Source organism: Brevibacterium sp. 1718, assembly GCF_051131255.1.
Taxonomy (GTDB): domain Bacteria; phylum Actinomycetota; class Actinomycetes; order Actinomycetales; family Brevibacteriaceae; genus Brevibacterium; species Brevibacterium sediminis.
In genome coordinates this window covers 1,202,217-1,656,742 of the sequence record NZ_CP186550.1, presented here as the reverse complement: position 1 = coordinate 1,656,742, position 454,526 = coordinate 1,202,217, and the positions used below count along the sequence as shown (strand labels likewise).

408 protein-coding genes, 7 tRNA genes, 3 rRNA genes, 1 riboswitch and 1 other annotated feature (2 of these 420 cut by a window edge) are annotated in these 454,526 nt (G+C 64.4%); of the genes, 149 read left to right on the top strand and 269 right to left on the bottom strand.

From position 1 onward, the window contains the following. From secA to mtrA, 7 genes are all read right to left on the bottom strand, one after another. Positions 1-1,950 carry the 5' portion of a preprotein translocase subunit SecA gene (gene secA, locus ACOZ9V_RS07290; RefSeq protein WP_139907480.1) on the bottom strand. It extends 741 nt beyond the left edge of the window, so only the first 1,950 of its 2,691 coding nucleotides appear in the window; its start codon is at positions 1,948-1,950; its stop codon lies off the left edge, out of view. 54 nt (positions 1,951-2,004) lie between these two features. Next, positions 2,005-3,246 (bottom strand): winged helix-turn-helix domain-containing protein, encoded by a 1,242-nt coding sequence (locus ACOZ9V_RS07285; RefSeq protein WP_434594816.1) that lies wholly within the window; start codon positions 3,244-3,246, stop codon positions 2,005-2,007. Positions 3,247-3,332: 86 nt separating this feature from the next. Next, positions 3,333-3,995 (bottom strand): ribosome hibernation-promoting factor, HPF/YfiA family, encoded by a 663-nt coding sequence (gene hpf, locus ACOZ9V_RS07280; protein WP_139470306.1) that lies wholly within the window; start codon positions 3,993-3,995, stop codon positions 3,333-3,335. Between the two features lie 66 nt (positions 3,996-4,061). Continuing rightward, entirely contained in the window at positions 4,062-4,784 is a 723-nt protein-coding gene (locus ACOZ9V_RS07275; RefSeq protein ID WP_139470303.1) for a ComF family protein, read from the bottom strand. A 140-nt stretch (positions 4,785-4,924) separates the two neighbouring features. After that, positions 4,925-6,655, bottom strand: a complete 1,731-nt coding sequence (locus tag ACOZ9V_RS07270; RefSeq protein ID WP_434594811.1) for an LpqB family beta-propeller domain-containing protein — start codon at positions 6,653-6,655, stop codon at positions 4,925-4,927. Further along, entirely contained in the window at positions 6,652-8,595 is a 1,944-nt protein-coding gene (mtrB, locus tag ACOZ9V_RS07265) for an MtrAB system histidine kinase MtrB (RefSeq protein ID WP_139907478.1), read from the bottom strand. Before mtrB ends, ACOZ9V_RS07270 begins: the two co-directional genes overlap by 4 nt. Then, positions 8,592-9,272, bottom strand: a complete 681-nt coding sequence (gene mtrA / locus ACOZ9V_RS07260) for an MtrAB system response regulator MtrA (protein ID WP_062861422.1) — start codon at positions 9,270-9,272, stop codon at positions 8,592-8,594. The genes mtrB and mtrA overlap by 4 nt, the downstream gene beginning before the upstream one ends. Positions 9,273-9,615: 343 nt before the next feature. On the opposite strand from mtrA, the gene ACOZ9V_RS07255 reads away from it, so the two are divergent. The 5 genes from ACOZ9V_RS07255 to ACOZ9V_RS07235 are packed head-to-tail and all read left to right on the top strand — an operon-like array spanning position 9,616 to position 15,039. Continuing rightward, a complete protein-coding gene (locus ACOZ9V_RS07255) occupies positions 9,616-10,665 on the top strand; it encodes a hypothetical protein (protein WP_434594807.1) in 1,050 nt (349 codons plus the stop codon). Then, positions 10,662-11,390, top strand: a complete 729-nt coding sequence (locus ACOZ9V_RS07250; protein ID WP_434594805.1) for a DUF4129 domain-containing protein — start codon at positions 10,662-10,664, stop codon at positions 11,388-11,390. The genes ACOZ9V_RS07255 and ACOZ9V_RS07250 overlap by 4 nt, the downstream gene beginning before the upstream one ends. Continuing rightward, the gene (locus ACOZ9V_RS07245; protein ID WP_434594803.1) at positions 11,387-12,646 is read left to right on the top strand and encodes a DUF4350 domain-containing protein; all 1,260 of its coding nucleotides are present in this window, start codon (positions 11,387-11,389) and stop codon (positions 12,644-12,646) included. Before ACOZ9V_RS07250 ends, ACOZ9V_RS07245 begins: the two co-directional genes overlap by 4 nt. Further along, positions 12,643-13,752, top strand: a complete 1,110-nt coding sequence (locus tag ACOZ9V_RS07240; protein WP_434594800.1) for an AAA family ATPase — start codon at positions 12,643-12,645, stop codon at positions 13,750-13,752. The genes ACOZ9V_RS07245 and ACOZ9V_RS07240 overlap by 4 nt, the downstream gene beginning before the upstream one ends. Next, a complete protein-coding gene (locus tag ACOZ9V_RS07235; RefSeq protein WP_434594797.1) occupies positions 13,753-15,039 on the top strand; it encodes a DUF58 domain-containing protein in 1,287 nt (428 codons plus the stop codon). 41 nt (positions 15,040-15,080) lie between these two features. Here ACOZ9V_RS07235 and ACOZ9V_RS07230 read toward each other — a convergent pair whose 3' ends face one another. Then, a complete protein-coding gene (locus ACOZ9V_RS07230) occupies positions 15,081-16,079 on the bottom strand; it encodes a stage II sporulation protein M (protein WP_434594795.1) in 999 nt (332 codons plus the stop codon). A 113-nt stretch (positions 16,080-16,192) separates the two neighbouring features. Here ACOZ9V_RS07230 and ACOZ9V_RS07225 point away from each other — a divergent pair, with 113 nt between their 5' ends. Further along, the gene (locus ACOZ9V_RS07225) at positions 16,193-17,017 is read left to right on the top strand and encodes an RDD family protein (protein ID WP_229663889.1); all 825 of its coding nucleotides are present in this window, start codon (positions 16,193-16,195) and stop codon (positions 17,015-17,017) included. A 120-nt stretch (positions 17,018-17,137) separates the two neighbouring features. Here ACOZ9V_RS07225 and ahcY read toward each other — a convergent pair whose 3' ends face one another. The 3 genes from ahcY to ACOZ9V_RS07210 form a co-directional block, all read right to left on the bottom strand. After that, positions 17,138-18,598: an adenosylhomocysteinase gene (gene ahcY, locus ACOZ9V_RS07220; protein WP_434594792.1), complete on the bottom strand. Its 1,461-nt coding sequence runs from the start codon at positions 18,596-18,598 to the stop codon at positions 17,138-17,140. A gap of 171 nt (positions 18,599-18,769) precedes the next feature. Further along, positions 18,770-20,254 (bottom strand): phosphomannomutase/phosphoglucomutase, encoded by a 1,485-nt coding sequence (manB, locus tag ACOZ9V_RS07215; RefSeq protein WP_434594789.1) that lies wholly within the window; start codon positions 20,252-20,254, stop codon positions 18,770-18,772. Further along, positions 20,251-20,607 carry a DUF3499 domain-containing protein gene (locus ACOZ9V_RS07210; RefSeq protein ID WP_216656773.1) on the bottom strand — a complete coding sequence of 119 codons (357 nt, stop codon included), beginning with the start codon at positions 20,605-20,607 and terminating at the stop codon, positions 20,251-20,253. Before ACOZ9V_RS07210 ends, manB begins: the two co-directional genes overlap by 4 nt. 88 nt (positions 20,608-20,695) lie before the next feature. Here ACOZ9V_RS07210 and ACOZ9V_RS07205 point away from each other — a divergent pair, with 88 nt between their 5' ends. Beyond that, the gene (locus ACOZ9V_RS07205; RefSeq protein WP_259356622.1) at positions 20,696-21,058 is read left to right on the top strand and encodes a metallopeptidase family protein; all 363 of its coding nucleotides are present in this window, start codon (positions 20,696-20,698) and stop codon (positions 21,056-21,058) included. 37 nt (positions 21,059-21,095) lie between these two features. On the opposite strand, the gene ACOZ9V_RS07200 is transcribed toward ACOZ9V_RS07205, so the two are convergent. From ACOZ9V_RS07200 to ACOZ9V_RS07190, 3 genes are read right to left on the bottom strand one after another with little or no spacing between them, the layout of a single operon-like run. After that, entirely contained in the window at positions 21,096-22,553 is a 1,458-nt protein-coding gene (locus ACOZ9V_RS07200) for a DUF5719 family protein (RefSeq protein WP_434594786.1), read from the bottom strand. Continuing rightward, positions 22,550-25,651, bottom strand: coding sequence for a glycosyl transferase (locus ACOZ9V_RS07195; RefSeq protein WP_434594783.1), 3,102 nt, complete (start codon positions 25,649-25,651; stop codon positions 22,550-22,552). The genes ACOZ9V_RS07200 and ACOZ9V_RS07195 overlap by 4 nt, the downstream gene beginning before the upstream one ends. Continuing rightward, positions 25,648-26,088, bottom strand: coding sequence for a WhiB family transcriptional regulator (locus ACOZ9V_RS07190; RefSeq protein WP_276330045.1), 441 nt, complete (start codon positions 26,086-26,088; stop codon positions 25,648-25,650). The genes ACOZ9V_RS07195 and ACOZ9V_RS07190 overlap by 4 nt, the downstream gene beginning before the upstream one ends. Positions 26,089-26,437: 349 nt before the next feature. Between ACOZ9V_RS07190 and ACOZ9V_RS07185 the strand changes: the two genes are divergently transcribed. The 4 genes from ACOZ9V_RS07185 to ACOZ9V_RS07170 are packed head-to-tail and all read left to right on the top strand — an operon-like array spanning position 26,438 to position 29,735. Further along, positions 26,438-27,565, top strand: coding sequence for a coenzyme F420-0:L-glutamate ligase (locus ACOZ9V_RS07185; RefSeq protein WP_139907465.1), 1,128 nt, complete (start codon positions 26,438-26,440; stop codon positions 27,563-27,565). A 44-nt stretch (positions 27,566-27,609) separates the two neighbouring features. Next, positions 27,610-28,302, top strand: a complete 693-nt coding sequence (locus ACOZ9V_RS07180) for a hypothetical protein (RefSeq protein ID WP_434594780.1) — start codon at positions 27,610-27,612, stop codon at positions 28,300-28,302. Next, positions 28,290-29,060, top strand: coding sequence for a CoA transferase subunit A (locus ACOZ9V_RS07175; protein ID WP_434594777.1), 771 nt, complete (start codon positions 28,290-28,292; stop codon positions 29,058-29,060). Before ACOZ9V_RS07180 ends, ACOZ9V_RS07175 begins: the two co-directional genes overlap by 13 nt. A 12-nt stretch (positions 29,061-29,072) precedes the next feature. Next, complete coding sequence (locus ACOZ9V_RS07170; protein WP_434594774.1) at positions 29,073-29,735, top strand: 3-oxoacid CoA-transferase subunit B; 663 nt, start codon at positions 29,073-29,075, stop codon at positions 29,733-29,735. A gap of 408 nt (positions 29,736-30,143) precedes the next feature. On the opposite strand, the gene manA is transcribed toward ACOZ9V_RS07170, so the two are convergent. The 9 genes from manA to ACOZ9V_RS07125 all read right to left on the bottom strand — a co-directional run bounded on the left by manA (position 30,144) and on the right by ACOZ9V_RS07125 (position 42,762). Then, positions 30,144-31,463: a mannose-6-phosphate isomerase, class I gene (manA, locus tag ACOZ9V_RS07165; RefSeq protein WP_434594772.1), complete on the bottom strand. Its 1,320-nt coding sequence runs from the start codon at positions 31,461-31,463 to the stop codon at positions 30,144-30,146. A 290-nt stretch (positions 31,464-31,753) separates the two neighbouring features. Further along, on the bottom strand, positions 31,754-34,468 hold the full coding sequence (locus tag ACOZ9V_RS07160; protein ID WP_434594769.1) for an NlpC/P60 family protein: 2,715 nt from the start codon (positions 34,466-34,468) through the stop codon (positions 31,754-31,756). 265 nt (positions 34,469-34,733) lie between these two features. Then, positions 34,734-36,254, bottom strand: a complete 1,521-nt coding sequence (locus ACOZ9V_RS07155) for an LCP family protein (protein WP_139470271.1) — start codon at positions 36,252-36,254, stop codon at positions 34,734-34,736. A 344-nt stretch (positions 36,255-36,598) separates the two neighbouring features. Further along, positions 36,599-37,747 (bottom strand): acyl-CoA dehydrogenase family protein, encoded by a 1,149-nt coding sequence (locus ACOZ9V_RS07150; RefSeq protein ID WP_139470308.1) that lies wholly within the window; start codon positions 37,745-37,747, stop codon positions 36,599-36,601. Positions 37,748-37,785: 38 nt separating this feature from the next. Then, the gene (gene purE / locus ACOZ9V_RS07145; RefSeq protein WP_434594766.1) at positions 37,786-38,313 is read right to left on the bottom strand and encodes a 5-(carboxyamino)imidazole ribonucleotide mutase; all 528 of its coding nucleotides are present in this window, start codon (positions 38,311-38,313) and stop codon (positions 37,786-37,788) included. Between the two features lie 77 nt (positions 38,314-38,390). Then, positions 38,391-39,593 carry a 5-(carboxyamino)imidazole ribonucleotide synthase gene (locus ACOZ9V_RS07140; RefSeq protein WP_434594763.1) on the bottom strand — a complete coding sequence of 401 codons (1,203 nt, stop codon included), beginning with the start codon at positions 39,591-39,593 and terminating at the stop codon, positions 38,391-38,393. 66 nt (positions 39,594-39,659) lie between these two features. Further along, the gene (locus ACOZ9V_RS07135) at positions 39,660-40,931 is read right to left on the bottom strand and encodes a methyltransferase (protein ID WP_434594760.1); all 1,272 of its coding nucleotides are present in this window, start codon (positions 40,929-40,931) and stop codon (positions 39,660-39,662) included. A gap of 53 nt (positions 40,932-40,984) precedes the next feature. Next, entirely contained in the window at positions 40,985-42,094 is a 1,110-nt protein-coding gene (locus tag ACOZ9V_RS07130; protein WP_434594757.1) for an alkaline phosphatase family protein, read from the bottom strand. 80 nt (positions 42,095-42,174) lie between these two features. Further along, a complete protein-coding gene (locus ACOZ9V_RS07125) occupies positions 42,175-42,762 on the bottom strand; it encodes a DUF5998 family protein (protein WP_101546592.1) in 588 nt (195 codons plus the stop codon). 80 nt (positions 42,763-42,842) lie between these two features. Between ACOZ9V_RS07125 and ACOZ9V_RS07120 the strand changes: the two genes are divergently transcribed. The 3 genes from ACOZ9V_RS07120 (at position 42,843) to ACOZ9V_RS07110 (ending at position 49,251) form a co-directional block, all read left to right on the top strand. Then, entirely contained in the window at positions 42,843-45,515 is a 2,673-nt protein-coding gene (locus tag ACOZ9V_RS07120; RefSeq protein WP_376906828.1) for a bifunctional acetate--CoA ligase family protein/GNAT family N-acetyltransferase, read from the top strand. A gap of 277 nt (positions 45,516-45,792) precedes the next feature. Beyond that, complete coding sequence (locus ACOZ9V_RS07115) at positions 45,793-46,347, top strand: TetR/AcrR family transcriptional regulator (RefSeq protein WP_139470258.1); 555 nt, start codon at positions 45,793-45,795, stop codon at positions 46,345-46,347. A 147-nt stretch (positions 46,348-46,494) separates the two neighbouring features. Next, positions 46,495-49,251: a DNA gyrase/topoisomerase IV subunit A gene (locus ACOZ9V_RS07110; RefSeq protein WP_434594753.1), complete on the top strand. Its 2,757-nt coding sequence runs from the start codon at positions 46,495-46,497 to the stop codon at positions 49,249-49,251. A 136-nt stretch (positions 49,252-49,387) separates the two neighbouring features. On the opposite strand, the gene ACOZ9V_RS07105 is transcribed toward ACOZ9V_RS07110, so the two are convergent. Beyond that, positions 49,388-51,091: an adenylate/guanylate cyclase domain-containing protein gene (locus ACOZ9V_RS07105; protein WP_181270370.1), complete on the bottom strand. Its 1,704-nt coding sequence runs from the start codon at positions 51,089-51,091 to the stop codon at positions 49,388-49,390. Then, positions 51,091-51,963, bottom strand: coding sequence for a biotin--[acetyl-CoA-carboxylase] ligase (locus ACOZ9V_RS07100; RefSeq protein WP_434594750.1), 873 nt, complete (start codon positions 51,961-51,963; stop codon positions 51,091-51,093). Before ACOZ9V_RS07100 ends, ACOZ9V_RS07105 begins: the two co-directional genes overlap by 1 nt. Before the next feature lie 67 nt (positions 51,964-52,030). On the opposite strand from ACOZ9V_RS07100, the gene ACOZ9V_RS07095 reads away from it, so the two are divergent. Both ACOZ9V_RS07095 and ACOZ9V_RS07090 read left to right on the top strand, forming a co-directional pair. After that, positions 52,031-53,611, top strand: a complete 1,581-nt coding sequence (locus ACOZ9V_RS07095) for an acyl-CoA carboxylase subunit beta (protein ID WP_139470250.1) — start codon at positions 52,031-52,033, stop codon at positions 53,609-53,611. Beyond that, the gene (locus ACOZ9V_RS07090; protein ID WP_253903675.1) at positions 53,608-53,988 is read left to right on the top strand and encodes a hypothetical protein; all 381 of its coding nucleotides are present in this window, start codon (positions 53,608-53,610) and stop codon (positions 53,986-53,988) included. Before ACOZ9V_RS07095 ends, ACOZ9V_RS07090 begins: the two co-directional genes overlap by 4 nt. A gap of 46 nt (positions 53,989-54,034) precedes the next feature. Here the strand turns inward: ACOZ9V_RS07090 and ACOZ9V_RS07085 are convergent, their stop codons facing one another. The 3 genes from ACOZ9V_RS07085 to ACOZ9V_RS07075 form a co-directional block, all read right to left on the bottom strand. Continuing rightward, the gene (locus ACOZ9V_RS07085) at positions 54,035-54,730 is read right to left on the bottom strand and encodes a TetR/AcrR family transcriptional regulator (protein ID WP_139470248.1); all 696 of its coding nucleotides are present in this window, start codon (positions 54,728-54,730) and stop codon (positions 54,035-54,037) included. Between the two features lie 60 nt (positions 54,731-54,790). Continuing rightward, positions 54,791-55,588 (bottom strand): carbon-nitrogen hydrolase family protein, encoded by a 798-nt coding sequence (locus ACOZ9V_RS07080; RefSeq protein WP_172168832.1) that lies wholly within the window; start codon positions 55,586-55,588, stop codon positions 54,791-54,793. Between the two features lie 110 nt (positions 55,589-55,698). Next, positions 55,699-56,895 (bottom strand): MFS transporter, encoded by a 1,197-nt coding sequence (locus ACOZ9V_RS07075; RefSeq protein ID WP_434594744.1) that lies wholly within the window; start codon positions 56,893-56,895, stop codon positions 55,699-55,701. A gap of 118 nt (positions 56,896-57,013) precedes the next feature. On the opposite strand from ACOZ9V_RS07075, the gene ACOZ9V_RS07070 reads away from it, so the two are divergent. Both ACOZ9V_RS07070 and ACOZ9V_RS07065 read left to right on the top strand, forming a co-directional pair. Then, a complete protein-coding gene (locus tag ACOZ9V_RS07070) occupies positions 57,014-58,687 on the top strand; it encodes a DUF885 domain-containing protein (protein ID WP_434594741.1) in 1,674 nt (557 codons plus the stop codon). A gap of 13 nt (positions 58,688-58,700) precedes the next feature. Then, positions 58,701-59,480 carry a GntR family transcriptional regulator gene (locus ACOZ9V_RS07065; RefSeq protein ID WP_139469561.1) on the top strand — a complete coding sequence of 260 codons (780 nt, stop codon included), beginning with the start codon at positions 58,701-58,703 and terminating at the stop codon, positions 59,478-59,480. Here the strand turns inward: ACOZ9V_RS07065 and ACOZ9V_RS07060 are convergent. The 6 genes from ACOZ9V_RS07060 to ACOZ9V_RS07035 all read right to left on the bottom strand — a co-directional run bounded on the left by ACOZ9V_RS07060 (position 59,366) and on the right by ACOZ9V_RS07035 (position 67,807). Then, a complete protein-coding gene (locus ACOZ9V_RS07060; RefSeq protein ID WP_139469562.1) occupies positions 59,366-60,196 on the bottom strand; it encodes an aspartate/glutamate racemase family protein in 831 nt (276 codons plus the stop codon). The two genes, ACOZ9V_RS07065 and ACOZ9V_RS07060, sit on opposite strands and share 115 nt — an antisense overlap. A 13-nt stretch (positions 60,197-60,209) precedes the next feature. Next, complete coding sequence (locus tag ACOZ9V_RS07055; protein ID WP_139469563.1) at positions 60,210-61,727, bottom strand: NCS1 family nucleobase:cation symporter-1; 1,518 nt, start codon at positions 61,725-61,727, stop codon at positions 60,210-60,212. 333 nt (positions 61,728-62,060) lie between these two features. Next, positions 62,061-63,551 (bottom strand): MFS transporter, encoded by a 1,491-nt coding sequence (locus ACOZ9V_RS07050; protein ID WP_139469564.1) that lies wholly within the window; start codon positions 63,549-63,551, stop codon positions 62,061-62,063. 113 nt (positions 63,552-63,664) lie between these two features. Beyond that, entirely contained in the window at positions 63,665-64,948 is a 1,284-nt protein-coding gene (locus tag ACOZ9V_RS07045; RefSeq protein WP_434594736.1) for an MFS transporter, read from the bottom strand. An 89-nt stretch (positions 64,949-65,037) separates the two neighbouring features. After that, positions 65,038-66,417 carry an LLM class flavin-dependent oxidoreductase gene (locus ACOZ9V_RS07040; RefSeq protein ID WP_434594733.1) on the bottom strand — a complete coding sequence of 460 codons (1,380 nt, stop codon included), beginning with the start codon at positions 66,415-66,417 and terminating at the stop codon, positions 65,038-65,040. A 58-nt stretch (positions 66,418-66,475) separates the two neighbouring features. Further along, a complete protein-coding gene (locus ACOZ9V_RS07035; RefSeq protein ID WP_139469567.1) occupies positions 66,476-67,807 on the bottom strand; it encodes an MFS transporter in 1,332 nt (443 codons plus the stop codon). Between the two features lie 312 nt (positions 67,808-68,119). On the opposite strand from ACOZ9V_RS07035, the gene ACOZ9V_RS07030 reads away from it, so the two are divergent. The 4 genes from ACOZ9V_RS07030 to ACOZ9V_RS07015 all read left to right on the top strand — a co-directional run bounded on the left by ACOZ9V_RS07030 (position 68,120) and on the right by ACOZ9V_RS07015 (position 72,005). Beyond that, positions 68,120-68,650, top strand: a complete 531-nt coding sequence (locus ACOZ9V_RS07030) for a flavin reductase family protein (protein WP_172168807.1) — start codon at positions 68,120-68,122, stop codon at positions 68,648-68,650. A gap of 61 nt (positions 68,651-68,711) precedes the next feature. Beyond that, positions 68,712-69,788, top strand: a complete 1,077-nt coding sequence (locus ACOZ9V_RS07025) for an Rv2578c family radical SAM protein (RefSeq protein WP_434594729.1) — start codon at positions 68,712-68,714, stop codon at positions 69,786-69,788. 46 nt (positions 69,789-69,834) lie between these two features. Then, a complete protein-coding gene (locus ACOZ9V_RS07020) occupies positions 69,835-70,569 on the top strand; it encodes a DsbA family oxidoreductase (RefSeq protein ID WP_434594726.1) in 735 nt (244 codons plus the stop codon). 359 nt (positions 70,570-70,928) lie between these two features. After that, positions 70,929-72,005, top strand: a complete 1,077-nt coding sequence (locus ACOZ9V_RS07015; RefSeq protein WP_434589899.1) for an IS110 family transposase — start codon at positions 70,929-70,931, stop codon at positions 72,003-72,005. A 78-nt stretch (positions 72,006-72,083) separates the two neighbouring features. On the opposite strand, the gene ACOZ9V_RS07010 is transcribed toward ACOZ9V_RS07015, so the two are convergent. Continuing rightward, on the bottom strand, positions 72,084-72,740 hold the full coding sequence (locus ACOZ9V_RS07010; protein ID WP_139469571.1) for a TetR/AcrR family transcriptional regulator: 657 nt from the start codon (positions 72,738-72,740) through the stop codon (positions 72,084-72,086). A gap of 133 nt (positions 72,741-72,873) precedes the next feature. On the opposite strand from ACOZ9V_RS07010, the gene ACOZ9V_RS07005 reads away from it, so the two are divergent. Both ACOZ9V_RS07005 and ACOZ9V_RS07000 read left to right on the top strand, forming a co-directional pair. Next, positions 72,874-75,249, top strand: coding sequence for an ABC transporter permease (locus ACOZ9V_RS07005; protein ID WP_434594722.1), 2,376 nt, complete (start codon positions 72,874-72,876; stop codon positions 75,247-75,249). A 126-nt stretch (positions 75,250-75,375) separates the two neighbouring features. After that, positions 75,376-76,122 carry an MgtC/SapB family protein gene (locus ACOZ9V_RS07000; RefSeq protein WP_434594719.1) on the top strand — a complete coding sequence of 249 codons (747 nt, stop codon included), beginning with the start codon at positions 75,376-75,378 and terminating at the stop codon, positions 76,120-76,122. 31 nt (positions 76,123-76,153) lie between these two features. On the opposite strand, the gene ACOZ9V_RS06995 is transcribed toward ACOZ9V_RS07000, so the two are convergent. Next, positions 76,154-76,723, bottom strand: a complete 570-nt coding sequence (locus ACOZ9V_RS06995; protein WP_434594716.1) for a TetR/AcrR family transcriptional regulator — start codon at positions 76,721-76,723, stop codon at positions 76,154-76,156. 124 nt (positions 76,724-76,847) lie between these two features. Between ACOZ9V_RS06995 and ACOZ9V_RS06990 the strand changes: the two genes are divergently transcribed. Both ACOZ9V_RS06990 and ACOZ9V_RS06985 read left to right on the top strand, forming a co-directional pair. Then, positions 76,848-78,032 (top strand): ABC transporter permease, encoded by a 1,185-nt coding sequence (locus ACOZ9V_RS06990; protein WP_434594713.1) that lies wholly within the window; start codon positions 76,848-76,850, stop codon positions 78,030-78,032. A 105-nt stretch (positions 78,033-78,137) separates the two neighbouring features. After that, on the top strand, positions 78,138-78,965 hold the full coding sequence (locus ACOZ9V_RS06985; protein WP_434594710.1) for a hydrolase: 828 nt from the start codon (positions 78,138-78,140) through the stop codon (positions 78,963-78,965). Between the two features lie 46 nt (positions 78,966-79,011). Here ACOZ9V_RS06985 and ACOZ9V_RS06980 read toward each other — a convergent pair whose 3' ends face one another. From ACOZ9V_RS06980 to ACOZ9V_RS06960, 5 genes are all read right to left on the bottom strand, one after another. After that, positions 79,012-80,187, bottom strand: coding sequence for a fatty acid desaturase family protein (locus ACOZ9V_RS06980; protein WP_434594707.1), 1,176 nt, complete (start codon positions 80,185-80,187; stop codon positions 79,012-79,014). Positions 80,188-80,290: 103 nt separating this feature from the next. Further along, positions 80,291-80,941 carry a response regulator gene (locus ACOZ9V_RS06975; RefSeq protein ID WP_139469577.1) on the bottom strand — a complete coding sequence of 217 codons (651 nt, stop codon included), beginning with the start codon at positions 80,939-80,941 and terminating at the stop codon, positions 80,291-80,293. After that, positions 80,938-82,218 (bottom strand): sensor histidine kinase, encoded by a 1,281-nt coding sequence (locus ACOZ9V_RS06970; protein ID WP_420097366.1) that lies wholly within the window; start codon positions 82,216-82,218, stop codon positions 80,938-80,940. Before ACOZ9V_RS06970 ends, ACOZ9V_RS06975 begins: the two co-directional genes overlap by 4 nt. A 145-nt stretch (positions 82,219-82,363) precedes the next feature. Then, positions 82,364-83,737 (bottom strand): purine-cytosine permease family protein, encoded by a 1,374-nt coding sequence (locus ACOZ9V_RS06965; RefSeq protein WP_229663881.1) that lies wholly within the window; start codon positions 83,735-83,737, stop codon positions 82,364-82,366. Next, positions 83,734-84,213, bottom strand: coding sequence for a YybH family protein (locus tag ACOZ9V_RS06960; protein WP_434594703.1), 480 nt, complete (start codon positions 84,211-84,213; stop codon positions 83,734-83,736). Before ACOZ9V_RS06960 ends, ACOZ9V_RS06965 begins: the two co-directional genes overlap by 4 nt. 311 nt (positions 84,214-84,524) lie before the next feature. Between ACOZ9V_RS06960 and ACOZ9V_RS06955 the strand changes: the two genes are divergently transcribed. Then, positions 84,525-85,790, top strand: a complete 1,266-nt coding sequence (locus ACOZ9V_RS06955; protein ID WP_434594700.1) for an SLC13 family permease — start codon at positions 84,525-84,527, stop codon at positions 85,788-85,790. Between the two features lie 28 nt (positions 85,791-85,818). On the opposite strand, the gene ACOZ9V_RS06950 is transcribed toward ACOZ9V_RS06955, so the two are convergent. Both ACOZ9V_RS06950 and ACOZ9V_RS06945 read right to left on the bottom strand, forming a co-directional pair. Further along, positions 85,819-87,324, bottom strand: coding sequence for an acetyl-CoA hydrolase/transferase family protein (locus tag ACOZ9V_RS06950; protein WP_434594697.1), 1,506 nt, complete (start codon positions 87,322-87,324; stop codon positions 85,819-85,821). Positions 87,325-87,334: 10 nt separating this feature from the next. Then, positions 87,335-88,684, bottom strand: coding sequence for an MFS transporter (locus ACOZ9V_RS06945; RefSeq protein WP_181270350.1), 1,350 nt, complete (start codon positions 88,682-88,684; stop codon positions 87,335-87,337). A gap of 178 nt (positions 88,685-88,862) precedes the next feature. Here ACOZ9V_RS06945 and ACOZ9V_RS06940 point away from each other — a divergent pair, with 178 nt between their 5' ends. Further along, positions 88,863-89,795: a LysR family transcriptional regulator gene (locus tag ACOZ9V_RS06940; RefSeq protein ID WP_434594693.1), complete on the top strand. Its 933-nt coding sequence runs from the start codon at positions 88,863-88,865 to the stop codon at positions 89,793-89,795. A gap of 2 nt (positions 89,796-89,797) precedes the next feature. On the opposite strand, the gene ACOZ9V_RS06935 is transcribed toward ACOZ9V_RS06940, so the two are convergent. Together ACOZ9V_RS06935 and ACOZ9V_RS06930 are read right to left on the bottom strand one after the other, a co-directional pair. Then, on the bottom strand, positions 89,798-90,808 hold the full coding sequence (locus ACOZ9V_RS06935) for a formylglycine-generating enzyme family protein (RefSeq protein WP_434594690.1): 1,011 nt from the start codon (positions 90,806-90,808) through the stop codon (positions 89,798-89,800). A gap of 103 nt (positions 90,809-90,911) precedes the next feature. Next, a complete protein-coding gene (locus tag ACOZ9V_RS06930) occupies positions 90,912-91,055 on the bottom strand; it encodes a GPGG-motif small membrane protein (protein WP_167443931.1) in 144 nt (47 codons plus the stop codon). 219 nt (positions 91,056-91,274) lie between these two features. Here ACOZ9V_RS06930 and ACOZ9V_RS06925 point away from each other — a divergent pair, with 219 nt between their 5' ends. Continuing rightward, complete coding sequence (locus ACOZ9V_RS06925) at positions 91,275-92,018, top strand: 3-keto-5-aminohexanoate cleavage protein (protein WP_181270348.1); 744 nt, start codon at positions 91,275-91,277, stop codon at positions 92,016-92,018. Positions 92,019-92,062: 44 nt separating this feature from the next. After that, entirely contained in the window at positions 92,063-92,851 is a 789-nt protein-coding gene (locus ACOZ9V_RS06920) for a fructosamine kinase family protein (RefSeq protein WP_181270347.1), read from the top strand. A gap of 2 nt (positions 92,852-92,853) precedes the next feature. Here the strand turns inward: ACOZ9V_RS06920 and ACOZ9V_RS06915 are convergent, their stop codons facing one another. Continuing rightward, positions 92,854-93,660, bottom strand: a complete 807-nt coding sequence (locus ACOZ9V_RS06915) for a DUF4352 domain-containing protein (RefSeq protein ID WP_434594685.1) — start codon at positions 93,658-93,660, stop codon at positions 92,854-92,856. A 159-nt stretch (positions 93,661-93,819) separates the two neighbouring features. Here ACOZ9V_RS06915 and ACOZ9V_RS06910 point away from each other — a divergent pair, with 159 nt between their 5' ends. From ACOZ9V_RS06910 to ACOZ9V_RS06900, 3 genes are all read left to right on the top strand, one after another. Next, positions 93,820-95,241, top strand: a complete 1,422-nt coding sequence (locus ACOZ9V_RS06910) for a sensor histidine kinase (protein WP_434594682.1) — start codon at positions 93,820-93,822, stop codon at positions 95,239-95,241. Between the two features lie 171 nt (positions 95,242-95,412). Then, positions 95,413-96,078 (top strand): response regulator, encoded by a 666-nt coding sequence (locus ACOZ9V_RS06905; RefSeq protein WP_181270345.1) that lies wholly within the window; start codon positions 95,413-95,415, stop codon positions 96,076-96,078. A gap of 108 nt (positions 96,079-96,186) precedes the next feature. Next, complete coding sequence (locus tag ACOZ9V_RS06900) at positions 96,187-96,921, top strand: phosphatase PAP2 family protein (RefSeq protein WP_229663878.1); 735 nt, start codon at positions 96,187-96,189, stop codon at positions 96,919-96,921. 76 nt (positions 96,922-96,997) lie between these two features. On the opposite strand, the gene ACOZ9V_RS06895 is transcribed toward ACOZ9V_RS06900, so the two are convergent. Further along, the gene (locus tag ACOZ9V_RS06895) at positions 96,998-98,854 is read right to left on the bottom strand and encodes an acyl-CoA dehydrogenase (protein ID WP_434594678.1); all 1,857 of its coding nucleotides are present in this window, start codon (positions 98,852-98,854) and stop codon (positions 96,998-97,000) included. Positions 98,855-99,028: 174 nt separating this feature from the next. On the opposite strand from ACOZ9V_RS06895, the gene ACOZ9V_RS06890 reads away from it, so the two are divergent. The 5 genes from ACOZ9V_RS06890 to rraA all read left to right on the top strand — a co-directional run bounded on the left by ACOZ9V_RS06890 (position 99,029) and on the right by rraA (position 102,999). Further along, a complete protein-coding gene (locus ACOZ9V_RS06890; RefSeq protein ID WP_139907425.1) occupies positions 99,029-99,256 on the top strand; it encodes a hypothetical protein in 228 nt (75 codons plus the stop codon). Between the two features lie 168 nt (positions 99,257-99,424). After that, entirely contained in the window at positions 99,425-100,735 is a 1,311-nt protein-coding gene (locus ACOZ9V_RS06885; protein WP_259356587.1) for a dicarboxylate/amino acid:cation symporter, read from the top strand. 211 nt (positions 100,736-100,946) lie between these two features. Further along, entirely contained in the window at positions 100,947-101,387 is a 441-nt protein-coding gene (locus tag ACOZ9V_RS06880; RefSeq protein WP_434594674.1) for a hypothetical protein, read from the top strand. An 83-nt stretch (positions 101,388-101,470) separates the two neighbouring features. Continuing rightward, on the top strand, positions 101,471-102,493 hold the full coding sequence (locus ACOZ9V_RS06875) for a D-cysteine desulfhydrase (RefSeq protein WP_434594672.1): 1,023 nt from the start codon (positions 101,471-101,473) through the stop codon (positions 102,491-102,493). A 38-nt stretch (positions 102,494-102,531) separates the two neighbouring features. After that, positions 102,532-102,999 (top strand): ribonuclease E activity regulator RraA, encoded by a 468-nt coding sequence (gene rraA, locus ACOZ9V_RS06870; protein ID WP_434594669.1) that lies wholly within the window; start codon positions 102,532-102,534, stop codon positions 102,997-102,999. Between the two features lie 12 nt (positions 103,000-103,011). Here rraA and ACOZ9V_RS06865 read toward each other — a convergent pair whose 3' ends face one another. Then, positions 103,012-103,527, bottom strand: coding sequence for a hypothetical protein (locus ACOZ9V_RS06865; RefSeq protein ID WP_434594667.1), 516 nt, complete (start codon positions 103,525-103,527; stop codon positions 103,012-103,014). Positions 103,528-103,708: 181 nt separating this feature from the next. Between ACOZ9V_RS06865 and ACOZ9V_RS06860 the strand changes: the two genes are divergently transcribed. Further along, positions 103,709-104,668, top strand: a complete 960-nt coding sequence (locus ACOZ9V_RS06860; RefSeq protein ID WP_434594664.1) for a VOC family protein — start codon at positions 103,709-103,711, stop codon at positions 104,666-104,668. A 92-nt stretch (positions 104,669-104,760) separates the two neighbouring features. Here the strand turns inward: ACOZ9V_RS06860 and ACOZ9V_RS06855 are convergent, their stop codons facing one another. Beyond that, positions 104,761-106,878, bottom strand: a complete 2,118-nt coding sequence (locus ACOZ9V_RS06855; protein WP_434594662.1) for a heavy metal translocating P-type ATPase — start codon at positions 106,876-106,878, stop codon at positions 104,761-104,763. Between the two features lie 145 nt (positions 106,879-107,023). Here ACOZ9V_RS06855 and ACOZ9V_RS06850 point away from each other — a divergent pair, with 145 nt between their 5' ends. Then, on the top strand, positions 107,024-108,085 hold the full coding sequence (locus tag ACOZ9V_RS06850) for a 2,3-butanediol dehydrogenase (protein WP_434594659.1): 1,062 nt from the start codon (positions 107,024-107,026) through the stop codon (positions 108,083-108,085). A 123-nt stretch (positions 108,086-108,208) separates the two neighbouring features. On the opposite strand, the gene ACOZ9V_RS06845 is transcribed toward ACOZ9V_RS06850, so the two are convergent. Both ACOZ9V_RS06845 and ACOZ9V_RS06840 read right to left on the bottom strand, forming a co-directional pair. Further along, positions 108,209-108,922, bottom strand: a complete 714-nt coding sequence (locus ACOZ9V_RS06845; protein ID WP_420097179.1) for a CPBP family intramembrane glutamic endopeptidase — start codon at positions 108,920-108,922, stop codon at positions 108,209-108,211. Positions 108,923-108,999: 77 nt separating this feature from the next. Next, the gene (locus tag ACOZ9V_RS06840) at positions 109,000-109,836 is read right to left on the bottom strand and encodes a MerR family transcriptional regulator (protein ID WP_434594656.1); all 837 of its coding nucleotides are present in this window, start codon (positions 109,834-109,836) and stop codon (positions 109,000-109,002) included. Between the two features lie 309 nt (positions 109,837-110,145). Between ACOZ9V_RS06840 and ACOZ9V_RS06835 the strand changes: the two genes are divergently transcribed. From ACOZ9V_RS06835 to ACOZ9V_RS06800, 8 genes are all read left to right on the top strand, one after another. Next, positions 110,146-111,591, top strand: coding sequence for a GntP family permease (locus ACOZ9V_RS06835; RefSeq protein ID WP_434594653.1), 1,446 nt, complete (start codon positions 110,146-110,148; stop codon positions 111,589-111,591). Next, positions 111,588-112,994: a four-carbon acid sugar kinase family protein gene (locus tag ACOZ9V_RS06830; RefSeq protein WP_434594651.1), complete on the top strand. Its 1,407-nt coding sequence runs from the start codon at positions 111,588-111,590 to the stop codon at positions 112,992-112,994. Before ACOZ9V_RS06835 ends, ACOZ9V_RS06830 begins: the two co-directional genes overlap by 4 nt. A gap of 65 nt (positions 112,995-113,059) precedes the next feature. Continuing rightward, complete coding sequence (gene pdxA, locus ACOZ9V_RS06825; RefSeq protein WP_434594648.1) at positions 113,060-114,106, top strand: 4-hydroxythreonine-4-phosphate dehydrogenase PdxA; 1,047 nt, start codon at positions 113,060-113,062, stop codon at positions 114,104-114,106. Between the two features lie 66 nt (positions 114,107-114,172). Then, on the top strand, positions 114,173-114,898 hold the full coding sequence (locus ACOZ9V_RS06820; protein WP_434594645.1) for a DeoR/GlpR family DNA-binding transcription regulator: 726 nt from the start codon (positions 114,173-114,175) through the stop codon (positions 114,896-114,898). Positions 114,899-115,060: 162 nt separating this feature from the next. Next, positions 115,061-116,518: an amino acid permease gene (locus ACOZ9V_RS06815; protein ID WP_434594642.1), complete on the top strand. Its 1,458-nt coding sequence runs from the start codon at positions 115,061-115,063 to the stop codon at positions 116,516-116,518. 352 nt (positions 116,519-116,870) lie between these two features. Further along, the gene (locus ACOZ9V_RS06810; protein ID WP_434594639.1) at positions 116,871-117,716 is read left to right on the top strand and encodes a transporter substrate-binding domain-containing protein; all 846 of its coding nucleotides are present in this window, start codon (positions 116,871-116,873) and stop codon (positions 117,714-117,716) included. Between the two features lie 302 nt (positions 117,717-118,018). Beyond that, positions 118,019-119,401, top strand: a complete 1,383-nt coding sequence (locus tag ACOZ9V_RS06805; protein WP_434594637.1) for an MFS transporter — start codon at positions 118,019-118,021, stop codon at positions 119,399-119,401. A gap of 131 nt (positions 119,402-119,532) precedes the next feature. Continuing rightward, positions 119,533-121,149, top strand: coding sequence for an NERD domain-containing protein (locus ACOZ9V_RS06800; protein ID WP_434594634.1), 1,617 nt, complete (start codon positions 119,533-119,535; stop codon positions 121,147-121,149). A gap of 42 nt (positions 121,150-121,191) precedes the next feature. Here ACOZ9V_RS06800 and ACOZ9V_RS06795 read toward each other — a convergent pair whose 3' ends face one another. Then, positions 121,192-121,830: a TetR/AcrR family transcriptional regulator gene (locus ACOZ9V_RS06795; protein WP_410710413.1), complete on the bottom strand. Its 639-nt coding sequence runs from the start codon at positions 121,828-121,830 to the stop codon at positions 121,192-121,194. A 230-nt stretch (positions 121,831-122,060) separates the two neighbouring features. Between ACOZ9V_RS06795 and ACOZ9V_RS06790 the strand changes: the two genes are divergently transcribed. Continuing rightward, a complete protein-coding gene (locus tag ACOZ9V_RS06790; RefSeq protein WP_434594631.1) occupies positions 122,061-123,227 on the top strand; it encodes an acyl-CoA dehydrogenase family protein in 1,167 nt (388 codons plus the stop codon). Positions 123,228-123,239: 12 nt separating this feature from the next. On the opposite strand, the gene ACOZ9V_RS06785 is transcribed toward ACOZ9V_RS06790, so the two are convergent. Next, positions 123,240-124,211 (bottom strand): NADPH:quinone oxidoreductase family protein, encoded by a 972-nt coding sequence (locus tag ACOZ9V_RS06785; protein ID WP_434594628.1) that lies wholly within the window; start codon positions 124,209-124,211, stop codon positions 123,240-123,242. A gap of 176 nt (positions 124,212-124,387) precedes the next feature. Between ACOZ9V_RS06785 and ACOZ9V_RS06780 the strand changes: the two genes are divergently transcribed. From ACOZ9V_RS06780 to ACOZ9V_RS06765, 4 genes are all read left to right on the top strand, one after another. Continuing rightward, entirely contained in the window at positions 124,388-125,410 is a 1,023-nt protein-coding gene (locus ACOZ9V_RS06780; RefSeq protein WP_434594625.1) for a phosphotransferase family protein, read from the top strand. Then, positions 125,407-126,201: an SDR family oxidoreductase gene (locus tag ACOZ9V_RS06775; RefSeq protein ID WP_434594622.1), complete on the top strand. Its 795-nt coding sequence runs from the start codon at positions 125,407-125,409 to the stop codon at positions 126,199-126,201. Before ACOZ9V_RS06780 ends, ACOZ9V_RS06775 begins: the two co-directional genes overlap by 4 nt. Positions 126,202-126,283: 82 nt before the next feature. Continuing rightward, entirely contained in the window at positions 126,284-127,489 is a 1,206-nt protein-coding gene (locus ACOZ9V_RS06770) for an acyl-CoA dehydrogenase family protein (protein ID WP_434594619.1), read from the top strand. An 85-nt stretch (positions 127,490-127,574) separates the two neighbouring features. Continuing rightward, complete coding sequence (locus ACOZ9V_RS06765) at positions 127,575-129,293, top strand: class I adenylate-forming enzyme family protein (RefSeq protein WP_434594616.1); 1,719 nt, start codon at positions 127,575-127,577, stop codon at positions 129,291-129,293. Between the two features lie 54 nt (positions 129,294-129,347). Here the strand turns inward: ACOZ9V_RS06765 and ACOZ9V_RS06760 are convergent, their stop codons facing one another. The 3 genes from ACOZ9V_RS06760 to ACOZ9V_RS06750 are packed head-to-tail and all read right to left on the bottom strand — an operon-like array spanning position 129,348 to position 133,369. Next, positions 129,348-129,581: a hypothetical protein gene (locus tag ACOZ9V_RS06760; RefSeq protein WP_181270328.1), complete on the bottom strand. Its 234-nt coding sequence runs from the start codon at positions 129,579-129,581 to the stop codon at positions 129,348-129,350. Positions 129,582-129,635: 54 nt separating this feature from the next. After that, entirely contained in the window at positions 129,636-132,239 is a 2,604-nt protein-coding gene (locus tag ACOZ9V_RS06755; RefSeq protein WP_434594612.1) for an AAA family ATPase, read from the bottom strand. Next, positions 132,236-133,369: a metallophosphoesterase family protein gene (locus tag ACOZ9V_RS06750; RefSeq protein ID WP_181270326.1), complete on the bottom strand. Its 1,134-nt coding sequence runs from the start codon at positions 133,367-133,369 to the stop codon at positions 132,236-132,238. The genes ACOZ9V_RS06755 and ACOZ9V_RS06750 overlap by 4 nt, the downstream gene beginning before the upstream one ends. A gap of 122 nt (positions 133,370-133,491) precedes the next feature. Between ACOZ9V_RS06750 and ACOZ9V_RS06745 the strand changes: the two genes are divergently transcribed. The 3 genes from ACOZ9V_RS06745 to ACOZ9V_RS06735 all read left to right on the top strand — a co-directional run bounded on the left by ACOZ9V_RS06745 (position 133,492) and on the right by ACOZ9V_RS06735 (position 137,584). After that, on the top strand, positions 133,492-134,316 hold the full coding sequence (locus tag ACOZ9V_RS06745; RefSeq protein ID WP_434594608.1) for an ABC transporter ATP-binding protein: 825 nt from the start codon (positions 133,492-133,494) through the stop codon (positions 134,314-134,316). 85 nt (positions 134,317-134,401) lie between these two features. Then, on the top strand, positions 134,402-135,445 hold the full coding sequence (locus tag ACOZ9V_RS06740) for an ABC transporter substrate-binding protein (RefSeq protein WP_434594605.1): 1,044 nt from the start codon (positions 134,402-134,404) through the stop codon (positions 135,443-135,445). 3 nt (positions 135,446-135,448) lie between these two features. Beyond that, entirely contained in the window at positions 135,449-137,584 is a 2,136-nt protein-coding gene (locus ACOZ9V_RS06735) for an iron ABC transporter permease (RefSeq protein WP_434594602.1), read from the top strand. A 160-nt stretch (positions 137,585-137,744) separates the two neighbouring features. Here the strand turns inward: ACOZ9V_RS06735 and ACOZ9V_RS06730 are convergent, their stop codons facing one another. Both ACOZ9V_RS06730 and ACOZ9V_RS06725 read right to left on the bottom strand, forming a co-directional pair. After that, positions 137,745-139,109: an SLC13 family permease gene (locus ACOZ9V_RS06730; protein WP_434594599.1), complete on the bottom strand. Its 1,365-nt coding sequence runs from the start codon at positions 139,107-139,109 to the stop codon at positions 137,745-137,747. 70 nt (positions 139,110-139,179) lie between these two features. Further along, positions 139,180-140,313 (bottom strand): PrpF domain-containing protein, encoded by a 1,134-nt coding sequence (locus ACOZ9V_RS06725; RefSeq protein WP_181270322.1) that lies wholly within the window; start codon positions 140,311-140,313, stop codon positions 139,180-139,182. A 113-nt stretch (positions 140,314-140,426) separates the two neighbouring features. On the opposite strand from ACOZ9V_RS06725, the gene ACOZ9V_RS06720 reads away from it, so the two are divergent. Next, complete coding sequence (locus ACOZ9V_RS06720) at positions 140,427-141,347, top strand: LysR family transcriptional regulator (RefSeq protein ID WP_139469629.1); 921 nt, start codon at positions 140,427-140,429, stop codon at positions 141,345-141,347. A gap of 69 nt (positions 141,348-141,416) precedes the next feature. On the opposite strand, the gene ACOZ9V_RS06715 is transcribed toward ACOZ9V_RS06720, so the two are convergent. After that, positions 141,417-142,328: a LysR family transcriptional regulator gene (locus ACOZ9V_RS06715; RefSeq protein ID WP_181270321.1), complete on the bottom strand. Its 912-nt coding sequence runs from the start codon at positions 142,326-142,328 to the stop codon at positions 141,417-141,419. A 64-nt stretch (positions 142,329-142,392) separates the two neighbouring features. On the opposite strand from ACOZ9V_RS06715, the gene ACOZ9V_RS06710 reads away from it, so the two are divergent. The 7 genes from ACOZ9V_RS06710 to iadA all read left to right on the top strand — a co-directional run bounded on the left by ACOZ9V_RS06710 (position 142,393) and on the right by iadA (position 150,519). After that, positions 142,393-143,874 (top strand): malate:quinone oxidoreductase, encoded by a 1,482-nt coding sequence (locus ACOZ9V_RS06710; RefSeq protein ID WP_434594594.1) that lies wholly within the window; start codon positions 142,393-142,395, stop codon positions 143,872-143,874. Positions 143,875-144,086: 212 nt separating this feature from the next. After that, positions 144,087-145,649, top strand: a complete 1,563-nt coding sequence (locus tag ACOZ9V_RS06705) for an ABC transporter substrate-binding protein (protein ID WP_139469632.1) — start codon at positions 144,087-144,089, stop codon at positions 145,647-145,649. Positions 145,650-145,651: 2 nt separating this feature from the next. Beyond that, positions 145,652-146,764 (top strand): ABC transporter permease, encoded by a 1,113-nt coding sequence (locus ACOZ9V_RS06700; protein ID WP_248284051.1) that lies wholly within the window; start codon positions 145,652-145,654, stop codon positions 146,762-146,764. Next, the gene (locus ACOZ9V_RS06695; RefSeq protein WP_139469633.1) at positions 146,761-147,693 is read left to right on the top strand and encodes an ABC transporter permease; all 933 of its coding nucleotides are present in this window, start codon (positions 146,761-146,763) and stop codon (positions 147,691-147,693) included. Before ACOZ9V_RS06700 ends, ACOZ9V_RS06695 begins: the two co-directional genes overlap by 4 nt. Further along, on the top strand, positions 147,690-148,481 hold the full coding sequence (locus ACOZ9V_RS06690) for an ABC transporter ATP-binding protein (protein ID WP_181270317.1): 792 nt from the start codon (positions 147,690-147,692) through the stop codon (positions 148,479-148,481). The genes ACOZ9V_RS06695 and ACOZ9V_RS06690 overlap by 4 nt, the downstream gene beginning before the upstream one ends. Next, positions 148,478-149,314, top strand: a complete 837-nt coding sequence (locus tag ACOZ9V_RS06685; RefSeq protein ID WP_181270316.1) for an ABC transporter ATP-binding protein — start codon at positions 148,478-148,480, stop codon at positions 149,312-149,314. The genes ACOZ9V_RS06690 and ACOZ9V_RS06685 overlap by 4 nt, the downstream gene beginning before the upstream one ends. Before the next feature lie 50 nt (positions 149,315-149,364). Further along, a complete protein-coding gene (iadA, locus tag ACOZ9V_RS06680; protein ID WP_181270315.1) occupies positions 149,365-150,519 on the top strand; it encodes a beta-aspartyl-peptidase in 1,155 nt (384 codons plus the stop codon). Positions 150,520-150,525: 6 nt separating this feature from the next. Here iadA and ACOZ9V_RS06675 read toward each other — a convergent pair whose 3' ends face one another. Continuing rightward, positions 150,526-151,392 (bottom strand): DUF6597 domain-containing transcriptional factor, encoded by an 867-nt coding sequence (locus ACOZ9V_RS06675; protein WP_434594587.1) that lies wholly within the window; start codon positions 151,390-151,392, stop codon positions 150,526-150,528. Between the two features lie 51 nt (positions 151,393-151,443). On the opposite strand from ACOZ9V_RS06675, the gene ACOZ9V_RS06670 reads away from it, so the two are divergent. Beyond that, a complete protein-coding gene (locus ACOZ9V_RS06670) occupies positions 151,444-151,866 on the top strand; it encodes a VOC family protein (RefSeq protein WP_434594584.1) in 423 nt (140 codons plus the stop codon). 29 nt (positions 151,867-151,895) lie between these two features. On the opposite strand, the gene ACOZ9V_RS06665 is transcribed toward ACOZ9V_RS06670, so the two are convergent. The 11 genes from ACOZ9V_RS06665 to ACOZ9V_RS06615 form a co-directional block, all read right to left on the bottom strand. Continuing rightward, positions 151,896-152,480 (bottom strand): hypothetical protein, encoded by a 585-nt coding sequence (locus tag ACOZ9V_RS06665; protein WP_434594581.1) that lies wholly within the window; start codon positions 152,478-152,480, stop codon positions 151,896-151,898. Position 152,481: 1 nt separating this feature from the next. Continuing rightward, the gene (locus tag ACOZ9V_RS06660; protein ID WP_434594579.1) at positions 152,482-154,020 is read right to left on the bottom strand and encodes a sodium/proline symporter; all 1,539 of its coding nucleotides are present in this window, start codon (positions 154,018-154,020) and stop codon (positions 152,482-152,484) included. Beyond that, positions 154,017-154,223, bottom strand: a complete 207-nt coding sequence (locus ACOZ9V_RS06655; protein WP_139907397.1) for a hypothetical protein — start codon at positions 154,221-154,223, stop codon at positions 154,017-154,019. Before ACOZ9V_RS06655 ends, ACOZ9V_RS06660 begins: the two co-directional genes overlap by 4 nt. A gap of 166 nt (positions 154,224-154,389) precedes the next feature. After that, a complete protein-coding gene (locus ACOZ9V_RS06650) occupies positions 154,390-155,985 on the bottom strand; it encodes a molybdopterin-dependent oxidoreductase (RefSeq protein WP_434594576.1) in 1,596 nt (531 codons plus the stop codon). A gap of 23 nt (positions 155,986-156,008) precedes the next feature. Then, positions 156,009-156,335 (bottom strand): hypothetical protein, encoded by a 327-nt coding sequence (locus ACOZ9V_RS06645; RefSeq protein WP_434594573.1) that lies wholly within the window; start codon positions 156,333-156,335, stop codon positions 156,009-156,011. 53 nt (positions 156,336-156,388) lie between these two features. Continuing rightward, positions 156,389-157,906, bottom strand: coding sequence for an aldehyde dehydrogenase family protein (locus tag ACOZ9V_RS06640; protein WP_434594570.1), 1,518 nt, complete (start codon positions 157,904-157,906; stop codon positions 156,389-156,391). Beyond that, positions 157,903-158,799 carry a dihydrodipicolinate synthase family protein gene (locus tag ACOZ9V_RS06635; protein ID WP_434594568.1) on the bottom strand — a complete coding sequence of 299 codons (897 nt, stop codon included), beginning with the start codon at positions 158,797-158,799 and terminating at the stop codon, positions 157,903-157,905. Before ACOZ9V_RS06635 ends, ACOZ9V_RS06640 begins: the two co-directional genes overlap by 4 nt. Positions 158,800-159,016: 217 nt before the next feature. Further along, entirely contained in the window at positions 159,017-159,799 is a 783-nt protein-coding gene (locus ACOZ9V_RS06630) for a Bax inhibitor-1/YccA family protein (RefSeq protein WP_434595364.1), read from the bottom strand. Between the two features lie 217 nt (positions 159,800-160,016). Beyond that, positions 160,017-161,600 carry an AbgT family transporter gene (locus tag ACOZ9V_RS06625; RefSeq protein WP_259356557.1) on the bottom strand — a complete coding sequence of 528 codons (1,584 nt, stop codon included), beginning with the start codon at positions 161,598-161,600 and terminating at the stop codon, positions 160,017-160,019. Positions 161,601-161,889: 289 nt separating this feature from the next. Then, positions 161,890-162,975 (bottom strand): inositol-3-phosphate synthase, encoded by a 1,086-nt coding sequence (locus ACOZ9V_RS06620; protein WP_101545123.1) that lies wholly within the window; start codon positions 162,973-162,975, stop codon positions 161,890-161,892. A gap of 152 nt (positions 162,976-163,127) precedes the next feature. Further along, positions 163,128-164,720 carry a peptide chain release factor 3 gene (locus tag ACOZ9V_RS06615; protein WP_181270306.1) on the bottom strand — a complete coding sequence of 531 codons (1,593 nt, stop codon included), beginning with the start codon at positions 164,718-164,720 and terminating at the stop codon, positions 163,128-163,130. 161 nt (positions 164,721-164,881) lie between these two features. Between ACOZ9V_RS06615 and ACOZ9V_RS06610 the strand changes: the two genes are divergently transcribed. After that, complete coding sequence (locus ACOZ9V_RS06610; protein WP_434594563.1) at positions 164,882-165,250, top strand: hypothetical protein; 369 nt, start codon at positions 164,882-164,884, stop codon at positions 165,248-165,250. 178 nt (positions 165,251-165,428) lie between these two features. On the opposite strand, the gene hrpA is transcribed toward ACOZ9V_RS06610, so the two are convergent. From hrpA to ACOZ9V_RS06595, 3 genes are all read right to left on the bottom strand, one after another. Next, the gene (gene hrpA / locus ACOZ9V_RS06605) at positions 165,429-169,736 is read right to left on the bottom strand and encodes an ATP-dependent RNA helicase HrpA (RefSeq protein WP_434594560.1); all 4,308 of its coding nucleotides are present in this window, start codon (positions 169,734-169,736) and stop codon (positions 165,429-165,431) included. A 51-nt stretch (positions 169,737-169,787) separates the two neighbouring features. Continuing rightward, positions 169,788-171,110 carry an Nramp family divalent metal transporter gene (locus tag ACOZ9V_RS06600; protein ID WP_218973669.1) on the bottom strand — a complete coding sequence of 441 codons (1,323 nt, stop codon included), beginning with the start codon at positions 171,108-171,110 and terminating at the stop codon, positions 169,788-169,790. A gap of 186 nt (positions 171,111-171,296) precedes the next feature. After that, positions 171,297-171,884, bottom strand: a complete 588-nt coding sequence (locus ACOZ9V_RS06595) for a DinB family protein (protein ID WP_420097526.1) — start codon at positions 171,882-171,884, stop codon at positions 171,297-171,299. 51 nt (positions 171,885-171,935) lie between these two features. On the opposite strand from ACOZ9V_RS06595, the gene ACOZ9V_RS06590 reads away from it, so the two are divergent. The 5 genes from ACOZ9V_RS06590 (at position 171,936) to ACOZ9V_RS06570 (ending at position 175,474) form a co-directional block, all read left to right on the top strand. Further along, positions 171,936-172,328, top strand: a complete 393-nt coding sequence (locus ACOZ9V_RS06590) for a YidH family protein (protein ID WP_139469651.1) — start codon at positions 171,936-171,938, stop codon at positions 172,326-172,328. Continuing rightward, positions 172,328-172,675 (top strand): DUF202 domain-containing protein, encoded by a 348-nt coding sequence (locus ACOZ9V_RS06585; protein WP_139907387.1) that lies wholly within the window; start codon positions 172,328-172,330, stop codon positions 172,673-172,675. The genes ACOZ9V_RS06590 and ACOZ9V_RS06585 overlap by 1 nt, the downstream gene beginning before the upstream one ends. Positions 172,676-172,815: 140 nt before the next feature. Beyond that, positions 172,816-173,133, top strand: coding sequence for a hypothetical protein (locus ACOZ9V_RS06580; protein ID WP_229663872.1), 318 nt, complete (start codon positions 172,816-172,818; stop codon positions 173,131-173,133). A gap of 161 nt (positions 173,134-173,294) precedes the next feature. Next, positions 173,295-174,221: an AEC family transporter gene (locus tag ACOZ9V_RS06575; RefSeq protein WP_434594554.1), complete on the top strand. Its 927-nt coding sequence runs from the start codon at positions 173,295-173,297 to the stop codon at positions 174,219-174,221. 68 nt (positions 174,222-174,289) lie between these two features. Continuing rightward, complete coding sequence (locus tag ACOZ9V_RS06570) at positions 174,290-175,474, top strand: TIGR01906 family membrane protein (RefSeq protein ID WP_434594551.1); 1,185 nt, start codon at positions 174,290-174,292, stop codon at positions 175,472-175,474. 199 nt (positions 175,475-175,673) lie between these two features. Here ACOZ9V_RS06570 and ppk2 read toward each other — a convergent pair whose 3' ends face one another. Continuing rightward, positions 175,674-176,576 carry a polyphosphate kinase 2 gene (gene ppk2 / locus ACOZ9V_RS06565; RefSeq protein ID WP_139469655.1) on the bottom strand — a complete coding sequence of 301 codons (903 nt, stop codon included), beginning with the start codon at positions 176,574-176,576 and terminating at the stop codon, positions 175,674-175,676. A 67-nt stretch (positions 176,577-176,643) separates the two neighbouring features. Then, positions 176,644-177,930 carry an MFS transporter gene (locus tag ACOZ9V_RS06560; protein WP_434594547.1) on the bottom strand — a complete coding sequence of 429 codons (1,287 nt, stop codon included), beginning with the start codon at positions 177,928-177,930 and terminating at the stop codon, positions 176,644-176,646. Positions 177,931-178,020: 90 nt separating this feature from the next. Here ACOZ9V_RS06560 and ACOZ9V_RS06555 point away from each other — a divergent pair. Together ACOZ9V_RS06555 and ACOZ9V_RS06550 are read left to right on the top strand one after the other, a co-directional pair. Then, positions 178,021-178,097 (top strand) — tRNA-Leu (locus ACOZ9V_RS06555). A 65-nt stretch (positions 178,098-178,162) separates the two neighbouring features. Further along, positions 178,163-178,606, top strand: coding sequence for a hypothetical protein (locus ACOZ9V_RS06550; protein ID WP_434594544.1), 444 nt, complete (start codon positions 178,163-178,165; stop codon positions 178,604-178,606). Positions 178,607-178,730: 124 nt separating this feature from the next. Here the strand turns inward: ACOZ9V_RS06550 and ACOZ9V_RS06545 are convergent, their stop codons facing one another. Next, on the bottom strand, positions 178,731-179,126 hold the full coding sequence (locus ACOZ9V_RS06545) for a winged helix-turn-helix transcriptional regulator (protein WP_434595361.1): 396 nt from the start codon (positions 179,124-179,126) through the stop codon (positions 178,731-178,733). Positions 179,127-179,244: 118 nt separating this feature from the next. Here ACOZ9V_RS06545 and ACOZ9V_RS06540 point away from each other — a divergent pair, with 118 nt between their 5' ends. After that, on the top strand, positions 179,245-179,850 hold the full coding sequence (locus ACOZ9V_RS06540; RefSeq protein WP_139469658.1) for an NAD(P)-dependent oxidoreductase: 606 nt from the start codon (positions 179,245-179,247) through the stop codon (positions 179,848-179,850). A gap of 116 nt (positions 179,851-179,966) precedes the next feature. On the opposite strand, the gene ACOZ9V_RS06535 is transcribed toward ACOZ9V_RS06540, so the two are convergent. The 5 genes from ACOZ9V_RS06535 to ACOZ9V_RS06515 form a co-directional block, all read right to left on the bottom strand. Beyond that, entirely contained in the window at positions 179,967-181,340 is a 1,374-nt protein-coding gene (locus ACOZ9V_RS06535) for an NAD(P)/FAD-dependent oxidoreductase (protein ID WP_139469659.1), read from the bottom strand. Positions 181,341-181,431: 91 nt separating this feature from the next. Further along, positions 181,432-182,676: a S8 family peptidase gene (locus ACOZ9V_RS06530; protein ID WP_434594540.1), complete on the bottom strand. Its 1,245-nt coding sequence runs from the start codon at positions 182,674-182,676 to the stop codon at positions 181,432-181,434. Continuing rightward, positions 182,673-183,620, bottom strand: a complete 948-nt coding sequence (locus tag ACOZ9V_RS06525; protein ID WP_434594538.1) for a Ppx/GppA phosphatase family protein — start codon at positions 183,618-183,620, stop codon at positions 182,673-182,675. Before ACOZ9V_RS06525 ends, ACOZ9V_RS06530 begins: the two co-directional genes overlap by 4 nt. Positions 183,621-183,628: 8 nt before the next feature. Next, positions 183,629-184,156 carry a DUF501 domain-containing protein gene (locus ACOZ9V_RS06520; protein WP_434594535.1) on the bottom strand — a complete coding sequence of 176 codons (528 nt, stop codon included), beginning with the start codon at positions 184,154-184,156 and terminating at the stop codon, positions 183,629-183,631. Continuing rightward, complete coding sequence (locus ACOZ9V_RS06515; RefSeq protein WP_172168647.1) at positions 184,156-184,650, bottom strand: FtsB family cell division protein; 495 nt, start codon at positions 184,648-184,650, stop codon at positions 184,156-184,158. Before ACOZ9V_RS06515 ends, ACOZ9V_RS06520 begins: the two co-directional genes overlap by 1 nt. A gap of 451 nt (positions 184,651-185,101) precedes the next feature. Here ACOZ9V_RS06515 and ACOZ9V_RS06510 point away from each other — a divergent pair, with 451 nt between their 5' ends. After that, positions 185,102-186,151, top strand: coding sequence for a DUF559 domain-containing protein (locus tag ACOZ9V_RS06510; RefSeq protein ID WP_434594532.1), 1,050 nt, complete (start codon positions 185,102-185,104; stop codon positions 186,149-186,151). 536 nt (positions 186,152-186,687) lie between these two features. On the opposite strand, the gene eno is transcribed toward ACOZ9V_RS06510, so the two are convergent. The 5 genes from eno to mfd form a co-directional block, all read right to left on the bottom strand. Further along, positions 186,688-187,968, bottom strand: a complete 1,281-nt coding sequence (eno, locus tag ACOZ9V_RS06505; protein ID WP_264801084.1) for a phosphopyruvate hydratase — start codon at positions 187,966-187,968, stop codon at positions 186,688-186,690. 76 nt (positions 187,969-188,044) lie between these two features. Beyond that, on the bottom strand, positions 188,045-188,887 hold the full coding sequence (locus tag ACOZ9V_RS06500) for a tyrosine-protein phosphatase (protein ID WP_434594528.1): 843 nt from the start codon (positions 188,885-188,887) through the stop codon (positions 188,045-188,047). Next, on the bottom strand, positions 188,884-189,333 hold the full coding sequence (locus ACOZ9V_RS06495) for a MazG nucleotide pyrophosphohydrolase domain-containing protein (RefSeq protein WP_434594526.1): 450 nt from the start codon (positions 189,331-189,333) through the stop codon (positions 188,884-188,886). Before ACOZ9V_RS06495 ends, ACOZ9V_RS06500 begins: the two co-directional genes overlap by 4 nt. Before the next feature lie 63 nt (positions 189,334-189,396). Continuing rightward, positions 189,397-189,591 (bottom strand): CsbD family protein, encoded by a 195-nt coding sequence (locus ACOZ9V_RS06490; RefSeq protein WP_139469666.1) that lies wholly within the window; start codon positions 189,589-189,591, stop codon positions 189,397-189,399. 120 nt (positions 189,592-189,711) lie between these two features. Next, on the bottom strand, positions 189,712-193,314 hold the full coding sequence (gene mfd, locus ACOZ9V_RS06485; RefSeq protein WP_434594523.1) for a transcription-repair coupling factor: 3,603 nt from the start codon (positions 193,312-193,314) through the stop codon (positions 189,712-189,714). Between the two features lie 97 nt (positions 193,315-193,411). Between mfd and ACOZ9V_RS06480 the strand changes: the two genes are divergently transcribed. Next, a complete protein-coding gene (locus ACOZ9V_RS06480) occupies positions 193,412-194,890 on the top strand; it encodes an arylsulfotransferase family protein (protein ID WP_434594520.1) in 1,479 nt (492 codons plus the stop codon). A gap of 122 nt (positions 194,891-195,012) precedes the next feature. Further along, a complete protein-coding gene (locus ACOZ9V_RS06475; protein ID WP_139469669.1) occupies positions 195,013-195,729 on the top strand; it encodes a rhomboid family intramembrane serine protease in 717 nt (238 codons plus the stop codon). Between the two features lie 43 nt (positions 195,730-195,772). On the opposite strand, the gene pth is transcribed toward ACOZ9V_RS06475, so the two are convergent. The 6 genes from pth to ACOZ9V_RS06445 form a co-directional block, all read right to left on the bottom strand. Further along, the gene (gene pth / locus ACOZ9V_RS06470) at positions 195,773-196,372 is read right to left on the bottom strand and encodes an aminoacyl-tRNA hydrolase (protein WP_172168632.1); all 600 of its coding nucleotides are present in this window, start codon (positions 196,370-196,372) and stop codon (positions 195,773-195,775) included. Between the two features lie 188 nt (positions 196,373-196,560). After that, positions 196,561-197,205: a 50S ribosomal protein L25/general stress protein Ctc gene (locus tag ACOZ9V_RS06465; protein WP_139469671.1), complete on the bottom strand. Its 645-nt coding sequence runs from the start codon at positions 197,203-197,205 to the stop codon at positions 196,561-196,563. Between the two features lie 148 nt (positions 197,206-197,353). Further along, complete coding sequence (locus ACOZ9V_RS06460; RefSeq protein ID WP_434594515.1) at positions 197,354-198,370, bottom strand: alpha/beta hydrolase; 1,017 nt, start codon at positions 198,368-198,370, stop codon at positions 197,354-197,356. A gap of 144 nt (positions 198,371-198,514) precedes the next feature. Next, a complete protein-coding gene (locus ACOZ9V_RS06455) occupies positions 198,515-199,486 on the bottom strand; it encodes a ribose-phosphate diphosphokinase (RefSeq protein WP_025777652.1) in 972 nt (323 codons plus the stop codon). Then, the gene (gene glmU, locus ACOZ9V_RS06450) at positions 199,479-200,936 is read right to left on the bottom strand and encodes a bifunctional UDP-N-acetylglucosamine diphosphorylase/glucosamine-1-phosphate N-acetyltransferase GlmU (protein ID WP_181270294.1); all 1,458 of its coding nucleotides are present in this window, start codon (positions 200,934-200,936) and stop codon (positions 199,479-199,481) included. Before glmU ends, ACOZ9V_RS06455 begins: the two co-directional genes overlap by 8 nt. A gap of 32 nt (positions 200,937-200,968) precedes the next feature. Beyond that, positions 200,969-201,040 (bottom strand) — tRNA-Gln (locus ACOZ9V_RS06445). A gap of 64 nt (positions 201,041-201,104) precedes the next feature. Here ACOZ9V_RS06445 and ACOZ9V_RS06440 point away from each other — a divergent pair. Both ACOZ9V_RS06440 and ACOZ9V_RS06435 read left to right on the top strand, forming a co-directional pair. After that, positions 201,105-201,497 (top strand): hypothetical protein, encoded by a 393-nt coding sequence (locus ACOZ9V_RS06440; RefSeq protein WP_139469675.1) that lies wholly within the window; start codon positions 201,105-201,107, stop codon positions 201,495-201,497. A gap of 121 nt (positions 201,498-201,618) precedes the next feature. Further along, positions 201,619-204,168: a UvrD-helicase domain-containing protein gene (locus tag ACOZ9V_RS06435; RefSeq protein WP_434594511.1), complete on the top strand. Its 2,550-nt coding sequence runs from the start codon at positions 201,619-201,621 to the stop codon at positions 204,166-204,168. Positions 204,169-204,357: 189 nt separating this feature from the next. Here ACOZ9V_RS06435 and ACOZ9V_RS06430 read toward each other — a convergent pair whose 3' ends face one another. The 4 genes from ACOZ9V_RS06430 to purN all read right to left on the bottom strand — a co-directional run bounded on the left by ACOZ9V_RS06430 (position 204,358) and on the right by purN (position 207,236). Next, the gene (locus ACOZ9V_RS06430) at positions 204,358-204,555 is read right to left on the bottom strand and encodes an antitoxin (RefSeq protein ID WP_420096490.1); all 198 of its coding nucleotides are present in this window, start codon (positions 204,553-204,555) and stop codon (positions 204,358-204,360) included. A 121-nt stretch (positions 204,556-204,676) separates the two neighbouring features. Next, complete coding sequence (locus tag ACOZ9V_RS06425; RefSeq protein ID WP_259356543.1) at positions 204,677-205,018, bottom strand: DUF3017 domain-containing protein; 342 nt, start codon at positions 205,016-205,018, stop codon at positions 204,677-204,679. A 1-nt stretch (position 205,019) separates the two neighbouring features. Beyond that, positions 205,020-206,564 carry a bifunctional phosphoribosylaminoimidazolecarboxamide formyltransferase/IMP cyclohydrolase gene (purH, locus tag ACOZ9V_RS06420; RefSeq protein ID WP_434594506.1) on the bottom strand — a complete coding sequence of 515 codons (1,545 nt, stop codon included), beginning with the start codon at positions 206,562-206,564 and terminating at the stop codon, positions 205,020-205,022. Positions 206,565-206,612: 48 nt separating this feature from the next. Then, entirely contained in the window at positions 206,613-207,236 is a 624-nt protein-coding gene (gene purN / locus ACOZ9V_RS06415; protein WP_139469680.1) for a phosphoribosylglycinamide formyltransferase, read from the bottom strand. Between the two features lie 102 nt (positions 207,237-207,338). On the opposite strand from purN, the gene ACOZ9V_RS06410 reads away from it, so the two are divergent. Then, entirely contained in the window at positions 207,339-207,791 is a 453-nt protein-coding gene (locus ACOZ9V_RS06410) for a hypothetical protein (RefSeq protein ID WP_101545186.1), read from the top strand. A gap of 166 nt (positions 207,792-207,957) precedes the next feature. On the opposite strand, the gene ACOZ9V_RS06405 is transcribed toward ACOZ9V_RS06410, so the two are convergent. Beyond that, a complete protein-coding gene (locus ACOZ9V_RS06405) occupies positions 207,958-209,295 on the bottom strand; it encodes a cell division protein PerM (protein ID WP_434594501.1) in 1,338 nt (445 codons plus the stop codon). Between the two features lie 115 nt (positions 209,296-209,410). Between ACOZ9V_RS06405 and ACOZ9V_RS06400 the strand changes: the two genes are divergently transcribed. After that, positions 209,411-211,219, top strand: coding sequence for a hypothetical protein (locus ACOZ9V_RS06400; RefSeq protein ID WP_434594498.1), 1,809 nt, complete (start codon positions 209,411-209,413; stop codon positions 211,217-211,219). A 137-nt stretch (positions 211,220-211,356) separates the two neighbouring features. Here ACOZ9V_RS06400 and ACOZ9V_RS06395 read toward each other — a convergent pair whose 3' ends face one another. The 10 genes from ACOZ9V_RS06395 to clpS form a co-directional block, all read right to left on the bottom strand. Beyond that, the gene (locus ACOZ9V_RS06395) at positions 211,357-212,775 is read right to left on the bottom strand and encodes an amidase (protein ID WP_139469683.1); all 1,419 of its coding nucleotides are present in this window, start codon (positions 212,773-212,775) and stop codon (positions 211,357-211,359) included. A 49-nt stretch (positions 212,776-212,824) separates the two neighbouring features. Continuing rightward, on the bottom strand, positions 212,825-214,714 hold the full coding sequence (locus tag ACOZ9V_RS06390) for a dipeptide ABC transporter ATP-binding protein (RefSeq protein WP_218973670.1): 1,890 nt from the start codon (positions 214,712-214,714) through the stop codon (positions 212,825-212,827). Further along, entirely contained in the window at positions 214,665-215,618 is a 954-nt protein-coding gene (locus ACOZ9V_RS06385) for an ABC transporter permease (RefSeq protein ID WP_139469685.1), read from the bottom strand. Before ACOZ9V_RS06385 ends, ACOZ9V_RS06390 begins: the two co-directional genes overlap by 50 nt. Next, positions 215,615-216,562 carry an ABC transporter permease gene (locus tag ACOZ9V_RS06380; RefSeq protein WP_139469686.1) on the bottom strand — a complete coding sequence of 316 codons (948 nt, stop codon included), beginning with the start codon at positions 216,560-216,562 and terminating at the stop codon, positions 215,615-215,617. Before ACOZ9V_RS06380 ends, ACOZ9V_RS06385 begins: the two co-directional genes overlap by 4 nt. Before the next feature lie 12 nt (positions 216,563-216,574). Continuing rightward, complete coding sequence (locus tag ACOZ9V_RS06375; RefSeq protein WP_139469687.1) at positions 216,575-218,080, bottom strand: ABC transporter substrate-binding protein; 1,506 nt, start codon at positions 218,078-218,080, stop codon at positions 216,575-216,577. Positions 218,081-218,206: 126 nt separating this feature from the next. Continuing rightward, positions 218,207-218,812 (bottom strand): RdgB/HAM1 family non-canonical purine NTP pyrophosphatase, encoded by a 606-nt coding sequence (gene rdgB / locus ACOZ9V_RS06370; RefSeq protein WP_139469688.1) that lies wholly within the window; start codon positions 218,810-218,812, stop codon positions 218,207-218,209. Continuing rightward, positions 218,809-219,531 carry a ribonuclease PH gene (gene rph, locus ACOZ9V_RS06365; RefSeq protein ID WP_139469689.1) on the bottom strand — a complete coding sequence of 241 codons (723 nt, stop codon included), beginning with the start codon at positions 219,529-219,531 and terminating at the stop codon, positions 218,809-218,811. The genes rdgB and rph overlap by 4 nt, the downstream gene beginning before the upstream one ends. Positions 219,532-219,589: 58 nt before the next feature. Beyond that, entirely contained in the window at positions 219,590-220,411 is an 822-nt protein-coding gene (locus ACOZ9V_RS06360) for an MBL fold metallo-hydrolase (protein ID WP_139469690.1), read from the bottom strand. Next, positions 220,408-220,986: a DUF2017 family protein gene (locus ACOZ9V_RS06355; RefSeq protein WP_139469691.1), complete on the bottom strand. Its 579-nt coding sequence runs from the start codon at positions 220,984-220,986 to the stop codon at positions 220,408-220,410. Before ACOZ9V_RS06355 ends, ACOZ9V_RS06360 begins: the two co-directional genes overlap by 4 nt. Before the next feature lie 3 nt (positions 220,987-220,989). After that, a complete protein-coding gene (clpS, locus tag ACOZ9V_RS06350; RefSeq protein ID WP_101545203.1) occupies positions 220,990-221,295 on the bottom strand; it encodes an ATP-dependent Clp protease adapter ClpS in 306 nt (101 codons plus the stop codon). 52 nt (positions 221,296-221,347) lie between these two features. Here clpS and ACOZ9V_RS06345 point away from each other — a divergent pair, with 52 nt between their 5' ends. Next, positions 221,348-222,667 (top strand): nicotinate phosphoribosyltransferase, encoded by a 1,320-nt coding sequence (locus ACOZ9V_RS06345; protein ID WP_139907319.1) that lies wholly within the window; start codon positions 221,348-221,350, stop codon positions 222,665-222,667. Between the two features lie 112 nt (positions 222,668-222,779). On the opposite strand, the gene ACOZ9V_RS06340 is transcribed toward ACOZ9V_RS06345, so the two are convergent. Both ACOZ9V_RS06340 and ACOZ9V_RS06335 read right to left on the bottom strand, forming a co-directional pair. After that, the gene (locus ACOZ9V_RS06340; protein WP_139469693.1) at positions 222,780-224,573 is read right to left on the bottom strand and encodes a DEAD/DEAH box helicase; all 1,794 of its coding nucleotides are present in this window, start codon (positions 224,571-224,573) and stop codon (positions 222,780-222,782) included. Further along, a complete protein-coding gene (locus tag ACOZ9V_RS06335) occupies positions 224,574-224,828 on the bottom strand; it encodes a DUF3039 domain-containing protein (RefSeq protein WP_035320920.1) in 255 nt (84 codons plus the stop codon). 31 nt (positions 224,829-224,859) lie between these two features. Between ACOZ9V_RS06335 and ACOZ9V_RS06330 the strand changes: the two genes are divergently transcribed. Beyond that, positions 224,860-225,375, top strand: coding sequence for a flavin reductase family protein (locus ACOZ9V_RS06330; RefSeq protein ID WP_139907318.1), 516 nt, complete (start codon positions 224,860-224,862; stop codon positions 225,373-225,375). A 279-nt stretch (positions 225,376-225,654) separates the two neighbouring features. Here the strand turns inward: ACOZ9V_RS06330 and gdhA are convergent, their stop codons facing one another. Then, positions 225,655-227,001 (bottom strand): NADP-specific glutamate dehydrogenase, encoded by a 1,347-nt coding sequence (gene gdhA, locus ACOZ9V_RS06325; RefSeq protein WP_139907317.1) that lies wholly within the window; start codon positions 226,999-227,001, stop codon positions 225,655-225,657. Between the two features lie 141 nt (positions 227,002-227,142). On the opposite strand from gdhA, the gene ACOZ9V_RS06320 reads away from it, so the two are divergent. Further along, a complete protein-coding gene (locus tag ACOZ9V_RS06320; protein WP_181270281.1) occupies positions 227,143-227,793 on the top strand; it encodes a GNAT family N-acetyltransferase in 651 nt (216 codons plus the stop codon). Between the two features lie 135 nt (positions 227,794-227,928). Here the strand turns inward: ACOZ9V_RS06320 and rrf are convergent. The 5 genes from rrf to ACOZ9V_RS06295 all read right to left on the bottom strand — a co-directional run bounded on the left by rrf (position 227,929) and on the right by ACOZ9V_RS06295 (position 234,541). After that, positions 227,929-228,047, bottom strand: a 5S ribosomal RNA gene (rrf, locus tag ACOZ9V_RS06315). Between the two features lie 187 nt (positions 228,048-228,234). Beyond that, a 23S ribosomal RNA gene (locus ACOZ9V_RS06310) occupies positions 228,235-231,350 on the bottom strand. A gap of 421 nt (positions 231,351-231,771) precedes the next feature. Continuing rightward, positions 231,772-233,299 (bottom strand): 16S ribosomal RNA (locus ACOZ9V_RS06305). The 16S, 23S and 5S rRNA genes sit together here, the layout of an rRNA operon. Positions 233,300-233,342: 43 nt before the next feature. Then, the gene (locus ACOZ9V_RS06300) at positions 233,343-233,774 is read right to left on the bottom strand and encodes a hypothetical protein (RefSeq protein ID WP_434594486.1); all 432 of its coding nucleotides are present in this window, start codon (positions 233,772-233,774) and stop codon (positions 233,343-233,345) included. 92 nt (positions 233,775-233,866) lie between these two features. After that, a complete protein-coding gene (locus tag ACOZ9V_RS06295) occupies positions 233,867-234,541 on the bottom strand; it encodes an SOS response-associated peptidase (RefSeq protein WP_229664275.1) in 675 nt (224 codons plus the stop codon). A gap of 52 nt (positions 234,542-234,593) precedes the next feature. Here ACOZ9V_RS06295 and ACOZ9V_RS06290 point away from each other — a divergent pair, with 52 nt between their 5' ends. The 5 genes from ACOZ9V_RS06290 to ACOZ9V_RS06270 all read left to right on the top strand — a co-directional run bounded on the left by ACOZ9V_RS06290 (position 234,594) and on the right by ACOZ9V_RS06270 (position 239,381). Then, entirely contained in the window at positions 234,594-235,109 is a 516-nt protein-coding gene (locus ACOZ9V_RS06290; protein ID WP_139468528.1) for a MarR family winged helix-turn-helix transcriptional regulator, read from the top strand. A gap of 134 nt (positions 235,110-235,243) precedes the next feature. Beyond that, positions 235,244-236,410 carry an acyl-CoA dehydrogenase family protein gene (locus tag ACOZ9V_RS06285; protein ID WP_434594483.1) on the top strand — a complete coding sequence of 389 codons (1,167 nt, stop codon included), beginning with the start codon at positions 235,244-235,246 and terminating at the stop codon, positions 236,408-236,410. A gap of 1 nt (position 236,411) precedes the next feature. Continuing rightward, positions 236,412-237,467, top strand: coding sequence for an enoyl-CoA hydratase/isomerase family protein (locus ACOZ9V_RS06280; RefSeq protein WP_434594480.1), 1,056 nt, complete (start codon positions 236,412-236,414; stop codon positions 237,465-237,467). Further along, entirely contained in the window at positions 237,464-238,240 is a 777-nt protein-coding gene (locus tag ACOZ9V_RS06275) for an enoyl-CoA hydratase (RefSeq protein ID WP_139468531.1), read from the top strand. Before ACOZ9V_RS06280 ends, ACOZ9V_RS06275 begins: the two co-directional genes overlap by 4 nt. Before the next feature lie 169 nt (positions 238,241-238,409). Further along, a complete protein-coding gene (locus tag ACOZ9V_RS06270) occupies positions 238,410-239,381 on the top strand; it encodes an NAD(P)H-dependent flavin oxidoreductase (RefSeq protein WP_376907243.1) in 972 nt (323 codons plus the stop codon). Positions 239,382-239,463: 82 nt separating this feature from the next. On the opposite strand, the gene ACOZ9V_RS06265 is transcribed toward ACOZ9V_RS06270, so the two are convergent. The 3 genes from ACOZ9V_RS06265 to trpS all read right to left on the bottom strand — a co-directional run bounded on the left by ACOZ9V_RS06265 (position 239,464) and on the right by trpS (position 242,947). Beyond that, entirely contained in the window at positions 239,464-240,540 is a 1,077-nt protein-coding gene (locus ACOZ9V_RS06265; protein WP_434589899.1) for an IS110 family transposase, read from the bottom strand. Between the two features lie 356 nt (positions 240,541-240,896). Continuing rightward, entirely contained in the window at positions 240,897-241,946 is a 1,050-nt protein-coding gene (locus ACOZ9V_RS06260) for an App1 family protein (protein ID WP_139468533.1), read from the bottom strand. 2 nt (positions 241,947-241,948) lie between these two features. After that, positions 241,949-242,947 carry a tryptophan--tRNA ligase gene (trpS, locus tag ACOZ9V_RS06255; protein ID WP_139468534.1) on the bottom strand — a complete coding sequence of 333 codons (999 nt, stop codon included), beginning with the start codon at positions 242,945-242,947 and terminating at the stop codon, positions 241,949-241,951. 243 nt (positions 242,948-243,190) lie between these two features. Between trpS and ACOZ9V_RS06250 the strand changes: the two genes are divergently transcribed. Both ACOZ9V_RS06250 and ACOZ9V_RS06245 read left to right on the top strand, forming a co-directional pair. Further along, complete coding sequence (locus ACOZ9V_RS06250) at positions 243,191-245,413, top strand: carbon starvation CstA family protein (RefSeq protein ID WP_172173572.1); 2,223 nt, start codon at positions 243,191-243,193, stop codon at positions 245,411-245,413. Continuing rightward, the gene (locus ACOZ9V_RS06245; RefSeq protein ID WP_139907309.1) at positions 245,410-245,646 is read left to right on the top strand and encodes a YbdD/YjiX family protein; all 237 of its coding nucleotides are present in this window, start codon (positions 245,410-245,412) and stop codon (positions 245,644-245,646) included. The genes ACOZ9V_RS06250 and ACOZ9V_RS06245 overlap by 4 nt, the downstream gene beginning before the upstream one ends. Positions 245,647-245,755: 109 nt before the next feature. Here the strand turns inward: ACOZ9V_RS06245 and ACOZ9V_RS06240 are convergent, their stop codons facing one another. Further along, positions 245,756-246,571: an exodeoxyribonuclease III gene (locus ACOZ9V_RS06240; RefSeq protein ID WP_139907308.1), complete on the bottom strand. Its 816-nt coding sequence runs from the start codon at positions 246,569-246,571 to the stop codon at positions 245,756-245,758. 86 nt (positions 246,572-246,657) lie between these two features. Between ACOZ9V_RS06240 and ACOZ9V_RS06235 the strand changes: the two genes are divergently transcribed. Then, positions 246,658-247,146 carry a GNAT family N-acetyltransferase gene (locus ACOZ9V_RS06235; protein WP_139468538.1) on the top strand — a complete coding sequence of 163 codons (489 nt, stop codon included), beginning with the start codon at positions 246,658-246,660 and terminating at the stop codon, positions 247,144-247,146. 93 nt (positions 247,147-247,239) lie between these two features. On the opposite strand, the gene ACOZ9V_RS06230 is transcribed toward ACOZ9V_RS06235, so the two are convergent. Continuing rightward, the gene (locus tag ACOZ9V_RS06230; protein ID WP_172173581.1) at positions 247,240-248,121 is read right to left on the bottom strand and encodes a bifunctional methylenetetrahydrofolate dehydrogenase/methenyltetrahydrofolate cyclohydrolase; all 882 of its coding nucleotides are present in this window, start codon (positions 248,119-248,121) and stop codon (positions 247,240-247,242) included. Further along, entirely contained in the window at positions 248,121-249,395 is a 1,275-nt protein-coding gene (gene glyA, locus ACOZ9V_RS06225) for a serine hydroxymethyltransferase (protein ID WP_139468540.1), read from the bottom strand. Before glyA ends, ACOZ9V_RS06230 begins: the two co-directional genes overlap by 1 nt. Before the next feature lie 168 nt (positions 249,396-249,563). On the opposite strand from glyA, the gene purU reads away from it, so the two are divergent. Both purU and putP read left to right on the top strand, forming a co-directional pair. Then, on the top strand, positions 249,564-250,415 hold the full coding sequence (gene purU, locus ACOZ9V_RS06220) for a formyltetrahydrofolate deformylase (RefSeq protein WP_434594471.1): 852 nt from the start codon (positions 249,564-249,566) through the stop codon (positions 250,413-250,415). A 119-nt stretch (positions 250,416-250,534) separates the two neighbouring features. After that, positions 250,535-252,055, top strand: a complete 1,521-nt coding sequence (putP, locus tag ACOZ9V_RS06215; protein WP_434594469.1) for a sodium/proline symporter PutP — start codon at positions 250,535-250,537, stop codon at positions 252,053-252,055. Between the two features lie 465 nt (positions 252,056-252,520). On the opposite strand, the gene rplQ is transcribed toward putP, so the two are convergent. The 6 genes from rplQ to infA all read right to left on the bottom strand — a co-directional run bounded on the left by rplQ (position 252,521) and on the right by infA (position 255,675). After that, positions 252,521-253,069: a 50S ribosomal protein L17 gene (gene rplQ / locus ACOZ9V_RS06210; protein ID WP_139468543.1), complete on the bottom strand. Its 549-nt coding sequence runs from the start codon at positions 253,067-253,069 to the stop codon at positions 252,521-252,523. A gap of 23 nt (positions 253,070-253,092) precedes the next feature. Next, the gene (locus ACOZ9V_RS06205) at positions 253,093-254,091 is read right to left on the bottom strand and encodes a DNA-directed RNA polymerase subunit alpha (protein WP_025777903.1); all 999 of its coding nucleotides are present in this window, start codon (positions 254,089-254,091) and stop codon (positions 253,093-253,095) included. 153 nt (positions 254,092-254,244) lie between these two features. Then, positions 254,245-254,649: a 30S ribosomal protein S11 gene (rpsK, locus tag ACOZ9V_RS06200; protein WP_025777904.1), complete on the bottom strand. Its 405-nt coding sequence runs from the start codon at positions 254,647-254,649 to the stop codon at positions 254,245-254,247. A 51-nt stretch (positions 254,650-254,700) separates the two neighbouring features. After that, the gene (rpsM, locus tag ACOZ9V_RS06195) at positions 254,701-255,069 is read right to left on the bottom strand and encodes a 30S ribosomal protein S13 (protein WP_025777905.1); all 369 of its coding nucleotides are present in this window, start codon (positions 255,067-255,069) and stop codon (positions 254,701-254,703) included. A 212-nt stretch (positions 255,070-255,281) separates the two neighbouring features. After that, a complete protein-coding gene (gene rpmJ, locus ACOZ9V_RS06190) occupies positions 255,282-255,395 on the bottom strand; it encodes a 50S ribosomal protein L36 (RefSeq protein WP_009884960.1) in 114 nt (37 codons plus the stop codon). Between the two features lie 58 nt (positions 255,396-255,453). Continuing rightward, positions 255,454-255,675 carry a translation initiation factor IF-1 gene (gene infA, locus ACOZ9V_RS06185; protein ID WP_009379245.1) on the bottom strand — a complete coding sequence of 74 codons (222 nt, stop codon included), beginning with the start codon at positions 255,673-255,675 and terminating at the stop codon, positions 255,454-255,456. 367 nt (positions 255,676-256,042) lie between these two features. On the opposite strand from infA, the gene ACOZ9V_RS06180 reads away from it, so the two are divergent. Continuing rightward, on the top strand, positions 256,043-257,188 hold the full coding sequence (locus ACOZ9V_RS06180; protein WP_181271774.1) for a MalY/PatB family protein: 1,146 nt from the start codon (positions 256,043-256,045) through the stop codon (positions 257,186-257,188). A gap of 58 nt (positions 257,189-257,246) precedes the next feature. Here the strand turns inward: ACOZ9V_RS06180 and ACOZ9V_RS06175 are convergent, their stop codons facing one another. Next, entirely contained in the window at positions 257,247-258,131 is an 885-nt protein-coding gene (locus ACOZ9V_RS06175) for a PaaX family transcriptional regulator (RefSeq protein WP_139468545.1), read from the bottom strand. Between the two features lie 78 nt (positions 258,132-258,209). On the opposite strand from ACOZ9V_RS06175, the gene ACOZ9V_RS06170 reads away from it, so the two are divergent. Further along, a complete protein-coding gene (locus tag ACOZ9V_RS06170; RefSeq protein WP_181271775.1) occupies positions 258,210-258,449 on the top strand; it encodes a hypothetical protein in 240 nt (79 codons plus the stop codon). 9 nt (positions 258,450-258,458) lie between these two features. Here ACOZ9V_RS06170 and map (ACOZ9V_RS06165) read toward each other — a convergent pair whose 3' ends face one another. The 27 genes from map (ACOZ9V_RS06165) to rpsL all read right to left on the bottom strand — a co-directional run bounded on the left by map (ACOZ9V_RS06165) (position 258,459) and on the right by rpsL (position 275,919). Beyond that, positions 258,459-259,295 (bottom strand): type I methionyl aminopeptidase, encoded by an 837-nt coding sequence (gene map / locus ACOZ9V_RS06165; protein ID WP_181271776.1) that lies wholly within the window; start codon positions 259,293-259,295, stop codon positions 258,459-258,461. Further along, positions 259,292-259,858, bottom strand: a complete 567-nt coding sequence (locus ACOZ9V_RS06160) for an adenylate kinase (protein ID WP_139468548.1) — start codon at positions 259,856-259,858, stop codon at positions 259,292-259,294. The genes map (ACOZ9V_RS06165) and ACOZ9V_RS06160 overlap by 4 nt, the downstream gene beginning before the upstream one ends. A gap of 49 nt (positions 259,859-259,907) precedes the next feature. Then, a complete protein-coding gene (secY, locus tag ACOZ9V_RS06155; RefSeq protein WP_139468549.1) occupies positions 259,908-261,209 on the bottom strand; it encodes a preprotein translocase subunit SecY in 1,302 nt (433 codons plus the stop codon). A 348-nt stretch (positions 261,210-261,557) separates the two neighbouring features. After that, positions 261,558-262,010: a 50S ribosomal protein L15 gene (rplO, locus tag ACOZ9V_RS06150; protein ID WP_101546948.1), complete on the bottom strand. Its 453-nt coding sequence runs from the start codon at positions 262,008-262,010 to the stop codon at positions 261,558-261,560. A 1-nt stretch (position 262,011) separates the two neighbouring features. Further along, positions 262,012-262,194 (bottom strand): 50S ribosomal protein L30, encoded by a 183-nt coding sequence (gene rpmD / locus ACOZ9V_RS06145; protein ID WP_025777914.1) that lies wholly within the window; start codon positions 262,192-262,194, stop codon positions 262,012-262,014. Further along, positions 262,194-262,877, bottom strand: coding sequence for a 30S ribosomal protein S5 (gene rpsE / locus ACOZ9V_RS06140; protein ID WP_216657189.1), 684 nt, complete (start codon positions 262,875-262,877; stop codon positions 262,194-262,196). The genes rpmD and rpsE overlap by 1 nt, the downstream gene beginning before the upstream one ends. Then, entirely contained in the window at positions 262,874-263,254 is a 381-nt protein-coding gene (gene rplR, locus ACOZ9V_RS06135; RefSeq protein ID WP_092015640.1) for a 50S ribosomal protein L18, read from the bottom strand. Before rplR ends, rpsE begins: the two co-directional genes overlap by 4 nt. A gap of 2 nt (positions 263,255-263,256) precedes the next feature. Next, positions 263,257-263,793, bottom strand: coding sequence for a 50S ribosomal protein L6 (rplF, locus tag ACOZ9V_RS06130; RefSeq protein WP_025777917.1), 537 nt, complete (start codon positions 263,791-263,793; stop codon positions 263,257-263,259). A 17-nt stretch (positions 263,794-263,810) separates the two neighbouring features. Continuing rightward, positions 263,811-264,209, bottom strand: a complete 399-nt coding sequence (gene rpsH / locus ACOZ9V_RS06125; protein WP_025777918.1) for a 30S ribosomal protein S8 — start codon at positions 264,207-264,209, stop codon at positions 263,811-263,813. A gap of 67 nt (positions 264,210-264,276) precedes the next feature. Next, positions 264,277-264,846: a 50S ribosomal protein L5 gene (rplE, locus tag ACOZ9V_RS06120; RefSeq protein ID WP_039206325.1), complete on the bottom strand. Its 570-nt coding sequence runs from the start codon at positions 264,844-264,846 to the stop codon at positions 264,277-264,279. Then, positions 264,846-265,214, bottom strand: coding sequence for a 50S ribosomal protein L24 (rplX, locus tag ACOZ9V_RS06115; protein WP_139468550.1), 369 nt, complete (start codon positions 265,212-265,214; stop codon positions 264,846-264,848). Before rplX ends, rplE begins: the two co-directional genes overlap by 1 nt. Positions 265,215-265,216: 2 nt before the next feature. After that, entirely contained in the window at positions 265,217-265,585 is a 369-nt protein-coding gene (gene rplN, locus ACOZ9V_RS06110; RefSeq protein WP_025777921.1) for a 50S ribosomal protein L14, read from the bottom strand. A gap of 144 nt (positions 265,586-265,729) precedes the next feature. Continuing rightward, entirely contained in the window at positions 265,730-266,017 is a 288-nt protein-coding gene (rpsQ, locus tag ACOZ9V_RS06105; RefSeq protein WP_139468551.1) for a 30S ribosomal protein S17, read from the bottom strand. Beyond that, a complete protein-coding gene (rpmC, locus tag ACOZ9V_RS06100; RefSeq protein WP_025777923.1) occupies positions 266,017-266,268 on the bottom strand; it encodes a 50S ribosomal protein L29 in 252 nt (83 codons plus the stop codon). Before rpmC ends, rpsQ begins: the two co-directional genes overlap by 1 nt. Before the next feature lie 2 nt (positions 266,269-266,270). Continuing rightward, positions 266,271-266,687 (bottom strand): 50S ribosomal protein L16, encoded by a 417-nt coding sequence (gene rplP / locus ACOZ9V_RS06095; protein WP_025777924.1) that lies wholly within the window; start codon positions 266,685-266,687, stop codon positions 266,271-266,273. Between the two features lie 3 nt (positions 266,688-266,690). Continuing rightward, positions 266,691-267,506, bottom strand: a complete 816-nt coding sequence (rpsC, locus tag ACOZ9V_RS06090; RefSeq protein ID WP_139468552.1) for a 30S ribosomal protein S3 — start codon at positions 267,504-267,506, stop codon at positions 266,691-266,693. Continuing rightward, positions 267,506-267,892 carry a 50S ribosomal protein L22 gene (rplV, locus tag ACOZ9V_RS06085; RefSeq protein WP_025777926.1) on the bottom strand — a complete coding sequence of 129 codons (387 nt, stop codon included), beginning with the start codon at positions 267,890-267,892 and terminating at the stop codon, positions 267,506-267,508. Before rplV ends, rpsC begins: the two co-directional genes overlap by 1 nt. Positions 267,893-267,934: 42 nt before the next feature. After that, a complete protein-coding gene (rpsS, locus tag ACOZ9V_RS06080) occupies positions 267,935-268,216 on the bottom strand; it encodes a 30S ribosomal protein S19 (protein ID WP_025777927.1) in 282 nt (93 codons plus the stop codon). Between the two features lie 15 nt (positions 268,217-268,231). Then, positions 268,232-269,068 carry a 50S ribosomal protein L2 gene (rplB, locus tag ACOZ9V_RS06075; RefSeq protein ID WP_025777928.1) on the bottom strand — a complete coding sequence of 279 codons (837 nt, stop codon included), beginning with the start codon at positions 269,066-269,068 and terminating at the stop codon, positions 268,232-268,234. Positions 269,069-269,098: 30 nt separating this feature from the next. Then, positions 269,099-269,398, bottom strand: coding sequence for a 50S ribosomal protein L23 (gene rplW / locus ACOZ9V_RS06070; RefSeq protein ID WP_025777929.1), 300 nt, complete (start codon positions 269,396-269,398; stop codon positions 269,099-269,101). Next, positions 269,395-270,048 carry a 50S ribosomal protein L4 gene (gene rplD, locus ACOZ9V_RS06065; RefSeq protein WP_139468553.1) on the bottom strand — a complete coding sequence of 218 codons (654 nt, stop codon included), beginning with the start codon at positions 270,046-270,048 and terminating at the stop codon, positions 269,395-269,397. Before rplD ends, rplW begins: the two co-directional genes overlap by 4 nt. A gap of 5 nt (positions 270,049-270,053) precedes the next feature. Continuing rightward, on the bottom strand, positions 270,054-270,728 hold the full coding sequence (gene rplC / locus ACOZ9V_RS06060; RefSeq protein ID WP_101546942.1) for a 50S ribosomal protein L3: 675 nt from the start codon (positions 270,726-270,728) through the stop codon (positions 270,054-270,056). Positions 270,729-270,739: 11 nt separating this feature from the next. Continuing rightward, positions 270,740-271,048, bottom strand: coding sequence for a 30S ribosomal protein S10 (gene rpsJ / locus ACOZ9V_RS06055; protein WP_009379191.1), 309 nt, complete (start codon positions 271,046-271,048; stop codon positions 270,740-270,742). Positions 271,049-271,559: 511 nt separating this feature from the next. Continuing rightward, positions 271,560-272,753, bottom strand: a complete 1,194-nt coding sequence (gene tuf / locus ACOZ9V_RS06050) for an elongation factor Tu (protein ID WP_173156442.1) — start codon at positions 272,751-272,753, stop codon at positions 271,560-271,562. A 116-nt stretch (positions 272,754-272,869) separates the two neighbouring features. Further along, positions 272,870-274,975, bottom strand: coding sequence for an elongation factor G (gene fusA, locus ACOZ9V_RS06045; protein ID WP_434594457.1), 2,106 nt, complete (start codon positions 274,973-274,975; stop codon positions 272,870-272,872). A gap of 99 nt (positions 274,976-275,074) precedes the next feature. Continuing rightward, a complete protein-coding gene (gene rpsG, locus ACOZ9V_RS06040) occupies positions 275,075-275,545 on the bottom strand; it encodes a 30S ribosomal protein S7 (protein ID WP_039206341.1) in 471 nt (156 codons plus the stop codon). After that, the gene (gene rpsL, locus ACOZ9V_RS06035) at positions 275,545-275,919 is read right to left on the bottom strand and encodes a 30S ribosomal protein S12 (RefSeq protein WP_025777935.1); all 375 of its coding nucleotides are present in this window, start codon (positions 275,917-275,919) and stop codon (positions 275,545-275,547) included. Before rpsL ends, rpsG begins: the two co-directional genes overlap by 1 nt. Positions 275,920-276,475: 556 nt before the next feature. On the opposite strand from rpsL, the gene ACOZ9V_RS06030 reads away from it, so the two are divergent. Beyond that, positions 276,476-276,952: a Fur family transcriptional regulator gene (locus ACOZ9V_RS06030; protein WP_172173602.1), complete on the top strand. Its 477-nt coding sequence runs from the start codon at positions 276,476-276,478 to the stop codon at positions 276,950-276,952. 120 nt (positions 276,953-277,072) lie between these two features. Then, positions 277,073-279,280 carry a catalase/peroxidase HPI gene (gene katG / locus ACOZ9V_RS06025; protein WP_434594455.1) on the top strand — a complete coding sequence of 736 codons (2,208 nt, stop codon included), beginning with the start codon at positions 277,073-277,075 and terminating at the stop codon, positions 279,278-279,280. A gap of 98 nt (positions 279,281-279,378) precedes the next feature. Here katG and ACOZ9V_RS06020 read toward each other — a convergent pair whose 3' ends face one another. From ACOZ9V_RS06020 to ACOZ9V_RS06000, 5 genes are all read right to left on the bottom strand, one after another. Beyond that, on the bottom strand, positions 279,379-280,191 hold the full coding sequence (locus ACOZ9V_RS06020; RefSeq protein ID WP_434594453.1) for a hypothetical protein: 813 nt from the start codon (positions 280,189-280,191) through the stop codon (positions 279,379-279,381). Between the two features lie 91 nt (positions 280,192-280,282). Continuing rightward, the gene (locus tag ACOZ9V_RS06015; RefSeq protein ID WP_434594451.1) at positions 280,283-281,818 is read right to left on the bottom strand and encodes a sensor histidine kinase; all 1,536 of its coding nucleotides are present in this window, start codon (positions 281,816-281,818) and stop codon (positions 280,283-280,285) included. Further along, the gene (locus ACOZ9V_RS06010; RefSeq protein WP_139468560.1) at positions 281,815-282,531 is read right to left on the bottom strand and encodes a response regulator transcription factor; all 717 of its coding nucleotides are present in this window, start codon (positions 282,529-282,531) and stop codon (positions 281,815-281,817) included. Before ACOZ9V_RS06010 ends, ACOZ9V_RS06015 begins: the two co-directional genes overlap by 4 nt. 15 nt (positions 282,532-282,546) lie before the next feature. Further along, positions 282,547-284,739: an ArnT family glycosyltransferase gene (locus tag ACOZ9V_RS06005; protein WP_434594449.1), complete on the bottom strand. Its 2,193-nt coding sequence runs from the start codon at positions 284,737-284,739 to the stop codon at positions 282,547-282,549. Then, positions 284,732-285,997, bottom strand: coding sequence for a glycosyltransferase (locus tag ACOZ9V_RS06000; RefSeq protein ID WP_181271781.1), 1,266 nt, complete (start codon positions 285,995-285,997; stop codon positions 284,732-284,734). The genes ACOZ9V_RS06005 and ACOZ9V_RS06000 overlap by 8 nt, the downstream gene beginning before the upstream one ends. A gap of 147 nt (positions 285,998-286,144) precedes the next feature. Here ACOZ9V_RS06000 and ACOZ9V_RS05995 point away from each other — a divergent pair, with 147 nt between their 5' ends. Further along, on the top strand, positions 286,145-286,831 hold the full coding sequence (locus ACOZ9V_RS05995; RefSeq protein WP_139468562.1) for a DUF1707 SHOCT-like domain-containing protein: 687 nt from the start codon (positions 286,145-286,147) through the stop codon (positions 286,829-286,831). Next, the gene (locus ACOZ9V_RS05990) at positions 286,828-287,853 is read left to right on the top strand and encodes an ATP-dependent 6-phosphofructokinase (protein WP_139468563.1); all 1,026 of its coding nucleotides are present in this window, start codon (positions 286,828-286,830) and stop codon (positions 287,851-287,853) included. The genes ACOZ9V_RS05995 and ACOZ9V_RS05990 overlap by 4 nt, the downstream gene beginning before the upstream one ends. A 170-nt stretch (positions 287,854-288,023) precedes the next feature. Here the strand turns inward: ACOZ9V_RS05990 and ACOZ9V_RS05985 are convergent, their stop codons facing one another. The 3 genes from ACOZ9V_RS05985 to ACOZ9V_RS05975 form a co-directional block, all read right to left on the bottom strand. Then, complete coding sequence (locus ACOZ9V_RS05985; protein ID WP_181271782.1) at positions 288,024-291,896, bottom strand: DNA-directed RNA polymerase subunit beta'; 3,873 nt, start codon at positions 291,894-291,896, stop codon at positions 288,024-288,026. Between the two features lie 68 nt (positions 291,897-291,964). Continuing rightward, entirely contained in the window at positions 291,965-295,444 is a 3,480-nt protein-coding gene (gene rpoB, locus ACOZ9V_RS05980) for a DNA-directed RNA polymerase subunit beta (protein ID WP_139907294.1), read from the bottom strand. 226 nt (positions 295,445-295,670) lie between these two features. Next, a complete protein-coding gene (locus tag ACOZ9V_RS05975; protein ID WP_181271783.1) occupies positions 295,671-296,729 on the bottom strand; it encodes a GNAT family N-acetyltransferase in 1,059 nt (352 codons plus the stop codon). Between the two features lie 99 nt (positions 296,730-296,828). On the opposite strand from ACOZ9V_RS05975, the gene ACOZ9V_RS05970 reads away from it, so the two are divergent. After that, positions 296,829-297,629: an MBL fold metallo-hydrolase gene (locus ACOZ9V_RS05970; RefSeq protein WP_181271784.1), complete on the top strand. Its 801-nt coding sequence runs from the start codon at positions 296,829-296,831 to the stop codon at positions 297,627-297,629. Between the two features lie 64 nt (positions 297,630-297,693). Here ACOZ9V_RS05970 and ACOZ9V_RS05965 read toward each other — a convergent pair whose 3' ends face one another. The 17 genes from ACOZ9V_RS05965 to ACOZ9V_RS05885 form a co-directional block, all read right to left on the bottom strand. Further along, on the bottom strand, positions 297,694-298,911 hold the full coding sequence (locus tag ACOZ9V_RS05965) for a hypothetical protein (RefSeq protein ID WP_139468568.1): 1,218 nt from the start codon (positions 298,909-298,911) through the stop codon (positions 297,694-297,696). Continuing rightward, complete coding sequence (locus tag ACOZ9V_RS05960; protein ID WP_434594444.1) at positions 298,908-299,717, bottom strand: hypothetical protein; 810 nt, start codon at positions 299,715-299,717, stop codon at positions 298,908-298,910. The genes ACOZ9V_RS05965 and ACOZ9V_RS05960 overlap by 4 nt, the downstream gene beginning before the upstream one ends. Next, complete coding sequence (locus ACOZ9V_RS05955) at positions 299,717-300,952, bottom strand: hypothetical protein (protein WP_139468570.1); 1,236 nt, start codon at positions 300,950-300,952, stop codon at positions 299,717-299,719. Before ACOZ9V_RS05955 ends, ACOZ9V_RS05960 begins: the two co-directional genes overlap by 1 nt. Before the next feature lie 249 nt (positions 300,953-301,201). Beyond that, positions 301,202-301,588, bottom strand: coding sequence for a 50S ribosomal protein L7/L12 (rplL, locus tag ACOZ9V_RS05950; RefSeq protein ID WP_101546927.1), 387 nt, complete (start codon positions 301,586-301,588; stop codon positions 301,202-301,204). Between the two features lie 59 nt (positions 301,589-301,647). Beyond that, positions 301,648-302,181 (bottom strand): 50S ribosomal protein L10, encoded by a 534-nt coding sequence (gene rplJ, locus ACOZ9V_RS05945; protein WP_062244493.1) that lies wholly within the window; start codon positions 302,179-302,181, stop codon positions 301,648-301,650. A gap of 356 nt (positions 302,182-302,537) precedes the next feature. Then, a complete protein-coding gene (gene adhP / locus ACOZ9V_RS05940) occupies positions 302,538-303,557 on the bottom strand; it encodes an alcohol dehydrogenase AdhP (RefSeq protein WP_139468571.1) in 1,020 nt (339 codons plus the stop codon). 128 nt (positions 303,558-303,685) lie between these two features. Continuing rightward, positions 303,686-305,209, bottom strand: a complete 1,524-nt coding sequence (gene exaC / locus ACOZ9V_RS05935) for an acetaldehyde dehydrogenase ExaC (protein ID WP_181271787.1) — start codon at positions 305,207-305,209, stop codon at positions 303,686-303,688. A gap of 145 nt (positions 305,210-305,354) precedes the next feature. After that, positions 305,355-306,632 carry a GAF domain-containing protein gene (locus ACOZ9V_RS05930; protein ID WP_434594441.1) on the bottom strand — a complete coding sequence of 426 codons (1,278 nt, stop codon included), beginning with the start codon at positions 306,630-306,632 and terminating at the stop codon, positions 305,355-305,357. Positions 306,633-306,860: 228 nt separating this feature from the next. Then, on the bottom strand, positions 306,861-307,556 hold the full coding sequence (rplA, locus tag ACOZ9V_RS05925; protein WP_101555448.1) for a 50S ribosomal protein L1: 696 nt from the start codon (positions 307,554-307,556) through the stop codon (positions 306,861-306,863). 64 nt (positions 307,557-307,620) lie between these two features. Next, complete coding sequence (gene rplK, locus ACOZ9V_RS05920) at positions 307,621-308,058, bottom strand: 50S ribosomal protein L11 (protein ID WP_025776636.1); 438 nt, start codon at positions 308,056-308,058, stop codon at positions 307,621-307,623. A 425-nt stretch (positions 308,059-308,483) separates the two neighbouring features. Continuing rightward, positions 308,484-309,350 carry a transcription termination/antitermination protein NusG gene (gene nusG, locus ACOZ9V_RS05915; RefSeq protein ID WP_139468574.1) on the bottom strand — a complete coding sequence of 289 codons (867 nt, stop codon included), beginning with the start codon at positions 309,348-309,350 and terminating at the stop codon, positions 308,484-308,486. Positions 309,351-309,432: 82 nt separating this feature from the next. Then, positions 309,433-309,711, bottom strand: coding sequence for a preprotein translocase subunit SecE (gene secE, locus ACOZ9V_RS05910; protein WP_101547325.1), 279 nt, complete (start codon positions 309,709-309,711; stop codon positions 309,433-309,435). 95 nt (positions 309,712-309,806) lie between these two features. Then, positions 309,807-309,879 (bottom strand) — tRNA-Trp (locus ACOZ9V_RS05905). Positions 309,880-310,001: 122 nt separating this feature from the next. Beyond that, positions 310,002-311,651 carry a metallophosphoesterase family protein gene (locus ACOZ9V_RS05900; RefSeq protein ID WP_434594438.1) on the bottom strand — a complete coding sequence of 550 codons (1,650 nt, stop codon included), beginning with the start codon at positions 311,649-311,651 and terminating at the stop codon, positions 310,002-310,004. A gap of 10 nt (positions 311,652-311,661) precedes the next feature. Continuing rightward, the gene (locus ACOZ9V_RS05895) at positions 311,662-312,771 is read right to left on the bottom strand and encodes a UDP-N-acetylmuramate dehydrogenase (RefSeq protein ID WP_139468575.1); all 1,110 of its coding nucleotides are present in this window, start codon (positions 312,769-312,771) and stop codon (positions 311,662-311,664) included. Beyond that, entirely contained in the window at positions 312,768-313,211 is a 444-nt protein-coding gene (locus tag ACOZ9V_RS05890; RefSeq protein WP_139907283.1) for a MaoC/PaaZ C-terminal domain-containing protein, read from the bottom strand. The genes ACOZ9V_RS05895 and ACOZ9V_RS05890 overlap by 4 nt, the downstream gene beginning before the upstream one ends. Beyond that, entirely contained in the window at positions 313,208-313,657 is a 450-nt protein-coding gene (locus ACOZ9V_RS05885; RefSeq protein ID WP_434594435.1) for an FAS1-like dehydratase domain-containing protein, read from the bottom strand. The genes ACOZ9V_RS05890 and ACOZ9V_RS05885 overlap by 4 nt, the downstream gene beginning before the upstream one ends. Before the next feature lie 205 nt (positions 313,658-313,862). Here ACOZ9V_RS05885 and ACOZ9V_RS05880 point away from each other — a divergent pair, with 205 nt between their 5' ends. The 4 genes from ACOZ9V_RS05880 (at position 313,863) to ACOZ9V_RS05865 (ending at position 318,221) form a co-directional block, all read left to right on the top strand. Continuing rightward, positions 313,863-315,587, top strand: a complete 1,725-nt coding sequence (locus ACOZ9V_RS05880; RefSeq protein ID WP_434594433.1) for a biotin carboxylase — start codon at positions 313,863-313,865, stop codon at positions 315,585-315,587. A gap of 151 nt (positions 315,588-315,738) precedes the next feature. After that, positions 315,739-316,995: a serine hydrolase domain-containing protein gene (locus ACOZ9V_RS05875; protein ID WP_434594430.1), complete on the top strand. Its 1,257-nt coding sequence runs from the start codon at positions 315,739-315,741 to the stop codon at positions 316,993-316,995. Positions 316,996-317,198: 203 nt separating this feature from the next. Further along, positions 317,199-317,795, top strand: a complete 597-nt coding sequence (locus ACOZ9V_RS05870) for a hypothetical protein (RefSeq protein ID WP_181271791.1) — start codon at positions 317,199-317,201, stop codon at positions 317,793-317,795. A gap of 111 nt (positions 317,796-317,906) precedes the next feature. Beyond that, positions 317,907-318,221, top strand: a complete 315-nt coding sequence (locus tag ACOZ9V_RS05865; protein ID WP_434594427.1) for a hypothetical protein — start codon at positions 317,907-317,909, stop codon at positions 318,219-318,221. A gap of 42 nt (positions 318,222-318,263) precedes the next feature. Here the strand turns inward: ACOZ9V_RS05865 and tatC are convergent, their stop codons facing one another. The 6 genes from tatC to ACOZ9V_RS05835 all read right to left on the bottom strand — a co-directional run bounded on the left by tatC (position 318,264) and on the right by ACOZ9V_RS05835 (position 323,125). After that, the gene (gene tatC / locus ACOZ9V_RS05860; RefSeq protein WP_434594424.1) at positions 318,264-319,088 is read right to left on the bottom strand and encodes a twin-arginine translocase subunit TatC; all 825 of its coding nucleotides are present in this window, start codon (positions 319,086-319,088) and stop codon (positions 318,264-318,266) included. Beyond that, a complete protein-coding gene (tatA, locus tag ACOZ9V_RS05855; RefSeq protein WP_434594421.1) occupies positions 319,085-319,258 on the bottom strand; it encodes a twin-arginine translocase TatA/TatE family subunit in 174 nt (57 codons plus the stop codon). The genes tatC and tatA overlap by 4 nt, the downstream gene beginning before the upstream one ends. Positions 319,259-319,282: 24 nt before the next feature. Next, on the bottom strand, positions 319,283-320,230 hold the full coding sequence (locus tag ACOZ9V_RS05850; RefSeq protein ID WP_434594418.1) for an intradiol ring-cleavage dioxygenase: 948 nt from the start codon (positions 320,228-320,230) through the stop codon (positions 319,283-319,285). Positions 320,231-320,324: 94 nt separating this feature from the next. Further along, a complete protein-coding gene (locus tag ACOZ9V_RS05845) occupies positions 320,325-321,284 on the bottom strand; it encodes a squalene cyclase (RefSeq protein ID WP_434594415.1) in 960 nt (319 codons plus the stop codon). Between the two features lie 116 nt (positions 321,285-321,400). Next, positions 321,401-322,591: a M20 metallopeptidase family protein gene (locus tag ACOZ9V_RS05840; protein ID WP_181271795.1), complete on the bottom strand. Its 1,191-nt coding sequence runs from the start codon at positions 322,589-322,591 to the stop codon at positions 321,401-321,403. Between the two features lie 351 nt (positions 322,592-322,942). Next, on the bottom strand, positions 322,943-323,125 hold the full coding sequence (locus ACOZ9V_RS05835; protein WP_181271796.1) for a hypothetical protein: 183 nt from the start codon (positions 323,123-323,125) through the stop codon (positions 322,943-322,945). Between the two features lie 273 nt (positions 323,126-323,398). Between ACOZ9V_RS05835 and ACOZ9V_RS05830 the strand changes: the two genes are divergently transcribed. Together ACOZ9V_RS05830 and ACOZ9V_RS05825 are read left to right on the top strand one after the other, a co-directional pair. After that, positions 323,399-324,514: an FUSC family protein gene (locus ACOZ9V_RS05830; protein WP_434594412.1), complete on the top strand. Its 1,116-nt coding sequence runs from the start codon at positions 323,399-323,401 to the stop codon at positions 324,512-324,514. Between the two features lie 119 nt (positions 324,515-324,633). Beyond that, positions 324,634-324,903: a hypothetical protein gene (locus tag ACOZ9V_RS05825; RefSeq protein WP_434594409.1), complete on the top strand. Its 270-nt coding sequence runs from the start codon at positions 324,634-324,636 to the stop codon at positions 324,901-324,903. Here the strand turns inward: ACOZ9V_RS05825 and ACOZ9V_RS05820 are convergent. After that, positions 324,875-325,174 (bottom strand): hypothetical protein, encoded by a 300-nt coding sequence (locus tag ACOZ9V_RS05820; RefSeq protein ID WP_434594406.1) that lies wholly within the window; start codon positions 325,172-325,174, stop codon positions 324,875-324,877. The two genes, ACOZ9V_RS05825 and ACOZ9V_RS05820, sit on opposite strands and share 29 nt — an antisense overlap. Before the next feature lie 523 nt (positions 325,175-325,697). Here ACOZ9V_RS05820 and ACOZ9V_RS05815 point away from each other — a divergent pair. From ACOZ9V_RS05815 to ACOZ9V_RS05800, 4 genes are all read left to right on the top strand, one after another. Beyond that, on the top strand, positions 325,698-326,186 hold the full coding sequence (locus tag ACOZ9V_RS05815; RefSeq protein WP_139907991.1) for an FBP domain-containing protein: 489 nt from the start codon (positions 325,698-325,700) through the stop codon (positions 326,184-326,186). Between the two features lie 216 nt (positions 326,187-326,402). Continuing rightward, complete coding sequence (locus ACOZ9V_RS05810; RefSeq protein WP_434594402.1) at positions 326,403-326,714, top strand: transposase; 312 nt, start codon at positions 326,403-326,405, stop codon at positions 326,712-326,714. Continuing rightward, positions 326,675-326,803 (top strand) — a sequence feature (AL1L pseudoknot). (Overlaps the previous gene by 40 nt.) After that, the gene (locus ACOZ9V_RS05805; protein ID WP_434594399.1) at positions 326,711-327,442 is read left to right on the top strand and encodes an IS3 family transposase; all 732 of its coding nucleotides are present in this window, start codon (positions 326,711-326,713) and stop codon (positions 327,440-327,442) included. It overlaps the preceding feature by 93 nt. The genes ACOZ9V_RS05810 and ACOZ9V_RS05805 overlap by 4 nt, the downstream gene beginning before the upstream one ends. Beyond that, positions 327,427-327,633, top strand: coding sequence for an integrase core domain-containing protein (locus ACOZ9V_RS05800; protein ID WP_167194571.1), 207 nt, complete (start codon positions 327,427-327,429; stop codon positions 327,631-327,633). Before ACOZ9V_RS05805 ends, ACOZ9V_RS05800 begins: the two co-directional genes overlap by 16 nt. 154 nt (positions 327,634-327,787) lie before the next feature. On the opposite strand, the gene ACOZ9V_RS05795 is transcribed toward ACOZ9V_RS05800, so the two are convergent. Continuing rightward, positions 327,788-329,044 carry an IS30 family transposase gene (locus tag ACOZ9V_RS05795; RefSeq protein WP_434594397.1) on the bottom strand — a complete coding sequence of 419 codons (1,257 nt, stop codon included), beginning with the start codon at positions 329,042-329,044 and terminating at the stop codon, positions 327,788-327,790. Between the two features lie 161 nt (positions 329,045-329,205). On the opposite strand from ACOZ9V_RS05795, the gene ACOZ9V_RS05790 reads away from it, so the two are divergent. Beyond that, positions 329,206-329,730 (top strand): tyrosine-type recombinase/integrase, encoded by a 525-nt coding sequence (locus tag ACOZ9V_RS05790; RefSeq protein ID WP_434594394.1) that lies wholly within the window; start codon positions 329,206-329,208, stop codon positions 329,728-329,730. Positions 329,731-329,804: 74 nt separating this feature from the next. Here ACOZ9V_RS05790 and ACOZ9V_RS05785 read toward each other — a convergent pair. The 3 genes from ACOZ9V_RS05785 to ACOZ9V_RS05775 form a co-directional block, all read right to left on the bottom strand. Further along, positions 329,805-329,878: transfer RNA gene (locus ACOZ9V_RS05785), tRNA-Met, on the bottom strand. Between the two features lie 27 nt (positions 329,879-329,905). Beyond that, positions 329,906-329,978 (bottom strand) — tRNA-Thr (locus ACOZ9V_RS05780). Positions 329,979-330,112: 134 nt separating this feature from the next. Further along, positions 330,113-330,913, bottom strand: a complete 801-nt coding sequence (locus tag ACOZ9V_RS05775; protein ID WP_181271802.1) for a glycerophosphodiester phosphodiesterase — start codon at positions 330,911-330,913, stop codon at positions 330,113-330,115. Between the two features lie 149 nt (positions 330,914-331,062). Here ACOZ9V_RS05775 and ACOZ9V_RS05770 point away from each other — a divergent pair, with 149 nt between their 5' ends. From ACOZ9V_RS05770 to ACOZ9V_RS05760, 3 genes are all read left to right on the top strand, one after another. Further along, positions 331,063-332,235 (top strand): hypothetical protein, encoded by a 1,173-nt coding sequence (locus ACOZ9V_RS05770; RefSeq protein WP_434594391.1) that lies wholly within the window; start codon positions 331,063-331,065, stop codon positions 332,233-332,235. Between the two features lie 71 nt (positions 332,236-332,306). Beyond that, on the top strand, positions 332,307-333,521 hold the full coding sequence (locus ACOZ9V_RS05765; protein WP_434594388.1) for a M20 metallopeptidase family protein: 1,215 nt from the start codon (positions 332,307-332,309) through the stop codon (positions 333,519-333,521). 141 nt (positions 333,522-333,662) lie between these two features. Next, positions 333,663-335,042, top strand: a complete 1,380-nt coding sequence (locus ACOZ9V_RS05760; protein ID WP_434594386.1) for an acyltransferase family protein — start codon at positions 333,663-333,665, stop codon at positions 335,040-335,042. Here the strand turns inward: ACOZ9V_RS05760 and ACOZ9V_RS05755 are convergent. Together ACOZ9V_RS05755 and ACOZ9V_RS05750 are read right to left on the bottom strand one after the other, a co-directional pair. Next, a complete protein-coding gene (locus ACOZ9V_RS05755; protein ID WP_434594383.1) occupies positions 334,957-335,487 on the bottom strand; it encodes a DUF1992 domain-containing protein in 531 nt (176 codons plus the stop codon). The two genes, ACOZ9V_RS05760 and ACOZ9V_RS05755, sit on opposite strands and share 86 nt — an antisense overlap. 135 nt (positions 335,488-335,622) lie before the next feature. After that, positions 335,623-335,704, bottom strand: a tRNA-Tyr gene (locus tag ACOZ9V_RS05750). A gap of 160 nt (positions 335,705-335,864) precedes the next feature. Here ACOZ9V_RS05750 and ACOZ9V_RS05745 point away from each other — a divergent pair. Then, positions 335,865-336,356 (top strand): YajQ family cyclic di-GMP-binding protein, encoded by a 492-nt coding sequence (locus ACOZ9V_RS05745; protein WP_167194552.1) that lies wholly within the window; start codon positions 335,865-335,867, stop codon positions 336,354-336,356. Between the two features lie 95 nt (positions 336,357-336,451). Here ACOZ9V_RS05745 and ACOZ9V_RS05740 read toward each other — a convergent pair whose 3' ends face one another. After that, positions 336,452-337,378, bottom strand: a complete 927-nt coding sequence (locus ACOZ9V_RS05740; RefSeq protein WP_139907277.1) for a GTP pyrophosphokinase — start codon at positions 337,376-337,378, stop codon at positions 336,452-336,454. A gap of 230 nt (positions 337,379-337,608) precedes the next feature. Beyond that, positions 337,609-339,027 carry an FAD-dependent oxidoreductase gene (locus tag ACOZ9V_RS05735; protein ID WP_434594379.1) on the bottom strand — a complete coding sequence of 473 codons (1,419 nt, stop codon included), beginning with the start codon at positions 339,025-339,027 and terminating at the stop codon, positions 337,609-337,611. Positions 339,028-339,206: 179 nt separating this feature from the next. On the opposite strand from ACOZ9V_RS05735, the gene rarD reads away from it, so the two are divergent. The 4 genes from rarD to ACOZ9V_RS05715 all read left to right on the top strand — a co-directional run bounded on the left by rarD (position 339,207) and on the right by ACOZ9V_RS05715 (position 342,369). Continuing rightward, positions 339,207-340,118 (top strand): EamA family transporter RarD, encoded by a 912-nt coding sequence (gene rarD, locus ACOZ9V_RS05730; protein WP_434594376.1) that lies wholly within the window; start codon positions 339,207-339,209, stop codon positions 340,116-340,118. Positions 340,119-340,306: 188 nt separating this feature from the next. After that, positions 340,307-340,708 carry a GntR family transcriptional regulator gene (locus ACOZ9V_RS05725; RefSeq protein WP_180345613.1) on the top strand — a complete coding sequence of 134 codons (402 nt, stop codon included), beginning with the start codon at positions 340,307-340,309 and terminating at the stop codon, positions 340,706-340,708. Positions 340,709-340,711: 3 nt separating this feature from the next. Continuing rightward, positions 340,712-341,629 carry an ABC transporter ATP-binding protein gene (locus tag ACOZ9V_RS05720; protein ID WP_434594373.1) on the top strand — a complete coding sequence of 306 codons (918 nt, stop codon included), beginning with the start codon at positions 340,712-340,714 and terminating at the stop codon, positions 341,627-341,629. Continuing rightward, positions 341,626-342,369, top strand: a complete 744-nt coding sequence (locus ACOZ9V_RS05715) for a hypothetical protein (protein ID WP_139468594.1) — start codon at positions 341,626-341,628, stop codon at positions 342,367-342,369. Before ACOZ9V_RS05720 ends, ACOZ9V_RS05715 begins: the two co-directional genes overlap by 4 nt. A 41-nt stretch (positions 342,370-342,410) precedes the next feature. On the opposite strand, the gene ACOZ9V_RS05710 is transcribed toward ACOZ9V_RS05715, so the two are convergent. The 4 genes from ACOZ9V_RS05710 to ACOZ9V_RS05695 form a co-directional block, all read right to left on the bottom strand. Continuing rightward, positions 342,411-343,478 carry a permease gene (locus ACOZ9V_RS05710; protein WP_434594370.1) on the bottom strand — a complete coding sequence of 356 codons (1,068 nt, stop codon included), beginning with the start codon at positions 343,476-343,478 and terminating at the stop codon, positions 342,411-342,413. 69 nt (positions 343,479-343,547) lie between these two features. Then, complete coding sequence (locus ACOZ9V_RS05705) at positions 343,548-344,558, bottom strand: polyprenyl synthetase family protein (RefSeq protein WP_172173675.1); 1,011 nt, start codon at positions 344,556-344,558, stop codon at positions 343,548-343,550. 94 nt (positions 344,559-344,652) lie between these two features. Next, positions 344,653-345,954, bottom strand: a complete 1,302-nt coding sequence (locus tag ACOZ9V_RS05700; protein WP_434594367.1) for a geranylgeranyl reductase family protein — start codon at positions 345,952-345,954, stop codon at positions 344,653-344,655. 2 nt (positions 345,955-345,956) lie between these two features. Continuing rightward, entirely contained in the window at positions 345,957-346,685 is a 729-nt protein-coding gene (locus tag ACOZ9V_RS05695) for a demethylmenaquinone methyltransferase (protein WP_139468597.1), read from the bottom strand. A gap of 82 nt (positions 346,686-346,767) precedes the next feature. Here ACOZ9V_RS05695 and ACOZ9V_RS05690 point away from each other — a divergent pair, with 82 nt between their 5' ends. Next, entirely contained in the window at positions 346,768-348,138 is a 1,371-nt protein-coding gene (locus ACOZ9V_RS05690) for an isochorismate synthase (RefSeq protein ID WP_139468598.1), read from the top strand. A gap of 57 nt (positions 348,139-348,195) precedes the next feature. Here ACOZ9V_RS05690 and menD read toward each other — a convergent pair whose 3' ends face one another. Next, on the bottom strand, positions 348,196-349,962 hold the full coding sequence (gene menD, locus ACOZ9V_RS05685) for a 2-succinyl-5-enolpyruvyl-6-hydroxy-3-cyclohexene-1-carboxylic-acid synthase (RefSeq protein WP_434594362.1): 1,767 nt from the start codon (positions 349,960-349,962) through the stop codon (positions 348,196-348,198). Between the two features lie 59 nt (positions 349,963-350,021). On the opposite strand from menD, the gene ACOZ9V_RS05680 reads away from it, so the two are divergent. Both ACOZ9V_RS05680 and ACOZ9V_RS05675 read left to right on the top strand, forming a co-directional pair. After that, positions 350,022-351,593 carry an alpha/beta hydrolase gene (locus tag ACOZ9V_RS05680; RefSeq protein WP_434594360.1) on the top strand — a complete coding sequence of 524 codons (1,572 nt, stop codon included), beginning with the start codon at positions 350,022-350,024 and terminating at the stop codon, positions 351,591-351,593. A gap of 15 nt (positions 351,594-351,608) precedes the next feature. Beyond that, complete coding sequence (locus tag ACOZ9V_RS05675) at positions 351,609-352,319, top strand: hypothetical protein (RefSeq protein ID WP_262776365.1); 711 nt, start codon at positions 351,609-351,611, stop codon at positions 352,317-352,319. Between the two features lie 52 nt (positions 352,320-352,371). On the opposite strand, the gene ACOZ9V_RS05670 is transcribed toward ACOZ9V_RS05675, so the two are convergent. After that, a complete protein-coding gene (locus ACOZ9V_RS05670; RefSeq protein ID WP_434594357.1) occupies positions 352,372-353,532 on the bottom strand; it encodes an o-succinylbenzoate synthase in 1,161 nt (386 codons plus the stop codon). Between the two features lie 112 nt (positions 353,533-353,644). Here ACOZ9V_RS05670 and ACOZ9V_RS05665 point away from each other — a divergent pair, with 112 nt between their 5' ends. Genes ACOZ9V_RS05665 through ACOZ9V_RS05655 form a run of 3 tightly spaced genes read left to right on the top strand, consistent with a single transcriptional unit; the run spans position 353,645 to position 356,794 of the window. Then, positions 353,645-354,565, top strand: a complete 921-nt coding sequence (locus ACOZ9V_RS05665; protein ID WP_101546793.1) for a 1,4-dihydroxy-2-naphthoyl-CoA synthase — start codon at positions 353,645-353,647, stop codon at positions 354,563-354,565. Between the two features lie 25 nt (positions 354,566-354,590). Then, complete coding sequence (locus ACOZ9V_RS05660; protein ID WP_434594355.1) at positions 354,591-355,823, top strand: AMP-binding protein; 1,233 nt, start codon at positions 354,591-354,593, stop codon at positions 355,821-355,823. A 38-nt stretch (positions 355,824-355,861) separates the two neighbouring features. After that, the gene (locus tag ACOZ9V_RS05655; RefSeq protein WP_434594352.1) at positions 355,862-356,794 is read left to right on the top strand and encodes a 1,4-dihydroxy-2-naphthoate polyprenyltransferase; all 933 of its coding nucleotides are present in this window, start codon (positions 355,862-355,864) and stop codon (positions 356,792-356,794) included. 136 nt (positions 356,795-356,930) lie between these two features. Here ACOZ9V_RS05655 and ACOZ9V_RS05650 read toward each other — a convergent pair whose 3' ends face one another. Then, on the bottom strand, positions 356,931-357,221 hold the full coding sequence (locus ACOZ9V_RS05650) for a DUF4229 domain-containing protein (protein WP_101546796.1): 291 nt from the start codon (positions 357,219-357,221) through the stop codon (positions 356,931-356,933). 84 nt (positions 357,222-357,305) lie between these two features. Between ACOZ9V_RS05650 and ACOZ9V_RS05645 the strand changes: the two genes are divergently transcribed. Beyond that, positions 357,306-357,749 (top strand): PLD nuclease N-terminal domain-containing protein, encoded by a 444-nt coding sequence (locus tag ACOZ9V_RS05645; RefSeq protein ID WP_139468603.1) that lies wholly within the window; start codon positions 357,306-357,308, stop codon positions 357,747-357,749. A 550-nt stretch (positions 357,750-358,299) separates the two neighbouring features. Here ACOZ9V_RS05645 and ccsB read toward each other — a convergent pair. From ccsB to ACOZ9V_RS05575, 14 genes are all read right to left on the bottom strand, one after another. Beyond that, positions 358,300-359,304 (bottom strand): c-type cytochrome biogenesis protein CcsB, encoded by a 1,005-nt coding sequence (gene ccsB / locus ACOZ9V_RS05640; RefSeq protein WP_434594348.1) that lies wholly within the window; start codon positions 359,302-359,304, stop codon positions 358,300-358,302. Between the two features lie 155 nt (positions 359,305-359,459). Further along, positions 359,460-361,127, bottom strand: a complete 1,668-nt coding sequence (resB, locus tag ACOZ9V_RS05635; RefSeq protein ID WP_434594347.1) for a cytochrome c biogenesis protein ResB — start codon at positions 361,125-361,127, stop codon at positions 359,460-359,462. Beyond that, positions 361,127-361,891 carry a cytochrome c biogenesis CcdA family protein gene (locus tag ACOZ9V_RS05630; RefSeq protein WP_181271818.1) on the bottom strand — a complete coding sequence of 255 codons (765 nt, stop codon included), beginning with the start codon at positions 361,889-361,891 and terminating at the stop codon, positions 361,127-361,129. Before ACOZ9V_RS05630 ends, resB begins: the two co-directional genes overlap by 1 nt. Beyond that, entirely contained in the window at positions 361,888-362,487 is a 600-nt protein-coding gene (locus ACOZ9V_RS05625; protein ID WP_181271819.1) for a TlpA family protein disulfide reductase, read from the bottom strand. Before ACOZ9V_RS05625 ends, ACOZ9V_RS05630 begins: the two co-directional genes overlap by 4 nt. Continuing rightward, positions 362,484-363,125, bottom strand: a complete 642-nt coding sequence (locus ACOZ9V_RS05620; RefSeq protein WP_181271820.1) for a histidine phosphatase family protein — start codon at positions 363,123-363,125, stop codon at positions 362,484-362,486. The genes ACOZ9V_RS05625 and ACOZ9V_RS05620 overlap by 4 nt, the downstream gene beginning before the upstream one ends. Beyond that, positions 363,122-364,483 carry a glutamate-1-semialdehyde 2,1-aminomutase gene (hemL, locus tag ACOZ9V_RS05615; protein ID WP_181271821.1) on the bottom strand — a complete coding sequence of 454 codons (1,362 nt, stop codon included), beginning with the start codon at positions 364,481-364,483 and terminating at the stop codon, positions 363,122-363,124. Before hemL ends, ACOZ9V_RS05620 begins: the two co-directional genes overlap by 4 nt. A gap of 69 nt (positions 364,484-364,552) precedes the next feature. After that, positions 364,553-365,020, bottom strand: a complete 468-nt coding sequence (locus ACOZ9V_RS05610; RefSeq protein WP_181271822.1) for a MarR family winged helix-turn-helix transcriptional regulator — start codon at positions 365,018-365,020, stop codon at positions 364,553-364,555. Next, on the bottom strand, positions 365,020-366,048 hold the full coding sequence (hemB, locus tag ACOZ9V_RS05605) for a porphobilinogen synthase (protein WP_181271823.1): 1,029 nt from the start codon (positions 366,046-366,048) through the stop codon (positions 365,020-365,022). The genes ACOZ9V_RS05610 and hemB overlap by 1 nt, the downstream gene beginning before the upstream one ends. A gap of 1 nt (position 366,049) precedes the next feature. After that, positions 366,050-367,654: a uroporphyrinogen-III synthase gene (locus ACOZ9V_RS05600; RefSeq protein ID WP_434594339.1), complete on the bottom strand. Its 1,605-nt coding sequence runs from the start codon at positions 367,652-367,654 to the stop codon at positions 366,050-366,052. Continuing rightward, positions 367,651-370,128 carry a glutamyl-tRNA reductase gene (gene hemA, locus ACOZ9V_RS05595; protein ID WP_259357110.1) on the bottom strand — a complete coding sequence of 826 codons (2,478 nt, stop codon included), beginning with the start codon at positions 370,126-370,128 and terminating at the stop codon, positions 367,651-367,653. The genes ACOZ9V_RS05600 and hemA overlap by 4 nt, the downstream gene beginning before the upstream one ends. After that, positions 370,125-370,820 carry a redox-sensing transcriptional repressor Rex gene (locus ACOZ9V_RS05590; protein WP_434594336.1) on the bottom strand — a complete coding sequence of 232 codons (696 nt, stop codon included), beginning with the start codon at positions 370,818-370,820 and terminating at the stop codon, positions 370,125-370,127. The genes hemA and ACOZ9V_RS05590 overlap by 4 nt, the downstream gene beginning before the upstream one ends. Positions 370,821-370,847: 27 nt before the next feature. Continuing rightward, on the bottom strand, positions 370,848-371,093 hold the full coding sequence (locus tag ACOZ9V_RS05585) for a glutaredoxin family protein (RefSeq protein ID WP_172173720.1): 246 nt from the start codon (positions 371,091-371,093) through the stop codon (positions 370,848-370,850). Positions 371,094-371,165: 72 nt separating this feature from the next. After that, entirely contained in the window at positions 371,166-371,264 is a 99-nt protein-coding gene (locus ACOZ9V_RS05580; protein ID WP_009882927.1) for a 30S ribosomal protein bS22, read from the bottom strand. Positions 371,265-371,514: 250 nt separating this feature from the next. Then, positions 371,515-372,711 (bottom strand): acetoin utilization protein AcuC, encoded by a 1,197-nt coding sequence (locus ACOZ9V_RS05575; RefSeq protein ID WP_434594332.1) that lies wholly within the window; start codon positions 372,709-372,711, stop codon positions 371,515-371,517. Positions 372,712-372,770: 59 nt separating this feature from the next. Here ACOZ9V_RS05575 and ACOZ9V_RS05570 point away from each other — a divergent pair, with 59 nt between their 5' ends. Together ACOZ9V_RS05570 and ACOZ9V_RS05565 are read left to right on the top strand one after the other, a co-directional pair. Continuing rightward, entirely contained in the window at positions 372,771-374,189 is a 1,419-nt protein-coding gene (locus ACOZ9V_RS05570) for a TrkH family potassium uptake protein (protein ID WP_434595356.1), read from the top strand. Next, positions 374,182-374,844: a potassium channel family protein gene (locus ACOZ9V_RS05565; RefSeq protein WP_101546810.1), complete on the top strand. Its 663-nt coding sequence runs from the start codon at positions 374,182-374,184 to the stop codon at positions 374,842-374,844. The genes ACOZ9V_RS05570 and ACOZ9V_RS05565 overlap by 8 nt, the downstream gene beginning before the upstream one ends. Before the next feature lie 197 nt (positions 374,845-375,041). Here the strand turns inward: ACOZ9V_RS05565 and ACOZ9V_RS05560 are convergent. The 4 genes from ACOZ9V_RS05560 to ACOZ9V_RS05545 all read right to left on the bottom strand — a co-directional run bounded on the left by ACOZ9V_RS05560 (position 375,042) and on the right by ACOZ9V_RS05545 (position 378,678). Beyond that, positions 375,042-375,112: transfer RNA gene (locus tag ACOZ9V_RS05560), tRNA-Gly, on the bottom strand. A 192-nt stretch (positions 375,113-375,304) separates the two neighbouring features. Continuing rightward, complete coding sequence (locus tag ACOZ9V_RS05555) at positions 375,305-376,273, bottom strand: hypothetical protein (protein WP_434594328.1); 969 nt, start codon at positions 376,271-376,273, stop codon at positions 375,305-375,307. Between the two features lie 414 nt (positions 376,274-376,687). Continuing rightward, positions 376,688-378,340, bottom strand: coding sequence for a solute symporter family protein (locus ACOZ9V_RS05550; RefSeq protein ID WP_172173732.1), 1,653 nt, complete (start codon positions 378,338-378,340; stop codon positions 376,688-376,690). Further along, positions 378,337-378,678 (bottom strand): DUF485 domain-containing protein, encoded by a 342-nt coding sequence (locus ACOZ9V_RS05545; RefSeq protein ID WP_139468617.1) that lies wholly within the window; start codon positions 378,676-378,678, stop codon positions 378,337-378,339. Before ACOZ9V_RS05545 ends, ACOZ9V_RS05550 begins: the two co-directional genes overlap by 4 nt. Positions 378,679-378,785: 107 nt before the next feature. On the opposite strand from ACOZ9V_RS05545, the gene ACOZ9V_RS05540 reads away from it, so the two are divergent. Further along, positions 378,786-379,667: a helix-turn-helix transcriptional regulator gene (locus tag ACOZ9V_RS05540; RefSeq protein WP_139907255.1), complete on the top strand. Its 882-nt coding sequence runs from the start codon at positions 378,786-378,788 to the stop codon at positions 379,665-379,667. A gap of 15 nt (positions 379,668-379,682) precedes the next feature. On the opposite strand, the gene proC is transcribed toward ACOZ9V_RS05540, so the two are convergent. The 10 genes from proC to ACOZ9V_RS05490 all read right to left on the bottom strand — a co-directional run bounded on the left by proC (position 379,683) and on the right by ACOZ9V_RS05490 (position 391,463). Then, positions 379,683-380,519 (bottom strand): pyrroline-5-carboxylate reductase, encoded by an 837-nt coding sequence (gene proC, locus ACOZ9V_RS05535; RefSeq protein ID WP_181271827.1) that lies wholly within the window; start codon positions 380,517-380,519, stop codon positions 379,683-379,685. 134 nt (positions 380,520-380,653) lie between these two features. Then, positions 380,654-381,655: a sugar phosphate isomerase/epimerase family protein gene (locus tag ACOZ9V_RS05530; RefSeq protein WP_181271828.1), complete on the bottom strand. Its 1,002-nt coding sequence runs from the start codon at positions 381,653-381,655 to the stop codon at positions 380,654-380,656. 95 nt (positions 381,656-381,750) lie between these two features. Further along, positions 381,751-383,283 carry a glycerol kinase GlpK gene (gene glpK / locus ACOZ9V_RS05525; RefSeq protein WP_181270870.1) on the bottom strand — a complete coding sequence of 511 codons (1,533 nt, stop codon included), beginning with the start codon at positions 383,281-383,283 and terminating at the stop codon, positions 381,751-381,753. Positions 383,284-383,342: 59 nt separating this feature from the next. Next, entirely contained in the window at positions 383,343-384,065 is a 723-nt protein-coding gene (locus tag ACOZ9V_RS05520; protein ID WP_139907252.1) for an MIP/aquaporin family protein, read from the bottom strand. A 132-nt stretch (positions 384,066-384,197) separates the two neighbouring features. Beyond that, positions 384,198-385,916 (bottom strand): glycerol-3-phosphate dehydrogenase/oxidase, encoded by a 1,719-nt coding sequence (locus tag ACOZ9V_RS05515; RefSeq protein WP_181270871.1) that lies wholly within the window; start codon positions 385,914-385,916, stop codon positions 384,198-384,200. A gap of 188 nt (positions 385,917-386,104) precedes the next feature. Continuing rightward, entirely contained in the window at positions 386,105-387,082 is a 978-nt protein-coding gene (locus ACOZ9V_RS05510) for a Ppx/GppA phosphatase family protein (RefSeq protein ID WP_181270872.1), read from the bottom strand. Positions 387,083-387,091: 9 nt separating this feature from the next. Beyond that, positions 387,092-387,919 carry an enoyl-CoA hydratase/isomerase family protein gene (locus ACOZ9V_RS05505; protein ID WP_434594320.1) on the bottom strand — a complete coding sequence of 276 codons (828 nt, stop codon included), beginning with the start codon at positions 387,917-387,919 and terminating at the stop codon, positions 387,092-387,094. 24 nt (positions 387,920-387,943) lie between these two features. Further along, on the bottom strand, positions 387,944-389,065 hold the full coding sequence (locus ACOZ9V_RS05500; protein WP_139468626.1) for a bifunctional 2-methylcitrate synthase/citrate synthase: 1,122 nt from the start codon (positions 389,063-389,065) through the stop codon (positions 387,944-387,946). Further along, positions 389,062-389,967 carry a methylisocitrate lyase gene (prpB, locus tag ACOZ9V_RS05495; protein ID WP_139468627.1) on the bottom strand — a complete coding sequence of 302 codons (906 nt, stop codon included), beginning with the start codon at positions 389,965-389,967 and terminating at the stop codon, positions 389,062-389,064. The genes ACOZ9V_RS05500 and prpB overlap by 4 nt, the downstream gene beginning before the upstream one ends. Next, positions 389,967-391,463 (bottom strand): MmgE/PrpD family protein, encoded by a 1,497-nt coding sequence (locus ACOZ9V_RS05490; RefSeq protein WP_139907247.1) that lies wholly within the window; start codon positions 391,461-391,463, stop codon positions 389,967-389,969. The genes prpB and ACOZ9V_RS05490 overlap by 1 nt, the downstream gene beginning before the upstream one ends. 195 nt (positions 391,464-391,658) lie before the next feature. Here ACOZ9V_RS05490 and ACOZ9V_RS05485 point away from each other — a divergent pair, with 195 nt between their 5' ends. Both ACOZ9V_RS05485 and ACOZ9V_RS05480 read left to right on the top strand, forming a co-directional pair. After that, a complete protein-coding gene (locus ACOZ9V_RS05485; protein ID WP_139468629.1) occupies positions 391,659-392,198 on the top strand; it encodes a DUF4916 domain-containing protein in 540 nt (179 codons plus the stop codon). 157 nt (positions 392,199-392,355) lie between these two features. Beyond that, positions 392,356-393,273, top strand: a complete 918-nt coding sequence (locus ACOZ9V_RS05480) for a universal stress protein (protein ID WP_172173753.1) — start codon at positions 392,356-392,358, stop codon at positions 393,271-393,273. A gap of 36 nt (positions 393,274-393,309) precedes the next feature. Here ACOZ9V_RS05480 and ACOZ9V_RS05475 read toward each other — a convergent pair whose 3' ends face one another. Further along, entirely contained in the window at positions 393,310-395,307 is a 1,998-nt protein-coding gene (locus ACOZ9V_RS05475; protein ID WP_434594314.1) for a metallophosphoesterase, read from the bottom strand. Between the two features lie 146 nt (positions 395,308-395,453). Then, positions 395,454-395,562: riboswitch (TPP riboswitch) on the top strand. A 22-nt stretch (positions 395,563-395,584) separates the two neighbouring features. On the opposite strand from ACOZ9V_RS05475, the gene ACOZ9V_RS05470 reads away from it, so the two are divergent. From ACOZ9V_RS05470 to ACOZ9V_RS05460, 3 genes are read left to right on the top strand one after another with little or no spacing between them, the layout of a single operon-like run. Continuing rightward, the gene (locus tag ACOZ9V_RS05470; protein ID WP_039206491.1) at positions 395,585-396,214 is read left to right on the top strand and encodes an ECF transporter S component; all 630 of its coding nucleotides are present in this window, start codon (positions 395,585-395,587) and stop codon (positions 396,212-396,214) included. After that, positions 396,214-397,746 carry an ABC transporter ATP-binding protein gene (locus ACOZ9V_RS05465; RefSeq protein ID WP_181270875.1) on the top strand — a complete coding sequence of 511 codons (1,533 nt, stop codon included), beginning with the start codon at positions 396,214-396,216 and terminating at the stop codon, positions 397,744-397,746. Before ACOZ9V_RS05470 ends, ACOZ9V_RS05465 begins: the two co-directional genes overlap by 1 nt. A gap of 10 nt (positions 397,747-397,756) precedes the next feature. Then, on the top strand, positions 397,757-398,584 hold the full coding sequence (locus ACOZ9V_RS05460; protein WP_434594310.1) for an energy-coupling factor transporter transmembrane component T family protein: 828 nt from the start codon (positions 397,757-397,759) through the stop codon (positions 398,582-398,584). Positions 398,585-398,673: 89 nt separating this feature from the next. Here the strand turns inward: ACOZ9V_RS05460 and ACOZ9V_RS05455 are convergent, their stop codons facing one another. From ACOZ9V_RS05455 to ACOZ9V_RS05435, 5 genes are all read right to left on the bottom strand, one after another. Continuing rightward, complete coding sequence (locus ACOZ9V_RS05455; protein ID WP_434594307.1) at positions 398,674-399,216, bottom strand: hypothetical protein; 543 nt, start codon at positions 399,214-399,216, stop codon at positions 398,674-398,676. Positions 399,217-399,255: 39 nt separating this feature from the next. Further along, entirely contained in the window at positions 399,256-399,972 is a 717-nt protein-coding gene (locus ACOZ9V_RS05450; RefSeq protein WP_172173768.1) for an SDR family NAD(P)-dependent oxidoreductase, read from the bottom strand. After that, entirely contained in the window at positions 399,969-401,279 is a 1,311-nt protein-coding gene (locus ACOZ9V_RS05445) for a flavin-containing monooxygenase (protein WP_181270879.1), read from the bottom strand. The genes ACOZ9V_RS05450 and ACOZ9V_RS05445 overlap by 4 nt, the downstream gene beginning before the upstream one ends. A 63-nt stretch (positions 401,280-401,342) precedes the next feature. Beyond that, positions 401,343-402,044, bottom strand: coding sequence for an SDR family NAD(P)-dependent oxidoreductase (locus ACOZ9V_RS05440; RefSeq protein WP_181270880.1), 702 nt, complete (start codon positions 402,042-402,044; stop codon positions 401,343-401,345). Continuing rightward, positions 402,041-403,957, bottom strand: a complete 1,917-nt coding sequence (locus ACOZ9V_RS05435) for an APC family permease (protein ID WP_181270881.1) — start codon at positions 403,955-403,957, stop codon at positions 402,041-402,043. Before ACOZ9V_RS05435 ends, ACOZ9V_RS05440 begins: the two co-directional genes overlap by 4 nt. Positions 403,958-404,084: 127 nt before the next feature. Here ACOZ9V_RS05435 and ACOZ9V_RS05430 point away from each other — a divergent pair, with 127 nt between their 5' ends. Further along, a complete protein-coding gene (locus ACOZ9V_RS05430) occupies positions 404,085-405,005 on the top strand; it encodes a LysR family transcriptional regulator (RefSeq protein ID WP_181270882.1) in 921 nt (306 codons plus the stop codon). Between the two features lie 30 nt (positions 405,006-405,035). On the opposite strand, the gene ACOZ9V_RS05425 is transcribed toward ACOZ9V_RS05430, so the two are convergent. The 3 genes from ACOZ9V_RS05425 to ACOZ9V_RS05415 all read right to left on the bottom strand — a co-directional run bounded on the left by ACOZ9V_RS05425 (position 405,036) and on the right by ACOZ9V_RS05415 (position 406,932). Beyond that, entirely contained in the window at positions 405,036-405,356 is a 321-nt protein-coding gene (locus ACOZ9V_RS05425; RefSeq protein ID WP_181270883.1) for a putative quinol monooxygenase, read from the bottom strand. A 75-nt stretch (positions 405,357-405,431) separates the two neighbouring features. Continuing rightward, a complete protein-coding gene (locus ACOZ9V_RS05420; RefSeq protein ID WP_434594301.1) occupies positions 405,432-406,034 on the bottom strand; it encodes a class I SAM-dependent methyltransferase in 603 nt (200 codons plus the stop codon). 22 nt (positions 406,035-406,056) lie between these two features. Further along, positions 406,057-406,932, bottom strand: a complete 876-nt coding sequence (locus ACOZ9V_RS05415) for a LysR family transcriptional regulator (protein ID WP_181270884.1) — start codon at positions 406,930-406,932, stop codon at positions 406,057-406,059. Positions 406,933-407,110: 178 nt separating this feature from the next. On the opposite strand from ACOZ9V_RS05415, the gene ACOZ9V_RS05410 reads away from it, so the two are divergent. From ACOZ9V_RS05410 to ACOZ9V_RS05400, 3 genes are all read left to right on the top strand, one after another. Then, positions 407,111-408,331 carry an NAD(P)/FAD-dependent oxidoreductase gene (locus ACOZ9V_RS05410; protein ID WP_229663996.1) on the top strand — a complete coding sequence of 407 codons (1,221 nt, stop codon included), beginning with the start codon at positions 407,111-407,113 and terminating at the stop codon, positions 408,329-408,331. A 102-nt stretch (positions 408,332-408,433) separates the two neighbouring features. After that, positions 408,434-409,969 (top strand): L-piperidine-6-carboxylate dehydrogenase, encoded by a 1,536-nt coding sequence (gene amaB / locus ACOZ9V_RS05405; protein ID WP_434594297.1) that lies wholly within the window; start codon positions 408,434-408,436, stop codon positions 409,967-409,969. 195 nt (positions 409,970-410,164) lie between these two features. Next, a complete protein-coding gene (locus ACOZ9V_RS05400) occupies positions 410,165-410,389 on the top strand; it encodes a PLD nuclease N-terminal domain-containing protein (RefSeq protein WP_181270886.1) in 225 nt (74 codons plus the stop codon). On the opposite strand, the gene ACOZ9V_RS05395 is transcribed toward ACOZ9V_RS05400, so the two are convergent. Both ACOZ9V_RS05395 and ACOZ9V_RS05390 read right to left on the bottom strand, forming a co-directional pair. Next, on the bottom strand, positions 410,382-410,606 hold the full coding sequence (locus ACOZ9V_RS05395) for a hypothetical protein (RefSeq protein WP_434594294.1): 225 nt from the start codon (positions 410,604-410,606) through the stop codon (positions 410,382-410,384). The genes ACOZ9V_RS05400 and ACOZ9V_RS05395 overlap by 8 nt on opposite strands. A gap of 54 nt (positions 410,607-410,660) precedes the next feature. Then, a complete protein-coding gene (locus ACOZ9V_RS05390) occupies positions 410,661-411,035 on the bottom strand; it encodes a MerR family transcriptional regulator (protein WP_219922241.1) in 375 nt (124 codons plus the stop codon). A gap of 22 nt (positions 411,036-411,057) precedes the next feature. Between ACOZ9V_RS05390 and ACOZ9V_RS05385 the strand changes: the two genes are divergently transcribed. The 5 genes from ACOZ9V_RS05385 (at position 411,058) to ACOZ9V_RS05365 (ending at position 415,918) form a co-directional block, all read left to right on the top strand. After that, the gene (locus ACOZ9V_RS05385; protein WP_181270888.1) at positions 411,058-411,861 is read left to right on the top strand and encodes an alpha/beta fold hydrolase; all 804 of its coding nucleotides are present in this window, start codon (positions 411,058-411,060) and stop codon (positions 411,859-411,861) included. Beyond that, entirely contained in the window at positions 411,858-413,045 is a 1,188-nt protein-coding gene (locus ACOZ9V_RS05380; protein ID WP_181270889.1) for an MFS transporter, read from the top strand. Before ACOZ9V_RS05385 ends, ACOZ9V_RS05380 begins: the two co-directional genes overlap by 4 nt. 130 nt (positions 413,046-413,175) lie before the next feature. Further along, the gene (map, locus tag ACOZ9V_RS05375; RefSeq protein ID WP_434594290.1) at positions 413,176-413,943 is read left to right on the top strand and encodes a type I methionyl aminopeptidase; all 768 of its coding nucleotides are present in this window, start codon (positions 413,176-413,178) and stop codon (positions 413,941-413,943) included. A 171-nt stretch (positions 413,944-414,114) separates the two neighbouring features. Beyond that, the gene (gene radA, locus ACOZ9V_RS05370; protein WP_139907236.1) at positions 414,115-415,482 is read left to right on the top strand and encodes a DNA repair protein RadA; all 1,368 of its coding nucleotides are present in this window, start codon (positions 414,115-414,117) and stop codon (positions 415,480-415,482) included. Between the two features lie 43 nt (positions 415,483-415,525). Beyond that, complete coding sequence (locus ACOZ9V_RS05365; protein ID WP_139468643.1) at positions 415,526-415,918, top strand: VOC family protein; 393 nt, start codon at positions 415,526-415,528, stop codon at positions 415,916-415,918. A gap of 4 nt (positions 415,919-415,922) precedes the next feature. On the opposite strand, the gene ACOZ9V_RS05360 is transcribed toward ACOZ9V_RS05365, so the two are convergent. Then, the gene (locus ACOZ9V_RS05360; RefSeq protein ID WP_258233272.1) at positions 415,923-416,726 is read right to left on the bottom strand and encodes a hypothetical protein; all 804 of its coding nucleotides are present in this window, start codon (positions 416,724-416,726) and stop codon (positions 415,923-415,925) included. Between the two features lie 36 nt (positions 416,727-416,762). Between ACOZ9V_RS05360 and ACOZ9V_RS05355 the strand changes: the two genes are divergently transcribed. Next, positions 416,763-417,794 (top strand): A/G-specific adenine glycosylase, encoded by a 1,032-nt coding sequence (locus ACOZ9V_RS05355; RefSeq protein ID WP_181270891.1) that lies wholly within the window; start codon positions 416,763-416,765, stop codon positions 417,792-417,794. A 124-nt stretch (positions 417,795-417,918) separates the two neighbouring features. Here ACOZ9V_RS05355 and ACOZ9V_RS05350 read toward each other — a convergent pair whose 3' ends face one another. Both ACOZ9V_RS05350 and ACOZ9V_RS05345 read right to left on the bottom strand, forming a co-directional pair. Beyond that, positions 417,919-418,503: an amino-acid N-acetyltransferase gene (locus ACOZ9V_RS05350; protein WP_139468645.1), complete on the bottom strand. Its 585-nt coding sequence runs from the start codon at positions 418,501-418,503 to the stop codon at positions 417,919-417,921. Between the two features lie 106 nt (positions 418,504-418,609). Continuing rightward, positions 418,610-421,150, bottom strand: a complete 2,541-nt coding sequence (locus ACOZ9V_RS05345) for an ATP-dependent Clp protease ATP-binding subunit (protein ID WP_181270892.1) — start codon at positions 421,148-421,150, stop codon at positions 418,610-418,612. A 150-nt stretch (positions 421,151-421,300) separates the two neighbouring features. Between ACOZ9V_RS05345 and ACOZ9V_RS05340 the strand changes: the two genes are divergently transcribed. Next, positions 421,301-422,191 carry a macrolide 2'-phosphotransferase gene (locus tag ACOZ9V_RS05340; RefSeq protein ID WP_181270893.1) on the top strand — a complete coding sequence of 297 codons (891 nt, stop codon included), beginning with the start codon at positions 421,301-421,303 and terminating at the stop codon, positions 422,189-422,191. A gap of 294 nt (positions 422,192-422,485) precedes the next feature. On the opposite strand, the gene ACOZ9V_RS05335 is transcribed toward ACOZ9V_RS05340, so the two are convergent. The 12 genes from ACOZ9V_RS05335 to ACOZ9V_RS05280 all read right to left on the bottom strand — a co-directional run bounded on the left by ACOZ9V_RS05335 (position 422,486) and on the right by ACOZ9V_RS05280 (position 435,082). After that, positions 422,486-422,815 carry a histone-like nucleoid-structuring protein Lsr2 gene (locus ACOZ9V_RS05335; RefSeq protein WP_092015973.1) on the bottom strand — a complete coding sequence of 110 codons (330 nt, stop codon included), beginning with the start codon at positions 422,813-422,815 and terminating at the stop codon, positions 422,486-422,488. Positions 422,816-423,033: 218 nt separating this feature from the next. After that, positions 423,034-424,593 carry a lysine--tRNA ligase gene (gene lysS, locus ACOZ9V_RS05330; RefSeq protein ID WP_181270894.1) on the bottom strand — a complete coding sequence of 520 codons (1,560 nt, stop codon included), beginning with the start codon at positions 424,591-424,593 and terminating at the stop codon, positions 423,034-423,036. Positions 424,594-424,637: 44 nt separating this feature from the next. Continuing rightward, positions 424,638-425,528: a Rossmann-like and DUF2520 domain-containing protein gene (locus tag ACOZ9V_RS05325; protein ID WP_434594283.1), complete on the bottom strand. Its 891-nt coding sequence runs from the start codon at positions 425,526-425,528 to the stop codon at positions 424,638-424,640. Next, a complete protein-coding gene (locus ACOZ9V_RS05320; protein ID WP_181270896.1) occupies positions 425,525-427,375 on the bottom strand; it encodes a PH domain-containing protein in 1,851 nt (616 codons plus the stop codon). The genes ACOZ9V_RS05325 and ACOZ9V_RS05320 overlap by 4 nt, the downstream gene beginning before the upstream one ends. Positions 427,376-427,377: 2 nt before the next feature. Then, positions 427,378-427,878: a PH domain-containing protein gene (locus ACOZ9V_RS05315; RefSeq protein ID WP_139907231.1), complete on the bottom strand. Its 501-nt coding sequence runs from the start codon at positions 427,876-427,878 to the stop codon at positions 427,378-427,380. Beyond that, the gene (locus ACOZ9V_RS05310; RefSeq protein ID WP_181270897.1) at positions 427,875-428,336 is read right to left on the bottom strand and encodes a DUF3180 domain-containing protein; all 462 of its coding nucleotides are present in this window, start codon (positions 428,334-428,336) and stop codon (positions 427,875-427,877) included. Before ACOZ9V_RS05310 ends, ACOZ9V_RS05315 begins: the two co-directional genes overlap by 4 nt. Before the next feature lie 28 nt (positions 428,337-428,364). Then, positions 428,365-429,321 carry a 2-amino-4-hydroxy-6-hydroxymethyldihydropteridine diphosphokinase gene (gene folK / locus ACOZ9V_RS05305; protein ID WP_181270898.1) on the bottom strand — a complete coding sequence of 319 codons (957 nt, stop codon included), beginning with the start codon at positions 429,319-429,321 and terminating at the stop codon, positions 428,365-428,367. Further along, entirely contained in the window at positions 429,318-430,199 is an 882-nt protein-coding gene (gene folP / locus ACOZ9V_RS05300; RefSeq protein WP_219922242.1) for a dihydropteroate synthase, read from the bottom strand. Before folP ends, folK begins: the two co-directional genes overlap by 4 nt. A 23-nt stretch (positions 430,200-430,222) precedes the next feature. Next, a complete protein-coding gene (gene folE / locus ACOZ9V_RS05295; RefSeq protein WP_172173815.1) occupies positions 430,223-430,846 on the bottom strand; it encodes a GTP cyclohydrolase I FolE in 624 nt (207 codons plus the stop codon). Continuing rightward, positions 430,846-433,032 (bottom strand): ATP-dependent zinc metalloprotease FtsH, encoded by a 2,187-nt coding sequence (ftsH, locus tag ACOZ9V_RS05290; RefSeq protein WP_139468655.1) that lies wholly within the window; start codon positions 433,030-433,032, stop codon positions 430,846-430,848. Before ftsH ends, folE begins: the two co-directional genes overlap by 1 nt. A gap of 179 nt (positions 433,033-433,211) precedes the next feature. Further along, positions 433,212-433,763 carry a hypoxanthine phosphoribosyltransferase gene (hpt, locus tag ACOZ9V_RS05285; RefSeq protein WP_139468656.1) on the bottom strand — a complete coding sequence of 184 codons (552 nt, stop codon included), beginning with the start codon at positions 433,761-433,763 and terminating at the stop codon, positions 433,212-433,214. 47 nt (positions 433,764-433,810) lie between these two features. After that, positions 433,811-435,082 carry an MFS transporter gene (locus ACOZ9V_RS05280; protein ID WP_181270899.1) on the bottom strand — a complete coding sequence of 424 codons (1,272 nt, stop codon included), beginning with the start codon at positions 435,080-435,082 and terminating at the stop codon, positions 433,811-433,813. A gap of 116 nt (positions 435,083-435,198) precedes the next feature. Between ACOZ9V_RS05280 and ACOZ9V_RS05275 the strand changes: the two genes are divergently transcribed. After that, positions 435,199-436,473 carry an amidohydrolase family protein gene (locus ACOZ9V_RS05275; RefSeq protein ID WP_181270900.1) on the top strand — a complete coding sequence of 425 codons (1,275 nt, stop codon included), beginning with the start codon at positions 435,199-435,201 and terminating at the stop codon, positions 436,471-436,473. Positions 436,474-436,476: 3 nt separating this feature from the next. On the opposite strand, the gene tilS is transcribed toward ACOZ9V_RS05275, so the two are convergent. Genes tilS through dacB form a run of 3 tightly spaced genes read right to left on the bottom strand, consistent with a single transcriptional unit; the run spans position 436,477 to position 439,986 of the window. Beyond that, complete coding sequence (gene tilS, locus ACOZ9V_RS05270; RefSeq protein ID WP_229663997.1) at positions 436,477-437,499, bottom strand: tRNA lysidine(34) synthetase TilS; 1,023 nt, start codon at positions 437,497-437,499, stop codon at positions 436,477-436,479. Next, positions 437,486-438,502 carry a zinc-dependent metalloprotease gene (locus ACOZ9V_RS05265; protein ID WP_434594274.1) on the bottom strand — a complete coding sequence of 339 codons (1,017 nt, stop codon included), beginning with the start codon at positions 438,500-438,502 and terminating at the stop codon, positions 437,486-437,488. The genes tilS and ACOZ9V_RS05265 overlap by 14 nt, the downstream gene beginning before the upstream one ends. After that, entirely contained in the window at positions 438,499-439,986 is a 1,488-nt protein-coding gene (dacB, locus tag ACOZ9V_RS05260; protein WP_434594271.1) for a D-alanyl-D-alanine carboxypeptidase/D-alanyl-D-alanine endopeptidase, read from the bottom strand. Before dacB ends, ACOZ9V_RS05265 begins: the two co-directional genes overlap by 4 nt. Before the next feature lie 108 nt (positions 439,987-440,094). On the opposite strand from dacB, the gene ACOZ9V_RS05255 reads away from it, so the two are divergent. After that, the gene (locus tag ACOZ9V_RS05255; protein WP_101545791.1) at positions 440,095-440,583 is read left to right on the top strand and encodes an inorganic diphosphatase; all 489 of its coding nucleotides are present in this window, start codon (positions 440,095-440,097) and stop codon (positions 440,581-440,583) included. A 171-nt stretch (positions 440,584-440,754) separates the two neighbouring features. After that, a complete protein-coding gene (locus ACOZ9V_RS05250) occupies positions 440,755-441,396 on the top strand; it encodes a VOC family protein (RefSeq protein ID WP_101545790.1) in 642 nt (213 codons plus the stop codon). An 86-nt stretch (positions 441,397-441,482) separates the two neighbouring features. Here the strand turns inward: ACOZ9V_RS05250 and ACOZ9V_RS05245 are convergent, their stop codons facing one another. The 9 genes from ACOZ9V_RS05245 to ACOZ9V_RS05205 all read right to left on the bottom strand — a co-directional run. Then, the gene (locus ACOZ9V_RS05245; protein ID WP_181270902.1) at positions 441,483-444,026 is read right to left on the bottom strand and encodes a PhoX family protein; all 2,544 of its coding nucleotides are present in this window, start codon (positions 444,024-444,026) and stop codon (positions 441,483-441,485) included. A 191-nt stretch (positions 444,027-444,217) separates the two neighbouring features. Further along, positions 444,218-444,979 carry a CPBP family intramembrane glutamic endopeptidase gene (locus ACOZ9V_RS05240; protein ID WP_139468666.1) on the bottom strand — a complete coding sequence of 254 codons (762 nt, stop codon included), beginning with the start codon at positions 444,977-444,979 and terminating at the stop codon, positions 444,218-444,220. A gap of 24 nt (positions 444,980-445,003) precedes the next feature. Then, positions 445,004-448,936 (bottom strand): efflux RND transporter permease subunit, encoded by a 3,933-nt coding sequence (locus ACOZ9V_RS05235; RefSeq protein ID WP_434594264.1) that lies wholly within the window; start codon positions 448,934-448,936, stop codon positions 445,004-445,006. Between the two features lie 213 nt (positions 448,937-449,149). After that, positions 449,150-450,403 (bottom strand): MFS transporter, encoded by a 1,254-nt coding sequence (locus ACOZ9V_RS05230; protein ID WP_172173836.1) that lies wholly within the window; start codon positions 450,401-450,403, stop codon positions 449,150-449,152. Then, positions 450,400-451,191 (bottom strand): nitroreductase family protein, encoded by a 792-nt coding sequence (locus ACOZ9V_RS05225; RefSeq protein ID WP_434594261.1) that lies wholly within the window; start codon positions 451,189-451,191, stop codon positions 450,400-450,402. The genes ACOZ9V_RS05230 and ACOZ9V_RS05225 overlap by 4 nt, the downstream gene beginning before the upstream one ends. Before the next feature lie 83 nt (positions 451,192-451,274). Further along, a complete protein-coding gene (msrA, locus tag ACOZ9V_RS05220) occupies positions 451,275-451,805 on the bottom strand; it encodes a peptide-methionine (S)-S-oxide reductase MsrA (protein WP_139468669.1) in 531 nt (176 codons plus the stop codon). 51 nt (positions 451,806-451,856) lie between these two features. Beyond that, on the bottom strand, positions 451,857-453,032 hold the full coding sequence (locus ACOZ9V_RS05215; RefSeq protein WP_434594258.1) for a hypothetical protein: 1,176 nt from the start codon (positions 453,030-453,032) through the stop codon (positions 451,857-451,859). Between the two features lie 87 nt (positions 453,033-453,119). Continuing rightward, positions 453,120-453,785, bottom strand: a complete 666-nt coding sequence (locus ACOZ9V_RS05210) for a peptide deformylase (protein WP_139468671.1) — start codon at positions 453,783-453,785, stop codon at positions 453,120-453,122. Between the two features lie 13 nt (positions 453,786-453,798). After that, positions 453,799-454,526, bottom strand: the 3' portion of a protein-coding gene (locus ACOZ9V_RS05205) for an HpcH/HpaI aldolase/citrate lyase family protein (RefSeq protein WP_139468672.1). Its footprint extends 76 nt past the window's final position; the window shows 728 of its 804 coding nt (coding positions 77-804); the start codon falls outside the window, past its right edge — the gene reads right to left on this strand; it ends in the stop codon at positions 453,799-453,801.

The following is a 454,526-nucleotide window of genomic DNA, read 5'->3' as shown; positions in this document are numbered from 1 at the left end:
GTTGAGCACATCATCGTATTTGAGCACGTTCTTGCGCTGCTCGGCATTGCGCTGCTCGATCTGCGACTGGGCCGAGAGGATGGCGCGGGAGACCATCTTCGATTCCAGCGGCACATCATCGGGCACGTTCGCTGTGGCCATGATCCGTTCGGCAGCCCCCGAACCGAAGAGCCGCATGAGATCATCGGTCAAAGACAGGTAGAACCGGGATTCGCCGGGGTCTCCCTGGCGGCCGGAGCGTCCGCGCAGCTGATTGTCGATGCGACGGGATTCGTGGCGTTCGGTGCCGAGCACATAGAGTCCTCCGAGCTCGACGACCTCTTCGGCCTCTTCCTTGACCTTGTCTTCGGCGGCCTTGAGCACCTCCGGCCATTCGGACTCGTACTGGTCCTCGTTCTCGGCGGGGTCGAGGCCTCGACGTTCCATTTCCGCGACCGCGAGGAACTCGGCGTTTCCGCCGAGCATGATGTCGGTACCGCGTCCGGCCATGTTCGTGGCCACAGTGACGGCGTTCTTGCGTCCGGCCATCGCCACGATCGACGCCTCACGGGCGTGGTTCTTCGCGTTGAGGACTTCATGCTTGACGCCGCGTTTGGCCAGGTGCTTCGACAGGTATTCGCTCTTCTCGACGCTCGTCGTGCCGACGAGGACGGGCTGTCCGGTCTCGTGGCGTTCGACGATATCGTCGACGACGGCGTCGAACTTCGCGACCTCGTTCTTATAGACGAAGTCGGACTGGTCGACACGTTGCATCGGCTTGTTCGTCGGAATCGGGACGACACCGAGCTTGTAGGTCGACATGAATTCCGCGGCTTCGGTCTCGGCCGTACCGGTCATTCCCGAGAGCTTTTCGTAGAGGCGGAAGAAGTTCTGCAGAGTGATCGTCGCCAGGGTCTGGTTCTCTGCCTGAACCTTCACCCCTTCCTTCGCCTCGATGGCCTGGTGCAGGCCCTCGTTGTAGCGGCGGCCCTTGAGCACACGCCCCGTGTGCTCGTCGACGATGAGGACTTCGCCGTCGAGGACGACGTAGTCCTTGTCCTTCTTGAACAGCTCCTTGGCGCGGATGGCGTTGTTGAGGAAGCTGATGAGCGGGGTATTCTCCGCATCGTACAGGTTGCCGATGCCCAGGTAGTCCTCGACGCGTTCGATTCCGGGTTCGAGGACGCCGACGGTGCGCTTCTTCTCATCGACTTCGTAGTCGCGATCGGTCTTCAGACGCTTGACGACCTTGGCGAATTCGCCGTACCAGCGGTTCGCATCGCCTTCGGCAGGACCCGAGATGATGAGCGGGGTGCGCGCCTCGTCGATGAGGATCGAGTCGACCTCGTCGACGATGGCGAAGGCATGACCGCGCTGGACGAGCTCGTCCGCGGACCAGGCCATGTTGTCGCGCAGGTAGTCGAAGCCGAACTCGTTGTTCGTGCCGTATGTGATGTCTGCGGCGTACTGCTTGCGGCGCAGGTCCGAGGGCATATTCGCCTGGATGCAGCCGGTCTCCATGCCGAGGAAACGGAATACGCGGCCCATCAGTTCGGACTGGTAGGTAGCCAGGTAGTCGTTGACCGTGATGATGTGGACCGGATCGCCGGTGAGCGCGTTGAGGTAGGCCGGGGCCGTGGCGACGAGAGTCTTGCCCTCACCGGTCTTCATCTCGGCGATGTTGCCCAGATGCAGGGCGGCGCCGCCCATGAGCTGGACGTCGAAGTGCCGCAGACCCAGGGTCCGGCTCGATGCCTCGCGAACGGTGGCGAAGGCTTCGGGAAGCAGGGAGTCGAGGCTCTCGCCGTCCTTGTAGCGCTCCTTGAACCGGCCGGTTTCCTCCCGCAGTTCGGTGTCCGTCATCTCGCTGAACTCATCGGACAGCTGATTGATGGCATCCGTGTATCGGCGGAGCTTCTTCAGAGTTCTGCCTTCACCTGTGCGCAGAAGCTTCTCGAGGAAATTAGCCACTTTTCTCCTAATCGGCATGTCTGCCGGACAACGACTCGAACGACTGTATAGCCCCTAGCTTAATGGCAGGTGAGTACCTTCGAGGTCCACGGCGGTCAGGCCCAGCCACGCAGCCATCGTCATGAGCTCGTCCGTCAGCTCGGTGATGTGCTCCTCCCCCGGCTCCCATGTCACCTGGTGAGCACGCAGGATGCCCGCCGCCCGATCCCTGTGCAGGTCGACTCGCCCGACGAGGCGATCACCGAGGAGGAACGGAGTGACGTAGTAGCCGTGCACACGCTTGGCCGCCGGGGTGTAGATCTCGATGCGGTAGTGGAAGTCGAAGAGCCATTCGATGCGCGGCCGGTAGAAGACCAAAGGGTCGAACGGCGCCAGCAGCGCTCGGGCATTCACGGTGCGCGGGGTCCGAGCCTCATGCCATTTCAAGGCGGGGACACCTTCGACGTCGACTTCGCGCAGCTCTCCTGAAGCGACGAGTTCGATGATGGCGGCGTCGGTCGGTGCCCGCCGCTGCCGAAAGTAGTCGGCGATGTCCTCGGACCGGGAGATCCCCAGGGCACGTGCCGCGATACGGGTGAGTTCGTAGACATTGTTTTCGACCCCGGATATTCCGCGTGGAAGCTCCGCATTCGGGTCCAGCCCCAGCCGAGGATCCTCCGGCGGCCCGTAATTCAATGGCAGCTGCGGCAGCTGGGGTGAGACGTCACGGGCCAGGGCATAGATGCGTTCGAAGTGGTCGTTGCGTCCCGAGGCGCTGATGACTCCACCGGCGAACAGCGCTTCGAGAGCGACTTTCACCTGGCTGGGATTCCAGCCCCAATGTCCGCGGTGGATCTCCGGCAGATCGTGGTCGACCACCTCGGCGACTTCACGTGCCGTCATCGGCCGGGTGGACAGGGCGGTGAGGACGCGAGTCTGGAGGTTTCGGAACTCCTCCCCGGTCTCCGGGTGGCGCTGTCCGAAGTCGTTGCGCCACCATTCGCTGTGGGCGCGGGCGAAGTGCTTCCATGTCTGCGGCGGCACGAAGGCCGCGGCGTGTGCCCAGTACTCGACGCCCATGCGCGGAGAAGAGTAGAAGAGGCGGTCGAGGGTCTCCCGCGGGTAGGGACCCAGACGAGAGTAGAAGGGCAGATAGTGGGATCGGACGACTCGGGCGACTGAGTCGATCTGGGTCAGTCCCAGGGTGGCGAAGACCTTCTTGAGGTGTCGGGCGGTGACCTTCACCGGTCGCGGTCGGTCCAGTCCCGTTGCCGCGATCGCCGTCCTGCGGGCCGCGGCACGTGTCATCCTCTGCATACCCCAACGCTATACCCCAATTGCTACCTGACGGCGGCCCAGCAACCTCGCGCGAGGTTGCTGGGCCGCCGTCAGGTAGTAATTGGTCAGTCGATGGCTTCTTCGAGGTCGTGGTCGAGGGCGATGACTCCGTAGCTCCAGCCCTTACGGCGATAGACGACGGACGGCTTGCTCGACTCTTCGTCGATGAACAGGTAGAAGTCGTGTCCGACGAGTTCCATTCTGTTCAACGCCTCTTCGATGCCGATGGGTGAGGCGGTGAAGGTCTTCTCTCGCAGAACCACCGGCGAATCGCCTTCGGCCTTGATGCGGCCGTTCGTCTGGTCGACGCTGTGGTCCGCTGCAGACTTCGCGTCGTCGGCGTTCGCATCGGGAACCATCGGTTCGGCCACCGGCATCTTCGCCAGCACCTCGGCGGTGGATTCCTTGCGGTGATGTCCCGACCGGGGCACCTTGTGCCGGTCTCTCGCTCGCCTCAGCCGTTCGACGAGCTTCGCCCATGCCAGATCGAGTGCCGCATATTTGTCGCTTGCCATGGCCTCTGCCCGAATTGCCGGTCCCTTCGCCACAACCGTGAGCTCGACCCGCTCACTCGTCTCGGGCTGGCGGGAGTTCTTCTCGTGAGTGACATGCACTTCGACACGCTGAGCGCGAGGGGCAAGCTGCTCGACCTTGGCGATCTTGTCCTCGATGTGGGCTCGAAAGCTGTCGGAGATGGTCAGTTGACGGCCGTTGACAACAATGTCCATGATGTGTCCTTAGCGACTCGCTCGTCGGATTCATCCGATCCCATGCCCTTGGATGGGTAAACACCGTTATACAGTAAAGGGAGAGACAAATCGAGTGCCCCCGCGACCGAGACCGAGAACAGCTCCTACAGCGGGCCTGATCTGCACCGATGCTAGCAGACGTGCGCTTTCTGCCAAGGTTGCGCCGGTGGTGGAGAAGTCATCGATGAGCAGGTCCGTCGGCGCGGATTCGGTGCCCGACACGGGACGGACTTCCGCGATCTCAGCGATTCTCCTCCGGTCGAGATATTGGGTCCGCTGAGCATTCTGAGCCCGCTCGATCGCCCCGAGTCCGACCTGGTCACGCGATCGTTTCGCCGCGAGCACATCGTGGACTTCCAGGGGCAGCTCCGGCGACAGCTCCTTCGCCCGATTCGCCAGGGCGGCCGTATGCGATCCGCCTCGACGACGTCTGGCCCGATCCGAACTGGGCGCCGGAAACAGTCGGATCGCCCCACCCGAGTAGCCGATGAGCTCGAGGGCCGCGACGATCGAACGGGTCAGAGCCAGGGCCAAGGGATCGAGGATGTCCCGGCGTCCGTCGTCCTTGAAACCGACGACCATCTTCGAGATCTGCGAGTTGTATTCGCAGACCCCGACGACCGGAATCGTGCCGTAGCGCGGTTCCATCGCCCGTGGGATCCCACCGAGCAGCTGCAGGCAGCGGGTGCACAGGGACACGTTCTCCCGCCCGCAGCCGGCACACCGGCGAGGCAGGAGCAGTTCGCCGAACTCCCCGAGCAGCCCCATGGGAGAAATCTACTGCATGCCCCGATCGGGGGGGGGCGGCGATGAGCCGCTTTCCAGAACAGCCGCGCACCGCCGCCCGACGGCCCAGCCGGGAGGGGAAAGGCTCCGTGGGTCAGCTGGGACAGGCAATGCTGTGCGGGTCAACCGGGATAGGAGGGATCCTTCGCTTCGACGTCGACAAGTTTCTGCCAGGCGTTCGAGTTGTAGCTGTACAGCGCGCCATCGGCACCGGTGACCAGGATCGAGCGTCCGTCCACTCCACCGGCGATGCGGCTTCCGTCCGAGACCTCACCGAGCTGTTCAGCAGGGCCGGTGACTCCGATGCGGAATGGCTGCGCTGATTCGCCTTCCTCTGCGGCCAGAGCCACGAGAGACGTCGCCCCTGCCCATGAGACATCCTTGATCTCGTGGAAGTTCGCACCCACTTCGATCGGCGTTTCAGAGACATGACCGGCCGGATTGCCCGCCTTGTCCCTGGGGATGCCGACCACATCGACGCGATCCGGTTCCCCTTTGTGGCGACTGAGCAGCGCGATACGAGTGCCGTCTTGGGAGACCTCGATATCGATGAGCTGTCGACCGTTGAGGAAGTCGGCGGCGACGGTGGAGGATTTGCCGTCACGACCGACGGCCTTGAGCTCGCCCTTGTTCTCAGCCTCACCCGTCCATGTCGTGTTGAAGCGATCGATGCTGGGGCGCACGAGCTTCTTGCCCTTGAGGATCGGAGTAGCGTCGACGGCGTCGGACTTCAACCGCATGAGCTGCTTGCCGTCGTCGGCCAGATAGACGTAGAGAGAGTCGTCCAATGACACCGCGGGATCGCTCGCCTTCGCCTTCTTCAGATTCGGACTGTTCTCGACCTTGGCCACGGTGGTGCCCGAGACCCGAGAGAGGTGGTCGTCGGCGAGAACCACGGGTGGCCCGTCCACCTGGACCGACGTATCGGTCTTCGGCTGCAGACTGGCCGGAACCGTCTGCCCGCCGATGCTCAGATCGATTGCCGAGATCGAGGGAATGACCTGCAGGGTGGTGGCGATCTGCTGACGGATAAGTCCCTTTTCGCGGTCGGACGGGGCCGGGTTCTGCGGTCCCAGGGCCACATTGGCGACGCCGTTCTCGATCGTCACCACGTTCGAATCCGAATCGCTGAGCTTGGCACCATCGGGAATCGACGTGATCACCGCTCCCGAGAGGTAGGGAGCGGGTCCGCTGAGCAGCTCGTTCATCAGCACCGTCGGGGTCGAGGAAGACCGGAGGAACCAGCGGGAGTCAGGGACGAGATACGAATAGTCGGAGGTGAAGAACTGCAGCGAATAGTTGAGGAAGATCGTCTGGAAGTCGGTCTGGCTGATGAGAAGCCCGTCCGGCGCCGAGGAGATCCTCCACTCCCCGTTCTCCTGCCGCAGCGAGAATTCCATCGTGGACCGAGTGCCCGGTTCGGTGGAGTTGTACACTCCGGAGGAGTCGACGAGACCGACGACCGGGGGCGAGATGCTCATCGTCTTCTGGTCGGAGGTGGTTCCGACGTTCAAGGAGTCGAGATCTGTGCCGTTGGGCAGCACCGACACCGATTCCTGTGGGCTCCATTTCTGCGCCTCACCCTCGGTGAGGAATGACCGGGCCACGGAGAAGTTGTTGCCGGCGCCCGCTCCTGCACGGAGGAACCCGCGCACGATGTCCGATGGGCTGTCCCCGGGTTCGGGACCGTCGGGGATCCGCGCGTTGTTCGCACCTGCATCGCCCGAGTCGTCTTCGATATGGCCGACAGGCGATGACGTCGGGATCGACGAGCAGCCGACGAGGGTCAAGGCGGTGAACACGGAGACCAACACGGTCTTCACTCGCAGCCCTCTGGGCTTCGTGCGCATCATGACCGTCCTCCTTCTCCGTCGTCCATGCCGTCACCGTCCAGGTCCGGATCGCCGACGTCCGTGGACCGCGGCCCAGTCTCGGCGGTGCCTGTCTCAGAGCCGTCGGCAGCCGCGCTGTCCGACTCGTCGGCGGCGGCCCCATCGTCCGAGACCGCCTCAAAGGAAGTCGTGGTCGTCTCCGGCGATGATGACTGAGGGGCCGCCTCGGCGACGGGTTCGTGGTCATCTTCGAGCATCTCCGGCTCGGTTTCGACGACGATCGGGATCGATCCGGTCTGGATGCGGACTGAGCCGTCCGAGGACAGCGGTCCCGCCACGAGCGCGGAACCGCGGATCTGCGCATCGCGAGGCGGCAGAGGCAGAGGTGAGGAGGTGATCTCCTGATCGGGGCGCCGGGGAATCGTCAGCCGGAAGCAGGATCCTTCGCCGAGTTTGCCCCAGACCTGCAGCCAGCCGTTGTGCAGGTGCGCGTCCTCGAGCGAGATCGCCAAGCCCAGACCCGACCCGCCGAGGGTGCGCTTGCGTGCCGGATCGGCACGCCAGAACCGGTCGAAGACGTGCTCGACCTGCTCTTCGTTCATGCCCACTCCGTGGTCGCGCACGCTCACAGCCACCGCCTCGGCGTTGGAGGCGACATAGACGTCGACGGGGTTGTTCTCACCGTGTTCGATGGCGTTGACGACGAGGTTGCGCACGATCCGGGTGATCCGCACCCGGTCGACCTCCGCCATGACCGGTGAGGAAGGAGCGTGGACGACGATGGCGGTGTCCATCTGTTCGGCCACCATCGACACGGTCTCGATCACCGAGGTCACGATCGCGCCGATATCGACGGGCTTGGGCACCAGCGCCGCGGCACCGGCATCGTAGCGGGAGATCTCCAGCAGGTCGGAGAGCAGGTTGTCGAACCGTTCTGCCTGCGAGTTGAGCAGTTCCGCGCTGCGCGCGGTGACGGGGTCGAGGTCGTCACGGGAATCGTAGATGAGGTCCGCTGCGGCACGGATCGTCGTCAGGGGTGTCCGCAGTTCGTGGGAGACGTCGGAGACGAACTGCCTCTGCAGCACCGACAGCCGTTCCATCTGCTCGATCTGGTGCTGGAGGGTGTCGGCCATATCGTTGAAGCTCTCACCGAGGACGGCGATCTCATCGTTGCCGTGGACGGGCATGCGTTCGTCGAGGTCACCATCGGCGATGAGCCGGGCCACCTCGGCCCCGGTGCGCACCGGTGTGACGACGAGTCGGGTGACGATCCAGGCGACGGCACCGACGAGGACGACGAGGACGAGGGCGGCGACGAACATCGAACGCTGCACGAAGTTGAGCGTGTCCTGCTGTTCGCTGAGGTCGCCGAGGTAGTAGAGCTGGAACTGGCCGGCGCCCGGGATCTGCAGCTCCTGGGTGATGAGCAGACCCGGTCCGGTCCCGTCGGGCAAGCTCACCGACTGGTAGAGCTTGTCGTCGGTCGGGGCCTTGCGGATGGCCTCGCGGAGTTCATCGGAGACGGGCACCTGCGTGGCCTCACCGTCCTCATTCGACCCACCGGCGGTGATCGTCGAGAAGGAGGAGTTCGGGTCCTTCGGCTGCAGGGTCAGCGAGTACACCGACCCGGCCGAACGGTTGTAGATCGAGGACAGCTGCGAACTCAGCGTGTCCTGGGTGACCGCCTGCCCGTCGACGGGTGCCAGGGAGCGCAGCTCGGCCAGGATCGACCGAGTCTGAGAGGACAGGGAATCCAGGCGGGTGTCGAAGAGACCGCGGGCGATCTGCTGGGACATATAGGTTCCGACGCCGAAGATCGCCACCGAAGTGAGCACGATCGTGAGCACGACGATGCGGACCTGCAGGGAGTGGCTGAACGATCGGAGGATGAAGTTCCAGAACGTCTTCAGTGCCGAGGCCGCGGTGCGAACGGGTCCGTCCGCGGCTGACTCGGAAGTCACGCGGCTCGGCCGGCCTTATAGCCGACGCCGCGGACGGTGACGATGATATCCGGCTTCTCCGGATCGCGTTCGATCTTCGACCGCAGACGCTGCACATGGACATTGACCAGTCGGGTGTCGGCGGCATGACGGTAGCCCCACACCTCTTCGAGCAGGGTCTCGCGGGAGAACACCTGCCACGGTTTGCGAGCCAGGGCGACGAGGAGGTCGAATTCGAGAGGGGTCAGCGACACCGGTGATCCGCCCTTGGTCACCGTGTGGCCGGCGACGTCGACGACGACGTCGCCGACGGTCAGCAGCTCGGGAGCCTGCGGTTCGGAGATCCGCAGCCGAGCGCGGACACGGGCGATGAGCTCCTTGGGCTTGAATGGCTTCGGCACATAGTCGTCGGCACCGGATTCGAGGCCGAGGACGACATCGACGGTGTCGGACTTCGCCGTGAGCATGATGATCGGCACCGAGGAGATCTCACGGATCTCCCGGCAGACTTCGAGTCCGTCCTTGCCGGGCAGCATGAGGTCGAGGAGCACGAGGTCCGGATTGACCTTCTGGAATTCTTCGAAGGCCTGGTCTCCGGTGGCGCAGAAGAAGGGCTCGAAGCCTTCGCTTTTGAGCACAATTCCGATCATTTCGGCCAAAGCCGTGTCATCATCAACTACGAGGATTCGAGCGTTCATGCTCCCATTGTCCCTTATGTTCGCGTGTTCTTCGGTTCCCGACACTCCTAGCCTATCGGGCGTTGTCGACTGCCTCATGCACCGGATCCGCCGACAGCGGAGACCGACGGTTCAGCTGCCGCGCCGCACGGCCCCCTGCAGCGGGCCATTCACTCCCCGAAGCCGACCGTCGGAACGGCCGCCCGACCTCCCTCCCGATCGCCTTTCCCGATCGCCCCTCAGACCAACCCCGAACCGTCCCCGGGCCGTTCCCCGACGGCCGGGATCGACACGGCCGACGCGCACCGAATCCGACAGGGAGGCCTCTCGGCACTTGCCGGCGAATCATGGCAGGATTGGCGTGATGGGACAGACGAATGCATGGACCTCGGAGGTCGACTGGCACACCGGCCGCTGGCAGCGGCGTTCGCCGTCCCCGCCCTCGCGCGGATGGCAGCCGCCTCCCCCACGCGGGCTCCTGCCCAAACGTCCGCTGACTTTCATCGAGGCGCTGGATTCGGGATTCCGCCTGCTGCGTTTCGTCCCGACTCTGTCCATCGGCTCCTCTCTCATCGTCTTCTCCCTCTGGAGCCTGCTGCTCGCCGCGATCGGTGCCCTCATCGCAGTGCAGTTCCTGCCGTTCTTCAACGACCTCAGCGGCAATGAGGATGCCGCCTCCGGTTTCATCGCCCTGGCCCAGCTGGGTTCGGTGGCACTCAGCCTGCTCAGCCTCGGTTTGGCCCATCTGCTCTCCGGCATCATCGCCACCGGAACCCGCGCCTCCTTCGGCGCCCGCAGGACCACTCTGTCGATGGCGTGGAAGTCCCTGTCCGGTCGCCGCCTGCGCCTCATCCTGGCCACACTGCTGATGAGTGGAATCAACCTCGGCCTGCTGCTGGCCCTCACCGCCCCGACGCTGCTGTTCCTCGGCGCCGATTCGGCGATCCTCGCCTTCGTCTGGGCCGCATTGGCCGCGCTGCTGTGGTTCGTCGCGCTCATCTGGGTCAACCTGCGCCTGGCGTTCCTGGGTTCGGCGATCGCGGTCGAGGACCTGAGCGTCCGTGCCGGAATCCGCCGGTCTTGGAAACTGACCGGGCGCGGCTTCTGGCGAATGCTCGGCCAGCTGGCGCTCGGTTATTTCCTGTCCAATCAGCTCGTCCAACTCATCATCACACCGATCGTCTTCATCATCTCGGTTCTCCTGGGCCTCGGCATGACGACGACAACCGAGTCGACGACGGCGCAGGCGGCCATCGCCATCGTCTCCGTGGGTCTGCTGCTCGCACTCACGCTCATCTCCTCCGCCGTCCTCTTCGCCTATTTCGCCTGCCTGGTCACGGTCTGCTTCTTCGATCAGCAGATGCGCTCGGAGGGGCTCGACCTCGTCCTAATCCGCGCCGAGGAGGACCGATGATCCTCTCCCCCATCACCGAGGCGGCCCGCCACCTCCACACCGCCGCGTCCTCCCAGCCGGGCGCGGCACAGCTTCGCGCCGCCTCGGCGAATATCGACCGGGACACCGGCCGCGAATGGGTAGAGCACGAACTCTCGAAACCGGAATACGCCGCCAACGACCTCACTCCCTTGGAACGGATCGGCCGGTGGCTGTCCTCCCTGTGGGATTCGCTCGTCAGCGCCGCCCTGGGCGCGAACTCCCCGTGGCTGCTCATCGTCGTCGTCCTCGGCCTCGCCGCGATCGTCGTCTTCATCGTCTGGCGCGTGCGTCGGGCCGGATTCCGCCGTGTCGGCGTCCCGCTGTCCGCATTCGACCCCGTCGTCTCCCAGCCAGAACCGGGCCCGTGGCGCGAGAGCGCGGCCCGCGCCGCGCAGGCCGGGGACTTCGAAACCGCGGTCATCGACGAATCCCGAGCGATCTTCGCGGTCCTGTCCGTCAAGCAGATCGTCTCGCTCGAGTCCTCGGCCACAGCGAGTGAGATCGCCCGTTCCGCCGAGGCGACCCTGCCCGAGCACGGACCCGCCGTCCACGGGGTGGCCGAGGTCTTCAACGACCTCCGCTACGGGGAGGAGACCGCGGCGAAGACACGCGCCGACCGCAGCCTCGGCGAGGTCTATGCGGATCTGTGCGCTCTCGACCGGGCGCTGAGCGCACTTCCGGTCCGCCGGGAGGCAGCTGTATGAGCGCACAGTTGGATGTCGCCGCCCGCGGCACCCGGTCGACCTCACGGGTTCCGCTGCGCGCTCGGCTGCGCTCGGCTGCCGTGTGGATCGTCGCGGCCTTCGTCATCCTCGTCACCGTGATCGTGCTCGTGCTGCTGACCGGCGACGAGGAGTCCGCAGAACCCCTGCACTATGACTCGACGGAGCGCACCGGCACGAAGGCCCTCGTCGAGACCCTGGGCGACCATGACGTCGATGTCACCACCACCGAGGATCAGGAGCAGGCCCGCTCGGCCGCCGCCCGACCCGACACCACCCTGCTCATTCCCGCGAATACCGCGGCTCTGTCCCCCGGGGACATCGCCGGCCTCGAGTACGCTCTGCGCACCCACGGCAACCGACTCGTCCTCGTCGATCCCGGTCCGACGGTGTCGGAGTTCACCGACCGGATCACCGTCAACGACAACCTCAGCCCGTTGGCCGATCCGGAGGCCACGTCCGCACCGTCCTGCGACTCACCGATCGCCCACAGCGCCGGTGCCGTGACCACCGGCGAGGTCGAATACGCGGAGGCGAAGAAGGGCACCGAGGGGATCACTGCCTGCTACCCGTTCACCGGCCCCGGGGTCGCTGAGATCGACGGCACCGAGGTGGCCCCCGGGTCTGCGCGCGGACAGTTCCTCACCGATTCGGGCGGTTCCGTCCCGCTGACCGTGCTCGGCAACCCCGACTGGGTGACCAATGAGAACATCGACGAAGAGGGCAATGCCTCTCTCGTGCTCTCGCAGCTGTCCCAGACGCAGAACCTCGTCGTCTACTATCCGACCTTCGACGGTTCGGGACAGGGGCAGTCGCCTCCGTCGACGATCGATTTCGTGCCCGGCTGGTTCCTCGCAGGAGTCCTGTGGCTGGTCCCCTGCCTCCTCGTCCTGCTGCTCGTCATCGGGCGCCGGTTCGGGCCGCTGGCTCTCGAACGTCTGCCGGTCATCGTGCCTGCCGTGGAGACCGTGCACGGTCGGGCAGCCCTGAGCTCGCGCAGCCACGATCGCGACGGGGCGCTGCACACGCTGCGGGCCGGAGCCCTGCTGCGCATCGCCAAACGACTTGGTCTCAGCCCCGATGCCCGGACACCCGACATCATCGCTCGCATCGCGACCGTCACCGGGGCCGATCCGGGCCGTCTCCACTATGTCTTCGTCTCCGCGTCGGCTCACACCGATGCGGAACTCACCGAACTCGTCCATCAGCTCACCCAGATTGAAAGTGAGATCCCATGACCCAGCCGCCCCAGGGCCCCACGAATCCTCAGGAACCGGTTGCCTCTCACCCTCCGGCCGCACCTCGGCCCCAGGAGCCGGCCGCACCTCGGCCCCAGGAGCCGGTCGCGCCGCAGACCCCTGCTGCGGACAGCGCGCAGGCTCCGCAGGCTGAGCCGGACCCGCTCCGGGAGGCGTTCACCGGTGTGCGCACCGAGATCGCCAAGGCCGTCGTCGGCCAGGACCAGGCAGTGACGGGAATGCTCATCGCACTGCTGTGCCAGGGTCACGTGCTTCTCGAAGGGGTTCCCGGAGTGGCGAAGACTCTGCTCGTGCGCAGCTTCGCCGCCGCGGTCAGCCTGGACAGCTCGCGTGTGCAGTTCACTCCCGACCTCATGCCCAGCGATGTCACCGGTTCGCTGGTCTACGACGCGTCCGCCTCGGACTTCTCATTCCGTCCCGGCCCGGTGTTCACGAACATCCTCATCGCCGATGAGATCAACCGCACCCCGCCGAAGACCCAGTCGGCCCTGCTCGAGGCGATGGAGGAGCATCAGGTGTCCGTCGGGGGACGCTCACGGAAGCTGCCCGAACCGTTCCTCGTCGCAGCCACACAGAACCCCGTCGAATACGAAGGCACCTATCCGCTCCCGGAGGCTCAGCTCGACCGGTTCCTCTTCAAGCTCGTCCTCAACCTGCCCGAACGGGATCACGAATTCGAGATTCTCGACCGTCACGCCCGAGGCTTCGACGCCGGATCCCTGGCCGCGGCAGGTCTGCGTCCGGTCGCCGATGCCGAACTCATCGGCCGGGCCCGCGAAGCCATCGCCAAGATCTACATCGCCCCGCAGATCATCACCTATATCGTCGACCTCGCCCGAGCCACCCGCCAGACCCCGTCCCTGGCCTTGGGCGTCTCACCTCGCGGAGCGACGAGGATGCTCGGAGCCGCCCGCGCTCATGCGTGGCTGAGCGGTCGGCACTATGTCACCCCCGATGACGTCAAGGCTCTGGCCCATATGTCGCTGTCGCACCGGGTCATCCTGCGCCCCGAGGCGCAGATGGACGGTCTGGACGTCGGTCAGGTCCTCGACTCGATCATCGCCACGACCGAAGTGCCCCGCTGAATGACCACCCGACTGTTCCTGCTCACTCTTCTCGGCCTAGTGCCCGTCATGCTGGTGCCCACATGGCCGACGGCCTTGATCGTGGCCGGTATGATCGTCCTGGCAGCGGTCCTCGACTTCTTCTTCGTTCCCCGGATCCACGGTTTGGAAGTCCAGCGCACACCGGGACCGATGGTCCGCCTCGGCGACAGCACCCACAGCACGCTAACTCTCATCAATGGGACCAGCCGCCGGCTGCGCCTCCACGTCCGCGACGCCTGGGCACCGAGCGCCGGGGCGGTCGAGACCCGTTCTCGTCACGTGCTGGAACCGGGCGAGCAGACAGAGGTGATCACCGAGCTGGAGCCGACGCGACGCGGCGCGCTGCCCGGCGATCTGGTGACCGTGCGCAGTCGCAGCAGGCTCGGGCTGATCCATCGGCAGAAGAGCATCGATGTTCCCGCCTCTGTGCGTGTTCTGCCACCTTTCGTGTCCCGGAGGGAGCTGCCGTCGAAGACGCAGAAGCTGCGGGAGCTCGAGGGGCGGTCCGCGGTGATGATCCGCGGAATGGGCACGGAATTCGATTCGCTGCGCGACTACGTCGACGGTGACGATGTCCGGTCGATCGACTGGCGAGCCAGCGCCCGCGCGCAGAATCTCGTGGTCAAAACCTGGCGACCGGAGAAGGATCGTCGCGTCGTCATCGTCGTCGATTCCTCCCGGTTCGCCGCCCGTCGCTGTGGTGAGGGAACGGTCTTCGACGCCGCGCTCGAGGCGTCGCTGCTGTTGACGGCTCTGGCCACGGGTGCCGGCGATCGAGTCGATGTCATCGTCGCCGATGCCCGGGTGCGGGCAGTCGCGTCGAGCCATCGGGCTCATGATCCGGTCCATGAACTGTCGGTGGCGCTGACGCCTGTGTACCCGGAGCTCTACGAGGCGAACTGGGAGTCGATCGCCGCTGCGGTTCTGCAGACCTCCCGGCAGCAGGCGCTCGTCGTCTTGGTCACTCAGCTCGATGAGGCGACCATCGGAGAGGACGTCCTGCCAGTGTTGCCGACTCTCACGGCACACCACCGGGTCGTCGTCGCCGGAGTCGAAGATCCCGCACTTGCGGACCTGGCTGCCCGGCGCGGCGACGCCGACGACGTATATACGGCGGCGGCCGCCGAGGCCGAGATGCTCGCGACGGCGTCGCTGCAGTCTCGGCTGCGCGGACTCGGCATCTCCTCCGTCCAGGCTCTGCCGGAGAAGCTTCCCGGAGCGTTGGCCGATCTCTACATCCGGCTCAAGGTCTCCGGCGGGCTGTGACCACGACCCCGCTCAGCGGCGAACTGTCAGCGACAATCTGATCAGCGGTCGGTGGAGATGACCGAGTATCCGGCCTGATGCTCGTCGAGATCGGCGCTGAGTCCGGCTGCGGCGGCACGCTTGCCGAAGTACCACGCGTAGACGACGACAGCCGCGGTATACGCCACTCCGATGGCGATCTTGACCGCCGGCGGAATCGGGTTCGGGGTCACGAAGCCCTCGATGAGTCCCGAACCGAACAGCAGCAGCACGAGACCGCCGGCGACGACGAGCAGCGACCGAGCCTCGGAGGCGAGCTTGTCGCGGCGCAGCCTGGGACCCGGCACCACCCAGGCGAAGAAGAGACGCAGACCCGCGGCAGCGGCGAGGATGATGCAGCTGATCTCCGGGATCCCATGGGGCAGGATGTAGAGGAAGAAGTCGGAGGCCCGGTCGAACTCGAACATCATCGCTCCGGAGAAGCCGACGTTGACGGCATTCGAGAACAGTCCGACGATGACATAGCCGCCCGTGATGCCGAGGAGGACGAACTGAACGGCGATCCACGCGTTGTTCGTCCACACGCCGACGGCGAAGAAGCCGTTCGGGTTCTCTTTGTAGTAGTCGACGAAATCATGTTCGGCGAACTGCCGTCGGAACTCTCGATCCCCGAAGGTCTCGAGCACTTCCGGATGCGATCCCGCCCAGATGCCCGACAGGACGGCGACGGCGAGGAATCCGGCGGCCACGATGACGAAGTCCCATCGCAGCCGGTACAGCGACAACGGCAGACCGATGACGAAGAACCGTCCGAGCCCGGACAGTCCTCCGCTGGGCACGGACGAGAGATGATTGCGGGAGCGGTGGACGATCGCCGAGAGCCGAGCGGCTTCGAGAGAGTCGGGAGCCACCGTCGTGATCCGCGACAGATCCTTCGACGCGGTCCGGTAGAGCTCGAGGAAGCGGGTCGTCTGCTCGGGTGTCAGCGTGTTCTTCTTCGCCAATGCCGAGAGCTCCAGCCAGTCATCGCCGTGCAGCTGGGCCAGCAGGTTCGGATCCATCCCTCCACCCTATCGGAGACGACGCCTCGGCACCTCCGATGCAGAGAGAGGCACACGGCAAGCTCTCGGCGAAACGACCGCCTCGGAACGCGGCAGTATGACACGATGGTCGGGTGAGTACTCTGATCACCGGTGAAGCCGTCGAACTCAACGTCCAACCGGCCGCTCTCGCTGCGCGGGCATTGAGCTGTCTCATCGACTACATCGTCTATTCGCTGGTGAATGTCGGTCTGCTCATCGCCATGTTCTGGCTCATGCTCAAGGTGCTCGATCTCAACGGACTGCTTCTCGGCTCACTCATGACCGTGATGACGATCTTCGTGTTCGTGCTGCTGCCGATGCTCGTCGAAGTGCTCAGTCACGGTCGTTCGCTGGGCAAGCTCATCCTCGGGCTGCGCGTTGTTCGCGACGACGGCGGTGCGGTGCGGCTGCGCCATTCCTTCATCCGCGCTCTGCTGTGGCCGTTCGAGATCGTGTCCAGCGGCGGCGGCATCGCGGCTCTGTCCGGTCTGCTCTCACCGCAGGCCAAGCGCCTCGGCGACTATCTGGCCGGGACCATCGCCGTCAGCGAACGCAGCCGACCTCTGCCGCCCATGCACACCCATGTGGCCCCTCATCTGCACGAATGGCTGAACCGCACAGACGTGACAGCGATCCCCGATGGTCTGCATCGGCGCATCGTCGCGTTCCTCGCCATGGCGCCCCAGCTCGGTGCGGAGTCGAGGTGGCAACGAGCGATCGAGCTCGCCACCGAGCTCAATCCCTATGTGGCTCCGGCCCCGCCGGAGGGAACGTTTCCCGAACAGTTCCTATCCGCAGTCATCCATCGGCAGCGCATCGCCGAAGTCGAGAAACAGCGCCGTCGGAGCGACCGTGCGAACGCTTTCCGGTCCGGAGTCGAGACGCTCCCCCACGGCCTCAGCCTCACCCGCCGCTGACGACGCAGTCTGACTGTCCGCCGCTGACACCGCGGCTCGACTGCTCTCGGTCGACGGAGCGGTCCCGGACTGCGACCGGGTTCGCCCGCTCCGCCGCCGGACCGAACCGGCAGTGCTCGATCAGTACCGGTAGTGCTCGGGTTTGAACGGTCCTGCCACGTCGACGCCGATGTACTCGGCCTGTTCCTTGCTCAGTTCGGACAGCTTCGCCCCGAGCGCCGGCAGATGGAGGCGTGCCACCTTCTCGTCGAGTTCCTTCGCCAGCCGATGCACCGAGTTGCCGTAGTCATCGTGGGCGTGCCACAGCTCGATCTGGGCGAGCACTTGATTGCTGAATGACGCACTCATCACGAACGACGGATGACCGGTGGCGTTGCCCAGGTTGAGCAGGCGCCCTTCGGAGAGGACGAGGAAGTCCGTGCGGTCGCGACCGAGTCCCGCCTCGGCGGGCACGGGCACGCTCCACTCGTGGACCTGCGGTTTGATCTCGATCTTCTCCACTCCGGGCAGGCGGGACAGCCCTGCCAGATCGATCTCCTCGTCGAAGTGACCGACGTTGCCGACGATTGCGCCGGGTTTGAGCGTCTGCAGCACATCGACGTCGAGGACCCGGGTGTTTCCGGTCGTGGTGATGATGATGTCGGCCTGGGGAGCCACCTCGGCGAGGAGGTCGACCTGGTAGCCGTCCATCGTGGCCTGCAGCGCACAGATCGGATCGATCTCGGTCACGATGACGCGCGCACCCTGTCCGCGCAGCGCTTCGGCGGCACCCTTGCCGACGTCGCCGTAGCCGATGACGACGGCGATCTTTCCACCGATGAGGACATCGGTGGCGCGGTTGAGTCCGTCGGGCAGCGAATGGCGGATGCCGTAGCGATTGTCGAACTTCGACTTCGTCACCGAGTCGTTGACGTTGATGGCAGGGAACGGCAGAGTCCCCTGTTCGGCGAGGCGGTAGAGGCGGTTGACTCCGGTCGTCGTCTCCTCGCTCACGCCCTTGATTCCGGCGGCCAGACGGGCGAAGCGTCCGGGGGCCGATTCGATGGACGCGGCGATCTGCTTGAGCAGGACCTTGAACTCCTCCGAGTCCTCGGCGCCGGCGGTGGGCACTCCCCCGGCGGCTTCGAATTCGGTGCCCTTGAGCACGTACATGGTGGCGTCGCCGCCGTCGTCGAGGATGAGGTTCGGTCCGTCCGCGAAGTCGAAGATCTTGTCAGCGGCCCACCAGTACTCTTCGAGGGTCTCGCCCTTCCATGCGAAGACGGGGACGCCGGCCGGGGCTTCGGGAGTGCCGGAGCCGACGACGACGGCCGCTGCGGCCTCGTCCTGCGTGGAGAAGATATTGCAGCTGGCCCACCGGACGTCTGCACCGAGGGCGACGAGGGTTTCGATGAGGACAGCGGTCTGCACGGTCATGTGCAGGCTGCCGGCGATGCGGGCCCCGGCCAGCGGAGCCGTCGAGGCGTATTCCTCCCGCAGCGCCATGAGGCCCGGCATCTCCCTTTCGGCGAGCCGGATCTGGTGTCGGCCGGCCTCGGCCAAGCTGAGATCGGCGACCTTGAAGTCAGTGGAATCGAGCACGGTACCTCCATACGGCGGGCTGTCTGATCGGCTTCGAGTCTATTGCCGGGCAGGCGGCTTGTCGCGTCATGCTCGTTCTGCGGACAGCGAAGACTGTCAGCAAGCGGTCATATCCTGACTGCCCTAATTCCGAGAAACGGAAGCAGAGGACCGGTTGCCGTCGATCCGGCTTCAGGCGTGAGCGTTGACGAAGTCCGTGACTCGGCGGGTGAGCGCGTCCACCTGCGCCGAATCCGCGGCTTCGACGTTGAGTCGGACGAGGGGTTCGGTATTGGACTTGCGCAGGTTCACCCACCAGTCCGCACCCTGCAGGCCGATTCCGTCGAGGTCGTCGACGGTGTTCTCTGGGAAGTCTCCGGCATGTGCGGCGAAGTCGGCGAGCACAGCGTCGGGGTCGGCGACGGTGAAGTTGATCTCCCCCGACTGCACGAACCGGTCATAGTCGGCAACCAGACGGGAGGCGGGGGCGCGTGATTCGGCGAGGGCGGCGATGAGGTGACAGGCGGCGAGCATTCCCGAGTCCGCCCCGAAGAACTCGTCGAAATAGAAGTGCGCGGAGTGTTCGCAGGCGAAGACGGCTCCGGTTTCGCGCATGAGCGTCTTGATTCCCGAATGGCCGACCTTCGACCGCAGTGCGTGTCCGCCGGCGGCGGTGATCGTCTCGGCTACGCTGCGGGAGGTGATGAGGTTGTGGATGACGGTGGGTCGGTCGTCGCCGAGTGCCCGGGCCCGTGCGATCTCGCGTTCGGCGACGAGTGCGCCGACGGCCGAGGCCGACATCGTCGCGCCTGTCTCGTCGATGAAGAAGCAGCGGTCGGCGTCCCCGTCGAAGACGAGCCCGAGATCGGCGCCGTTGTCGACGACAGCGCGTGCCGCGTCGACGAGGTTCTCGGGTTTGAGCGGGTTCGCCTCGTGGTTGGGGAACGTCCCATCGAGTTCGGTGAAGAGGCCGATGACGTCGAAGGGCACCGAGGCGGCTCCCGCATCCGTGCCGAAGACCTCCCCGAGGAGGCGCCCGGCCATGCCGTTTCCGGCGTCGAGCACGATCGACAGTCCCGTGACCTCATCGACGTGGGTGAGCTCGCGGATCCGTGCCGCGTACTGCTCCCGCATCCGGGATGCGGCAGTCTCATCTTCGGCGATGGTCCGACCGTCGGTCTGCGGTGCGGTGATCGCGAGTTCTCTGACTCGCGAGAGCCCGGAGGCCAGGCTGACTCCGGCGGCGCGAGGTCCGCAGATCTTGATCCCGTTGTAGTCGGCGGGATTGTGGCTGGCCGTGATCATGGCGCCGGGCAGTTCGAAGATGCCCGAGGCGAAATAGAGCTGATCGGTCGAGCACAGGCCGAGCAGGACGGCTGTCGAGCCGGCCGCGTCGACTCCCGCGGCGAAGGAGTGGGCGAAACCGGGAGAGCTCGGGCGCATATCGTGGCCGATGACCACCTCGGAGGCGGTGTGGATCTCTGCCATGGCTCGGGCCGTGGCCCAACCGAGGGCGAACAGGATGTCGTCGTCGAGCTGGTCGGGAATGCGACCGCGGATGTCGTAGGCTCCGACGGCGGCGTCGAGGGCAGCCGTCCGGGCTCGTCCGAGTTCGGAGTCGGTCGGAATCTGCTGTGCGGGTTCGATTCGGGTCGAGTCCGGCTCGCGGTGGCTCATGAGTCGCCGATGATGCGCAGGTGACCGTGTCGACGTCCCGAAGCGGCCGGATCGTCGGCCGGTCCCGGTGCGTTCCGGGCCGGGGTCTGATCGGCGCGATCGGCGGCCTCGCGGACGGCGTCGGCGATCGCCAGCAGGTCGTCATGGCTGCGTTCGGGCGGGGCCTGCCCGGAGTCGATCCGGATGAGCTGCCAATCCACGGGCGGGGTCAGCTTCGCCGCATGTTCGGCGCACAGGTCATGAGCGCCCGGTTCGGCGCGCCTGCCCAGAGGTCCGATGACCACGGTCGCATCGGCGTGCACGTACGTCATGGTGGCGGCGGCGGGGCGCGAACAGCTGACTTTTGAACACATTCTCACGGCTGACACAGTCCCACACTCTACACGCCGCATCCCGCCGATTCGCTCAGGCACGGCGGCACCGCACGTAGAATGAAGTGCTATGAGACCAAGGCGACATCGCGACCGACATGGGCGGGGTCTGCGGTCTCCGCTGCACCGGGCCGAGGTGCCCGCGCGGCTGAGTCGGGCGGAGAGTTTTGCGAAGGTCGCGGCCGCCGAGTTCGCCCGCATGCGCAGGCACGAGCCCGTCCTCCTCGCCGAGGTGGTGCTGGCGGTCGATTCCGTCCCACCGGCGAGTTCGACAGAACCGAGCTTCGGCCGTGTGTTCCCGGCGGCCGGGGACCGTCCCACCCATATCGTCCTCTATCGGCGGGTGATCGAAGATCATGCCGGCAGTGACGTCCGGGATGCGCTCATCGCCGAGGTGGTGGCGGACCAGGTCGATATCCTCCGTCGCACCTGAGATCCGCAGTCACCGCAGGGTCCTGGTTCGTGAGACCTCAGCCGAGCCGGATATCCCGGTAGGCCACACCTGCTGGAGCGGGCGCCGGGACGACCGTGGAGATTCCGTCCTCGGTGGTCACGACGAGGGTCGCATGCACCCCATCGGCCTGTGAGCCCGAGGCTTGGGATCCTTTGAGGACGAGTGCGCGCACCGACTCCTCGGAGACGTCGCTCGGATTGAGCACGGTGGTTCCCGTCGGGTTGAGGTCGATCGATTGAGGATCGGTCAGCGTTCCGTCGTCGAGCATTCCCTGCACCTGCACATGTCCCTGACCGGGCGAGAGGTTCAGGGAGGACTCACCGGTGCGAGGAAGCGCCAGAATCTGGGTCTCGGCGAGGGAGTCGGTCGACGGGATGCTGCCGAAGTCGGCGGCACCCTTCTCAACGTCTTTGCCGATGAAGGCTCCGGCCTGGACGCGCTGAGAGGATTCGACGACGAGGCTCGTGGCGTCGAGATCCCCGAGATCGGCCTCGGCGACACCGCGGCCGACAACGGTCATCGAGGAACGGGGAATGTCGATCTCTCCAGCCGGCCCGTACGCCTTCAGGGATACCTCGGCGAGGTCACTGCTCGGGTTCGCGACCCGGACTCGCACATCCTTGCCGCTGAGCCCGGTGAGCACCTGCTGGCGATCGGCCCCTGCCCCACCGGCCGCGAGGTCGATGCCCTGCGGTTTGAGTCCGTCGAGGACGGTCTCCTGGACGGAACCGGCCAGGACTCCGCCGTCGACAGTGACGTCGACGGCAAGGGCCTCTGCCCCTCCAGCCAGCCCGCCCAGCGGGACGGCACGCTGCTGACCGGCCTTGATGCTGAGTTCGGTCGGTTCGGCGGATTCGCCGCCCGGGGTCATGAGCGCAACCTTCGCCTGGACGGGAACGTCTCCAGGATTGCTCAGCAGCAACTGCGAGTTCGAGCCGGTGGCTCCTGATCCGGCGACGATCCGGAAGCTGCTCGATGCCTGGGCGCAGGTGAGGGTGGCGAGGCCTGTGAGGTCACCTGAGCTGCCTTCGACGGTTTCGAGGCCGGTTGTCAGGGCTGGAGCCCCAGGACGGGCGAAACCGGTGACGAGCTTCGTCGAGTCGATGCTGTCGTCTCCGGAGACGAAGCCCTGGCCGGAGGGATTGTCGAAGTCGATCGAACCGCCGAGATCGGCGACCTGGAGACGGGCCGAGGAGGTCGATCCGTCTGCGGCTCCGATCGGTGCGGAGGCGGAGACGACACGGGTCGAGACCTTCGAGTCGTCGACGAATTCGGCATCGGTGCCTTCGGCTTCTCCGGCAGTGAGCAGGGGGCCGGGACAGACGACGCGGGTGTCCGCGGTGGGCATGCGCACCTGTTCCGGACTGCGGTCCAGCGTGCCGGGCGTCAGCGGGGTGAGGAACGAGGTCATGGCCACGAGCACCCCGGGCACGGCGATGGCCGTGAAGGTGACGATGCTTCGCTGGTGCTTCATGCCTGTTGCTCCTCACGACCGGTCTTCCGCGTCACGTTCCCCGCCCGGCCGAAGGGGATGGCGACGATGAGGCTGAGCAGTCCGAGCACCCATCCGACGATGACGCCGATCGGGTAGAGGGGTGAGTTCAGCGAGATCTCGACCGTTCCCCCGGCTGCGGGGAGGTCGAATTCGCTTGCCCACGCCTCTTCGCCGGGCTTCGGCTGCGGCAGCGGCTCACCGTCGATGCTCGCGGTGATGCCGTGCGCTGCATCGGCGATGGTCAAAGTGCGCCCCTCCTGACCGGCCGGCACCGTCGCGGTGGTGCCTTTCATCGCCGCCGTTGACACCTTCCCTTCGGCGTCGCGAATGAGGAAACGGCCGCTGTAGGGTTTGTCGACGCGCCACAGCTGTCCGGACGAGGTGGGTCCGACCGGCAGGAGGCCCTCGGAGACGGATACCGAGTTGGTCAGGCTGCCGGCATCGGGGCCGACGAGGACGAAATCGACGCCGAGTTCGCCGAGGATGCTGCCGAGGTCACCGGCGTCATCGGCCGAGAGCGCGGACGCGGCCTGAGCCACGAGCACCTGGTCGGAGGTGATCGGCAGCGGGCGGCGCTGCCACGGCCACCCTCCGACGGTTTCCGCCGAGGTCACCGTCGATGTGCCCAGCACCGTGCCGTCGGCAGAGGCGATGAGGGTGGCCAGAACCTCTCCGTCGACATTGTCCAGGCGGAGAGTGCGCGCTTGGGTCTCCCCCGCTGCGCGGTCAGCTGCCAGTGCGGGGACGTTGCTGTCGGAGGTCGCTGTGACCGCTTCGAGCGAGGACGTGGCCCGTCCTGCGCCGATGGCGATGAGCCCGATGGCCGCTACGGTCACGAGCCCGACAAGGCCGCGCATCGGCAGCCGGCCGGATGCCGCGGAGACTCCCTTGGCCGCACTCTTCGCAGAGGACGAACCGGTGTCTCGGCTGCGCCCGGAGCGGCGACCGACGGTGCGGTCGGCGCCGAGGGACAGCAGCAGGATCGACCCCAGGCTGACCAGGGTCAGTCCCGCTGCGGGGTATGAGGCGATGAGGTGGAACGGTCCCGTCTCCGCGGGCAGATGCACCTGGATCGCGGCGAGGATGAGACCGCCGACGTAGAGTCCGACCGCCCAGGTCAGGCGAGAGAGTTCGAGCCGGGCTTCGATGAGGGTGAAGAAGGCCAGGATGAGCATCGGCAGCATCAGGACCGGCGCCCAGAGTTCGAGGGCGCCGGCAGAGACCCCGCCGAAGCCGAGATCGGAGATCAGCTTCGTCAGCCAGGACATGTCGAGCGGAGCAGGGAACCCGACGGCAAGCAGATAAGTCGGCACGGACTCGGTGGCCGTGGTCTGTCCGGGCATCGTGAGAAGAGTTCCCGGCTCGCGGACGACGGCCCACAGCCACGGCCAGCCCAGGAACACGGTCGGGGCGAGCAGCCACAGATGGCGCAGGCCGCGTCCTGCCACGAGAAGCACCGCGGTACCGAGGACCGTGACCAATAGGAGCAGTGGAATGCCTGCGGTGATGACGAACAGCAGCAGGCCGCTGCCCGCTGCTGCGGCGATCGATCCGTCCCTCAGGCTGCGGCGCAGAGTCAGCACCGCCAGCGGGGCACAGATCCAGACGAGGATCACGCCGAGGCGACCGTCCGACAGTGCGGCCGTGAACAGCGGAGACGCGATCCACAGCAGGGCGGCGAAGCCGCGCACCCATCGCCGTGCCAGTACGCTCCCCGCTCCCGCGTAGGCGGTGATGGCGGCCAGGATCGGCGCGGCCAACAGCAGGGAGCGGACCATGACATCGACATGGCCGAAGAAGAGGAGGGAGAGCACACCGAGGACAAGGTGGTAGGGGTCGGCCGGCACCGCCGCACCGGTCGAGACGTCGAGGTGACGTCCGAGGAGACGGTCGACGATCTCGCCGAAGCCGATGTCGGTCGAACCCAGGGCGCCGCCGTTGAGGTGGCCGGGACCGAAGAGTCGGAAGCTGATGACCCCGCTCATCACCACGGCGGCAAGGATCACATAGGTCAGGGGTGCACGCAGCAGACTGGAACCGCCGGAGATCTCCAGTCGGGAGAAGGAGTCGATGGCCTCTTCGGTGTCGCCGACCGGGTTGAGTTCGGCATCGGCGTCGGGGCCGCCGGTGGGAACCTCCGCCGGACGAGAGTCATCGCTCTCACCGCTCATCGTCCGGCGTTGAACGGCGAGTTCTTCGTCATCGGCGTAGAGCGCGGCGACATGTCCGGTGTTCGATCGTCTGGCCACACGGTTGCGACGGGCGTTGGCACGTCTCAGCGGGGCGGTGGTCGACACATCTGTGGGAAGGCCGATGAGCGCACCGAGGTGCCACCCGGCAGGACGGAAGTTATTCGACAGCAGCCCGCCGATGACTCGGCCGAGGTGGCCGAGAGCAAGGAGACAGAACAGCGAGACCAGCCCCTGACCGGCGAGGCTGAGACGGTAGCGCTGCTCCGTCCGGATCTGGGACTTCGACCTCGGCGGGTGGGGCGAGGAGCCGAGCCGGGCAGCGGACGCAGAGGAGATCTCCATCCGCGCTCGCGGGGCCAGCAGCACGCGGGCGCCGAGGTCGCGAAGACGACGGGAGTATTCGAGACCGGAATAGGCGGGACCGAGCACACGGGAGGGTGCCCCGATGCGCTCGAGTTCGGTGGTGGCCATGAGCAGGCCCGGCAGGTCGAGACCCAGTGTTTCGATCTGACTGTCGCGCTGGCCCTGGTCGATCTCCCCGGAGCCGACGGGGTTGAAACGCTCCCCCGCCGAGGTGGTGCTCACTCCGGCGGAGACGATGCGGCCGGAGCAGATGAGCTTCGGTCCGACGGCGGCGATGGATTCCGTCTCCCCGATGGCGTCGAGCAGCTCATCGAGGCAGTCTGGTTCGGGACGGGAGTCAGGGGTGAGGAACCACAGGAAATCCGACTCCGCGATCTCCGGCATCTCACCGGCTTCGCGGACCGTCCGCCCCCCGAGATCCACCACGGGGATCTCGGGGTAGTGCGGACGAAGAGCTGTTTCGAGCTCGACCTTGCTGGCATCGTCGCCGGAGACGACGACGATGGTGACGGCTTGACTCACACGACCTTTTTCTTGAGCCGGCGGCGTTCGCGTTCGGACATTCCGCCCCAGATGCCGAAGCGCTCATCGTTGGCGAGAGCATATTCGAGGCATTCGGAACGGACGTCGCAGGAGGCGCAGACCCGCTTGGCTTCACGAGTCGATCCGCCCTTCTCCGGGAAGAACGCCTCGGGGTCGGTCTGAGCGCAGAGGGCCTGGTCCTGCCAGGACAGTTCACCGTCGTCTGCGGCTCCCAGCAGCAGGGACAGCGGAGAGACGGCGGAATTGTCCGGCGGCAGCGGCGTCAGATCACTCGGATCGACGGCCAGCGGATCCGGCAGCGTCTCGGGTGTACGTGCTCCCGGTTCGATGAACCAGTCTTCGGCACGGCGGGAGGTGACTCCCGGTGCGGCGGTGAAGTCTTCTCTCTCCCGCCATTCTCTCTGTGCACTTTGCACGGTTTTCCCCTTTCTCACGCTCGAGCAGGTCCAGTACCGTGACTGAGGCGATCAGTCCGATGTACGGTCGAATCCTGAAGGATCCCTGCTCGGCGCGTTCCCCTTAGGTATAAATTACACGTGTGTCATTACCGCCCCGTCAAGCCCTTATGGAGTATCGAGACACCCCGTGAGACGCTATTCGAACATGCGTTCACATGCACACGCGCCCAGAACCCCATATATAGGTCACGGCCCGGCCATAGGGCACAACCTGTGGGATTCGCCTGAGCAAACCTGGAGAATTTAGAAAGTGGGCACCCACAATGGGATTATGGAGAGATGAGAGTGGAATCACCGGTGGCCTGGCATGAATGACCGTCTGCTCACCGTCTACGCGCCTCCCGTCGAGGAAGAGATCGCGTCGGGCTCCGACCTCTCCGCGATCCTCATCAACGCCCTCCGGCGCAACCGCATCGACCTCAAGGACGGCGATATCCTCGTCGTCGCCTCGAAAGTCGTCTCCAAGGCCGAGGGACGCCTGCGTACGGTCTCAGATCGTGCCGAGTTCGAAGAACTCGTCGCGGAGACGGGCACCCACTTGGTCGCTGAACGCTCCTATCGCTCCGGCACCACCGTGCAGATCGTGCGCACCCCGGCGGGCACTGTTCAGGCAGCAGCGGGTCTCGACCAGTCGAACTCCGGCGGTGCCGTCATCCTCCATCCACTCGACAGCGACCGGTCCGCCGACGGCCTGCGCCGACGGGTCGAGCAGGCCTTCGAGGTGCGTATCGGTCTGGTCATCTCGGATACGAGTTCACGGCCGTGGCGGGTCGGGGTCGGCGATATCGCCATCGGCCTGTCCGGCTTCTCCGGTCTCGACGACCAGCGCGGTCGCCCCGACGACGACGGGCGCGTCCAGACCGTGACGGTACGCGCGATCGCCGATGAGATCGCAGCGGCCGCCGACTTGGTCAAGGGCTCCTCCCGCGGACTGCCCATGGCGTTGGTCCGCGGAGCCGGCGGATACCTCGACAACGGCCGCGAAGGTGCCCGTGCACTCTCCCGCGACCTCGGCGAGGACTGGTTCCGACACGGCCATGTCGAAGCCATTCAGCGCGGCCTGGGAGTCACCGACCTGCCCGGCAGCGCCCCTGCCGGCGACAACAGCGACGACATCCTCGAAAGGGTGTCTCGAGCGATCCGCGTCGTCCGCGCCGGGCAGTCGCGGACTCCCGGCCATGCAGCCTGGCGGATGCGGATCGAGGGGTCGGGATCGCGGATCTCGCTCAGCCCCTCTGACTCACCGGCGACCGCCCAATCGGGCGGCCCGCCCCTGCTCGAGGCGATGGTCGGGCTCGGATCTCTCGTCGAACGCCTCCATACAGCCCTCTTCGCCGAGGATCTCAGCGCCTCCACGCGCTATCACTGGGTCGATGGTGAGCTCGGGGCCTTCCCCCGCGGGGTGACGATCGACATCGGCCTCATCGTTCACTGACCCTCCCGACAGACTGCATTCGGAACACAATCATGGAAGCGGATATGGATCTCTCAGTCATCGCGCGCACCGGCGGGCCCGTCCTCATCTGGCGCGGGCCCGATTTCGATCGACTCGACCTCACCGGCCCGGTCGTCTCGAACTGGGTGAATAAGGGAGTCGGCCTCTTCGGCGACTACGACCTCGGACCGGACTTCACTCTCTTTGCTCCTCTGCCGGAGGGGCTGCACTGGCGCGAACTCGTCGCTGTCCTCAGTGTCCTGCTGGCAGGGGGCCGCGTCGTCATCGCGCACGAGGCACCGGACGAGGACTTCATAGCCTTCGTCCCCTTCGGCCGCGAGGATGATGACCAGGTGGCCGACGCCGACGAGGTCTTCGTCTTCAATCCCCCGGCCCTGGCGCTGAGCACCCCGGTCGATACCGACTTCATCGACGTCAATTCCGCCATCCGCGCCTACCCCGATGTCACAGCGCGTCGCCTCGACGCTTCGGGAATCCTCGAAGTGGACGGTCAGATCATCGACTGGACGAGTTCCGAATCGACCGACGCTGCCCGCCCGCAGGGACTGCTCGCCTCGAACTCGACCCCGCTGCCGAGCGAGTGGCCGCGCTTTCTGCAGCACCTCCTCGGCGGTGGTGAGGTCCTGCTCACCAGCAGAGTCGACGATGCTCGCATCACGGACCTGGCCGCCGGGCTGGGAGTGGTCCATGGCACACTGGGCACATGGACAAAGTAGTTGATACCCCCGCAGCAGCGGTGGCCGACATTGCAGATGGATCATCGATCGCCGTGGGCGGCTTCGGTGTCGTGGGCGTGCCCGAATTCCTCATTCGGGCCGTCCAAGACCAGGGAGCCAAAGACCTCGAGGTGATCTCCAACAACGCCGGCGTCGACGGCCGCGGACTGGGCATTCTACTCGCCGACGGACGACTCCGCCGCATCATCGCCTCGTATGTCGGCGAGAACAAGGAATTCGCCCGTCAGTACCTCTCCGGTGAACTCGAGGTCGAACTCACCCCGCAGGGCACCCTGGCGGAGAAGCTGCGTGCAGGAGGAGCCGGCATCCCTGGTTTCTACACCATCACCGGCGCCGGGACGCAGGTCGCCGAGGGCGGCATGCCCTGGAAGTACGACGCGGACGGCAACGTCGTCAAGGAATCTCCGGCCAAGGAGACGAAGGTCTTCGACACCTTCGGAGAAGAGAAGGAATACGTCCTCGAGAAGTCCCTGGCTCCCGACTACGCACTTGTGCGTGCCGCGATCGGTGACCGGCACGGCAACCTCGTCTTCCACTCCTCGGCGCGGAACTTCAATCCCCCGGCCGCACAGTCGGCTCGCATCACCATCGCCGAGGTCGAAAAGCTCGTCGAACCCGGCGAGATCGATCCGGACATGGTCCACGTGCCAGGCGTCTTCGTCCACCGCGTGGTGCCGCTGACGCCCGAACAGGTGGCGGACAAGCCCATCGAGAAGCGCACCGTACGAGAAGCCTGAGGAGACACAGAAATGTCATTGACACGCAATCAGATGGCGGCCCGTGCCGCCCAGGAACTCGAAGACGGCAGCTACGTCAACCTCGGCATCGGCATGCCGACCCTGGTGCCCAATTTTCTGCCCGAGGGTGTCCACCTCGTGCTCCAGTCGGAGAACGGCCTGCTCGGCGTCGGCCCGTACCCGACAGAGGATGAGATCGACCCCGACCTCATCAACGCGGGCAAAGAGATCGTCACGATGAACCCGGGCGCCGCGTACTTCGACTCTGCGGCGAGCTTCGGGATGATCCGCGGCGGCAAGATCAACGCCGCGATCCTCGGCGCCATGCAGGTAGCCACGAACGGAGACATCGCGAACTGGATGATCCCGGGCAAGATGGTCAAGGGCATGGGCGGCGCGATGGACCTCGTGCACGGTGCCCAGCGCGTCATCGTCATCATGGACCACGTCGCCAAGGACGGTTCGCACAAGCTGTTGAAGTCGTGCGAGCTGCCGCTGACAGGAAAGGGCGTCGTCGAGCGCATCATCACCGATATCGCCGTACTCGACGTCAGCGGTGACACGTTCACCCTCGTCGAACTCGCCCCGGGCGTGACCGTCGACGAAGTCAAGGACAAGACAGGCGCCGAGGTGATCGTCCCCGAGGACGTCCCCACCATCGAGGTCGCCGCCTGAGTTCCAGGTGACCGGCCCGGGCCTCACGCGTGCAGTGTCCGAACGAGGACACTTGGTGATCGAACAGTGGTCACGTTCGGATGCTCTCTCTGATCGCTCAGAAGCATCCGAACGTGACCACTGTTCTGTGTTCTGCTGCCGGCGCACCGCAGTCTTGACCACCCACGCGCTGGCGTCGACCGCCGCCGAACACCGGATTCGTCCGTCAGGACCGTCGGACGTTGCTCGACACCGTAGGAAACGCAGATTGTTGGGTCGACCCACGGTGGTTACGTTGAAGAAATCACCGCGGATCGACCCAACAATTCTGCAGGGGCCCTGCACACCGATCAGCAGGGGTGAGTAAGCATTCGCTGGGGCGAGTTGAGCAGACGAGCTCAGCCGCCGGTGGTGGCGGACAGCGCGCGCTCAGCGGCCGGCAGCACCGGAATTCAGTCCGGTGGTCGCTACGAACACATCGCCGTGGCCATCGGCCGTCACCGTCGGTTCGTTGGCCGCGATGAAGGCGCTCTGCCCACGTTCGAGGGTGAGCGTCGAGCCGAGCGAGCTGAGTGTGACAGTTCCCGCGGTGCACAGCACGATCGCCGCACCGCGCCGTTCCACCGTCGTCGTGCGCGGGCACCGCAGTGCCTGCAGAGCGAAGTCATCGGTGGGTCCCAGCAGCATTCCCGAGTGATCGGGTTCGACCATCCGGGGTGCACCGGCGTGGAAGTCCGTGATCTTCGACAGCTGTTCGATGTCGACGTGCTTCGAGGTCAGCCCGCCGCGCACGACGTTGTCGCTCGAGGCCATGATCTCGATGCCTGTGCCGAAGAGGTAGGCATGCAGCACTCCGGCGTCCATGGTCAGCGCTTCTCCCGGCTGCAGGTGAACTCGGTTGAGCATGAGTCCGACCAGCGCGCCAGGGTCATGGGGATAGTCGGTGACCAGCTCGCAGAATGTCTGCGCCGGGTCGACCGCGCTGCCTGACCGGCTGATGTGTCCGACCGGCAGTTCGTCGATCCCGTGGGCGGCGACCTCGTCGACGAGCCCGGGCGTCCGCGGATCGCTGAGGATGATTTCAACGGCGCGTGACAGCGCCTTGGATTCGCTGAAGGACTTCAGCGCTGCGATGATCGCTCCGAGCACGTCCAAGGACGGCGGAGTCAGCGGCTGGGAGAGCATCCGTTCGAACGTGGCTCGCACGGCCTTGCGCGGGCGGAACCCTGTGAGCGCGTGGAAGTCGGTGAGCGCGTAGATGAGCTCCGGTTTCGCCGAGGCGTCCTTGAAGTTCCGGTCGGGAGCGTCCAGCGCCGGTCCGGCCGCTTCCTCGGCGGCAAATCCGGCCCGGGCCTGTTCGCGATTCGGGTGCACCTGGATCGACAGGGCCTTGCTCGCCGAGAGCACCTTGAGCAGGAACGGCAGTCGCGCTCCGAAGGACTCGAGGGAGTCGTGGCCGAGCAGACCTTCAGGGTCCCCCGCCAGGTACTCGATGAGGTTGGGTCCGAGCCGAGGCTCGGCCTCCGTCGCCACGCCGCCCGTCGGCTGCTGCCCGCCGAGGCGGTTCTGCCGTTCCAGCGGAGCCTGGGACGGCGTGTGCCCGACGTCGAGTCGAGAGGGGCTGACCGGGTGGGCTCCGAGCCAGAGTTCCGCCCAGGGGGTGCCGTCCGGGACTGTGCCGAGGATCGCGGGAATCGCGTCGGTGCTGCCCCATTCGAACTTCTTGACCGTATTGTGCAGACGATGCACTGCGGGCCCCCTTTTGACAGGATCGATTTGGATTCACATCCGGTGATTTCCGGTTGTGCTCAGTCCAGCCTAGCCCCGCTGTCGTGGCCGGGGTCGGCACTTCACTGACTGTTCAGCCGAAGTCACAATCTATTCACCGCTTGTCACCTGCGCAGATACATATCGACCGGTCACTGCCGCAACCGGAATCGTCCGGGAAACCAGACAGTGCCCCGAGGGAGATCCACAATGGGTTCGTCCTCGGGGCACTGGCCGGCAGGCGCTGTACGCCCTGTCCTCGATGCCTGGTGTCAGCCGACTACGCGGATGACCTTGGCTCCACGGTTCAGCATCCAGCTGTAGCTGCGCTTCGTGGTGTTCGTCCGCGTCGAGCCGGCATCGTACATCTGGCCCTTGGTCTCGGAGATGATTCCGATATGACCGGGGATCCAGATCAGGTCGCCGGCCTTGGCGTCCTTGAGCGAGATCTCCTTGCCGGCGTAACGCTGCTGACTGGTTGTGCGCGGCAGCTTGATGCCGTTCTTGCCATAGACGTACTGGGTGTAACCCGAGCAGTCCCAACCGGACTTCGGCGAGGTCCCGCCCCAGACGTACTTGACGCCGAGGTTGGCCTTCGCATCCTTGATGATGGACGCACGCTGGGCCGCGATCTTCTCGGCCTTGGACGGCTTGTCCTTCTTCTTGTCGTCGTCCTTCTTCTTGTCGTCCTTGGACTTGTCGTCCTTGGACTTGTCGTCCTTCTTGGAATCATCCTTGGACTTATCGTCCTTCGAGTCCTTGTCGTCTGCAGAACCTTCCCCGGAGTCTGCAGGCGACTTGTCATCGGTGGAATCGTCTCCCGGCGGCGTCGCGCCGCCCGGAGCATTGTCGTCGCTGACTCCGCCGGCGATCGAACCCTTGGGAGAGAACTCGGTGGTTCCGTAGCCTTCGGCCCAGACCAGACGTGCGCCTTCGAAGAGCTGCTCACCGCGGCCCTTCTTGTAGACCACGTCCGACTTGGGGTAACCGAGGTGACCCTTGACGGTCCCCTTGTCACCCCAGTACTTCATGATGGTGCCGGAGGTGTAGTGGGCGCCGGTGTTCTTCGACCAGTAGAACGAGCCCTTTTCGAAGCGCTGTGCGACGCCCCCGCCCTTGAGGCCGCCCTTCTCCGCAGAGGTGGGCAGCCCCAAGTCGGTGACTGCATTGCCCTTGTACGCCGAAGCGATCGCTCCGGACAGGTGGTAGGCACCGGTCTTCTTGGACCAGTAGACAGTGCCCTTCTCGAACTTCTGTGCCTTGGCGCCAGAAACGCCCTTGACGTCGTATTCCTTGCCGAGAGCCTTGCCGAGCTTGTTCTTCTCGGCGTACTTCTCGATCGAGGTCTTCGCCTTCGGCTTCTCGGTCTTCTTGTCGTCGTCCTTGGACTTGTCGTCGTCCTTGCTGTCGCTGGGCTGTTCGCCGGTCTTCAGGATCGAATTGACCGTCGAACGCATCTCACCCAGCTTGCCGTAGAAGGCGTCACCCGGGCAGTCGGTCTGCCCCAGATCGCGGTGGCCGACCAGGTTCGACTTCGTCGCTTTGGAGATTCCGTTGATCGAGAACTTCCAGGCGATCGCCGAGGCGACGGCATCGCGTGTCTTCTTCGGCGGGGCCGCGCTGTTGTAGGTACCCAGCACGGAGATGCCGAAGGTTCCGGTGTTGTGTCCGGCGACGTGAGCGCCGATGACGGCCTTCGAGACGTCACCGCCGCGAGCGTGCCAGAGGCGGCCGTACTTGTCTGCGACGACGTTGTATCCGATGTCGTTCCAGCCGCGGCCCTGCTGGTGGTAGGCCTGGATACCGCGGATGATTCCGGGAACATCGGCAGCCGAGTAGCTGTTCGAACCGGAGGTGTGGTGAACGACGGCCTGCTTGATGCCGCTGGCGTAATCGGGGCTGCCGCGGTAGGCCTTGGCACCCCACGAGCTGCGCGAGCCGATCTTCGGCTTCGACACCTTCTTCGCCACGGTGTCCACCGTCGACGATCCGGGTACGTAGTTCTGGTTGGTCACCGTCGCGCCGGCGGCCGCATCGACGTTCTCTGCGGATGCCGCCTCGGCGTCGGTCGAGTCCTCGGTCGACTGCTCCGGCGCGGTTTCAGCACCGGCAGAGTCGCCGCTGACCTGATCGTCGAGCTCGACGGGATCGTTCTCGGCGACGGCCTGAGCGTCGCCGGCGTCCCTCTTCGGATCGACGAGGACGAGTTCGGCCTCGCTCGGCGCGGAGTCACCGAGGATGCGCATCTGCACAGCGGAAGCGTTCGACACCGTCATCGGCTCCGAACCCTTGTTCTGGGCTTCTTCCTGCTGCTCTTCGTCCAGGGTGTCCCAATTGCCCCATTCCGAACCCTGCTTGGTGCGGACCTGGATGCGGATATTGGACTTCGACTCGGAGAAGGTGAAGCCGACAAGGCTCGGGTTGTTCGCGGGAACGTCGAGGACATCGGAGATGAGCGCGATGTTCACTCCGTCTTCGGTCTTCTGACGGACCGAACCGGAGATGTCGTCTTCGCCCTCGGCCTTCGACTCGTCGGACGAATCCTTCGCGTCCTCGTCCTCGGACTTCGGGGTCTCGGTCTCTGCGCCCTCGGCAGGAGCCTGCTCGGTCTCGGACGGCGCCGATCCCTCGGACGGCACGGCGTCGTCGCCCCCGGAGGTCAGTCCGGCGGAGACGTTGTTGACCGAAGCCGCAGATGCCGACGCCGAAGCGTTGACGATATCGGGCACCTTGGCCGAGGCCAGTGCAGTCTGCGACTTGAAGATATTCGGCAGATTGCTCGTGGCGCTCTGGTTGGCGGCAGTGGCGGTGGAATCACTGGAATCGCGGGCACCGGGGACGTTGAGTCCCTCTTTGCTGACGTTCAGCGCCTCTTTGGACACATCAGGCGTCGTCGTGGCTGCGGAAGCCGACGGTGCCGTGACCGCTAAGGTGCCGACCAGCGCAATAGAAGCGCAGCCCGCAACAGTGGGCAATAGATATTTCATCGTTACAGCCTTTTCGAGGAAGACAGGGAAGTTCAGGCCTCGAGGTCCCCTTCACCGTTGGCAGAACGGTGGGCAACCCCAACATCTCAAAATTGTTACACATTTTCGGCGTGTCAGACTAGCCACAGAGCAGAATATTCTAATTACACGAGTGTGGTTCCCAGTATTGACAAGGGACACACCGAGCAAAAGATTTTCCCGGAATCGTCATGGGATCGACCGATTCGGTCATTGGTCTCATCACGACCGACCTCACAGCAGCGCCTCACGGCACGTAGCAGATCGCCTTTGCGTCGGCTTCTTCGCCGTTGTCAGCAGAGGTGTCGCCGGCACCCTGTGCCAGCAGCTGCGGCCCTGAACCGGGGTTCGGATCGAGTCCCGCATCGACTCCGGCAGCGGCTGACAGGTCGCTTCCGGGAACCGAGAACGCGCCTTTGTCCTCTTCGGAGGACTTCGACGACTCCTCGATCTTATCGGCTACCAGCTGATGTGCCACATCGAAGTCGGGCTGTGACGGAGTGATGCGCGGCGGGGTGAGGTCGACGGATTCGATCTTCTGCGACTTCACCTTGAGCGCGAGGTCGACGAACGAGTCCACCTGAGACGAGGGGATATCCGTCGACACGGCCCCCGGAGTGGCTTTCGCAATCGACTGGTAGCGGGTGAGCACGGTGGCCGGGTCGAGCTGTTTGACCATCGCCGTCTGCACGCAGCGCTGGCGGACCATCCGCTCGTAGTCGCTGGAGAACTCTCGGGAGCGGGCGAACCACAGCGCATGGAAGCCGTCGAGCTTCTGTTTGCCCGGTTCGATCCATCCCTTGACCGGCCCATGCTCGCCCGTGGTCGGATCGACCTTCGACGAGATCGGCACTCGCTTGCCGGAGACGAGGGTGATTCCGCCGAGGGAGTCGATGAGGTTTTCGAATCCCTTGAGATTGATCATCGCGTAGTACTGGACCTCGAGTCCGGTGGCGCCCGAAACGGCGTCCATCGTCGCCTGCTCGCCGGCAGTCTTCGGGTCCTCGAACTCATCCTTGTGCTGTTCGCCCTGCTGGAAGACGGCATTGAGCAGACATTCGTCCCCGCAGTTGTATCCCTGCGGGTAGTGCTTGTGCAACGGCGAGTCGTCCGGGAACGGCACGTTCTCCATATTGCGAGGCAGGCCGATGATGACGGTTTTGCCGGTCTTCGCATCGATCGAGACCAGCGACAGCGAGTCCGGTCGGATTCCTGTCCGCCCTTTTCCGGCGTCCGAACCCAGCAGCAGGATGTTGTATCGGCCGTCGACGGGTTTGAGTGCCTTGCCCGAGGCGAACAGGTCGCTCATCAGTCCGCGCTGCGAGTTGAGAATCGTCGTCCCCCAAGCCAAGGGGCCCACGACGATGAGCAGGAGGGCACAGAAGGCCGCCACGAAGCGTTTGCGGGCCCTTCGGGAGATCGTGACGATCCGGATGCGCCGCAGGGTGTCGAACAGGCACACCGCCCAGTTGATGGCGATGACGGGCACCCAAATGGTCAGAAAGGTGAGGATGAAGGGGTTCGTGCCGATGGTGAAGAGGAACGTCCGGCTGATGAGGACGATCACACCGGCGATCAGAGCAAGGATCCAGCTGATGGCGGTGATCGACAGAGAGATCTTCGCCCAGCGGCGGTGGCCGAAGAGCAGCTGCACTCCCCCGGGCACGAGAGCCGTGACGAGCAGCAGAAGCCACGCCCGCACATCACGCGTCGGCTGCGAAGCATACGACGGGTGGCGGATCGGGTCCACATATCTCGTCTCAGCCACTGACTTCCCTTCGCTTCAGGCTCTGCTCACGGACTGCTTCCGGCATCGACATCCGCGGGTGGCCACACAGGCCGTATCGCCCCATCGGGTGTCCACAGCAGACAACTGTGCCAAAGACACTTCAGAGTCCACTGTGTTCACCTATTGTGTCGCGTGAGAACCATCGATTCCGGCACATCCGCGCCGCGCATGTCGGATTCGTCGCGTGTGCGATTCTTCACAGACAGAAGAACGGGCGCCGCAGACTCCCGTCTGGGGAATCCGCGGCGCCCGTTCGATACAGACCGGACGGCACCGTGCAGCCTTGACCAGGTGCGGCCTGCCGCAGAGCGTCCGAACCCGGTTCAGGCCAGGAGTTTGCGTCCCATCACCATCCGCTGGATCTGATTGGTGCCTTCGTAGATCTGCGTGATTTTCGCATCGCGCATCATCCGCTCGACCGGGTGGTCCACGACGTAGCCGGCACCGCCGAGCAGCTGCACGGCGTCAGTGGTGATCTCCATCGCAGCATCGGAGGCGAAGGCCTTCGCCGCGGCGCCGAAGTACGTGAGGTCCTCATCGCCGCGTTCGCTCTTGGCGGCAGCGGTGTAGGTCAGCTGGCGTGCCGCCTCGAGCTTCATGCCCATATCGGCGAGCATGAACTGGATCGCCTGATTATCGGCGATCGACTTGCCGAACTGCTGCCGATCCTTGACGTAGGCCAGGGCGTAGTCGAGCGCGCCCTGGGCGACGCCGACGGCCTGCGCGGCGATCGTGACTCGAGTGTGGTCGAGGGTGCGCAGGGCGATCTTCAGGCCTTCCCCGGGCTCACCGACGATGCGGTCGCCGGGCAGGCGGACATTGTCGAAGAGGAGCTCGCGGGTGGGCGAGCCCTTGATGCCGAGCTTGCGCTCCTTCTCACCGAAGGTGAAGCCCTCATCGGACTTCTCGACGACGAAGGCGGAGATGTTGCGTCCGCGGGCTCCGTCGGGGTCGGTCACGGCCATGACCGTGTAGTACTCGGATTCTCCGGCGTTGGTGATCCAGGTCTTGACACCATTGAGGATCCAGTCGTCGCCGTCGCGTTCGGCGCGGGTCTTCATCGATGCGGTGTCGGATCCGGCTTCGCGCTCGGACAGTCCGTAGGAGAATCCTGCTTCTCCGGCGGCCACGGACGGGAAGTACTTCTTCTTGATCTCTTCGCTGCCTCCGAGCTGGACGGGCATGCTGCCGAGCTTGTTCACAGCCGGAATGAGCGAGGACGAGACGCAGCCGCGTGCGACCTCTTCGATGATGATCGCCACTGCCAGCGCATCAGCGCCCATGCCCCCGTACTCTTCGGGGATGTGCGCGGCGAAGAAGTCCGTCTCGACGAGGGCGTCGTGCGCCTCCTGCGGGTAGCGGGAGTCCGCATCGACCTCGGCCGCGAACGGCGCGATCTTCTTCTCGACGACATTGCGGACCGCGGCGCGGATCTCTTCGTGCTCTTCGCTGGGCTGGTACAGGTCGAACATCATTCTCCTCAGACTTATCAAACGTTCAGCAAGCCCTATTATTCCTGCAGTGCCCGGCCTTTGTCGAGAGCGACCTGCCGCAGCTGGCTCCGATAGTCGTCGAGACGCGTGCGCACAACCTCGGCTTCGGCGCCCTGACCGGCCCCGAGGATGCGCGCCGCCAGCAGGCCGGCGTTCTTGGCGCCGCCGATCGAAACGGTGGCCACGGGAACTCCTCCGGGCATCTGCACGATGGACAGCAGCGAGTCCATTCCGTCGAGGTACTTCAGGGGCACGGGGACTCCGATGACCGGAAGCGAGGTCATCGAAGCGATCATTCCGGGCAGATGGGCCGCTCCCCCGGCTCCGGCGATGATCACCCGGACGCCTCGCGCGGCCGCGGACTTCGCCCAGTCGACCATGTCCTCGGGCATGCGGTGGGCGGAGACCACCTCGGCGCTCGATTCGATGCCAAGTTCGTCGAGGGCGTCGGCGGCTGCTTTCATCGTCGGCCAGTCCGAGTCCGAGCCCATGACGATGCCGACCGGAGCCGCCGTGTCAGTGGAGTCTTCATTCGCTGTGGTCATCTGTGCTTCCTTCGTTGCGGGCGGTTGACACCGCGGATGGGCGTCGGATGGGGCCGGGGTGCAGTCGGCGCCGGGACTCAGCGTGTACCGGGTTCGCTCTCGGCCCGGAGATTCTCCGGAGCGGGCATCTGAGGATGCGGATCGACGTCGACGCCGGCGATGAAATCGGCGGCATGCCGCGCTCGAGCGAGCACGAGCTGCCGATCCTCGCCGTAGGCGTTCACGTGGCCGACCTTCCGACCCGGGCGCACCCCCTTGCCGTAGAGGTGAACCTTGACCGCCGGGTCGTGAGCCATGACGTGCAGGTACGGCTGATAGAGGTCCTCATGATCGGCGCCGAGGATGTTGACCATCACGGACACGTCCTCCCGTGCCGCGGGGCTGCCGAGGGGAAGGTCGAGAACCGCGCGGAGGTGCTGTTCGAATTGGCTCGTCACCGCTCCGTCCTGGGTCCAGTGCCCGGTATTGTGCGGGCGCATTGCGAATTCGTTGATGAGGAACCCCTCGGCAGTCTCGAACATCTCCATCGCCATGACGCCGGTGACCTCGAGGGTGCCGGCGACAGTGAGGATCGCTTCGGTGATGGCCCGCGCCTTCTCATCACGCAGATCGGGAGCCGGGGCGATGGCCTCCTTGCACACACCGTTCTGCTGCCAGGTCTCGACGACCGGCCACACTGCGGTCTGCCCCATCGGGGACCTCCCGACCATGACGGCGAGCTCCCGGGTGAAGTCGACCTTCTCCTCGGCGAGCAGCTGGGGAACCTCGTTCAGCCATTCGACGGCCTCGTCGAGGCTGTCGATGACGCGCACACCCTTGCCGTCATAGCCTCCGCGGGGCGTCTTGAGGATGAAGGGGTATCCGACACGAGCGGCGAACGCTTCGACATCGGCGGCCGAGGTGATCTCCGCCCATGCGGGGTTGGGCAGACCGAGCTCGTCCATCTTCGTGCGCATCCGGATCTTGTCCTGGGCGAAGATGAGGGCATCGGGCCCGGGGCGCACTGCGTGTCCGGCCTCGACGAGGGCCTGCAGATGCTCCGGTGGGACGTGTTCGTGGTCGAAGGTGATGACGTCGACGGTCTCGGCGAAGGCCTTGAGCGTCGGATAGTCCGTATAGTCACCGACGGTCACCTCGTTGATGACCTGTGTGGCGGGGGCGTCGGCGGTCTCCGCAAGAACGGAGAAACGGACGCCGAGGGCTTCTGCGGCGGGGGCGAGCATGCGTGCCAGTTGTCCGCCGCCAATGACACCGATTCGAGGAAAAGTCACGTGTTCCATCCTATCTTCCGCGCCAGTCGCGGATCGACTGCGGTCAAATTGTGGATCGGCCGAGCGGTCGGCAGCTCATCTCCGTCCCAGTCGCCACAGTGAGGTAACTTCGGCGCTGCGGGCAGCGTGGAGCGCGTCGGCGGTATCAGCGGCGCGGGGATGGCGGGGCACCGTGTCGATGCGTTCGAGCACGCGCAGTCCTGCCGCCTCGATGCGTTCGCGGAGCTCACCTGAGGGCCTGAGGCCCAATCGTTCGGCGAGGTCGGAGATGATCAGCCATCCCTCCCCAGCCGGTGTGAGGTGGTCGGTCAGCCTCTCGACGAAGCGATGGAGGACAGCGGAGTCCGGATCGTAGATGCCGATCTCGAGTGCCGAGGTCGGCTGGGCCGGCAGCCACGGCGGATTGCACACGATGAGGTCGGCACGACCGGGCGGAAACAGGTCGGTCTCGATCACGCTCACATCGGCACCAGGACAGAGACGGTCGAGGTTCTCACTGGCGCAGGCGACGGCGCGCGGGTTGATGTCGGTGGCCACCACTGTCGCAGCGCCGCGCCGCAGCAGGATCGCGGCGAGGACTCCGGTCCCCGTTCCGAGGTCGAATGCGGTGCCGGTCGTCTGCGCGGAATCCGTGTCGGTCGAAACCGGACCGACGTTCCTTCCCCACGGCAGGGGCGTCTGCGCGACGAGATCGAGGTACTCTCCCCGCACAGGCGAGAAGACGCCGTAGCGCGGATGGACGGAATCGCCCAGAGCCGGGATCTCGACTCCTCGCAGCTGCCATTCATAAGCGCTGAGCACTCCGCCGAGTTCGGTGAGCGACACGCAGACCGGTCCGTCGGCCGGGCCGTAGGCGGCGCGGCAGGCGGCGGCGACGTCGGGGGCACGGCGCAGGGCGAGGTCGAAGTCCGGGCCGAGCTCGACGACGACTCTGCCGAGCAGCCGGGCCCGCTGCTCGATGGCGTCACGTTCCGCGAAGAATGACAGCGCGGGATCGAGAGCAGGGCCATCGCTGTCCCCGGGTCCCACGAATCGGTCTCTGCCCCGTCTGTCGCGGGATCGACCCCGGCCGCCGCGACGGCCGCCGGAACGTCGCCCCCCTGTGCCTTCACGGTTTCCGCCTCGGTCGCCTCTGAGCCGACGGTTCATCGCCTGGACGAGTTGACGGCCGTTGTGGAAGTCTCCGCGCCACAGCAGTCCCACTCCGGCGCGTGTCAATCGGCAGGCTTCGTCGGCGGTTGTCTCGTCTCCGATGATCTGCACAGTGGCGGGAGGCGTCGCCCCGTTCTCAGAATGCCAGTGGGCTGTGCGGCCGATGCCGTCTTCGGTCCAGCGGATCGTCGTCAACGGGTGCTCCCAGAAGGTCGGTGGTGAGTCATCTCGGCTGCAGTCGGCACCGCTCACACGACGAGCAGCGGGATCTCCAGCTCCTGCTCCGTGGTGGAACCATGGTGACCGATGAGGGCCAGCGCGGAGGCGGATTCCACTTCCGAATCGACCACGGCGAAGCCATCGGTGCAGATGACGAGGAAATCCCCGATCCGCGGATAGACGTGCGGGGCGACTGGACCGAAATAGCCGCGGTCGATCGCCGAGGCCTTCGGCAGGATGAGCCCGCGGTCGTCGAGCGTCTCCTGCCAGACCGAGAGCACGTCCGCCTCCGCGCCCTCAGCAGCGTAGAGATGCAGTGCGCGCGGCTCTCCGCCGACGTGGCGCAGGCCGGCCTTGAGCTCAGGGAGTTCAGCGAGGTCGAAACGACGTTCCTGGTCGACGTCGACCATGCCGTGGTCGGCGGTGATGAGCATGGTCGCGTCGTGCGGCAGGTCGGAGGCGAGTCGGGACAGGGCGAGATCGACGCGTTCGAGTTCTTCTGTCCAAGCGGCGGAGTCCGCACCGTGCACATGACCGGTCTTGTCGAGATTGCCCCAATAGAGGTAGACGAGGCGGCGGCCCGGAGCCCTCGCCTCGGCGAGAGCCTGGGCACAGCGCTCCTCCAGGCTCTTCGAGTCCCGGAATCTGCCTCCGCGCAGCGAGGCCCGGTTGAGGCCGCGTCCGGCGAACTTCTTCTCTCCGAGGCTGACCACATCGATTCCGGCATCGGTGAGGCGTTCGAAGAGCGTCGCATCGGGGACCCAGGCGACGGGGTCGACGTCGAGGTTCCACGTCAGCTGATTGAACACCGCGTCCTTCTCCGGGTCGAGGACGCGGTAGCCGACCACGCCGTGGGCGCCGGGCAGGCGGCCCGTGGCCAACGACGACAGAGAGTTCGCCGTCGTCGACGGGAATCCGGCGGACAGGGTACGGCGTGTTCCGGCCTGCGACCGGAAGAAGGGAGTGTATCCGCTGTAGCGGCGCAGCTGCTGCTCCCCGAGACCGTCGATGAGCACAACGATCGTCGCCCGGGACTCCCGGTCGAGTCCGAGCGTTCGTGCACGATCGGACATCGGCGCATCGAGGGCGTCGGCCGCACCGAGGCTCAGCGCCGCGGCGGGAACGACATCGGAGAGCATGGGACCCGCATAGTCCGGGGGCCCCAGGTGCTCAGCACCGGATGGGTCCTGCTGCCTTTGACTCGTCGAGTCCTCGCTCATCAGCGGCGCGACCGCAGCCGGGCGTGGAAGACTGCGGCGCGCAGCTTCCCGGCGAAGTCGGCCATTCGGTCGACGGCGGCCTGCCCTTCGGCCTCGGCCGAGACCCGGAGCATGACATCCTCGGCGAAGATCGATCCGCCGTATCCGTGATCGCCCATGCAGTTGGGATCTCCGCAGGTCTCGGGGAAGGCCTCGATGCGCTTCGACGCACCCCAGGACATGGTCAGCGAAACCTCGACGGGCTTGTCACCGGGCTTGTAGGCGGCCGGATCGGCGAAGGTGCGGCCGACCATCACGGTACCCAGGCGATCGAGTTCGATGTCCTCGCTGCTCGTGACGGCGCGGGGTTTGGCGCCGGGTTCCGCGTTCGGATCGTCATCGACGTGAGCCAGTAGGAGGCGGGTCTCGGTGAGGACGAAGGCGGTGACATGCCGGTGGATGGATTCGATGTCGACATGTGTGTCGATGTGGACGAAGTGGGCCAAGACCGGTTCGTCGTAGAGCGAGTCGGCGAGGATGCCCTGAGTGAGCTGGGGATAGTAGCCGGCCGACTGCAGATCGTGAACGAGAACTTCGGGTAATGCCATGCCCACTATTGTGCCCCACTCCTCTGACTTGTCCCAGCGAGGTCGGCCATATCAGGACGCCCGACGCATATGCTGGGACCATGGAAGACTATCCTGCCGGGTGGGAAGCCGATGTCGTCCTCCGCGACGGCGGCACCGCCCACCTTCGCCCGATCACCCCTGACGATTCCGCTGCTCTGGCCCGCATGCACGAGGCCCAATCGCCGGAGTCCGTCTATCTGCGCTTCTTCGCTCCGCTGCCCCGGCTTCCCAAACGCGACCTCGACCGCTTCGTCAACGTCGACCACCACGACCGAGTGGCGCTGATCATGCTCATCGGCGACGACATCATCGGTGTCGGCCGCTTCGATCGGATCACCGACACCGACGCCGAGGTGGCGTTCAACATCGCCGACGCCCACCAGGGTCGCGGGGTCGGTTCGATCCTGCTGGAGCATCTGGCCGCGGCCGCGCGCGAATCGGGGATCCAGCGATTCACCGCCGAGGTGCTTCCCCAGAACCGGTCGATGCTGCAGGTCTTCCAGGCCGCCGGCTACGAGGTCTCCCGCGGTTTCGATGACGGTGTCGTGGCCGTGAAGTTCGACATCGATCCCACGGCACGGTCCATCGAAGTGCAGGCCTCCAGGGAACACAGGGCCGAGGCCCTGAGCGTGCGCACGGTCCTCCACCCCGCCTCGGTGGCGGTGATCGGCGCCAGCCGCAAACGCAACTCCACCGGACATCTGCTCATCCGCAACATCACGGCCGCGAAGTTCACCGGCGACCTGTGGGTCGTCCACCCCGAAGCCGATCAGATCGCCGGCGTCCAGGCCTATCCGAGCCTCGCCGATCTGCCGGGCAAGGCCGACCTCGCGGTCATCGCCGTGCCCGCCGAGTCCGTCACCGAGGTGGTCAAGGACTGTGCCGTGCACGGGGTCAAAGCCGTGCTCGTCATCTCCTCCGGTTTCGCCGAGACCGGTCCCGAGGGGGCCGAACTCCAGCGCCGCATGGTCGCAACCTCCCGCGCCTACGGAATGCGCGTGGTCGGGCCGAACTCCTTCGGATTGGTCAACGAGGCCGCCGACATCTCGCTCAACGCCTCTCTGGCCCCGTTCCTCCCGGCTTCCGGAACGCTCGGGCTCTTCAGTCAGTCCGGGGCGCTGGGCACCGCCCTGCTCGCGGCGGCGAAGACCCGCGGACTGGGCATCTCCACCTTCGTCTCCGCAGGCAACCGCGCCGACCTCTCCGGCAATGACCTCCTCCAGTATTGGGAGGAGGATCCGGCCACGCAGACCGTCGGTCTCTACCTCGAATCCATCGGCAACCCGCGCAAGTTCTCGCGCATCGCCCGTCGAGTCTCGCGCGTCAAACCCGTCGTCGTCATCAAGTCCGACCTCACGGGCCGGGAGCTGCCGCCCGGGCATATCGTGCGTACCTCTTCCCTGGCGCCGAACACCCTCGACCAGGTGCTCGAGCAGGCGGGAGTGATCCGCGCGGATACGATCCACCAGCTCTTCGACCTCACCCAGGTGTTCTCGACCCAGAAGCTGCCGGCGGGCCGCCGGGTCGGGGTCATCGGCAACTCCGCGGCGATGAGCACCCTGATCATGCAGCGCGCCCGTTCCGAAGGTCTGCGCGTCGACACCGAGCCCGTGTCCCTGCACCCCGAGGTCGATGCGGAGACCTTCCGGACCGAACTCGATGCGATGTATGCCCGCGACGACGTCGACTCGGTCATCGTCACCTTCACCCCGTCGGCCGGTGCGGAGGAGACGGAGATCGCCGGCCTGCTGTCCGAGTCGGCCGCACGCTCGGGGAAGACCACGGTCGCCTGCTTCCTCGGCATCCACGGTGTCCAAGACGAACTGACCACGTACCTCACCGATGAGGCCGGCAGCCGGGTCTCCCACACCGTCCCCAGCTATATCGGTCCCGAAGATGCTGTGTGGGCTCTGGCCAGGGCCACGGACTATGCCCGGTGGAGGGCCGCCGACCACGGGCGCTACACCGAGCTCGACGACATCGATGACAAGAAGGTGCGGACGATCATCGACGCAGCCCTGGAGGGGGCACAGCCGGGCTCCCCCGTCAGGCTCGAACGCGACGACGTCCGCGACCTGCTCAGCGCCTACGGAATCGAGGTGCTTCCCTACGTCACGGCCTCCTCGGTGGACGAAGGAATCGCCGCGGCTGAGAAGATCGGGTATCCGGTCGCCCTCAAGGCCGTGACCACGGTGCTGCGGCACCGGATGGAGCTCGGCGGTGTGCGCCTGAACATCGACACCCCAGAGGAGCTCGCCGAGGATTTCACCGCGATCCAGGAGACCATCCGGCAGCTGGCCGGTGAGGATGAGCCGCTCGTCGACGTCCAAGCTATGGCCCCGCATGGTGTCCCCTGCGTCCTCCGCGCCGGTGAGGATCCGCTGCTCGGTCCGCTGCTGGCGTTCTCTTTGGCCGGGGACACCACGGAGCTGCTCGGCGATGTCGCTCATCGGGTCGCCCCGATCACCGACAAGGAGGCCGGGGACATGATCCGGTCGATCAAGGCCTCCCCGCGGCTGTTCGGCTATCGCGGTCTGCCGCCGATGAACATCGAACCGCTGCGCAATGTGCTGGAGAGGCTCGCTGTGCTGGTGGAGAACCATCCGCAGATCCTCGAGCTCGTCATCCACCCGATGGTCGCCACAGAGACCGAGTCGCATGTGCTCAGCGCCCACGTCGACCTCCTGCCCGACCCGACTCGGATCGACAGCACCCGTCGACTGCTGAGCTGAGACGGATTGGAGCAGACGCCCGCCCAGCTGAAAGGAGAAACCACACCCGCCGCAGGCCGTCTTCGAATTTCACTGTCACAACGGCATATTGGCGCGTCCTATACCAATTCGCAGACTTGACGGGTAGTGTCTGTATCCGTTCACCACGAAATGTTATGAATTCGTGTTTTAATGAATGGCCGCTCCGGCGGCCATTGTCTGTGGCCAGTCACTGGTCATCCACCGTCCCAGGCGCCCGCGTTCAGCAGGTGTCCCATGAGAGCGAGGCCTCACAGTCATGATTTCGCGCAGAGACGTCGTCACCGACTCCGCGATCGCCGTAGTCGCCGAACAAGGAGTCCGCGGACTCACCCATCGGGCAGTCGATGCACTGGCCGAACTGCCGGTGGGGTCGACTTCGAATGTCTACCGCACCCGCGATGCCCTGATCACCGGAATCATGGAACGCATCGGAGAGCTCAACTCCCAGCAGCTCGAACGCCTGCCGGAGCTGGTACGTGCTCCTGGCGCTGACCCGATCGAGGTCGCCATCGACTTCTGCATGAACTGGCTGACCACGGACCGCAACCGGTTCTACACGATGATGATGCTCAGCCTGGATCCGGCTCTGCCGCCTGAGGCAGTGATCGCCAAGGAGAAGAACCTCCGCGCGATCAGGGAATTCATCATGCGCTTCGCCGGCATCGACGCCGAATACGCGCAACGGGTCAACAGCTCGGTCGCGGGCATGATGGTCAGCGAACTCGTCGCCGGCACGGCTGAGCGCTCGCATGTCGAGGCATACCTCAAGGAGTTCTTCCAGTGGCTGCGCAGCGGCCGCGACGATGCCTGAGCTCCGACACGAACCCTCCGGGAACGCCCGATTGAGCAGGAGTTCGCAAATCGAACGCTAGAATCGACGGGTGCCCTCCCCCGCTGAGGTCTAGCCTCGGCGCGGGCGGGTGTTCGAATCGAACAGTTCGTGCGTCAAAGGAGTTCCATGCCCGAAGGCAGAGTCATCGAAGTCGACGTCTCCTCAGAGATGGAGAGTTCGTTCCTCGAATATGCGGTCTCGGTCATCCACTCCCGCGCACTGCCCGACGCCAGGGACGGCCTCAAACCCGTCCAGCGGCGCATCGTCTACCAGATGGGCGATATGGGGCTGCGCCCTGACCGCGGACATGTGAAGTCCTCGCGCATCGTCGGCGATGTCATGGGCAAGCTCCACCCGCACGGCGACACCGCGATCTACGACGCCCTCGTGCGCCTCAGCCAGGGCTTCATCATGCGTGTGCCCCTGGTCGACGGCCACGGCAACTTCGGCTCCCTCGACGATGGTCCCGCTGCCCCGCGCTACACCGAGGCTCGACTCACGACCGCGTCGATGCACATGATCGCCGGGCTCGACGAAGACGTCGTCGACTTCGTGCCGAACTACGACAACACACTCACCCAGCCCGAGGTCCTGCCCAGCGCTTTCCCGAATCTGCTCATCAACGGCGCCTCGGGCATCGCCGTCGGCATGGCCACGAACATGGCCCCGCACAATCCCGGCGAGGTCATCGCCGCCTGCGCCCACCTCATCCGCAATCCCGATGCCGGACTCTCGGAGCTCATGCGCTTCATCCCCGGCCCGGATCTGCCCACCGGCGGACGGATCATCGGCCTCGACGGAGTGCGCGAGGCCTATGAGACCGGTCGCGGCACCTTCCGCACCCGCGCCACCGTGTCCATCGAGAACATCAGTGCCCGCCGCAAGGGAATCGTCGTCACCGAACTGCCCTACCTCGTGGGACCGGAGAAGGTCGTGTCGAAGGTCAAGGACGCGGTCGGGGCGAAGAAGCTGTCCGGAATCGCCTCGATCGATGACTATTCGGATCGCAAGAACGGCATGCGTCTGGTCATCGGCGTGAAGAACGGCTTCAACCCCGAGGCGGTGCTGGCCGAGCTCTACCGCCAGACTCCCCTCGAGGAATCGTTCAGCATCAACAACGTCTGCCTCGTCGAGGGACAGCCGCGGACCCTGGGACTGCGCGAGCTGCTCATGGTCTACCTCTCCCATCGCATCGACGTGGTGCGCAGGCGCACGGTCTTCCAGCTGCGCAAGGCCAAGGACCGGCTCCACCTCGTCGAAGGTCTGCTCATTGCGATCCTCGACATCGATGAGGTCATCCAGCTCATCCGCTCCTCGGACGATGCGGCCACGGCCCGCACCCGCCTCATGGACGTCTTCGAGCTCTCCGAGCTGCAGGCGACCTACATCCTCGATCTGCAGCTGCGTCGGCTCACGAAGTTCTCGCGTCTCGAACTCGAGGCCGAACGCGACGAGCTGAAGAAGACGATCGACTACCTCGAATCGCTGCTCGCCGATGAGGCGAAGCTGCGGGAACTCGTCGCCTCGGAACTGGAGTCCACGGCCGAGGTCATCGGCTCTCCGCGACGCACCGTCCTCATCGAAGGCTCGATGAAGGAGCTGACGGCCAAGGGCAAAAAGGCTCCGACGAACCTCAAGATCGCCGATTCTCCCTGCCGGGTGCTGCTGTCGACCTCCGGACGCATTGCGCGCACCTCGGATGCCGCTCCGCTGGCACGTGAGGGTCGCCGCTCCAGCCATGATGCGCTGGTCTCGGAGATCGTCACCACCACTCAGGGCAAGGTCGGCGCCATCACCACCACCGGTCGACTGCACATGGTCGACGTCGTCGATCTGCCCGCCCTGCCGCCGGCCGCGGCACGGCCCAATGTCGCCGGCGGTGTGAAGATCGCCGAATATGCGGCGCTGGAGAAGAACGAGAAGATCATCGGTCTGATCGACCTCGACCGGGAATTCGTCCTCGGCACCGCCGACGGCGTCGTCAAACGCGTGTCGGTGGCCGGTCGGCCGAACAAGAACGAGTGGGAAGCCATCACCCTCAAGGGAAAGGACTCCGTCGTCGGGGTCGCCCAACCCGAGGACATCGACGATTCCCTCTCCGTATTCGTGACCTCGAATGCTCAGCTGCTCGCCTTCGACGCCTCCGGTCTGCGTGCACAGGGCTGGAACGCCTCGGGTGTGGCCGGAATCAAGGTGGCCGCCGAGGCGAAGGTGATCTTCTTCGGAATGACTCCGAAGGCGGCGAAGACCGACGAGGACGGTACCGCGGATGCCGAGCTCGGCAGCTTCGCGGTCGTCACGATCGCCAGCGGTGAGAACTTCTACGGCGCCCCATCGTCGTCGATCAAGGTCAGCGAATTCTCCGAGTTCCCGACCAAAGGGCGAGCCACCTCCGGGGTGCGCGCCCACAAGTTCCTCAAGGGCGAGACCGAACTGTCACTGGCCTGGGTCGGCGACTCTCCGCAGGCTGCTGCCACCGCCGGCGGTGCACGCACGCTTCCGGCCGAACTGTCCCGTCGCGATGGGACGGGATCGCCGTTGGAATCGAAGGTCGATGTCATCGGCACCCTGCCCCGCCTCGGCGGTGCCGAATCCGCCGACCGTTCCCCAACGGCCGACGGCGACGAATCGGCTGAGGCATCAGCCGAAGCTGACGCTGATTCTGCATCCGGCACCGGCGAAGAGAAGCCGAAGTCCGGCGGAAAGCGATCAGCACGCAAGGAGCAGCAGGGGCAGCAAGGACTGGCGACCAGTTTCGATGAGCTCGATCTCGACCTCGATGAGGCCAAGGACGAGATCGCGCGGTCGAAGTTCGACATCGAAGGCGCCGTGATCGTCTCCCATGACGATGACGACGAGGACGACGACTCCGCCCTGTTCTGAGCTCGGACCGGCCCTGACGGAGGGCCCTGCTCTGGCGAACCACTCGGCCCGTCGGCCGTTTCAGCAGCTGAGCCCAGCACCTCGGTGCTGGGCTCAGCTGTCTGCCGCCTGTGCTGTCAGCGGCCGCTGCAGCCGCTCACTGGTCTGAGTTCTCGGGATCGTCGTCGAGGTCGAGGCGCATCTTGGCGGCGGTGCCGCGCTTCATCTCGCCGATGGCGGTCTCGCCGAGTCCGTGCAGCGAAATCGAATCGCGCGGTTCGAAGACGTAGTCGTCCGATGCCGAGAGCACTCGTGCGGTCTCCTCGTCGGTGAAGATCGTCCCTGGGTCGGCCACGGCCGTCAGGCGGGCGGCGAGGTTGACGCTGGAGCCGAAGATATCGCCGAGGCGGGAGAGCACCCGTCCCCAGACGAAGCCGACGCGCGCCTGGGGCAGGTCCTCGGCGGCAGTCACGCGCTCCATCAGCGTCATGGCGATCTCGGCCCCGGCCAGAGGGGTCGACGCGGCGAAGAACACTTCATCGCCGACGGTCTTGATGACCCGTCCGCCGCCGGTGGCGACAATGTTGTAGGCCATGCCCTGGAACTCCTGGACCATGTCCGCCAGCTGCCGTGGCTCCATCTTCTGCGACAGGCGGGTGAAGGAGACGAGATCGATGAATCCGACGGCGCGGGCCAACGGCATCGAGGAGTCGTACCAGCCCTGCCTGTTGTCCATGGCCAGCCCGTCGGAGACATTGACGTTGAGACGGCCCATGACGTCGGCGAGGTTGCGCCGCCAGGAGTAGGTGAGCATCTTCTGCAGCGGGTCGATCATCTCTTCGACGACGGCCAGGGCATCCCGGCGTGCTTCCGGGTCGGTCAGTCCCTTCTCCTCGGTGAGGAATTCGACAAGGGTCTCCATCTGCCAGACGACGAGGCGGTCCGTCGTCTGGCCGATCGCCCGGGCCAGGGACAGCGCGGTGGTCTGGTCGATGAGACCGTCGGCGACGGGCTTGGCCCAGATCCGCAGGGCGTGCGCATCGCTGACGGTGTAGGCCTTATCCGTCGGCTTCGCCTGGGACATGCCGAGGGCCCGCCACATCTTCCGGGCCGAGACCGTGGAGATCCCGCCGAGTTTCGCGGCCTCCCGTCGGTCGAGGACGCGCTTGCCGTCGAGCAGGATCTCTTCGAGTCGTTCGGCCGCGGTTCGGGTCTCATAGATCGTGCCGTCGAAGTCGGGACCGTCCGCGTCGAGAGCTCCGTCGGCGTCGTCCTCGTCGATGATCGGCAGCGCTGTGGTGCGCGGATCCTCACGCAGTCCGCTGAAGAAGTCCTCATCGACGTCGATGTCCGGGTCGGCCGCATCCGCATCCGCATCCGCATCGGCAGCATCCGCGGGGGGTGCGCCAGGATCAGCCGTGACCTCGTCGGCGAGCTGCGCGCCGACCTCTCCTGCCTGAGGCGCGGACCCCGTCAGGCCGCCGACAGGCTCGTCATCGCCGTCGACGTCATCATAGGGATCGCCCGCGCTCGACTCGGCCGCCTCCTCGAGGAGGGTGTCCGGGGAACGATCGTCCGCCTCGGCGGTCGACGAGGTCTCACCGTCGTCCTTCGGCTCCGGGCTCGGCGAAGAATCAGGGGCGGACCGGCTATCCGACTCCGTCCGGGGTACGGCATCGGACTGGGACTGAGCGGTCGGCTGCGATGCGTCGGCGGACCGGGGCGCGTCTCTGTGCGACTGGGTGCCGGCGTCGGCCGGCCGAGTCTCTGCGGAGGTGCCTGCGGCTTCTCCGACCTCGGGTGTGCCCAGCCGTTCCGGTTCGACGATGTCGAATCCGGCGGTGAAGTCCGAAACCGCCATCAGTCTTGGCTCCTCTCCGCAGCGGTCGGGGCCGCGGCCGGACGCAGATGGTGGACGTCTCCGGCGCTTAAGCACACCTGATCGTCGATGATGAGGTCGGCTCCTGCGTCCAGCCCCGTGGCGGTGCCGATGATGTCGGAACCGTCAGGCTTCTCCACCCGAACCCGCGACCCGAGTGTCACCATATGATCACGCACTCTCCGCGCTGTGCGGCTGTCGCGGAAATCCTCATCTCCATAGTCGATCAGCTCTCTGTAGCAGGGGATCAGTGTGCCGAGAATCGAGACTAGCAATGCTTCATGATCAATTTCTGAACCGTCGATTCCGGTTTCGATCGCTATTGAGCTCGCGTCTTCGCGCGGCAGATCAGCAGGCTCCAACCGGGTGTTCAGCCCCATCCCCAACACGATCTGCGGTCCGCCGGCCAGGGGTTCGACGCGTGCGAGGATCCCGCACAGCTTCCTGCCCTCGGCGGTGAGCACGTCGTTGGGCCATTTGATCGCGGCGGGCACTCCCGCCTCGGTGACGGCGGAGTGCACGGCCTCACCGGCGATGAGCGGGATCCATCCCCATTGGGAGAACCCGGCCGGGGGTGTGAGCAGAATCGACCACGTCAGCGACCGGCGGGCGGGCACCGTCCAGGTCCGGCCCAGTCGGCCGTGTCCGGCGTTCTGGAAGTCGGTGCCGCGGATGGTGAATTCGGCCACGGGCGAACCGGCGTCGGCTCCTTCTCGGACCACTCGCGCAAGTTCGTCATTCGTCGAGGTGCAGCTATCGTCCCAGATCAGCGGGGGGAGCGAAAAACCACGATCCGCAGCGGTGCGGCGCACTGAGTCGACGTCGACGAGAAGGGAATTGTGTTGGCTGTTCACCAGTCCACTCTAGATTCTTTTGGTGAGAGTGCACAACGAAGTCTCACGTCATCGTTATTGTGGAGTCATGACGGATACTCCACGGACCACAGCCGAGCGCATCGACGCTTTCACCCAGCGCCGAGAAGCAGCCCACACGGGCAATCAGCGCTCGGTGGACAACCAGCACAAGCGCGGCAAACAGACCGCCCGTGAACGCATCGACGCTCTCCTCGACGCCGACTCCTTCCAGGAGATCGACGAATTCGCCCGCCATCACAATCACCAGTTCGGGATGCAGGACAACCGCCCCGACGGTGACGGAGTCGTCTGCGGATTGGGCACGATCGAAGGCAAGACCGTCGCGGTTTTCGCTCACGACTTCACCGTCCTCGGCGGATCCCTCGCCGAAGCCAACGGCCGCAAGATCGTCAAGGTGCAGAAGCTCGCTCTCAAGCTCGGCTGCCCGATCATCGGCATCAACGACTCGGGAGGCGCCCGGATCCAGGAGGGCGTCGGATCGATTGCGCTGTTCGCCGAGATCTTCCGCCTCAATGTCGCCTCGTCGGGAGTGATCCCCCAGATCTCGCTCATCATGGGTCCTTCGGCCGGCGGCGCCGTGTACTCCCCCGCACTGACCGACGTCACGATCATGGTCGATCAGATCAGCCACATGTACATCACCGGCCCCGACGTCATCAAGACCGTCACGGGAGAGTCCGTCGGCCATGAGGAGCTCGGCGGCGGACGGACGAACAACACCGTGTCCGGAAACGCGCACTACCTGGCCTCGGATGAGGACGATGCGCTCAACTATGTGCGCGATCTGCTTTCGTTCCTGCCGCAGAACAACCTCGACCCGGCCGATGCCGACGAGTTCGAGTCCGATCTGTCGGTGACTCCCGAGGACGAGGCGCTGGATACGCTCATGCCGGATTCGCCTTCGCAGCCCTACGACATCCTCGACGTCGTCACCACGATCCTCGACGACGGCGATTTCCTGCAGGTCTCCGAGCTCTTCGCTCCGAACGTCGTCACCGGCTTCGGCCGCGTCGAAGGTGTGAGCGTCGGCGTCATCGCCAACCAGCCCATGCAGCTGGCCGGCACCCTCGACATCGACGCCTCGGAGAAGGCCGCACGCTTCGTGCGCCTCTGCGATGCCTTCAACCTGCCGATCCTCACCTTCGTCGATGTGCCCGGGTTCCTGCCGGGCACCGACCAGGAGTACGGCGGCATCATCCGCCGCGGCGCCAAGCTCATCTACGCCTACGGCGAGGCCACCGTTCCGCTCGTCACCCTCATCACCCGCAAGGCCTACGGCGGCGCGTACTGCGTGATGGGGTCGAAGCAGCTCGGTGCCGATATCAATCTCGCCTGGCCGAGCGCGCAGATCGCGGTCATGGGCGCCCAGGGTGCGGCGAACATCGTCTATCGCCGTAAGCTCAAGGCCGTCGAAGAGGCCGGAGAGGACGTCGAAGCGGCGCGTGCCGAACTCATCCAGGACTACGAGGATGCGCTGCTCAACCCGTACCTGGCCGCCGAGGAAGGCTACATCGACGCCGTCATCAAGCCGAGCGAGACCCGCAGCCGGATCGTGCGTTCCCTGCGTGCGCTGAAGAACAAGCACGTCGACGCTCCCGCGCGCAAGCACGGTAACATCCCCCTATGAGCGATGATCTGCAGACCGACGCCGAGGCGGACCTGCCCGGCGAAGTCGACGCCGAGGTGACCGGCCCCGGCGAGGACGCGGCCGCCGAGGAGGGCGCGGCCACAGCCTCAGACGGGGCGCTGCGGGTGCCCTCCGTGGAGGGACGCTCACAGGTGCGCGCCGATGACGGCGAACCGATCAGCGACGAGATGGCCAGTGCGGCGGCTGTGGCCGCGGTCGTGGCGATCCGTCAGGTGGCGATCGCCTATGCGGCCCAGCAGGCCAGCGCGGAGGCCGAGTCCGAAACCCGCAAGGGCGATCGGGCGGGTTTCCGGGCTCCACGCCGCAATGTGCGCAAGCGCCTCCCCCAGACCTGGGACCAGCACCTGGGTCGCTGAGGCCCCGCCGGCCCCGGCCCTCGACGGACTCCCGTCTGCTGTTTCTCTAGTCGGCTTCTTCGCGGAAGAGCGCACGCAGTTCGTCGAAGAGTCTGTCGATCACTGGTCCCGGATCTCCGTCGACTCGTCGCATCCGGGTGAACGTCGCCTTGAGCGCCATCATCGCCAAGGCGGCGACGGCTTCGGCTCGCGGGGAGACTTCGATATCGTCGTCGGCATAGTCACCGGAGTGAGCCCCCATGACGTCCACCGGCGCCGAGGAGGTCCCGTCGAGTCGGCGTTGGATGATCTGCCGGAAGAGCCGTTCGTTGTTGCCCATCCGCGACATCTGCAGCGGTATCAGCGACGGGTCCTTTTTCAGCATGAGATGGTACTGGTGCATATCATCGCGCTTCTCCATCCGAGTGGCGACGATGAATGCGAGCAGATGTTCGAGGTCGGCGACGAGACGCCCGTGGGGTCCCCCGGCTTCGAATTCCTCGATGGCCGGTTGGTCCTCTTCGTCGAAGACGGTGTCCGCGCGACCGAGCAGCGCCTCGTCCTTCGATGAGTAGTAGTTGAAGAAGGTTCGTCGGGAGACTCCGCAGCGCTCACAGATGTCTTCGACGGTGACGTTGTGATAGCCCTTCTCCAGGGCCAGGTCGATGGCGGCACGGCGAAGAGCCTGCCCGCGTTCACGCTTCTTGCGTTCGCGCAGTCCCTCGACCGGCGGTGACGTTTGGACCTCTGAACCAGAACTCATGGGAACAGTATTGCAGTCGCTGCATTTTCACCGGAAATGCGTTGAGCGCCCGTCTCAAGCTCAGTACCCGAGTTTCGCGTTCGTGAGCACCGGAACCGTCTCCGCTGCGGTATCGGCGGCGCTGAGGTCGATCTCGACGATCTCGAGTCGTTCGGCACCGTCGAGTGAGTTCAGCACCTTCCCGAGGGGGTCGGAGACCAGACTGTGGCCGACCCCGGTCGGCCCCTTCTTCGGAACCGGGACGCCGGTCACTTCGGGATCGGCTTGGCCGAGGGCGGCGATGAACATATTCGAGTCCAGGGCACGGGCGCGGGCGAGGATCTCCCACTGTTCGGCCTTGCGCGGTCCCGCACCCCAGGAGGCGGCGACGACGGTCAGGCGTGCGCCCCGCCGACTGAGTTCGGCGAAGAGCTTCGGGAACCGGATGTCGTAGCACAGAGCCAGGCCGATGTCCTCGCCGTCGATGGTGAAGAGCACCGGCGCCTCTCCCGCCTCGACGGTGTCGGACTCCTTGAATCCGAAGGCGTCGTAGAGGTGGATCTTCGCATAGTCGCTGCGCCGGCCGTCAGGGGAATAGACGGCGAGCAGGTTGATGACCTTGTCGTCCGTGGCCGCGAATTCGCCGACGACGACGGTGATTCCGGTCTCGGCGGCGAGCTCGCTCAGCGCGGCCCGCCACGTCTCGGAGTGCTCCTCGGCGATGGTGCGCAGGCCGGATCCGAACGCCGACATCGTCGCTTCGGGGAAGACGACGAACTGTGCGCCTGCCGCGGCGGCCCGGCGGGAATAGGAACGGACCTTCTCAAGGTTGTCGGCCACCTCGGTGGTGGTGTTGATCTGAGCGAGCGCGAACTTCATTCTCATCCTCCAGTCGTTCCCTCCACCCTATCTCCCCAATTGCTACCTGACGGGGGCCCAGCAACCTGGCGCGAGGTTGCTGGGCCCCCGTCAGGTAGCAATTAGCGGGATCAGGTGAGGTATTCGCGGCCGGGGCGACCGCCTCGGCGACGTCCGTGCACCCACACGTACACGCCGATGGCGACCACGACGAGCCCGGCACAGACCAAGAACATTCCGTTTCCGCCGGTGAACGGGTAGAGGAATCCGAGGACGACCGGGCCGATGCCGGACCCTGCGTCGAGGAGGAGGAAGAACGACGCCGTGGCCACGGGAACGCGGCTCATCGGCACGGATTTGACGGTGATTGCCTGCATGCACGGCATGAGGGAGCCGAAGCCGAGGCCGATGAGCACTCCGGCGAGGACGATCCCCGTCATCGTCGGCCACAGCGCCAGCAGGACATTGCCGGCGATATCGGCGATGAAGACGGGGAAGATCACCGCATTGTCGCCGAAGGTGTCCTGCAGCCGTCCCACGAACAGACGGGCGAACAGGGAGGCCACAGCGAAGGCCACGAAGAACAGGGACGCGGCGGAGGCGACGCCGTACTCGGTCGCATAGCCGGCGAGGAACACCAGCGCCGCCGCGTAGGCGATGCCGGCCAGAAGCATGACCGAGCCGATCCGCAGCCCGTCCCGATCGACGAGGGTGCCGAGTTTGAGATGCCATTTCGTGCGCCGCTGATAGTCGCTGATCTCCTGCACGGGCAGCCGGATGAGGAAACAGCAGATGAGGGCGAGGACGGACATGAACGCCGAGGCGACGAAGAGCATGACGAAGTCGAACTCGCGGGGCAGAATGACGCCGAGGTACGGTCCGAGCGCCGTCGACAGAGTCGTCGCCGTGCCGAAGTATCCGGTGCCCTCTCCCCGGCGGGAGGCCGGGATGATGCTCTGGATGGCCGTCATGATCGCCGTGTTTCCGGCGCCGAAGGCGATTCCGTGGACGATGCGCAGCGTCAGGAGCAGAGTGAGGTCGCCGGCGAAGATATAGGCCAGTGAGGCGAGCACGGAGACCGCCATGGTGATGATGAGCAGTTTGCGCCGCCCGATGAAGTCGAGATACTTCCCGGTGAGCACGCGAGCGACCACGGCACCGACGACGAACGATGAGGAGGCGAAGCCGGCTGCGGCCTCGCCGGCGGAGAACCGCGCCACCGCGTACCCGGCCATCGACGTCATGAGCAGGTAGAAGACCATCGACATCGAGAGGTTGAGCCCGATTCCGACGATGAAGTCCTTCGTCCACAGCTTCGCTCGTGCCACTGGAGATCGGTCTCACTTTCTGCTGCCTGCGGGGAACAGTGACACATTAGCGGGTTCGCGACGATTGCGTGGTCCGGTCCACCGCGGATGTGACCCAGCTCGCGATAGGGTGGTCATCATGACTGTGAAGAGAACCTCCTCCGCCGTCGATGCGGTCGCTGAAGACTACGTCGATGACATGCTCGCCCTCTCCCCCTCTCTCGCCCTCTACCTCGGACTCGACGGTGCACAGGGCTTCGACGACTTCTCGCCGGCCGGACTCTCCGCGCTCAATGATGTCACCGTGCGGACGCTGGCTCGCCTCGATGATGTCGCGGACTCTTCCGACCTCGACGATGTCGACCTCGTGACCATCGATGCGATGCGTGATCGCCTCGGCGTCGACCGGGACTACTTCGCCGCCGGAATCAAGCACGCCAGCCTCAATGTCATCGAATCGCCGCTGCAGCAGGTCCGCGACGCCTTCGACCTCATGCCCACGGATACCGTGGCCGATTGGGAGACGATTTCGACCACCCTGGCTGCCGTGCCCGGCTCGCTGGCCGGATACCAGGAGTCCCTGGCGATGGCGCGTGACAACGGTCGCGTCGCCGCCCGTATCCAGGTCGAGAAGGTCATCGAACAGGCCCGCGCCCTGGCCGAGCCCGGCAGCAACTTCGATCGTCTCGTCGCCGGTGCCGATGTTCCCGACGCTCTGCGTTCGGATCTCGACACCCACGCCGAGGCGGCCCGCAAGTCCGCCTCGGACCTGGCCGAATTCCTCGGCGAACAGGTGCTGCCCGCCGCCGGTGACGACGAAGCGTGCGGTCGCGAAGCATACGCGCTGTATTCCCGCGACTTCCTCGGCGCCGAAGTGGACTTCGATGAAACCTATGCATGGGGCCTCGAAGAACTCGAGCGCATCGACGCCGAACAGCGAGAAGTGGCAGAGAAAATCATGCCCGGCGCCGACCTGTTCGAGGTCATGGACGCTCTCAACAACGCCCCGCAGCGGACCCTGCACGGCACCGAGGCGCTGCGGGACTGGATGCAGGGTGTGGCCGATGAGGCGATCCGCGAACTCGGCAAGTCCCATTTCGACATTCCCGAACCCGTGCGCACGATCGAGTGCATGATCGCGCCTTCGGCCACCGGCGGCATCTACTACACCGGCCCGACCGACGATTTCTCCCGACCCGGCCGCATGTGGTGGTCGGTGCCCGAAGGCGTCACGGACTTCGCCACCTGGCAGGAGAAGACCACCGTCTACCACGAGGGTGTGCCCGGCCACCATCTCCAAGTCGGTCAGGCCACCTACGTCTCCGACACCCTCAACCGCTGGCGCCGCCTCATGTGCTGGGTATCCGGCCACGGTGAGGGGTGGGCGCTGTACGCGGAGAAGCTCATGGCCGATCTCGGGTTCCTCGACGATCCCGGCGACTATCTCGGCATGCTCGATTCGCAGCGGCTGCGTGCCGCCCGTGTCGTCCTCGACATCGGCTTCCACCTCGGCCTCGAGGCACCTGAGAGCCTCGGCGGCGGGATCTGGAACCGGGAGAAGGCGTGGCAGTTCCTCACCGACAATGTGGCCATGGACCGGTCGTTCCTGGCCTTCGAGCTCGACCGCTACCTCGGCTGGCCCGGGCAGGCACCGAGCTACAAGATCGGTCAGAGACTGTGGGAGCAGTACCGTGACGAGGCGAAGGCTGCGGCGGGTGCCGATTTCGATCTCAAGGACTTCCACACCCGGGCGCTGGGTCTCGGCTCGGTCGGGCTCGATACTCTGGGCCGTGCCATGAAGCGCTCACAGTGAGGTGAGGGACCGGATGAAGTCTGCCGAGAGTCCCCAGTCGGAGACCATGCGGGTCACCGAGGCGCTGCGCAATGAGATCATCGAAGGCCACCGTCGACCGGGTTCACGGCTCGTCGAACGCAACCTCGCCACCGAGCTCGGCGTCTCACGGGTGCCCATCCGCGAGGCGCTGAAGAAGCTCGCCTCGGAAGGGCTGGTGACGAACCGGCCCAACACCTGGTCGACGGTCAGGGAGTTCTCCCCCAGCGACATCGCCGACCTCAACGAGGTGCGCACGGTCTTCGACGTCCTCTCGTTCGAACTCGCCGCTCAGCGCCATACCCGCGAGGGCCTGGCCCGACTGGAGGCCACGATGCTCAAGGGCCGAGAGCTCGCCGATGCCGGGGACGTCGCCGGTGCCCATCGCTGTGCCGCGGAATTCCACGCCATCGTCACCGAGCTCTCGGGCAATGAGCTCCTCGGCGAGATCGGTGCCCTGCTGGATTCACGGATGCGGTGGCAGCTGAGTCAGCATGATGACCTTGCCGTCGTCGCCACCGAGCATGCCGAGCTCTTCGACGCCATCGCCCGCCGGGATCAGACGCTGGCCGGGTCGCTGGCCGGTCGTCATCTGGGAACGAGTCAGGAGCAGCACGACAAGCATTCGAAGCGGTTGGCCGAGACCGGACCCGAAGAAGCTCAGGCCGAACCTGCCGCCGCCGATCCCGCCGAACCTGCTGCGGCCGAGTCCGTCGCGGTCCCGGCCGCAGAGGATGCAGAGCCTGCCGCAGCGGATCCGGCCGACGTCGACTGACCGAGCGGCCAGCCGCTGAGCTTCTTCTCACGGGCGGGCGCATAGGTGCGCACCTTCGACGTGCTCAGCCCCAGTCCGACGAGTGATTCGGCCACGCGCACGGCGGCAGCGACCCCGTCGACGACGGGCACGGCACAGCGTTCCGTGATCGTCGCCCCGAGCTCGGCCATCCCACCGCAGCCGAGCACGATGACCTCGGCACGGTCACGGTCGACCGCCTCGGCGGCCTGATCGGTGATCGCCTCGATCGCAGCCTGCGGATTCTCTTCGAGCTCGAGCACGGCCATTCCCGATGCCCGCACGGACACGCAGTGGGAGTCGAGACCGGCCAGCAGCAGTCTGTCCTCGATGAGCGGGAGGGTCCGGTCGAGCGTGGTGACGACGGAATAGCGGCGGCCGAGGAACATCGCCAGGGCCGCCCCCGCCTCGGTGATGTCGACGACGGGCACATCCAACAGCTCCTGCAGGCCCTCGCGGCCGTGCTCTCCGTACCCGGCCTGGATCACGGCGTCGAATTCGCCGGGATATTTCAGGACGGCGTCCATGACGCCGAGCGCCGCGAGATGGCTTTCGACGTTGCCTTCGCAGGATTCGGCTCCGAATTCGGGGGTCAGACCGATGATCTCGGTTCCCGCCGAGGCGGCCTGCCGTGCCACGCGGGCGATGCCCTCGGTCATGGACTCGGTCGTATTGACGTTGACGACGAGGATTCTCACGATTCGGCTCCGATCAGTGATGGGTCGGGACGGCGATCTCCTCACCGTCGACCTCACGGAAGGTGAAGTCGCGGCGGGCGATGACGAAGTAGATGAGCGCGGCGATCGCGGCCCCGGAGAACCAGGAGAACTCGGAGATGCCGGAGAACGCGGGCACGAGTGCGAAGACCAGTGAGATCGCCGAGGCGGGGATGAAGGCTCCGATGGCTCGCCAGTTGACTCCGCGGTGGTAGAAGTACTCACCGTCGCCGGCTTCGGTGTAGAGCTGAGGCACATTGACCTTCGTTCTGCGCACCACCCAGTAGTCGACCATGATCACGCCGAACAGGGGTCCGAGCAGGGCGCCGAGTCCACCGAGGAAGTAGACGATGACCACTGGTGAGTCATACAGGTTCCAGGGCAGGATGACGAAGCCGATGACGGCGGAGATGATGGCGGCGCTGCGGAAGTTCAGGTGGCGCGGGAACAAGTTCGTCAGCGCATAGGTCGGGGCGACGAAGTTCGCCATGAGGTTGACTGCGACGGTGAGCAGGAGAAGAGACAGGGAAGCCAGCACGAGCAGGACAGGACTGCCGATCGACTGGACGATATCGGCCGGTGAGGTGATGACGGTGCCGTCGATCTTGTACTGGGCGCCGGCCAGCGAGATGACGACGAGTCCGAAGACGAGCATGTTCACCGGGATGCCCCAGAAGTTGCCGACGACGATCGAGCCGCGCTTCTTCGCGGCCCTCGTGAAGTCGGAGAAGTTGAGCACGAAGGTGCCGTAGATGGACACCCATAATGCGCCTCCGCCGAAGATGTGCGCCCACATCTCCCAGCCGCTGAGCGCGTCGTCGGTCGACCACGCGATGGAGAAGTCGACGCGGATGAGCATCCAGACGGCCAGGGCGAGGAAGGTCACGAGGATGATCGGTCCGGCGATGGCTTCGTAGCGGCGGATCATCTCCATCCCGTAGCTGACGATGATGACTTGGATGACCCACAGCAGGGTGAAGGAGAACCAGCCGAGCCCGGAGAGTCCGAGGAATTCGGCATCGGCCCATGACTGCAGTCCGGGGAACATCGTCAGCAGCATGACGTTGAGGACGCTCGAGGCCAGGTAGGTCTGGATGCCGAACCAGGCGATGGCGACGATGCCCCGCACCGAGGCGGCCAGCTGGGCCCCGTGGATGCCGAAGGAGATCCGGCTCATCACGGGATAGGGCACGCCTGTCTTGTAGCCCATGAAACCGGAGAGGGTGAGCAGGAAGAACAGCAGGGCTGCACCGACGAGGAGGGCGACGAGGATCTGCCAGGCCCCGAGGCCGAGTGCGAAGAGTCCGAGTGCGAAGCCGTAGTTGCCCAGAGAGTGCACGTCGTTGGCCCACAGGGTGAAGACGCTGTAGGCCGTCCAACTGCGCCCCTCCTTGCGGGATGGGGCGAGATCGGCGTTGTAGAAGCGCGGACTGATGCGATGAGCCGCCAACTGTTCGGGGCTGGGCCCCAGGCGTGTGGGCACTGGTGCCTCCGCCGATTCGGTCTTCCTCATGCAGTCCACTCCTTGGATCCGGTCAGCGCCCAAACTGGGATACCAAAAAAGTAAACACAGCTCTGTGACACCGTTCATCTGACCGATTCAGAGTAACCCAGCTCACACCCCACTGGCAATGAGTCAGGCCGGGCGATTTCGCTGCAGCCTTAGATATGCGACTCGCAACCGCATCCGGGTCGCTCGGGGACGCGGCCGGGGAACAGCCGAACGAGCATTTCACTCGATGGCATACCATTCATTCTCAATGTGACCGTTCCCGCTGGTCATGGCCGCTCGGGCACGTCCCATCTGAAGTGCACTGCTCTGGGCAGTCACCGCCGGTCGCGGGCCTCAGTCTTCGTGCTCGACGTCCTTGGCCGTCGGATCCCAGGCGACGATGCCGACGGCGATCGCACCCGCCAACGGTGCGCAGGCGACGATCCAGAACACACCGGTGCCCAGGGAGGCCGCAAGGATCGGGAACATGATGAGTGAGACGATCGAGAAGGCACGCAGGACCGACTGGTTGAAACCGATGCCGATACCGCGCAGACGGGTCGGATACGACAGGGTCGCATAGTTCATGAGGTTCGCTCCCGGTCCCCCGGCTTGAGCGAAGACGAACGCAGCGAGCATGGCCACCGCGACGAGGACGAGAGCCCCGTTCGGGATGCCCACGATCGCCAGCGTTCCCAGCGCCAGGGCTTGGATCACGAATCCGAACAGGGTGATCCTCCGGGTCCCGAAGCGGTTGACGATGCTCATGCCCAGGAGTCCCCCGAGCGTGCCGAAGCCCAGATTGATGACCAGTGAGGCGATGATCGTGATCAGCGGAGTCTGGTGGAAGAGCGTGGTGATGATGAGCGGGGTGCCGTAGGCGACGGCGTTGTAGCCGAACGTCGAGAACACGGAGACGCAGAGAGCGACGATCGTACGGACCCGGTAGCGCGGGGAGAAGAGTTCGGCGAACCCGGCCCACCGTCCGCCCTTGGCCGAACTGTCCGAGGCGTTCGCGGTCTCGCGTTCCCCCTCGGGAGCGAGTTCGACATTGAGGTTGTGATGGCTGCGCATGACTTCGACGGCGCCGCGCAGATCGCCCTGGTTGGCCAGCCATTCGGGTGATTCGGCAAGGTAGCGGCGACGAACGAGGAGGACGATGAGGGCGGGCACGGCACCGAAGCCGACGACGATGCGCCACAGAATGGCATGTTGGTCGTAGGGCAGGGTGATGAAGATGATGAGCACGATGACGTAGCCCATACCGGTGGCGAAGTACCAGGCCGGCGACCAGGCGTTGACCCGCTGCGAGCGGTTCCCCTTGCCTTTGAGCTTGGAGAATTCGGCGAGGAAGGCCATCGCCACCGGCAGGTCGAGACCGACGCCGATGCCCATGACGAAGCGGAAGGCGATGAGGACCCATTCGTTCGGTGCCACGGCGCAGCCGATGGCTGCGACGACGAAGAAGACCATATCGGCCATGAAGAGTCGGTACCGCCCGAACCGGTCGACGAGGTATCCGCCGAAGAGAGCGCCGATGACGGCACCGACCATGATCGAGGCGTTGACGAGTCCGGTCATGAAGCCGTTGAGGCCGAACTGCTCCTGGATGGCGGTGATGCCGAAGGCCAGGGACGAGAAGTCGTAGGCGTCCATGAAGATCCCGCCGAGCGCGAGGATGATCACCGCCGTCGTCTTCGTACCCTGAGAGCCGAATTCAGCGAGGATCGAATGGATATCGGCCGCCGAGGAGACGATGCGCGGAGTCTGCGTTCCGGCCTGCCTGTTCTGAGCGGCCGCAGAGGGTGTCTGTGCCGCGTTCGCGGCGGGATCTGTCGAAGTCACAGTCGACAAGTATGGTGTCGCGGCGGCCGCGCGCTGTCACCTGCCGTCACAGTTCGTCACGAACGCCGGTGCAGGCACAGCGCACCCGGAAACGCTGCAACCGCACTCACAGCTCAGTCGAGGCGGTGGCCGCGGCGCTCCGGAATGAGGAACATAGCGAGGAATTGGATGAGGTAGATGATCGGCAGCAGCGCCAGAGCGAAGCCGAAGCCGAGATGCCCCGCAAGAAGGGCGATGACGACCGGTGCCAGCCCCCCGAGGGCACGGCCGATGTTGAAGATGACGTTCTGCGCCGTCGCCCTGATCGCCGTGGGATAGAGCTCGGCAAGCAGCGCCCCATGGCCTCCCAGCATTCCGTTGGCGAAGGCGCCCATGAAGAATCCGCCGGCCAGCAGAGCACTCGGATCGGTGAGCTGGCTGTAGGCGAGGATGGTGACGATGGCTCCGGCCTGGAAGATCCAGAAGGCGGGACGTCGACCGAGGCGGTCGGCGACCTGGCCGAAGATGAGGATCCCGGCGAGCATTCCCATGACCGTCACCGCTGTCCACAGCGAACCCTTGGTGACTCCCAGATCCATCTGCTCGGACAGGTAGTTCGGCAGCCAGGTGATGATGCCGAAGTAGCCGAAGTTCTGCACGCTGGTGAGAATCGTCAGGGCCAGGGTGATCTTCACCGTCTCCCGATCCTTGAACAGCGCGGCGATCTTCGCACCGAAGGAGGTCGGCACTCCGTCCGTATCGAGGTTCCCACGGGCGACTTCGGCCTCCGTCTCCTTGTGCTCCCGGGCCCGGATGAAAGTCTCCGGCTCCTCGACTCCGCGACGGATGACGAAAGCGAAGACAGCGGGGACGAGTCCGATGACGAACAGTGCCCGCCAACCCCACAGGGCGATGACGGGAGCCGAGACGACGGCTGCGGCGAATACGCCGAGTTGGAACCCCACTCCCACCCATGATGTGGCCCGCGCTCGCTGGTCGGCACGCACCGCCTCGGCGGCCAGGGCCATGCCGATGCCGAACTCACCGCCGATTCCGATTCCGGCGATGAACCGGTAGGCCGCGAGATCCCAATACCCCTGTGCCAGCGCCGACAGTCCGGTGAACACCGCGAAGATGAGGACCGTCCAGGTGAGCACCCGTACCCGGCCGTGACGGTCAGCGAGGGCACCGAAGACGATTCCGCCGACCACTGCGCCAAGCAGAGTGATCGTCGACAGGGACCCGGCTGCGATGTCGCTGAGCCCGAATGAGGCGATGATGCCCGATAGGGCGAAGCTGAGAATGAGGAGGTCGAAGCCGTCGAGTCCGTAGCCGACAGCCGCGGCGACGAGAGCTCTGCGCCGGTATCCGCGATCGCCCGAATCATCAGTGGTGGTCAGCGGAGTCGATGCACTCATTCGCGGTCTCAGTTCGGTTCACGGATCGGAAAACGGCCGCAGACCATTATGCCCCACGGCCGTTCCCCGATTCGTCGGACCCCGTGTGATCAGACGCGGGCACCCTCGCCGAGGCGGAACCGGGCACCCGTGTGGTCCTCGGCCAGGCGGGGGCCGGCCCCGGTGAGCTGCTCGCGCACCGTGGCACCTGCGGTCGGTTCGGGCAGGAGTCCGCGGCGGCGCAGTTCGGGCGAGACGTACTTCGTGAAGCGTTCGGCATCGGCCGGGCGCACGGCCGCGGCGATGTTGAATCCGTCGATATCGGCTTCGGTCATCCACCGTTCGAACTCGTCGACGATGGTCTCCGGCGATCCAGTGATGACCGGTCCGCGTCCGCCGAGGGCGACGAACTCCGCGAGGTCCCGAATCGTCCAGGGTTTGTCTCCGGCCATGGTGGTGAAGGAGGCGAGCGCGGATTGGTTGGCTTCGGTCGAGACGTATTCGAGGGTGTCTTCGGGGTCAGCTCCCGAGAGGTCGACTCCGGTCCATCCGCCGAACAGGGACAGCGCGGATTCGGTGTCGACGTAGCGGCGATAGTCGGCCAGGCGAGCCTCGGCGGCTTCGTCAGTGTCGTCGACGATGACGGTGGCCAGAGCGAAGATCTTCACCGCGTCACGGGCGCGTCCGCGCTCTTCGAGTCCGTCACGGACCTTGTCGACCCAGCTGCGCAGGATCTCCGGGGTCGGTCCGGAGAAGAAGATCGCCTCGGCGTGGTCGAGCGCGAATTCCTGGCCGCGTTTGGATGCGCCGGCCTGGAAGAGCAGCGGGGTGCCCTGCGGTCCGGGGACGGCGAGCGCCTGACCGGGGACGGTGAAGAACTTGCCGTCGTGGCCGATGTCGTGGACCTCGTTCGGGTCGACGAAGACGTTGGCGTCGGCATCGGCTTTGAGTGCGTCCGGAGTGATCGAGCCCTCGAACAGCTTGTACATGACCTCCATGAACTCATCGGCCCGGTCGTAGCGCTCATCGTGCGGGATCTGGCCCTTGAGCCCGAGGTTGCGGGCAGCGGAGTCGACATAGCTGGTGACGATGTTCCAGGCCACACGTCCGTTCGTGAAGTGATCGAGGGTGGTCAGGGTGCGGGCGAGCAGGTAGGGCTTCTCATAGGTCACCGAGGCGGTCACGCCGAATCCCAGCGTCGTCGTGGCTGCGGCCATGGCGGGGACGGCGACGAGGGGGTCGAGCAGTGGGAACTGCACTCCCCCACGGTTCGTGACATCCGCGTTGCCGCCGTACACGTCATAGACGCCGAGGATGTCGGCGAGGAAGAGGGAGGAGAATCCGCCGTCCTCGAGGGTCTTGGCCAGGTCCGTCCAGAAGGACAGTTGGGTGAGTTCGTCGACTCTCGATTCCGGGTGGCGCCACAGTCCGGGTGACTGGTGGACCGGGGTCATCATGTCGAAGGCGTTGAGCAGAATCGGTTTCGTCATAGGAGTCTCCTAATCATGGTGGTGCGATGGGTGCGGGCCGACGTACCGGCGGGTGTGTTCAGGCCGCGGTGCGCGCGAGCGCTCGGGCAGGATCTTTGGCGCCGATGGCGGCGATGAGCGAGAGGACGCACAGCAGGGTGAGGTAGCCGCAGATGAGCCACGGCGAGTGGCCGCCGGCGACGTAGAGCAGGGCCGCGACCATCGGCATGATTCCGCCGCCGATGACGGTGCCCAGCTGGTAGCCCATGTTCACACCCGAGTAGCGGACTTCGATGGGGAACTGTTCGGCGAACCAGGCCGCCTGGGGACCATAGACGGCATCGTGGGCGAGATTCATGCCGAGGATGACGACCAGGGGCAGCAGTCCCAGCGGACCTGCGTCGAGGAAGGCGAAGAAGAACCAGCCGAATACTGCGATGCCGATGAGTCCGAAGATCGTCACGGGCTTGCGACCGATCCGGTCCGAGGCCCACCCCCAAGCCGGTCCGGTCACCAGTCCGACCGCCGAGGCGATCATGACGGCTGTGACTCCCGAGGTCGAATCGCCGCGATTCTCCGCCAGGTAGCTGAGCATGTAGACGGTGATGAGGTAGAAGACGCTGTTCTGTGCCAGGCGCAGTCCGATGGTGACGAGCAGGACCCGCGGATGAGCGGTCAGCACCTCCCGCAGCGGTGCTTTGGCGACCTTTCCGGAATCCTTGAGCTCCTGGAACTCAGGCGCATCGGAGACGCCGAGGCGGATCCACAGTCCCAGTGCCACGAGCAGCGCGGAGGCGAGGAAGGGGATGCGCCAGCCGAAGGCCTCGAACGCTTCATCACTCATCAGGTTCTGGACGAGGAAGAAGGAGCTGGTCGCCAACAGCATTCCCGCCGCAGATCCGATCTGGGTGAAGGATCCGAAGAGACCGCGTTTGCGGGCGGGTGCATGTTCGACGGACAGCAGAGCCGATCCGCCCCATTCGGCACCTGCCGACAGGCCCTGGACGATACGCAGAACGACGAGGGAGACAGCGGCCCACCAGCCGATGGCGTCGAAGTTCGGGACCAGGCCGATGAGCGTCGACGCCGTCCCCATGGACAGAAGGGAGACGACGAGCAGAGCCTTGCGACCTACACGGTCGCCGAGGTGGCCGGCGACGATTCCGCCCAAGGGCCGAGCGAAGAATCCGACGGCGAGAGTAGCGAAGGACGCGAGTCGGCTGCCGAGCTCACTGTCGGAGGGGAAGAACTGGACGTTGAAGATCAGGGCCGCGGCGGTGCCGTAGAGGTAGAAGTCGTACCACTCGATCGTCGTCCCGGCGAAGGCCGAGGCCAGCACCCGCTTCTTTCCGGACAGGAACCGCTGCGGCGGGTCCTGGGTGCTCGGTGCGGTGACCGGCGTCTGCGTCATAGGGTTCTCCTCTGCGGCGGGGTTCGGGAGGCTCGCTGCCTGACGAGCGCATGATTCGCTGAGCAATCTATGCCCGAACCCCGTCACCGGCCGCACGTTTCCGTCACGCCCCGACTCTCAGCGTCATATGCGGTCATAAGTCGTCTTCATATGACCTCGGCCACGACACCGGCGCCTCCGCTTTGCAATGATCAACCTCAACAATTCCGACAGACGAACCCACACTCTTGGATTGCTCAACGGATCAGCGAGCGTCATCGCATCAGCCGGCATCTGAGACACCGACGACCACACGAACGCAGAGGTGAAGGAATGACACTCTTGGCAGACCGCACCGCACAGTCACCGGCCCCGGTGACCCCCGCAACACCCGAGGCTCTCCGCGAGGCCTTCTCCCATTTCCCCCAGGGGGTCGCCTTCATCGGCGCCGAAATCGATGCGGCGCCCCTGGGTCTCGTCGCCTCCACCCTCACCGTCGGCGTCTCCCTCGACCCACCCTTGGTCAGCGTCGCCGTCCAGAACACATCGACCACCTGGCCCACCCTGCGTCGAGCTCCCGAGCTGGGGATCTCCCTGCTGGGCACCGACCAAGAGCACCTGGCCAGGCAGTTGGCGGCGAAGGATCGCAGTCGACGATTCACCGGCGTCAGCCCTGAGGTCACTGCCGGAGGCGCACTGACGATCCCCGGCAGCTCAGCGTTCCTCTGGACCCGGCTCTACGATGAGGTCGCGGCCGGCGACCACACCGTGGCCCTGCTCGAGATCCTCGGCACTCGCAATGACGACGGACCCGAGGCCCTGGTCTTCCACCGCAGCGAGTTCAAGGGACTGCGCGTTTCCTGACCCCGTCTGAACGCAATGCCCCACCCTTGACCCACATTCGAACTCGTGTTCGACTGATGTCATGCGGTGGAACGAAGCGAGCGCCAGCACCGACCCCAGCACACCTGTCCTCTTCGGGACGAAGGGACTGGTCCGGTCGGTGCAGACGCCGGAATTCTCAGGAATCACCTTCCACGAGGTGCTGGCGAAGTCGGCGCTGAACAGGGTTCCCCAGTCCAGCTCGATGCCCTTCTCCTGGACCGTCAACCCCTACCGCGGCTGCTCACACGCCTGCGTGTACTGCTTCGCCAGGAACACTCACCGTTACCTCGATCTCGATTCCGGGACCGACTTCGATCGCCAGGTCGTCGTCAAGATCAATATCGCCGACGTCCTCGCCGCCGAGGTGGCGCGTCCGACATGGAAGCGAGACCATGTCGCACTCGGCACGAACACCGACCCCTATCAGCGCGCCGAAGGCCGCTACTCCCTCATGCCGGGCATCATCAGCGCACTGGCCGAACAGTCGACTCCGATGTCGATTCTGACCAAGGGCACGCTGCTGCGACGGGATCTGCCTCTGCTGGCCCGCGTCGCCGAAGACGCTCCTGTTGAGATCAGCATGTCGATCGCCGTTCACGACGACGCTCTGCAGCAGAGCCTCGAGCCCGGCACGCCGACGACGAAGGCCAGACTGGCCACCGTGCGCGCGGCCGCCGAACTCGGGTTCGCTGTCACCGTGTTCATGATGCCGATCATGCCGAAGCTCACCGACTCCCGTGACCACCTCGAATCCGCTCTTCGGGCGATCAGGGACGCCGGAGCCGCGCGAGTCGTCTACGGGGCGCTGCACCTGCGCCCTGGCGCCCGCGAATGGTTCTTCGAATGGCTCGAACACAACCGCCCCGAGCTGCTCCCCCGCTATCGCAGGATGTACGCCGGCTCATCCTACGCATCGAAGGAGTATCGTCGGTGGCTCAGTGAGCGCATCAACCCCCTTATCGACCGATATGACCTGCGCGGACGCAGCGATGACGACTACCCTGCGACCTCGCGGATGCGCGGTCGCCCAGAGTCGGGCCGAAACCGGCAGACGGTGGGCGTGCCAGCGGCTCCGACGCAGCAGCTCGCCGCCCCATCGCAGCAGGCTCTGTTCTGAGCCGGACCTGCGGAATAACCATGAGATGGGCACGGTTAGCATTGATATGAAGATTGAGATCTGGTCGGACATCGCCTGCCCCTGGTGCTATATCGGAAAACGTCGCTTCGAGGATGCCCTCGACGGCTTCGCTCACAAGGATGACGTCGACGTCCAATGGCGCAGCTTCCAGCTCGACCCGAGCCTGCCCGATCACTTCGACGGCACCGAGACCGAATACCTCAGTCAGATGAAGGGCATGCCCGCCGCTCAGGTGCGACAGATGTTCGATCATGTCACACAGCAGGCTGCCGGAGTCGGCCTGAACTACGACTTCGACTCGATCGTCGTGGCCAACAGCTTCACCGCGCACCGCTTCCTCCACTTCGCCAAGACTCACGGACTCATGTCCGAGGCCAAGGAGGTGCTGCTCTCGGGCCATTTCGAGAAGGGTCGCGACATCGGTGACGTCGACTACCTCGCCGAGGTGGGACGTGAGATCGGCCTCGATCCCGTCGAGGTCCGCCGGATCCTCGCAACCGATGAATTCTCGGATGAGGTACGGGCCGATATCAGTGAGGCCCGCTCGCTCGGCGCCAATGGAGTCCCGTTCTTCGTCATCGACCGCAAGTACGGGATCTCCGGAGCCCAACCGGCGGAGGTCTTCTCTCAGGCACTCGAGACGGCCTGGGACGAGGGACAGAAGCTCACGGTGCTCGCCGGGACTCCGCAGTCAGCAGGCAAGGACGCGGCCGAGGACTTCGCCGACGGCGCGGTCTGCGGCCCCGACGGCTGCAACTGACCAAAACACCCCTATTGCTACCTGACGGCGGCCCAGCAACCTCGCGCTGTGAGTATTGACAGTGGCTGGTCTGGGACTGGCTGGCAGAGTAGGTGTTGGCCTCTCCGTCCAGTGATCGTGACTCCACCTCGCGCTGACTCACACCGTGGTGTCTTGCCCTCGATTTGTCCGATCACATGGATGGTGCGGCCGGCACCAGCTCGGCCCACATCGGTAACTTGATCAGAAGGCTGTCCACCCCCGAAAATCCGGGGGTGTGACTCATCACAGTGTTGTTCCGAAGTGATCTCTAACCCGGACCGGTACCGGCCGCAAGCGGCCACGCAACCCATCGGTCAAACAGGGAGCTTCGAACCGCTATGTCTATTGTCGCGCACTTATACAGTTTCTTCATCGGTGTTGATACACACGCCAGAAACCACGTGTATTCCATCGTCACCAACACCGGAATTCTCGTCGAAACCCGTTCCTTCCCCACCACGTCAGCAGGAATCAAACGAGCCCTCACCTGGGCCGGCAGGCGCACCAGCGGTGACCTCGACACCCTCTGGGTCGTTGAAGGTGCGGCCTCGTACGGTGCGGTGCTGACCGGACACATCGCCGCAGCCGGGTACCCGGTAGTCGAAGCCGGGCGTATGGATGCCAAAGCCCGCCACGGTGTCGGTAAGAGCGACGAGCTTGATTCCCGCCGGATCGCGGCATCTGTATTGCCTCTCGACGCCGATCAACTGCGGTGGCCGCGTCACGGTGAAGGTGTCCGGCAGGCGCTGCGTGTCCTGCTGTCAGCCCGGGACGCGATGAGTACGGAACGGACTCGTGCGATCAACTCTCTGACCGCGCTGGTGCGCACCATCGATCTTGGCATCGATGCCCGCAAGTCATTGAACAGTGACCAGGTCGACGAGATCGCGAAATGGCGAACCCGCAACGAAGACGTCGACTTGTCCACCGCCCGGGAAGAAGCGATCCGTCTGGCCAAACGCGTCCTCGCTTTGAACGATGATCTGCAGACCAACCATGACAGGCTCACCGAGCTTGTTGAAGCCAGTCCGGCCGCACCCTTGCTGGATGAGCCCGGGATCGGCCCATTCAGCGCCGCTGTGTGCTTCACCGCGTGGTCCCACCCGGGGCGGGTGCGGAACGAGGCCGCGTTCGCAGCTCTGGCGGGAGTGAACCCGATACCTGCGTCGTCGGGCAACACGCGCCGGCACCGGTTGAACCGGGGCGGGGATCGGCAGTTGAACCGGGCCCTACACACGGTGATCATGAACCGGATGGTCCATGACGAACGGACCAGGAACTACGTGGCCCGCCACTACGGTGAAGAACCGACGAAGAAATCCAAGAGGGAGATCAAGCGCAACCTCAAACGATATCTAGCGCGCCGGGTCTACAAGATCCTCAACGCGCTAGATACCGTTCCTCAACCCGCTTGACAAGACATAGAAGGATCGAGGTTGCTGGGCCGCCGTCAGGTAGTAATAACAGGAGATTCGGGCGGGGCTGTCAGCTGATCAGAGCAGGGGAACGCTCGGGTAGCGCACGGCACCGTCCGGGTCGGTCACCGGTGCCCCGAGCATTCCCGCCGCCGCATCGATGAGGAAGCGGCCGACCTGTTCCCAGCTGCCCTTATTGGCGTCTTCATTCATCTTCGCCTCCTGGTCGGCGCAGACGCCGACGACCATGCTCCCCAGCAGATAGGCGCGACCGCGCAGAACCCCTTCGGGGATCCCGTCGACCGCTCCGTTGATGAATCGCAGGTCATCGGGCAGGTCCGCGTCCCCGATCACCTCTTTGGCCACCTCGACGGCGGAGGGGACAGCCGAGATCTGAGACATGAACTGCGCCCGCCAGCTCGGCTTCGGAAGACTGTCGAGCAGCTCGATGAGCGGGCGCAGACGAGTCGTGACGAGCTCGTGGATGTTCGGCGTCTCGCCCAGCTGCTCCGTCAGCTCACGCCTGCGCCGAGCCATTTCGTCATGGTGGCGCTCGACGAGTGCGCGCAGCAGCCCCTCGCGGCCGCCGAAATGGTAAGCGATCGCCGAGTGATTCGCAGCCCCCGCGTGTTCGACGATGCGCCTGTTCGATACCGCATCGATCCCATTGCGCGCGAACAGCTCTTCGGCGGCGTCGAGCAGGGCATCCCGCGCCCGGTCACTCTGGATGGTCATTCCCTCATCTTTCCATTCGCTCTCGAAATCACAAGTTCTCGATTTCACAGTTTTAAGTCACGTGTCTTAAACTGGCGAAGTTCACCGTGGTCGACGAGGATCACACGATTTCCGATCCTTGAAGGGGACGACAATGTCCGATAGCCAACCGCGAACGAGAAAAGAGGCCCTCGAGTCCGAGCACCCGACATCGCACCCGGCTTCCGACTCCGAGGCCGGCTCGACTGCGACCACCGAGGACCAAGCAGCGGCCAAACGCGCGAAGGCCGAATTCATCGGCCGCACCGTTGCGATCTTCCTCATGCCGCTCATCTTCGTGGGCATGATGATCACGAGCTACCTGGGGACGATGCACTCCCCCGAAGCCAACGACATGCCCATCGTGGTGGCGGGGTCATCGGCCAAGGCCGATGATGTGGCATTTGCGATCAACGGCGCCGAACCCGACGCCTTCGAAATCGAGACGACCGATGATGTCTACGACGCCCGCCAGGACGTCTATGACAGGGAGGCCTCGGCGGCGATCATCGTCAAGGGCGATACCGCGACGATCGTCACCGCCAGCGGAGCCGGGATCCAACAGTCGACCACCGTCGAGCAGCTCGTGCGTCCCGCGCTCGCTGAAGACGGTTTCACGGTCAACACCGACGACATCGTCCCGTTGCCGGACAACGATCCGTCCGGGATGGCGGCGATGTTCCTCATGACTTCCATCGTCATGGCCGGCTACATGCCCTTCAGCGTTCTGCGGTCGAATTCGCCTGAACTGCTGAAGTTCAAACGCATCGTGCCGATCCTCGCCGGGTGGTCGGCTGCCATCGCCGGCCTCGTGTGGACCGTGGCCTGCCCGATCCTCGATGTCGTCGATGTCAAGGACACGGCGGCCGTCCTCGGCATCGCCTGGCTGGGCGTTTTCGCCATCTCCTCCGTCCAGCTCTTCATCACCCGCCTCGTCGGGGCACTGGGTGTGATTCTCGGGATCCTCTTCCTCATGGTCCTCGGCATGCCGTCGTCGAATATGGCGATGCCGGTGTACAGCATGCCGAAGTTCTTCCGCTTCACCCACGAGTTCCTGCCGATGCCGGCGATCGGCGAGTCCCTGCGCTCCGTGCTCTACTTCGACGGCAACGGAGTCACCGGACACCTGTTCGTCCTCGCCCTCGGCGCGGTGGCCGGTCTGCTGCTGACGAAGGTCTACGACCACTTCTACGCCAAGCGCAATGAACACCCTGTGCCGCTGGATGTCAATGTGGCAGCGATCCACGGCGGCCGGAGGCCGGATACGAAGCTCATGCGCTACATCTCGCTGACCCTCTTCCCGCTGGCGATGGTGACCATGATGATCACGTTCATGCTCGGAGCGATGCATTCGCCGACGCCGAAGGACATGCCGGTCGCGGTCGTCGGGTCCTCGGTCGAACAGGCCGAAGACACGATCAAGCAGCTCGATGAGCAGATGGACGGAAAGTTCGAGTTCACCGCGCTCGATGACAAGGGCGAAGCCCGTCGGCTCGTGGAGAACCGCGATGAGGTCGCCGCGCTCGTCCTACCCAGCGAGAAGAATCCGGATTTCGAGCTCTTGGCCAACCAGGCCGGCAACAACGCTTCCTACCGTGTGGCCGTACAGGTCTTCGAACAGGTGGCTCAGGCGCAGGACTCCGATCTCACGGTCGACGACCTGAAGCCCTTGCCCGATCGGGACAAGAACGGCGTGGTTGTGATGTACGTGGCGATGGGATGGATCCTCGCCGGCTTCATGGTCGTCATCGTTGCCGCTAACGCCAACCCGTGGACCAGGCCGCTGAAGCGGATGCTGCCGATCATCGTCGTCTACGCACCGTTTATGTCGCTGATCGTCGCGACCATCGCCGGTCCGATCACAGGAGCCGTCGACGGGCATTTCGCGGCGCTGTGGGGTGCCGGCATCATCGCCATCGCCTGCATCTCCATGTTCGCCATGGTCTTCGAAAGGCTCTTGGGCATGTTCGCGATCATCCCGGTCATCGGCACGCTCATGTTCGCCGGCGTGCCGTCGTCGAACGGAGCCCTCTCGCAGTATATGGTGCCGAAGTTCTTCGCCACATTGCACGATTTTCTGCCGATGGCCGCCTCGGTCGAGACCATCCGCTCGATCCTGTATTTCGACGGCGATGTCGTGACCGAACATCTGCAGGTCCTCGGCCTGTGGGGACTGGTGTCGCTGGCTCTCGTCTTCCTCATCGATGGCATCAAACCGCCGCGCACGGCCCATGATTTCGGCAATCTCCACCTCGAACGCGAGCGAGAGATCGCCAAGGAACAACGGAAGCAGGCATTGGCGTTGGGCATGTCCCCGGATCATGCGAAGTCCGACGCCGAGGCGGCCGATCAGGACTCCGCGCCCAGCCAGGAGTCGTACCAGACCGTTCAAGGCTCCATCGTCGACGACGGCACCGACGCGCAGGAGTCGGATCGCCGAGCCCCGACAGCCGGCGACGGTCAGGCCCGCAGCCGCAGACCTCACGAGTAGTCAATCCCCTCCACAGTCTGACCTGCTACCTGACGGCGGCCCAGCAACCTCGCGCGAGGTTGCCGGGCCGCCGTCAGGTAGTAATTGGGGGTTGTTCGTTGGGTGTGGGGCTATGGTGAAGGCACTATGGTCAACTCCGCGTCGCTTGAGAACATCATGAGCAGCACCGGCCTGCTGGAAGCCGGCCTGCTGCTGGCCAGCTTCGTCCTGTGTTCCCTCATCGGCTTCGAGCGGCAGTTCAGGCAGAAGGCCGCCGGGTACCGCACCCACGTGCTCGTGGGCATCGGCACCTGCGCTTTCACTCTGATCTCCGCGTATGGATTCGCCGGAGTGCTCGAGAACGACGTCCGCCTCGACCCTTCACGGATCTCCGCGCAGATCGTCTCCGGAATCGGCTTTCTCGGCGCCGGAGTCATCTTCAAAGGACGCAACATGGTCCGCGGACTCACCACCGCCGCAACGATCTGGGTCACCGCGGCCGTCGGAATGGCCTGCGGTGCGGGAATGCTGCCCTTGGCCGCGATGCTCACTGCTCTGCACCTGTTCACGCTGTTCGTCATCGCGCCTCTCATCCGCAAGATCCCCAACAGCGACCATCGAAAACTCCTGCGCATCACCTACCACGACGGGGCCGGTGTCCTCCGCGAGATCCTCGCTCTGGCCGGTCGAATTGGTTTTGCGAATACCATCGTCGATTCGCGCCGCTTCGAGTCCCCCGACGAGACGCGGATGGTGCAGGTCGATGTGAGGTTCGACGGAAAGCGGCCTCTGCACCTGCTCGTCGCCCCGCTCATGGAACTGAGCGGCGTCGATACGGTGAGCATGCGCGAAGACCGCGTCCACTCGGTCGATGACGACGGCGATTCCGTCTGAGCAGCCGACGAACTCAGAAATCGACGCTGACTCAGAACTCGATGCTGGAGAGCACGGCTTCGATTCCAGCACGGACCCGCACCCTGGAGGATTCGCCGAAGACGGTCGACTGGACGACGGCGCCCTGGATCATGGCCAGCAGGCCGGGCACCAGAACCGCGGCCCGAGCCCGCGCGGTCTCTGCATCCACTCCCCGTTGGTCCTGCAGGTAGAGAGCGAGGTAGTCGGTGAACTCTGCGATGAGCGTTTCGAAGGTACCCCTGGCGAAATTCGCGAACTCCATGTCGTAGGAGGACTCACCCCACACCTGAACCATCACCGGTGAGAACGGGTTGTCGATGAGCAGTGAATCGATGATCTCGACGAACACCTCCGCAGGAGCCGTCACCTCACCTCCGGACTTGGCCGCCTCGAGCACCGCCATGCGCGGCGCCATCACCCGGCGGGCGACGTCGATCATCAGGTCTGCCTTCGACGCGTAGTAGACGTAGACCGCTCCGGCCGACAGGCCCGCTTCCCTGACGATGTCGGCCATCGACGCACCGGCGAACCCTCTGCGCGCGAAGCAGGCCAGCGCCGCATCCTGAATCCTGGCACGCATCGCACTCTTATGCTCCTCGGTGACCTTCGGCACATCTCCCCCAAAAAACGAATGACCATTCTTGATATATCCTACCGGATCGATTCATAATGAACGAGTATTCGTTTTCGATGATTGGACAGACATGCCGACCCAGATACTCAGCAGAGAAGACAAGGCCGACCACTCGGCGGTGAGCGAGACACCGGAGAAGGCGGCGCAGGCCGCTCCCCCACAGTTCGGACGCGCGATCCTCGTCGCCGTCCTCGCCGCCGCCGTCGTCAGCCTCGTCATGCTCGCCTTCAGCTGGCCGACCGTGACCTCGGACCCCAAAGACCTGCCGATCGCAGCGGTCGGAGACGAAGAGCAGATCGACCAGATCGCTGAGAACGCCCCGGACGGCATGCTCGATCTCAAGACCGTCGACTCACGCGCCGAGGCGGTGAACCTCATCGAACAGCGAGAGGTCTACGGCGCCTTCGTCCTCGAGGACGAACCGGAGATCCTCATCGCCAAGGCCGCCTCCCCTGCTGTCGCGCAGCAGCTCAGCGGAATCGGCACCCAGATGCAGCACAACATCGACCAACAGGCGATCTCGGGCCTCCAGGAAGGCACGAAGAAGATGCAGGAGCAGATGCAGAAGGCTCTCGAGGCCGCTGCCTCCGGTCAGGCCCCGCCGCAGGGCAACCCGGCCGGAGACGGCGCCGATCCGGCCGCCTTGGCGACGGAGGTTCCGCAGGTGAAGATCACCGACGTCGTGCCGCTCTCCGACGACGATCCCTCCGGTGCGGGACTGGCCATCGCGGGTCTGCCGTTGACCCTTGGCGGCATCGTCGGCGGTGTGCTCACCAGCATGGGCATCCGTTCACGGCGGATGCGCCTGGTCGGCACCATCGTCTACGGAGTCGTCGGAGGACTGGCACTGGCCCTGATCATGCAGACCTGGTTCGGGATCCTGCAGGGGAACTTCGCGATCAATGCCCTGGCGATCGGCTTGTCGATCGCGGCCACGGTCGGCCTGATCAACGGCTTCGTCTCCCTCATCGGACCTGCCGGCATCGCGTTCGGTGCAGTGCTCACCATGCTCATCGGCAATCCGATCGCCTCGCTCAATCAGCCGAAGGAGTTCCTCGCCGGCTCCTGGGGCGATATCGGTCAGTTCTTCGTGCCCGGAGCGGCGGGCACGCTGCTGCGCGATCTCTCCTACTTCCCTGACGCGCCGTCGGCTCTCCAGTGGTGGGTGCTCAGCGCCTGGCTCGTCGTCGGCATCGCGCTCATCCTCGTCGGCCACGTCCTCGCCCACAGGAAGGCGCACACGGCCGCCCACTGACAAGCTGCCGCGTCGTTGGACTCCCATCGATCCTGGTCTTCACTTCATGTGAGGACTAGGCTCGGTGGGAGTCTGTGGTTTCCTCTGTGGAACCGAGAGGATGACATGGTGGCATTTTCCGATGTGACGATCTGCCGCACCTGCGGGGTGGAGACGACGACGCCTCCACCACAGCTGTGTCCGATCTGCGAGGACGATCGGCAATGGGTTCCTGCCTCCGGCCAACAGTGGACGACTCGGGCAGACCTCGAATCCGAGGGCCACCGCATCGCCACCGCGGAGCGGGAACCTGGTCTCTTCGCCATCCGCGTCGAACCGAAGCTCGGGATCGGGCAGACCTGCTATCTCGTGTGCACCGATTCCGGCAATGTGCTCTTCGATGTTCCCGCCTATATCGACGCCGAGGCGGTCGCGGCGATCCGGGACCTCGGCGGAGTTGCGGCGATCGCCGCCAGCCACCCGCACATGTTCGGCACCCAGTTGGAATGGAGTGCCGCATTCGATGGAGCTCCCGTCTTCGTGTGCCGGGCCGACCTCGAATGGGTGCAGCGGACCGGCCGGGCCGTCTGCCCCTATTTCCACGAGGCGGAGCCGGTGCCTGGGGTGAGGCTCCGGAGGACGGGAGGTCATTTCCCCGGCAGTGCGGTGGCAGTCTGGACGGGCGCCGACGGCGCCGGGGTCATGCTCAGCGGCGATTCGATCGGTCCGGTGGCGCGATCGGGGTGGGTGACGTTCATGCGCAGCTTCCCGAACTATCTGCCGTTGTCGGCCACGGTCGTCAGGCGCATCGCCGCTTCGGTGATCGATCTCGACTTCGACCGCATGTACGGCAACTTCGGTCAGTCGATCGGTTCCGGGGCACACTCTGCAGTGCAGACCTCATCAGAACGCTATGCCGAATGGGTCTCCGGCGACCACGATCACCTCACCTGAGTTTCCCCCGACGGTCCCTCGGTGCGAACCGAATAAGGCCCGCCGGTCAGCGCGACCGGAACTGCGCGGTGACGGGGCAGTCGAAGGGGTCTGCTTCGCCGAGGCCCACCCGGTTGAGGTAGGCGATGATGATCTTGTAGGACTCGAGCAGAGTCGTCTCGGTGTAGGTGATGTCCTTCTGGCGGCAGTATTCGCGGACCATCGGCTGCACCCGGTGCAGGTTGACGCTCGGCATGCTGGGGAACAGGTGGTGTTCGATCTGATAGTTCAGACCGCCCATGAGGAATCCCATGAAGCGACCGCCGGAGATATTGCGTGACATCAGCGTCTGACGGCGCAGGAAGTCGATCTTCACATCTTTGGGAACGATCGGCTGTCCTTTGTGGTTGGGGGCGAATGATCCGCCCATATGCACGCCGAAGACGGCGAGCTGGACGAGGAAGAAGACGCTGCCGATGAGAGGACCTGCCGCCCAGATGGCGAGCGCGGGGAACCCGATGAGGCGGATTCCGATGAAGACGCCTTCGATCCAACGGCGTTTGATCGACGACTGTCCCCGGACGATGGCTTTGACGGATTCGACGTGCAGCTGGAGGCCGGCCAGGGTCAGCAGCGGCAGGAAGAACCAGCCCTGACGTGCGGCGAACCATTTGGCCAGGCCTGTGCGTTCACGTGCATCCTCGGGAGTGAAGACGAGGGCGCCAGGAGCGATGTCTCCGTCGACTCCGGCCTTGTTCGGATTGGCGTGGTGAAGCGCATTGTGCTTCTTCAGCCACCATCCGTAGCTCAGTCCGATGAAGAGGTTGCCGATGATCGTCGACACCCACTCCCCCACTTTTCCGCTGGTGAAGATCTGCCGGTGTGCTGCGTCATGGGCGACATAGGCGGTCTGGGTGAACAGTGCACCGAAGACGACTGCGGTCGCCATCTGCCACCAGCTCTCACCGATGAGGAAGAGCATGGCGAAGGATGCGACGTAGCCGAGTCCGAGGAGGACGAAGCGCAGGGTGTTCCAGCCCGGCCGTCTGGCCAGCAGGCCCGCTTCTTTGACCTGCGCCATCAGCGCGCTGAAGTCGCTGGTGAATTCCTGTTCGGCGGTTCCCCTCTTCGCTCGCCTGCGTTCGAGCACTGCGGCCCGCGTGGCCCGATCCGGTGCCGGAGTCGACAGTTCGGTCGCAGTTGAGGAAGACGGTTCGGAAGTCATGAGGTCAGACGGGTTCATGGTTCCCACCGTATGGATGCCCGCGCCGTTTTTCGTCACCCCTGGGAGCCGTTCTTCACCCCCTACTCGGGTAGGGGGTCCGAGGTGAGGACAGGTGCAGAACTCAGCTGTTGGGGACGATGAGACCTGATTCGTAGGCGGCGATGACTGCTTGGGCGCGATCTCGGGCATCGAGTTTGTATAGGATCCGGGAGACGTGGGTCTTCACGGTCTGCACTGCGATGTGCAGACTCGCCGCGATCTCCGTGTTGGACGCTCCGCGGGCGACTTGGATGAGGATCTCGCGTTCTCGGTCGGTGAGTTCGGGCAGCGCTGTGCGGTTGGGCTTCTGTCCTCCGGTGGCGAAGTGTTCGATGACCCGTTTCGTCACGCTCGGCGCCAGGAGCGCTTCGCCTCCGGCGACGATGCGGACCGCCTCGGCGAGTTCACTGGGCGGGGCATCCTTGAGGAGGAAACCGCTGGCCCCGGCGCGGATGGCATCGAAGACATAGTCGTCGATGTCGAAGGTGGTGAGCATGATGATCCGGGTCTCGGCATTCGCGGCGACGATCGTGCGGGTTGCTTCGATTCCGTCCATCAGCGGCATTCGGACGTCCATGAGGACGATATCGGGGCCAAGGTCGGCGACGAGCTCGACGCAGTGTGCACCGTCTTCGGCCTGTCCGATGACCTCGATATCTGCATGAGCGCTCAGCAGCGCGGCGAAGCCGGCGCGGACCATCGCTTGGTCATCGGCGATGACGATCCTGATCATGGGGTCTCCTTGTCCGTGGCCGAAGTGTCCGTGACCGGTGTGTCGGCGCTCGGTTCACCGTCGTCGGTCGAGCGTTCGCGGGGCGAAAGCGGCAGCACTGCTTCGACTTCGAAGCCTCCGTCGGCAGTGGCTCCGCTGCGGATCTCCCCACCGACGGAGGCTGCCCGTTCGCGCATGCCGATCAGTCCCTGCCGGCTGTGCTTCTCGTGTTTCGCGGCCTCGCCGGGACCGTCGCCGTGGTCATTGGTGACGCTGATCCAGACGGCTGAGCTGCCACCGCGGATACGGATGGCGATGGCGGAGTTGCGGGCGTGGCGGATCGCGTTGCTCAGGGCTTCTTGGATGATGCGGTAGCCGGCGAGTCCGGTGCTGTCGCGCATGAGGTGGTCGATCGGTTCGCCGCTGCGTTCGACGGTGACCTGCACTCCGGCCTGTCGGGCCTTCTCGATGAGCGGGTCGATCTCGGAGAACTTCGGCTGCGGCGCCAGTTCGCCTCCGCCTTCATCGTTGCGCAGGACGCTGAGCAGTCCGCGCATCTCGGTCAGCGCTGTGCGGGCTGAGGTGGAGATGTCTTCGAACTCTTTGGCCACTTCTGAGTCGATCCCGGCATGGCGGAACGGTGCGCTGGAGGCTTGGATGTTGATGATCGACATGCTGTGGGCGACGATGTCGTGGAGTTCCCTGGCGATGCGGGCCTTCTCCTCGATGGTCACGCGTTTGGAGTGCTCCTCCGCGGTGTTCTCCTTCTCCTGGACCAGTTGGGAGCGGATGAGCTGCCATTGCTGGATGATGACCGCGGCGAGGTAGACGCCTCCGGCGATGCAGGAGTAGATGAGGATGTTGACGATGGCACCGTCAGTACGGGTGTCTGCGACGAGCAGATGAGTGATGAGCACCGCGGCCGCCGAACCTGCGATGCTGCCGAGCAGTGCGGCCAGGGCCACTCCCCAGTGGGCGCGGAGGCCGATGATGAGGATGATGACGATCTGAGTGATCATCATCGGAACCATCCACGGCCACGGCACACCCGACACGAGCGGCCCCAGCAGCGGCAGCACAGTGCAGGCGGCGATCGACATGATCGTTCCGAAGAGCGGTCGCAGCATGGACAGCGGCATGGACCCGACATGGACGATGGTGACCACGAAGGCCAATGCGACGGGGGCCTCGTTGACCGAGACGGCGATCGACGATTCCACCGCGAGCATGACGATGGCAAGCACGATCACCGCGACCCAGGCCAGCGCCTCGGGGTTGAGTCGACGGTTCGGGGGCATGAACCTGTCGAAGACTACCATCACAGACACCCGGTTCCCTTCTGTGATTCCGGCCGACCGTTGCGATCATAGCGCCTGTGCTGCTTCATCAACTGTGAACGGCACATAGTGGTCAGTTCCCGGCCCGGAACCGAGAACTCCCCGTTCAGCTTCCGCGGATCCCGTCGGCCAGGTGCGCATGCCGAGTTCCCGCGAACTTCGCTCGGCTGCCCCAGGACAGCACGAGGTAGAGCACGAAGGAGATGGCGAAGGACGGGATCGTCGCTCCGATCGGGCTGGGATAGGCGTAGGTGAGCACATAGGACGCCAACGCCCCGAGGACCCACACCCCGACGGCCACCCAGTTGACTCCGCGGGTGTAGGAGTAGAGGCCGCCGGAGTCCTTGAGGATGTCGGGTGAGTAGGCACCGCGTTTGATGATGTAGTAGTCGACGATGAGGATGGCGAAGACGGGGACGAAGAACGCCCCGATCATCGTGAGGAAGTCGGTGTACTGATCGAGCAGGGCCAGCCAGGTCGATCCGATGATCGAGATCGCGCCGAGGATGAGGGCCGTCGGCAGGAACTTCAGCTTCGTCCTGCTCTGTGCGCCGACGACGGAGTTGACCATTCCGTAGACAACCATCGTGTTCGTGGCCATGACGGAGAGGAAGATGACGATGGCCAGCGCCCATCCGAATTCCGCGGCTAGGGCCGTCGGGTCGAATTCGGCCGGGTCTCCCCCGTCGAGCAGGATGAAGCTGAACGCGGTGAGACCCAGCAGCATCGCCAGCACGGTCGAGGTCAGGTAGCCCAGACCCGATCCGACGATTCCGGCCTTCTGAGTCCCGGCCAAACGGTTGAGGTCGCCGGAGAGCACGGTCCAGGAGACGGCTGTGGAGATGACGATATCGAGTGCGAGGACCGGAGTGAACTCGAGCTCCGGCAGGCTCTCGATTCCTGCGTATTCTCCGGGTGAGTGTCCCGTGAACGCGATGACGAAGACATAGGCCATGACCAGCAGGATGAGAAGAGCGAACCAGGGTTCGGCCTTCTCGATCCCTTCGTGGCCGAGGATCGCCAGTCCGACGACGAGCGCCTGGCAGAGCACGGAGAAGAGTATCGGGTTGGAGAATCCCGTCGTCTGGGCGACGACGTAGTTGACGCTGATTCCCGCCAACATGGCCTGCACCCAGCTCCATCCCATGAGGATGATGACGTTGGCGGCGACCGGCAGGAAGCTGCCCTTGGCGCCGAAGGCACCGCGGGTGATGGCCATGGTCGCCAGGCCCGTGCGGGTGCCGATGTTGCCGATGAGCGTGAGCACGATGGTGCCGATGAGCGTGCCGACGATGATGACGATGACCGCTGTGGTGAAGTCGACGCCGGGGACGAACAGGGTTCCGGTCAACAGGGTCGTGACGACTAGGTTCGCGGCCAGCCAGATCATGAACATCCGTCCCCCGCTCAGGGTTCCGCGGATGACTCCGGAATCGTGGCCGGATTCCAATCGCTGTTCCAAACGGCGGTACCAGTTCACTGCGCGCCCTCCTCGGCGCCGGGCTTGTTTTCGGCGGCACTGGGACCAGCCGCCGACGAGCCGTCGGCAGGGTCCGGGACCGTGGAGAGGTGTTCGTGGATGGCGATGAGTTCACCGTCACCGAGGCGGCGGAAGACGATCGATTCGCGTTCCCGGTATGATTCCCGCCCGTCTGCGGTGTTCACGGTCGTATCAACGGTGTGGGAGAACACGGCTCCGCCGGGGAAGGTCTGGACGAGCTGGTCCGATGAGGCGTAGGCGGCCACTGACAAGCCGTCGGCCAACCACGAAGCCCACTCCCTTTCATATTCCGCACGAGTGTTCAGGCGTCGCGCTTCGGGGTGGAAGACGAACGAGGCGTCCTCGGCGAATCGGGAGAAATACGACTGAGTGTCCGTGGCGGCGAAGGCATCGACGATCGCCGAGGCGGCCGTGAGCACATCGGATTCGCTGGGCTCCGGTGTGGATTCGTTCATGATCGACGGCGACCTTTCGCAGACTGAGAAACGGAGGATGCCGCGCTGAGTCCAGACGACTCTCGTGCGGCCCGATGAAGCTGAATGACACACTAACGAGTCTGTGATCGTCCGCACTATCCGCGATGGACGAATTCTGCCCTCTGTTATACGAAGCGGCGAATCGGCAACTGAGTCCTTCCGCTGAACGTCGCTGTGAGTTCATATGCCGAATGGACCTGATCGCACCAGGTGACATGCATTAATTTGAGTCGCATGCCCATGTGCCGCCGGACATTCCGCGGCTGACGTTCGAAGGAGAAGCTGAACCCATGAGTGCAGAACTGATCTGCGTAATCGTCCTCGGACTGATGTTCGTCATCGGAACCTGGCGGGACATCAATATGGGCCTGCTCGGCTTCATCGCGGCCGCGGGCGTCGGCAGCCTCGTCCTGCACCAGATGCCCGAAGAGTTCCTCGCAGGATTTCCCGTCGACCTCTTCCTTACGCTCGTCGGCCTGACCTACCTCTTCGGCTTCGCCCAGAACAACGGCGCGATCGAAGTGATCGTCCGCTGGTGCGTGAAGCTCGTCGGCGGGCGCATCGGACTCATGCCCTGGATCTTCTTCGCGCTGACAGCTGTCCTCATCTCGCTCGGGGCGCTCTTCGCCGTGGCCATCATCGCGCCGCTGGCACTGTCGTTCGCGCGGCGTCATGGGATCAATCAGTTCATGGTCGGTCTGCTCGTCGTCCACGGCGCCCTGGCCGGCGCGTTCTCGCCCATCAGCGTCTACGGCATCTTCATCAACGACTATCTGACGAAGAACGGCCTCACCCCTGCGCCGCTGACCTTGTTCCTCGCCCCGTTCATCTTCAATACCGTCTTCGCGGTCGTTGTCTGGTTCGTCCTCCGTCGCCGGCCAGGACTGCGCGCGGAGGCAGATGGGGCTCACCCCCACCCAGGGTCCGAATCCGACGGCGGAACGACCATCCGTCTCACACGCTCTCAGATCCCGACCCTGATCGGGCTCATCGCAATGGCGCTGTCCGTGATCATCTTCAGCTGGGATGTGGGCCTGGTGACCATCACGATCTCGGTAGTGCTCGCCGCCATCGACCCGGCCGCAGGCAAGGCCGCGCTGTCGAAGGTCTCATGGTCGATCGTCATCCTCATCTGCGGAGTGCTCACCTACATCGCCGTGCTGCAGGAGGCCGGAACCGTCGAATGGGTCTCGGCCGGCATCTCAGCGATCGGCGTCCCCCTGCTGGCGGCGCTGCTGCTGTTCTACATGTCCGGCCTGATCTCCGCGCTGGCGTCGTCCTTAGCGATCATCGGTGTCGTCATCGCCCTGGCGGTGCCGTTCCTCGAGTCGGGCGACGTGCATGTCGGAGGGTTCGTCGCGGCGCTGGCGATCGCCGCGACCATCGTCGACATCAGTCCGTTCTCGACCAACGGCGCGATGCTCCTGGCCAATGTCCATCCGAGCATCCGCGACCGCTACTACAGACAGATGATCGGCTACGCCGGCCTCATGTGCCTCATCGGGCCAGGACTCGCCTGGGTGGTCGCCGCGGTGCCGACCGTGATAAGCGGCTGAACCGGCGGGGTCGGGGCCCCGCTGCCGCTCACATGTGCCCGGTCGTGATGAACTTCTCGTGCCAGGACAGAGCCTCGGCGAGGATGTGCGGGGTATGCCGACCGGTCGGGTTCGCCGCGATCGCACGTTCGAGGTAGTCGGTGAGACGGTCCCGGTAGTCCGGGTGGGCGCAGTTGTCGATGATCTTCCGTGCCCTGGCCACCGGCGGCAGTCCGCGCAGATCGGCCAGGCCCCGTTCGGTGACCAAGATCTGAGTGTCGTGTTCGGTGTGGTCGATATGGCTGGCGAACGGCACGATCGCAGAGATCGCTCCCGCTTTGGCCTGCGAATTCGACACGAAGAAGTTGAGGTAGGCGTTGCGGGCGAAGTCACCGGAGCCGCCGATGCCGTTGATGATCGACGAACCGGTCACATGCGTGGAGTTGACGTTGCCGTAGATATCGGCCTCGACCATTCCGTTGATGGCGATGATGCCGAGTCGGCGGATGGCTTCTGGGTGGTTCGACATCTCCTGGGTGCGCAGCAGGATCCTGCCCTTGTACGACTCGATCCGGTCATTGAAGTCCGCTGCCCGTTCGGCCGAGAGTGAGAACGCCGTCGCCGACACCGAGGTGAGCTTTCCGCTGTCGATGAGGTCGAGCATTCCGTCCTGGATGACTTCCGTATAGGCGGTCAGTCCCGCGAACTCGCTGTCGGCGAGATTGCCCATCACCGCATTGGCGACATTGCCGACGCCTGACTGCAGCGGCAGCAGCTCCGGCGGCAGCCGATCTGCGGCGATCTCATGGCGGAGGAAATCAACGAGGTGGCCGGCAATCTCCTTCGAGTCCTCGTCGGCAGGTTTGAACGGCAGGTTCCGGTCCGGAGCGTTCGTCTCCACCACGGCGACGACCTTCGCCGGGTCGACACGCAGATAGGGGTCACCGATGCGCTGCATCGGCTCGAACAGTTGGATCGGCAGCCGCTCGGGCGGACGCCGGGTTCCGTAGTAGACATCGTGGAAGCCTTCGTAGCCGCGCGGATGCCAGTCGTTGACCTCGAGGATGACCTTGTCGGCCAGGTCGAGCCATGTCTTCGAGTTCCCGACGGAACTGCCGGGAACCAGCAGACCGTTGGGCAGGATCGCCGCGACTTCGACGACGGCGACGTCGAGGTTGCCGTAGAAGCCGAACCACGCCTGCTGAGCCGAATGGCTGAGGTGAGTGTCGACATACGCGGTGTCACCGGAATTGATCGAGGCCCGCATCGCCGGATCGGATTGGAACGGCAGCCGTTTGCTCACCGCGTTCGCTTCGGCGAGTACCCCGTCGAGTTCCGGCGCGGTCGATGCTCCCGTCCACAGTTCGATCCGGAAGTCCTCACCACGGTCGTGGGCGGCCTGAGCACGTGTGGCCACCGCCCCCGGCACTGCCTTCGGGTACCCGGAACCGGTGAAGCCGCTCATCGCCACACGTTGGCCATTGTCGATATGGCGGGCCGCCTCCTCAGCGGTGACGGTCTTCGTGCTCAGTTCGGGGCAGGTGATTCTCGACATGACTCGCAGTCTATCGGGCGGCCGAGTGCCCGGCCGAGGCGGTCCCGCTGTCGCGGCCGGAGCCGCCGTATCCGCTGTCGAAACGTTCGGCGTCGACGTCGCCGAGAGCAGATGCGGGTTCGGCATCCGGTACCGCAACCGCAGCCTTCGACTGCCGAATCACCGTCTGGGAGAGACTCGGAACCGGAATCGTGACGATCGTCGCCAGCAGCAGGGCCAAGGTGAAGATCATCGTGCCGATGACCAGCGGCATACTCAGCGCCAGCACTCCGACGACGACAGCCGGAGCACCGGCCCCGGCATAGAAGGCGAGATAGAGTGCCGCGGAGATGCCGGCTCGGTTCTTCGGCGGAGTGAGCACGTCGATCTCCCGATTGGCTCCCCAGTAACTCAGCCCGTGCCCGATGCCAGTGGCCACGGCCGCGAACACCATGATGACCTTCACCGCCGCGGGACTGATCTCGGGCAGATTCGATGACAGCAGGAGTGCTGCCCCGAGCCCCATGAGCGTCAGCCCCAGGGTCTGAGCCGCCCGCGGTTGGAACTTCGGGGCTATCAGTTGGCTCGCGGCCGAGACGACGAGAACCGAGCCGACGATGAGGCCGGAGGTCAGGGTGCCCGAGCTCGGAATGATCGACTGCGCCATCGAAGGCAGCAGAGCAAGGAAGAGGCCGAGCGCCGTCCAGCCGATGAATCCGGTCAGAGCGGCGATGTTGAAGCTAGTGCGCATGGCGCCGGGCACTGACGGCCAGGTCGGCCTCCACCGCTGCCGAGTGATCGGCCGCTGCAGCGGCATCATCGCGATGAGAACCATGACGATGACGATCAGGAACACCATGACGAGGAACGGCAGAGCGAGCGGCGCCGTCGACAGCGATGACACGACGCCTGCAAGTATCGGGCCGAGTCCGGACCCCAAGACGAACGAGATCGTCGCCAGAGTCGACCCCAACCAGACTCGCCGCGCCGGTGAGGCCTCGACCATGAGAGCGATTCCGGCGCCGGTGCCCAGCCCGAGTCCGATGCCGACCAGGGCCCTACCTATGAACAGACCGGCGATTCCCGCCGTCTCGATCCCGAAGACCGCAGTGCCGAAGCCGACCAGGGCGATCGCCGCCAGCAGCACCGGCTTGCGGCCGAACGCATCAGCAGCCGAGCCGAACAGCAGCAGCGACGGCAGACAGCTGAAGACATAGGTCGCATAGAGCGAAGTCATCATGGACTCCGACATCCCGTGGGCCTCTTGCAGCAGCGGATACAGAGGGCTGGCCATGTTCGCGGCTGCCGAGAGAATGAGCAGAACCAACGCGCCGAACCACAGCTGTCGCCTCGTCCCTCTGATACGTGCGTTCTCGGCCAAACGGAACCTCCGTCTCTTCGCGTCGTCATCTGTTCCCTCGGTGACTGCGGCTGCGTCTCCGAGTCTGCTCTGCGACCTCCTGGTGATTATTCGCATCGCCCTGTCGATTCCATGATGGAGCCACGAGAGTATTGTTGTCTATCGTAAGAAACCCCACGAAACCATTCGATAGGAGCACATGATCGACAGTCGGCTCACCATGTTGAGCATGATCCAGCGACACGGCACGGTCACTGCCGCGGCACACTCACTGCGCTACTCGCCGTCGACGGTGTCCCACCAGGTCAAACAGCTCGCTGCCGAGCTCGGAGTGACACTGCTCGAACAGCACGGGCGCAATGTCAGGCTCACCCCGGCTGCCGAGGCGCTGCTGCGCCATGTCGATGTGATGTCGGCGGAGTGGGAGATGGCGCTGGCCGATCTCGGTCGCTACTCCGAGACTGTGTCCGGCTCGTTGGGACTGTGCGGTTTCTCCACCGCCGCCAGTCTGCTGCTGCCGCCGACGATGCGGGCTCTCAACCGGCAGTTCCCGCATATGCAGACTCAGACGATCGAAGCCGAACCCGGCGAATGCTACGACTACCTGCTCTCCGGAGATGCCGATATCGGCATCGTCGTAGCGGCTCCCGACATCCCCGCCGGCGGTGATGATCGGTTCAGCCACCACTTCCTCATCGACGACCCGTTCGACCTCATGGTTCCCCTTGACCACCCGTTAGCGGACCGCGCACAGGTCACGATCGCCGACACCGTCGATGAGATATGGATTCTGGGCAGGCCGGGCACGGGCTACCACCAGCTCGTCATGGCCAGCTGTGCGGCGGCCGGGTTCGCACCCCGCATCGGGCATTTCGCCGATGACTGGAACACGGGAACCGCCCTCGTCCACGGCGGCTTCGGAGTATGTGTGGCGTCTAGGATGTCGCGCTCGCAGGATCTTCATCCGGTGCGCCGAATCCCCATCAGCGGTGACAATGCCCCGTCACGGCACATCACGGCCGTGACCCGGACCGGAGCGGATGCCCGTGAGACTGTGGCGTTCGCTCTCAAGACGCTGTCGGTCGAGACGGAGTGTCTGATGAGCCGCCTCGGTGCGGAGCTCCGGGACTGAGCTCAGTGTGCTTTTCGGACGACTCGGAATCCGATGTTCGACGCCGATGAGTCCGGAGTGTTCGAGGAGCGGGCGGCCACCCGGTAGCGATTGCAGTAGGAGTCGTGGCACAGGAACGATCCTCCGCGCATGATCCGCTTGTCTCCGATGTCGGGGCCCTGGGGATCGGACTGCGGGGAATGCTGGTAGTAGTCGCGGGTGAACCAGTCGGCGCACCATTCCCATACATTGCCGACGGTGTTGAACAGGCCAAGCCCATTGGGCGCGAAGTGTCGGGCCGGTGCGGTGCCGATGAAGCCGTCGTCGAGGGTGTTCGTACGCGGGAACTCGCCCTGCCAGATATTGCAGTTCCATTCCCCGTCGGTCAGCAGCCGATTGCCCCACGGATAGCGGCGGCCCTTGAGGCCCCCGCGAGCGGCGAGCTCCCATTCGGCTTCGCTCGGCAGCCGTGTCCCGGACCACGCACAATAGGCCTGGGCGTCGTCCCAGCTGATGTGGACGACAGGATGGTCTCTTCGGTTGTCGATGGTCGATCCCGGACCTTCGGGTGCGGCCCAGTTCGCCCCGGAGACTTCGACCCACCAGGGCACGCCTGGAGCCTGACCGAGGATGTGAGCTTCTGCTCCCGGATTGGTCTCCAAGAGCATGGCGAAGACCGCTGAGGTCCCCAGACGCTCCGCGGTGGTGACGAACCCCGTGTCAGCGACGAACCGGGCGAAATCATCATTCGTCACGCTTGTCGTCGCGATCTCGAATTCGGTGAGGTTCACGCGGTGACGTGGCCCCTCACCGTCGGCGGGATGCCCGTCGCCGAAGGGATCGCCCATGTCGAAGGTGCCGCCGGCGGTGACGAAGTCGAAGCTGAACTCGGGCTCCGACTCCGAATTCACGGCAGGATCAGCACCAGGGTGCGAAACATGACTGTCCACCGCCTCGGCGCGGCTGGTCGCCGGGGCGCAGCACGAATGGCCGTTCTGCGCCCCGGCAGTACTCAGGTCTCCGGTCTCTGTCACGCGTGGGCGCCCCTTTTCTCTCCGGGTCTGTCTCGATGCTGGGCAGACTCTGGGATCACCCTATGACCTCAGCCAGGGCAGGGGACAGTCCGTGACCTGACGGTCAGGTGAAGAGGCTGACTCCGCCCGGCCCCACGAGGCAGCCGACGACGATGAGGACGATTCCCCACAGCAGCTGTTTGCGGAAGATCGCAAAGATGCCGGAGATGACGAGGATCGCTGCGATGATCCAGAGGACGAAAGCCATTTGAGCTCCTATTACCATGTGAGACACCTCGGTCGAGGATGGTTCATCCTTGCACGACATCTGCCGTCATTCGGGCTCATTCCGAACAACACGCCGCACCGAACCCCATCATGATCGGGGCGTGCCCGCGCGGTGTCTTCGCAGTGATTCGAGGCTGACTTCTCACGGTCTTGCAGAAGGGACCTGTACTCGCCGTCACGAATGCGAGACAGTGGACAGATGAACGGATCAGCTTCGCACGAACCGCTGCTGCATGCCGCCCTCAACGGTGATCGCGACCACCCGGCGACTCCGCGGACACCGCAGTCCATCGCCGCCGAGGCGGCCGCCGCCGTGGCAGCAGGTGCTCAGGTCATCCACCTCCACCCCTTCGATGCGACCGGCCGGCAGACCTTTCATGCCGAACCGGTCTCGGCCACGATTCGTGAGGTGCGTGCCGCGTGCCCGGGCATTCCGATCTCTTTGAGCACCGCGGCCGAAATCGAACCCGATCCGCAGGTCCGTCTCACGCTCATCTCCGAATGGGCCGAGCTGCCTGACTTCGTCAGTGCCAATCAAGGTGAGTCGGGAATTCGCGAAGTGTGCGAACTGCTCATCGAGCGCGGTGTTCGAGTCGAGGCAGGTCTGCTCAGCCTCGACGATGCAGCGGCATTCGTCGATTCCGGGCTGGCCGACCGATGCGCACGTGTGCTCGTCGAACCCACTGTGACCGATCCGGATCATGCCTTGGCTGAGGCCGCCGCGATCGAGCGGGTCCTTGCCGATGCGGGCATCGAACTGCCGCAGGTCCACCATGGGGAGGGCATCGCCTCCTGGGTCGTCAATGCCCGAGCCATCAGGCGCGGCCACGGCATCCGCACCGGTTTGGAGGACACTCCGGTCCTCATCGACGGCACTCGGGCAACCGGCAATGGCGACCTCGTTTCGGTTGCCGCCGGTCTCCTCGCCGAGCTCGGGAACTGACCCGAGGTCTGACGTACAACGGTTCCCCCGGCTAACCTGTGGCCATGACTGATTTCCTCAAACTGCGGAAGTCCGCCCCGGACGGCTTCTTCGCCGCCGAGGCCGCCGGGCTGAGGTGGCTGGCCGAACCAGATGTGGTCCCGGTCGTCGAAGTGCTCGAACACGGGCCGGATTTTCTGCGGCTGCACCGTCTCCGGGAGACCGGTCCCGACGCCGAGGCGGCCGCTGCCTTCGGTCGTGCCCTCGCCGGGCTCCACGATGCGGGTGCTCCCGGTTTCGGTTGGTCACCGGCCCCGCAGTCATTCTTCGGCCCCCTCGACAGTCCCTTCGAGGTGCCTGCCGAGCCCGTCGACGATTTCACCGACTATTGGGTCGGGCAGCGCTTACGACCCCTGACCTCTGCGGTTGCCGGGGATCTCAGAGGTGAGGACCGGGCGACGGTCGCCTCGGCGATCGATGCCATCGCGTCTGGCGCCTTCGCCGGCATCTGCGGTGAGGGTGCAGAGACGCCGGCCCGCGTCCACGGCGATCTGTGGGCGGGGAATCTTATGTGGACACCGACTGGGGTGACGCTCATCGATCCGGCCGCCCACGGCGGTCACCGACTGGAAGACCTCGCGTTGCTCGCCCTTTTCGGTGCCCCGTTTCTCGAGGAGATCTTCTCCGGCTACGAACAGGCCCACCCGATGCCGGACGGTTGGCAGGAGGACCTGCCGGCGCACAGCTTCTTCGCTCTGCTCGCTCATATCCGTCTGTTCGGGCGCGGATTCCTCGGGCAGACGGTCAGCGCCGCCCGGTCGATCATCGCCCGGGCGGAACAGCTGCACCGGTGAGGTCACTTCAAGGAGATCTCCACCGGGTCGGAGAACAGTCCGCCGGCGAAGGTCAGCTTGTTCGGGTCGGCGTCTTCGGGCACGTCGAAGACGAGGACACCCTCGGCGGTGTTTCCGGGGTTGATCTCTTCGAGGAAGAGGATGTTGTTCTCGGCCGCATAGATACCGGCTTCTGAGTCCGCAGAGTAGGTGTTGCCGGACTCATCACCGAGTTTGATGTCGTCTTCGAAGAAGAAGTTCGGATCCGATCCGGTGTTCTTCACCGACAGTTCGATCTGGACGAACTGTCCCTGTGCCTTGGCGTTGAGGAATTCGTCGCCGACCTGTGAGACACCGTCCTCGACCTCTGCGACGGTGATCTCCCAGTCATCGGCGGCCACGGTGTCTCCGATACCGTACGAAGCCTCCTCGGCGGGTTTGTCGGCGGCCTCCTTCTTCTTCGTGGACTCCCCCGACTGCTGAGCGTCGGACGTGCCGCCCTTCGCAGTGTTGGTGTCGTCTCCCCCGCCTCCGATCGCGCTGGCAACGGCGATGATGACGATGACGACGAGCAGCCAGAACCACCAGCGCTTCAGCAACGGCTTCTTCCGCTTCGGCGGCTTCTGGCCGTAGGGCTGCTGCGGGTAGCCGCCGGCTCCGTAGGCAGGTGCGTTCTGTGCTGGTGCCCACTGTTGGGGGTCGAAGTTATGAGCTGGCTGCTGCTGCTGGTGGTTGCTGTGAGGGGGCTGGTGCTGCGGGGACCATTGGTGCTGAGGCTGTGGTGACTGCGGCTGCTGCGGGGTGTTCTGGGGATTCCGCGAATGGGACATGACGCTCCTTCGAAGCTGGTTCTGGCTGACTGCTCCAGCTTCGTCCCGTCCGCGCCCCGGCGCGTCCGCAATCGGGCTGGACCGCACCAGCCGATCGGTTGATCCCGTCCAGCTGAAAGGTGGACTACGTGTGTCAGCCCCCGCGGTTACGATTCTCTTGTGTCAGTACAATCCGCCCCTCGCCGCAGAATCCCGCGCGGCGTGCGCATCGCCGGCAGCATCCTCGTCGGCGTCATTCTCTACCTCTTCGGGTTCTTCACCTCGTCAATGGCGGTGACGGCGAATGCCTGGGCATTCTCCGACGGGGAACTCAACGACACCGGACTCGTCGCCGTCCTGCTGCTGTTCCTCGTATGGGGACTCGTCTTCCTCCGTCACCGATGGCCGTGGGTGCCCTTCGTCGCCGGAGGACTGCTCACCGCGGGTTGGGGCGATGCGCTGATGCTGCTCATTGCGGTCTTCCACCTCGTCGTCCGAGCACCCCGGCGGCAGGCGATCACCGCCTCGGCGGTGGGCACCGGACTGATCGCGTTCTCCACGGTGAGGATGTGTCTGGCACCGGCTGAGCACAATCCCTTCAGCATCTTCTTCCTGCCCGATCCGGCTCAGGTCACCGGGCTCGAGGCGACCATTCCGCCGGAGGATGCGCACCTGGCGATCAGAATCATCACGGTCGCTGCCGGAGTCATCGGACTGTGTACGGCGCTGGGAGTCGGTGCGCTTCTGCGTCGGACTCGGAAGATGAGGGCGGTCGAGTCGATCGCCGAACGCGAAGCTCTGCGCAATGAGTCGCTCACGGCCGAGATCGCGCGGCAGTCGGAGCGAGAGCTCTTGGCACGCGAGCTTCACGACACGCTCTCCCACCGACTGTCGGTGATATCTCTGCATACCGGTGCCCTTGAGGTCGGGGCACGCACCGACCCCGAGGTCGCTGCGACGGCGTCTGCCCTGCGGGAGGAGGCCCGTGCGTCCATGGAGGATCTGCGTCATCTGGTGGGTGGTGTGAGGCGCGGAGATCTGGCCCGTCCGCGGCCTGGCCATGGCATCTCGTCGCCTCCGAGCCGTGCGACGATGTCAGCGATTCCCGAGCTCATCTCCTCTGTGGCCTCCACCGGTACGGTCATCCGCCCCCTCGTCGTCATCCAGGACGTGGACTCGTGCCCGCCTGCGCTCGACCGTGCGGCCTTTCGCATTGTTCAGGAGGCTCTGACCAACGCGATGAAGCATGCACCGAACGTGCCCGTGACGGTGGACGTCGCCGTCTCGGCAGCTCGCGGAATCCAGATCTCGGTGAGCAATCCGCTTCCGCGTGGTTCAGCCCCGGTCGATGTTCCGCCTCGCCCCCGATACGCACCGGGTTCGGCGCGAGAACCCGGCGCCGGTGCGCCCGCTCAGAAGTGGGGGCCGCCCGGGACGAGTCCGGTGCCGCACGGAGCGCACTTGGCGTCGACCGGGTCGGGATCCGGGATTGTCGGCATCCGGGAGCGCGCCGAGATGTTCGGCGGAGACGCGTCGATCGGGGTGATCGGCAATGAGTTCCACGTCCAGGTGAGCTTCCGGTCCTTCTCTCCTCCGAACTGATTCGCAGCCTGTCCGGACTGTTTCCGATCCTGTCCGGACTGTTTCCGATCCTGTCCGGACTGTTTCGCATTCTGCCGGAACGTCTGCCGACAACGGCCGAAAGAGCCATGTGGAACAGCGACTTCAGCGCTGCGACAAGTTGTGACAGCAGCCTCGGGTATTGTGACATTCATGAACCAAGCCGCCCCGATCCGAGTCATGGTCGTCGATGACGATCCCATGGTCATCACCGGGATCAGGGGGATACTCCAGGCGGCCGACGGCATCGACGTCGTCGCCTCGGCGTTGAGCGGGGAAGAGTCCGTCGAGCAGGCAGGTCTGCATTTTCCCGATGTCGTGCTCATGGACATACGGATGCCCGGAATCGGCGGGATCGAAGCTACTCAGCGTCTGCTCAACAGTGTACGACCGCCGAAGGTGGTGTCTCTGACGAGCATGAGCAGCGACGATCACCTCTTCAGGGCGCTCGAGGCGGGGGCCGCCGGATACCTCCTCAAGGACATCGGCCCTGTGGATCTCGCTGCTGCGGTCCGCAAGGTCCACGCAGGTGAGCCCATTCTCGCCCCGCAGTCGATGCGGCAGGTCATCGCCAAGGTCAGGTCGAACTCCGACCATCGGCTACAGAGGGAGGCCGTTGAGTTGCTGGCCGGACTCACCGATCGCGAGCGGCAGATCGCCGAGTTCGTGGCCGACGGTCTGTCGAATCAGGAGATCGCCGAGGAGACGTTCATGAGCCTGGCTACGGTCAAGACTCACCTCAATCGAATCAACGTCAAGCTGGACACGAACAATCGCGTGCGCATCGCCACGATGGTCGTTCGCGCCCGCGGGCACTGATTCCGATAGATCGACCGGCGCGACTTTCAGAGAATCCTCGCAAGAATTCACCGTTTCTTTATCCCCCACAGCAGAAGTGATTGTCGACTCCGTCTAAAATCGACTCTGATGGTTGCTGAACCCTATGTCGAATCCGAGAAGCTGATCAGCAACCCCTCAGATCGCAGTCAGTGGACAGAACGAGCACAGGGGTTGCTGTCCTGGGCAACCTCAATCTGGGTCTTGGCGATCGCTTTCATCGTCGTCACATTCGCCGCAGCCGGCCCGCTGCGAGTCTGGGACTACAAGCTCAATCGACGGTGGCTCTATCTCTTCGAACCCGATCTCGTCTGGTTCGTTCAGCACATCCTCGACCCCATCGCAGGCCAGGCAGTCTGTCTTCCCGTCTTGGCGATCACCGCGATCGTGCTGTCGCGCAAACGTCGGTCCTGGCGACCGATCGTCTTCGCGATCGCTGTCGAAGCGGCCTTCTACCTCGGCATCGGTTCACTCAAGGTCCTCCTCGCTCGACCGGCGACCACCCTGCACGATCCGCGGTTCTTCCAAGGCGGTCTCATCGAAATCGGCGGCCGCGGAATCAGCTATCCGTCCGGGCACGCGGCCGAAGCCGTGCTCATCTACGGCGCGGTCGCCTACCTCATTGCCACTTACGGCAAGGTCTCCACCAGAACCGTGCGCCTATTGTGCTGGGGCGTCGCAGCGGTCAGCGTGAATTCCGTGGTCGTGTCCTTCGCTCTCGGCTGGCATTGGGCCACTGACCTGATCGGCGGCCTGCTCATCGGCGGAGTGTTCCTCCGGCTGCTCATCATCGCCGACAGACGAAGACCCGACTGCAGCGTCTGAGCCTCAACAGACAGATACCCGCCATCCGCATGTGAAGACAGATGACGGGTATCCAACTGTCAGTTCTTGAACGAACTCACAGCCAGGAGTCGTCGAGGTCTGTGAATGTCGTCGCCCTGCTCTCCACAAGATCGAACCATGGTCCGGTCTGCGGCAGTTCGTGAGCAAAGAAATATCGCGCCGCGGCGATCTTTCCCCAGAGGAAAGCAGAGTCGCCACGTTCACCGACGGTCGCCTCGGCAGCCATTCCCTGCTGCAGCCACAGCCACGCCACCACCGTATGGCCCACTGCTTCCAAATAGGTCCACGCATTGTCGAGGGCCACCGCTGGATCCCCGCTCGACCACACTGCGGCGGTGACGGATTCGATGCGATCGACGGCTGACGTCAGCGCCGCGGTCTCAGCGGACCATTCGGAGCGGTCGGCCGCCTCGGCGAGGGTCTCCCGCATCTGCTCCAGCAGCACCTGCAGACCGGCCCCACCCTTCATGATGACCTTACGGCCGAGCAGATCCTTGGCCTGGATGCCGTGCGTGCCCTCGTGGATCGGGTTGAGCCGATTGTCGCGGTAGAGCTGCTCCACATCATGATCGCGAGTGTATCCCGCTCCGCCGAGCACCTGAATGGCGTGGTCGTTGGCTTTCAGGCACCACACGCTCGGCCAGGTCTTGACGATCGGGGTGAGCACATCGAGCAGCAGTGCCGCACGGTCACGCTCGGCCTCGGAATCAGCAGTTTCGGATTCGTCGAGCAGACGCGCGGCATAGAGGATGAGTCCGAGCCCGCCCTCGACGTAGCTCTTCGACGACAGCAGCATGCGCCGGACATCGGAGTGTTCCGCGATCGGGATCGGCTCACCAGCGGATCCCTTCGCACCGTCGGGACGACCCTGGCGGCGGTCGCGGGCATAGCGGAGGGCATCGAGGTACCCGTGGTACCCCAGTCCGACCGCACCTGCTCCGACACCGATTCGAGCCTCGTTCATCATGTGGAACATACAGGCCAGACCCTTGCCCCGCTCCCCCACGAGGTAGCCCACAGCACCAGCGGAACCGGCCGGAGTGTGCGTGCCCTCACCGAAGTTGAGCAGAGTGTTCGTCGTTCCGCGCCACCCCATCTTGTGATTGAGCCCGGACAGAACGACATCATTGCGTTCTCCGAGGCTGCCATCGTCGTTGACGAGGTACTTCGGAACGAGGAACAGACTCAGACCTTTGACACCTGGCTGGTCACCCTCGGCACGGGCCAGGACGAGGTGGACGATGTTCTCCGAGAGTTCGTGGTCGCCGCCGGAGATCCACATCTTCGTGCCGTGGACGCGGAACGCATCGTCGCCGCCCCGGGGATCCGGAACGACTTTCGTGGTGACATCTCCCAGGGAGGATCCGACCTCGGGTTCGGACAGACACATGGTGCCGAAGAAGCGGCCGTCGAGCTCAGGCACTACGTACTTCTCGATCAGTTCTTCAGTGCCGTACTCGAGCAGCAGATTGGCGTTGGCCATGGTCAGCATCGGGTAGCTGGCGGTGCCGATATTAGCCGCCTGGAACCAGGCGAAGCAGGCCTTCGCGACCGTCTGCGGCAGCTGAATTCCGCCGACGCTCTCATCCATCGTCGCCGACAGCAGGCCGATGCCGGCGAACTGGTCGAGCGCAGACTTGATCTCAGGAATCAGCGTCACCGCAGTGCCGTCGAAAGTCGGTTCATTGAGGTCGGACTTCCGTGCATGGGTCGCGAACCGCTCCTTGGCAAGCTCCTCGCTGGCTTCGAGCACGGAGTCGAAGACTTCACGCGAATGGTCGGAGAAGCGAGGTCGGTCGCAGAGTTCGTCGACCTTGAGCCAGTCGTAGAGTTGGAACTCGATGTCCTTGGCGGAGAGGATGGATTCTGTCGCAGTCGTCAAGACGCCATTGCCTTTGCTCTGTTCAGTCACGAGACCAAACTAGAGCTAAACGTTCGTTAAGTAAAGCGATTCGCCCTCTCACAGTGCAAAGGTTTGGCTATTGATCAGTTGTGAGGTCCGCCAAACGCTCCTCATCCCTGGGTTCAGGCCCCCGCGAGAGCTATAATTCTCCCTACAATCTGCGTGGGAATGGGGCGAAGGATCATGACCGCAGAAACGCATCGATCATCGAAGTTGGCCGAGACGATCGAAAGGTTCTCGAAGGCGTTCAAGAGCGCCAACATCGGCCAGGGGCAGAAGGTCGGCTACCGAGAGGACAGCTCCGAAGAACGGCTGCAAGCCACGGCTGAACACGAAGGAGTGAAGCTCTACCGCAATCCCGACGGTTCTCATCTCGCTGTCGACGAATCCCACTCGAGTTACGACGACTGATCATCGATCAGCCTGAGAGCTGATTCGTCGGCTCGAGCGAACATCAGCAGCCCGGTACACGGCCATCCGCGTGCCGGGTTCTGCTGTGCCCCAGGTAGGATCGCCAGGGCCCTGATGCCACGCCGACAAGTCGGCGGAACAACGATGCTGAAATGAAAGGCAGAGCCTATGCCCTCCCCCACTGCCTCGCCGGCGCAGACGTCTGATTCGAAGCCGCAGCCATCGGGTTTCCTGCGGATCCTCCGCAACTACCGCTTTCCGCTCTTCATCCTCACAGGGGTGGTCATCGGCGCGATCATCGGCCTCGTCTTCGGGGAACGTGCCACCGTCATCAAACCGTTCGGCACGCTGTTCATCAACATGATGTTCACTCTCGTCGTGCCGCTCGTGTTCTTCTCCATCGCCTCCGCGGTCGCGGGAATGTCCTCGGCAGCGCGACTGGGCAAGATCATGGGCAGCATGCTCGGAGTCTTCGCCGTCACCGGCATCATCGCCTCCATCGTCATGGTCGCCGCGCTGCGCATCTTCAACGCCACGGACGACGTCCAGGTGGAGATGCAGGAGCCGGAGAACGTCGAGGACGTCGGGTCCATCGGCGACCAGCTCGTCCAGACCGTCGTCGTCGACGACTTCTCGAAGATCCTCTCCGCCGAGCACATGCTCGCACTCATCGTCTTCGCCGTCATCGTCGGCTTCGCCACCAGCAGGATCGGCGACGCGGGCAAGCCGTTCGCCCAGTTCCTCAACTCCGGCACCGAGGTGTTCCTCAAGTTCACCTCGATCGTGATGTACTACGCCCCGATCGGCCTCGGTGCCTACTTCGCCGCTCTCATCGGTGACCTCGGCTCCCAGCTCGTCGGGGACTATGTTCGCGCTTTCCTCGTTTACTACCCGGTGGCGATCGCCTACTTCATCCTCGCGTTCACGTTCTACTCCTTCCTCGCCGGTGGCCGCCGAGGCGTGTCTCGGTTCTGGGGCAATATCCTCGAGCCCACGGCGATCTCCTTGGGCACATCCTCCTCGGTGGCGGCGATCCCGGCGAACCTGCGTGCCGGAGAGAAGATCGGAGTCCCCCGCGACATCCGGGAGACGATCATGCCGATCGGTGCCACGATCCACATGGAAGGATCGAGCCTGTCCGCGATCCTCAAGATCGCCTTCCTCTTTGCCGTGTTCCAGCGCGACTTCTTCACCCTGGAGAACATCCTCATTGCTATCGCCGTGGCGCTGCTGGCCGGAATGGTCATGGCAGGAATCCCCTCCGGCGGCTTCATCGGCGAGCTCATGATCATCACCCTCTACGGCTTCCCGGCCGCAGCACTGCCGATCATCCAGATCATCGGAACCGTCATCGATCCCCCGGCCACCACCGTCAACTCCGTCGGCGATCAGGCGAGTTCGATGATGGTCGCCCGTATCCTCGACGGTAAGGACTGGATGGACAAGGCCGACGAGGATGATCACGATTCGGTTCCGTAAGCTCAGTGAATCTGTCACACTCCCGAGCTCGCAGATTCGGTCAAGGCTCCTTCTGGCCGAATGTCTCGGAGATGTCATAGGAACGCAATAGAACTTCCGCATTTGCGACTCAGCGTCTCAGCTTCTGTTCAGATTCAGGCAAACGGCTCTCACCTGGGCTGACGATACTCAATTCCAGCAATGTTCCTGATCTGCAAGAGGAGATGTCACCATGCCCGCCTTCATCAGCACTCACGCCGCAAAGTGGGGCGTCGCCGCATTAGCCGGCCTCGCTTCCCTGGGTCTCGCAGTCGGTCCGGCAGCCGCCTCCGCCGATTCCGCGCCCGCATCCAGTGCCGCTCAGGCACCCCAGAGTTCGGGACACCCGAAGGGTGCTGTCAAGTACGCGGACAGACTGATCACCGCCTACGGCATCGGTTATGCAGTGGTCGTGGATCAGCTCGCCACGAAGAACGTCGTCGCTGCCCTCGCCGAGCACAACGACGGGCACGCCAAACGTTGGCATCGCACGTCAGCCGATTCCGGCAAGGGATACACCTGGGTGTCCTACACGAACCTGGACACATATGAGGTCATGAATCTGACAGTGAGAAACGCGATCGCCGCGGACAAGGGCGGCGACGCCGTCCGAGAGGTCGAGTTCGTCGGCTGAGGACGACCTGATGACATCCCGTTGACCAGATTCTGGTCGGCGTCTTGCCAGCAGGACTGAGCAGCTCGGTAGACTCGGGAACCATGGTCGCCCTGAATGAAGTCCAACGCCGCCGCTACACCGCGGGGCCGACGCCTCTCCAACATCTGCGGAGCCTGTCCGCCGAACTCGGCGGACCGCAGATCTGGATCAAACGCGATGACCAGCTGGGACTGACTCAGGGCGGGAATAAGACGCGCAAACTCGAGTTCCTCATCGCCGACGCCCGGAATCAGGGCGCGGACACGCTCATCACCGTCGGCGGGGTGCAGTCCAATCACTGTCGACTGACCTTGTCCGCTGCACGAGTCGAGGGCCTCGACTGTCACCTCATCGTCGAAGAGGATCTCGGACCCGACGGCACCTCGCTCGGCCCGGCAGGGTCGAACCCGCCGGAGTACACGGGAAACTTCCTGCTCTTCGATCTTCTCGGCGCGGATTCGGTCACGGTGCTCGGCCACGGGGCCGACCTCCTCGGCGAGGCTGAGGTTCTGGCTGAGAAGCTGCGCGGCGAGGGCAGGAAGCCTTACGTCATCCCGGTGGGCGGGTCGAATCCGATCGGTGCGCTCGGGTACGTCGACTGTGCCGTTGAGATGCTCGACCAATTCGCCGAGGCGGGGCTGGATTCGCCCACGATCGTCACGCCCAGCGGTTCGGCCGGAATGCAGGCCGGACTCGTCGTCGGCCTCCACAGTGCAGGAAGCGATGTACCGGTCATCGGCATCAACGTCAGCCGGACACAGGCGGAGCAGGAACCGAAGATCGTCGACCTCGTCGACTCCACGGCGCACTTCCTCGACCTGCCCCCGGCCCCTCGCGCAGCCACAGTGGGACTCGGTGATTATGTCGGGACGGGATACGCTCTGCCGACTCCCGGGATGGTCGAGGCTGTGCGTCTCTTCGCCCGCACCGAGGGCATCGTCCTCGACCCGGTGTATACCGGCAAGGCAGCCGCAGGTCTCATCGACCTCATCAGATCCGGCCGTTTCTCTTCCGAGGACGAGGTCATCGTCATCCACTCCGGCGGAGTCCCCGGACTCTACGCCCGTGCCCAGGCGTTTGCCTGAGCACCACTCAGCTCCCACCACCAACGGAAGGCACACAGATGACAGTTTCGACAGCAGACCTGTGGGACGAACGCGGCGACGAGCTCTATTCGATCGCCCTGAACTTCGGCGATTTCGGAGCCAAAACGTCATTCTCCGGACCGGCCCGCACCATCCGCTGCTACCAGGACAACGGACTGGTCAAGCAGACCCTCAACCAGCCCGGCGACGGCGCCGTGCTCGTCATCGACGGTGACGGATCGATCGCCACCGCCCTCATGGGTGACATGATCGCCGAGGCAGGAGTTCGAAACGGCTGGAACGGCGTCGTCATCAACGGTGCCGTCCGTGACCGTGAGGTGCTGGCCGAGATGGAATTCGGCATCAAGGCTCTGGCCAGCAACCCGCGCAAGAGCGCGAAAGACGGTGCCGGTGAGATCGACGTGACCGTGGAGATCGGCGGCGCGACGATCCGCCCGGGAGCGATGGTCTTCGCCGACGCCGACGGCGTTGCAGTCGAGAAGTAGGGCGGCAGAGACTCAGCGGTGAATGGTGTCGAAGCTCTGTTCGGCTGAGTCCCAGATAGCGGCAACAGCGATCTGACCATCAGCGGTGAGCTCTTCGACAGTCGACCGGTCGTAGAGGTACGCCCACTCCGCTGCCGACACGACTCCGGTGACCACGAGGATGTCATAGTCGAAACTTGCCCGTGACGTCGCCTGGACGATGAACGCCGTGGCTTCCAAGTCTTTGACTCTGTCCTCGGTCGAGGCGAAGTGGACATGAAGGCGTTCGGGTTCGGTCTCCTGGTTGAAGTCGGGGTTCGTCTCGGATTCGAGACTCACCTCGACGCCGTCCAAGGACTGCGCCACATAATCCGAGAGCTCGTCGAGGGAATCGAAGCCCTGCTCCACGACATCCAGAGTCGCCGTCGGCGTCGTTTCGGATTCCGACGATGAGCCGGAATCGGAGCCGCAGCCGCTGAGAGAGATGAGTGCGGCGGTCAGGAGCCCAGCGACGGCGAGAGCAGGGGCGGACCTCGATTCGAACCTCATGGCACCAGCCTATCGGCGGACACGCGTTGGTACCGCATCGCCTCGGTCGCACCGTGGGCGCTCCGGTGGGATCCGGGGCGCCTCGGTGCAGATCGGGAATAGATCCATCTCCCATTTAGTTGAATCTTCAATCATATTGACCTACACTGGCAACAACAGCCGATCCGCTCAGGAGAACAGCATGCCCACCACTCCCATTCAGGCGCCAAAGCCCACCGATCTGCAGACGCCCGTCGTCGATGAGAAGCGACTCAGCGCTGCCACCGGTATGGACGCCGTGACCCTGCGCGTCGGCGATCTCGAGAAGATGTCGAACTACTACTCGAACGCCCTCGCCATGGAGCCCCTCGAGGAGACCTCCCGCGACGGTGAGGTCCACCGCGTGCTCGGCCGCGGCACTACTCCCCTGGTCAAGCTCGTCGCAACCCCGGGCCTGCCCGGCGTCGACCCCAAGCAGGCCGGCTTGTTCCACACCGCGTTCCTGTTCGACACCAAGGAAGCCCTGGCGGCCACGGTTGCCCACGCCGCGCAGAACACCAACAGCACCTTCGTCGGTTCCAGCGATCACCTGGTCAGTCAGGCCTTCTACTTCACCGACCCCGAAGGCAACGGCATCGAGCTCTACATCGACCGCGCCCGCTCGGAATGGACTCACTCCATCGACGGTGAAGTCCAGATGGATACGCTCTACCTCGATCCGAACCGCTTCCTCGAGCGCCACCTCAACCAGGACGTCCTCGCGAACACTGCCGCCGAACCCGGCATCGTCGGCCACGTCCACCTGCAGGTCGGCAACATCCCGCAGGCCCGCGAGTTCTACGTCGACGCCCTCGGCTTCGAACCGTCACTGTCGTCGATGCCCGGAGTCCTCTTCGCAGCGGCCGGCGGTTACCACCACCACGTGGCCATGAACACCTGGAACAGTCGCGGCGCAGGCCCCCGGGCGGCCAGCCTCGGCCTCGGGGATGTGGCGATCACCGTTCCCGGTCGTGAGGATCTCGACGCACTGGTCGCGCGTCTGCGTGCGCACAACCTCGATTTCGCCGATGACGGACGTTCGGTGCGAGTCGTCGACCCGTGGGGCACGCAGGTCACTCTGGCCACCGGAACCAGCTCCATCGACGAGACGCTGGCGCGCTGACACTCCGCCGGTGCGAAGAGCTCCGCCGGTCAGAACACGCTGAGGCGGGTGATGCTCAACGGCATCACCCGCCTCAGTCGTCTCCGCCGAGATCAGCTCTTGGAATGCACTCGCTCGACAGCCGCCTGCGGATGAAGGTCGAGTCGACGCAGCAGCTGAGCGTTGAGGGCGACGACGATCGTCGAGATCGACATCAGGATCGCGCCCACGCTCATCGGCAGAACGAACCCGATGGGAGCGAGGATTCCTGCCGCCAACGGCACCGACAGCAGGTTGTATCCGGCCGCCCACCACAGGTTCTGCTTCATTTTCCGGTAGGTCGTGCGAGAGAGCTCGACGATCGAGAGCACTGAACGCGGATCGTCGGAGGCGAGGATGACTCCGGCAGAGCCGATGGCCACGTCGGTTCCGGCACCGATGGCGATGCCGACATCGGCCTGCGCCAAAGCCGGCGCATCGTTGACCCCGTCACCAACCATCGCCACACGACGGCTTTCCCCCTGCAGCTCGGAGACCTTCGCAGCCTTGTCAGCGGGGTGGACACCGGCGTAGACACGGTCGATGCCGAGCTCGGAGGCAACGGACTGCGCGACCGCCTCGGCGTCTCCGGTGATCATCACGACCTGCGCACCGATGGCATGAAGCGCATCGACGGCATCACGCGATTCCGGGCGGATCTCATCGGCCAGCCGCAGGGCACCGACAACGGCTCCATCGACGAGCACATGGAGGATGATGGCGCCTTCGGCCCTCCACGCTTCCGCGGCCTTCGCCTCGGGGGCATCGTGCGCCTCGAGCAGCCTGGGTCCACCGACCTCGACCGTTTCGCCTGCGATGACGGCTCTGACACCGACCGCAGGTGACGAGGAGAAGTCGGATGCACTCGGCACGTCGATCCCTCGATCAGCGGCTGCCTTGACGATGGCGGTGGCCAACGGGTGTTCACTGTCGGCTTCGGCCGCGGCGGCCAGACCGAGCAACTCATCCTCGGTCCGCGCGGTCCCGTCGCTCGGTACGGCCTCGATGCCGGTGACCGTCGGCTCACCTTTCGTCAGGGTGCCGGTCTTGTCGAAGAGCACGGAATCGACCGTGCGCATCGTCTCGAGTGCGAGCCGGTCCTTGACGAGGACACCGGCACGGGCCGCGCGCTCGGTGGCGATGGAGACGACCAGCGGAATGGCCAGGCCCAGGGCGTGAGGACAGGCGATGACGAGCACGGTGATCGTGCGCACGACCGCCGAGTTAGGCATACCGATGAGCGACCAGACGACCGCGGTGATCACGGCAGCGCCGAGAGCGAACCAGAACAGCCAAGCCGAGGCCTTGTCGGCGATGCGCTGCGCACGCGACGAAGAGTTCTGAGCATCGGAGACCAGCTTCTGGATTCCCGCCAGCGTTGTGTCATCACCGATCGCGGTGATCTCGACCCGGAGCCCGGAATCCGTGGCGACGGTGCCAGCCACAACGGCAGCGCCTTCGCCCCGTCGGACCGTGGCGGACTCTCCGGTGACCATGGACTCGTCCATATGGGCCGAACCGTCGATGATCCGACCGTCGGCGGGAACCGAGGAGCCGGGACGGACGAGGACGATGTCACCGACGACAAGCTCGCCCGGAGCGATGGCCACCGTCTCCCCACCGACGATCTTCTCCGCCTCATCGGGCAGCAGTGCGGCGAGACTGTCCAGCGCCGAGGTGGTCTGTGCCAGTGAGCGCATCTCCATCCAGTGACCGGCGAGCATGATCACGACCAACAGGGCCAGCTCCCACCAGAAGTCGAGCTGCGGGTCGAGCAGACCCAACGACGAGCCCCAGGAGGAGATGAACGCGACCGTGATTGCCAGTGCGATGAGCAGCATCATGCCGGGGCTGCGCCCCTTGATCTCGTCGAGCCCGCCGGTCAGGAAGGGTTTGCCGCCCCAGACGTACATGACGGTGCCGAGGATCGGCGCGAGCCATCGGAGTGCACCGAGGACGCCGGTTTCGGGAACCTCATAGCCGACGAGGTGGCCGAACATCGGGCTGAACGCGACGACAGGCACGGCGATGACGAGCATGATCCAGAACAGGCGACGGAACTGCGCGACGTGATCGCCGTGACCCGCATGCCCTGCGTGCCCGCCGTGGCCCGAATGTCCGGAATGTCCCTCGTGACCAGAATGTCCCGGTTCATCGGGCCGCATATGCCGATGATTCTGCTGGTTGTCCATACCCCGAAGATATACCCCCTAGGGGTATAAATCAACGGTGAGTCCCCTCACGTGCAATCCCATGCAACCCTGGCTCTCATGTCGCAGGCGCTCTAGCGTCGAAGAACGCCGAACGGCCCATATAGGCCTCACGAAAGGACTCAACATGAGAGCAGCACGGTTCCACGCACGCAAAGACATCCGGATCGACGATATTCCAGAGCCCGAACTGCAACCGGGCACAGTCGCCATCGACGTGGCATGGTGCGGGATCTGCGGAACTGACCTCCACGAATACCTCGAAGGGCCGATCTTCGTCCCACCGGCGGGCCACCCCCACCCGATCTCCGGCGAATCCGCGCCGGTGACTATGGGACATGAGTTCTCCGGCACGATCACCGAACTCGGTGAAGGTGTCACCGATCTGGAGGTCGGCCAGAACGTCGTCGTCGAGCCCTACATCATCGCCGACGATGTCGACACCAGCCCCGGTCAGAGCTATCAGCTGTCCGAGAATATGAACTTCATCGGCCTCGGCGGTCGCGGTGGCGGGCTATCGGAGAAGATCGTCGTCCAGCGTCGCTGGGTCCACCCCATCGGCGACATTCCACTCGATCAAGCTGCACTGATCGAACCGTTGTCAGTCGCGCACCACGCAGTTGTGCGATCTGATGCTGGAGCAGGCCAGATCGCCGTCGTCGGCGGCGCGGGCCCGATCGGCCTCCTCACCGCCGCCGTCCTCAAGGCCAAGGGGCTGACCGTCTACATTTCCGAACTCTCTGAGGCGCGGAAGGAGATGGCACTGTCGACTGGCGTTGCCGATGAAGTTCTCGATCCGCGAGATTCCGATGTCGCAGAGACCGTTCGCGAGCGCACGGATGGGCGAGGAGCCGACGTGGGATTCGAATGCTCGTCCGTTCCCGCGGTTCTGGACATGCTCATCGACGCCACTCGCCCCGGAGGCGTCATAGTCAACGTCTCCATCTGGGGGCATAAGCCCGAAGTCGATATGCCGAAGCTGGTCCTCAAAGAGATCGATCTCAGAGGAACGATCGGCTACTCCGGTGACCACCCCGAGACGATCCGACTAGCCGCCGACGGAACCATCGATCTCTCCGCATTCATCACCGCACGCATCGGCCTGGACGAACTCGTCTCAGGCGGGTTCGACGAACTCATCAACAACAACGAGCAACACGTGAAGATCATCGTCGATCCGCGCGCCTGAACTCCCAGCCTAGAGAGCACCAGCCCAACATCAGAAGGAGGCCGTTAAGGATCCTCCGCCTACACCCGGCCCCTGCCGGACTCTCGAGTCCGGCAGGGGCACCGCCTTCGTAGCGACACTCCTTCAGCCCAGGAAAGCGGCAAGAACAACGGGAACGAACGCCGCGCAGGCATTGTTGAAGCCATGAGAGACGACTCCCGGCCAGACCGATCCGGTCCGGTGGAACAGAATCCCATTGATGATTCCGACGATGAACGCAACGGGAAGGACGGGGTTGATTCCGTGAGCGAGGGCGAAGATCGCCGCGCTGACGATGATTCCGACCCACGGCCCGAAACGCAGCAGCCCCGATGTGAGCACACCACGGAAGAAGAACTCCTCCCCGAGCGGCGTCAGTATCGAGCCCATGATCACGGTGCCGATGACCGCGAGCACTCCCCCGGCGGCAGCAGCTTGATAGTCGCCCTGCACGTTCTCAATTCCGCCGTTGACCGAATAGGCGATCAGCGAGACGATCGCGCCGAGGATCCAGCAGACCACGCCGAGTCCGGCGCCGAGGAGAAGCGACTTCCAGGATGCCTTGCGCAGCCCGAAGGCGGCGAGTCCGCGGCGCTTGATCACATAGGCGGCGGCGAAAGCGGCCAGTCCCATGACCCCGGACAGCGCAAGCTGAATGACGCCGCCCAGCTCGGAGAGACCATCCGGAATCATCTTGAGGATGAGGAAGACCGCACCGAATGCGAGCACATAGGCGATGAGGCCGACGATCATCTCCGACCAGCCGGGGCGGTCGGCCCGGTTGGGCGATTGAACTGAGGTGTCGATCTGGAGTTGCATGACTCGGTCCTTCCGTAGAGCTCCGAACTGCTTGACACCCTCAGCAAAAACTGTGCCCTAAGGGCAGGGTCAAGGGTTCAGCCAGAAGTTTCTTCGGATTCGGCCGGTGCTCGATCCTCACCCGCCGTCCCATTGATCTCCTCGACCCGCACCAGCACCTCGATCTGGGCGCGATTGTAGAGCCGCACCATGGCCTCACCGATCGTCTGCTGCATCCTTCTGCGCTTCCTACGCGGAACGTCGTCGAGGAGATCCGCCCAACCGTACTTCTCGCCGATGGCCTTGACCTGCGGAGCATATCGTCGAGCCAGGTTGTCTCTCACTTCTGCAGAGGCATTCGGGGAGATCGATTGAAACTCCCGCGATGCCTCGGTCGAGTTCACCTCGGCGAGCATCGCGCGCAGGGACGCCACAGACTTCGCGTCGAGGACCTGGGAATAGACGAGGAGCAGTCCTCGATCCGCTTCTGTGAGGGTGCCCCGCACCTCTCCGAATCCGCTCGGCAGATCCATGGCAGTGCCGTGATCGAGAATGGCCGCGATGTCCTCGCGCATCTGCTCCCGACGAGAGATGTCAGCTGCCAGCTCCGCATCCAGCGCCCTCAACGCCGAGTGCATCTCTCCCACCTCTTCGGCCCGCCCGCCGTCGCGAACGACCGCACCGTCGCCCTGACCACTTCGACCCCGAGCGTCGACCATGAGACCGGGCTCGAAGTCGCGGATCTGGCTGAGCGAGAAGCCGAGTTCGATCAGCCGCCTGATCTGCAGCAGCCGCACAAGGTGCTCGGCACGGTACTGCTTGTAGCCGTTCGCGGCGCGTTCCGGCTCGGCCAGCAGCCCGCGATCGTGATAGTGCCTCACCGTCTTGACCGTCGTACCGGCCAGATCCGCCAAATCACGAGTACTCCATGCCATCGGCGACGGTCTCCTCCCGACTACTCGACTGCGCGGAGCCCGAACGGTTCGATGCCAGAGCGCCGCGACGCAGTCCCGCACCCTCGTGACGAAGCCTATCCGGACCGTACCCCTCAGCGCATTCACCGAGCCGAGACGAACGCACCGAGATTCAACATTGCATAAATGCGCAGTTAGGACACATACTTGCTCATACTGTTCAACTTCGATACTGATCGTCGACTGCCCCACAGGCACCACACGTCAGGTCGAAGCCATTGAGAATCACACACCCTGGCTCCCTGAGCCGGCCTCACTGCGGAGGACCTAATGGACCTGCAACTCATCCTGGCGCTGGTCGCCGGAATCGCGACGATCGTCGTCATCGTGCTCGCGACCCGGCTCGACGCCTTCATCGCCCTGCTCCTGGCAGCGGTCGTCACCGGCATCGTCGCCGGTCAGGACCTGCTCTCGATCGTCGACTCCATCACCACGGGCTTCGGCGACACCCTGGCCAGCATCGGCATCGTCATCGGACTCGGTGTCGGCATCGGCAAGATCCTCGAAGTCTCCGGTGCCGCCGACTCCCTGGCCCGTGCCTTCCTGCGCGCCTTCGGCAAAGGCCGCGAGCCCTGGGCGATGGGCACCGTCGGCTCCCTCGTCTCCATCCCGGTCTTCTGCGACTCCGGATACGTCATCATGAACCCGCTGGCCCGCTCGATCGCCCGCGTGAAGAAGGGCGGCTATGTGACCCTCGCCCTGGCTCTCGGCTGCGGTATGACGCTGACCCACCACATGGTGCCGCCGACGCCCGGCCCGCTGGCAGCCACCGGCATCCTCGGCGCCGATATCGGTGCAGTCATCCTCGCCGGTCTCGTCTTCACCGTCATCCTGCTGCCCGTAGTCGTCGTCTACGCTCGCTGGATCGGACCGAAGCTCGAACCCGTCCTCAACGCCCAGGTCAAGCATGACGTCTACGCCGAGGCGGTCGCCGAAACCGCGTCCGGTTCCGCCGGAGGCACCGTCCTCACCGCCGAAGGCGGAGACGCGGCGGGACCCGATTCCGCTCCCGATTCATCGAAGAAGCCGGGCGCCTTCCTCGGCTTCCTTCCGCTCATCGTCCCGCTCCTGCTCATCGTCGCCAACACCGTGAGCACCGCGATCGACAAGAACGCGCAGGGCGAACTCGCCGGAGACGCCTACGAGCCCTCCGCCTGGGTTGCACCTCTGGCCTTCCTCGGCAACCCAGTCGTCGCTCTGATCATCGGCCTCGTCCTCGCCGTCTACACGTTGCTGCCCCGCGTGACCCCACGCAACCAGGTGCAGAGCTGGCTGGCCGACGGTGCCGCCTCGGCCGGACTCATCCTGCTCATCACCGGTGCCGGGGGAAGCTTCGGACTGGTGCTGCGCGAATCGGGCGTCGGTGATGCCCTCGCCGAGGCGATCGCCTCGATCAGCCTGCCGGCCCTCCTCGTCCCGTTCCTCATCGCCTCGCTCGTGCGTCTGGCTCAGGGATCGGGCACGGTCGCGATGATCACCGCCGCCTCGGTGACGGCTCCGCTCATCGCCCCGCTGGGACTAGACCCGCTCGTGGCCGTGATGGCCTGCACCGCCGGTTCGATGGTCTTCTCCTACTTCAACGACTCCTACTTCTGGGTCGTCACCCGGTTCACCGGCCTCGACGGAATCAATGCCATCAAGGGCTGGTCGGGAATCACCACCGCCGTGTGGATCTGTTCCCTTCCGCTGCTGTTCGTGCTCGACTTGGTCGTATGAGCGCCTCCCGAATGTCCGACTCCGAAACGACCGCAGCCGCCTCGGCCCAGGCGAGTCCGCGCATCCTCATCGTCGCCGACGACCTCACCGGCGGAAATGCGTGCGGAGCCCTGTTCGCCGAGGCGGGGCTGCGGACGATCACCGTCACCGATACCAGGCCGGCCGGCAACCTCGACATCAGCGGACTGCTCGATGACTTCGACGCGGTCGTCGTCAACACCGACTCCCGGCACCTGCCCGCGCAGCAGGCAAGCGAGCTCTACACCGAACTCATCGAAACCGCCGGGGCCGTCGACCTCGTGGCGTGCCGAATCGACACCACCCTGCGCGGCAATGTCGGGCCCGCCGCGGCCGCCGCCATCTCGGCCCGCAGACGAGTTCTCGCCGCGACCGACTGTCCGCAGCATCGCGTACTGGGCCTGTGCGTGCCGGCGTTCCCTGCCGCGGGCAGAACCACCGTGCAGGGTCGACAGCTGCTGGGCGGCCGACTGCTCGAACACACCGAGCTCGCCTATGACGTCCGCTCCCCCATGCGCACCTCAGTCATCGAGGACATCCTTGCCGCCGGCACGGATCTCAACAGCCGCCTTATCGATATCGCCACGGTGCTGGCCGGTCGGGATGCCGTGCGCACCGCCGTAATCGACGCCATCGGCGACGGAACGGACGTGCTCATCGCCGATGCCCTGACCACCGACCACATCGACCTCGTCGGGTCCGTCATTGCTGAGATCAGCCACGAACTCGCCGAGGCGGCTTCCCCCGACATCCGTGATCGGGCAGGTCTGGCCGACGGTGAGCGGTTGGACTGGGTGACCATCGACCCGGGGCCCGGCAGTCTCGCTCTGGCCCAGTCTCGGCTGCCGGCTCGCGCCGATGGCATTCTGCTCGGCATTTCGGGATCGGCCACTGAGGTCACCCGTGCACAGCTTGCAGCAGTGGCCGAGGACCCCACGATCACGGTTCTGCGCGCACCTTTGGACGATACGGGCCTGCCCGATGTCGAGGCCGCACTCGGCCTCATCGATCGGACCGACTCGGCGCGGGCGATCATCATCGCCACCGTCCTCGAGACCAGCGACCTGTGCGAACTCACCGATGCCGAATCCGAGGAGACGACACGGCGCCTGGCACTGATCGCCTCGGCGGTCATGTCCGCCATCCCGGTCTCCGGCCTCTACACCACCGGCGGGGACGTCACCGCCACGGTGATGCGCGAGCTCGGTGCGATGGGGATGGAAATCGACAAGGAGATCGTGCCTCTGGCCGTGGGAGGTCGCCTCGTCGGCGGAAGCGCTGACGGACTGCCGATCGTCACGAAGGGCGGGCTCATCGGTGACACCGGCACCGCCGTCGAATGCCTCGAATTCCTGTCGACGACTGCTCGCGTCAGGCGAGACTGAATCGTGCACGACGACCCCAACGCCCCACCCACCGACATTCATCCGAACCACCTGAGGAGACAGAAATGACAGCACCAGCACTCGCCGTGACCGTGGGTGACCCGGTCGGAATCGGACCGGAGATCACCGCCACGGTGCTTGCGGAGTTCGCCGGCAGAGACGATCAGCATGGAATCGCTGTGGCGGATCTGGCCGTGATGAAACGTGCCGTCGACGTCCTCGGACTCGACGTCGAACTGCGTTCCATCTCCGACTGGTCGACCCCGTCGGCCGGTGAAGGCGTCATCGACGTCTTCGATATCGGCGTCCTCGACGATGACCTTCCCGACTGGGGAGTCGTCGATGCCCGCGCCGGCAAGGCTTCGGTGGCCGCGATCGAGCTCGCCACCAAGGCAGCCATGGGTCAGCAGATCGCCGGGATCGTCACCGGCCCCATCAACAAGGAAGCCGTGTGGAAGTCCGGTTCGCAGCACCTCGGGCACACCGAGATGCTCGGTGAGCTGACCGGAGTGACGAAGCAGGACACGATGTTCGTCGTGGAGAACACGAAGGTCCCCGACCACAAACTCCAGATCTTCTTCGCCACCCGCCACATGTCCCTGCGCAAGGCTCTCGACGCCCTGACCGTGGACACACAGGTCGACTCCATCGAACGCGCCCACCGTGCCCTCCAGCTCTACGGCGTGGCCTCGCCGAGGCTGGCCGTCGCCGCGCTCAACCCCCACGGTGGCGAGAACGGTGCCTTCGGCGACGAGGAGATCGAAATCCTCCGCCCGGCCGTGGAGAAGGTCAACGCAGGTGGCGCCTTCGAAGTCGCCGGACCGATCCCGGCCGATTCCGTCTTCCACCAGGGGCTGACCGGCCGCTATGACGGCATCCTCTCTCAGTACCACGATCAGGGGCACATCGCATCGAAGACCTTCGACTTCGACGGCACCATCTCGGTCACCGTCGGATTGCCGATCCTGCGCACGTCCGTCGATCACGGAACAGCCTTCGACATCGCCGGTCAAGGTATCGCCGATGCGGGCACCATGCGCTCGGCCTACCGCGCGGCCATCGGATACGCTCCGTTCGTCGACGGCATCCGCGCGGAATACCTGCCGCAGTAGGCTGAGTCGTACCTCCGGCCGCGGCGTCGCTGCGGCCGGATCATCGCCGAAGGAGAGGGAGAACAGATGGCGATCCGATCGGGGACCCAGCGCCGCCGCGAAGCCATTCTCGGCCTGCTCAAGACCGGTTCGTGGAGCATCCCTCGCCTGGCCGATGCACTCGAGACCTCGGAATCGACGATCCGCCGCGACCTGCGTGAGTTGGCCGCAGACGGCGAGATCATCCGCACCATCGGCGGAGCCGCAGCCGCAGGCTATGTCGAACCGCCTTTGGGCGAGCGCATGGAGCAGCAGGCGGAGGCGAAGGACACGATCGCCGCACGAGCGCTCGAACGACTCGACGACGCCCGAGTGCGCACCGTCTTCCTCGACGCCGGTTCGACGACCGTGCGTTTGGCCGAGCGGATCAGGGACCGCAAAGAGCTCACCGTGATCACTCGCGGTCTCGAGATCGCGCTGGCCTTGGCTCATCCCGCCGGCCCCACAGTGATCATGGTCGGCGGCGAGGTCTCGACCCTTTCGCACGGCACCACCGGCGCGCTGTCCGATCATGCGCTGTCGCGCATCCATGTCGACATTGCATTCCTCGGTGCCGATGCCGTGGATCCGGCACAGGGCCTCGGCGAACCGAGTCTCGACGAAGCACGCACGAAAGAGCTCATCGCCGAGCGGGCCGGAGCAGTCGTCGTCCTCGCCGACAGTTCGAAAGCCGGCCGCGACGTCGCCGCATGGGCACCGATGCCGTCCGGCTGGACGTGGATCGACGAGCACGCGTCCCACCGGCACGATTGACAATACTGCGCTGACGACTCCATTCGCCGACCACCGTGTGATCGACGACATCTGATTATCGCGACTTCTGTGTAGAATCCCGGAGGCAGTTTCAACAGTGACTGCCTGGAGGCTCGGCATTCCTGCGAAATCCGAGCCCTGGTCTCACAAGGAGAAAGCTCTATGAGCGAACCCCACAACTCGGGTGCTGACACTGACAACGCCGCTGGGGGCGGCAAGCTGCGCAACCGGCACATCACCATGATCACGCTCGGCGGCATCATCGGTGCAAGCCTCTTCGTCGGATCCGGAAACGTCATCCGCTCGACAGGACCGGCTGCGATCCTCTCCTATCTCATCGGCGGACTTCTCGTCTTCCTCGCCATGCGGATGCTCGGTGAGATGTCGGCACGCCGACCTGCCGTCGGTTCCTTCATGGAGTACGCGAACGAGTCCTTGGGCGGGTGGGCCGCCTACCTCGTCGGCTGGCTGTATTGGTACTTCTGGGTCGGCGTCATCGCCTATGAAGCGGTCGTCGGCGGCGGAATCATGTCAGGCTGGTTCCCTGCGATTCCCACCTGGCTCTGGTCCCTCCTCCTCGTCATCGTCTTCATCGGCACGAACATCCTCTCGGTCCGCGTCTTCGGTGAGGTCGAGTTCTGGCTCGCGAGCATCAAGGTCATCACGATCGTCGTCTTCCTCATCGTCGGTGCACTCTTCGTGCTCGGCGCCTGGCCCAACGCGACGAACTCCGTGTCTAACCTGTGGGACCACGGCGGTTTCATGCCCATGGGCTTCAGCGCCGTGATGATCGGCGTGGCCACCGTCATCTTCAGCTACTTCGGCACCGAGATCGCCGTCATGGCATCGGCCGAGTCAGTCGATCCGGCTCGCGGCATCAACCAGGCCACCCGGACCGTCATCTGGCGGATCATGCTGTTCTTCGTCGGCGGCGTGCTCATCATCGTCACCGCGGTTCCCTGGGATGAGCTGCCCGATCCCGATACGATCGCTCCGTTCGCTCATGTCTACGGTCTCTTCGGTCTGCCGGGTGCCTCGGCAATCATGACGATCGTCCTGTTCACCGCTGTCATCTCGGTGCTCAACTCCGGCCTCTATTCGGCCTCCCGCATGTTCGCCTCCCTGGCCGACAAAGGGTATGCGCCGGCGCTCATCCGCAAGCGCTCGAAGACGAACGTCCCGGTGGCAGCTCTCATCGCTTCGAGCCTCGGTGCGCTGGCGGCCGTTGTCGCCAACTTCACCGTCCCGGCGTCGGGGATCTTCGACTTCATCATGAACTCCGGCGGTCTCGTAGCCCTCTTCGTCTATGTCTTCATTGCCCTCGCCCAGTGGCGCATGCGACTCAAACTCAGCCCGGCCGAGCGAGAAGCTCTGACCTTGAAATCGTGGCTGACGCCGATCCTCAACATCTTCCTCATCATCGTCGTCATCGGCGTCGTCGTCATCATGCTCCTCAGCGAGGACGGCCGGGCACAGGTGTGGACGAGCCTAGTCGCCACTGCGGTGCTCTTCGCCGTGTGGCCGCTGGTCAAGCGTCGCCTCAACGCTCGCGGGATCGATACGTCTCCGGCGATGGATCAGCGTGCAGCAGCCGCGGCGAAGGAATCTGCGGCGTCCTGATCCAGCGCCACCGTTCTGACACCTGAGCCATTCGGCCTGAGTCGATTGAGTGGAGGGATCGTGCATATGCGCGGTCCCTCCGCTCATTCATCTGATCTCGACGTTTTCGATCCGATCTACGGCGCTCGGCGCAAGAACGAGGGTATCGTCCACCGGATGAGCCGGTGCAGGCGCCGTCGGTCGTCGGCTATGGGCACCGGCATCGGCGGAGGTGGGAACTGCCATGCGGATGAGATCGGTCGCCTTCCTGACCGCAGATAGACTAACCCGTCTCCCCGATGCATCGAGCTAGACTCTAATCACGCACGATCCTGCGAACCGACGCGCCCGCCTCACCTAGGACATCGAAGTCATGCAGTTCACAAGCAAATTCGCTCCCACCATCGCTGGAGTCTGTGCGATCTCTCTTGCACTTGCCGGGTGTACGTCAACCGGCGATTCCGATCAGAATGTTGCCGAAGGTCCGAAGCCGACAGAGTCGCACGGATCTTCCTCGACATTGAGCCGCATTGAATCGTCCGGAGTCGTGAAGATCTGTACTACCGGGGACTACCGTCCTTTCACCTATTTCGACCCGAAGGCGAAGGAATGGTCGGGCATTGACGTCGACATGGGTCGCACTTTCGCCGACGACCTCGACGCGAAACCAGAATTCGTCAGAATCGACTGGGACGAATTCCCATCTAAGATTCGAAAAGGCGCGTGCGACATAGGCATGGGAGGGCTCTCTATCACCACAGAGCGGGCCGCACAACTGTATATGTCGGATCCGACCACGCAGGACGGTAAGACTCCCATCACCCAGTGTGGGAAGGTGGACAAGTACGACTCGATTGACAAGATCAACGATGACGATGTTGAAGTCATCACGCCAAAAGGTGGCACCAACGAAGAGTTCGCCGCGGAGCACTTTCCCGAGGCCAAGGTCATCAAATGGGACGACAACAATACGATCTTCGACCAGATCGTCAAAGGCAAGGCCGATGTCATGGTGACCGACGCACCAGAGACCAAGTGGGTAGCCCATGAAGAACCGGAACTCTGCGCCGTCAACCCGGACAAACCCTTGAACTTCAGCGAACAGGGCTATGCAATACGTTCAGGCGACGACCAGATGCTTGAATACCTCAACACTTGGCTGCGCATCACCCAGCACGACGGCACCTATGCCGGGGCCGAGAAGAAATGGTTCGGGTAGCTCGAAAGAGAAGACTACTCTTTTCGCTTGCACAGACAAATTCGGTCATTGATTGAATTTTCTGTCAACCCGATTGCCATAACGATAACTTCACTGTTCCCTGTGAAGAATCCTTGCCGCTCCGATATTGACGGCGCAGAACGTTCCTCCAGGTCAGATACGCTAGAACCGAATATTCTCCTAATGACACGCCGATGATTTGACAGGATTTTTCGATTGAGAAGCTGAGCACAGGCTCGTAACGTGGCTTCGGTTCGAAAGAAGGATCACTTCGACTGTGATCCGAATGACTGGAGGAATTCATGAGCATCCCCGATACCTCAGGATCCGCATCACCTGCTTCCCCGCCCGAACCCGATCTCAAGACGGTCCGCAAGGCCGTCGCCGCCTCCGCCCTGGGCAATGCGACGGAGTGGTTCGACTACGGTCTTTACGCCGTCTCAGTCACCTATCTCGCTCAGCACTTCTTCCCCGGCGAGCATGCTCAGCTGATGGCGCTGCTGACATTCGCCGTGTCCTTCATCTTCCGCCCCCTCGGCGGAATCGTCTGGGGTCCGATGGGTGATCGCCTCGGCCGCAAGAAAGTCCTGGCACTGACGATCCTGCTCATGGCCGGCTCCACCTTCTGCATCGCGCTGCTGCCGTCCTACGCCACGATCGGCGTTGCCGCACCCATCATCCTCGTCCTGCTCCGCGTCATCCAGGGCTTCTCCTCCGGCGGTGAGTATGGTGGTGCGGCCACCTTCATGGCCGAATACGCCCCGGACAAGCGGCGCGGTTTCTTCGGCAGCTTCCTCGAATTCGGCACTCTGGCCGGAATGGCGGCCGGTTCGCTGTTCGTCCTCCTCCTGCAGCTCGGGCTCGGCGAACAGACGATGACGGACTGGGCATGGCGGATTCCGTTCGTCTTCGCCGGTGTGCTCGGCGTCGTCGGCCTGTACCTGCGCTCACAGCTCGACGAATCCCCTGTCTATGAAGAGTTGGACAACAGCGATCAAGGCAAGTCCGTCAAGGAGGTCTTCGCGACCCTGTTTGCGAACTACAAGAAGCAGCTCCTCGTCCTCGGCGGCATGGTCGTCGCGGTCAACGTGGTCAACTACACGCTGCTGTCCTACATGCCGACCTACCTGCAGAACCCGGTCGGCATGAGCGCGAACGCCTCACTGACCGTGATGTTCCTCGCCCAGGCATTCATGATGATCCTCATCCCGTTCGGCGGAATGCTTTCGGACAAGGTAGGACGCAAGCCCGTCTGGTACTTCTCGCTCATCAGCCTCTTCGTCGCGGCGATTCCGATGTTCATGCTCATGGCCAATGGCTTCGTGTGGGCACTCATCGGACTGGCCGTCCTCGGTGTCCTCTACATCCCGCAGATCTCGACCATCTCGGCGACGTTCCCGGCGATGTTCCCCGGACCTGTGCGCTTCGCAGGCTTCGCTATCTCTTACAACGTCTCCACCGCACTGTTCGGCGGCACCGCCCCCTCGATCAGCGATGGACTCATCGGCGCAACGGGAAACACCATCATTCCCGCCTACCTCGTCATGGCTGCATGCGCGATCGGTCTGATTGCCACGATCTTCATGAAGGAGACGAACGGTGCCTCGCTGCGCGGCTGCGGCCTCCCCGAGACCGGCGCGGACGTCATCCTCGACGAATCGGAGCTCGTCAACGACGCGAAATGATCGTCCCGGCCTCTCGTGACCGGGGCTGAGTGACGCGTCACCTCCGACGGAGCAGACCGGCGACACCGCATCGGAACTTCCGTTGCAGTGTCGCCGGTCTTCTGCGACCGAGTCTGGGTTAGTCTCGGATCATGGTCACGTTGATTCCCGAACAGCCAGATTTCAATGGGTCCACGGCCGAGGAGCTCGTGTGGAATGCGCTGTGCCGTCAGCTGCCCGATGAAGCGGCGATCATCCATGGTCAACGACTGACCGGCGATGACAAGGATGTCGAGATCGATTTCCTCATCCTGTGGCCGGGCGCCGGCATCGCCGTCGTCGAGGTCAAAGGCGGACGCGTCGACGTCATCGACGGCGCCTGGTTCACCTCCGGTTCCCAGGGAAAGCGAAACCGACTGCCCACCCCTCCCCTCGAGCAGGCGATGATCGCCAAGCACACCCTCGTGGACTATCTGCGCCCGCGGCTCTCCCGCCTCCCCGGACCGATCAGCCACCTTGCGGTCCTCCCCTACACGGAACTGCCGAGCGGCTGGGACCAGCCGGACGCGCCAAGACGCCAACTCGTCGACGGCACCGAGATCGATTCCCTAGCATCGAAGATCGCCACTCAGCTGCGCTTCGACTTCGACCCCGACCGCCACGACCTCACCGCCGGCCACGAGTTCGTGCTGAAGAACCTCCGCAGAACCAACCAGGCGGTGGAGAATCTCAAGCTCAGAGCCTCCGAAATCTCGGACCGAGCCGATGCCCTCAGCCGTGAACAGGCGAAGCTCATCCGCATCCTCCGCCACCAGAATCGTGCCGAGATCAGCGGCGGTGCAGGATCAGGCAAGACCTATCTGGCACTGCTCAAAGCCAGAGCGCTGACGCAGGAGGGGAAGAAGGTCGCCCTCATGTGCTATTCCCGCGGGCTCGGCCGCTTCCTCCAGCTCTTCACCGCACAATGGCCCGAAGTCGACCGGCCCGCGTTCGTCGGGCTCTTCCACGACCTGCCCATCAGCTGGGGTGCGCCCACCGGCAGCGACGACGACTCGGAGTACTGGGAACAGCGACTGCCCACGATGCTCAAGGAACTCGCCGACGAGCGTCCGCGCAAGAGACTCTTCGACGCCATCGTCATCGACGAAGGCCAGGACTTCAGCCTGCTGTGGTGGGAAGCCGTCCAATCCTGCCTGCGCAATCAGCTTGCCGACACCCTCTACGTCTTCACCGATGAGCGCCAACGGATCTTCGACCGTCACGGCGAATCACCGATCACGATGAACCCCATCCAGCTCGACGAGAATCTCCGCAACTCATCGCAGATCGTCGCCGGAATCGCCGACCTCGCGTTGGAACCGCCGATCGCACGCAACGGGCCCGGCGACGAAATCGAGTGGATCGACGTCGGCCTCGAGGATGCCGTAGCCGAAGCAGATGGGCAGGTCGAAGCACTCATGGATGCCGGGTGGAACGCCGGCCAGGTCGCACTGCTGACCACCGGGTCCAGGCATCCGGAGCAGAAGAACATCGTGGAGAGTGAAGGGATCGCAGCCTACTGGGATCAGTTCTTTGCTGAAGAGGACGTCTTCTACGGGCATGTGCTCGGTTTCAAAGGACTCGAAAGGCCCGCCGTGGTGCTCTGCCTCAACGGGTTCAGAGACCCCCAGCGGGCCATCGACATGCTCTACGTCGGTATGTCGAGAGCGACGACGAAGCTCATCGTCGTCGGTGACCTGACCATCTTCGACGAGATCTACGGCCGCTGATCGCTCAGCTTCTCACCGGCTCTCGTCGGTGGGTCTGCGATGTCAGTCCGGTGCCGCACCCAAGAGCAGGGTTCGCGCGGTCCGCTGCCAGGTGGTGAGCATCGGCTCCCGGTGTGGGTCACGTCGGGAGAAGGTGTAGGTCACGGCCATTCCGCGCATGCTCGCGAAGATCATCGTGAAGACCTCATCGAACTCCGGGTTCCGCGTGACCGCCGATCCGAAGAGCTCACGGGCATTGTCCCTGACGCGGTCGAGGACGATCTTCTCGTGCTCACGGACGTTTCCGGCCAGTTCATCGTCGGTGCGCGAAGCCGTCCACAGTTCGAGGGCAGAGAAGAAGCTGCCGTGCATCAGCCCCGTCCACAGGGTCCGAATCGCCCAATCGCTTCTGGCGTCGGCGGCGTCGGGTCGTTCCGTTTCCAGTATCCGACCGAATTCGTCGTCCTGGTCCTCCAGCCGTAGGCTGAGTCTCTGTTCGCCGAGGCGGCTGACTGCAGCCGTGAGCAGATCCTGCTTTGAGGGAAAGTGGTGGAGCAGACGCCCCCTAGTCACCCCCGCGATCGATTGGACTCTCACCGTCGTCGTCGCCGCATATCCTTCGCGCAGCAGGCATTCGATCGTGGCATCGAGGATGAGGTCGCGTGAGCGCGCAGTGCGTTCGGCCTGGTTGCCGGCATCCATCGCATCCCCTTCTGCCGTGTTCCGTTCCGGAGCTGTTCGACACCGCAGAACTGCGGTCGAAACGGGCTGCTTCCGACTATCTCACAGATCCAGTCTGTATTGACTGTTTTTCAGGCGGATGCCAGACTGAACGCACGCTCAGTGACCGGGCACACATCATCGCCTCGGCCCGAAGACCGGCCTGTCTGCCCGCCCAGCGACAACCACTGCTTGAGAAGAGGACGCAATCGATGAAGAGGAATCTGTACAACGAGGATCACGAGGCATTCCGAGGATCGGTCGCTGCGTTCCTCGATCGCGAAGTCGTCCCCCACTTCGAGGATTGGGAGGAGAACCACCTCGTCGATCGGGAAATGTGGCGCAAGGCAGCGCAGTCGGGCATCATCGGCCTGGCCATCCCCGAGGAGTTCGGCGGTGGCGGCGTCTCCGACTTCCGGTTCGAGATGGTGCGAGCCGAAGAGATCGCCCGCCGTGGCGTCGGTGCGGCCACGAGCGGCTGGGGCGTCTCAGACGGAATCGTCCCCGGCTATCTCATGGAGTTGGGCACTCGGGCGCAGAAACAGAAGTATCTGACTGGACTGACCTCGGGCGCGATGATCGGGGCGATCGCCATGACCGAACCGGATGCCGGTTCGGATCTGCAGGGCATCACCACGAAGGCTGTCCGCGACGGCGACGATTGGATCATCAACGGCGCCAAGACCTTCATCACCAACGGCATCCACTGTGATTTCGTCATCGTCGTCGCCCGCACGAACCCGGAGGCGAAGGCGTCTCAAGGCACTTCGCTGTTCATCGTCGAGGCAGGCACACCTGGGTTCGAGAAGGGCCGCAAACTGAAAAAGCTCGGCCTGGACGCCCAGGACACTGCCGAACTCTCGTTCACCGATGTCCGGGTACCGGCCGATGCCCTCCTCGGCGAACTCGATCAGGGGTTCATCCACCTCATGGTCAACCTCCCCACCGAACGCCTCCTCATCGGATCGGGAACCCTGGCATCGGCGCGGGCAGCGCTGGCATGGACGGCCGAATACGTCTTCGACCGCCCCGCTTTCGGTCAGACCATCGGCGACTTCCAGAACACTCGTTTCGAACTCGCCGAGCTCGAAACCCGAGTAGACGCCCTGGAGGCGTTCGTCGACCGCTGTGCCCTGGCTCTCAACGAAGGCGAGCTCACCGCGGTCGACGCCGCCAAGGCGAAGTACTTGGGCTCGGACCTCGAGAGCGAGGTCGTCAATCGCTGCCTGCAGCTCTTCGGCGGCTACGGCTATATGCTCGAGTTCCCCATCGCTCGCGCCTACAAGGACAACCGCATCCAGGCAATCTTCGGCGGAGCGAACGAGGTGATGAAGGAACTCATCGGACGCGATATCGCCAAGCGCAACCGCAAGAGGTGATAACGCCCGCGGCTACTCTCCCGCGACTTCGAGAACGACCTTGCCCATCACGGAACGGCCGTCGAGTTCCCTGATCGCCGAGGAGGCCTCGGCGAGCGGGAAGTTCGCGTGGATGCGCGGGTTGAGGTCACCTGCGGCAACGTGCCCGAGGACGGCGTCCCACTGCTCGTGGATGAAGTTCGGGTGACCCCAGGCCGCCGCGCCCCAAGCGACGCCGTCGACAGAGATGTTCTTCAGCAACAGGCGATTGACCTTGATCGAGGGGATTTCACCGGCAGTGAAGCCGAGAACGAGAAGCCGACCGAACGGAGCGAGCACTCGTGTCGAATCGGTGAATCGGTCGCCGCCGACGGGGTCGAAGACGAAATCGACGCCGCCCGGACAGATCTCCTTCGCCGCGTCCTTGAAGCCGTCGGCGAGGACGACATGCGTGGCGCCGATCTCGCGAACCGCTTCAGCCTTCGCCTGGGTCGAGACGACGGCGATGACTTCGAGGCCCATCGCCAGACCCAGCTGCACTGCGGCCGAACCGAGACCGCCTGCGGCTCCGTGGACGAGGAGGCTCTGGCCAGGCTGGGCATTCGCGCGCACCCGCAGTGCGAAGTCAGCGGTGAGCACGTTCATCGGCATGCCTGCGGCATCGGCCAAGGAAACCGAATCCGGGACCTTCACGGTGGCCTCGTCACCGGCGACGAGGTATTCGGCGAAGGTATCCTTTCCGGTGATCGCAGCAACGCGGTCCCCGACGGAGTAGCGGGAGTCCGGACCCACCTCGGCGACGACGCCCGAGGCCTCGGAACCCAGAGTGAAGGGCAGGTCGTGCTTGACCTGGTACATTCCGCGAGTCTGCAGGACTTCGGGGAACGTCACGCCGGCATATGCGACCTTGATGAGCACCTGGCCCGGCCCCGGCGACGGGCGCTCCACATCGAGATGCTCCACATCATCGGGGCCGGTCAGAGCGGTGACGCGAATGGCTTTCATAGTTTCCTCGCTATCGTTGTGACGCACACGGAACACTCGAGCTCCGGTGTCGGCGGTCTTCTCACCTCTATCACACCGAGCGGCTATGACCGTGATCACTTTCACGGCTTGACTCCCCCGCTCGGGATGAATACTGTGAACTCTACTGAACGACTGTTCACTCGGGAAGGTCAAGGATGACACAATCACCGGCAGGGTTCGATGCGGACAGCATCGGCAGATGGATCGAGCGGAGATTCGGGATCAGCGATTTCGACGTCGAAGTGATGTCGGTCGGTCGGTCGAATCTGACGTTCACCATCCTCGTCGACGGCAACCCACGCTGGGTCCTGCGCCGCCCTCCCCTGGGCCACGAGGGCGGCAGCGCTCACAATGTCGCCCGCGAGGGCCGGATCATGGCAGCGCTCAATGACAGTGACGTTCCGGTGCCGACCGTCCTCGACATCGTCGACGACCCCGAGGTCCTCGACGTGCCCTTCGTGTTCATGGACCACTGCCCGGGATTCCCGATCAACACTCCCACCGAGTGGGAGTCCATCCCACCTGAGAACCGCAGCGACTGTGCATTCGGCATGGTCGACGCGCTGGCGGCGATCCATTCCGTCGACGTCGATGCTGTCGGATTGTCCGATCTGCGTCGACCCGGCGGACTCATCGACCGGCAGCTGCGTCGTTGGATCGGGCAGGTCGAGAAGATCGCGATGCGCGAGACTCCGACAATCCACGAAGTCCACGATGTCCTCCGCGAGGCCATGCCCGACCCTGCGGGCTCGCCCGTGGGAATCGCACACGGGGACTTCAAACCGAACAATATGATCTTCGCGCCGTCGGGGTCGGTCAACGCCGTCGTCGACTGGGAGCTGACAGCCATCGGCGAGGTGCTCACCGACCTCGGCTATTTCGTCGCCATGCTCACGGTGCCCGAACAGTACACCAGCATCTGGGTGCCCCGATCCGACGACGGTTTCCCCACCACAGACGAACTCATCGACCGCTATCAGGAAGTCAGCGGGCACGAAGTCCACGATGTCAGCTACTACTCGGCGTTCGCGATGTGGAAACTGGCCTGCATCCGTGAAGGCGTCTACACACGACTGGCGACAGGCAAGATGGGCGACCTCGATCTCGACCCGGAAGAGGCCGGAGCCGGGGTCGAAGACCTCGCTCGCCAAGCCCTCGACCTGTTGGAGAGATCATGACCTCATCCCTGGTCGGCAAGCGTGCGGTCGTCACCGGGGCCGCCGGTGGAATCGGCGCCGCTTTGGCCGCCGAGCTCATCGAACGCGGTGCGTCAGTCGTTCTCGCGGACCTCTCCCCCACGGTCGGCGACACCGCCGCCGTACTCGGCACCTCGGCATTCGCGTGGACAGGCGACGTGTCATCGGTCGAAGGAATCGGTGCGCTCATCGAATCTGCCGACGACAGCCTCGGCGGGATCGATCTGTACTTCGCCAATGCCGGAATCATCGGTCCGGCGATGCTCGGAGAATCCGACGCCGACTGGGACACGATCATCGACGTCAACACGCGGGCCCATGTCCGCGCCGCGCAGGCACTCGTCCCCCGTTGGCAAGAGGCCGGTTCCGGGTATTTCGTCGCCACTGCCTCGGCGGCAGGGCTGCTCACGCAGATCGGCTCGGCCGCATATTCGGTGACCAAGCATGCGTCAGTCGGATTCGCGGAATGGTTGGCCATGACCTATCGCGACGACGGAATCCGCGCCTCGGTGGTCTGCCCGATGGGAGTGAACACGAATCTGCTCGACGACGCCGGATCCGCCGGCGGCGCCGCCCAGAAGGCCGTGACCTCAGCCGGAACCGTCCTGGAACCCGCCGAAGTGGCCGCCATCGTCCTCGACGCCGTCGAGAACGAGCAGTTCCTCATCCTGCCGCACCCCGAAGTCCTCGAGATGTACCGGATGAAAGGCAGCGACTACGACCGCTGGCTGCGCGGAATGTCCCGATACCAAGCCCGACTCAGCGAACAGTGACACCGAGCCCACCACCGAGTGAGACTCACCCGAGACCAGACCTCACAGCAGTGTGAGACCCACCGAGAAGCAAGGAGCCCACGTGTTGGAAATCAGCGAACGCGGACGCGAGTATCAGGAGCGTCTGAACGCCTTCATGGACGAATTCGTCTACCCGGCCGAGCCGGTCTACGCCGAGCAGATGGCCGCGGCGGCCAGCCCCCACACACAGCCGCAGATCCTCGAAGACCTCAAAGCCGAAGCGAAGAAGCAGGGCCTGTGGAACCTCTTCCACCCGCACCCGGAATGGGGACCCGGGCTGACGAACCTCGAATACGCTCCATCGGCCGAGATCACCGGGCGCAGCCTGGATATCGCCCCCGAAGCGATCAACTGCAATGCACCGGACACCGGCAATATGGAGGTCTTCACGGTCTTCGGCACGGATGAGCACAAGGAGAAGTACCTGGGGCCCCTGCTCGAGGGTGAGATCGCTTCGGCCTTCGCCATGACCGAGCCGGCCGTGGCCAGCTCCGATGCGACGAACGTCGAGATGAGCATGGAGCGCACCGACGACGGATTCGTGCTCAACGGCCGCAAGTGGTTTGCGTCGAACGCGATGCACCCGAACTGCCGGGTGCTCATCGTCATGGGCAAGACCGATCCCACCGCCGAGGTGCACCGTCAGCAGTCGATGCTCGTCGTGCCGATCGATGCCGCCGGAGTCACCGTGGTGCGCAACCTGCCCGTGTACGGCTACGCCGACCGGGAGGGCCATGCAGAGATCATCTTCGAGAACGTGCTCGTGCCGTTCAAGGACATTCTCAAGGGCGAGGGCGAAGGCTTCGCCATCAGTCAGGCGCGCCTGGGTCCGGGCCGGATCCACCACTGCATGCGTGCCATCGGAGCCGCCGAGCGGGCGCTCGAACTCATGGTCAAGCGCGCAGAATCTCGCGTGACTTTCGGTGAGAAGCTGTCGAACCGGGCGAACATCCAAGACTGGATCGCCGAGTCCCGGATCGAGATCGATCAGGCTCGGTTGCTGACCCTGCACGCCGCGGACATGATGGACAAGTACGGCAACAAGGTGGCGAAGAACGAGATCGCTGAGATCAAGGTCGTCGCACCGACGATGGCGCTGAAGGTCATCGATCGGGCGGTTCAGGTCCACGGCGGCGGCGGAGTCACCGAGGACTTCCCACTGGCCCGGATGTGGGCGCATATGCGCACCCTGCGTCTGGCCGATGGACCGGACGAAGTGCACAAGCGCTCCATCGCCCGCAATGAGATCAGGAAATACCGCGGCTGAGGTCGGCTCTTCCGCGATACAGTGAGACCCCACCGGGCCCGCAGCAGTGTGCACGGGCCCGGCACCGCCTGCGAAAGGATGTTCAATGACGAACAATTGGTTTGAGGATCGCCCATGGATCACCACTTTGGGCGATCTCGCTCAGGAGCCCTATGTGCTGCCGGATTCCACGCCCTTGGCCGACCTGGCTGCAACAGTCGACGCCCGTGGCGACGAGGAAGGCATCAACTACTACGGATTCACCCTGACCTGGGCGGAGTTCGACCGGTGGTCGACAGCTTTCGCTGCCTTCCTCTCGGCCCACGAGATCAAGCCCGGCGACCGTGTCGGCATCTATGATCAGAACACCCCCGCGTTCGTGATCTCCACCTATGGGGTCTGGAAAGCCGGAGGCACCGTCGTCCCCCTCAACCCCATGTACCGCGGCGAGCTCGAGCACATCTTCGCCGACTCCGAGGTCAAGGGACTCATCGTCTCTCAGGCTGCCTATCTCGACCGCGTCAAGGACTATACCTCGGACCTGCCGCTGGTTGTGCTCAGTGATGACCGGAGCTTCCAGACGGATGGCCCTGATGCGATCTATGCGATGTTCGACAAGCTGCCGCGCTTCGAGGACCTGCCGCCGGCCGAAGGACGTTTTGCGTTCGCAGAGGCGGTGGAGGACAACCTCGATACCGACTTCACCCCGTACTCCCCTGCTCCGTCGGACCTCGGTCTCATCGCCTACACATCCGGCACCTCGGGACGGTCGAAGGGAGCGGCAGCGACTCATGCGAATATCTCGAGCAACTCGCGCTACTGCCTGCGCAACCCGATCCTGGGTCCCGGCGACGGCTACGTCTCACTGGCTCCCTTGTTCCACATCACCGGATTCATCTGCCAGTTCCTTGCGGCCGTGGCCGGCGGTGCCCGGCTCATCCTCAACTATCGTTTCGAACCCGGTTCGCTCATCGCTCTGTGTGATCGGGAGAAGCCTGCGTACATGGCCGGCCCGGCCACGATATATACGGCGATGATGGCGCACCCCGACTTCAGCGCCGAGAAGTTCGCATCCTTCAAATCCCTCATGTCCGGCGGTGCACCGCTGCCCGAAGGACTAGTCAACAAGTTCGAAGAGCGTGCCGAGATCTATGTCGGTCAGGGCTACGGCCTGTCGGAGACCTGCGCCCAGGTCGCCACCGTGCCGCATGGATTCCAAGCCCCGGTCGACCCGGACAGTGGGAACCTCGCCTGCGGTCTGCCGCAGCCGGATGTGATGATCCGCATCCTCGATGACGACGGTCAGCCCGTGGGCCCCGGGGAGGTCGGAGAGGTTGCGATCTCCGGACCGCAGGTGGTCTCCAGTTACCTCAACAACCCGCAGGCCACCGCGGAGCAGATCCCCAACGGCGAGCTGCACACCGGCGATGTCGGGTTCATGAATGAAGACGGGTGGCTGTTCATCGTCGACCGGAAGAAGGACATGATCAATGCCTCCGGCTTCAAGGTCTGGCCGCGGGAAGTCGAGGATGTGCTCTACATGCACCCGGCCATCCAGGAGGCAGCTGTCGTGGGCATCCCCGATGACTACCGCGGCGAGGATGTGTCGGCCTTCGTCACCCTGCAGCCCGGCGCCGAGGCGACCGCTGAGGAGATCATGTCATTCTGCCGGCAGAAGCTCGCTTCCTATAAGGCTCCGCACCAGGTGACGTTCATCGATCAGCTGCCGAAGACGAGTTCCGGTAAGATCCTGCGACGGACCATCCGCGCCGATGCCGTCGAAGCCGCCCGGGCGGCCAAGGCAGCAGCGGGCACTGCCGACTGAGGCTGAGGCCAGGGCGGTCTTGCGCGAATCCGGCTTCCGCGGCGTCGGTGTCGTTCAGGGGACGCGGGATGCCGGATACTTGTCTGCCTCGCTGATAATCTCCGGAGTCTGTTCGTCGTCCTCGACAATGCCTGCCATCTCCCATCGGCCGTGGACCGGGCAATATTGGAAGCGATACGCACCGAAGCGGATGGATTTGAATGACATCAGCGGAATCCAGCGAGTGCGGTAGTACCCGCCGCCGGAGCAGCGGACGATGACTTCATCGGCATAGGTCTTCTCGCTCATGACCCCCAGGTTAACGCAAGGCCCCTTAACGACGTCGAGACTGGACGCCGAGATTCAGCCCAGGCTGACGGTTTCGGCGCCGCCGATGGAGGCGAAGCGGTCGGGCTGACAGGTGAGCAGAATGACCTGAGCCGTGCGGCCGACATTGCCGAGGATGACGTTGAGGGCGGCCAGGCGCTGCTCATCGGAGAAGCCGAAGGCATCGTCGAGGATGACCGGTGCTCCGGCTTCCGCATCGACGAGGGTGGCAACGGCGAGTCGGCCGATGAGCGCCAACTGTTCCTTCGTCCCGCCCGAAAGCGCGTCGAAGGCCACGGTGCGTCCGTCGAGCGTGCGGGAGACGATTTCGAGGTTCTCGGAGATCTCCACCGACAGTCCCTGACCGAAGATCACCCGACCCAGCTTCTCGATCGCCTCCTTGAACGGGGCGACGTACCTCCGCTGAGCCTCTTCCTTGTGTGCGAGCACGGTGTCGCGCAATAGTCGGATCGCATTTGCCTGCCGCTGCATGCGAGCCTGCTTCGACCGAATGGACTCCACGTTCTGCTCTGCAGCTTTGAGCTTGTCGTAGATGCCCTCGGCCGCACGGTCATCGATGAGAGCCGCGAGCTGATCGACCTCCTGCCGGTCCTTCTCCTGCTGCTTCTGTTTGCTGTCGACGAGCTGGAGAGCGTTCTGCAGTCGCATCTCAAGAGTCTCGGGGTCGGCGGCCTCGTATGCGGAGCGTGCGGCAGCGGCTTCGTCCTCAGCCTGTGTCAGTGTCGCCGTGGCAGCGGTCAGTGCTTCGTCGAGGGACTCATCGGAGTTCGCTTCCCTGTCCATGCTCAGGCGGGTGCTGAGGTTCTGCAGCGTCGTCGCCGCCTGTTCGCGCGTCGACTGTGCACGCACGGCAGCCACACGTGCCTCATCCCGGTCGGTGCGAATGCGTTCGAGCGCGGTCCTAGCCGTCTCGACCTGCGCGGTCGCATCGTCGACGGCTGCTGACGTCGATTCGACCAGTGCTTCGAGGTCGTCGATCGATGCGGCGGTTCCGCTCGTATCAGCGGGGTCCCCCGCCACGTGTTCGGCTCGGGTGAGCGCGGCATCGAGTCCGTCGCGGTCGTCGTCGCCGATGAGCACCCGCAGAGTCGATGAGGCTTCGGCCAGCACGGACTCGGCATCGGTGCGCACCTCGCTGCGTTCGCGTGCCTGTTCTAGGGAGGTCACGCCGAGCCGGTCGAGTTCCGCGTCGAGAAGGGTCTGCGCGGAGTCGACGGCTCGGTCGAGTTCGGCTGGTGACTGTCCCGGTCGCACGGTGATGTCGACGACGGAGTCGATGAGGATCTGCAGGTCCGAGGTGACGGCGAATTCCTCGGCGGACCCCTTGGGCACATCGGTTCCGTCGATGCTCACGGCGGTATCGCCGAGGCGGCGGGCGACGATCTGTGCGGCGGCCGCGGTCTTCGCGTTCTGCGCAATGCGCAGCTCGGTGAACAGTCCTCCGAGTTTCTCCACGTCTTTCGCGGTCACGGTGATCGACCCGATCGTCGCTTTCGCCTCAGCTGCTCTGCGTTCCTGGTCGCGGATGTCGGCCAGCCTCTTCCGCAGAGTGTCGACCTCTCTGCGTGCGCGGGCCCGAGCGAGATCGGCGGCTGCGGTCTTCGCTTCAACCTGAGCGGTGAGGAGTGCGGCCTGTTTGGCCTCGAGGCCCTTCTGCGCCTCGGCGAGAGACGAGTCCTCTTCCTGCTGTGCGGTCGTGACCGTCTTGAGTGCATCGTCGGCAGTCTTCACCGACTCTTCGGCCGCAGTGACCTCGGTGATGAGTGCCTGACGTCGGTCTCGCGCCTCCTCGGCACGCTGACGTTCTCTCTGTGCGACGCCCGCGCGTTCGAGAGCTCGATCGAGTTCGGTCTTGAGCCCGGACACGGACTGCACAGCCTGTTCAGCCTCTTCGCGTTCGGTCACGGCCGATGCCAGCTGAGTACGCCCATTCGTCAGCCGCTCGGCTGCTCGAGCATGCCGGTCGACGAGCCCGTCCATATCGGCGCTGCGAGCCTTCAGTTCACGATGCTGCTCTTCGGCGCCGGGGAGTTCTTCGGTGAGCCTTCGCAGCTCACCCGTCTCCTTGCCCTTTGCCGTGAAGAACCTCAGGTATTCGGTTTCGACTCTGTCGAGGAAGGCATCGTGGTCAGCCGGTTCCTCCCCGGCCTCGCCCAGAGCACCGTGCAGTGCCTTGATCTCGGCCAGGGAAGCCTGGTCGAGGCTCCGGCCCTGAGCGACGTCGAGAGCGTCGAGCAGGTCGACATCGACGGTTTCGTCGAGGATCGCCAAGAACCGCTCATGTGCTTCGCTGCCGCTGAGCTGTTGGGGGACGGGGTTGAGAATGCTCAGCTCGGTGAAGGGCTGTTTGATCCAGCGTTTGCTGTATCGGAGTTCGTAGTCCCCGGTGCTCAGGTGCAGTTCGACCTGCGGACCGACGTCGGAACCGACCGGTTGGGTGTCTTTGACGCTGGCCTTGCGGGAGCTGTCCTTGTCCTCGCGCAGCTGCGTGATGGCCTGATGGATCGAGGACTTCCCGACCTCGTTCGGGCCTTCGACGATCGTCACCCCGGAGCTGAAGTCGACGGTGGCGTCGCTGATGGCGCGGTAGTCGATGAGGCGGATGGAATGGAGTCTCATGAGCCGCTCCTGGCGAATCGGTAGAGCAGACCGAGTGCGTCTTGGGCCGTGACTGCTGAGTCGTCGTCTGCGGTGGCACGTGCGGAGAGTTCGTCAAGAGTCTCCTGCAGGTATCCGCTCAGTCCGAGATCGGCGAAGTCGTCGTCCGCAGCGACGACGGCCAGGTCCATGTGACGCTCCCAGAGTGAGACGAGCGCGAACAGGTCGGAGAAGTGGTCGAGCTGTTCGTCGAGTCGGGCCTTCGCCGCCGTCGGCAGAGTGCCGCGCAGGATCAGCCACACCGCCGTGCGGTCCTTGTCGGGAACGGCATTCATCCGCTCTTCGAAATCGGCGACATCCTCGGCGGAGTTGAGGTCGGCTTCGATGACGGTGAATGCCCATGTGCCGACGTGGACCTTCTCGACCTCGGCCCGGTGGGTGTCGGCATCGATGTCGACGAGGAGCACGTTGCCCGGATCGGTCTCCCGCCGAGAGGTCACTTCCGGTGCTCCCGGATACCAGATGCGGTCGGCGACCTCGAAGGTCGCGTGCCGGTCGCCGAGCGCGACGAACTGGGCCCGGTCGTCGCGCAGCAGTGCCTGCAGATGGTCGGTGTCGATGGTGGCCAGCGATTCCCGATCCGGGTCGAGGACGCTCACGGCTCCGTGGCCGGCGATGATCCGGATATCACCGGCAGCCACCTCGGCGAGGTCTTTCGTCGCTGCGGCGACGAGATCCCCTTGAGGATGTTTGGAAGACCAGGGGGCGCCGATGATCTCGACCCCGGAAACGACGGTGAACGGGTCGCTGCCGCGCAGGACATGCACATGCGAGGGCACCCGTGAGGAGAAGGCCGGGGAGTCATAGATCGATGCGGCGTCCAAGGGGTCATGGTTGCCGGGAAGCAGCACGACCGGCACGGTGAAAGCGTTGAGGACTTCGAAAGTCCGGGCGATGATCGCGCGGTCGAGCTGGTTGGTTTCGAACACGTCCCCGCAGACGAGGACGAACTCCGCGCCTGTCTCGGCGGCGAGCGCTCCGATGCGGGCAACGGCGTCGAGGCGGGCGCGATGGTACCTGGGCCGGGCCTCGTCGCTGAGGTAGTGCGCGGTCATACCGAGCTGCCAGTCCCCCGTGGCGATGAATCTCATCTGCTCCTCCTCAATCGGTCCCATCCTACGGTCGCAGGCCCACACTATCGGCAGGCACTGACGCGGGTGTTCTGCACCACACAGATACCCTCAAACGCTGACTTAGGTTAGGCTAAACATTTGTGAATGCGATTGCACTGACTGCCACCGGCCTCAATCTGGGCTACGACCGCGCCGAGGTCGTCCATGACGTGAGCCTGACGATCGTCCCCGGACGGGTCACCGCCCTGCTCGGACCCAATGGGTCGGGCAAGTCCACCGTCCTGCGCTCATTGGCCCGGCTGCATCCGATCACCTCGGGCGACGTCGCCATCACCGAGGCTGACGCAGACACTCCATCAAGCACTCTGACGGCCAGAGAGTTCGCCCGGTTCGTCACCCTGCTGTCCCAGTCGCGCCCACACCCGTCGGGCCTCAGCGTCCGTGAGATCGTCACCTTCGGCCGCCACCCGCATCGTAAGCGCTTCGCCGGGCTCACCGACGTCGATCGCGCTGCCGTCGATCGCGCACTCTCCCTCACCGGCACCATGGTGATGGCCGACCGTCCGGTCGACCAGCTCTCCGGCGGCGAACTCCAACGCGTCTGGTTGGCGACCTGTCTGGCCCAGGACACCGGAGTCCTCCTGCTCGACGAACCGACGAACCATCTCGACCTGCGCTACCAGGCGGAGATCCTCGACCTCATGCGCGAACTCGCCGACGACCACTCCATCGCCGTCGGCGTCGTCCTCCATGACCTCGAACATGCCGCCACCGTCGCCGATCACGTGGTCCTGCTCGAACAGGGGCGCATCCGCTCGGTCGGCACCTGCGAAGACGTCTTCACCGCCGAGACGCTGAGCGAGGTCTACGGGCTGCCCATCTCGACCCGGATCGATGCCGACACCGGCCTGGTCCGGGTCGAAGCCCTCCACCGACGGACTCGTCGCCCGGCCGCAGCGCTCTAAGCGCACCACCCCACCTTCTGACAGTCACACCCAGAAATCGCACCACCTCATCTCCGATCGTCGATCGGTTCACAGAAAGAACACCATGACCAGAACACCTCTGTCGCGCACCTCGTTCGCCGCCTTCGCCTCGGCAACGGCGGTCTGCGCACTGGCCCTGACCGGGTGCGGCACTACCGATACCGACGCACCTGCTGATGCGAAGGGACAGACCTCCGCATCGTGTGCGGACGACTCGAGCACCACCTCGGCGGATCCGGTCACCGTCACCGACGACACCGGCCACGAGATCGAACTGGACAAGCCGGCGGCGAAGGTCGTATCCCTCGAATGGCAGTACACCGAGGATCTTCTCTCCCTCTGCGTCGATCCCGCCGCCGTCGCCGATGCGAAGGGCTTCACCACCTGGGACACGGCAGAGAAGCTGCCCGACTCCACCACCGACGTCGGCACTCGCCAGGAACCCAACGTCGAATCGATCCTGTCGGCCGATCCGGATCTCGTCATCATCGAAACGACGAATCGCAAGGACAAGATCGTCAGTCAGCTCGAGAAGCAGGGAATCCCCGTGATGGCGATGGCCGGCGCCGACGGCAAGGACCCCGTCAAGTACATGAAGGACACGTTCACCACCGTCGCCGTGGCGACCGGTCGCACCGAGCGCGCCGACACCGTCCTCGGCGATTTCGATGCGAAGCTCGAAGAATCGAAGAAGGCCATCGCCGAGGCGGACCCGGCCACCACCGAATTCGTCTACTTCGACGGCTGGGTCAACGGTTCGAACGTGGCGCTGCGTCCCTTCGGCCAGGGTTCGCTCATCGGCGAACTCGGCGAGGAGCTGGGCCTGAAGAACGCGTGGACCGGTGACGTCGACCCCGCGTACGGCCTCGGACAGACCGATATCGAAGGCATCTCGAAGGTCGGTGAGGCGAACTTCTTCTACACCGGGACCGAGGACCCTGAGTCCGAGGACTATGTGGAGCTGCTGAAGAAGAACGACATCTGGGCGAACATCCCCGCAGTGAAGGACGACCGCACCACGGCCTTCCCGGCAGGCATTTGGACCTTCGGCGGACCCAAGTCGTCCGAGCAGGCCCTCGACGCCTACGTCGACGCACTGACCAAGTAGACCGTGGCCTCTCCCCTGACCCGCCCGAACACCTCCCAGCGGACGGCTGCGGCACCGGAATCGACCATGGTTCCGGTCCGCGGCCGCGGAGTCGTCGGTGCCCTGTCGACCGCCTCCGCTCTGCTCGGTCTCGTTGCCGTCCTCGTCATCGCTTCAGCCTGGCATATCACGCAGGGCACCTCGGGCATCGGCATCAGGGAACTGTTCACGACCGTGACCGGCACGCTCTCCCCCGCCGAGGATGGCCCCAGTGCCCGTGACATCCTCGTCGGGTCCCGGCTGCCGCGCGTGGGGGCGGGCATCCTCGTCGGCCTCGCCTTGGGTGTGGCCGGTGCCCTGTTCCAATCACTGGCGCGCAACCCCTTGGCGTCGCCGGACACGCTGGCGGTCACCGGCGGCGCGTACTTCGCCGTCACCGTGGTCACTGCCTTCGGCATTGCGATTCCGATCTGGGCCTCGGGAGGGGTCGCCTTCCTCGGCGGCCTGCTTGCCGCAGCCCTGGTCCTCGGCCTGGCCGGAGGCGCAGGAGCCTCGACGACTCGGCTCGTGCTGGCGGGCACGGCCACGGCGATGGCGCTGCAGGCGGCGACGTCGACCCTGCTCATCCTCTTCGCCGAAGAGACGACGAGTCTCTTCTCCTGGGGTTCGGGCACTCTCAATCAGCTCGACGGGACCGCGGCCCTGCGCAGCATTCCCGTCATCGCTGTCATCGCCGGCGGTGCGATCCTGCTGTCGAGGCGTCTGGACCTGCTCGGTCTCGGCGACGACGCCGCCTCGGTGCTCGGGGTTCCGGTCAGGTCGACGCGGGCCATCGGGATCCTCCTCGCCGTCATGCTCACCGCCACTGCGGTGACCCTGGCCGGTCCGATCGGCTTCGTCGGCCTCTGCGCCCCGGTCATCGCCCGGCTCCTCGCCCGCGTCGTTCCGAGCCTCGGCCGTCATGCCGTGCTCTTTCCGACCGCCGGTCTCATCGGTGCGATCATCGTCATCGTCGCCGATGCCCTGCTGCGCGCGATCGTCGGCGCCACCGAGGCGATCACCCTCCCGTCGGGAGTGACGACGACTGTGCTCGGGGCGATCGTGCTCGTTCTTCTGGCGCGATCGATGCGCACGGCATCACCGGCCGCGGCCACCTCGGCGGCGAACTCGGCTGTGGTAGGTCCGCGACGGGCCGGCTTCGTCATCGGCGTCGGCGTCGTGGTCCTCATCCTCGTCGCCGTGATCGGTCTGCTCACCGGGGAACGGTTCTACCTCCTCGGCGATGTGCTGCTGTGGTTCCAAGACCGGGCGGCACCCGTCATCGACTTCGCCTTCGACTCACGAGCGCCCAGGGTCACCGCTGCCCTGGCCGCCGGTGCCGCGCTGGGACTCTCCGGCACCCTTGTCCAGGCCAGTGCACGCAACCCCCTGGCCGAACCCGGCCTGCTCGGCATCACGGGTGGAGCCGGGCTGGGTGCCGTCATCGTCGTCACCCTCATCCCCGGCGCCGGGGTCGGTCTCGTCTCCGGGGTCGGCATCGTGGGGGCCCTGGTCGCCTTCGCCACCGTCTACGGGCTCTCGTGGCGGGGTGGGATGAATACCGATCGTCTCGTCCTCATCGGCATCGGTCTGTGGTTCGGGTTCACCGCGCTGACCACACTGTTCCTCGTCCGCGCGAATCCCTGGGACACGCCTGCCCTCTTCACGTGGCTGTCCGGATCGACGTACGGAAGGGCGTGGGCGGATATCGCACCGGTCGCCCTCGCCCTGCTCGTCGCCGTACCGCTGGCGTTCGTGTGGACGCGCGAGCTCGACCTGCTCGCCCTTGATGATGACACCCCACGGCTGGTCGGGGTTCCGCGTGAACCGGTGCGCCTGGCGGTGCTCATCACGGCGGCCGTACTTGCGGCGGTGAGTGTGTCGGCCGTCGGCGTCGTCGGATTCATCGGTCTCGTCGCCCCGCACGCTGCGCGCGCTCTGGTCGGCGCCCGTCATATCCGGGTCGTGCCCACGGCGATGCTGCTCGGAGCCGTGGGCCTCGCCGTCGCCGACGCCGTGGGGCGCACGGTGATCGCTCCGGCGCAGATACCGGCCGGGCTCATCGTCGCCCTCATCGGCGCCCCGTATTTCGTCTACCTGCTGGCACGCACCCGCGCCTGACATTGCGTGAGAATCGCAAAGTCCCGCGCTGCTCCTCGCCTGCCCGGTTGCCTTGCAATTCGATGTGCACTCTCCAGCCGATCCGAGTAACGATCAGCAGATGAAAGGTCGCCGCCGAGTCACGATGGCATTCGGCGGCGACCTGTGTATCGTTCGGTTGTCAGATGATTCCCGTCGGCACCAGCAGAGCCCACGCAAGAAGCGGGGCGATGAGGACGACGAACCCGGCGTAGATCATGAGGTCGCGCCAGATTGTTTTGGCTTCGCCGCCCTGTGTGTTGGCAATGATGAGCGCACCGTCTGTCGAGAACGGAGAGACATCGACGATCGTCGCCGATACCGCGAGCGCCGACATGACGGCTGTCGCGCTGAGGGCACTCTGCTCGAGCAGAGGGATGGACATCGGAATCAGGGCGGTGAGCAGCGCAGTCGAGGATGCGAAGGCAGAACTCACTCCGATGACGTAGCAGAGGACGATCGCGACGATGAGTGGAGCACCAATTGCCACCGCCATCTTCGAGAGCGAATCGATGACGCCGGCGTGGGTGAGCAGGCTGACATAGACGATCATGCCCGACACCAGAAGGACGGTCGACCACGAGATTCCTGAGACGAGGTTCTCGGAGCTCTTCAAGGAGGTGAACGCCAGCACGAGTCCGCACGCCAGTCCGAGGAAGCCGATCGGCAGCTCGAATCCGACCGCGCCGACAACCATGACGACGATGAGGCCTATGGTCAGCCACACCTGACGAGTCATCGGCGATGTCGCTGTGCGCACCTCGGTCTCTACTGCGACTGCCGTTCCAGAACCGCTTCCCTGCCGAGGCATCCTACCGTCAGAGTCGGGCCCTTTGCTTCCCACACCGGAGTCTCCATGAGCTCCCCAACTCTCAAGGTTGTCCGGGTCGGGCACTGTACGCAGTCGCCCGAGGGCCTTCATCACGACGACAGTGAGAATAGTGACCAACAAGTTGATGACATAGGCTGCGAGGAAGAGAGCCCCGCCGTTGATCTCGAAGCCATTGGCCTCGGCAATGTCACGAACAATGTTTCCGGACACGGAGATCGGTGAGAACCCACCGGCGTGTGCGCCGTTGATGACCATCGCTCCCATGACTACTCCGCTGTAGCCGGTCGAGGCACAGAAGCCCATGGCTGCCGGTGCCAGCAGAGCAACTGCGGCGGGAGAGAATGTGCCCATCGCTGTCAGCAGCGAGGAGACGACGAAGAAGATCCACGGCACGATATTGATACGACCCCGGACTGCGCGGATAGCCAGATCCACGAGGACCCTGATGGTCCCGTTCTTCTGGGCGATGCTGAAGAAGAAAGTCACGCCGACGATCGTCAGCACGATGCTCGCGGGAAACTCCTCAAGGATCTCCTTGTCATCCATGCCGAAGACGAAGGTGCCGAAGACGAAAGCCCCGACGAGGCCCATGATCCCGATATTGATGGGCCATTTGGTGGCGACGATGAACATCACCACCAGCACCACGAGCATGAGTATCTGAACTAGGGACATGGGTGTTCCTCCAACTTCATTGTCAGCTGATCTTCCTTGAAAAGATTCAGGTATTCCTAGGGACGGTCGTTCATGAGACCAGGGGCAGATCTATGTCTGCGTGGGCAATCCGCCGCGCCACCCGTCTGACTCCGAGACGAGCGACTTGCCCCGACCCGGTGAGCTGAACTCGACAGACGATGACTCCGACGGGGGTGCCGATTCGAATAGCCACCTCGTCGTCGGCGTCGGTGTGCTGAAGAGCCCGCTTGTCGATGGCGTCATTGACAAGACTTCCTTCCACGAATGAAGCCCGTGCCAGGGCGATCGCCGAAGTGATTCCGATGGCGGGATGCAGATCGAACATCGAAACCATCCGCGCAGAAATGTCGTAGTCTCCGGCGGAGATCCTCTCTCCGGAGATGCTGGTGTAGTCGGACGGCGGCGCGATGAGGCCCACCTTGGGTACGGCGGGGCTCGGCTCCTCGCCTTCGGCGCTCAGTCCCATTGACCTCGATGCGGCCGATCGAATCTCGACGAGCTCATTGAGTCTCAGACGGATCTCCGCGGTCGGCTCGGTCCCGGACAGTCCGAGCTCAGCGGCACTGACGAAGCAAGCCGGAGCACCGGCGTCGATGCAGCTGACGGTGATCGAAGCACCGTCGCAACTCACCTCGGTGGCTGCCTCTCCGGTCGGCAGCAGCTCGCCGGTTGAAGCACCGTCGACGTTTTCGAAGAAGACGTTGACCGGAATGCCCGGCATCGAGCTTCCCGGTATCGTTTCGGAGCCGTTCGATGGAATCTTCTTTCCGGGTGTAGCTACATGAGCGACCACGACGGAACGAGTATTCTCATTCACCATCCTCACCGGAGTGACTTCGCCGCCAGGTCGGACCAATCCGTTCTGAACCGCGTAGAGCGCGACAGCCGAAGCGCAATTGCCGCAGTTCGACGTGAACTCGACCGCCGACCGGCCGATTCCGACCTGCGCGAACAGGTAGCTGACGTCGATGCCTGGGATCGCCGACGGCGAAATGACGGCAGCCTTGGAGGTCGTCGAGGAAGCCCCACCGACTCCGTTGAGCTGACGGTCATCTCCCGACCCGAAGGCCGCAGACAAGGCTTGCGCGATCCCAGCTCTGTCCGCCGGCATCTCGTCATTGGCGAACAACCAGCACTTGGACGTTCCGCCTCTGTACCACTGTCCGTGGAGCTGACTTTCCACTCGCTTCTCCTTGGTCCATCGCCGCTGTCTGCGACGACGAACATCAAGTTTTCACATCGTTTAGTTAAGTTCAATCAACACTTAGTAACCTCTCTATAAGCTACGCTTAAACTATGAGTTCAGCGCCCTACAACGTCGACCGCCTCCTCCTGCTGCTTCTCGTCTTTCGGACAGGCAGCCTCTCCGCCGCCGCCGATGAACTCGCGTTATCGACCTCGGCTGTGTCGCAGCAGATCAGCAAACTGGAACGCGAAGTCGGCCTTCCGCTTGTCGTCCGTCACCCGAAGGGCATGCGCCTGACAGATGCCGGAGTCAAGCTCTCGTCTTATGCGGCGACCATCGACAATGCGCTCACGGCCGCAAGGAACGACATGTCCGCGTTTGCTCAGCTCGACCGAGGCGAAGTTCGGATTGCCACATTTCCGACCTTCGCCGCGTCGGTGATGCCGAAGATCCTTCAGCATTTCCATGAACTGCATCCAGACCTCGATGTGACGGTCAAGAGTTACCGTCTCGACCGCATCCAAGAGGCGCTCGAACGCCGCGAAGTCGATCTCGCGACAGTGTGGGACTACCCCTGGGCGCCGATCGACGACCAGATCCCCGTGACGACGACGCTGCTCAAAGAGCCCACGATGCTGCTTCTGCCATCAACTCACGCCTTGGCACGACGCAGAGTCGTGGAGCTCAAAGAGGTGGCGGACAATCCATGGATCACTCGCTCTTCCCACCCCGTGGCCTCGGTGCTCGGACGGATATGCAGTGATGCCGGGTTCGCGCCGCGCATCGTCTTCGAGGCCAATGACTACCAAGAGCTTCTGGGCATGGTCGCCGCCGGGCTGGGGGTGGCCATCGCCCCTCGCCTTGCAGTCCATTTTCATAGCCCCGACGTGAAGGTCGTCTCCATCAGAGGAAATCCAGCGCCGAGACGAATCGTCCTTTCCCAACTGCCCGAACGAGTGCCATCACCGGCCGTGCTGTCTCTGGTTCGCGCATTCCGCAAGATCGCCAGCGCGAAGGAATGGCGGACCTAGCAGCTCCCTCCGACTCCAGGACCGAGCTTCCTCACAAGCGACGGTCTCAACGATGTACGCACTTTCGCTTCAGCCCTCGATTGCCCACGCGGCCGCGTGCTCGCGGATGAAGTCGCGGAGGCGCTCGACGACGCGGCCGGGCCGGCGCACGGCCGAACACAGCGCGATCTCACGCACGTATTCGGATCCGTCCAGAGCCACCTCGGTGATTCCGTCGACCGGACGCACCGCGGGCGGGATCAATGCCACGCCCATTCCACGGCCGACGAATTCGCGGATCGTCGAGAACTCGGTGACCTCGATCTTCACCTCCGGATCGAATCCGCTGGTCTGACACCAGCGGTCGGTCAGCACCCGGAGGTTGTAACTCGCAGGGGTGGCAATGAATTCCTCGTTCGCCAGCCGATCCAGGGTGATGCTGCGGACGCCTGCCAGCGGGTGCACATCGGGCAGAGCCGCGATGATCGTCTGACGTGCGAGCACCTCGTGGCTGACCTCGGGCGGCGGCGGGATGATGATCGCCAGATCGAGGGTGCCCCGCTGCAGATCAGCGACGAGCTCGGCACCGTGGGCCTGTTTGAGATCGAGGCGGATGCCGGGATGAGCCCGGTTGAAAGCCGCGAGCAGGTCGGGCACCTCACCGGCGCCCATCGTCAGCGGAAATCCGAACCGAATCGTGCCGTGCTCGGGATCGGCCGCCTCGGCGAGATCGGCCAGCGCCGCGTCGATCTCCGTCAGCGGGGCACGCACCGCAGCCACGAGGTCCAGTGCTGCCGTCGTCAGACCGATGGCGCGTCCGCGCGGAACGGTCAATGGCACCCCGAGGTGGCTTTCGAGGGCGCGGATACGTCGGCTCATTGTGGATTGGGGTATTCCGAGGGCGGCGGCGGCCTCGGTCAGATGCCCGTCCTGATCGGCAAGCTCGACGAGTTCCCACAGCGCCGTCAGCGGCGCCGCGCGGGACTCGGATGATCGTTCCATATTCTGATCATACAGTTCCGATCACTCATTGGACGGATGATTCATGGGGGCGCATGGTGAGAATATGACTGCGAACCCCAAGCACACCGACCAGTTGCCCGACGCCGATGTCGTCCTCATCGGCGCGGGCATCATGTCCGCGACTCTCGGTTCGATGCTGACTCTGCTCGATCCCGATCTGCGGATCCTCGTTCTGGAGAAGGCCGAAGACATCGCCGGAGAGAGCAGCGACCCGTGGAACAATGCCGGCACCGGGCATTCGGGGTACTGCGAGCTCAACTACATGCCTGACCCCGCCGATGGCGCGAAACCGGCAGAGATCGCCGGACAGTTCCACCTCACCCGCCAATGGTGGGCCCATCTCGTCCGACTCGGGCTCCTCGACCCAGCGGACTTCATCCGCTCGGCCCCACATATGAACCTCGTCTTCGGGGACACGGACGTCACCTACCTGCGTCGACGCGTCGACACCCTGAAAGCCGACCCGCTGTTCTCCGCAATGGAGTACACAGAGGATCCGGACACCATCGCCCGGTGGGCTCCCCTGACGATGGAGGGACGAGCCGACAGCGACGAGCCCATGGCGGCGGCCCGTCACCCACGCGGCACCGATGTCGATTTCGGCGCTCTGACGTCGGCGCTGCTGAGCATCGGGTCCACCGAGGTGCGAGCGGGTCACACAGTGACCCGGCTCGAATCGCGCGCATCGGGCTGGACGGTCAGCGGATCGACGCCGGCGGGACCGTTCGCCGTGCACGCGAAGACCGTGTTCGTCGGGGCCGGCGGCTTCGCGCTGCGACTCCTGCAGAAAGCCAGGATCCCCGAAGTCCGCGGCTACGCCGTCCTGCCGGTCGGGGCCGCTTTCTACCGGTGCTCGACTCCGGCGGTCGTCGCCCGCCATGATGCGAAGGTCTACGGTCAGGCCGATGTGGGCGCCCCGCCGATGTCGGTGCCGCATCTGGACCGCAGAGTCGTCGACGGCAAGGAGCATCTGCTGTTCGGCCCCTATGCGACCTTCAGCACGAAGCTGCTCAAGCACGGTCGCCTCTCCGACTTCTTCACGACGGTGCGGCCTGACAACCTGCATGTCATCGCGGCCGCCGGTCTGCAGAACCTCAGCCTCGTGTCGTTCCTCGTCAAGGAGCTCGCTGCCAGCCCGTCCCGGAAGTTCGCGCAGCTGCGGCGCTATCTGCCGCTGGCCCGACGCAATGAGTGGACCCTGGTGCCGGCTGGGCAGAGGGCACAGCTGGTCAAACCGGATCGGCAGAAGATCGGCGTCCTCCAGCAGGGCACCGAACTCGTCGTCTCCGCCGACGGCTCGATCGCGGGTCTGCTCGGGGCCTCCCCCGGAGCATCGACGGCGGTGCCGATCATGGTCGATCTGCTCAAGCAGGCCTTCCCCGCCCAATGGCACGACAGCTGGGGGTCCCAGATCGCCGAGGCGGTCCCCGACCTCGATCGCACCGACTGGACCGCCGAGGCGGTCGCTCGTTCCCACGCCACGACCGATGAGGCGCTCGGCCTGTCCCCGGTCAGCCTCGCGTGACCTGCGCGGACTTCCGCTGCGCGTACTCGGCCAGCGGACGGCGAGGCAATCGCCTGTCGACATAAGCCGCAGATCAGAGACCTCATTCCACTGCTTGTGCCGTTGGCGGAAGCGCACAGTGGAAATCCTCCAGCTTTGTGGCAGGTTGAATTGCATGGGAGGGCTTTCGACTCTAATGTGACTCACAACACTTACTGTTAGGGAGATCACACATGAGGCGTCTGACCCGCAATTTCGTCGCAATCTGCTCCACTCTCGCACTGACCGCCGGACTCGCCGCCTGCGGCAGCGGCTCCGACGAAGCCGGCGGCGCCGGCGACACGATCGTGGCCGAGACCGCCTTCAACCTCAAGACGATCGACCCGCATCGACAATTCGAGTTCACCGGTTCGACGATCGACAGCGCCATCTACCAGACGGCGCTCGAATTCGAGGACGGTGACCTCACCAAGCCCACCGATGGCCTCTGCTCATTCGAAATGTCCGAGGACAGCAAGGAGATGACGCTGACCCTCAAAGACGAGGATGCGAAATTCTCCAACGGCGATCCCGTCACCGCCGACGACATCGTCTTCTCCTTCGAACGCCTTCAGGGCATCAAGGGCAACCCCTCGTTCTTCCTCGACGGGGTCAAGGTGAAGAAGGTCGACGACAAGACGGTCACGCTCACCAGCGCAGAGCCCAACCCTGCACTGCCCTACATCCTCCCCAACTCCTCGATCGGCATCGTCAATTCGAAGGTGGTCAAGGAGAACGAGGGAACCACAGATGAGAAGGACGGCGCCGAACAGTTCCTCAATGAGAACTCACAGGGCTCGGGACCGTACAAGGTGGAGAAGTACGACGCCGACAGCCAGGTCGTGCTGACCGCGAACGAGCATTACAACGGTCCGGAACCGAAGTACAAGCGAGTGGTCCTGCGCAATGTCTCCGCAGAGACGCAGCTGACCGACATCCAGTCGGGTCAGGCGCAGGTCGCCTACGACCTCAACGCCGATCAGGCGAAGCAGATCGATGAGTCGATGGGCAAGATCTCCAGCCTGCCCTCGACTCGCAGCCTCTACATCTTCAACAACGCCGATGAGAAGATCGGCGGCCCCGCAGCGGACCCGAACTTCCGCAAGGCCGTCATGGCGGCGATCGACTACGACAAACTCATCGACCTCGCAGGGAAGGGATCCCAGCGCATGGCCAGTCTCGTGCCGAACGAGTTCGTCGGTGCCGTCCCGAAGGACGAGGCTCCTGAACGCGACCTCGAGAAGGCGAAGAAGCTGCTGAAGGAGGCTGGCTACGACGGAGAGAAGGTCCCCTTCCACTATTCGAGTGATCAGGCCGTCAATGGAGTCGACCTCGCACAGCTCGCCGAAACCCTGCAGGCGCAGCTGAAGGAGGCCGGCATCAACCTCGATCTCAAACCTGCTCCGAGCTCGACTCAGCTCGACGGCTTCCGCTCTGCCAAACAGCCGATGGGCATCGGAACCTGGGGCGCGGACTTCCCCGATCCGACGAACTACAACGTCTTCATTCCCGGCGGCGACGTTGCCGATCGCGTGAACTGGAGCGAGGACCCGAAGCTGAAGAAGCTTGCGGACGAAGCTGCCAAGGCGAAGGGTGATGCGCGCGATGCCGCCTACGCGAAGCTGTTCAAGGCGACCACCGACACCGCGGTGTGGATCCCGCTCGTCCAGCCGGTCAGCACCGTCGCCGTCGGTTCGAGCATTGAGAAGTTCGTCTCCAACGCCGACATCTCGTTCGACTTCGCAAAGGCAGAGTGAGGATGGCGGAAGCCACCACAGCGCCGCACGATACTGATGTCGCGTCCGCTTCTGGTGAGGCGGACGCGGCGCAGCGAGTCAGACCACCGAAGCTCCACCCACTGCTCCGGTTCATCCTCATTCGGATCGGGATTTCGCTCATTCTGATCTGGGGCGTGACCGTGGTGACGTTCCTGCTCACCAACCTCGTGCCCACCGATCCGGTCGCCGCCATCCTCGGTGACCGGGCCGCGGCAGATCCCGAGATCGTCGCGCAGACACGGGAGAAGCTCGGACTCGACCAACCGCTCCTCGTCCAGTACTTCACGTATCTGGGAAATCTGCTGCAGGGAGATCTGGGTGTCTCCAATCAGACCCGCACACCCGTGCTCGCCTCGATCGGACAGGTCTTCCCCGCATCGATCGAGCTTGGCATCGGAGCGATTCTCATCTCAGTGATCCTCGGACTGCTGCTCGGTCTGCTCAGTGCTCTCAAACAGAACAGTCTCGTCGACCACGCCATCCGCACCCTCAGCCTCATCGGCATCTCGGCACCGACTTTCTGGATCGCCACCGTCGCCTACTTCGTCTTCTTCTTCAGACTTCGAGTCGTCCCCGGCGCCGGTCGGCTCGACCCCTGGATCACCCCACCGCCGAAAGTGACCGGCCTCTACACGCTCGACTCGCTCTTGGCGGGTCAGATGGCGACTTTCGCCAATGCGCTGGGCCACCTCATTCTGCCGTCGTGCGTTCTCGCCCTCTTCACCATCGGCCTGCTCACACGTTTCAGCCGTTCGAGCGTCCTCGACATCATCAGGCTCGACTACGTCACCGCCGCCAAGGCGAAAGGGCTGCCGGCTCGGACAGTGGTCTTCAAATACATCTTCCGCGGCGCGCTGGTCCCGATTATCACCGTCGTCGGTCTGGCCTTCGGCTCCCTGCTCTCCGGAGCTGTGCTGACTGAGACCGTCTTCGCCTGGAACGGACTCGGCCAATATGCCTACCGGGGAGCGACAACGCTCGACCTGCCCGTCATCATGGGCGTCGGCCTCGTCATCGGCATCGTCTATATCCTCGTGAACTTCATCGTCGACCTGATCTACGGCTTCGTGGATCCGAGAGTGAGGGTGAGATGAGCATCGGCACCCCGAAACAGCCCGCCAATGCCCCCATCACCGAGGCGGCCCGCCGCGATCCCGTCGACCCCGGACTCAAAAGGTGGCAGATCCGCTTCCCGAAAGCCCTGCGCACTCCGCTGGGGATCGTGGGCGCTGGAATCCTCGTGCTCTGGCTGATCGCAGCGATCTTCGCACCGCTGCTGGCGCCGTTCGATGCTCTGGCGCAGAACTTCCCGAGGCTCTCGGCTCCCAACGGGGAGAATCTGCTCGGTACCGACACACTGGGCCGAGACGTGCTTTCCCGCATCCTCGTTGCTGCCCGCACCACCTTGCCCGCCGCGGTGTTCGTCGTCATCTGCTCTGCGCTGCTCGGCTCGGTCCTCGGGGCCATTGCCGGATACTTCGGTCGAGCCGTCGACGAGATCATCATGCGCATCGCCGATCTGGTGTTCGCCTTCCCCACGATCATCCTCGCGATGGTCATCGCAGCCGCCCTCGGTCCGGGCTTGAAGAACGCGATAATCGCGATCCTGCTCGTCTCCTGGCCGTCCTACGCGCGTGTCACCAGATCGCTGGTGATGACAGCGCGGGGCAGTGAGTACGTCATCGCCGGACGCCTGCTCGGATTCAGCGCGGGCAGATCACTGGCCCGCGAAATCGCACCGAACGTCATCTCTCCCGTCGTCGTGCTCGCCACCCTCGATGTCGGTTCGGCGATCCTCACCATGGCAGGACTGTCGTTTCTGTCTCTCGGTGCCGTTCCGCCGACCCCCGATTGGGGCGCAATGATCAGCGAAGGCGTCTCTCAGTTCGCTGCCTGGTGGATCGCCTTCTTCCCCGGCCTCTGCATCCTCACCATCGTCATGGCGTTCAACTTCATCGGCGACAGTCTGCGCGACACCCTCGATCCCCATACCGCCCAGGAAGTCGGTGAGACGACCTCATGAGCACGATCAGCATCAGAGACCTCAACCTGTCGGTCACTGCAGGCAAGAAGACCACTCATATCCTCAAAGACGTCTCGTTCGACCTCGAAGCAGGTCGCATCACCGGTGTCGCAGGTGCGTCTGGATCCGGCAAGACCCAGACCGGTCTGGCCGTCATGGGGCTCTCGCCCGCGGGCGCGGAACTGAGCGGAAGCATCGATTTCGACGGAGTCGAACTGGTGGGAATGCCCGCCAAGCAGCACAACCGCCTGCGCGGAGTGCAGCTGTCGATGGTCTTTCAGGATCCGGCCTCGGCGTTCCATCCCATGCTCACGGTCGGCGACCAGATCACCGACCACCTTCGACACCACCAGAAAGTGTCGAAGAAAGACGCCCTGGCCAAAGCCGTCGAGATCCTCGGCCGAACCAGGGTGCCGCACCCGAAGGAGGCGGTGAAGAAGTACCCGCACCAGTTCTCCGGCGGACAGCTGCAGCGAATCGCTTTCGCCTCGGCGATCATCTGCGATCCGAAGGTGCTCATCGCCGACGAACCGACCACAGCACTCGATGTCACCGTGCAGGCAGGCATCCTTCGGCTGCTGCGTGAACTCTGCGACGATCTCGACCTCGCCGTGCTGCTGGTCACCCACGACTTCGGAGTGCTCTCCTCGGTCGCGGACACCATCGTGGTTATGAAGAACGGCGTCGTCGTCGAAACCGGTGAACGGGAGGCGGTCATCACTGCTCCTCAACACGAATACACGCGTTCGCTCATCGAATCGCTGCCAGGAGCGGAGGTCTCCCCATGACATCGATCGACCAGGCCCCGGCCGCCGCCACCGCTCACTCCCCCGCAGCAGGGGCTCCGCTCCTGGAACTCGATTCCGTGGCATGCGAATACAAACTCGACGGCGGCGGCCGCTTCCGAGCCGTCAACGGAGTGTCTCTGCAACTGGGTCGTTCGGAGGTGCTCGGGCTCGTCGGCGAATCCGGCTGCGGCAAATCGACGCTGGCCAAACTCATCTGCGGGTTAGAGAAGCCGGCAGACGGCACCGTCACCTTCGACGGTCATCCGGTCAGAGCGCTCGGGCTGAAGAAGAGAGCGAAGGAACTACTCGGCATTCAGATGGTCTTCCAGAACCCCTACGCGTCGCTCAATCCGCGCAGGCGGATCCGCGACCAGCTCGACGATGCGCTGGCCCTCAATCCTGACGGCGGTTGGACCGTGGAATCGCTGTTGGACGCCGTCGACCTGCCTGCCGACTCCGCACAGCGCTATTCGCATTCGTTCTCCGGCGGACAGAGGCAGCGCATCGCCATCGCTCGTGCCCTGGCGGCGGGTCCGAAAGTGCTCGTCGGTGATGAACCCATCGCCTCTCTCGATGCGTTCCTCCAAACGCGGATCGCTCGGATGATGCGCGACCTCGCCATCGACTCCGGTGCCTCGATGATCTTCATCAGCCACGATCTCTCAGTCGTTCGCGATATCGCAGACAGGGTCGCAGTGATGGAAGCCGGACGCATCGTCGAAGTCGCCCCGACCGACCAGATCTGGAACGATCCGCAGCACCCGTATACGAAGAAGCTCCTGGCCGCGATTCCCAAGGTCGACGGCAAGGGAATCATCCCCGGCAGCGACTGATCTGCCAAGCAGCCGGCGGTCCCGAGCGACATCGAAAGGACACGAGAGTCATGGTCATCCTGATTCGCGGGGCGGAGATCTGTGCCCCCGAGCCGCTCGGAGTGCGCGACATCCTCGTGGAGGGCTCACGTATCGCCCACCTCGGCCAGGTGGATCGCGACATAGTCGCGCAGCTGCCGGATTCGGCAGTCATCGATGCCGACGGCCTGACTGCTGTGCCCGGTTTCATCGACCCCCATGTGCACATCATCGGAGGCGGAGGCGAAGGCGGATACGCGACCCGCACTCCCGAGATCGACATCGGCGACATCATCCGCGCAGGAGTGACCACTGTCGTCGGCTGCCTCGGCACCGACTCCATCACCCGCTCTCACCGCGGCCTCCTTGCCAAAGCACGAGGGCTCGAGGAAGAGGGCATCACGACATTCGTCTACACCGGCAGCTACCAGCTTCCGGCACGAACTGTCACCGGTTCCGTCGCCGACGACATCGTCCTCATCGACAAAGTGATCGGGGCCGGCGAGATCGCCATCTCCGAAAGGCGGTCGTTCCAACCGACGATCGAAGAACTCGCCGACATCGTCAGCCAATGCCATGTCGGCGGGCTGCTCAGCGGAAAGGCCGGTGTCACTCACTTCCACGTCGGATCGCATTCGACTCGGCTCGCACCCCTGCATCGTCTCCTCGACGATTATCCGATTGCCCCGCCCGCCGTGTATGCCACCCACATCACCCGTGATGACAAGCTCATCGCCGAGGCGGTCGACCTCGCGGCCAAAGGCGCCTTCGTCGACATGACCGCCGGAGCGTCCACCGTCGAAGCGGTGAAGAAGTTCGTTGAATTCGGCGGCCATCTCGACCGACTCACCCTGTCCTCGGACGCCAACGGCAGCCTGCCGAAGTTCGATGCTCACGGACGTCTGACGGAACTCCAGGTGGCAAACCAGACGACCCTGTACGACCAGGTGTGGGCGTGCGCTGATTCCAGCGGCCTGCCCCTGTCGCAGGTTCTTTCGTTCGTCACCGCCAACACTGCAGACGCCCTGAAGCTCCCACGCAAGGGACGAATCCGTCCGGGCGGTGACGCCGATCTGCTGCTCGTCGACGCAGAGCACTCAATCGAGCACGGATTCGCACTGGGCCGGCCGACCATCAGCAGGGGCGAGCTGCTGGTCAGAAGCACATTCGATCAGAGGCCACGCTGAACCCGGTCAGCCTCGCGTGACCCGCGCGGACTTCCGCTGCGCGTACTCGGCAGGGCTGAAACCGGTGACGCGAACGAAATCCGTGCTGAAGTGCGATTGATCGAACCATCCGAAGTGCGCGCCGAGGTCGGCCAGAGTTCCGTCCCACCCGCGGTCGATCACTGCGACCGCGTCGATGATCCGTGCCCTGGCCAAGACCTTCTTCACCCCGACTCCGCAGAAGCTGCTGAATATCCGCTGCAGCGTACGCTCACCGATATCGGCTCTCTCCGAGAGAACCTTCAGGCTCACGACTTCGGGGTCGGACAGGATGTCGAGCACCCGCTTCAGCCGTTCGAACGACGGGGTCATCTGCGGCCGCCAGGACAGCAGCCAGCTTTCCACCGATGCGGCCAATTCGCTGAAGTCGGGCGCCCCGGCACTCTGCGACTGCGCAAACATCTCGGAGAGTCCGAGGTCGGCATCCAACCTCGGAAACCACAGTTCGGCAGGGACGGTTGAATCACGGATGCTCGCCGGCTGCTCCTCGGAGAACGCCAGTGTCGCACCCGGCTGAAAGTTCACGCCGAAGACTCCGCCGCGCCCGAAGATTCCCACATCGAAGCGCCGTTTGGTGACCGGACCGGTCACCCATGCTCCAGGCCCGTCCACGTGCGCCCGCCGGCTGTCGCCGAACTCGAAGGTCAGGTGGATGGTCGGTTCGGACAAGGTAGCCGTCTGATAGCTCTCGCCCTCCGGCAGATCCCATTCGACGGCCCAATAGCGTTTGACGAAGGGGCGCAGGCGCTCGGCGACGACACGAACGGACGAATAACGCGCATGCTCGAGCATCTCCCCCGGCTTGAGCACACGTCCGAAGAAGTGCTGCGGCATTGACGCATTTTTCCTAGTGACGTCGTCGTCCATGGCACAAGAATGTCAGACATGATCGAAACACAGAAGACCGACACCGCCGCGACCACCGCCGACAACTCCGCCCCATCACCCGTCGCCACACTGGCGATGGTCACTCTTGACGCCCCGAACGCTGCCGTTCTCGGAGAGTTCTACTCTTCCGTCCTCGGCTGGCCCATCGCCTATTCGGACGAGAACTATGCCATGCTCACCGGTCCCAGCCATGCACTGGGCATCGGCACGATCCCGGACTACCAGAGACCGAGCTGGCCCGACGACGGACACAAGCAGTTCCACCTCGACCTCGCCGCCGACGACATCCATGCGGCAGCCGATCGCTGCGTCGAACTCGGAGCCACCCGGGCCGAACCGCAGCCCGGTGAGACCTGGGTCGTGCTCCTCGATCCCGCCGGTCATCCGTTCTGCATCTCGGACGCGAAGAACTGGGGCTGAGCATCCCCGCAGACCTGACAGCCGAGCCCTCAGCTCCGCCCGACCTTGTCCACCCGCACAATGTAGTGAGACCCATCGAGACCATCGACGAGGATCGTGGCCTCATGCTTCGCATTCCCTCCGGAGACGATCCAGTTGGGTTTGAGCACTCCGCGCAGACCGCCCGCCGGAGCGATCTCGATGCCCATTCCGAGCTTCACCGTCTTGACGACTTTCGCACGCGCCAATGATCGCGCGGTCCGCTCCGCCTCGTCCCGAGTCGGCAGCGGTCCCGACTGCTCGCCGATCAGACGAGGCCACTCCGATGATCCCACCGTGGTGCCACGAGGGGTGAAGTCGGCGATCATGCCCCTACCCGACACTGCATTGACGAGCACATCCATGCGCTGCTCCGGCCCGGCTGCGCTCCGCCGGAGGAGTCCGCGAGTACGCACGTCGAGGGCAGCCCACCAGAACGGATGATGCACCGCTTGGACCTCGGCGAGCGCGTCAGGGAGTTTGCGCTGGAAGACGGCGAGCGCCTCGGCGGCGGTGACGTGCGGGTCCATCCGCACCGGACCCTCAGTCTGCAGATCCGGGCCGACCGGGCGCCCGGTTCCGATCTCGGCACTCATCTCAGACGTCCTTCGGAACCTGACCGGCCAGGGAATCGTTCTGACCGGTGAGCATGTGTGCTGGGATCGCGCCGATCTTGTCGGTTTCCTTCATCGCTTCAAGGACGTCGGCAGGCACCGGATGCGAACGTTGAGTGGCCAGGGAGACGAGGATGAGGGCCAGGGTCGAGCACACGATGCCGACTCCCATCGGGTCGACTCCTGTGACGTCGACGAGTCCCGTCAGCTGCCAGACGACGGACGACACGGTGCCGGCGATCATCGACCAGATCGCTCCGGGCACGTTCGCCTTCTTCCACCAGGCGGCGGCGATGTAGACGGGGACGAACGCGGCACCGAGCACCGTGGTCGAGAAGATGACCACCTCGGCGACGGCCGGCGGATCGTTCACGGCGACGAAGTAGCCGATGATCGCCAGCACGAGAACGGTGAACCGGGAGACCCAGACGGACTGCTGGTCGGACATGTCCTTCTTGAAGAAGCGTTGGAACAGATCCTGGCTGGCGATTGTGCCCGACTGCAGCAGCAGAGCGTCGGCTGTGGACATGATCGCAGCCATGATTCCGGCCATGACGATGCCTACGGCGAAGTTCGGCAGCACAGTGTCTGCGACTTCGAAGACCGCGAGCTCGGGATTGTCCAGAGTCGGCAGCAGGACGAGCGCCATGATACCGACGATGTAGGGAGCGGGGATGAACAGCAGGTTGAAGCCGGTGGCGTAGAGGCTGGCGCGCCTGGCCACCGAGGGCCGCTTCATCGCCATGTGGCTGACGTTAACATGCGGCCAGCCCATATAGCCGATGGAGAAGACGAGGACGGCGCCGACGATGACTCCCCATTGGACGGATTCGATCCCGTCCGGTCCCCACATGGTCAGCAGGTTCGGGTTGATCTGTCCGACCGCCTCGTTGCCGGCTGTCCACCCGCCCACGGCCTGCAGACATCCGATGAGGATCCAGACCATGCCGATGAGCATGATGATCGCCTGCACGAAGTCGGTGTAGGCCACGGCGAGGTAGCCGCCGAGGAAGGTGTAGAAGACGATGACGCCGACGGCGATGAGCAGCGCCCAGGCATATGGAATGCCGGTGACCATCTCGAGTCCGCGCCCGCCGGCGATGAACTGACTCATCACGTAGAAGAAGATGCAGAATAGGGCGACCGGCGCGGCAATCGCGCGGATCCACTTCGACGGATACCGATGTTCGAGGTATTCGATCGAGGTGAGTGACCCGAGGATCTGGGAGAGCTTGCGCATCCGCCGACCCAGGATCGAGAGGTTGAGGACACCGCCGCCGATGTCGCCCATCGCGTACCACAGAGAGAAGTATCCCTTCGTATACGCCAGCGATCCCGCGCCGAGGAACATGTACCCCGACATCGACGACGACTGCAGGCGCAGAGCCGTGACCGCAGCGCCCAGGCTACGACCGCCGAGCAGATATCCCTCGCTGCCCTTCGACCCGATCTTGAGCGTCCACACGCCGATCCCGGCCATGGCGACGAAGTAGATGACGAGGAACCAGGTTTCGATGTTCATGCCGCTCCCCCGTTTCCATTCGCCGAGGCGGCCCCGCCGTCTCGTCCGTCGGCTCCGTTCGCGGTTCTCGCCAGGGCCTGATCCTCAGCCATGTCCTCGGCCTTCCAACCTCGGGAGAGGAAGACGAAGACGAGGGTGTAGATCACCCAGATCGCGGGGATGCCGACGATGATGACGACCGTTGCCGTCGGAAGACCGAACACGTTGACCACCTCGTTGTGATGCGGGAATACAGATGATGTGAGTGAGATTACAAGTTATCGCGAGAAGCCTGAGACTGCCGCGCCAAGTTCGCATCGTGGGAACGCGGGGCACGACTGTCTGACCGACCTGTCGGTCCGATGCGCATGTCCGTTCCGCAGCGCGGGCTCACTCCACGGTGAACTGGCGCTCGTGGAGTCCCGTCGCGGCACCCGGAATGGAGGGCCGGCGTTCCGAGGTCTGCACGTTTCCGTCCTGATCGACCGCGCGCACGCTGACCGTGTGCGTGCCGGTGCTCAGTCCCGTGTGCTCGCACCGCCACTGGCGCCAGGTGTCGGCGGTGAGTTCCTCGCTGAGTTCCGCTTCCGCCCAGTCGCCGTTGTCGATGCGCACCTGCACCTTCTCGATGCCTGTGTGCTGTGCCCAGGCCATGCCCGCGGTGACGACCCGGTCGCCGCTTTTGGGCGTGACAGTGGCACCGGGGCGGGGCACATCGATGCGCGAAGCCACCAACACGGGTCCGTGTGTGGCCCAGCCGCGCGTCGTCCAATAGGCCTCTTTGTCCGCGAACCGGGTGACTTCGAGATCGGTCACCCATTTCGTGGCCGAGACGTACCCGTAGAGTCCGGGGACGACCAGGCGTGCCGGGTATCCGTGATCGCGTGGCAGAGCATGACCGTTCATGGCTACGGCCAGCAGCGCCGCCCGATCGTCGGTGAGCACTTCGAGCGGGGTGGAGGCGGTGAATCCGTCATCGGAGCCCGAGAGCACCATGTCCGCGCCGGAGTGCGGTTTCGCTCGTGCCAGCAGGTCCCGGATCGGATAGCCCAGCCATTTCGCATTGCCCACCAGCTCGCCGCCGACCTCGTTCGAGACGCACGCCAGGGTCACATAGTGCTCCTGGAGCGGGAGGTCGAGGAGTTCGGCCATCGTGATCGTGTACTCGTGCTCGACCATGCCGTGGACGCGCAGCATCCACGTTCCTGCGTCGATCGACGGCGGGAAGAGCGCTGTGTCGATGCGGTAGAAATCCTGGGTCTCGGTGACCAGCGGGGTCAGTCCGGGAACGTCGAGTTCCGCTCCGGTGGGAATCTCCGGCACCGAGACGGCCGGCCGTGGGAGGACGAGCTTCGTCACCGTGCCTGCCGCACTGCGGGCCAGTGTGGCCGCGGACTGCCCGGCCGCGATGGCGGCGATGCCGACCGCGCTCAGTCCCGCGGCCAACCCGAAGAAGGCCCGTCGACCCGGCCTGGCCGGAGTTCGATGCTGCTTGTCGGCTCCTGCATCCTCGGTATCGGCGCGAGCTTCAGTGCTTCCACCGGTGCGAGCCGGAACTGTCGCGAGGTGAAGGAGGACGAGGAAGGCTGCGGCCCCGGCGGCGATTCCGCCGAGACTCGGCAGGGTGGCCACAAGCCCGGCACCGGAGCTGAAGCCGACGACGGCAGGCAGCAGGCCGAAACCGATGAGCAGGACGAGCGCCAGACCGCGACGGCGAGCGCCGATCCACCCGATGGTCGCACCGCACCCCGCCCCTCCTGCCACGATGGTGATGACGAGGGCGAGTTTGTCGTGAGTGCCGAAGACCGCGATCGCGGACTTGATGAGCACGGTCGGCATCAGCGGGATGAGTGCCTGGCCGATGAGCAGAGCAGGAGCCGACGCCACGTCCAGGCTGCGGGCGATGAGTTCGGCCGTGCCGAAATAGATGAGTGTCGCAACGACCCCGGCGAGCACAGAGGGCCACGTGCGCTGAGTGCTCCCCACCAGGCCCTCCTTCTCCCTCATGCTCAGGCCAGGTTTCGACGCAGGCGCACGGCCGCCTCGGTGAGGGCACTGATGCGGTTCTCGCGAGCGGGTTCGGGCAGTGCCTGAGCAGAACGCAGTCCGTGTTCGAGGAGCACGACGACCTGGTCGGCGAGGGTCTGATCTCCGAGTTCGGAGACCGGCCGGGCCTCGGAGCCGATCCATGAGAACTCGGCCAGGGCTTCACGGATGACTGCACGTCTGCTCGGCGCCGGTGGGGCCGCCTCGTCGAGTTGGGCAGTGGTCAGGGAGATGATACGGATGCGCAGTCGGCGCACCTCGGTCTCGAGTTCCGCCGCTGCCGTGGTCATGGACTCATGATAGTCCTCGTCGATGGGAACAGCGGCGGAACCTCAGACGATGATCAGGTGTCGGCCACCCAGACGGTCATGGTCTCCTGATAGGTGTCCAGGGCTTCCGGGCCGTTGTCGCGGCCCCAGAATCCGGACTGTCGCAGTCCGCCGAACGGCGTGGCTTCGGTGCCTTCGCTGTAGCCGTTGATCGCGAGGGTGCCCACGCGGATCCGGCTCGCCCACCACCGCACTTGGGCGATATCCTCGCACCACACGCTCGACGCCAGCTCATAGGGTTCGCCGTTGATGAGGTCCACAGCGTCGTCGCGATTGGTGCGTCGCAGCAGCTGGGTCACGGGGCCGAAGATCTCTCCACGGCCGAGTTCGCTGGCATCGGGCACGCCTTCGATGACGGTCGGCGGATACCAGGTGCCGATGTCGGGGACGTCGGCACGGGTGTTGAGGATCCGCGCTCCCTTCTCCACGGCTTCGTCGACCCAGGCGGTGATGCGATCGCGGGCGCGAGCATTGATCACCGGGCCGACGTCCGTATCGGCGTCGAACGGATCGCCGACGGTGAGTGCCTCGGTCGTGGTGATGAGTGCGGTGCGGAACTCGGCGAACCTCTCGTCATCGTCGCCGACGTAGATCACCCGAGAGGCGGCGGTGCAGTTCTGGCCGCTGGTGCCGAAGGACGCACCGGCGATGTCGGCGGCGATCGCCTCGAAATCCGTGGCGTGTGCGGAGTCGACGATATAACCGGCCCGTCCGCCGAGTTCGAGGGACACCTTCTTGAGGTTCGAACGGGCCGAGGACTCGAGGAAGGACCTGCCGACGGGTCCCGAACCGGTGAAGGTGAGCACGTCGATGTCGTTGTGCAGACCCATCGCGGCGCCGATCGCTGAGCCGGTGCCGGTGAGGACGTTGAGAATGCCGTCGGGCACCCCTGCCTCGGTGGCGAGCCTGGCGAGGTGGAGGGCGCTGAGCGTCGAATCCTCAGAGGTCTTGACGACCATCGCATTGCCGGCGGCCAGCGCCGGGGCGATCTTCCAGCCGAGCATGGCCACGGGATAGTTCCACGGCAGGATCGCTCCGACGACCCCGCTGGGCACCTTCGTCACCCAGCCCCAACCGTCAGGATTCTGCAGGTAGCGTCCGTCGTCGCGCGAGATGAGGTCGGCGCTCAGTCTGAGGTTCGCGGCGACATCGGGGACGTCTTCCTCGACGCCGCCGAGGGCGACCTTTCCGGCTTCGATGCCGTCGAGGTAGGCGATCTCTGCGGCATCGGCTTCGACGAGGTCGGCGAGGCGACGCAGCACCCGCGCCCGCAGCTTCGCGTCTCCTGCCCAGTCGGCCTCGTTGAAGGCGGTGCGCGCTGTGGAGACGGTGTCATCGAGCTGCTGAACGCTGGCCGCGGACAGGCTTCCGATCACTGTTCCGTCGCTCGGTGAGATGAGACCGATCTCGTCGCCGGTGCCGGTGACGGCGCGGCCGCCGATCCACTGTCCGAAATTGCCGTCGATGATGGCCCGAAGCGTGGTTCGACCGCGGTCGACGAGGGTGCTGTCAGTTGAAGACGTAGGACTCATGCTGCGTGTTTCCTCTCCAGTTCGGCGATCGCGTCGAGCAGCGATGCCAATGAGTCGGGACCGGCTGTCGGCAGGGGTGGACGCACCGGTCCCTGTTCGTGACCGGTTCGGCCGAGCGCCTGTTTGATGAGTGAGATGAAGGCGGAGTCACCCTCGATGAGTCCGAGGGCATGCCCGAGGCTTCTCCATAGGTCGACGGCGCCGGCCCAATCACCGCTGTCGGCCAGCTCCCACAGTCTCTGGCAGTGATCGGGCAGCAGCCACGCCGAGGCCGCCACCCAGCCGCTGGCGCCCTGGGCGAAGCCCTCGAGGGCGATTCCGTCGGCCCCGACGAAGATCTCGGTGTCCTCGCCGAGGCGGTCGCGCAGCTCCCGGATCCTTGTGGCTTCGCCGGAGGTCTCTTTGACGCTCCAGAGTCGGCCGGTTTGCTGGAGCGCGGCGAGGTGGTCCGGGAGCAGGTCGGTGCCGGTGGAGTGGGGATTGTTGTAGACCATGACCGGCAGTTCGGACGCGGTCAGCACCGGGTGCAAGGCGGCGATGACGGCGTCTGGTTCGAGTCCGCCGTAGAAGGGAGGGGTGACCATGACGGCGTCGGCGCCCCAGCCGGCGGCATCCGAGATCTGGGCCGACATCTGCGCCGGAGTGTAGGCCATACAGCCGATGACCACGTGCGCCCGACCGTCGACGGCGGAGACGATGGTCTTGATCTGTGCTTCCCGCTCGGCGGCGCTGAGTGCCAGCGCCTCCCCCGTGGCGCCGAGGCCGAGAAGCCCGGTCACTCCTGAGGCGAGCACCTCCTCGATACGACCGCCCAGGGCGTCGAGGTTCTGGTCTCCGTCGTCGGTATAGGGGGTCGTCGGAACGGCGAACACACCGCGCATCGGATTCGTCATCGAATCGTCCTCTCAGGCCATGAGGTCTTTGGTCCGCCTTGCAACGATGGAGACGGTCCGCCGACGCTTCTCGTCGGTATCTCAGACGATAGGCAGAAAAGTGATCACAAGCAATGGGCAGCTCGCAACGGACGGTGAAGGGCGGACCCCCTTCTTGGGGATCCGCCCTTCGTTCAGCGTTCGGCCGCGACCCACAGTTGTGGGGCGGTCACGTCTCTCAGTCTCTGAAGTAGGAGATGAGGCGCAGGATTTCGACGTAGAGCCAGATGAGGGTGACCATGAGCGAGAACGCGCACACCCAGGAGTACTTCTCCGGGATCTTGTGCTTGACGCCCTCTTCGATCATCTGGAAGTCCATGATCAGTGTCATCGCAGCGAGCACTGTGGCGACGAGGCCGATGACGATGCCCAGCGGAATTCCGAAGATCTCCATGCTGCGGACCCCTCCGGTTCCGAAGGCCAGTCCGAAGACGAGGTTGACGATCGAGAAGATCGCGTAGCCGCCGACGGCGATCACCATGAACTTCATCATCTTCGAGCCGTAGCGCACGCCCTTGAACTTGAAGAGGGCGAGCATGATCGCGAAGACGCTGAGAGTGGCGAGCACGGCCTGGACGACGATGCCGGAGTACATGGACTCGAAGATCGCGGAGATGCCGCCGAGGAACACACCCTCGAACGCGGCATAGCTGATGATCAGGGCCTTGTTCGGTTCCTTCTTGAAGGCGTTGACGAGGCCGAGGACGAGGCCGATGAGCATCGCCGGGAGGGCGAGGACAGGCACGAGCCAGCCGACGACGGCACCGGCGAGGAGGATGGCGAAGAGCACACCGGTCTTCATCATCACATCGTCATAGGTCATCGCACGGTCGGCGACCTGGGGCCCGGCGTTGCGGTTCTCCGCGGCAGGCTGGTTGAAGAGGTTGTTGAGCTCCTGATCGGACATGACCGGCTGATTGCGTCCAGCCTGGGCGCCCTGGTTGATAGCCCGGTTCATCATGGGGTTACTCACGGTCGAGATCCTTTCGATCTGAGTAGAATATGCGCAGCCGGCAGGCTACACAGATGATCGTTCACGGTCACAGTCTAACCGGACGGTCTGGACGGGAACTGAGGATTCCCGCCTGCAGCGTCCGTCGTTGCACGATCGTGATGCTGTGGTGGACAACACCCGATCATGCGCGAGAATTCCCGGATCGGCCCATCGGGTGACCGACTCAGCCCATCTGATAGTGAGTGGCCGCACCCGGTCCCCACGGAATTCCGGTGGCCCACCAGATGAAGAACAGCAGTCCCCACAGGATGAACATGGCGAAGGACAGTGGGATCGTGAAGGAGAGCACCGTGCCGATGCCGGCATCCTTCTTGTATCGCTGGATGAAGCCGAGGACGACGACGAAGTACGGGCTCATCGGGGAGATGATGTTCGTCGTCGAGTCACCGATGCGGTAGAGAGCCTGTGTGGTCTCCGGGGAGATCGACAGCAGCATGAACATCGGGACGAGCACCGGTGCCATGAGCGTCCACAGTCCCGAGCCGGAGGTGAGGAACAGTGCACCCACTGCGACGAGCAGCCATCCACCGAGGAGGATGACGAACGGTCCGGTGTTGAGCGCCCCGAAGACCTCGGCACCCTTGATCGCCATGATCTCGCCGAGGTTGGACATCTTGAACAGCGCGAGGAACTGGCTGGCGGCGAAGAACAGGACGATGACCGGTACGAACGGCAGCAGCCCCTTGCCCATCATCTCCGGGATATCGGCGGTGTGCTTGATCGATCCGGTGGCGTAGCCGTAGACAATGCCGACGATGAAGAAGCCGAAGCCGATGATCGCGGCGATTCCGGCCATCAGACCCGAATCGGGACCGAAGCCTCCGGCTTCATCGCGGAGGAATGACCCGGCGGGCCAGGCGAGGGCGAACAGCACCGCCGCGCAGATGACGATGGCGACAACGGCGATGATGATTCCGCGCTTCTCGTTGGCGTCGAGGGCCATTTTGACGTCGAAGTTGTCAGGATCGTCGTCGGTCTCCTCGTCGAGTTCGATCTGGTCGGCTCGCTTGGACAGAACCAGCTCGGTCACCAGGGTCACCGCGGCAGCGACGACGAACATGGAGATGAAGTTGAAGTAGAAGTTCGCGACCGGGCTGACGGAGTAGTCGGCGTCGATGATCTGGGCGGCCGAGGTGGACAGGCCGCCGAGGATCGTGTCGAGCGAGTTGACCATCGGAGCCGCCGAATAGCCTCCCGAGGTCGCGGCATAGGCGACGAGGCAGCCGAGCAGCGGATTGCGGCCGACGGCTTTGAACGCGAGTCCGCCGAGGGGAATCATGATCATGTAGGACGCGTCCGAGGCGATCGATGAGGCGGTTCCGGCCAGGGCCACGATGAACGTGATCCACTTCGGCGAGGCTCCGGCGATGGTTCCGCGCAGCATCGCCGGGATGAGTCCGGACTGCTCGGCCACGGCTACGCCGATGAGCACGATGAGGACGAGTCCCAAAGGCGGGAAGGTGACGAAGTTGTTCGTGGCTCCCGCGACGATCTCACGCAGCGACTCGGTGGAGAAGAGATTCGTCACCGTCACTTTCTCGTCCGTTGCCGGGTTGACGGCGTTGAGCCCGGTGGACGCGAAGATCGCCGAGAGGATCATGACGATGACTGCCAGCGAGAGGAACAGCCAGAACGGGTGAGGCAGCTTGTTGCCGGCCTTCTCGATGATGACGAGGACCCGCATCAGCCAGCTCAGCTCGGAGCTGTCTTTCCTCGTCTCTGCGGTCGCAGGTGTGGTGCTCGACATCGGTTCTCCTCGGTCAGGGCGGCGCAGTCGAATGCGTTGAGCCAGGTGCAGCTCATGTGAGAGCGATCACCTCAAGGTGCAAGTCTCATGGACAATCGGCGTTGTGTCACGGGAATCTCAAATACCGGATGCACATTCGCTCCGCACCTCGCCGAGGCGGTCGTGCGGTTCCGTTCACATCGACGTCGATGAATAGACCGGGGCGCCGACCGCAGGTATCTGCGATCGGCGCCCTCTCAGCCGGCAGGCGACTCAGCACCTCAGATAAGGGTGGGCCGCCTCGGCGATATCAGCGCTCGAGGTCGCCGCGGATGAACGCTTCGACGGCTTCGTGGGCGGCGTCGTCGTCCTGCTGCTCCGGGGGCGACTTCATGAAGTACGAGGAGGCGGAGATGAGGGCTCCGCCGATTCCGCGGTCGAGGCCGATCTTCGCCGCACGTACGGCGTCGATGATGACGCCGGCGGAGTTCGGCGAGTCCCACACCTCGAGCTTGTATTCCAGGGACACGGGGGCGTCGCCGAAGTTGCGGCCTTCGAGGCGGACGAAGGCCCACTTGCGGTCGTCGAGCCATTCGACGTAGTCACTGGGTCCGATGTGGACGTCGCGGTCGGACAGCTGGGCGGAGGTGTTCGAGGTCACGGCCTGAGTCTTCGAGATCTTCTTCGATTCGAGGCGCTGCCGCTCGAGCATGTTCTTGAAGTCCATGTTGCCGCCGACGTTGAGCTGGTAGGTCCGGTCGAGGACGACGCCGCGGTCTTCGAACAGCTTCGCCATCACACGGTGGGTGATGGTCGCACCGATCTGGGACTTGATGTCGTCGCCGACGATCGGGACACCGGCGGCACGGAACTTCTCGTCCCATTCCTTGGTGCCGGCGATGAACACGGGCAGGGCGTTGACGAAGGCGACCTTCGCGTCGATCGCAGCCTGAGCATAGAACTCGACGGCCTTCTGCGAACCGACGGGCAGATAGCACACGAGCACATCCGCCTCGGCGTCCTTGAGAGCCTTGACCACGTCGACGGCCTCGCGATCGGATTCGACGATCGTGTCGCGGTAGTACTCGCCGAGCCCGTCGAGGGTGGGTCCGCGCAGGACCTCGATGCCGGTCGGCTCCACATCGGCGAGCTTGATGGTGTTGTTCTCGCTGGCAGTGATCGCCTCGGCGATGTCGACGCCGACCTTCTTGCCGTCGACGTCGAAGGCGGCAACGAAATCGATGTCACCGACGTGATAGTCCCCGAACTCCACGTGCATAAGGCCGGGAACCTTCGTCCCGGGCGACGCGTTCCGGTAGTACTCCACGCCTTGGATCAGGGACGAGGCGCAGTTGCCCAGTCCGGCAATCGCGACTCGAATCGATTTCGTTCCCACAATTCTCCTTTGTCTGTTTGGGTTTCACCGAGCGGCGGGAATGTCCCACGCGGGCGGTTCGCCCTGCGGGGCTTCGCTTCGGCCCCAACTATCCATAATAATCTCCGCGTCAAAATGCCGGACACCGGCATCCGATCGCGGCAGAGCTCGTCTCAGCTGACGACCAGAGGTTCGAGGACCAGGTCGGGGTGGTTCTTCTGCACGCCCTGCAGCCGCCACCGGTCGGAGAACAGCGCCAGCAGCTCTCCGTCGGAGCGGTGGAGGACCTCGACCGAGCGTTCCCGGGCCAGGGTCGGCACGCATTCGGGAGTGGTGCGTCGGGCGAGGGAGAAGTTGAGGCGCTCCAGGGTGCAGGGAGCGTTGAATTCGTTGGTCATCCGGTCTTCGGCGACTTCGAACTGCATGGGTCCGACGGCGCCGAGCACGGGTGCCTGATCACCGCGCAGATCCGAGCGCAGCACCTGGATGACGCCTTCGTGGTCGAGCTGTTCGATGCCGCGTCGGAACTGTTTGTACTTCGAGGAGTCCTTGGCGCGGATGACCATGAAGTGTTCGGGTGAGAACGTCGGGATGCCGGGGAACTCGACCTTTTTGTCGAGGTAGAGGGAGTCACCGACGCGCAGGGCGGAGGCGTTGACCAATCCGACGACATCTCCCGGGAACGCTTCGTCGACGACATCGCGGTCGCGACCGAAGACCTGCTGAGCGTATTTCGTGGCGAAGGGCTTGCCGGTGCTGGCGTGAGTGAGCACGGTTCCGCGTTCGAAGACTCCCGAACAGACTCGGATGTAGGCGAGTCGGTCGCGATGGTGGGAGTCCATTCCGGCCTGTACCTTGAAGACGAATCCGGAGAAGGGATCGTCGACGGGGCGGGGCTGGTCGTCCTTGTCCAGGCGGGCCTCGGCGGGCGGGGCGAGGTCGACGAGGAGGTCGAGGAGTTTGTGGATGCCGAAGTTGAGCACGGCCGAGGCGAACATCACCGGGGTCGACTTGCCGGCGAGGAAGGTCTCCTGGTCGTGGTTCTGGTCTTCCATCTCCAGCAGATCGGACTCGTCGACAGCGGTCGTCCACGCATCGCCTTCGAGGTCAGCGGCCGCTTCGGACGTGTAGGTGTCCTCACCGGCGATCGTGGCGCCTCCGTCGGTGCGGGTGTATTTCGTGTACTCGCCACTGGTGCGGTCGAGGACTCCGCGGAAGTCTCCGGACTGGCCGACGGGCCAGGTGATCGGGGTGGGCAGTAGGCCGGTGCGCTGCTGAACCTCGTCCATGAGTTCGAGCGCGTCGAGGCCGGGACGGTCCCACTTGTTGACGACCGTGATGATCGGGATGTTGCGATGGGCACAGACTTCGAAGAGCTTCATCGTCTGCGCCTCGAGGCCTTTGGCGGCATCGATGAGCATGACGGCGCAGTCGACGGCGGAGAGCACACGGTAGGTGTCCTCGGAGAAGTCGGCGTGGCCAGGGGTGTCGACGAGGTTGAACACGGCGTCGCGGTACTCGAACTGCAGGGCGGCGGAGGAGATCGAGATTCCGCGGTCCTGCTCCATCTGCATCCAGTCGGAGACGGTGGCGCGGCGACCGGCCTTGCCGTGGGTGGCTCCGGCCTGGCCGATGGCGCGAGCGTGGAGGGCGAGCGCCTCGGTGGTCGTCGATTTGCCCGCGTCGGGGTGGGAGATGACAGCGAACGTGCGGCGGCGGGACGCCTCGTGTCGGATGTCCTTGACGGAATACTGGCCAGAAGTCACCGCAATATCCTATCGTTCTTCGCGCCCTTCCGGCGTGTCCGTTCAGTCACAGTGTGGGGCCAGCTTGTGCCGGGCGTCCGGCGCCCGGAACCGTATGTGCGAGGAGGCCCGTGGGCGTTGTATCCAGCGTCCTGTCGGAATCGGCCCATATGCTGGGGGCGATGTCTGAGGAATTCGTCGAATACGCCGGCCGTTCGGAGCCGAAGGAACGCTGGCTCAAAGCCTTGCCGCTCATCGTCGCGGGGGTCCTGGGTGTCCCGCTGCTGTGCGCGGCGATCTGGTTCTCCTGGCAGATAGCGCAGACGACGAAGTACCTCTTCGATCTCGGCACCTCCGGCAGCGAGGCGGCCGGGATGGTGCTGCTCAGCCTGTCCGGGGCCTTCTGCCTCATCTTCTATCTCGCGTTCCTCTTCATCGGCACTCGCCGTCGCACGTGGAAGTGGCGCATCTGGTGGAGTGTCGCCACCCTTCTTGCCGCCGGAGCTCTGCCGTTGTGGTGGCTCTGCAGCGGCTTCTTCGCCGACGTCTGACCCTCACCCGCTGCCGAGACGGCCGCTGACCCACACAGGTCCTCGCAATTCCTACGTTTGGCGGCAACACCTCCCGCTGGCGACTTCTCCTACAGGTACTCGCGCGTCACTCACTCTTCGTGACACAACGCCCCTCTGCAACCAGGTGTTGTGCCGCTGCCGGTGAGGGATGCTCGGGTCAGAGCTGGGCGAGAGCCTTCGCGATGCGCTTCTCCGACACCGGATGTGCCGTGCCCAGCGAATTCGCGAACAGCGACACCCGCAGCTCTTCGAGCATCACAACGACTTCGACCCATTCGGCAGGCAGCGACACGATCAGCTGCGGCCACTCGGCCTTCGCCAGTGCCGGGAATCGATTGCCGATCTTCTTGACCACATCGCTGCTGCAGCCGGTGACTCGATCCATGAGCTGCTTGTCACGGATCGGCGAGTCCTGCATTCCGCCGATGCGCACCACTTCGGCCTGCACCCAGCGGGGCAGCTCGCGCAGCATCTGCGGAGTCATCGCCGCAATGGCGGCTGCGGTCGTCCGGGAGGCTCGCCACGCCTGCACATCGGCGAGGTTGGACAGGATCGCCAACGAGGATGCCTTCGAAACGAGTTTGTAGAGCTCGGTCGCCGCCTGCAGAGCCTTCATCAGATGCGGCAGCAGCGATGAACAGGTCAGCGGCAGCTCGGCGTCGACGTCCTTGCGCAGCTGCGCGAACTCATCGGCGTTGGCCACCCATGACGTCTCGGCCGGCCCCAACCGTTCGACGACGAGACCGCGGATCCCGACTCGAATCAGCCCGCCCAGGAGCTCGTCGGCGGTCTTCTGATGACCGGCGAGGATGAGCTTCTCCTGAGTGGTCAGCCCGTCCTGCAGGTACTTCAGCGCATCAGACGTGTGCTGGCCCAGCAGGGTGATGATCGCTTCTCGCGTGGCCAAGCGTGCCTGCGCTGCTGTGTCGAAGGCGACGAGGTCGACCGAGCTCGCACGGTCCGCGAGCCCCGGAACGACACCGACTGCGGCCTGATCGGGATCGGCCAGCTCACCGAACGACCAGTCCGTCAGGCCGGTCTTCGGGGTGAACGCGCTCTGCTTCTGGCGGGCCTTGCGCACCTGGGGTGTGGCTTTCGTTCTCAGAGCAGACAGATCCTCGCCGAGACCGACGGTCTTCTTCCCATCGACGACCCGAAAGGTCAGCCGCAGATGGGCGGGGATCCGCGATCGGTCGAAATCGTCGGCGGTGACCGTGATCGGCACGAGGTCGTTCAGCCCTCCCCCGCCGGCGCGTTCACTCAAGTACGCGGCGAGCACCTCCGGCAGGCTTCCCTGGTATGGGGTGAGCGCCGGCAGAATCTCGCGGGCGACGTCGGGAGCGGGAACGAAGTAGCGGCGTTTGCTCTTCGGCAATGACCGGATATAGGCGGCGACGAGTTCTTCGCGCAGGCCGGGGACCTGCCAGCTGAATTCGTCCGCGTCGACCGCGGGCACCGCCTCGGCGGGGATCTCCACGGTCACCCCGTCCTCGGTGCTGCCGGGGTCGAAGGAATAGCGCAGCTTCGCCCGCGTACCGTCGGTCAGTTCCCATTCCATCGGGAAATCCGAGGCCACCGAGGCGGTCAGCTCCTCACTGTCGTCGCTGAGCAGCACCGAGGTGGTGAGGTCGAGCAGGTGCGCGTCCCGTCGCTTCTGCTTCTTCCACCACCCCCGGAAATCCGCCGCCGAGGTGATCCCCTCCGGAATCCGTTCGTCGAAGAATTCGTAGAGGGCATCGTCCTGGTCGAGCACGCGACGGTTCCGTGTCCGCGAAGCCAGTTCCTCGGCCTCGTCGATGACGGCCGCGTTGTGTTCGAGGAAGCCGAAGCGTTCGTGCCAGTCGCCTTCGATGAGACCCTTGCGGATGAACGCGTCCCGGGCGGCCTCGGCGTCGATGGTGCCGTAGCCGACGCGACGGTCGCTGACAAGAGTGACCCCGTAGAGGGAGATCTTCTCGTACACCATCGATGCGCCGGCCTTCGTCGACCAGTGCGGATCCGAATGTTGGCGGGTGACCAGGTCACCGGCGGCTCCGACGACCCAGTCCGGGTCGATCGCGGCCACGGTGCGAGCCCACAGGCGGGAGGTCTCGACGAGTTCGGCAGCCATGACGAAGTCGGGGTTGACCTTGAAGAGTCCGGATCCGGGGAAGATCGCGAATCGGGTGCCGCGAGCTCCCTGATAGTCCTTGTGCCGCTCCGACCGTGAGCCGATCATCGTCAGCAGACCGGTGAGCAGGGACCGGTGGATGGCGGCGGCATGCGGGTCGAGTTTGGCAGCCGCCACCTGCTTCCCGGTGTCCCCGGCCGGACCGGTCGCGCCCTGCTTCTTCGCGCTGCGTTTGGCGGCGCTGAGCTCGGCGAATCCGATCTTGCCGTTCGCACCTCGTCCGCCCTGAGCGCTTCCTTCGCCCCGACCGCCACGGGTGCCCTGACCGCCAGGAGCATTCTGCCCCTCACGACCACGACCACTGCGACCGCCTTGTCCACGGTCGGAGCCGTCACCGGGCCCGGCAGCATTCGTCTTGCCCCCGTCGCCATCGAGAGCGGATCCGGCCGTGTCGGCATCGTCGCCCGGCTGCCAGACGGATCTCTCGATGCGAATGCCGGCCGAGCCGAGCAGAGAGCGCAGCTGACCGACGAGGTCCTGCCATTCGCGGATGCGCACGAAGTTGAGGAACTCGTCCTTGCAGCGGCGCCGGAACTTCGAGGATCCCATGTCCGCCTGCAGACTCTGCAGGTAGTTCCAGAGGTTGAGGTAGGACAGGAAGTCACTGCCTCGGTGGGTGAATCGGGCGTGCTTCTCATCGGCGGCGGCTCGGACCTCGGCCGGACGTTCCCGGGGGTCCTGGATGGACAGCGCGGCGACGATGACGGTGACCTCTCCCCCGCAGCCGGCCTCCGCCCCGGCGATGACCATCCGAGCCAGGCGGGGGTCGATCGGCAGCACGGTGAGTTTCCGACCGATCTCGGTGACGTGGATCTTCCCTGCCGAGTCGCTGGTCAGCGCCCCGAGTTCGGTGAGCATCGTCCGTCCGTCATGGACGGCCCTGGCCTCTGGCGGGGTGAGGAACGGGAAGTCGAGGATCTCCTGATCGCTTGCGGCGAATCCCAGTGAGGCCATCTGCAGGATGACGCTGGCGAGGTTCGTGCGCAGGATCTCCGGATCGGTGAATTCGGGACGCGAGTCGAAGTCGTCTTCCGAGTACAGGCGGATGCAGATGCCGTCACTGGTGCGTCCGGAGCGGCCTTTGCGCTGGTTCGCACTGGCTTGGGAGATCCGCTCGATCGGCAGTCGCTGCACCCGTGTGCGGTTGGAGTAGCGGGAGATGCGGGCGGTGCCGACGTCGATGACGTATTTGATTCCGGGCACCGTCAGCGAGGTCTCGGCGACGTTCGTGGCCAGGACGATGCGAGGTCGTGAATGGGGTTGGAAGACCTTCTGCTGCTCCCCCGCCGAGAGTCGGGCGAACAGCGGCACGACCTCCCAGCTGCTCATCCGCGGACGTCTGCGCAGGTGGTCACTCAAGGCGTCGGCGGTGTCGCGGATCTCCCGTTCGCCGGAGAGGAAGACGAGGATGTCGCCGGGTGCCTCGGCTGCGAGTTCATCGACGGCGGCGATGATTCCGTCGGTCTGCTCCTCGACTCCGGTTTCGTAGTTCCCGGATTCGCCGGGTCCGTCGACATCGTCATCGGCAGGATCGTCCCCGAGTGGCCGGTACCGGACCTCGACGGGGAAGGTGCGGCCTTCGACGGAGATGATCGGAGCGTCGGCGAAGTGAGCGGAGAATGATTCGGGGTCGATCGTCGCCGAAGTGATGATGACCTTGAGGTCGGGACGTCGGTCGAGCACTTCCTTGAGATAGCCGAGGAGGAAGTCGATGTTGAGGCTGCGTTCGTGCGCCTCGTCGATGATGATGACTTCATAGTCGCGCAGCAGTTTGTCGCGTGAGAGTTCGGACAGCAGAATGCCGTCGGTCATCACCTTCACCCGGGTGGAATCGGCGACCTGCGCGGTGAACCGCACCTGGTAGCCGATGGTGCTGCCGAGCTCCTCGTCGAGTTCGTCGGCGATGCGCTCGGCCACAGTCCGGGCGGCGATGCGCCGAGGCTGGGTGTGGCCGATGAGTCCGTCGACCCCGAGGCCGAGGTCGAGGCAGATCTTCGGCAGCTGGGTGGTCTTTCCCGATCCCGTCTCGCCGGCGATGATGACGACCTGGTTGTCCCGGATCGCCTCGGCGATCTCGTCCTTCGCCGCGGTGACCGGCAGATCCTCGGGGTAGGTGACGGTGACCGGATGGGCAGCGCGGGCGTCCTTGAGCCGGGCTCGGCGCTGCTGATGGTGCGCTGCCGTGGTTCTGCGTCGCTGCTGCGAACGCCCACGTCCGTTCTTCCCGCGCCGAGGCGGCCGTCCTGGATTCGTGTTCGCTGGGGTGGTCGACGGGGTCGGGTTCTCTTCTGCCATTGCGTCTCCCAGCTTAGCGGCAATGCCCAGACTCGGCCCCGCCCAGGCGGGTTACTCCCCGCCGCCCCAGAGTGGGGCGAGCGCCGAGTAGAGCTGCTGGATGCCGAGGATGATGAACAGCAGTGCTGTGATCGCCAGAGCGATGTTCGTGTGCAGCTTGTTGGCCCATTCCTTGGGGATCTTCTTGCCGTTGAGGAGGCCGAGCAGAGTGACTGCGAGGAACGGCATGAACAGCGAGCCGAGGACGCCGTAGGCGAGGATGAGTCCGATCGGTTTGCCGAGGATGAACAGCAGCATCGGCGGGAACGTCAGCCACAGCACATAGAACTTGAAGTACTTGCCGCCGGTCAGGGTGTCGGGATGTCCGCCCGGCTTCTTGCGCATATGGCCCCAGAAGTCGGCGAACATCAGGGACACTCCGTTCCAGACTCCGATGATCGAGGAGAAGGAAGCGGCCCAGAATCCGACGAGGAAGCCTATGCCCACGACCTCGCCGTAACGGGCTTTGAGGACGTCGGCGAGGTCGAGCAGTCCCTTGTCCTCGGCAGAGATCGAGACTCCCGCGGCACGGACGACCTCGGCACCGACGATGAGCATAGCGATGACGAAGATGCCGGTCATCACGTAGGCCATCGAGTTGTCGATGCGCATCACCCGCATCCACTTCGGAGTGTGCCAGCCCTTCTCGCGCAGCCAGTAGCCGTAGGCGGCCAGGGTGATGGTGCCGCCGACTCCTCCGGCGAGCGCGAGCGTGTAGATCACTCCGCCCTCGGGGATGATGGGGATCAGCCCGGTGAGCATATCGGGAATGTTCGGCGCGGCGATGATCGCCAGCCCCACGACGGTGATGAACATGATCCCGACGAGAACGGCGGTGATCTTCTCGAACACGCCGTAGCGGCCGAACCACACCATGACGAAGCCGGCCAGGCCCATGAGCACCGACCACACTGTGAGGTTGAGGCCGGGGAAGAGCGCGGCCAGCGGCAGCGCCGCCGAACTCATCGCCGTGGCTCCGTAGACGAAGCCCCAGATGATGATGTACGGCCCGAAGTACCACGTAGTCCAGCGGCCGAGCGATCGCCACCCCTCGAAGATCGTCTTTCCGGTCGCGAGGCTGAACCTGCCGGCTCCTTCGACGAGGACGATCTTGAGGATGACGCCGACGATCACTGCCCACAGCAGTCCGTAGCCGAACTGGCTGCCGGCCACCAGGGTCGCCACCATATCCGCGGCACCGACGCCGGTGGCCGCGACGACGAGGCCGGGACCGATGACCTTCCATTTGGCCGGGCCGGAGGCCTCTTCGATTCCGGAAACGGTCTCTGCGTCGCCCCCGTAGCCGGGGCCGGAACCGTTCGACTGCTCACTCATGGAGTTTTTCGCTTTCATCTTCGGCCGCGCACAGACTCACCGAGCGGTCGGGGATCCTCCATCGGGTTCTCCCGCATTTCGGCGGCGCAGCGGTCTCAGCATGTCCACAGTCATGATAGGTGACAACGGCGCTGTCGTGTCATCGGTCACCATCCCTCGCGACGGTCGGCCCCGTCCCGCCGCGCCTCAGAAACGGTCGGCGATGGTTCGCAGACGTTCGAGATACGTGTCGTGGTCGAAGTCCTCCGGCAGGTTCGGAGCTGCCTCGGAGAGTCCGGCGGCGCCGTCGATGCCTTCCCGGACAATGTCGATCTGGCCCACATGCCGGGTGAGGTCGACGAGGACGTGAACCATGATCTGTCCCAAGGTGGTCTCGTCGCGGCCCGTGGGCCAATGCGGCACCCGTCCCGGCGAATCCAGGCTGAGCGAGTCGATGGTCTCGTCGGCGAAGTCTGAGACGCGAGTGTAGAAGTCGAGCAGATACGCGGTCGTCTCGGACTCGGTCGCGCACCAGTCGGCCTGCGGATCGAGGTCGATGTCCGCGTCGCTGACGACCTCTTCCCGGTTCGGCCAGGTTCGGCCGAAAGTGTCGCCGAAGTAGACGATCTCGACCTGTGCCATGTGTTTGAGTGCGCCGAGGAGGTTGAATCCGGTCGGGGTGCGCGGCCACCTCAGGGACCTCTCATCGAGTCCGGACAGCTTCCATCGCAGGTTCGTCCGACCCCGGCGCAGGGACTCCTGCAGGAAGGACTTCATCGTCTCGTCGTCGCTCATGAGCATAGGCTTCCACACCATCTCTGCGCCGTCTACGGTTATCCTCGAAGGGTGAGTGAGAACAATTCGTCGCAGGACTCCCGCAGCCGCATCGCCCGACGGGTCTTCCCCGACGGAGTCGACCCCGATCCTCGCTTCACCCTGGCCAACGAGCGGACCTTCCTGTCCTGGATCCGCACCGCGTTGGCGTTCATCGGCGGCGGAATCGCCGTCGAGGCCTTCACCTCGGAGATCTTCGGCACCGGTCTGCGGGCGACCCTGTCGATCGTGCTCATGGTCATCGGCTTCATCCTCGCCGCCGGTGCCGCCGTCCGCTGGCATCGCATCGAATCGGCGATGCGTCGCAAGACCTCGCTGCCGCTGCCGCTCATCATCCCCATCGTCAGCCTCGCCTCGGCGCTGGGAGCCGGTCTCCTCGTCCTGGTGTTCGCCGGCCTACTGTGATGCCGACCCGCTCACCGCGACCGCAGCCGCATGACGATCCGGCTCTGCAGCCGGAACGGACCGTCCAATCATGGCTGCGCACGAGTCTGACGATGACGGTCGTCAGCCTCATCTTCATGCGCTTCATCCACGTCTTCCAAGGCTGGTCGGTGGCGCTCTTCGTCGTGTGCATGGGCATGGCCATCGTCGCCATCGCCATGCAGGTCAGACGCTACCGGCTAGGTTCGGTCTCGATTCGGGCCGAACGCGGTCGGCCGTCGCCGTGGGCGGTCATCTTCCTCACCACCTCGGTGTGCCTCATTTCGGTGCTGAGCATCGCCTCGGTCATCAAGATCAGCCTGCTCTGAGGCTCTCCAGCCGCTCAACCTCCCGGACCTCCTGACCGGTTCCGCCTGCGCTCCCGATCGACACCGCGCACGCCCACCGCGCATGCCGCGTTATGAGACCGCCGTCCGGTCCGCTGACCTGCACGCCTAAACTGGTGCGTATGAAGGATGCACGCGAAGTCTCCACCGCCCCACTCGTCGCCGTCGGCCTCATCGGCGGCTTCCTCACCGCCCGCGAGACCGGAATCCGCCCCCTCGGTGGAGTCGTCCTCGCCGCGGCAGGTGCCTACGCCGCCCGCTCCTGGTATGTGAAGAAGGGCTGGCCCGCCGCCACCGGACTGAGCTTGGCCTACCTCGGCGGGTTCGGCGCCTCCCATCCCCTGGCGAAGAAGATCGGCGCATGGCCGGCCGTGTTCGCCGTCAGTGCGGTCAGCGCCGCAGCCTCCTATGTCGTCTCCGATATCGCCGAGGCGGACTGACCCCACCGCCGAGGAGGCCCGACCTCCGCACCCCGCCGCGGATTCCGCCCGGCGACGATCCCGACCGTCCCGAACTGATACCCGCTCTACGGGACTGACACCAGCCGCACCAGACTGACCGCGGCACTCCCAGACGCAGGAAGCGAGGAGCCGAGCAGCCCATGCTGGCCGTATTCGAAGGTTTCGCCGTCATCGCCGGAGTCATTCTGGTCGGGTTCGTCCTCGGCCGCTCCGGCGTTCTCGGTCCGCACGGTCAGCAGGTCATCGCGAAGCTCGTCTTCTACGCCGGCACCCCGACGCTGCTCTATGTCACAGTCTCCGAGACCGACCTCGGGCTGATCTTCAACACCGCGCTCTTCGCCACCGGCGGCTCGGCGCTCATCGTCGGTGCCGCTCTCTTCGTCCTCACTAAGTGGATCAGAAAGCGCAGCACCGGAGAGGCGATGTTCTCCGCGTGGGCGACCAGCTACGTCAACATCGGCAATCTCGGCATTCCGATCGCCGCCTATGTCCTCCGCGACATCGGCTATGTCGCCCCGGTCCTGCTCTTCCAGCTGCTCGTCCTCGCCCCCATCGGCATGGCCGTGCTCGACGGAGCGGGCAAGAAGCAGCATGATTCGCACTGGTACTCCGCGATCCTCCAAGTCCTCAAGAACCCCATCGTCCTCGGTGCTGCAGCCGGTGTGGCCGCATCGGCGACGAGCTTCGAGCTGCCGCGCTTCGTCTTCGAGCCCATCGACATGATCGGCGCCACCGCGGTCCCGGGTGCCCTGTTGGCGTTCGGCATCTCGCTTAAGGACGGGTGGGGAATCCCCGTCAAGGGCAGCCGCGCACAGCTGAGCTACATCACCGGCGCCAAACTCATCGCTCAGCCGGTCATCGCCTGGGCCATCGGCGGCCCTCTGCTCGGCTACGACGGGGTCGACCTCTTCGCCATCGTCGTCACCTCCGCGCTGCCGACCGCGCAGAACGTATACATCTACTCGATGCAGTACCGACAATCCGAGGCGCTCATGCGCGATGCCGTCTTCATCACCACCGTGCTCTCCGTTCCGGCTCTCGTCATCATCGCCGCCCTCCTCGGCTGACTCCGCGAAATCGGCCGCCGTGGCGTGTCCTCCCGGGCTAGGACCCTGTGGTCACTGACAATGGGGATGTGTCCAGAGACGAGAAGAACGAGACCGAAGACCTCCTGAGCAGGCGGATGAGTTCAGGGTCTGCCAATGCTGCCGATAAGCAGTCGCAGGCCCCTCTGGAGGCGGCCAATGATCCCTCGACCGACACCGAGGCGTTCGATCCGATCACGGATCCCATCGCCGAGGATGCCCCCAAGCATTCCGCGGATGCGAAGCCCTCGACGGGCCCGGTGAGGGTGACTCCCGCCCACTCGACGAATCCGGCCTCTCAGCCCGCGAGCACGCGTACCGCCGATCACACCGCCGCGCAGAAGTCCGCCGGCACGGATTCGGCCGCCGTTGCATCGACAGCCGGGGCATCATCCTCGACCGATACCGGGACCACACGCGAGGTGCCGCAGAATGCGCGCACCGCAGTGATGAGCGAAGCCGATTGGGCCGCCGTGTCGAAGGCGGCGACGTCGACCGATGCCCGCGATCCCGAGGTGCCCGAACGACGTCGGTCCGTGCTCGATGTCATCGGCACGATCTGGATCATGCTCGCCACCCCCTTCGTCCTGTTGGCTCTGGCAGTGCGCTTCGTCGCCTCGGGGATCTTCCTCAAGTTCGAGTACTTCCGGCCCGGCTTCCCGGCCGATCGGTTCGGCTTCAGTGCCGCCGACCGTGAGCACTACGGGACCTATGTCATCGACTACCTGCACAACTTCGATTCCCGGCGCTACCTCGCCGATATCGTCATGCCCAACGGAGAGCCGATCTTCATCTCCGACGAGCTCAGCCATATGGCTGACGTCAAGGGTCTGATCTCGCTGCTCTACCTCGTGGCTCTCGTCGGCATCATCGGATCTGTGCTGTTCGGCATCTACATGTGCCGCAAGAACGGATCGGGCATCCATGCAGGCGTGCGTCTGGGGTCGATCTTCAGCATCATCTTCATGGCCGCTGTCGCCGTTGTCGCCGTCCTCGGCTGGGACAGCTTCTTCCGCGGGTTCCACAAGGTGTTCTTCGCCGATGGGACCTGGGAGTTCTACGCCGATGATTCGCTCATCCGCCTCTTCCCGCCTCAGTTCTGGGTCGATGCGGGCATCGCCGGCGGCGGGCTCTTCGTGCTCCTGGCGATCATCCTCTTCCTGCTCAGCTTCACCGGGCACAAGAAGCGCCGGGCGCTGCGCAAGGCACGAAAGGACGCCGCCGCAGAGATCTGATTCGGTTTCGCCGCAGTCCGGAGCATCGGCCTCCGGCGGCACAGCGGCGCGTCATTGCACAGCGGGTTCGAGTCCCGCTCCACGGTTCCGGCCGGGTGGTCTTTCCCCTTCCACCCGGCCGAATTTCTGTCCGAAATCATCCGCGTATGAGACCAACGATCTCCGATCCCCCGCCTCGGTGACGGTGGACGACTGCTGACTAGTCGTCGACGGCGTCGCGGCCGCGGCGGACGAGCAACGGGTCGGCTTCGTAGACGACCGAGGGGTCTTTGTCCTCATAGTCGAACTGGTTGAGGAAGTAGCGCATCGCGTTGAGGCGGGCGCGTTTCTTGTCGTTGCTCTTGATCGTGATCCACGGAGCGTGGTCGGTGTCCGTGCGGCGGAACGTCTCTTCCTTCGCCTCCGTGTAGTCGTCCCAGCGGTCGAGGGACTCGAGATCCATCGGTGAGAGCTTCCACCGCCGCACCGGGTCGATCTGACGGATCGCAAACCGGGTCCGCTGCTCTCTCTGGGTCACGGAGAACCAGAACTTCGTGACGTGGACTCCGGAGTCGATGAGCATCTTCTCGAACACCGGAGCCTGTTCCATGAAGGTCTCGTATTCGTCGTCGGTGCAGAATCCCATGACCCTCTCGACGTTGCCCCGGTTGTACCAGGAGCGGTCGAACATGACGATCTCCCCGCTCGTGGGCAGGTGGGAGATGTAGCGCTGGAAGTACCACTGTCCGGCTTCGCGGTCGGAGGGTTTGTTGAGTGCGACGACGCGGGCGGCACGCGGGTTGAGGTGTTCGGTGAAGCGTTTGATCGTTCCGCCCTTGCCGGCAGCGTCACGACCTTCGAAGACGATGACGTGTTTGGCGCCCGTGTCCTGACCCCAGTACTGGAATTTCAGCAGTTCGACCTGCAGTCTGTACTTCTCGAGTTCGTACTCTTCGCGGTCCATCTGTTCGTCGTACGGGTATCCTTCCCGCCACGTTTCGACGGCCCGGCCCATGGGGTCGATGAGGTGCGGATCCGTGGTCTGACTGTCCTCGACGGTGTACCCTTCGAGGCGGAGTTTGTCGATGTACTCCCGCAGATTCTCTTGGAACAGATTGTTCACGAGATCCTTCCCTTTCGCTGTCGACACCGGGGTGTGCCTCGTGCACGATAATGTGCCGAGATGAATATCAGGTTATGCGATCGACGTCGCGTCGCGGGATGATTCCGACGCTCAACAGTGGGGCGATGGCGATGAGTCCGAAGGACAGCGGATAGCCGAACGCCGTCACCAGAGCACCGAATCCGGGGCCGAGCAGGGCCGACATGACGAACTGTCCCGTATTCTGGGCTCCCAGCGCTTTGCCCGACCAGCGCGGTCCGGCGGCTTCGGCGACCGAGGCGAAGGCCAGTCCGTTGTCGGCCACGGAGACGGCTGAGGCGAGGATGAAGACGACTGCGGCGACGGCGGGCAGCTCCGTGAGCGACAGGATGGCGATGGCCACGACGACGATCACGGCAGCGACGGCGACGATGCGCATGAGGCCGACGCGGGATCCCGTGCGATCGGAGAGCGCGCCGACGACCATGCGACCGACTGCTCCGACGATCTGCGCGATCGCGACGATCGCTCCGGCGGCGCCCGCGCCGATCCCCTGGACGACGATGAGCCAGACGAGTCCGTAGGTGGAGAACGCGAACTGCGGGACGACGAGGAGCGCGGAGACCGCGTGGATGCGCCACAGGAAGGAATCGCTGCGGTAGGGATTGATCGTCGAGGCGGCGCTGGGCTTCCCCTCCCCCACCGAGTCGGTGCCCGGTTCGTTCCGTCCGTGGCGTTCCGCCTCCGGTAGGGTGTCGCGGTCGGGGTCGGCCACCTCGGCGCGGGTGGGGGTCGGGGTCGGTGGGTTGCGGATGAGGGCGAAGCAGATGAGGGCGAGGACGCCGGTCACGGCGGCGACGAACCAGAGGTAGGCGGGGAATCCGCCGGCCGCGGCGATCGGTGGGATGGTCACAGCGGCCACGCTCGTGCCCAGGGGTTGGGACATCTGGCGAATGCCCATGGCCAGTCCTCGGCGGTGGCGGGGGAACCAGCCCATGACGACGCGGCCGGATGCAGAGTTGACCGAGGCGGCCGCGGCACCGGAGGCGGCGATGACAATGACCATCCAGATCGGCGAGTCGACGACGAGCACGGCGGCGGCCGAGAAGGCAGCCGTCAGTCCGATGCCCAATGTCATCGCCAGACGTTCGCCGAATCGGTCGGCGAATGCGCCCCAGGCGATGAGGGTGAGGATGAGTCCGAAGCTCGGTGCGGCCGCGACGGTGCCGGCCTGGGTGAGTGTGAACCCGAGGTCGGAGTGCATATAGGGGATGAGGAAGGCGGGTCCGGCGATCGCGATGGTCGCCGCCATCTGCGTGAGGACGCCGACGACGAGGATCACCCAGGCCTGCCGGGTGGGTCCGTTCGTCGTCATCGTTCAAGGTTAGCCGTGTGCCCGGATCGCCCGCGGAATGTCTCAGATCGCGGTGGCCGGGCTTTGCCGATAAAGTGTGTTCTGAGCATTCCCCCTATAGCCCAATCGGCAGAGGCAGTCGACTTAAAATCGATTCAGTGTGGGTTCGAGTCCCACTGGGGGGACCATTCTTCGTCGTCGTCGAGTACCGACCGAGATCGCCGAATCGCGTCGAGTGCGGCATGATCATCCTATGCCGTTCCTTCTTCTCAGCCCAGGTCAGGCACCGTTGCCGATCGCCTCCGTCGACGATGATCTCGCCCGCAGCCAGCACGGTCCCGCCGTTATCATTACCGCCACCGAGGCGGCCTCCCCCACCGCGACAGACGACTCCACCGCAGCCGATTTCCCTCCGCTGGGTCGCCCGGTCGCCTTCCGTGAAGCTGGAGGCGACTGGACGGGGATCGGCTTCGAGGCAGCCGATCATTGGGTGCAGATGGGTTCGGACCTGCGCAGCCGCCTCGTCGAGGATCATCTTGCGACGCTCAACGTCGCCGAGTTCAAACAGGCGACGAACGGCGGCAGCGCCTCGATCATCACGAACAACTGGGTCTACTCCGGTTCACCTCGGGTCTATCGCGTCGCCGGAGAGCTGCGTGATTTCGTCACCGTGCTCGGACAGCTCTCCCGCGGCTGATCCCTATTGCTGCTCCTCCGCAGTACGAGTGTGACAGCATCCGCCACACTCGACTGGTCGACATGCGACCCATCGTCTCTGCCGAAACGCCCGCACCAGCCGCCGGTTGACCGTTAGGCTCCGGTCACCGGAACGCTCGCAATCCCGCGGACGCATGTGCCTCGTCATGGCGGTCCCGGTTCTCGACGATCTCCGCGACGTTGGCCTCCGCCCACTTCCGAAGCGCGGCCACAGGATCCTGCAGCGATCGCCCGAGATCGGTGAGCGAGTATTCCACCCGCGGTGGCACCTCGCCGAAGACCGCGCGCTCGATGAGGCCATCGGCGACAAGCGATCGCAGGGTCGAGGTCAGCACCTTCGGGGTGATCCCGCCGATGGCCAGCCGGATCTCGTTGAAACGCTTCGGACCGGAATCGAGAATGTCGACGATAAGCACCGTCCACTTGTCTCCGACGCGATCGAGAACCACTCGGGTCGGACATTCAGGGTCGAAGGCATCGCCTTCCCAGCGAACTTTCATACTCATAGCCCAATAGTATCCTTGAGGTACTCGATATCCAAAAGATACCTTAGGAGAGTCAGACTACGACATCCACCGTGCACCGCAGTCGCGCCGCACGAAGAACGAAGGGACTCTTATGAAGATCGCACTCTTTGGAGCATCGGGAATGATCGGCTCTCGCGTCGTCGCCGAGGCGGCCTCTCGCGGGATCGAGGTCACCGCCATCACCCGCTCCGGCACCGAGGTGGCCGGAGCGACCCGCTCAGTCGCCGGCGACATGGCCGATGCGGAGCTCGGAGCACGCATGGCCGCCGATCACGATGTCATCGTCTCCACCACCGGACCCAGCCGCACGGGCGGGGACCACCAGGAATGGCTCGAAGCTCTGTCGGCCCTGGCGAAGGCCAGCGGCGATACGCGACTGTTCGTCGTCGGCGGTGCCGGTTCCCTGTTCGCCGGGGACACGATGCTCAAGGACACCGAGGGCTTTCCTCCCGCGTACAAGGCTGAGGCAGAGACCGGCACGAAGGCCCTCGAGCTTCTTCGTGCCGCGAACCCGTCCCCGTGGACGCTCATCTCCCCCGCCCCGGAGATCGCTCCGGGTGAGCGCACCGGTTCCTACAATGTCGAGCTCGAGGTGCCCGCGGGCGACTCGATCTCGGCCGAGGACTTCGCCGTAGCCATGGTCGATGAGATCGCCGAGCCTGCGCACATCGACGCCCGCTTCACCGTGGCGAACTGAGCAGGACGCACTCGCAGCAGGGCCTGCAGATATGACTGACGCCGGGGATGCATCTGCATCCCCGGCGTCAGTCGTCTCATCAGGGCTTGTCGCCGGATGGCACCGGCTGCCTCAAGTCAGGCCTTGGCAGGCTCCTTCTTCGGCGCCGGCTTCGAGTTGGCGGCCTCGACGAAGTTCTTGCGCGGAACATCGAGGTCTGCCAGCGGCATGGCGTCGCGGCCGAGGACGGCGCTGACGAACCAGTTGCCGAAGACCCTGACCTTGCGGTCCATGGTCGGGATCGCGTAGCCGTGGTAGGCGCGGTGCATGAGCCAGGCGAGGAGTCCGCGGGCTTCGAAGTCACCCATCTGCGAAACACCCTTGTACAGGCCCAGGCCTGCGACCGTACCGATGGTCTTGTGGAAGTACTGCTTGAACTCGGTCTCTCCGCGCAGTGCGGCGAGCACGTTGGCAGCCAGCACCGGAGCCTGACGCACAGCATGCTGAGCGTTGGGCACGCAGAAGCCTGCCACTCCGCCGCCGGACAGGTCGGGAACCGCGGCGTTGTCGCCGGCAGCCCAAGCGCCCTCGACGACACCGTCATCGCCCTCGACCCGCAGGTCGGCGCGTACGGTGACGTTGCCGCGTTCGTTGATCGGCAGGTCGGAGTCGATGAGCATCGGGTTGGCCTTGACACCGGCGGACCACACAATAGTGTCGGCGTCGAACTCTTCGCCGTTCGAAAGCTTGACGTGCTTGTCGGTGCAGTCCTGGAGGAAGGTCTCGAGGTAGACGTCGATTCCGCGTTCGCGCATGTGCTCGACGACCCAACGGGCCTGAGCTTCGCCGACCTCGGGCATGACGCGGCCGAGGGCCTCGACGAGGACGAAGCGGACATCGGCTTCGGTCAGCGTCTCGTACTGGGCGATGGCCGAGCGGACCATGTCCTCGAGTTCGGTCAGCAGCTCGATGCCGGCGAATCCGCCGCCGACGAAGACGAAGGTCAGAGCCTTGCGACGCTCCTCGTCGTCCTCCATGAGTGCGGCGTCGGCGAGGCGGGAGAGGAGGTGGTCGCGCAGGGCGACGGCTTCCTCGATGCGCTTGAGCGCGATCGCATTCTCCTTCAGGCCCGGGATCGGCAGCGCACGGGCAACCGAACCGGAGGCGAGGATGATGTGGTCGTAGTCGAGTTCGAACGCTTCATCGTTCTCGGGTTCGATGGTGGCGAACTTCTCGGCGTGGTTGATCGAGGTGACCTTCGCGGTGATGACCTCGGCACCCGGCAGGTTGCGGCGCAGCGGCACCACAGCGTGACGAGGCTCGATCGACCCGGCTGCCACCTCGGGGAGGAACGGCAGGTAGGTCATGTACGGGTTGGGATCGACCACGGTGACGGTGGCTTCGCCCCGACCGAGGTTCTTCAGCAGATTCTGAGCGGCGAGCAGGCCGACCGAGCCGCCACCGACAACGAGGATTCGTGGACGCAGTTTTGAGTTTCTGATGAGTGCCATAATCCCATGCTAGACCCTTGTGAAAACTTTCACTAATTGTTTGTCCCACGGACTCGAACGCCCCAGATCAGAGCAGTTTCTGCACCTGGCCTCAGTGGCGACGGCGGGCGAAGGAGTCGATCGAGATGATCATGAGGACCACGGCGATCAGGGCTCCGGCCCCGAGGACGGCGAAGCCGAGTGTCGGTGTCGACTGCGTGGCGACGATATCGGTCGGCGCGAGAGCCTTCGGGCTCTCGGTCTCATCCGGTGCCGCGGTTTGGGTCTCTTCTGACTTCGCATCCCCGCGACGATGCATCTTCACCCAATCCGCCAGCTCATCCTCGGCGGAGGAGACGTTCTTGGGCGCTTTCGCCTTGATGGCGCTCTGCGGGTCGACGCGCCCCCAGCCGACGATCGGGTCGGGCTTGCCCTTCTTGCTCACGCCCTTGTGACCGTCCACCGGTTTGGCACTCGACTGCAGTATGGCTCGCACCTCGTCGGCGCTGAGGTCGGGGTTCTCGGAGCGGATGAGCGCTGCCACACCGGACACGACGGGTGAGGCGAAGGAGCATCCCTGGCCTTCGGCGTAGCCGCCGCTGTAGTACGGAATGGGAATGTCCTTGGCCGGACCCATGAGGTCGACGGCGGTGCCGGGGGCGGTGGAGTCGTCGAGGACCTTCCCGTTCTGGTCGAGTCCGCCCACCCCGATGACGCCCGGAACCGTCGACGGCGACCATGCCTGGGTCGCTCCCTGTGAGGCGTTGCCGACGCAGGCGACGACGAGCACGTCCTTTTTGTACGCGTAGGCGAAGGATTCGTCCCAGCTCTCCGGCCAGCCCGGATCGTCCCATCCCAAGGACATGTTGATGACCTTCGCTCCGGAGTCGACAGCCCATCGGATGGCTTCATCGGCCTGTTCTCGAGTCGATCCGGATTCCTTGGGGCGGTCGGGGCCCAGCCACATCGATGCCGACAGGATCTCTGCGTCCGGGGCGACGCCGGTCGGCCCGGCACCGACTCCTCGGCCGGCGATGACTCCGGCGACGGCGGTGCCGTGGTGGATCGTGGTCTTCCCGCCGAGCGGGGTCTTTCCGTCCTTGCCCAGTCCGCTGAAGTCCTTGGACTTCTTCACGACGCCCTTGAGGTCTTCGTGGTCGGTGTTGACGCCGGAGTCGATCACTGCGACTTTGACGCCCTTGCCCGTGGATTTCTTCCAGACCTTGTCGATTCCGTAGTCTTTGATGAACCACTGGCCGGGTCCGGCCTTCGGCGCGGCCATGACGGGTTGGGTGGTACCGACGACGAGTCCGAGGACGACGGTCGTGACGGCGAGGAGTCGCGCGGCGGCTCTCACGAGCTCGTCAGCGCGAGGTCGAGCGCGGTCCTGTCGAGGATGTCGGTTTCGGAGATCCGAATATCCAGCGATCCTCCGGCGGCTGTCACTGCTTGGTCGAAGCGGGCGACGATCCTGGCGAAGAGCAGCGATCCGGCGCCGATGACGTCGACGCGTCCGGGATGCATATACGGCAGGTCCGTGCGTGCCTGGCGGTCCATGGCCAGAAGCTTTCGGGATTCGTCAGCGACGTCGGCGACGCTGATATGTGCTCCGTGGATGCGCTCTCGCTGGTAGCTTTCGAGTCCGAGGATGCCCGCGGTGATGGTGGTGACGGTGCCGGCGACTCCGATGAGAGTGCGCGGGGCCGCGAAGTCGACGATCTGCGCGGCCTGGTCGAGCTGGCCGTCTATATCGGCCAAAGCTTCCTGGATCTGGTCCTGGCTGGGAGTTTCGACCGGCATGTGCCGTTCGGTCAGACGCACCGACCCGATGTCCATACTCACGGCCGCTTGGACATCGTCTCGGCCGAGGACGAGCTCGGTCGAGCCGCCGCCGAGGTCCATGACGACATAGGGTCCGTCAGCATCCGTGAGGCCGACAGTGGCGCCGAGGAAGGACAGCCGGGCCTCTTCTTCACCGGCGATGACATCGGGGACGACGCCGAGGATCGAGAAGATCCCGGCGAAGAACTCATCGCGATTCTTCACGTCGCGGCTGGCCGAGGTCGCGACGAACCTCAGCTTCTCCGGCTGGTACTCGGCGGCCACCTCGGCGAATTCCTTCGCCACGGCGAAGGTGCGCTCGAGCGCCTCAGGTGCGAACTCGCCGGTGGCGTCGACGCCTTGGCCGAGGCGGACGATCCGGGTTTCGCGGCGCAGGTCGGTGAGGGTGCCGTCGGCGGCGACATCGGCGATGAGCAGGCGCAGGGAGTTCGTCCCGCAGTCGAAGGCAGCAACACGCATGGCAGGTCCTAGTCGGTGGATTCGGTGGGGGCAGCGGTCTCGGCCAGCGGAGGCACATCGTTCATGAACGACAGTGCGCGGTCGCCGATGGGGTTGATGCCGAGCCCGGCGGACAGCGAGTGGCCGACGAGGGCGTGGAGGCATTTGACCCGGTTCGGCATTCCGCCTGCGGAGTAATCCTTGATCTCTTCAACTTCCGCCAAGCCCGCTGCGGAGCCGATCTCAGAGCGGACGTCGAGGTAGGCCCGGTGTGCGGCGGCGTAGGCGGCGGCGAGCTCTTCGTCGTCGCCGATCTCCGTGGTCCATTCGGCCATGATTCCCGAGGCTTCCAGCCGCGAGCATTCGGCCACGTAGGCAGGATGGGTGAGGTAGAAGGTCGTCGGGAACGGCGTGCCGTCCTCGAGGCGCGGAGCGGTGGCGACGACGAGAGGTTCACCGGATGCGCTGCGGGCGGCGATGCCGACGACGCCTCGGGGAATGCGCCCGAGTTGGTCTTGGAGGACAGCGAAATCCGCCTCGGTGCACTCTGTGATCATCAGCTCTTCTCCACGGTGTTGCCGGTCTCCTGAATGGACTCCAGCAACTCAAGGTACCAGGCCTGCTTGCGAACCGGCCGTTCGGGCTCGGATTCCTCGTCGACGGCCTCTTGATTCGTGACGATGACCGCGTTCTTGCCCTTTTCCACGTAGTACTGGTCTTCGCGGGCTTTGCGCTTGATGTAGGCGGGGTCTCTGAGGTTCTCGTTCTTCTCTTCGAGGCTCTTGACCTCGGCTTTCGTCGTCTCGATCTCGTTATTCAGGGCCGCGATCTGCTGGGCCTGTTTGAGTGCGGAGTTCAGGGGCGAGAGGAACGCGAGGAGGACGGCTGCGACGACGAGGAGGAAGATGCCCGTGCGCACCGACATGCGGCGGCCACGCGCCTCGGCGTCCGTGCCGGCATCAGCCTCGATGACCGGTTTCGGGCGTCGACGAGGGGTGGCTTTGCCAGGAGCCGATTTCGGGGCACTTCGTCTGGGCTTGCTCGGGACCATGCTTCTTTCCTCTGCGACTGGGGATCGGGGAAGAGTGTCGCAACATCTCCAAGTGTGCCGTGTCCGCATTCCCTGCGCGAGGATTTCGAGCTCGTGGCGTGTTCGATTCTCACGTATCCTCCGTCACGTCTCGTCCCGCCCACTCCTCCCCGCGAGCATCTCTCACCTTCACCCCATGCCCCGCCCCACGAGCCATCTCAGTCTCGCCGCCCGCTGGCGTCTCTCACCTCTGCCGCTTCCCCCCCCCCTCCCCGCAGTCCCAGCTCCTACACCCACGACGGCACCCCTCACCCTTGGCAGCAAACCACCTCGCTCCTGCGGTGCGTTATGCGCCTCCGGGTGACGGATGCCCGCAAATTGCCGCCGACGATCACCTGACCTGCGACCAGTCATCTCGCGAGAGCTCCGCCCAATCAACGCTCTATCCACAGAGTTATCCACAGACAAGAGAGTGCTCATTGCCGCTTGGTTACGTTTAATGCATTTTAGATGCATCTACAAACTATTGAGCACCGATGACATTCTTCGGCTCGGATTCAACCATGGGGACATCAGGCGCGCCCGCAGATGTTGCCTCCGACGGCTGTCGCGGGGCACATATCTGGTCCGCCGTGTCTGCGAGCTGGACTTCCATCGCCCGCTCTGGGCGAGCATCGACGAGCAGATCCACCAGGTCTTCATCGAACACGGAGACATTCGGGACGAGATCAACGATCTCAGCGCCTCGGTGATGGCTCACTTCGTTCAACGTTCCGATAGGAGAACCGACGATGCGAAAGCGAACCCACCGGCGGAGATCTTCTCGCACATCTCCGCGGCCCTCATCCACAATCTGCCCATCTCCCACCCTGTCACTCATCAGGTCGAGGTCGTCCGGCCCGGCACCAACCGCAAGTTCAAGACCATCCACGTCCGCGGCAGTCGCATTCCGAAGAACCATCGCACTGCGATCGACGGCGCCGAGGTGACCACGCTCGAACGCACACTGATAGACGTCGCCCGCAGCTACAATCTCGACGTCTCCGTGCCGATGATCGATGATGCGCTGCACCGAAAGCTGACAACCAGAGAGAAGATCCTCACGACATTCGCCCAATGCTTGGAGAAGCGCAGCTCCGCGAAAGTGCGATTGGCCATCGATCTGTCCGATTCCCGTCGAGAATCCCCCGCCGAGGCGGTCGCCGCGGTGCGATTCTACGAACACGGGATCACAGGGCTGGAACCTCAAGTCACGTTCCGGGCCGATTCATTGAGGCGCGATTTCCGCGTCGACTTCTGTCACCGCCGGGCTCGACTCATCATCGAGATCGACGGCATCGGCAAGCTCTATCTCGGCTCAGGTGTCCCCCGTGAGGAGCTCGAACAGGAACTCCGTCGCGAGCAGTGGCTGCGCGACCAGGGGTGGCAGGTGATTCGGATCAGTTGGAAGGAACTGTTCGAGGAGGCGAAATTCTATGACATTCTCCGGTTCATCCGCCGTACGCAGAACGCCACCGCCTGATCCCCACCGCGGGCATCTGTGCCGCAGATGCATCGCGGACCGCAGCGCACCGCCGCGGACCGCCGCACCAGGCGGCACATCGCTGCATAGGGCGAGGCATCCCGCACCGCGGCTGTCATTCACCCCTATTTCGTCGAGCACACCGTCTCCCATGGTGCGATTGGCAGAGTTTCATCCCGCACCGTTGCCGGCAACTCCTACAGGTGCTCGACCATCCCTCACCCATAGAGACTCGTCAGAGTGGTGCACCGGTGCAAATTACGAGGAACGCGAGGGATAGTCGCCGGTGGGCGGATATGAGACCACCGGTGACAGATGGTGACGCAGTGAACCGGGCCCGGCAACGGAGAATCGTCGCGACGAGGAGACTTCGCGGTGAGAAATGCGGCCCCGGATGGAGGAAGGCCCGAAGGCGGGAAGACTCGAAGCAAGAAGCCTCGGATGAGGGTGGGCCGAAGCTGGAAACACCGAGGCGGGGCCGGGCGATCGTTGTAGTCGTCCGGCCCCGCCTCGGGGAGTTCAGAGCCCTGCTCGCCTCAGGCTTCGAAGCGCGGGAAGGCGCTGCGGCCCGCGTAGCGTGCGGCATCTCCGAGCTGCTCTTCGATGCGCAGCAGCTGGTTGTACTTCGCGACGCGCTCCGATCGTGCCGGGGCGCCGGCCTTGATCTGACCGGCGTTGGTCGCCACGGCCAAGTCGGCGATGGTCGTGTCCTCGGTTTCGCCGGAACGGTGCGAGATCATCGTGGTGTAGCCGTTCGTCTGCGCCAGAGACACAGCGTCGAGGGTCTCGGTCAGGGTACCGATCTGGTTGACCTTGACCAGCAGCGAGTTCGCCGTGGCGTTGTCGATACCGCGCTGCAGGCGCTCGGGGTTGGTCACGAACAGGTCGTCGCCGACGAGCTGCACCTTCGAGCCGATCGTCTCGGTCAGGGTCGCCCAGCCGTCCCAGTCGTTCTCATCGAGGGGGTCCTCGATCGACACGAGTGGGTACTTCGCCAGCAGCTCTTCGTAGTAGGCGGCCATCTCCTCGGCGGTCTTCTTGCTGCCTTCGAACTCGTAGGCACCGTCGGTGTAGAACTCCGAGGACGCCACGTCGAGGGCGACGGCGATATCGCGTCCGGGACGGTGCCCGGCGATGTCGATGGCCTCGATGATGAGGTCGAGCGCCGCGGCGTTCGAGTCGAGGTTCGGAGCGAATCCGCCCTCATCGCCGAGTCCGGTCGAGAGTCCGCGCTCCTTGAGCACTCCCTTGAGCGCGTGGTAGACCTCGACGCTCCACTGCAGCGCTTCGTGGAAGCTGGCGGCGCCGATCGGGGCGATCATGAATTCCTGGATGTCGACGTTCGAGTCGGCATGGGATCCGCCGTTGAGGATGTTCATCATCGGCACGGGCATGACGTGCGCATTCGGTCCGCCGAGGTAGCGGTAGAGGGGCAGATCGGCCGAGACCGCTGCCGCGCGGGCCACGGCCAGCGAGGTGCCGAGCATCGCGTTCGCGCCGATGCGGGACTTGTTGTCGGTGCCGTCGAGTTCGATGAGCGCCTGGTCGACGAGACGCTGGTCGTCGCTTTCGAGTCCGACGATGACTTCGTGGATCTCGTCGACGACTGCGTCGACGGCCTGGGTGACGCCCTTGCCCAGGTAGCGCTCGGGATCTCCGTCGCGCAGCTCCACGGCTTCGAATTCTCCGGTGGAGGCACCGGAGGGAACGCCGGCGCGACCGACGGACTCATCGGCCAACAGCACTTCCACCTCGACGGTGGGATTTCCCCGGGAATCCAGGATTTCACGGGCGTTTGCGGCAACGATCTCGGCCACTGAGTACTCCTTAGCGTTTGGTTTCACATGGGGAACATGTGCCTGGAGGACAGCTTAATGCACCGCGCGTCCAGGCTCACCCTCGGTCCGGGCCCCGGTTGGGCTCGGATTCGAGCAGCCATTGCCGCAGTCGCTCGGGCGTCGCCGGGTCCATCCCGTGTGCGAGCAGGTAGGATTCGACTCCCCTTGGCTGTCCCTCGTCCTTCGCCGAGGCGGTCCCGTGCTCGGCCTCGATCCGGTCGAGGACCTCGTGCATGAGTTCGGGAGGAGCAGCGGTGGCGGTCTGGGCGAGGTTGCCGGAGATCCCGGCATCGGAGAAGTTCCTGGTGATCGCCTCGAGGAAACCCCCGGACAGGTGGGTGGAGGTGATCGCATATTCGTCGACGATATCTTGCCGTCCCACACCGAGGAGGTCGAGCAGGAATGCTCCGATCACGCCGGTGCGATCCTTCCCGGCAGAGCAGTGGAACACCACACCATCAGCGCAGTGTTCGGCGATCAGGTCGACGGCGGCGGCCAGCCGGTGACCGAAGTGCGTGATCATGAGTTCGTAGATGCGGCCGAGGCTCCGGTCGCTGAGATCCATTCCCGTCGCCTCGGCGGCGGCTTTCATCTCTTCCCTGCTCAATGGTCGGCTGGGGAAGAAGTGGTCGTCGAAGACGGGCAGCTCGATATGTCGGATGTCGAGGCCGTCGAGCGCATCGGGCAGTTTCGCCCTCTCGCCGATATCGCGCAGATCGATGACGGTGCCGATGCCGAGTTCGCCGATATCGGCGCGCGCTCGATCGCTCAGCTGCGCCAGACCGTCGGCGCGGAACACCTTCCCGGATCGCACTCGGCTCTCCCCGGCCTCGGTGGCGGGCCCTCCGAGGTCACGGAAGTTGAAGGTGCCTTCGATCTCGAGCCTCTCCAGACTCATCGGCTTCCGTCCTCTCCTCGCGCTGCGGCCTTCTCTTCCGCTTTGATCCGGCGGTACTCGCGTTCGACGTCTTCCAACGATGCCATCTCATCTCCGGGATCGTCGGTGAAAGCCAGGGGGTGACGACGGATGAGCTTGGCCTCGAGACCATCGATGATGGCGCCGAGGCTGTGACCGTAGTCTCGCCCGCTGCTTTCATCGAGCAGGGCGGAGTGGAAGAGCACTTGGTAGAACACGTCGCCGAGCTCGTCGACGACGGCCGCCCGATTCTCCGCAGTGGGTTCTGTCGCGAAGTCTTCAAGAGCGGCGATGAGTTCGTCGGTCTCTTCCCGTGCGTACTTCTCGAGGCTCTGATGATCTTGTCGGCTCGACCAGGGGCACCGTCGCCGCAGAGTCGCCATGGCTTCGATCACCGCTTGGAGTCCCGGTTCGTCACGTTCACCCACGAAATATCCTCCTGCCGGCACGAAAGACCCCCACCGCAGAAGCGGTGAGGGCCGATTCGTCGGTCACTTCGAGAATTTGTCCTTGACCGAGGCACCGAGGTCCTTGACCGACTCGCCGACGTCCTTGGCCTTGGCCTTGAGCTGATCGGTGGCACCTTCGGCCTTGAGCTGGTCGTCACCGGTCACATCACCGACGGTCTCCTTGGCACGGCCGCCGAGGTCTTCGGCCTTGTTCTCGAACTTGTCGTCAACACCCATGGGGATTCTCCTTAGTAGACAGCTGCGTGATTTGCACTTGCTGCGGATGTCTCCGCGTTTCGCACTCTACGCCACTGCCCTGGCTCGTGGGCCGAACAGCTGTGAACAGTCGGAGAGTTCTCAACCGTCCTTCGCAGCTCCGGCCTCCGTGACTTCCGTGGCATCCGACTCGACGACAGGCAGGATGGCGTCGAGGAACTGGTGCGCCCACCGCAGGATGTCCGAATCGGTCATCTCCTTGGAATCGAATCCGGTGCCCGCCATCGGCTTTGGGACGAGGATCGAACGCAGCGCCGGTTTGAGCAGAGACTTCGGGTACAGACGCTTGAGCCTGACCACCTGGGAGTCGGAGAGTTCGACGGGTCCGAAGCGGATGAAGTTGCCCTGCATGACGATGTCGTTGACCCCGGAAGCGCGGGCGCGGATGCGCAGCCTGGCGACATCGGCAAGGACACCGACGGGTTCCGGGTAGGGGCCGTAGCGGTCGATGAGCTCGTCGAGGACTTCCTGCAGCTGTGCTTCGTCGGTCGCCGCGGCCAACTTTCGGTAGGCCTCGAGACGCAGTCGTTCGTGATCGACATAGTCGGCCGGCAGGTGGGCATCGACGGGCAGTTCGATGCGCATGTCCGCCTCGGGTTCGGTCTCCTCGCCGCGGAACTTCGCCACGGCCTCTCCGACGAGTCGGACGTAGAGGTCGAAGCCGACGCCTTCGATATGGCCGGACTGCTGGCCGCCGAGCAGATTGCCGGCCCCGCGGATCTCGAGGTCTTTCATCGCCACCTGCATTCCGGCACCCAGTTCGGTATGCGCGGCCAGAGTCGTCAGACGATCGTGTGCGGTCTCGGTCAGCTGAGTGTCCGGCGGGTAGAGGAAGTAGGCGTAGGCGCGTTCACGTCCACGTCCCACGCGTCCGCGCAGCTGATGCAGCTGGGAGAGCCCGTACTTGTCGGCGTTGTCGATGATCAGCGTGTTCGCATTCGCGATGTCGATTCCTGTTTCGACGATCGTCGTGCACACGAGCACATCGTATTTCTTCTCCCAGAAGTCGACGATGACCTGTTCGAGTCGGGTCTCGTTCATTTTGCCGTGGGCGATGGCGATTCGCGCCTCTGGCACCATTTCGGCGATGTGTCCGGCGACTGCTTCGATATCGCGGACCCTGTTGTGGATGTAGAAGACCTGTCCTTCGCGCATGAGCTCGCGTCGGATCGCAGCCTTGATCTGCTTGTCTTCGCGTTTGCCGACATAGGTCAGCACCGGGTGCCGCTCTTCCGGAGGTGTGGCCAGGGTCGACATCTCGCGGATGCCGGTCACCGCCATCTCCAGGGTGCGCGGGATCGGGGTCGCCGACATGGCGAGGACGTCGACGTTCGTCCGCAGCGCCTTGAGAGTCTCCTTGTGTTCGACGCCGAAACGCTGCTCCTCGTCGATGATGACGAGTCCGAGTTCTTTGAACCGCACCTCGCCGCTGAGCAGTCGGTGGGTGCCGATGACGAGGTCGAGCTTGCCGGCGGCGAGATCCTCCTTGACCTTCTCCGATTCCTGTTTGGTCTGGAACCGGGAGAGGGCGCCGATGGTGACGGGGAATCCCGAGTAGCGTTCGGCGAAGGTCTCATAGTGCTGTTGGACGAGCAGAGTGGTCGGCACGAGCACGGCGACCTGCTTGCCGTCCTGGATCGCCTTGAACGCGGCACGAACCGCGATCTCCGTCTTCCCATAGCCCACATCGCCGCAGATCAGACGGTCCATCGGCACGGTCTTCTCCATGTCCGATTTGACCTCGTCGATGGTGGTCAGCTGATCGGCGGTCTCGACATAGTGGAAGGCGTCTTCGAGTTCGCGCTGCCAGGGAGTGTCCGGCCCGTAGGCGTGGCCGACGGTGGCCTGGCGGGCCGAATACAGTCGGATGAGTTCCCCGGCGATCTCCTTGACGGCCTTGCGGGCTCTCGCCTTCGTCGTCTGCCAGTCGGCGCCGCCCATCTTGTTGAGGTTCGGGCTCTCCCCGCCGACATAGCGGGTGACCTGGTCGAGAGCATCGCTGGGAACGTAGAGACGGTCGCCGGGCTGTCCGCGCTTGGCAGGCGCGTATTCGATGATGAGGTATTCGCGAGTGTGCTTGTTCGCACCTCGGCCCGTGGTCCGCTGCGTCATTTCGACGAAACGTCCGACGCCGTGCTGATCGTGGACGACGTAGTCGCCGGGGGCCAGATTGAGCGGGTCGACCTGGTTGCGTCGACGGCGGGTGGGCAGCTTGCGCATATCCCGCGTCGAGGTGGCCGCCGCCCGACCGAGCACATCGGCCTCGGTGAGCACGGCGAGTTTGAGATCGTCGAAGACGAAGCCGCCGAAGGACGCGGCCGTCGTCACGGTAACCAGGGCTTCGGGCAGATCGGTCGGGTCGTCGACGAACGAGGCGGGCACTCCGGCTTCGGAGAACACCTCGACCATGCGTCGGCCCGGGCCGTGGCCTTCGGTGAGCACGAGGATGCGCCACTTGTCGTGGATGAGTCCCTTGACGTCGGCGAGGATCGCTTCGACGTCTCCGGCATAGCCCTTCGGGATGCGGGCAGGAACGGAGAAGATGTTCTCCTCGGGACCGGCGAGCTCCTCGTCGGTGGCGAATCCGCCGATCTCCCACCAGGCCAGGCCGATGAGGCGAGCGCCTTCGGCCATCTCGGCCACGGTGCGGAAGCTGGCGGCCGACAGGTCGATCGGGGTCTCTCCCCCGCCGGCGGCTCCGGTCCAGGCGGCTTCGAGGAATTCGTTCGTCGTCTGCAAGAGGTCCGCGGCGCGGGCGTCGACGCGTTCGGGTTCGGTGATGATGATCTTCGATCCGGCCGGCAGCAGAGCGATCATCGGCTCCATTCCGTCGGCGAGGACGGCGGAGAGCGATTCCATCCCTTCGACGGCGACTCCGCCGGCGATCTTGTCGAGCATATCGGCGGCGCTGGGCACCTCCTCGGCGAGATCCGCGGCCCGCTTCCGCACCGAATCGGTCAGGAGCAGCTCCCGGCACGGCGGTGCCGACAGGCGCAGGGGTTCGTCACCGTCGTCGGTGGGGATGGAGCGTTGGTCGCTGACGGAGAATTCGCGGATCTCGTCGACCTCGTCCCCGAAGAACTCCACGCGAAGCGCTCGATCCGAGGTGGCCGGGAAGATATCGACGATTCCGCCGCGCACAGCGAATTCGCCGCGTCGGGAGACCATGTCGACTCGGGAGTATGCGAGTTCGGTGAGCCGTTCGGCGAGGTCATCGATCTCGTATTCGTCGCCGACGGCGAGCTCGACCGGCTCGATGTCGCCGAGCCCCTTGGCCAGGGGCTGGAGGAAGGCGCGCACGGGCGCGATGATGAAGGTCAGTTCCCGGCCGGGAGTGGGGTGGGCGAGGCGGCGCAGCACCTCGAGGCGCTGGCCGACGGTGTCCGACCGCGGCGACAGCTTCTCGTGCGGCAGGGTCTCCCAGCTGGGGAAGATCGCGATCGATGCCGACGGCACCCAGTCGGCCAGCGCCTGGGCGAGGTCTTCTGCCTCACGTGTCGTGGCGGTGACGATGAGCTGCGGCGCCGAGGCGGCCCCGTCGGTGGTGACGGTGCGGCGCAGGATCGACGGCCACAGTCCCTTGATCGCATCGATCGTGCCACCGTCGGTGTTCGCGTCGTTGAAGGCCGCGACGAGTTCGGTGATGGTGGGATTCCGGCGGGTGAGATCGAGTCCGTTGAGCACCCGAACAGTCTAGGCCACGCGGCTGACACGACCCATTCGGCGCCCTCTCGGCAAGGCCCGAGGACCACGGGAGTCGAAAACGTGTGAGGATGAGCATATGGCCATGAAGAGAACCGTCCTTGCAGGTTTGGCTGCGGCGACGCTCCTGCTCGCAGGGTGCACGGCCGATGCCGATGACGACATCGCTGTCGCCGAACGGTGGGACTTCCATTCCCGCCCCGAACTCGCCCCGCCGAAGGTCGATATCGACTCCGGGGCCTTCCCCGACGACAACGGAGACCTGGAGACCTTCCTCGCCCCGAAGGGACAGACGCAGACCGATGACACGTCCTGGGTGGGCGGGCTCATCCTCGACTCCGCCGGTGACCCGGTGTGGATCAGAGACGACTCCGAAGCGCTGTGGGATCTGCGCGTCCAGGAATATCAGGGGAAGCCGGTGCTCACCTGGTGGGAGGGACTGGCCGAGACCCCGCACACCGCCGGCGAGGTCGTCATCCTCGACGACTCGTATCAGGAGATCGCCCGTGTCGGCATGGGCGGCGAGCTTCCCAAGGACACGTCCGACCTGCACGAGACGACGATCACCGCCGATGTCACCATGTTCCTCATCTCCTATGTGAAGACGCAGACGGATCTCAGCTCAGTCGGCGGAGCCGAGGACGGCTGGGCCTGGGAGGGCATCGTCCAGGAGGTCGACATCGCAAGCGGTGATCCCCTGTTCGAATGGCGCTCCCTCGATGCCGTACCCATCGATGAGACCGAGACGGAGCTCAAGGAGGGTGAGGGCACGAAGGACGAACCCTTCGACTACATCCACCTCAACTCCGTGTCCGAGGACGACGACGGCAGGGCTCTCCTCGTCTCGGCGCGCAATACCCACGCTGTCTACCAGCTCGACCGGAAGAGTGCCGATCTCAACTGGGTCCTCGGCGGCAAGGCCTCGGACTTCGAGATGGGCGAGAGCGCACAGTTCGCCTGGCAGCACGATGCCCAGCGCCGCTCCGATGGGACGCTGACCCTGTTCGACAACCACGCCGCGCCTCGGCTCGGCGACACCCGCGGCCTGCGCCTCGACGTCGATGAGAAGAAGAAGCGCGCCGAGGTGGTCACGGAGTATCCCGCTCCTGACGACCGTTCTTCGGGCAGTCAGGGCAACTTCCAGGAGCTGCCGGGCGGCAACGTCGTCCTCGGCTGGGGTTCGGAGCCCTACATCTCCGAGTTCTCCAAGGACGGAAAGCTGCTCGCCGACCTCACCTTCACCGGCGGATCGAACTACCGCGCCTACCGCTTCGACTGGCATGCCCAGCCGACTGCTCCCCCGACGGCCACGAAGTCACAGCCGCAGTCCGACATCACTCGGGTGCACATGAGCTGGAACGGTGCCACCGAGGTGGCTTCGTGGAGGGTGCTCAGCGGTGACGACGAGGAGCACCTCGTCGAGAACACCGAGGTCGAGCGCACCGGTTTCGAGACGGCGGCGGACATCACCCCGAACGGTTCGACGATCATCGTCGAAGCTCTCGACGCGGACGGCAAGTCCCTCGGGTCGACCAGAGCGGAGCCTCAGAACAGATAGTTTCGGGAGTTGGACCGGTCGTGAATATTTCGAGGCGATAACGGGCCTAACGGAACGATCACGATTGCCCGGAAGGCCCGGATGTTCGGGGTTCTCCAATCTTCATCACCCACAATTGGAACATGACCGACCACTCCCCCCGTTTCTCCGCCGAGGAATCCCGACTCCTCTTCGGCCCTGACTCCACCGACTCCGGATCTCCCCACTCCGGCCGTTCCGCGAATCCCCCGGTTGCGCACCTGAACACCACCGTCGACCGGCCGCATCTGCTTTCCCGGTTCGCTCCGGTGCTGATCGTCCTGGCCGTCATGTGGGTCATCGAGATCGTCGATGCGATCCTCCCCGTCGACCTCGACGTCTTCAGTCTGGAGTCATGGAATCCGCTCTCGCTCTACGGCCTGGTCACCTCGCCGCTGCTGCATTCGGGATTCGGCCATCTGCTGGCCAATACTTTCCCGTTCCTCGTCCTCGGCATCGTCATCGCCTTCGAAGGCAAGCGTCGTTTCTGGACGGTCACGGGCATCACCGCGCTGAGCTCCGGGCTCGGGGCGTGGCTGACCACGCTGCCCGGCCAGCACATCGTCGGTGCGTCCGGCATCGTCTTCGGATTCTTCGGCTACCTCGCGTTGCGCACCTGGTTCACCGACGACCTGCTGCGCAAGATCATCTACTTCACCATCGGCCTGTTCATCTTCGTCACCTACGGCGCATCGATGATCTTCGGCATGCTGCCGCAGACGAACGACATCTCCTGGCAGGGCCACCTGTTCGGATTCGCCGGCGGCATCTTCGCCGCATGGTGGCTGCACCGTCGCCCGGAGAAGCAGAAGACGGCCTGAGTCCCGGGCAGCGCCCGCTGCTTGGTCAGCACCCGAGGTGCGATCAGCGGGAGTGGAACTTCTGCTGCATGTCGGTGAGCCCGTTGACGATGACCTCTTCGACGGCATCGGCGAGGTCGGAGACGAACATCGGCAGGGTCGTGCGCTCGTCCTTCGAGAACGGGCGCAGCACATAATCGGCGGTGTCCTGTCGCCCCGGAGGGCGTCCGACTCCCGCTCGCACCCGCAGATAGTCCTTCGTCCCCAGCACCGAGGTCATCGAACGCAGACCGTTGTGCCCGCCCTCTCCCCCGCCGAGCTTGGCTTTGATGGCATCGAAGGGGATGTCCACATCGTCATGGACGGCGATGATCCGGTCGGTGGCGATTCCGTAGAAGTCAGCCAGCGCGCGCACCGGTCCGCCGGATTCGTTCATATATCCCGTCGAGGTGGCCAACACCACCCGCGGACCGGGCAGTCCCGGGACGCTGCCGCCGGGCAGCCGCCCGGTGCCGACGTTCGCACGCAGCTTCGTCCGCGTCAGCGTGGTTCCGATGCGGGAGGCGAGTTCGGCGATGACCATCTGTCCGATGTTGTGCCGTGTCGTTTCGTACTTGGGGCCGGGATTGCCCAGTCCGAAGACCAACCATGCTTCGTTCGACATTGCCGTCCTTGTCCGTCCTGTCCGCGCCCGCTGACCGAGTGGTGGGGCTTCTGCTCGCCGCGGGGCGAGAGGTGCGCCGGGTTCGCTCTTGAGAAACGCATTCGGTGGGCCGCCCAACAGGCGGCCCACCGAACAGCGTAGTCAGTCAGTGCTCCTCACGGCACGTTGAGTGCCGGGAGGAGAGAAGATCACTCCTCTTCGGAGGTCTCTTCCTCACCGGACTCCTCAGCGGCCTCTTCCTCGGTCGACTCTTCAGCAGTCTCTTCCTCGGCGTCGGACTCGGTGTCCATCTCGATCTCTTCGGAGACGTTGACGATGAGCTGCTCTTCGTCGGCGATCAGCTCGACGCCTGCAGGCAGTTCGACCTGACCGGCCAGAACGTGCTCGCCGGCGGGACGGCCTTCGATGGAGACCTCGATGAGCTCGGGCAGCTTGGTCGCATCGGCCTTGACGGCGATGGTCGACTCTTCCTGCGAGACCATGGTGCCGGGGGCGGCTTCACCGATGACGTGGACGGGCACGTCGACCTCGATCTTCTCGCCGCGCTTGACGATGATGAGGTCGAGGTGCTCGATATCACGACGGACGGGCTCGATCTGGACGTCGCGCGCAATGGCGAGGACGTTCTTCGATCCGTCGGTGCTTTCGATCTCGAGCAGCGCGTTGGCGTGCTTGAGAGCCAGCATGGTGGCGTGGCCCTCGAGGGACACGTGCACGGGGTCTCCGCCGTGGCCGTAGATGACAGCGGGGATGCGTCCTGCGCGGCGGATGCGGCGCGCTGCGCCCTTGCCGAACTCGTTGCGAGCTTCGGCCAGAAGTTTGAAGTCAGCCATTTTCTCTCCTTCGTGGTGAACTTACCTTCGAGCACCACGGCGAAACAGCCTGAGCACCCACGCGAATCACGAACCCGATGGGTTCGTTTCGTGGGGCAGGACCGCGTCGATCACGGAGACATCAGTCTCCCTCGCCGAGGCAACCCGACTATTCTACGGCACCGTCCGTTTCGGCACCAATCCGAGAGGTCACCGCTGCAGCGCACGCATCGATTCCGGTTTCGGTGAGGAGGATGTCGTAATGGTTCGTCCCCTGCACATCGACGATGTCCATCTGCGGCCATTGCCGAGCGAAGTCGTTGGTCGTCTCCGGCGGATACAGGCCCGGTTCGGCGGCGACGAGGTCGCGCTCGGCGAAGAGGAAGACCACTTCGGACTGGGTTCCGTCACTGCCCATGATCGTCTCCAGGGCATCACGGTAGGCGGAGCCGGTGTACATGTCGGCCGAATCGGCCTGCATCGCCTCCACCGACGTCGACGGCTGGAACGAATGGTCGTCCTTGGCCGCCAGATCGTAGACGAAGCTCTCGGTCGCCACGGTGTCGAGGCCGTCGACGAAAGCGGGGTGAGCGGCGAAGAACGCCAAGTACTCCTCGACGCTGCCGAAGGTCATCGACAGCCGCTCGGCGGCCGGGCCGAGGACGGCGGCGATGAGATCATCGGTGTCGAGGTCCTCATCGTTGAGGTCGTCGACGGGGCCGTCTCCATGGGGCTGCCCCACTGGCAGGGGAAGTCCCCCGTCGATGAGGACGGGGCCGCGGAAACGGCGAACCGCCTCGGCGCCGGTGTCGACGTTCGGCTCAGCCGACATTCCGGCCAGGGTCATGGCGACGAAACCGCCCATGGAATGACCGACCAGGGTGACCGGCCCCTCCGGGGCGAAGGCATCGAGCACGGCGGTGACATCCTCGGCGTGGGCGGCCATCCCGAACGGGCCGGGCAGGGTACGCGAGTCGGCTCGTCCGCGCAGGTCGGGCCCGATGATGCGGACGCCGGGCAGTGCGGAGACGAGGCCCGCGAAGAACAGGTGGTTGGAAGTGATGCCGTGGATGACGCACACGGTGGGCACGCGCCCGGGGCCGCTCGCCACCGGCTCCCACACTCCCACGGACAGCTGCCCGCCGGGGACGTCCACGCGGTACCGGTTGTAATCGTGTGAGGACATCGTCCCTGATCCCTTCGCCGAAGTCTTGCCTCCAGTGTAGGACCTCACGGCAGTCCAGACGATGCGAACCCCGAGCCGCATCGACTCGGGGTTCGCATCAGATCCGGCGCAATTGCGCGGATCACGGGGCCTCAGCCTTCGGGATCAGACCTCGAAGAGACTCGTGACCGATCCGTCTTCGAAGACCTCGTGCACGGCACGAGCGATGAGCGGGGCGATCGAGAGCACGGTGAGCTTGTCGAAGATCTTGTCTTCGCTCAGCGGCAGAGTGTTCGTGACGATGACCTCTTCGGCCACGGAGTTCGACAGGCGTTCGACGGCCGGGCCGGAAAACACGGCGTGGGTGGACACGACGATGACGCCCTTCGCGCCGGCGGCCATGCAGGCATCGGCGGCCTGGACGATGGTGCCGCCGGTGTCGATCATGTCGTCGACGAGCACGCAGGTGCGGCCCTCGACCTCACCGACGACGCGGTTGGCCTTGGTCTCGTTCGGTCGGGTGATGTCGCGGGTCTTGTGGATGAAGGCCAGCGGCACTCCGCCCAGCGAGTTCGACCAGTTCTCCGCGACCTTGATGCGGCCGGCGTCGGGCGAAACCACGGCGAGGTCGCCGGGGTACTTGTCCTTGACGTAGCCGGCGAGGATCGGCATCGCGATCAGGTGGTCGACGGGACCGTCGAAGTAGCCCTGGATCTGCGCGGTGTGCAGGTCCACGGTGATGATGCGGTCGGCACCGGCCGTCTTGTACAGATCGGCGACGAGCCGAGCGGAGATGGGCTCGCGTCCGCGGTGTTTCTTGTCCTGCCTGGCGTACGGGAAGAACGGTGCGATGACGGTGATGCGCTTGGCCGATGCACGCTTGAGGGCGTCGACCATGATCAGCTGCTCCATCAGCCATTCGTTGATGGGAGCGCAGTGGGACTGGAGGACGAAGACGTCGCTGCCGCGCACAGACTCGGAGTAGCGGACGTAGATCTCGCCGTTCGCGAAGTTGTAGATGTCGGTGGGGAGGAGTTCGGTCCCCAGATTCTCCGCGACTTGCTCGGCGAGTTCGGGATTTGCCCGACCGCTCACCAGGACGAGCTTCTTATCGCCCGCCGTCGTTATCTCATTCACTGATCCGTTCCCCTTCGGATGCGTTTTCGGCCGCCTGCGCTGCAGGCGTGCCCGGACGGTTTGTCTGAACCCAGCCCTCCAGGTTGCGCTGTGGGGCCACCGAGATGGCCAGCGCTCCTGCAGGGACATCCTTGCGCACCGTCGTGCTCGCACCCGAATAGGCGCCGTCGCCCACGGTGACAGGGGCGACATACATATTGTCCGAGCCCATGCGTGCATGCTTGCCGATGACGGTGCGGTGCTTGTTGACGCCGTCGTAGTTGACGAACACCGAGGCGGCTCCGATGTTCGAGCCCTCCCCGATCTCCGCATCGCCGACGTAGGAGAGGTGGGGCACCTTCGCACCCTTGCCGATATCGGCGTTCTTCGTCTCCACGAAGGTGCCGATCTTTCCGGACTCGCCGAGCTTGGTGCCCGGACGCAGGTAGGCGAACGGTCCGACGTTGGCTTCCGGACCGACGACGGCGAGTTCACCGTGGGTGCGCACGACCTTGGCGTTCTCCCCCACCTCGGTGTCCTTCAGCGTGGTGTCGGGGCCGACGACGGCTCCGGCGCCGATGTCGGTGGCGCCCAACAGCTGGGTGCCGGGCAGGATCGTCGCATCGGCGGCGATGGACACGTCGACGTCGATCCACGTGGTGTCGGGGTCGATGATGGAGACACCGGCACGCATGAACTTCTCGCACTGCCGGCGGTTGAGCTCCTTGCCGAGGTTCGCCAGCTGCACGCGATCATTGGCTCCCTCGACCTGCCACAGGTCGTCGGTGGCCGTGGCGGCGACGGGGCGGCCCGCCTCACGGGAATGTCCGATGACGTCGGTGAGGTACTTCTCACCCTGCGCGTTGTCGGTCGTCAGCGCGGCCAGGCCCTCCTTGAGCGCCGCGGCGTCGAAGGCGTAGATACCGGAGTTGATCTCACGGATGGCCCGTTCGGTCTCGCCGGCGTCCTTCTGCTCGACGATGCGCAGCAGGGATCCGTTCGCGTCGCGGACGATGCGGCCGTACCCGGTCGGGTCGTCCACCTCGGCGGACAGGACGGTCACGGCGTTGGCGTTGGATTCGTGGATCTCGACGAGGCCGTTGATGGTCTCCGTCGTCAGCAGCGGCACATCGCCGTAGGTGACGACGACGGTTCCGCTGAGGTCCTCGGGCAGCTGGGTGAGCGCACATTCGGTGGCGCGGCCGGTGCCCGGAACCTCATCCTGATCGGCGATGAGCAGGGTTCGCTGGGAGGACACGGGAAGGGAGTCGAGGTGGGCGACGAGCTGATCGCGCTCATGGCGGACGACGACGATGAGGTGCTCGGGAGAGGTTCCGGCCGCTGCGGCGACGGAGTGATGGAGCAGGGAGCGTCCGCCGATGGGATGCATCACCTTGGGAAGAGCCGACTTCATTCGAGTGCCTTGGCCCGCTGCCAGAACGATGACGGCGGTCGGATGAGTCTGCGACATAGTTGAATCCTTCGCATGTCGGGTTGGGCCAGCTCCGCCCATAGGATTCGAACCTATACTGCACGGCTCCAAAGGCCGGCGTGCTGCCATTACACCAGGGCGGAACAGCGTGCACCAGTAGAGGGGCCCGCGCTCACGAGACACCATCATGCCACTACGATTAACTGTATGGAAATTCTACGCGAGATTCTTCTGACCCTGCATCTGCTGGGTATGGCCATCATCGTCGGTGGCTATTTCACCGTCATCCGCTCCCCCAAAGTGATGCCCGGAATGCTCCACGGCGCCTATCTGCAGCTGGTCACCGGCCTGCTGCTCATGGGGCTGGCCGAGATGGGCGATGGCGACGTCAACCATATGAAGCTCGGCATCAAACTGGTCGTGGCGATCCTCGTCACTGTCTTCGCGTTCATCGGCAACAAGAAGCAGAAGGCCTTCGCCGCCTCTGCGCCTGCAGAGGGCGGGGCAGGCGTGAAGGTGGCGAACCCGTCGGCGACCATGGCACACCTGGTGGTGGCCTTCGCGGTCATCAACGTCATCGTGGCCGTCTTCATCCACTGACCCTCCCCAATTACTACCTGACGGCGGCTCAGCAACCTCGCGCGAGGTTGCTGAGCCGCCGTCAGGTAGTTCTGAGGGGTGTGAGCTCGTGTCCGAGGCTGACGGTATCGTTGGGGGCGACATGACTGCTGCAGCTGAACACACCGACCATGCCGCCGGCGCCGACTCCCGAGCGGCCGAACTCCTCACCGGACTCAACCCCAGGCAGCGCGAGGCCGTAATCCATACGGGATCCCCGCTGCTCATCGTCGCCGGAGCCGGATCGGGCAAGACGACCGTGCTCACCCGACGCATCGCCTACGCCTTGGCCACCGGTCGCGCCCACCCCGGCGAAGTCCTGGCGATCACGTTCACGAACAAGGCCGCGAAAGAGATGGCCGAACGCGTGTCCTCGATCGTCGGCCCTGCCTCCCGCGCCATGTGGGTCTCGACCTTCCACTCCTCGTGTGTGCGCATCCTCCGCCGCGAGGCGAAGGTGCTGGGCATGAAGTCGAATTTCACGATCTACGACGCCCAGGACGCCCAGCGCCTCGTCGCCCAGATCCTCAAGGAGCTCGGCCTCGACACGAAGAAGTACGCCCCGCGGGCCATCCTGCACCGAATCTCGAACCTCAAGAACGACCTGCAGACCCCCGACGACTTCATCCCGCGGCCCAACAATCCCGCCGACGAGGTGCTCGCCGACGTCTTCAAGCGCTACACCTCCCGTCTGCGCCTGGCCAATGCCTTCGACTTCGACGACCTCATCGCAGAGACCGTCCACCTCTTCGGCGCCTTCCCCGAGGTGGCCGATTCCTACCGTCGCCGGTTCCGCCATATCCTCGTCGACGAGTACCAGGACACGAACCCAGCACAGTACGCCCTGATCAAAGCCCTGGCCGGTGACGGCGCAGGAGGGCCGACGGGTGCCGAACTCACCGTCGTCGGCGACGCCGACCAGTCGATCTATGCCTTCCGCGGCGCCACGGTGCGCAACATCGTCGAGTTCGAGAAGGACTTCCCGAACGCGGACACCATTCTGTTGGAACAGAACTATCGGTCGACGCAGAACATCCTCGACGCCGCCAATGCCGTGATCGCGAACAACGACGACCGCCGCGAGAAGAAGCTGTGGACCTCGGAGGGTTCCGGCGAGCAGATCGTCGGCTGGGTGGCCGAGAACGAACAAGGTGAAGCCCGGTTCATCGTCGACCGCATCGATGACCTCATCGACGAGGAGAAGTACACCTATGGTGACTTCGCCGTGTTCTACCGCACGAACGCTCAGTCGCGCGCCATCGAAGATGCGCTGGTCCGGTCCGGAATCCCGTACAAGGTCGTCGGCGGCACCCGCTTCTACGAGCGCAAGGAGATCAAGGACGCCCTCGCCTACCTGCGCGTCGTCGCCAACCCCGATGACGACGTCAATCTGCGCCGCATCCTCAATGTGCCCAAACGCTCCATCGGCGACCGCACCGAGGGCATCATCGCCGACTTCGCCGACCGGGAGAACATCAGCTTCTTCACCGCCCTGGGCCGCCTCGACGAGATCCCTCACCTGAGTTCGCGCGCCCTGACCTCGGTGCAGAAGTTCTACGACCTCATGCAGGACCTGCGCTCGACCGCCGAATCCTCCCCGCTCTCCCGGGTCATCGAGGCGATCCTCGAACAGTCCGGGTACCTCGAATCGCTGCAGAAGAGCACCGATCCGCAGGACGAGTCCCGTGTCGACAACCTCGCCGAACTCGTCGCCGTGGCCGAGGATTTCGTCGCCACTCGGGAGGCTGCCGCAGTTGCGGAACCGGACACCCCGGATGACACCGACACAGATGACGGCACCGACACCGAGGCGACCGCCGCCGCGGAGCCCAGAGGCACAGAGACTGAAACCGCCGCCGAGGCGGTCGACCCCGACGTCGATGACGTCGGTTCCGCAGACGCCTCCGCTGCGCCGGGCGTCGGCGCGGCGGCCATCGATCAGTTCCTCGAGCAGGTGGCTCTGGCCTCGGACACTGATCAGATCCCCGATGCCGAACTCGGTCAGGTCACACTGATGACTCTGCACACGGCTAAGGGACTCGAGTTCCCGGTGGTCTTCCTCACCGGGCTCGAAGACGGAGGATTCCCGCATTCGCGTTCCTTCGAGAATCCGCAGGAGCTGTCGGAGGAGCGGCGTCTGGCGTATGTCGGGCTCACGCGTGCACGGCAGCGTCTGCTCGTCACTCGCGCCGAGACCCGGAGCATGTGGGGTCAGCCTCAATACAATCCGCCGAGCCGGTTCCTGTCCGAGATCCCGGAGAACCTCATCAATTGGGAGAACACGGGCAGCTTCTCCGGCGGGTTCGCTTCGGGCGGCTTCGGTTCCGGAGGTTTCGGCTCCGGCGGCTATTCGTCCGGATACTCGGGAGGATCACGCGGCTTCGGGTCATCACGGTCGTCCGGTGGCGGCTCCCGCTCAAGCTCGAGTGCGAGTTCGTCGACACCGGTTGCCGGATTCCCCAATCGGATCCGACCCAATCGTGAGGTCATCTCCGTCGAGGTCGGCGAGAAGGTCTCGCACGAGTCCTTCGGGCTCGGCACCGTCACCGAAGTCAACGGTGTCGGAGACAAGACCGTGGCCGTCGTCGACTTCGGTTCGGCCGGATCGAAGCGGCTGCTGCTGCGCTACGCCCCGATCGAAAAACTCAGCTGAGGCAATGGTGCAGGTGGATGCACGGCCAAGCCGTGCATCCACTGCACTGAGCCGTTCTCTCGCGCAGCGAAGCCACTCGTGCCCCGATAGTTGGTATCGACTGACGCTAGCCAGAACACAAGAAAGCGCCGAGGAGAATCACATTCTCCTCGGCGCTCATCCATGCCGGACGCGGCTATGGATTAAAGATCATTCGTTGCCGAGCTTGTCATCGGCTCCGTCGCGACCCTGATTGATCTGGTCTTCGAACTTTCCACCGGTGACATTGTTGGCTGCGTCCGAGGCCTTGTCCAGGCCCTGGTCGCTGATCTCTTCACCCTTATCGCTATTCAAGGCGTCCTTGGCTTTGTTAGTAAGATCGTCGAGCCCCATGCTGTCTCCTTTCATCGGAAAAGGTTCGAAGCGAACCTCTGACGCCACTCACCTTGCCACTATTGTCGACGTGACGACACCTGCGCGTCCCATTTCTCAGCGAATGCACATAAAGAACGTCGCCGAGACCGACTCCTCAGCGGGTCAGCGGTACGAGGAACGCAAGCCCGACCAGCAGTCCGGCGAACACCAGACAGGTCGTGATGTCGACGACCTTCGACCGATTCGCCCACACTTCGGTCCACGGCGGCGGCATCGCTCGGAACCCGGCGAGACCGGCAGGAACGACCGCGAGGACGACAGCACCGAGGCGGAAATCGATGACGGAGCACGCCGCGGCGGCGGCGACGCCCAGGAGACAGCCGAGCAGCACCCAGTCACGCCGAGTGGGATGCGCGTATCGCCGTTTCCAGTAGATCCATCGCTTCGCGATCGGCCCTCTCCCCCGCCGTGCGTGGCGGGGGTGAGGCCGCTTCATCTCAGTGGAAGAAATGGCGGCTCCCGGTCAGGTACATCGTGATCCCTGCCGCCTCCGCGGCCGCGATGACCTCATCATCGCGGATCGATCCGCCGGGCTGCACCACGGCGGTGACTCCTGCGTCGATGAGGATCTGCAGACCGTCGGGGAACGGGAAGAAGGCGTCGGAGGCTGCGACCGCACCGGTGGCGCGTTCGGCTCCGGCACGTTCGACAGCGAGTTTGGCCGAGTCGACGCGGTTGACCTGACCCATGCCCACACCCACCGAGGCTCCCCCCTTGGCGAGCAGGATCGCGTTGGACTTCACAGCCCGTCCGGCCTTCCACGCGAATTCGAGATCCGCGAGGACCTCGGGTGCAGCTGCCGGACCAGCGGCCAGGGTCCAGTTCTCGACGGAGTCGCCGTCCGCCTGGAAGGCGTCGCGGTCCTGTACGAGGAACCCACCGCTGATCGGCTTGACCTCGTCTGTGGGCACATCGATGTCGCCGAGCTCGAGCAGTCGCAGGTTCTTCTTCGTCGTGAGGATCTCAAGTGCCTCGGCGCTGAACGACGGAGCGGCCAGGCATTCTGTGAAGATCGGCTTGATCGATGCTGCGAGCTCTGCGTCGACCTCGCGGTTCGTGGCGATGACACCGCCGTAGGCCGACAGCGGATCGCATTCGTGGGAGGACTTGTGCGCAGCGGCAGCGGTCTCACCGACGGCGATTCCGCAGGGGTTCGCATGCTTGATGATGGCGACGGCCGGCTGCTCGAAGTCGAATGCCGCGCGGATCGCGGCATCGGTGTCCATGTAGTTGTTGTACGACATCGCTTTGCCGCCGAGCAGTTTCGCACCGGCGATTCCGGCGGTGCCGTCGGAGTACACGGCAGCAGCCTGGTGCGGATTCTCTCCATAGCGCAGGTCGGCGATCTTCTCTCCGATGAGGCCGGCGAATGCGGCCTTCTCATCGGTGGCGAGTTCCGCGGCGAACCAGGAGGCGACGGCCGCGTCGTAGGCGGCAGTGTGGGCGAAGGCGCGGGCGGCGAAGGTGCGGCGGGCATCGATATCGAAGCCGTCTCCGGCGGCTGCGTCGAGCACGGCCGAGTAGTCGGCCGGATCGGTCACGACGGTGACCGTGGGGTGGTTCTTCGCCGCCGCACGCACCATCGAGGGTCCGCCGATGTCGATCTGTTCGATGCAGTCGTCGAAGCCGGCTCCGCTCGCGACGGTGTCGGCGAATGGATAGAGGTTGACGACGACGAGGTCGAAGGGCTCGATCTCGAGTTCGGACAGCTGTTCCAGGTGCTCAGGCTTGCGGGAATCGGCGAGGATGCCGGCGTGGACGCGCGGATGAAGGGTCTTGACCCGCCCTTCGAGGCACTCGGGGAACCCGGTGAGGTCTTCGACCTTCGTCACCGCGGCTCCCGCCTCGGCGATCTTCGCTGCCGTTGATCCTGTCGACACGATCTGGACTCCGGCGGCGTGGAGGCCGCGAGCCAGCTCCTCCAGCCCGGTCTTGTCGTAGACGCTGATCAGCGCTCTCTTGATCGCGCGGGTTCCTGTCACAGATCCTCCTCGAGGTTCGGTTGCCGGTCGGTTCTTCTCACGGCGGGGTCAGTGGGCGGTCATCGCCGAGGCGACATATCCGCGGACATGTCGCCCTTCGACGACGAGGTCGGTGTGGGCCAGATGTGCCAGCAGACGCACGAGCTCTTCGCGTTCCCGGGCTTTGATGTTCTCGTGCACGGTCTCCTCGGTGTCGTCATCGCCGATGGGCACCGCGTACTGAGTGATGATCGGTCCGGTGTCGACTCCGGTGTCGACGAGGTGAATGGTTCCGCCGGTCAGCTTCACCCCATGGGCGAGCGCGTCGCGGACCCCGTGTGCACCCGGGAACGACGGCAGCAGCGCCGGATGGGTGTTGATGATCCGGGACGGGAAGGCCTCGACGAAGCTGGGACCGAGGATGCGCATGAAACCGGCAGAGACAACCCAGTCCGGGGCGAGCTCGGCCACCGTGTCCTTCAGCGCCAGGTTCCACTCGTCGCGGTCGGCGAAGTCCTTGGGCCGGACGACGAAGGAGGGAATCTCATGCTGTTCGGCTCGGGTCAGGACCCCTGCGGTGTCCGAGTCGGCCCCGATGGCGACGATGTCGACTCCACGGGTCCCGTCGGCGAAAGCGTCGATGACGGACTGCGTGAGGGTACCGGATCCTGATGCCAGAAGAACGATGCGCACCCGCACAGTCTAACGTCTGCAGCACATGGACGATGCCCTGCTGTCATCGTGCGGACACGGCCCGCCGAGGCATTTGTCAGTCGACTGTGAGAAACTGATCCAGTGACGTCACCGCAGAATACCGAAGAGAAGAAGGCGCCGACTCCCGAAGAGGAGGCACAGGCCGCACCGGCACGACACGGGCTCGTCCTGATACTGCTGATCCTCGCCTCGGTGCTGACGTTCACGTATCAGCTGCCGTTCAAGCTCGCCGCCATCGGCTTTGCCATCGCCGCAGTCGTCTGGTCGGTGAAGTACATCGTCGCCGTCGTCAAGACCAAGCAGCGCCGGAACATGTCCTTGGGCATCCTCGGCGGTCTGCTCAGCATCTACCTCATCTTCTCCACGATGTCCTCGGTCATCCTCTGGCCGGTGCAGTCGAAGTACGAGGAATGCCTGCGCGACGCGATCACGCAACAGGCGCAGCTCTCATGCTCGAGTGAGTATCAGTCGGGTCTGGGTGACTGGTTCAAGCAGGTCACCGGCCAGGATCTCGACCTGCCCGGCACCAAGTGATCCACGGGGCCACGGTCCAGGTCATTCAGCGCTGATCCCCTCACCGAGGATGTCCTCGGTTCACGCCTGACCCGTCACCGAGGCGGACTTCCGTTCGCGCCACAGCCGCGGTGAGTACGCTGCCTCACCGAGGCAGCCCAATCCGTCACCGAGGCGGCGCCCTCGTCTAACGCGGTTCGTCTTCGTCGACGATGTCGTCGGCGAGCGATTCCGGTTCGTCCTCATCGAACGCATCCGTTGTGCGGTCCTCTTCGAAAGCGCCCGCTGTGGCATCCTCGTCGTCGGGGTACTCTTCGTCATCCTCGGCGAATTCGGAATACTCGGCGTGCAGACCGGAGAGTCTGATCAGCAGAAGGCCGGCGGCCATCATTCCCACACCAATCCACCCAGTGATCGCCAGCGCCGACGTCAGGGCCGAGGGTCCGAACCCGGAGAGACCCAGCGGGCCCAAGGCCCCACCGGCGAACAGTGCGAGCACCTCGAGGGCGACGAACAGTATCCCGATTGCAAGCCCCAGTCCCATCCACGACTGTGCGGCGATGTCGCGGGCTCGGTCGCGGCCGAGGATGACGCACAGCAGACCGAGCAGCACGAGAAGCGCCGGTGCGGCCGCCGTCCAGGCGGGATAGTCACCGTCCAACAGCTGCAGCACGTGCACATCGGGCACGGGCGCTGAGGTCGAAGTGAATGCAGAGCTCGTCCCGGCCCCGCCGATGCTCACTCCCGTCCCGGCGGTCCACGACAGGGCTGAGAAGAGGATGCTCGGGGCGAAGAGCGCCTGAACGACGATGAGACCGATGCCTGCGGCGACCGGTGAGCTGTAGACCTGCACAGTGTCGGCGACATCGCTCCAGCGGATCACGATTCCGACGACGAGCACGATCGCACCGAGTGCCGCAGCGGCCCACAGCAGACGGCGTGCGAGTCCGACGGAGACAGTCCAGGTGTCATCGGCGATCACGGCCAGTCCGGGGATGTCACCGATTCCTCGCACCCGAATGAAGGCCCACGCCACAGCCGTGACGAGGAAGAGGAAGAGCCGAAGGAATCCGAGCGGAGTCACCGTGGCCTGGCCGACCAGGACCGCCGCGACGAGCAGAGGAGCGGCGTAGGCCACGACGAAGGTGCCCAGAGCTGTACCCATGAGCGCCCACCATCCGCCGGGATCGTCGTCGCTCTCGGCCGGGCTGTCCGCTGCCGTGCTGCGGGCGACTCGTTTGGCCCCCGTTGCCACCAGCAGCCACAGGCCGACAGTCACGAGGCTCGGCGCCAGCGAGAAGTCGAATCCGAGGGACGAGACACTCAGTCCTGACACCGTCCCCCACAGTGCGAACGCCCATTCGGGAATCGCCGAGTACGGCAGCTGCGAGCCGAGCCCGATGATCCAGAAGACGATGGCGACGACGAATCCCGCGGGAACGACGATGAGGTCGATCTTCACGACTTCCATGAGGGCTGCGAAGATCGTCCGACGGTAGGGCTGAGGGTGAGGAGAAGTGTGCATCAGGACCATTTTCGCCTAACCCGGCTCGGCTTCCCGGTATTGACCACGCGATTCCCTGCTCCGGGAAGTACAATTGCGCCAGGACAGGCTTGTACACGCAAAGGATGACCCCACGATGAGCAACGGGAACGATCACCCCAATTTCCCGCCACCACCCAGCGAGCCTCCGGAGAACAGCGGGTCGAAGCCCGAGTCGGAGTTGCCGACGGATGAGGGCCTTCCGGGTTCGGTCTCCGATGACGCCCCCACCGCAACCGGCGGTTCGGCTCAGTCCGGAAGCGGTTCCTCGGTGCCCGATGACCAGGCACCACCCTTGGGAGCTCCGGGCAACGATGCGCCGGAACGACCGACGGTCGCTCCGGCTGCTTCTCAGCAGAACCAACCGCCTCAGTATTCGGGCCCCGGCGCCCAGAACGATCAGTCCTTCAACTCCGGCCAGCAAGGCGGAGCCAACGTTCAGGGCGGCCCACAGGCGGGTCCCTATCCCGGTGCCCCGTCTCCGAGTGACCAGCCTCAGAACGGGCAGTATCCGAACAACCAGTACCAGAGCCCGCAGCAGCCGAACGGCGGCTACCCCGGGGCTCAATCGCAAGGCGCTCAGCCGCAGGGCGGCCAACAGCCAGGCGGTCAGTATTCGAATGCGGCATATCCGGGGGCGTCTAATCAGCCGTACCCCGGCGCTCAGGACCAGCCGGGCCAGTACAACTCCGCCCAGAACCAGTCCGGGCAGTATCAGACGGGGTCGGGTCCGAACGCCCAACAGACCGGTTCCGGTCCGTCCCAGGCGATTCCGCAGCCTGCACCGGCTCCGGGTTTCGCCGGCGGTCAGAGCACCGCGACGCGTGCCGACAATCGCCCCGATAAGAAGAAGAGCAAACTTCCGCTCTTCATCACCCTCGGTGCGGTCGCGCTGGTCATCATCCTCGTCCTCGTCGGGTTCTTCGTCATCGGCAGCGTGAACAAGAACAAGTACGGACCCGACAAGGTCGCAGAGGACTACGTCGAAGCCCTGAACAAGGGTGATTTCGCAGCCGCGGAGAAGATCGCCCCCTCGACACGGCCTGAGGGCACGAACCTCGATCTGCTGCAGAAGGAATTCACCGATTCCTCATCGGCGAAGATCGAGAAGGCCAAGGTCGAATCGTCGAAGACCGACGGGGACAAGGGCACCGTCGTCGTGTCCTACGAGCTCGACGGCAGCCCCTACAATGTGGAGCTCTCTGCGACGAAGGACGGCAAACAGGACCTGTTCTTCGACAAGTGGACGATGAAGGGCCCCGACCTCAACGTCATCTCCCTCGATATCCCCGCTGCCGACGGTCTCGCCGTCAACGGCAAGGACTACAAGGCGAAGTCGGGCACCACGTCGTTCGCTGTCTACCCCGGCAGCTACGACTTCACGATTCCGAAGAGCAAGTGGATCTCCGAAGCTTCCGATACGGCCAAGGTGAACTTCCCGAAGGCCTTCGCCCCCGGCGGACAGCCGAACAAGGGCCAGGTGTCCCCCACCACCCTCAACCTCGATCTGTCCCCGACCGGCGCCTTCGACAAGGAAGTTCAGAAACAGGTCGAGAAGGAGCTCAAGAAGTGCTTCGACAACAAGAGCATCGAGCCGAAGTGCGACTTCATCAAGTACGACCCGACCGAGATCCCAGTCGGCGGTTCGGACAAGAAGCTCGATGATCTGGCGAAGAAGAACACCGCCAAATGGGACATGAAGGAGATGCCGAAGGTGAAGGCCAGCTTCGGCGCCGGAGACACGAACACCGGCTCGTTCTTCACCGAGAAGCCAGGCAAGTTCAACTTCTCCGTCGACGGCAAGAGGGCCGGCTCCTCGTACTTCTCCAACGGCAACTCCCTGTCGGTGTCCGGAAGCGTGAAGATCGACGGAGACAAGCTCTCGGTCGAATTCTTCGACTTCTGACCTCAGGGTCCACCGCCGACACGGTGCACCTCACCTCCCCGAGGTGAGACACCCACCGTCACCGAGGCGACGTCCAAGTCACAGCGGGCCTGTGACGACCGATTCCCGGTCGTCGCAGGCCCGCTGTCGTCGTTCTCTCAGACTCCGACCGACCGAGTCGGCAGCTCGAGGTCGGCCGCGGCTTCGAACCAGGCACCGGCGGCCATGACGAGTTCGTCGGCGAACCGTCGTCCGGCGATCTGCACTCCGATGGTCCGACCGTCGTCCATGGATCCGGCCAGCACCGTCGCCGCAGGCTGTTCTGACATGTTGAACGGCATGGTGAACCCTATATGCCCCATCGGTTCGTGCACCTGCGGGTACGGCATCGGCTGCTCGGCCGGGAATGCCGCGTCCGGAGCTGTCGGCGAGATGACCAGGTCGAACTCGGCAGTTGCTTCGACCGTCCGCCGCCGGATCTCCTGAACACTGTGATAGCAGCGCATCAGGTCGACTCCGCTGGTATCGGCTCCGTCCTGTGCCCACTGCTGGATATAAGGCAGAATGAGCGCCTGTTCGTCGACAGGCAGCGCCTTGAGGTCGGCCCACGACCGGACCCGCCAGAACAGATCCATGTCGCGGAGGTGATCATCGTCGATGAAAGGATCGACCGTGACGATTTCTGCACCGGCCGCAGAGAACCTCTCTGCCGCCTCGGTGACGGCCGAGCGCACCTGCGCCGCTGCGGCGACCCCGCACCCGGCGTCGAGCTGCACGCCGATGCGCAGTCCCCGCGGGTCGAAGGCTCCAGCCGAGTCGCTGCCCGGCAGAGACTGCGCATCATCGGCGGCGAAGCGCGGCAGCCGCGAATAGTCGCGATCGTCCGGGGCGGAGATGATGTCCATGGCGGCTTTGACGTCGGCCATCGTCCGCGCCAGCGGTCCCGCACATCTGCCCAGGTAGGGGGCGTCGAGAGGCACGCGGCCGAAGCTGGGCTTGAGTCCGGCCAGACCGAGCCACGTGCATGGCAGGCGGATGGATCCGCCGATGTCGGAGCCGATGTGGATGGGTCCGTATCCGGCGGCTGCCGCGGCTCCGGCTCCGGCGCTCGACCCTCCGGTCGTCAGGCTCGGGTCCAGCGGTGAACGGGTGATTCCGTGCAGAGAGGACACTCCTGAGGAGAGCATTCCCCAGTCGGGCATCGTCGTCGAACCGAGGATGACGGCTCCGGCTTCTTCGAGACGCTCGGTGATCGGGGCATCGTGGCCGGCCACCGGCATCTCCACCCAGGCGTGGCCGCTGGGCAGCGGAACTCCGCGGCGGGCGATGTTCTCCTTGATCGTCACGGGCACCCCGTCGAGGTCGCTCAACGGTCGTCCCTCTCGCCAGCGTGCTGCGCTGGCAGCGGCGGCGTCCCGGGAGCGTTCGTCGTCGCGGTGGAACAGGGCGTTGATGGTCGGTTCGCAGTCGTCCATGCGGTCGACGACCGCGGAGTGCACCTCGACCGGGTCGAAGTCCCCGCCGGCGAATCCGGCTGCCATTTCGGCCGCACTGCGGTCGGCAAGCGATGTGGTCATATGCTGCCCTTTCTCTCGATGGTTCGTCGCATCCCGCGCGCGAGCCGGTCTATCCGGCCGCGAGTGCTTCGGCCAGGCTCGGGGTGGCGGCGATGAGGCGCCGCGTGTACTCGTCCTGCGGGTTCGCGTAGATGTCCTCCGTCGCACCCGATTCGACGATCTGTCCGGCTCTCATGACGATGACCTCGGAGCACAGGTGTTTGACGACGCCGAGGTCGTGGGAGACGAAGAGGAGAGTCAGCGCGTACTCGTCGACGAGGTCGGTGAGCAGGTTGAGGACCTGCGCACGCACCGAGACGTCGAGGGCGGAGACCGGTTCGTCGGCGACGAGGATCTGCGGCCTGGTCACGAGGGCCCGGGCGATCGAGATGCGCTGTCGCTGCCCGCCGGAGAACTGGTGCGGGTACCGGCGCAGGGAGTCCTGGTCGAGGTCGACGGCGGCGATCATCTCCTCGACCCGTGCTGCGCGTTCGTCCTTGTCGACTCCGGCGGCGATGAGCGGTTCGGCGACGATGTCGGCGATGCGCATCCGCGGGTCGAGCGAGGCGAACGGATCCTGGAACACGATCTGCAGGTTCTCGCGCAGGCGGCGCAGAGCCTGTGAGCTCGCGGCTTCGACCCGGATGTCGCCGACGCGCACATGCCCGGTGGTCGGTCGGTCGAGGCCGGAGAGGATGTTCAGCAGCGTTGACTTCCCCGATCCCGACTCCCCCACGATGCCCAGGCGGGCTCCGGCCGCGACGCTGAAGTCGATCCCGCCCAGGGCGGTGACGTCCGATCGTCTGCGACCGAAGAGTCCGCGTCCGCGAAAGATCCGGGTGACGTCCGAGACCTCGATGAGCGGTGCCGATTCCCTCACCGAGGGGGTTCGGTGGTCATCCCTCACCGAGGCGGCTCCGGCCCCTTCCCTCGCCGAGGTGGTCCTGACGCTGTCTTCGTCCGTCGACCCCGCGACGGACATGCCGGTGTGATCCGGTCGGGTCGAGATCTGCGGTTCGTCGCGAAGATCCCCCGGCTCCCCCACATCGACCGAAGCCTCTCCTTCGCCGATCTGCGGCCCCGAGTAGGCGAGCGCGGTCTTGAGTGTGAAGAGTCGGCCGCGGTCATCTGTGGCTTCGAGATCCGAGGATGCCAGGAGCCCTCGCGTGTACTCGTGCTTGGGCGCGGTGAAGATCTCGTCGACGCTGCCGGACTCGACGATGCGGCCGCGGTACATGACGATGACCCGATCGCAGACTCCGGCGACGACAGCGAGGTCGTGAGTGATGAACAGCAGTCCAGCCTCCACCGCCGAGACCCTCTCGACGATGAGGTCGAGCATATGCTTCTGCACGGTGACGTCGAGGGCGGTGGTGGGCTCGTCGCAGATGAGCAGCCTCGGCGAATTGGCCAGGGCGATCGCGAGCATGACCCGCTGCCGCTGCCCGCCCGACAGCTGGTGCGGGTAGGCGAACCGGGCGCTGTCGGGGTCGGGCATGTGGACGTCGCGGAGCAGTTCGAGCACACGCGTCGGAATCTGCCCCCGCGGCGCCTTGCCATGGAGGCGCAGCACTTCGGCGATCTGGTCGCCGATGCGCATGAGCGGATTGAGGGCGCTCATGGGTTCCTGGAACACCATGGACACGATGTCCGAGCGCAGCCCGGCCAGGGTCTTCTCGTTCGCTTCGAGAAGGTTCCCGGAATGCCCCTGCAGGTGCACCTGGCCACGGGCGTGCAGCTCTTCTGGCAGCAGACCCATCACGGACTGGGCGGTCAGCGATTTCCCCGACCCGGATTCGCCGATGAGTCCGACCCGCTCGCCCGGCGCCAGACTGAGGCTGACATCGTGGAGCACCGGAGCGTCCGCTCCGGCAGGGGTGATGGTGAGGTCACGAACCTCGAGCAGGTTCTCAGGCACCTCGCGCCTCCATCTTCGGGTCGAACCGGTCGCGCAGCCCATCGCCCAAGAGATTGAATCCGAGCACCGCGAGTGCAATGAACACTCCCGGCCACAGAGCGAGCTCGGGGTGGGTGGACAGGTACTGCTGGGACTCCTGCAGCATCCGGCCCCACGACGGGGTCGGGGCCTGGGTGCCGAGTCCGAGGAAGGACAGCCCCGCCTCGGCGAGGACGGAGATCGCGAAGGCCACGGACGCCTGGACGATGACCATTCCGGCGATGTTCGGCAGCACGTGGACGACGGCGATGGCCGGGATCCGACGGTTCGAAGCTCGCGCGGCGCGGACGTATTCGGAGCCCAGCACCTGCAGCGTGCCGGAGCGTGCGACGCGCGCGAAGCCGGGGATCGCGGCGATGCCGACGGCGACCATGGCCGGTCCCGTCCCCGGCGAGTAGACGGCAGCGAAGATGATCGCCAGCAGCAGCGCGGGGAAGGCCAACAGGATGTCGTTGGCCCGCATGATCACCGCGTCGAGCCACATTCCCCACGGCTGTTTCGCGAAGAAGGCGGAGACGATTCCGATCGGGGTGCCGATGAGCAGGGCGATGCCGACGGCGACGACCCCGACGAGCAGCGTGATCCGCGCCCCGACCATCACCCAGGTCAACGTGTCCCGTCCGAAGGTGTCGGTGCCGAACGGGTGGGTGAGGCTGCCGCTCTGCAATCGGGCGGCGGGGTCGATCGTGGTCGGGTCGTACGGGGTCCACACGAAGGAGATGAGAGCGAGTCCGACGATGAGCACGACGAGGCCCGCGCCGATGATCATCGATGCGTTCGCCCGCCGTCCGCTCCTGCGGGACCGACCCGGCCGGATCTTCGCCGAGGCGGTCGTGTCTGTCGCGTCGTGAGCGACGGGATCGACGTGGTCGCTGGGGCTCTGGGCACCGGTCGGGGTCGGGTTCATGCGGCGTTCCTGATCCGGGGGTCGACGATGGGCACGAGGATGTCGACGATGAGGTTGATGACGAGCACGAGCAGGACGAGGACCATGACGATGCCCTGCACCGCTACGAGGTCACGATTGGCGACGGCGCGGACGAGCTCGGAGCCGATTCCGGGCAGAACGAAGATCTGTTCGATGATCACGGCCCCGACCAGCAGGGTGGCCAGTTGGACTCCGGCGACGGTGATGACAGGAATCGCCGCATTGCGCAGTCCGTGCGCGAACAGCGCCTTCGTCTTGGTCAGTCCCTTGGCGCGGGCGGTGCGGATATAGTCTTCCCGCATCACATCGAGCACGGCCGAACGAACGTAGCGGGTGAGGATCGCCGCCTGCACGAGAGCAAGCGACACGACCGGCAGGACGAGACGGACAAGGAAGCCGCCGAGGCCCTCGATCGGAGCCATCCAGCCTTGGGACGGGAACCATCCGAGGGTCAGAGAGAATATGATGACGAGGATGATCGCGGCCAGGAAGTTCGGTATCGCGATGCCGACCTGGCTGATCGCCGAGATCGTCACGCCGATCCAGTTGCGCTGCTCGAGGGCGGCGAAGGTGCCCAGGGGCACGGCGATGAGGATGGACACGGCGATGGCCGCGATGACGAGGATCGCCGTGACCTGGACGCTGTCGACGATGACGGGAGTGATCTCGGCACCGGTGACGTAGGAGGTGCCGAAGTCTCCGGTGAGCATTCCTCCCAACCAGTCGAAGTACCGGATGAGTGGCGGCCGATCAAGCCCGTATTGAGCTTCGAGCGACGCTACTGCCTCCGGGGTGGCGTTCGTTCCCAGCGCCACCTGTGCCGCATTGCCCGGCAGCAGGCTCATCAGGGCGAAGATCACCACCGAGGCGACGAGGAGGGACAGCGCGAACTGGATCGCGCGGTTGATTGCGTAGGTGAGCATCGACGTGCGCGGTCAGGACCAGCTGAGGTCGGCGATCTTGAATGCGTCGGAGACGCGGTTGGCGGGTATCCCCTCGACTCCGGACTTGGCGATGACGAGATTCGGGAACAGGAACAGGAAGTCCGAGGCGGCATCCTCGGTGATCGTCCGCGCGATCTTCTTCATTCCCGAGATGTACTCGTCTTCGGTTCCGGTATCGGCTTTGTCTGCCAGCTTCTTGATCGACGAATCGTCGTAGCCGATGTAGTAGTCCTTCGAGAACACGGTGAGGATGTCGCGCGGTTCGGCATGGTTGATCACCGACATGTCGTAATCGTGTTCGGTGAAGGTCTTGTCCAACCACACGGCTGGGAACTCCTGAGTCGAGATCTTCGCCTTCAGTCCGACCTCTTCGAGCTGCGCGGAGACGATTTCGGAGATCGCCTTCGCGTACGGCAGGTTCGGCACGGTGAAGGCGAATTCCTCGCCCTTGATCCCGGCTTCGTCGACGAGCTGCTTGGCCTTCTTCGGATCGTACTTCCACACCCCGGTGAGGTCTTCGTAGTACGGGTCGGTCGGGGGAACCATCGAGCCGATGAGCTCGCCGTAGCCCGCCCAGGCCGTGTCGAGGACGGCCTTGCGGTCGATCGCATGCATCACGGCTTCACGGGCCTTCTTGTCTTTGAAGATGCCCTCGGCGTTGTTCATCGACAGCACGACTTCGCCGTTCGTAGTGCCGGAGACGATCTGATAGTCGTCGCTTTGGAACTCTCCGGCCAGTTCGGGGGCCTGGAGGTTGGAGACGAGGTCGATTTCCCCGGACTTCAGGGCGTTCGAGGCCGAAACCGCGTCTTTGAAGTATTTGAACTGGACCGAGTTCAGGGACGGCTTCTCGCCCCAGTAGTCGTCGCGGGCGGCGAAGTCGATGGACTGTCCGCGTGTGAATTTCTCGATCGCGAAGGGACCGGTGCCGACGGCTTCGTTCGCCAGGTCGTCGGTGCCTTCGGTGTCGAAGACGGCTCCGACGAGGCTGGTGAGGTTGAACAGCCAGGTGTTCGACGGTTTCTTCAGTTCGATCGTGACGGTGGAGTCGTCCGGGGTCTCGATGGACTCGACGATGTCCATCTTCGACTTCAGCGCGTTCTTCCAGTCCTTCTGCACTCGTTCATAGGAGTACTTGACGTCTTCGCTGGTGAAGTCCGCACCGTTGGAGAACTTCACACCATCCTGGAGTTCGAAGGTGTAGGTCTTGCGGTCATCGGACAGTGTCCAGTCCTTGGCCAGTGCGGGCTGGATCTCCCCCTCGCCGTCCAACCGGACGAGCGATTCGTAGACGTTCTCCATCAGCGCTTCGGGAATGGCGACTCCCGAGGTGGAGGTGAAGTCGAGGTTGACCGGTTCGGCGGTGAAGGCAATCGTCATCGAGTCCTTCTTCTGCGCATCGCCTCCGGTGTCGGAGGCTCCGGCCGAACAGCCTGTGATCAGCAGGCTCGTGGCGGCCGCTGCCGCCACCCACGTCATGATGCGCGGAGTCTTCATTGTTCTCCTCGATTTCGCCGACCACGAAGAGGGTCGTTCGCCAACACTCAAGCATCGTCAGTGTATCCGAAGTTCTCAGCTGGTGAGGCGGCTGTGTTCAGATGCTGAGCGTTTCGAGGAGGAGGTTCAGAGATTCGATTCGTCGGCGAGAATCGCGGCCAGTGCGTCGAAGGCGAATCGGCGGTGGGAGCGTGAGTTCTTCTCCTCAGGCGTCATCTCGGCGGCACTGAGTTCGGAACCCTCGGGGACGAAGATCGGGTCATATCCGAAGCCGTTCTCGCCCTTGGGTTCGGTGGCCAGGCGCCCGGGCATGACTCCTTCGGCGGTGAACTCACGTCCGTCGGCGGTCACAGCGGCCGCCGCGCAACGGAACTGCGCTCCGCGGTGTTCGGCCGCGATGTCGCCCAGCTGAGCGAGCAGGAGTTCGAGGTTCGCACGATCGTCTCCGTGCCGGCCGGACCAGCGAGCGGAGAAGATGCCCGGTGCACCGCCGAGCACGTCGACGCTGATTCCCGAGTCGTCGGCGATGGCGGTGTGCCCTGTCGCAGCGGCCGCGGCACGCGCCTTGATCAGCGCGTTCTCGGTGAACGTGACTCCGGTTTCGGCGACATCGCCGAGTCCCGCCTCGGCGGCGGTGAGCACCTGGGTGTCAGCACCGAGGACGGGCCCGAGGATGGTCAGCAGCTCGCGCTTCTTGCCCTCGTTGTGAGTGGCCAGGACGAAGGTCGTCATCCGGCGAGCACTTCGGACTGGATGCGGGTGAGTTCGGTGCACCCGTGGCCGGCGAGGTCGAGCAGCTTGCCGAGTTCGTCGCGGTCGAACGGTGCGCCCTCCGCGGTGCCCTGGACTTCGATGAACTTTCCGGACCCGGTCATGACGACGTTCATGTCCGTCTCGGCGCGGGAGTCTTCGACGTACGGCAGGTCGAGGAGGGGCTCTCCGTCGATGATGCCGACGCTGACGGCCGCCACTGAGTCGATGAGCGGCTGGTGGGCGGCGGGGATCAGCCCGGTCGAGCGCCCCTTGTCGATGGCCTTCGCCAGCGCAACGTAGGCACCGGTGATCGAGGCGGTGCGGGTGCCGCCGTCGGCCTGGAGGACGTCGCAGTCGAGGACGAGGGTGTTCTCTCCGAGCTTGTCCATGTCGATGACGGCGCGCAGGCTGCGACCGATGAGACGGGAGATCTCGTGAGTGCGTCCGCCCTGTTTGCCCTTGACCGATTCGCGGGTGCTGCGGGAATCGGTGGCGCGCGGGAGCATGGCGTATTCGGCGGTGACCCAGCCGCGGCCCTGGCCCTTGAGCCAACGGGGCACGCCTTCGGTCAGTGAGGCCGCGCAGAGGACGCGGGTGTTGCCGAATTCCACCAGCGCGGACCCTTCGGCTGTATTGATCCAGTCCGGAGTGATCCGGACTTCACGGAGTTCGTCTGCTGCACGGCCGTCTGCTCGCACTGTCTGCCTCTTTCGTCTCGGTGGTGGTGTCTGCTGGTCGCCGGCGATCGTCGCCGGCTCACACTGTCCAGGTGGCTCCGGGCTTCGCCAGCTCGATGGGTCCACGGTACTCCCCGGCCGCCTCACCGCGAACGATGGAGCAGTCTGTCCAGACCGGGATGTGGGTGAGCACGAGCGCGGACGCCGCGGCGTTCTGCGCCACTCGCCCGGCGCGCTTGCCGGTGAGGTGGATGCCGCGCGCAGTGTCGCGGTCTTCCTGGAAAGCGGCTTCGCAGAGGAAGAGGTCGGCGTCTTTCGCCGCTGCGACGAGGTTGTCGCACTCATCGCTGTCGCCCGAATACGTGATGACCTTGCCGGCCGCATCCGTGATCCGCAGAGCATAGGCCTCGACGGGGTGGTCGACGAGGAAGGATTCGATGGTCAGGGAGCCGATCTGGTGACGACTGCCGTGGTCGATGTCGGTGAATTCGAAGGCGTGGTCGAAGTCCGAGTCGTCTCCCCCGTTGGCCACCGGGGACTTTCCGGGATCCGTGTAATAGGCCCTGGACAGGCGTTCCTTCGCACCGGCCGGCGCGAACACCGGAGTGCGCGTGCGGATCGTTCCCGTGTCGGAGATGTCGCCGTTGAAGAACTTCGGGTCGAAGCAGTGTTTGACGTAGAGGCCGGTCATATCCATGCAGTGATCCGGATGGAGGTGGCTGAGCACGATTCCGGAGAGACGATCGGTGTCGACCGTCTCCTGCAGGGGGCTGAGCGCACCGGACCCGAGATCGAGGATGATGCGAGTGGGTGTGTCCTCATCGGTTTCGATGAGGTAGCAGCTGGCGAGGGCGCCGCGTCCTGGGAAGGAGCCTGCGGTGCCGATTGCGGTGAGTCTCATATCTCGTCATCCCCTTGCGTCTGGCCGAGCAAGGTCGTCGTCAGTCGGTCCTGAATCCACGTCAGGAAGTCGTACAGGGTCAGGGTGAGGTCTTCGGATTCGGAGAGGTCCTCACGGTGGGCGTACTTCTCCTCCTGCGCCTCCTCGGTGTCGATCCCGAGGCGGACAGCGAGGACGAGTCGCAGATCGTTGAGGCCCTTCATCCAGGCGAGCACCTCGTCCCGTGTCAGGGAGATGTCATTGCCCTTGCTCAGTCCCAGCAGCACGATGCGCACATTGTGCGCTTTGGCCTGTTTGAGATCGAACTCGGTGAGGCGGCGGAACTCCGCTGAACGCTCATCGTCCTCGGGATCGACGTCGGGCAGCAGCCGCAGCAGCGCCGGGTCCTCCGGACGGGGACGGTCGACAAGTCCGAGCCGGGCTTCCCAGTTCTCCGAGTCCGGACGGTCGTCATCGCTGTCGCTGTCTTCGGCCAGCAGAGCCGCAAGATCGGTGAACACCGTGAGCATGAGCGAGCGTTCGTTGTCTTGCAGGGTGAGGACGACATCGTCCCCTCGTGCGTCGATAGCGGCCATGTGTCAGTCGGATCCTGAATCGGGTTGGCACGCGGCCCACAGGCCGTATTCGTGCATCGCTTGGGTGTCTCGTTCCATGGCTTCGCGGCCTCCGGTGGCAACGACGGAGCGCCCGTTCTCATGGACTTCGAGCATAAGTGAGTGGGCTTTCTCCTCGGAGTAGCCGAAGTAGGTCTGGAACACGAAACTGACATAGCTCATGAGGTTGACCGGGTCGTTGAAGACCACGGTCCGCCAGGGCTTGGCCAGGTTCTCGGAGGGTCGGACGTCGACCTCCGGCTCCAGGACTGGTGTCGTTGGGTTGCTCACGTTTCCACCATACGGCAGAACACTGACGCTGTCGTGACGTAAGATCGCGCCTATGAGTGATCTCACACGGACCGATTCGACGGCTTTCTTCACGGATCAGTACGAATTGACGATGGTGCAGGCGGCCCTGGAATCCGGTGCCGCTCACCGGAAGAGCCTCTTCGAGGTATTCGGCCGCAGCCTTCCCGCAGGTCGCCGCTACGGTGTCGTCGCCGGCACCGGTCGGATCCTCGAGATGATCCGCGACTTCCGCTTCGACGATGCCGAGCTCTCGTTCCTCAGCAGGGAGAACATCGTCGACAAGCGCACCATCGACTGGTTGGCCGACTATCGGTTCTCCGGCAATATCCGCGGCTATGCAGAAGGGGAGATCTACTTCCCCGGCTCACCGCTGCTGACGATCGAATCGACGTTCGCCGAGGGCGTCATCTTGGAGACGCTCATCCTGTCGGCGATGAACTATGACTGTGCGGTCGCCTCGGCAGCGTCCCGAATGGCTCAGGCGGCCGGCGATCGCCCCTGCGCGGAGATGGGCGGGCGACGCACGAACGAGCATGCGGCCGTGGCTGCGGCTCGGGCAGCGGTCATCGGCGGCTTCGCCTCGACGTCGAACCTGGCCGCCGGCCTGCAGTACGGTCTGCGCACGATCGGCACCTCGGCCCACTCGTTCACCCTGCTCCACGATTCCGAGCGGGAGGCCTTCGCCGCTCAGCTGAAGTCGCTCGGCACCGATACGACTCTGCTCCTGGACACCTATGACGTCGAGGAGGCGCTGACCACGGCGATCGAGCTGGCCGGGCCGAACCTCGGCGGAGTGCGCATCGATTCCGGCGATCTCATCGAACAGGCCAGTGAGGTGCGCGAGAGCCTTGACCGCCTCGGCGCCCGCGACACGACGATCACCGTCACGAGCGATCTCGACGAGTATGCGATCGCCGCATTGGCCGCCTCGCCCGTCGACTCCTACGGTGTCGGCACGCGGGTGGTCACCGGTTCAGGTGCCCCGGCCGCCGGCCTGGTGTACAAGCTCGTGGCTCGTGCCGATGAGGCCGGCGAGTGGACCTCGGTGGCCAAGAACTCCTCCGGCAAGCCCTCACGCGGCGGACACAAGGAAGCGCTGCGCCTCATCGACGGTCCGATCGCCGTGGAGGAAGCCGTCGGCATTCCGAGCCTGCCCGATGATCTCGGCGAAGGCCGTCGGCTCAGCGTCGATCTCGTCGTCGACGGTGAGGTCGATGAGTCGTTCATCGGCGCGGCAGGAGTGAAGAAGGCCTGCGCCCGACATGACGAGTCTTTGGCGGAGCTGCCGCGTTCGGCCAGGCGCCTGCAGGACGGCGAGCCCGCCATTCCCACCGTGTTCTACTCCGCCTAATCCACACCCGGCCCACCGCGAATCGACGAAGCCGCCGAGGCAGACAGTGCGTCTGCCTCGGCGGCTTCGTCAGCCTCATGCCGACAGGGTCTCCCCTGCCGACATCCGGTGCTCACTTCTTGCCGACGAACCAGCCCTGCAGCTTCTTGATCCGAGCCTGGATCTGCTCCCGCGTGGCTTGAGCGACGGCCGGTCCCCCACATGCCTTGCGCAGTTCGACGTGAACGTTCTGGTGCGGCGTTCCGGTACGTCTGGACCAAGCGCCCACGAGGCTCTGGAGCTGGTTGCGCTCTTCCTTCATCGCTCGGTGCTCGAGCTCGCTCGTCTCCGTCTCAGGGGCCGGAGGAGCCGCCGCGGTCTTGCGCTTCGCCTGCCGGGCCTGCTGAGTGCTCAGCAGCTCACGCACCTGATCGGGTTCGAGCAGGCCGGGGATGCCGATGAAGTCGAGTTCATCCTCGGAGCCGATGGCTCCGCCGGTGCCGAATTCACCGCCGTCGTAGAGGACACGGTCGAACAGGGCTTCGGCGCCGAGCGCTTCGAAGGAGCCGAGCTGGTCCGACGAGGCGCCCTCGTTGCGGTTCGCCTGCTCCATTGCCTGATCGTCGAAGACGACGACATCGTTCTCGTCCTCGTTCTTCGGGCGATCGAGGGCATGATCGCGTTCGGCTTCCATCGAGTTCGCCAGGGCCAGCAGCACGGGCACTGAGGGCAGGAACACCGAGGCGGTCTCGCCGCGTTTGCGGGCACGCACGAAGCGCCCGATGGCCTGCGCGAAGAACAGCGGCGTCGACGAGGAGGTCGCGTAGACGCCGACACACAATCGGGGAACGTCGACGCCTTCGGAGACCATCCGCACGGCGACCATCCACCGGTCGGTCGAGTTCTGGAACTGTTCGATCCGCTCCGAGGCTCCCGCCTCGTCGGAGAGCACAACGGTCGGCTTCTCACCGGTGATCTCGTGCAGTCGTTTGGCGTAGGCTCGGGCCGCCTCTTGGTCGGTGGCGATGACGAGGCCGCCGGCGTCGTGGACGGTGCGTCGGACCTCGGTCAATCGCATATCTGCGGCTTTGAGGACCGCCGGGATCCAGTCGCCCTTCGGGTCGAGGGCCGTGCGCCAGGCCTGCGAGTTGATGTCCTTCGTCGTCTCCTCGCCCAGGACGTGCGACATCTCGTCGCCGGCCTTGGTCCGCCAGGTCATGGCGCCGGCGTAGGCGAGGAAGAGGACCGGGCGGACGACGGAGTCCTTGAGCGCTCGACCGTAGCCGTAGGAATAGTCCGCCACCGAGGTGCGGATGCCGTTCTCGTCGGGTGCGTAGGTGACGAATGGGATCGGTGAGGTGTCGGAACGGAACGGTGTTCCGGTCAGGGACAGCCGACGGACCGCAGGGCCGAAGGCCTCTCGCACGGCATCGCCCCACGACAGGGCGTCACCTCCGTGGTGGACCTCGTCGAGGATGACCAGAGTGCGGCCGGCGGCCGTCCGGTTGTGGTGGAGAACGGGTTTGGCAGCGACCTGCGCGTAGGTCAGAGCCACTCCGTGGTAGCCGGGTGCGTGTTTGCCCTGGGAGTTCTTGAAGTGCGGGTCGAGCTTGATGCCCACGCGTGCTGCCGAGTCGGCCCACTGCACCTTGAGGTGTTCGGTGGGAGCGACGACTGTGACACGGTTGACGACTCGCTGTGCCAGCAGTTCGGCCGCCAGCCGCAGAGCGAAGGTGGTCTTACCTGCTCCTGGGGTCGCGACCGCGAGGAAGTCCTTGGGCTGCTTCTGGAAGTAGAGTTCGAGAGCCTCAGCCTGCCAGGCACGCAGCTTTCCCGCCGTTCCCCATGCTGCGCGCTCGGGGAATGCCGGTGGAAGCTGTTCTGCCGCGGAGGTCCCTGGTGCTGTTGGGAGACGATCCGCGGACATCTACTCCTGCGGTCCTTCGGACATTGTCTCGTAGATCTCTTTGCACTTGGGGCAGATCGGGAACCGCTCGGGGTCGCGCGTGGGGACCCACACCTTTCCGCACAAGGCGATCAGCGGAGTCCCGGTCACCATGGACTCCATGATCTTGTCCTTGGGCGCGTAGTGGCTGAAGCGCTCGTGATCGCCGGGCTCGACTAGCTGCTCGGACTGCTCGCGCTCGATCGTTGCTGAACCGCCTGAAGCTGGAATGGTCATGGCTCCATTGTAGTTCCCTAGAATGAGAGTCATGGACCAGGCCTACGACGATTCCCTCACAGAACGCTACCGCGAGCTCAGCGACGACATCGCTGCGGCGGTCGCCGTGGTCTCCGCTACCCGTGGCAGTGCCCTGCATGCGATCACCGTCGATTCCTTTCTCGACGTGTCGTACGATCCCCCGACGATGGCCGTCAGCGTCTATTCCGGCTCTCGGATGATGGAGACTCTGGAGACGAGTTCCCACTTTGCGATCTCGCTGCTCAACTCCGACCAGCGCGACATCTCCGAACGCCTCGGCGCTTCGGGCCAACCACTGTACGGATCGCTCAAAGGCATCGACACTTTTCCCGCCCCTCATGCCGGACAGCCGGTGCTCACCGAGGCAATCGCCTGGTTCGAGCTCAAGCTCACCGAGGTGCTCGAGGTTGCGACCCACAATCTCGTCGTCGGGGAGGTGGTGTCCATGGGCGCGGGCGCCGATGCGGGAACGAGTCGTCCCCTGCTGCGTTGGCGAAAAGGCTACGGAACCATCGGAAAGCGCTGACCTTCTCGTCTGGCTCTGACCGGTCCCTGATCACGAACCCACCCAGCACGGTCGACACGGACCGACAGGCAGGACACAGCTATCGGGGTCGATCGCGGGCTCACAGCGTACGACAGAGGCTCTGCTCAGGACCGACGGCTTCGTGGAGAAGTTCACGGGTTCTGAGCAGAGCCTGTCTTGTCGTTTGGGTTGTCAGCCTCGGCTGTCAGCGCTGATCGCGGCCGTCCTGTCGGCTGTGCACAGGCGCTTTGGTCGCCCGGCCGCCGATGGACCAGACGATCAGACGACTCCCTGGGCGAGCATTGCCTCGGAAACGCGGATGAAACCTGCGATGTTGGCACCGGCGACGTAGTCTCCGGGCTGGCCGAACTCGTCGGCCGCAGCCGCGCAGCTGTCGTGGACATCGCCCATGATCTCGGCCAGGCGCGCCTCGGTGAAGTCGAAGTCCCACGAGTCGCGGCTGGCGTTCTGCTGCATTTCGAGCGCACTGGTCGCGACACCGCCGGCGTTTGCGGCCTTGCCGGGGGCGAAGAGGACGCCAGCCTCGGAGAAGATCTTCACGGCTTCCGGCGTGCAGGGCATGTTCGCGCCTTCGGCGAGGGCGATAACTCCGTTCTTGACCAGAGTCGCAGCCGAGTCCCCGTCGAGCTCGTTCTGAGTCGCACATGGCAGTGCGACGTCGACCTCGACGTCCCAGACGTTTCCACCCTCGTGGTAGGTCGCGCGTCCCCCGCGCTGCTCCACGTATTCGGAGATGCGTCCCCGCTCTTCGAACTTGATGCGCTTGACGAGTTCGGTGTCGATTCCGTCCGGGTCATGGATGAAGCCGGCCGAGTCGGACATCGTGATGACGGTGCCGCCGAAGGCCGTGACCTTCTCTGCGGCGAATACTGCGACATTTCCCGAACCGGAGATCGAGACAGTGCGACCGTCGATGTTCTTCTTCGCGGCGGCGAGCATGTCCTTGAGGAAGTACACGACGCCGAAGCCGGTGGCTTCGGTACGGACCATGGAACCGCCGTAGGACAGTCCCTTGCCGGTGAGCACACCTGCTTCATAGGAGTTCGTCATGCGCTTGTACTGGCCGAAGAGGTAGCCGATCTCCCGACCACCGACGCCGATGTCGCCCGCGGGCACATCGCGATACTCACCGATGTGACGGTACAGCTCGGTCATGAACGACTGGCAGAACCGCATGACTTCGCGGTCGCTGCGGCCCTTCGGGTCGAAGTCAGATCCGCCTTTGCCGCCGCCGATGGGCAGGCCGGTGATGGCGTTCTTGAAGATCTGCTCGAAACCGAGGAACTTGACGATGCCGAGGTTCACCGAGGGGTGGAACCGCAGACCGCCCTTGTAGGGGCCGAGAGCCGAGTTGAACTGCACGCGGAAGGCGCGGTTGATCTGCACGACTCCGGAGTCATCGATCCAGGGAACCCGGAAGATGATCTGGCGTTCGGGCTCGCAGAGCCGCTCGAGCGCGGAGAGTTCCAGGTATTCGGGGTGCTTGTCCACGACGGGGCCCAGGGAATAGAGAACTTCCTGTACCGCTTGGTGAAACTCCGACTCTCCAGGGTTACGTTGGAGCACTGTGTCGAAGATTGGCTGCAGTGATGGATGTAGACTCATGCGCACAAACATACCGTGACCCGTATAACAACAATCCGAGCGACCAGATAATGGACAGCGCTGTCCGGTCACTTCAAGTGGGATATAAGTCTTCCGCGCAGTTCCAGGGCCACTGAACACGAAAGAATGGACACAAGGCACATGGACATCTCGGAGATCTGGCCGCCGTTCGCACTTCATCTGCGATCAGGTGATATGGAACTCTCGCCCGTAAGAGAGGCCGATATTCCGGAACTCGCACAGATCGCGCGAGGCGGAGTGAGACGTGATGGAATCGAAGCCTTCCTCGTCAATTGGGACTCGGGCACCGATGAGCAGGTAGCACGAAGCCTCGCTCAATACCACTGGTCCACTAGAGGGAACTTCACCGTAGATGAGTGGACGATCGAGTTCACGGTCAGGGTCAATGGCCGCGCCATCGGAGTTCAGGGTGTGACCGGACGTCGGTTTCCACTCACGAGGACAGTCTCGACAGGATCATGGTTGGCGCTGCCTGAACAGGGCTGCGGATACGGCACCAGAATGCGAAGGATGATCATCGAAGCCTTCACCAGATACTTCGGTGCCGCACGATTCGACACAGCGTACTTCGACGGCAATGACGCCAGCCGGCGGGTATCGGAGAAGCTCGGCTACTCCCCCAATGGTGATCGAAGCGCTGTCGGTCAGAACGGCACGGTCCTGACCGAACACCGCATGGTGCTCCGCGCCGAGGACTACGTCCACACAGACAGTGACCTACAAGTCACCGGCGCCGAAGCCTTCCGAACCTTCCTCACTATTGCTACCTGATGGCGGCCCAGCAACCCCGCGCCAGGTAGCAGTACCCCCGTCAGGTAGTAATAAGCACCGGCAGCACACCCGTTCGTGAATACAGTAATGGCCCCGCCCAACACAGTCGGACGAGGCCATCACCACTAAAAAATATTGCGGCAGTCACTTACTCTCCCACAACCACCAAGTTGCAGTACCATCAGCGCGAATGGGCTTAGCTACCGGGATCGGAACGGTTAACCGGGCGTTTCCCCACCACTATCACCACCGCAAAACCAACAAACCACCACCACAACCCCACAAAAACAGAGTTGTCAGCGGTAGTGGTCCAAGAACCGCACAGCGAACGCGAACACCAAAACTTATGCAACATGCACACCCGAGAGTGTGAACTCTTCAAGCCATCCTAGAAAAAACAAAACATCTTTCCGCACACACCAACCCCACTAAAGGGAAAAAGTTGATGAGTGATCGGTGTATTAGTACCAGTCAACTCCACACCTTACAGTGCTTCCATACCCGGCCTATCAACCCCATCATCTATAGGACACCTCCCCTGACAAAAGTCAGTTGGAAATCTCATCTCGGAGCCGGCTTCCCGCTTAGATGCTTTCAGCGGTTATCCATCCCGAACGTAGCCAACCAGCCATGCTCCTGGCGGAACAACTGGCACACCAGAGGTTCGTCCGTCCCGGTCCTCTCGTACTAAGGACAGACCTCCACAAATTTCCTACGCACGCAGCGGATAGGGACCGAACTGTCTCACGACGTTCTAAACCCAGCTCGCGTACCGCTTTAATGGGCGAACAGCCCAACCCTTGGGACCGACTCCAGCCCCAGGATGCGACGAGCCGACATCGAGGTGCCAAACCATGCCGTCGATATGGACTCTTGGGCAAGATCAGCCTGTTATCCCCGAGGTACCTTTTATCCGTTGAGCGACCACGCTTCCACAAGCCATGGCCGGGTCACTAGTCCCAGCTTTCGCTCCTGCTCGACACGTCCGTCTCACAGTCAAGCTCCCTTGTGCACTTACACTCGACACCTGATTGCCAACCAGGCTGAGGGAACCTTTGGGCGCCTCCGTTACTCTTTAGGAGGCAACCGCCCCAGTTAAACTACCCATCAGGCACTGTCCCTGAACCCGATCAGGGTCCGAAGTTAAGGAATCCACTATGGTCAGAGTGGTATTTCACCGATCGACTCCACCCCAACTAGCGTCAGGGCTTCCCAGTCTTCCACCTATCCTACACAAACCACACCGAATCCCAATACCAAACTATAGTGAAGGTCTCGGGGTCTTTCCGTCCTGCTGCGCGTAACGAGCATCTTTACTCGTAATGCAATTTCGCCGAGTTCGTGGTTGAGACAGCAGAGAAGTCGTTACGCCATTCGTGCAGGTCGGAACTTACCCGACAAGGAATTTCGCTACCTTAGGATGGTTATAGTTACCACCGCCGTTTACTGGGGCTTAAATTCTCCGCTTCACCCTTACGGGTTAACAGGTCCTCTTAACCTTCCAGCACCGGGCAGGCGTCAGTCCGTATACATCGACTTACATCTTCGCACGGACCTGTGTTTTTAATAAACAGTCGCTTCTCTCTGGCCTCTGCGACCACCACCAGCACATCCCCACGCATGGTGGGTTCACCGGGATGGTCCCCCTTCTCCCGAAGTTACGGGGGCATTTTGCCGAGTTCCTTAACCACGATTCTCTCGATCACCTTAGTATTCTCTACTCGACCACCTGTGTCGGTTATAGGGTACGGGCAACACACACCCTCACGTCGATGCTTTTCTCGGCAGCAGAGGATCACCAGATCACCCCACCAATGTGGGGCGCCCATCAGCTCTCACACTCTATGCGGGGACGGATTTACCTACCCCCACGTGCTACAACCTTAGACCGTGACTACCATCGCACGGCCTGGCTACCTTTCTGCGTCACACCTCACGCTTACCGACTCCACACTCAGGTCCCACCCGCAACCCCAACATCAAGTCCGAAGACTCAAAGGAGGAATTGGATGGTTAGTATCGTGTGTTTTGGTACTGTCGGTTGTGTGTCGGTACCAGAATATCAACTGGTTGTCCATCGACTACGCCTGTCGGCCTCGCCTTAGGTCCCGACTTACCCAGGGCGGATTAGCCTAGCCCTGGAACCCTTGGTCATCCGGTGGACGGGTTTCTCACCCGTCTTTCGCTACTCATGCCTGCATTCTCACTCGAATCGCCTCCACCACTCGTTCACACGGCAGCTTCTCCGGCAACTCGACGCTCCCCTACCCAACACCACACCATTACGGCGATTGTGGTGCTGCCACAACTTCGGCGGTGTACTTAGCCCCGCTACATTATCGGCGCTCAATCACTTGACCAGTGAGCTATTACGCACTCTTTCAAGGGTGGCTGCTTCTAAGCCAACCTCCTGGTTGTCTTCGCAACTGAACATCCTTTCCCACTGAGCACACGCTTAGGGGCCTTAGTTGATGGTCTGGGCTGTTTCCCTCTCGACAATGAAGCTTATCCCCCACTGTCTCACTGCCACGCTGAACCTTGACTGGCATTCGGAGTTTAGTTGACGTCAGTAACCCGGTAGGGCCCATCAGCCATCCAGTAGCTCTACCTCCAGCAAGAACCACGCAACGCTGCACCTAAATGCATTTCGGGGAGAACCAGCTATCACAGAGTTTGATTGGCCTTTCACCCCTAACCACAGGTCATCCCCTCCATTTTCAACTGAAGTGGGTGCGGGCCTCCACGCGCTCTTACACACGCTTCACCCTGCCCATGGCTAGATCACTCCGCTTCGGGTCTAGGATACGCGACTAGGATCGCCCTATTCGGACTCGCTTTCGCTACGGCTACCCCACACGGGTTAACCTCGCCACGCACCGCTAACTCGCAGGCTCATTCTTCAAAAGGCACGCCATCACAGTCATCTAGATACTGCTCTGACGGATTGTAAGCACATGGTTTCAGGTACTCTTTCACTCCCCTCCCGGGGTACTTTTCACCATTCCCTCACGGTACTTATCCGCTATCGGTCATCAGGAAGTATTTAGCCTTACCAGGTGGTCCTGGCAGATTCACACGAAATTCCACGAGTTCCGTGCTACTCGGGCATGCACACACTGCGAACAGTTGACGTTTCGTCTACGGGACTCTCACCCACTCCGGTCCTGTTTCCCACCAGGTTCGACTACACCAACAACACTCACAGACCGGCCATGCTGGACCGGACCACGTACACCCCACAACACCCCTGCAGCAACACCAGCACGCTTGACACTGCACAGGTTTAGGCTCATCCAGTTTCGCTCGCCACTACTCCCGGAATCATTGTTATTTTCTCTTCCTGCGGGTACTGAGATGTTTCACTTCCCCGCGTTCCCTCCACATGCCCTATATATTCAGACACGGGTCACCACCCTCACGAGTGGCGGGGTTTCCCCATTCGGAGACCCTCGGATCAACGCCTGTTTATCGGCTCCCCGAGGCTTATCGCAGATTTCCACGTCCTTCATCGGCTCCTGATGCCAAGGCATCCACCATGCGCTCTTACACACTCACCCAACCCCCAAAAAGGGACCAGCTTCATGTGCGCGAAAAATAAGTGTTTCATTCACCTTAACTAGATGATGACAAGAAAAATCACATTACATAAACACCACACAAAAATGGTGTTTGATGCTCGCGTCCACTATACGATTCTCAAACCACTACCAAACACCCACCACCACACACCCACACTGTGGCTGCCTGTTGGTCGGGTTGGTCCTGTTGGTTGAAACCACACCCACACAATCGTGTGGGGTTTGTGATTCCAGGACCCAATAACGTGTTCGTTCTAGCCCACCCGATCACTCACCGCACCCGGGGCATTGACCCCAGCCGGGCTGTGTGGGCGAGCGGAAGAAGTGATGTTCCACCCTTGAGCTCTCATGATGACCACATACGGGTCATACCATGAGGATCTTAATGTGTGCTCCTTAGAAAGGAGGTGATCCAGCCGCACCTTCCGGTACGGCTACCTTGTTACGACTTAGTCCCAATCACCAGTCCCACCTTAGACGGCCCCCTCCCACAAGTGGGTTGGGACACCGGCTTCGGGTGTTACCGACTTTCGTGACTTGACGGGCGGTGTGTACAAGGCCCGGGAACGTATTCACCGCAGCGTTGCTGATCTGCGATTACTAGCGACTCCGACTTCACGTAGTCGAATTGCAGACTACGATCCGAACTGAGACTGGCTTTAAGGGATTCGCTTACCCTCACGGGTTCGCCTCTCTCTGTACCAGCCATTGTAGCATGCGTGAAGCCCAAGACATAAAGGGCATGATGATTTGACGTCATCCCCACCTTCCTCCGAGTTGACCCCGGCAGTCTCCTATGAGTTCCCACCATCACGTGCTGGCAACATAGAACGAGGGTTGCGCTCGTTGCGGGACTTAACCCAACATCTCACGACACGAGCTGACGACAACCATGCACCACCTGTACACCAGCTCCAAAGAGAAGAACTGTTTCCAGAACGGTCCAGTGTATGTCAAGCCTTGGTAAGGTTCTTCGCGTTGCATCGAATTAATCCGCATGCTCCGCCGCTTGTGCGGGCCCCCGTCAATTCCTTTGAGTTTTAGCCTTGCGACCGTACTCCCCAGGCGGGGCACTTAATGCGTTAGCTACGGCGCGGAGAACGTGGAATGTCCCCCACACCTAGTGCCCAACGTTTACGGCATGGACTACCAGGGTATCTAATCCTGTTCGCTCCCCATGCTTTCGCTCCTCAGTGTCAGTTACAGCCCAGAGTCCCGCCTTCGCCACCGGTGTTCCTCCTGATATCTGCGCATTTCACCGCTACACCAGGAATTCCAGACTCCCCTACTGCACTCTAGTCAGCCCGTACCCACTGCACGCGCAACGTTAAGCGTTGCGTTTCCACAGCAGACGTGACCAACCACCTACGAGCTCTTTACGCCCAATAATTCCGGACAACGCTCGTACCCTACGTATTACCGCGGCTGCTGGCACGTAGTTAGCCGGTACTTCTTCTGCAGGTACCGTCACTCTCGCTTCTTCCCTGCTGAAAGCGGTTTACAACCCGAAGGCCGTCATCCCGCACGCTGCGTCGCTGCATCAGGGTTTCCCCCATTGTGCAATATTCCCCACTGCTGCCTCCCGTAGGAGTCTGGGCCGTGTCTCAGTCCCAGTGTGGCCGGTCGCCCTCTCAGGCCGGCTACCCGTCGTCGCCTTGGTAGGCCATTACCCCACCAACAAGCTGATAGGCCGCGAGCCCATCCCCGATCGAAAAACTTTCCACCAACCCTCATGCAAGGATTGGTCGTATCCGGTATTAGACCCAGTTTCCCAGGCTTATCCCGAAATCAGGGGCAGGTTACTCACGTGTTACTCACCCGTTCGCCACTCATCCACCAACAGCAAGCTGTCGGCTTCAGCGTTCGACTTGCATGTGTTAAGCACGCAGCCAGCGTTCGTCCTGAGCCAGGATCAAACTCTCCATAAAAAACTTTATGTTACGAATGAATCCCAGCAAGACAGCCAACCCCTCACGGGGTGAGAAGGTTGACCAAAAAATACTGACCAAACACACCATCCACCCATGTGATGCGAGAGGTTCGGCGAAGAACCACCCACCACAGGTGAACCACTGTTTGGCCAGGTGATTGTCTTACCAGAAATATTAAATGTTCTGGCATCACAACTTGTTCAAACAAACACGCTATTGGATTCTCAAACCACAAACACACACCCATCACCACCACCCGAAAACCGAGCGTGTTCACTGGGGGTATCAGTTTCTGTTTGCACTTTTCGTCTTGCGACTCGCTGTGCCAGCGGGTGTCTACTCTACATGGTTGTTCCGATCCGCGCAACTCGAAGTTCATCTTCGGTTTGCCCGTATCGTTCCCGATCAGAGCGACTGTTGCCGTTCCTTGCGGCTTGGCAACCTGGACAACAATACACACATCTTCGGCCACCTGCAAAACCGCTCCGCACGTGCCCACTCCCGCACTCCGAAAGACCCCGAGATCTCGGGCGAACGTCTCCGCCGCACAGCGTTAAGAGAGACCTACGCCACGGGTTCGGCGAGTTCGGGAGAATCGTTGCGGACGTTTCCGACCGCTTTGCCGACCTTGTGCCGAGTGACGCTGGCGGGGTCAACCTGATCAAGTGTCGCCGCCAACAGGTCCGGCACATCATTCGTCAGGACTCCAGGGTCGATCCAGTCACTGATCTGGTCGCGCCCGAGGAACACGGGCATCCGATGGTGGACATCGCTGAGGTGCCCCGCGGACTCCATCGTCAGGATCGTCGTGGAGACCAACCAGGTCTCATCCGGCTGTTTCCAGAACTCGAAGAGTCCCGCCATGAAGAGGGGGTCCTCGCCGGCAGCGGTCATCATCCATGGCTGCTTGCCGTCTTCTGTGTTCTCCCATTCGTAATAGCCCGGAATCGGCAGCGCACAGCGACGACGTCGGATGGCCTGCCGGAACATCGGCTTCTCGAGCACTGTCTCGGATCGGGCATTGAATGCCTTGAAGCCGATTTTGGGATCTTTCGCCCATGCCGGCACCAGTCCCCAAGACGCGGTTTCGAGACGGCGATGAAGCTGACCGTCCTCGTCGAGTCGTTCGACGACGATCGGCACGAATGACCCCGGGGGCACATTGAAGCGCGGCGCGTAGTCATAGGAGACGACATCCAACCGCAGCTCATCAGCGAGATCCGCCGGATCGAGAGACATATTGAGTCGACCGCACATGCGCCCATCTTCTCACTTCACTACACTGTCGACAATGGCGGCAGAAGAGAATACAAGTACGGGGTTCGACCCGATCGAAGAGTCCCGTCGACAATGGCTGGCCCACGGATGGGACGATGCAGCCGATGGAATGACGACAGTGATCTCAGTGATGAGGATCCACCAGCTGTTCCTGGCCCGAGTCGATGCCGCCCTCAAGCCCTTCGCGCTGACGTTCTCGCGCTATGAGGTGCTCACTCTCCTATCCTTCACACGAGCCGGGACCCTGCCGATGTCGAAGATCTCCGCTCGACTGCAGGTGCATGCGACCTCGACGACGAACTCTGTCGACCGCCTCGAGAAGGCTGGCCTCGTCGCCAGACGCAGCCACCCCGATGATCGCCGGACGACGCTCGTCGACCTCACTGATGCCGGTCGCGAGCTCGCCGCTCAAGCAACGAAGGCGCTCAACGCCGAGGTCTTCTCCTCCCCCGATTTCTCCGGTATCGACCTCGACTCTCTGCTCCCCCATCTCGAAACACTGCGCTCGGGACTCGAAGCCGGCGCCTGAGCCGACCGAAGCCGGCCGCCGAACAGACCATCGGCCATCGGGGCCGCCTCGGCGAGAAATTAGTTGGATGTCCAAGTAATATGGACGTATCGTGGTGTCGATCACCGAATAAGCGTCCGATTCTTGGAGGAATCATGTCCCGCAGTACAGCCGCTGCCCTACCTTTCGGTCTCACCGACGAACAGCAGACCGTCGCCGGGATGGTGCGTGAGTTCGCCGATACCGAAGTCGCCCCACACGCCCTCCAATGGGATGCCGAACACTTCTTCCCCGTCGACGTCATCAGGAAGTCTGCCGAACTCGGAATGGGAGGCATCTACGTCAGCGAGGAGTCCGGCGGAACCGGAATGGGCCGGATGGACGCAGCGCTGATCTTCGAAGCGATGTCGACCGGATGCCCCTCCGTCGCCGCCTATATCTCCATCCACAACATGGTCGCGTGGATGATCGACAAGTTCGGCAACGACGAGCAGAAGACGACTTACCTCGAGAAGCTCGTCTCCATGGAGCACCTCGGCAGCTACTGCCTGACCGAGCCCAATGCCGGCTCCGATGCGGCCGCCCTGCGCACCTCCGCCCGTGAGGACGGCGACCACTATGTGCTCAACGGAGTCAAGCAGTTCATCTCCGGCGCCGGCACCTCGGATACCTACCTCGTCATGGCCCGCACAGGCCAGGACGGAGCGCGTGGAATCTCCGCCTTCATCCTCGAGAAGGGTATGGAGGGTCTGAGCTTCGGCCCCAATGAGCAGAAGATGGGCTGGCGCTCACAGCCGACCCGACAGGTGATCATGGAGAACGTGCGGGTTCCGAAGGAGAACATGCTCGGCGCGCCCGGCCAAGGCTTCAAGATCGCGATGTCCGGACTTGACGGCGGACGTCTCAACATCGGCGCCTGCTCGCTCGGCGGCGGTCAGGCCGCGCTCGAGAAGGCCATCGCCTATATGGGTGAGCGCCAGGCCTTCGGCACCGAGCTCTCCGGATTCCAGGCTCTGCGCTTCGAGGTCGCGCAGATGCAGGCCGACCTCGAGGGTGCTCGCTCCCTGCTGTGGCGGGCCGCAGGAGCCTATGACGCAGGCGATCCGAACACCTCTCTGCTCTCGGCCATGGCCAAGCTCAAGGCCACCGACACCGGTTTCGATGTCGCGAACAGGGCACTCCAGTTGCACGGCGGCTACGGCTATCTGACAGAGTATGGAATTGAGAAGCTGGTGCGTGACCTGCGAGTCCACCAGATTCTGGAAGGCACCAACGAAATCATGCGCGTGATCATCTCGCGCAAGAGCACAGGAGTGGGCTGATATGACAGAACCTTCGGCAGAGCAGGCGGACGCCTCCGTCATCACCTCGGTAAACAACGGGGTCGGCCGAATCGAACTCAACCGACCGAAGCTGATCAATGCGCTCAGCCAGGACATGGTGGGTGCCATCGATGACGCCCTCAACGCATGGCGCGACGACGAAGCGGTCAACCTCGTCCTCGTCACCGGTCGCGGGGAACGCGGTCTGTGTGCGGGCGGCGACATCAAGGCCGTGTACAACGACATCGTGGCCGGCAGCGATGAGAACGCGAGATTCTGGAACCGCGAATACAAGATGAACTTCGCAATCTCTGAGTTCCCCAAGCCCTACGTCGTCATCATGAACGGCATCACGATGGGCGGCGGAGTCGGCATCTCCGGACACGGATCGCACCGCATCGTCACCGATTCGACGAAGGTCGGAATGCCGGAGACCGGAATCGGGCTCTTCCCAGACGTCGGCGGCACCCACCTGCTGGCCAACGCCCCCGGAGAGCTCGGCACCCACCTTGCGCTGACCGGGCAGCCCGTCGGGGCCGGCGCTGCGATCGCACTGGGCCTCGCCGACTACTTCGTCCCTGACGCGCAGATCCCCGATCTCATCGCCGAGCTCACCGATGGCGAGGACCTCGACGCGGTCATCGGCCGATATTCGTCCGATGTTCCGGACAACGAACTCGCCGAGGCGGCCGACTGGATCAACGCCTGCTACGCCGGCGACGACGCCGAAGCCATCGTCGCGGCTCTCGCCGCGTACGAGAACCCCGATGCCCAGGCCACCGCTGAGCTCATCGGCACGAAGGCCCCCACCTCGGTGAAGGTGACCCTGGCTGCGATCAGGAACGCCGGATCGATGAACCTGGCCGACGTCCTCGAACAGGACTACCGGGTCGCCGTCACGCTCACCGGCCTGCCGGACCTCAAGGAGGGTATCCGCGCGCAGGTCATCGACAAGGACCGCAGCCCGCAGTGGAGTCCCGCCTCGCTGGCCGAGGTCTCCGACGAACAGGTCCAGTCCATCCTCACCACCGACCACGAAGACAAGGTGTTCTCATGAGCGAATTCGAAACCATCCTGACCGACGTCGCCGACGGCGTCGCCACCATCACGATCAACCGACCGAAAGCGCTCAACGCGCTCAATCTGCAGGTGCTCACCGACATCACAGATGCCGCGACGGCCTACGACGCAGACGATTCGATCAAAGCGATCATCATCACCGGCAGCGAGAAGGCCTTCGCCGCCGGCGCAGATATCAAGGAGATGTCGAGCCTCGACTTCTCGACCGCATACAAGGCTGACTGGTTCGCCGGTTGGACCCGGCTGACCGATGTGCGCAAGCCCGTCATCACCGCCGTCGGCGGCTACGCCCTGGGCGGCGGCTGCGAACTGGCGATGATGGGCGACATCCTCATCGCGTCGACGAAGGCGAAGTTCGGACAGCCCGAGATCAACCTCGGCGTGCTCCCGGGCATGGGCGGATCGCAGCGACTGACCCGCGCCATCGGCAAGGCAAAGGCCATGGACATGTGCCTGACAGGCCGGATGATGGGCGCCGAGGAGGCCGAACGTTCCGGACTCGTCGCCCGCATCGTCGAACCCGAAGCGCTCCTGGACACGGCGAACGAGATCGCGCAGACGATCGCGTCGAAGTCCCGCATCGCCTCGGCGATGGTCAAGGAAGCGGTGAACACCGCATTCGAGACGACCCTGGAGCAGGGACTGCGCTACGAGCGCCGACTCTTCCATTCGTCCCTGGCCACGAATGATCAGTCCGAGGGCATGGCCGCCTTCGTCGAGAAGCGGGACCCGAACTTCACGGATTCCTGATCCAGCTTCTTATCACTGCCGAAGGCGCAGACTCCTCAGAGAGTCTGCGCTTTCGTCGTCTGATCAGCCGAAATGCGGACCAGGAGACGAAAGAGAATGTGTTCCGTATCGCATTTAACAATCGTTCAGTTAGAGTGAGTGTATGCATTCATCTTCGCAAGGAGGCACCGTGACAAGCTTCACCGATCTGCGCTCCCAACTCCGTCTGCCCGTCGTCGGCTCCCCCATGTTCATCGCCTCGGGCCCCGAATTGGTCAAGGCCCAGTGCCAGGCCGGAATCGTCGGATCCTTCCCATCGCTGAACGCCCGTCCCGCCTCGCAGCTGACCGACTGGCTCGATGAGATCTCCGAGTCGAACGCCGCCCACTCTGCGGCGAATCCGCAGCAGCCCGCCGCTCCGTTCGCAGTCAACCTCATCGTCCACCGGTCGAACAATCGCCTCGAGGAGGACCTCGCCGAGGTGGTCCGCCACCAAGTGCCGATCGTCATCACCTCGCTCGGTGCCCGTGAGGAGGTCAACGAAGCCGTCCACTCCTACGGCGGTGTCGTCCTCCACGACGTCATCAACAACCGCTTCGCCAACAAGGCCGTCGAGAAAGGCGCCGACGGCGTCATCGCCGTGGCCGCCGGTGCCGGCGGGCACGCCGGGGCGCAGTCGCCGTTCGCCCTGGTCCAGGAGATCCGCTCCTGGTTCGATGGTCCCCTGCTGCTGTCGGGCGCCATCGCCCACGGCCGGTCGATCCTTGCGGCTCTGGCCGCCGGTGCCGACTTCGCCTACATCGGCTCGGCTTTCCTATCCACGCCCGAGGCGAATGTTGTCGACGACTACCGGACGATGATCGTCGAATCCGGCGCCGACGACGTCGTGTACTCGAACTACTTCACCGGTGTGAAGGGCAACTACCTGCGCGGATCCATCGTCGCCTCGGGCCTCGACCCGGACAATCTGCCCGACGCCGATCCCACGAAGATGGACTTCAGCTCGTCTTCGGGTTCGGACTCGAAGGCCTGGAAGGACATCTGGGGCTCGGGACAGGGCATCGGTGCGCTCGGCCAGCAGCGGACGACCGCCGAGCTCGTCGAGACCTTCGCTGCTCAGTTCGACGAGGCGAAGCAGCAGCTGCAGGCGCAGCTGGGCTGATCCGACCGAGCGCCTCAAAGACCACCTCAGCACCAATTGCTACCTGACGGCGGCCCAGCAACCTCGATCCTTCTATGTCTTGTCAAGCGGGTTGAGGAACGGTATCTAGCGCGTTGAGGATCTTGTAGACCCGGCGCGCTAGATACCGTTTGAGGTTGCGCTTGATCTCCCTCTTGGATTTCTTCGTCGGTTCTTCACCGTAGTGGCGGGCCACGTAGTTCCTGGTCCGTTCGTCATGGACCATCCGGTTCATGATCACCGTGTGTAGGGCCCGGTTCAACTGCCGATCCCCGCCCCGGTTCAACCGGTGCCGGCGCGTGTTGCCCGACGACGCAGGTATCGGGTTCACTCCCGCCAGAGCTGCGAACGCGGCCTCGTTCCGCACCCGCCCCGGGTGGGACCACGCGGTGAAGCACACAGCGGCGCTGAATGGGCCGATCCCGGGCTCATCCAGCAAGGGTGCGGCCGGACTGGCTTCAACAAGCTCGGTGAGCCTGTCATGGTTGGTCTGCAGATCATCGTTCAAAGCGAGGACGCGTTTGGCCAGACGGATCGCTTCTTCCCGGGCGGTGGACAAGTCGACGTCTTCGTTGCGGGTTCGCCATTTCGCGATCTCGTCGACCTGGTCACTGTTCAATGACTTGCGGGCATCGATGCCAAGATCGATGGTGCGCACCAGCGCGGTCAGAGAGTTGATCGCACGAGTCCGTTCCGTACTCATCGCGTCCCGGGCTGACAGCAGGACACGCAGCGCCTGCCGGACACCTTCACCGTGACGCGGCCACCGCAGTTGATCGGCGTCGAGAGGCAATACAGATGCCGCGATCCGGCGGGAATCAAGCTCGTCGCTCTTACCGACACCGTGGCGGGCTTTGGCATCCATACGCCCGGCTTCGACTACCGGGTACCCGGCTGCGGCGATGTGTCCGGTCAGCACCGCACCGTACGAGGCCGCACCTTCAACGACCCAGAGGGTGTCGAGGTCACCGCTGGTGCGCCTGCCGGCCCAGGTGAGGGCTCGTTTGATTCCTGCTGACGTGGTGGGGAAGGAACGGGTTTCGACGAGAATTCCGGTGTTGGTGACGATGGAATACACGTGGTTTCTGGCGTGTGTATCAACACCGATGAAGAAACTGTATAAGTGCGCGACAATAGACATAGCGGTTCGAAGCTCCCTGTTTGACCGATGGGTTGCGTGGCCGCTTGCGGCCGGTACCGGTCCGGGTTAGAGATCACTTCGGAACAACACTGTGATGAGTCACACCCCCGGATTTTCGGGGGTGGACAGCCTTCTGATCAAGTTACCGATGTGGGCCGAGCTGGTGCCGGCCGCACCATCCATGTGATCGGACAAATCGAGGGCAAGACACCACGGTGTGAGTCAGCGCGAGGTGGAGTCACGATCACTGGACGGAGAGGCCAACACCTACTCTGCCAGCCAGTCCCAGACCAGCCACTGTCAATACTCACAGCGCGAGGTTGCTGGGCCGCCGTCAGGTAGCGGTGAGGTTCCGTTCAGATCGTCGAGATGATTCCTCGTTCCGTCAGACGAGAGGCCAGACCAGCACCGTCAGGGGCGTAGATCCACGGCACGCCTTGGCCGCGACCGTGGCGCTTCGACCGTCCACCGGCCCACACGGCCTCACCGACGGTGAGCTGTCGGATTGCCACGGCGGCGACATTCTTCGGATGATTCTCGACGAACTCCCCGTAGATCTCCTCGTCGTTCTGCCCGTCGTCACCGATGAGCAGCCACTTCATCCACGGGAACTCCCTGGCCAGACGTTCCAGCGAATTGCGTTTGTGCTCCTTGCCTGACCGGAACACCCGAGTCGTCGTCGGACCCCAGTCGGTGAGCAGCAGCGGGCCCATCGGATAGAGGTTGCGGGACAGGAAGCGCTTGAGCGTCAAGGCAGAGTTCCACGCCCCCGTCGACAGATAGACCATCGGAGTGTCCGGGCGCATGAAGGTGATCCGGTCATAGAGCACGGCCATTCCCGCCACCGGGGACCTCGCATGCTCGCTGAGGACGAAGGTGTTCCACGCGGCGAGGAAGGGACGCGGCAGCGAAGTGACCATGACCGTATCGTCGATATCGGAGATGATGCCGAAGGTCGAGTCCTCGCCGATGATGCGCACAGCGGCAGAGTCGACGAGCGAGCCGTCGGTCCACAGTTCGATCTCCGTCTCCCCCGGCTCGAAGTCTCCGGGGATCACGGTGTCGATGATTCCTCCGCGATCGGAGGTGACCATATGCTCTTCGTCGTTCACGCGCACCCATGCGGTGTCATTGGGCAGAGGCACACTGACGAAGGACTTCCACCCGCGGATGCTCGCGTGGACATCGGCGGCCGGCTGACCGTTCGGGGTGAGCACCAGGCGTCCGAGCACCCGCACCCAACCGGTCCCGCCGTAGGTGTCGTAGGCGATGACGGTGCGATGATAGGCGTGGTCTGTGGCCCGATTCTGGATCCAGCCGTTGAACCGGTCCTCCACCCGCGCAGCAGTGTGGAGCATATCCGGTGTGAGGTTGAGCGGCCCCTCTTCGGGTTTCTTCTTCGCCACGATCAGATGAAGCCGATCTTGTCATAGACCTCGCGCAGGGTCGCCTCGGCGATGGCGCTGGCCTTCTCCGCCCCGCGATCGAGGATCGCCTGCAGCTGGGTCCGGTCCTCGAGGAGCTCCAGCGTCCGCTCCCGCACCGGTGTCAGGGTCTCCACAGCCACCTCGGCGAGGTCGACCTTGAGGTGACCGTACATCTTCCCTTCGTACTCGGCGACGATTTCGTCGACCGAACGTGAGGTCAGGGAGGAATAGATCGTCAGCAGATTCGACACTCCCGGCTTGTTCTCCGGGTCGAAGGCGATCTCGGTTCCGTCGTCGGTCACGGCGGACTTGATCTTCTTCGTCAGGGCCTTCGCATCGTCGAGGATGTCGATGCGTCCCTGCGGGCTGGGCTGGGACTTCGACATCTTCGCGCCCGGATTCTGCAGGTCATAGATCTTCGCGGTCGCCTTGAGGATCTGCGCCTCGGGGACGGTGAAGGTCTTGCCGAACCGATAGTTGAAGCGTTCGGCGAGGTTGCGGGTCAGCTCGAGGTGCTGGCGCTGGTCCTCACCGACGGGAACGAGCTGCGGGTTGTACAGGAGGATGTCGGCGGCCATCAGCGCCGGGTAGGTGAGCAGCCCCAGGGACACATGCTCCTGCTTCGCGGACTTGTCCTTGAACTGGGTCATCCGGCTGGCCTCACCCATCGAGGTGGTGCATTCGAGGACCCAGGACAGCTGCGGATGGGCGGGCACCTGGGACTGGACGAAGATCGTCGACTTCTCCGGATCGAGACCGGCGGCGATGAACTGCGCGGCCGTGCGCAGGGTGCGTTCCCGCAGTTCGGCCGGGTCCTGCTCGACGGTGATCGCGTGCATGTTCGCGATGAAGTAGAAGGCATCGTGCGACTCCTGGTGAGTCACGAACTGCTGCAGGGCTCCGATGTAGTTGCCGAGATGAAGGGAATCGGAGGTGGCTTGGATACCTGAGACAGTGCGTGGCTGTGAAGAGTTCGTCATAGTCCTATGATGCCATCTCCCCTCTCGGGTCTGTTCAGGCGTCCGGTCTGGTGTCGGAGATCACGCTCGGCCGCGGACCAGCGGTATAGTTCGTACCAGATCACATGATTCGCCAAGGTGTCTCCCAGTTCTCGAACATCTGTCGAGCAGCGGCCAGCGAAGGTCTGATCATGCTGAGAACTCAACAATCCCGACGCGTCATCTCCTACGGACCTGATGCGTCGTCTCTCAAGGAGGAGGACTATGTCGGTCGAATACATCAAGACCGAGGGCGACCTTCCGCCGGTCGCCGTGGTCGAGAAGCCACGCTGGACACCGGCGAAGATCGTGCTGTGGGTGGCCATCGCCCTCATCGCCGGCGCGGGCTGGTCGATGATCGCGTTCGTGCGCGGTGAAGAGCTGTCGGCCAGCTGGTTCGTCGCCGCAGCCGTCGGCAGCTACCTCATCGGCTTCCGCTTCTACGCGAAGCTCATCGAATGGAAGATCTGCCGCCCGAACCCGAAGCGAGCCACCCCGGCAGAACTCAACGACAACGGCCGCGATTTCGCGCCGACCGACCGCCGGGTCCTGTTCGGCCATCACTTCGCCGCGATCTCCGGTGCCGGCCCCCTCGTGGGACCGATCCTCGCAGCCCAGATGGGCTACCTGCCCGGAACCCTGTGGATCGTCTTCGGCGTCGTGCTCGCCGGCGGTGTCCAGGACTATATGGTGCTGTTCTTCTCCATGCGCCGCAACGGCCGATCGCTGGGACAGATGACTCGCGATGAGCTCGGTCGAACGGGCGGAATCATCGCCTCCATCGGCATCATCCTCATCATGGTCATCCTCATCGCGGTCCTCGGCGTCGTCATCATCAACGCGCTGGCCGAAAGTCCCTGGGGCGTCTTCTCCATTGCGATGACCATCCCGATCGCTGTGTTCATGGGCATCTACATGCGCTACCTGCGCCCCGGCAAGGTCGTCGAGACCTCGGTCATCGGCATCGTGCTGCTCGTCATCGCGATCATCGCCGGCGGTTGGGTCCACAACTCGCCGTTCTGGTCCGAGATCTTCCACCTCGACAAGGTGACTCTGGCCTGGTGCCTGATGATCTACGGATTCCTCGCCGCCGTGCTTCCGGTGTGGGTGCTGCTGGCACCGCGCGACTACCTGTCGACATTCATGAAGATCGGCACCATCGTGCTGCTGGCTGTGGGCATCCTCATCGTCAACCCGACCGTGCAGATGCCTGCGCTGACCGAATTCGCGTTCAACTCGGCCGGTCCGGCGTTCGCCGGCGCCCTGTTCCCGTTCCTGTTCATCACCATCGCCTGTGGAGCTTTGTCGGGCTTCCACGCTCTCATCTCCTCAGGCACGACTCCGAAGCTCATCGAGAAGGAGACGCAGGCTCGCCTCATCGGCTACGGCGGCATGCTCATGGAGTCCTTCGTCGCCATCATGGCGCTGGTCGCCGCGATCTGCCTCGACAAGGGCCTCTACTTCGCGATGAATGCCGCCGAACCGCTCACCGGCGGAACAGTGCAGGGCGCAGCGGACTTCATCAACAACTCCTTGGGCATGTCCGGGGTGGAGACGAGCCCGGAGATCCTCGATCAGGCGGCCAAGGACGTCGGTGAGGAGAGCATCGTCTCTCGCACCGGCGGCGCCCCGACGCTGGCGATGGGAATGGCGCACATCCTCCACAACGTCTTCGGCGGGCCCGCCTGGATGTCTTTCTGGTACCACTTCGCCGTGATGTTCGAGGCCCTGTTCATCCTCACCACGATCGATGCGGGTACCCGCGTGGCCCGTTTCATGCTCTCGGATGCGCTCGGCAACTTCTCGAAGAAGTTCCGGGACCCCTCGTGGACTCCAGGTGCGTGGCTGACGACGGCCATCATGGTGGCCGCCTGGGGATCGATCCTGCTTATGGGAGTCACCGACCCCCTCGGCGGAATCAATACGCTGTTCCCGCTCTTCGGCATCTCGAACCAGCTGTTGGCCGCGATTGCCCTGGCCGTCGTCTTCGCCATCGTGTGCAAGATGGGTCTGGCCAAGTGGGCGTGGATCCCCGGCATCCCGCTGGTCTGGGATCTGGTGGTCACGATGGTCGCCTCGTGGCAGAAGATCTTCTCCTCCGACCCGAAGCTCGGCTACTGGGCTCAGCACTTCGCATACAAGGACGCGCTGGCCGCCGGAGAGACCTCGATGGGCAATACCGAGGGCGTCGCGGCGATGAGCGCAGTCGTGCGCAACACGTTCGTCCAGGGCACCCTGTCGATCGTCTTCGCACTTCTTGTCGCGATGGTCGTCGTCATGGCAGTCTGGAAGTCCATCGAGGCCATCAGGAAGGGGTCCCTGCCGACGACGGAGGAGCCCTTCGTCGAGACGAAGATGTTCGCTCCGGCCGGTCTCATCGCTCGCAAGCCCGAGCGTGAGCTGCAGGCGCAGTGGGACGAGCATGCAGCAGGAAGGCAGAAGGAATGAGCACCGCACATCCGCTCGCCCGCATCGCCAGCGATCCGTGGGGATCCCTGCGCCGAGGCGGGGCCTGGCTCCACTGGTACATCAAGGAGATCATGGGCGAGAACGCCTATATCCACTACCTCGAATCCTACGAGCGCCGCCACGGCACCCGGGAGGGGGCGATGGAGGAGAAGGCCTTCTGGCGAGATCTCACCGATGAGCAGGACCGCAATCCCAAGGCCCGCTGCTGTTGAGACTCTGAAGCTGCCTGCGTCTCTGAACGCAGAGAGGACAGCAAAGAGCCCGGGGCTCAGGACATTTCGTCCTGAGCCCCGGGCTCTTCGTCTGTCGTTCGGTCTGCGGTCAGGCCTGGACGGACGGGAGGTCGTAGTCGATGACCAGCGGAGCGTGGTCCGACCAGCGTTCGGCCCAGCTGTCGGCTTTGTCCACGGTGGCCTTGACCGCGGTTTCGGCCAGGGCCGGAGTGGCCATCTGATAGTCGATGCGCCATCCTGTGTCGTTGTCAAAGGCCTGACCGCGCATCGACCACCAGGTGTAGGGCCCGTCGATATCGCCGCTGAGTTCGCGGTGGACGTCAACATAGCCGATCTCACCGAAGAACTTGTCGAAGTAGGCTCGTTCCTCCGGGAGGAATCCGGACTTCTTCCGGTTGGCTTTCCAGTTCTTCAGGTCGCGTTCGGTGTGGCAGACGTTGAGGTCGCCGGTGATGAGCACATGGTCGGCGGTCTTCGCCAGCTGCGGCATCCGTTCGATCATGCGGTCGAGGAACCGGTACTTGTCGTCCTGTTTGGGGGTGTCGGCCTCACCGGAATGGACGTACGCGGACACAAGGGTCAGAAGCGATCCGTCGCCGAGGCGGAAGTCCGTCTCCACCCAGCGTCCGGCCCGGTCGAAGTAACCGTCGTCGCCGAGTCCTTCGCGCACCGCCTCGGGTTCGGTGCGGGCCATCACGGCGACGCCGGCGCGGCCCTTCGCCTCGGCATCATGGCTGATCGTGGTGTATCCGGTGTCGGCAAGGACACCGTGCGCGATATCGTTCGCGGCGCGCACTTCTTGGAGGGTGATGAAGTCCGGTTTCGCTGCATCGACCCAGGTGGGCATCCCCTTTCGCCATGCTGCGCGGACTCCGTTGACGTTGACTGAAGCAATCCGAATCATGTGATCTATGATGACATGGAGCGCACTATTCTTCCGGGACGGGGCGTTATAGAGTGAGGGTAAGTACGAACACATCAGGAGGCGCAATGGCCGTTGACGAAACTATCGACACCGAGCAGCTGAGCATCAGTCCGCTCGATGAGGTCGACGCCCGCGAGATGCGCGAATTCCTGCTCGACGCCCAAGCCAACTTCTGGGGAGACCGCGATCTCAGCGGTGACCATGATGCCTACTGGTTCCGTCAGTTCGTCACCTCGGGGCTCGTCGCCCGCTACCGTTCGGAGATCGTCGGATACCTGCTCGGCGTCATTCCCCATGATGGTCCTGCCTACATCCACCTGGTGGCAGCGCGGTCGGATTTCCGTCACCAGGGAATCGGCCGTCATCTCTACCAGCACTTCATCGACCATTCCCGTCAGCTCGGTGCCTCCTCGGTTCAGGCGACGACGATGCCGGAGTCCTCGGGTGCGATCTCGTTCCACTCCTCCATGGGCTTCAGCGGAGAGCTCATCGAGGACTATGCCGGCCCGGGCAACCCGCGCGTCTTCTTCGAGCTCAAGTTCCCCGAGGACTGAGCACCCGGCACCGCCCACCCTCCCAGAACTACCTGACGGCGGCCCAGCAACCTCGCGCGAGGTTGCTGGGCCGCCGTCAGGTAGTAATAGGGGTCAGTTGGCTGAGCGTTGGGCGGTGTCGACGACATTCTTGAGCAGCAGGGCTCGAGTCATCGGTCCGACGCCTCCGGGGTTCGGTGAGACCCAGGACGCCACCTCGGCGACCGCCGGATCCACGTCTCCGACGATCTTCGACTTCCCCGTCTCCGGGTCCGTCTCACGCGAGACTCCCACGTCGAGGACGATCGCTCCGGGTTTGACCGCCTCCGCCTTCACGATGCGAGCCGCCCCGGCGGCCGCGACGATGACATCGGCCTGAGCCAACAGCTCATCAAGATTGCGCGTACCGGTGTGCGTCAGAGTCACGGTCGCATTGTGCTCACGCCGAGTCAGCAGTGCACCGATGGACCGGCCCACGGTGACCCCGCGACCGATGACCACGACATGCTTGCCGGCCAGATCGATGCCGTTGCGGGTGATCAGCTCGATGACACCGCGCGGAGTGCACGGCAGCGGAGTGGTGATCTCCGAGTTCACGTTGAGCACGAGTCGGCCGAGGTTGGTCGGATGCAGACCGTCGGCGTCCTTAGCCGGATCGATGGCTTCGAGGATCGTGTCCGTGTCGATATGGTCCGGCAGCGGAAGCTGCACGATGTAGCCAGTGCAGGCGTCATCTTTGTTGAGCTCGTCGATGACCGCCAGCAGCTCTTCCTGGCTTACCGACTCGGGCAAGTCGCGGCGGATCGAACTGATTCCGACCTCGGCACAGTCACGGTGCTTGCCCGCGACGTACCATTTCGAACCGGGGTCCTCCCCCACCAGCACTGTGCCGAGGCCCGGAACGATTCCGGATTCTGCCAGGGTCGCCACCGCCTCGGTGAGTTCGGCCTTGATCTGCTTCGCGCAGGCTCTGCCGTCGAGGATCTGTGCACCCATCAGTACTGCTCCAGTCCTTCGTAGAGGGGGAAGTCGTCGCTCAGCTTCTTCACGCGTGAGGCGAGTGCCTCGACGTCGGCACCGGGCTTGAGCGCCTCGGCGATGACGTCAGCGACCTCGGTGAATTCGTTGTCGCCGAATCCGCGGGTGGCCAGTGCCGGGGTGCCGATGCGCAGCCCCGAGGTGACCATCGGCGGACGCGGGTCGAAGGGCACGGCATTGCGGTTGACGGTGATGCCGACCGAGTGCAGAAGATCTTCGGCCTGCTGTCCGTCGAGGGCGGAGTTGCGCAGGTCGACGAGCACGAGGTGGACATCGGTGCCGCCGGTGAGCACGGTGGCTCCGGCGTCAGCGACGTCGGAGGCCAGCAGGCGCTCAGCCAGGATCTGAGCACCGCGCACGGTGCGTTCCTGACGTTCCTTGAACTCGGCAGAGGCCGCGAGCTTGAACGCCACGGCTTTCGCGGCGATGACATGCATGAGCGGTCCACCCTGCTGTCCCGGGAACACGGCGGAGTTGAGCTTCTTCGCGTACTCCTCCTTGCCGAGGATGAAACCGGACCGGGGCCCGCCGATGGTCTTGTGCACCGTCGAGGACACCACATCGGCGAACGGCACCGGGTTCGGGTGCAGACCGGCGGCGACGAGTCCGGCGAAGTGGGCCATATCGACCCACAGCTTCGCACCGACTTCGTCGGCGATATCGCGGAAGGCCTGGAAGTCCAGCTGACGAGGGTAGGCCGACCAGCCGGCGACGATGACCTCGGGGCGGTGTTCGAGAGCCTTCTCGCGCACCTTGTCCATATCGATGCGGTAGGTATCGGGGTCGACCTCGTAGGAGGCGACATCGTAGAGGCGTCCGGAGAAGTTGATCTTCATACCGTGGGTGAGGTGCCCGCCATGGGCCAGGGACAGCCCGAGCATCTTGTCACCCTGACGGGCCAGAGCGTGCATGACAGCGGCGTTGGCCGAGGCACCGGAATGGGGCTGGACGTTCGCGTAGTCGGCGCCGAAGAGGCTCTTGGCGCGGTCGATGGCGAGGTTCTCCGCGACGTCGACGTATTCGCAGCCGCCGTAGTAGCGCTTGCCGGGATACCCCTCGGCGTACTTGTTCGTCAGCACCGACCCCTGTGCTTCCAGCACGGCGCGCGGGACGAAATTCTCCGAGGCGATCATCTCGAGCGTCGACCGCTGGCGGCCCAGCTCGAGGTCGAGGACTTCGGCAATCTGCGGGTCGATGTCGGCAAGCGAAGCCTGCATCGAGTTTTCGGTCATGAGTACTCTCCTGTGGCATCCGATGATGGGAGCGAGGCAGCGCGCAAACTGCGGCCGTCACCCGGCACCATGCTAACAGCGACGCCGCCTGCTTCCGGGGCCGCGACCGCCATCCGGATGCCGACTCGGAGTGGGCGTTGAGCGCAGCCACCGATTAGGATCGAGTCCATGAGCTGCGAATGGATCCTGAGAGTCACCTGCCCCGATTCGACCGGCATCGTCCACGCCGTGACCGGGGTGCTCGCGGGCCTGGGCGGCAACATCACCGAATCCCAGCAGTTCTCCTCCCCCGATTCTCGTCAGTTCTTCCTGCGCCTGCAGTTCTCGACGCCTGCAGAGACCACGGCCCAGACCGTGGAAGAGGCACTCGCCGAGGTGGCTCCCAGGTTCGCGATGACTGTGAGCCTGCAACCGGTGGAGAAGAAGACCCGCACCCTGATCATGGTGTCCAAGGCCGCGCACTGCCTCAACACTCTGCTGTTCCGGCATTCGGCCGGTCAGCTGCCCATCGACATCGTCGGCGTCGCCGGCAACCATGCCGATCTGCGTCCGCTCGCCGAATTCCACGGCCACGATTTCCACCATATTCCGATCACCCGGGAGACGAAGGCCGACGCCGAGGTGAGGCTCTCGACTCTCGTCGATGACCTCGAGGTCGAACTCATCGTCTTGGCCCGATACATGCAGATCCTCTCCCCCGACCTCTGCGCCCGCCTCGAGGGCCGGGTCATCAATATCCACCATTCGTTCCTGCCGAGCTTCAAGGGCGCGAAGCCCTACCATCAGGCGCATGCCCGAGGCGTGAAGATCATCGGCGCGACTGCCCACTACGTCACCAGCGACCTCGACGAGGGGCCGATCATCGAACAGGATGTGGCCCGCGTCGATCACAATCAGGCGATCACCGATTTCGTCCGGCACGGTCAGGACGTCGAAGCGGCCGTGCTCGCTCGGGCCGTCGCTTGGCATGCCGAAGGCCGCGTGCTCATGGACGGCCATCGCACCGTCGTCTTCGACTGAGCCTGCCGCTCCAACAGTGTCGCTGTGTACTCTCGCAACAAGGAGGTGCACAGGAAATTCACGCCTGCGACCTCTTGTCCTGTAAGGTCGGCTCGGCCTATCGAAGGAGCTGAGCTCAAATGTCGGAAACCACTTTCCGCACGATCGCGATCGTCCTCTACTTCATCGGCATGCTGGCCATCGGCTGGTTTGCCTACCGCAAGACGAAGAACAACCTCGACGACTACATGCTCGCGGGACGTGGACTGCGACCCAGCGTTGCCGCGCTGAGCGCCGGCGCCTCCGATATGTCGGGGTGGCTGCTCATGGGTCTGCCCGGCGCCATCTACGTCTCCGGGCTCATCGAAGCCTGGATCGCTATCGGCCTGACCGTCGGCGCCTGGGTCAACTGGAAGATCGTCGCGCCTCGGCTGCGTGCGTTCACGGAGAAGGCCGGCGACTCGATCACGATCCCCAGCTTCTTCGAACAGCGGCTCAAAGACCGGACACGACTGCTGCGCATCGTCTGCGGCATCATCATTCTGGTCTTCTTCACCTTCTACGTCTCGTCGGGCATGGTGGCGGCCGGCAAATTCTTCGAGTCGAGCTTCGGACTCAACTACCTCGGCGGAATGCTCCTCGTCGCCGCGATCACGATGATCTACACCCTCTTCGGCGGATTCCTCGGCGCGACTCTCACGGATGTCGCCCAGGGTCTGCTGATGTTCGCTGCTCTGGTGGCTGTGCCGATCGTCGCCGTCATCAACGCCGGCGGGCCGACGACGGTAGTCAACAACGTCACCGAAATCGATCCCGGTCTGCTCAGCCTCTTCGGATCAGACGAATTCTGGACCTTCGCGACGATCGCGTCGATCGTGTCCGCCCTGGCCTGGGGACTGGGCTACTTCGGCCAGCCGCACATCATCGTGCGCTTCATGGCCCTGCGCACTCCCGCCGATGCCACCGTCGCTCGGCGCATCGGCGTCGGCTGGATGGCGATCTCGGCGCTGGGTGCCGTCGCCACCGCCATCGTCGGCATCTCCTACTTCTCTCAGCACGCGGATATGGAACCCGCAGACGCCGAAACCGTCTTCCTCGACCTCGCGCAGATCCTCTTCCACCCGTTCATCGCCGGCCTCGTCTTGGCTGCGGTGCTGGCAGCCATCATGTCGACGATCTCCTCGCAGCTCGTCGTCACGTCGTCAGCGCTCATCGAGGATCTGTTCAAGATCGTCGCCCTGCGCACCGGATCCACGAGAACGCTGCAGGACAAGACCTACGTACTGCTCGGCCGCCTCGGCGTGCTCGTCGTCGCCGTCATCGCAGTCGTCCTCGCGATCTCACCATCGAACAGCATCCTCGACCTCGTCGCCTTTGCGTGGGCAGGCTTCGGCGCCTCCTTCGGGCCGATCGTCCTGCTCACTCTGTTCTGGAAGCGTCTGAGCAACTGGGGCGCCCTGTTCGGTCTGCTCTCCGGCGCGGTCGTGGCCTTCGTCTGGGGCCAGGTGAGCACCCCGATGACGGATGCGATCTACGAGATCATTCCCGGCTTCATCGTCAACCTCATCGTCGCCGTGGTCGTCAGTCGCTTCACCTACAAGCACGATGAGGCCTCTGACATCGAATTCGACGAATCCGTGGAACTCTCCCGTGTGAGGTGAGAACCGACGCGTGAAGCGAGAGCCGACGCGAACTGATCGAGGGCCGGGACACGACGGTGTTCTGGCCTTCGTCATATCGAGACGTCAGTTTGGCCCATGGCTTACTTACCGTCGGCGCACTGAACGGATCGCGGTACGTCTGCAGATGCCTGCCCGATCAGACGGGGCGCCGGTCACTCATGCGGTGACATCACATTGCGTTGAGAACCTCAGGTTGCGTACCGGAGTAATCGCTCTTCGTTCCAATCATCTGAATCGAAACCGATGATTGGAACGAAGAGCAATCATTCACGCCGAGGTGGTCGGACAGGTGCGTGAAAACTGACCCCACCGAGGCGGCCTGCACGTGCTTGTCGATCCCCGCGCCAGCGGTGAATACACTTCAGGCGGGCACCTGTGTCGGTGCCCGCCTGAAGTGTGTGACTCACGGCTGCGGAGATCCGAGCCGTAAGTCGGTCGAGGAGCTTACTTCTCCTCGGCAGCCTCGGAGGACTCTTCAGCGGTCTCGGCGTCAGCCTCGGCTGATTCTGCCTCGACTGCGGCGTCTTCGGCCGGAGCCTCGTCGACGACCTCAGCCTCAGCCGGTGCCTCTTCTGCCGGAGCGGCAGCGGCGGTGGCCTGTTCGGCTTCCTTCACGGTTGCCTGCTTCGGCGAGTAGGGCTCGAGGACCAGCTCGATGACGGCCATCGGGGCGTTGTCGCCGGGACGGGGGCCGATCTTGGTGATACGGGTGTATCCACCGGGACGCTCGGCCATCGTTTCGGCGATCGAGGTGAAGAGCTCGTGCACGATCGACTTGTCGGAGATCTGGCCGAGCACGCGACGACGTGCGGCCAGGTCACCCTTCTTGGCGTTCGTGATCATGCGCTCGGCAACCGGACGCAGGCGCTTGGCCTTCGTCACAGTCGTCTTGATCTGCTTGTGCTCGAACAGCTGGGCTGCCAGGTTGTTGAGCATCATGCGCTCGTGTGTGGGCGAACCGCCGAGGCGGGGACCCTTGGTTGGGGTTGGCATTGTCAGTTACTCCTAGGTCTTAATCAGTACTGTTCGTCTTCGACGTAGGACTGGTCCTCATCAACGAGACCGGCTTCGAACCCGGCAGGACTGTCCTTGAGGCTCAGGCCGAGCTCGTTGAGCTTCGCCTTGACCTCGTCGATCGACTTCGAACCAAAGTTGCGGATATCCATCAGGTCGGCTTCGCTGCGAGCAACGAGCTCGCCGACGGTGTGGATGCCTTCGCGCTTGAGGCAGTTGTAGGAGCGCACGGTCAGGTCGAGATCTTCGATCGCCAGCGCCAGGTCGGCGGCGAGTGCCGCGTCCACAGGCGAGGGTCCGATCTCGATGCCTTCAGCTTCGACGTTGAGCTCTCGAGCCAGGCCGAAGAGTTCGACCAGGGTCTTGCCCGCAGATGCGATGGCATCGCGCGGGGTCATCGAGGGCTTGGTTTCGACGTCGAGGACCAGACGATCGAAGTCGGTGCGCTGTTCGACACGCGTAGCTTCGACCTTGTAGGTGACCTTGAGAACCGGGGAGTAGATCGAATCGACCGGAATCCGGCCGATCTCTGCATCCGCGTTCTTGTTCTGAGCGCTCGAAACGTATCCGCGTCCACGTTCGATGGTCAGTTCCATGTCCAGACGACCCTCACCATTCAGTGTGGCGATGTGCAGGTCCGGATTGTGGATCTCGACCCCGGCAGGAGCAGAGACATCGGCAGCGGTCACGGTGCCAGGTCCCTGCTTGCGCAGGTAGGCGACGACCGGTTCGTCGAATTCGGACGATACGACCAGGGACTTCAGGTTGAGGATGAACTCGGTGACATCCTCTTTGACTCCCGGCACGGTGCTGAACTCGTGGAGCACTCCGTCGATCCGAATGGACGTGACGGCGGCACCAGGGATCGAGGACAGCAGGGTCCGGCGAAGCGAGTTGCCGAGGGTGTAGCCGAATCCGGGCTCGAGCGGTTCGATGGCGAACCGTGAGCGGTTATCGGAGACGACTTCTTCCGTGAGCGTTGGGCGCTGTGCAATGAGCACGTGGGCTTCCTTTCAGCGAACATCCGCTATATGACGTTCGCACTGCACGTCATGGCCTCAAAGACCATGAAGAACGGTTCGGGTTATCTGGGAATCCGTTCTGCGACCGATGTCGGGCTCTCACCCGTCATCCGTTGCAGTTCCACGGAAGGATCAGCCGCGGCGGCGCTTGGGGGGACGGCAGCCGTTGAACGGAACGGGAGTGACATCCTGGATGGTTCCCAGTTCCAGGCCGGCGGCCTGCAGCGAACGGATGGCGGTCTCGCGGCCCGAGCCCGGTCCCTTGACGAACACGTCGACCTTCTTCAGGCCGTGTTCCTGCGCCCGGCGAGCAGCCGATTCAGCAGCCATCTGAGCGGCGTACGGGGTCGACTTGCGCGAACCCTTGAAGCCGATCTCACCTGAGGAGGCCCAGGAGATGACAGCACCGGTCGGATCGGTGATCGACACGATGGTGTTGTTGAAGGTTGATTTGATGTGAGCCTGGCCGGCAACGATATTCTTCTTCAGCTTGCGGCGAGGCTTGCGCACTGTAGCGGCGCGTGACTTGGGAGGCATATGTCCTACTCCTGATCGAGGTGGTTGGCCTCAGCCAACCGAGTGAGCGTGTTACTTCTTCTTACCGGCCACGGTGCGCTTCGGCCCCTTGCGGGTACGCGCATTCGTCTTGGTCCGCTGACCGCGAACCGGCAGACCGCGGCGGTGACGCAGGCCTTCATAGCTTCCGATTTCGACCTTGCGGCGGATATCGGCGGCCACCTCACGACGGAGGTCACCCTCAACCTGGAATGTGCCCTCGATGTAGTCACGCAGCTGGACGAGCTCTGCGTCGCTCAAGTCCTTCACACGGGTATCAGGGCTGATTCCCGTTTCGGTCAGGGTCTGGCGCGCACGGGTGCGGCCCACACCATAGATGTAAGTCAAGGCGACTTCCACGCGCTTTTCACGCGGGATGTCGACTCCGGCAAGTCGTGCCATGGGTACTGTCTCCTGTTGTTGTTTCGGAGGTGCTGATGCAAACCTGTCCTCGGTCTCCCAAGGTCTCCGGCCCCCGACCGGAGGTATCGTCCTGTGTCCGTTCCCCGGAAGCTCTCACTTCTCATGGCTCCGAACGCAGATGGCGAGGTTTGCGCGGGTGTGGTGCTGCTGAGGCTCCGCTGTGGAGCCTCGATCTGCTCGAAACGAGCTGCTCAGCCCTGGCGCTGCTTGTGGCGCGGGTTGGAGCAGATGACGATGACCCGGCCGTGACGGCGGGTAATCTGGCAGTTCTCGCAGATCTTCTTGACGCTGGGCTTAACCTTCATCGTTTTTCCTTCTTTCGGTCCCTGCCCGGCCGGACAGGACGCGAATGATCGAAGATCCTTACTTGTAGCGGTAAACGATTCGTCCGCGCGAGAGATCGTATGGAGACAGCTCCACAATGACCCGGTCCTCGGGAAGGATGCGGATATAGTGCTGACGCATCTTTCCGGAGATATGTGCGAGCACCTTGTGCCCGTTGCTCAGCTCAACCCGAAACGATGCGTTCGGCAGTGCCTCGACAACGGTGCCTTCGATCTCAATGACCCCTTCTTTTTTGGCCATATCGTTCGCTAACCTCGTATTCCCGCGAAACCTTCGCGTTCGACGTAATCGTGTATCACCGACTCAATACCGGTGACCCCTCGGTCTGCAGTCCTCGTCACCACATAAAAGAAGTGGATGGCAGAAGCCGCCCACAACTGGAAAAGGGTGAGTTGAATGAGAACAGACCAATCATCAACCCTACACTACGGAGAAAGAATCTTCCACACGGTGTTCGCTTCTGAGCGTGAAGTCCCTTACAATCCCATCTTCGCCGAGGCGGCGCACCGTTCCCATGTCCCCTGACGACGAATGGAGCGCACCGCGGCCGCCCCGACTGCTAGCGTGAGAACCGCACCCGACGCAGTCCCCAAAGAGGAGCACAGAGATGTCCGATTTCGATGCCATCACCGAGGAGTCCCTCGTCGCGAAGGGCGGCCGCAAGTGGTCGTCCTTCCCCGGCTCCATCGGCGCCTTCATCGCCGAGATGGACTTCGGGGTGGCTCCCGCGGTACGGCAGTCGCTGCAGACCATCGACGATCGCGACCTCTACGGCTACGCTCCCGCCGACCTGACCGCCGACCTGAGAACAGCGACCTCGAGCTTCTGCTCCGAGCACTACGGCTGGCGGATCCCCGTCGGTCACATCGAACCGGCCAGTGATGTGCTGGCTGCGTTCCTCGGCGTCCTCACCCACCTCACACCACCCGACACTCCGATCGTGCTGCCGACACCGGCCTATATGCCGTTCTTCGATGTCGCGCGAGTGACAGGCCGCGAGCTCATCGAAGTCCCGATGCTGCGATCGGAATCCGGCTGGTCATTCGACCTCGATGCCATCGCCTCCGCTCTGACCCCCGGAGCCACGTTCGTCCTGTGCAATCCGCACAATCCGATCGGCAAGGTCTGCACCGAGGCCGAGCTGCTGGCCCTCGCCGACGTCGTGGAGAAGGCCGGTGCCCGGGTGTTCTCCGATGAGATCCATGCACCGGTCGTCTATGCCCCCGCGCGGCACATTCCCTATGCCACTCTCACCGAGGCCACCGCCGCCCACACCGCCACAGCGACAGCCGCGTCGAAGGCCTTCAACATCCCCGGCCTCAAATGCGCCCAGCTCATCCTCACCTCCCCCAGCGACCGCGAGGTCTGGGCGAAGAGGGGACAGTTCGTCTCGGGAGCCGCGTCGAACCCGGGGATACTCGCCACCACCGCCGCGTACACGCGTGGGAATGACTGGCTGAGCGAAGTCAGCGGCTACCTCAAAGGCAACCGCGACCACTTCACCGATCTCGTCGGGTCACTGCTGCCGGGTGCCGCCTATATCGAACCGGAAGGCACTTATCTGGCCTGGCTGGATCTGCGCGGCTATGGACTGGAGTCGAACCTGTCCGATCACATCCGATCCCGCGCCGAGGTGGCCGTGACCGAAGGTCAACTCTGCGGACAGGTCGGGGCCGGACATATCCGCTTCAACTTCGCACTCCCCCGACCTCTGCTCACCGAAGCGGTCAAGAGGATCGCCCGGATACTCTGACCACCATGCCCTGGGCCCTCTGACCGACATGTCCAATGGCCTCCACACCCGACACTGATCAGTCTTCGGGCAGCCATTCGATGAGTTCGAAGGATGAGCTTGCTCCCGCGCACTCGCGGATCAGCTGATCGAAGCGCAGATAGTATTCGAGATTGCACTGCCGCATCAGCGCACGGAACCGCAAAGCCGGCTGAGTCCCGTCGACGAGAGTTTCCGGCAGCAGCGGGTGGGTCATCACTGCACGGGCGACGTCGTAGTACAGATCGAAGAAGCTTCCCAGGCTCAGCCCTGCGCAACCCGTGCCGGGTGCCGAACCCCCCGAACTCAATGCGTTCATGCGCTCTTCCAGAGGCGGCAGCTGGGCGAGAGCAGCGTCGAGTTCGAATGCCCGAGTCGTCATCCTGCGTGCCGCCGCGAGGGACTCGGGGGTCAGCACTCCTGCCTCCGACCAGCCGGGAACAGGGATGTGGGGCAGTCTCTTCGAGAGCAGTCTGGACTGGTCTGCGAAGCCGATGAGGATTCCCGGTCTCAGCTGTCTGTATCCCAAGCTCCGCGCAATGTACTGCAGTCGGTCGCGCAGTCCGCGTTCAGCTTCCGGAACCGAATACACGATGGTGTGGAAGCGCCCCGCATAGTCGGGGAAGACGTGATCGCCTGCGATGTCACCGAAATCTGAGAGGATCTGTTCGCTCAGACGGTAGATGGAGACCCGCCCGATTCGTTCGCTGCTGATGATGCCACGTTGGACCATCCGTACGAGCTGATTGTGAACGCTCGAGGAGGAATACCCGTGTTCACGCAGCACGCTGACGATGACGGGTCCCGGCAGTCCACTGGCTTGCAGGCACCCGAAAACGGAGACTACGTCGAAGGCGATCCGCGTCATCCGATACCGATCACCCACATCTGTCCGACGTTTCGGGACATTGTGGACACTCGTCATGGCCGGATTCTACCGTGAAGACACAAGGATCGGTGCCGACAGGACCGAGATCGCAGCCAAGCGACGAGGAGCCACGACATGCATGACGAGAAGCACACACTGGATCAGCGCGCCTACCAGACGGCCCGCACCTCCGGACTGCTGGCGGGAGCGATCACGGCTTTCATCGCCTTCTGCGCATTCCAGATCTTCGGATTCACCATCGCCGAGACGGCCACGTGGATGTTCGCACTCGCACTGATGGCGGCGTCCGGAACCTTCGCCGCAGTCTACTTCGTCGGCAGGTCTGCCCTGAGAAAGCAGATGCCGGCCGCCTGAGTTCTCCCCTCAGGCGTCTTTCGGAGCCACGGGAGTGATTCCGAACGGCGCCAGCCCGGCCGCTCCCCCGTCGGCGGCTGTGAGTACCCAGACTCCCCCGTCATGGCGGGCCACGCTGTGTTCCCAGTGGCTCGCCCGTGACCCATCCGCCGTCACGACAGTCCAGTCGTCGGCGAGAGTGCGCGTGTCCGCACCTCCCGTGGTGAGCATCGGCTCGATCGCCAAGCACATTCCGGGCTTGATCTTCGGGCCGTTCGAGCGTGCACGGTAGTTGAGGACCTCAGGCGCCATATGCATGGAGGTGCCGATTCCGTGTCCGGTGAATTCCTCGACGAGGCCCAGGTGGGGGAACGATTCGGAGACGAAGTCATCGATGGCGTCGCCGATGTCGCTGACCTTCGTACCGGTCGCGAATGCCGCGATGCCTGCCCACATAGCCGCCTCGGTGGCAGAGGACAGCTCACGGTCGGATGCAGTGCCTGCTTCGTCGCCGCCGACGATCATCGTCAACGCTGAGTCCCCGTGGAAGCCGTCGACGACGGCGCCGCCGTCGATCGACACGATGTCCCCGGCGTTGAGGACACGGGATCCCGGGATGCCGTGGACGATCTGCTCGTTCACGGATATGCACACGACTGCAGGGAATCCCTGATAGCCCTTGAAGTTCGAGCGGGCGCCGGCGGCGTCGATGACGGCTTCCGCAGCGGCGTCCACCTCGGCGGTGGTGGCTCCGGGAACGGCCGCGGACCGGGCCGCTGAGAGCACTTCTGCTGTCAGCTGCCCGGCCCGATGCATGAGCTCAAGCTCTGCGGGAGTCTTCAGCTCGATACGTGGTCCGAAGATCATCGAATGGTCGAGAGGATGCGCTCGGTGATGTCGTTGACTTCGCCGAGTCCGTCGACCTGGCGAAGCAGACCGCGGCTGCGGTAGATATCGGTCAGCGGTTGGGTCTGCTCTTCGTAGACGTCGAGGCGATGGCGGATGACGTCTTCGCTGTCGTCGCTGCGGCCCTCGGTCTGAGCACGCGCGAGGAGACGAGCGACGACCTCGTCGGTGTCGGCGGTGAGCTCGACCACGTGCTCGATCGCCTTATCCTCTGCAGCGAGGATCCTGTCGAGTTCGTCGACCTGGGCGCTGGTGCGAGGATATCCATCGAGGAGGAAGCCTTCGGCTGCGTCATCCTGTGCCAGTCGATCTGCGACCATCGAGTTCGTGACCTCGTCGGGCACGTACTCGCCGGCATCCATGTAGCGCTTGGCCAGCTTGCCCAGTTCGGTCTCACCCTTCACATTCGCCCGGAAGATGTCTCCGGTCGAGATGGCCGGGACGCCGAGCGCCTCGGACAGGCGTGCGGCCTGGGTGCCCTTGCCGGCTCCGGGAGGGCCGATCAGGATGATGCGTGAACTCATAAGGTGTCCTTCCAATGGAATGTCCGCTGAACGTCAGCGTCCGGTCGAATCAGCGCAGCAGACCCTCGTAGTGACGCTGCTGCATCTGCGCGTCGATCTGCTTGACCGTTTCGAGGCCGACGCCGACGACGATCAGCAGTGAGGTGCCGCCGAACGGGAAGTTCTGGTTGGCGTTGATGAGAACCAGAGCGATCAGCGGAATGAGGGCGACGAAAGCCAGGTAGAGCGAGCCGGGGAAGTTGATGCGGCTGAGTACGTAGCTGAGGTACTCGGCGGTCGGACGACCGGCACGGATACCCGGGATGAAGCCGCCGTACTTCTTCATATTGTCCGCAACCTCTTCAGGGTTGAAGGTGATCGCTACGTAGAAGTAGGCGAAGAAGATCGTCAGCAGCGCATACACGGTGATGTAGAGAGGATGGTCACCGCGGGTGAAGTAGGTGTTGATCCATTCGACTGCCTTGGATTCGGGGTCGAAGAACTGCGAGATCAGACTCGGCAGGTAGAGCACCGAGGAGGCGAAGATGACGGGGATGACACCGGCCATATTCACCTTGATCGGGATGTAGGTCGACGTTCCGCCGAACATCCGACGTCCCACCATGCGCTTGGCGTACTGGACGGGGATCCTGCGCTGCGACTGCTCGACGAAGACGACGAGGGCGATGAGGACGAGTCCGACGGCCATGACGATGATGAAGATGTCGACACCCTGCTCGCGGAAGATCGCACCGAGCGAGGACGGGAAGGCAGAAGCGACGGACGTGAAGATGAGCAGCGACATTCCATTGCCCACACCGTGTTCGGTGATCTGCTCGCCCAGCCACATGATGAGGCCGGTTCCCGCGGTCAGTGTGAGGACGAGGACGGCAATGCCCCACCAAGTGTCGTTGGCGATGAGATCCTGGCAGTTCTGGACGTCGCCGAACAGTGCACCGGAGCGCACGGTCGCCACGAGGGTCGTCGAGTTGAGGATCGCGAGGCCGATGGTGAGGTAGCGAGTGTACTGAGTCAGCTTCGCCTGGCCAGAGGCGCCTTCCTTATGGAGGGCTTCGAAGCGAGGAATGACCACTCGCAGCAGCTGGACGATGATGCTCGCGGTGATATAAGGCATGATGCCCAGGGCGAAGATCGACAGCTGCAGCAGCGCGCCGCCGCTGAAGAGGTTGATCATGGCGAATCCGCCCTCGTTGAGCTGAGGCGAAGCCACGCACTCCTGCACCTTGGTGTAGTCGATTCCAGGCGAAGGAATGAACGAGCCGAGTCGGAAGATGACAAGAATGCCCAGGGTGAAGAGGAGTTTCTTCCTCAGGTCGGGCGTTCTGAAGGCCCTCCGGATTGCGCCGATCAAGCGTCCTCCTCGTTGGGGGATGAAAAGTCAGAGTCGTGGTCGCGACCTGGCGATTGAGACAAATACCTGCAAAAGACTACCAGGGTATGCCCTCCAGGCCGAAACCGGCGAAGCCCCGCGGCGACTCGGCGCAACCTGTGTTCGAGGCGGTCACAGAGCGGTTTCAGACAGGGGTTGAGATGGCATCGGAGCGGTTTCACGGGGTGTTCGAGAGGGCGTCTGGCCGGTCTCGGCCTGGTATGCGGGCCACCGCCGCCGGCGTTCAGGGATGCAGAAGGGGGCGGCCACCGAAGTGACCGCCCCCTTTGACCAGCGTTGAAGCCGGGAATCCGTCCCGAGTGGAACGGATCAGGCCTCGTTGGTGCTTCCGCCTGCAGCCTTGATCTTCTCGGCTGCGGAGCCGGAGAACTTGTCTGCAGTGATGTTCAGGGCAACGGTGATCTCACCGGTGCCGAGAACCTTGACGGGCTGCTTTGCACGCACAGCGCCCTTCTCCACGAGATCGGCGACGGTGACGTCTCCGCCCTCGGGGAACAGGCTGGACAGCTTGTCGAGGTTGACAACCTGGAACTCCACCTTGGCGGGGTTCTTGAATCCACGCAGCTTGGGCAGACGCATGTGCATCGGGGTCTGGCCGCCCTCGAAGCCGTGCGGAACCTGGTAGCGGGCCTTCGTGCCCTTGGTTCCGCGTCCGGCGGTCTTACCCTTCGAAGCCTCACCACGACCGACACGGGTCTTGGCGGTCTTGGCACCGGGAGCAGGGCGCAGATCGTGCAGCTTCAGCGAGTCGTTGTTCGACATATCAATCGACCTCTTCCACAGTCACGATGTGGCGGACAGCGTTGATCATTCCCCGGATCTCGGGGCGATCTTCCTGCACCACAACGTCGTTGGTCCGCTTGAGACCGAGCGAACGCAGCGTGTCACGCTGGCTCTGACGGTATCCGATTGCGGACTTGCGCTGAGTAATCTTGAGCTTTGCCATCAGGACTTCGCCCCACTTTCAGCAGCTGCTCGCAGCAGTGCGTGCGGAGCAACTTCGTCGACGGGCAGGCCACGGCGAGCCGCGACCTCTTCCGGACGCTCAAGGCCCTTCAGCGCGGCGATCGCAGCGTGCACGATGTTGATCGCGTTCGCCGAGCCCAGCGACTTGGACAGGACGTCCTGGACGCCTGCCGCATCGAGGACCGCACGAACGGGTCCACCGGCGATGACACCGGTACCCGGAGCGGCCGGACGCAGCAGGACGACGCCTGCGGCTTCCTCGCCCTGAATAGGGTGCGGAATGGTCTTCTGGATGCGGGGAACGCGGAAGAAGTTCTTCTTCGCTTCCTCGACACCCTTGGCGATGGCGGCAGGAACTTCCTTCGCCTTGCCGTAGCCCATGCCGACCATGCCGTCGCCGTCACCGACCACGACGAGAGCCGTGAAGGAGAACCGACGTCCACCCTTGACGACCTTCGACACGCGGTTGATCGTGATGACGTGTTCGATGAACTGGTTCTTGTCTTCACGGTCGTTGCGACCACCGCGTCCACGGCCTTCGCCGCGTCCGCGACCCTGACCGCCCTGTCCACCCTGGCCGCGGCCACGGGAGGAACGGTCACCGCTGTTGTCGGTGCGGGTCTCAGCAGTTGCCTGCTGTTCCTTGTTCTCTTCAGTGCTCATAGGGCCAATCCTCCTTCACGGGCACCTTCGGCGATTGCCTGCACACGGCCGTGGTAGGCATTGCCTCCACGGTCGAAGACGACGGAGTCGATTCCGGCGTCCTTGGCGCGCTGAGCAACCAGCTCGCCCACCTTGCGGGCTTTGCCGGTCTTATCGCCTTCGAATGTCCGCAGGTCGGCTTCCATGGTGGAGGCCGAGACCAGGGTCTTGCCGACGGTGTCGTCGATGACCTGGACGAAGACGTGGCGCGTGGAGCGAGTCACTGAGAGGCGAGGGCGCTCGGTCGTGCCGCTGACATGCTTGCGCAGTCGAGCGTGACGACGCTTGCGAGCAGCTGCCCTGCCTTTGCCGTAGCTTTCCTTCTTGCCAAAGGCCATCGTTACTTACCAGCCTTTCCGACCTTGCGACGGACGATTTCGCCGGCGTAGCGCACACCCTTGCCCTTATAAGGCTCGGGCTTGCGCAGCTTCCGGATGTTGGCAGCGGTCTCACCGACGAGCTGCTTGTCGATTCCGTGGACAGCAACCTTGGTCTGACCGTCGACGCTGAAGGAGATTCCCTCCGGCGGTTCGACGACGATCGGGTGGCTGTAGCCGAGGGCGAACTCGAGGTTCGATCCCTTGGCCAGGACACGGTAACCGGTTCCGACGATCTCGAGGGCCTTGGAGTAGCCATCGGTCACACCGACGATCATGTTGTTGATGAGCGTGCGGGACAGTCCGTGCAGAGAACGCGATTCGCGCTCTTCGTCCGGACGGGCAACCGTGATGACACCGTCTTCGAGCGATACGGTGATCGGCTCGGCGATGGTGACGGACAGCTCGCCCTTAGGTCCCTTGACGGCGACATCCTGGCCGTCGACCTTGACCTCGACGCCGCTGGGAACGGAGATCGGGTTCTTGCCAATACGTGACATGTTCTTCTCTCCTTCCTTTACCAGACGTAGGCGAGGACTTCCCCACCCACACCCTTCTTGGCGGCCTGACGGTCCGTCAGGAGGCCTGACGAGGTCGACAGGATGGCGATGCCGAGGCCGCCGAGAACCTTGGGCAGGTTCGTGGACTTCGCGTAGACGCGCAGTCCCGGCTTCGACACACGACGCAGGCCGGCGATCGAACGTTCCCGGTTGGGTCCGAACTTCAGGTCCAGGAGCAGAGTCTTGCCGACTTCGGCGTCTTCGACGCTCCAGCCGGTGATGTAGCCCTCGGTCTTGAGGATCTCGGCGATGTTCGACTTGAGCTTCGAGAACGGCATACTGACGTCCTCGTGATAAGCCGAGTTGGCGTTGCGCAGACGCGTAAGCATGTCTGCGACTGGATCAGTCATTGTCATTTGGGCACTTGCCCTTCCTCGTTACGGTTTCCGCCCACGTACTGTGCTTGGACCTGCAACGTAGCGATTATTTTTGTTTGAACGGGAACCCGAGGTGACGCAGCAGTGCACGTCCCTCGTCGTCGGTTGCCGCGGTGGTGACGACGGTGATATCCATACCGCGGACGCGGTCGATCCGGTCCTGATCGATCTCGTGGAACATGGACTGTTCGGTGAGGCCGAAGGTGTAGTTACCGTTTCCGTCGAACTGACGATCCGAGAGTCCGCGGAAGTCGCGGATACGCGGCAGTGCCAGAGTGATGACGCGGTCGATGAACTCCCACATCCGGGCTCCACGCATGGTGACGTGGGCGCCGATGGGCTGACCTTCGCGCAGCTTGAACTGTGCGATGGACTTGCGGGCACGTGTCACGACAGGCTTCTGACCGGTGATCAGAGTCAGGTCGTTGATCGCGCCTTCGATCATCTTGGAATCGCGTGCTGCGTCACCCACACCCATGTTCACGACGACCTTGGTCAGTCCGGGAACCTGCATGGGGTTGGCGTAGTTGAACTCTTCCTGCAGCTTCGCAACGATCTCTTCGCGGTAAATCTGCTTGAGACGCGGTGCGGGACGGCTGGTGGTTGTTTCCGTCATCAGATCTCCTCCCCGGTGCGACGCGAGATGCGAACTCGAACGGTCTTGGTGCGACCGTCGCGCTCGACGCTCTCTTCGCGGTATCCGACGCGGGTGGGCTTGTTGTCCTTGGGATCAACGAGCGCCACGTTGGACACGTGGATGGGGGCTTCGTGGGTCTCACGGCCACCAGCGGTGCCGCCGGCCTGAGTCTGCGTAGCCTTCTTGTGCTTGATCACGCGGTTGACGCCCTCAACGAGGACGCGGTTGCGTTCGGGGTAGACGGCAAGAACCTTGCCCTGCTTGCCACGATCGCCACCACGGGACTGCCGAGCGCCGGCGATGACCTGGACGAGGTCGCCCTTCTTGATCTTGAGCTTGTTCGCCATGCTCACAACACCTCCGGTGCCAGGGAGACGATCTTCATGAACTTCTTGTCGCGGAGTTCGCGTCCCACGGGCCCGAAGATACGGGTTCCGCGTGGTTCCTCATCGTTCTTGAGGATGACAGCTGCATTCTCATCGAACTTGATGTAGGAGCCGTCGGGACGACGACGTTCCTTGGCAGTGCGAACGATGACGGCCTTGACGACGTCACCCTTCTTCACATTGCCGCCAGGGATTGCATCCTTGACGGTTGCCACGATGGTGTCACCGATCGAGGCGTAGCGCCGACCGGAGCCACCCAGGATCCTGATTGCCAGGATCTGCTTGGCGCCAGTGTTGTCGGCGACTTTGAGTCGCGACTCTTGCTGAATCACTATTTTCTCCTGTCGTCGCGCTGGTTCTCACGCCTGAGCGCGAGCCTTGCGGAACGGATTCATTGACATTTCACCCCGTTCCCGGTAGCCGCCCACGGCCTGCAGGAGGCCGCGGGCGGGACCGGGTGGGTGGGGTGGCGTTGACTACTTGGCGCGTTCGACGATTTCGACGAGCCGCCAACGCTTCGCGGCCGAAAGGGGCCGCGTCTCGGCCACGAGGACGAGGTCGCCGATGCCGGCGGTGTTCTCTTCGTCGTGAACCTTGTACTTGACCGACTTGCGCATGACCTTGCCGTAGAGGCGGTGCTTCATGCGCTCCTCAACCTCGACGACGATGGTCTTGTCCATCTTGTCGGATACGACGTAGCCACGTGCGGTCTTGCGGGAGTTGCGTTCCGCAGCAGTGGACTCGGTGTTCGTGGTCTCCGCCATCACTTGCTCTCTTCCTTGGCATCAGCGGGGTTCGGACGGATGTCCAGCTCCCGTTCGTTGAGCACGGTGTAGATACGAGCGATGTCGCGACGCACGGCCTTGAGGCGACCGTGGCTCTCCAGCTGGCCGGTGGCCGACTGGAAACGCAGGTTGAACAGCTCGGCCTTGGCCTTCTTGAGCTCTTCCTGCAGACGCTCGTTGTCGTAACCGTCAAGCGCGTCGATGGAAAGGTTCTTCGAACCGATAGCCATTCTCACTCACCACCTTCGCGGGCCACGATACGGGCCTTCAGCGGAAGCTTATGGATCGCCAGGCGCAGAGCCTCGCGAGCAACTTCCTCGGACACACCGCCGAGTTCGAACATGACTCGACCGGGTTTGACATTGGCGATCCACCACTCCGGCGAACCCTTACCGGAACCCATGCGGGTTTCGGCCGGCTTCTTCGTCAGCGGGTGATCAGGGTAGATGTTGATCCACACCTTGCCGCCGCGCTTGATGTAGCGGGTCATGGCAATACGTGCGGCCTCGATCTGACGGTTGGTGACATAAGCCGGCTCGAGAGCCTGGATGCCGTAGTCACCGAAGGACACCGTCGTACCTCCCTTGGCGGCGCCGCCCCGGTTGGGGTGGTGCTGCTTGCGGAATTTCACTCGACGAGGGATCAGCATTTCTCAGCCCTCCGATCCGGCCTCAGCCGCGGGGGCTTCGGCGCTGTTCTCAGTATTACGGGCCTGGTCGCCACGGCGCGGTGCGCCTTCCTGACCACGTCCGCGGCCTCCACGACCGCGCCCACGGCCACGCGGGCCACGAGCAGCAGGAGCCTTGGCCTGCTCGGCGGCAAGCTCCTTGTCGGTCATGTCGCCCTTGTAGATCCACACCTTGACGCCGATGCGTCCGAAAGTGGTGTGGGCTTCGTGAACGCCGAAGTCGATGTTCGCGCGCAGGGTGTGCAGCGGCACACGACCTTCGCGGTAGAACTCGGACCGGCTCATCTCAGCACCGCCGAGGCGGCCCGAGCACTGCACGCGGATGCCCTTGGCACCTGCGCGCTGGGCGCTCTGGATCGCCTTGCGCATCGCGCGGCGGAAGGCCACGCGGCTGGCGAGCTGCTCGGCAACACCCTGGGCGACGAGCTGAGCGTCGACCTCGGGGTTCTTCACCTCAAGGATGTTGAGCTGAATCTGCTTGCCGGTGAGCTTTTCGAGCTGACCGCGGATGCGGTCTGCTTCGGCTCCGCGACGGCCGATGACGATGCCCGGGCGTGCGGTGTGGATGTCGACGCGGACACGGTCACGCGTGCGCTCGATGTTGACCTTCGAGATGCCGGCCCGTTCGAGGCCGGTGTTCATCATCTGGCGGATCTTGACATCTTCGAGCACGTAGTCGCGGTAGCGCTGCCCCGGCTTGGTCGAGTCAGCGAACCACTTCGACTTGTGATCCGTGGTGATTCCGAGTCGGAATCCATTCGGATTGATCTTCTGGCCCATTAACGGTTCCCCTTCCGGCTCTTGCGCTGAGGCAGGTCGTCACCGCTGGCCAGGACCACTGTCACGTGGCTGGTGCGCTTCTCAATGCGAAAAGCGCGACCCTGGGCACGCGGACGGAACCGCTTCATGGTCGGCCCCTCGTCCACGAAGGCTTCGGAGATGACCAGTTCGTTCTCGTCGAACGCAACGCCTTCCTCGTCGGCCCGGACACGCGCATTGGCGATGCCGGAGGCCACGAGCTTGTAAATCGGATCTGATGCCGACTGTTCTGCAAACTTCAACACTGCAAGTGCTTCGGTCGCCTGCTGACCACGAATGAGGTCGATGACGCGCCGAGCCTTGCGAGGCGTAACGCGCAGGTACCGCGCCTTAGCCTTGGCTTCCATCGCTTCCTTCTCTCTTCTCTAGGATCGAAAGAGTGCCCCGCCTCAGCGGCGGCGACCCTTGCGATCGTCCTTTTCGTGGCCACGGAACGTCCGTGTCGGTGCGAACTCGCCGAGCTTGTGTCCGACCATCGACTCAGTGATGAAGACGGGGACATGCTTGCGTCCGTCATGTACTGCGATGGTGTGTCCCAGGAAGTCCGGGATGATCATCGAGCGACGAGACCATGTTTTGATGACATTTTTGGTGTTCTTCTCGTTCTGACGAGCCACCTTCTGGAAGAGGTGTTCGTCGACGAAAGGACCCTTTTTGAGGCTACGAGGCATAAGTCAGTACTCCAATCAGCGCTTCTTGCCGGTCCGGCGACGGCGCACGATGTACTTGTCGCTCTCTTTGTTCGGCCGGCGTGTGCGGCCCTCCAACTGACCCCACGGGCTGACTGGGTGACGACCACCCGAAGTACGGCCCTCGCCACCACCATGCGGGTGGTCGATCGGGTTCATCACGACACCGCGGACGGTCGGGCGCTTGCCCTTCCAACGCATGCGGCCTGCTTTGCCCCAGCTGATGTTCGACTGCTCGGCATTGCCGACCTCGCCGATCGTCGCACGGCAGCGCGCATCGACGTTGCGGATCTCGCCCGAAGGCATCCGCAGCTGTGCGAAACGGCCGTACTTCGCCACGAGCTGCACGGACGAACCGGCAGAGCGAGCGATCTTGGCACCGCCACCGGGACGCATTTCAACTGCGTGCACCACGGTGCCGACTGGGATATTGCGCAGGGCAAGGTTGTTGCCCGGCTTGATGTCTGCACCCGGACCGGCTTCCACCTGTGCGCCCTGCTTGAGGTTCTGCGGGGCGATGATGTAGCGCTTCTCTCCGTCTGCATAGTGCAGCAGAGCGATGCGAGCCGTACGGTTCGGGTCATATTCGATGTGTGCGACCTTCGCCGGAACGCCATCTTTGTCATGGCGGCGGAAGTCGATGACACGGTACTGACGCTTGTGACCGCCGCCCTGATGGCGGGTGGTCACGCGTCCCTGGCTGTTGCGGCCGCCGCGCTTGGGCAGCGGGCGCAGAAGCGACTTCTCCGGTGTAGACCGGGTCACTTCGACGAAGTCGGCGACCGACGAGCCACGGCGGCCCGGGGTCGTCGGCTTGTGCTTACGGATTCCCATGAGTCTTGTCCTTCTTTGACGAAGGATCGCTTAGAGCGATCCACCGAAGATGTCGATCGATCCGTCCTTGAGGGCGACAATGGCACGCTTGGTGTCCTTGCGCTTTCCCCAACCGGTGCGGGTGCGGCGGCGCTTGCCCTGACGGTTCAGGGTGTTGACCTTGGCGACCTGCACATCGAAGATCGTTTCAATGGCTTGCTTGATCTCGGTTTTGTTCGAGTCCTGGTCGACGAGGAAGGTGTACTTGCCTTCGTCCATCAGGCTGTAGGTCTTCTCCGAGACGACCGGTGCGACGATGATGTCGCGCGGGTCCTTGAAGTTCAGACTCATGATGCGTCCTCCGATTTGCGGTTTCCGCTCAGGAACGCGGCAAGAGCTGCCTCGGTGAACACGATGTCGTCGGCGAGCAGCACATCATAGGTGTTGAGCTGATCGGCGGTGAGCACGTGGACGTGGGGCAGATTGCGCACGCTCAGGTAGGTGAGCTCGTCGTCACGATCGAGCACCACGAGGGTGTTCTTGCGTTCGGACAGACCGGCCAGTGCGGCCTTCGCCTGCTTGGTCGACGGGGCGTCGCCGGTGACCAGGTTCTTCATCACGAAGACCTGATCGAGGCGTGCACGATCCGACAGGGCTCCGCGCAGAGCGGCGGCCTTCATCTTCTTGGGGGTCCGCTGCGAGTAGTCGCGCGGGACCGGTCCGTGCACGATTCCACCGCCGTTGTACTGGGGAGCGCGGATCGAACCCTGACGGGCGTTGCCGGTTCCCTTCTGACGGTAGGGCTTGCGACCGCCACCGCGAACTTCGGAGCGGGTCTTCGTCTTGTGCGTACCCTGACGGGCCGCAGCCAGCTGTGCAACGACGACCTGGTGGATCAGGGGCACATTGGTCGGCACACCGAAGACCTCGGCGGGCAGATCAACGGAGCCGGCCTTGGCACCAGCGGCATCGATGACGTCGACTGTCTTGACATCAGTCATGACGTTCAGGCCTCCTTCGCGGCCGAGCGAACGAGGACGACTCCACCCTTGGGGCCGGGAACGGCGCCCTTGATGAGCAGGAAGTTGTTCTCGTTGTCCACGGCGTGGATCGTGAGGTTCTGGGTGGTGTGCTTGACAGCGCCCATACGGCCGGCCATGCGCATACCCTTGAACACGCGACCAGGTGTCGCGGCTCCGCCGATCGAACCTGGCTTGCGGTGGTTGCGGTGCTGACCGTGGGAGGCACCGACACCGGAGAAGCCGTGACGCTTCATGACACCGGCGGTTCCCTTGCCCTTGGTCTTCGCGGTCACATCAACCTTGAGTCCGGCTTCGAACGTGTCGACGCCGAGTTCCTGGCCGAGCGCGTAGTCAGCAGCATCTGCAGTGCGCAGCTCGACGAGGTGACGGCGTGGGGTCACACCGGCCTTCTCGAAGTGGCCTGCAGTCGGCTTGTTGACCTTGCGAGGATCGATCTCGCCGAACGCGATCTGCACAGCGGGGTAACCATCGGTTTCCTCGTTGCGGACCTGGGTTACGACGTTGTTACCGGTGGCCACCACGGTCACCGGCACGAGGTTGTTCTGCTCATCCCAGACCTGGGTCATGCCCAGCTTGGTTCCCAGAAGGCCCTTGACCTTGCGGGTGGTCGGGAGAGCGGATGAACGAGTGTTCGCCATTGCTGCCTCCCTTAGAGCTTGATCTCGATGTTGACGTCGTCAGCGAGGTCGAGACGCATCAGCGAATCGACTGCCTTCGGCGTCGGGTCGACGATGTCGATCAGACGCTTGTGCGTGCGCATCTCGAAATGCTCACGGCTGTCCTTGTATTTGTGCGGCGAACGGATGACGCAGTAAACGTTCTTCTCCGTTGGCAACGGCACGGGGCCCACAACAGTCGCACCTGCGCGAGTGACGGTGTCCACGATCTTGCGTGCAGCACTGTCAATCACAGCGTGGTCGTACGACTTGAGCCGAATGCGGATCTTCTGTCCCGCCATGGCGTCGTCTCTTTCTTTAGTTGCTTCCGGCCATCAACTCGCAGAGTGTCGGAGACTCTCTGCCGTCTGTGCCGGCTGACCATGACCGACCCCCGAGGTCGGGCGTGTCGGCTGATCCTGGCGGAGAAATTCTCACTTCTCCCCCAAGCGCCGACGGCACTTCTACTCATTGGCTGCTCGGTCCGAACCCGCATCATGCAGATTCATCGATCCGATAGTGTTTCAGGCTGTTCGCGGTATCACTACCGCAGTGCAGGGGTCAACGCCCAAAACGCAACTTCACTATCTTGTCATAGAGCACTTCACCCGCGCAATTCCGGGGACGGTGGCTGTGAGGGAACTCTCAAGGACGGCGCGAACCCGAATCATGCCGGTCCCCATTCTGACGGCGCTGCGGAACTTCCCCAAACTGCATCATCCTACCGGTGCTCGGCTGTTACGGTCCGAACATGCGGAAGGGCCGCAGTTCCGAAGAACTGCGGCCCTAGCCGGTGGTACTCAGTGAGTCAGATCAGGCGTTGATCTTGGTGACTCGACCGGCGCCGACGGTGCGTCCACCCTCGCGGATAGCGAAGCGGAGGCCGTCCTCCATAGCGATCGGCTGGATGAGCTCGACCGACATGTCGGTGTTGTCGCCGGGCATGACCATCTCGGTGCCCTCAGGCAGCGTGATGACGCCGGTGACGTCCGTGGTACGGAAGTAGAACTGCGGACGGTAGTTCGAGTAGAACGGGTTGTGACGTCCGCCCTCGTCCTTGCTCAGGATGTAGACCTGAGCTTCGAACTTGGTGTGCGGGGTGATCGAACCCGGCTTCACGATGACCTGACCGCGCTCCACGTCTTCGCGCTTGGTGCCGCGCAGAAGCAGACCGACGTTCTCACCTGCACGGGCATCCGGCAGGGTCTTGCGGAACATCTCGATGGCGGTGACGGTCGTCTTGGACGACTTCTCCTTGATGCCGACGATTTCGATTTCGTCGTTCGGCAGGAGGACGCCACGCTCGACACGACCGGTGACGACGGTTCCACGACCGGTGATCGTGAAGACGTCTTCAACAGGCATGAGGAACGGCTTGTCGACATCGCGCTCCGGCTCGGGAACGTTCTCGTCGACGGCTGCCATGAGTTCCTGAACGCTCTTGACCCACTTCTCGTCGCCTTCCAGCGCCTTGAGAGCGGACACCGGGACGACAGGAGCGTTGTCTCCGTCGAATTCCTGGCTGGAGAGCAGATCGCGAACCTCGAATTCGACGAGCTCGAGGAGCTCTTCGTCATCGACCATGTCGGACTTGTTCAGAGCCACGACGATGTAGGGAACGCCGACCTGACGAGCGAGCAGCACGTGCTCACGGGTCTGGGGCATCGGGCCGTCGGTGGCGGCAACGACGAGGATCGCACCGTCCATCTGAGCGGCACCGGTGATCATGTTCTTCACGTAGTCGGCGTGACCCGGGGCATCGACGTGAGCGTAGTGACGCTTCTCCGTCTGGTACTCAACGTGCGAGACGTTGATGGTGATGCCGCGCTCCTTCTCCTCAGGTGCGTTGTCGACCTGGTCGAAGGCGCGAGCCTCGTTGAGATCCGGGTACTGATCCGCCAGGACCTTGGTGATCGCAGCGGTCAGGGTGGTCTTTCCGTGGTCAACGTGGCCGATGGTGCCGATGTTGACGTGCGGCTTAGTCCGTTCGAAACTAGCCTTTGCCACTGGGTTCCTCCTCGTGGTTGTCAAAAGATATGCGGTTCATATCTTAGACCTTTTGTTGGTTATCTTTCATTCCGGCGACCATGTTCTTGATCACCGGGGCGACCGGAATTCGGAGATTACTCTCCGCCGCGCACCTTCTGGATGATCTCCTCGGCAACAGCCTTCGGGACCTCCGCATAGCTGGAGAACGTCATCGAGTACACCGCACGGCCCTGGGTCTTCGACCGCAGATCACCGATGTAACCGAACATCTCCGAGAGCGGGACCACAGCCTTGACGACCTTCACACCGGAAGCATCGTCCATCGACTGAATCTGTCCACGCCGGGAATTCAGGTCGCCGATGACGTCACCCATGTATTCCTCAGGGGTACGCACCTCGACGTCCATGACCGGTTCGAGAAGAACCGGGTTCGCCCGCTGGACAGCCTCCTTGAAGACCATCGAGCCGGCGATCTTGAATGCCATCTCCGAAGAGTCGACATCGTGGTAGGCGCCGTCGACCAGAGTGGCCTTGACTCCCACCATGGGGTAACCGGCGAGGGCACCGAACTGCATGGCGTCCTGGATGCCGGCGTCGACGCTCGGAATGTACTCGCGCGGAACGCGTCCGCCCGTGATGGCATTCTCGAACTCGTAAATCGTATCGCCTTCGACCTCGAGGGGCTCGAAGGTGACCTGGACCTTCGCGAACTGTCCCGATCCACCCGTCTGCTTCTTGTGGGTGTAATCGTACTTCTCGACAGTGCGACGGATGGTCTCACGGTAGGCGACCTGCGGCTTGCCGACGTTCGCCTCGACCTTGAACTCGCGACGCATGCGGTCGACGAGGATGTCGAGGTGCAGCTCGCCCATTCCGCGGATGACGGTCTGGCCAGTCTCGTCGTCAAGCTCGACCTGGTATGTCGGGTCTTCCTTGACGAACTTCTGGATGGCCGAGGACAGCTTCTCCTGGTCGCCCTTGGTCTTCGGCTCGATGGCCACGGAGATCACAGGCTCCGGGAAGGTCATCGATTCGAGAGCGATCGGGTTCGCCGGGTCGCTCAGGGTATCGCCCGTCGTGGTCTCCTTGAGACCGATGAAGGCGTAGATGTGACCTGCGAATGCCTCTTCGACAGGGTTCTCCTTGTTGGAGTGCATCTGGAAGAGCTTCCCGATGCGCTCCTTCTTGCCCGACGAGGTGTTGAGCACCTGATCGCCGGACTTGACGTGACCGGAGTACACGCGCACGTAGGTCAGCGATCCGAAGAACGGGTGCGAGGCGACCTTGAAGGCCAGAGCCGAGAACGGCTCGTCCGTCGAAGGCTTGCGGGTCAGTTCCTCTTCATCGTTGTTCGGGTTGTGTCCGATCATCGGAGGCACGTCGAGCGGCGACGGGAGGTAGTCGATGACCGCGTCGAGCATGGGCTGCACGCCCTTGTTCTTGTACGCGGAACCGCACATGACCGGGAAGGCCTCGGACTTGATGACGAGTTCGCGGATACCGGCCTTGACGTCAGCCGTCGTGAGCTCTTCGCCCTCGAGGTACTTCTCCATGAGCTCCTCCGAGCTCTCGGCGACGTCCTCGACGAGCTGCGCACGGTACTGAACAGCCTTGTCCTTGAGATCCTCGGGGATCTCGATCTCGGTGATGTCCTGACCCATCTTGGTCTCATCGGGCCAGATATAGGCCTTCATCTCAAGCAGGTCGACGATACCGGCGAAGTCGCTTTCGGCACCGATCGGCAGCTGAATGACCAGCGGCTTCGCGCCGAGACGTTCCTTGATGGTGTCGACGGTGAAGTAGAAGTCAGCACCGAGCTTGTCCATCTTGTTGACGAAGCAGACGCGCGGAACGTCGTACTTGTCGGCCTGACGCCACACGGTCTCGGACTGGGGCTCAACGCCCTCCTTGCCGTCGAACACAGCGACAGCGCCGTCGAGGACGCGCAGCGAACGCTCGACCTCGACCGTGAAGTCAACGTGACCGGGGGTGTCGATGATGTTGATCTGGTTGTTGTCCCAGTAGCAGGTCGTCGCGGCCGACGTGATCGTGATGCCGCGTTCCTTCTCCTGGTCCATCCAGTCCATGGTGCCGGCGCCGTCGTGGGTCTCGCCCATCTTGTAGTTCACGCCGGTGTAGAAGAGGATGCGTTCGGTCGTAGTTGTCTTACCGGCATCGATGTGGGCCATGATGCCGATATTACGGACCTTGTTCAGGTCGCTGAGCACGTCAAGTGCCACGGTGTCTCTCTCTCAATCGATGATTTGCTCGACTCCCCTGCGCTGCCGGCCGACAGAACTCGCGGACGAGGTCCGCCGACCGGCGCACAGGGCAGGCGATTACCAGCGGTAGTGGGCGAAGGCCTTGTTGGACTCGGCCATCTTGTGAGTGTCCTCGCGGCGCTTGACTGCTGCGCCGAGGCCGTTGCCGGCGTCCAGGATCTCATTCATGAGTCGTTCGGTCATGGTCTTCTCACGGCGCTGGCGGGAGTATCCCACGAGCCACCGCAGAGCCAGGGTGGTCGAACGAGCCGGACGAACATCAATCGGCACCTGGTAGGTCGCGCCGCCGACACGGCGGGAGCGGACCTCGAGGGACGGACGGATGTTGTCGAGAGCCTTCTTCAGGTTGACAACGGGGTCGTTGCCGTTCTTCTCGCGGGTGCCTTCGAGGGCACCGTAGACGATCCGCTCTGCGGTCGAGCGCTTGCCGTCGAGCAGGATCTTGTTGATCAGCTGCGTGACGAGCGGTGAGCTGAAGACCGGGTCAACGACGATCGGTCGCTTGGGTGCAGGACCTTTACGTGGCATTACTTCTTCTCCCTCTTCGCACCGTACTTGCTGCGGGCCTGCTGGCGACCCTTGACACCCTGGGTGTCGAGCGAACCGCGGACGATCCGGTAGCGAACACCGGGCAGATCCTTGACGCGGCCACCGCGCACGAGCACGATCGAGTGCTCCTGCAGGTTGTGTCCCTCGCCCGGGATGTATGCGGTCACTTCGATCTGGCTCGAAAGCTTGACACGAGCGACCTTGCGAAGAGCCGAGTTCGGCTTCTTGGGGGTAGTGGTGTACACACGGGTGCACACTCCACGACGCTGCGGGCTGCCCTTGAGGGCAGGAGCGTCCGATCCTGCTGTATTGACATGCCGTCCCTTGCGGACGAGCTGTTGGATAGTCGGCACTAAGCGTTCTCCATTTGCTTCTCGATAGACCTAATTCCCAATTCCGGCCACGACCGCAGTCGTCTCTGTGAACCGTGGGACATATCCGACCGGACACCGGGTGAAGCTTGGCTCCCGATGCCAGTAACCACGCGAGTCATCGACCCCTGCGCCCGGGTGTGTCGCAAGGACACGGAAGCGCAGCGACGACTTCTCGGCGGCCTGCAGCGACGACTTCTCTCAAGGATTCCGGGCCTCACAGAACACCCGGCAGGATCGATCGACGACGCAGATAACACAATCAGTCGCCTACCAGAATATCTCTCTCGAGCACGTCTGGTCAAAATGGCGATCATGCATCCTACCCCGCCCTGCCGCGGAAATCACGCTCCAGATGGTTCACCCCGAGGATCACGCCTCTCACCTCGGACGACTCAGAACCACGTCATGTTCCTCAACTGCCGTCGAACCGCACCACCCGGACACCGGCACCCGCAGCGCGACCCGACGGCCGCCTCGGCGAGAACCTGTCATCACTTTCCTTGACTCGTTCAAGAGAAGCAGGCATTCTGGTGCTGTGAACGGGACGAAGCATGAACACGACGAAGACGCCGCCGCAGCTCTGCGGCAGACGTCGCTACGTGTGACGAAACAGCGGGTCGCAGTCCTCGATGCCGTGCGGGATCACCCGCATGCGGATACCGAGACTGTGATCCGCTCGGTGCGGGAATCGCTGCCGGCGGTCTCCCACCAGGCCGTCTATGACTCGCTCCACACTCTCACCGAGGTAGGGCTCCTCCGCTGCATCAAGCCTTCGGGCTCGGTGGCTCGGTACGAGCGCCGGATCGGGGACAATCACCATCATCTGGTGTGCCGGTCATGCAGTCTCATCGTCGATGTCGACTGCACGATCGGTCAGGCTCCGTGCCTGACGCCGTCCCACGATGCCGGCTTCGTCATCGATCAGGCCGAAGTGACATTCTGGGGCCTGTGCCCCGACTGCACGGCCGCCGGTGCTCAGCTGACCGGCGACGATCAGTTCTCGGCCGTGTGACCCCGGCTTCCGTTCACCACCACCCGTCCTCTTTCGAGGACACGACTATGCCCTTTCTGCGAGGGTTGCCCATCCCGTCATCCGAGTCGTCGAACGCGACTCGACTGTGAAAGGAACACGATGACCCAGACGACCACCGGCGGCTGCCCGGTCGCCCACACTTCCACGGAGCCGGCCGCGGCGCCGGATTCCGACCAGCTGGTCAACCCCGTCCAGGGTGATGCCAACGCTCAGTGGTGGCCGAACCGCCTCAACCTCAAGATCCTCGCCAAGGGTCAGCCGGCACGCGACCCCATGGACCCTGACTTCGACTACGACGCGGAGTTCAACAGCCTCGACTACTTCCAGCTTAAGGCCGACATCGAAGCCCTGCAGAAGGACAACCAGGACTGGTGGTCCGCTGATTTCGGACACTACGGTCCGTTCATGATCCGCATGGCCTGGCACTCGGCCGGCACCTACCGCGTGCAGGACGGCCGCGGAGGCGGCGGCGAGGGTCAGCAGCGCTTCGCACCTCTGAACTCCTGGCCCGACAATGTCTCGCTCGACAAGGCTCGCCGTCTGCTGTGGCCGGTGAAGAAGAAGTACGGCAAGAAGATCTCCTGGGCCGACCTCTTCATCCTCGCCGGCAACGTCGCGCTCGAGTCGATGGGCTTCAAGACCTTCGGCTTCGCCGGCGGACGCAAGGACGTCTGGGAACCCGACAATGATGTGTACTGGGGCTCCGAGACCGAATGGCTGGGCACCGACAAACGCTACGTGGGCAACCGTGAGCTGCAGAAGCCCCTGGCGGCGACGACCATGGGCCTCATCTACGTCAACCCCGAGGGCCCGGAGGGCGAACCCGATCCGGTCAAGGCCGCGATCGACATCCGCGAGACCTTCGGACGCATGGCCATGAACGACGAGGAGACCGTCGCCCTCATCGCCGGCGGACACACCTTCGGCAAGACGCACGGCGCCGGTCCCGAATCGCACAAGGGAGCCGACCCGGAAGCCGCTCCGCTCGAAGAGCAGGGCCTGGGCTGGAAGTCCGATTTCGGCACGGGGCAGGGCAACGACTCCATCGGCTCGGGCATCGAGGTCACGTGGACCTACCACCCGACCCGCTGGGACAACGAGTTCTTCCACATTCTCTTCGCCTACGAGTGGGAGGTCTTCGAGAACGAAGGCGGACACCTGCAGTGGCGTCCCAAAGACGGCAGCGGGGACGATATGGTCCCCATGGCCCAGGGCGACGGACGTCGCGAGCCCCGTATGCTCACGACCGACCTGTCGCTGCGCTTCGACCCGGCGTACGAGAAGATCTCGCGCCGCTTCAAGGACGACCAGAAAGCGTTCGAAGATGCTTTCGCTCGCGCCTGGTTCAAGCTCACCCACCGCGATATGGGCCCGGCGACCCGTTACCTCGGCCCCGAAGCTCCGAGCGAAGAGCTCATCTGGCAGGACCCGGTTCCGGCCGGCACCCCGCTCGATGACGCCGGCCTCGAAGCCGTCAAGTCCGCCGTCCGCGAGTCCGGGTTGACCGTCTCGCAGCTCGTGTCGACGACATGGGCCGCGGCCTCGTCGCACCGCGTCTCGGACATGCGCGGCGGCGTCAACGGAGGTCGTCTCCGTCTCGAACCGCAGCGCAGCTGGGAGGCCAATGAGCCTGCCAAGCTCGCCGAGGTGCTTCCCGTGCTCGAGGGCATCGCCGAGTCCACCGGCGCATCGTTTGCCGATGTGCTGGCGATCGCCGGTGCTGTCGGCGTCGAGACCGCTGCCGCGGCGGCCGGTCACTCGATCACGGTTCCGGTCTCCACCGGACGCGGCGACGCCACCCAGGAACAGACCGATGTCGACTCGTTCGGCTACCTCGAGCCGACCCACGACGGTTTCCGCAACTACCTCACCGAGGGACTTCCGCTCAAGGCCGAGTACCTCCTGCTCGACAAGGCCAGCCTGCTGGGTCTCACCCCGCCGGAGCTCACGGTCCTCATCGGCGGGCTCCGCGTCCTCGGTGCGAACTACGAAGATTCCGAGCTCGGTGTCTTCACCGATCGCCCCGGCGAGCTGACGAACGACTTCTTCGTCAATCTGCTCGACCTCGGTAACGTCTGGAAGCCCGTCGGACCGTCAGAGACGGCCAATGTCTACGAGTGCTTCTCCCCCGAGGGCGAGAAGCTGTGGACCGGCAGCCGGATCGACCTCCTGTTCGGAGCGAACTCCGAACTGCGTGCGATCGCCGAGGTCTACGGCTCGGATGACGCGAACGAGAAGTTCGTCGCCGACTTCGTCAAGGCCTGGACGAAGCTCGTCGAAGCCGACCGCTTCGACCTCAAGCGCTGATCCGGCGACGGTCACCGAGGTGACCGACGCGTCAGCATGACGATGCCCCCACCGATCGGTGGGGGCATCGTCTTTGCTGCGCCGATATCAGACAGCGTTCACTCCTCCCGGTTGAGGACGGCGAATCCGGTGAAGATCCGGTCGAAGTGCGTGACGGCTGCGTTCTCGATCGTCGTCTCGTCGGTGTCCGCCGACGTGGTGCCAGCGCCTGCGTCCGATCCGTCGGAGTCAGAGGCGCTGCCGTCCGAGCTGGATCCGTCAGAGCTGGATCCGTCAGAGGAGCTCCCGGAGTCGGCGCTGCCGCTCTGATTACCCTGCATTCCGTTGGCCTGTCCGCCGGGCATGCCTCCGCCGTTCGATTGTCCTCCGGGCATTCCGCCGCCATTCGACTGTCCGCCGCCATCCTGAGCACCGCCCTGTTGGCCGCCCATTCCACCGGGTCCGTTCTGGCCTCCCGGGCCCTGACTCGTCCCCGAATCGTTCGTCGCCATGGCCGCCGATGCACCGATCGCTCCTCCGGCGAGACCGCCGACGACGAAGAGAGCCGATCCGGCGAGCACTGCGGGGATGAGCGGGACGCGTCGCTTCTGCTTACGTGGTCCCTCGGAACCGCCGGACTGGGCGATCGGAGCGGACCGGTCATAGGGGTTCACCCACGGCCGCTGTCCCTCCGGGCTCCCGGCCCGCGGATCGGGTGCCGAGCGGGTCGTCTGCTCGCCCCATTCGTTCGCTCTGCCCTGGACCCCCGGATCCGATTGCATCGCCCAGTTGGGTCCGGCATGAGGTCCTGCCGTGCCCTCCTGAGCTTCGACCCTACGGGTGCTGTCTGCGGCGTTCGGGCCCGACGCTGTGTTCTCCGCGTGGTTGCGGTCCGGACCGGGGTTCTGGTCGGGGTTCTGGTTCTCGGTCATGGAATCTCCTCTGGTTGTCGGTGATTCCACTCTCCGCCGACTCGCTGTAGCCCCTCCCAGTCGTGCCTGTGGCCAACCTGTGCGACTCGCCTCAGGCGGCAGGCAGGCGCAGCTCGAAGCTCGTACCAGCGTCCGTGGTCGACATCGAGATGCCGCCGCGCATGAGTTCGACGAGTCCGGCGGCGATCGACAGTCCCAGCCCCGAGGAACCTCCCTTGGCTCCGTCCTGCCGTGCCCGCGAGGGGTCTCCACGCACGAAGCGGTCGAAGACCCGGTCCCGGATTTCGGGCGGAATGCCCCCACCGTCGTCGCTGATGCGGATCGCCACGACATCGCTGGGCAGCTGCCCGGAGACCGGCTTCCGGGCCGCCAGTGCCTCGACGTGCACGCTGGTGCCCGGGGGCGTGTGCACACAGGCGTTGGTGAGCACGATCGACACGACCCGACGGACCTGATCGGCTGCTCCGCGCACCTCGAGGGCCTCCGGGGGAACATCGAGGGAGATCGAATGGTCGGGATTGACCACATGGGCGTCCTCGACGAGTTCGACGAGCAGGGAGGAGACGTCGACGGTGTCCTCCCTCGTCGGCTGGTGGCCGGCTTCGAGTCGGGCGAGGAGGAGGAGATCATCGACGAGGGAGGACATCCGCATCGCTCCTGAATCGATCTTGCCCAAGGAGGTGGCCACCTCGGCGGGCAGATCATCACGGTACGGGCGGGTGAGGTCGGCCCAGCCGCGGATCGTCGCGATCGGAGTGCGCAGCTCATGGGAGGCGTCGGCGACGAAGCGGCGCATCTGCTCCGTGCCGCGGTAGCGCTCTTCGAGGGCGGAGCCGACGTGGTCGAGCATCCGATTGACCGAGGCTCCCACATCGCCGACCTCCGTGCCCGGCACCGCCAGCTCGGCGGGAACCCGCAGCGCGAGCTCGGGTTTGCCGGCGCTCAGCTCCAGGTCGGCGACCTCCCTGGCAGTGCGGGCGACGTCGCGCAGGTCCCGCAGCTGGCGGTGGATGATCACCGCCATGAGCGCAGCCGTGGCGATGACGCCGATGAGGACGACGAACGCGGTCGTCCAGGCGGTGCGTTCGAGCGCGGAGTCCACGCTGCCCTGCGGGACACCGTAGACGGTGGTGGTTGCGCCGTCATCGAAGGCCACGACCCGGTAGGCGCCGAACCCGGGCACCCGCACGGACTCATGGGCGGATTCGCCGCCGTGAGCATCGACGTCGAGCAGGGCATCGATCGCTTCGGCGGACAAAGAGCGCGGACGGGTCAGCCCCGCCTCGGCGATGAGCCCCTCTCCCCCGTCGCCGGAATCGACGACGACGAGAGCTCCGTCGCCGACCCCCGGCTGGAAGAGATAGCGCAGAGCCGAATCGACCGCCGCCACCGAGTCGTCGCCCCCACCGGAGGCGCCCGGATTGCCGCTCGTCCCGGGGCCCGCACCGGGGCCGTCACCCGAGCGTGCATGCGAGGTCATCGACGTCAGCTGGGCGTCGAGGTCGGTCATCAGAGATCCGCGCACGCTCAGCCAGGAGGCGGTGCCGATTCCGGCGCCGACGAGGAGGAGGACGAGACCGGCGAGGACGATGAGCCTCGTCTGCAGCCGCCAGCGACGCAGAGTCACTGTTCCGCCCGCATGATGTAGCCGGCCCCGCGCTTCGTGTGGAACAGGTTCGGCAGGTCCGGGAACGGCGCGTCGATCTTCTTCCGCAGATAGGAGACGTAGAGTTCGACGATGTTGCCGTTGCCGCCGAAGTCGTAGTCCCACACGCGGTCGAGGATCTGGGCCTTCGACAGCACCACCCGCGGGTTGCGCATGAACAGCAGCAGCACCTCGTATTCGCGAGCCGTCAGCTCGATCGGATGGCCGGCGCGGGTGACCTCGTGGGAGCGTTCGTCGAGTTCGAGGTCACCCACGCGCAGCACATCATCCTCATCGACCGGACCGTTCGAGGCCCCCCGGCGCAGACGCACCTCGATCCGGGCGATGACCTCATCGAGGTTGAACGGCTTCGTCACGTAGTCGTCCCCGCCCAGCCGCAGACCCGTCAGCCGGTCATCGACCTCGTCTCTGGCAGAGAGGAAGACCACCGGAGTGTCGATGCCCTCGGCTCGGATCTTCTCGATCACGGCGAACCCGTCGAGGTCGGGCAGCATGACGTCGAGGACGATCGCGTCGAAGCGTTCGCTCCTGGCCAGCGCCACGGCCTCGCGGCCGGTGCCGACTCCCTCGGCTTCCCAACCTCTGACGTGGCAGGCCATGACGAGGAGCTCGGAGAGGTTCGCCTCGTCGTCGACGATGAGGATGCGCGCCGGCGGATTCGCTGTCGGGTTCATAGCTCGATTATCCCCTCAACCCGCACTGAGATCGTAGAGCGAAACGGAGTCGACGGTCGTCACCTCATAGTTCGCCTCCACCCAGGCCGCGATCTGGGACGAGGCGGAGTCCTCGTTCCCGCCGCCTGGACCCTGACCGCCGCCGGAGCCCGATCCGATGTAGTAGTGGATCTTGCCGTCGGTCACGAGCTGTTTGAACTCGGCGAGGGTGGGCGATGGATCGGTGCCGTTGAACCCGCCGATCGCCATCACGGGCTCTTCGAGCGCGAGTTGGTATCCCGCCGCCTGATTCGCCCCCGTCGTCGCAGCCACCCACGTGTAGTCCGCGGCATCCTCTTCGAGCAGCTGCGTGAGTTCGTCGGAGGGTTCGGAGGCGCCCAGCAGACCGCCCATCCCGCCTCCTCCGCCGGGCATCCCCCCGGTACTGCCCGTGCCGGCTTCGGAATTGCGTGTCCCACCGGGCGTGCCACCGGTCGTGCCATCCGTGCCGCCGGCGCCTCCGCCGGGTCTGACGCCGCCGCCGGGCATTCCGCCACCGCCGGGTCCACTGCCCATGCCCGAGCTCGTGCCGGCGATCGTGACGATCGATCCCTGCGTCGTCCCGGCGATCGTGCGCACGGCCAGCTGAGCCGGAATCGCAGCGCTGCCGAGGATGGCCAGCGCGACGAGCACCGAGGCGAGCGCCGTGCCGATCCGCCGGTGCGCGGTGACGATGAGGACCAGAGCGCCGAGGATCGAGACGATGAGCACGCACCAGCGCAGGACGCCCGGGACCCCGGTCATCTGCGAGCTGATGATGAACTGCCACGCTCCGGTCAGGGCCCAGGCCACCGCCAGCAGCAGACGTGGGAGGAATCCATCACGGGCGAGCAGCACCGCGACGCCGAGGCCGATGACGGCGGCGATCGCGGGAATGAGCGCAACCGTGTAGTACTCGTGGACGATCCCGTTCATATTCGACAGCACGAGCCACGTGACGATCAGCCATGCACCCCACATCAGCAGTCCCGCGCCGAGGCTGACTCCGCCGATTGCGCCGGACGCGCGCACCGCGAGGCCGGCGTCCTTCTCACCGTCCGTGACGGTGTCCGGGATGGTGTCCGTCGAACGTGTTCCGGTCGGAACGGTTCCGTCCGTGACGGTGGGGACACGGCGACGGCGGGCCGCCTCGGCGAGGATGAGGAGAACGATCGTCACGATCAGGAGGAACAGTGCGGTGGGCAGGAACCACGACACCTGCTGGCCGAAGCTGCCGGTGAACAGGCGGGTGACGCCCGTCTCGCCCCATCCGCCGCCCTGGCCGCCGCCTCCTCCGCCGACCGACCCGGTCTCGTTGCCGGTCAGCCGTCCGAAGCCGTTGTAGCCGAAGGTGAGCTCGAGGAAGGAGTTCGACTGCGAGCCGCCGACGTAGGGTCGGGAGCCTGCAGGGGTGAGCTCGACGAGGGCGATCCACCAGCCGGCGCTGACGATCATCGACCCGAGCGGGACGAGCAGCCACAGCAGACGGCGTGGCCAGGAGGTGCGGGCGAAGAGCACCCAGGACACAGCGAGGCCGGGGACGATGAGGAGGACCTGGAACTGTTTGGTCAGGAACCCCAGGCCGAGGCAGACTCCGGCGAGGATGAGCCAGCCGGCGATGCGGCGGGACGGGCGTCGCCGGTGGGCCTCGGTGAGCGTGCGCAGGGCGTGCTGGGTCGCGACGACCGCACCGATCATCAGGGTCACGAGCAGCGCGTCCGGGTTGTTGAACCGGAACATCAGCGCCACGACCGGGGAGACGGTGAAGATCACGCCGGCCCCCAGAGCGGCTGCCTTCTCAAGCCCTGGTCCGACATGGGACCGCAGGCTCAGCCGCACCGAATGGACGATGAGGAGCACACTCACCCCGGCCAGGAGGACCTGGGGCAGGAGCATCGAGAACGAAGAGAAGCCGAAGACCCGGGCGCTCAGGGCCATCAGCCACAGGGAGGCCGGGGGTTTGTCGACGGTGATCGCGTTCGCCGAGTCGAGGGAGCCGAAGAGGAACGCCTCCCAGTTCTCCGATCCGGCCTGCACAGCCGCCGCATAGAAGGAGTTCGCCCACCCGTTGGCCGTGAGGTTGGCGAGGAACGCCGCGATCGTGCCGAGTGTGAGCACGGTGAGTGTGATCGGGTACCAGTGCCGTCGCAGTCCGCGGGTGCGGGCATATCGGGTGGGGGTCTCAGACATGGTCGATGTCCTTGTCGTTCGGGAGCGCCGTTCCGGCTGCAGCAGTCGTAGTGGCGGGGTGGACGCTCTGGTGGGAACCGCGGGCGAAGACCCATGTGCGCATGAGCACGAACCGGACCACGGTGGCGGCGAGGTTCGCCGCCGTCAGCACGGCGAGCGTGCCGACAGTTGCCCAGGGTCCGGAGAATCCATCTGCGACAGCCAGACCTGCCGAGGTGAAGGCCAGGCACAGGCCGAAGGCCGCCAGACCCTTCAATTGGGAGGTCAGTCGGCGGTGCGGGGATCTCACCCCGAAGGTGTGGCCCCGGTTGAGGGCGGTGTTCGCGATCGTCGAAAGGAGCAGCGCAATGATGTTCGCCGTGGGTTCCGAGACGAATTGGATGCCGAGGAGGAACAGCACGGCGTAGAGCACGGTGCTGATGATCCCCACGTCGATGAAGTGGAGGATCTGCGCCCCGGTGTTCGGTGCCGGGACTTCGTGACTGGTCCGGATGCGTCCGCCCGTGCGCAGCCGGACGATGCCCTTGATGTCCTTCCACGCCGTGCTGACCACGTCGACGGAGGAGTCGGGGTCATCCGTCCAGTCCGTGCCGAACTCGTGGATGCGGTACCCGGCCCACTCGGCGATAGCGAGCAGCTCCGTGTCGAAGAACCACTCGCTGTCCTCGACCTGCGGGAGCAGGTCTCTCGCCGCACGCTGCGACAGCGCTTTGAAACCGCATTGAGCGTCGCTGAAGCCGACTCCGAGGCTGAGCTTGAGCAGTCGGTTGTAGCAGCGGGAGATGATCTCGCGTCTGATGCCGCGTTCGATCTCGAGACCCGGCTGCAGGCGCGAGGCGATGGCCACATCGGCCAGTCCCGAGCGGATCACCTCGACCATCGGCTCGAGGACTCGGATGTCGGTGGCGAGATCGACATCCGTATAGGCGACGATATCCGCCGTCGAGGACTGCCACACCCGGGACAGTGCGCGCCCGCGGCCTTTCTGCTCGAGCCGCACGTATTCGACGTTCGGGTGTTCGGCCGCTAGCGCTGCGGCGATTCTCGGGGTCGAATCGGTGCTCGCATTGTCGGCGATGATGATCGTGACCTCGATTCCGCGACCGGTATCGGCGGCGAGGAGAGTCTCGATCGAGACGGCCAGCGAAGCCTCCTCGTTGTAGACCGGGACGACGAGGTCGACGGTCGTGGGCGTTCGCAGGGACGGGGCTGCTGGGTGCGCTGCGGGCTGGTTCCCGGCGCTGCTCTCGTATCTCATGGAGACCACATTCGCGTCCCTGCTTAGGCCCACCATCGGTCGCAGCTGTGGCCCGGCTGTGGACGGGACGACACGACACAGCGCCCTGTCCGACCGCCTCGGCGGAAGGCCCGGTCCGTGCGGGTGATTCCCGCTACACTGGTGGCCATGGCCGAAGATGACTCCCCTGCCCCGAAGCGCCGGATCCGTGCCTCCGACAAGGACCGGGACGAGGTCCTCTCCGTGATCACGGAGGCGGTGACGAACGGACGCCTCGACCCCGAGGAGACCGCGCAGCGGCAGGATGATGCCATCTCCGCGAAGTTCCTCGACGACCTCATGCCGCTGATCGACGATCTGCCGGAGGGCCACCGACTCCACCAGAGGCTCGCCCGCCAGACCGGTCATGATCAGGAATCGGGCCCGGGGTCGGCTCTGCAGCGACGGGGACCGGCCGAGCTCAGCCCGGCCGTCGATCCTGGTTCCGCCCCACCCACGAACTCGGTGGCCATCATGTCCGGTCGTGAGATCGACGTGGCACCCGGCACCGGACAGGTCACCACATATGCGCTCATGGGCGGGGACAATATCGATCTGTGCGCCGTCATGGGACCGGGTGTGACTGTCGAGCTGGTCTCCTACTCTATGTGGGGCGGCAACGACATCTACGTCCCGCCGGGTGTGCGCATCCGCGACGAGACGATCAACATCATGGCGGGCAATGAGGTCCGTCAGTCCGCGCGGGGCGACGGATCGAACGGCACCGTCGTGCTCAAGGGCTTCTCACTCATGGCCGGACACGATGTCCATCTGGCCAAAGGCTACCGAGCAAAGGATCAGGGTCAACTGGAATGAAGATCGGCGTACTCACATCGGGCGGAGACTGCCCGGGCCTCAACGCTGTCATCCGCGGCATCGTCCGCAAGGGAATCCGCACCCACAATGCCTCATTCGTCGGCATCCGCGACGGCTGGCGTGGCCTGCTCCACGACGACATGTTCGATATGACCATGCTCGATGTCCGAGGCCTCTCCGGGCGCGGCGGCACCATCCTCGGCACCTCACGCACCCACCCGTATGAGGACGGCGGTCCCGAGCGCATGCGCGAGGTCATGGCCGCCCACGGCATCGATTCGCTCATCGCCATCGGCGGCGAAGGCACACTCGCAGGGGCCTCGCGTCTGGTCAACGAGGAGGGTCTGCACATCGTGGGCGTGCCTAAGACCATCGACAACGATCTCGGCAACACCGACTACACCTTCGGCTTCGACACCGCTCAGTCCATCGCCACGGAGGCGATCGACCGGCTGCGCACCACCGCCGAATCGCACCACCGCTGCATGGTCATCGAGGTCATGGGACGCAACGTCGGTTGGATCGCCCTGCACGCGGGCATGGCTGCGGGTGCCCATGCGATCCTCATGCCCGAGTTCCCCGTCGACTTCGACCAGATTGCCGAATGGGTGACCTCGGCCAAAGATCGCGGACGCGCACCGATCGTCGTCGTCGCAGAAGGGTTCGTTCCCGAGGGGTTCGATTCCCAGGTCGCCGACCACGGCGTGGACAACAAGGGCCGCGTCCGCCTCGGCGGGATCGCGAACTACCTCGCTCCGAAGATCGAAGAGATCACCGGAATCGAATCCCGGGCCACGATCTTGGGACACCTGCAGCGAGGCGGCTCCCCCACTGCGTACGACCGCGTACTGTCCACGCGGCTGGGCATGGCGGCGGTCGATCTCGCCCAGCATGGCCACTGGGGGAAGATGGCCAGCCTCAAAGGCACGGACATCGTCTCCGTGGAGATGTCCTCGGCCGTGCACAGCCTCAAATCGGTGCCGCTGCATCGCTGGGAAGAGGCGCAGGTGCTCTTCGGCTGAACGCTCGCGACATCTTCATCGAGAAACGGGTGGAGTGTCGAGATACGGGCACACGCCCGTGTTTCGACACTCCACCCGTTTCTCGATGCCGCAGACATGAATAGCGGGAGGGGCACCCACCGAATGGTGGATGCCCCTCCTGTCTGCCTTACGGCCGGGAGATCAGCTGATCAGCTGAATGCTCCGTAGTCGTAGTCCTCCAGCGGGATGGCGGAACCGGAATCGGCTCCGATGCCTGCGTAGAAGTCGCCGTAGCTGTTGGTGAACATCTCGGCCTTGGCCTCTTCGGTCGGCTCCACCACGAGGTTGCGGTGGGTCTGCAGGCCGGTGCCGGCAGGGATGAGCTTACCGAGGATCACGTTCTCCTTCAGCCCCATGAGCGTATCGGACTTGCCTTCCATGGCCGCCTCGGTGAGGACGCGGGTGGTCTCCTGGAAGGACGCGGCCGACAGCCACGACTCGGTGGCCAGCGACGCCTTCGTGATGCCCATCAGCTCGTCACGAGCCGATGCCGGCTGGCCGCCTTCGGCGACCACACGACGGTTCTCCGCCTGGTAGCGGCCGCGGTCGACGAGCTCACCGGGCAGCAGGTTCGTATCGCCCGACTCGATCACGGTCACGCGACGCAGCATCTGCCGCACGATGACCTCGATGTGCTTGTCGTGGATGCCCACGCCCTGCGAACGGTAGACCTTCTGAACTTCCTCGACGAGGAAGCGCTCGGCCTCACGGCGACCGCGGATGCGCAGCACCTGCTTCGGATCGACGGCACCGACGATGAGCTGCTCTCCGGCCTTGACGTGCTGACCGTCCTCGACCATGAGACGGGCACGCTTGGACACTGCGTGCTCGATCTCTTCGCTGCCGTCATCAGGGGTGATGATGACGAAGCGGGTCTTGCGGCTGTCGTCGATCTTCGCCCGTCCGGTCGCCTCGGCGATGGGGGCGAAGCCCTTCGGTGTGCGAGCTTCGAAGAGCTCGGTCACACGCGGCAGACCCTGCGTGATATCACCTGTCGAAGCGGCGGCACCACCGGTGTGGAACGTACGCATCGTCAGCTGGGTACCGGGCTCACCGATCGACTGTGCTGCGACGGTGCCGATGGCCTCGCCGATGTCGACGAGCTGGCCGGTCGCCATCGAGCGTCCGTAGTGCTCGGCGGAGATCTGCGCATCGGAATCGGCAGTCAGCACGGAGTGGACCTTGAGCTCCTCGACGCCGTTGGCCACGAGCATGTCCACCACTGCACCGGTGACATCGGACTTGGCCGGAAGGAGCACATTGCCCTCGGCGTCGGTGACATCGGAGACGGTGAGACGACCGTAGACGCTGGTCTCGGCGTACTCGTGCGGAACCAGATTGCCCTCGTGATCGCGTTCGGCGATCGGCAGGGTGATGCCCTTGTTCGACTCGGCCTCTGCCGCGCGGATGATGACATCCTGCGAGACGTCGACGAGACGACGGGTCAGGTAACCGGAGTCAGCGGTACGCAGAGCGGTATCGGCCAGACCCTTACGAGCACCGTGCGAGGCGATGAAGTACTCAAGCACTGCGAGTCCCTCACGGTAGTTCGAGACGATCGGTCGCGGGATGATCTCACCCTGCGGGTTCGTCACCAGTCCGCGCATACCGGCCAGCTGACGAACCTGCATCCAGTTACCGGAAGCACCGGACTCGACCAGACGCAGCACCGAGTTCTCCTCAGGGAAGTTCGTACGCATGATCTGGTCGACCTTCTCGGTCGTCTCCGTCCACAGCTTGACGAGCTCGTTGCGGCGCTCGTCGTCGGTGAGTGCACCGAGTTCGTACTGCTGCTGGACCTTCGTGTCGATGACCTCGGCATCGTTGATGATCTCGGTCTTCGCCTCGGGTGAGACGACGTCCGACATCGCGATGGTGATGCCCGAGCGGGTGGCCCAGTGGAAGCCGCCGGCCTTGAAGTTGTCCAGCGTGTGGGCGACCTCGACCTTCGGATACTCCTCGGCGAGGTGGTTGACGATCCGGCTCAGAGCCTTCTTGTCGATCGTGGAGTTCACGAACGCGTAGTCGGCAGGCAGGTACTCGTTGAACGTCGCGCGGCCCAGGGTGGTCGCCACGTCCAGCGGGTCGCCGGCCTCCCAGCCCTCGGGAAGCTCCATGTCCGCGTTGGGAACGACGTCTTCCAGGCGGATGGTGATCGGCGAACCGAGGTCGAGCTCTCCGCGGTCGAAGGCCATGATGGCTTCGCCCATGCCGGAGAACGCACGGCCCTCGCCGGCCAGTCCCTTGCGCTCGGAGGTGAGGTGGAACAGACCGATGATCATATCCTGCGAAGGCATGGTCACGGGCTTGCCGTCCGAGGGCTTGAGGATGTTGTTGGCCGAGAGCATGAGGATGCGGGCCTCGGCCTGCGCCTCGGGGCTCAGCGGCAGGTGCACAGCCATCTGGTCACCGTCGAAGTCAGCGTTGAACGCCGAGCAGACGAGCGGGTGCAGCTGGATGGCCTTACCCTCGATGAGCTGCGGCTCGAACGCCTGGATGCCCAGACGGTGCAGGGTCGGTGCACGGTTGAGCAGCACGGGGTGTTCGGTGATGACCTCTTCGAGGACGTCCCACACCTGCGGATGCTGGCGCTCCACCATGCGCTTGGCCGACTTGATGTTCTGAGCGTGGTTGAGATCGACCAGGCGCTTCATCACGAAGGGCTTGAACAGCTCGAGAGCCATGGTCTTCGGCAGACCGCACTGGTGCAGGTGCAGCTGCGGACCGACGACGATGACCGAACGGCCCGAGTAGTCCACACGCTTACCGAGCAGGTTCTGACGGAAGCGTCCCTGCTTGCCCTTGAGCATGTCCGACAGCGACTTGAGCGGGCGGTTGCCCGGTCCGGTCACCGGACGTCCGCGACGTCCGTTGTCGAACAGCGAGTCCACGGCCTCCTGCAGCATCCGCTTCTCGTTGTTGACGATGATCTCGGGAGCACCGAGGTCGAGCAGACGCTTGAGGCGGTTGTTGCGGTTGATGACGCGACGGTAGAGGTCATTGAGGTCCGAGGTCGCGAAGCGTCCACCATCGAGCTGCACCATCGGGCGCAGCTCCGGCGGGATCACCGGAACGACGTCGAGGACCATGCCCTCGGGGTTGTTGTCGGTGGTCAGGAACGCGTTGACGACCTTGAGGCGCTTGAGCGCACGGGTCTTGCGCTGTCCCTTGCCGGTGGCGATGAGCTCACGCAGCTTCTCGGCTTCGCCTTCGAGATCGAAGTCGATGAGGCGCTTCTGGATGGCTTCGGCGCCCATGGCACCGGTGAAGTACAGGCCGAAGCGGTGGAACATCTCGCGGTACAGGCTCTCGTCACCTTCGAGGTCGTTGACCTTGAGGTTCTTGAACCGGTCCCACACCTGCTCGATACGGTCGACCTCGCGGTCGGCGTTCTTGCGCAGCTTGTCCATTTCCTTCTCAGCGGTGTCGCGCAGCTTCTTCTTGGCCTGGGCGGTTCCGCCTTCGGCCTCGAGCGCGGCGAGATCCTCTTCGAGCTTCTTGGCACGACGGTCGATGTCGGCGTCACGGCGGGTGCCGATCTGCTGCTTCTCGACGTCGATCTTGTTCTGCAGGCTGGGCAGATCACGGTGACGGGAATCCTCGTCGACCGAGGTGATCATGTAGGCCGCGAAGTAGATGACCTTCTCGAGGTCCTTCGGAGCCAGGTCCAGCAGGTAGCCCAGACGCGAGGGCACACCCTTGAAGTACCAGATGTGGGTGACGGGAGCGGCGAGCTCGAGGTGGCCCATCCGCTCACGACGCACCTTGGCACGGGTCACCTCGACGCCGCAGCGTTCGCAGATGATGCCCTTGAAGCGGACTCGCTTGTACTTTCCGCAGGCGCACTCCCAGTCACGGGTGGGGCCGAAGATCTTCTCGCAGAAGAGTCCGTCCTTCTCCGGCTTCAGGGTGCGGTAGTTGATGGTCTCAGGCTTTTTCACCTCACCGTGTGACCAGCCGCGGATGTTCTCCGTGGTAGCAAGACCGATGCGCAGTTCATCAAAGAAATTGACGTCAGGCACGTAAATCCTCTTTCCTTGCGATGAACGAATCGTTCATCAAAAAGTTGTGTCGGTTGAAGTGGAAGTACTCAGACTTCTTCTACGGTCTGTGCTTCGCGGCGGGAGAGGTCGATGCCGAGCTCTTCGGCGGCGCGGTAGACCTCGTCCTCCGACTCGCCCATCTCGACATGGCCTCCGTCGGAAGACAGGACTTCGACGTTGAGGCACAGGGACTGCATCTCCTTGATGAGGACCTTGAACGACTCCGGGATTCCCGGGTCGGGCAGGTTCTCACCCTTGACGATGGCTTCGTAGACCTTCACACGGCCTGGGATGTCATCGGACTTGATCGTCAGAAGCTCCTGCAGGGTGTAGGCGGCGCCGTAGGCCTCGAGGGCCCAGACTTCCATCTCACCGAAGCGCTGACCACCGAACTGCGCCTTTCCACCGAGCGGCTGCTGGGTGATCATCGAGTACGGTCCGGTCGAACGCGCGTGGATCTTGTCGTCGACGAGGTGGTGGAGCTTGAGCATGTACATGTAACCGACCGAGATCGGGTACGGGAACGGCTCACCGGAGCGTCCGTCGAACAGCTGGGCCTTGCCCGATGAGTCGATGAGGCGGTCCCCATCGCGGTTCGGGGTCGTCGAATCCAGCAGTCCGCGCAGCTCCTGCTCGTGCGCACCGTCGAAGACCGGGGTGGCCAGGTTGGTGCCGGCCTCGGCTTCGCGAGCGGCCTCGGGCAGCTCGGCAGCCCATTCGGGGTTGCCCTCGATCTTCCAGCCCTGCTTCGAGATCCATCCGAGGTGAACCTCGAAGACCTGTCCGATGTTCATACGACGGGGAACACCGTGCGGGTTGAGGATGACGTCGACAGGGGTGCCGTCGGCGAGGAACGGCATGTCCTCGACCGGCAGAATCGTCGAGATGACGCCCTTGTTTCCGTGACGGCCGGCCATCTTGTCACCGATGGTGATCTTGCGGCGCTGAGCCACGTAGACGCGGACCATCTGGTTGACGCCGGGCGAGAGCTCGTCGTCGTCCTCGCGGTCGAAGACGCGCACACCGATGACGGTGCCGATCTCGCCGTGGGGAACGCGCAGCGAGGTATCGCGGACCTCACGGGACTTCTCACCGAAGATCGCGCGCAGCAGGCGCTCTTCCGGGGTCAGCTCGGTCTCACCCTTCGGTGTGACCTTGCCGACGAGGATGTCACCGTCGGTGACCTCGGCGCCGATGCGGATGATTCCGCGATCGTCGAGGTCGGCCAGGGCATCGGGCGAGATGTTCGGGATGTCCCGAGTGATCTCTTCGGCACCGAGCTTGGTGTCGCGCGCATCGACTTCGTGCTCTTCGATGTGGATCGAGGAGAGCACATCGTCCTGGACGAGACGCTGCGAGAGGATGATCGCATCCTCGTAGTTGTAGCCTTCCCAGGACATGAACGCCACGAGGAGGTTCTTGCCCAGAGCCATCTCACCGTTCTCGGTGGACGGTCCGTCGGCGAGGACGGTGCCGGCCTCGACGCGGTCGCCTTCGTCGACGAGGATGCGCTGGTTGTACGAGGTGCCGTGGTTCGAACGCTTGAACTTCGCCGCCTTGTAGGTCAGCTGGGTTCCGTCGTCGGCGAGCACAGTGACGTAATCGGCCGAGACCTCGGTGATGACACCGGACTTCTCAGCGGTGATGACATCGCCGGCGTCGACGGCGGCACGGTATTCCATGCCGGTGCCCACGACCGGGGATTCGGCCATCACCAGCGGCACGGCCTGACGCTGCATGTTCGCACCCATGAGGGCGCGGTTGGCGTCGTCGTGCTCGAGGAACGGAATCAGAGCCGAAGCCACAGACACCATCTGACGTGCGGAGACGTCCATGAAGTCGATCTGGTCGTGCTGGACCAGTTCGGCCTCACCGCCGCCGCCCTTCGGACGGGCCAGGACCTCGACCTCTGCGAAGCGCTGGTCGTCGGTCAGCGGTGCGTTGGCCTGGGCGATGTTGAACTCGAGTTCGTCATCGGCGGTCAGGTACTGCGTCTCATCTGTCACGACACCGTCGACGACCTTGCGGTAAGGCGTTTCGATGAAGCCGAAGGGGTTGATGCGGGCGTAGGACGCCAGCGAACCGATCAGACCGATGTTCGGACCTTCGGGGGTCTCGATCGGGCACATGCGGCCGTAGTGCGAGGGGTGCACGTCACGGACTTCCATGGCGGCACGGTCACGCGAGAGACCGCCGGGTCCCAGTGCTGAGAGACGGCGCTTGTGGGTCAGACCCGCGAGCGGGTTGTTCTGATCCATGAACTGCGAGAGCTGCGAGGTGCCGAAGAACTCCTTGATCGCAGCCACCACGGGGCGGATGTTGATCAGGGTCTGCGGGGTGATCGCCTCGACGTCCTGAGTGGTCATGCGCTCACGCACGACGCGCTCCATCCGGGACAGACCGGTGCGGATCTGGTTCTCGATGAGCTCACCGACGGCACGGATGCGGCGGTTGCCGAAGTGATCGATGTCGTCGAGCTTGACGCTGATCTCGACCTCTTCACCGTCACGGGTGCCCTTGGCCGTGTCCACTCCGGCGTGCAGAGACACGAGGTAGCGGATGGTGGCGACGACGTCCTCGGTGGAGAGCACCGAGTCCGACAGCGGGGCTTCGACGCCGAGCTTGCGGTTGACCTTGTAGCGGCCGACCTTGGCCAGGTCGTAGCGCTTCGGGTTGAAGTACAGGTTGTTGAGCAGGTTGCGAGCGGCCTCGGCGGTCGCGGGCTCTGCCGGGCGCAGCTTCTTGTAGATGTCGAGCAGCGCTTCGTCCTGCGTGGTGACGGTGTCCTTGGCCATCGTCTCGCGGATCGATTCGAACTCGCCGAACTCTTCGAGGATCTTCGCTTCGGACCAGCCGAGGGCCTTGAGCAGAACAGTCACGGACTGCTTGCGCTTGCGGTCGAGACGAACACCGACCTGGTCGCGCTTGTCGACCTCGAACTCCAGCCAGGCACCGCGGGACGGGATGATCTTCGCGGTGAAGATGTCCTTGTCCGTGGTCTTGTCGACGCTGGATTCGAAGTAGGCGCCGGGCGAACGCACGAGCTGGGAGACGACGACGCGCTCGGTGCCGTTGACGATGAACGTGCCCTTGTCGGTCATGAGGGGGAAGTCACCCATGAACACGGTCTGGCTCTTGATCTCGCCTGTGTTGTTGTTCATGAACTCGGCGGTGACGTACAGCGGCGCCGAGTAGGTCATATCGCGTTCCTTGCACTCATCGATCGAGTACTTGGGAGCTTCAAACCGGTGCTCGCGGAACGACAGCGACATGGATCCGCCGAAGTCTTCGATCGGCGAGATCTCTTCGAAGATGTCTTCGAGTCCCGAGGTGGTTGCGACGGAGTCGTCCCCGATCTCGATGGCCTCGGCGACGCGGTCCTGCCACGCCTCCGATCCGATCAGCCAGTCGAAGCTGTCCGTCTGCAGACCGAGCAGATCGGGAACCTCGAGGGGCTCGCGAATCTTCGCGAAGGAAATTCTCTTGGGGGGATTAGCGGTCCTGGTGTTGTCGTTGGCGGCGGCCAATTGGTTCCTTCCGAGTGCTTCACCATCTGATACTTCGTCTGCCCACTCGCTCCGGCGACGTCCGGACATCTCCGACATACACGGGGTGTGTCAGATTTCGACTCCCGGCGTCGGCATGGTTCACTTGAGTGGAAATGCTGTGCCCACCGCTATATGAAGGCACACCACAGGCAGAACGATGCAAATATCAAGCTTATAGCATCTGGTCAAGTCTGGCAAGACGGTTTCAGTGCAGATTCTTCGTCCACATCCCCACCCAGGCCCACGTGGCGAATCCCGCCTGATCGTTGATCGCCAGCATCCACGAATTCTCCACGGCGTTCCACGTGTACACCCGGTCGACCGCCGTGTTCTCGGCGAGACTGCGATGATTGGCGATCTTGAGCCTGGCACCGAGGCGGTGGCCACGATGCTCGCTCAGCACCAGAGTTCCGCCCTGCCACCCGACGGTCGGCCGATCGGCCGAGTGTCCGACCTGCGTGTATCCCGCCGGCTCCCCGTCGAGGAGGGCGAGCGCCGTGGCCATGGTTTCGCCTTTTGCTTCCTTCTCTGCGTCGAGGGCCCTCACCCGCTCACCGTCCCAGGTCTCCTCTCCCCCGAATTTCGCTGCTCCCGGCACGTCGGTGCTCAGCCGGCGCTTGCACAGTGCGATGTGCTCGAGCCGCTGTTCCGGGACGGGCCCCAACCACGTCTCGATGACGTAGTCGTCGGCCTTGGCACCGAGGTCGAGCTCGGCCGCAGTTGCGGTCGGAGCGACGGAGCACCGTTCGATCTGAGCGAGCCCGTATCCGCGAGCGCTGAGGAACGACACTTCCGGCAGAGCGACCGGCAGCGTCCCGGCACCGGTATCGGCGGCAAGATGGGCCCCGCGCAGATCGGCAGTTCTGACAGACTCCGGGATCTCACAATAGGTCGACAGCGCGGTCCGTCCGTCTGCCGCCAGATCGGACTCCATCTGCTCGAGCAGGGCCGCGCCCAGTCCTCGTCGGCGCAGATCGGGTCGGACCGCGCACCAGAGCTCTGCGGTGTCGGTGTTGCTCGTCAGACGCAAGTCGGCAGTGCCCCTGGCGACGATGTCTCCGTGGTTGCGACCGATCCAGGTGAGCGTGGCCCGGTACTCGCTCCTGCTGGTCAGCGAGTGCCGCAGGTCTTCGGGAATCGGGTCGAAGTCCTCCCCCAGCCCGGATGCTCGATTGATGACAGTGTCGAAAGCCAGCAGCTCGGGTATCAATGCCTCGATTGCCGCCGGGTTGCCGTGTCCGGACCTGATCCGAGTGATCTCCATCTGTGGCCTCTGTCGTCGCTGATGGCCGCCTCGCATTGCAATGTCTCTTTCGCGCATCGTCGCGCTGACAGCCGGTGGGAGACATTCTAGACTGCGACCATGACACGAGTGAGTATCCTCAGCTTCGATCCGGCCGCAGTCAACTGCGGAATCATCGTCGGCACCGATCGCTCTCTGCTCGTCGACGCGGGCCCCGGCCCCGCGGCCGCCGCACATCTGGTGGAGCGGGCGGGCCGCCTCGGCGAGGAGATCGGAGGCAGCCATCCCCGCGCGATCGAGCTCGCGATCACCCATGATCATTGGGATCACTTCTTCGGCGCCGCCGCAGCCGTCTCAGCCGGGGTCACCGCCGTGTACGCATCGTCATCGTTCGCCGCCGATCAAGAGGCCACGGCCTGGATCGCTCTCGACGGAGTCGCGGTCGGTGACTTCCCGGCTGAATATCGGTCGAGCCTACCCACGGATCCCGGTGAGCTCATCGTCGACGTCTCGCCCGTCGATTCGACACCCGGTGATGTGTGGCACCTCGACCTCGGTGGCTGTCCGGTCGAGTTCCATGTGCTCGGAGGACATTCGACGGCCGACCTCGTCGTCCGACTGCCCGAGCTCGGCATCGTCTTCACCGGCGACCTCGTCGAAGAGGCGGATGCACCTCAGGCCGGGGCCGATGCTTCCTTGAGCGAATGGGCATCGAGCCTGCACACCCTGCTGGCGTTTCCTGAGGCGAGGACCTTCGTTCCCGGTCACGGGACCCCGGTCGACCGTGATTTCGTTTCCCGTCAGCTCGCCGATATCGAGGGGATGAGGGTCGATCAGGGAGACGCCGAGGTGGCTCTGCCCGCCCGCTCCATGCCGGGTGACCATGATCGGACGATTCCCCGGGAGCACCGCCTGGTCTGATTCCGGACCCGCCTGAGCAACGGTCGGACGTGCACTGACTGAGTGGACTCAGCCGGCCGGTTCCCTAGGAGCCGTGCCGGTGCAGGGCGGTAACGAGATCGCCGCCGATCGCTCCGAACAGCGTCTGTGCCCAAACGCTGCGGCCCTCGACGTAGGGTCGGTCGCCGTCGAAGATCCACTGCAGTTCGCGGCCGGAGTGCAGATCGGACAGGCAGCTGCTGCAGACGGGGACGCGAACGCTCTTTCCCGCCAAGTGTCCCTTGCGCTCGGTGCTCACCAGCTGATTCGATCGCGCCTCTCCGTGGAGAGGGTTGACCGTGCACAGACTCTGCGGGAGTCCCCGCGTCTTTGCTGACTTCGTCGAGCCAGCAGAACGGGCAGAATCGGATTTTCCGGTCCTCGCCCCGCGCTTGGTCGATCTGTGCAGCTTCACCTCGGCGATCTCGCGTCCGGCCTGACGCAGCAGCACCATGGCCCCGGCGAGGTCGATGCGTTCGGCCTCGGTGTCGTCGACGATGGATCTGGCCATCTGGTAGGCGTCGAGCGCTCTTTCCACTCCCTCGGCATCTGTGGTGCTGAGGTCCTGGGTCTGCAGCTGCGTGATCTCGTCGGCCAGCTCTGTCGTGTCCTCGTTCAGTCCTTCTCGCAGGGTCTTCCGCTGCAGGTCATCGACTCGGTCGAGCAGTCGTGCCGGCAATTCGAAGCGGCGGCGGGTGCGGGCGGCTTTCGCCCGCTCTCGCCGTGACCTGGCGAACCAGATGACGGCGATGACCAGCGCCAGCACCAGAACCGCTCCCCCGAGGAACAGAGTGGCTGTCGAGTTCGAACCGTCGACCGTCTGCACCTCGCTGCCCGAGGCCTCCTGTCCGGTTTCGTACTCGGGTGCCTCCTGCGGATCGGCGTAGAGGTCGAGGAGCATGTTCAGCTTCGTCTGCGACGGAGTGCTGTGGCTCCATTGTTCGCGCCCGACGGACATCTGCTCCATCACCTGCATCTGCAGATCGTGCTGGTCCTCGAAGGTGTAGTCGACGGCGAGGTCGGTGTTCGTATCGATCATGATGAACGCACCCTCATCGCCGTTGAAGACCTTGACCTGCTCGAGCAGATCCCTATCGGCACCCTCGCCTCCGGTGATGATGACGTAGACATCGAAGTCGAGGCTGTCGATCTTCGTCTCCGCCTTCTGCAGCAGCGTTTCGTTGATCTCCCCCTTCGCGGCATTCGTCACGTAGACGGGATCGGTGTTGAGCGCCTCGGCGATCGTCTGGGCCTGTTGGGTCACTGCTTCGCTGTCCGTTTCTTCAGTGCGCGGCGGATGAAGTATGTTCCGACGCCGATTCCCGCGCCGACGAGGATGCCGAAGACGGCTCCGGCCACAGCGCCGCCGGTGCTGTACGACAGCGTGTGCGGGTCCTTCGTCGTGTCCTCGGAGGTCACCTCCGGGTTCCCGTCGTCATCATGACGGTGCGAGTAGCGCGATTCGACGTTCTCGGTCTCGGCAGCACTGATCTTACGCACTCCCGCGAGCGCGGCATCGGAGTCGCTGTCGTCGAAGTCCCCCGACAGAGTCAGCAGCGAAGGTCGGATGAGGCCCTTCTCCGCCAGTCCCATGCGCCCGGTGGCATCGACCGTGAGCACTGCAGCCTCGGGGTCATCCATCTCGGTGACGATCCGAGCCGCCAACAGATCGAGGTCTCCATCGGCGTCGTCAAGATCCGAGACGTTGAGGAACGCCACATAGATCGGGCTGTCGGCCTCGGCGATCTCCGCGCGGATGGAGTCGACATCGCCCTCGTCGATCTCGAACTCCGGGTAGCCGTCGAAGTAGACGGGATCTGCTGCGAAGGACGTCGCGATCGCCTGGTAGCGGTCTGTTGCGTAGTTCGGATCATGGGCGCCTTCGATGCGGTCGTCGTAGATCGAGTCGACGACGATCGCGTCACTGTCGGCTGCGGTGATCCTCTCGGCCTTCGCCTGATCGAACAGATGTGTGCTCAGCAGAGTGGCGCCGATCGACACTGCAGCGACCGCGACGACGGCGATGAGCCAGTCGAGTGGGGTCTTCGAACGCACGCTTCTGGCGGCCATCATCGGCTCCTTCCGACAGCGGCGGAGCGCTGAGGGCTCATTTCATCCAGCACCGCCTCGTCGAGAGGTTGGAAGCTGCCGAAACCAGAGAGTGCGTAGGCGTCATCGCGTTGGAAGTACGGAACTGCACGGGTGGAGCCGGGACGTTTGGGCACCATCAGTCGTTCCGGGTCGTGGCCGGTCGCCAGCTCCTGACGACAGTCGGCGCACAGCCCTACGGTGAGGCTGCGGCCCGACTGTTTGAGCACATGGTCCTCAATGTCCTTGCGATGATGCGGGAAGAGGAAGCAGAAGCGCGGTTCGTCTTCGACTCGGCTGGAGCGCCTGCGCAGCTGTCGGCGCAGCCAACGGTCGAGGGCGACGAGGACGAACACGCCGTTGCGGTGGGCGAAGTCGACCGATTCTGCCCAATCCGGGTGGGCCGCAGTCAGAGCCGCCAGCGCATCCTGGATTCGTCTGCCTCGGTCATGCAGGGCCCACGTGTCGTCATCGGGATGGTCGGGTTCGGGGATCGGGGCGGCCGCCTCGGTGACGGCCTTCTTCAGCTTGTGCGACGTGACCAGTTCGGGTTTCGTGGTCAGCTCAGACCGCCAGGAATAGCGATGACGGCGATGCAGCAGCCACAGGGTCGCACCGAGGGCTGCGACGGCCGTGGCACCGAAGACGAGCGCATCGGGGTCGGAGTTGTCGAGGCCGAAGCGTTCGATGTAGTCCTCATCGCGGTCACCGACGTCGCGGGTGTCGAAATCCGGTGCCTGGGGAGGTTCGGTGCCCTTGGCGGCGGCGACGAGGACCTGCAGATAGTAGGGCACGGCGAGTTCGACAGGGATGAAGTCGTCGCTGCTGGACTTCATGAGTTCCGGGGCACCCGTGGGGACGACGGGTCCGTTGTCGGTGACGAGGTAGGCGAACGAGCGGGCGGAGGTCTCGCCTTCACTGAAGAGGACGAGGGTCTGCTTCTCCTCCGATTCCTGATGCATGTCGAAGGCGAAGTCGGAGGTGAACTTCGCCCAATCGCCGTAGCCCATGGTCAGGAGTCCGGGGACGATCGCGAGATAGTGGGTGAGGCCGGTGTCCTCGGTCTGCTGTGAGGCTTGCCGAATGGCCTTGATCTGGCTCTCGGTCAGTCCGGGCCTGATGATCTCGTCGATGTAGAGGGGATGCTGCGCCCAAGTTCCGCGGATGCGTTCGCGCAGCTGCTGCTGTGCGCGGGCGTAGCTCGTCGTCTCAGTCACCAGTCAAGAATAGTTCAGCTTCTGCCCGGCCCCTGTCGATCGGTGTTCCGAATCGGTCACATCGACATGGGACGGGCGAACATCCTCGGCGAATGAGGGCATTCCTAGGGCATTCCTGCTGGAGTGGGCATTCCCGGTGGGGTGGGCATTCCCGGTGGGGTGGGCATTCCCGGTGGGGATGCAGAGAACCCCCACGGCGGACCGTGGGGGTTCGAAGCCTATGCAGCAGTCAGGCTGCTGCGCAGAAGATCACTTGAGGGTGACGGTGGCGCCGGCAGCCTCGAGGGTCTCCTTGGCCTTCTCGGCGTCTTCCTTCGAAGCGCCTTCGAGGACGGCCTTGGGAGCTCCGTCGACGAGGTCCTTGGCTTCCTTGAGTCCGAGGGAGGTGAGTCCACGGACTTCCTTGATGACGGGAACCTTCTTCTCGCCGGCCGATTCGAGGATGACGTCGAATTCGGTCTGCTCTTCAGCAGCGGCTTCGCCGGCTCCGCCAGCGGCAGGAGCAGCGGCGACGGCGGCCGGAGCGGCAGCCTCGACGTCGAACTCTTCTTCGAACTTCTTGACGAACTCGGACAGTTCGATGAGGGTGAGCTCCTTGAAAGCCTCGAGGAGCTCGTCGGTGGTGAGCTTAGCCATGGTGGCTAGTCCTTCCTGTTTTGGTCACGATCAGCGACCGGTTCGGTTTGTGGTGATGCTCAGGCGTCGGAGGCAGGAGCGTCGTCCTGCTTCTCGCGGAGGGCATCGACAGTGCGCACGGCCTTGACCAGCGGAGCGGTGAAGAGGTAAGCCGCCTGGTGGAGGCTTGCCTTCATGGCACCGGCTGCCTTTGCAAGCAGCACTTCGCGGGATTCGAGGTCGGCGAGCTGGTTGACCTGTTCGGGGCTGAGCGCGGCTCCATCGAAGTAGCCGCCCTTCACCACGAGCTTGTCGTTCGCCTTGGCAAAGTTACGCAGAGCCTTGGCAGCCTCAGGTGGTTCGCCGTTGACGAACGCGATCGCGGTGGGCCCATTGAGGTGCTCATCGAGACCGGTGACTCCGGCTTCCTTGGCTGCAATCTTGGTCAGCGTGTTCTTTACCACGGCGTAGCTGACGTTCTCACCGAGAGAGACGCGCAGTTCTTTCATCTGCGCGACGGTGAGACCGCGGTACTCGGTCAGCAACACAGCGTCGGAGTTTTCAAACTGCTGTTTGATCTCCTCGACTGCGGCTGCCTTGTCTGGCCTCGCCATGGTGTTCCTTTCATAAGTCGTCCGGTCTGTCCCGACAACAGAAAAAGCGCTCCACGCAGGAAGGCGTGAAACGCTTGGCCGTCGATTCCAGAAGAATCCGACGGAAGGATTTCGGCTCACCTGCGCGGGTCACTCACTAGGAGTCTTCGTCTGCGGGCACCGGGATTCGATGGCGAATTCCGATGATTCCACAGAGACCGACGGTCTTGGGTGGTTCAAGTCTAACGAAGTCCGTCCCGGCAAGTCCAATCCGACCACCGAGACCCCTCCCACACTACCTGACGGCGGCGCAGCAACCTGGCGCGAGGTTGCTGCGCCGCCGTCAGGTAGTTCTGGGGCGCGGGTGGACAGGTTCGTCAGTATTCGATGACGACGCGGCCGTCGATCTTGCCGTGTTCCATCTCGTCGAAGATCGCGTTGATGTCCTCGAGCGGTCGCTTCGTGAACGTCGGGTGGATCTTGCCGGCGGCATAGAATTCCAACGCCTCGACCATGTCCTGTCGGGTGCCGACGATCGAACCTCGGATCGTCAGGCCCTTGAGCACGATGTCGAAGATCGGTGCCGGGAAGTCACCGGGCGGCAGTCCGTTGAAGACGATGGTGCCGCCTCGGCGAGTCATTCCGATCGCCTGACCGAACGCCGCGGGGTGGACGGCGGTGACGAGGACTCCGTGTGAGCCGCCGATCTTGTCCTGGATGATCTCGGCCGGATCCTCGGCGAAGGCGTTGACAGTGATTTCGGCACCGTGCTTCTTCGCCAGCGCCAGCTTGTCGTCGGCGACATCGACGGCGACGACGCGCATGCCCATAGCGACGGCGTACTGGACGGCGATGTGTCCGAGTCCGCCGATTCCGGAGATGACGACCCATTGGCCCGGCTGAACCTCGGTGCGTTTGAGTCCCTTGTACACAGTGACGCCGGCGCAGAGGACCGGGGCGATCTCATAGGGATCGGCACCGTCGGGGATGATGGCGGCGAACTTCGTGTCGACGAGCATGTACTCGCCGAAGGAGCCGTCGACGCCGTAGCCGCCGTTGACCTGGGATTCGCAGAGGGTCTCCCATCCCTGACGGCAGTGCTCACAGGTCCCGCATGCGGTCCACAGCCAAGCGTTGCCGACCATCTGTCCGACCTCGACATCGGTGACGCCCTCGCCGACCTTTTCGACGATGCCGACTCCTTCGTGTCCCGGGATGAGCGGCACCTTCGGTTTGACCGGCCAATCACCATGGGCGGCGTGGAGATCGGTGTGACAGACGCCGGAGGCGACGAGCTTGACCAACGCCTGCCCCGGGCCGGGGTCGGGAATCGCATTGTCCCCGACGACGAGTTCCTGGCCGAAACCCTCGACTACTGCAGCTTTCATTGCGGACATCATTCTCTCCTTTGTGATGATGGTTCACGAAGCGATGCGGGGTTTGAATTTGAGGTGGAAGAACTACCCGACGGCGGCCCAGCTACCTGGCGCGAGGTTGCTGCGCCGCCGTCGGGTAGCAACTCGGGTCAGAAGAAGCCTTGGGCGTTCTCCGAGTAGCTGACCAGCAGGTTCTTCGTCTGCTGGTAGTGGTCGAGCATCATCTTGTGGTTCTCGCGTCCGATGCCCGAAGCCTTGTACCCACCGAAGGCCGCATGGGCCGGGTAGGCGTGGTAATTGTTCACCCACACACGCCCGGCCTGGATCTCACGACCGGCCCGGTAGGCGGTGTTGCCGTCGCGCGACCAGACTCCGGCACCGAGGCCGTAGAGCGTGTCATTGGCCGTGGCCAACGCGTCGCCGTAGTCGGAGAACGTCGCGACCGAGACGACGGGCCCGAAGATCTCCTCCTGGAAGATGCGCATCTTGTTCGTGCCTTTGAAGATCGTCGGCTGCACGTAGAAACCGCCGGCCAGATCCCCGTCGAGCTCGGCCCTGCCGCCACCGGTGAGCACCTCGGCGCCTTCCTGACGGCCGATGTCGAGGTAGGACATGATCTTCTCGAACTGGTCGTTCGAGGCCTGGGCGCCCATCATCGTGTCCGTGTCGAGGGGGTTGCCCTGGACGATCTTCTTCGTCCTGGCCACGACCTTCTCGAGGAAGGGATCGGCGATCGATTCCTGGATGAGCGCACGCGACGGGCAGGTGCAGACCTCACCCTGGTTGAGGGCGAACATCGTGAAGCCCTCCTGGGCCTTGTCCGCGTACGAGTCGTCCTTGGCCAAAACATCCTCGAAGAAGATGTTCGGCGACTTTCCGCCGAGTTCAAGGGTGACCGGGATGATGTTCTGCGAGGCGTACTGCATGATCAGGCGACCGGTCGTCGTCTCCCCGGTGAACGCGATCTTCGAGATCCGCTTGTTCGACGCCAGCGGCTTGCCGGCTTCGAGACCGAAGCCGTTGACGACGTTGAGCACGCCCTCGGGCAGCAGGTCGGCGATGAGTTCGACGAGGACGAGGATCGACGCCGGAGTCTGCTCGGCGGGCTTGAGCACGATCGCATTGCCCGCGGCCAGCGCCGGAGCGATCTTCCACACGCCCATGAGGATCGGGAAGTTCCAGGGAATGATCTGACCGACCACGCCGAGCGGCTCGTGGAAGTGATACGCCACCGTGTCCTCGTCGATCTGCGAGAGTCCGCCCTCCTGCGCCCTGATCGCTCCGGCGAAGTAGCGGAAGTGGTCGACTGCCAGCGGCAGGTCGGCGTTGAGGGGTTCGCGGATCGCCTTGCCGTTGTCCCAGGTCTCGGCGACGGCGAGCGTCTCGAGGTTCTCCTCGATGCGATCGGCGATCCGATTGAGGATGTTGGCCCGTTCGGCCACCGCCGTTTTGCCCCATGCCGGAGCCGCCTTGTGCGCGGCGTCGAGAGCGAGTTCGATATCCTCGGCGGTGCTGGCCGGGACCTCCGTGAAGGTCTTGCCGGTGACCGGACTGGGATTCTCGAAATAGTTGCCCTTGACCGGCGGCACCCACTGACCGCCGATGAAGTTCTCGTAGCGGGACTTGAACGTGACGAGCGACCCGTTCTGACCAGGCTGTGCGTAGACAGTCATTGCAACTCCTTTGATGCGTCTGATTCCACCGGATTGTCTCCGTGTGACGACGACGCTACCGAGCGCAACGTTGCATGTGGGTTGCATCATATCGCCGAGGCGGTCGAACCGTCCCGCACGCCGAACCGCGATGGGTTCGCCGAGTTCAGAGACCCAACGCCTCCAGACGCACGACCGCGGCGTTGCGTTCGGCAGCCTCGGGCGGGGCCAGACGCAGCACGGTCATGAGGACTTCGACGTCGTCACGGAAGTCCGGGAGATCTGCAAACCGCCACAGCTGCTGCCAGGTTCCGTCCTGCAGCAGGGTCTCGCGCATGAGTGCGTTGACTTCCGCTCCGATCTCCCGCACTCCCGGAGCATCGGAGTCCGGCAGGACGGTTCCGATGAACTGTTCGAGGGCCGAATCCGCGTCACCGTTGGCCAGTGCCTGAACGGTTCGCTCAAGATCCGAATCGACGTCCCCGCGAAGTCGATAGGGGCGCGCGTCGATGCGCAGATCGCCGAGGCTGTCGATCGTTCTGCGCAGACGATTGATCTCCGCCCGGACCGTGACTTCGCTGCCGCCGACCGTCCACAGCCGCTCCACCAGCCCGGCTCCGCTGATGCCGTCGGGAAACCGGTGCAGCAGAAGCAGGATCTCGGCGTGCCTGCGGGTCAGCGGAATCCGGGTGCCGTTCGGGCCTTCCAGGGCGGGGCTGGGACCGAGCACGGTGAGTCTGGTTCCGGCCGCCTCGGTGTCGGTGTGCATCTGCTGCGGGGTGAAGAGCTGGGACAGCTGGGCACCTGCGGCTTTGGCTGTCGAGGACAGCAGCGGCAGCACGATGGAGGACACGGCGTCGTCTCCCCCAGTGACATCGATGATGCCGATGACCTGCCCGGTCAGAGGGTGGGTGACGGGGACCGCGCTGCAGCTCCAGGAATGGACGTCGGGGGCGAAATGCTCGGCGCGGCTGACCTGCACCGGACGGCCCGAGTGCAGGGCCAGCGCCGGGGCGGAAGTGCCCATGACCTCTTCGGACCAGTCCGAGCCGGAGACGAATCCCATGGCTTCGGCGCGGTTCCGGACGCCTCGCTCCCCCTCGACCCAGAGCAATCGCCCCTGTTCGTCGCCGAGGGCGGCGAGCAGACCGGCATCCTTGGCGGGTTCGATGAGGTGGGATCGCAGCAGCGGCATGATCGCGTGGAAAGGATGGCGCCGGCGCACCTCGGCGAGGCGATCGGCTTCGAACGGGACTTGGACCTCCACGCTGTCGGGGTCGCGCAACCGGGCAAGAGACCGGTCCCAGGATTCCAACACCGAGGCGCGCACACCAGGCCCCGACGATGTTGCAGGGAGGAGAGGATCCGGTGGCCCGGCCAGACGCTCATGTGCGCGGCGAACGGCACGCTGATAGGTGTCTTCGAGCAGCAGCGTCGAATCCATGGCGGACGGTCCACCTCCATCGGCGGGTGTCGGAAGAGAGCCTCAACTGCTCATAATCTAATCGCGAACCCGTCCGTGGACAAGAGCCCGTCCACTCCCCGAACTACCTGACGGCGGCCCAGCAACCTCGCGCGAGGTTGCTGGGCCGCCGTCAGGTAGTAATTGGGAAAGAGAGAGGGCGGGAAGCGAACGAATCGCTTCCCGCCCTCTGCCGGTGCATCGATCAGATCAGATGCGCAGACCCGAGTGGTCGACCGGAACGGCTGGGCCGTTCGAGGTCGTGATCGTGGCCTTGCTGATGTAGCGGCCCTTCGAGGAGGACGGCTTCAGACGCAGGATCTCTTCGATCGCAGCATCGAAGTTCTCCTGCAGAGCTTCCTCGGAGAAGGAGACCTTTCCGATGATGAAGTGCAGGTTCGAGTGCTTGTCGACGCGGAATTCGATCTTTCCGCCCTTGATGTCGTTGACGGCCTTGGCGACATCCATGGTCACGGTGCCGGTCTTCGGGTTCGGCATCAGGCCACGGGGACCCAGCACCTTACCGAGACGACCGACCTTGCCCATCATGTCGGGGGTCGCAACAGCGGCATCGAAGTCGGTGAACCCTCCGGCCACCTTCTCCAGCAGGTCATCGGAGCCGACGTAGTCAGCACCTGCTTCACGGGCAGCTTCTGCACGGTCGCCGGCAGCGAACACCAGGACCCGAGCGGTCTTACCGGTACCATGCGGAAGGTTGACGGTGCCGCGCACCATCTGATCCGCCTTGCGGGGGTCAACACCCAGGCGGAGAGCGACCTCGACCGTGGCGTCGTACTTCGCCACGTTGGTCTCTTTGGCCAGGGCGATCGCCTGAGCCGGTTCGTAGTTCACATCTGCGGCGATCTTCTCAGCCGCGGCCTGATAGGCCTTCGAACGCTTTGCCATCTGCTTTACTCCTTGCAGTCGTGGTGTGGGCTGCGTGGGCCCTGCCACTGTGTGGGGTGAGGTCTCAGACCTCGATGTCGGTGGTGATGCCCATGGAACGCGCGGTTCCGGCGACGATGCGGTCGGCCTGATCCAGGGTGTTGGCGTTCAGGTCGGGCATCTTCGTGGTGGCGATCTCGCGCACCTGGTCGGCGCTCAGGTGAGCGACCTTGACGGTGTGCGGAGTAGCCGAACCCGACTTCACTCCGGCGGCCTTCTTGATCAGCTCGGCAGCCGGCGGGGTCTTGAGCACGAAGTCGAACGAACGATCTTCGTACACGGTGATCTCGACGGGAACGATGTTTCCGCGCTGGGATTCTGTGGCGGCGTTGTAGGCCTTGCAGAATTCCATGATGTTGACGCCGTGCTGGGCAAGCGCCGGACCGATCGGAGGAGCCGGGTTAGCGGCACCTGCCTGAATCTGGAGCTTGACGAGGCCGGCTACCTTTTTCTTGGGAGGCATGTACGGTCCTTAATCTTGAGGTTTCGATGTGCCAGACATATACAGCACATTGTTCGACAGCGGCCTTCCGATAAGGGCCGCAATCAAACCACACCAGTATTCCATGCGCGCCCACCTGCGGGCAAATGCTCGTGAGGGGCATCACCCGATCATTCCCTCGCCGAGGCGGGACAGCGTCGCCGGCTGATGTGACCGCCTCGGTGCGACCGCCTCGGCGCCGTCGTTCAAGCGCGGGCCCGGATATCGCCCCGTAGACGGTTCGACAACTGCGCTCAGCCTTGATCGACACAATCCCTTCCCCAACGACACAATCCCCTCGCCGAGGCGGCCGAGCCAGTGAACGCGGGAACGCCGAAGGGGCCCGGAGAATTCCGGGCCCCTTCGGTCACGATCGCGTCGAGGCGATCAGTGAAACTATGCGGCGATCAGAGCTTCGAGACCTGGTCGAAGCCGAGTTCGACGGGAACATCGCGTTCGAAGATCGACAGCAGCACGGTGAGCTTCTGCGATTCCGGACGGATTTCCTGGATCGTCGCGGGGTGGCCCTCGAAGGAGCCCTCCTTGACGAGCACGGACTCGCCGACCTCGAACTCCACCTCGGTGATGGGCGCGGACTTCGCAGCGGCTTCGGCGGCGGGGCCTTCGGCAGCGGCGGCTTCGGCCTGGCGCTCTTCGAAGATCGGGGCGAGCATCGAGAAGACCTCGTCGATCGACAGCGGAGTCGGGTCGTATGCGTTGCCCACGAATCCGGTGACACCCGGAGTGTGGCGCACGGCGCCCCACGACTCGTCGGTCAGTTCCATGCGCACGAGCACGTAGCCGGGGATGCGCACACGACGGACCTGCTTGCGCTGTCCGTTCTTGATCTCGACGACGTCTTCCATCGGCACCTGCGACTCGAAGATGAACTCTTCGAGGTTGAGGCTGACGGTGCGGTTCTCGAGGTTCTGCTTCACGCGGTTCTCGTAGCCTGCATAGGAGTGGATGACGTACCAGTCACCCTCCTGCATGCGCAGCTCGGCCTTGAATTCTTCGGCCGGGTCGACCTCGTCGGCGGCGGCGACGTCTTCGGCAGCATCGTCCTGCTCGCCGTCGGCTTCGTCAGCGGAATCGGCTTCGTCAGCGGAGTCGGCAGCTTCTGCGGAGTCAGCGTCAGCGGACTCGACGGGGGCGGTCGCCTCGGCGTCGATGGCCGCCTCTTCGGTTTCGGGCACCACAGCGGCACCCGACTCCTCGGGAGTGACGTCCTGGGTCTCAGGGGTCTCCTGCTCAGGTGAGTTGGTATCCGACACCGATCAATTCCTCGCTTCGCGTTTTGTGATTCCCGGTAGGGAGTGAAGTTTGAGCTTGGGGTGGTTCACGGCTGAGGCCGTATCACCACAGGGGCCACAGCGGAGTTCCGCCGAACACCCAGCCGACGAGCTTGCCGAAGACCAGGTCGAGGCCCGTGACGAGAAGCATCATGAACAGAATGAAGCCCAGCACGACGAGCGTGTAGTTGAGCAGCTGCTTCCGGGTCGGAGTGACGACCTTCTTGAGCTCTGCCACCACTTCGCGGAAGAACTGCAGGATTCGTCCGAAGAATCCGAGCTTCTTTGGACCGGAGGCACTGTTGGGTGCGCTGCCAGTCTGCTTTGCCGGTGTGTCGCTCACACATCCTCACTCGGTCGGTTTCGTTTGGCTTCACAATTGTTCGTGCCGGTCGAGGACGGCGCCTGGCCGATGAGACTTCGGCAGAGTCAACTGCGCAGGGGTGACAGGACTCGAACCTGCAACCTACGGTTTTGGAGACCGTTGCGCTACCAATTGCGCCACACCCCTCTGATCGGACTTGAGCGATCGTGTCGATCCCTGTGGTGTCCGACCACGAGAAACGAGCATACCGTGCTCGACCGTTATTCGTCGAACCGAGTGCCGAAGCAATGTCTCGAACGTGTCGACGCTCACTCACCCATCGACTCATCGACAGGCGGCTGGCCCACGAGGGGCCTGGGTTCGGGGAATCTCACCCAGGGGTCGATCTGCACCTGTCTGTCGGGTGTGACGGTGATGATCTGCACGTCGATGGGGCGCTTCGTCCCATTGTCGACGCGGATGATGCTCAGTTCCGCGTTCATCTTCAGCGGTCCCGGTGTCAGGGCGTTCGCCAGTGCGCCCCCGGTCGTCGAGCTGACGTAGCGGGTTCCCGAACCGAAGTTCTCCGGTCCGACCCGTCGGTGCCAGTGTCCGCTGAGAGCGTAGTCGGCGCAGCCCGAGCGCAGGCTCGGTCCGCCGACGGCGGGATCGTGGATGAGCATGATGTCGAAATCGGCCCGGCAGGCTTCGTCTCGCAGCCGCTGCGCGTACTGGTCGGCGGTGAGGTCGGTCTCCAGCTGCGGACCGGACCCGAACACGGTCCGGCGCGGGTCGGCGGCACCGAAGAAGGTCACCCCTGCCATCTCTGCGCTGGAGTCCTCGAGCACGTTCCACCCGCGCGCCCTCGCGTGCCGCGTCGTTTCCATGGAATCGTGGTTGCCTTTGACGATCATGCGCGGCAGCTTCTCCGGCAATTCGTCGTCGACGACGTCGAGGCAGTAGTTCTCGGCCGAGGTGCCCGTCATGGAGATGTCTCCGCCGTCGATATAGGCATCGGCCCGACTCATCTCCGCCACCGCACCGACGACGCGGGCCATTCCGATATTGCAGTGTATATCGGAGCCGTAGACGAACGTGGACACACCCTTCTGCCCTTCGCCCTCGCCGCCGTCGGCAGCGGGTGCGCCGACTCCGGCAGTCGGGACGAGTCCCCGATCGGTCCAGTTCCCGGTGATCGGGCGGTCGTTCCATTGCGCCCGCAGGGCTGCGAGTACCTCGTCGTAGAAGGCGTCGTTGTCGTCGGCGAAGTCCTGCACCGCACCGAATGCGGTGTCGATGATGCCGCCGAGGCGGCCCGTGACCTGGGATCCGGCCAGTGGCGTGCCCTCGAATGCCGGATCGGCCGCGATCGGCTTCGGACGATTGAGAACGACGGCGCCCAGTCCGGTGAGCACGAGCACGAGCACCAGTCCGATGGCGAGGAGTTCCTTGCCGACGAAGGCGCGGATGATGGTGTCGACCCGGGCGGGCCCGAGGAAGAGGGCCAGACCGACGAGTCCCCCGGTGATGATGCACACTGCCAGCGCCCATCGCGTGAGGATCTCCTGGCTGAGTCCGTAGATGACCTGGTCGATCTGCGCCTGCGGGGCCGAGAACAGCGACGCGTAGGAGGCGATGTCGCCGCCGAGGGCGTCGATGGTTCCCCCGCCGGGGTCCGCCACCTCCGCGGGATCGGCCGCAGGTCGCTCGTCGTCACCGGAATCACCCGATACGGGGATCTCTCCGATGTCGACGTGCAGTCCCAGGCCGAGAGGGATGACATCCTCGGTGGGGACGAGCAGTCTGCCCAGGGGGCCGAAGTCGACGGTGAGTCGGGAATCCGCGGTGATCCGGTACTGCGCCTCATGCGGGCCGAAGGTGAGATCGGCGCGCGAGGTGAACAGCGCCCAGGGCAGGGTCACAAGCGCAACCGCAGTCAGGGTGATGACGAGTGCGGTGATTCTCCGTCGTGATGACACGGCCACCAGTCTAAGGACGTTTCCCGTCGTCGATGGAGCAGCCGATGAAGGTCGGTTCGGGTTCGAGGGTGATGCCGAAGGCGTCCTCGACGCCGGCGACGACGGTCGACGCGAGATCGATCACATCGGCCGTGCTCGCGTGTCCCCGATTCGTCAGCGCCAGGGTGTGCTTGGTCGACAGCGACGCCAGTCCCGCACCGAGGCTGAAGCCCTTGGAGAACCCCGCATGCTCGATCAGCCAGGCCGCTGAGGTCTTCGTCTTCCCTTCGATCTTCGCTCCGCTGAGCGGGTCGGTCACCGGGTAGCGAGGAGCTTCGGCGGGCAGGATCTCGGCGTTCTCGACGATGGGGTTGGTGAAGAAGGATCCCGCCGACCAGGAGTCGTGATCGGCTGGGTCGAGGACCATGCCCTTCGACCTGCGCAGCGCAATGACGTTCTCGCGCACTCGTGCGGCCGGGACGCGGCTGCCGATCTCGACGTCGAGGGACGATGCGAGCTGGGCGTAGCGCACGGGCAGCGACTCGTCGCTGCGCTGGAGGTCGAAGGTCACCGAGAGCACGACGTACTGCGGGGTTCCGGCCGCGATCTGGGCGCGCTTGAGCGCCGAGGTGCGGTAGCCGAATTCGAGTTCGACTGCGGTGAGGTGGCGGATCTGACCGGACACCCGGTCGAAGACCTCGACGGAGGAGATGAGCTCGCCGACCTCCGTGCCGTAGGCGCCGACGTTCTGGATCGGGGTCGCACCGACCGACCCGGGGATCCCGGACAGTGCTTCGAGCCCGGACAGCCCCAGGTCGAGGGTGTGGGCGACGAAGGCGTCCCAGTCCTCCCCCGCCTCGGCGGTGACCCGGGTGTCGGTCGTCGTGGTCTGGGTCGTCTCCACTCCGGTGGTTCGGACCACGCAGACGGCACCGTCGAATCCGGCATCGGCGATGAGCAGATTCGATCCGCCGCCGATGAACAAGACGCGGGACCGTTCCTGACCGTTGAGTTCGAGCGGGTGGGCGGCGCAGAAATCGAGCAGTTCGTCTCGGGTGTTCGCAACCGTGACCTGCGGGGCCGGTCCGCCGAGGCGGAAGGTGGTGAAGCCGGAGAGTTCCTGCGGGTGGGCTTCGGTCACGCCGAGATCCGAACCTGCGTGCGGCTGAGGACATCTGCCTCGCCGGACTTCACGGAGATGTCGATGCGGGCCGTGCCGACGGCAGGGTCGACGGCGCCGACGGTGGCGGTGAGCTTGAGCGAGGTCGTCGGGGTGGCCGGTGATCCGGAATCGGCATCGGGGACGACGACGGGGGCGGAGAAGCGGGTCCGGTAGTCGACGATCGCACCCGGGTCGCCGAGCCATTCGGCCACCGGAGCGATGACCGCCGCCATCGAGAGCATCCCGTGGGCGATGACATCGTCGAGGCCGACTTCGCGGGCAAAACGTTCGTTCCAGTGGATCGGATTGTGATCGCCCGAGGCTGCGGCATAGTCGACGAGGGAGGCACGCGACAGTGGGATCTCCGATTCCACGACGGTGTCTCCGATGGTCAGTGTGGAGAAGTCGATGGCGCTCATTCTCCGTCTCCTCTCACGACGATGGTCGAGGTCACGGTGACGACGGGCTGCTCCGCGACATCGGTGATCTCGGTGCGGGTGGTGATCATGGCGTTGCTGCCGGCGGCCCGGACTCCGTCGACGTGAGTGACGGCGGACAGGGAGTCACCTGCGACGATGGGACGGTTGAACGAGAACTGTTCGGAGCCGTGGACGACCTTCGAGAAGTCGATGCCCGATTCCGGGTCGGAGATATAGGCGGCTTCCGATTTCTGCGCGATGATCACGGCGAAGGTGGTCGGGGCGACGACGTCGCGGTAGCCCAGCGCGGTGGCCGCCTCGGCGTCGAAATGGTAATCGGCCTTCGCTCCGGTGGCGAGCGCGAAATCCGCGATCGCCTCCCTGGAGACCTCATAGGGCTGAGGCAGGGAGAACGTGGCCCCCTGCTTCTCCGTATTCACCGGCATATGCGCTCTCTCTTCCACTGGGGTCGGTATCGACACCAGCCTAAAGCACGGCCTCAGGATGAGGCTCACCGGCGAAGAGATGAGGCTCACCGGCGAAGAATTGATCGCGCGTTCGTATCCGGTTCACACAATTCCTGCACCATCGGGCTCATGGCTTCGAAACTGGTATATGTTGTCCACATCACATTTGGTAAGGAGTAGTGCGATGACGAACGAATCCCCCAGCGCTGACCCGAAGAGTCCCGAGGCACAGACGGTGACGCCCGGCGCACGAGTCAAAGACGCAGTCGCGGTCCCCTCACCGCACACACCTGGCCCCGGCGCCCCCGCTGCGCCTGCACCAGCAGCCGGCGGTTCTGATCCGGCACCGGCACCCGCCGACGTCGACCCGCCGCAGGTCGAAGTGGCGGTGGCCACCGACGCCGCCTACGCCGGCAAAGAAGCCGACAGAGTTCAGCTGCGTCGACCGCTGCGCAACGTCTCCGAGGTCCGGCACTTCTTCCGCACGAATCAGACCCCGATCTTCTTCGTCGGAGCCACTCCGTTCAACCTGCTCGGTCTCGACCGGTGGGTGCGCAACTTCTCGTACATCACCTACTACGACGGCTGGGACGGCGGACATCCGCGTGTCTTCTCCCCGCGCTACAAGCCCTATGTCGAGTTCGAATCAGGTGAGGCGATCAACAACTGGCTGCTGCTCAACGCCGAGGTGCGCGCCCATATGACGCGCAACGTCCCCCATGGTGAGCGGGTCAAGGTCGCGATGGTCTTCTTCGACGAGGAGACCGAGCGGATCTGCCGAGAGCTCGGCTACGACCTCATCCTGCCGTCGGCAGCCCTGCGCAATCAGCTCGATTCGAAGATCGAGACGACGAAACTCGGCAATGAGGCCGGTGCGTTCTCCGTCCCGAACGTGCTGACCACTGCCGACACCTATGAAGAGCTCAATGAGCGGGCCGCCGAGGCGGGGCTGGGCACGGATCTCGTCGTGCAGACTCCGTATGGCGATTCCGGGAAGACGACGTTCTTCATCTCCGATGCCTCGGGCTGGGAGGCGCACAAGGACGACATCATCGGCGAGCAGCTAAAAGTGATGAAGCGGATCAACAACACTCCGGTCGCCGTCGAGGCGGTCATCACCTCCAGCGGTGTCGTCGTCGGTCCGTATCTGACAGAGCTGGCCGGCTTCGCCGAGCTCACCCCGCACAAGGGCGGCTGGTGCGGCAACGAGATGAAACCCGATGTCCTCAACGCAGAGCAGCGGGCGCAGACCCGTGAGCTCGTGCGCAAGATGGGCGAAGGCCTGCGCAAACGCGGCTATCGCGGGTTCTTCGAAGTCGATGTCCTCGTCGATCTCGACAACGACGACTGCTACCTCGGTGAGCTCAATCCGCGCATCTCCGGGGCCTCGGCGATCACGAACGTCACGGCAGGCGCCTATGCCGATGTGCCCCTGTTCCTGTTCCACCTGCTCGAATATCTCGACGTCGAATTCGATCTCGATGTCACCGAGATCAATGAGCGGTGGGAGGAACTCTCCGGCGCCGACGAGTGGAGCCAGATGATCATCAAGGAGACGGCTCCGATCACCGAGTACATCACGCATTCCCCGCTGACCGGTCAGTACTATCTCGACCAGTACGGGACGCTGACGTACAAACGTGCGGCACTCGACTGGCACCCCCTGCAGAACGGCAGCGAGGTGTTCTTCCTGCGTATCTTCGGGGCCGGGGACTACCGGTGGAAGGGCGCGGACCTCGGAGTCCTGGTGACGAAGAATCCGCTGCAGACGAACGTCGGCGGACCCGATGCGCTGAGCATCCGGGCCAAGCACTTCATCGATTCGATCAGGGCGATGTACGCCGGAGTTCCGGTCGTCGCCGACGATCCGTCGCCGGCCCTCGGCGGACCCGGAGCCAAAGGCGACTGAGCCCGGCGCCGCTCCCTTGGACGCGAAGGGCAGATATACGCGAAGCGCGGAGCCGCCTCGGTGATAATCTCAACACGACCCGAGGCGGCTCCCAGCTGCCGTCCGCGGAGCCGTTCCGCGGACAGACCAATGCGAGAATCAGAGGTGAAGAGTGATCGAACCGTCACCGGACCAGACCGCGGCCACTCCCCCGGCGGACCAGCCCGTGGCCCCATCGGCTCCCGTCGATCCGGCGGCCGGAATCGACCGGGACAACTGGCAGGATCCCGACAATGTGCGCTGGTCGTTCCAGAACGTCGCATGGGTCCTTCCCACGACGCCGATCTCCCGGGGCACCGGTCCTGTGGCCGAGCTGCCCGCCGATCCACAGGATCTCGGCGAGGTCGAGGTTCCCGCGACGGAGTACTCGGAGGCCCGCAGCGTCCGCAGCGTCATCGAATCCACCGACACGGATGCCTGGATGCTCATGCACAACGGGACCGTGCTCACCGAGGAGTACTTCGGGGAGATGACCGCGTCGACCGAGCATCTGCTCATGTCGGTGTCCAAATCGCTCGTCGGCACTGTCGCCGGGGTGCTCGCCGGTTCGGGTGACCTCGACCCTAACCGCCTCGTCACCGATTATGTGCCCGAACTCGCCGAGTCCGGCTATGCGGGGGCGACCGTGCGCCATGTCCTCGATATGCGGTCGGGCATCCGCTTCTCCGAGGACTACCTCGACCCGAAGTCCGAGGTCCGGCAGATCGAAGAGTCGATCGGCTGGTCCGAGGCGAAGCGGGAGAACCCGGGCATCGGCATGTACGAGTTCCTCACCACCCTGGAGGCGAAGTCCGAGCACGGCGGGGTCTTCGAATACCGGTCGTGCGAGACCGATGTGCTCGGATGGGTGTGCGAGAAGATCGCCGGTGAGAGTATGCAGTCGCTCATGTCGCGGGTGCTGTGGTCTCGGATCGGCGCCGAACAGGACGCGATCATCGCCACCGACCAGTACGGGGTCGGGATGTTCGACGGCGGAATCAACACCACTCTGCGCGATCTCGCCCGATTCGGCTACGTCTACACCAACCGCGGGCAGTCGCTGACCGGACAGCAGGTGGCGCCGACGACGTGGATCGGCGATACGCTGACCACCTCCGAGGATGTGCGTCAGGCGTTTGCCGATGGGCCCGGGGACAATCGGATGCCGGGCGGGGCGTATCACAACCAGTTCTGGTTCCCGTTCCCCGATTCTCATGCGTTCCTCGCCCTCGGCATCCACGGGCAGATGATCTATGTGAACCCGGGTGCCAATGTCCTCGGCGTCAAGCTCTCGAGCTGGGGGCTGCCGCAGGACGCTACGAAGCTGTTCCCGACGATCCGCGCATTCGAGGCTCTCGCGAAGGCCGTCAACTCCCCCGCCGCGGAATAGCCGGAGCCGGTCGCCGTGGAGCGGGCCGGATCCGGCTCCCTCCCGCCACCGGACCCGGGGCCATCTCCCGGTGCGGATGTGCCCGAATCGCCACAGGTGTCGCCGGATCCGCACACCGACCCCGGGTTCGCGGCAACCGGCCGTGGCAGAATCGTGGTGTATCGACAACGCTTGTGATCGCCTGAGTGCGAAGGAGAAACACGATGACCCCGATTCGCCGGTCCACCTGGATGCCCCGCCTGCTGACGGCCACCGCTGGAACCGTTCTCGCCTTGTCCCTGACCGCCTGCGGAGGCTCCGGAGGGGACAAGCCCGCCGAGGATCAGAAGTCCGAGGCCTCGCAGACCGAAGAAGGCGGATTCGGCGGAGGTGCTGTCGAATCGAAAGAGGCCGAGGCCCCGGGATCCGAGCCCGCCGAGGCGGAGCCGACCGACACGAAATCGACCGATCCGTTCGCCGATGCCGCGAAGACGACGAACTGGGCCAGCGACGACGGGATGAAGATCGACAAGAAGGGCAACGGCATCGTGCCCGCTTCGTCGATCGAGGCCGACCTCATCGACCTGTTCGAGAACAAGCTCGATTGGAAGGTCAAAGAAGCCAAGTGCGATTCCGATATGGAGCTCCGCGAGTGGTACGGCTTCAAATCGTGCCAGGTCACCGTCAAGGACAAGGACGCGTACAAAGGCAGGAAGAAGTACTTCGGCACCGTGAAGATCGTCGATCACAAGGATCAGATGATCAAGTACGAACTCATGTTCCCCGGCATCGACAAGGAAGACTTCGACTTCAAGGACTGATCACCGGGGCGGCCCCTCCCCTGGTCATCGATCGGTTCCTGAGGTTGCGACTGCACGCTCATCGTCGCCCGTACGACCTTCGGCCGTGCGGGCGACGAATCGTCTCCGCGGATGTCCGGACGAACCGGTGATGACAACGCTGCCGGCCGCCTCGGCGAGGGATCGAGTGTTCCCGCCCGGGGCAAGTTCGGAATGCTCAGTCGAACCCGGGGCAGCAGTCTCCGAGCTCCGGGCGCTGCCCGGTTCGTCCAGCGCCTCTCGGATGATCCGGCGCGGATCGTACTGTCGCGGATCAAGAGTTCTCCAGTCCTCGGCGCCCATCGATTCGGCGGCCCGAGTCCGCGCCGTATCGACCTGGGCACGGAGCAGGCGGGCGAACTCGCCGAGCTTCTGCGCGTAGTGGGGGCAGCCGCTGTGGGCCGATGACGATCACAGCGAAGATCCCGACGATGATCAGTTTCTCGAAACTCAGGCCGAACATGTCCGAGTCCTTTCCGTTGGCGTGATCGGCACTCGCCCGGACCGTTCCTCCTCCACGTGCGGATCACCGACCATCCGGCCGTAGCCTCGGGTCCGGTCGTGGATACTCGCGATGGCGAGCGCGGCGAGGAAGAGCAGCGCCATCGGGCCCGCGACGACGAACATGGAGAGCACGTCGGCGGCCGGGGTGATCAGTGCGGCGAAGATCACGATGGCCACGATGGCGGCTCGCCAGGCCCTCGCGATCGACCGCGCAGAGAGCAAGCCGATGAAGTTGAGGACGACGAGGAAGACCGGGAGGACGAAGGCGACTCCGGTGGCGATGACGATCTTGAACACGAAGTCGAAGTAGTAGGACGCCTGCAGAATGGTGCTGTCCTCGCTCGCGGCGAACGAAGTGAGCACTTCGACCATCCGGGGGAAGACGTAGAGGCCGGTGAGGCAGCCGGCGACGAAGAGGGGCACTGCGGCACCGAGGAAGCCGAACGTCACCTTCTTCTCCTTCGCCGTCAGTCCCGGGGTGAGGAGTCCGAAGATCTCTCCCAGCCACACCGGGCTGGAGAGGACGATCCCGGAGTACACGGCGATGCGCAGCTGAAGGTCGAAGGCGCCGGTGCCGCTGTCGTAGTTGAGCGAAGCGCTGCGGGACTCGGCGAGCTCGGTGATCGGGGCCCGGAGGACGTCCATCACGAAATCCGAGGTGAGATATCCGATGACCGTGCCGATGAGCGGCGCCACCGCCGCGCGCACCGCCCGTGTCCGCGCCTCCCGCAGGTGCGCGGACAGCGGCATCTTCTCCGCGGCGGTGCTCATGAGTGGGGTTCCGTCTCATCACCCGCCCGTAAGTCGGATGATTCGTCCTTGAGGATGCGCACAGACTGCCCGAGGCTCTTGGCGAGTGCAGGCAGCTTGGCTGCGCCGAAGACGAGGATGATGATGGCGAGGATGACGAGGGCGTGCCAGCCCGTGAGGTTGTGCAGCATAATGGTGAGCCTTTCTCGGAGTTGTCAGGGCTTTTCGGGGGCGCCGTCGGGTGGAGCTTGTCCTTCACCGCCGCCTCCCGGGGCTGTGCCGCCGGTCGGTTCGGTGTCGGTGTCGACGGGAACATCGAGCGTGGCGGTGTATCCGGAGTCCGTGTCGCCGCTGATCGTGGCGAGCTGGTGCTCTCCTCCGTCGTCACCGAAGACGTTGTCGTCGTCGAGGGAGATGGCAGAGAGGTTCTTCGCCGATCCGTCGTAGGTCTCGAGGGCGAAGACTGCGTTGCAGGCGTCTTCGGGCAGGGCCATCTGCGAGGTGGTGATGGCGTTCTCGGCATCGGTGATCGAATCGACGTCCGGGTAGACCTCGAAGTGGATGTGGGTCCAACGACCGGAGTAGCAGCCGGGGAAGACGGAGGCGAAGGTGACTTCTCCTGCCGCATCGGCGACCTGGACGCCGCGCAGCCAGGTCGCGTCTTCGACGCCGTCGGAGTACATCGAGTAACGGCCCTGAGCGTCGCAGTGCCAGGCGTAGACGGCTGCGCCTTCGAATGGAGCATTGTCACCGGCCATATCGGTGACCTTGAGGGTGAATGTCAGGGGCACACCGTCGACGGTGTCGGTCCCGTCGATGTTCGAGCGGAGGTCCGAACGCACGATTCCGGAGTCTTCGAGGATGTCCGGTCCGTTCGATCCGTCCGCCGGATACGGACCGGCCGTTTCGTCGGGGATCTCGGTGACCGATCCGCTGCCGCTCGAACTCGATTTCGTCGATCCCGCGGCCCCGGAGGTGCAAGCGGCCAGGGCCATGGTGCCGACACCGGCGCCGACGAGCCCGAGAACTCCTCGTCGGCTGAAGAGGGTGCGGATGTCGAAGGAGGCGCCTTGGTCGACGACCTCCTCGTCGGGACGGTCGAGGAGCCTGCCTTCATAGGCGGGTCCGTTGGGGGTCTGGTCCGGTTCGGGTACGCGAGCCATGAGCTGTCCTTCCTTCGATGATGTGTGATGACACCATCGTGGTGACCGGCTCTGGCGTGGGACTGTGGCGTTTCTGGGCCGCGGCTGTGGATGCTCAGTCGGTTTGTGTTCCGTCCCACCAGTCGAGGACTCGCTGGGCTTGCAGGGTCACCCATTTCGAGGGTTCGCCGACCGGAGCGTCGACGTGGAACCAGACGTCGCCGTCAAGGCGGTGGTCCTGAGTCCAGGTGCCGTCGTCGGAGCGTCTGGCTCGGATCATCCCGACCGCTTCTTCCATCCGCGGGTCCGGGCCGGTTCCGTCCGCGCTCGTCGCTTCGCGGAAGTAGTCGAGTGCGGGCAGGATTCCGTAGAACCAGCGTCGGGGGTGGAAGAGAGCGAGGGCACGGCCATCGAAAGGATCACCGGTGCTGCGCGTGCGGAACAGGTCCCGCGACAGCAGGTACTCCTCTCCCCTGGCTCGGGCCTCCTGCACACGCGCGGCGTCGCCCGTAGCCAGCTGATAATCGAGCAGCGCGACGAGGGCGTTGAGGGTGGAGTGGAACGACGAGACCTTCGAGCCTTCGACCCATTCGCAGTTCCATCCGCAGTCGGGCTGCTGGTGGCCCAGGAACCAGTCGACGATGCCGTCGACATCGGCGCCGAGCCACAGGCCGTTCGACAGCGTCCAGGAATTGATGCAGACGTCGACTTCCCCGCCCCAGTACGGCAGATTCTCGTATTCCCAGCGTGCGGATTCGAGTTTCTCTGCCGTTCCCTCCAACGCCGAGGCGGTCAGTCCCCACTCGCGCAGGTCCTTCAGAGCCCACGTCGTCGCAGTCCACGGCTGTGATCCGTCGTCATCGAATGCGAAGTCGGAGGGGAAGAAGGCCCCGCCTGCCCATTGTCCGTCCGGGTCTTGCTGGGCCAGCAGCTCTGCGCCGAAGCCTTCGTGTTCCACGCGTGCGCGGGTCTCCTGCCAGGTCGTCTCCTCTGCTCCGTGCAGGTCGCGTTCGACCTGCCAGCGCAGGGCCGGGTCCGAGTCGAGGAGCCAGTCGGACAGTTCTGTGCTGATCATCGTTGATCTCCCAATTCGGTCGAACAGTCACTTCGAGAGTAGGCGCCGAATCGCGCGAAGACCATACCCCTGTCCGTCGAAGTGGGATTCACCAGCTGTCGTCGGCCTTGCGGTGCTCATCCGCGCAGTGACCGCTCCCAGGCCAGGGTTGCAAGCGCCGCAGCCTGGTCGGGCAGGTGCGCATCGTCGAACTGAACTTCTGGCGAGTGATTCGTCGCCGCCGAGGCCGGATCGATGCCTTCGGGCGTCACGAAGAAGAACATGAAAGCACCGGGCACCTGCTCGAGCACGAAGGAGAAGTCCTCGGAACCCATGAGCGGGTCCGGCACCTGCACGGCCAGCTCGGCCCCGAAACGATCGGCCAGAACTCTCAGGGCGAAGTCGGCTTCGCCGCAGTCGTTGACCGTGACGGGATACTGCTCGGTCCACACCACCTCGGCCGTGCATCCGTGTGCGGCCGCAATCGACTCCGCCAACTGTGTGGCGCGCTCGGGGAACCTACGCGTCGACTCGTGGGAGAGCGTGCGCACAGAAGCTCCGAGCTTCGCCGAGGCGGGGATGACATTGACGGCCTCCCCCGCTTCCAACTGCGTCACCTGGGCGACGATGGGGTCGAAGACGCTGAATGATCCGGTGACCATCGATTGCAGCGCCTGTCCGAGTTCGAGAATCGGACGCACCGGGTCGACCGCATCTTCCGGTCGCGAGCTGTGACCTCCGCTGCCGTGCATCGTCACGTGCAGAGTATTCGCTCCGGCCATGATCGTGCCCGGTCTGGTGACGAAGGTTCCCGGCACCCCCGGTGCCACATGGATCGCGTAAGCCGCATCGGGCTTCTGGCCGATGGTGTCGAACATTCCTTCTTCGAGCATGATCTTCGCACCGCCCATCCCCTCCTCGCCGGGCTGGAACATGAAGGCCACCGTGCCCTTCAGCTCGGACTGATGAGCGGACAGCAGCTTCGCGGCTCCGACGAGTCCGGAAACGTGGAGATCATGCCCGCAGGCATGCATGTTCCCATTCGTCGACGCGAAGTCGAGTCCGGTCGCCTCGTCGACGGGCAGAGCGTCCATGTCCCCGCGCAGGAGCACCGTCGGGCCGGGGTGCGCTCCGCGCAGGACGGCGATGATCGAGCTGAGCTCCTGACCGAGCGTGATCTCAAGCGGCAGACCTTCCAGGGCGTCGAGGATCCGACGTTGGGTCTTCGGCAGATCGAGTCCTATTTCGGGGTCCCGGTGCAGGTCGCGGCGCAGTTCGCGCAGATCATCGGCAAGTGCGTGGGCTTCGCTGGTGAAATCGAGAGTCATTGTGTGCTTCACTCGGCAAGACTGGCACGGCCGGAATGAGTCGCGCAATACCGTCTCGAGGAGTTCGCGAATACAGAAACTTTCCCATCGGATTCGTCATCCTGATGAGGGAGTTGATCGGTAGCGGGAGGGGGACTCGATCCCCCGACCTCACGATTCCAATCTGGTCGAAACCAGAGCGGACATGAAAGACCATGAAAGCATATGAAATGACCGCTTGACCAGGAACGATGCACGAGAAAAGCACGAGTCCCCCGACAATGCGAGTCTCGCCGACTTCCACCCAAAGCGCATCGTAAACGCATCTTCCTCCTCATCAGCAGGCACTTCCGAACCTATCGTCGCAACCGTCTAATCCTGCACCATGAACTCGTCCCGCCATGCCTGAATGCGCTCCTCGAGCTCGTCGAGCCCCGGCCCACCGGGCGTGTAGGCGAGTTCAGCTGCTTCCCGCGCTGTGCCCTCTTGGATGCGGAAGAACGCCTCCGCGAGTGGCTTTGCTGCCCGCTTGATTGCTTCTTCGTAGGTGGTCATGTTTGCCTCCTTCGGCGCTCGTGAATAGAGTCCAAGGACGCCTCTGGGTCTCGGCTAGGAGTGCGCTCGGACAGTCGTGCTCGTGAACAGGGTCTACCGTCACCCCTTGATTGCCGAGAACATCGTTGCCTGAGACGCTAGGACGCTCAGCCGACCGAATTCAGTCCTGAGTCGTCAAGAGCAAAACGACTTCGACCAGGGCAAATGCTAGTCTCAAACCGAGCTTTGCTTACCGTGTAATCATGACAGCGACGGACCTGCAACGGAGCGACCTTGCCAACTCCAACGAAGAAGATCACTGAACTACTCCAACGCCCAGAAGTCACGACCGATCTCCTCCAGATCGTCAAATCTGTCGTCGCGGCAACGGCAGCATGGTGGCTGTCAATCGCAATACTCGACTCGGCGATGCCTTTCCTCGCGCCATGGACTGCACTGCTCACCGTCCACGCGACGGTCTACCGATCACTTTCGCGAGGCGCCCAGTCAACAGTGGCCTCTGCAATCGGCGTGGGCTTGTCCTTCCTGATTGGCAACTACCTCGGAGTCAGCCTGTGGACGTTCGCCCTGGCGCTCTTTGTTGGTCTTCTCGGAGCCAGGGTGACATGGATCCGAGACGAGGGGATCGCCATCGCCACCACCGCGATTTTCATCCTCGGAAGCGGATTCGACAGTCAGCAGCCCCTCCTTCTAGAACGAATCATTGAGATCGCGCTGGGCGTCGCTGTCGGGCTCGCCGTCAACTTGATCATCATTCCCCCGATCCGGGACCGGCAGGCCTCTCGCTACGTCGACAGTATCAATCGGCGCATGGGCGACGTCCTGACCAGCATGTCCGACGAGTTCAGCGACTCCTGGGACACAGACCGCGCCGATGAGTGGTTCCGCGAGACCGAGTCCATGAGCGACGAGCTCAACACAGCATGGCAGTCCGTTCGCTTCGCAAGGGAAAGCAGGCGAGCAAACCCGAGAGGCGATTTGAGGAAGTCGCTTAGTCCTCGGGTTCGCAACCAAGCACAGTCTCAGGCGGAGGAAACGAGCTACGAGAATATCCTGCAGCGGGTCGATGAAGGGATCTCGCATCTGAGGAATCTGACGCGCACGCTCCGCGACGCGACGTACGCCGAGGGCGAGTGGGATGACAGCTTTCGCCGCGAGTGGGGAAACATTGTCAAAGATGCCGGGCGCTCGATCAGCGATCCCGATTCTGACGTTGAACCCGTGCATGAACGCCTCGACTCACTGGCGAGAGCCCTCTCCGATGACCAGCATCTCCCGACTGCTTCGTGGCCCCTCTACGGGGCGTTGATCACGAGCATGCGTCATATTGCTGTTGTCGTCGATGACGTTGCCTCTGCCAGAGAAGCTCGAGAGCCGAACAAGGGTTGAAGATGTGCCTGTTGCGAAGATCGTCGGAAGACTCTAAACCCCTCTTGCAGCAGTCTGACCAGCAGTTTAGAGTCTTTTTCATTCAGTGCTTTGACAATTCCACAGAAGGAGTGTGTCTCGTGTACACCATGCTCAACAACCAGGAACAGTCGAAATTCGACCTGTACCTGCCCGGGAAACTCGTTGCATCGCTGCATTACAAGATCGACGACGAAGTCAACGAAGTCATGTTCGTCTACTGCGAGGCGATCGAGGACACCGACAAGGACGCTCACTGCCAGGAGATTATGAAACGAGCTCTGGAAGATGCTCGCGGCCGGTGGCTAAAGGTGAACGTGACATGCCCGATCGCGCTCAAGTTTATGGAGCAGAACGCAACTGAGAACTGACAGGCTTCCCCTCCCACCACACATCATCCGGCGGCAACCACGCCCCGATCGCCTGGACTCGTCGATCTTTGATCTCAACGAATATCGCACCATCGAAACCGAGTCGCGTCGCGGTGCCGTCGAGCCATACTTCACCGTCGCGCTCGAACATGACATGAGCACGCACCGGCACGGGCGGACGGCTCTGGAAGGAACCGCGGGCGCCGGCGTCGTTGCGGATCTTCTGCCAGTACCGCCAGGTAGCTGTGCCGTAGTCCTCATATTCGATCATGTGTTCTATTATGCATCCGCCATACTCCACCCACAGCCAAATGCCGAACCGGACACGAGCGCACGCGACCCGAGCTAGCACCGACTTCCCACCGAAAGCATCGACGCCAGTAGTACGCAACAGAACCATGTTGAACCAGTGACGCGGACTTGGATATAGTCAAACTCGGAAACTATCGCCGAACCACCTGAAATCTCAGGAAGAAAGGAATGGTGGCCCTCGTGGCCTGCTTCTAGTCCTGCTGCCCTAGAATCACCCGAACTCCGCGTTCACAGCCGGTCGGGTGATAGGTGACCTGTGCCTAAACACAGTCGACCTAGCCTCTACCCATTCCCTGTTGCCGTAGCTGATAGCCAAGCTAACCATTCTCAGTTAGCCACTCGCGTTCACCGGTCATGCTTGGTGCGAACAAAGCCCGCCAGCACCCCCAAAGAGCTGCCCGCAAGAATGCGCGAAGGCTAAACTGCACCGGCTTCACGGCTATTCAACTTCAGGCAACTACTGAAATCAGAGAAAGCCAGTCATGCAGCAACTCAATGCCACCCAGATTAAGAAGTCCTTTATCAACACCTCTCGCCGCGAAGTGGAAAAGATCACACTGCCACCCAATCTCGCTGAGATCGAGTGGGCCGAGCTCGACTACTTTGGTTGGGCTGATGCGAAAATTCCTCAACGGGCCTATATAGTCGTCCCCGTAGACGACGTCCCACGCGGACTGATGCTCAGGGCAGTGCCCATGGCGAAGTCCCAAGCGATGTGCAGTTGGTGCGAGGACTTGCACGAGACCACCGGCGTACGGATGTTCACAGCGAAGAAGGCCGGGCCTTCGGGACGAAACGGCAATTCGCTCGGGACGCTCATACACGGCAATTTCGAGTGCTCCGAGATCGTCAGGAATCCTCCACGCGCAGTCGAAGGTCACAATGACTTCGAAGCCCATGTGTCAATGCGCGTCGACAAACTGAACGAGCGTGCCACCAGCTTCGTCAAGAGAGTGCTAGGCGAAAAGTAGCCCCCACTCGGGCCCGTCAAACCACGGCGATCCCACCATGAAACAACGTAGGCCCCCGCCGTAACCACGGTGGGGGCCTACATTGCATCCGCTACCCTATTGCCATGCCCTCAACGATGAGCCCAGCATGAGCACCTGTGCCGCAGTGTGGTGTGACCGGGATGAGTCGCCCCGGGGATAATAGAGGCAGGGAGATTGGAAGAGGGAGATTCTCTCTTGCCATTGAAATATACCGACGAACTCAAGGCTCGCGCCGTCGAACTCGTCATTCATGCTCAGGCCGATCCGGAGACGGCGGACGGGGCAATCACCCGTGTCGCCGGCGAGCTCGGTCTGAGCAAAGAGACCCTGCGAGTCTGGGTCCGTAAGCACAAAGACTCCGGCAAGGCCACACCGACTGAGTCAGTCGATTTGGAAGCGGAGAACCGTCGGCTGCGGGCGGAGTTGGCTGAAGCGAAGCGGGCCAACGAGATCTTGAAGAGAGCGTCGGCTTTCTTCGCGGCGGAGCTCGACCGCCCATCGAAGTGATTGTCGTCTTCATCGACGACAATCGTCACGAGTTCGGAGTCGAGCCAATCGTACGCGCCCTGTCCGGGAATGCGGCACGGATTGCTGTGAGCTCGTATTACGCGTTCAAGAAACGCGAACCATCGGCCAGGGCCAGCCGAGACCAGGCGCTGATGGTCGTCATCCAGGATGTCTATGAGGCGAACTACTCGTGTTACGGGGTGCGGAAGATGTGGAAGGCGATCAACCGCGAGTACGCCGATCAGTTCGGCCCGGTGGCCCGCTGCACGGTGGAGCGGTTGATGCGCCAGTTAGGCATCGACGGTATTCGACGCTGGAGGAAGCGCCCGAAGACGGCTTCGGCTAGGGCTGAGGAGTGTCCGGATGATCTTGTCGAGCGTGAGTTCGCAGCACCGGCACCCAATTGTCTATGGGTCGCGGACATCACCTATGTTCCGACGACTGCTGGGTGGGTATACACGACGTTCATCCTCGATGTCTTCCACAGGGAGATCGTCGGCTGGCAGGTGACGAACCACATGCGGGAGTCCCTGGCCAGGGACGCTCTGACGATGGCTCTCGCTGCGAAATATCGGGCCGGTGAAGACGTTTCCGGGCTGGTGCACCACTCGGATCGCGGAGCGCAATTCCGATCGATTCGCTATGGCGAGACCCTGGCGGAATCCGAGGTCGTGGCGTCGGTGGGGTCGCGTGGGATTCGTACGACAACGCCATGGCCGAGGCGCTGAACTCGGTCTACAAGGCCGAACTCATCGACCGGAAGGGGTGGTCGGGGTTGATCGAGGTGATGGCGGAGACGTCGAAGTGGGTGGCTTGGTACAACCAGTCCAGGTTGCATTCAGCGATTAACTACCGACCGCCCGTCGAGGTCCATTCCGAATGGATCAACCAGTCCGGGACAGAACCCGCGGCTGCTTAGGAAACCAAGAATAGGAGCCTCTACGAAACCCGGGGCTTGACATCTCCCCAATTAAGCCGAAGGCGGGGCAGGTGCGAGCCATGACTCAAGCTGAGGTGGTAGCGCTGCGCAATGCGGGGCCGTCTCAGGGTTCTAGTGCAACATTGGGCTGGTCTCAGGCTACCTGCTCATGCAACAGATCAGCCAGGACCTCGGCCGGGGTCGCGAACCCGAGGACCTTCCGCGGCCTGCGGTTGAGCTGGTCCTGCATCGACTGAATCTGATCGTCGGTGATCGACTCATCGAAGACTGTGCCTTTCGGGTAGTAGTCCCGGATGAGTCCGTTGGAGTTCTCATTCGTCGGCCGTTGCCAGGGTGAGTGCGGGTCACAGAAGTACACCTGGCAGTCGGTGGCGACGGTGATACGCAGATGCTCGGCCATCTCCTGGCCCTGGTCCCACGTCAGCGTTGAGAACAACGCTTCGGGCAGGGACGCGATCATGTCCTGGACCAGCCCGGTGACCGTGGCTGATTCGCGGTTGTTCGGCAACTTCCGGATCAGCGAGAACCGGGATCGGCGTTCGAAGACGGTGACCAGGCCACCGGTGTGGGAATCGACGACGAGATCACCCTCCCAGTGGCCGGGAACGCTGCGATCAGCAGCCTGCGGGGGACGGTCGACCAACAGGGCACCATCGAGCCAGGGACGACTGGACCGACGCGGCAACTTCGACTGCGGCTTCCTCGTCGTCCGACCCGATCGGAGGGCTTTGACCACGGCCAGCTCTTGACGCAGAGATCCGCGTCCTTGGACGTAGAGAGCTTGGTAGACCGTTTCATGGCTCACGTGCAGGTCCTTCCGGTCGGGGTAGTCACGCCGAAGCCTACCGGCGACCTGTTCCGGCGAGCACTTGTCGTTGAGTCCGTTGATCACGTGAGCCCGCAGCCACGGGTTATCGAGACGTTTGCTGCGGTGCTCCTTGCGTGCCTGGCGGGCATAGGTGCGGCCGTGGGCGCCGGCAGCACTATAGACCGGGTGTGGGCTGGATTTGTCGTACTCGATGATGCGGTTGCGGCGGATCTCTCGGGAGACCGTTGACGGGGCGACACCGAGCTGGGTCGCGATGGTTCTCATCGACAAGGGTGGGGTTGATTGCAGGCCGGCTTGGATCGTCATCCGATCAGCGACCGTCAGGCGATGGTAAGCACGGTGGCGTGGTGCCGGGGCAGCAACGATGGTGGTCGGCATAGTCGGTATTCTGCCGGGCGGGCGGTCAGGCAACCCGAGTCGCCGCGCCCACAGGGCGACGGTTTTGATGTTGATGCCGAGGCGGTCAGCAATCGATGATCGTGGTATGTCTTCGAGGAGGAGCCAGAAGAGTTCGTCGAGGACGTCGAAGGGCAATCGTGGACGTCTGGGTTGCGAGGTCATTGGGGGTGTTCCTTCGTTCAGTGGAAACACCCGGTCTGATAGTGCTGGTCAGACCGGGTGTTGCACTAGAACTTAGAAACCGCCCGGCCCGACAGTGGGAGGCGACCCCACATAAGTCATTCAGGCCGTACCGGCGCGACATCCTCGACAGTATCGACGTCATGCTCGGCACCGGCGTTTGCACCGGCGAACTGCTCGGCATTCGATGGCAGGACATCGACCTCGACGCGGAAGTGCCGACAGTGTCAGTCATGGGCACCGTAACACAGGCGAATGGCCAAGGCGTGGTTTGGAAACCGGCGCCGAAGTCGGAGACCTCGAAACGGACCCTCTACCTCCCGTCGATTGCGGCGGAGGCGTTGCGGAGGAAGGCCGCGGAGCGCGAGTTCCTTCCCGAATCGGAGGCAGTGTTCGCGTCCGAGGTGGGGACGTGGCGGAACCCGTCGGCGTACCGTGTTCACTTCCGGCAAGTGCGGAAGATCGCGGAACTAGATTGGGTGACGCCGAAGACGATCCGCAAGACCGTCGCGACGACGATATACAGTTCGGACGGCCTCGACAATGCGTCTCAGCAGCTCGGGCATTCGGAGGTGGGAGTGACTGCGAAGCACTATGTGCAGAAGCTCAGTATTGGGCCGCAGGGCGTGGTTGGGGTGCTCGACGAATGGTTTCAAAGCGCATCGTAACCGCATAGATGTCGGGAATCGGGCAGAAAAATAGCCCCTCACCGGGACTCAATCCCTGGTGAGGGGCTTATCGGTAGCGGGAGGGGGACTCGATCCCCCGACCTCACGATTATGAGTCGTGCGCTCTAACCAGCTGAGCTACCCCGCCCCAGCACCGCATTCTAGGCGGCACGAGAGCCCCGAAAGGGAATCGAACCCTTGACCTTCTCCTTACCATGGAGATGCTCTGCCGACTGAGCTATCGGGGCAACAGGTAAGAATTTACACGGGTTCGCTCGCTCTGGGCAAATCGGATTTCAGTGACGTCACTCACACGCCCTGGAATCGGAGGCGAAAACGTCCACCGATCCCTACCCCGCATCGGTGCCATTAGCGAAAGCATCTATTTCACCGGGTCGAATCGCCCGGCCAGGAATCCCTGCAGTCGACCCGGATGGTTCGTGATGATCCCATCGACCTCGGCACCGAGGAGTTCCCGCCATTCGTTCATCTCATCGGCAGTCCAGACGAAAACGCCGAGGTCGTTGTCCATGATCTCTGTGACGACCGATTTGCGCATCGAGAATCCCTTGTACGAAGGATTGATCGCCACCGCCCCGAGTTCGCGAGCGACCTCGATGTCCTCGGGCTTGGGAACCATGCGCAGAAGGAAGCGAGCGACCATCGGCAGCAAGTCCCGACAGGTCTCCAGCGTCTCGATGTTGAACGACTGGACGATCATCCGGTCGGCAATCCCGGTTTCGACCACCAGTTCGGAGATCCTCGCCACCGCACCCGATGACCACTCCCCTTTGAGCTCAAGGAGGAGTTCCCCGCCTCGGTGCTGGATATCCCTCATCACGGCCGACAGGGTCGGGATGCGCACTCCGTTGAATCCGGGGCCCATCCACGAACCGGCGTCGACGAACGACAGCTCTTCGGCGGTGAGATTGACGACGGGACCTCTGCGATTCGTGGTTCGGTCCAGATCCGGATCGTGGAGGATCACGGGAACACCGTCGGCGCTGGTCGAGGTGTCGACCTCGATGAAGTCGACCCCCAGGGCGCGCGCCGCGTCGACCGCGGCGAGGCTGTTCTCGGGCACAACAGCCGAATAGCCGCGGTGCGCGATCACCAGTGGGCGACTTCCGGATCCGGGGCGCTCGACGATGCCCCGTTCGTGGAGGAACTGCAGAAAACTCATGGCTTCAGCCTATGCCCTGAGCCCTCATTCCACTGCCTGCACGACGTCAGAAGTCCCAACTATCGGAAACTCCGGTCGAATCCCCCACAGACCGATTCTGAACGGATAGGTTGTGGGAAGCATCACACTCCCAACTCGAAGGGCACACCATGGAAGCTATCTACGCTGCCGCTATCGTCCTCGCCTTCATCGCGCTCGGTGAGCTGGTCTCGATCTGGTCGAAGGCGCGTGTCCCCAGCCTTCTGGTTGCGATGCTCGGGATCTTCATCTTCGCCAAGATCGGCGTAGTCCCAGAAACCGTCATCGATGACTCCCTGCTGCTTCAGGCCTACTCGTTCCTCGTCGCGCCGCTGCTCTTCCATATGGGGTCACTCATCCCCCTGCGTGTGATGCTCAAGCAATGGCGTTCGGTCATCATCGCAGTCTCGGGCATGCTCGTGGCGGTGCTGCTCATCCTGGCTGTCGTGGCCCCGCTCTTCGGTTTCGAGACCTTCGTGGCCGGTTCCGGCCCCTTGGCCGGCGGCATCGTCGCCACCAGCTTGACGACGGAAGGGCTGACGGCGCACGGTGCCGCCTCGTCGATCATCGTTCTTCCCGCGCTTGTTCTGATGCTCCAGTCACTGCCCTCGATGCCGTTGACGAACTACTTTCTGCGTCGTTATGCAAAGAAGCTGCGCGACAGCGGAGAACTTCAGGAACTCGCTCGCGCCCACAAGGAAGAGGAAGAGGAGGCAGCCAAGAAGAAGAAACTCGTCAACCTTCCCGACTTCCTCGTCGACAATCAGCTGTTCATGCTCTTCCTCATTCTCGTCGGCGGATCGGCAGCGACACTTCTGGCGGTCCCCACCCATATTCCGTCGTCGATCCTCGCCCTGATCCTCGGCATTCTCGCCACTGCGGTGGGATTGTCCCCCGATAAGGCCATGGAACGGTCGAACTCATTCGGCATCGCCATGGCCGGCGTCATCGCCATCGTCATGGCCCCGCTTGTGACCGCCTCGGTGCAGGACGTCATCAACGCATTCGTCCCCACCATCACGATCCTCATCGTCGGCGGCGCCGGCATCGTCCTCGGCGGATTCGTCGCCACAAAGCTTCTGCGCTGGAAGTCTGGACTGGGAGTGTCAGTGGCACTGACGGCGATGTACGGCTTCCCTGCCGACTATCTGCTCACCAACGAGGTAGCACGCTCCATTGCCCGTGACGACGACGAAAAGGAAGCGCTGCTCAATGTCATGCTCCCGCCGATGCTCGTCGGCGGATTCACCTCGGTCAGCGCCGGGTCCGTCGTCATTGCCAGTGTCCTCGTCAGTATGCTCTGACCCCGACCGGCCCCAATCCCCGCCAGTTCCAGGCCCTCGGCACACCCCGGGCTCTCATACGAAAGGACCCCATGCACGATCTCATCGCACAAGGACAGACCCTGCTCCCTGAGCTCCAGAACTTGCGGCGTTCCCTCCACGCGGACCCGGAGATCGGTCTCGACCTGCCCCGCACGCAGGCGGTGGTCCTGGCCGCCCTGTCCGGCCTCGACCTCGAGGTGACCACGGGTGAGGGCGCCACCTCGGTGATCGCCGTTCTGCGCGGAACCCATCCGAACAGACCGGCCGACGCTCCAGCGGTGCTGCTGCGCGGAGACATGGACGCCCTGCCAGTGACAGAGGAGACGGATGAGCCCTTCGCCTCGACGAACGGATGCATGCACGCCTGCGGCCACGACCTGCACACAGCCGGACTCGTCGGAGCCGCGCAACTCCTTCACGCTCTGCGCGACCGGCTTGCCGGGGACATCGTCTTCATGTTCCAGCCCGGGGAAGAGGGCTGGAACGGAGCGTCGGTGATGATCGACGAAGGCGTGCTCGACGCAGCCGGGACGCGGGTGATCGCTGCATTCGGGGCGCATGTGCTCCCCGGTCCGCGCGGCGTGGTCGCCACCCGGCCGGGCACCCTCCAAGCGGGTTCGAACACACTGCGGGTGACGATCCACGGACGCGGCGGTCACGGTTCCCAACCGCAGACCGCCGTCGATCCGGTGCCGGCGCTGGCCGAACTAGTCACGGCCCTGCAGAATATGGTCAGCCGCCGCATCGACGCCTTCGACCCCATCGCGCTGTCAGTGACCCAGTTGAGCGCCTCGGACGCGATCAACGTCATCCCCGCCTCGGCCACCTTGGGTGCGACTGTGCGCACACTGTCGGACTCATCACTCGACATCGTCCGCACCCGCTCGAAGCAGCTTGCCGACGGCATCGCCGCCGCCCATGGATGCAGCGCCGAAGTGGACTTCGATGTCCAGTACCCGGTCACGGTCAACGACGATGACGAGACCGCATGGGCCATGGAAGAACTCCGAGTCCTTCTCGGCGAGGATCGGGTGAAGCTCCTCGAACAGCCGATCATGCCGAGTGAGGACTTCTCCTTCGTCTTAGCCGCGGTGCCGGGCACGTATCTCATGCTCGGCGCCGAGCGCACGGACGTTCCAGCAGAGCGCCAGGGCAACAACCACTCCCCCTTCGTCATCTTCGACGATTCGGTTCTCGGCGATCAAGCGGCGCTTCTTGCTCACCTCGCGATCGAACGACTGGCGAAGGCGACGCGAATGTCATAGCCGCGCGGGGGGAAGCACGACGCTGTGCGGCTGCCGGCGAACAACACGCTTGCGGGCCCGCACTCCCCCGCCGCAGCGATGCAACTGATCTGACACATCGTCGCCACCCGCCAAGGCGCGAACCCACCTACCGTAGACACTGTGAACACTTCGATCCCCCGCCACCGTGATCTCACCCTCGACCTCGCCCGCGTCGTCTGTGTGCTCGTCGTCGTGTTCGTCCACCTCCTGCTCGTCGGGGTCGGCCGCAACCCGGACGGCTCACCTTTCATCATCAACCCGGTCTCCGGCGAGCGCTGGTTCGCCCCGGCCACCTGGATCGCCGAGATCATGCCGATGTTCTTCGTCGTCGGTGGATTCGCAGCCAAGGTCGGCTGGGAATCTGCACAACGTCGCGGCGAATCGGCTTCGACCTTCGTCCGCACCCGCTTGCGACGCCTCGCGCTTCCGGCGCTGCCGCTATTCATCGTCCTCACCGCCGCTCTCACCGCCGTCCTAGTCCTCGGCGTCGACCCGGACTTGGCCGATGCCATCGCCGTCCCCGTCGGTTCCGTCCTGTGGTTCCTCGCCGCGTACGCTCTCGCCCAGGCCTTGGCACCCTGGATGATTCGCTGGCACGAACGCAATCCGTGGCTGGCCCTCGTCGTCCTCTTCGCCGGAGCGTTCTTCGTCGACGTCGTCCGCCTCGTCGTCGGCATCCAAAGCCTCGGACTCGATCGGATCCCCGCCGACGGCTACGGCATCGGCGACGAACTCTTCGGACTGCCCAACGTTGGCTTCGTCTGGCTCTTCGCCCAGCAGATCGGCTTCTGCCTGCGCGACGGCTGGTTCTCCCGTCTCCGCTGGTGGAACCTCGTCATGATCGTCGCCGGATTCGCCTGCCTGGGACTGCTCGTCATCCTCGGTGAGTACTCGGCGTCCATGCTCACGAACCAATGGCCGCCGACTCTGCCGCTGGCCGTCCTCGCCGTCATCCAAGCCGCCCTGCTGACCCTGTTCCACCGACCGCTGACAGCGATCATGGACCGTCGCTTCGCCCAGGCCATCGTGTTCTTCCTCGGCAGCCGACTCATGTCCGTCTACCTATGGCACGTGCCGGCGATCGTCCTGCTCACCGGAGTCCAGCTGCTGTGGCTGCCGATGCCCGATCCCGGCACCGGAGCCTGGTGGCTGACCCGTCCGGTCTTCGTCATCGCCGTCCTGCTCGTCGTGTGGGCGATCTCGACGATCACGAAACGTTGGGAGAGCCCCCGCCCGGTTCTCTCCCCGAGGTGGCCCTCCGATGCCGTCACCGTCACCGCCGTTGCCCTCTTCGTCGTCCAATCCCTGGCGATCTCGAGCTACGGACTCGACCTGCCACTGGCCATCCTCGGCCTGGTGTGCACCACGATCGCAGTCAACCTCACTGAAGACAGCGCCACCGCTCGTTCCCGCATCAGCGACGGAAACGATGCCACCATCGCCGAGGTGAACCCACCGATTCCGGAGCGGCGGGCTGGTCCCCCGGTTCCGCCTCGGTGACGGTGTCGTTCTTCTTCGCATTCCGACGCCGCCGCCATGCGGTTATCTCCTTCTCCACATCGCGGGGCGGAGTGAACACGGGCGGGCCGTCGCGCAGATCCATCACGGCCTCGCGCACCCGGGCGTTGAAGCCGGCGAGGTAGTCGCGGACCTCGGACTCGGTGGAGAAAACGTCGACCGTGTCTTCGAGGACGGCGTTCTCCTTGCGCAGCTGAAACGCCGCCGGAGCGACGCCGTTGATGCCTTCGGTATCCATCTTCTGCTTGATCCACCAATCAGGATCAGATGAGCTGTGCAACCCGGACAACGGCTTGCCCAGACCCGGCAGATCATCGAAATCACCGCGCTTGATGGCTCGGTCGAGAGCGGATTCGACGACAGCGTTTCGGTCCTCGAGCGAATTCAGACGCCGAGGCGACTGCGTGTCATCCGTTTCATCGCTCATCGGTTCGCCCTCCTCGGCGGAGCATTTCCACCCTGTCCTCACACGGTAGGCGTCGGCCGGGCGCCGGGCAAGGGAAAGCGCGGAAAACGAGAAAAGCTCCGTGACCTCTCGGTCACGGAGCTTCTCCGTTCTGCGTGGCAGATATAGGATTCGAACCTATGAAGGCAATGCCGGCTGATTTACAGTCAGCTCCCTTTGGCCGCTCGGGCAATCTGCCGCAGGTGGCGCTCGATGAGCACCTGAAAAGAATACAAGGCTCGGACCCGAATCTCCAACTCGGTAGACGCAGATCACAGTTCGGGGCCTCGACTAGACTCGGGGGCAACAGCCACGCCCGTTTCCGACGGGCATCAACGATCGCAGACAAAGGAGCATTCATGGCCAGCGAATCCTCATTCGACATCGTCAGCAAGGTCGACCGCCAGGAAGCCGACAACGCACTCAACCAGGCCGCGAAGGAGATCAACTCCCGCTATGACTTCCGCGGCACCGATGCGTCGATCGCCTGGAGCGGCGAAGCCGTGCAGCTGAAAGCCAACAGCGAGGACCGGGTCAAGGCCATTCTCGACGTCTTCCAGTCGAAGCTGGTCAAGCGCGGAATCTCGCTGAAGTCCCTGGAAGACGGCGAACCGTACCCCTCCGGCAAGGAGTACCGCATCGATGCGTCCCTCAAGGAGGGCATCGACAAGGACAATGCGAAGAAGATCTCGAAGATCATCCGCGACGAGGGCCCCAAGGGCGTCAAAGCCCAGATCCAGGGCGACGAGCTGCGCGTGAGCTCGAAGAAGCGTGACGACCTGCAGGAAGTCATCGCTCTGCTCAAGGGACAGGACCTCGACGTCGACCTGCAGTTCACGAACTACCGCTGATCGCCAGCGCACCACGCCGGCCCGGTCCGCACTGCTGAGTGCGGACCGGGCCGGTATCGTATTCGCCCGTAACGCTGTGACCCGAAAGAGGCCGGTCAGTGTTCGGGGAGCTCGAGCGGGATGTAGTACAGACCTTTCGAGTCCTCTTCAACGCTGGCCCGGAGGCGATCGTCGAGGTGGATGAAATCGTTGACCTTGATGGTGCCCTTCTGGCCGCTGAGGCGACGGATGGCGAAGGCTGGGATGAGCCCCTGCCGTCCCGAACCGTCGACGGCGAGCGCGTATTTCGGGCCGGTCGCGCGGACCCGGACGTCGATGCCCGTGTCCTGTTCCCGCAGTTCGTCGAGTTCGACGACGGGTTCCGGGTTCGTCAGCGCGGTGAGCTCGACGGCCAGGGTATCGGCCATGTCATCGACGGTCGCGAGCATGTTCGCCATGGCACGGGCGAATTCGCCGTGCAGCTTGCTCGGCTTCATCGCCGCGCCGGGTTTGTACATGTCCTCGTGTGTCAGTTCGCTCCAGGCGTCCTGGAGCCGGGTCTTGACCTGGATCTCGGCGAAGACAGGAGGCCCCTGGTCGGAAGGAATGCGCAGTATGACGTGGCAGGCGCGGTACCCGCTGGCCTTCGGCGGGTCCGTATAGTCTTTCCACTCGATGAGTTCGAAGGCGCCCAACTGATCGGGGTCGCGCAGCGCGGCGAACATCATCGACTGATCGCGCGGTGATTTGCACAGCACCTTGACGCCGACGATGTCGCGGATCTGGTCTTCGACATCCTCGGTGGAGGTGATCGTCAGATCCGGATCGTCGTCGGTCTTCTCCGTCAGCTTCGCCAGGGTCCGTGCCGCGTCCTTAATCCGATGGCCATCGACGTCGAGGCGGGAGATGTCCTTGTCCTTGAGCAGGCCCTTCTGCTGTTCGGTCAGCCAGTGTTTGATCCGCACCGCCGCCGTCTGCCAGGCGTTGAGCCGTTCGACATAGGCACGTTCGACGATCGTCTTGAGCTGCGATTCGTTTCTCACGCGGTCTCCCCTGCCGGCCTTCGGTGCAATGGTTCACGCTCGCTGGTGCGATCTGCTGCACGCGGGCATGACTTGGTGTGCGCTGGCGTGATCTGGACGTCTCCGACTCTACGCGGTGGAAGCATCAGACACCGGCAACGACTCGTCTCCCCGTTGCAACGGAAAGAGAAGTCACTGCCGGTGCCAGATGACCCAGGAGTGGAGGAAATGTCGCGAAATGCTCCGCAGGCTCAGCTGCCTGCGGACGGCTGGCCGACGGATTCGGCGGTGACGTGTCCGCGCGCCTCGGCGAGCATGGCTTCACGGGTGGCGAGCTTGATGCGCTCACGGCCCTCGACCTCGCCGGCCGCCTTCTCGGCGGCCTCGACACGGTGGTAGCCCTCCCAATCGGCGAAGTCGACGCCCTTGGATTCGAGGAGCTCGATGATGGCCGATTCGTCCGGGTACACCGGCTCGGCGAGCACACCGGCGGCACGGTCGTCGAGGATGTGGCCGATGGTCTCGAGCGCATCGCCCTTTGTGTGGCCGATGAGTCCGACGGGTCCGCGCTTGATCCACCCGGTGGTGTACACGCCCTGAACGACATCGGCTTCGGCGGCCTTGGTCTGATCATCGGAGTCGACGACGCGACCCTCGTGGTTCGGGATCACACGCTTGCGATCGTCGAAGGGCAGCTGCGGCAGCTGAGTGCCCGCATAGCCGACGGCACGGTAGACGGCATCGAGCTCCCAATCGTGGAAGCTGCCGGTGCCGTTGACTCCGCCGGAGCCGTCGAGTTCCATGCGTTCGGTGCGCAGCCCCGTCACCTTGTCCTCGCCGAGGATGGCGACCGGTGAGTGCAGGAAGTGCAGGTGGAGACGCCGCTTCGCTCCGGTGGGTTCGCGCATGGTGAAGTCTGTGAGCGTCTTCGCGACCTGCTTGGTCTGGTTGCTCGACTCGATCGCCTGCATCGACCCTTCGTCGAACTCGAAGTCCTCCGGGTAGACGATGAGGTCGACGTCCTTGACGGCGCCGAGTTCGCGCAGCTCCAGCGGCGTGAACTTCGCCTGAGCCGGTCCGCGACGGCCGAAGATGTGGACATCGGTGACCTTCGAGGACTTCAGCCCCTCGTACACGTGATCGGGGATCTCCGTGGTGTGCATATCGTCGGCCTGCTTCGCCAGCACGCGGGCGACGTCGAGAGCGACATTGCCGTTGCCGATGACGGCGACGCGTTCGGCGTCCAACGGCCAGGACTGCGGGACGTCGGGATGCGAGTCGTACCAGTTGACGAAGTCCGCGGCGCCGTAGGATCCGGGCAGATCGATGCCGGGCAGGTCGAGGGCGGCGTCGACGAAGCAGCCGGTGGAGAAGATCACCGCATCATAGCGGTCGGTGAGCTCTTCGAGGTGGAGGTCGACTCCGTACTCGACATTGGAGAACAGGCGGATGTCGCCTCGGTCGAGGACCTTGATCAGGGCGTTGATGATGCCCTTGATCCGCGGGTGGTCGGGAGCGACGCCGTAGCGGACGAGCCCGAAGGGAGTCGGCAGACGATCGAAGAGATCGATGCTCAGATCGAAATCACGTTCCGCCTTTGTCATGAGATCGGCCGCGTAGATCCCAGCAGGACCGGCGCCGACGATGGCCACCCGGAAGGGACGAGTCATTCTCACACCTCTCTGTTCTTTCCCATCGAGTCTATCGTCAATGTAGGTCATCCTTACAATGACGTGACGAAACTCGCATCACCGCCGCCCGGTCGGCAGACTGCACCCCTCACCGCCCTGCCATCTCACCGGCGATCCCGCCGGCTCCCCCGAACCCAGCCCTCACTAGACTGAAGCATGTGATCCAGAACCCTGCCCCCGATGAGAGCGCAATTCGCCGTGCCGGCCTGATCAACGGTTTCTCCGCCTACCTGCTGTGGGGTGTGATGCCGCTGCTCTTCGCCGCCGCGGCCCCCACCGGCGCCCTCGAACTCGTCTCCCATCGGGTCATCTGGTCGCTGGTCTTCTGCGCCATCCTCCTCGTCTTCACCGGCGGGTTCCTGCGCACCTGGCAGATTCTGCGCTCACCACGCCTCTTCGGCCTGCTGCTTCTGGCCTCGGTGCTCATCGCCATCAACTGGACGACGTTCATCTATGGGGTCGAAACCAACCAGCTCGTCGAGATCTCACTCGGCTACTACCTCAATCCGCTCATCTCCATCGGCCTGGGCGTGATCTTCCTCGGCGAGAAGCTGCGCCCATTGCAGTGGACGGCCGTGGGCTTCGGTCTGCTCGCGGTCATCATCGTCGGCATCGGACTCGGTCGAGTCCCCTACCTCGCGTTCACCGTCGCCCTGTCCTTCGGCCTCTACGGGCTGGTGAAGAACAAGGTCGGCAGCCGAGTCGGCGCACTCGAAGGCATGACTGTCGAAAGCCTCGTCCTCGCCGTTCCCTCGGCGATCTACCTCATCGTCCTCGGCTCGCTGGGGCTGCAGACGTTCTCCGGATTCGGCGGCTGGCACGTCTTCGTCATCATCATCACCGGGCCCGCCACCGCGATCCCGCTCATCCTCTTCAGCGCCGCCGCCCGCCGCATCCCGCTGTCCTGGGTGGGCATGCTCCAATATCTCACCCCGACCATCCAATTCACCCTCGGCGTCACGGTGCTCGGCGAGATGATGTCGACGACCCGCTGGATCGGGTTCTTCGTCATCTGGATCGCCGTGATCCTGTTGTGCACGGACATGATCCGCCACAGCCGGCGCCGCTGACCCCCGACACATCTCTATTGCTACCTGACGGCGGCTCAGCAACCTCGCGCGAGGTTGCTGAGCCGCCGTCAGGTAGTAATTGGGGCGGGTTCCAGGATTACCCGATCGAATCGTCTCCGGCCCTTGACACCACCATTGGCACCATGGTTCATTAGTTAAGTAACTAACCAACCTACATGGAGGCGAATGTGATCGACGACGCCAAACCCCTGTTCACACAGATCGCCGAGAAAGTCGAGGACTCGATCCTCAACGGCACCCTGCCTGAACTCTCCCGAGCACCATCGACGAACGAGCTCGCAACCTTCTACTCCATCAATCCGGCCACCGCCGCCAAAGGCGTCAACCGACTCGTCGACAAAGGCGTGCTCGAGAAGCGCCGCGGCATCGGAATGTTCGTCACCGAGGGGGCCCGCGCTCTGCTCATCAACGAACACCGGACCACCTTCTCCGAGAACTTCATCAGCCCCCTGCTGAACGAGGCCAATCGCCTCGGGCTGGGGTCGAAGGACGTGATCGCGCTCATCGAAGAGCGCTCCCGAGAACTCCACCTGACCACCGCACTCGATCCGACCGCAGCGAAGGGATGACCCATGAACGCCGTCGTCGAGGTCCGCCGCCTCACCAAGACGTATAAGACCACCACCGCCCTCGACGATGTCAGCCTGAGCATCGACGAGGACTCGATCTACGGCCTGCTCGGACGCAACGGCGCCGGCAAGACCACCCTCATGTCCATCCTCACGGCCCAGAACTTCGCGACCAGCGGCGACGTCGAGGTCTTCGGGGAGGACCCGTACGAGAACGCCCGCGTACTCAATCGCATGTGCTTCGTCCGTGAGAGCCAGAAGTATCCGGACGACTCGAACGCCCGGCATGCTCTGACCAACGCCCGCCTGTTCTTCCCCCACTGGGATCAGGACTTCGCCGACCAACTCGTCTCGGACTTCGATCTGCCGCTGAAGACGCCGATCAAGAAGCTCTCCCGCGGTCAGCAGTCGGCCGTCGGAGTCATCATCGGCCTCGCCTCCCGGGCCGAGATCACGTTCTTCGATGAGCCCTACCTCGGCTTCGACGCCGTTGCCCGGCAGACTTTCTACGACCGTCTCATCGCCGACTACGCCGAGCACCCGCGCACCATCGTGCTCTCGAGCCATCTCATCGACGAGGTCGCCGATCTCATCGAGAAGGTCATCGTCATCGACCGCGGCCGGATCATCATGGATGAGACCACCGAGGAGGTCCGCAGTCGCGCGGTCAACGTCGTCGGGGATGCCGACTCGATCAATCGGCTCGTCGCCGGTCGCGAAGTCATCCACCGCGAATCACTCGGCCGAGTCGCCTCGGTGACGATGCTCGGCCACCTCAGCAATGCCGATCGCGAACTCATCGCCGACGCCAACCTCGACCTCACTCCCGTCTCGCTGCAACAGCTCGTCGTCCGCAGCACCCAGGCAGATCTCGCCGAGACAGCGGCAGCGGAGACCGACTCAAGGAGCCTGCAATCATGACCGCCGTCATCGACCATCCGCCCGGATCCCGCACATCGCGACCGAAGAACCGGATCCTCGGCGTCGTCCGTCTGCAGTTCACGAACACGCAGACCTTCGTCTGGGTGCCTCTGCTCATTCTTGTCGCCGCGTGGCTCATCACGCTCATCATCCACTGGATCATCGCCTCCGCAGGCGTGGACTCCCCCAAATACAGCGGTGGTTCGCAAGCGCCGCTGTGGTACTTCGCCGTCGTCGGTGCACAGGCGGTGAACCTCACGTTCTACTTCTCCCAGGCGATGAGCCTCACCCGACGGGAATTCTGCCTCGGCTCCCTCACCGCCGCGGCGATCAGCGCCGCGGGCGTCTCATCCGTGTTCGTCCTCCTGGGACTCATCGAACAGGCCACCGACGGCTATGGCATAGGCGGCTACTTCGCCTACCTGTCGTGGGTGTGGGAACACGGCCCGCTCGGTGCCGGGTTCGTCTACTTCGTGCTCACGATGCTGTGCTTCGTCCTCGGCTTCTGGTTTGCGATCTTCTACAAACGCGCCGGCGCCCTCATCCTTACGATCTCTCTCACCGGCATCGCCTTGGCTCTGTTGGCCGGGGCTGCGTGGATCAACGTCAATCGGGCCTGGCCCGAAGTGTGGGCAGCGATCGTGGGTGCGCAGGCGATCGGCCTGGCCCTGTGGGCGCTGGGGCTGACAGTGATCTTCGCCCTGGGCTCGTACCTCACCCTGCGCCGCCTGACGACATAGTCCGCTATCGCCCTCACCGAGGCGGCGCCGCGGTCGGCAGCTCAGCTGAGCAGGGCCAGTGCTCCCCCGGCCAGTATCGCGGCAACCGCCACGGCCGCACCCATCGCTGCTGTCGTCTTCCACCCCATGGCCCGTCCGACCATGACCATCGACGGGATGCTCAGCGCCGGCAGGGCGATGAGCAGAGCACCCGTGACACCGGCCCCGACCCCAAGGGGAACGAGGGTGAGGATGATCGGGATCTCTCCGCCGGTGGGGATGACCAATAGGGTCGCCACAACCGCCACGATGAGGACGGCACCGGCACCCAATTGGGCTTCGAGCCCGAAGACACCGGTCAGCCACGGTGCGATGAGTCCGATGACGAAGACGAGCGCGAGGTGTTCGGGCACGAGGATGAGGGTGAACCTGGCCAAGGACCGCAGATAGCGCGTGGGCAGAGACAGCAGATTCGCCGAGGCGGGTGCGGGCTCGGGTGCCGCCTCGGCGGGGCCGTTCACCCACCGTCCGATGAGCGCGGCGGCACCGACCGCGACGAGGAGCGCGAAGACGATGCGCACCGCCATGTACTGCCACGGCAGGACGAGGGCCAAGAAGATGATGACCGCGGGGTTGAGCAGCGGATTGCCCACCCAATAGGCAAGAGCTGCCGAACGGCGCACACCCGAGTCCCGCAGGCCTGCGGCCACCGGTGCCGCGCAGCAGGTGCACATCATCGACGGCATCGACAAGGCGGCACCCACGAGGGATTGACCTGTGTGGCTGCGGCGGTTGAGCAGCCTCAGCAGCCAGTCACGCGGCACCAGTGCGTCGATTGCCGCCGCGACGAGCAGTGCCACCAGCAGCGCTTTCCACACGGCGGTGAAGTACACGAGCGTGAAGTCCCACGCGCCCGACAGCGACACCGTGTCTCCGGCGGCGTCGAACAGCGGGGTACCGTCCCACAGGGACGTCCGGCTCATCGTCCAGGCCTTGTCCCAGTACGGCAGCCATTTCGACCAGCTCAGGCCGACGACGAGCAGCACCGCGAGTATGCCGAGTCCGATCCAGTCGGCGGCGCTGAGCCTCTGCGGAGTCCGAATCGGTACCGAAGCCGAGGTATGCGTCATCGCGGTATGTCCTTTGTGCCTGTGCCGAAACGGCTGAGAGACAGTAGAGAAACGGTGAGGGGTGGGAGCTCAGGAGGTGCGGGCGACGACGGAGTCGGCGAAGGCGAACAGCGATTCCTTGATCTGGCCCTCCGGCAGCGGCGCCAGAGCCGCCTTGGCTTCATCGGCCCAGCGTGCAGCCTCTGCTCGGGCCTTCTCCGTCACCGGATGCGCTGCCAGCGCCGCACGGGCGGTCTCCAAAGCGTCATCGGAGGTCAGATCCGCGTCGAGGAGGTCGACCACCTCGGCGGCGGCGGCATCCCCGTCGGCGGCGGCCGCCCGAACGTAGAGCACGGGCAGGGTGGGAACGCGTTCGCGCAGATCCGTGCCCGGGGTCTTCCCCGACTCAGAGGATGTGGTGGTGAGGTCGATGATGTCATCGGCGAGCTGGAAGGCCACACCGACGCGTTCGCCGAAGACCCGGACCGGTTCGGCCAGGGCCGAATCGGCTCCGGAGAACATGACGCCGAAGCGCGCCGAGGTCGCGATGAGCGATCCGGTCTTGTCGGCGAGTACCTGGATGTAATGCTCGATCTCGTCGGCGCCTTCGGGCGGGCCGGCGAATTCGTTGAGCTGACCGAGGACGAGACGCTCGAACGTCTCGGCCTGGATGCGCACGGCTTCGGGACCGAGCTTCGCGGTGACGCCGGAGGCCTTGGAGAACAGCAGATCGCCGGTGAGGATCGCCACCGAATTGCCCCACACCTCATGGGCGGCCTTCGCACCGCGGCGCACGGGAGCATCGTCCATGACGTCGTCGTGGTACAGCGAGGCGAGGTGGATGAGTTCGACGGCGACGGCCGCATCGATGATGTCGTCGTTCTCCGCATCGCCGAGGCGGGCGGTGAGCAGCACGAGGTTCGGGCGGGCGCGTTTTCCGCCGGCGGCCAGCAGATGCTTCGATGTCTCGTCCGGCAGTCTCCGCGTCTGTTCGGTGACCTCGTAGAGACGGGCCTCCACGGTTTCCAACTGAGTCGAGAGCTCTGCCGCGAGCTGGGCGTCGTCACCGGTGAAGGTGGCCGGAGAGGCTGGGTGGCTCATGTCCTCGTCATTCGTCGTAGTCGGTGTCGGCATGGTGTTGTCGCAGCCCTTGCGCTCAGAGTTCTTCACTGTGGTCTCACCGTGGTCCTTGCGCTCAGACATTGCTGGTGGCCGGGACGATTCGGGTCAGGGCCGAGATGATCCTGTCGATGAGATCGGCCTCGGAGACCTTCGGGTCGCGGTAGAGGTTCGCCAACAATTTGACGACGAACTCCATCACAACGTCAACACCCATACCGTACTTGATTCCGAACTGCATGAGCGCAGGATGGCCGATGATCGAGGCGAAAACGCGTCCCAGGGTGAAGTAGCCGCCCAGCGAATCTCCGAGCAGAGCCGGGTACTCCTCCAACCGACGACGCATCACGGACTGCGGGTAGCGCGAATAGGTGGAGATCACCTCGGCGGCGATGCGTGCGGATTCCAGGGCGTAGTCGATGCCTTCGCCGTTGAACGGGTTGACCACTCCTCCGGAGTCGCCGACGAGCAGCAGTCCACGGTGGAAGTGCGGTGTGCGGTTGAAGGCCATCGGCAGGGCCGCGGATTTGATCGGACCCAGTGAGGTGGTTTCGTCGATGCCCCACTCGTGGCCCATGTCGGCGATCCACTGGTTCATCATTCCGCGCAGATCCACGGATTTGAACTGGGGTGAGGAGTCGAGCAGTCCGGCACCGATGTTCACGGTGCCGTCGCCGAGGGGGAAGATCCACCCGTATCCGGGCAGGGTCTCGGATTCCCCGGCCGCGTTCGTCGACCGCATCTCCACCCAGGATTCGATGTAGTCATCGGCATGCCGTGGCGTCGTGTGATAGGCGCGGGCGGCGATTCCCATCGGACGGTCGTCGCGCTTCTCCAACCCCATCGACACGGCCAGGCGGGAGGAGACTCCGTCGGCGGCGATGACGATCGGTGCCCGGAAATGGGCTTCGGGGCCCACTCGGCGACCTCGGTGGTCTGTCCCGGAGGCGTGGACTCCGCGGATCCACCCGTCGTCGCCCACGTCCGGAGACATGGCGCGAACCTGTTCGAAGAGCCGGGCCCCGCTGCGCTGGGCATGACGAGCGAAGGCTTCGTCCATACTCATCCGTGGGCGGGTCACCCCGTAGTTCGGGGTTCCGTCGATCTCGGGCCAGTCGAGTTCGAGCCGGTGGCCGCCGCCGATGAGGCGCAGCCCTCTGTTGCGGTGCCAGCCGTCGGATTCCGGCAGGTCCATTCCGAGATAGCCAGCCTCCTTCACCGCGCGCGGGGTCAGAGCGTCGCCGCAGATCTTGTCGCGCGGGAATCCGGACTTCTCCAGGATGATGACCTCGTGCCCGGCCTGGGCGAGGTAGGCGCCGATCGCCGAGCCGGCCGGGCCGGCACCGACGACGACGACTTCGGCATCGAACTCATTCATCGTCAAGGCTGGGCCGGCTCCGTGGCGCCTGCCGCCTCGGTGGGTTTGAGGGCATGGTGGACTGCGACGATTCCGCCGGTGAGGTTACGGTATTTCACCTGGTCGAAGCCGGCGTCGAGGATCTGATGGGCGAAGGCGTCCTGGTTCGGCCAGGCACGGATCGACTCGGCCAGGTAGACGTAGGCTTCGGGGTTCGACGACACGGCACGGGCCAGCGGCGGCAGGGCTCTCATCAGGTACTCCTTGTACACGAGGCTGAAGGCATCGAGCGTCGGAGTGGAGAATTCGCAGATCACGAGACGTCCGCCGGGCTTGAGCACGCGCAGCATCTCGGTGAGCGCCAGGTCGACATCGTGGACGTTGCGGATGCCGAAGGAGATCGTGACGACGTCGAAGCTCGAATCGGCGAAAGGCAGGTCCATCGCATCGGCGTAGATGAAGTCGATCTGCGGGTGCCGACGGCGTCCCTCGGCGAGCATTCCCGTGGAGATGTCCCCGGCCACCACCTCGGCGCCGTGGTGGGTGAACGTCATCGAGGAGGTGCCGGTGCCGGCAGCCAGGTCGAGCACGCGCTCACCGGGCCCGGCGGCCACGGAATGGGCCACGGTGCGCCTCCAGGCACGGGCGAAGCCCAAGGAGAGGACGTCGTTCGTGAGGTCGTAGCGGGAGGCGACATCGTCGAACATCGACGCGACGTCTGCGGGCTGTTTGTCCAGCTTGGCACGGTTCATGACCATATTCTCTCAACACCCGAACCGGGAGGGCGAATCCGGCTCCCTGGTACTCGCGATCCTCAACTAGAATCGAGGCGACATGACTACGACTTTCGGCACTTCCGACATCCTCTCCGCCCCTCCGCGCCTGCATGTGCGGTCCCGTTTCGTCGACGATGTCGATCCGGGGCCCGGCTTCCCCTTCGAATCGGGACTGCCCACGACCGTGGAGCAGACGCTCGAACTGCTGCCCACCGACGGCTTCTCCTGCTGGGTCCGTGACACCTCCGGCCTCATCGGCTTCGGCCGCACTCTGCGCATACGGGCCCGCGGCCCCGAGAGGTTCACCGAACTCTCGGATGCGTGGAAGGCCATCACCGAGGCGGCTGAGATCGAGGATGAGGTCGATCTGCTCGGTTCCGGACTCATGTGCTTTGCCACGGTCGCCTATTCGGGGGAATCCGCGGTCGATTCGATCATCCATGTCCCCGAATTCGTCCTCGGCCGCCGCGGCGGCCGCGTGTGGCTGACCTCGATCTCGACGGCCGAGGTACCTCCCCTGCCGCCGATCCTCCATGCCGAACCGTTGCAGCGCGTGCACTCGGCCCATGCCGAGGCCGGGGAGCTCGATCCCGACAAGTGGTCCCGGCTCGTCGAGCAGGTCGCCGCCATGCTCACTCCGATCGACAATTCGGCGGAGGTGGACGCATTCTCGGATGATCCGACTCTGCGCAAGATCGTCCTCGCCCGCGACGAGGTCGTCACCACCGGAGAGGACATCGACGTGCGTGCGGTGCTCGGTGCGCTCAACCGCAGCTACCCGAGCTGTTGGACCTTCGATATCGCCGGTCTCATCGGGTCGACCCCGGAGCTGCTCATCGGGGTCGAGAACAACAGAGTGACCTCACGAGTGTTGGCCGGAACCTACCGGGTGGAGAAGAACCCGATGGAGGAGATGCCGGCGGCTCGGAAGCTGCTGAGCGCGCACAAGGACAGCACCGAACATGCGTTCGCCATCGCCTCGCTGCAGCGCAGTCTGGGGTCGGTCGCCGAGGATGTCACCGTCGATGAGCGCCCCCACCTGCTGCCTTTGGCCAATGTCATCCATTCGGCCTCCGATGCGCAGGCGAATCTCTCCCCCGATTCCGGGCTCACCGCCCTCGACGTCGCCGCAGCGGTCCACCCCACTGCCGCCGTCGGCGGCTACCCGCAGGCGAGCGCCGTGGCTCGCGTCGACGAGCTCGAGCCCCTCGACCGCGGCCGCTACTCCGGTCCCGTGGGATGGATGGACGGGCGCGGCAACGGCCAGTTCGGCATCGCCCTGCGCTGCGGCCAGCTCGAGGACCGCAACCGCATCCGACTGTATGCCGGTGCCGGGATCATGCCGGATTCGGATCCCGCCACCGAGGTGGCCGAGACGAACGCGAAGCTGGCCCCGATGCGCCGGGCGCTCGGTCTCGACCGAGACTGACTTCTCGCGCTCACCGCACCGCCCCTGCTGTCGGAAGACCGGTGACAGTTCCGTCGCCTAGTGCGGTGCCGTCACCTCGATGATGCGACGGGCACCGGCGGCTCGCTGTCCGTCGATGCGGCCGAGAGCCGCTTCGAATTCGTCAGCGCTGGTCACCTTTTCGTGATCCCATCCGTACCCTGCAGCGAGGTCGGCGAAACCGCGACCGTGGGGGACGGTGAAATATCGTTCCAGGAAACCTTCGAGGTGGGGCTGGGAATGTTCGAGTCCGGAGAAGATCGCTCCCCCGTCGTCGTTGAACACGACGATCGTCACGTCACCGGCGTCCTCGGCGCTCGGGGTGAGCAGTCCACCGATGTCGTGGAGCATGGCGATATCACCGATGAGCAGGACGACCGGCTCCCCCAGACCCAGCGACAGTCCTGTCGCCGTCGAGATGAGTCCGTCGATTCCGGCGAGTCCGCGTGAGGCGTGGATGCGTGCGCGGATGTCGGTGGCGTCGCTGAGATAGCGCACCGAGTTCGAGCTGGCGACGAAGAGAGTGATGTCCTGGGCGGCCAAATGCTCAGTGACCCTCCGCGCCGTCGCCTGGAATTCCTTCGCCGAGGCGGCACCCGGGTTCTCTCCCTTGTCCGGTTCCGGGGATCGTTCCGCAGACCGCTCTGTTCGTGCGGCTGCGACCAGCGACGTCCCGGCGTCGACCCAGTCGCGCACCCAGGTCTGCTCCGAGGCGGCGGCGCCCTGCGTCTCGCCCGCAGCCGTCTCGTCGTCCGCGACGGTTCTCTCATCGCGGACGGTCAGGTCGAATGCATCGACGGCGTCGGGAATTCGCTGCACGGTCACGGTTTCGTCGGCGAGCAGCGCGGCGACGGGCCTGGTCAGGGTCGGTTTTCCGTGGACGATGACGGTGCGGATCGCCTCGCACAGATCGGAGCGATCGCTGAGCACGCGGGCATGGGCGGGCACGAGGGTCGACGCTTCGGCGGCTCCTGCGGCCGACGAGTTCGAATGATCGGCAGAGGTGCGGGCCAGCGGGCTCGAGGGTTCGGCCAGCACCGGCAGATGATGATCGGCGGCGAGCGCGCGCAGGGACTCGGCCGAATGCCCGCCTGCGTCTCCGGCAACGATGACGGTTCCTTCGGTCACGATGACACTGAGGTTCGAATGAGACTCCGACCCGGTTGTGGCCGAACGCTGCCCGGCGGCGTTCCCGACCAGCTCGCCGATCTCGTCCTTCCACGTGTCCAACTCCTCCGGGGTGGGAACCAAGGGGGTGTCGAACTGCACATTGAATTGGACGGGGCCGGCCGCCTCGGTGGCGGTGTCCGAGCGTGATCCCAACGCTGCGGCCACGGCGTCTGACATCGCTCGGTGGACCGCCTCCGCGGTCTCACCGGCGGATATATCGAACCGGGCGCGGACATCGCTGAGCACCTGCGACTGGTCATCGATGGTCTGGTTGGCTCCGGTGCCGCGCAGCCGAGCGGGACGATCCGCGGTGAGCGCCAGCAGCGGCACGTGCCCGTACGAGGCCTCGAGGACGGCGGGATGGAGATTGGCCACGGCCGAGCCGGACGTCGTCACGACCGCCACGGCGGACTCACAGCCGCGCGCACGCAGACCGCGGGCCAGGCCGAGGGCGAGGAAGGCGGCATCACGCTCATCGACGCGCACGTGAGTGCGGATGAGCCCCGCCTCGGCGAGCGGAGCCAGAGCATAGACCAAGGGGGCGGACCGTGAACCGGGGGCGAAGACGACATCACTGACCCCGGCATGGACCAGGCTTCGGGCAATCTGCTGCGCCACCGCGCTCGAATTCGACATCACCTGTTATTCAACCACCTGACCACCTGTGGTTCACCTCCGCCCTCTAACCTCGAAAAATGCGCCGCTCGTTGATCATTGCGATGGGAGCACGAGCCATCCGCACTCTGACCGCGGCCCGCTCCCATCGCGGACGCTATCCCGCTCGCGACCAGACCACCTCCTTCCTCGGCCCCGAACCCCGCGGGAAGGACGCCCGGACCTGGCATATCCGGGACAAACGGAAGCTCTCGCCGAGGCTGCGCGAATTCTTCCTCTACTCCCCCGCGCTCGGTCGCACCGTCGGCGTGCGTGTACTGTTGCCGGGGATTCCCGCCGAGGTCAGCCCCGTCATCCACCTCTTCCACGGAGGCGGCGATGATTTCCGGTCGTGGACGGATTTCGGATCCGCCGAGGAGCTCACCCTCGACTCCCCGTACCTCGTCGTCATGCCCGACGGCGGGGCAGGAACCTATTCGCGTTTGGCTGTCGGAAGCGAAGTCCACGACTGGCCGCGCTTCCACACCGAGGAGATCCCGGCGTTCCTCAAAGCAAATTTCTCCGTCGACTGGGCGCCTGCCAGCCAGTTGGCGGCGGGGCTGTCGATGGGCGGGTACGGGGCGATGAAGTACGCGGCCTGGCATCCCGACAGGTACGGATCGGCCGCCGCGTTCTCGTCTCCTCTGGATCCCCTGTCGACCGTGCCCGCCTTCGACATCATCGCGATGCGCGAAGGCGCGCGATCACTGAGCCTGTTCGGCGATCCCGCTCTCGACCGCAGCGAATGGCTGGCGAATTCCCCGTACGCTCTGGCCGAGAACCTCCGCGGCCTCGATCTGTGGTTCAGCGCCGGTTCTGGCAGCCTCGAGGGGGCGAAGGATCGCGACCTTCTGGAATCGATGATCAGCTCGCAGGGCGAGCGCTTCTCCGCCCGTCTCAATTCCCTCGGAATCCGCCATTCCTGGTTTCCGCGCACCAGCGGCCTGCACAACTGGACGAGCTGGGAACGGGAACTCGGGGCCTGGCTGAAGACCCTCGCCAAGCGGCGCAACTATGCGAGTTCGGATCGCCGTCGGACCGATCGCGTGGCCGACGGCGGACAGTTCACCTTCCTCACCGGCCATGCCCTCTTCGACATCCATGGGTGGCGGGTGGAGATCTCCCGTCGTCGCGCGCAGGTAGTGCGCTTCGACGCAGTCAGCGCCGCCGGATTCTCTCTGACCGGGACCGGCAGCTTCCGCGTGCGCACTCCAGGTCTCTTCGATCCCGGCCGCCGCTACGACATCAGCGTGTCCGGTCCCAGCGGGGACAATGCCTATCAGCAGAAAGCCGACAAGAAAGGGCGGCTGACATTCACCGGCCGCCTGGCCGCGGCCATGCACGATCCGATCATCCCCGGAAAACGCACCGCTCACTTCGCCACGCTGGGACAGGACGAGGTGACCACGGTGAGGATCGCCTCGGCGCGGGTTGACACGGCAGGCGACCGTCGCCACGGTGCGGCAGCGGACGACGGTGCGGCAGCGATCGATGGCGCACGATCCACAGCCGATGTTCCAGATCCGTCACAGACTGAAACCACGGACGATCCCACTGGCGTTTATATTGAGAGCGGTCGCGAATCGACGGCCGCTCAATCTTCAGAACGCTGACTCGAGAGGTCAACCATGAAACGCATACTCCCAGCCATCGCTCTTTTCGCCGGACTCTCCCTCGTCGGCTGCACGGGTGGAGGAGACAAGCCGGACCAGGCTGACAGCGGCGGTGACTCCTCGCAGGCGTCAGCCGAAGAGACCCCGCAGGCAAGCAAACTCGATGAGGCGAAACTCAAGGAGATCCTTGAGTCGACCAAGGCCGAGGGTCAGTCGTTCAAGGCCGTCGACGGTGCCGGCAATTCCTCCAGCGAGGCCGTCAAGGCCCTGGAGAGTTCTGAGTTCGAACCGGCCAAGTGCAAAGACATCACCATGAACCTCCTCAACGCCAACCTCGCCTCCAAAGGCACCACGGTCGCTGGAACCTCCACCGACAACATCCTCTCCGCGGCACTGTCGAGCTATGACGATCTGGACGGCGCACAGACTCAGATCGAGGGCGCCTCGAAGATCGCAGAAGAATGCAGCGATGTGAAGATCAAGACCGCCGGCGTCGAGATGTCGATGAAGTACAAGACCTTCGACGCCAAAGTCGACGGGGCAGACGAGACCAATGGAATCGTCGCCTCCGTCGAGGCCGGCGGACAGACAGCAATGAACCTGCGCATGGTCTACGCCCTCGTCGGCAACAATGTCGTGGCCGTTTCCAATATCGCCGATGTCGAAGAGGCCACCGTGACGAAGACCGCCGGTGCCTTCGTCGACGCGGTGAAAAACGCAGGCTGAGCCGGTTCGCCCGCGAGTCGATTCAGGCGGTATCAGTTCAATCAGAATCGGCTCAGCCTCGCAGGGCGCTCCAGCAATCCTGGAGCCGGTCAGCCCACCACGCGAATCGTCCCGGATCCACCGCCAGCTGCTCCAGGCGGTCAGGGTCCGGGACGATTCGCGTGACCGGGATGGCGCCGTCGACCGGAGTCAGGGCCGCCTCCTCCGCGACGACATCGGCGGTGAAGAGGCGCCCGGTGCCCAGCCCGCAGGCCACCCGATCACCGAGGATGTCCCGGCTGCGATCGGTGCGAGGCAGTCTGGCGGCGAGTTCGGCTCCGGCGGCCAGGCCGACGGATGACTCGAGAGCCGAGGACACGACAGTAGGCAGGCCCGAAGCGCCGATGACTTCGAGGGCGGCGCCGATCCCGCCCAGCGGCTGGACCTTGACGATGATGACCTCGGCCGCTCCGAGTTCGGCCACGCGCAGCGGGTCCTCGGCTTTGCGGATGGATTCGTCGGCGGCGATGACGATCGGCAGTCCTCGCCGGGCAAGCTCCTCGCGCAGTTCGGCCAGCTGCTCGACCTCGGGCACCGGCTGTTCGAAGTATTGGAGGTCGAACTCGGCAAATGTCTCACAGGCATCAAGGGCTTCGCTGATCGTGTATCCGGCATTCGCATCCAGGCGCAGCGTCGTCTCGGGGTAGAGCCTGCGGAATTCCCGTAGGCGTGTCAGATCCTCCTCGAGGGAGGCGAATCCGTGCTCGGCGACCTTCGCCTTGACGGTGCCGACCCGGTCATAGCGCGACAGGATCGGTGCGACCTGATCAGGTGGACAGGCGGGCAGGGTGCCGTTGACGTCGACGGTCTCACCGCCCGTCCCCGCCTCAACCTGCGCCGGAAAGGAATCGCGCACGGGAACGGTGGAGGGGGCCGCCTCGGCGAGGCCGGTCTTCTGCGGGATCAGCCCGGAGAATTCGAGGGAGGCACGCAGCCACCGGCTGGCCTCCTCGGTGCCGTATTCGACGAACGGGGAGAACTCCGCCCACCCGGAGGGGCCGGTGAAGAGCGCCACTTCCCGCTCCGTGATCCCCCGGAACCGGGTGACCATCGGCAGCCGCACCACATGCAGGTCCTCGATGACCTCCTCGAAGCGCTGCGGCAGATCAAGAAGTGCGGCAGCCGGAGCCTCTGAGTCCAGTGTGCCAGGGTGCGAACGTGCGAAATCGGCCATGAGCCCAGACTAACCTCCGCCGACCCTGCCACTCCTGTCTGCCGTTCGGAACCTCACCGTCCGCCGCCCGGCCCCGAACCTGACCTCAACGACCAAGCGCTAGGCTGGGGTCATGACGGTTTCTGAAATCTTCGACCCTTCTGCTTGGCGCGAAGTCTCCGGCTTCGACTTCACCGATATCACTTACCATCGGGCCATCGACCCCGCCACCGGCAACGACATCGGCTGTGTGCGCATCGCCTTCGACCGCCCAGAAGTCCGCAATGCCTTCCGTCCGCACACCGTCGACGAGCTCTACCGCGCCCTCGACCATGCCCGCCAGACCTCCGACGTCGGCGCCGTGCTGCTCACCGGCAACGGCCCGAGCGAGAAGGACGGCGGTTGGGCCTTCTGCTCCGGCGGCGACCAGCGCATCCGCGGCCGCTCCGGCTACCAGTACGCCTCCGGTGAGACCCGTGAAAGCGTCGATCCGGCTCGTGCCGGCCGCCTCCACATCCTCGAGGTCCAGCGCCTCATCCGCACCATGCCGAAGGTCGTCATCGCCGTCGTCCCCGGCTGGGCAGCCGGCGGAGGCCACAGCCTCCACGTCGTCTGCGATATGACGATCGCCTCACGCGAACACGCGAAGTTCAAGCAGACCGATGCCGATGTCGGCTCCTACGACGCCGGCTATGGTTCCGCCTACCTGGCGAAGATGGTCGGGCAGAAGAAAGCCCGCGAGATCTTCTTCCTCGGCCGCACCTACTCTGCGCAGGAGATGGCCGATATGGGTGCCGTCAACGAAGTCGTCGACCACGCCGATCTCGAGACCGCAGCCCTGCAGATGGCGCGGGAGATCCTGGGCAAGTCGCCGAACGCGCAGCGCATGCTCAAGTTCGCATTCAACCTCGTCGACGACGGGCTCGTCGGCCAGCAGGTCTTCGCCGGAGAAGCCACCCGACTGGGCTATATGACCGACGAGGCGGTCGAGGGCCGCGACGCCTTCCTCGAAAAGCGCGATCCCGACTGGTCGCCGTTCCCCTGGTACTACTGAGCGGCCGGTTCCCATAACTGTGTCCATGCGCGAACTCAGCCCTCACGAGCTGCCCGAGGCGATTGATCGGGCACTGACCAGGACCTCGATCCTCATCCTCCCCTCGGATCGGGACGGTGCCGTCACCGAGGCGTCCCCGGGCAAGTGGGCAGGACCTGGTCCCGCTCCGGCCCTCATCCTCTTCACCTCCGGGTCGACAGGGAAAGCGAAAGCGGTGGCGTTGTCAGCAGACGCGCTGACAACCTCGGCCCAGGCGACCGAACGGTTCCTCTCGGGGCCGGGTGACTGGCATCTGTGCCTGCCGGTCAACCACATCGCCGGGTTCCAAGTTGAACTGCGCGCCCGTCTGGCGGGCCGCGCCCCGGTCAGGGCCGCCTCAGCGAGGTTCACCGCCCAGTCATTCGCCGCCGAGGTCGCGACTCTGCTGGAACGGGCGGGCGACCGACCGACGTACACCTCGCTCGTGCCCACCCAGCTCCACCGCATCCTCGAGGACGACGCGGCGACCGCTGCAGCCGCACGGATCACGCACATCCTCCTCGGCGGGGCGGCGATCTCACCGTCCCTGCTCGAGCGCGCCGAGGCCGCGGGCCTGGCGACCGTACGGACCTACGGGATGAGCGAGACGGCGGGCGGCTGCGTCTATGACGGGGTTCCATTCGACGGCGTCGACGTCACCATCACCGAGGCGGGAACGATCGATCTGAGCGGCCCCGTCGTCGCCGACGGCTACGTCGAAATCGGCACCGATGGAACCATCAGACCGGTCGAGTCCCCCGCCTTCACCGTCGACGAGGCGGGACGGCGCATCATGCACACCAGCGATCTGGGTCGGATCGATTCCGGTGTGCTCAGCGTGCTCGGTCGAGCCGACGACATCATCGTCTCCGGGGGCACGAACGTCTCCCCGCACGCCCTGGAGACCGGCCTGCTGCCGAGCTGGCAGAAGGCGGGAATCGAGGAGATGCTCGTGACCTGGGTGCCCGACGAGGAATGGGGCAGACGGATCGTCGCGCTCGTTCGCCTCGCCGACGGCGGAGGTGGTGTCGGAGCCGAGGATCCGCAAGAATCGGCACAGAGACTCAACGCCCTCGATCACGGGATGACGGGGCAGCTGCTGCCGCAGCTCGTCTTCTCGGTCGCCGAGATTCCGAACCGGTCGATCGGCAAACCCGATCGCCAGGCGGCGGCCCGCGTCGCCGCCGATCTCATCGCGCGTGATGCGAATACCCATACCGGTGAACTACCGGTAACATAAGACGGCTCCACAATTCGACAGGAAGGTGAGCGAGGACTATGGCTGATGCCGCCCAGTGGATTTCTGGAGCTCGACTGCGAACTCTGCCCCTGGCTCTCGCACCCGTCCTCATCGGAACCGGCGCCGCGATCGGATCGCTCGGCGGATTCACCGCCTTCATCCTCGACGACATCTCGGGCAAGGACGACCACGTCAGCTTCGGACAGATCCTGCTGCGCGGATTCCTCGCTCTCCTCGTCTCCCTGTGCCTGCAGATCGGCTCGAACTACGCCAACGACTACTCCGACGGCATCCGCGGCACCGATGACGAACGTGTCGGACCAGTCCGTCTCACCGCGACCGGACTGGCCGAACCTCACGAGGTCAAACGGGCCGCCTTCATCTTCTTCGGCCTGGCCGGAGTCGCGGGCATCGTGCTCATCCTCATTTCACAGGCCTGGTGGTTCCTCGTCGTAGGAGCCGCAGCCGTCGCCGCCGCCTGGTTCTATACCGGGGGCAAACGACCATATGGCTATATGGGCCTCGGCGAGGTCTTCGTGTTCGTGTTCTTCGGGCTCGTGGCGACCTTGGGCACGATGTGGATGCAGGTCGGTCATCTCAGCCTCAGCGGCTGGGCCGGTGCCGTGGCAATCGGGTCTCTGGCCTCGGCTGTGCTCATGGTCAACAACCTCCGCGATATCCCGACAGACATCGAGGCAGACAAGACCACCCTGGCCGTGCGGATGGGCGACAATGCCGCACGCATCGCCTATGCGGTGCTCGTGCTGCTGCCATTCGCGCTGCTGGCGCTGGCGATCCTCGACGGACATCCCGCCGTGGCCTTGGCGATCCTTGCCCTCGTCCCAGCACTCAACCCACTCAAGACGGTGCTCAGCGGCACAACGGGCCCTGGCCTGATTCCGCCGATCAAATCCACTGGATTGACCGGTTTGGCCTTCTCCGCACTGATGGGTCTCGGCCTGGCACTCTGAGGCATTTCAGTGCTGACGCCTGGCGTTCCAAGGCTCAGCCGCCTGGTGTTCCAAGGATCAGCGCGCTGGAAGGCCCCAGCTCATTCGGATCTGAGCCGGCTCAGCCGAGCCGCAGCTCATTCGGCTGAGCCACAGCTCATTTGGACTGGTCGCCGTCTTCTCCAAGGCGCTCCTCGACGATCTCATCCTCTGCCGCTTCGTCGGCGCCGACGCGCTTGGGCTTGGAGGCTCGCTTGGCGACCTTCGCTTCGATCTCGGTCGCTGCTTGGGCGCGCATCTTGCCGAGCAAGAGGTAGCTCAGCAGCGCGCCGATGATGATGGCGGCGATCGCCATGACGAGATTGAAGCCGAGGAACGGGAACAGAACGAGGCCGGCGGCGATGATGAGGCCGAAGCGAGCGAGTGTGTAGAGCCAGAAGGTGCGCATTGAACTCATTTTAGCCTCCGATCGTGACAGTCTTGTCACCGCCCGCTGGAGGCCGCGCTCAGGTTGGTGGACTATCCTTGTTGCATGGCTCGACTACTCATTGCCGCGATCGTCCTGGCGGCAGCGGTGACACTGTACGGACTCTTCGATTGCCTGTTGCGCGATCGGGGTCTGATTCGAGTCCTGCCCAAACCCGTATGGGCACTCATCATCCTCTTTATTCCCGTCCTCGGGTTCATCCTCTGGTACCTGTTCGGACGCGGTTCGGAAGACAAGCCCACCCGCGGCACCCGCCCTCGCGGTCAGGTCGCCCCGGATGATGATCCGGACTATCTGCGACAGGTCGATCGCGAACTCAAGCTCGGCAAGCATGCGCCTCCGGCTCAGGACAACGACGAGAAGGAATCTCCGCGCGATGATTCTGGCAAGCCGGAAGATGACGGCGATCCCGCTGATTCCTCCGCTGATACGTCAGCCGATTCCGATGACCGGGGCACCAAGGGCGACGGCCGCGGCCGCTCGAACTGAGCACATCCTCGGCGCACTATCGCCGCAGCGGTGCGAGACCATGGTCGCGTGCTGACCCATCTGGTGTGCGAGACCATCCTCGCGTGGTGACGCCCCTGGCGTGTGAGACCATCCCCGCGTGGTGACGCCCCTGGCGTGTGAGACCATCCCCGCGTGAAGACGTCTCCGCGGTAAGAGACCCCCGCGGGCCAACTCCTGCTGTGAAGCAGACAAGTCTTCGCGGACAAGCAGCTTTCCCACCCTCGCCCCCTGCCGCAGCCGCGCCGCACTGCCGCTGTTCGACAACGGCATCGATATTGCAGGCGCGTTGCCATGCTGCGATTCAACGAATAGTCATTGCTTTCTCTGAATTACACACTGAGGAACGTCGTGATTTCAGAGCAGCCCGAGCCGAAACGGTCGTCCGCCGCCAGATCACGGCATCGAATCAGCACGCAAACGGCCCAGTCTGAGGCGGACAGCCCTGTTTCAAACATGGGCTGTTCGCCTCAGACTGGGCCGTCAGCAGAATTCGGCTACGTCAGAGCGGCCTTGAGAGCGACCCCGCGCCTCAGTCGAGCCCGGAGTACGAGTGCAGGCCGTTGAAGTACATGTTGACGACGGTGAAGTTGAAGATCACCGAGGCGATGCCGATGAGGTTGAGCACAGCCACCTTCGTCGGGCCCCAACCGCGGGTCGCACGAGCGTGCAGGTACGCGGCGTAGATGACCCAGACGACGAACGTCCAGATCTCTTTGGAGTCCCAGCCCCAGTAACGGCTCCAGGCCACTTCGGCCCAGATGGCACCGGCGATGAGTGTGAACGTCCAGGTGATGAAGCCGACTGCCGCGATCCGGTAGGAGATCCGCTCGAGGTCGGTGCTCGAGGGCAGACGGTGGAGGAACCGCAGCCACTTCGGATCCTTGGTCTCGTGCACGCTCTTCAGGATCTGGAAGACCGCCAGGATCGCAGAGATGTAGAGGAGGGAGGTCGAGAGGATCGCGATCGGCACGTGGATGGCGATCCAGTACGAATCCAGCGCCGGGATGAGCTTCGCGGCAGGCGTGTAGAAGACGGTGATCGCCAGTCCCAGGCACAGCAGCACTCCCCCGGAGACGAATGTTCCCAGGTAGCGCACGTCCTTCTTCGTCAGCACGACGAGGAAGACGATGACGGTGATCGCGGTGGCGGTGAGGACGTACTCCATCATGTTGCCCCACGGCACGCGGGAGACAGACAGGGCACGAGTGAGCACGCCGCCGACGTGCAGCAGCATGGCGAGCACGAGCAGCGAGGTGCCGATGCGGGCGCCCCGGTGCTTGTTCTTCCGGGACGACTTCACCGTCGCGGAGTCGTCATCACCGGGCCGGTCGAGGACGGCAGTCGTCGCCGTCTTCCGGTTCGTCCGCCGCACCGTGGTGGCCTTGGCCGAGGTGGCGACCTCGGCTTCGGAGGTCTTGAGCTCACGCGCGCCGAAGAGATCGAAGGCGTAGAAGATCATGGCGACGGCGTAGACGATCATCGCCGAGATGATCAGCTGGTTCGACCACATTGCGAGGTCAGTGTTGACGTCCATTCATCCTCCGCACCGCTGAAGTGCTCTTCAGTCGCAGGTTGCTGCTGCCAGACTCTCTGTCTGACCATATGTCGGTGCGCGCGCTGCCGACTCCGTGACGAAGCCACCGGCGACGCGCACTCCGCGGCTATTCTACTCCGCGTAGTACTTCGGGTTCATCTTTCGTCGTCGTCACCGTGCTCACCCTCATCGGGTTCCGGATCGCGCAGGTCCTTGACCAGGTCATCGACGGCACGCTCGACCATCGGATCCTCACCGCGGGCCAGGGCGGCCACCTCGGCGTCGCCGTTCTTGATCCGCACCCATACGCGTCGGCGGGGAATGAACAGGGACAGGCCGAGCCCAGCCAGGACGAGGATCGCGCTGATGAGCATGAGCGCCTGTGTCGGGTCCTGGGAGATGTCGACGGCGATGTACTTCTTGACTCCGTCGAAGGTCACCGAACCGCCGTTCGGCAGCTTCTGCGTCTCCCCCTCGGCGAGCTGGATGACGAGCGGGTTGCCCGATTCATCGGTCATCTCCGTCATGTTCTCCGCGTCGAGAGAGTACACGGACTGCGGGACTCCGGAATCGAGGCCGAGGTCGCCGGTGTAACCGCTCATCACGAGGTAGGGGTTGCGCAGCTCGGCGAAGCTCGAGATCAGCTCACCGTTCTCGTTCTGTGCTGCCGTCGGCAGGAACACCCCGACGAACCCCATCTGCGTGCCGGCCGAGTCCGGGACCTTGATGACACCCTCGGAGGTGTATCCGGGGTCCCCTCCGTCCGGGATGAACACCTGCGGACCGGACTGGACGATATCGCCCTTCGCATCACGCACGGTCACCTCGGGGGCGTAGCCGTTGCCGGTGAGATAGACGCCGACGCCGCCCACGCGCACCGGTTCGTTGACCTTGAGGACGTGCGATTCGGTCGTCCCGTCCGCCGTCGTCGTCACCTTCGCATCGAAGGTGCGCGGCTGACCGAATTGGTTGCCCGCCGCCTGATCGTCGAAGGTGGAGGTGAAGGAGTCGAGCTTGAGCCGGAAATCCGGCAGGTTGTCGGCATCGTAGTAGGAGCCGGGTTCGAAGGAATCGTAGGAGACCAGCGAATTCGAGAACGTCTCGCCCTCGACGAGGATGCGCTGACCTTCGTAGCCGAACAGCGATCCGATCGCCATCGTCAGGGTTGCCATGAGCAGCGCGATGTGGAAGACGAGGTTGCCGGTCTCGCGGAGATAGCCGCGTTCGGCGGCGATGTGATCGGACTGGCGGTTGATGCGGTACCCGGACTTCTTCAGCCGGGCCTCCGCTGCGTCGAGGAACGCCTCATCCGCATCCTCACGGGTCTCTGCTTCTGCCTGCGCCGAGGTGAAGGCGGCGTATCCGGGCATCCGGGACAGCCGCCTCGGTGCTTTGGGCGGGGACGAGCGCATCGCCTTCCAGTGCTGCTTCGTCCGCGGGATGATGCAGCCGATGAGGGAGATCATCAGCAGCAGGTAGATCGCGGAGAACCACACCGAGGAGTAGACGTCGAACATCTGGATGGTGTCGAGGAACTGTCCCCAGGCACCGTTGTTCTCCAGGAAGGTGTTCACCCGGCCCGGGTCCTGGATCCGCTGCGGCAGCAGAGATCCGGGAATCGAGGCGAGGGCGAGGATGAGCAGGAGGATCAGTGCCACCCGCATCGTCGTCAGCTGGGTCCAGGCCCACCGGCACATGCCGATGAACCCGAGCTGCGGCTGCGTCACGGTCGACTTCGCGGCAGGCTTGTCTCCCTGCTTCGCCGTCGTCTTCGCACCCGATTTCGGCTGTGTCTTCTCCGAGCCTTCGGTTGAGCCCGCCACTAGATCACCACTTCGAATCCATTGATGAGACCTTGCAGAGAGGTCATCCACATGTTCCATACGCCGCTGGCCATGAGCACACCGAGGATGATGAGCATGATGCCCCCGGCCCGCACGATCGCGGTCTGATGCTTCCGCACCCAAACGAGTCGCCCCGCGCCCTTGTGGATCGCCAGCGCCAGGAGGATGAACGGGATGCCCAGGCCCAGACAGTAGACGAAGGCCAACATTGCTCCGCGCCAGATCATCCCGTCACCGCCGAAGCTCACCGACATGCTCAGCACCGCCGACAGGGTCGGTCCCACGCAGGGTGCCCACCCGAGGGCGAAGGTCGCTCCGAGCACCGGTGCGCCCCAGAGTCCGGCCTTCGGTCTGGCACGGATGCGACGTTCGTTCTGCAGCAGACCGAATCCGCCCATGAATACGAAACCGGCGAGGATGACGATGACGCCGAGGACGCGGAGGATGACCGACTGCCATTGGGAGAACAGCGCTCCCAGCGCGGAGAAGCTGGTCCCCAGCAGCACGAAGACGACGGTGAAGCCGAGGACGAACAGGCTGATGCCCACGACCACTCGCCACGTCTGCTTGTCCCTCAGCGATGATCCGGACAGCCCGGTGACGTACCCGACATAGCCGGGGACCAGGGGCAGCACGCACGGGGAGGCGAACGAGACGAGTCCGGCCAGGGCCGCTGCGCCGGCAGCCAGCAGCAGCGGTCCGGAGAGGACGGTCTGGGCGAAGTCCGCCCCGAGTCCACTCACTCGGCCAGCACGTCCTCGATGAGTCCCTTGAGAGTCGAGGCATCGATCTCACCGACGACTCTGGCCGCGGCGCGGCCCTTCGCGTCGAGGACCACCGTCGACGGGGTGGCCTGCGGGGGCAGGACTCCGGAGAGCAGAGACACCATCTCACCGTTCGAATCGAGCATGTTCGGGTACGGCACCTGGTAGTTCTGGATGAACGCGTTGGCCGCAGCCTCTTGGTCGCGGACGTTGACGCCGATGAACTGGGCCTTGTCCCCGAATTCCTCGGACACGGACTTCAGGTCCGGGGCTTCCTTCCGGCACGGCGGGCACGCCGCGTACCAGAGGTTGACGACGACCGGGGTGGGACGCAGATCGGCCAGGGACATCGACTTCCCGTCGAGGGTCTCGAAGCTCAGGTCGAGGGGGTCGCCGCGGTCCTCGGCCGCCACCTGCGAGACGACTCCCGAGCCGGAGACGTACCCCTGGTCGGATCCGGCCTGATCGGCCAGCTCATCGTTCTCGCTGCAGGCGCTGAGCGCCAGGGCCGTTCCGGCGGCGAGCGCCGAGGTGAAGAGGGCCCGACGGTTGAGGGAATGGCGTCCGAAGCTCATGCTCCCGCCACCGCGGTGCCCGGCTGCAGATCCGCGCAGATGCTCTCATAACTCACGGACACCAGTGTGGAGGAATCGAATGTGAAACTGGTGATAGAAGCCAGGTCACATTCGCGTCTGCGCGGGTCGTGGACGAGCGATCGTCCCTCCCCCGACAGACGCGTCATCCAGATCGGCAGCTGGTGGGAGACGATGACTCCTTCGGCGTCCGGACCGTGGAGGTCGAGTTTGGCTCTCAGACTGGCCATCGCGGCCCGCATGCGCAGCACGATCTGCTTGTACGGCTCTCCCCAGGACGGGATGAGCGGGTTGTAGAGGCGCACCAGGTTCTTCGGCTCGGCCAGCCGACGAGCGTCCAGCTTCTGTCCCTCGAAGGAATTCGCCGCCTCGATGACCCGGTCGTCGTCGAACACCGGCAGGTCGAGGGACTTCGACAGGGGACGAATCGTCTGCTGTGCCCGCAGCAGCGGGGAGGCGACGAGTTCGACCGGACGAGTGGGCGCGGTGTGGAAGTGCTCGGCCACGCGCACGGCCATCTCGTGTCCGCGCTCGGTGAGACCGAAATGCGGCAGACGCCCGTAGAGGATGCCGTCGGGGTTGTCGACTTCGCCATGGCGGACGAGGTGGATGGTCGTCATGACTGCGCCTTCCCGGCCTCCGGAACCGCGGCCGCTGCCTTGGCCGCCGCCGGCAGGGCGCTGATGATCCGGTCGAGGATCTCATCGGTGTGGGCGTAGGACAGGAACCAGGCTTCGAACGCGCTCGGGGGCATATGGATGCCCTGATCGAGCATGGCGTTGAAGAAGGCGGTGTAGCGGTCGACGTTCTGAGCCCGTGCCTGGTCGTAGTTCGTCACGTCGGTGTCGGTGAAGAACGCGGAGAACATCGAGTTCGCCGACTGGATGACGTGGGCGACGCCTTCGGCTTCCAGGCTTGCAGCGACGGCCGGGCGCAGAATGTCCGCGGCGCGACCGATGTGCGAGTACACGTCGAGTTCGGTCGTCAGCTTGAGCGTGGCCAGACCGGCAGCGGTGGCCACCGGATTGCCCGAGAGCGTTCCGGCCTGGTAGACGGGGCCGGAGGGGGCGAGGTGGGCCATGATCTCGGCGCGACCGCCGAAGGCCGCTGCCGGGAAGCCGCCGCCCATGACCTTGCCGAAGGTGAACAGGTCGGCCGGGCCCTCCGGGTAGCCGAGAGTCTCGGACTCATAGCCGTACCAGCCGGCGGCGGAGACGCGGAAACCGGTCATCACTTCGTCGCTGATCATCAGCGCACCGTGGGCCTTAGTCAGCCGGCGGATGGTGTTCGTGAAACCGTCGCGGGGAGGCACGACGCCCATATTGCCGGGACTGGCCTCGGTGATGACGCAGGCGATGTCCTCACCGTGTTCGGCGAATACGGCTTCGAGACCGGCGGCGTCGTTATAGTCGACGACGATCGTGTCCTGTGCCTGGGCTCCGGTGACTCCGGGTGTGTCGGGCAGAGAGAAGGTGGCCAGCCCGGAGCCGGCCTGGGCCAGCAGCGAGTCGACGTGACCGTGGTAGCAGCCGGCGAACTTCACGACCTTGGACCGTCCCGTGTAACCGCGGGCCAGACGGATCGCCGACATCGTCGCCTCGGTGCCCGAGGACACGAGGCGCACCTGGTCGACGGGATCGACGCGGCGCACGATCTCCTCGGCGAGTTCGACCTCACCGGTCGACGGGGTGCCGAAGGAGAATCCCTTGACGGCGGCTTCCTGGACGGCGGCGACGACCTCGGGGCGGGAGTGGCCCATGATCATCGGACCCCACGAGCCGATGAGGTCGATGTAGTCGTTGCCGTCGGCGTCGCGCAGCCACGCACCGGTCGCCTCGGTGATGAAACGGGGGGTTCCGCCGACGGCCTTGAACGCGCGGACCGGGGAGTTCACTCCGCCGGGGATGACCGCCTCGGCGCGGGTGAAGAGGGCGGCGGACCGATCGGTGGTGTGACCGTTCGTCTCTGCTGTCGTCATGGTTCTCCTCTGATTCTTCGCAGGTCGGGTTTCGTCCCGGGATCGTTCTCAGTGATGCGTGGGGACGGCTCAGGAGCCGTCGATGTCTGTCATATGGTCGAAGACTTTGGTGAAGATCCGCCCCAGGGTCTCCATCTCCTCGGGGTCGAGGAGATCGACGAGGTGGCTGCGGACTCCAGCGACATGGTCGGGGGCCGCAGCCCGCAGCAGCTGCCATCCGGCCTCGGTCATCACGCAGTTGACCCCTCGGCCGTCCTCGGGGATGGCGGAGCGCTCGAGCAGTCCGCGCTTCTCCATTCGGGCGACGCTGTGGGTCAGTCGTGATCGGGACATCGTCGTATCGGTGGCCAGCAGCGCCATCCGCATCGTCCGGTCGTCGTGTTCGGACAGACGCACTAGGATCTCGTATTCGGGCAGACCGATGCCGTGCTTCTCACGCAGCTCCTTGTCCAGCTGTGTGCTGAGCAGCTGAGAGCCGTTGAGGTAGCTGCGCCAGGCCCTCTGGTCAATTGCCGACAGCCAGCGAGGCTCGGTCATCACCGGCCTCCGTCGGCACTGCGCTTGGTCAGATGGCCTGCGGCCTCGGACTGGAGGCGCTGGGCGACCTCGGTTGCCCAATAGGTGAGGATCGCATCGGAACCGGCACGTTTGAAAGCGATGAGGGACTCCTCGATCGCCTTCTCCCGGTCGATGGCTCCGGCGGCGGCCGCGAATTCGATCATCGCGTACTCTCCGGACACCTGGTAGGTCCATACGGGCACGATGGATTCCTGGGCCACCTCGGCGAGCACGTCGAGATACGGCAGACCCGGCTTGACCATGACGATGTCGGCGCCTTCGGCCAGGTCGAGGCCGAGTTCGCGCAGCGCCTCGCGACCGTTCGCGGGATCCTGCTGGTAGGTCTTGCGGTCGCCCTTGAGCTCGGAGTCGACGGCTTCGCGGAAGGGACCGTAGAAGGCGGAGGCGTACTTCGCGGTGTAGCCCATGACGACGGTGTCGGTGAATCCGGCGGCGTCGAGGGCTTCCCGGCAGTAAGCGACCTGGCCGTCCATCATGCCTGACAGCCCGAGCACCTCGGCCCCGGCGCGAGCTTGGGCCAGCGCCATCGAGGCGTAGCGGTCGAGGGTGGCGTCGTTGTCGACCGCACCGGCCTCGTCGAGGACTCCGCAGTGGCCGTGGGAGGTGTATTCGTCGAGGCACAGGTCCGCCATGATCACGGTGTCATCGCCGAATTCGCCGGCCAGCAGCGACAGCGCCCGGTTGAGGATGCCGTCGGGGTCATCGGCCTGTGAGCCGATCTCATCCTTGTGTTCGGGGATGCCGAAGAGCATGAGTCCGCCGACTCCGGCCGCCACCGCTTCTCGGGCTGCCTCGACCAGTGAGTCCATCGTGTGCTGGACGACTCCGGGCATTCCGCCCAGCGGCAGAGGTTCGCTCAGGCCCTCCTTGACGAACATCGGCAGGATGAGCTCGGTCGGGTGGAGTCGCACCTCGGAGACGAGGCGACGCAGTGCCGGGGTCGACCGCAGCCGACGGGGACGGACGGTTCCGGGAACCAATGACATGTCAGGCCTTCCTTCTGCGGCGCTTCTGGCTGGGACGCTGCGGGGAGATCCCGGCTTCCACGTCATCGGCGCGCTGGGTGAGTGCGAATTCGACGAGACCGTCGATGAGAGAGGTGAGGTTGGCTTCCTCGGCAAGGACGTCGACGCGCAGTCCGTGTTCGGCTGCAGTGTTCGCCGTTGCCGGGCCGATGCAGCAGATCACCGAGGTGGGGGCGGGTTTGCCGGCGATGCCGACGAGGTTGCGCACCGTCGATGAGGAGGTGAAGAGGAAGGCGTCGAAGTCTCCGGCCTTGATCGACTCGCGGATCGGAGCCGGCGGCGGAGAGGCGCGCACGGTGCGGTAGGCGGTGACGTCGTCGGGGTCCCACCCCTTCTCCAGCAGTCCGGCCACAAGCACCTCGGTGGCGATATCGGCACGAGGCAGGAGGACCGTGTTCATCGGGTCGATGTCATCGACGAAGTCCGGCCAGGCCGCGGCCAGCCCGCGTGCGGAGTGCTCCCCGTCGGGGACGAGGTCGGGGGTGATCCCCCAGTCGACCAGCGCTGCCGCGGTGCGACCGCCCACGGCGGCGACCTTGACGCCGGCCATCGAACGGGAATCGAGTCCGAAGTCTTCGAACCACATGCGCACGGCACGCACGGCGTTCACCGAGGTGAAGCCGACCCATTCGTAGGATCCGTCGACGAGGCCGCGGATCGCCTTCTCCATCTGGGTCGGGGTGCGCGGCGGCTGCACGGCGATGGTCGGCACCACAGTGCCGACGGCGCCGAGCTCGGCCAGGGCTTCGGCGGTGGATGTGCCCTGTTCCTTCGTCCGCGGGATGAGCACCTGCCAGCCGAAGAGCGGTTTGGATTCGAACCAGCTGAGCTCTCCTCTGGATTCCACTCCCTGCCCCATGATCACCACCATACGATCCGAACCTGTCTGCGCCATGGACAGCGCCTGCTGCAAAGTCGTCTCCACGCTCGTCTGCTCGATGGTGGAGATCCCCCACCCGAGGAGGACTTTCGTGTCCTCGTCCCAGCCGTCGGCGAGCAGGGCCTCGACGGCCTGTTCGTGGGCAGCTGCGCTGCCGGTGAGCACGTGGGTCGTGTTCCGGTGGCGAGAGACGTCGACATGGGTCTGCGGTCCTGCTTCGATGAAGCGCACCGACCGGACGCGGTTGGTCGTCAGAGCCGTTCCGGTGTAGGCAGCCGTCGAGGCGGAGAGTCCCACTCCGGGCACGATTTCGACCTCGACCTGTTCCTTGCGGCAGACTCCGGCTTCCGCTGTCGTGGTGGTGAAGATGATTCCGTCGTCCGAGCTCAGCCGCACCACGGTCTTGTCCGGGCGGGCGAGTTCGGCCATGCGGCGACCTCGGGTCGAGGCGGCGACTCCGAGGTCGGCGGCATCGATGAGCGTTGCGGCCTGCGGCACATAGGCGGTGACGATCTCCGAGTGCACATCGGCGTCATAGACGACGGTTTCGGCGGTGGCGAGGATCTCGGCGCCGCGCATCGTCATCAGACCCGATTCGCCGGGCCCGCTGCCGATGAAGACGACGCGCGGAGCAGCCGGCAGGAGTCGGCGCGGCTGCACCTGGCCCGTTGTCGGTTCGCTGTTCATCCCTGCTCCTGAGCCTTGACGGGGGTGAGGTGTTCGGCGCTGGCGGCCGGGTCGATGCCGAGGCGTCCCAGCAGATCCTCGGCCGCTGCGGTGCCGAGTTCGTCGGCGATACGGGCGAGTTCCTTCGCGGTCACCGACAGCTGCTGCTCGCCGGTGCTGCTCCAGTCGACGTCGAGCAGGGCGGGCAGCTCGGTGCTCTGACGCGTGCGGGCGAGCTTTCCGTCATCATCGGCCATCACGGCGTCGACGATGAACTCGGTGCCCTCGATCTTCGCCAGCGCGCCGATCGGAGCCGAGCAGCCGGCTTCGGCACGGGAGAGGATCGCGCGCTCGCAGGTCACGGCGAGGTCGGTCGTCTGGTCGTGGATCCGGCGCAGAGCCGCCCGCACCTCGGCGTCGCTGTCGAGGATGTCCGCAGTGGTGGCGAAGGCGCTGTCGGCGCTGCGAGTCTCGACCGCCAAGGCTCCCTGGCCCGGGGCCGGGAGCATGACATCGAAGTTGAGCGAATCGGTGGCCTCGGCCAGCCGCCCGATGCGACGCACTCCGGCGGCGGCGAGGACGACTGCATCGAGGCGCCCGTCGCGGACATGGGCGATTCGGGTGTCGACGTTTCCGCGCACTCCGCGGACCTCGATATCGGGACGTGCGGCACGAAGCTGAACGGCACGTCGCGGCGAACCGGTGCCGATGACGGACCCGGAGGGCAGGTCGTTCAGGCTCAGTCCGTCGCGGCCGATGAGGACGTCGGCCGGGTCGACGCGCGGTGGGATGGCTGCCATCTGGATTCCCACCTCGGGGGTGGTGGGCAGGTCCTTGAGCGAGTGCACGGCCAGATCGATCTTGCCCTGGTGGAGGGCCTGTCGGACGGCGGAGACGAAGACTCCGGTGCCGCCGAAACCGGCCAGGGGCGACATATTGACATCGCCCTCGGTGACGACCTCGACGATCTCGACGCGCCAGCCGGTCAGAGCCGCGATCTGGTGGGCGATCGCCGTGGACTGGGACCGAGCCAGCTGTGACCGGCGGGTGCCCAGACGCACGGTGCGGCCGGTGAAGTGTTCGGGTTCGACGATGTCGAGGGTGTGATCGGCGACTGGGCGGATGCCGTCGGCCTCGACATGATGCGCGCTGGCGGCCTTCGCGACCTTCGTCTCCGGAGCGGTCTTGGCGTGGGCGACTTTGTTGACCGGCAGGTCGAAGAGCTGCATGAGAGCCTGGGCGTAGTCGACCTCGGATTCGGTCACCGCGAGTTCCTTGACCTTCACGGTCGGGGTGTGGATGAGCTTCTCCGCCACCCGGTGCAGGGATTTGCGGATCTCTGCGAACGCCTTCTCGTCGACGGAGTCGCCGAGCTTCTTCTCCAGGCGCTGTGTCTCGGAGGCGAGCACATCTTTGGCATGGGAGCGCAGAGCGGTCACGGTCGGAGCGACCGAGCGCTCCTTGTTGCCGGTGGCGATGTTCTCCAGCTCGGCGGCGATGATGGCGCGGACTTCGTCGATGGTGCCGGCGACCTTCGCATCGCTTTCCTTATCGGAGCCGCGCAGCAGTTCGCGGATCTCGCCGAGGCCGAAGAGGGCGACATGTTCGAACTCGCGGACGCTGGGGTCGATGTCGTGCGGCAGGGCGAGGTCGATGAACGCCTTGTTCGCCGCGCCCTTGGGGTTCTGCGAGAGTCCGGCGACGATGTCGTCGCGGCTGACGACGACTCCGCGGGCACCGGTGCAGGAGACGATGAGGTCGGCGTCGGCGATCTCCTCGGCCATGATGCGCGGGGTGAGTTCGCGGGCACGTCCGCCCACCTCGGCGACGAGGCGTTCGGCCTTGTCGAGCGTCCGGTTGAGCACGGTGATGTGGGCGACGCCTTCCTTGTGCAGCCCGGACACGACGAGCCCCGACATGGCTCCGGCGCCGATGACGAGTGCATTCGCTGCACGCAGGGACCCGATGTGCGCGGCCGATGCCTCGATGCCTGCACCGAACAGGGATCGTGCGACGTCTCCGAGGTCGGTCTCCGAATGGGCGCGCTTGCCCACACGCAGCGCCTGCTGCAGCGCCTGGGAGAGTTCGGAGGTCAGTGCCTTGTCCGACTGCGATTCCGTGAACGCCGTCCGGAGCTGACCGAGGATCTGGGCTTCGCCGATGGCCATGGAGTCGAGTCCACAGGCGACCTTGAGCAGGTGCTCCATGGCCTGGTGGTCGTAGTGGGCGTAGAAGTGCCCGGCGATATCTGACCATTCTTTGTCGATCGACGACACGAGCGCGTTGCCGAGGTCGGCCAGTCCCCCGTGGAAGGCGGAGACGTCGGCGATGAGTTCGAGGCGATTGCACGTCGAGAGCACGGCGAGTCCCTCGATGTTCTCTCCGGCCAGGGCGTCCCGTCGCAGAGTGCCGACCTCACCGGCGCCGAAGGCCATTCGATCGAGCATGTCGATCGGAGCCGACTGATGTGAAATGCCGAGAACCAAGAGAGTCAATTCCTGTGCTCCTCAAAACCAGGGTTGAGCGGTGCCGTGTCCAGCGCCGAATAGTATGCGAGTACTTGCAGCTCACTGGCCAAGTCGACTTGATGGACACGCACGGTATCCGGTGCGTCGAGCACGGTGGGTGAGAAGTTGAGAATGCCGCGCACACCTGCTTCGACGGCCTTCTGGGCCGCCGCGGGTGCCGCGGCTGCGGGGACGGCCATGACCACCAGGTCGATGTGTTCGGACCAGGAGGGAAGGTCGTCCAGGGAAGAGACGGTCAGGGCACCGATGGAGGTGCCGATCTTCTCCTCGTCGATGTCGAAGACGGCGGTCAGACGCAGGCCGCGCCGACGGAATCCGGCGTAGTCGGCCAGTGCCGAGCCGAGACGTCCGGCGCCGATGATGGCGACGCGGCGGTCGCGGTCGAGGCCGAGGAAAGTCCGCAGCGTCGCGGCCAGCTCCGGACAGGAGTAGCCGACCCCACGGGTTCCCGATCGTCCCAGCTGGGACAGGTCTTTGCGCAGAATCGACGGGGACACACCGCTGCGGGCGGCAAGGTCCTCCGACGAAACTGTGTCCTGGCCGGTGGCGGCAATCGTCTCGACGGTCTGCAGATAGATCGGGAGTCGGGATATCACGCGCTCGGGTACGTCCTTGCGAACGACACCCTCAATCCTGTTGGCGGACAGAATCTCGCCCACGAATCCGCCTCACTCCTTCAATCGATCTCATGCGCCCAAGGCGTCAAGCGCCTTGGACAGCCGATCCCTATCGACTCGATGAAAACTGTGTTGTCGCCCGTTGAGGAGAACGACCGGAACGTCCCAGCCGTACTGCGCGGCCAGATCGTCATCCGTATCGATGTCGATCTCGGTCACGGTCACATCTCTGCCTGCAGCCACCTCGGTGACGGTCTGCAGCGCATCAGCGCACAGATGGCAGTCGACACGTGTGAGAAAGGTCAGATCGACCATGGCTCACTCCTCATCGGGTGCAACAAACCCCGCCGAGAAATCACTCGAGCGGGGGCGTAGGACCGTTGGGTCTTACTTCTTGTTGCGACGCTGGTGACGTGTCTTGCGAAGCTGCTTGCGGTGCTTCTTCTTCGACATACGCTTGCGGCGCTTCTTGATGACTGAGCCCACTCGGGTACCCCTTGTGCTTGTCGGTGGAGGGTGAACATCAGGTGCCCACCCATTGAACTAACCGTGCAATTCTATCGCTTGGCCGCCTGCTTTCCCAAAACTGTGTCCAGATCCACAACGGCGGTGCCAGGCGATCCGCGCGGACGCGGGGATCGGGTTCGGCCCGGGTGGCGTGCACGGCAGGGCCGGACTCGCGTTCGGCTGGGTCGACGGGCGTCGACCGATCTCGCTCAGTCGAAGCAGCCCCCGCTCAGTCGAAGTAGGGGTCGAGTGCGAAGAAAGGGAAGATGTTCTTCCGAGTGCCCATCACGGCGCGGTCGAGTTCGACTTCGGGGTCGAACCCCTTCGACCATGGTTCGAACGCCCCGTCGAAGCCGTCGGTCATCGACAGCGGCGCCTCGCGCCCGGTCTTCGTCTGCGCGTAGGAGGCCCAGCGTCCGGGGATCCGGGCTCCGGGATCGATATCGCGGCCGGCGGCGACGGCCAGCAGGTTCGTCCATGCGCGGGGCACGACGTCGATGATCGCGTAGCCCCCTCCCCCGACGGACAGCCAGCGTCCATCGGCATGGTCGACGGCGAGGTCGCGGATGCGTTCGGCGGCGATGCGCATCGCGTCGACGCTCAGGCGCATATGGGTCAGCGGGTCTGCCCGGTGACCGTCGCACCCGTGCTGGGAGACGACGACCTGAGGTTCGAAGGCGGCGACGACCTGCGGGACGGTGGCGTCGAAGGCGCGCAGCCAGTCCGCGTCGCCCGTGCGCGGGGGCAGGGCGATATTCACCGCCGAGGCGGCCGCCTTGAGTCCCCCGATATCGGCGGGGAATCCGGTGCCGGGGAAGAGGAACTTCCCCGATTCGTGGATCGAGATCGTGAGCACTCGCGGGTCGTCCCAGAAGAACGTCTCGACACCGTCACCGTGGTGGGCGTCGATGTCGACGTAGACGATGCGCTCGTATCCGGCGTCGAGGAATTCGGTGATCGCTCCGGCCACGTCGTTGTAGACGCAGAACCCGCTGGCCTTGCCGGGCATCGCGTGGTGCATTCCGCCGCAGAAGTTCACCGCGCGCCGAAAGTCCCCGGAGATGATCGCGTTCGCGGCGTTGACGCTGCCTTGGAACAGCAGCGCCGAGGCGGTGTGCATATTCTCGAACCCGGGAACATCCTCGGTGCCGATTCCGTATCTGTTCGCGTCCTGCTCCTCGAGGCCCTCCTCGGTGCCGGCCTGCTTGACCGCGGCGATGTAGTCGGGGTCGTGGAGGCGGGCGAGCTTCGCCTCGTCGATCTCACCGATGGGATTGATGTGGACGTTGTCTGCGTCGAAGAGTCCGAAGTCCTCGGCGAGCTTCGCTGTCAGGTCGAGCCTGAGAGGGTGCATGGGGTGGCTGGGACCGAAGTTGTAACCGGTCACTTCGTCGTCCCAAACGACATACACATCATTTTCGGCCATGCCCACCATGCTATATGGCACAGCTCACTTGCGCCGATTCCGGGGCCAACGGCTCTACCATGGTGCTTGTGTCCAAGAATTCCTCGCCGCGCTTCGATCGGCTGCTGAAGCCGGGCCGGTGGGTCCGTGACTTCGTCGACGACCTCGCCGTGGCCTCACCGGCACGATTGGCGATCGGGTCCTTCGTCGCCGTCGTCGCGGTGTTCGCGATCCTGCTGATGCTGCCGGCGAGCATGCGCGACCCCGGTTCGGTCGATCAGGCCACGCACATCGCGAACTCGGTGTTCGTGGCGGTCTCGGCCGTGTGTGTGACCGGACTGACCCCGGTCGTCACGGAGGAGTACTGGTCGGACTTCGGGATCTCGGTCATCACCGCCGGCATCCAGGTCGGCGGTCTCGGAATCCTCACCCTCGCCTCGGTGCTGGGCATGGCGGTCTCCAGGAGGCTGGGAGTCCGGCAGCGCCTGATCGCTCAGCAGGCCACCTCGGCGCTCAATCTGGGTCAGGTCGGCTCGCTGCTCAAGACAGTGGTCATCACCATCTTCACCGCCGAGTCGATCCTCGCGGTGCTGCTGTTCCCACGGTTCCTCATCCGCGGGGAATCGCTCGGCGACTCCATCTGGTACTCGGTGTTCTACTCGATCTCGGCGTTCAACAACGCCGGTTTCACCATCCACGAAGGCGGGGCGGCGTACTTCGCCTCGGATCCGTGGATTCTGTCCCTGCTCATGGCGGGGGTGTTCGTCGGGTCGCTGGGGTTCCCCGTCGTGCTCATGGTCGCGATGTTCTGGAACCGGCCCAGCCGCTGGGATCTCCATACGAAGCTGACATTGACGACCACGACGACGGTGCTGGCGATCGGTCTGCTCCTGTTGGCGCTGTTCGAGTCGGCGAACCCGGCGACCCTGGGCGATAAGAATGCCGGCCATACCTTCGTCGAAGTGCTGTTCATGGCGGTCATGCCCCGGTCCGGCGGCTTCGCGACGATGGAGGTCGCGGACATGAGCCAGGCGTCGCATCTGCTCATGGACCTCATGATGTTCATCGGCGGCGGTTCGTCGTCGACAGCAGGCGGAATCAAGGTGACGACGGTGGCCGTGCTTGTCCTCGCTGCGTATGCCGAGGCCAGGGGTCTGCAGGACGTGCACGTGTTCGGTCGGCGGCTGACGTCGTCGACGATCAAACTGTCGATCTCGATTCTGCTCACCGGTGCGATGATCGTCTTCATCGGCACCCTGACGATGCTGCAGATCAGTGCGGAACCGCTCGATCGGGTGCTGTTCGAGGTGATCTCCGCCTTCGGCACCGTGGGTCTGAGCTCCGGGGTGTCGGCGACCTCGCCGGATTCGGGACTCTATGTTCTGTCGGTGATCATGCTCATCGGTCGACTCGGTACGATTACACTGGCGGCTGCACTGTCTATGCAGGATTCGGTGCGCCTGTACCGCTACCCCGAGGAAAGGCCGGTCGTTGGCTAACGAACACACTTCAATCCTGGTCATCGGACTGGGGCGTTTCGGGTCCTCGACCGCGGCGACTCTTGCCCGCCTGGGGCGCGAGGTCATGGCCATCGAGCACAACCCCGAGCTCGTCAAGGATTGGAGCGGCAAACTCACGCACGTCGTCGAAGCCGATTCGACGAACATCGACGCACTGCGGCAGGTCGGTGCCGGTGACTTCTCGACTGCCGTCGTCGGGATCGGAACCTCGATCGAAGACAGCGTGCTCACGACCGCCAACCTCGTCGACCTGGGCGTTTCGCAGGTGTGGGCGAAGGCGATCTCGCCGTCGCACGGCAAGATCCTCCACCGCATCGGCGCCCACCATGTGCTCTACCCGGAGTCGGACGCAGGTCGCCGCGTCGCCCACCTGGTCAGCTCCAGGATGATGGAGTACATCGAGTTCGATGAGGGCCATTTCGCCGTGGTGAAGATGCGGCCGCCGCGGGAGATCCAGGGCTTCACTCTCAGCGAGTCCGGTGTCCGCGACAAGTACGGAGTGACGATCGTGGGCATCAAGAGCCCCGGCCGCGACTTCACCTACGCCGATCCGACGACCCGCGTGGGCAAACAGGATCTGCTCATCGTCGCCGGTCACGTCGAGCTGCTCGGCCGCTTCGCCGGCCGCCCGTAGGCTGCGAAGCGGTGCCAGAGGTAACCGCGGGTTCAAAGCGTGAATGCAGTGACTTCGATCGGGGCATCTGCATTTCGAAGCAGTTGGCGCACCGGTCAGGTCCGACACCACCGCGGCGGCACACGCTGCGAGCGGCGATCACCCCGCATCGTGGGTCTCGGATCGCTGGCATAGCCAGTGTGGGTGCGCGGTATGAGAGCGGGCGACGGGAATCGAACCCGCGTCGTCGGCTTGGGAAGCCGAAGCTTTACCATTAAGCTACGCCCGCGCGTCGCCACCGAATTCGAACTGTTCGCCCAGGCAGGGCCCGGTGCGATCATGCCGTGGTCAGCGACTCGGACCAGTCTACAGCGTCTGGCCCGAGGTGCATCCGACATTCGCGGGTTCAAAGTGTAAAAGCAGTGACTTCGGTCGGGGCATCTGCATTTTCAAGCAGTTGGTGCCGTGGTTGGGTGCGAGCTCAGGAACGCACCCGTGGGGCGATGAACTCCCTCAGGTGCGGTGCCTGCCCGAAGAGTTTGGTCGCGCATTCTTCAAGGTGAGTCACCTCGGTGAAGTTGAGACGAACGATTCGGTAGCCCAGCTCCAGCAACCGGTTGTACTGACGAACCTCTTTGCGCATCAGCCGCACTCCGTTGTCGGCATATTTGGAGAAGCCGTCAACGAGAACGATCGTCCGCGATTCTCTGTGCAGAAAGTCCACACGAGCGATGACTGCGCGCCCATCCCAGATCCTGGCCTGCTGACTGAATCCGGTCAGCCTCAGCTGCGTGAGGTTGTACGCGAAGCGACTCTCTCCGTAACTCTCCGACAGCGGACCGATCGCCGACAGCAAGCGCTGCGCTCTCACCTGGCCTTTCGACAGTCGGCCCAGCACGGGCAGGAAATCCTCGGCGATTCGGCGCTCGGCCAATGCCAGCGTGTCCGGTGGGTAACCGAACCTGGCCGCTGCGTCCGCTCCTGCGTCGGAACCGAATACCGATCTGCGCAAACACGACTCCAGCACGGCGAAGCCCTCCGGTTCACCGAGTTGGCCGATGAGGTCGAACGCGGTGCGGATGGGCGAGGTGAGCGCCATCTTGCCGATACGGACGACGTCCTCATCAGGAATGGTCTTGGAGGTCCTCGACACATCGGCACTGCTGTGCCGCCTCGTCGGATGAGCGATGAAGACCTTCCCCCGAGGCGGTCGATGCAGCGGAAGGTCATGGACGAATGCGGCGGAGACTCCCCAGATCACGTCGTCAAATCGGTAGTGCGGGTACGAAGCCACTCGCAGCTTCTCGAACATGTCGAGGAGTTCGAAACGAGGCCTCCCCGACTCCGGGTCGGTCTGCTCGACGACTCTGTGCATCCACGCTTCGTCCGTGATGAACTCCGCTATCGCACCATGTCTGGGATTCGAGCAGCGGGCGATGACAGAATACATCCCTTGAGTGAGTGCCAAAAGGCAGCAGTCTTTGGCGCCACGGATGCATCTGCTCTGCACCCCACGCGCCCTGAGTTCACTGGTGCGGACCACGTTGTACATGCGGCAAGACTGTCGCTGCGAATGAGACTCCGACAAGGCCTCCTCAACCGCCTGTGGAATCGCCCTCGGCATCCACACCCATAAGACGTCCGAGTCCGCATGCTGTCAACAGTCCACGGCGTTTGAGTCAGCGGCGCCTCCGCACCCGCGTGGTACTCGATTGCAGCCGAGTTCTCAGCGCAAGCGTGCGTGCGCCGAGATGGTCACGACGCGGCCATAACGCTGCGGTATCCACAACCGCGTGTTCGAAGTGCATGCGTGCTGATCGGAATCGGGTCGTCTGCACTTCGAACACGCGGATGGCGGAATGGGTCAGTGCTCGACAGCCTCCTCGGCGCCGAATCCGGTATGGGCACGGACGTCCATTTCGGCGGCCAGCTCGGGACTCTCCACCGTTCGATCCGTCACCGAGGCGATCCACCCGAGGATGAAGCCGAGCGGGATCGAGATGATGCCGGGGTTCGACAGCGGGAAGATCGCGAAGTCGGCACCGGGGATCATCGCGGTCTCGGAGCCGGAGACGACCGGCGAGAAGGCGATGAGCACCATCGCCGAGATCAGTCCGCCGTAGATCGACCACACCGCACCGCGAGTGGTGAAGCGCTTCCAGAACAGCGAGTACACGATCGTGGGCAGGTTCGCGCTGGCGGCGACGGCGAAGGCCAGCGCCACAAGAAATGCGATGTTCTGCCCCTGCACTCCGATGCCGCCGATGATCGCGACCGCACCGATGACGACGACGGTGCGACGGGCGATCTTGACCTCCGCCTCGGAGTCTTCGACCTTGCCCTTCTTGATGACGTTTGCGTAGATATCGTGAGCGAACGAGGCCGCCGCGGTGATCGCCAGGCCCGCCACCACCGCGAGGATCGTGGCGAACGCGACCGCGGAGATGAAGCCCATGAGCAGCGGCCCGCCAAGCTGAAGCGCCAGGAGCGGAGCCGCGGAGTTCACGCCGCCAGGAGCGTTCTTGATCGCGTCGGCGCCGACGAGTGCGGCCGCACCATAGCCGAGCACGAGGGTGAAGAGGTAGAACGCACCGATGAGCCAGATCGCCCACACCACGGATCGGCGAGCTTCCTTAGCCGTGGGGACGGTGTAGAAGCGCATGAGCACGTGGGGCAGACCCGCCGTGCCCAGCACGAGCGCCAGTGCCAGGGAGATGAAGTCGAGCGGATTCTCGCCGTACTGCAGACCCGGGTTGAGGACGCCTTCCCCGACTCCTTCGGCTGCGTTGTCCACGGCCGAGGCCAGCAGGGTCGAGAGGTTGAAGCCGTTGAGTGCGAGCACCCAGATGGTCATGGCGAAAGCACCGGCGATGAGCAGAATCGCCTTGACGATCTGCACCCAGGTGGTGCCCTTCATTCCGCCGACGAGAACGTAGATGATCATCAGCGCGCCGACGACGGCGATGACCAGCGACTGGCCGACCTTGCCGTCGATCCCCATGAGCAGAGACACGAGCCCGCCGGCACCGGCCATCTGCGCGAGCAGGTAGAAGAAGCAGACCGCCAGGGTCGACAGGGCTGCTGCCATGCGTACGGGGCGCTGTTTGAGGCGGAAGGACAGCACGTCGGCCATGGTGAATTTGCCGGTGTTGCGCATGAGTTCGGCGACGATGAGCAGAGCGACGAGCCAGGCGACGAGGAAGCCGATCGAGTAGAGGAATCCGTCGTAGCCGTTGACGGCGATCGCACCGCAGATGCCGAGGAAGGATGCGGCAGAGAGGTAGTCACCGGCGATGGCGAAGCCGTTCTGCGGTCCGGTGAACGACCGGCCACCCGCATAGTAGTCCGAGGCGGATCTGTTGTTGCGGCTGGCCCGCAGAACGATGAACATCGTGACCGCGACGAATGCGGCGAAGATCGTGATGTTGAGGACCGGGTTGTTCTCCACCTCGGTGGTCGCTGCGCTGAGGAGGTCGACTCCCGAAGCGACGAAGTCTCCGATTGCCAGAGTGCTCATGAGCGGTGTCCTTCCGATTCGGCCTGCAGTCGTTCACGGATCGCCTCCGCGGGAGGGTCGAGCTTCTTGTTGGCGAACGAGACGTAGAACATCGTGATCGCGAAGGTCGTCACGAACTGCAGCAGCCCGAATACGAGTCCGATGTTGATCTCCCCCACGACCTTCGTCGACATGAAGTCGTGGGCGTACGTGCTGAGGATGACGTAGAGGAAGTACCAGACGAGGAACGCGATCGACAGCGGGATCACCACCGAGAAGCGCTTGCGTTTGAGGGCCTTGAACTCCGGCTTCTCCTCCTCTGCGAGGAAGTCAACACCGGTGTTGACAGGGTCAGTCATTCTTTCTCCTTTGAATGGGCAGAACATCAGTGTCCTGAATCACATGACCCAAAGGTAACGTTCAGCATGCGCTAGGGAATACCACCGAAAGTTGGTAGCTTGTTCACATGAATGCGCACGCCAAGGAAACGCGGGCACTCAAGGTCGAGACCCGTCGCCTATTCGTCGAAGCCGTCGATTCCCTGCACCAGAGCGGCACCGGTGACGTCGTCTTCGGAGGCATGGTCGAAGAGGATTCGGTCGCGGTCGAAGCCGTCGCCGGCGCCGACAAGGACCTGCTCTCGACCCTCATCGTCAGCACAGGGCGCGGCCTAGGCGGTCGGGCCATGACCGAAGGCACTCCGCAACTGACCCGCGACTATGAGATCGACCCGCTCATCACCCACCATTACGACGAGGAGGTGCTCGGCGAGGGCATCCGCGTCCTCGTCGCCGTGCCGACTCTGCACGGCGGTGAGGTCACCGGTATGGTCTACTGCGGCCACCGCGCGGACTACAACGCCGCCGCCCCGCAGACGGGAGACCTCGTCAGACGGGTACGACAGCTTTCGGTCGATCTCGCTCGACTCGGATACCGGCAGGAACCGCGCGGCCCTGTCAAGGAGGAACCGCTCTACCCGGATCTGGATCCCTCGGGACGCGAAGCTCTCCGGCACACCTATGCCGAGCTTAGGGCGATCCGCTCCGGGATCGTCGATGAGGAGACCAGGGAGAAGCTCACCGGCATCGAGGCGCGCCTGGCCGATATTCTCTCCGGACACAATCCGGAGAGCTTCCAGACGCCGGTACCCGCAGTCAGGCTGTCGCCGAGGGAGACCGACATCCTCTCGCATGTTGCCTTGGGATGGCCGAATGCCCGCATCGCCGAGGCGCTGTCGCTGCGCGAGTCGACGGTGAAGTCCTATCTCAATACGGCGATGGTCAAGCTCTCGGCACGGACCCGGCATGAGGCCGTGTCGATCGCCCGCTCGTCCCACGTCCTCCCCTGAACAGGGAGATCCGGCTCAGCCGTTGATGACCTCGGAGTTCTCCTGTTCCATCTCCAGGGAACGGTCCGCTGCCGCCTGCGCGGCCGCCTCGGCGATATCGAAGATCCCGGAGTCGAGAAACTGCTGGAGACCGGCCAAGGTCGTTCCGCCCTTGCTGCTCACGGCCTGACGTTGAGCGGCGGGATCGGGTTTCTCGGTCAGGAGTCGGCCGGCACCGTCGGCGGTGGCCACGACCATCTGGCGGGCGACGTCCTCGCTGAGACCCTGCTTGACGCCCGCGGCGATCATGGCTTCGGCGAGGAGGAAGAAGTACGCCACTCCGGACCCGGAGATGCCGGTCATGGCCGGGATCTGGGATTCGTCGAGATCGACGACGAGGCCGGCGCCCGACAGCAGGGACTTCAGTGTGTCCACACTGGCGGCGGTCACCTCGGCGGTGGGGGCCAGTGCGATGACGCCGTGGCCGATGGCGCTCGGCGTGTTCGGCATGATCCGCACGATCGGATTCTCGGGGGCGAGCTTCGCAAGGTCGGCCGCGGCGACGCCGGCTGCCATGGACACGAGCACGGAGTCCCGGTCAAGGTCGTCGGCGAGTTCGCGCAGGGTATCGGCCATCATCCACGGCTTCACACCGAGGAAGACGAAATCGGCACCGGACACGGCTTTCCGATTCGCGTCGGCGTCATCCTCCAGCGAGGTGACCGTGGCGGTGGGCAGATCACTGCGGAGCCGCTGCGCCGAGTCGGTCGAGTTCGTCGTCGCGCGGACGGTGATGCTCGCGTCGGCGGTGAGGATTCCCTGGATGAGGGCCGTGCCCATGTTGCCGGTTCCGATGGAGGCGATGGTGGTCAAAGTGCGTCAGCCTTTCGATATCTGATGTGCGGTGGTCGGTGGGTGTCCATGCGCTGAAGCGTGCCGATACGTGACCGAGCGAAGCGAGGCGAAGACGGGCAGGGTGATGTGCGAGGTCGCGGTCGCTCGCAGGGTCAGCTCTCGGCGCCGGCCCTTCCGGACCGCGAGGGCTTGTGCTCGGAGGTGCGGGTGTGGCTGTGGGCGTTGCGTCGTCGAGTATCTGCGTCGAGGCCGAGGTGCTCACGGGCGAAGGCAATGGAGTCGGCGAGCATCTTCTCGCGCGCGGCCTGTCTGCGGACGAATCGGGTGTTGACCTCCACGACGACGTCGCCCTGCCAATTGTGTTTGGCGAGGTACTGCAGGGTCTCGGCGACAGGCATGGTGCCTTCGCCCGGAACGAGATGTTCGTCCTTGAGCGAGCCGGCCCCATCGGTGAGGTGGACGTGACGGAGCTGGTCGAAGATCTCGCCCACCGTCTCCAATGCGTTCATGCCGGCGGTGGAGGCGTGGGAGAAGTCGAAGGTGAGGTCGTCGTAGTCCTCGTCCAGGGGGTTCCAGTCGGGGTAGTAGACCTGGATCTCGCGCAGGCCGGCCCGCCAGGGGTACATGTTTTCCACGGCCAGTCTCACACCGGTCTCCTGGGCGACCTGGCGGACGCCGTCGACGAAGCCGAGGGCGTATTCGCCCTGCCAGCGGAACGGCGGGTGGAGGACGACCGTGTCGGCGCCCACTGCCTTGGCGAGGTTCGCGGTGATCCGCAGCTTCTCCCAATGGTCTTTGTGCAGCACTCGGGGCAGGAACAGCAGGGTCGGGGCGTGCAGGGAGATGACGTCGAGTCCGGTGTCGCCGGCGAGTCCGTTGATGAGGTCGACGTCGCGGGTCTCGGTGTTATGGGTGACCATGATCTCGACGCCGTCGTAGCCGTGTTTGGCTGCCTGGGTGAAGGTCTCTTCGACGGTCATGGGTGAGACGGAGGAGCTGGAGAGGCCGAGCCTGATCCGGTTATCGGAGACGTGATGGGCGTCTTTCTCATAGACGTCGTGTTTGTCGAAGTACTCCTTATGGCGCTTCGAATTCGAGCGCGCAGAATTCTTGGTGGTCAACACCTTCCGCTGGGACTTCGACTTCTTGCTCATCTCTTCCAGTCTAACGCGGCTCCCCCTCCCCAGAACTACCTGACGGCGGCCCAGCAACCTCGCGCGAGGTTGCTGGGCCGCCGTCAGGTAGTAATTCAGGCGTAGAGGGCTTCGGTGTCGTCGTCGACCCATTTCTTCGACTTCTCCACCGCCTTGTTCCAGAGGCGGTAGAGGCGGTCGACCGTCTCGTCGTCCATCGACGGATTCCAGCGCTTGTCCTCGCGCCAGTTGCCCTTCACGTCGTCCTCGCCGTTCCAGAACTTCACGGCGATGCCCGCCGCATAGGCCGCACCCAGCGCCGTGGTCTCGATGACCTCGGGACGGATGACGGGCACGCCGAGGAGGTCGGCCTGGAACTGCATGAGCGTCTCGTTGGCGACCATGCCTCCATCGACCTTGAGCTCGGTGAGTTCGACACCGGAGTCGAGGTTCATCGAGTCGAGGACCTCGCGCGACTGGAAAGCCACGGATTCCAGGGCGGCACGGGCGATGTGGTTCTTGTTCACATACCGGGTCAGACCCACCATCACGCCGCGAGCATCAGACTCCCAGTGCGGGGCGAAGAGTCCGGAGAACGCCGGCACGATATAGCAGCCGCCGTTGTCCTCGACCTGTTTGGCCAGGGTCTCGACCTCGGGGGCGTCCTTGATGATGCCGAAGTTGTCGCGCAGCCACTGCACGAGCGAACCGGTCACCGCCACCGACCCCTCGAGCGCGTAGACGGCATCGTCCTCGCCGATCTTGTACGCGACTGTGGTGAGCAGACCGTTCTTGCTGGCCACCGGCTCATTGCCGGTGTTGATGAGCATGAAGTTGCCGGTGCCGTAGGTGTTCTTCGCCTGCCCCTTCTCGAAACAGGCCTGACCGAACGTCGCAGCCTGCTGATCGCCGAGGATGCCGCAGATCGGGGTGTCGATGATGAGTCCGTTCTTCGCCCCGTAGCCGTAGATCTCCGAGCAGGACTTGATCTCGGGCAGCATCTCGACGGGAATGCCCATATCTGCCGCGATGTCAGGGTTCCAGTCGAGGGTGTCGATGTTCATCAGCATCGTCCGCGAGGCATTCGTCACATCGGTGACGTGGATTCCGCCGTTGACCCCGCCGGTGAGGTTCCAGATCACCCAGGTGTCCATGGTGCCGAAGAGCAGGTCCCCGGCCGCGGCGGTTTCCTTGACCCCGTCGACGTTGTCGAAGATCCATTTGGCCTTCGGGCCGGCGAAGTAGGTCGCCAGGGGCAGACCCACCCGGTCCTTGTACTTATCCGGTCCTTCGTCCCCGGCGAGTTCATCGCAGACCTTCTGGGTGCGTGCGTCCTGCCACACGATGGCGTTGTAGACGGGTTCGCCGGTGTTCTTGTTCCAGATGACGGTGGTCTCACGCTGGTTCGTGATGCCCACGCCTTCGAGCTGGTGGCGGTTGATGTTCGCCCGAGCCAGGGCCTGACCGATCGCCTCGTTGGTGTTCTTGATGATTTCGATCGGGTCATGTTCGACCCAGCCGGCGCGTGGGAAGATCTGCTCGTGCTCGAGCTGGCCGGACGACACGATCTGCCCGTCATGGTTGAAGACGATCGCCCGCGACGAGGTGGTGCCCTGGTCGATGGCGAGGATGAACTTTTCCTGACTCATTCTGACTCCTGTGTCGAAGTGGTTTGTCTGTGAGCGTGCTCAGTTGTCTGTGATCGTACTCAGACGAATGCCTGGGAGGCCAGACCGGCGACGACGCCGCCGACCAGCGGTCCGGCGATCGGCACCCACGAGTACGCCCAGTCGGAGCCGCCTTTGTTCGGGATCGGCAGCAGTGCGTGGACGATGCGCGGACCGAGGTCACGCGCCGGGTTGATGGCGTAGCCGGTGGGCCCGCCCAGCGAAGCGCCGATGACGACGACGAGGAGGCCGACGGCCAAGGGTCCAAGCTCGTGTGGGGTCTTGCCGAAGAGGAGGATGACGAACACGAGGACGAATGTCGCGATCACCTCGGTGACGAAGTTCCAGCCGTAGGAGCGGAGCTCCGGACCGGTGGAGAAGGTGCCGAGGATGTTGCCAGCGTCCTTCTCCTCGTCGTAGTGCTTCTTGTAGACGGCCCACGCGAGGACCGCGCCGAGCATCGCTCCGATCATCTCGGCCGCGAGATAGGCGATGGTGTTGCCGAAAGTCACGGCGATGCCGGGTGCATATTCGTCGGCTCCGCTGGCGAGGATGCCGAAGGTCACGGCGGGGTTGAGGTGTGCGCCGGTCTTATAAGCGACGAAGACACCGGCGAAGACCGCGAGGCCCCAGCCGAAGGAGATCAGCAGCCAGCCTCCGCCGTTGCCTTTGGTCTTGCCGAGGACGACATTGGCGACGACGCCGACGCCGAGCAGCATGAGCATCGCCGTACCGGCGATCTCGAAGAGGAAGATGGTGCCCATATCTCACAAACTCCTATTGTTTGTCTTTCCGGAGGGTGTCCCGGTCGATGGTCGACCCGGAGGGTGCTCCGAGGTCTGTCGATATTCGATTGTCGGTATTCCGTTGTGGTCCCGCACTTCTCTGTGAACGGTTCAGTGGAGAGTCGCACCGACCAGGGCCGCCGCCGAGGCGTCATCGTCGGTGGACTCGGCCGCGACCTGGGCGTCGACGTGGGCGTTGAACGCCTCGACCTCGGCCGTCTGCCGGTCGTCGTCCCACCCGAGGACGGGTGCGACGATGGCCGCGACCGCCTCGGCGGCGTTCTTCCCCCGGTCGCGAGTCTCGTAGTTCAGCCGCATCCGCCGCTCCAGGATGTCGCCGAGGTGGACGGCCCCCTCCGCGGCGGCCGCGTAATGGGCTTCGACGCGCAGGTAGCGTTCGGCGCCGTCCAAAGGCTGACCGAGTTCGGGATCCTCATCGACGAGGTCGAGCAGATCCTCGATGAGGGTGCCATAGCGGCGGATGAGTCGTTTGACGCGGTCCTCGTCCCATCCGAACTTCTCCGCGATTCCGGATTGGCCGCGCCTCAGTGCACCGACGCCCTGGGCACCGAGCAGCGGCACGGATTCGGTGAGTGACCTGCGGTCCTTCGCATCGTCGCCGAGGACGAAATCGACGGCGTCTTCGGCCATCACTCGGTAGGTGGTGAACTTGCCGCCGGCGATCGCGGCGAGGGCCGGCTCGACCTCCATCACGGTGTGTTCGCGGGAGACCTTCGTCGAGGCCTGTCCTTCCTTGACGACCGGCTGGAGCAGCGGACGCAGTCCCGAGTAGACGCCGATGACATCCTCGCGGGTGAGTTTGTCGGCGAGGATGGCGTTGGCATGTTCGAGCAGGTAGTCGATGTCCTGCGAGGTCGCCACCGGTGCGTCGACGTCTTCGTTCCACGGAGTGTCGGTGGTGCCGATGACCCAGTAGCCTTCCCACGGGATGACGAAGAGGACGGACTTCTCCGTCTTCGAGATGATTCCGGTGTTCGGGTCGGCCTTGATCTTGTCCTCGGCCACGGTGATGTGCACGCCCTTCGAGGCGAGCACCTTGAGCCCGGCATCGGCCTTCGCCAGATCCTGCTGCTCTTCGGTCCAGACTCCCCCGGCGAGGATGGTGCGGCGAGCGTGGATGTCGAACTCCTCACCGGTGATCTCGTCCCGGGCGTGGACGCCGGTGACCTGATCGCCGTCGTGGAGGTAGCCGATGACGGAGACGTGGTTGGCGGCAGCGGCTCCGTAGCTCACGGCCGAACGGACCAGGTTCATGACGAAGCGGGCGTCGTCGACCTTCGCGTCATAGTATTCGAGGGCTCCGACGGCGGCGTCGTCGGCCAAGCCCGGGAAGTGGGCGCTCAGTGCCTTCTTCCCGAGGTGGCGGTGCATCGGCACAGCCCGTTTGCGGCCCGGCCGGGTGGCCATCGTGTCGTAGAGGAGCACGCCGGAGCCGATGAAGGCCCGGTCGATGAGGCGGTGCTCGAAGGGGAACACGAAGGCGACAGGTTCGACGAGGTGCGGTGCGGTGTGCTGGAGCAGCAGGTCGCGTTCCTTGAGCGCCTCGGCGACGAGCTTGAAGTCGAGCATCTCGAGGTAGCGCAGTCCGCCGTGCATGAGCTTCGAGGACCGGGACGAGGTGCCCGCGGCCCAGTCCTTGGCATCGACAACGCCGACCTTGAGTCCGCGGGTGGCTGCGTCGAAGGCCGATCCTGCTCCGGTCACTCCCCCGCCGACGACGAAGACGTCGAGCGGGTCGGCCGCGCTCGTCTTCTTCAGAGTCTCCAGCGCCTGGTCGCGGAAGTTCGGGGACAGCTCACCATTTCGCATCAGCAGATTCGTGCTTTCCGTCAGAAGATTCGGGCTTTCACCGATGTCGGCACGGGCAGATCAGTGCGGGTGCCGCCTCGGCGACTAATCAAAAACTAGCAGGCGAACCTGAATTCCGGTAGCAATCCGACAGAAGCGAAAGCGGCTCAACCGTGTCCGGAAACGCCGGCATGCGACCCGCCGAAGACTCAGTCGAGGGCGGCGACGGGCTCGACGCGCATCGCCGATGACTGTTCGGCCGAGTCGAGGAGGTCGAGTTTGCGCATGATGATGCCTTCACGCAGCGCCCATGGGGAGATGTTCATGACGCCGATGTCGAAGATCGTGAAGGCCGCCTCGGCGACGATCGCTCCGGCCAGCACCTGTCCGGCTCGGGCTTCGGAGACGCCGGGCAGGGTCGCACGTTCCGCTGGGGTGCGGGAGGCGAGGGTGTCGATGATGCCTTCGAGGTCGCGGCGGAAGAGCTTCCGCGGAGCATAGATTCCGTCTCCGCTCGGGGCTGCGCCGGCGATGCGGGCCAGCGAGCGGAAGGTCTTCGACGACCCGACGACCTGGTCGGGCACTCCGACCCTGTTGATGTCGCCGGCGATGCGTCCGATCTGCGCCCGGGCATGTTTGCGCAGGCGGTGGATGTCCTCTTCAGTGGGCATCGGGTCCGGGAGGAACTCGGAATAGGTGCGTCCGGCGCCGAGCGGAACCGACACGGCCGCCTGCGGGTATTCGTCCTGACCCGCCGCGATCTCGAGCGAGCCGCCGCCGATGTCGAGCAACAGGATCTTCCCGGCCGACCACCCGAACCAGCGGCGGGCGGCGAGGAAGGTCACGCGGGCCTCGTCCCGACCCGACATCACGTTGAGGGTGACCCCGAGCTGAGCGTTGATCGATTCGATGAGTCCGATCCCGTTCGGAGCTTCCCTGACCGCCGAGGTGGCGAAGGCGAGGATCTGCTCCGCGCCTTGGTCTTCGGCGATCTCGACGGCATCGGCGATGAAGGAGCGCAGCCGTTCCTGCCCTTCGGAGTCGATCGTTCCGTCGTCGCTGAGGAATTCGGCGAGTCTGAGCACCTCCTTGTGCGAGGTGGCCGGCAGGGGCGGTGCTCCGACGTGGGCGTCGACGACCAGGAGGTGGACGCTGTTGGAGCCGATATCGAGGACTGCTAGGCGCATTCGCTCAGTTTATCCTCTCCGCGGGACTCCGTGAGAACGAACCTGGGGACCGTTCTGCCATGCGGATTTGGCGAAGCCGAATTCCGGCGGCTCCTTGGCGAAGAAGGCTTCCTGACCGCGGATGATCTCGTCCCGGAAGGCGTCATCGAGCCACCGAGGCGGCTCCGTGTCCTCCGTCAGTTCACCGTCGAGGATCGCCTTGGCACCGACCTGGCTGAGCCGGGACAGTCCCACGATCCGCTCCCCCAGGGCCTGTGCCGTCTCGAGCGGGGTGTCGGAGACTTCGTGGAAGAACCCGAGTTCGGCCATCTTCTCGAACTTCACGATCGAGGCCGTGATGAGCAGGTACCGTGCCCAGGCGTCGCCGAGGATCTCAGCCAGCCGCTTCGTGGGTCCGGCCGGGTACACGAGTCCGAGTTTGGCTGCGGTGACGCCGAAGATCGTTCCGGGGGCGGCGATGCGGATGTCGCAGGCCGCGGCGATCTCCGTCCCTCCGCCCACGCAGTTGCCGGTGATGGCGGCGATCGTCGGTGTCCGCGAGCTCGCAAGGGCCGCCTCGGCGGTGGAGTTGAGTTCCCAGAAGTCCGCGAGTGCGACGTTGAGGTCGGCGATGTCCGAACCGGCGGAGAAGTGCCCGCCGGCCCCGGTGATCACCAGCGCGCCGATCGAATCGTCGGCATCGACGTTCGCGATGATCTGCGGCAGCGCCCGCCACATGGGCCGGGAGATCGCATTGCGTTTTTCGGTCCGATCAATGACGAGAGTTCCGACCCCACCGGAGACGGTGAAGTCGAAACCCTCGAGATCGACCGGACGGTAGGAGCCGTCTGGTCTCATATGTGTGTTCTGCCTTTCGAGAGGTCAGCCCCGGTTGTCGGGAACCTCGCGCTGGTCCTCACCGTCGTAGGCGCTCAGGGGACGGATGAGGGCGTTGTTCGCCTGCTGCTCGAAGATATGAGCGGTCCAGCCGGTGATGCGGGCCATCACGAAGATCGGGGTGAACTGCTCGGTGTCGAAGCCCATGAGGTGGTAGGCCGGGCCCGAGGGGTAGTCGAGGTTCGGGTAGATGCCCTTGCGCCCGACGAAGTCCTCTTCGAAGGTGTTGTACAGATCCAGCAGATCGTTCGCACCCTTGACGGCGACCATGTCCTCGAAGGCCTTGCGCATGGTGGGAACGCGCGAATCGCCGTTCTTGTACACGCGGTGGCCGAAGCCCATGATCTTCGCCTTCTTCGCCAGTGCCTCGTCGATCCAGGCCGAAGCCTTGTCGGCGGTGCCGACCTCTTCGAGCATCGCCATGACGGCTTCGTTCGCTCCGCCGTGCAGGGGTCCCTTGAGCGCCCCGACGGCACCGGCGACTGCCGAGTACAGGTCCGATGTGGTCGAGGTGATGACTCGACCGGTGAAGGTCGAGGCGTTGAACGAGTGCTCGGCGTATAGGATCATCGACACGTCGAAGCAGCGTACGACCTCCTCGGCAGGAACTTCGTCGAAGACCATCTTGAAGAAGTTCGCGGCGTAGCCGAGGTCCTTCGTCGGGGCGACGGGGTCGAGGCCGTGACGGCGACGGTGGTCGATGGCCACGATCGTCGGCAGCTGGGCGTAGAGACGCTCGGCCTTCGCGAGGTTCGCCTCGGCACCCTCGGTGTCGGCCTCGGGGTCGACGGCGCCCAGGTAGGCCACAGCCGTCTGCACGACGTGCATCGGGTGGCAGTCCTTGGGCAGGCCGAGGATGAGGTCGACGAGCTTGCCATCGATCTCACGCTGGGAGCGTTCGCGTTCCTGGAATTCCGCCAGCTGCGCCTCGGTGGGCAGTTCGCCGTTCCAGATGAGGTAGGCGACGTCCTCGAAGCTGCGCTTGGCGGCGAGCTCCTGCACGGGGTAGCCGCGGTAGGTCAGCGAGTTGGTCTCCTGGACCACTTTGGACACTGCGGTGGTGTCGACCACGACACCGGCGAGGCCCTTCTTGATTTCTTCGGTCACTGGTGACCCTCCTGTGAGAAGTTGAAGACTGCGGCATCGAACTCGTTGTACGCCGCGTAGTCGATCGTGTCATACAGGTCCGCGCGGGTCTGCATGCCCTCGAGCAGGTCCACCTGAGTGCCCTTGTCCCGAATGGTCTGCAGGCCCGATTTGATCGCACCCATGGCGATGCGCAGAGTCGTGACCGGGTAGATCACAAGTTTGACTCCGACATTCGCCAACTGTTCGGTGGTGAACAGTTCGCTCTTTCCGAATTCCGTCATGTTCGCCAGGATCGGCACATCGACGCTGGAGGCGAATCTCTCGAACTCTCCGAGATCTCGCATCGCCTCTGGGAAGATCATGTCCGCTCCCGCATCGGCGTAGGCCTTCGCCCGGTCGATGGCGGCGTCGAGGCCTTCCCCGGCGCGGGAGTCGGTGCGGGCGCAGATGACGAAGTTCTCGTCTCGGCGCCCCTTGACGGCGGCCTTGATGCGCTTGGACATCTCGGCCGCGGTCACGACCTCCTTGCCGTCGAGGTGGCCGCAGCGCTTCGGGTTGACCTGGTCCTCCAGGTGCATGCCCGAGATTCCGGCGTCCTCGAACTCCTGGACGGTGCGGGCCACGTTCATGGCTTCGCCCCATCCGGTGTCGGCGTCGATGAAGGTCGGCAGGTTCGTCACTCGGGCGATATTGCGTCCGTGGTCGGCCACCTCGGTGAGAGTGGTCAGCCCGATATCGGGCAGACCCATGGCCGCGGAGAACGCGCCACCGGAGATGTAGACGCCTTCGAAGCCGGTCTGCTCGATGATCTGAGCGTTGATCGGGTTGATGGCGCCGGGGAACTGAACGATCTCGTCGCCTGCGAGCAGCTCGCGGAACTTGGCGCGGCGCTCGGCGGGGGTTGCCTGTGCGCCGAGCATCAGAAGATGCCCTTCGATCCGCTGTGCTCGAGTCCGTCGACCGTGAAGCTCAGTTCCGCAACGCCCTTGGCGTCGAGGCTCTCGAGGTTCTCGGCGAGATCGAGGAACCGGGTCTGCTCCGAATCGGAGACGATGCCCTCGGCCAGGGTCTTGAACTTCTCGATGTAGTTCGCACGGGCGAAGGGACGAGCACCGAAGGGGTGGGCGTCGGCGACGGCGATCTCGTCGGTCAGCGTCGAGCCGTCCTCGAATTCGATCTCCACGCGTCCGCCGAAGGCCTTCTCGTTCGGGTCGATCGAGTGGTAGCGGCGGGTCCACTCGGGATCCTCGGTGGTCTCGATCTTGTGCCACAGCTCGACGGTGTCGGGACGGCCGGCGCGTTCGGGAGCATACGAGTGCTCGTGGTGCCAGCCCTGGTCCTGCATGGCCACGGCGAAGATGTACATGATCGAGTGATCGAGGGTCTCACGGCTGGCCTTCGGATCCATCTTCTGCGGATCGTTCGCACCGGTGCCGATGACGTTGTGGGTGTGGTGCGAGGTGTGGATGACGATGCGCTTGATCTTCGTCAGGTCCTCGATCTGCCCGCCGAGCTTGCGGGCGAGGTCGATGAGCGCCTGAGCCTGGTACTCGGCCGAGTGCTCCTTGGTGTAGGTGTCGAGGATCGCACGCTTCGATTCGCCCTTGCCCGGCAGCGGGATGGTGTAGCGGGCTTCGGGGCCGGAGAGGATCCAGGCGATGAAGCCGTCCTCACCTTCGTAGATCGGGTTCGGGGCTCCCTCGCCGCGCATCGCACGGTCGACGGATTCGACGGCCATCTTGCCGGCGAACGCCGGAGCGTGGGCCTTCCAGGACGAGATCTCGCCCTTACGCGACTGACGGGTCGCGGTGGTCACATGCAGGGCCTGCTGGACGGCCTGGAAGGTGATCTCGGTGGGCAGGTGGAGCAGGGCGCCGATGCCGGCTGCGGCCGAGGGGCCCAGGTGGGCGACGTGGTCGATCTTGTGCTCGTGCAGGCACATTCCCTTTACGAGGTCGACCTGGATCTCGTAGCCGGTGGCGATGCCGTTGATGAGGTCCTTGCCGCCGATGCCCTTGTGCTGGGCGACTGCGAGCACTGCCGGGATGTTGTCACCGGGGTGTGAGTACTCTGCGGCGAGGAAGGTGTCGTGGAAATCGAGTTCGCGCACGGCCACACCGTTGGCCCAAGCGGCCCATTCCGGTGAGAAGCGGTCGGTCACCGGCAGGCCGAAGATGTTGGCACCGGGATTGAACGGGTGAGCCTGAGCCTGCTCGCGAGCGTGGGTGGGAGCGGAGCGGCGCACGGATGCGGCAGCGACGGAAGCGTTGTCGATGACGCGGTTGATGACCATTTCGGTGACTTCGGAATCGACCGGCGTCGGGTCGGATGCGACCTCGGCGATCTTCCATGCGAGCTGATCTTCGCGAGCCAGGTTCTCTGAGCTCTTGTAGGTGCGGACTTCATGATTGATCATGGATACCCCTTCATAGTCCTTGACCGGAAATGGTCACATAGTGCTGACACAACTGTAGGCCACGTCACTCGACAGGTCCCTGCCGGTCGGAAATTTATCTCGACATCAAGATATTTTACCCGAAGCGTGTCCCAGTTCACCAACGGGGTCCCCATGCTCTTCTGCCGCGAGGGATGGTTGTGGGAATATTGGGTCATGACTCGGACTGCCCTGGACTTCGACGAGAACTGGTTCGACGACGCGGAATACGCGCGCCTGCGCAGACGCATGCCGATCCCCTATGTCAACGCCATCCCAGTGCGGGTGGGCGAGACCGGCAATGTCGAACGCATCGGCCTGCTGCTGCGCAGCCTCGAGGACGGCACCCTCGGACGCGAGGTCGTAGGCGGGCGGATCCGCTTCCACGAGACGATCCGAACCGCATTGGTGCGTCATGCCGAGAACGACCTCGGCCCGATGGCGCTGCCGGTCATTCCGCCTGCGATCAGCCCGTTCCACATCGCCGAGTACTTCCCCACCGAGGGTTCGGCCCTCCTCCACGATCCGCGCCAGCATGCGATCGCCATGTGCTTCATCATGGAGGTCCGCGGCGAATGCACCCCGCGGGCCGATGCCCTCAGCCTCGATTGGCTGACCCCCGAGGAGACCATGCGTCCCGATATCGTCGGCGAGCTCTGCTACGGCCAGGACCATATCCTGCGCATCGCACTGGCCCATCTGGGCTTCCGCGTCTGAGCCGGATGCACGCCCAGGTGAGACGGACCTTCTCGCCCCACGTTTTTTCTACAAGTTGTAGAACCGTCTTGGTAGACTGAAAGCGACGCGGACGATACCGCCAGTCGGGGCCGTCGTCGGCGTCTGGGTTGGACAGGCCCCGATCGAGAGGTGCGAGATGTCTGCTCAAACCAGTTCGTCCGAATCCGGCCTCAACCTCGAACTCGGCGTCCTCGTCGGCTTCGACGGCTCGGAACTCGCCGCCCAAGCCGTCCGCTACGGCGCAGTCGAGGCCGAACGCCGCAGAACCGTTCTCACCGTCGTCACCGCCTATGAGCTGCCGACGATGATCTATCCGAATATGGCCTCCATCCCCAGTGAACCCGAGGATGACAAGGCGAAGAAGGAAGCAGAGAAGACCCTCGCCGAGGCGGTCGAACTTCTGCGCGATTACTCCGGTGAGAAGTCCTTCCGCACGGCACCCGGCAATTCCGCCGGTGCGCTCGTCACGCTCAGCGCCGATGCCGAGGTCGCCATCGTCGGCGCCCGCGGCCGCGGCGGTTTCATGGGTCGAGTCCTCGGATCCGTGTCCACGGCGCTGCCTGCCCACGCTCACTGCCCGACGATCGTCGTTTCCGAACGGTCGGCCTCGGCAACGGCCGGCAACGGCCCAGTCGTCGTCGCGGTCGACGGTTCCGACACCGGTCGGGTCGCCATGTTCACGGCAGCCGCCGAGGCCGCCTTACGCGGCACGGAACTCGAACTCGTCGTGGTGCTGCCGGCCGGTGAGGAATGGCTCTACTGGTACCCCGACCTCGAACTCAGCTCCGAGGTCACCGCGCGTCGACAGAGGCAGCTGACCGAATCACTCGAGAAGGAAGCCGCGACGCTGTCGGAGCAGTTCCCGGATCTGACGGTGACCACCTCGGTGCCGGTCGGCGATCCGACTGAGACTCTTGTCGAGATCAGCTCCCGCGCACAGCTGACGGTGATGGGCACCCGTGGGCGCGGACGGATCCGCAGCGCACTGCTGGGATCCGTCTCGCGCGGAGTCCTCAACCACGCCGAGGGTCCGGTCATGGTGGTTCCGAGCTAATCGACAGCGCCGGGTTGATCAGCACGGCTGTGCCGATCAGCTGAGCCCGGCACCTCGGCGGCGACGGCTCACCACGAGAAGTGTCGCACCGAGTGCCAGCGCTCCCGCGCCGACGGCCAAGGGCAGTGCGAGCCCACCGCCGGTGCGGGGCAGGTCTCCATCCCCACTCGCCGATGCGGTCCCGGATGAATCCGAATCATCGCCCGTTCCTGCGGCGTTCGCCTCGGTCGCATCTGCCTCGGAGCCGGAGTCGGCAGTGCCGGCATCTGCTGTCCCCGAGTCTGTTCCGTTCTCGTCGTCGGTACCGTCAGACCCGACACCACCCGAGGCAGCACCGTCGGAGGCGGCGCTGTCGGAGGCGGTGCCACCCGTACCAGCGTCGTCGCTGGTTCCGGCATCCTCGGCACCTGCGTCCGCGTCGTCGCTGGTTCCGGCATCATCGGCACCTGCGTCCGCGTCGTCGCTCGTTCCTGCACTGTCGGCGTCATCATTCGCACCTGCATCATCAGCACCTGCCGCGGAGTCGGCACCCGCGCTGGCGCCGGAACCGGCGTCTGCACCGGCGTCGTCATCCGGGGCGGGTTCTTCCGCCTCGGCGCGCCTGAGTTCGACATCGTCGATCTGCTCGGCTGCGGCCTGCGCTTCCGCGCGCTCACCATCGGCCGGTGGCCCACCTGCCGGCACCTCATAGGTCGTCGCCCGCAGCGCCTCGTCGCTGACCCGGACCCGCGTGAAGGCGGGCACGTCGTTGTGGACGCTCTTGCCTTCCCAGTCGAGGCCGGGAACGTAGTCATAGAACTTCGACCCTGATGACGAGGTCAGCGTGAGGTAGAGCGTCTGCCCGTCTTCCTTCTCTTCCTCGGCTCCCGCTTCGGAGCCCTCAACAGGCTTGCCTTCGCCGTCCATGAGGAAGGTGCGGTTATAGATGTGGTCGTGGCCGGAGACGACGAGGTCGATGTCATTGCGGGCCGCGACCGGAGGGATCGCCTTCCGCAGCCGTTTGACGTCGAGGTCGTCCCAATGGGTTGCCGTCGAATAGATCGAGTGGTGGAACCCGAGAACAGTCCAGCGTGCCTGGTCTCCGTGCTCGGCGACGACCTCGTCGATGAACTCGGCGTGGGCATCCATGTCCGGGCTGTTCGAGTTGATGTTGAGGAACAGGACCCCGTCCTCGATGAACCAGTAGTCGCCGCCGGAGGTGATGACGCCGCCACCGCCGTGATCCTGGCTGACATTGGGTCGGTTGAAGTGCTGCTCGTAGGCTTTCGAAGACACATCGTGGTTGCCGATCGTCGTCGCCTGCGGGATCGTGCGGGTCGCTTCCGGTGCCAGGTACTGCGCGTACTGCTCCTGGTTGCCGGCGGAGTTGACCTGGTCTCCCAGCGAGTAGAAGAAGCTCGGGTCGTCAGCAGTGGCCGCCGCCGAGGACAGGGTCCGGTCCCAACCGGCAGCGTCGTCTGGATCCCCGCCTCCGGCACCGACCTGGGGGTCGCCGAAGACGAGGAATTCGTCGTCTCCTCCAGCAGACCCTGTGGTGAACTGCTGCACCTCGGTGTACCCGTCCTCTTCGCTGCCGACCTGGTAGGCGTAGTCAATGCCAGGTTTCAGGTCGGTCATGCTCGCATGGTTGAAGTGACGCTTGAGGTCGGCGGCAAGGCCCGAGTCCGTGGTCTCAGCCTTGTCAGCATCGGCGGGGAGCTTTCCGCCAACGAGCTCACTCGCCGGCGCCCACCGGATCTCTCCCCCACCGGCACTCTCACTCATCCACGAGAGGTTGCGCGCCGTGGAGTCGGCCCCGACCTGCAACACGGTATCGGTGATCGCCTCGCTCCCAGCATCCGCCTCGGCGGGCGAATCCGACCGGTCCGGGCTGCGGGTCTGAACAGAGTCGGCATTCGCACCCTGGGTCGCGGTCGGCCCTCCGGAGCCGAGAGATGGTTCGGCACGCACGGGCACCGGGGCCGCCACCAGAGCGGCGAGCAGGGTGGCGGCGGACAGGGCACTGAGCGGTCTCTTAAGTCGATGCGTATTCACCCGCCCATTCCTACTGACCAGTAGTGTCCGATTGTTCGAGGCCCATCGACGGGAATGGGAACGGGAAGTGAATCCTCGATGACCGCCCCCGGCCTCCGCGTCGCCACGGATCCCGGTCGCTGCCCCGCTCCCCTGTTGTACAGTGGTGGCTACGACAGGGGAGCGCCGTCAGGGGCGCTGAGAGTGCAGAAAAAGCTGCAGACCCTCGAACCTGATGCGGTTAGCACCGTCGAAGGAAGTCGAGACTCTTCACCCCTCCTTGAAATGAGGAGGCACAATGCCGAAAACCACCACGCCGAACACCACACCCACCCCTTCACGCGCCTTCACCGCGGCGCCGAAATCCAAACAGTGGCGGGTGGTCGACTATGTCACCACCGCCGTTCTCGGCATCGCCGTGGGACTCGTGTTCTGGGTGTTGGCGCTGAGTTGGAAGGTCCTCGAACTCGCCTTCCAGGCATTCCCGCCGTCGATCGGCCTCATCGCCGGGCTCTGGGTGCTGGCCGGTCCGCTCGCCGGTGCGATCATCCGCAAACCCGGTGCCGCGCTCCTGTGCGAACTCATCGCGGCCATCGTCGAAGCCGTCCTCGGCTCCCACTTCGGAGCAACCGTTCTGCTCTCGGGTCTGCTGCAGGGCCTCGGTGCCGAACTCGTCTTCGCCGCCTTCGGCTACAAGCGCTTCACCCTGTGGGTCACCGCCGCATCGGGCATGCTGGCGGCTGCGTTCATGGCCGTGAGCGAGAACATCATGTACAACGCAGAATGGCAGTTCGGCTTCCAGGCGATTTACGCCGTCTGCGCGATCGTCTCCGGCCTCGTCATCTCCGGGATCGGCGCCTGGTTCGCCTATCGGGCGATCGCGGCCACGGGTGCTCTGAGCTCCTTCGCCTCCGGCCGTCTGCGCTGATGGCGCTGCCGATCACGGCCGCCGGCTTCTCATGGTCGCACACCGACCGTGACCAGCCGGCTGTCGGTCCACTCGACCTTCAGATCGCGGCCGGAGAGAAAGTGCTGCTGCTCGGCGCCTCCGGGGCCGGCAAATCGACGTTCCTCCACGCCGTCGCCGGTGTCCTGCCCGAGGAATCGGGTGAGGCCACCGGTGAACTCCTCGTCGGCGGTGAGAAACCGGATCCCCGCCGAGGCAGCACCGGGCTGGTCCTCCAAGATCCCGATTCTCAGGTGATCTTCTCCCGCATCGGTGATGATGTGGCGTTCGGGATGGAGAACCTCGGACTCCCGTCCGAGACAATCGACGCTCAGGTCCCCGAGTCCCTGCAGGCGCTGGGACTCGATCTGCCGCCGGAGCATCCGAGTGCCGCTCTGTCCGGCGGGCAGAAGCAGCGGCTGGCTCTGGCCGGGATCCATGCGATGGCCCCGGAGGTCATCGTCCTCGACGAACCGACGGCCAATATCGATCCCGCCTCGGCCGCCGAGGTCCGCGATGCCGTGCTCACCGTGCAGGCCGAGACACAGGCGACCATGCTCGTCGTCGAACACCGGGTCGAGCTGTGGATCGATCACGTCGACCGGGTCATCGTGCTCGGCCGCGACGGCATTGCTGCCCAAGGTCCGCCCGCGCAGATCTTCTCCGATCCGGACCTGACCGACACACTCGTCGACTGCGGAATCTGGATGCCGCGGCACTCCCCCGACTCGCGCCGAGGCGGAACCGCAGAAATCAATAGGACGACGGGCCGCCTCGGCGAGGTTCTGCTGCGCACCCATCGGCTCAGCGTTGCTCGACCGCGCATGGCCGCCCCCACCGCGGCCGGCCTGGAGCTGAGCCTGCGTGCCGGTCAGGCGCTCGGAATCGTCGGTGCGAACGGGGCAGGCAAATCGACGACGGCCCTGACCTTGGCGGGTCTGCTGCCCGAATTCTCCGGGCAGGTCCTCGCCGAGGCGGCCCTGCGGGAAGGAGCCAAACGGGCCCGGCCTTTCGCCTGGCCGTCGAAGCAGTTGGCGGCGCGCATCGGCATGGTCTTCCAGGAACCGGCGCACCAGTTCCTCACCTCGAGCGTGGCGACCGAACTCGAGCTTGGCCCCCGACTGGCCGGATGGTCTGCCGCCGAGTCGCAGGCACGGGTGGATGAGCTTCTTGAGGGACTCGGTCTCACCGGGTTGGCGCAGGCTCATCCGCAGAGTCTCTCAGGTGGGGAGAAGCGTCGCCTGTCGGTGGCGGCGATGCTGGCTCCCCGGCCCCGGGTACTCATCGTCGATGAGCCGACCTTCGGTCAGGATGCGCTGACGTGGGCGCGGTTGGTGGAGATGTTCCTCGATGTCTTGGAACACGGTTCCGCGGTGGTCGCGGTTAGCCACGATCAGGCGTTCCTCGAGGCCATAGGGGCCGATCTCCTCCAGCTCGGCGACCGCAGCAGCGCAGAACAAGCCGACATCAGTGGGTCGGATTCGCATGTCAGGGCGGGTGATCGCGGTGAGTGACAGTCTCGATATGAATTCTCGCCCCGCCTCCGAGGTCGCCGCAGAGGATCCGGGGCAGCTCATCCCCGTGGTGCGTTCCACCGCTTTGGCTCGGTGCAATCCGCTGACGAAGATCGCAGTCGCGCTCATCCTCATGGTCGGGGCGCTGCTGAGCATCGATCTCGTCTCTGCCGGAGTGGTGCTGCTGGCAGCATTGCTGGCTCTGCCGGCGACGGGACTCGATCTGATGGCCGCGGCCAAGCGGCTGTGGTTCCTCCCCGCCGGAGCCCTGCTTGCGGCCTGGGGCACAGCGCTGCTGGCGGAGAAGACCGGGGATGTGGTCGTCGACTTCGGTCCGATTCTGTTCACCACGGAGTCACTGGCCGCGGCCGCGGCGATCTTCGTCCGTGCCCTGGCGTTGGCGATCCCACTCATCGTTCTCGCGTCGACGATCGATCCGCGTGACCTCGCCGATGCGCTCATTCAGCGCCTGCGACTGCCGGAGGTCGTCGTGGTCTCGGTTCTCGCGGCCTCACGTCTGCTCGGACTGCTCGTCAGCGAGTGGCAGGTGCTGGCGATGGCCAGGCGGGCCAGAGGCGTCGCGGGCGGTTCGCTTCTGCGGCGCACGGGCAGCCTCTTCAGCGGGGTATTCGTTCTGCTCGTGGTCTCGATTCGCCGGGCAACGACCTTGGCGATGGCGATGGAGGGGAGGGCATTCGGTCGTCCCGGACGCACGTGGCGCAGGCGGTCGAAGTTCGCGGTCCGAGATCTCGTGGCGGTGCTTCTCAGTCTGGCCGTCTGCGCGGTCGCGATCGGTGCAGCTCGCGTGCTCGGAGTCTGGAACCCGATCATCGGCTGAGGCGGATCGGGTGTCTCGGAGCTGCCGTGCTCACAAGAGGTCGGAGCCGTTCCACCGGCGGTCGATCAGAGCTGCCGGACGGTCAGAGCTCAGAGCTGCTTGAGGAAGTCCTTGCCGAAGGCCCGCCATTCCTCCAGGGTTTCGGGGCTGGGAAGCTTCGACGTGGTGAGGACGAAGAGTGTCTTGTCTTCGCTCTTCGTCTCAGCGGCGGCTTCGACCTTGGCGCCGCCCTCGAGGTTGGCTCGCCAGAAGGAGCGCTTCGCTGTCTCCGAGGTGCGGGGATCACCGTCGAGGGCTACCTCGTTGAGGGTGTCGCCGACGAGGGACGCGAATTTTTCGATGAGTGCGGAACGATCGCCGGGAATGGTGCGGGAGACGGTGACGTCGAAGGTGCCGTCGGCGCGCTGGCCGGGGACTCGACGTCCGATCTCCTGCTCGTAGGCGACGACGGCGCCCTGGACCCACCAGCCGTGGTTGTCGACTCTGCCGTCGAATTGGGGATAGAGAGCGTCGGCGAGTTCCTTGTGACTCGCCGACGCTCCCCCGGCCGCCTCCAAGCGAGCACGGGTGTCGGCCCATGGTTCGCCCAGGGCCTTTTCGATCGATGCGATGTTCTGCGCTTTGATCGCCATGGGTCCGAGTGTAGACAGTTCTCCGACCTGCCAACACACCTATTTCGCTGTCAGCCCCCCGTCGATGGTGATTTCCGTGCCCGTGATGAATCGGGAATCGTCGGAGAGGAGGAATGCCACGGTTCCCGAGATCTCGTCGACCTCCGCGCGGCGACCGAACGGGGTGTCATCGGAGACGCCGCCTTCAGGCTCGTCTTCATTCATCTTCGTGGACACCCCGCCGGGACAAATGGCGTTGACCCTGATCCGCCGTTCGGCCAGCTCGAGCGCGGCGACCTTGGTCAACCCGATGATGCCCGCCTTCGTCGAGCAGTACGCCGCGTAGCCCCTGGCGCCGATCGGGCCGAACACAGATGCAACATTGACCACTGACGACCCGACCTCCAGCAGCGGGGACGCCGCCTTCAGTCCGAGGAAGCTGCCGGTGAGGTTGACGGAGACGATTCTGTTCCACACCTCCAGTGACTCCTCGACGATGTCGGCGACGTGGATGATTCCGGCGTTGTTGACTAGTCCGTGCAGACTGCCATGCTCATCGCGCACGAATTCCATCACCGAATCCCAGCTGTCCGGATCGGAGACATCGAGGTGACGATAATCGACACTGTGCCCGAGGTCGGAAAGCTCCTTCGCCGAGGCTGTGCCGTCCTCGTCGAGGACATCGCCGATGACGACAGCCCACCCGGCTGCCGCCAGCCGTTTGGCGTGCGAGAGCCCCTGCCCTCTTGCTCCTCCGGTGATCAGTGCGGTCCTCATGCTCGCGCTCCTGTCGCCGTCGTCGACTTCTCGGCGAAGAGGAGGGCATCGACTGCCGTCTCGACTTCAGAGAGTTCCTTCAGCCATGGTGCACGAACGATATCGATGCCGTGCTCCGGTGGGAATCGCTCCGAGAGGAACCCTGCGACGGAGACCGTCCCTGATTCCTGAATTTGCAACATCTTCGCCACGAGCGCTGCCTGCATTCCGTAGATGGGAATCTGCGGCCCTCGCGGTGCAGTCAGTCCGATGTAGTACAGGTTGTCGAGACCGGCGGGGATGATTCCGGCCGCGTGTTTGACGGGCATCGTCCCGTTCTTCGCAACGAGCCGATCGTCGAGGAACGGAAGGCTCGGATTGAACCCTGTCGCGTAGAGAATCGTGTCATAGTCCCTTTGTGTGCCGTCGTCGAAGGTCACTGTCCGTCCGTCGAACCGTTCGATTGCGGGGCGGACGCTGATCCGCCCGTGATGGATCCAGTAGAGGAGAAGGTCGTTGACCACCGCGTAGCCTTCAGCCAGGGTACGTTCGGCTGGCGCCGGCAGTCCGGGATATTCCGTGTTGTCGCCGAGTGAGACCTTTGCGAGCAGGCGTGCGATGAAGTCCTGTTCCTCGGCGGAGAACTGGTTCATCCACTCAAGCATCTGTCGGGGCCTGCCGAAGTAGGTCTTGGGCTGGAAGAAGACGCCTTTGCGGACCACGATGTCGACCTCGAAGCGATTCTGTGCTGCATCCACTGCAAGATCGCAACCGGAGTTGCCTGCTCCGACGACGAGCACCCGGTCACCGTCGATGTCGCCGGTGTTCGCATACTCGGAGGAATGAATCTGCTTGCCGGTGAATGTCCCGGGCACGTTCGGGATCTTCGCATCACGCAGGTGCCCGTTGGCGACCAGCACCGCGTCGTAGTCGCGTTCGGAAACTGTGCCGTCGCTGCTCCGCGTGCGTACGGTCCATCCTCTTGTGCCGGCCGAGTCCGCTCCGCCAATCGGTTCGACCGCTTCGACTGCGGTGGAGAAGCGGATGTGATCGGTCAGTGCGAACTCTTCAGCGAAGGAGACGATGTAGTCCCTGACCTGGTCTCGGCGCGGAAAATGCGGATAGTCCGCCGGCATCGGGAAGTCTTCGAAGAACGTCTGATCCCGGGCGGTGATGAGGTGGAGCGCATCATAGTCGGTGTTCCAGTGTCCGGCGACGCAGTCGTCCTTCTCGAAGCAGTCCGCGTCGATCCCGGCCTTGCGCAGCTGGGCGAGCGCGGAGAGACCGGCGGCTCCGGCACCGATGACGGCGTACTTCGGTGTGGTCATAGCGGTGGTTCCTTCCCGACGGGATTGGGGTGGGCAGATATGCGGGGGTATCGCAGGGAGGCATCAGCGGATCACGTCCCCGCCGGAGAGGACGACGGTCTCCCCTGTCATGAATCCGGCATCGGCCGACGCGAGGATAGCGACCCAGCGTGCGATCTCCTCTGGCTGGGCAACTCGCCCCAGAGGCACGGAGACGGCGGCAGCTTCCATCCGTCCGGTGGCCTTGTTGCCCGGAGTGTCGACCCAGCCGGGGGCGATGGCATTGACGCGGATCCCTCGGTGGGCGAGCTCGAGGGCGAGGCTCTTTGTCACCATGACGACTGCGGCCTTTGACGCCCCGTAGACGAGCTGGCCGGGAGAGACGGTGAACGCATCGACGGAGGCGAAATTGACGATCGCTGAGCCTTGCGACATCCACGGCAGGGATTCGGCGGAGACGTTGAGAGTGCCGAGTACGTTGACATCGAAGATCGCTCGCACGGTGTCGGAGGTGTAGGTTTCGATCGTCGTCGGCGGGAAGATGCCGGCGATGTTCGCGACGAGGTCGATTGACTGTTCGTCTCCCGGTTCCCCGAGGTAGTCGCCGAGGACCCGGCCAAGACTGTCTCTGTCGGTGATGTCGCAGGTGAGGAAGGTGGTGTTGTCCACCTCTTCCACCGCCTCGGCGATGTCGATGCCCACCACCGTCCAGCCGTCGGCGGCCAAGGTGCGCACGGTGGCCAGCCCCATTCCGCTGGCAGCACCGGTGACGACTGCTGTGCTCATTCCGGACTTCTCCTCTCCTGTGCTGGTGTCGAAGGAACGTCGTCGAAGCTGTCATCGCCGTCGTTCGCGGCCTCGCGTTCGATGCTCTCCTGTTCCAGAGCTTTCAGCTCCGGAGTTGCGAATCCGGTCTTGTCGGCCCCGAGGTAGGCGATGTAGCCGATGATGACGGCGATGAGCGAGTCCCACGGGAAGATGACTGCCGGGGTCGGCAAAGGTCCGTACTCGCTGAACGCGGAGAGGATGAGTTCGGCGAGGAGTAGGAACACCAGCCAGTAGCCTGCACGCAGGTGGCGCACTCCCTCTCGCTTGGTCATCAGCCGCAGCACGAAGAGGAAGGCGACGGTGAGCACGGTGATGCCGATGAGGAACTCATAGACCTTCCCGGGGTCATCGACCGCCATGTCCGACGGGGCGAGGATGAACCCTCCGCGGACACACACGATCACCCAAGCGATGATGAAGACGATGGAGAGGACGATCGAGGGGGCCCGCTTCGTCCACCCGTTCTTGACGCTGAAGAAGATCGCGTAGCAGACCATTGAACCGAGCAGGATGGCGTCGAGGTTGGCCAGGGTGATGAACCCGCACCAGAAGATGGTGATCGTCGAGGCGATGAAGCCGATCGGGGCGAGCACCTTCGACCACGGCAGACGATAGGGCCGGTGCAGCTGCGGAGCGTGGTGTCGCATGACTCGGATCGCCGCCGGTGCGGTGAGTGTGGAGAGGACGAGGGCGGAGGAGATGAATCCGACGAGGCGGTACCAGCTCGGGGCCGGGAGGAAGAAGGCCAGCCCGATGGCGAAGTTGACGATGATCGCCCAGGCCGGGACGCCGTGCCGGTTCATCCGGGTGAGGATGGACGGGAAGAACTTGTTCGTCGCCAGGCCGTAGGCGACTCGGGAGGCGCTGCCGAGGTAGAGGTACCCGGCGGCTCCGGGAGAGATGACTGCGTCGAGGAGGAGCAGGGACACGAATGCTCCGAGGAGGGCGATCCCGGAAGCCTTGAGCGCGGCGCCGAGCGGCCCATCGGCCCAAGAACTCGACATCAGTGCCGCCCAGTCGCCGGGGTTGACTCCGGCGTCGGCCCAGTTGATGGCGCCGATGAAAGCGATCTGCAGTCCGGTGTAGATGCCCAGAGGGATGAGGATGGACCCGATGGTGCCCAAGGGGATATTGCGTTTGGGGTTCTTCACTTCGCCGGCGAAGTCGATGACACCGCGGAAGCCCATCATGGCGAAGGCGATGCCGGAGATCGCCACAGCTTGGAAGGTCGCACCGAAGCCTTCCTTCGTGCCACCTGCGTTGCCGAAGAATGCGTGGTCGGTGTAGTTGCCGGCGTTGAAGACGAGAAAGAGGAGGGCGAAGGTGGCAGTCGGGATGATGATCTTCCACCAGGTGATCCATCGGTTGGCTTCGCTGAGCAGCTTGACCCCGAAGATGTTGATGAGCATGAATACGAACATCACGACGATGCCGGTGATGATGCCGTTGGGCCAGGCGAGCATCGAGATTCCCTGTCGCGTCTCGAGGAGCCCGAGATTGGGAAACAGACCGCCGACGTAGGTGATTGCGGCGACCGCTTCGATCGGCGGCAGAGCGAGATTGGCCAGCCAGTACGACATGCCCATCAGCCAACCGGTGAGCCCGCCGTGTGAGAGATAGGGGTAGCGCACAATCGCTCCGGAGAACGGCAGTGCTGCGCCGACCTCCATCCAGGACAGGGCGATGAGGGTGACGAGTGCGCCACCGATGAGCCAGGAGATCACGGCCGAAGGACCGGCCATTCCGGCAGCCGAGAGTACTGCGAAGAGCCATCCCGAGCCGATCTGCCCGCCGATGGCGATGAACATCGCGGACTGCAGCGTCATGCTGCGTTTGAAACGTGCGTCACTGCGATAGGTGACTGCGGCCATGAGGTCCCCCTTTGGATCCGTCGTACTGACCAGGTGGCAACAGTCTGCCGAGAACTCGACACAGGCGGAAGACGGCAAATCAGAGCATCCGCCCAAGGTTGAGCCTTGAGCGCGTTATGCTGTCGACATGAGTGAGGGTCCGACGCTGAGGCAGCTGGAATACTTCATCCGCACCGTCGACGAGGGGTCGTTCGCGGCCGCTGCGACGAAGGAGCATATGGCTCAGCCGAGTCTGTCCGAGCAGATCAGGCGGCTCGAGCGACGCCTGGGGACGACGTTGTTCGTGCGCACGAACTCGCGTCTGCGGCTGACCGACGTGGGCCGGCAGCTCGTGCCGAAGGCGAAGGCGGCGATCGAGGCCGCGGCCGAGGTCTCACGGGTCGCGAAGGTGACCACCGATCTGTCGGGAGGAGAGGTCTCCTTCGGTTCGTTCCGCAGCGCCCAGCATTACCTGCTTGCTCCGTTGATCCTCGCCTTCAATGAGCGGTTCCCGAACGTGCAGGTCAGGGTCGTCGGCCTCAATTCGTCCGACGTCGCAGATGCAGTGCGCCGCGGCGACCTCGAAGCCGGTCTCGTCGAGCTGCCTGTCGATCCGCACGGACTGCAGGTTTCGGCGCCGGTGCTCTCGGACGACGTTGTCTATATCAGTGCTCATCGCGAGAGGACCAGACGCCCGGTCTCTCTCGATCAGGTTGTGCCCAGTCGCCTGGTCCTCGCCGAGGCGAGCTGGGGTACTCGAGATCCGATGCGCCGGCTCCTTGCTGAGAGAGCACAGTCGGAGCAGATCGACCTCGATCCGTTCATCCAGGTCGAATACGGCGATGCGGCCCTGGAGATAGTCTCACGAGGGACGTTCGACACGATCCTGCCGCTCGTAGAACTGCAGCGCCATCCGCTGCGGGACCAGTTGTCCTGGGCCCATCTCTCCCCCGCTTTCCCGGTCGATTTCGCTTTCATTTCGCGCAGCGATGCCGAACTCTCACCGGCGACCGAGGCTTTCATCGCGATGTCGAAAGGGCCCCTGGAAGAGTTCCAGGGGCCCTGGTGAAGGGTGCGGACTCGGCTGCTCCGAGACGAATCAGCCGATCTTGAGCTCGCCCATCTCGTCCCAGCCTTCACCGTCGATCTTGCGGGAGATGATCTTCGGCGTCGTGGCCAGGTGCGGGCGCATCGATTCGAGACCGGCGGCGAAATGGTCGCTCTTGACATGAGGTTCGGCACCTTCGTCGGTGAACGCTTCGACGAGCACGAACTCGTTCGGGTTCTCCAAGCTCTTCGACCATTCGAACCACAGGTTGCCGGGCTCTTCCCGCACGGCCTCGGTGAAGGCGCGCACCGCCTCGGGGAACTTCTCGACGCTTTCGGGTTTCACGTCATATTTCACGACGATGAAGATCATGATCATTCTCCTTCAGTTGATCAGCAGTATGGGTCGATCCCAGCCTAATTCTGCCGCCCTTGCGAATCGACCGGCTCACAGCCTTTCGGCGATGAGGACGAGGAAGTCGCTGTCAGCTTCGAAGGGGCGGAGTTCCCAGGTGGAGAACTTCTGGTCGACGAACATCCCCGTGGCCTTGACGTCCTCGATGAAATCGTCGAAATCATACCCGCGTCCGGCACCGAAGCCGGACACGAACCGGCCGCCGTGTTTGAGCGTCGATTTGATATTGCCCAAGGTCTGCCGGCGCGAGGCGGGATCGAGGAAGGACGGGACGTTTCCGGCGCAGAAGGCCACATCGATCTCGGTGATCCCGGCGCCGGCGAAATCGAAGTCGGCGAGGTCGCCGGTGTGCCATTCACCGCTGGGGAAGTCCTCCTCGGCGACGGAGATGAGGAATTCGTCGAGATCCACGCCGAAGACGGTGTGCCCTTCGTCGATGAGCAGTCCGCCGGCCCGGCCGGTTCCGCAGCCGGCATCGAGGATGCGCGATCCCCGCGGAGCCATGGCGTTGACGAACCTGGCCTCACCGCCGATGTCATGCCCGGCGGCCGCAAGATCTCGCCACCGCTGCGCGTAGTTCGCCGAATGGTCGGGGTTGGCCCTGCGTACCTTATTCCACTGATGGTCGAAGCTCATGTCCTTATCCTAGGCCGGAATCTCAGGCGAAGACTTCGGTGACCACCTTAGCGACCGCCCGGACCGGATCGCTGGGGTCCGGGGAAGTCAGCACGATGATCTCGCGTCCACCCGCCTCGACGACGGGGTGGAGGTCGACCTCGGACCCACCCAACGACATCATGATCGGCGTCGCCAGGGTCAGGCCGAGCCCGGTTCCGGCGAGCGCCAGCGCGACCGCGGTGTCCGTGACGATATGGGTCTCCTTCGCATTGATTCCCAGCGCCGAGGTGGCCAACCGCATCGCGCGGCCGAAGAGCTCCTCAGCCGGCGGTAGGATCCAGTCGGCCTCGGCCAGATCGTCATCGCTCGGCCGGGACGTCCCCGCGGGGACGACGATGCCGAAGTCTTCCTCGGCCACAGCTTCCCAACTCAGCCCGCGCATCGGCGGCAGCGGCGCGGCCGGGTAGTTGATCCCGATCCCCAGGTCGATGATCCCGTCGATGACGGCGGCCGACATGGTCTCGACATTGATCTCCCGCGCCCGGACTTCGATATGCGGATGGCGCTCGGCCAGCGCCCGCACCACCTTCGGCAGCGCCGTCGTCGATGCCGATCCGAAGACGCCGAGGGTGACGATGGCCTCGCTGCGGAAGTCCCGGCCGAGCATCGCCATCTCCGCCTGCTGCTGAGCGGCGAGGATGTTCCGCGCCCTGGGCAGCAGGGTGCGCCCGGCTTCGGCGAGGACGAGCCCACGGCCGCGCCGTCGGAACAGGTCGGAATCGACGACCCTGCGCAGGGCTGAGATGTGCTGGGACACGGCCCCGACGCTGTAGCCGAGGTGGTCGGCCGCCCGCGTCATCGATCCGAGTTCGGCCACAGCGACGAAAGTGCGCAGCTGTCCGAGCGTCCATGTCATGGCAGCGCTCTCCTGTCTTTAGGTTTCTTGAACACAGTGTTCACAAACTCTCGCTTGTTCTTAAGTGTGATGGCAACCACAATGAAGTCAAGACACAAACGCCGACATCGCCGTCGGCACTCTCCGTTTCCGGGGCGACCAACGACGGTCGCCCCGGCAGCAGACAGCGAGGTGAACCGTGGAATCCCCCACCGCATCAACCACCGCCCCTCACACCGACGGGGTCCCCGACACGTCCAAAGCCCTGCCCGCCGAAGCCTCCGTCGTCATCATCGGCGCCGGCGTCATGGGAGCGGCCATCGCCTACCACCTGGCCGAACGCGGAGTCCGCGACATCGTCATCGTCGAACGCGACACCCCCGGAGCCGGATCGACGTCGAAGGCCGCTGGAGGTGTGCGCTGCCAATTCTCCGACGAGGTCAACATCGCCTTGGCCGCCCGCGGGCTCGAAGTGCTGCGGAACTTCGAAACCGATTTCGGCGTCGACATCGACCTGGTCAGCAACGGCTATCTGTTCCTCCTCGACAACGATGACGACGTGCGCGCGTTCACCGACAACGTGGCCCTGCAACAGCGGATGGGGCTGGATTCGCGGATGCTCACCATCGCCGAGGTGGCCGAGCTGGCCCCGTTCGTCAACACCGAAGGGCTGATCGCCGGAGCGTTCAATCCCGGCGACGGTCACTGCACCCCCGAGGCCGTCGTCGCAGGCTTCGTCACCGCCGCCCGCGAGCGCGGGGTCACGGTGGTCAAGAACTGCGAGGTCACCGGATTCGACACCGACGGCGGAACGGATCGCATGGCCACCTCGGTGATCACGAATCAGGGCACGATCAGCTGCGAACAGGTCGTCGTCGCGGCGGGAGCCTGGTCCGGCCCCATCGGGGACATGGCCGGGGTCGACCTGCCCGTGAAGCCGCTGCGGCGGGAGATCATGGTCTCCGAGCCCGTCGATTTCGACACCTCGCGGATGCCCTTCACGATTGACTTCTCCACCAGCTACTACGTCCACCCGGAAGGAGCCGGGCTGCTGTTCGGCTGCCCCGATGAGGTCGATGACTGGTCCTTCAACGACAAACGCGACCCGAACTGGCTGGCCACCCTGGCCGAGCACATCGAAGCCCGCACCCCGGAGCTCGGCGATGTCGAAGCGAAACGCGGGTGGGCGGGACTGTATGAGATGACGCCCGACCACAATGCCCTCATCGGCGAGGCCGAGGAGAGGCCGGGATTCTTCTACGCCTGCGGGTTCTCCGGTCACGGCTTCCTCATGGGCCCGGCCGTCGGAGAGGTCGTCGCCGACCTCATGACCGGCCGCACTCCCCTCGTCGATGTGACTCCCATGGACAAACGACGCTTCTCCACCACCGGACTGCGTAAGGAGCTCAATGTGATCTGAGTCCTCGCGCACCCGCCCCTCATCTCCCACCTCCCCGCAACGACCGAACTCCACCGACCGGCGCAGCAGCCGATCGACACAGCAGACGACGAAAGGACAGCAATGACCGCACTGCCCACCGATCAGACCATCACCGACCTCCTCACCACAGGGCTGAGCGCCTGCGGAGTAGACGCATCCGTGCTTGAGGGATCGGCCGCCTCGGCGAGCCTTCCGGCCCGCTCCCCCATCACGGGACAAGGCCTCGGCACGATCGCCGCGGACACCGCGCAGACAGCGGCGGACAAGATCGCCGCAGCCCAGACCGCGTTCGAGACCTGGCGGGACGTGCCAGCTCCCGTCCGCGGTCAGCTGGTGCAGCGGTGGGGACAGCTGCTCGGCGAGCACAAGGAGGATCTGGCCAAGATCATCACCGTCGAAGCCGGCAAGACCCCCTCCGAGGCGGCCGGCGAAGTCCAGGAGATGATCGACATCTGCGAGTTCGCACTCGGTCAGTCCCGGCAGCTGTGGGGCAAGACCATGCCCAGCGAACGGCCGGGTCACCGGCTCATGGAGACGTGGCATCCCCTCGGCGTCGTCGGTGTCATCTCCGCATTCAACTTCCCCGTGGCCGTGTATTCCTGGAACACCGCCCTGGCCCTGGTCGCCGGTGACGCGGTCGTGTGGAAGCCCTCAGAGAACGCCGTGCTTGCAGCCCTCGGGGCGCAGTCCCTGTTGGCCAGGGCCGCCACCGAGGTGGGGGCACCGGAGAATCTCGCACCTGTCCTCGTCGGTGGGCGGGACATCGGTGATGTGATGGTCAGGGATTCTCGGGTGGCACTGGTCTCGGCGACCGGATCGGTGCGGATGGGACGTGAGGTCGGACCCGTCGTGGCCGAGCGCTTCGGCAAGATCCTGCTCGAGCTCGGCGGCAACAACGCGGCGATCGTCGCCCCGAGCGCCGATATCGATCTGGCGCTGCGCGGAGTGGTCTTCGCGGCCGCCGGAACGGCCGGTCAGCGGTGCACGACGCTGCGGCGGCTCATCGTGCACGAATCCATCGCCGACGAGTTCGTCGACAAGGTCGTCGCCGCATACAAGACGCTGAGCATCGGATCGCCGACCGATGACGGAGTGCTCGTGGGACCGCTCATCAATTCAGGTTCGTTCGATGCGATGCAGGCGGCCCTCAAGCAGGCAGAGGCAGAGGGCGGCGAGATCCTCTGCGGAGGCGGCAGGGTGCTCGCCGATGAACGCCCCGAAGCCCACTATGTCGAGCCGGCAGTGGTGCGGATGCCCAATCAGAGCGCAGTGGTCACGGAAGAGACGTTCGCCCCGATCCTCTACGTCGTCACATATTCGGATCTCGATGAGGCGCTCGAGATCCACAATGGGGTGCCGCAGGGTCTGTCCTCGGCGATCTTCACAGCCGAACTCGCCGAATCCGAGAAGTTCCTGTCCCGCTCCGACTGCGGAATCGCCAACGTCAACATCGGCACCTCCGGTGCGGAGATCGGCGGTGCTTTCGGCGGTGAGAAGGAGACCGGCGGCGGACGCGAGTCGGGTTCGGATTCGTGGAAGGCCTATATGCGCCCGGCCACGAACACGATCAACTACTCCGGCGAGCTGCCGCTGGCGCAGGGAGTCGAGTTCCTCTGAGAGAGCTGAGTCCTCTGGGGCGAAGTGAGGTCCTCGACCGGTGGGCCGGTGGGCTGATCGAAGCGCAGACCGGCCCACCGACGACCCTTCACGTCGTTCAAGTGCCAGCGCGCATATCACGTGGTACACGACGCGATATCCGCGCTGGCCCCTGAACGAGCGACTTTCGTACAAAAGTCAAGGTAGATTGATGCCATGAGCAAAGATCCGCTGCTGCCCGCCGCCTATGACGTGATCTGGTCCGGAGTCGTCGTACTGCTCGTCGTCCTGCTCATCTGGGCAATGGTGAGCATCGCCCGATCAGGACTCGACCCTCGGGTGAGACTCGTCTGGGCGATCATCGTCCTGCTGCTGCCCGTCGTCGGGCCGATCTGCTGGCTCATTGCACGACCGCAGAAGCCGGACACCCGCCTCAGCTGAACGAGACCTTGGGGCTCGCGTTCGCTGACTCTCGCCTTCTGTGCTCCTGCTTTCTGTACTCCCACAGGAGAGATCCCAGGCCGACGAGGGCAATGGCCGGGAAAATGATCAGCCACAGCGCCCAGAGTCCATCGCCCTCTTCCAACGCGTAGGCACCTGTGAGCAATGAATTCGCGAAGACCGTTCCGAAGATGAACGCAGTGATGATGTACCGCATGTATCTGAACCTACCGGACGACAAGGTTGCTTTCACTAAGGTGCAGGCTCCGGGTCACCGGACGCGGATGAGCTCCTGGATCACCTGCCGTCGTCGGGCAAGATCAGCGGACTCGGCTTCGATATTCTCGACATTCTCACGGATCTGGGCCGCCACCTTAGGACACATGTCGATGGGCCGAGCGGGGTCGTCTCCGAGGCACGGCAACATCACCGCAATCGCGTCGAGATTGAACCCCGCATCGAGCAGCCGCCGAATGCGTGCAATCGTTCTCACGGCCTCTGGACAGTACTCACGATATCCCGCAGGCGAGCGCGAAACGTCCAACAAGCCCTTCTCCTCGTAATACCGAATCGAGCGCCTGCTCGCGCCCGTCGCCGCAGCAAGCTCGCCGATAAGCAGAGAGCCGGTCTTGACCTTGACATCCATGTCAATGCATAACGTCATCGGCATGAACGACTATTCCACTCGTACCTCGTCACTGCCCTATCTCCACACCCTCGGCTCCGGCGCACCGCTCGCCCTCGCCCACGGTGCCGGCGGATCCGTGCTCGAGAACTTCAGCGACCTCGCCGGGCACCTTCAGCACCGGCAGCTCTTCGGTATCGACTATCCTGGCAGCGGCCTGCGCGAATCCAGATCAGCGCCGCTCAGCCTCGATGCCCTCGCTGACGAGCTTGTCTCAGGGATCGACGCGAAGGGTCAGGACCACGTACCTGTCCTGGGCCTCTCTCTAGGCTCGGCAGTCGCCATCACCGCTGCGTTTCGCCATCCCGACCGCGTCTCCGGACTCATCCTCACCGTAGGATTTGCTGGCCCTGATACACAACTGGCCGCGTTCAGCTCGCTGTATGAGAGCCTGGCAGCCGCCGGTCGCGTGGACGACCTTGCCGCCATGCTCCGCCTTGCGAATTCCCCTGCTACACTCGCCGCTCTCAGCCCTCAAACCTCGATCACCGCCGAAGCGAACGTCCGTGCCGGACTCTCCGCCCAGGGAAGCGCCCGAGCTCCGCAGATGAGCCTTGCCCGATCGGTCGACATCCGCCGCCGTCTTACCGAGGTCAGTGTGCCCACACTCGTCATCGCCGCTGGTCAAGACCGTATCGTCCTCCCGGATTCGACGCGTGCCCTAGCGGCGGGCATCCCCGGGTCCGAACTCGTCGAACTCGACGATGCGGGGCATATCTTCACCCCCGCAGAGGCGGAACTGTGGGCCGGCGCCATCGACGAGTTCCTCACTCGGAGGAACTTGTGAGAACACCTGCAGAACCGCGTTCGACCGCGCATTCGGCTTCGACAGATCGACTTCCCACTCTCGTCCTGGCAGCAGCGGTCTTCGTCTTCCTCGTCGCCGAGATGCTGCCGACGGGACTGATGCCTGAGATCGCCACCGACTTCGGCGTCCCTCCTACTGAGGTCGGCGGGCTTATCGGCTGGTATGCGCTCATCGCCGGAGTCTCCGGCCTCCCATTCACCGCTGCCACCCGACGCCTGCCGCGCCGATCCGTCCTGGTGGGTGCGCTGGCAGTTCTCGCGCTCGCACAGACAGTTGTCGCCATCGCCCCGGACCTCATCGTCGTCATCATCGCCCGCGCGTTCATTGCCTCCACCCACGTCACGCTCTGGAGCATCGCCCCGCTCATAGCCGCCGAACTCGCGCCCGCCGATCGACAATCGCGCTCTGCAGGACGGGTTTTCCTCGGCAGCAGTGCCGCGATGCTGGCCGGAGTACCCGGAGTCACGCTGTTCGGACAGACCTTCGGCTGGAGGGCAAGCTCTCTCGCCATCGCCACCGTCGCCGCAATCGTCGCGTTCGCTGCACTCGCAGCCATCCCGTCTCTTCCGCCTCGATCGGACAGCCACTCTGCCAAGGATCGCTCCGCCTCGGCGAGGACCTTCGTCTTCGTCACCGCGCCAACGCTCCTCCTCGTGACCGGCATCTACGTCCTCTACCCCTATCTCAGCCAATATGCGGCGGCGGACCGCATCGTCGGGGGCGGGTATTCGGTGTTCCTCGTCGCTTTCGGAACGATCGGAGTCGTGGGCGTGTGGCTCGCTTCGTCGTTCCTCGACGCCCGCCCCAGACTGGTCAGCTCGGCTGTCGTCGTCTTCGCCGGACTGCTGCCGCTGGGAGTGTCTATTCACCAGAGCGTCTCCGTGCCCGCGATCATCCTCTGGGGTCTTCCCGTCGCGGCGGCACCGGCCATCTTGCAGTCGACTGTGGTCAGACTCGGAGGTGTAGGAGCCTCGGTGCTTTCGGCCACCTACGTCGTGGGTTTCCAGGTCGGAATCGTCTCCGGCACGTGGATCGGCGGACTCGCCCTCGGAGTCGACGGAGCCGCGCCTCTGTGGTGTTTGGGGTTTGCGGCACTCGCGCTGCCTTTCGTTCTCGCTTCCACACGATCGAAACGGACAGTCCGCGGCTCCGCCCTCCGGTGACTTGACGCCGCAACTGTCTCCTTGCCCACAGATCCGGGTGCGGCCGCGACTTCACAACCGCCGAGGACTAAAATCGATTCTGGACCGGTGAACGCCGTCGAAACCCTGCACCCCGCCGAAGGAGACCCCTGTGATTGAGCTGAAGACGCCCGCCGAGATCGACAAGATGGCGGTGACCGGCCGTTTCGTCGCGAAGACCTTGGCCGAGCTGACCTCGATCGCAGAACCGGGCATGGACATCATGCACCTGGAGAAGACCGCGCGGAAGATGATCGAGGATGCCGGAGCGAAGTCCTGCTACTGGGACTACGCCCCCTCCTTCGGCTCAGGCCCCTTCCGCAACGTCATCTGCCTGTCCGTCAATGACGGCGTCCTCCACGGCAAACCGCACAGCTACGTCCTCAAGGACGGCGACCTGCTCACCCTCGACTTCGCCGTCTCCATCGACGGCTGGGTTGCCGACGCTGCCCGCTCCGTCGTCGTCGGCGACGGCAGCGACGAGGACCAGCGCCTCATCGACACCACGTGGGCCGGCCTCGAAGCCGGAATCAGCGCCGCCCAAGCAGGCAATCGCCTCGGCGATATCTCGAAGGCCATCGGTGACGTCGCCGATGCCCACCGCATCCCCGTCAATCTCGACTTCGGCGGGCACGGTCTCGGCCACACGATGCACGAGGATCCGCACGTGCCCAACCGCGGAAAGGGAGGTCGCGGCTTGGTGCTCAAACCGGGTCTGACCTTGGCGATCGAACCCTGGTGGTCGTTCACCTCGAAGAAGTTGTCCGTCGACAAGGACGGTTGGACCCTGCGCCTGGCCGACGGTTCGAATGGTGCCCATTCGGAGAACACGATCGCCATCACCGAGGATGGTCCCCGAATCCTCACCACGCTCGACTGACCTGGCTGCCGCACTCTGCCGGCAGGGGCGTCCGACGAACTCATCGTCGGGCGCCCTTCTGCATTCACCGAGCTCCCCCACTGCAGTGCGCACCGGCCAGCTCTCCTTGTCACTGAGGCCGGACTCTCGAGCAAGGACTCTCGTGTCAGCGGCCCGTGCCAGAATTGCGGTATGTCTTTCACATGCTCGGAATGCGGCTATTCGACGGTCAAATGGTTGGGACGCTGCCCCGAATGCCAGGCCTGGGGCACCCTTGAGGAAAAGGGCGCGAACTCGTCGAAGGTGAAGACGAAGGTCAAGAAATCCAATGCGGCGAAGCCGATCAGCGAGATCGACTCGACGCTCGCGCAGGCGAGATCGACGTTCGTCCCCGAGTTCGATCGGGTGCTCGGCGGTGGCATCGTGCCTGGCGCCGTTGTCCTGCTCTCCGGCGAGCCGGGGGTCGGCAAGTCGACGCTGCTGCTCGACGTCGCCGCGAAGATCGCCATGTTCGGGGTCAAGGTTCTGTATGTCACCGGTGAGGAATCCGCCGGTCAGGTGCGGCTGCGCGCCGAACGGATCAATGCCCTGGCCGACTCGCTGCTCCTCGCCGCCGAGACCGATCTGGGGTCGGTACTGGGAATGATCGAATCCGAACAGCCGGAGCTGCTCGTCGTCGACTCGATCCAAACTTTGGCATCCTCCGAGGTCGAAGGCATCCCCGGCGGAGTCACCCAGGTCCGCGAAGTCGCCTCCGCCCTCATCAGGGAAGCCAAGGCCCGATCTTTGCCGACTGTGCTCGTCGGCCACATCACGAAGGACGGCACGATCGCCGGTCCTCGCCTTCTCGAGCACCTCGTCGACGTCGTATGCACCTTCGAAGGTGAGAGGCATTCGCGTCTGCGTATGCTGCGCGCGGTGAAGAATCGCTTCGGCCCCACCGACGACGTGGGCTGTTTCGATATGGAGGAGAACGGGATCAAGAGTCTCGAGGACCCGTCGGGACTGTTCCTCTCGCGCAGCGGTGCGAATCCGCCCGGCACTTGCCTAACGGTGACGCAGGAGGGCAAGCGACCGCTGCTCGTCGAAGTCCAATCGCTCATCACAGAATCCGCCGGCGGCCAGTCCCGTCGCTCGGTCTCCGGAGTCGATTCCTCCCGAGTGGCGATGATGCTGGCTGTGCTCAGCCAGAATGTCGCGCAGGCGAACCTCGCCAAGAGCGATGTCTTCACCGCCACAGTCGGCGGAGCGAAGCTCTCCGAGCCGGCCAGCGACCTCGCGATCTGCATGTCCCTGGCCTCGGCGCTGCTCGGCAAGCCGCTGGCTCGCCACCTCGTCGCGATCGGCGAAGTCAGCCTGTCAGGGGAGATCCGCAATGTCCCCAATCTCGGCCAACGCCTCAACGAAGCCAAACGACTGGGCATCACCCATGCCGTCGTCGCCAAGGGAGCCATGACCAATGTGGCGGCACCGGACAAGATGGAGGTCGAGGAGTGCGAACACATCGCCGGGGCGGTCGAACTGATGCTGACGAAGCAGGGTCTTCGGGAGCAGAAGTAAGAAAGTTCGGGACTTTCGCTTGGTTTTGGAGCATCCTGGTGTCATGACCACGACAGTTTTTCCCGCCTTCCGGACCACCGATGCCGCAGCGACGATCGAACTGCTGGTCACGCTCGGGTTCACCGAAAGACTGCTCGTGCGCAATGAGCAGGACCCGGCCCTCGTCGAGCATGCCGAATTCGCGCTCGGTGACAACGGCGGGATCATGTTCGGTTCGGTCCGCAACGACGGATCGGCACTCGATGCAGTGGGCGGAAGCTCGATCTACGTCGTCGTCGACACCGAACGAGAAGTGGACCGGCTCTACCAGGAGATCGTCGACCTGGGGCATGCGATCGTGCGACCGGTAGCGACTCAAGACTACGGCGGCCGCGAATTCGACTTCCGCGACCACGACGGGAACTCTTGGGGAGTCGGCTCCTACCGTGGTGCCTGAGGACTCAGTCCTGCGGTTCCTCTGACTGCTTCTCATCCGAGGAGTCCTTCTCGCCGGATTCCTTTTCCGACTTCTTCTCCTCGTCGGCTTTCTTCTTCTTCTCCGCGGCTTTCTTCTCTTTGGCCTTATCGGCGGCGCTCTTCTCGAGCTCGAACGGCGTCGGTTCGCTCTTCTTGTCATCGAGCTTCACGATGAGCTCGTAGTCGCCGGGGGCGAAGTCAGCGTCTTCGCGGTTGCAGTTCTTGTCGACCTTGATCCGGTTCCATTTGAGCTTCGCAGTCTTCTCCGACTGCGGTGCGAACTCCGTGGAAGCTTCGGCATTCTCGTCTTTCGCCGCCGCGCAGTACTCCGACGACCACACGACATCACCGTTCTTTTCGACGATGAATTCCTGCTTATCGGTACCGACCTCGATGAGGCACGTGGCGGTGTGGCCGTTCTCGATGACCATGCCGAATTCGGGTTCTTTCCCGTCCTTCACGGATTTCGGATCGACCTTGGCCTTCAGCGAGACTTTGTCCTCCGGGCACTTTCCGCTCGCTGCCTTCTTATCCGGCACGGGTGCCGCCGTCGTCGATTCGGCCGGGGTAGTCTCCTCGGCTGCAACCTTGTCCGATCCGTCGCTGCGGCCGCCGATGGCTTTGACGATACCGACGATTCCGAGCACGAGAAGCCCCAGGACGAGGAGGCTGGCCACAGCAAGCGTGATGCGGCGTCGGCGGTACACGTGAGCAGGCAGCTTCCCGCTAGACTGGCGAGGCTGCCCGGCAGCTCTGTTCGGCTGCGAACCACGATTGGAAGGAGTCATCGCTTTGAGCCTAGGCCGAAGCGATTGAGCATCCAAATGACACACCGAGCCGGTCCCGAATCGAATCCCTCCGGGTCGACCTCCGCCTTCCCCGAGGTGTCCGAACCTGTGCTCAGACGAGTCCAGGACACCATCATCACCTGGTTCGAGGACACCGCCCGGGACCTGCCGTGGAGGCACCCGAACACGAGCGCCTGGGCAATCCTCGTCAGTGAGATCATGTCCCAACAGACCCCTGTCGCCCGAGTCGAACCGCGGTGGCGTGCGTGGATGGACAAGTGGCCGACACCGGCCGACCTCGCCGCCGCCCCGACCGCCGAAGTCCTCCATGCATGGGACCGCTTGGGCTATCCGCGCAGAGCGCTGCGACTGCAGGAAGCCGCCGAAGTCATCGCTGCGGACCTGGACAACCGGGTTCCCGAAACGACCGAAGAGCTCGAACGACTGCCGGGCATCGGGTCCTATACCGCCGCCGCGGTCTCCTCCTTCGCTTTCGGCAGAAAGACGACCGTGCTCGACACGAACGTGCGTCGGGTCCTCATCCGCCTCTTCGCGGGCCGGGAACGCCCCACCAGCTCACCTGGCCGGAAGGAGACTGCCTGGGCGGCCGCCCTGGTGCCCGAGGAAAAGCACGTTGAGTGGAACGCCGGAGTCATGGAGTTCGGAGCCCTCGTCTGCACGGCACGCAATCCCGACTGCCCCGCTTGCCCGCTCCAGGACATCTGCACATGGAACCAGTTGGGCAGACCCGCCTCGGCGACGAAACCGAAGACTCAGAAGTGGGCAGGCACCGATCGACAGCTGCGCGGTGCGATCATGGATGTCCTCAAGGCAGCGCACGTCGCCGGGGACGACCGACGCGGTGTCCGGCTCGACGTCTTCACCGCCTCGGTGACCGACTTCGACCCGGTGTTTCTCGACTCACTGGCCGAATCGACGGCCACGGCGGTGGCGCGAGTGCGTGAACTCAGTGCGGACCAGGACAGGATCAATCGGCTCATCTCCGACCTCGTCGACGACGGTCTGGCACAACAGGTCGATGGCCGATTGGCATTGCCGAACAGCTGAATCAGGTCCCGAACGTGGCAGACGTCGCCACTGGACGGTGCGTGTGCGGCAGTCGCCTACACCGGCCGGTGAGAGCGTGGCCAAGACCGACGCCCGCCGGTGACGGGCAGGATCAGGGTCTGCCTCAGAGGTATTTGATCATCCGTGAGTTGCCCAGGGTATTCGGTTTGACCCTGGCCAGGTCGAGAAACTCTGCGACGCCCTCATCGGTGGAGTGAAGCAGCTCGACGTAGACCTCGGGTGAGACGGGGATGCCCTTGATCGGTTCGAAGCCGAGCGAACCGAAGAATCCGGTCTCGAAGGTCAGGCAGAACACCCGGTCGACTCCGATCTCACGAGCATCGGCGAGCAGCTGCTTGATGATCGCCTTGCCCACTCCCCTGCCCCGATAGTCCGGTGACGTGGCGACCGTGCGCGCCTCGGCGAGATCCGCCCAGATGATGTGCAGGGCGCCGCAGCCGGCGAGGATCTCGGAACCATCGGGCTGCGGGTCGACGACCAGCCAGAACTCCTGCAGCGACTCGAAGTAGGTCACCGTGTCCTTGGCGAGCAGGATCCGCTCACCGGCCAGTGGGGCGACCAGGGCTTCGATGCCTTTGACGTCGCCGGTCCTCGCTCGTCGCAGGTACAGACCTCCTGGGAGTTCGTGCTTTGAATGATGGTCCTCGGAGATCAGTCCGTGATCGAAGTCGCCTGCGTGTGAGCTCATACCGACATTCAACACCATCACCGGAGGCGAACACGAAAGAGTCCGGGGAGCCGGCTGCTGCCGACTCCCCGGACTCTTAGGCGTCATCCGAGAAGGTGATGAACGGTCAGACCGAGGTCTCCGAGGATCCGCTCGAACCGGACGAACCCAAACCTGCGAGTTCGCTGTCATCATCCTCAGCGGGCTTCAGGCTCTCGGTCTCGATGCCTTCGAAGGTGAACTCAGCGTCCTTTCCTTCGCCCTTGACGTCGACCTTGATGGTCTGGCCGCGTCCGATCTCCTTGAACAGGATCTTCTCCGACAGAGTGTCCTCGATCTCGAGCTGGATGGTCCGACGCAGAGGACGGGCACCCAGAACGGGATCGTAGCCGCGCTCGGCGAGCAGATCCTTCGCCTTGGCCGTGACGTCGACCTTCATGCCCTGATCTGCCAGACGGACGTCGAGACGCTCGAGGAAGAGATCGACGATCCTGATGATCTCGACCATGCTCAGCTGCGGGAACACGATCGTGTCATCGACACGGTTGAGGAACTCGGGACGGAAGTGCTGCTTGAGCTCTTCGTTGACCCGCTGCTTCATCCGGTCGTAGTTGGTCTTCGTGTCACCCTCGACCTGGAATCCGAGCTGGAGTCCGCTCGAAACATCACGCGTACCGAGGTTGGTCGTCATGATGATGATGGTGTTCTTGAAGTCCACCTCACGACCCTGCGAGTCGGTCAGGCGACCATCCTCGAGGATCTGCAGCAGCGAGTTGAAGATGTCCGAGTGGGCCTTCTCCACCTCGTCGAAGAGGACGACCGAGAACGGCTTCCGGCGGACCTTCTCCGTGAGCTGACCGCCCTCTTCGTATCCGACATATCCCGGAGGCGAACCGAACAGTCGCGAAACTGTGTGCTTCTCCGAGTATTCGGACATGTCGAGGCTGATGAGCGAGTCCTCATCGCCGAAGAGGAACTCCGAGAGAGCCTTGGCCAGCTCGGTCTTGCCGACGCCGGTGGGGCCCGCGAAGATGAACGAGCCGGAGGGGCGCTTCGGATCCTTCAGCCCGGCGCGGGTACGACGGATCGCCCGCGAGATCGCCTTGACCGCATCGTCCTGACCGATGACGCGCTTGTGCAGCTCGTCTTCCATCCGCAGCAGACGCGAGGACTCTTCCTCGGTGAGCTTGAAGATCGGAATGCCGGTGGCAGAGGCGAGCACTTCGGCGATGAGATCGGCGTCGACGACCTTCGAGGTGTCGGTGCCGGACTTGCGCCACGCCTCGGTCTGCTCTTCCTTCTCCTTCTGCAGCTTCATCTCGGAATCGCGCTCCGAAGCTGCCAGTTCGAAGTCCTGAGCATCGATGGCGGCTTCCTTGCGGTGGCGGGCCTCGAGGATCTTCTCCTCCAGGTCACGCACCTCCTGGGGAACCGACAGACGCGAGATGCGCAGCTTGGCACCGGCTTCGTCGATGAGGTCGATCGCCTTATCCGGCAGGTACCGGTCGTTGATGTAGCGATCGGACATGTTGACAGCGGCTGCCAGGGCTCCGTCGGTGACGGTGACCTTGTGGTGCGCTTCGTACTTGTCCCGCAGACCCTTGAGGATCTCGATCGAATGCGCCAGCGACGGTTCGGGAACCTGGATCGGCTGGAACCGGCGCTCGAGAGCGGCATCCTTCTCGATGTGCTTGCGGTACTCGTCCAGCGTGGTCGCACCGATGGTCTGCAGCTCTCCGCGAGCCAGCATGGGCTTGAGGATCGAAGCGGCATCGATCGCACCTTCGGCGGCTCCGGCACCCACCAGGGTGTGGATCTCGTCGATGAAGAGGATGATGTCGCCGCGGGTGCGGATCTCCTTGAGGACCTTCTTCAGACGCTCTTCGAAGTCACCGCGGTAGCGGGAGCCTGCGACCAGCGAACCGAGGTCGAGGGTGTAGAGCTGCTTGTCGGCGAGGATCTCGGGGACATCGCCGTTGACGATGGCCTGTGCGAGTCCTTCGACGACAGCCGTCTTGCCGACACCGGGTTCACCGATGAGGACCGGGTTGTTCTTCGTGCGACGCGAGAGGATCTGCATCACGCGCTGCATCTGCTCGTGCCGGCCGATGACCGGGTCGAGCTTGGCCTCGCGGGCCGCAGCGGTGAGGTTGGTGCCGAACTGGTCGAGCACGAGCGATCCCGAGGGAGTTCCCTCTTCGCGGCCGCCGGCGGACACGGGCTCCTTGCCCTGGTAGCCCGACAGCAGCTTGATGACTTCCTGGCGGACGCGTCCGAGGTCCGCGCCGAGCTTGACGAGCACCTGCGCGGCAACGCCCTCGCCCTCACGGATGAGGCCGAGCAGAATGTGCTCGGTGCCGATGTAGCTGTGACCCAGCTGCAGTGCTTCACGGAGGCTGAGCTCGAGGACCTTCTTCGCCCGTGGGGTGAAGGGAATATGGCCGCTCGGAGCCTGCTGTCCCTGACCGATGATCTCCTGGACCTGGTCGCGCACCTGCTCGAGGGAGATGTCCATACCCTCGAGTGCCTTCGCTGCCAGACCTTCACCCTCATGGATGAGGCCGAGCAGAATGTGCTCGGTGCCGATGTAGTTGTGTTTGAGAAGTTTCGCTTCTTCCTGCGCAAGCACCACGACGCGTCGTGCTCGGTCGGTGAACCGCTCGAACATATTCATCCTCCTCGGTCTTCTGATTCTCCTGAGCCTAACCACCACGACCGCGGTTCTATTGCAGGTTTCGCCATCAGCCGAAACCGTTTGGCTGTGGGCGAAATTCTCTAGACTCGAGACCCACACAGCAACGTCAGAGAGGATGCAGACATGCCCACAGATCCCACGATCATCCGGGACCTGGCCCGGGCCCACGGTCTCGACATCATCACCGATTCCATCGTCATCAACGAGCTCGGTCTCGACTTCCAGGTCGCCATCGCCGAGGCGGTCGACGGTCGATCCTGGGTGCTCCGGATACCTCGGCGTCCGGATGCCTCCGCCCGCGCCGCCGTCGAGGGCCGCTTCCTCAAGGCCATCGCACCGCGCATGAGTGTCGCGGTCCCGAATTGGCAGATCCACTCCACGGACCTCATCGCCTATCCGCTGCTGCCGGGCACTCCCGGGCTGACGATCGATGACAGTGGTCAGCCGCAGTGGCATTTCGATGTCGAATCCCCCGAGTATGCCGCATCGCTCGGATCGGTCCTCGCCGAACTTCACACCGTCGACCCGGCTGCCGTTCGGGACACAGGCATTCCGGAGTTCTCCCCCACGGAGATCCGGCAGCGCAAGCGCGAAGACATCGAGAACGTCGCCGCTGAGTTCGAAGTAGCGCAGAACCTCCTCCGGCGGTGGACCGCGTGGCTCGACGATGACAGCTATTGGCCGTCATTCTCAACCGTGACTCATGGCGAGGTGTACCCGGCGCATCAGCTCATGGACGGACCGGTCAATCTGAGCATCCTCGACTGGACGACCGCTGCAATCGGCGATCCGGCCAGAGATTTCATGTTCCATCACGCCAGTGTCTCGGCCTCGGCGTTCGAGAACACGATCGCGCGATACGTGGAAGCCGGCGGACGGATCTGGCCCAGGTTTGCAGAGCACTGCGGCGAGCTCTACTCGACGTCGCCCGTCGATTTGGGGCTGTTCGCTCTGCAGACCGGAGACCCGGAGCATATGAGTGCGGCACGAACTCAATTGAACCCGGAGAACTGAACCGACTTCAACAGCCGTGCGATGAGCACAGGCATTTCCTCAGCCGCAGTGCAGGCTCCCTTGATTCATGTGCAACTTCATCGAATCATTTGGCTGCGCCATCAATCGATATGATTTTCAACTACTCTCCACCTGGCAATTGTCTGTGATGTTTCATCACTGCTGTGTTGCCGCATCGCCGGAAGAGGGCAATTGACAATACCGAGGCCGAGCACAAAATGCCCGAGGGGCCAGCGAATCAATTCGCTGGCCCCTCGGGCCTAATCGGAAGTTATCGGCTTTCGAATGAGCCTCTTACTTCTCCGCTGCTTCGTATGCTTCGACGATCTCCAGCGGGATCCGTCCACGATCACCGAGCTGGTACCCGTTGTTCTGAGCCCACTCGCGGATCTTCGCCGTGTCCCGCTTGGGGCCCGACGAACCCGCACGGCGGCCACGGCCACCGGTGTTGGCTACACGACGTGCTTTGGCGATGAATGGGGCGAACGTCTCACGGAGCTTGTCGGCATTCTCGGTTGAGAGCTCGAGTTCGTACGTTGCCTGGTCGAGGCTGAAACGAACGGTTTCCGCCGCTTCGCTTCCGTCGAAATCATCCGTGAGAACGAGGCGCATTTCCCTTGCCATGTTCACTCTTTTCGTAATCAGAGGATTTTGTCGCTGTCATCTTAACATCCGTTCGGGGATTATCGTCGACTTCGCTAACTTCAATCTCTGAATAGTATTTATCTACCTGTTCGCGTTCATTGCGATCTGCGCGGACGATATTCCGGAACACATACCAGAACAGCAATCCCACACAGATCGACGGGAGCAGAGCTTTGAGGATATCCAACATAATCAGATCAGCCTTCCTGAGCCGAGTCCTCCTGCGAAGAAGCCAAAGGCTTGGTGAATGGGAACAGAATGGTTTCACGAATTCCCAAACCGGTCAGCGCCATGAGCAGACGGTCGAGTCCCATGCCCATTCCGCCGGTCGGCGGCATTCCGTGCTCCATCGCCATGAGGAAGTCCTCATCGAGGCCCATCGCCTCATCGTCACCGCGAGCGGCGTCCGCTGCCTGAGCCTCGAAACGCTGACGCTGGATGATCGGGTCGACGAGCTCCGAATAGCCGGTTGCCAGCTCGAAGCCGCGCACATACAGATCCCACTTCTCCACGACGCCCTTCTTCGTCCGGTGCTCACGCACCAGAGGTGAGGTGTCGACCGGGAAGTCGGTGACGAAGGTCGGAGCCCAGAGCTTGTCCTGGTAGAAGTGCTCCCACAGCTCTTCGACGTACTTTCCGTGTGAGCGGAAGACTCCGCCCATGTCGACGCCGTTGTCGGCGGCGATCTTATCGAGGACGTCCAGTCCGGTCTCCGGGGTCACCTCGACGCCGGACAGCTCGGACAGGGAGTCGTACATGCTCACGACCGGCCAGTCTCCGCCGAAGTCGTAGTCCGTGCCGTCGTCGAGAGTGACGACGAGCGATCCGGTGGCTTCCTGGGCGGCGTTCTGGATGAGGGTCTTCGTGAGATCGGCGATCGAATGGTAATCGCCGAAGGACTGATAGGCCTCGAGCATCGCGAATTCCGGGGAGTGAGTGGAGTCAGCACCCTCGTTGCGGAAGTTGCGGTTGATCTCGAAGACGTTCTCGATTCCGCCGACGACCGCCCGCTTGAGGAACAGCTCCGGGGCGATGCGCAGGTACATGTCGATGTCGTAGGCGTTCATATGCGTCTTGAACGGGCGTGCCGAGGCACCGCCGTGCATGGTCTGCAGCATCGGCGTCTCGATCTCGACGAAGTCCTGGTCCGCGAAGGTCTTCCGGAGCGACGACATCACCTTGGCACGGGTGAGCATCGTCTCCCGAGCCTGCTCGCGGGTGATGAGGTCGAGGTAGCGCTGGCGGACGCGGGTGTCCTCGGCGAGTTCGGTGTGCAGTCCGGGCAGCGGGCGGAGGGCCTTCGACGCCATGGTCCAGGAGTCCGCGAGGACGGAGAGCTCACCGCGCTTGGACTTGATGACCTTTCCGTGCAGGAACAGGAAGTCGCCGAGGTCGACGTCGGTCTTGAAGTCATCAAGGCGCTCCTGGCCGACTTCGCGCAGCGAGAGCATGCCCTGCAGGCGGGTGCCGTCACCGGACTGCAGTGTGACGAAGCAGAGTTTGCCGGTGGTGCGGACGAAGACGACTCGGCCGATGACGCCGACGACAGCCTCGGTCTCCTCCCCCGCATCGAGTCCATCGTGGGTGGCGTGGACCTCGGCGAGGCTGTGGGTGCGGGGCACCGTCACCGGGTAGGCATCGGTTCCGTCGTCGAGGAGACGCTGGCGCTTGTCCTTTCGAATCCGGATCTGTTCCGGATCGAGGTGTTCGGGTGAAAGGTCTGCGTTCTCAGGTGTCTTCGAGTCGGTATTCGCCATGCTTCAAGGCTACCGTGGACGGGCCGTACGGGGGAATTCGACTGTCAGTCCAGAGCGCTCAGGATCTGCTGTGCCTGGGCTTCTGTGATCCGTCCCATCGCCAGTGCTTTCGCGGCCGTCGATCGGGCGAGTGCGATGTAGCTGTTGCGCACGGCAGGATTCGATCGGCTGAGGCTGAACTCGCTCAGTGCCGCCAGGTGCGCTTCGATTGTTCCGACGTCACCGCGGCTGATCGGACCGGTCAGTGCCTTCGGTCCGTTCTGCATGGTGTTGGCGACGCTGGCGTCGACGAGGGTGCGGAGGACGGCCGACGGATCGGCGACCCCTGCTTCGGTGAGCAGCTCCATGGCCTCGGCGAGGATCGTGATCGAATGGTTCGACGCGTGGGTGATGGCCGCGTGGTAGAGGGGACGGTCCGCCTCGGCGATGTCGATCGGTTCGGCACCGAGTTCGACGACGAGCGCCTCGCCTACCGGACGGATCGGCGCGGGCGCGGTGACCGCGATCGTCGCCTGCCGCAGACGGCTGAGATCGACCTCGGTGCCGGTGAATGTCAGGGATGGGTGCAGAGCGATGGGCAGAGCGCCGAGGCGGGTCCCGGCCTCGAGGACCTCCGTTCCGTATCGGCCGGAGCAGTGTACGAGGATCTGCCCGGCATGGATGCGGCCGAGGCTGGCCAGGCCCGTGACCAAGGGAGCGATCTCGTCATCGGGAACGGCGATGAGCACGAGTTCGGCGCGTTCGGCGATCGCATCGGGGTCGAGGACCGGCACTCCGGGCAACATGTCCTCCGCGCGTTCGAGGCTGGCCGTCGAGGTGGCGCTGACTCCGACGATCGCGTGACCGGCCTGCCGCCAGGACGCTCCGATGCTGGCTCCGACTCGGCCGCAGCCGATGATTCCGATGCCCAGCCGTGGTGCCTCGTCCTGGTTCATCCGTTGTCTTCCTCGTGGGTCTCGATGGGGGCGGTGTGCGCCGACTTCGCGGCGGCGTCGAAGCGTTGGCGGGCGATCCGAGTACGTTCGGCATGTTCGGTGAAGAAGCGTTTGGCGTCTTCGGCGTCCTGATGCTTCACGAGCGGGGTGATGGGTCCGGCGGTCGAGTGCACGGCCACGCTGCCCAGTTTCAGCGCCCTCATCAGCGGCCCTTGGTAGTAGCGCAGGGACTGGACCCTGACGTGGGGCACGAAGTCGACCCGGCGATCGAGAACTCCCAGGCGCAGCACGAGCAGAGATTCGGTGAGGGCATAGGCCCGTCGTCTCCAGACGAGGGGGTCGAGGATCCGCGAGGAGCGCGGCTGCGCGTGGAACAGCGCCTCCGCTGACGCAGCGTCCGGGTGGGTGGACTTCCTGTCATACATGGCCGACCGGACGAGACCGTCGGCCGAGATGCCTTCGGGCAGCTGCGGATCGGGCAGAGCGAGACCCACCATGAGCAGTGCCTGGTCGATATCGCCGACCGGCAGGAGCAGGTTTTCGTCGCTCTTTCCGCCGTCGCTGGCGATGTTGTATTCGGCCCTCCACCAGCCGGCCCAGCGCCACAGCAGCGGCTGGTGGAGGCAGACGGCCTGGAGCCGGTCGAGCGGGATGACTTTGCGGGAGGTGGAGAAGAGTCCGTGGCTGACGGCCAATCCGTCTTCGCTGATGCGGACGACGAAGTTGGCATTGTCGAGGTTCTTCTTGAACCCGGCGAACGCGGCGAAGATGCCGGGCAATCCACCGATGAGGATCGGGAGGAAGGCTTCCTCGATTCCGACGAGGAGGAACACGACGGCAATGGCGACGAGGACGATGATGACGCCGACGGAGATCAGCGTTCCGGTGTTGAGCAGGGAGGACACGATGACCCGATGGGCGGGCACTCGGATGATCTCTCCCTCCTCGCCGACATCGGCCGAGAGGTTGTACGGAGCCAGCAGGTCGTTGAGGCTCCGTTCCGCTTCGTGGGAGACATCGTCGGCCAGGACGCCCAGGCGCTTGCTCAGTCGCACTCCGATGCTGTCGGCGCTGCGTTCGGGCACTGAGCGGTCGATGCCCGGCTGTTCTCCGTCCGCACCTGGGTCCGGGCTGCCGTGGCCACCGGCGCCGAAGCGTGCAGTGTCGCCCGCAGATGCATTGGCTCCTGTCGCAGTACCTGTGCCTGAATGGGGCTCGGCACTACCGTGGCCGGCTTCCGCTCCAGACTCTGCAGTAGCAGACGTCGCGGATGCATTCTTCTTCGCTTTCACCGCGGCGAGAAGTTCATCGCGCAGCTCTTCGGCACGTTTCTTCGACAGGTATTTCAGGGAGATGTTCGAGTCAGTGCCGCCGGCGACATCGAAGACGAGTTCGGCCATGCCGAGCATGCGCGGCAGCAGCTTCTGCTGCAGGTCGATCGACTGGACGCGGTCCAGACGGGCCTTGCGCAGCTTCTTCGACAGCAGCCCCCGACGGTAGTAGATCGCCTCGGCGTCGACCCGGTACCCCATGACTCGCCACGCCAGCCAGCTGAAGAAGGCGGTGAGGACCAGGATCAGAATGATTCCGCCGACGACGGCGAGGATCACCAGCGGGTGGGCGCCCAGCCATTCGGCGAAGGTGAGGTTGACGGACCGGCCGGAGGCGAGGTCTTCGACGGCGCTCTGGAAGAAGTTCTGCAGACCGTAGGCCGCGGCGATGAAGATACCGACGAGGACAGCGAGGCTCTCGAGGATCGGCGTCAGCGGATGGACGCGGTGCCAGACCTCCGGTGCGGCCGCCTCGGTGCCGGGGTTCGGGATTCCGGGTGAAGATGCGTCGCTCATGGTCACAGCCCGGCGAGATTGGCCTGGCCGAGGCCGGCGAGGCTGTCGCGCAGGCGATCGGCTTCGGCGCGGGGCAGTCCGGGGATCGTCGCGTCGGTGGCTGCCGACGCGGTGTGGAGTTTGACGGTGGCCAGACCGAACATGCGGTCGATGGGGCCGGCGTCGACGTCGACGAACTGGAGTCGGCCGTAGGGCACGACGGTGGCGCGGTGGAACATGATGCCGCGACGGACGAGCAGGTCGTCCTCCCGTTCGGCATAGCCGATGGCACGAGCCTGACGGAGGATGATGATCGTCGAGATGATGCCGTAGACGAGGACGGCGATCCAGGTCAGGTGCAGCCAGGGCACCTCGGAGTTGAAGATGATCGCGAAGACCAGCCCGGCGATGAGCAGCGGGACGAGCAGCGTCAGTGACGCCAGAACCTCTTTCAGCCCGTACTTCGGACTCACCCTGTTGAAGGGCACATCGGCTCCGATGGAGAAGGAGAGGTCGCGGTTCATGCTGTTTCAGCTCCCGGCGGGTCTTGGGGTGGGATCTCGCAGAATCCCTCGACGATCATACCGACGACCATGAGCACTGCGGCAGAGATCATTGCGACAAGCATACCTGCGGCCAGATCATTGCGGATCCCGGCCGCCGACAGGAAGTAGTACCCTGCGTTGCCGAGATACCAGCCGGAGAGTCCGGCCCCGGTCAGGGCGCTGGCCTTGGCCATGATCGCCACTCTCGCCGCTTGGATCGGGTCGATCTCCTTCGTCCGGTCCCCGTCATTCCATTTCTTGATGGGCCAGCCGAGCAGGAACAGGATGGCTGAGAGGACGAGCATGCCGACGACGGCGAACCACGGCAGTCCCGGCAGTGAGAACCCCTGGCTTTCGAGCACCACGTCGACCACGATCGCGAGAACCGTGCCGATCACGGCCCAGACGGCGAGGGTGGACGAGGAGGTTCTCTGCATGGTTCCCAGTCTCTCAGATCGCGGGCGGTTATCCAGAGGTGATCCGGGCGATGTCCTGGTCGTCGAGTTCGGCCAGGACCGCGCTGATGGGGCGGCGCCCCTGTGGGGTGTCGATGAGTGTGTCTCCGACGAGTTCCGCCCATGGCGCGAGGACGAAGGCGCGTTCGTGAGCGTGCGGGTGCGGCAGCGTCAGTCGCGGGGTCCGGCTGTGCTGTTCCCCGTCCTCGTCTCCGAAGCGGATGAGGTCGATGTCGAGGGTGCGGGGTCCCCACCTGAGTTCGCGCGTCCGCCCGCAGGCGACTTCGATGCCCTGTGCCACGGAGAGCAGTTCGAGAGCCGACAATGTGGTCGTCACGAGCACTCCGAGGTTGAGGAAGTCGGCTTGGTCGACTCCGCCCCACGGTGCGGTGCGGAAGAGTGAGGACCGGCGGGTGACGGTGATGTCCGGATGCCGGTCGAGGGCGGCAACCGCTTGGTCGAGGGTGTCCGCGGCATCGCCGAGGTTCGCCCCGAGATTGAGATACGCTTCGGCTCCGTCCTCGTCCTCGCCGCCTGAACCGGGCGTGGCGTCCGCGGCCGTTGCAGGCTCCCCCACCGAGGAGGCGGCAGAGTCGGCGCGTCTGCGTTCGACTCGGATGCGCACATCGTCGAAGGTCCGTTGGATCGGTGCCGAGGGTTTGTGGACGACGACCTCGACGTGCTCGCACAGGCTCAGGCAGTGGTCGGCGATGCGTTCGGCCAGCGTTTCGATGAGGTCGAAGGTGTTGTTCTCGACGATTCCGGCGACGTCTTCGGCGAGTTCGCCGTAGTGGATAGTCTCGGCGAGGTCGTCGGTGGCCGCGGCGCGTGCGACGGAGGTGTGGAGGGTGACGTCGATGACGAAGTCCTGGCCGTCTCGTTTCTCGAAGTCGAAGACGCCGTGGTTTCCGCGCACCGTCAGTCCGCGCAGTTCGATGCGGTCGGGAGTCGCCTCTGCGCCGGTCATCGCCCGGCTCCCTCAATCCCGGAGTCCGCTGCCGGGTGTGCCGCTGCTGCGGAGTGTTCCCTGACCGCGGCGATGACCTTGCAGGCGACCGCCGAGGTGGCCGGATCGTGGACGCGGACCGCCCAGGCACCGGCCTGTGCGGAGATCGCGGAGATCGTGGCCGTGGCCTGATCCTTCGCCGCCTGTTCGGCCTGTTTCGGGTCGTCGGGGCTGAGCAGGGAGGCGATGAAGCGCTTCCGGCTGGCGGCGACGAGGAGTCGGTGGTCGAGGGCGGCGAATTCGTCGAGCGCGGAGAGCAGCTGCCAGTTGTGTTCGGCGTTCTTCGAGAACCCGAGGCCGGGGTCGACGATGATATTCGCAGGTTCGACGCCGACGTCGATGGCTTCGTCGATGCGGGTGCGCAGCTCGGAGATCACCTCGGCGACGACATCGTCGTAGTGGAACGTTGCGGAAGCCTGATCGAGGTAGCCGCGCCAGTGCATGAGCACGATGGGAGCTCCGGACTCGGCGGCGACGCTGAGCATGGTGGGGTCCGACTGTCCGGCGGAGACGTCGTTGATGATATGAGCTCCGGCTGCCAGGGATTCTGCAGCGACGCGGGCACGCATCGTGTCGACGCTGATGACAGCTCCGGCTGCGGCGAGCTCACGGACGACCGGGACGACTCGGCGCAGCTCTTCGGCTTCGTCGACGCGGGCCGATCCCGGACGAGTCGATTCGCCACCGACGTCGATGATGTCGGCACCGGCTGCCATGAGTTCGAGTCCGTGGGCGACTGCTCGGTCATGGTCGAACCACAGCCCGCCGTCGGAGAAGGAGTCGGGGGTGACATTGAGGACGCCCATGATCTGCGTCGTCTGAGCGGCTGTTTCGTCCATCGCTGTGTGATCCGTGTTCTGCCTCAGCGACCGAGGATGAGACTCATCGCTTCTGCTCGAGAGGCGCTTTCGCGCAGCTGCCCGCGCACGGCCGAGGTGATGGTCGAGGCTCCGGGCTTGCGCACTCCGCGCATGGTCATGCACAGGTGTTCGGCTTCGACGACGACGATGACGCCCTGCGGTTCGAGATGATCGACGAGCGCGTCGGCGATCTGTGAGGTCAGGCGTTCCTGCACCTGGGGGCGCCGCGCATAGATCTCGACGAGGCGGGCCAGTTTCGACAGTCCCGTGACCTTGCCGTTCTTGCTCGGAATGTAGCCGATGTGGGCGACTCCGTGGAAGGGCACGAGGTGGTGTTCGCAGGTCGAGTAGAGGTCGATATCGCGGACGAGGACGAGTTCCTCGTGGCTGATGTCGAAGGTGACGCCGAGGACTTCGGCCGGGTCGCGGTGGAGTCCCGCGAAGATCTCCTCATAGGCTCGAGCCACCCGGCCGGGAGTCTCGACGAGACCTTCCCGGTCGGGGTCTTCGCCGACGGCGATGAGGATCTCACGCACGGCAGCGGCGATGCGCTCCTGGTCGACCTTGTTGTCCTGCCCTGCGGGGGCGGGGCCGAGACCGGCGGAGACCTCTTCGATATCGGCCATCAGTCGTTGTTCCCTCTGTCTTCGTTCGTGTCATTCGTCGCCGGTCCCCCGGTTCCCGGACCGCTTGTGCCTGGTCCTCCGGTCGGTCCCCCGGTGGGGCCGCCCGTCGGGCCGGTCGGGCCGTTCGGGTTCTCGGGTCCGGGCGGGTTGTGCGGGACGTGGGGTCCGCTGACGCCCGTGGGTCCGGCTCCGGGGATGTCGGTGGTGTCCACCTCGGCGCCGGTCGATCCTTCACCGTCGCTGCGTTCGCTCTGCGGTGCGGGCGGAACGATGGGGCCGCGTTCGGACACGGGGCGATCGTCGTGGGCCAGCCACACTTCGCGGGTGGCGCGTTTGACGACGGGGGCGAAGATCTCCTCGAGGGCGGCCTGGTCCAGCGTTTCGCGTTCGAGCAGCTGGTAGGCGAGGTTGTCGAGCACATCGCGGTTGTGCGTCAGCGCCCAGTAGGCGTCGGCGTGCGCGGAGTCGATGAGACCGCGGACCTCGCGATCGATCGAGGACAGGGTCGAATCCCCGTATTCGTCGCCGCCGCCGTAACCGCGGCCGGCGAAGGGTTCGGACTGGTCGTCGCCGATCTTGACCATGCCCAGTTTCTCGCTCATTCCGTACTGGGTGACCATCTTCCGGGCGATGTTCGTCGCCTTCTCGATGTCATTGCTGGCACCTGTGGTCGGGTCGTGGAAGACGATCTCCTCGGCCACACGCCCGCCCATGGCGTAGGCGAGCTGGTCGAGCAGCTCGTTGCGGGTCGTCGAGTATTTGTCCTCGCTGGGCAGCACCATCGTGTAGCCGAGTGCGCGTCCGCGCGGGAGGATCGTCACCTTCGTCACCGGGTCGGTCTGGTTCATGGCCGCGGCGACCAGTGCGTGCCCGCCCTCGTGGTAGGCGGTGACGAGGCGTTCCTTGTCGTTCATCAGTCGCGTCCGCTTCTGCGGGCCGGCGATGACACGGTCGATGGCCTCATCCAGGATCCGGTTGTCGATGACCTTCGCATTCTCACGTGCGGTGAGCAGGGCCGCCTCGTTGAGGACATTGGCCAGGTCCGCACCGGAGAATCCGGGGGTCCGCTTCGCCACCTGCCCGAGGTCGACCTCGTCGGCCAGCGGCTTGTCGGCGGCGTGGACCTCGAGGATGTGCTTGCGGCCCTTCATATCAGGGGCTTCGACGGGGATCTGCCGGTCGAAGCGACCGGGACGCAGCAGCGCCGGATCGAGGACGTCGGGACGGTTGGTCGCGGCGATGAGGATGACGTTCGTCTTGACGTCGAATCCGTCCATCTCGACGAGCAGCTGGTTGAGAGTCTGTTCGCGCTCGTCGTGTCCGCCGCCCATTCCGGCGCCGCGCTGGCGGCCGACGGCGTCGATCTCGTCGATGAAGATGATGCAGGGGGCGTTCGACTTCGCCTGTTCGAACAGGTCACGAACTCGGGAGGCACCGACGCCGACGTACATCTCGACGAAGTCGGAACCGGAGATCGAGTAGAACGGGACTCCGGCCTCACCGGCGACGGCTTTGGCCAGCAGGGTCTTGCCCGTGCCGGGCTGTCCGTAGAGGAGCACGCCCTTGGGGATCTTCGCTCCCACGGCCTTGAACTTCTCCGGCTCGGCGAGGAACTCCTTGATCTCTTCGAGCTCTTCAAGCGCCTCGTCGACTCCGGCGACGTCCTTGAAGGTGACGTCCGGGTTCTCCTTGTTGACGAGCTTCGCCTTCGACTTGCCGAAGTTCATCATCTTCCCGCCCGACATCTGCGAGATGAGGAACCAGAAGACGACGAAGATGATGACGAACGGGATGAGCGTGCCCAGCAGCGACATCAGCCAGCTCTGCTTGGGCACCTCGTCGGTGAAGCCCTTGTCCGGGCCGGCGGAGTCGACGGCCTTGACGACCTGCTCTCCGCGCTGTTCGACGTAGAAGAACTGGACCTTCTTGCCGAAGTCCTTGCCGTCGACCTTGTAGTCGTCCTTGAGAGTGAGGTCGACGCGCTGGTCCTTGTCGACGATCTTGGCCTGTTCGACCTTGTCGTCCTTGAGTAACTGCAGACCCTGTTCGGTGTCGATCTGGCTGAACCCGGACTGACTGAACAGCAGAGCACCGATCGATACGACGAGCAGCGCCAGGACGATCCAGACCAATGGGCCCTTCGTCGCCTTGTTCAGCAGGGGGCGACGTTTGTTCGACTCGGCCATAAGTCCTCTCAGGAAAAAGATGTGGGCAACCGTTTCAGGCTACCGAGGCTGCCTGGGAACATCCCCCACAGCCTAGTACTTCGCACCCCTATAGCCCGAATGCGTGCCGAATCTATTCCGTCACAGACCCCGGACTCGGCCCGGGTTCGCCGCGGGCGTAAAAAGCGGTGCCAGCGGACTCAGCTGTAGACGTGCTGGGCCAGGGTCGCCACGAACGGCACATTGCGGTACTTCTCCGCATAGTCGAGGCCGTAGCCGATGACGAATTCATTGGGCACGTCGAAGCCGACGTACTTGACGTCGATGTCGACCTTGACGGCTTCGGGTTTGCGCAGCATAGTGCAGATCTCGACGGTGGCAGCTCCGCGGGTGCGCAGGTTCTGGACCAGCCAGGACAGAGTGAGGCCGGAGTCGATGATGTCTTCGACGATGAGGACGTGCCGATCGGTGAGGTCGGTGTCGAGGTCCTTGAGGATCCGCACAACGCCGGAGGACTTGGTGCCCGAACCGTAGGAGGACACGGCCATCCAGTCCATCGTCACAGGAGAGTGCAGGGCGCGGGCGAGGTCGGCCATGACCATGACGGCGCCTTTGAGGACGCCGACGAGGAGGATGTCCTTGTCTTTGTAGTCTGCATCGATGGCGGCGGCCAGTTCAACGAGTCGTGCGGCTATCTGCTCTTCCGAGACGAGTACTTTTTCGATGTCATTGCCGAGATCGTTGATGTCCACGAGTGTCGATTCTCCTCAGATGCGGGTCCTGGAGATTCCATTATGGGTCACTTTGCCTCACCGGTGCCAGTGGGCCCGGATGTCGGTGCCAGTTCGTCGTCGACGGTCCCCGGACCGGCCGACAGCCAACCGGTGATCGCCATGAGTGCGGAGATGATGACCATGAACCACAGCGGCACCTGCCAGCCGCCGCTGACCCCGAGCAGTCCGCCCACGGCCAGGGGGCACAGTGCGGCGAGCACATAGCCCGAGGACTGGACGAACGCCGAAGTCGAGGCGGTGACGGAGACCTCGCGAGTGCGGGAGGTGATGAGCGCCAGCGCGGCGGGGAACGCGAATCCGCCGTATCCGAGCAGAGCCGCCCACAGCCAGGGGAGGCTGACCGGGCTGAGCAGCAGTCCGGTATAGCCGGCGACGGCGCTGGCCCCGAAGGAGACGAGGAAGGCGCGCGGGGCGATGCCCCGGACGATGATCTGCGGGGCGAGGAAACCGCCGGGCAGACCGCCGAAGGTGACGATCGTGAGCATGATCCCGGCGAGGAAGGGGTCGAGTCCGGCGTCGCGGTAGATCTGCGGCAGCCATCCGAACTGGAGATAGGCATTAGCCGATTGGAGGCCGAAGAACATGGCCATATACCGCGCCTTGGGCGAGGTGAAAACCGCTCGCCGAGGCGGCGCCTCCTCCTGCTGCCCACCGGGCTCCGCGGCCTGTCCGGAAAGGACGGGCACGGACTTCAGTGTCCGCAGCACAGTCCAGGTGATGAGCGCGGACAAGGGCAGGACCAGCCAGAAGCCGAGACCGAAGCGCCACCCGCCGAACTGTTCGGCCAGGGGCGCAGTCAGCAGCGAGGGCAGCATCGAACCGAGGCCGAGCGAGACCGTGAATGTCGTCGCGCCCAGGGTGGGCCGGTGCGGGAAGCGGGACTTGACGTAGACCGGCAGGATGACGTTGCCGATCGACATTCCGGCCAGGGCGAGGACCGTGAGCAGAGCGAAGGCCACCCATTCGGTGACGATGGCGCGCAGACCGATGCCTGCCACGATGAGGGCGGAGCTCAAGGCCAGAGCTGAGAACAGACCGAGGCGCTTGAGCAGGGGTACGGCGATGGTGCCGCAGATGGCGAACACGAGTCCCGGCAGAGCCGTGAGCAGACCGGTCTGCCATTCGGCCAGGGAGAATCCGTCGCTGACTTCGGAGAGAACGGGCCCCAGGGAGGAGGCGGCTGGGCGCAGCGAGGCGGCGATGAGGACGAGGCAGGCCAGGGCCAGAACGTCGAGGCCGCGGTTGCGTCGGAATCCCTGCACGGGCGAAGTCGTCATGGCCTCATCCTTTCAGACCGCTGTAGTCGTCGTGCGCGCGGGCCGCGGCCCCATAGAGGCACGCAGACAGGCACAGCTTCCGATGGTATACCGTCTGACGGTCGTAGGCTGAGCACATGATCGTTGTGAAGAATGTGCGCCTGTTCCCTCGCACCCCCGATGCTCCCGCCGTCGATGTCGAGATCACCGAGGGACGGTTCTCTCGCCTCTCCCCCGCCGAGGATGCCGCCCCCGATTCCGCGCCACCGGCGACCGGGACGACATCGACCGGGGCCGAGGTCATCGATGGAGCGGGGCGGATCCTGCTGCCTGGCCTCGGCGATGTCCACGCTCATCTGGATTCGAATCGGATGGGCCAGACGTTCCGTCCGCACACCGCCGACGGCACTCTGCACGGGTACATCATGAACGATCGCGAGAACTGGCGGCAGGGCGAACGCAGCGTCGCCGATCAGGCCGCGTACGCAATTGCGAAGATCATCGCGTCCGGAGGCACGCGCATCCGCTCACACGCACAGGTCGATGCCGACTGCGGTCTCGAGCGCTTCCGCGGGGTCAGGGCCGCGCTCGAGGCTCATGCCGATGTCCTCGACTTCCAGATCGTTGCCTTCCCGCAGGCCGGAATCGTGCACGAGCAGGGCGTCGAAGAGCTGCTCGATGCGGCTCTGAGCGAGGGCGCGGACCTCGTCGGCGGACTCGATCCGCTGCTCTACGACCGGGATCCGGTCTCCCACCTCGATGTCGTCTTCGGCCTGGCTGAGAAGCATGGCAAGGGCATCGACATCCACCTCCACGAGGCGGGCACCGCGGGACTCTTCACGCTCGAGGAGATCGCTGCGCGTACTCGAGCCGCGGGCATGGCCGGGCAGGTCACGGTCTCCCATGCCTTCGCGCTCAACACGAACCCGGAACCCGAGGTCGCTCGGATCCTCGATGTCCTCGCCGAGGCGGGAGTGGCCCTGACGACGGTTGCCCCGGCCAAGGGTGCGCTGCCGCAGAGTCTCATCCGTGAGCGCCGAATGGCTCTGGGACTCGGCGAGGACGGTCAGCGGGACTACTGGAGTCCCTATGGTGACGGCGATCTGCTGCGCCGGACCTGGCAGCTGGCGTTCACGAACGGATTCCGTGCAGACGCAGACATCGAAGGCTGTCTCGACATCGCCTCACGCGGAGGAGCGCAGGTCCTGGCCGGTGCTCGTTCCGACGGTTCGGCTCTGGTCGACGATTCCCGGTTCGGTCTGGCGGTGGGCGCTCCCGCGGACTTCGTGCTCGTCGACGCCAACACGGTCACCTCGGCGATCATGGACTGCCCGAGGGACAGGGATGTGTTCAAGGGCGGTCGACTCATCGCCTCCGGCGGCGAACTGGCGGGCGGGCCGCGGCTGAGCTGAGTCTCAGCGGGCCTTCGCGGCCGGTTGGAACACGGCCCGCCCGTCGGAGACGACGACTTCCGTGTCCCCGGGCAGGGACAGTCGACCGCGTCTGCGGTCACAGATGAGGGCACAGAGTTCGGCGACCCGCACCGCTCCGAGGTTCTGTCCGGGAACTCCGAGTGAGATCACCCAGTCGCGCACGACGCGGCTGAGCACGGCATCGTCGAGCGCAGTGAAGACCTCCACCGGCACCGAGGCGGCTCCGCGGATCGTCTGCCCTGCTGCTTCGGCGTGGGCGTCGATGAAATCGGCGTCGGCTCGGCAGAGGTCGGCGGTGCGGGCGAGGTTCGCGGTGATCGGTTGGCCGAGTTGGGCTTCGAGTCCGGCCAGCAGCTGCCGAGCCCGGACTCGGGTGAACGCGGTGTCGGCGTTCATCGGATCGTTCCAGATCTCGATGCCCTGTGCCTGACAGGACGCTTCGGTCCGGTCTCGGTCGAGGCCGAGCAGCGGACGCATGAGGCGACCGGCCAGCGGGCTCATCCCGGCCAGGGACCGGGTGCCCGATCCGCGCATGAGGCCGAGCAGAACGGTCTCTGCCTGGTCGCTGCGCGTATGGGCCGTGAGAATCCAGTCGGCTCCGGCCGCGGCCCGAGCGGTTTCGAGGGCCGCGTAGCGGGCGGTGCGCGCCGCGGCCTCGAGGCCTTCCTCGCCGGCATCGATGCTCACCCTCATCACCTCGGCGGGTACGCCCCAGGATTCGGCGGTGACAGCAACCCGGTCGGCCACCTCGGCGGTGACGGTCTGCAGGCCGTGGTCGACGGTGACGGCACGGGCCCGGATCTCACCGCGTCGATGGAGAAATGCGGTCGCGTGGAGCAGCGCCATCGAATCCGCTCCCCCGGACACTGCGACGATGAGGCCCGGGACAGACGATTCTGCGACGGCGAGCGCTGCGCGCACGGCATTGCGGATGGCTGCGCTGGCCGGGTCGAGGGTCGGCCGCCTCGGCGACGATGCGCTGCGCGGCCCCTCAGCCGTGGACACGGTCGAGCCAGAGCTGCGGTTCGTGGATTTCGGCCGTGCACGGCAGGTTCGCGGGTTCGGCATAGATGCGGGAGAAGCCCTTCTGTCCGACCTCGCGGCGGACGGCACGGACGAACTTCGCTCCGTCGCGATATTGGGCGAGTTTGAGGTCCATTCCGAGCAGATTCGTCAGGAACCCGCCTTGGGCGGCATCGCGGCGGGCCTCGAATTTGCGGCGCAGCCGGCGCACGCTCGGGATCACACCGGCTCCGACTTCGTCCATGACGACATCGGCGTGGCCTTCGAGCAGGGACAGGATCGCGGTGGCCTCGTCGAGTGCGGTGCGCATGTTCTCGTCACGGATGAGGTCGATGATGCTGGCCTCGCCCTTGACGATGCGGCCGAGGGTGGCGAAGAGGTCGACGATCCCGCCGATCCCCGGCATCGTCAGTCGGGTCGACACGGCTCCGGAGAGCAGGGTGCGCATATGTTCGCGCAGCCAGGGCGCGGTCGCGAACTGCACTTGGTGGGTGGCTTCGTGGAGGGCCACCCACATGCGGAAGTCACGCGGATCGACGTCCATGGCCCTCTCGGCGATGAGCACGGCGGCGGCGACGAACATCAGCCGTCCCGTCTCCACGGCGAAGGGGTCGAACTGGCCGAGCACGCGAGTCGACAGGAGTGAGAGCACCCCGGCGACCTCGACGGCGCCGGCCTTCGCGGTGGCGGGGCTGACCGGGGCGGGCAGGGCCGCCTCGTCGAGCATTCCATTGACGGACTGCGCGTTGGCTTTGACCCAGCTGACCTGGTCGAGGACGAGCACGGAACCGGCGGCGAGCCGTCCGCGCACATCATCGGCGTGCTCCGGCGGCAGCAGAAACGAGTCGAGCACGAGGTCCTGGGCGGTCAGCGCATTGTCCTTCATCCCCTCGACGAGTCCGTCGAGCACACCCGGTTCGGGGACCTTCGCCGCGGAGACGAGCTCACGGGCGGTGCGGGCGGCGAAGTGCTCGTCGATGATCATCGGCAGCCGCAGTTCGCGAGGGCTGTGACGATATCGTCCACGGTCTTTCTGGCTTCCAAGATCTTGTCCTTATCAACGTCGTCGATCTGGATGGAGAATACGAGGTAGCGGCCTTCCGCGTCGAGCACTCCCCCGGCCAGGGAGGTCACGGTCGACAGCGTTCCGGTCTTCGCGTGCACCACCCCTGAGGCGTTCCTCTCGTCGAGGAATCGGTCGTGCAGGGTGCCGGTCAGTCCGCCGACGGGGAAGTAGCTGACGAGCCCGGCCAGCGAGTCATCGGCGACGACCGAGGCCTGCAGGACGGTCGTGAGATCGTGCGGGGCGATCCGGTTGTCATAGGACAGCCCCGAGGTGTCGACGAGGTGGGTGCGCCCGAGGTCGACGGATTCGCCGAGGGCCTCGAGGACCGCTTTCGGACCGTTCTCGAGGCTGCCGTCCTGCCCCTGGGCGATGGCGACCTCGTTGCCGAGCATCTCGGCGACGACGTTGTCGCTGTGCACGAGGGCGTATTCGACGATCTCGGAGATCGTCGCCGATTCCACCCGGGCGAGCTCCTGCGGGTTCTCGGACGGCGCCTCGGATTCGGACCGGTCGGTCGCCTCGGTGACGGTGATCCCGGTCTTCTTCAGCTCTTCTTCGAAGATCGAGAACGCGTCCTTGGCCGGGTGTTCGCTGCGCCCCCGCCATTCGGCGTTCTTCGACCCGACGTAGGCGGTGTCGACCATGATCGGCTGGATCGGAGTGATCACGCCCTTGGCGATATCGGACCGGGACCAGCCGGAGTCGAAGTCCTCGCCGACGTAGCGGCTCGTATCCAGGTTGAGGGCCACCTCGGTGACGTTCTGGTCTTCGAGCGCTGCTGCGGTGTCTTCGGCCAGGGTCCGCAGTCCCCCGTGCCCGTTGACCGAACCGGGATCGGAGTCTCCGGCCGACAGGAGCACATCGCCGCCGCCGGTCAGCGTCAGGGTGTTCGTGTCCGCGTCGAAGTCCGTCGTCGTCGCCAGGCGCGTCTCCCCGCCGATCGCGGACAGTGAGGCGGCCGCTGTGAGCACCTTCGTCACGGAGGCGGGAGTGCGCGGCTTCGTCTCGTCCTTCGCGTAGAGGACGTCGTCGCTGATCCCGTCGCGAACCTCGAGGCCGAAGCCCTTGACCTTCGAATCCTTGAGCACGGCGTCGATCGTCTTCGGGATCTGTGTGGGCACAGGAGCGGAATCGTCGACCGCCGAGGCGGGGGCGGGCACCTGCTGGGCGTGGGCCTGCGGAGTGGGCACGGTCTGGACCTCGACCTGGGGTTCGGTGGTCAGCACGCCGGGCAGGCCGGGCACGAGGTCGTAGGCGTCGACGGCGGCATAGGCACCGAGCGCGAGGACGATGATCCCTGCGGTGATCGCACCGCCCTTCTTCCGCCGCGAGGTCGCCTCTCTGCGGTCGCGGCGCGGGGAGCCGGAGTCCGACGGGTTCTGCGGCGCATCGGTGTCGTTCAAACGCAGGCTCTCATTCCTCGACGACCGTGAGGCGGTCGCCGTCGGTGGGCGGTGACGGGGACTTGTACCATCTATTCTAGTGATGCACCCCTAACGTGAAGGAGCACTATGGAACTGCTGGCCACAATCGAGATCCCCCAGGGGTCCCGCAACAAGTACGAAGTCGATCATGAGACCGGTCGGGTCAAGCTCGATCGCTACCTCTACACTTCGATGCAGTACCCCGCTGATTACGGCTATATCGAGGACACGCTCGGAAACGACGGCGACCCTCTCGATGTGCTCGTGCTGCTGCCCGAGCCGCTGTTCCCCGGTGTGCTCATCGACATCCGTCCCATCGGCATGTTCCAGATGGAAGACGAGGCCGGAGGCGACGACAAGGTCCTCGCCGTGCCCGCCGGAGATCCTCGCTGGGACTCCTACACCGACATCTCGGACGTGGACAAGTTCATGCTCGACTCGATCGAACACTTCTTCTCCCGGTACAAGGACCTCGAGCCCGGCAAGTACGTCAAGGGTTCGAGCTGGGCCGGCCGCGAAGCCGCCGAGGCCGAGATCAACGCCTCGATCGAGCGTTTCAAGGCCGAGGGCCACTGAGTCCCTCCCCTCTCACCGCGCTGAGAACTCAGCGCTGGTCTGCGACCGCCCGGATGATGACATCCGGGCGGTTTCGTTTTGGCCCCGGCCGGGGCCGCAGCGTGATGACCATCACGATTTCTTAGGTAAGCCTAAGGGGCAGTGTGAGCCAGGTTATGCGATTGTCGAGTCATGAAACTCGATCATGTGTCATACGCCAGTGAACCTGACGGCTATCGTGCGACCGCCGAGCGGATCGCGGAGAAGCTCGGAGTGGCTCCCTACGACGGCGGTGTGCATCCTCGATTCGGCACCAGAAACCTCATCTTCCCCCTAGCGAACGGCCATTACCTCGAAGTCGTGGAAGCCTTGGAGCATCCGGCCGCTCTCTCGACGCCCTTCGGTCAGGCGGTCCGGGCTCGTTCCGAGCTCGGCGGTGGCTGGATGGGCTGGTGCGTCTCGGTCGACGATCTCACCGCAGTCGAAACTCGCCTCGAGCGCAAGGCTGTCGATGGAAACCGCACGCCGGAGTCCGGTTTGGAACTTCGGTGGCTGCAGATCGGTGTCAAGGGGCTCATCGCCGATCCCCAGCTGCCGTTCTTCATCAAGTGGTCCGCCGACTCCTCGCAGCACCCGTCGACGTACAAGACGAATGAGGGCGTCGACATCGACACCCTGCAGATCGCCGGGGACCGCGATCGTCTCCGCGATTGGCTGGGCACTCAGGATGCCAAGCCGATCTCTGAGATCAACATCGACTGGTCCGCACCACACGGGACGCCGGGCATCATGTCGGTGAGCTTCAACACGGAGAACGGCCCCGTCACCATCTGAGCACATCAGCGTCCGCATACTCTGCGGAGTCGAAGAAGGCCAGAGGCAGTGTCGCCTCTGGCCTTCTTCAGCTTATGGTCCTGGAGTCATAAGTCGCCCTGGAACTCCGTCGGCGAGTCCTGCTCGCTTTCCGTCCCGTCTGCGTTCTTCCGACGCAGATGAGCGGCTGTGGCCATCGCACCGCCGACGGCGAGGAGACCTGCTCCGCCGCCGAGCAGCGGCAGAGTGCTGTCAGTACCGGTCCACGGCAGTTCACCGCCGTCCGACCCGGACCCGCCTGAACCGGACCCGCCTGAACCCGAGCCGCCGTTCGAAGAACCGCCGCCCGAGCCGGATCCGCCGGAGCCGCCTGAACCTGAGCCGCCGTCGCTTCCGGCGCTCGCGGCCGCACCAGCTGCCGCGGCATCCTTCGCACCGTCCTGCGACCCGGCAGTCGATCCGGAGCTGTCGGCGTCCGTTCCGGTCCTGTCGCCCTTGGCATCGGTGTCCTCACCCGTTCCGGCACCATCTGAGCTGCCGTTCTCGTCCGAGTCCTTCGCCCCTTCATCTGTGCCGTCGGCGTCGGAGTCCTGGTCCTTCGGCGGTTCAGTCGGGTCCGGTGCCGATCCGCCGTCGCCCTTGATGACCTGCACGACCGTGGGCCGCGGCATCGCGGCCACTCCCTTGTCGACATCGGTCGCGTCGACATAATCGGGGAACTGCGAGTGCTGATCGGCATAGGAGCCGTCCTCACCTGGGTGCTGGACCGCAACGAAAGCTGACTCATATTCATCGTGGACGAGTGGTCCGCAGACCTCGGCTTCGCGAGGCACGGACAGGAACTGTTCGACCCGGCCGCGCTGGTCACCGTCGATCGTGACCTTGAACAGCCCGTCGCAATAGCCGATGCCGTCGGGAGCACCGTCGGTGGAGATCCACAGGTTTCCGGCGGTGTCGAAGGCGACATTGTCCGGGCAGGAGATCGGTGAGACCTGATCGGCGGGGAAGCCGGAGAAGTAGGTGGCGTCGCCCTGCTTCGGGTCTCCGCAGACCAACAGCAGCGTCCAATCGAATTCGGTGCCCGTATGGTCGCCGGAGCGCTCGGTGATCTCGACGATGTGCCCGTCGCGGTTCTCCGTGCGCGGATTGGCCTCATCTGCGGCGGCCTTCCCGTCGGTGCCGCGGTCAGAGTTGTTCGTGCAGGCGACGTAGATGCGGCCGTTGACCGGGTTCGGTTCGACGTCTTCGCAGCGGTCCATCTTCGTCGGTCCGACCTTGTCGGCGGCCAGGCGGGTGTTGACGAGGACCTCTTCGACGGAGAATCCGGACACCTGCGACTTGCCGTCCTTGACCAGCGGAAGCCACTGTCCGCTGCCGTCGAACTCGCCGTCGGCGGGCACCTCACCGCTGCCGTCGATCTCGGACTTCGGTGAGTTACCGGTGAACTTCGCGACGTAGAGGTCGCCGTCGGTCAGCAGCGTCTTGTTGTGTTCGCGATCGCCCTCGACGTAAGTGTCCTTCGAGACGAACTTGTAGAGGTAGTCGAACTTCTCATCGTCTCCCATATAGGCCACGGCGTGGCCCGAATCGGAGATCGTGATGTTCGCCCCTTCGTGTTTGAAGCGGCCCATGTTCGTGTGCTTATGAGGGGTGGATTTCGGGTCCCAGGGGTCGACTTCGACGATCCAGCCGAAGCGATTCGCTTCGTTCGCGTAGCCCGGGTTGTTCGTATCGAATCGGTCGACATCGGCTTCCCACCCGTTGGCCGAGTCTTCGCTGTCGAGACCGTAGCGCTTATCGGCCGCCGAGGTGCCCTGCGCCTTGAAGTACGAGTTGAAGTTCTCCTCACCGGACACCAGAGTGCCCCAGGGCGTGAGCCCGCCCGAGCAGTTGCCGAGAGTGCCCTGCGCCTTGTCACCGTTCGGGTAGTCCTTCGTCCGCAGCAGATCGGAACCGGCGGCGGGACCGGTGAACTCGTATTCGGTGTCGATGAGGAACCGGCGGTTCTTCTTTCCGTTGACATCGATCGTCCACGTCGACTTCTCGTCCGTGCGGATGAGTTCGGCAACGGTCAGTCCGTGGGCTTCGCGGCTGATCGCCCGCTGATCGGCTCCGTCCATGTCCTCGGGGTACATGATGGCGTCGTTCGTGTATTCCTGGTTGGCGAAGAGCACGGCCCGGTTGGAGTCATCGGGGTCGATCTGGATGGACAGGAAGTCGTTGTTGTAGCCGAACTGGCGGCGCTGCGCCTCTGGGCTCTGATTCTCCGGGTCGAATTTCGGAGAGTCGGGGAACAAGGGGTCTCCCCAGCGGACGATCGGATGCCAGGAGTAGCCTTCGGGGACGACGAATTCGTCGACCTCATGCTGGACCGGGTCGATGGCGGTGAAGGCCAGACTGCCTGCGGTGGCTGCGGCGGCAGAGCGTGCGGTCGGACTCGGTGCGGTGGTCACTGCGATGGCCAAGGCACCTGCAGCCGAGGCACCGAGAACCGCGCGACGGCTGAGCTTCGCATTGACGATATCGCGGAAATACCCATTTGCCGATGTGTTGCAGGTGGCCTTGAGGCAGGCGTTGTCGCACTTCAGTGCGCACGTGACGGGGCTGCGCTTGCCACGCACATGGTCGGCCATCGGCAGAAAGGTTCGCATCGATTCTCTCCTTGTATCGGGTATCTTCCCAGTCCGGGGCCCACCCGGTACAGAGGGCGGAACCGGAAGGACTCACCCGATCGAGACTGTCACCGGCAAGCGGCCCTGGAACTACCCGTCGGTGAATCGGAGGTGAACCCGGAGGGAGGAATGAGTGTCCCGTTCGCCTGTCCCGACCTCGCCTGCAGCACTCAGCCGAAGTCGACGAGGGCGAGCACTCCCGGGGCGAGGAATCCGACGGCGTCGATGATGACATGCGCCCACACCAACGGCATGAGTCTGCCCTTGCGCAGGAAGTACCAGCCGAAGATGATGCCCATGACGACGTTGCCGATGAACGGGCCGATGCCCTGGTAGAGGTGGTAGCTGGCGCGGAACATCGCCAGGGAGATGATGATCGGCCAGGGCCCGAAGCCCAGCTGCCGCAGTCGCAGCGCCCCGAAGCCGAAGATGAGCACCTCTTCGAGGATTCCGTTCTTCGCGGCCGAGAGCAGCAGCACGGGAATCGTCCACCAATGGTCGCCGAGGTTGGACGGCTGGATCTCGGCAGTGATCCCCAGTGCCCTGCCGCCCGCGTACACCCCGAGGGTGCCGATGCCGATCACGAGGAAGATGAGTACACCGTGACCGAGGTCGCGCAGTCGGTGCCCGTCGACTCCGAGCCTGATCGGCAGCGGCAGGGCCGGTCGGTCTCGACTGAGCAGGTAGATCGCGAGGGCGACGGGCACGAGGGTGAAGCCGATGTCGAGAAGCTGGTAGATCAGGTCGAAGGCCGGCCGGGGCGAGATCGAGGTGTTGAGCTTGGCCTGGGCGTCGCTGATCGGTCCGCGCGTGGCGATGTCTGCCAGACGGACGATCGCATAGACGGATGCCTGCCCCAGGGACAGGGCCGCAATGAGACCGAGCTCGAACCACAGGCGCTTTCTCTCCTGTGGTTCGAGCTCGGTCGTCATGGACTCAACTCTAGCCGGGACGGGTCAGTGTTTGGGTTCGCCGTCCCCGTCATCACGACGCGGCTGCTGGCTGCGCAGGGTGAAGTCCGTTCCCGGCCCATCGCCCCGGATCCCGTCGTAGTCGCGTCCGTAGCTGCCGGTCGGTTCGTCGTCGCGGCGGTCACCGAGGCGGTCGGCGTCCGTCGACCCACCCGACGTCGAGGCGGCTCTGCCCGAATCCGCGGACGTCGAGTCCGCGGTCGGTGCGGTCGCCACGGTGGGGACCTCCCCTTCTGCCTGCGCCAGGGTGTCGTCGGAACCGACGGCAGCGGCCCCGGCACCGGCTGGCACAGCGGCGGTCTCCCGCTCATGTGCCCGTGCCTCGGCGGCATCGAGGACCTCGCCGCGAGCCATGTTCTTCACGTACTTCTTCTCGGCTCGGCGTTCCTTGACCCCTTCGAGCAGCAGGTAGAGCACGGGCACGAGGATGAGCGTGAGCAGCGTCGAGCTGACCAGTCCGCCGATGACGACGATCGCCAGCGGCTTCGAGATGAACACTCCCCCGCCGGTGAGCCCGAGGGCCATCGGCAGCAGAGCGAAGATCGTGGCGGCCGCAGTCATGAGGATCGGACGGTAACGCAACCTGGCACCGTGGACGATGGCCGTACGCAGATCGACCCCGCGGATTCGGAAGTGGTTGATGAGGTCGATGAGCACGATCGCATTCGTCACCACGATGCCGATGAGCATGAGCAGACCGATCATCGACGTCAGCCCCAGCGGGGTGTCGGTGATGAGCGAGAGCGCAACCGAACCGGTGGCTGCGAACGGGATCGAGACCAGCAGGATCAGCGGCTGCAGCAGCGACTTGAACGTGGCGACCATGATGACGAACACGATGAGGATCGCCGCGAGCATCGCCAGCCCCAACTGCGAGAACGCTTCGTTCTGCTCCTGGGTGGCACCGCCGGTGTCGACGGACACCGTATCCGGCAGGTCCACCTCGTCGAGGGCGGACTGGACCTCGGTCGACACGGCTCCGAGGTCATCGCCTTCCGGAGTCACGGACACGGTGGTCGAACGCTGCGAATCCGTGTGGCGGATCGTCGGTGCGGTCTTGACCTCCGTGACGTCGGCGACCTCATCGAGTTCGATGAAGCGCGGCTCCGAGGTCACAGGAGCACCAGCATTCGGATCGCCGCCTGTCGCACCGGCACCACCGGCCGCACCACCAGCACCGCCTGCGCCGCCGGCACCGCCAGCGCCTCCGGCACCACCAGCGTCACCCGAACCTCCGGCACCACCGGCCGCGCCGGCGTCACCTGAGCCACCGGCACCTCCGGCCGCACCACCGGCGCCGCCTGCCGCACCTGCGCCGGCTCCTCCGGCGGGAGCCGTCTCTTCCGGCTTGCCCGGGATCTTGAGTTCGCGCAGCTTCTCCACGGTGTCGGCATTGCGATCGAAGAGCAGCACCGAATGGGAGACATCGTCGATGACGACCTCACCGATCTGCTGGCCATGCATGGCACGCTGCACATACTGGCCGATGGCCGCCTCGGTGAGGTTCTCCTCTGCGGCCTTCTCATGATCGACCTTGACTTCGATCACGGGCTGGACCGCGGCGGTATCGCTCGTCACCGACTGCGCCGACGATACGCCCTCGAGCTTGTCGCTGACCTTGTTCGTCGCGTCCTCGAGTTCTTCGGGATCGGTGGCCGTGAGTGTGACGTCGATGGTCTGCGCACCCGGGGTCGAGCTCTGGCTTGCCACCTCGACGTCGCCGGCGCCCTTGAGGCCGTCGAACTGCTTCTGCAGATCTGCGGAGATCGACTGCGCCGAGACTCCGGACTTCGTGTTGACGATATAGGTGCCCGTCAGCGACGAATCGTCGGTGAAGCCGAACGACGTGCCGCCGAGCGACAACTGGTAGTTGTCGACATCGGATTCGTCGGCGAGGATGTCCTCGACCTTCTTCGCCTGTTCCGAGGCCTCATCGAGGTCGGTGCCCGGGTCGAAGGTCTGCGAGATCTGCAGTGAGTCCTGCCCGGTGTCGCCGAAGAGCTCTGTCTTCAGCTGTGGGATCATCGCTCCGGTGCCTGCGAGCACGAGCACGGCGATGAGGATCATGATGATCGGGTGCTTCGTCGAGAACCCGATGGCCGGCATATATGTCTTCTGCAGTCGCGTCACCGGCGAATGCATTCCGGCGAGCTCGTCGACCGCTTCCGTTCCGTCATCAGTTTCGCCGTAGCGCGGTCCGCCCGCTGCCACTCCGGTCGCATCGGTTCGAGTCGTGGCACCGGCCTGTGCGGAGGCATCAGCGCGCGGGAACGATTCAACACTGTCTCGAGGACCGGTGTCCTCGGCTTCGGCACCGGCAGCGACGAGGTCGCGCTTCCTGTCGGCCTTCTTCGCTTCCTTCTTCTCTGCCCGCCACTGCGACAGCATCGACTTGCGGCTGCGACGGATCTCCGCCTTCTCCGCACGGGTGAGCTTGACCTTCGCTTCACGCTGACGCAGGAACCAGTACGCGAGGACGGGCACGATCGTCAGTGCCACGAACAGGGACGAGAGCAGGGCGATGGTCGCAGTCAGGGCGAAGGGCCGGAACATCTCTCCGGTCTGCCCGGTCACGAATGCCAGCGGTAGGAACACGGCCACCGTGGTCAGCGTCGATGCGGTGATGGCACCGGCCACTTCGGAGACGGCGGCGAGGATGTTCGAGAACTTGTCGCCGCCGGAGGCGTGGCGTCTGCGGATCGCCTCGATGACGACGATGGAGTCGTCGACGACGCGGCCGACGGAGATCGTCAGCGCACCGAGGGTGAGCATGTTGAGGGTCTCCCCGCCCATCCACAGCCCGATCATGGCGATGAGGAGGGAGAGCGGGATGGAGATGGCGGTGATGATCGTCGCCCGCACCGAGAGCAGGAAGACGAGGATGACGAGGACCGCGAAGATCAGGCCCAGCCCACCCTCGTTGAGCAGGTCGTGTATGGACTGTTCGATGAACGGGGCCTGGTCGAACGCGGAGACGAACTCCGTGTTGTCACCCATCATCTTCTCGAGTTCGGGCAGCTTGTCGGCCACCGCGTGAGAGACGTCGACGGTGTTCGCGTCGGATTCCTTCATCACCGACACGGACAGCGAGGGTTCGCCGTTGGTGCGCGAGATCGACTCGATCGGCTCGTCGACGAGTTTGACGTCGGCGACGTCGGAGATCTGGATCGGTCCGTCCTTGCCGGAGATGACGAGGTCTTTGATCGCATCGATCGAGCGGATGCGGGTGCCGACCTCGACCGGGGCCGCGCCGTCGTCGCCCTTGAGCTCACCGGCCGAGGTGGGCACACCGTTGGACTGGAGGATTCCGGCCACCTCGTCGAGGTTGGCTCCTTCGTCCTCGAGGTCGTCGCGGCGGATGCTGATCTCGACCTGTTTGGTCTTCGCTCCGGCGATCTGGACCTGGGAGACGCCGTCGACCTTCTTCAGCTCCGGTTCGACGATGTCTTCGAGATTCGCCGCCAGCTGGTCTTCATCGGCATCCGAGGTCACGGACAGGGCGAGCACCGGAATATCATCGGTGCCCATCATCATGACGTTCGGTTCGACCCCGTCGGGCAGGGTCGGCTGCACCTGGGAGACGGCGCGCTGCAGGGCACGGACGACGTCATCGGAGTCGTCGCCGTACTTCGTGCTCACGGTGATCTGCGAACTGCCCGCTGAGGAGGTCGAGGTCATGTCCTCGACCTCGGGCAGTGCGGTCAGCGCCCCTTCGAGTGGGTCGGTGACTTCGGATTCGACGGCCTCGGGGGTGGCTCCCTCGTAGGAGGCGGTGACCGTGGCCTGTGGGTTGTCGAGGGACGGGAAGAGCTCTTGCTTGAGAGCACCGGCACCGATGACGCCGAAGATGATGGCGACAACGGAGATGAGCGCGATGAGCGCCCGGTTCTTCAGACTCAGCCGGGTCAGGAAACTCACGAGGGGGACTTTCTTTGTCGTAGACAGGGCGACGACGCAGAACGCCGACTCAACCAACCATCCTAGTGAGTGTCCCCTGAACCGCACATGAGGAAAACCTGACTTTTCGGAATCAGAATCCCGACGCGTCGCGTTTCGTGCGACAGCTCGGTGAACCGGCAACAGCTCGGTCCGTGCACCGAGCTGTTGCCGGTGCGCCGAGCTGTCGGCAGGCTATTGAACGCCGGCCGGTCGGCGGGGACGGGTCTCACGGCCGAAGAACCACAGGCCTGCGGCAATGATGCCGAGGACACCGGTGAGCAGGAACGCCCACGAGTAGTCGAAGTGATCGACGACGGCTCCGGCGATGATCGGGCCGAGGATGGCTCCGCCGTCGAGGGCCATCTGGTAGCGGGCGAGCACTCGGCCGCCCTTGCGGTCGCGGCCGATGACGTCGGCGACGGTGGCCTGCTGAGCGGGGTTGGCCAGGCCGGAGCCGATCCCGGCGATGATGGAGAAGACGAAGAACAGCCAGATCGAATCGATGAAGGCCAGCGCCGCGGTGGTCACGCCGAGGACGAACAGGCCCCATTGGATGAAGGGTTTGCGCCCGACGGTGTCGGCAAAGCGTCCGACCACCGTCACGGCCGAGGCATTGCCGATGGCGAACATGGTCAGCGCCAGTCCGGCCACTGCGGTATCGGCCTTAAGGGCCTGGATGGCGAAGAGCGGGTAGATGGCCACGCGGATGCCCATCGCCGACCAGCCTTGGACAAAGGCGGAGATGAGCGCCGACCGGTAGGCCGAATCCTTCCAGGCTTCCCGGAAGGACATGACTTCCTGCTGCTGCTTGTCCTTCTCCGCTTCCAGCCGGGCACGCCCGGATTTCGTCGAGGAGCCGAAGGATGCGGTGGAGGCGAGGAAGACGCGGACGACGATGGCGGCGATGAGCAGACCGACAGCATAGATGATGAACGGAATGCGCATCCCCCATCCGGCCATGGCACCGCCGAGGACGGGTCCGGCGATATTGCCGACGAGGAATGCGGTCGCATACGTCGACGATGCCTTCGCGCGGGCGTCGATCGGGGCGAGGCGGACGATGAGCGCCATCGCGGAGACGCTGAACATCGTCGAGCCGATGCCGCCGAGTCCGCGGAAGATCAGCAGCTGCCAGTAGTTCTGAGCGAAGGCGACGGCCGCGGTGGAGGCTGCGACGATGAGGAGACCGGTGATGTAGATGCGGCGTTCGCCGAAGGCATCGACGAGGCGCCCGGATGAGGGTGAGAACACGAACCGGAAGAATGCGAACGAGGAGACGACGATGGTTGCGGCGGTGACCCCGAAGTCGAAGCTCGCCGCGAACTGCGGCAGGACGGGTGCGATGATTCCGTAGCCCAGGGCAACGATGAAGGCCGCTGCCACGAGGACATAGATCTCCTTGGGCAGGCGGCGCGTTTCCGGAGTGTCGGTGCCGGGAGTGCTCACAGGGTATCGAGGAACTGTTCGGGCTTCGGCAGGGGGCGAGTGCTCGTGGTCAGGCGCTGTCGGTAGCGTTCGGGGACGGCTCCGATGTAGAACCAGCCCATGAGCAGTTCATGATCGTTCAGGCGGTGGAGGCGGCGGACCGGTTCGGTGTTCGTCAGGGTTCCCGAGCGCCACATGACTCCCCAGCCGGCTTGCCACAGGGCGAGTTCGAGCAGGTGGCCGGCACCAGCGGCGGTCGCGTGCTGCTCCCATTCGGGAACCTTGTCATGTTCGACCGGTGAGGAGACGAGGGCGAGCAGAAGTTCGGCCCGCAGCGGCTTCGTATTGGTCTCGCCGGGTTTGCGGACGACGCCGGCGGCTTCGTCGAGGGCGTCGCCGAGGCGGTGCCGGTCGTCTCCGCGGATGATGAGGAAGCGCCAGGGGCGCAGTGACTTGTGGTCAGCGACCGAGGAGATCGATCGGATGATCTCGAGCAGGTCGGAGTCGTTCGGGGTCTCCGGGTCGACCTTTGAGATCGACCGTCGGGTGCTCAGGGCGTGGAGGACGGGATCGGCGACGATGTCGATCGACGCGGGCGCTGAGTAGTCGGGACCGCGTCGGGTGGGCGTCACGGCTGAGGTGCGGTCCGTCGCTGAGGCGGCAGTTGCCTCGGCGGGGTGAGCCCCGTCCCACGGCGACGGTTCGGCCTGTGCACCCTGGAGGTTCTGGGCTTCCTGCGCGGCCAAGCTCTTCGCCCATGGCCCGGTGTTGCCGTCGAGGAAGTGGGCACGGACGCGATCTTTCGTCACCTCGCATGCCTTGCTCGCGTCCCCCGACCGTTTGCGGTCCTTGTGTTTGGACTTCTTGCATCTGTCCTTTTTGTGACTGCCCATCAGCTCACCCATTCGGCGAAGGCGGTGCGGGCCTTGTGCAGTTTCGGGTCGATGATGACACGGCAGTAGCCGTTGTCCGGGTTCGCGGTGTAGAAGTCCTGGTGGACCGCCTCGGCGGGATAGAAGGTACCGAGAGGTTCGAGGGTGGTGACGATCGGATCGTCGAACAGGTTCTGCGCGGATTCGATGGCCTCGGCGAAGTGCTGCTTCTCGGTCTCGTCGCGATAGAACATGGCCGACCGGTACTGGGTGCCGACGTCGTAGCCCTGGCGGTTCAGGCTCGTGGGGTCGTGGCCGGTGAAGAACAGGCCGAGGATGACGTCTTCGGGAACGATGTCGGCGTCGAAGGTCACCTGCAGGGCTTCGGCATGGCCGGTCATCCCGGAGCAGACCTCACGGTATCCGGGGTTGTCGGTGTGTCCGCCGGTGTAGCCGGAGATCACTTCTCTCACGCCGGTGGTCCGCTGGTAGACGGCGTCGAGGCACCAGAAGCAGCCGGCGCCGAGGGTGAGGGTACGAAGATCGCTCATGCAACGTATAACGATGACGCGAGCAGGTTATTCCCGGCCCCAGCGGTACGATCAGCTGCCATCGGCGCGGAAGGTCAGCTGATCGGGGGCAGGCCACGTCGCCAGCACGGTCACATGTTCGTCCTCGTCGAGGATCTCGAAGCTGTTCGAGTAGCCCGCATAGTCTGACTCCTGTTCGAGGCCCTCGGGATGCAGCGTTCCCGGCACAGAGTCCTCGGGAAGATCCTCGGAGACCCTGAAATCTGAATCAGGCGAGCTGAACGAGATGGCGTCGAGATAGCCGTTGACGATGCTCAGACTCAGTTCCCTCTCAGCCGTCTCTCCCCCATCTTGGTCCGCGCTGTGCCTGATCCCAACGACCGGGTATGTCTGCGTTGCCGGGACCACCCGCGGGGATGATGCTGCGGGGTAGACGTGGATGCTCTCGATGTCTTCGTTCCTGATGATCTCGGCCAGCCGGTCGGGGTCCAGAATGATCGGCTCGTTTCCCGGATACTCAGCTCTCGGGTAGGTGACCCAGACGAAGAAGCGCGCGGTGTCGAGCTGCTCGGACACTGCCTCGGCGGTGGCTTGTGCGACGGGATGCGGCTGTGACAACAGGAGGTTCACCGACTCCCGGATGCGGGTGGGCAGTTCGATCTCGACCGGCGCGTAGTCGAAGTCCTCGACGTCGTCGGTCCATTTCTCGACCTTGTCGATGAGGACCGCTGTCACCGCGACGAGCCCGCCGTTGACGACGGCATTGAGACCTCGGCCGACGCCCGTCGGCAGTTTCGCATCGATAGCCTCCGCCAGCCGCTCCGTCAGCGGCCAGAGCGCCCATGAGGCCGCTCCCGCTGCTGCCGCGGTGACCGCATTGAGGAACGCCGGGGAAGTCACGCTCGCCTGTTCGTCCCACCAAGTATCCGCGGCGGCATCGCCGTCGAGTACTCCGACGTCAGAGATGTGCGCAGGAGAGGAAGCATATCGGACGGGACCGCTCCCTCTGGTGGAGAAGGCTCCGAGGAATTCGTCGATGCCGCTCGATCCGCCCACCTTGCCGAGGAAGGCCCGGGACCCGGTGAGCCAGGTCAGGCCCGCATTGGCCAGGGCGGTTCCCGCTCTCAGGCCGGTCTGGCGTTCGGCGGAGACGTCGCGGCGGCGCACCAGCGCGAGGGCGCCGGTGCCGAGTGCGGCAGCGGTACGGACGGTTCGGTGATGACGAAGGGGGATGTCGGGAAGTCGCATGTCCTTATCGAAACATGCCCGCCTGTGACGCAGATGAGAGCGGTCAACAGTCTCGGCGGTATCCGGACCGGCGACCGCGGCGGAGGTTCACATCACCATGCCCGAAGGCAAGGAGAAGCCGAGTTCTGCGGCGGCCTTCTGTGTCGAGGGCTGGTGCCAGAACTTCGCCACGGATTCGTTCGTCGCCAGGGATCGCATCTCGGCTTTGTCGAGGAAGAGGATCCCGGATAGGTGGTCGGTCTCGTGGGCGACGATGCGCGCCGACCAGCCGGAGACCTCCTCGGCGATGGGGTCGCCCTGCAGGTCGATGCCCGTCAATGCGATGTTGCGGGGGCGGGCCACGACGGCTTGGTAGCCGGGGATCGACAGACATCCTTCATAGAAGGCGACGTCCTCACCTCCGGCGCGTTCGCAGCCCGCGTTGAGGACCACCCTCAGCGGCATCGGCTCCCGTTGCCGGACCTTCGCGACCTCGGGATCACGGGCACCAGGATCTTCGGCGACGAACATCGACAGGCCGATGCCCACCTGCGGGGCGGCAAGGCCGACTCCCGGGGCGGCGAGCATGGTCGCTCGCATCACCTCGGCGAGCTGCTCGAGCTCGGCGTCGTCGACCTGCCCGTCGAAAGGGCGGGTCTGGGACCGGAGGACCGGGTTCCCTGCCTCGACGATGGGCGCGGTCCCGTCCCCCGTCTCTGCGGCGGTGAGGACGGCACGGATCTGGTCGGCGATGAGCGCATCGGAGACGTTCACGAGGTGGTGTCCCTCAGTTCGCGCGGGCGACGATGAGTTCGGCGTGCTTGAGCAGCGGGGCGTCGATCATCTTGCCCTCGAAGGAGAATGCGCCCTTCTCCGTCTTCGCCAGGTCGAGCACGGACCGCGCCCAGGTCAGCTGTTCGTCGCTGGGGCGGAAGGCGTCGCGGACGACGGGCACGTGGTTGGGGTGGATGGAGACCTTGCCGGAGAACCCCGACTGTACGGCGTCTTCGGCCTCGGCTGCCAGTCCTTCGAGGTTCGGGATGTCCGCCCAGATCGAGTCGAGCGCGAACTTGCGATGGGCCCGAGCGGCGAGGAGGGTCTGACTGCGCACATGCTTGGCCACCTCCCGGTAGCCGCCATCGGCCCTGCGGGAGGAGCCTCCGCCGAGGTCGGCGATGAGATCCTCCGAACCCCACATCAGCGCATAGACATTCGGCGCAGCGGCGATCTCGGCGACGTTGACGGCTCCGAGCGCGGTTTCGATGAGCGCGATGACCTGGAACCCGGACAGGATCGACACATCAGATGCAAGCTCCGCCTTCGGCAGCATCACGGCCGTGTACTCGGTGCGCGCGAGCATCTTCAGATCTTCGCCGAGGTGGCCCGAATCGTGGGAGTTCACCCGCACGACCGTGCGGGTCGGGTCGAGCGGGAAGTCGACGATGGACTCCCGTGCGGCAGCTTTGTCGGCCTCGTTGACGGCGTCTTCGAGGTCGAGGATGACGATATCCGAGC

What these genes read in the sequence shown, in the direction of transcription:
- ACOZ9V_RS07285 (WP_434594816.1), bottom strand. Translation starts at nt 3,246, where the DNA reads ATGCAGAGGATGACACGTGCCGCGGCCCGCAGGACGGCGATCGCGGCA.
- hpf (WP_139470306.1), bottom strand. Translation starts at nt 3,995, where the DNA reads ATGGACATTGTTGTCAACGGCCGTCAACTGACCATCTCCGACAGCTTT.
- ACOZ9V_RS07275 (WP_139470303.1), bottom strand. Translation starts at nt 4,784, where the DNA reads ATGGGGCTGCTCGGGGAGTTCGGCGAACTGCTCCTGCCTCGCCGGTGT.
- ACOZ9V_RS07270 (WP_434594811.1), bottom strand. Translation starts at nt 6,655, where the DNA reads ATGATGCGCACGAAGCCCAGAGGGCTGCGAGTGAAGACCGTGTTGGTC.
- mtrA (WP_062861422.1), bottom strand. Translation starts at nt 9,272, where the DNA reads ATGAACGCTCGAATCCTCGTAGTTGATGATGACACGGCTTTGGCCGAA.
- ACOZ9V_RS07255 (WP_434594807.1), top strand. Translation starts at nt 9,616, where the DNA reads ATGGGACAGACGAATGCATGGACCTCGGAGGTCGACTGGCACACCGGC.
- ACOZ9V_RS07250 (WP_434594805.1), top strand. Translation starts at nt 10,662, where the DNA reads ATGATCCTCTCCCCCATCACCGAGGCGGCCCGCCACCTCCACACCGCC.
- ACOZ9V_RS07245 (WP_434594803.1), top strand. Translation starts at nt 11,387, where the DNA reads ATGAGCGCACAGTTGGATGTCGCCGCCCGCGGCACCCGGTCGACCTCA.
- ACOZ9V_RS07240 (WP_434594800.1), top strand. Translation starts at nt 12,643, where the DNA reads ATGACCCAGCCGCCCCAGGGCCCCACGAATCCTCAGGAACCGGTTGCC.
- ACOZ9V_RS07235 (WP_434594797.1), top strand. Translation starts at nt 13,753, where the DNA reads ATGACCACCCGACTGTTCCTGCTCACTCTTCTCGGCCTAGTGCCCGTC.
- ACOZ9V_RS07230 (WP_434594795.1), bottom strand. Translation starts at nt 16,079, where the DNA reads ATGGATCCGAACCTGCTGGCCCAGCTGCACGGCGATGACTGGCTGGAG.
- manB (WP_434594789.1), bottom strand. Translation starts at nt 20,254, where the DNA reads ATGAGCCACCGCGAGCCGGACTCGACCCGAATCGAACCCGCACAGCAG.
- ACOZ9V_RS07210 (WP_216656773.1), bottom strand. Translation starts at nt 20,607, where the DNA reads ATGTGTTCAAAAGTCAGCTGTTCGCGCCCCGCCGCCGCCACCATGACG.
- ACOZ9V_RS07205 (WP_259356622.1), top strand. Translation starts at nt 20,696, where the DNA reads ATGAGACCAAGGCGACATCGCGACCGACATGGGCGGGGTCTGCGGTCT.
- ACOZ9V_RS07200 (WP_434594786.1), bottom strand. Translation starts at nt 22,553, where the DNA reads ATGAAGCACCAGCGAAGCATCGTCACCTTCACGGCCATCGCCGTGCCC.
- ACOZ9V_RS07185 (WP_139907465.1), top strand. Translation starts at nt 26,438, where the DNA reads ATGAATGACCGTCTGCTCACCGTCTACGCGCCTCCCGTCGAGGAAGAG.
- ACOZ9V_RS07180 (WP_434594780.1), top strand. Translation starts at nt 27,610, where the DNA reads ATGGATCTCTCAGTCATCGCGCGCACCGGCGGGCCCGTCCTCATCTGG.
- ACOZ9V_RS07175 (WP_434594777.1), top strand. Translation starts at nt 28,290, where the DNA reads ATGGACAAAGTAGTTGATACCCCCGCAGCAGCGGTGGCCGACATTGCA.
- ACOZ9V_RS07170 (WP_434594774.1), top strand. Translation starts at nt 29,073, where the DNA reads ATGTCATTGACACGCAATCAGATGGCGGCCCGTGCCGCCCAGGAACTC.
- ACOZ9V_RS07160 (WP_434594769.1), bottom strand. Translation starts at nt 34,468, where the DNA reads ATGAAATATCTATTGCCCACTGTTGCGGGCTGCGCTTCTATTGCGCTG.
- ACOZ9V_RS07150 (WP_139470308.1), bottom strand. Translation starts at nt 37,747, where the DNA reads ATGTTCGACCTGTACCAGCCCAGCGAAGAGCACGAAGAGATCCGCGCC.
- purE (WP_434594766.1), bottom strand. Translation starts at nt 38,313, where the DNA reads ATGACCACAGCGAATGAAGACTCCACTGACACGGCGGCTCCGGTCGGC.
- ACOZ9V_RS07140 (WP_434594763.1), bottom strand. Translation starts at nt 39,593, where the DNA reads ATGGAACACGTGACTTTTCCTCGAATCGGTGTCATTGGCGGCGGACAA.
- ACOZ9V_RS07130 (WP_434594757.1), bottom strand. Translation starts at nt 42,094, where the DNA reads ATGCTCTCCGATGTCGTTCCCGCCGCGGCGCTGAGCCTCGGTGCGGCC.
- ACOZ9V_RS07125 (WP_101546592.1), bottom strand. Translation starts at nt 42,762, where the DNA reads ATGGCATTACCCGAAGTTCTCGTTCACGATCTGCAGTCGGCCGGCTAC.
- ACOZ9V_RS07120 (WP_376906828.1), top strand. Translation starts at nt 42,843, where the DNA reads ATGGAAGACTATCCTGCCGGGTGGGAAGCCGATGTCGTCCTCCGCGAC.
- ACOZ9V_RS07115 (WP_139470258.1), top strand. Translation starts at nt 45,793, where the DNA reads ATGATTTCGCGCAGAGACGTCGTCACCGACTCCGCGATCGCCGTAGTC.
- ACOZ9V_RS07110 (WP_434594753.1), top strand. Translation starts at nt 46,495, where the DNA reads ATGCCCGAAGGCAGAGTCATCGAAGTCGACGTCTCCTCAGAGATGGAG.
- ACOZ9V_RS07105 (WP_181270370.1), bottom strand. Translation starts at nt 51,091, where the DNA reads ATGGCGGTTTCGGACTTCACCGCCGGATTCGACATCGTCGAACCGGAA.
- ACOZ9V_RS07095 (WP_139470250.1), top strand. Translation starts at nt 52,031, where the DNA reads ATGACGGATACTCCACGGACCACAGCCGAGCGCATCGACGCTTTCACC.
- ACOZ9V_RS07090 (WP_253903675.1), top strand. Translation starts at nt 53,608, where the DNA reads ATGAGCGATGATCTGCAGACCGACGCCGAGGCGGACCTGCCCGGCGAA.
- ACOZ9V_RS07085 (WP_139470248.1), bottom strand. Translation starts at nt 54,730, where the DNA reads ATGAGTTCTGGTTCAGAGGTCCAAACGTCACCGCCGGTCGAGGGACTG.
- ACOZ9V_RS07080 (WP_172168832.1), bottom strand. Translation starts at nt 55,588, where the DNA reads ATGAAGTTCGCGCTCGCTCAGATCAACACCACCACCGAGGTGGCCGAC.
- ACOZ9V_RS07070 (WP_434594741.1), top strand. Translation starts at nt 57,014, where the DNA reads ATGACTGTGAAGAGAACCTCCTCCGCCGTCGATGCGGTCGCTGAAGAC.
- ACOZ9V_RS07065 (WP_139469561.1), top strand. Translation starts at nt 58,701, where the DNA reads ATGAAGTCTGCCGAGAGTCCCCAGTCGGAGACCATGCGGGTCACCGAG.
- ACOZ9V_RS07055 (WP_139469563.1), bottom strand. Translation starts at nt 61,727, where the DNA reads ATGAGGAAGACCGAATCGGCGGAGGCACCAGTGCCCACACGCCTGGGG.
- ACOZ9V_RS07045 (WP_434594736.1), bottom strand. Translation starts at nt 64,948, where the DNA reads ATGAGTGCATCGACTCCGCTGACCACCACTGATGATTCGGGCGATCGC.
- ACOZ9V_RS07040 (WP_434594733.1), bottom strand. Translation starts at nt 66,417, where the DNA reads ATGACGAAACCGATTCTGCTCAACGCCTTCGACATGATGACCCCGGTC.
- ACOZ9V_RS07035 (WP_139469567.1), bottom strand. Translation starts at nt 67,807, where the DNA reads ATGACGCAGACGCCGGTCACCGCACCGAGCACCCAGGACCCGCCGCAG.
- ACOZ9V_RS07030 (WP_172168807.1), top strand. Translation starts at nt 68,120, where the DNA reads ATGACACTCTTGGCAGACCGCACCGCACAGTCACCGGCCCCGGTGACC.
- ACOZ9V_RS07025 (WP_434594729.1), top strand. Translation starts at nt 68,712, where the DNA reads ATGCGGTGGAACGAAGCGAGCGCCAGCACCGACCCCAGCACACCTGTC.
- ACOZ9V_RS07020 (WP_434594726.1), top strand. Translation starts at nt 69,835, where the DNA reads ATGAAGATTGAGATCTGGTCGGACATCGCCTGCCCCTGGTGCTATATC.
- ACOZ9V_RS07015 (WP_434589899.1), top strand. Translation starts at nt 70,929, where the DNA reads ATGTCTATTGTCGCGCACTTATACAGTTTCTTCATCGGTGTTGATACA.
- ACOZ9V_RS07010 (WP_139469571.1), bottom strand. Translation starts at nt 72,740, where the DNA reads ATGACCATCCAGAGTGACCGGGCGCGGGATGCCCTGCTCGACGCCGCC.
- ACOZ9V_RS07005 (WP_434594722.1), top strand. Translation starts at nt 72,874, where the DNA reads ATGTCCGATAGCCAACCGCGAACGAGAAAAGAGGCCCTCGAGTCCGAG.
- ACOZ9V_RS07000 (WP_434594719.1), top strand. Translation starts at nt 75,376, where the DNA reads ATGGTCAACTCCGCGTCGCTTGAGAACATCATGAGCAGCACCGGCCTG.
- ACOZ9V_RS06995 (WP_434594716.1), bottom strand. Translation starts at nt 76,723, where the DNA reads ATGCGTGCCAGGATTCAGGATGCGGCGCTGGCCTGCTTCGCGCGCAGA.
- ACOZ9V_RS06990 (WP_434594713.1), top strand. Translation starts at nt 76,848, where the DNA reads ATGCCGACCCAGATACTCAGCAGAGAAGACAAGGCCGACCACTCGGCG.
- ACOZ9V_RS06985 (WP_434594710.1), top strand. Translation starts at nt 78,138, where the DNA reads ATGGTGGCATTTTCCGATGTGACGATCTGCCGCACCTGCGGGGTGGAG.
- ACOZ9V_RS06980 (WP_434594707.1), bottom strand. Translation starts at nt 80,187, where the DNA reads ATGAACCCGTCTGACCTCATGACTTCCGAACCGTCTTCCTCAACTGCG.
- ACOZ9V_RS06975 (WP_139469577.1), bottom strand. Translation starts at nt 80,941, where the DNA reads ATGATCAGGATCGTCATCGCCGATGACCAAGCGATGGTCCGCGCCGGC.
- ACOZ9V_RS06970 (WP_420097366.1), bottom strand. Translation starts at nt 82,218, where the DNA reads ATGCCCCCGAACCGTCGACTCAACCCCGAGGCGCTGGCCTGGGTCGCG.
- ACOZ9V_RS06960 (WP_434594703.1), bottom strand. Translation starts at nt 84,213, where the DNA reads ATGAACGAATCCACACCGGAGCCCAGCGAATCCGATGTGCTCACGGCC.
- ACOZ9V_RS06955 (WP_434594700.1), top strand. Translation starts at nt 84,525, where the DNA reads ATGAGTGCAGAACTGATCTGCGTAATCGTCCTCGGACTGATGTTCGTC.
- ACOZ9V_RS06950 (WP_434594697.1), bottom strand. Translation starts at nt 87,324, where the DNA reads ATGTCGAGAATCACCTGCCCCGAACTGAGCACGAAGACCGTCACCGCT.
- ACOZ9V_RS06940 (WP_434594693.1), top strand. Translation starts at nt 88,863, where the DNA reads ATGATCGACAGTCGGCTCACCATGTTGAGCATGATCCAGCGACACGGC.
- ACOZ9V_RS06930 (WP_167443931.1), bottom strand. Translation starts at nt 91,055, where the DNA reads ATGGCTTTCGTCCTCTGGATCATCGCAGCGATCCTCGTCATCTCCGGC.
- ACOZ9V_RS06925 (WP_181270348.1), top strand. Translation starts at nt 91,275, where the DNA reads ATGAACGGATCAGCTTCGCACGAACCGCTGCTGCATGCCGCCCTCAAC.
- ACOZ9V_RS06920 (WP_181270347.1), top strand. Translation starts at nt 92,063, where the DNA reads ATGACTGATTTCCTCAAACTGCGGAAGTCCGCCCCGGACGGCTTCTTC.
- ACOZ9V_RS06915 (WP_434594685.1), bottom strand. Translation starts at nt 93,660, where the DNA reads ATGTCCCATTCGCGGAATCCCCAGAACACCCCGCAGCAGCCGCAGTCA.
- ACOZ9V_RS06905 (WP_181270345.1), top strand. Translation starts at nt 95,413, where the DNA reads ATGAACCAAGCCGCCCCGATCCGAGTCATGGTCGTCGATGACGATCCC.
- ACOZ9V_RS06900 (WP_229663878.1), top strand. Translation starts at nt 96,187, where the DNA reads ATGGTTGCTGAACCCTATGTCGAATCCGAGAAGCTGATCAGCAACCCC.
- ACOZ9V_RS06890 (WP_139907425.1), top strand. Translation starts at nt 99,029, where the DNA reads ATGACCGCAGAAACGCATCGATCATCGAAGTTGGCCGAGACGATCGAA.
- ACOZ9V_RS06885 (WP_259356587.1), top strand. Translation starts at nt 99,425, where the DNA reads ATGCCCTCCCCCACTGCCTCGCCGGCGCAGACGTCTGATTCGAAGCCG.
- ACOZ9V_RS06880 (WP_434594674.1), top strand. Translation starts at nt 100,947, where the DNA reads ATGCCCGCCTTCATCAGCACTCACGCCGCAAAGTGGGGCGTCGCCGCA.
- ACOZ9V_RS06875 (WP_434594672.1), top strand. Translation starts at nt 101,471, where the DNA reads ATGGTCGCCCTGAATGAAGTCCAACGCCGCCGCTACACCGCGGGGCCG.
- rraA (WP_434594669.1), top strand. Translation starts at nt 102,532, where the DNA reads ATGACAGTTTCGACAGCAGACCTGTGGGACGAACGCGGCGACGAGCTC.
- ACOZ9V_RS06865 (WP_434594667.1), bottom strand. Translation starts at nt 103,527, where the DNA reads ATGAGGTTCGAATCGAGGTCCGCCCCTGCTCTCGCCGTCGCTGGGCTC.
- ACOZ9V_RS06860 (WP_434594664.1), top strand. Translation starts at nt 103,709, where the DNA reads ATGCCCACCACTCCCATTCAGGCGCCAAAGCCCACCGATCTGCAGACG.
- ACOZ9V_RS06855 (WP_434594662.1), bottom strand. Translation starts at nt 106,878, where the DNA reads ATGGACAACCAGCAGAATCATCGGCATATGCGGCCCGATGAACCGGGA.
- ACOZ9V_RS06850 (WP_434594659.1), top strand. Translation starts at nt 107,024, where the DNA reads ATGAGAGCAGCACGGTTCCACGCACGCAAAGACATCCGGATCGACGAT.
- ACOZ9V_RS06845 (WP_420097179.1), bottom strand. Translation starts at nt 108,922, where the DNA reads ATGCAACTCCAGATCGACACCTCAGTTCAATCGCCCAACCGGGCCGAC.
- ACOZ9V_RS06840 (WP_434594656.1), bottom strand. Translation starts at nt 109,836, where the DNA reads ATGGCATGGAGTACTCGTGATTTGGCGGATCTGGCCGGTACGACGGTC.
- ACOZ9V_RS06835 (WP_434594653.1), top strand. Translation starts at nt 110,146, where the DNA reads ATGGACCTGCAACTCATCCTGGCGCTGGTCGCCGGAATCGCGACGATC.
- ACOZ9V_RS06830 (WP_434594651.1), top strand. Translation starts at nt 111,588, where the DNA reads ATGAGCGCCTCCCGAATGTCCGACTCCGAAACGACCGCAGCCGCCTCG.
- pdxA (WP_434594648.1), top strand. Translation starts at nt 113,060, where the DNA reads ATGACAGCACCAGCACTCGCCGTGACCGTGGGTGACCCGGTCGGAATC.
- ACOZ9V_RS06820 (WP_434594645.1), top strand. Translation starts at nt 114,173, where the DNA reads ATGGCGATCCGATCGGGGACCCAGCGCCGCCGCGAAGCCATTCTCGGC.
- ACOZ9V_RS06815 (WP_434594642.1), top strand. Translation starts at nt 115,061, where the DNA reads ATGAGCGAACCCCACAACTCGGGTGCTGACACTGACAACGCCGCTGGG.
- ACOZ9V_RS06810 (WP_434594639.1), top strand. Translation starts at nt 116,871, where the DNA reads ATGCAGTTCACAAGCAAATTCGCTCCCACCATCGCTGGAGTCTGTGCG.
- ACOZ9V_RS06805 (WP_434594637.1), top strand. Translation starts at nt 118,019, where the DNA reads ATGAGCATCCCCGATACCTCAGGATCCGCATCACCTGCTTCCCCGCCC.
- ACOZ9V_RS06800 (WP_434594634.1), top strand. Translation starts at nt 119,533, where the DNA reads ATGGTCACGTTGATTCCCGAACAGCCAGATTTCAATGGGTCCACGGCC.
- ACOZ9V_RS06795 (WP_410710413.1), bottom strand. Translation starts at nt 121,830, where the DNA reads ATGGATGCCGGCAACCAGGCCGAACGCACTGCGCGCTCACGCGACCTC.
- ACOZ9V_RS06790 (WP_434594631.1), top strand. Translation starts at nt 122,061, where the DNA reads ATGAAGAGGAATCTGTACAACGAGGATCACGAGGCATTCCGAGGATCG.
- ACOZ9V_RS06785 (WP_434594628.1), bottom strand. Translation starts at nt 124,211, where the DNA reads ATGAAAGCCATTCGCGTCACCGCTCTGACCGGCCCCGATGATGTGGAG.
- ACOZ9V_RS06780 (WP_434594625.1), top strand. Translation starts at nt 124,388, where the DNA reads ATGACACAATCACCGGCAGGGTTCGATGCGGACAGCATCGGCAGATGG.
- ACOZ9V_RS06775 (WP_434594622.1), top strand. Translation starts at nt 125,407, where the DNA reads ATGACCTCATCCCTGGTCGGCAAGCGTGCGGTCGTCACCGGGGCCGCC.
- ACOZ9V_RS06765 (WP_434594616.1), top strand. Translation starts at nt 127,575, where the DNA reads ATGACGAACAATTGGTTTGAGGATCGCCCATGGATCACCACTTTGGGC.
- ACOZ9V_RS06760 (WP_181270328.1), bottom strand. Translation starts at nt 129,581, where the DNA reads ATGAGCGAGAAGACCTATGCCGATGAAGTCATCGTCCGCTGCTCCGGC.
- ACOZ9V_RS06755 (WP_434594612.1), bottom strand. Translation starts at nt 132,239, where the DNA reads ATGAGACTCCATTCCATCCGCCTCATCGACTACCGCGCCATCAGCGAC.
- ACOZ9V_RS06750 (WP_181270326.1), bottom strand. Translation starts at nt 133,369, where the DNA reads ATGAGATTCATCGCCACGGGGGACTGGCAGCTCGGTATGACCGCGCAC.
- ACOZ9V_RS06740 (WP_434594605.1), top strand. Translation starts at nt 134,402, where the DNA reads ATGACCAGAACACCTCTGTCGCGCACCTCGTTCGCCGCCTTCGCCTCG.
- ACOZ9V_RS06730 (WP_434594599.1), bottom strand. Translation starts at nt 139,109, where the DNA reads ATGTCCCTAGTTCAGATACTCATGCTCGTGGTGCTGGTGGTGATGTTC.
- ACOZ9V_RS06720 (WP_139469629.1), top strand. Translation starts at nt 140,427, where the DNA reads ATGAGTTCAGCGCCCTACAACGTCGACCGCCTCCTCCTGCTGCTTCTC.
- ACOZ9V_RS06715 (WP_181270321.1), bottom strand. Translation starts at nt 142,328, where the DNA reads ATGGAACGATCATCCGAGTCCCGCGCGGCGCCGCTGACGGCGCTGTGG.
- ACOZ9V_RS06710 (WP_434594594.1), top strand. Translation starts at nt 142,393, where the DNA reads ATGACTGCGAACCCCAAGCACACCGACCAGTTGCCCGACGCCGATGTC.
- ACOZ9V_RS06705 (WP_139469632.1), top strand. Translation starts at nt 144,087, where the DNA reads ATGAGGCGTCTGACCCGCAATTTCGTCGCAATCTGCTCCACTCTCGCA.
- ACOZ9V_RS06700 (WP_248284051.1), top strand. Translation starts at nt 145,652, where the DNA reads ATGGCGGAAGCCACCACAGCGCCGCACGATACTGATGTCGCGTCCGCT.
- ACOZ9V_RS06695 (WP_139469633.1), top strand. Translation starts at nt 146,761, where the DNA reads ATGAGCATCGGCACCCCGAAACAGCCCGCCAATGCCCCCATCACCGAG.
- ACOZ9V_RS06690 (WP_181270317.1), top strand. Translation starts at nt 147,690, where the DNA reads ATGAGCACGATCAGCATCAGAGACCTCAACCTGTCGGTCACTGCAGGC.
- ACOZ9V_RS06685 (WP_181270316.1), top strand. Translation starts at nt 148,478, where the DNA reads ATGACATCGATCGACCAGGCCCCGGCCGCCGCCACCGCTCACTCCCCC.
- iadA (WP_181270315.1), top strand. Translation starts at nt 149,365, where the DNA reads ATGGTCATCCTGATTCGCGGGGCGGAGATCTGTGCCCCCGAGCCGCTC.
- ACOZ9V_RS06675 (WP_434594587.1), bottom strand. Translation starts at nt 151,392, where the DNA reads ATGCCGCAGCACTTCTTCGGACGTGTGCTCAAGCCGGGGGAGATGCTC.
- ACOZ9V_RS06670 (WP_434594584.1), top strand. Translation starts at nt 151,444, where the DNA reads ATGATCGAAACACAGAAGACCGACACCGCCGCGACCACCGCCGACAAC.
- ACOZ9V_RS06665 (WP_434594581.1), bottom strand. Translation starts at nt 152,480, where the DNA reads ATGAGTGCCGAGATCGGAACCGGGCGCCCGGTCGGCCCGGATCTGCAG.
- ACOZ9V_RS06660 (WP_434594579.1), bottom strand. Translation starts at nt 154,020, where the DNA reads ATGAACATCGAAACCTGGTTCCTCGTCATCTACTTCGTCGCCATGGCC.
- ACOZ9V_RS06645 (WP_434594573.1), bottom strand. Translation starts at nt 156,335, where the DNA reads ATGACCACGGCAGCGGCGGAACTCGAGACCGAGGTGCGCCGACTGCGC.
- ACOZ9V_RS06640 (WP_434594570.1), bottom strand. Translation starts at nt 157,906, where the DNA reads ATGAGTCCTACGTCTTCAACTGACAGCACCCTCGTCGACCGCGGTCGA.
- ACOZ9V_RS06635 (WP_434594568.1), bottom strand. Translation starts at nt 158,799, where the DNA reads ATGACGAATCCGATGCGCGGTGTGTTCGCCGTTCCGACGACCCCCTAT.
- ACOZ9V_RS06630 (WP_434595364.1), bottom strand. Translation starts at nt 159,799, where the DNA reads ATGATGAACCGGGCTATCAACCAGGGCGCCCAGGCTGGACGCAATCAG.
- ACOZ9V_RS06625 (WP_259356557.1), bottom strand. Translation starts at nt 161,600, where the DNA reads ATGTCGAGCACCACACCTGCGACCGCAGAGACGAGGAAAGACAGCTCC.
- ACOZ9V_RS06610 (WP_434594563.1), top strand. Translation starts at nt 164,882, where the DNA reads ATGTCTGAGGAATTCGTCGAATACGCCGGCCGTTCGGAGCCGAAGGAA.
- hrpA (WP_434594560.1), bottom strand. Translation starts at nt 169,736, where the DNA reads ATGGCAGAAGAGAACCCGACCCCGTCGACCACCCCAGCGAACACGAAT.
- ACOZ9V_RS06600 (WP_218973669.1), bottom strand. Translation starts at nt 171,110, where the DNA reads ATGAGTGAGCAGTCGAACGGTTCCGGCCCCGGCTACGGGGGCGACGCA.
- ACOZ9V_RS06595 (WP_420097526.1), bottom strand. Translation starts at nt 171,884, where the DNA reads ATGAGCGACGACGAGACGATGAAGTCCTTCCTGCAGGAGTCCCTGCGC.
- ACOZ9V_RS06585 (WP_139907387.1), top strand. Translation starts at nt 172,328, where the DNA reads ATGCCGACCCGCTCACCGCGACCGCAGCCGCATGACGATCCGGCTCTG.
- ACOZ9V_RS06580 (WP_229663872.1), top strand. Translation starts at nt 172,816, where the DNA reads ATGAAGGATGCACGCGAAGTCTCCACCGCCCCACTCGTCGCCGTCGGC.
- ACOZ9V_RS06575 (WP_434594554.1), top strand. Translation starts at nt 173,295, where the DNA reads ATGCTGGCCGTATTCGAAGGTTTCGCCGTCATCGCCGGAGTCATTCTG.
- ACOZ9V_RS06560 (WP_434594547.1), bottom strand. Translation starts at nt 177,930, where the DNA reads ATGACGACGAACGGACCCACCCGGCAGGCCTGGGTGATCCTCGTCGTC.
- ACOZ9V_RS06550 (WP_434594544.1), top strand. Translation starts at nt 178,163, where the DNA reads ATGCCGTTCCTTCTTCTCAGCCCAGGTCAGGCACCGTTGCCGATCGCC.
- ACOZ9V_RS06545 (WP_434595361.1), bottom strand. Translation starts at nt 179,126, where the DNA reads ATGAAAGTTCGCTGGGAAGGCGATGCCTTCGACCCTGAATGTCCGACC.
- ACOZ9V_RS06540 (WP_139469658.1), top strand. Translation starts at nt 179,245, where the DNA reads ATGAAGATCGCACTCTTTGGAGCATCGGGAATGATCGGCTCTCGCGTC.
- ACOZ9V_RS06535 (WP_139469659.1), bottom strand. Translation starts at nt 181,340, where the DNA reads ATGGCACTCATCAGAAACTCAAAACTGCGTCCACGAATCCTCGTTGTC.
- ACOZ9V_RS06525 (WP_434594538.1), bottom strand. Translation starts at nt 183,620, where the DNA reads ATGCGTGTTGCTGCCTTCGACTGCGGGACGAACTCCCTGCGCCTGCTC.
- ACOZ9V_RS06520 (WP_434594535.1), bottom strand. Translation starts at nt 184,156, where the DNA reads ATGATCACAGAGTGCACCGAGGCGGATTTCGCTGTCCTCCAAGACCAA.
- ACOZ9V_RS06515 (WP_172168647.1), bottom strand. Translation starts at nt 184,650, where the DNA reads ATGGTCCCGAGCAAGCCCAGACGAAGTGCCCCGAAATCGGCTCCTGGC.
- ACOZ9V_RS06500 (WP_434594528.1), bottom strand. Translation starts at nt 188,887, where the DNA reads ATGAGTCTGGAGAGGCTCGAGATCGAAGGCACCTTCAACTTCCGTGAC.
- ACOZ9V_RS06490 (WP_139469666.1), bottom strand. Translation starts at nt 189,591, where the DNA reads ATGGGTGTTGACGACAAGTTCGAGAACAAGGCCGAAGACCTCGGCGGC.
- ACOZ9V_RS06480 (WP_434594520.1), top strand. Translation starts at nt 193,412, where the DNA reads ATGGCCATGAAGAGAACCGTCCTTGCAGGTTTGGCTGCGGCGACGCTC.
- ACOZ9V_RS06475 (WP_139469669.1), top strand. Translation starts at nt 195,013, where the DNA reads ATGACCGACCACTCCCCCCGTTTCTCCGCCGAGGAATCCCGACTCCTC.
- pth (WP_172168632.1), bottom strand. Translation starts at nt 196,372, where the DNA reads ATGTCGAACGAAGCATGGTTGGTCTTCGGACTGGGCAATCCCGGCCCC.
- ACOZ9V_RS06465 (WP_139469671.1), bottom strand. Translation starts at nt 197,205, where the DNA reads ATGGCTGACTTCAAACTTCTGGCCGAAGCTCGCAACGAGTTCGGCAAG.
- ACOZ9V_RS06460 (WP_434594515.1), bottom strand. Translation starts at nt 198,370, where the DNA reads ATGTCCTCACACGATTACAACCGGTACCGCGTGGACGTCCCCGGCGGG.
- glmU (WP_181270294.1), bottom strand. Translation starts at nt 200,936, where the DNA reads ATGTCGCAGACTCATCCGACCGCCGTCATCGTTCTGGCAGCGGGCCAA.
- ACOZ9V_RS06440 (WP_139469675.1), top strand. Translation starts at nt 201,105, where the DNA reads ATGGAAATTCTACGCGAGATTCTTCTGACCCTGCATCTGCTGGGTATG.
- ACOZ9V_RS06435 (WP_434594511.1), top strand. Translation starts at nt 201,619, where the DNA reads ATGACTGCTGCAGCTGAACACACCGACCATGCCGCCGGCGCCGACTCC.
- ACOZ9V_RS06430 (WP_420096490.1), bottom strand. Translation starts at nt 204,555, where the DNA reads ATGAAAGGAGACAGCATGGGGCTCGACGATCTTACTAACAAAGCCAAG.
- ACOZ9V_RS06425 (WP_259356543.1), bottom strand. Translation starts at nt 205,018, where the DNA reads ATGAAGCGGCCTCACCCCCGCCACGCACGGCGGGGGAGAGGGCCGATC.
- ACOZ9V_RS06405 (WP_434594501.1), bottom strand. Translation starts at nt 209,295, where the DNA reads ATGCACACTTCTCCTCACCCTCAGCCCTACCGTCGGACGATCTTCGCA.
- ACOZ9V_RS06400 (WP_434594498.1), top strand. Translation starts at nt 209,411, where the DNA reads ATGAGCAACGGGAACGATCACCCCAATTTCCCGCCACCACCCAGCGAG.
- ACOZ9V_RS06395 (WP_139469683.1), bottom strand. Translation starts at nt 212,775, where the DNA reads ATGACCACATCGCTTGCCGACCGCAGTGCGGCCGAAATGGCAGCCGGA.
- ACOZ9V_RS06390 (WP_218973670.1), bottom strand. Translation starts at nt 214,714, where the DNA reads ATGGGCTGCGCGACCGGTTCGACCCGAAGATGGAGGCGCGAGGTGCCT.
- ACOZ9V_RS06385 (WP_139469685.1), bottom strand. Translation starts at nt 215,618, where the DNA reads ATGAACCCGACCCCGACCGGTGCCCAGAGCCCCAGCGACCACGTCGAT.
- ACOZ9V_RS06380 (WP_139469686.1), bottom strand. Translation starts at nt 216,562, where the DNA reads ATGCTCACCTACGCAATCAACCGCGCGATCCAGTTCGCGCTGTCCCTC.
- ACOZ9V_RS06375 (WP_139469687.1), bottom strand. Translation starts at nt 218,080, where the DNA reads ATGAAGACTCCGCGCATCATGACGTGGGTGGCGGCAGCGGCCGCCACG.
- rdgB (WP_139469688.1), bottom strand. Translation starts at nt 218,812, where the DNA reads ATGACGACCTTCGTCCTGGCCACTCACAACGAGGGCAAGAAGCGCGAG.
- ACOZ9V_RS06360 (WP_139469690.1), bottom strand. Translation starts at nt 220,411, where the DNA reads ATGAGACTCACCGCAATCGGCACCGCAGGCTCCTTCCCAGGACGCGGC.
- ACOZ9V_RS06355 (WP_139469691.1), bottom strand. Translation starts at nt 220,986, where the DNA reads ATGGCCGCTATCGACGCACGAGGGGACGATGTCGTCCTCACCCTGCAA.
- ACOZ9V_RS06345 (WP_139907319.1), top strand. Translation starts at nt 221,348, where the DNA reads ATGAGTGATCTCACACGGACCGATTCGACGGCTTTCTTCACGGATCAG.
- ACOZ9V_RS06340 (WP_139469693.1), bottom strand. Translation starts at nt 224,573, where the DNA reads ATGTCCGCGGATCGTCTCCCAACAGCACCAGGGACCTCCGCGGCAGAA.
- ACOZ9V_RS06335 (WP_035320920.1), bottom strand. Translation starts at nt 224,828, where the DNA reads ATGACCATTCCAGCTTCAGGCGGTTCAGCAACGATCGAGCGCGAGCAG.
- ACOZ9V_RS06330 (WP_139907318.1), top strand. Translation starts at nt 224,860, where the DNA reads ATGGACCAGGCCTACGACGATTCCCTCACAGAACGCTACCGCGAGCTC.
- gdhA (WP_139907317.1), bottom strand. Translation starts at nt 227,001, where the DNA reads ATGAGTCTACATCCATCACTGCAGCCAATCTTCGACACAGTGCTCCAA.
- ACOZ9V_RS06320 (WP_181270281.1), top strand. Translation starts at nt 227,143, where the DNA reads ATGGACATCTCGGAGATCTGGCCGCCGTTCGCACTTCATCTGCGATCA.
- ACOZ9V_RS06295 (WP_229664275.1), bottom strand. Translation starts at nt 234,541, where the DNA reads ATGTCTCTCGATCCGGCGGATCTCGCTGATGAGCTGCGGTTGGATGTC.
- ACOZ9V_RS06290 (WP_139468528.1), top strand. Translation starts at nt 234,594, where the DNA reads ATGGCGGCAGAAGAGAATACAAGTACGGGGTTCGACCCGATCGAAGAG.
- ACOZ9V_RS06285 (WP_434594483.1), top strand. Translation starts at nt 235,244, where the DNA reads ATGTCCCGCAGTACAGCCGCTGCCCTACCTTTCGGTCTCACCGACGAA.
- ACOZ9V_RS06280 (WP_434594480.1), top strand. Translation starts at nt 236,412, where the DNA reads ATGACAGAACCTTCGGCAGAGCAGGCGGACGCCTCCGTCATCACCTCG.
- ACOZ9V_RS06275 (WP_139468531.1), top strand. Translation starts at nt 237,464, where the DNA reads ATGAGCGAATTCGAAACCATCCTGACCGACGTCGCCGACGGCGTCGCC.
- ACOZ9V_RS06265 (WP_434589899.1), bottom strand. Translation starts at nt 240,540, where the DNA reads ATGTCTATTGTCGCGCACTTATACAGTTTCTTCATCGGTGTTGATACA.
- trpS (WP_139468534.1), bottom strand. Translation starts at nt 242,947, where the DNA reads ATGACGAACTCTTCACAGCCACGCACTGTCTCAGGTATCCAAGCCACC.
- ACOZ9V_RS06250 (WP_172173572.1), top strand. Translation starts at nt 243,191, where the DNA reads ATGTCGGTCGAATACATCAAGACCGAGGGCGACCTTCCGCCGGTCGCC.
- ACOZ9V_RS06245 (WP_139907309.1), top strand. Translation starts at nt 245,410, where the DNA reads ATGAGCACCGCACATCCGCTCGCCCGCATCGCCAGCGATCCGTGGGGA.
- ACOZ9V_RS06240 (WP_139907308.1), bottom strand. Translation starts at nt 246,571, where the DNA reads ATGATTCGGATTGCTTCAGTCAACGTCAACGGAGTCCGCGCAGCATGG.
- ACOZ9V_RS06235 (WP_139468538.1), top strand. Translation starts at nt 246,658, where the DNA reads ATGGCCGTTGACGAAACTATCGACACCGAGCAGCTGAGCATCAGTCCG.
- ACOZ9V_RS06230 (WP_172173581.1), bottom strand. Translation starts at nt 248,121, where the DNA reads ATGGGTGCACAGATCCTCGACGGCAGAGCCTGCGCGAAGCAGATCAAG.
- glyA (WP_139468540.1), bottom strand. Translation starts at nt 249,395, where the DNA reads ATGACCGAAAACTCGATGCAGGCTTCGCTTGCCGACATCGACCCGCAG.
- purU (WP_434594471.1), top strand. Translation starts at nt 249,564, where the DNA reads ATGAGCTGCGAATGGATCCTGAGAGTCACCTGCCCCGATTCGACCGGC.
- putP (WP_434594469.1), top strand. Translation starts at nt 250,535, where the DNA reads ATGTCGGAAACCACTTTCCGCACGATCGCGATCGTCCTCTACTTCATC.
- rplQ (WP_139468543.1), bottom strand. Translation starts at nt 253,069, where the DNA reads ATGCCAACCCCAACCAAGGGTCCCCGCCTCGGCGGTTCGCCCACACAC.
- rpsK (WP_025777904.1), bottom strand. Translation starts at nt 254,649, where the DNA reads ATGCCTCCCAAGTCACGCGCCGCTACAGTGCGCAAGCCTCGCCGCAAG.
- rpsM (WP_025777905.1), bottom strand. Translation starts at nt 255,069, where the DNA reads ATGGCACGACTTGCCGGAGTCGACATCCCGCGTGAAAAGCGCGTGGAA.
- rpmJ (WP_009884960.1), bottom strand. Translation starts at nt 255,395, where the DNA reads ATGAAGGTTAAGCCCAGCGTCAAGAAGATCTGCGAGAACTGCCAGATT.
- infA (WP_009379245.1), bottom strand. Translation starts at nt 255,675, where the DNA reads ATGGCCAAAAAAGAAGGGGTCATTGAGATCGAAGGCACCGTTGTCGAG.
- ACOZ9V_RS06180 (WP_181271774.1), top strand. Translation starts at nt 256,043, where the DNA reads ATGTCCGATTTCGATGCCATCACCGAGGAGTCCCTCGTCGCGAAGGGC.
- ACOZ9V_RS06175 (WP_139468545.1), bottom strand. Translation starts at nt 258,131, where the DNA reads ATGACGAGTGTCCACAATGTCCCGAAACGTCGGACAGATGTGGGTGAT.
- ACOZ9V_RS06170 (WP_181271775.1), top strand. Translation starts at nt 258,210, where the DNA reads ATGCATGACGAGAAGCACACACTGGATCAGCGCGCCTACCAGACGGCC.
- map (WP_181271776.1), bottom strand. Translation starts at nt 259,295, where the DNA reads ATGATCTTCGGACCACGTATCGAGCTGAAGACTCCCGCAGAGCTTGAG.
- ACOZ9V_RS06160 (WP_139468548.1), bottom strand. Translation starts at nt 259,858, where the DNA reads ATGAGTTCACGCATCATCCTGATCGGCCCTCCCGGAGCCGGCAAGGGC.
- rplO (WP_101546948.1), bottom strand. Translation starts at nt 262,010, where the DNA reads ATGTCGAACAACGACTCGCTGAAGCTGCACGATCTGCGCCCTGCTCCC.
- rpmD (WP_025777914.1), bottom strand. Translation starts at nt 262,194, where the DNA reads ATGGCAAAGCTCAAGATTACTCAGCGCAAGTCCGCAATCGGATACCGT.
- rpsE (WP_216657189.1), bottom strand. Translation starts at nt 262,877, where the DNA reads ATGAGCACTGAAGAGAACAAGGAACAGCAGGCAACTGCTGAGACCCGC.
- rplR (WP_092015640.1), bottom strand. Translation starts at nt 263,254, where the DNA reads ATGGCCTTTGGCAAGAAGGAAAGCTACGGCAAAGGCAGGGCAGCTGCT.
- rplF (WP_025777917.1), bottom strand. Translation starts at nt 263,793, where the DNA reads ATGTCACGTATTGGCAAGAACCCGATCTCCGTTCCCAGCGGCGTCGAG.
- rpsH (WP_025777918.1), bottom strand. Translation starts at nt 264,209, where the DNA reads ATGACAATGACTGATCCAGTCGCAGACATGCTTACGCGTCTGCGCAAC.
- rplE (WP_039206325.1), bottom strand. Translation starts at nt 264,846, where the DNA reads ATGACGGAAACAACCACCAGCCGTCCCGCACCGCGTCTCAAGCAGATT.
- rplX (WP_139468550.1), bottom strand. Translation starts at nt 265,214, where the DNA reads ATGGCGAACAAGCTCAAGATCAAGAAGGGCGACCTCGTCCAGGTCATC.
- rpsQ (WP_139468551.1), bottom strand. Translation starts at nt 266,017, where the DNA reads ATGGCGGAGACCACGAACACCGAGTCCACTGCTGCGGAACGCAACTCC.
- rpmC (WP_025777923.1), bottom strand. Translation starts at nt 266,268, where the DNA reads ATGGCTATCGGTTCGAAGAACCTTTCCATCGACGCGCTTGACGGTTAC.
- rplP (WP_025777924.1), bottom strand. Translation starts at nt 266,687, where the DNA reads ATGCTGATCCCTCGTCGAGTGAAATTCCGCAAGCAGCACCACCCCAAC.
- rpsC (WP_139468552.1), bottom strand. Translation starts at nt 267,506, where the DNA reads ATGGGCCAGAAGATCAATCCGAATGGATTCCGACTCGGAATCACCACG.
- rplV (WP_025777926.1), bottom strand. Translation starts at nt 267,892, where the DNA reads ATGGAAGCCAAGGCTAAGGCGCGGTACCTGCGCGTTACGCCTCGCAAG.
- rpsS (WP_025777927.1), bottom strand. Translation starts at nt 268,216, where the DNA reads ATGCCTCGTAGCCTCAAAAAGGGTCCTTTCGTCGACGAACACCTCTTC.
- rplB (WP_025777928.1), bottom strand. Translation starts at nt 269,068, where the DNA reads ATGGGAATCCGTAAGCACAAGCCGACGACCCCGGGCCGCCGTGGCTCG.
- rplW (WP_025777929.1), bottom strand. Translation starts at nt 269,398, where the DNA reads ATGAGTCTGAACTTCAAGGACCCGCGCGACATCATCGTCGCACCGGTC.
- rplD (WP_139468553.1), bottom strand. Translation starts at nt 270,048, where the DNA reads ATGACTGATGTCAAGACAGTCGACGTCATCGATGCCGCTGGTGCCAAG.
- rplC (WP_101546942.1), bottom strand. Translation starts at nt 270,728, where the DNA reads ATGGCGAACACTCGTTCATCCGCTCTCCCGACCACCCGCAAGGTCAAG.
- rpsJ (WP_009379191.1), bottom strand. Translation starts at nt 271,048, where the DNA reads ATGGCGGGACAGAAGATCCGCATTCGGCTCAAGTCGTACGACCACGCT.
- rpsG (WP_039206341.1), bottom strand. Translation starts at nt 275,545, where the DNA reads ATGCCACGTAAAGGTCCTGCACCCAAGCGACCGATCGTCGTTGACCCG.
- katG (WP_434594455.1), top strand. Translation starts at nt 277,073, where the DNA reads ATGACCCAGACGACCACCGGCGGCTGCCCGGTCGCCCACACTTCCACG.
- ACOZ9V_RS06020 (WP_434594453.1), bottom strand. Translation starts at nt 280,191, where the DNA reads ATGACCGAGAACCAGAACCCCGACCAGAACCCCGGTCCGGACCGCAAC.
- ACOZ9V_RS06010 (WP_139468560.1), bottom strand. Translation starts at nt 282,531, where the DNA reads ATGAACCCGACAGCGAATCCGCCGGCGCGCATCCTCATCGTCGACGAC.
- ACOZ9V_RS06005 (WP_434594449.1), bottom strand. Translation starts at nt 284,739, where the DNA reads ATGTCTGAGACCCCCACCCGATATGCCCGCACCCGCGGACTGCGACGG.
- ACOZ9V_RS06000 (WP_181271781.1), bottom strand. Translation starts at nt 285,997, where the DNA reads ATGAGATACGAGAGCAGCGCCGGGAACCAGCCCGCAGCGCACCCAGCA.
- ACOZ9V_RS05995 (WP_139468562.1), top strand. Translation starts at nt 286,145, where the DNA reads ATGGCCGAAGATGACTCCCCTGCCCCGAAGCGCCGGATCCGTGCCTCC.
- ACOZ9V_RS05990 (WP_139468563.1), top strand. Translation starts at nt 286,828, where the DNA reads ATGAAGATCGGCGTACTCACATCGGGCGGAGACTGCCCGGGCCTCAAC.
- ACOZ9V_RS05975 (WP_181271783.1), bottom strand. Translation starts at nt 296,729, where the DNA reads ATGGAGATCACTCGGATCAGGTCCGGACACGGCAACCCGGCGGCAATC.
- ACOZ9V_RS05970 (WP_181271784.1), top strand. Translation starts at nt 296,829, where the DNA reads ATGACACGAGTGAGTATCCTCAGCTTCGATCCGGCCGCAGTCAACTGC.
- ACOZ9V_RS05960 (WP_434594444.1), bottom strand. Translation starts at nt 299,717, where the DNA reads ATGGCCGCCAGAAGCGTGCGTTCGAAGACCCCACTCGACTGGCTCATC.
- rplL (WP_101546927.1), bottom strand. Translation starts at nt 301,588, where the DNA reads ATGGCTAAGCTCACCACCGACGAGCTCCTCGAGGCTTTCAAGGAGCTC.
- rplJ (WP_062244493.1), bottom strand. Translation starts at nt 302,181, where the DNA reads ATGGCGAGGCCAGACAAGGCAGCCGCAGTCGAGGAGATCAAACAGCAG.
- adhP (WP_139468571.1), bottom strand. Translation starts at nt 303,557, where the DNA reads ATGTCCGCAATGAAAGCTGCAGTAGTCGAGGGTTTCGGCCAGGAACTC.
- exaC (WP_181271787.1), bottom strand. Translation starts at nt 305,209, where the DNA reads ATGACTGTCTACGCACAGCCTGGTCAGAACGGGTCGCTCGTCACGTTC.
- ACOZ9V_RS05930 (WP_434594441.1), bottom strand. Translation starts at nt 306,632, where the DNA reads ATGGATTCGACGCTGCTGCTCGAAGACACCTATCAGCGTGCCGTTCGC.
- rplA (WP_101555448.1), bottom strand. Translation starts at nt 307,556, where the DNA reads ATGGCAAAGCGTTCGAAGGCCTATCAGGCCGCGGCTGAGAAGATCGCC.
- rplK (WP_025776636.1), bottom strand. Translation starts at nt 308,058, where the DNA reads ATGCCTCCCAAGAAAAAGGTAGCCGGCCTCGTCAAGCTCCAGATTCAG.
- ACOZ9V_RS05890 (WP_139907283.1), bottom strand. Translation starts at nt 313,211, where the DNA reads ATGAGCGCCATCGACTTCTCCACACTGACCATCGGAGACACCGTCGTG.
- ACOZ9V_RS05885 (WP_434594435.1), bottom strand. Translation starts at nt 313,657, where the DNA reads ATGCCGGTGAATACGGAGAAGCAGGGGGCCACGTTCTCCCTGCCTCAG.
- ACOZ9V_RS05880 (WP_434594433.1), top strand. Translation starts at nt 313,863, where the DNA reads ATGACGAACGAATCCCCCAGCGCTGACCCGAAGAGTCCCGAGGCACAG.
- ACOZ9V_RS05870 (WP_181271791.1), top strand. Translation starts at nt 317,199, where the DNA reads ATGACCCCGATTCGCCGGTCCACCTGGATGCCCCGCCTGCTGACGGCC.
- ACOZ9V_RS05865 (WP_434594427.1), top strand. Translation starts at nt 317,907, where the DNA reads ATGTCCGGACGAACCGGTGATGACAACGCTGCCGGCCGCCTCGGCGAG.
- tatC (WP_434594424.1), bottom strand. Translation starts at nt 319,088, where the DNA reads ATGAGCACCGCCGCGGAGAAGATGCCGCTGTCCGCGCACCTGCGGGAG.
- tatA (WP_434594421.1), bottom strand. Translation starts at nt 319,258, where the DNA reads ATGCTGCACAACCTCACGGGCTGGCACGCCCTCGTCATCCTCGCCATC.
- ACOZ9V_RS05850 (WP_434594418.1), bottom strand. Translation starts at nt 320,230, where the DNA reads ATGGCTCGCGTACCCGAACCGGACCAGACCCCCAACGGACCCGCCTAT.
- ACOZ9V_RS05845 (WP_434594415.1), bottom strand. Translation starts at nt 321,284, where the DNA reads ATGATCAGCACAGAACTGTCCGACTGGCTCCTCGACTCGGACCCGGCC.
- ACOZ9V_RS05840 (WP_181271795.1), bottom strand. Translation starts at nt 322,591, where the DNA reads ATGACTCTCGATTTCACCAGCGAAGCCCACGCACTTGCCGATGATCTG.
- ACOZ9V_RS05835 (WP_181271796.1), bottom strand. Translation starts at nt 323,125, where the DNA reads ATGACCACCTACGAAGAAGCAATCAAGCGGGCAGCAAAGCCACTCGCG.
- ACOZ9V_RS05820 (WP_434594406.1), bottom strand. Translation starts at nt 325,174, where the DNA reads ATGATCGAATATGAGGACTACGGCACAGCTACCTGGCGGTACTGGCAG.
- ACOZ9V_RS05815 (WP_139907991.1), top strand. Translation starts at nt 325,698, where the DNA reads ATGCAGCAACTCAATGCCACCCAGATTAAGAAGTCCTTTATCAACACC.
- ACOZ9V_RS05800 (WP_167194571.1), top strand. Translation starts at nt 327,427, where the DNA reads ATGGCCGAGGCGCTGAACTCGGTCTACAAGGCCGAACTCATCGACCGG.
- ACOZ9V_RS05795 (WP_434594397.1), bottom strand. Translation starts at nt 329,044, where the DNA reads ATGACCTCGCAACCCAGACGTCCACGATTGCCCTTCGACGTCCTCGAC.
- ACOZ9V_RS05790 (WP_434594394.1), top strand. Translation starts at nt 329,206, where the DNA reads ATGCTCGGCACCGGCGTTTGCACCGGCGAACTGCTCGGCATTCGATGG.
- ACOZ9V_RS05775 (WP_181271802.1), bottom strand. Translation starts at nt 330,913, where the DNA reads ATGAGTTTTCTGCAGTTCCTCCACGAACGGGGCATCGTCGAGCGCCCC.
- ACOZ9V_RS05770 (WP_434594391.1), top strand. Translation starts at nt 331,063, where the DNA reads ATGGAAGCTATCTACGCTGCCGCTATCGTCCTCGCCTTCATCGCGCTC.
- ACOZ9V_RS05765 (WP_434594388.1), top strand. Translation starts at nt 332,307, where the DNA reads ATGCACGATCTCATCGCACAAGGACAGACCCTGCTCCCTGAGCTCCAG.
- ACOZ9V_RS05755 (WP_434594383.1), bottom strand. Translation starts at nt 335,487, where the DNA reads ATGAGCGATGAAACGGATGACACGCAGTCGCCTCGGCGTCTGAATTCG.
- ACOZ9V_RS05745 (WP_167194552.1), top strand. Translation starts at nt 335,865, where the DNA reads ATGGCCAGCGAATCCTCATTCGACATCGTCAGCAAGGTCGACCGCCAG.
- ACOZ9V_RS05735 (WP_434594379.1), bottom strand. Translation starts at nt 339,027, where the DNA reads ATGACTCGTCCCTTCCGGGTGGCCATCGTCGGCGCCGGTCCTGCTGGG.
- ACOZ9V_RS05720 (WP_434594373.1), top strand. Translation starts at nt 340,712, where the DNA reads ATGAACGCCGTCGTCGAGGTCCGCCGCCTCACCAAGACGTATAAGACC.
- ACOZ9V_RS05715 (WP_139468594.1), top strand. Translation starts at nt 341,626, where the DNA reads ATGACCGCCGTCATCGACCATCCGCCCGGATCCCGCACATCGCGACCG.
- ACOZ9V_RS05710 (WP_434594370.1), bottom strand. Translation starts at nt 343,478, where the DNA reads ATGACGCATACCTCGGCTTCGGTACCGATTCGGACTCCGCAGAGGCTC.
- ACOZ9V_RS05705 (WP_172173675.1), bottom strand. Translation starts at nt 344,558, where the DNA reads ATGAGCCACCCAGCCTCTCCGGCCACCTTCACCGGTGACGACGCCCAG.
- ACOZ9V_RS05700 (WP_434594367.1), bottom strand. Translation starts at nt 345,954, where the DNA reads ATGAATGAGTTCGATGCCGAAGTCGTCGTCGTCGGTGCCGGCCCGGCC.
- ACOZ9V_RS05695 (WP_139468597.1), bottom strand. Translation starts at nt 346,685, where the DNA reads ATGAACCGTGCCAAGCTGGACAAACAGCCCGCAGACGTCGCGTCGATG.
- ACOZ9V_RS05690 (WP_139468598.1), top strand. Translation starts at nt 346,768, where the DNA reads ATGACTACGACTTTCGGCACTTCCGACATCCTCTCCGCCCCTCCGCGC.
- menD (WP_434594362.1), bottom strand. Translation starts at nt 349,962, where the DNA reads ATGTCGAATTCGAGCGCGGTGGCGCAGCAGATTGCCCGAAGCCTGGTC.
- ACOZ9V_RS05680 (WP_434594360.1), top strand. Translation starts at nt 350,022, where the DNA reads ATGCGCCGCTCGTTGATCATTGCGATGGGAGCACGAGCCATCCGCACT.
- ACOZ9V_RS05675 (WP_262776365.1), top strand. Translation starts at nt 351,609, where the DNA reads ATGAAACGCATACTCCCAGCCATCGCTCTTTTCGCCGGACTCTCCCTC.
- ACOZ9V_RS05670 (WP_434594357.1), bottom strand. Translation starts at nt 353,532, where the DNA reads ATGGCCGATTTCGCACGTTCGCACCCTGGCACACTGGACTCAGAGGCT.
- ACOZ9V_RS05665 (WP_101546793.1), top strand. Translation starts at nt 353,645, where the DNA reads ATGACGGTTTCTGAAATCTTCGACCCTTCTGCTTGGCGCGAAGTCTCC.
- ACOZ9V_RS05660 (WP_434594355.1), top strand. Translation starts at nt 354,591, where the DNA reads ATGCGCGAACTCAGCCCTCACGAGCTGCCCGAGGCGATTGATCGGGCA.
- ACOZ9V_RS05655 (WP_434594352.1), top strand. Translation starts at nt 355,862, where the DNA reads ATGGCTGATGCCGCCCAGTGGATTTCTGGAGCTCGACTGCGAACTCTG.
- ACOZ9V_RS05650 (WP_101546796.1), bottom strand. Translation starts at nt 357,221, where the DNA reads ATGCGCACCTTCTGGCTCTACACACTCGCTCGCTTCGGCCTCATCATC.
- ACOZ9V_RS05645 (WP_139468603.1), top strand. Translation starts at nt 357,306, where the DNA reads ATGGCTCGACTACTCATTGCCGCGATCGTCCTGGCGGCAGCGGTGACA.
- ccsB (WP_434594348.1), bottom strand. Translation starts at nt 359,304, where the DNA reads ATGGACGTCAACACTGACCTCGCAATGTGGTCGAACCAGCTGATCATC.
- ACOZ9V_RS05625 (WP_181271819.1), bottom strand. Translation starts at nt 362,487, where the DNA reads ATGAGCTTCGGACGCCATTCCCTCAACCGTCGGGCCCTCTTCACCTCG.
- ACOZ9V_RS05620 (WP_181271820.1), bottom strand. Translation starts at nt 363,125, where the DNA reads ATGACGACCATCCACCTCGTCCGCCATGGCGAAGTCGACAACCCCGAC.
- hemL (WP_181271821.1), bottom strand. Translation starts at nt 364,483, where the DNA reads ATGACGACAGCAGAGACGAACGGTCACACCACCGATCGGTCCGCCGCC.
- ACOZ9V_RS05610 (WP_181271822.1), bottom strand. Translation starts at nt 365,020, where the DNA reads ATGACCGAGCCTCGCTGGCTGTCGGCAATTGACCAGAGGGCCTGGCGC.
- hemB (WP_181271823.1), bottom strand. Translation starts at nt 366,048, where the DNA reads ATGTCATTGGTTCCCGGAACCGTCCGTCCCCGTCGGCTGCGGTCGACC.
- ACOZ9V_RS05600 (WP_434594339.1), bottom strand. Translation starts at nt 367,654, where the DNA reads ATGAACAGCGAACCGACAACGGGCCAGGTGCAGCCGCGCCGACTCCTG.
- ACOZ9V_RS05585 (WP_172173720.1), bottom strand. Translation starts at nt 371,093, where the DNA reads ATGGTCGATCTGACCTTTCTCACACGTGTCGACTGCCATCTGTGCGCT.
- ACOZ9V_RS05575 (WP_434594332.1), bottom strand. Translation starts at nt 372,711, where the DNA reads ATGGCCGAAAATGATGTGTATGTCGTTTGGGACGACGAAGTGACCGGT.
- ACOZ9V_RS05570 (WP_434595356.1), top strand. Translation starts at nt 372,771, where the DNA reads ATGGTGCTTGTGTCCAAGAATTCCTCGCCGCGCTTCGATCGGCTGCTG.
- ACOZ9V_RS05555 (WP_434594328.1), bottom strand. Translation starts at nt 376,273, where the DNA reads ATGTATTCTGTCATCGCCCGCTGCTCGAATCCCAGACATGGTGCGATA.
- ACOZ9V_RS05550 (WP_172173732.1), bottom strand. Translation starts at nt 378,340, where the DNA reads ATGAGCACTCTGGCAATCGGAGACTTCGTCGCTTCGGGAGTCGACCTC.
- ACOZ9V_RS05545 (WP_139468617.1), bottom strand. Translation starts at nt 378,678, where the DNA reads ATGACTGACCCTGTCAACACCGGTGTTGACTTCCTCGCAGAGGAGGAG.
- ACOZ9V_RS05540 (WP_139907255.1), top strand. Translation starts at nt 378,786, where the DNA reads ATGAATGCGCACGCCAAGGAAACGCGGGCACTCAAGGTCGAGACCCGT.
- ACOZ9V_RS05530 (WP_181271828.1), bottom strand. Translation starts at nt 381,655, where the DNA reads ATGAGCAAGAAGTCGAAGTCCCAGCGGAAGGTGTTGACCACCAAGAAT.
- glpK (WP_181270870.1), bottom strand. Translation starts at nt 383,283, where the DNA reads ATGAGTCAGGAAAAGTTCATCCTCGCCATCGACCAGGGCACCACCTCG.
- ACOZ9V_RS05520 (WP_139907252.1), bottom strand. Translation starts at nt 384,065, where the DNA reads ATGGGCACCATCTTCCTCTTCGAGATCGCCGGTACGGCGATGCTCATG.
- ACOZ9V_RS05515 (WP_181270871.1), bottom strand. Translation starts at nt 385,916, where the DNA reads ATGCGAAATGGTGAGCTGTCCCCGAACTTCCGCGACCAGGCGCTGGAG.
- ACOZ9V_RS05510 (WP_181270872.1), bottom strand. Translation starts at nt 387,082, where the DNA reads ATGCGCCTAGCAGTCCTCGATATCGGCTCCAACAGCGTCCACCTCCTG.
- ACOZ9V_RS05505 (WP_434594320.1), bottom strand. Translation starts at nt 387,919, where the DNA reads ATGAGACCAGACGGCTCCTACCGTCCGGTCGATCTCGAGGGTTTCGAC.
- prpB (WP_139468627.1), bottom strand. Translation starts at nt 389,967, where the DNA reads ATGCTCGGCGCACAGGCAACCCCCGCCGAGCGCCGCGCCAAGTTCCGC.
- ACOZ9V_RS05490 (WP_139907247.1), bottom strand. Translation starts at nt 391,463, where the DNA reads ATGATCAATCATGAAGTCCGCACCTACAAGAGCTCAGAGAACCTGGCT.
- ACOZ9V_RS05485 (WP_139468629.1), top strand. Translation starts at nt 391,659, where the DNA reads ATGACTCGGACTGCCCTGGACTTCGACGAGAACTGGTTCGACGACGCG.
- ACOZ9V_RS05480 (WP_172173753.1), top strand. Translation starts at nt 392,356, where the DNA reads ATGTCTGCTCAAACCAGTTCGTCCGAATCCGGCCTCAACCTCGAACTC.
- ACOZ9V_RS05470 (WP_039206491.1), top strand. Translation starts at nt 395,585, where the DNA reads ATGCCGAAAACCACCACGCCGAACACCACACCCACCCCTTCACGCGCC.
- ACOZ9V_RS05465 (WP_181270875.1), top strand. Translation starts at nt 396,214, where the DNA reads ATGGCGCTGCCGATCACGGCCGCCGGCTTCTCATGGTCGCACACCGAC.
- ACOZ9V_RS05460 (WP_434594310.1), top strand. Translation starts at nt 397,757, where the DNA reads ATGAATTCTCGCCCCGCCTCCGAGGTCGCCGCAGAGGATCCGGGGCAG.
- ACOZ9V_RS05455 (WP_434594307.1), bottom strand. Translation starts at nt 399,216, where the DNA reads ATGGCGATCAAAGCGCAGAACATCGCATCGATCGAAAAGGCCCTGGGC.
- ACOZ9V_RS05450 (WP_172173768.1), bottom strand. Translation starts at nt 399,972, where the DNA reads ATGAGGACCGCACTGATCACCGGAGGAGCAAGAGGGCAGGGGCTCTCG.
- ACOZ9V_RS05445 (WP_181270879.1), bottom strand. Translation starts at nt 401,279, where the DNA reads ATGACCACACCGAAGTACGCCGTCATCGGTGCCGGAGCCGCCGGTCTC.
- ACOZ9V_RS05440 (WP_181270880.1), bottom strand. Translation starts at nt 402,044, where the DNA reads ATGAGCACAGCAGTCGTCACCGGTGCTGCCAGCGGAATGGGGCTGGCC.
- ACOZ9V_RS05435 (WP_181270881.1), bottom strand. Translation starts at nt 403,957, where the DNA reads ATGGCCGCAGTCACCTATCGCAGTGACGCACGTTTCAAACGCAGCATG.
- ACOZ9V_RS05430 (WP_181270882.1), top strand. Translation starts at nt 404,085, where the DNA reads ATGAGTGAGGGTCCGACGCTGAGGCAGCTGGAATACTTCATCCGCACC.
- ACOZ9V_RS05425 (WP_181270883.1), bottom strand. Translation starts at nt 405,356, where the DNA reads ATGATCTTCATCGTCGTGAAATATGACGTGAAACCCGAAAGCGTCGAG.
- ACOZ9V_RS05420 (WP_434594301.1), bottom strand. Translation starts at nt 406,034, where the DNA reads ATGAGCTTCGACCATCAGTGGAATAAGGTACGCAGGGCCAACCCCGAC.
- ACOZ9V_RS05415 (WP_181270884.1), bottom strand. Translation starts at nt 406,932, where the DNA reads ATGACATGGACGCTCGGACAGCTGCGCACTTTCGTCGCTGTGGCCGAA.
- amaB (WP_434594297.1), top strand. Translation starts at nt 408,434, where the DNA reads ATGACCGCACTGCCCACCGATCAGACCATCACCGACCTCCTCACCACA.
- ACOZ9V_RS05400 (WP_181270886.1), top strand. Translation starts at nt 410,165, where the DNA reads ATGAGCAAAGATCCGCTGCTGCCCGCCGCCTATGACGTGATCTGGTCC.
- ACOZ9V_RS05395 (WP_434594294.1), bottom strand. Translation starts at nt 410,606, where the DNA reads ATGCGGTACATCATCACTGCGTTCATCTTCGGAACGGTCTTCGCGAAT.
- ACOZ9V_RS05390 (WP_219922241.1), bottom strand. Translation starts at nt 411,035, where the DNA reads ATGGATGTCAAGGTCAAGACCGGCTCTCTGCTTATCGGCGAGCTTGCT.
- ACOZ9V_RS05385 (WP_181270888.1), top strand. Translation starts at nt 411,058, where the DNA reads ATGAACGACTATTCCACTCGTACCTCGTCACTGCCCTATCTCCACACC.
- radA (WP_139907236.1), top strand. Translation starts at nt 414,115, where the DNA reads ATGTCTTTCACATGCTCGGAATGCGGCTATTCGACGGTCAAATGGTTG.
- ACOZ9V_RS05365 (WP_139468643.1), top strand. Translation starts at nt 415,526, where the DNA reads ATGACCACGACAGTTTTTCCCGCCTTCCGGACCACCGATGCCGCAGCG.
- ACOZ9V_RS05360 (WP_258233272.1), bottom strand. Translation starts at nt 416,726, where the DNA reads ATGACTCCTTCCAATCGTGGTTCGCAGCCGAACAGAGCTGCCGGGCAG.
- ACOZ9V_RS05355 (WP_181270891.1), top strand. Translation starts at nt 416,763, where the DNA reads ATGACACACCGAGCCGGTCCCGAATCGAATCCCTCCGGGTCGACCTCC.
- ACOZ9V_RS05350 (WP_139468645.1), bottom strand. Translation starts at nt 418,503, where the DNA reads ATGAGCTCACACGCAGGCGACTTCGATCACGGACTGATCTCCGAGGAC.
- ACOZ9V_RS05345 (WP_181270892.1), bottom strand. Translation starts at nt 421,150, where the DNA reads ATGTTCGAGCGGTTCACCGACCGAGCACGACGCGTCGTGGTGCTTGCG.
- ACOZ9V_RS05340 (WP_181270893.1), top strand. Translation starts at nt 421,301, where the DNA reads ATGCCCACAGATCCCACGATCATCCGGGACCTGGCCCGGGCCCACGGT.
- ACOZ9V_RS05335 (WP_092015973.1), bottom strand. Translation starts at nt 422,815, where the DNA reads ATGGCAAGGGAAATGCGCCTCGTTCTCACGGATGATTTCGACGGAAGC.
- lysS (WP_181270894.1), bottom strand. Translation starts at nt 424,593, where the DNA reads ATGGCGAATACCGACTCGAAGACACCTGAGAACGCAGACCTTTCACCC.
- ACOZ9V_RS05325 (WP_434594283.1), bottom strand. Translation starts at nt 425,528, where the DNA reads ATGAACCAGGACGAGGCACCACGGCTGGGCATCGGAATCATCGGCTGC.
- ACOZ9V_RS05320 (WP_181270896.1), bottom strand. Translation starts at nt 427,375, where the DNA reads ATGAGCGACGCATCTTCACCCGGAATCCCGAACCCCGGCACCGAGGCG.
- ACOZ9V_RS05315 (WP_139907231.1), bottom strand. Translation starts at nt 427,878, where the DNA reads ATGAACCGCGACCTCTCCTTCTCCATCGGAGCCGATGTGCCCTTCAAC.
- ACOZ9V_RS05310 (WP_181270897.1), bottom strand. Translation starts at nt 428,336, where the DNA reads ATGCAGAGAACCTCCTCGTCCACCCTCGCCGTCTGGGCCGTGATCGGC.
- folK (WP_181270898.1), bottom strand. Translation starts at nt 429,321, where the DNA reads ATGACCGGCGCAGAGGCGACTCCCGACCGCATCGAACTGCGCGGACTG.
- folP (WP_219922242.1), bottom strand. Translation starts at nt 430,199, where the DNA reads ATGGACGAAACAGCCGCTCAGACGACGCAGATCATGGGCGTCCTCAAT.
- folE (WP_172173815.1), bottom strand. Translation starts at nt 430,846, where the DNA reads ATGGCCGATATCGAAGAGGTCTCCGCCGGTCTCGGCCCCGCCCCCGCA.
- ftsH (WP_139468655.1), bottom strand. Translation starts at nt 433,032, where the DNA reads ATGGCCGAGTCGAACAAACGTCGCCCCCTGCTGAACAAGGCGACGAAG.
- ACOZ9V_RS05280 (WP_181270899.1), bottom strand. Translation starts at nt 435,082, where the DNA reads ATGACGACTTCGCCCGTGCAGGGATTCCGACGCAACCGCGGCCTCGAC.
- ACOZ9V_RS05275 (WP_181270900.1), top strand. Translation starts at nt 435,199, where the DNA reads ATGATCGTTGTGAAGAATGTGCGCCTGTTCCCTCGCACCCCCGATGCT.
- ACOZ9V_RS05265 (WP_434594274.1), bottom strand. Translation starts at nt 438,502, where the DNA reads ATGATCATCGACGAGCACTTCGCCGCCCGCACCGCCCGTGAGCTCGTC.
- ACOZ9V_RS05255 (WP_101545791.1), top strand. Translation starts at nt 440,095, where the DNA reads ATGGAACTGCTGGCCACAATCGAGATCCCCCAGGGGTCCCGCAACAAG.
- ACOZ9V_RS05250 (WP_101545790.1), top strand. Translation starts at nt 440,755, where the DNA reads ATGAAACTCGATCATGTGTCATACGCCAGTGAACCTGACGGCTATCGT.
- ACOZ9V_RS05245 (WP_181270902.1), bottom strand. Translation starts at nt 444,026, where the DNA reads ATGCGAACCTTTCTGCCGATGGCCGACCATGTGCGTGGCAAGCGCAGC.
- ACOZ9V_RS05240 (WP_139468666.1), bottom strand. Translation starts at nt 444,979, where the DNA reads ATGACGACCGAGCTCGAACCACAGGAGAGAAAGCGCCTGTGGTTCGAG.
- msrA (WP_139468669.1), bottom strand. Translation starts at nt 451,805, where the DNA reads ATGAGCGATCTTCGTACCCTCACCCTCGGCGCCGGCTGCTTCTGGTGC.
- ACOZ9V_RS05215 (WP_434594258.1), bottom strand. Translation starts at nt 453,032, where the DNA reads ATGCGACTTCCCGACATCCCCCTTCGTCATCACCGAACCGTCCGTACC.